At 63.0% G+C, this 346,096-nt stretch carries 302 protein-coding genes, 2 tRNA genes, 5 pseudogenes and 1 riboswitch (1 of these 310 only partly in view); of the genes and pseudogenes, 158 read left to right on the top strand and 151 right to left on the bottom strand.

What is annotated here, in order from left to right:
- Positions 1-353: 353 nt before the first annotated feature.
- Positions 354-1,364, top strand: a complete 1,011-nt coding sequence (locus PHO31112_RS08465; RefSeq protein WP_150620086.1) for a serine/threonine protein kinase — start codon at positions 354-356, stop codon at positions 1,362-1,364.
- A gap of 31 nt (positions 1,365-1,395) precedes the next feature.
- Here the strand turns inward: PHO31112_RS08465 and PHO31112_RS08460 are convergent, their stop codons facing one another.
- Entirely contained in the window at positions 1,396-1,854 is a 459-nt protein-coding gene (locus PHO31112_RS08460; protein WP_150620085.1) for a metal-dependent hydrolase, read from the bottom strand.
- Between the two features lie 267 nt (positions 1,855-2,121).
- On the opposite strand from PHO31112_RS08460, the gene PHO31112_RS08455 reads away from it, so the two are divergent.
- Positions 2,122-2,850, top strand: coding sequence for a transporter (locus tag PHO31112_RS08455; RefSeq protein WP_150620084.1), 729 nt, complete (start codon positions 2,122-2,124; stop codon positions 2,848-2,850).
- 68 nt (positions 2,851-2,918) lie between these two features.
- Here the strand turns inward: PHO31112_RS08455 and PHO31112_RS08450 are convergent, their stop codons facing one another.
- The 8 genes from PHO31112_RS08450 to PHO31112_RS08415 all read right to left on the bottom strand — a co-directional run bounded on the left by PHO31112_RS08450 (position 2,919) and on the right by PHO31112_RS08415 (position 11,423).
- The gene (locus tag PHO31112_RS08450; RefSeq protein WP_150620083.1) at positions 2,919-3,794 is read right to left on the bottom strand and encodes a sugar phosphate isomerase/epimerase family protein; all 876 of its coding nucleotides are present in this window, start codon (positions 3,792-3,794) and stop codon (positions 2,919-2,921) included.
- Positions 3,791-4,960: a dihydrodipicolinate synthase family protein gene (locus PHO31112_RS08445; protein WP_150620082.1), complete on the bottom strand. Its 1,170-nt coding sequence runs from the start codon at positions 4,958-4,960 to the stop codon at positions 3,791-3,793. The genes PHO31112_RS08450 and PHO31112_RS08445 overlap by 4 nt, the downstream gene beginning before the upstream one ends.
- Before the next feature lie 3 nt (positions 4,961-4,963).
- Positions 4,964-6,127 (bottom strand): Gfo/Idh/MocA family protein, encoded by a 1,164-nt coding sequence (locus tag PHO31112_RS08440; protein WP_150620081.1) that lies wholly within the window; start codon positions 6,125-6,127, stop codon positions 4,964-4,966.
- A 163-nt stretch (positions 6,128-6,290) separates the two neighbouring features.
- A complete protein-coding gene (locus PHO31112_RS08435; protein WP_150620080.1) occupies positions 6,291-7,724 on the bottom strand; it encodes an enolase-like domain-containing protein in 1,434 nt (477 codons plus the stop codon).
- Between the two features lie 79 nt (positions 7,725-7,803).
- Complete coding sequence (locus PHO31112_RS08430) at positions 7,804-8,583, bottom strand: ABC transporter ATP-binding protein (RefSeq protein WP_150620123.1); 780 nt, start codon at positions 8,581-8,583, stop codon at positions 7,804-7,806.
- 65 nt (positions 8,584-8,648) lie between these two features.
- Entirely contained in the window at positions 8,649-9,713 is a 1,065-nt protein-coding gene (locus tag PHO31112_RS08425) for an ABC transporter substrate-binding protein (protein WP_217427016.1), read from the bottom strand.
- A gap of 91 nt (positions 9,714-9,804) precedes the next feature.
- Positions 9,805-10,608: an ABC transporter permease gene (locus PHO31112_RS08420; RefSeq protein WP_150620079.1), complete on the bottom strand. Its 804-nt coding sequence runs from the start codon at positions 10,606-10,608 to the stop codon at positions 9,805-9,807.
- A 170-nt stretch (positions 10,609-10,778) separates the two neighbouring features.
- On the bottom strand, positions 10,779-11,423 hold the full coding sequence (locus tag PHO31112_RS08415) for a TetR/AcrR family transcriptional regulator (RefSeq protein WP_150620078.1): 645 nt from the start codon (positions 11,421-11,423) through the stop codon (positions 10,779-10,781).
- A 197-nt stretch (positions 11,424-11,620) separates the two neighbouring features.
- Between PHO31112_RS08415 and PHO31112_RS08410 the strand changes: the two genes are divergently transcribed.
- From PHO31112_RS08410 to PHO31112_RS08405, 3 genes and pseudogenes are all read left to right on the top strand, one after another.
- A tRNA-Met gene (locus PHO31112_RS08410) sits at positions 11,621-11,697 on the top strand.
- 224 nt (positions 11,698-11,921) lie between these two features.
- A pseudogene (locus PHO31112_RS28145) lies at positions 11,922-12,032 on the top strand (DHCW motif cupin fold protein); the annotation flags it as partial.
- Between the two features lie 203 nt (positions 12,033-12,235).
- Positions 12,236-12,796, top strand: coding sequence for a cysteine hydrolase family protein (locus PHO31112_RS08405; protein ID WP_246177866.1), 561 nt, complete (start codon positions 12,236-12,238; stop codon positions 12,794-12,796).
- Between the two features lie 17 nt (positions 12,797-12,813).
- On the opposite strand, the gene PHO31112_RS08400 is transcribed toward PHO31112_RS08405, so the two are convergent.
- Entirely contained in the window at positions 12,814-13,782 is a 969-nt protein-coding gene (locus tag PHO31112_RS08400) for a bifunctional helix-turn-helix transcriptional regulator/GNAT family N-acetyltransferase (protein ID WP_150620076.1), read from the bottom strand.
- A gap of 123 nt (positions 13,783-13,905) precedes the next feature.
- Positions 13,906-15,246 carry an aminotransferase-like domain-containing protein gene (locus tag PHO31112_RS08395; protein ID WP_150620075.1) on the bottom strand — a complete coding sequence of 447 codons (1,341 nt, stop codon included), beginning with the start codon at positions 15,244-15,246 and terminating at the stop codon, positions 13,906-13,908.
- A gap of 79 nt (positions 15,247-15,325) precedes the next feature.
- On the opposite strand from PHO31112_RS08395, the gene PHO31112_RS08390 reads away from it, so the two are divergent.
- Entirely contained in the window at positions 15,326-15,811 is a 486-nt protein-coding gene (locus PHO31112_RS08390; protein WP_150620074.1) for a PaaI family thioesterase, read from the top strand.
- A 117-nt stretch (positions 15,812-15,928) separates the two neighbouring features.
- Here PHO31112_RS08390 and PHO31112_RS08385 read toward each other — a convergent pair whose 3' ends face one another.
- Positions 15,929-16,342, bottom strand: a complete 414-nt coding sequence (locus PHO31112_RS08385) for a hypothetical protein (protein WP_150620073.1) — start codon at positions 16,340-16,342, stop codon at positions 15,929-15,931.
- Positions 16,343-16,514: 172 nt separating this feature from the next.
- On the opposite strand from PHO31112_RS08385, the gene PHO31112_RS08380 reads away from it, so the two are divergent.
- On the top strand, positions 16,515-16,856 hold the full coding sequence (locus PHO31112_RS08380; RefSeq protein ID WP_150620072.1) for a zinc ribbon domain-containing protein YjdM: 342 nt from the start codon (positions 16,515-16,517) through the stop codon (positions 16,854-16,856).
- Between the two features lie 111 nt (positions 16,857-16,967).
- On the opposite strand, the gene PHO31112_RS08375 is transcribed toward PHO31112_RS08380, so the two are convergent.
- The 11 genes from PHO31112_RS08375 to badH all read right to left on the bottom strand — a co-directional run bounded on the left by PHO31112_RS08375 (position 16,968) and on the right by badH (position 31,407).
- Positions 16,968-18,158, bottom strand: coding sequence for a CmpA/NrtA family ABC transporter substrate-binding protein (locus tag PHO31112_RS08375; RefSeq protein WP_246177865.1), 1,191 nt, complete (start codon positions 18,156-18,158; stop codon positions 16,968-16,970).
- 9 nt (positions 18,159-18,167) lie between these two features.
- On the bottom strand, positions 18,168-18,782 hold the full coding sequence (locus PHO31112_RS08370) for an ANTAR domain-containing response regulator (protein ID WP_246177863.1): 615 nt from the start codon (positions 18,780-18,782) through the stop codon (positions 18,168-18,170).
- A gap of 57 nt (positions 18,783-18,839) precedes the next feature.
- Complete coding sequence (gene cobA / locus PHO31112_RS08365) at positions 18,840-19,643, bottom strand: uroporphyrinogen-III C-methyltransferase (RefSeq protein ID WP_246177861.1); 804 nt, start codon at positions 19,641-19,643, stop codon at positions 18,840-18,842.
- A gap of 90 nt (positions 19,644-19,733) precedes the next feature.
- The gene (locus tag PHO31112_RS08360) at positions 19,734-22,448 is read right to left on the bottom strand and encodes a nitrate reductase (RefSeq protein WP_150620071.1); all 2,715 of its coding nucleotides are present in this window, start codon (positions 22,446-22,448) and stop codon (positions 19,734-19,736) included.
- Between the two features lie 25 nt (positions 22,449-22,473).
- Positions 22,474-22,839, bottom strand: coding sequence for a nitrite reductase small subunit NirD (gene nirD, locus PHO31112_RS08355; RefSeq protein ID WP_150620070.1), 366 nt, complete (start codon positions 22,837-22,839; stop codon positions 22,474-22,476).
- Positions 22,840-22,849: 10 nt separating this feature from the next.
- The gene (gene nirB / locus PHO31112_RS08350; protein ID WP_150620069.1) at positions 22,850-25,300 is read right to left on the bottom strand and encodes a nitrite reductase large subunit NirB; all 2,451 of its coding nucleotides are present in this window, start codon (positions 25,298-25,300) and stop codon (positions 22,850-22,852) included.
- Positions 25,301-25,692: 392 nt separating this feature from the next.
- The gene (locus tag PHO31112_RS08345; protein WP_150620068.1) at positions 25,693-26,862 is read right to left on the bottom strand and encodes an acyl-CoA dehydrogenase family protein; all 1,170 of its coding nucleotides are present in this window, start codon (positions 26,860-26,862) and stop codon (positions 25,693-25,695) included.
- 13 nt (positions 26,863-26,875) lie between these two features.
- Complete coding sequence (gene aliA / locus PHO31112_RS08340; protein ID WP_150620067.1) at positions 26,876-28,546, bottom strand: cyclohexanecarboxylate-CoA ligase; 1,671 nt, start codon at positions 28,544-28,546, stop codon at positions 26,876-26,878.
- Positions 28,547-28,620: 74 nt separating this feature from the next.
- A complete protein-coding gene (gene aliB / locus PHO31112_RS08335) occupies positions 28,621-29,775 on the bottom strand; it encodes a cyclohexanecarboxyl-CoA dehydrogenase (RefSeq protein WP_150620066.1) in 1,155 nt (384 codons plus the stop codon).
- Between the two features lie 15 nt (positions 29,776-29,790).
- On the bottom strand, positions 29,791-30,573 hold the full coding sequence (gene badI / locus PHO31112_RS08330) for a 2-ketocyclohexanecarboxyl-CoA hydrolase (RefSeq protein WP_150620065.1): 783 nt from the start codon (positions 30,571-30,573) through the stop codon (positions 29,791-29,793).
- A gap of 66 nt (positions 30,574-30,639) precedes the next feature.
- Entirely contained in the window at positions 30,640-31,407 is a 768-nt protein-coding gene (gene badH, locus PHO31112_RS08325; RefSeq protein ID WP_150620064.1) for a 2-hydroxycyclohexanecarboxyl-CoA dehydrogenase, read from the bottom strand.
- A 145-nt stretch (positions 31,408-31,552) separates the two neighbouring features.
- Between badH and PHO31112_RS08320 the strand changes: the two genes are divergently transcribed.
- From PHO31112_RS08320 to PHO31112_RS08295, 6 genes are all read left to right on the top strand, one after another.
- Positions 31,553-32,089, top strand: a complete 537-nt coding sequence (locus PHO31112_RS08320) for a MarR family winged helix-turn-helix transcriptional regulator (RefSeq protein ID WP_425495166.1) — start codon at positions 31,553-31,555, stop codon at positions 32,087-32,089.
- A 195-nt stretch (positions 32,090-32,284) separates the two neighbouring features.
- Positions 32,285-32,758, top strand: coding sequence for a MarR family winged helix-turn-helix transcriptional regulator (locus PHO31112_RS08315; RefSeq protein WP_150620063.1), 474 nt, complete (start codon positions 32,285-32,287; stop codon positions 32,756-32,758).
- A gap of 3 nt (positions 32,759-32,761) precedes the next feature.
- Positions 32,762-34,771, top strand: a complete 2,010-nt coding sequence (locus PHO31112_RS08310; RefSeq protein ID WP_150620062.1) for an FUSC family protein — start codon at positions 32,762-32,764, stop codon at positions 34,769-34,771.
- A complete protein-coding gene (locus tag PHO31112_RS08305) occupies positions 34,768-34,977 on the top strand; it encodes a DUF1656 domain-containing protein (protein WP_010806951.1) in 210 nt (69 codons plus the stop codon). The genes PHO31112_RS08310 and PHO31112_RS08305 overlap by 4 nt, the downstream gene beginning before the upstream one ends.
- Positions 34,974-35,936 (top strand): efflux RND transporter periplasmic adaptor subunit, encoded by a 963-nt coding sequence (locus PHO31112_RS08300; protein WP_150620061.1) that lies wholly within the window; start codon positions 34,974-34,976, stop codon positions 35,934-35,936. Before PHO31112_RS08305 ends, PHO31112_RS08300 begins: the two co-directional genes overlap by 4 nt.
- Before the next feature lie 14 nt (positions 35,937-35,950).
- Positions 35,951-37,447 (top strand): efflux transporter outer membrane subunit, encoded by a 1,497-nt coding sequence (locus PHO31112_RS08295; RefSeq protein ID WP_246177877.1) that lies wholly within the window; start codon positions 35,951-35,953, stop codon positions 37,445-37,447.
- Positions 37,448-37,668: 221 nt separating this feature from the next.
- Here PHO31112_RS08295 and PHO31112_RS08290 read toward each other — a convergent pair whose 3' ends face one another.
- From PHO31112_RS08290 to PHO31112_RS08280, 3 genes are all read right to left on the bottom strand, one after another.
- Positions 37,669-37,938: a DUF4148 domain-containing protein gene (locus PHO31112_RS08290; RefSeq protein WP_150620060.1), complete on the bottom strand. Its 270-nt coding sequence runs from the start codon at positions 37,936-37,938 to the stop codon at positions 37,669-37,671.
- Between the two features lie 326 nt (positions 37,939-38,264).
- Entirely contained in the window at positions 38,265-39,167 is a 903-nt protein-coding gene (locus tag PHO31112_RS08285) for a LuxR family transcriptional regulator (RefSeq protein WP_150620059.1), read from the bottom strand.
- Positions 39,168-39,180: 13 nt separating this feature from the next.
- Positions 39,181-40,074 carry a LysR family transcriptional regulator gene (locus PHO31112_RS08280; RefSeq protein ID WP_150620058.1) on the bottom strand — a complete coding sequence of 298 codons (894 nt, stop codon included), beginning with the start codon at positions 40,072-40,074 and terminating at the stop codon, positions 39,181-39,183.
- A gap of 133 nt (positions 40,075-40,207) precedes the next feature.
- Between PHO31112_RS08280 and PHO31112_RS08275 the strand changes: the two genes are divergently transcribed.
- A complete protein-coding gene (locus PHO31112_RS08275) occupies positions 40,208-41,383 on the top strand; it encodes an MFS transporter (RefSeq protein ID WP_150620057.1) in 1,176 nt (391 codons plus the stop codon).
- Between the two features lie 226 nt (positions 41,384-41,609).
- Here PHO31112_RS08275 and PHO31112_RS08270 read toward each other — a convergent pair whose 3' ends face one another.
- The 3 genes from PHO31112_RS08270 to PHO31112_RS08260 are packed head-to-tail and all read right to left on the bottom strand — an operon-like array spanning position 41,610 to position 47,451.
- Positions 41,610-43,073 carry an efflux transporter outer membrane subunit gene (locus tag PHO31112_RS08270; protein ID WP_150620056.1) on the bottom strand — a complete coding sequence of 488 codons (1,464 nt, stop codon included), beginning with the start codon at positions 43,071-43,073 and terminating at the stop codon, positions 41,610-41,612.
- A complete protein-coding gene (locus PHO31112_RS08265; protein WP_150620055.1) occupies positions 43,070-46,216 on the bottom strand; it encodes a multidrug efflux RND transporter permease subunit in 3,147 nt (1,048 codons plus the stop codon). The genes PHO31112_RS08270 and PHO31112_RS08265 overlap by 4 nt, the downstream gene beginning before the upstream one ends.
- 2 nt (positions 46,217-46,218) lie before the next feature.
- Complete coding sequence (locus PHO31112_RS08260) at positions 46,219-47,451, bottom strand: efflux RND transporter periplasmic adaptor subunit (RefSeq protein WP_150620054.1); 1,233 nt, start codon at positions 47,449-47,451, stop codon at positions 46,219-46,221.
- A 338-nt stretch (positions 47,452-47,789) separates the two neighbouring features.
- Between PHO31112_RS08260 and PHO31112_RS08255 the strand changes: the two genes are divergently transcribed.
- Together PHO31112_RS08255 and PHO31112_RS27895 are read left to right on the top strand one after the other, a co-directional pair.
- The gene (locus tag PHO31112_RS08255; RefSeq protein WP_174995609.1) at positions 47,790-48,662 is read left to right on the top strand and encodes a LysR family transcriptional regulator; all 873 of its coding nucleotides are present in this window, start codon (positions 47,790-47,792) and stop codon (positions 48,660-48,662) included.
- Positions 48,663-48,666: 4 nt separating this feature from the next.
- Complete coding sequence (locus PHO31112_RS27895; protein ID WP_281355086.1) at positions 48,667-48,798, top strand: hypothetical protein; 132 nt, start codon at positions 48,667-48,669, stop codon at positions 48,796-48,798.
- Here the strand turns inward: PHO31112_RS27895 and PHO31112_RS08250 are convergent.
- Together PHO31112_RS08250 and PHO31112_RS08245 are read right to left on the bottom strand one after the other, a co-directional pair.
- The gene (locus PHO31112_RS08250; RefSeq protein WP_150620053.1) at positions 48,776-49,258 is read right to left on the bottom strand and encodes a YaiI/YqxD family protein; all 483 of its coding nucleotides are present in this window, start codon (positions 49,256-49,258) and stop codon (positions 48,776-48,778) included. The two genes, PHO31112_RS27895 and PHO31112_RS08250, sit on opposite strands and share 23 nt — an antisense overlap.
- A 116-nt stretch (positions 49,259-49,374) precedes the next feature.
- Entirely contained in the window at positions 49,375-49,986 is a 612-nt protein-coding gene (locus PHO31112_RS08245; RefSeq protein ID WP_150620052.1) for a hypothetical protein, read from the bottom strand.
- 283 nt (positions 49,987-50,269) lie between these two features.
- On the opposite strand from PHO31112_RS08245, the gene PHO31112_RS08240 reads away from it, so the two are divergent.
- Positions 50,270-51,895, top strand: coding sequence for a methyl-accepting chemotaxis protein (locus PHO31112_RS08240; RefSeq protein WP_150620051.1), 1,626 nt, complete (start codon positions 50,270-50,272; stop codon positions 51,893-51,895).
- Positions 51,896-51,979: 84 nt separating this feature from the next.
- Positions 51,980-52,126, top strand: a pseudogene (locus PHO31112_RS08235) (DUF188 domain-containing protein); the annotation flags it as partial.
- Positions 52,127-52,220: 94 nt separating this feature from the next.
- Here the strand turns inward: PHO31112_RS08235 and PHO31112_RS08230 are convergent.
- Positions 52,221-52,805: pseudogene (locus PHO31112_RS08230) on the bottom strand (FadR/GntR family transcriptional regulator); the annotation flags it as partial.
- Positions 52,806-53,069: 264 nt separating this feature from the next.
- On the opposite strand from PHO31112_RS08230, the gene PHO31112_RS28140 reads away from it, so the two are divergent.
- Entirely contained in the window at positions 53,070-53,336 is a 267-nt protein-coding gene (locus PHO31112_RS28140; RefSeq protein ID WP_425495165.1) for a hypothetical protein, read from the top strand.
- Here PHO31112_RS28140 and PHO31112_RS08225 read toward each other — a convergent pair.
- Complete coding sequence (locus tag PHO31112_RS08225) at positions 53,239-53,601, bottom strand: winged helix-turn-helix transcriptional regulator (protein ID WP_150620050.1); 363 nt, start codon at positions 53,599-53,601, stop codon at positions 53,239-53,241. The genes PHO31112_RS28140 and PHO31112_RS08225 overlap by 98 nt on opposite strands.
- 110 nt (positions 53,602-53,711) lie before the next feature.
- Here PHO31112_RS08225 and PHO31112_RS08220 point away from each other — a divergent pair, with 110 nt between their 5' ends.
- Complete coding sequence (locus PHO31112_RS08220) at positions 53,712-54,446, top strand: SDR family NAD(P)-dependent oxidoreductase (protein ID WP_150620049.1); 735 nt, start codon at positions 53,712-53,714, stop codon at positions 54,444-54,446.
- A 73-nt stretch (positions 54,447-54,519) separates the two neighbouring features.
- The gene (locus PHO31112_RS08215) at positions 54,520-55,119 is read left to right on the top strand and encodes an NADPH-dependent F420 reductase (protein ID WP_150620048.1); all 600 of its coding nucleotides are present in this window, start codon (positions 54,520-54,522) and stop codon (positions 55,117-55,119) included.
- A gap of 30 nt (positions 55,120-55,149) precedes the next feature.
- Here PHO31112_RS08215 and PHO31112_RS08210 read toward each other — a convergent pair whose 3' ends face one another.
- The gene (locus PHO31112_RS08210) at positions 55,150-55,728 is read right to left on the bottom strand and encodes a TetR/AcrR family transcriptional regulator (protein ID WP_150620047.1); all 579 of its coding nucleotides are present in this window, start codon (positions 55,726-55,728) and stop codon (positions 55,150-55,152) included.
- Positions 55,729-55,884: 156 nt separating this feature from the next.
- Here PHO31112_RS08210 and PHO31112_RS08205 point away from each other — a divergent pair, with 156 nt between their 5' ends.
- From PHO31112_RS08205 to PHO31112_RS08195, 3 genes are all read left to right on the top strand, one after another.
- Positions 55,885-56,637, top strand: coding sequence for an SDR family NAD(P)-dependent oxidoreductase (locus tag PHO31112_RS08205; protein WP_150620046.1), 753 nt, complete (start codon positions 55,885-55,887; stop codon positions 56,635-56,637).
- A 275-nt stretch (positions 56,638-56,912) separates the two neighbouring features.
- Positions 56,913-57,326 (top strand): nuclear transport factor 2 family protein, encoded by a 414-nt coding sequence (locus PHO31112_RS08200; RefSeq protein ID WP_150620045.1) that lies wholly within the window; start codon positions 56,913-56,915, stop codon positions 57,324-57,326.
- 107 nt (positions 57,327-57,433) lie between these two features.
- Positions 57,434-58,066, top strand: a complete 633-nt coding sequence (locus PHO31112_RS08195; protein WP_150620044.1) for a class I SAM-dependent methyltransferase — start codon at positions 57,434-57,436, stop codon at positions 58,064-58,066.
- 682 nt (positions 58,067-58,748) lie between these two features.
- Here PHO31112_RS08195 and PHO31112_RS08190 read toward each other — a convergent pair.
- Positions 58,749-59,525 carry an HNH endonuclease gene (locus PHO31112_RS08190; protein WP_150620043.1) on the bottom strand — a complete coding sequence of 259 codons (777 nt, stop codon included), beginning with the start codon at positions 59,523-59,525 and terminating at the stop codon, positions 58,749-58,751.
- A gap of 224 nt (positions 59,526-59,749) precedes the next feature.
- Positions 59,750-60,220, bottom strand: a complete 471-nt coding sequence (locus PHO31112_RS08185; protein ID WP_150620042.1) for a hypothetical protein — start codon at positions 60,218-60,220, stop codon at positions 59,750-59,752.
- A 462-nt stretch (positions 60,221-60,682) separates the two neighbouring features.
- On the opposite strand from PHO31112_RS08185, the gene PHO31112_RS08180 reads away from it, so the two are divergent.
- Positions 60,683-61,417 carry a hypothetical protein gene (locus tag PHO31112_RS08180; protein WP_150620041.1) on the top strand — a complete coding sequence of 245 codons (735 nt, stop codon included), beginning with the start codon at positions 60,683-60,685 and terminating at the stop codon, positions 61,415-61,417.
- Between the two features lie 158 nt (positions 61,418-61,575).
- Here PHO31112_RS08180 and PHO31112_RS08175 read toward each other — a convergent pair whose 3' ends face one another.
- Positions 61,576-62,244 (bottom strand): hypothetical protein, encoded by a 669-nt coding sequence (locus PHO31112_RS08175; RefSeq protein WP_150620040.1) that lies wholly within the window; start codon positions 62,242-62,244, stop codon positions 61,576-61,578.
- Between the two features lie 1,155 nt (positions 62,245-63,399).
- Here PHO31112_RS08175 and PHO31112_RS08170 point away from each other — a divergent pair.
- The 5 genes from PHO31112_RS08170 (at position 63,400) to PHO31112_RS08150 (ending at position 72,574) form a co-directional block, all read left to right on the top strand.
- Positions 63,400-63,975, top strand: coding sequence for a recombinase family protein (locus tag PHO31112_RS08170; protein WP_150620116.1), 576 nt, complete (start codon positions 63,400-63,402; stop codon positions 63,973-63,975).
- A 432-nt stretch (positions 63,976-64,407) separates the two neighbouring features.
- A complete protein-coding gene (locus PHO31112_RS08165) occupies positions 64,408-65,112 on the top strand; it encodes a hypothetical protein (RefSeq protein WP_150620039.1) in 705 nt (234 codons plus the stop codon).
- A gap of 796 nt (positions 65,113-65,908) precedes the next feature.
- Positions 65,909-66,880: a hypothetical protein gene (locus PHO31112_RS08160; RefSeq protein ID WP_150620038.1), complete on the top strand. Its 972-nt coding sequence runs from the start codon at positions 65,909-65,911 to the stop codon at positions 66,878-66,880.
- Positions 66,881-67,016: 136 nt separating this feature from the next.
- A complete protein-coding gene (locus tag PHO31112_RS08155; protein WP_150620037.1) occupies positions 67,017-71,978 on the top strand; it encodes a transglycosylase SLT domain-containing protein in 4,962 nt (1,653 codons plus the stop codon).
- 185 nt (positions 71,979-72,163) lie between these two features.
- Complete coding sequence (locus PHO31112_RS08150) at positions 72,164-72,574, top strand: KilA-N domain-containing protein (RefSeq protein ID WP_150620036.1); 411 nt, start codon at positions 72,164-72,166, stop codon at positions 72,572-72,574.
- Here the strand turns inward: PHO31112_RS08150 and PHO31112_RS08145 are convergent.
- A complete protein-coding gene (locus PHO31112_RS08145) occupies positions 72,523-73,158 on the bottom strand; it encodes a hypothetical protein (protein ID WP_150620035.1) in 636 nt (211 codons plus the stop codon). The two genes, PHO31112_RS08150 and PHO31112_RS08145, sit on opposite strands and share 52 nt — an antisense overlap.
- A gap of 440 nt (positions 73,159-73,598) precedes the next feature.
- Between PHO31112_RS08145 and PHO31112_RS08140 the strand changes: the two genes are divergently transcribed.
- On the top strand, positions 73,599-74,159 hold the full coding sequence (locus tag PHO31112_RS08140) for a hypothetical protein (protein WP_150620034.1): 561 nt from the start codon (positions 73,599-73,601) through the stop codon (positions 74,157-74,159).
- An 88-nt stretch (positions 74,160-74,247) separates the two neighbouring features.
- Entirely contained in the window at positions 74,248-74,478 is a 231-nt protein-coding gene (locus PHO31112_RS08135; RefSeq protein ID WP_150620033.1) for a hypothetical protein, read from the top strand.
- Between the two features lie 75 nt (positions 74,479-74,553).
- Here PHO31112_RS08135 and PHO31112_RS08130 read toward each other — a convergent pair whose 3' ends face one another.
- The 5 genes from PHO31112_RS08130 to PHO31112_RS08110 all read right to left on the bottom strand — a co-directional run bounded on the left by PHO31112_RS08130 (position 74,554) and on the right by PHO31112_RS08110 (position 78,303).
- On the bottom strand, positions 74,554-74,808 hold the full coding sequence (locus PHO31112_RS08130; RefSeq protein WP_150620032.1) for a hypothetical protein: 255 nt from the start codon (positions 74,806-74,808) through the stop codon (positions 74,554-74,556).
- 67 nt (positions 74,809-74,875) lie between these two features.
- Complete coding sequence (locus tag PHO31112_RS08125) at positions 74,876-75,904, bottom strand: integrase (RefSeq protein ID WP_150620031.1); 1,029 nt, start codon at positions 75,902-75,904, stop codon at positions 74,876-74,878.
- Between the two features lie 14 nt (positions 75,905-75,918).
- Positions 75,919-76,917, bottom strand: a complete 999-nt coding sequence (locus tag PHO31112_RS08120; RefSeq protein WP_150620030.1) for a site-specific integrase — start codon at positions 76,915-76,917, stop codon at positions 75,919-75,921.
- 225 nt (positions 76,918-77,142) lie between these two features.
- On the bottom strand, positions 77,143-77,823 hold the full coding sequence (locus tag PHO31112_RS08115; protein WP_343042722.1) for a site-specific integrase: 681 nt from the start codon (positions 77,821-77,823) through the stop codon (positions 77,143-77,145).
- A gap of 403 nt (positions 77,824-78,226) precedes the next feature.
- Positions 78,227-78,303: transfer RNA gene (locus tag PHO31112_RS08110), tRNA-Arg, on the bottom strand.
- A 224-nt stretch (positions 78,304-78,527) separates the two neighbouring features.
- On the opposite strand from PHO31112_RS08110, the gene rocD reads away from it, so the two are divergent.
- Positions 78,528-79,733 (top strand): ornithine--oxo-acid transaminase, encoded by a 1,206-nt coding sequence (gene rocD / locus PHO31112_RS08105; RefSeq protein WP_150620028.1) that lies wholly within the window; start codon positions 78,528-78,530, stop codon positions 79,731-79,733.
- A gap of 12 nt (positions 79,734-79,745) precedes the next feature.
- Here rocD and PHO31112_RS08100 read toward each other — a convergent pair whose 3' ends face one another.
- Positions 79,746-80,075, bottom strand: a complete 330-nt coding sequence (locus PHO31112_RS08100) for a DMT family transporter (protein ID WP_150620027.1) — start codon at positions 80,073-80,075, stop codon at positions 79,746-79,748.
- Positions 80,076-80,253: 178 nt separating this feature from the next.
- Between PHO31112_RS08100 and alaC the strand changes: the two genes are divergently transcribed.
- Positions 80,254-81,471, top strand: coding sequence for an alanine transaminase (alaC, locus tag PHO31112_RS08095; RefSeq protein ID WP_150620026.1), 1,218 nt, complete (start codon positions 80,254-80,256; stop codon positions 81,469-81,471).
- 88 nt (positions 81,472-81,559) lie between these two features.
- On the opposite strand, the gene PHO31112_RS08090 is transcribed toward alaC, so the two are convergent.
- Positions 81,560-82,339: an AraC family transcriptional regulator gene (locus tag PHO31112_RS08090; protein ID WP_150620025.1), complete on the bottom strand. Its 780-nt coding sequence runs from the start codon at positions 82,337-82,339 to the stop codon at positions 81,560-81,562.
- A 127-nt stretch (positions 82,340-82,466) separates the two neighbouring features.
- Here PHO31112_RS08090 and PHO31112_RS08085 point away from each other — a divergent pair, with 127 nt between their 5' ends.
- Positions 82,467-83,246 carry an alpha/beta fold hydrolase gene (locus tag PHO31112_RS08085; RefSeq protein WP_150620024.1) on the top strand — a complete coding sequence of 260 codons (780 nt, stop codon included), beginning with the start codon at positions 82,467-82,469 and terminating at the stop codon, positions 83,244-83,246.
- A gap of 57 nt (positions 83,247-83,303) precedes the next feature.
- On the opposite strand, the gene PHO31112_RS08080 is transcribed toward PHO31112_RS08085, so the two are convergent.
- From PHO31112_RS08080 to PHO31112_RS08065, 4 genes are all read right to left on the bottom strand, one after another.
- On the bottom strand, positions 83,304-83,717 hold the full coding sequence (locus PHO31112_RS08080; RefSeq protein ID WP_150620023.1) for a PPC domain-containing DNA-binding protein: 414 nt from the start codon (positions 83,715-83,717) through the stop codon (positions 83,304-83,306).
- Positions 83,714-84,250, bottom strand: coding sequence for a PPC domain-containing DNA-binding protein (locus tag PHO31112_RS08075; RefSeq protein ID WP_010806982.1), 537 nt, complete (start codon positions 84,248-84,250; stop codon positions 83,714-83,716). Before PHO31112_RS08075 ends, PHO31112_RS08080 begins: the two co-directional genes overlap by 4 nt.
- On the bottom strand, positions 84,247-85,854 hold the full coding sequence (locus PHO31112_RS08070) for an acyl-CoA synthetase (RefSeq protein ID WP_281355087.1): 1,608 nt from the start codon (positions 85,852-85,854) through the stop codon (positions 84,247-84,249). The genes PHO31112_RS08075 and PHO31112_RS08070 overlap by 4 nt, the downstream gene beginning before the upstream one ends.
- A 62-nt stretch (positions 85,855-85,916) precedes the next feature.
- Positions 85,917-87,083 (bottom strand): acetyl-CoA acetyltransferase, encoded by a 1,167-nt coding sequence (locus tag PHO31112_RS08065; protein WP_150620022.1) that lies wholly within the window; start codon positions 87,081-87,083, stop codon positions 85,917-85,919.
- 664 nt (positions 87,084-87,747) lie between these two features.
- Between PHO31112_RS08065 and PHO31112_RS08060 the strand changes: the two genes are divergently transcribed.
- The 3 genes from PHO31112_RS08060 (at position 87,748) to PHO31112_RS08050 (ending at position 91,502) form a co-directional block, all read left to right on the top strand.
- Entirely contained in the window at positions 87,748-88,767 is a 1,020-nt protein-coding gene (locus PHO31112_RS08060) for a TRAP transporter substrate-binding protein (protein ID WP_150620021.1), read from the top strand.
- 15 nt (positions 88,768-88,782) lie between these two features.
- The gene (locus PHO31112_RS08055; RefSeq protein WP_246177875.1) at positions 88,783-90,645 is read left to right on the top strand and encodes a TRAP transporter large permease; all 1,863 of its coding nucleotides are present in this window, start codon (positions 88,783-88,785) and stop codon (positions 90,643-90,645) included.
- Positions 90,646-90,746: 101 nt separating this feature from the next.
- Complete coding sequence (locus PHO31112_RS08050) at positions 90,747-91,502, top strand: SDR family NAD(P)-dependent oxidoreductase (RefSeq protein WP_150620019.1); 756 nt, start codon at positions 90,747-90,749, stop codon at positions 91,500-91,502.
- Between the two features lie 115 nt (positions 91,503-91,617).
- Here the strand turns inward: PHO31112_RS08050 and PHO31112_RS08045 are convergent, their stop codons facing one another.
- The 4 genes from PHO31112_RS08045 to PHO31112_RS08030 form a co-directional block, all read right to left on the bottom strand.
- Positions 91,618-92,427: a fatty acid hydroxylase family protein gene (locus PHO31112_RS08045; protein WP_150620018.1), complete on the bottom strand. Its 810-nt coding sequence runs from the start codon at positions 92,425-92,427 to the stop codon at positions 91,618-91,620.
- Positions 92,428-92,693: 266 nt separating this feature from the next.
- Positions 92,694-94,076: an MFS transporter gene (locus tag PHO31112_RS08040; protein ID WP_150620017.1), complete on the bottom strand. Its 1,383-nt coding sequence runs from the start codon at positions 94,074-94,076 to the stop codon at positions 92,694-92,696.
- Positions 94,077-94,222: 146 nt separating this feature from the next.
- On the bottom strand, positions 94,223-95,488 hold the full coding sequence (locus tag PHO31112_RS08035; protein WP_150620016.1) for an iron-containing alcohol dehydrogenase: 1,266 nt from the start codon (positions 95,486-95,488) through the stop codon (positions 94,223-94,225).
- Positions 95,485-96,246, bottom strand: a complete 762-nt coding sequence (locus tag PHO31112_RS08030) for an alpha/beta fold hydrolase (protein WP_150620015.1) — start codon at positions 96,244-96,246, stop codon at positions 95,485-95,487. Before PHO31112_RS08030 ends, PHO31112_RS08035 begins: the two co-directional genes overlap by 4 nt.
- A 181-nt stretch (positions 96,247-96,427) precedes the next feature.
- Here PHO31112_RS08030 and PHO31112_RS08025 point away from each other — a divergent pair, with 181 nt between their 5' ends.
- A complete protein-coding gene (locus PHO31112_RS08025; RefSeq protein ID WP_425495167.1) occupies positions 96,428-97,150 on the top strand; it encodes a GntR family transcriptional regulator in 723 nt (240 codons plus the stop codon).
- A gap of 104 nt (positions 97,151-97,254) precedes the next feature.
- Here the strand turns inward: PHO31112_RS08025 and PHO31112_RS08020 are convergent, their stop codons facing one another.
- The gene (locus tag PHO31112_RS08020; RefSeq protein WP_150620014.1) at positions 97,255-98,199 is read right to left on the bottom strand and encodes a LysR family transcriptional regulator; all 945 of its coding nucleotides are present in this window, start codon (positions 98,197-98,199) and stop codon (positions 97,255-97,257) included.
- Between the two features lie 337 nt (positions 98,200-98,536).
- Here PHO31112_RS08020 and PHO31112_RS08015 point away from each other — a divergent pair, with 337 nt between their 5' ends.
- Positions 98,537-99,616: a sigma-54-dependent Fis family transcriptional regulator gene (locus tag PHO31112_RS08015; RefSeq protein ID WP_150620113.1), complete on the top strand. Its 1,080-nt coding sequence runs from the start codon at positions 98,537-98,539 to the stop codon at positions 99,614-99,616.
- Between the two features lie 830 nt (positions 99,617-100,446).
- Positions 100,447-101,610 (top strand): porin, encoded by a 1,164-nt coding sequence (locus tag PHO31112_RS08010; RefSeq protein ID WP_150620013.1) that lies wholly within the window; start codon positions 100,447-100,449, stop codon positions 101,608-101,610.
- A gap of 105 nt (positions 101,611-101,715) precedes the next feature.
- Here PHO31112_RS08010 and PHO31112_RS08005 read toward each other — a convergent pair whose 3' ends face one another.
- The gene (locus PHO31112_RS08005) at positions 101,716-103,068 is read right to left on the bottom strand and encodes a gamma-glutamyl-gamma-aminobutyrate hydrolase family protein (protein ID WP_150620012.1); all 1,353 of its coding nucleotides are present in this window, start codon (positions 103,066-103,068) and stop codon (positions 101,716-101,718) included.
- Positions 103,069-103,421: 353 nt separating this feature from the next.
- On the opposite strand from PHO31112_RS08005, the gene PHO31112_RS08000 reads away from it, so the two are divergent.
- A complete protein-coding gene (locus tag PHO31112_RS08000) occupies positions 103,422-103,703 on the top strand; it encodes a YkvA family protein (RefSeq protein WP_010806998.1) in 282 nt (93 codons plus the stop codon).
- A gap of 103 nt (positions 103,704-103,806) precedes the next feature.
- Here the strand turns inward: PHO31112_RS08000 and PHO31112_RS07995 are convergent, their stop codons facing one another.
- The 3 genes from PHO31112_RS07995 to PHO31112_RS07985 are packed head-to-tail and all read right to left on the bottom strand — an operon-like array spanning position 103,807 to position 106,034.
- Complete coding sequence (locus PHO31112_RS07995) at positions 103,807-104,781, bottom strand: quinone oxidoreductase family protein (protein ID WP_150620011.1); 975 nt, start codon at positions 104,779-104,781, stop codon at positions 103,807-103,809.
- 40 nt (positions 104,782-104,821) lie between these two features.
- A complete protein-coding gene (locus PHO31112_RS07990; protein ID WP_150620010.1) occupies positions 104,822-105,235 on the bottom strand; it encodes a methylglyoxal synthase in 414 nt (137 codons plus the stop codon).
- Positions 105,236-105,254: 19 nt separating this feature from the next.
- On the bottom strand, positions 105,255-106,034 hold the full coding sequence (locus PHO31112_RS07985; protein ID WP_150620009.1) for an SDR family oxidoreductase: 780 nt from the start codon (positions 106,032-106,034) through the stop codon (positions 105,255-105,257).
- A 227-nt stretch (positions 106,035-106,261) separates the two neighbouring features.
- Here PHO31112_RS07985 and upp point away from each other — a divergent pair, with 227 nt between their 5' ends.
- Positions 106,262-106,912 (top strand): uracil phosphoribosyltransferase, encoded by a 651-nt coding sequence (gene upp, locus PHO31112_RS07980; RefSeq protein WP_010807002.1) that lies wholly within the window; start codon positions 106,262-106,264, stop codon positions 106,910-106,912.
- 56 nt (positions 106,913-106,968) lie between these two features.
- On the opposite strand, the gene PHO31112_RS07975 is transcribed toward upp, so the two are convergent.
- Together PHO31112_RS07975 and PHO31112_RS07970 are read right to left on the bottom strand one after the other, a co-directional pair.
- The gene (locus tag PHO31112_RS07975) at positions 106,969-107,889 is read right to left on the bottom strand and encodes a DMT family transporter (protein ID WP_150620008.1); all 921 of its coding nucleotides are present in this window, start codon (positions 107,887-107,889) and stop codon (positions 106,969-106,971) included.
- Between the two features lie 118 nt (positions 107,890-108,007).
- Positions 108,008-109,465, bottom strand: a complete 1,458-nt coding sequence (locus tag PHO31112_RS07970) for a helicase HerA-like domain-containing protein (RefSeq protein ID WP_246177874.1) — start codon at positions 109,463-109,465, stop codon at positions 108,008-108,010.
- 453 nt (positions 109,466-109,918) lie between these two features.
- Between PHO31112_RS07970 and PHO31112_RS07965 the strand changes: the two genes are divergently transcribed.
- The 15 genes from PHO31112_RS07965 (at position 109,919) to PHO31112_RS07895 (ending at position 123,994) form a co-directional block, all read left to right on the top strand.
- Positions 109,919-110,644 (top strand): YebC/PmpR family DNA-binding transcriptional regulator, encoded by a 726-nt coding sequence (locus PHO31112_RS07965; RefSeq protein WP_150584376.1) that lies wholly within the window; start codon positions 109,919-109,921, stop codon positions 110,642-110,644.
- Position 110,645: 1 nt separating this feature from the next.
- On the top strand, positions 110,646-111,923 hold the full coding sequence (gene purD, locus PHO31112_RS07960) for a phosphoribosylamine--glycine ligase (RefSeq protein ID WP_150620006.1): 1,278 nt from the start codon (positions 110,646-110,648) through the stop codon (positions 111,921-111,923).
- Between the two features lie 163 nt (positions 111,924-112,086).
- Positions 112,087-112,239: a hypothetical protein gene (locus PHO31112_RS07955; RefSeq protein ID WP_174995607.1), complete on the top strand. Its 153-nt coding sequence runs from the start codon at positions 112,087-112,089 to the stop codon at positions 112,237-112,239.
- A gap of 111 nt (positions 112,240-112,350) precedes the next feature.
- Positions 112,351-113,286, top strand: a complete 936-nt coding sequence (gene hemF / locus PHO31112_RS07950) for an oxygen-dependent coproporphyrinogen oxidase (RefSeq protein WP_150620005.1) — start codon at positions 112,351-112,353, stop codon at positions 113,284-113,286.
- 13 nt (positions 113,287-113,299) lie between these two features.
- Complete coding sequence (locus PHO31112_RS07945) at positions 113,300-114,031, top strand: nicotinate-nucleotide adenylyltransferase (protein ID WP_150620004.1); 732 nt, start codon at positions 113,300-113,302, stop codon at positions 114,029-114,031.
- Positions 114,032-114,086: 55 nt separating this feature from the next.
- Positions 114,087-114,527 carry a ribosome silencing factor gene (gene rsfS, locus PHO31112_RS07940; protein WP_150620003.1) on the top strand — a complete coding sequence of 147 codons (441 nt, stop codon included), beginning with the start codon at positions 114,087-114,089 and terminating at the stop codon, positions 114,525-114,527.
- A gap of 24 nt (positions 114,528-114,551) precedes the next feature.
- A complete protein-coding gene (gene rlmH, locus PHO31112_RS07935; protein ID WP_017232866.1) occupies positions 114,552-115,022 on the top strand; it encodes a 23S rRNA (pseudouridine(1915)-N(3))-methyltransferase RlmH in 471 nt (156 codons plus the stop codon).
- A gap of 272 nt (positions 115,023-115,294) precedes the next feature.
- A complete protein-coding gene (gene ugpB / locus PHO31112_RS07930) occupies positions 115,295-116,626 on the top strand; it encodes a sn-glycerol-3-phosphate ABC transporter substrate-binding protein UgpB (protein ID WP_150620002.1) in 1,332 nt (443 codons plus the stop codon).
- A 136-nt stretch (positions 116,627-116,762) separates the two neighbouring features.
- Positions 116,763-117,659 carry a sn-glycerol-3-phosphate ABC transporter permease UgpA gene (gene ugpA, locus PHO31112_RS07925; RefSeq protein ID WP_150620001.1) on the top strand — a complete coding sequence of 299 codons (897 nt, stop codon included), beginning with the start codon at positions 116,763-116,765 and terminating at the stop codon, positions 117,657-117,659.
- Complete coding sequence (gene ugpE / locus PHO31112_RS07920; RefSeq protein ID WP_150620000.1) at positions 117,656-118,501, top strand: sn-glycerol-3-phosphate ABC transporter permease UgpE; 846 nt, start codon at positions 117,656-117,658, stop codon at positions 118,499-118,501. The genes ugpA and ugpE overlap by 4 nt, the downstream gene beginning before the upstream one ends.
- Before the next feature lie 2 nt (positions 118,502-118,503).
- Positions 118,504-119,601: a sn-glycerol-3-phosphate import ATP-binding protein UgpC gene (locus PHO31112_RS07915; RefSeq protein ID WP_150619999.1), complete on the top strand. Its 1,098-nt coding sequence runs from the start codon at positions 118,504-118,506 to the stop codon at positions 119,599-119,601.
- The gene (gene ugpQ, locus PHO31112_RS07910) at positions 119,598-120,377 is read left to right on the top strand and encodes a glycerophosphodiester phosphodiesterase (protein WP_150619998.1); all 780 of its coding nucleotides are present in this window, start codon (positions 119,598-119,600) and stop codon (positions 120,375-120,377) included. Before PHO31112_RS07915 ends, ugpQ begins: the two co-directional genes overlap by 4 nt.
- A gap of 193 nt (positions 120,378-120,570) precedes the next feature.
- Positions 120,571-121,170 (top strand): Maf family protein, encoded by a 600-nt coding sequence (locus tag PHO31112_RS07905; protein WP_150619997.1) that lies wholly within the window; start codon positions 120,571-120,573, stop codon positions 121,168-121,170.
- 42 nt (positions 121,171-121,212) lie between these two features.
- Positions 121,213-122,682, top strand: coding sequence for a ribonuclease G (rng, locus tag PHO31112_RS07900; RefSeq protein WP_150619996.1), 1,470 nt, complete (start codon positions 121,213-121,215; stop codon positions 122,680-122,682).
- A 28-nt stretch (positions 122,683-122,710) separates the two neighbouring features.
- The gene (locus tag PHO31112_RS07895) at positions 122,711-123,994 is read left to right on the top strand and encodes a cation diffusion facilitator family transporter (RefSeq protein WP_150619995.1); all 1,284 of its coding nucleotides are present in this window, start codon (positions 122,711-122,713) and stop codon (positions 123,992-123,994) included.
- Positions 123,995-124,051: 57 nt separating this feature from the next.
- Here the strand turns inward: PHO31112_RS07895 and rfbC are convergent, their stop codons facing one another.
- From rfbC to msbA, 5 genes are all read right to left on the bottom strand, one after another.
- Entirely contained in the window at positions 124,052-124,600 is a 549-nt protein-coding gene (gene rfbC / locus PHO31112_RS07890) for a dTDP-4-dehydrorhamnose 3,5-epimerase (protein ID WP_150619994.1), read from the bottom strand.
- Positions 124,601-124,626: 26 nt separating this feature from the next.
- Positions 124,627-125,514 carry a glucose-1-phosphate thymidylyltransferase RfbA gene (rfbA, locus tag PHO31112_RS07885; protein WP_150619993.1) on the bottom strand — a complete coding sequence of 296 codons (888 nt, stop codon included), beginning with the start codon at positions 125,512-125,514 and terminating at the stop codon, positions 124,627-124,629.
- 7 nt (positions 125,515-125,521) lie between these two features.
- Positions 125,522-126,586, bottom strand: a complete 1,065-nt coding sequence (rfbB, locus tag PHO31112_RS07880; protein ID WP_150619992.1) for a dTDP-glucose 4,6-dehydratase — start codon at positions 126,584-126,586, stop codon at positions 125,522-125,524.
- Positions 126,587-126,617: 31 nt separating this feature from the next.
- Entirely contained in the window at positions 126,618-127,199 is a 582-nt protein-coding gene (locus PHO31112_RS07875) for a peroxidase-related enzyme (RefSeq protein ID WP_174995605.1), read from the bottom strand.
- Between the two features lie 65 nt (positions 127,200-127,264).
- Entirely contained in the window at positions 127,265-129,013 is a 1,749-nt protein-coding gene (gene msbA, locus PHO31112_RS07870; protein ID WP_150619990.1) for a lipid A export permease/ATP-binding protein MsbA, read from the bottom strand.
- A 163-nt stretch (positions 129,014-129,176) separates the two neighbouring features.
- On the opposite strand from msbA, the gene recQ reads away from it, so the two are divergent.
- Both recQ and PHO31112_RS07860 read left to right on the top strand, forming a co-directional pair.
- Entirely contained in the window at positions 129,177-130,985 is a 1,809-nt protein-coding gene (recQ, locus tag PHO31112_RS07865; protein WP_150619989.1) for a DNA helicase RecQ, read from the top strand.
- Positions 130,986-131,046: 61 nt separating this feature from the next.
- On the top strand, positions 131,047-131,829 hold the full coding sequence (locus tag PHO31112_RS07860; RefSeq protein ID WP_246177854.1) for a glycosyltransferase family 2 protein: 783 nt from the start codon (positions 131,047-131,049) through the stop codon (positions 131,827-131,829).
- An 82-nt stretch (positions 131,830-131,911) separates the two neighbouring features.
- On the opposite strand, the gene PHO31112_RS07855 is transcribed toward PHO31112_RS07860, so the two are convergent.
- On the bottom strand, positions 131,912-132,763 hold the full coding sequence (locus PHO31112_RS07855) for a glycosyltransferase family 2 protein (RefSeq protein WP_150620111.1): 852 nt from the start codon (positions 132,761-132,763) through the stop codon (positions 131,912-131,914).
- A gap of 76 nt (positions 132,764-132,839) precedes the next feature.
- Positions 132,840-136,433: a DNA polymerase III subunit alpha gene (gene dnaE / locus PHO31112_RS07850; protein WP_150620110.1), complete on the bottom strand. Its 3,594-nt coding sequence runs from the start codon at positions 136,431-136,433 to the stop codon at positions 132,840-132,842.
- 217 nt (positions 136,434-136,650) lie between these two features.
- Here dnaE and PHO31112_RS07845 point away from each other — a divergent pair, with 217 nt between their 5' ends.
- Together PHO31112_RS07845 and gluQRS are read left to right on the top strand one after the other, a co-directional pair.
- Positions 136,651-137,532 (top strand): sulfurtransferase, encoded by an 882-nt coding sequence (locus PHO31112_RS07845; protein ID WP_150619988.1) that lies wholly within the window; start codon positions 136,651-136,653, stop codon positions 137,530-137,532.
- Positions 137,533-137,540: 8 nt separating this feature from the next.
- Positions 137,541-138,479, top strand: a complete 939-nt coding sequence (gene gluQRS, locus PHO31112_RS07840) for a tRNA glutamyl-Q(34) synthetase GluQRS (protein WP_150619987.1) — start codon at positions 137,541-137,543, stop codon at positions 138,477-138,479.
- Positions 138,480-138,558: 79 nt separating this feature from the next.
- Here the strand turns inward: gluQRS and PHO31112_RS07835 are convergent, their stop codons facing one another.
- The 6 genes and pseudogenes from PHO31112_RS07835 to PHO31112_RS07815 all read right to left on the bottom strand — a co-directional run bounded on the left by PHO31112_RS07835 (position 138,559) and on the right by PHO31112_RS07815 (position 142,133).
- Positions 138,559-139,194 (bottom strand): antibiotic biosynthesis monooxygenase, encoded by a 636-nt coding sequence (locus PHO31112_RS07835; protein ID WP_150619986.1) that lies wholly within the window; start codon positions 139,192-139,194, stop codon positions 138,559-138,561.
- A gap of 18 nt (positions 139,195-139,212) precedes the next feature.
- The gene (locus PHO31112_RS07830; RefSeq protein WP_150619985.1) at positions 139,213-139,521 is read right to left on the bottom strand and encodes a UBP-type zinc finger domain-containing protein; all 309 of its coding nucleotides are present in this window, start codon (positions 139,519-139,521) and stop codon (positions 139,213-139,215) included.
- Between the two features lie 85 nt (positions 139,522-139,606).
- On the bottom strand, positions 139,607-139,924 hold the full coding sequence (locus PHO31112_RS07825) for a GNAT family N-acetyltransferase (RefSeq protein WP_150619984.1): 318 nt from the start codon (positions 139,922-139,924) through the stop codon (positions 139,607-139,609).
- A 75-nt stretch (positions 139,925-139,999) separates the two neighbouring features.
- Positions 140,000-140,121: pseudogene (locus tag PHO31112_RS27505) on the bottom strand (MFS transporter); the annotation flags it as partial.
- A 140-nt stretch (positions 140,122-140,261) separates the two neighbouring features.
- The gene (locus PHO31112_RS07820; protein ID WP_150619983.1) at positions 140,262-141,446 is read right to left on the bottom strand and encodes an FAD binding domain-containing protein; all 1,185 of its coding nucleotides are present in this window, start codon (positions 141,444-141,446) and stop codon (positions 140,262-140,264) included.
- Between the two features lie 24 nt (positions 141,447-141,470).
- Complete coding sequence (locus tag PHO31112_RS07815; protein WP_150619982.1) at positions 141,471-142,133, bottom strand: DsbA family oxidoreductase; 663 nt, start codon at positions 142,131-142,133, stop codon at positions 141,471-141,473.
- Positions 142,134-142,239: 106 nt separating this feature from the next.
- Between PHO31112_RS07815 and PHO31112_RS07810 the strand changes: the two genes are divergently transcribed.
- Complete coding sequence (locus tag PHO31112_RS07810) at positions 142,240-143,151, top strand: LysR family transcriptional regulator (RefSeq protein ID WP_150619981.1); 912 nt, start codon at positions 142,240-142,242, stop codon at positions 143,149-143,151.
- 114 nt (positions 143,152-143,265) lie between these two features.
- Here PHO31112_RS07810 and PHO31112_RS07805 read toward each other — a convergent pair whose 3' ends face one another.
- Together PHO31112_RS07805 and PHO31112_RS07800 are read right to left on the bottom strand one after the other, a co-directional pair.
- Positions 143,266-144,765, bottom strand: a complete 1,500-nt coding sequence (locus PHO31112_RS07805; protein WP_150619980.1) for a DEAD/DEAH box helicase — start codon at positions 144,763-144,765, stop codon at positions 143,266-143,268.
- 270 nt (positions 144,766-145,035) lie between these two features.
- The gene (locus PHO31112_RS07800; protein ID WP_150619979.1) at positions 145,036-146,109 is read right to left on the bottom strand and encodes a bile acid:sodium symporter family protein; all 1,074 of its coding nucleotides are present in this window, start codon (positions 146,107-146,109) and stop codon (positions 145,036-145,038) included.
- 210 nt (positions 146,110-146,319) lie between these two features.
- Here PHO31112_RS07800 and PHO31112_RS07795 point away from each other — a divergent pair, with 210 nt between their 5' ends.
- The 3 genes from PHO31112_RS07795 (at position 146,320) to wrbA (ending at position 148,609) form a co-directional block, all read left to right on the top strand.
- Positions 146,320-147,261 carry a LysR family transcriptional regulator gene (locus tag PHO31112_RS07795; RefSeq protein WP_150619978.1) on the top strand — a complete coding sequence of 314 codons (942 nt, stop codon included), beginning with the start codon at positions 146,320-146,322 and terminating at the stop codon, positions 147,259-147,261.
- 234 nt (positions 147,262-147,495) lie between these two features.
- Complete coding sequence (locus PHO31112_RS07790) at positions 147,496-147,789, top strand: hypothetical protein (RefSeq protein ID WP_150619977.1); 294 nt, start codon at positions 147,496-147,498, stop codon at positions 147,787-147,789.
- A 187-nt stretch (positions 147,790-147,976) separates the two neighbouring features.
- The gene (wrbA, locus tag PHO31112_RS07785; protein ID WP_150619976.1) at positions 147,977-148,609 is read left to right on the top strand and encodes an NAD(P)H:quinone oxidoreductase; all 633 of its coding nucleotides are present in this window, start codon (positions 147,977-147,979) and stop codon (positions 148,607-148,609) included.
- A 56-nt stretch (positions 148,610-148,665) separates the two neighbouring features.
- Here wrbA and blaOXA read toward each other — a convergent pair whose 3' ends face one another.
- Positions 148,666-149,517 (bottom strand): OXA-62 family carbapenem-hydrolyzing class D beta-lactamase, encoded by an 852-nt coding sequence (gene blaOXA / locus PHO31112_RS07780; protein ID WP_150619975.1) that lies wholly within the window; start codon positions 149,515-149,517, stop codon positions 148,666-148,668.
- Positions 149,518-149,750: 233 nt separating this feature from the next.
- Here blaOXA and PHO31112_RS07775 point away from each other — a divergent pair, with 233 nt between their 5' ends.
- Complete coding sequence (locus PHO31112_RS07775; RefSeq protein ID WP_217427015.1) at positions 149,751-151,421, top strand: hypothetical protein; 1,671 nt, start codon at positions 149,751-149,753, stop codon at positions 151,419-151,421.
- Between the two features lie 64 nt (positions 151,422-151,485).
- On the opposite strand, the gene PHO31112_RS07770 is transcribed toward PHO31112_RS07775, so the two are convergent.
- Positions 151,486-151,941 (bottom strand): carboxymuconolactone decarboxylase family protein, encoded by a 456-nt coding sequence (locus PHO31112_RS07770; protein ID WP_150619973.1) that lies wholly within the window; start codon positions 151,939-151,941, stop codon positions 151,486-151,488.
- A gap of 235 nt (positions 151,942-152,176) precedes the next feature.
- Here PHO31112_RS07770 and pdxR point away from each other — a divergent pair, with 235 nt between their 5' ends.
- Positions 152,177-153,733 (top strand): MocR-like pyridoxine biosynthesis transcription factor PdxR, encoded by a 1,557-nt coding sequence (pdxR, locus tag PHO31112_RS07765; protein ID WP_150619972.1) that lies wholly within the window; start codon positions 152,177-152,179, stop codon positions 153,731-153,733.
- A gap of 125 nt (positions 153,734-153,858) precedes the next feature.
- Positions 153,859-153,957, top strand: a riboswitch (TPP riboswitch).
- A 73-nt stretch (positions 153,958-154,030) separates the two neighbouring features.
- Complete coding sequence (gene thiC / locus PHO31112_RS07760) at positions 154,031-155,947, top strand: phosphomethylpyrimidine synthase ThiC (protein ID WP_150619971.1); 1,917 nt, start codon at positions 154,031-154,033, stop codon at positions 155,945-155,947.
- Between the two features lie 152 nt (positions 155,948-156,099).
- Here thiC and PHO31112_RS07755 read toward each other — a convergent pair whose 3' ends face one another.
- Positions 156,100-157,230, bottom strand: coding sequence for a hypothetical protein (locus PHO31112_RS07755; protein WP_150619970.1), 1,131 nt, complete (start codon positions 157,228-157,230; stop codon positions 156,100-156,102).
- 438 nt (positions 157,231-157,668) lie between these two features.
- On the opposite strand from PHO31112_RS07755, the gene paeA reads away from it, so the two are divergent.
- On the top strand, positions 157,669-159,006 hold the full coding sequence (paeA, locus tag PHO31112_RS07750) for a polyamine export protein PaeA (RefSeq protein WP_150619969.1): 1,338 nt from the start codon (positions 157,669-157,671) through the stop codon (positions 159,004-159,006).
- Here paeA and recD read toward each other — a convergent pair.
- The 3 genes from recD to recC are packed head-to-tail and all read right to left on the bottom strand — an operon-like array spanning position 158,978 to position 168,386.
- Positions 158,978-161,131, bottom strand: a complete 2,154-nt coding sequence (gene recD / locus PHO31112_RS07745) for an exodeoxyribonuclease V subunit alpha (RefSeq protein ID WP_150619968.1) — start codon at positions 161,129-161,131, stop codon at positions 158,978-158,980. The genes paeA and recD overlap by 29 nt on opposite strands.
- Positions 161,128-164,964, bottom strand: coding sequence for an exodeoxyribonuclease V subunit beta (recB, locus tag PHO31112_RS07740; protein WP_150619967.1), 3,837 nt, complete (start codon positions 164,962-164,964; stop codon positions 161,128-161,130). The genes recD and recB overlap by 4 nt, the downstream gene beginning before the upstream one ends.
- Entirely contained in the window at positions 164,961-168,386 is a 3,426-nt protein-coding gene (gene recC, locus PHO31112_RS07735; protein WP_150619966.1) for an exodeoxyribonuclease V subunit gamma, read from the bottom strand. The genes recB and recC overlap by 4 nt, the downstream gene beginning before the upstream one ends.
- Positions 168,387-168,641: 255 nt before the next feature.
- Here recC and PHO31112_RS07730 point away from each other — a divergent pair, with 255 nt between their 5' ends.
- On the top strand, positions 168,642-170,864 hold the full coding sequence (locus tag PHO31112_RS07730) for an FUSC family protein (protein WP_150619965.1): 2,223 nt from the start codon (positions 168,642-168,644) through the stop codon (positions 170,862-170,864).
- A gap of 30 nt (positions 170,865-170,894) precedes the next feature.
- Here PHO31112_RS07730 and PHO31112_RS07725 read toward each other — a convergent pair whose 3' ends face one another.
- Both PHO31112_RS07725 and PHO31112_RS07715 read right to left on the bottom strand, forming a co-directional pair.
- Positions 170,895-171,533, bottom strand: a complete 639-nt coding sequence (locus tag PHO31112_RS07725) for a response regulator (protein ID WP_174995603.1) — start codon at positions 171,531-171,533, stop codon at positions 170,895-170,897.
- A 683-nt stretch (positions 171,534-172,216) separates the two neighbouring features.
- The gene (locus tag PHO31112_RS07715) at positions 172,217-172,822 is read right to left on the bottom strand and encodes an NADPH-dependent FMN reductase (RefSeq protein WP_150619962.1); all 606 of its coding nucleotides are present in this window, start codon (positions 172,820-172,822) and stop codon (positions 172,217-172,219) included.
- A 358-nt stretch (positions 172,823-173,180) separates the two neighbouring features.
- Between PHO31112_RS07715 and PHO31112_RS07710 the strand changes: the two genes are divergently transcribed.
- The gene (locus PHO31112_RS07710; RefSeq protein WP_150619961.1) at positions 173,181-174,611 is read left to right on the top strand and encodes an MBOAT family O-acyltransferase; all 1,431 of its coding nucleotides are present in this window, start codon (positions 173,181-173,183) and stop codon (positions 174,609-174,611) included.
- 81 nt (positions 174,612-174,692) lie between these two features.
- On the top strand, positions 174,693-175,814 hold the full coding sequence (locus PHO31112_RS07705) for an alginate O-acetyltransferase AlgX-related protein (RefSeq protein ID WP_174995601.1): 1,122 nt from the start codon (positions 174,693-174,695) through the stop codon (positions 175,812-175,814).
- A 262-nt stretch (positions 175,815-176,076) separates the two neighbouring features.
- Here PHO31112_RS07705 and PHO31112_RS07700 read toward each other — a convergent pair whose 3' ends face one another.
- The 4 genes from PHO31112_RS07700 to PHO31112_RS07685 all read right to left on the bottom strand — a co-directional run bounded on the left by PHO31112_RS07700 (position 176,077) and on the right by PHO31112_RS07685 (position 185,501).
- On the bottom strand, positions 176,077-177,621 hold the full coding sequence (locus PHO31112_RS07700) for an efflux transporter outer membrane subunit (protein ID WP_246177853.1): 1,545 nt from the start codon (positions 177,619-177,621) through the stop codon (positions 176,077-176,079).
- Between the two features lie 115 nt (positions 177,622-177,736).
- Positions 177,737-180,901 (bottom strand): multidrug efflux RND transporter permease subunit, encoded by a 3,165-nt coding sequence (locus tag PHO31112_RS07695; RefSeq protein WP_150619959.1) that lies wholly within the window; start codon positions 180,899-180,901, stop codon positions 177,737-177,739.
- Entirely contained in the window at positions 180,898-184,077 is a 3,180-nt protein-coding gene (locus PHO31112_RS07690) for an MdtB/MuxB family multidrug efflux RND transporter permease subunit (protein ID WP_150619958.1), read from the bottom strand. The genes PHO31112_RS07695 and PHO31112_RS07690 overlap by 4 nt, the downstream gene beginning before the upstream one ends.
- An 80-nt stretch (positions 184,078-184,157) precedes the next feature.
- Positions 184,158-185,501: an MdtA/MuxA family multidrug efflux RND transporter periplasmic adaptor subunit gene (locus PHO31112_RS07685; protein ID WP_246177846.1), complete on the bottom strand. Its 1,344-nt coding sequence runs from the start codon at positions 185,499-185,501 to the stop codon at positions 184,158-184,160.
- A 521-nt stretch (positions 185,502-186,022) separates the two neighbouring features.
- Between PHO31112_RS07685 and PHO31112_RS07680 the strand changes: the two genes are divergently transcribed.
- Positions 186,023-186,769 carry a response regulator gene (locus PHO31112_RS07680; RefSeq protein ID WP_246177844.1) on the top strand — a complete coding sequence of 249 codons (747 nt, stop codon included), beginning with the start codon at positions 186,023-186,025 and terminating at the stop codon, positions 186,767-186,769.
- A gap of 118 nt (positions 186,770-186,887) precedes the next feature.
- On the top strand, positions 186,888-188,162 hold the full coding sequence (locus PHO31112_RS07675; protein WP_150619957.1) for an ATP-binding protein: 1,275 nt from the start codon (positions 186,888-186,890) through the stop codon (positions 188,160-188,162).
- Between the two features lie 293 nt (positions 188,163-188,455).
- Here PHO31112_RS07675 and PHO31112_RS07670 read toward each other — a convergent pair whose 3' ends face one another.
- Positions 188,456-188,746 carry an H-NS histone family protein gene (locus PHO31112_RS07670; protein WP_150619956.1) on the bottom strand — a complete coding sequence of 97 codons (291 nt, stop codon included), beginning with the start codon at positions 188,744-188,746 and terminating at the stop codon, positions 188,456-188,458.
- 903 nt (positions 188,747-189,649) lie between these two features.
- Between PHO31112_RS07670 and PHO31112_RS07665 the strand changes: the two genes are divergently transcribed.
- On the top strand, positions 189,650-190,258 hold the full coding sequence (locus PHO31112_RS07665; protein ID WP_246177842.1) for a GNAT family N-acetyltransferase: 609 nt from the start codon (positions 189,650-189,652) through the stop codon (positions 190,256-190,258).
- Between the two features lie 130 nt (positions 190,259-190,388).
- Positions 190,389-191,723, top strand: coding sequence for an MFS transporter (locus PHO31112_RS07660; RefSeq protein WP_246177872.1), 1,335 nt, complete (start codon positions 190,389-190,391; stop codon positions 191,721-191,723).
- 45 nt (positions 191,724-191,768) lie between these two features.
- Here the strand turns inward: PHO31112_RS07660 and PHO31112_RS07655 are convergent, their stop codons facing one another.
- From PHO31112_RS07655 to PHO31112_RS07645, 3 genes are all read right to left on the bottom strand, one after another.
- Positions 191,769-192,191, bottom strand: a complete 423-nt coding sequence (locus tag PHO31112_RS07655; RefSeq protein WP_150619954.1) for a DUF6691 family protein — start codon at positions 192,189-192,191, stop codon at positions 191,769-191,771.
- Positions 192,188-192,634, bottom strand: coding sequence for a YeeE/YedE family protein (locus PHO31112_RS07650; protein ID WP_150619953.1), 447 nt, complete (start codon positions 192,632-192,634; stop codon positions 192,188-192,190). Before PHO31112_RS07650 ends, PHO31112_RS07655 begins: the two co-directional genes overlap by 4 nt.
- A gap of 70 nt (positions 192,635-192,704) precedes the next feature.
- On the bottom strand, positions 192,705-193,067 hold the full coding sequence (locus PHO31112_RS07645) for an ArsR/SmtB family transcription factor (RefSeq protein ID WP_150619952.1): 363 nt from the start codon (positions 193,065-193,067) through the stop codon (positions 192,705-192,707).
- Positions 193,068-193,178: 111 nt separating this feature from the next.
- Here PHO31112_RS07645 and PHO31112_RS07640 point away from each other — a divergent pair, with 111 nt between their 5' ends.
- Positions 193,179-194,048 (top strand): MBL fold metallo-hydrolase, encoded by an 870-nt coding sequence (locus PHO31112_RS07640; RefSeq protein ID WP_150619951.1) that lies wholly within the window; start codon positions 193,179-193,181, stop codon positions 194,046-194,048.
- A 27-nt stretch (positions 194,049-194,075) separates the two neighbouring features.
- Here PHO31112_RS07640 and PHO31112_RS07635 read toward each other — a convergent pair whose 3' ends face one another.
- On the bottom strand, positions 194,076-194,963 hold the full coding sequence (locus tag PHO31112_RS07635) for a LysR family transcriptional regulator (RefSeq protein WP_246177840.1): 888 nt from the start codon (positions 194,961-194,963) through the stop codon (positions 194,076-194,078).
- 125 nt (positions 194,964-195,088) lie between these two features.
- Here PHO31112_RS07635 and PHO31112_RS07630 point away from each other — a divergent pair, with 125 nt between their 5' ends.
- The 5 genes from PHO31112_RS07630 to PHO31112_RS07610 all read left to right on the top strand — a co-directional run bounded on the left by PHO31112_RS07630 (position 195,089) and on the right by PHO31112_RS07610 (position 198,851).
- Complete coding sequence (locus PHO31112_RS07630) at positions 195,089-195,490, top strand: tautomerase family protein (RefSeq protein WP_150619949.1); 402 nt, start codon at positions 195,089-195,091, stop codon at positions 195,488-195,490.
- Between the two features lie 196 nt (positions 195,491-195,686).
- Entirely contained in the window at positions 195,687-196,088 is a 402-nt protein-coding gene (locus PHO31112_RS07625; protein ID WP_150619948.1) for a YXWGXW repeat-containing protein, read from the top strand.
- A 221-nt stretch (positions 196,089-196,309) separates the two neighbouring features.
- Positions 196,310-197,155, top strand: coding sequence for an ABC transporter substrate-binding protein (locus PHO31112_RS07620; protein WP_150619947.1), 846 nt, complete (start codon positions 196,310-196,312; stop codon positions 197,153-197,155).
- A gap of 78 nt (positions 197,156-197,233) precedes the next feature.
- On the top strand, positions 197,234-197,956 hold the full coding sequence (locus PHO31112_RS07615; RefSeq protein WP_150619946.1) for an amino acid ABC transporter permease: 723 nt from the start codon (positions 197,234-197,236) through the stop codon (positions 197,954-197,956).
- A gap of 34 nt (positions 197,957-197,990) precedes the next feature.
- Positions 197,991-198,851, top strand: a complete 861-nt coding sequence (locus PHO31112_RS07610) for an amino acid ABC transporter permease (RefSeq protein WP_150619945.1) — start codon at positions 197,991-197,993, stop codon at positions 198,849-198,851.
- Here the strand turns inward: PHO31112_RS07610 and PHO31112_RS07605 are convergent.
- Entirely contained in the window at positions 198,829-201,117 is a 2,289-nt protein-coding gene (locus tag PHO31112_RS07605) for an NADP-dependent malic enzyme (RefSeq protein ID WP_150619944.1), read from the bottom strand. The two genes, PHO31112_RS07610 and PHO31112_RS07605, sit on opposite strands and share 23 nt — an antisense overlap.
- A 204-nt stretch (positions 201,118-201,321) precedes the next feature.
- Here PHO31112_RS07605 and PHO31112_RS07600 point away from each other — a divergent pair, with 204 nt between their 5' ends.
- On the top strand, positions 201,322-202,284 hold the full coding sequence (locus tag PHO31112_RS07600; protein ID WP_150619943.1) for a LysR family transcriptional regulator: 963 nt from the start codon (positions 201,322-201,324) through the stop codon (positions 202,282-202,284).
- Positions 202,285-202,416: 132 nt separating this feature from the next.
- Positions 202,417-203,703, top strand: a complete 1,287-nt coding sequence (locus PHO31112_RS07595) for an autotransporter strand-loop-strand O-heptosyltransferase (protein WP_150619942.1) — start codon at positions 202,417-202,419, stop codon at positions 203,701-203,703.
- Here PHO31112_RS07595 and PHO31112_RS07590 read toward each other — a convergent pair.
- A complete protein-coding gene (locus tag PHO31112_RS07590) occupies positions 203,700-204,590 on the bottom strand; it encodes an SDR family oxidoreductase (protein WP_150619941.1) in 891 nt (296 codons plus the stop codon). The two genes, PHO31112_RS07595 and PHO31112_RS07590, sit on opposite strands and share 4 nt — an antisense overlap.
- 98 nt (positions 204,591-204,688) lie before the next feature.
- Between PHO31112_RS07590 and PHO31112_RS07585 the strand changes: the two genes are divergently transcribed.
- The gene (locus PHO31112_RS07585; RefSeq protein WP_150619940.1) at positions 204,689-205,549 is read left to right on the top strand and encodes a helix-turn-helix transcriptional regulator; all 861 of its coding nucleotides are present in this window, start codon (positions 204,689-204,691) and stop codon (positions 205,547-205,549) included.
- Between the two features lie 35 nt (positions 205,550-205,584).
- Here PHO31112_RS07585 and PHO31112_RS07580 read toward each other — a convergent pair whose 3' ends face one another.
- A complete protein-coding gene (locus tag PHO31112_RS07580; RefSeq protein ID WP_150619939.1) occupies positions 205,585-206,601 on the bottom strand; it encodes a transporter in 1,017 nt (338 codons plus the stop codon).
- Positions 206,602-206,924: 323 nt separating this feature from the next.
- On the opposite strand from PHO31112_RS07580, the gene ppk2 reads away from it, so the two are divergent.
- Entirely contained in the window at positions 206,925-207,845 is a 921-nt protein-coding gene (ppk2, locus tag PHO31112_RS07575) for a polyphosphate kinase 2 (RefSeq protein WP_150619938.1), read from the top strand.
- 148 nt (positions 207,846-207,993) lie between these two features.
- Here ppk2 and PHO31112_RS07570 read toward each other — a convergent pair whose 3' ends face one another.
- Positions 207,994-208,830, bottom strand: coding sequence for a response regulator (locus tag PHO31112_RS07570; protein WP_150619937.1), 837 nt, complete (start codon positions 208,828-208,830; stop codon positions 207,994-207,996).
- Between the two features lie 281 nt (positions 208,831-209,111).
- Between PHO31112_RS07570 and PHO31112_RS07565 the strand changes: the two genes are divergently transcribed.
- From PHO31112_RS07565 to PHO31112_RS07550, 4 genes are all read left to right on the top strand, one after another.
- Positions 209,112-209,744 (top strand): hypothetical protein, encoded by a 633-nt coding sequence (locus PHO31112_RS07565; RefSeq protein ID WP_150619936.1) that lies wholly within the window; start codon positions 209,112-209,114, stop codon positions 209,742-209,744.
- A gap of 124 nt (positions 209,745-209,868) precedes the next feature.
- Positions 209,869-211,023: a macrolide transporter subunit MacA gene (gene macA / locus PHO31112_RS07560; RefSeq protein WP_150619935.1), complete on the top strand. Its 1,155-nt coding sequence runs from the start codon at positions 209,869-209,871 to the stop codon at positions 211,021-211,023.
- Entirely contained in the window at positions 211,020-213,047 is a 2,028-nt protein-coding gene (locus PHO31112_RS07555) for a MacB family efflux pump subunit (protein ID WP_150619934.1), read from the top strand. The genes macA and PHO31112_RS07555 overlap by 4 nt, the downstream gene beginning before the upstream one ends.
- Before the next feature lie 161 nt (positions 213,048-213,208).
- The gene (locus tag PHO31112_RS07550; protein WP_174995599.1) at positions 213,209-214,642 is read left to right on the top strand and encodes an efflux transporter outer membrane subunit; all 1,434 of its coding nucleotides are present in this window, start codon (positions 213,209-213,211) and stop codon (positions 214,640-214,642) included.
- Positions 214,643-214,664: 22 nt separating this feature from the next.
- On the opposite strand, the gene PHO31112_RS07545 is transcribed toward PHO31112_RS07550, so the two are convergent.
- Positions 214,665-215,774, bottom strand: a complete 1,110-nt coding sequence (locus PHO31112_RS07545; protein ID WP_150619932.1) for a Rossmann-fold NAD(P)-binding domain-containing protein — start codon at positions 215,772-215,774, stop codon at positions 214,665-214,667.
- 15 nt (positions 215,775-215,789) lie between these two features.
- Here PHO31112_RS07545 and PHO31112_RS07540 point away from each other — a divergent pair, with 15 nt between their 5' ends.
- From PHO31112_RS07540 to PHO31112_RS07525, 4 genes are all read left to right on the top strand, one after another.
- The gene (locus PHO31112_RS07540) at positions 215,790-216,824 is read left to right on the top strand and encodes a CDP-6-deoxy-delta-3,4-glucoseen reductase (RefSeq protein ID WP_150619931.1); all 1,035 of its coding nucleotides are present in this window, start codon (positions 215,790-215,792) and stop codon (positions 216,822-216,824) included.
- Positions 216,825-217,097: 273 nt separating this feature from the next.
- Positions 217,098-218,366, top strand: a complete 1,269-nt coding sequence (locus PHO31112_RS07535) for an acetylornithine transaminase (protein ID WP_246177838.1) — start codon at positions 217,098-217,100, stop codon at positions 218,364-218,366.
- A 106-nt stretch (positions 218,367-218,472) separates the two neighbouring features.
- The gene (locus PHO31112_RS07530) at positions 218,473-218,970 is read left to right on the top strand and encodes a GNAT family N-acetyltransferase (protein WP_150619930.1); all 498 of its coding nucleotides are present in this window, start codon (positions 218,473-218,475) and stop codon (positions 218,968-218,970) included.
- Entirely contained in the window at positions 218,967-219,446 is a 480-nt protein-coding gene (locus PHO31112_RS07525) for a GNAT family acetyltransferase (RefSeq protein WP_150619929.1), read from the top strand. The genes PHO31112_RS07530 and PHO31112_RS07525 overlap by 4 nt, the downstream gene beginning before the upstream one ends.
- A gap of 96 nt (positions 219,447-219,542) precedes the next feature.
- On the opposite strand, the gene PHO31112_RS07520 is transcribed toward PHO31112_RS07525, so the two are convergent.
- The 7 genes from PHO31112_RS07520 to PHO31112_RS07490 form a co-directional block, all read right to left on the bottom strand.
- Entirely contained in the window at positions 219,543-220,256 is a 714-nt protein-coding gene (locus tag PHO31112_RS07520) for an ABC transporter ATP-binding protein (protein WP_425495164.1), read from the bottom strand.
- Positions 220,256-221,029, bottom strand: a complete 774-nt coding sequence (locus PHO31112_RS07515) for an ABC transporter ATP-binding protein (RefSeq protein ID WP_010807094.1) — start codon at positions 221,027-221,029, stop codon at positions 220,256-220,258. The genes PHO31112_RS07520 and PHO31112_RS07515 overlap by 1 nt, the downstream gene beginning before the upstream one ends.
- Positions 221,030-221,050: 21 nt before the next feature.
- Positions 221,051-222,184 carry an ABC transporter permease subunit gene (locus PHO31112_RS07510; protein WP_246177836.1) on the bottom strand — a complete coding sequence of 378 codons (1,134 nt, stop codon included), beginning with the start codon at positions 222,182-222,184 and terminating at the stop codon, positions 221,051-221,053.
- A gap of 18 nt (positions 222,185-222,202) precedes the next feature.
- The gene (locus tag PHO31112_RS07505; protein ID WP_150619927.1) at positions 222,203-223,153 is read right to left on the bottom strand and encodes a branched-chain amino acid ABC transporter permease; all 951 of its coding nucleotides are present in this window, start codon (positions 223,151-223,153) and stop codon (positions 222,203-222,205) included.
- Between the two features lie 212 nt (positions 223,154-223,365).
- On the bottom strand, positions 223,366-224,574 hold the full coding sequence (locus PHO31112_RS07500) for a branched-chain amino acid ABC transporter substrate-binding protein (RefSeq protein ID WP_150619926.1): 1,209 nt from the start codon (positions 224,572-224,574) through the stop codon (positions 223,366-223,368).
- 735 nt (positions 224,575-225,309) lie between these two features.
- Complete coding sequence (ispH, locus tag PHO31112_RS07495) at positions 225,310-226,284, bottom strand: 4-hydroxy-3-methylbut-2-enyl diphosphate reductase (protein WP_150619925.1); 975 nt, start codon at positions 226,282-226,284, stop codon at positions 225,310-225,312.
- 8 nt (positions 226,285-226,292) lie between these two features.
- Positions 226,293-226,748 carry an FKBP-type peptidyl-prolyl cis-trans isomerase gene (locus PHO31112_RS07490; RefSeq protein WP_150619924.1) on the bottom strand — a complete coding sequence of 152 codons (456 nt, stop codon included), beginning with the start codon at positions 226,746-226,748 and terminating at the stop codon, positions 226,293-226,295.
- A gap of 164 nt (positions 226,749-226,912) precedes the next feature.
- Here PHO31112_RS07490 and radC point away from each other — a divergent pair, with 164 nt between their 5' ends.
- The 4 genes from radC (at position 226,913) to nadB (ending at position 230,073) form a co-directional block, all read left to right on the top strand.
- Positions 226,913-227,587 carry a RadC family protein gene (gene radC / locus PHO31112_RS07485; RefSeq protein WP_150619923.1) on the top strand — a complete coding sequence of 225 codons (675 nt, stop codon included), beginning with the start codon at positions 226,913-226,915 and terminating at the stop codon, positions 227,585-227,587.
- Positions 227,588-227,809: 222 nt separating this feature from the next.
- Positions 227,810-228,043 carry a 50S ribosomal protein L28 gene (gene rpmB / locus PHO31112_RS07480; RefSeq protein WP_010807101.1) on the top strand — a complete coding sequence of 78 codons (234 nt, stop codon included), beginning with the start codon at positions 227,810-227,812 and terminating at the stop codon, positions 228,041-228,043.
- A gap of 15 nt (positions 228,044-228,058) precedes the next feature.
- Positions 228,059-228,226, top strand: coding sequence for a 50S ribosomal protein L33 (rpmG, locus tag PHO31112_RS07475; RefSeq protein WP_010807102.1), 168 nt, complete (start codon positions 228,059-228,061; stop codon positions 228,224-228,226).
- Positions 228,227-228,468: 242 nt separating this feature from the next.
- Positions 228,469-230,073: an L-aspartate oxidase gene (nadB, locus tag PHO31112_RS07470; RefSeq protein ID WP_150619922.1), complete on the top strand. Its 1,605-nt coding sequence runs from the start codon at positions 228,469-228,471 to the stop codon at positions 230,071-230,073.
- A gap of 90 nt (positions 230,074-230,163) precedes the next feature.
- On the opposite strand, the gene nadC is transcribed toward nadB, so the two are convergent.
- The 6 genes from nadC to purN form a co-directional block, all read right to left on the bottom strand.
- Positions 230,164-231,069, bottom strand: coding sequence for a carboxylating nicotinate-nucleotide diphosphorylase (gene nadC / locus PHO31112_RS07465; RefSeq protein WP_150619921.1), 906 nt, complete (start codon positions 231,067-231,069; stop codon positions 230,164-230,166).
- Positions 231,066-232,199 carry a quinolinate synthase NadA gene (gene nadA, locus PHO31112_RS07460; RefSeq protein WP_150619920.1) on the bottom strand — a complete coding sequence of 378 codons (1,134 nt, stop codon included), beginning with the start codon at positions 232,197-232,199 and terminating at the stop codon, positions 231,066-231,068. The genes nadC and nadA overlap by 4 nt, the downstream gene beginning before the upstream one ends.
- A gap of 93 nt (positions 232,200-232,292) precedes the next feature.
- On the bottom strand, positions 232,293-233,489 hold the full coding sequence (locus PHO31112_RS07455) for a DesA family fatty acid desaturase (RefSeq protein ID WP_150619919.1): 1,197 nt from the start codon (positions 233,487-233,489) through the stop codon (positions 232,293-232,295).
- 304 nt (positions 233,490-233,793) lie between these two features.
- Positions 233,794-235,188, bottom strand: a complete 1,395-nt coding sequence (locus tag PHO31112_RS07450) for a mechanosensitive ion channel family protein (RefSeq protein WP_150619918.1) — start codon at positions 235,186-235,188, stop codon at positions 233,794-233,796.
- Positions 235,189-235,230: 42 nt separating this feature from the next.
- Positions 235,231-236,502 carry an RsmB/NOP family class I SAM-dependent RNA methyltransferase gene (locus PHO31112_RS07445; protein WP_150620103.1) on the bottom strand — a complete coding sequence of 424 codons (1,272 nt, stop codon included), beginning with the start codon at positions 236,500-236,502 and terminating at the stop codon, positions 235,231-235,233.
- Positions 236,503-236,696: 194 nt separating this feature from the next.
- A complete protein-coding gene (gene purN / locus PHO31112_RS07440) occupies positions 236,697-237,347 on the bottom strand; it encodes a phosphoribosylglycinamide formyltransferase (protein WP_150619917.1) in 651 nt (216 codons plus the stop codon).
- Positions 237,348-237,568: 221 nt separating this feature from the next.
- Between purN and PHO31112_RS07435 the strand changes: the two genes are divergently transcribed.
- From PHO31112_RS07435 to dut, 7 genes are all read left to right on the top strand, one after another.
- Complete coding sequence (locus PHO31112_RS07435) at positions 237,569-238,561, top strand: bifunctional riboflavin kinase/FAD synthetase (RefSeq protein WP_150619916.1); 993 nt, start codon at positions 237,569-237,571, stop codon at positions 238,559-238,561.
- Positions 238,562-238,720: 159 nt separating this feature from the next.
- Positions 238,721-241,558, top strand: coding sequence for an isoleucine--tRNA ligase (gene ileS / locus PHO31112_RS07430; protein WP_150619915.1), 2,838 nt, complete (start codon positions 238,721-238,723; stop codon positions 241,556-241,558).
- Positions 241,558-242,100, top strand: coding sequence for a signal peptidase II (gene lspA / locus PHO31112_RS07425; protein ID WP_150619914.1), 543 nt, complete (start codon positions 241,558-241,560; stop codon positions 242,098-242,100). Before ileS ends, lspA begins: the two co-directional genes overlap by 1 nt.
- A gap of 135 nt (positions 242,101-242,235) precedes the next feature.
- Positions 242,236-243,447 (top strand): bifunctional phosphopantothenoylcysteine decarboxylase/phosphopantothenate--cysteine ligase CoaBC, encoded by a 1,212-nt coding sequence (gene coaBC / locus PHO31112_RS07420; RefSeq protein WP_150619913.1) that lies wholly within the window; start codon positions 242,236-242,238, stop codon positions 243,445-243,447.
- Between the two features lie 195 nt (positions 243,448-243,642).
- Positions 243,643-244,863 carry an MFS transporter gene (locus PHO31112_RS07415; RefSeq protein ID WP_150619912.1) on the top strand — a complete coding sequence of 407 codons (1,221 nt, stop codon included), beginning with the start codon at positions 243,643-243,645 and terminating at the stop codon, positions 244,861-244,863.
- Between the two features lie 54 nt (positions 244,864-244,917).
- Complete coding sequence (locus tag PHO31112_RS07410; protein ID WP_150619911.1) at positions 244,918-245,958, top strand: LLM class flavin-dependent oxidoreductase; 1,041 nt, start codon at positions 244,918-244,920, stop codon at positions 245,956-245,958.
- 71 nt (positions 245,959-246,029) lie between these two features.
- Complete coding sequence (gene dut, locus PHO31112_RS07405; protein WP_150619910.1) at positions 246,030-246,476, top strand: dUTP diphosphatase; 447 nt, start codon at positions 246,030-246,032, stop codon at positions 246,474-246,476.
- A gap of 91 nt (positions 246,477-246,567) precedes the next feature.
- Here dut and clpA read toward each other — a convergent pair whose 3' ends face one another.
- Both clpA and clpS read right to left on the bottom strand, forming a co-directional pair.
- On the bottom strand, positions 246,568-248,865 hold the full coding sequence (gene clpA / locus PHO31112_RS07400; protein WP_150619909.1) for an ATP-dependent Clp protease ATP-binding subunit ClpA: 2,298 nt from the start codon (positions 248,863-248,865) through the stop codon (positions 246,568-246,570).
- Complete coding sequence (gene clpS / locus PHO31112_RS07395; RefSeq protein ID WP_010807118.1) at positions 248,862-249,176, bottom strand: ATP-dependent Clp protease adapter ClpS; 315 nt, start codon at positions 249,174-249,176, stop codon at positions 248,862-248,864. The genes clpA and clpS overlap by 4 nt, the downstream gene beginning before the upstream one ends.
- A gap of 441 nt (positions 249,177-249,617) precedes the next feature.
- Here clpS and cspD point away from each other — a divergent pair, with 441 nt between their 5' ends.
- On the top strand, positions 249,618-249,824 hold the full coding sequence (gene cspD, locus PHO31112_RS07390; RefSeq protein WP_010807119.1) for a cold shock domain-containing protein CspD: 207 nt from the start codon (positions 249,618-249,620) through the stop codon (positions 249,822-249,824).
- 575 nt (positions 249,825-250,399) lie between these two features.
- Here cspD and PHO31112_RS07385 read toward each other — a convergent pair.
- The 4 genes from PHO31112_RS07385 to PHO31112_RS07370 form a co-directional block, all read right to left on the bottom strand.
- Positions 250,400-250,714 carry a non-heme iron oxygenase ferredoxin subunit gene (locus PHO31112_RS07385; protein WP_150619908.1) on the bottom strand — a complete coding sequence of 105 codons (315 nt, stop codon included), beginning with the start codon at positions 250,712-250,714 and terminating at the stop codon, positions 250,400-250,402.
- Between the two features lie 13 nt (positions 250,715-250,727).
- Complete coding sequence (locus PHO31112_RS07380) at positions 250,728-251,201, bottom strand: aromatic-ring-hydroxylating dioxygenase subunit beta (protein WP_150619907.1); 474 nt, start codon at positions 251,199-251,201, stop codon at positions 250,728-250,730.
- Positions 251,202-251,213: 12 nt separating this feature from the next.
- Positions 251,214-252,410 carry an aromatic ring-hydroxylating dioxygenase subunit alpha gene (locus tag PHO31112_RS07375; RefSeq protein ID WP_150620102.1) on the bottom strand — a complete coding sequence of 399 codons (1,197 nt, stop codon included), beginning with the start codon at positions 252,408-252,410 and terminating at the stop codon, positions 251,214-251,216.
- Positions 252,411-252,584: 174 nt separating this feature from the next.
- Positions 252,585-253,598: a 2Fe-2S iron-sulfur cluster-binding protein gene (locus tag PHO31112_RS07370; protein ID WP_150619906.1), complete on the bottom strand. Its 1,014-nt coding sequence runs from the start codon at positions 253,596-253,598 to the stop codon at positions 252,585-252,587.
- Between the two features lie 162 nt (positions 253,599-253,760).
- Between PHO31112_RS07370 and PHO31112_RS07365 the strand changes: the two genes are divergently transcribed.
- On the top strand, positions 253,761-254,672 hold the full coding sequence (locus tag PHO31112_RS07365; RefSeq protein WP_150619905.1) for a LysR family transcriptional regulator: 912 nt from the start codon (positions 253,761-253,763) through the stop codon (positions 254,670-254,672).
- Positions 254,673-254,745: 73 nt separating this feature from the next.
- Here PHO31112_RS07365 and PHO31112_RS07360 read toward each other — a convergent pair.
- Positions 254,746-255,071, bottom strand: a pseudogene (locus tag PHO31112_RS07360) (SDR family NAD(P)-dependent oxidoreductase); the annotation flags it as partial.
- A 105-nt stretch (positions 255,072-255,176) separates the two neighbouring features.
- On the opposite strand from PHO31112_RS07360, the gene PHO31112_RS07355 reads away from it, so the two are divergent.
- Positions 255,177-256,100 carry a LysR family transcriptional regulator gene (locus PHO31112_RS07355; RefSeq protein WP_150619904.1) on the top strand — a complete coding sequence of 308 codons (924 nt, stop codon included), beginning with the start codon at positions 255,177-255,179 and terminating at the stop codon, positions 256,098-256,100.
- 52 nt (positions 256,101-256,152) lie between these two features.
- Here the strand turns inward: PHO31112_RS07355 and PHO31112_RS07350 are convergent, their stop codons facing one another.
- On the bottom strand, positions 256,153-256,512 hold the full coding sequence (locus tag PHO31112_RS07350; protein WP_150619903.1) for a VOC family protein: 360 nt from the start codon (positions 256,510-256,512) through the stop codon (positions 256,153-256,155).
- A gap of 179 nt (positions 256,513-256,691) precedes the next feature.
- On the opposite strand from PHO31112_RS07350, the gene PHO31112_RS07345 reads away from it, so the two are divergent.
- Positions 256,692-257,120: a hypothetical protein gene (locus tag PHO31112_RS07345; protein ID WP_150619902.1), complete on the top strand. Its 429-nt coding sequence runs from the start codon at positions 256,692-256,694 to the stop codon at positions 257,118-257,120.
- A gap of 140 nt (positions 257,121-257,260) precedes the next feature.
- Here PHO31112_RS07345 and icd read toward each other — a convergent pair whose 3' ends face one another.
- On the bottom strand, positions 257,261-258,514 hold the full coding sequence (gene icd / locus PHO31112_RS07340; RefSeq protein ID WP_150619901.1) for an NADP-dependent isocitrate dehydrogenase: 1,254 nt from the start codon (positions 258,512-258,514) through the stop codon (positions 257,261-257,263).
- A 287-nt stretch (positions 258,515-258,801) separates the two neighbouring features.
- Here icd and PHO31112_RS07335 point away from each other — a divergent pair, with 287 nt between their 5' ends.
- From PHO31112_RS07335 to PHO31112_RS07320, 4 genes are all read left to right on the top strand, one after another.
- The gene (locus tag PHO31112_RS07335) at positions 258,802-259,392 is read left to right on the top strand and encodes a pseudouridine synthase (protein WP_150619900.1); all 591 of its coding nucleotides are present in this window, start codon (positions 258,802-258,804) and stop codon (positions 259,390-259,392) included.
- A 52-nt stretch (positions 259,393-259,444) separates the two neighbouring features.
- The gene (locus PHO31112_RS07330; RefSeq protein ID WP_150619899.1) at positions 259,445-259,669 is read left to right on the top strand and encodes a hypothetical protein; all 225 of its coding nucleotides are present in this window, start codon (positions 259,445-259,447) and stop codon (positions 259,667-259,669) included.
- 127 nt (positions 259,670-259,796) lie between these two features.
- Positions 259,797-259,997, top strand: coding sequence for a hypothetical protein (locus tag PHO31112_RS07325; protein WP_150619898.1), 201 nt, complete (start codon positions 259,797-259,799; stop codon positions 259,995-259,997).
- Positions 259,998-260,201: 204 nt separating this feature from the next.
- Positions 260,202-260,612, top strand: a complete 411-nt coding sequence (locus PHO31112_RS07320; RefSeq protein WP_051126370.1) for a DUF192 domain-containing protein — start codon at positions 260,202-260,204, stop codon at positions 260,610-260,612.
- 24 nt (positions 260,613-260,636) lie between these two features.
- On the opposite strand, the gene PHO31112_RS07315 is transcribed toward PHO31112_RS07320, so the two are convergent.
- The 3 genes from PHO31112_RS07315 to xseA form a co-directional block, all read right to left on the bottom strand.
- Positions 260,637-261,368 (bottom strand): HD-GYP domain-containing protein, encoded by a 732-nt coding sequence (locus PHO31112_RS07315; RefSeq protein ID WP_150619897.1) that lies wholly within the window; start codon positions 261,366-261,368, stop codon positions 260,637-260,639.
- A gap of 240 nt (positions 261,369-261,608) precedes the next feature.
- Positions 261,609-262,187: a superoxide dismutase [Fe] gene (gene sodB, locus PHO31112_RS07310; protein WP_150619896.1), complete on the bottom strand. Its 579-nt coding sequence runs from the start codon at positions 262,185-262,187 to the stop codon at positions 261,609-261,611.
- Between the two features lie 203 nt (positions 262,188-262,390).
- Entirely contained in the window at positions 262,391-263,764 is a 1,374-nt protein-coding gene (xseA, locus tag PHO31112_RS07305; protein ID WP_150619895.1) for an exodeoxyribonuclease VII large subunit, read from the bottom strand.
- Between the two features lie 450 nt (positions 263,765-264,214).
- Here xseA and PHO31112_RS07300 point away from each other — a divergent pair, with 450 nt between their 5' ends.
- From PHO31112_RS07300 to PHO31112_RS07265, 8 genes are all read left to right on the top strand, one after another.
- Positions 264,215-264,829 carry a MotA/TolQ/ExbB proton channel family protein gene (locus tag PHO31112_RS07300; protein WP_010807134.1) on the top strand — a complete coding sequence of 205 codons (615 nt, stop codon included), beginning with the start codon at positions 264,215-264,217 and terminating at the stop codon, positions 264,827-264,829.
- Positions 264,830-264,844: 15 nt separating this feature from the next.
- Positions 264,845-265,306: an ExbD/TolR family protein gene (locus tag PHO31112_RS07295; protein WP_150619894.1), complete on the top strand. Its 462-nt coding sequence runs from the start codon at positions 264,845-264,847 to the stop codon at positions 265,304-265,306.
- Positions 265,307-265,359: 53 nt separating this feature from the next.
- A complete protein-coding gene (gene lpxK / locus PHO31112_RS07290; RefSeq protein ID WP_150620101.1) occupies positions 265,360-266,376 on the top strand; it encodes a tetraacyldisaccharide 4'-kinase in 1,017 nt (338 codons plus the stop codon).
- Entirely contained in the window at positions 266,357-266,563 is a 207-nt protein-coding gene (locus tag PHO31112_RS07285; RefSeq protein WP_150619893.1) for a Trm112 family protein, read from the top strand. Before lpxK ends, PHO31112_RS07285 begins: the two co-directional genes overlap by 20 nt.
- Complete coding sequence (gene kdsB / locus PHO31112_RS07280; protein ID WP_150619892.1) at positions 266,560-267,351, top strand: 3-deoxy-manno-octulosonate cytidylyltransferase; 792 nt, start codon at positions 266,560-266,562, stop codon at positions 267,349-267,351. The genes PHO31112_RS07285 and kdsB overlap by 4 nt, the downstream gene beginning before the upstream one ends.
- A 305-nt stretch (positions 267,352-267,656) precedes the next feature.
- Positions 267,657-268,322, top strand: a complete 666-nt coding sequence (gene adk / locus PHO31112_RS07275) for an adenylate kinase (protein WP_150619891.1) — start codon at positions 267,657-267,659, stop codon at positions 268,320-268,322.
- A gap of 129 nt (positions 268,323-268,451) precedes the next feature.
- A complete protein-coding gene (locus PHO31112_RS07270; RefSeq protein WP_150619890.1) occupies positions 268,452-269,210 on the top strand; it encodes an SDR family NAD(P)-dependent oxidoreductase in 759 nt (252 codons plus the stop codon).
- A 169-nt stretch (positions 269,211-269,379) separates the two neighbouring features.
- A complete protein-coding gene (locus PHO31112_RS07265) occupies positions 269,380-269,874 on the top strand; it encodes an Mpo1 family 2-hydroxy fatty acid dioxygenase (RefSeq protein ID WP_174995597.1) in 495 nt (164 codons plus the stop codon).
- A 98-nt stretch (positions 269,875-269,972) separates the two neighbouring features.
- Here PHO31112_RS07265 and PHO31112_RS07260 read toward each other — a convergent pair whose 3' ends face one another.
- Positions 269,973-270,839: a SirB1 family protein gene (locus PHO31112_RS07260; protein WP_150619888.1), complete on the bottom strand. Its 867-nt coding sequence runs from the start codon at positions 270,837-270,839 to the stop codon at positions 269,973-269,975.
- A gap of 46 nt (positions 270,840-270,885) precedes the next feature.
- Entirely contained in the window at positions 270,886-272,436 is a 1,551-nt protein-coding gene (gene murJ / locus PHO31112_RS07255) for a murein biosynthesis integral membrane protein MurJ (protein ID WP_150619887.1), read from the bottom strand.
- A gap of 179 nt (positions 272,437-272,615) precedes the next feature.
- Here murJ and rpsT point away from each other — a divergent pair, with 179 nt between their 5' ends.
- On the top strand, positions 272,616-272,888 hold the full coding sequence (gene rpsT / locus PHO31112_RS07250) for a 30S ribosomal protein S20 (RefSeq protein WP_039367301.1): 273 nt from the start codon (positions 272,616-272,618) through the stop codon (positions 272,886-272,888).
- 378 nt (positions 272,889-273,266) lie between these two features.
- Here the strand turns inward: rpsT and PHO31112_RS07245 are convergent, their stop codons facing one another.
- Entirely contained in the window at positions 273,267-273,581 is a 315-nt protein-coding gene (locus PHO31112_RS07245; RefSeq protein WP_150559827.1) for a DUF3579 domain-containing protein, read from the bottom strand.
- Positions 273,582-273,933: 352 nt separating this feature from the next.
- On the opposite strand from PHO31112_RS07245, the gene argF reads away from it, so the two are divergent.
- The 3 genes from argF to PHO31112_RS07230 all read left to right on the top strand — a co-directional run bounded on the left by argF (position 273,934) and on the right by PHO31112_RS07230 (position 277,093).
- A complete protein-coding gene (gene argF / locus PHO31112_RS07240; RefSeq protein WP_150619886.1) occupies positions 273,934-274,860 on the top strand; it encodes an ornithine carbamoyltransferase in 927 nt (308 codons plus the stop codon).
- 379 nt (positions 274,861-275,239) lie between these two features.
- Positions 275,240-275,563 carry a pyrimidine/purine nucleoside phosphorylase gene (gene ppnP / locus PHO31112_RS07235; protein WP_150619885.1) on the top strand — a complete coding sequence of 108 codons (324 nt, stop codon included), beginning with the start codon at positions 275,240-275,242 and terminating at the stop codon, positions 275,561-275,563.
- Positions 275,564-275,650: 87 nt separating this feature from the next.
- Complete coding sequence (locus PHO31112_RS07230) at positions 275,651-277,093, top strand: patatin-like phospholipase family protein (protein ID WP_150619884.1); 1,443 nt, start codon at positions 275,651-275,653, stop codon at positions 277,091-277,093.
- Here the strand turns inward: PHO31112_RS07230 and murB are convergent.
- Complete coding sequence (murB, locus tag PHO31112_RS07225) at positions 277,083-278,099, bottom strand: UDP-N-acetylmuramate dehydrogenase (protein ID WP_150619883.1); 1,017 nt, start codon at positions 278,097-278,099, stop codon at positions 277,083-277,085. The genes PHO31112_RS07230 and murB overlap by 11 nt on opposite strands.
- 234 nt (positions 278,100-278,333) lie before the next feature.
- On the opposite strand from murB, the gene PHO31112_RS07220 reads away from it, so the two are divergent.
- Positions 278,334-278,819: a YajQ family cyclic di-GMP-binding protein gene (locus PHO31112_RS07220; protein WP_010807150.1), complete on the top strand. Its 486-nt coding sequence runs from the start codon at positions 278,334-278,336 to the stop codon at positions 278,817-278,819.
- A gap of 87 nt (positions 278,820-278,906) precedes the next feature.
- Here the strand turns inward: PHO31112_RS07220 and plsY are convergent, their stop codons facing one another.
- Positions 278,907-279,509: a glycerol-3-phosphate 1-O-acyltransferase PlsY gene (gene plsY, locus PHO31112_RS07215; protein ID WP_150619882.1), complete on the bottom strand. Its 603-nt coding sequence runs from the start codon at positions 279,507-279,509 to the stop codon at positions 278,907-278,909.
- A 137-nt stretch (positions 279,510-279,646) separates the two neighbouring features.
- Positions 279,647-280,141, bottom strand: coding sequence for a Cys-tRNA(Pro) deacylase (gene ybaK / locus PHO31112_RS07210; protein ID WP_150619881.1), 495 nt, complete (start codon positions 280,139-280,141; stop codon positions 279,647-279,649).
- 114 nt (positions 280,142-280,255) lie between these two features.
- Here ybaK and PHO31112_RS07205 point away from each other — a divergent pair, with 114 nt between their 5' ends.
- Entirely contained in the window at positions 280,256-281,821 is a 1,566-nt protein-coding gene (locus tag PHO31112_RS07205) for a class I adenylate-forming enzyme family protein (protein WP_150619880.1), read from the top strand.
- Positions 281,822-281,849: 28 nt separating this feature from the next.
- Here the strand turns inward: PHO31112_RS07205 and xerD are convergent, their stop codons facing one another.
- Positions 281,850-282,737, bottom strand: coding sequence for a site-specific tyrosine recombinase XerD (gene xerD / locus PHO31112_RS07200; RefSeq protein ID WP_150620100.1), 888 nt, complete (start codon positions 282,735-282,737; stop codon positions 281,850-281,852).
- 218 nt (positions 282,738-282,955) lie between these two features.
- On the bottom strand, positions 282,956-284,215 hold the full coding sequence (queG, locus tag PHO31112_RS07195) for a tRNA epoxyqueuosine(34) reductase QueG (protein ID WP_150619879.1): 1,260 nt from the start codon (positions 284,213-284,215) through the stop codon (positions 282,956-282,958).
- 8 nt (positions 284,216-284,223) lie between these two features.
- Between queG and tsaE the strand changes: the two genes are divergently transcribed.
- Positions 284,224-284,748 (top strand): tRNA (adenosine(37)-N6)-threonylcarbamoyltransferase complex ATPase subunit type 1 TsaE, encoded by a 525-nt coding sequence (gene tsaE / locus PHO31112_RS07190; RefSeq protein ID WP_150619878.1) that lies wholly within the window; start codon positions 284,224-284,226, stop codon positions 284,746-284,748.
- Positions 284,730-286,208, top strand: a complete 1,479-nt coding sequence (locus tag PHO31112_RS07185) for an N-acetylmuramoyl-L-alanine amidase (RefSeq protein WP_150619877.1) — start codon at positions 284,730-284,732, stop codon at positions 286,206-286,208. Before tsaE ends, PHO31112_RS07185 begins: the two co-directional genes overlap by 19 nt.
- An 87-nt stretch (positions 286,209-286,295) precedes the next feature.
- Here the strand turns inward: PHO31112_RS07185 and PHO31112_RS07180 are convergent, their stop codons facing one another.
- Entirely contained in the window at positions 286,296-286,964 is a 669-nt protein-coding gene (locus tag PHO31112_RS07180) for a VTT domain-containing protein (protein WP_150619876.1), read from the bottom strand.
- 241 nt (positions 286,965-287,205) lie between these two features.
- On the opposite strand from PHO31112_RS07180, the gene mutL reads away from it, so the two are divergent.
- From mutL to PHO31112_RS07135, 9 genes are all read left to right on the top strand, one after another.
- Complete coding sequence (gene mutL / locus PHO31112_RS07175; RefSeq protein WP_425495163.1) at positions 287,206-289,269, top strand: DNA mismatch repair endonuclease MutL; 2,064 nt, start codon at positions 287,206-287,208, stop codon at positions 289,267-289,269.
- 7 nt (positions 289,270-289,276) lie between these two features.
- Complete coding sequence (gene miaA, locus PHO31112_RS07170) at positions 289,277-290,224, top strand: tRNA (adenosine(37)-N6)-dimethylallyltransferase MiaA (protein WP_150619875.1); 948 nt, start codon at positions 289,277-289,279, stop codon at positions 290,222-290,224.
- Between the two features lie 254 nt (positions 290,225-290,478).
- On the top strand, positions 290,479-291,354 hold the full coding sequence (locus tag PHO31112_RS07165; protein ID WP_246177831.1) for an ABC transporter permease: 876 nt from the start codon (positions 290,479-290,481) through the stop codon (positions 291,352-291,354).
- 1 nt (position 291,355) lies between these two features.
- A complete protein-coding gene (locus PHO31112_RS07160; protein WP_150619874.1) occupies positions 291,356-292,408 on the top strand; it encodes an ABC transporter ATP-binding protein in 1,053 nt (350 codons plus the stop codon).
- A 65-nt stretch (positions 292,409-292,473) separates the two neighbouring features.
- A complete protein-coding gene (locus PHO31112_RS07155) occupies positions 292,474-293,538 on the top strand; it encodes an extracellular solute-binding protein (protein ID WP_150619873.1) in 1,065 nt (354 codons plus the stop codon).
- Positions 293,539-293,564: 26 nt separating this feature from the next.
- Positions 293,565-294,476, top strand: a complete 912-nt coding sequence (locus PHO31112_RS07150) for an ABC transporter permease (protein WP_246177828.1) — start codon at positions 293,565-293,567, stop codon at positions 294,474-294,476.
- 121 nt (positions 294,477-294,597) lie between these two features.
- Positions 294,598-295,794 (top strand): M24 family metallopeptidase, encoded by a 1,197-nt coding sequence (locus PHO31112_RS07145; protein WP_150619872.1) that lies wholly within the window; start codon positions 294,598-294,600, stop codon positions 295,792-295,794.
- Between the two features lie 74 nt (positions 295,795-295,868).
- Complete coding sequence (locus tag PHO31112_RS07140) at positions 295,869-297,110, top strand: metal-dependent hydrolase family protein (protein WP_150619871.1); 1,242 nt, start codon at positions 295,869-295,871, stop codon at positions 297,108-297,110.
- Positions 297,111-297,175: 65 nt separating this feature from the next.
- Entirely contained in the window at positions 297,176-298,090 is a 915-nt protein-coding gene (locus PHO31112_RS07135) for a LysR substrate-binding domain-containing protein (protein ID WP_150619870.1), read from the top strand.
- 22 nt (positions 298,091-298,112) lie between these two features.
- On the opposite strand, the gene PHO31112_RS07130 is transcribed toward PHO31112_RS07135, so the two are convergent.
- On the bottom strand, positions 298,113-298,994 hold the full coding sequence (locus tag PHO31112_RS07130) for a LysR family transcriptional regulator (RefSeq protein WP_150619869.1): 882 nt from the start codon (positions 298,992-298,994) through the stop codon (positions 298,113-298,115).
- A gap of 182 nt (positions 298,995-299,176) precedes the next feature.
- On the opposite strand from PHO31112_RS07130, the gene PHO31112_RS07125 reads away from it, so the two are divergent.
- Entirely contained in the window at positions 299,177-300,757 is a 1,581-nt protein-coding gene (locus PHO31112_RS07125) for an MFS transporter (RefSeq protein ID WP_150619868.1), read from the top strand.
- Positions 300,758-300,856: 99 nt separating this feature from the next.
- Here PHO31112_RS07125 and purM read toward each other — a convergent pair whose 3' ends face one another.
- The gene (gene purM / locus PHO31112_RS07120; protein WP_150619867.1) at positions 300,857-301,903 is read right to left on the bottom strand and encodes a phosphoribosylformylglycinamidine cyclo-ligase; all 1,047 of its coding nucleotides are present in this window, start codon (positions 301,901-301,903) and stop codon (positions 300,857-300,859) included.
- A gap of 147 nt (positions 301,904-302,050) precedes the next feature.
- Between purM and hda the strand changes: the two genes are divergently transcribed.
- From hda to panB, 6 genes are read left to right on the top strand one after another with little or no spacing between them, the layout of a single operon-like run.
- The gene (hda, locus tag PHO31112_RS07115; RefSeq protein WP_150620096.1) at positions 302,051-302,761 is read left to right on the top strand and encodes a DnaA regulatory inactivator Hda; all 711 of its coding nucleotides are present in this window, start codon (positions 302,051-302,053) and stop codon (positions 302,759-302,761) included.
- 31 nt (positions 302,762-302,792) lie between these two features.
- Complete coding sequence (locus PHO31112_RS07110; protein ID WP_150619866.1) at positions 302,793-303,473, top strand: histidinol-phosphatase; 681 nt, start codon at positions 302,793-302,795, stop codon at positions 303,471-303,473.
- Complete coding sequence (gene pcnB, locus PHO31112_RS07105) at positions 303,470-305,002, top strand: polynucleotide adenylyltransferase PcnB (protein WP_150619865.1); 1,533 nt, start codon at positions 303,470-303,472, stop codon at positions 305,000-305,002. The genes PHO31112_RS07110 and pcnB overlap by 4 nt, the downstream gene beginning before the upstream one ends.
- Positions 304,999-305,511 carry a 2-amino-4-hydroxy-6-hydroxymethyldihydropteridine diphosphokinase gene (folK, locus tag PHO31112_RS07100; RefSeq protein WP_150619864.1) on the top strand — a complete coding sequence of 171 codons (513 nt, stop codon included), beginning with the start codon at positions 304,999-305,001 and terminating at the stop codon, positions 305,509-305,511. Before pcnB ends, folK begins: the two co-directional genes overlap by 4 nt.
- Positions 305,508-306,164, top strand: a complete 657-nt coding sequence (locus PHO31112_RS07095; protein WP_150619863.1) for a deoxynucleoside kinase — start codon at positions 305,508-305,510, stop codon at positions 306,162-306,164. Before folK ends, PHO31112_RS07095 begins: the two co-directional genes overlap by 4 nt.
- A gap of 53 nt (positions 306,165-306,217) precedes the next feature.
- The gene (gene panB / locus PHO31112_RS07090; RefSeq protein WP_150619862.1) at positions 306,218-307,036 is read left to right on the top strand and encodes a 3-methyl-2-oxobutanoate hydroxymethyltransferase; all 819 of its coding nucleotides are present in this window, start codon (positions 306,218-306,220) and stop codon (positions 307,034-307,036) included.
- A 56-nt stretch (positions 307,037-307,092) separates the two neighbouring features.
- Here panB and PHO31112_RS07085 read toward each other — a convergent pair whose 3' ends face one another.
- Both PHO31112_RS07085 and PHO31112_RS07080 read right to left on the bottom strand, forming a co-directional pair.
- Complete coding sequence (locus PHO31112_RS07085; RefSeq protein ID WP_150619861.1) at positions 307,093-308,460, bottom strand: sensor histidine kinase; 1,368 nt, start codon at positions 308,458-308,460, stop codon at positions 307,093-307,095.
- The gene (locus tag PHO31112_RS07080; RefSeq protein WP_150619860.1) at positions 308,457-309,119 is read right to left on the bottom strand and encodes a response regulator transcription factor; all 663 of its coding nucleotides are present in this window, start codon (positions 309,117-309,119) and stop codon (positions 308,457-308,459) included. The genes PHO31112_RS07085 and PHO31112_RS07080 overlap by 4 nt, the downstream gene beginning before the upstream one ends.
- 229 nt (positions 309,120-309,348) lie before the next feature.
- On the opposite strand from PHO31112_RS07080, the gene PHO31112_RS07075 reads away from it, so the two are divergent.
- From PHO31112_RS07075 to PHO31112_RS07065, 3 genes are all read left to right on the top strand, one after another.
- Positions 309,349-310,149: an ABC transporter ATP-binding protein gene (locus tag PHO31112_RS07075; protein ID WP_150619859.1), complete on the top strand. Its 801-nt coding sequence runs from the start codon at positions 309,349-309,351 to the stop codon at positions 310,147-310,149.
- A gap of 10 nt (positions 310,150-310,159) precedes the next feature.
- On the top strand, positions 310,160-311,068 hold the full coding sequence (locus tag PHO31112_RS07070) for an ABC transporter permease (RefSeq protein WP_246177827.1): 909 nt from the start codon (positions 310,160-310,162) through the stop codon (positions 311,066-311,068).
- A gap of 79 nt (positions 311,069-311,147) precedes the next feature.
- A complete protein-coding gene (locus PHO31112_RS07065) occupies positions 311,148-312,203 on the top strand; it encodes an ABC transporter substrate-binding protein (RefSeq protein ID WP_150619858.1) in 1,056 nt (351 codons plus the stop codon).
- Positions 312,204-312,310: 107 nt separating this feature from the next.
- Here PHO31112_RS07065 and PHO31112_RS07060 read toward each other — a convergent pair whose 3' ends face one another.
- The 10 genes from PHO31112_RS07060 to grpE form a co-directional block, all read right to left on the bottom strand.
- Positions 312,311-313,471: a radical SAM protein gene (locus PHO31112_RS07060; RefSeq protein WP_150619857.1), complete on the bottom strand. Its 1,161-nt coding sequence runs from the start codon at positions 313,469-313,471 to the stop codon at positions 312,311-312,313.
- Positions 313,472-313,489: 18 nt separating this feature from the next.
- The gene (locus tag PHO31112_RS07055) at positions 313,490-313,852 is read right to left on the bottom strand and encodes a hypothetical protein (protein ID WP_150619856.1); all 363 of its coding nucleotides are present in this window, start codon (positions 313,850-313,852) and stop codon (positions 313,490-313,492) included.
- 32 nt (positions 313,853-313,884) lie between these two features.
- Entirely contained in the window at positions 313,885-314,442 is a 558-nt protein-coding gene (locus tag PHO31112_RS07050) for a DUF6445 family protein (protein WP_150619855.1), read from the bottom strand.
- Between the two features lie 5 nt (positions 314,443-314,447).
- Complete coding sequence (locus PHO31112_RS07045; protein WP_174995595.1) at positions 314,448-315,398, bottom strand: adenine nucleotide alpha hydrolase family protein; 951 nt, start codon at positions 315,396-315,398, stop codon at positions 314,448-314,450.
- A 194-nt stretch (positions 315,399-315,592) separates the two neighbouring features.
- Positions 315,593-316,558 carry a collagen-like domain-containing protein gene (locus PHO31112_RS07040; RefSeq protein WP_150619854.1) on the bottom strand — a complete coding sequence of 322 codons (966 nt, stop codon included), beginning with the start codon at positions 316,556-316,558 and terminating at the stop codon, positions 315,593-315,595.
- A gap of 350 nt (positions 316,559-316,908) precedes the next feature.
- The gene (locus PHO31112_RS07035; protein WP_174995593.1) at positions 316,909-318,846 is read right to left on the bottom strand and encodes a chorismate-binding protein; all 1,938 of its coding nucleotides are present in this window, start codon (positions 318,844-318,846) and stop codon (positions 316,909-316,911) included.
- 4 nt (positions 318,847-318,850) lie between these two features.
- Positions 318,851-319,996, bottom strand: a complete 1,146-nt coding sequence (dnaJ, locus tag PHO31112_RS07030) for a molecular chaperone DnaJ (protein ID WP_150619853.1) — start codon at positions 319,994-319,996, stop codon at positions 318,851-318,853.
- 127 nt (positions 319,997-320,123) lie between these two features.
- Positions 320,124-322,040 (bottom strand): molecular chaperone DnaK, encoded by a 1,917-nt coding sequence (dnaK, locus tag PHO31112_RS07025; protein WP_150619852.1) that lies wholly within the window; start codon positions 322,038-322,040, stop codon positions 320,124-320,126.
- A 96-nt stretch (positions 322,041-322,136) separates the two neighbouring features.
- Positions 322,137-322,565: a thioredoxin family protein gene (locus PHO31112_RS07020; RefSeq protein ID WP_246177825.1), complete on the bottom strand. Its 429-nt coding sequence runs from the start codon at positions 322,563-322,565 to the stop codon at positions 322,137-322,139.
- Positions 322,566-322,689: 124 nt separating this feature from the next.
- Entirely contained in the window at positions 322,690-323,235 is a 546-nt protein-coding gene (gene grpE, locus PHO31112_RS07015) for a nucleotide exchange factor GrpE (protein WP_150584510.1), read from the bottom strand.
- Between the two features lie 299 nt (positions 323,236-323,534).
- Here grpE and PHO31112_RS07010 point away from each other — a divergent pair, with 299 nt between their 5' ends.
- On the top strand, positions 323,535-323,723 hold the full coding sequence (locus PHO31112_RS07010; protein ID WP_373323717.1) for a hypothetical protein: 189 nt from the start codon (positions 323,535-323,537) through the stop codon (positions 323,721-323,723).
- A 193-nt stretch (positions 323,724-323,916) separates the two neighbouring features.
- Here the strand turns inward: PHO31112_RS07010 and PHO31112_RS07005 are convergent, their stop codons facing one another.
- The 4 genes from PHO31112_RS07005 to hrcA all read right to left on the bottom strand — a co-directional run bounded on the left by PHO31112_RS07005 (position 323,917) and on the right by hrcA (position 329,361).
- On the bottom strand, positions 323,917-324,318 hold the full coding sequence (locus PHO31112_RS07005; protein WP_010808271.1) for an RNA-binding S4 domain-containing protein: 402 nt from the start codon (positions 324,316-324,318) through the stop codon (positions 323,917-323,919).
- A complete protein-coding gene (hemH, locus tag PHO31112_RS07000; RefSeq protein WP_150619851.1) occupies positions 324,315-325,490 on the bottom strand; it encodes a ferrochelatase in 1,176 nt (391 codons plus the stop codon). The genes PHO31112_RS07005 and hemH overlap by 4 nt, the downstream gene beginning before the upstream one ends.
- A 131-nt stretch (positions 325,491-325,621) precedes the next feature.
- Positions 325,622-328,108, bottom strand: coding sequence for a DUF6600 domain-containing protein (locus tag PHO31112_RS06995; protein WP_150619850.1), 2,487 nt, complete (start codon positions 328,106-328,108; stop codon positions 325,622-325,624).
- A 224-nt stretch (positions 328,109-328,332) separates the two neighbouring features.
- Positions 328,333-329,361: a heat-inducible transcriptional repressor HrcA gene (gene hrcA / locus PHO31112_RS06990; RefSeq protein WP_150619849.1), complete on the bottom strand. Its 1,029-nt coding sequence runs from the start codon at positions 329,359-329,361 to the stop codon at positions 328,333-328,335.
- A 75-nt stretch (positions 329,362-329,436) separates the two neighbouring features.
- Between hrcA and PHO31112_RS06985 the strand changes: the two genes are divergently transcribed.
- Both PHO31112_RS06985 and recN read left to right on the top strand, forming a co-directional pair.
- The gene (locus tag PHO31112_RS06985; protein WP_246177817.1) at positions 329,437-330,387 is read left to right on the top strand and encodes an NAD kinase; all 951 of its coding nucleotides are present in this window, start codon (positions 329,437-329,439) and stop codon (positions 330,385-330,387) included.
- Between the two features lie 23 nt (positions 330,388-330,410).
- Positions 330,411-332,075 carry a DNA repair protein RecN gene (gene recN, locus PHO31112_RS06980; RefSeq protein ID WP_150619847.1) on the top strand — a complete coding sequence of 555 codons (1,665 nt, stop codon included), beginning with the start codon at positions 330,411-330,413 and terminating at the stop codon, positions 332,073-332,075.
- Positions 332,076-332,162: 87 nt separating this feature from the next.
- Here recN and glnE read toward each other — a convergent pair whose 3' ends face one another.
- Complete coding sequence (glnE, locus tag PHO31112_RS06975; protein WP_150619846.1) at positions 332,163-335,051, bottom strand: bifunctional [glutamate--ammonia ligase]-adenylyl-L-tyrosine phosphorylase/[glutamate--ammonia-ligase] adenylyltransferase; 2,889 nt, start codon at positions 335,049-335,051, stop codon at positions 332,163-332,165.
- Between the two features lie 173 nt (positions 335,052-335,224).
- On the opposite strand from glnE, the gene PHO31112_RS06970 reads away from it, so the two are divergent.
- From PHO31112_RS06970 to aroG, 4 genes are all read left to right on the top strand, one after another.
- Positions 335,225-339,640, top strand: a complete 4,416-nt coding sequence (locus PHO31112_RS06970; RefSeq protein WP_150619845.1) for a YhdP family protein — start codon at positions 335,225-335,227, stop codon at positions 339,638-339,640.
- Positions 339,641-339,722: 82 nt separating this feature from the next.
- The gene (locus tag PHO31112_RS06965; RefSeq protein ID WP_150619844.1) at positions 339,723-340,580 is read left to right on the top strand and encodes a carbon-nitrogen hydrolase family protein; all 858 of its coding nucleotides are present in this window, start codon (positions 339,723-339,725) and stop codon (positions 340,578-340,580) included.
- 53 nt (positions 340,581-340,633) lie between these two features.
- Complete coding sequence (tldD, locus tag PHO31112_RS06960) at positions 340,634-342,094, top strand: metalloprotease TldD (RefSeq protein ID WP_150619843.1); 1,461 nt, start codon at positions 340,634-340,636, stop codon at positions 342,092-342,094.
- 456 nt (positions 342,095-342,550) lie between these two features.
- Positions 342,551-343,624 (top strand): 3-deoxy-7-phosphoheptulonate synthase AroG, encoded by a 1,074-nt coding sequence (gene aroG, locus PHO31112_RS06955; protein ID WP_150619842.1) that lies wholly within the window; start codon positions 342,551-342,553, stop codon positions 343,622-343,624.
- A 66-nt stretch (positions 343,625-343,690) separates the two neighbouring features.
- Here the strand turns inward: aroG and PHO31112_RS06950 are convergent, their stop codons facing one another.
- Positions 343,691-344,254 (bottom strand): cob(I)yrinic acid a,c-diamide adenosyltransferase, encoded by a 564-nt coding sequence (locus tag PHO31112_RS06950; protein ID WP_150619841.1) that lies wholly within the window; start codon positions 344,252-344,254, stop codon positions 343,691-343,693.
- 345 nt (positions 344,255-344,599) lie between these two features.
- Between PHO31112_RS06950 and PHO31112_RS06945 the strand changes: the two genes are divergently transcribed.
- Together PHO31112_RS06945 and PHO31112_RS06940 are read left to right on the top strand one after the other, a co-directional pair.
- The gene (locus tag PHO31112_RS06945) at positions 344,600-346,021 is read left to right on the top strand and encodes an FAD-binding oxidoreductase (RefSeq protein ID WP_150619840.1); all 1,422 of its coding nucleotides are present in this window, start codon (positions 344,600-344,602) and stop codon (positions 346,019-346,021) included.
- Positions 346,022-346,028: 7 nt separating this feature from the next.
- A protein-coding gene (locus PHO31112_RS06940) for an FAD-linked oxidase C-terminal domain-containing protein (RefSeq protein ID WP_174995591.1) crosses the window boundary here: on the top strand, positions 346,029-346,096 show its start. It continues 1,468 nt past the right edge of the window; only the first 68 of its 1,536 coding nucleotides appear in the window; its start codon is at positions 346,029-346,031; its stop codon lies beyond the right edge, outside the window.

The following is a 346,096-nucleotide window of genomic DNA, read 5'->3' as shown; positions in this document are numbered from 1 at the left end:
CTGCATCAGCAGCAGAGAAGTGAGATTATGTCGCAGCTTCTCGTCGTCGTCAACAGTTTTTTTCGCTTTCTTCGCTCGTCGCCGTAGCAACTCGCAAGCCCCAAAACCCCTGACCACCGGGCTTTTCAGCCCGTCGCCCCATACCGCTTCGCCGCTTTCGCTGCGTCGCCGTCGTTGCGAGAGACGAGATAATAGTCACCTTCGACAAACTGCGCAAGCCCTTTGTGAAACTATTTTGAAAAACCAGCAAATTCCTGCGTTTCGCGCCCCCTGCGCGCCGCCCTCTCTAAATATAGAGAGAGACATCAGGCCGAACCAGCGTCAGCCCCACCGCCTTTGGCACAATAGCGGGCATGAACACCGATCTTTCCCCCAACGCCTCCGGGCACACGCATCCCTTCGCCACGCTCCTGCCCGACGTTGTCATCTCCGCCGTCGAACAATTAGGTAGCTACAGCGACGGACGTCTGCTCGCACTCAACAGTTACGAGAACCGCGTCTATCAGGTGGGGATGGAAGACGGCCCGCCCCTGATCGCCAAGTTCTACCGCCCCGAGCGCTGGACCGACGACGCCATTCTGGAGGAGCATGCCTTCACGCGAGCGCTCGCAGAGCGCGAGATCCCCGTCGTCGCCCCTCTGGAGATTCAGGGCAAGACCCTGCATCACTTCGAAGGCTTTCGCTTCGCGCTCTTCCCCCGGCGCGGCGGCCGCGCCCCTGAACTGCAAGATCCCGACACGCTCAACTGGCTCGGCCGCTTTCTCGGGCGCATCCACGCGCTCGGCGCCACCCAGCCGTTCCAGCACCGCCTCACCCTGAATATCGACAGCTACGGGCACGCCCCCGTCGACTATCTTTGGACGAACGACTTCATCCCGGCCGATCTGCGCGACGCCTGGCGCAGCATCGTCGACCTGGCGCTCGCCGGCATTGCCCGCGCCTACGAGCGTGCAGGGGACGTAACGCTGCTGCGCGTGCACGGCGACTGCCACGCCGGCAACATCTTGTGGACCGACGCCGGTCCGCACTTCGTCGATTTCGATGACACCTGCATGGCCCCGGCAATGCAGGATCTGTGGATGCTGCTCTCAGGCACGCGCCCCGAGATGACCGCCCAACTCGATGAAGTGCTCTCCGGCTACGAAGACTTTGCCGACTTCAACCCGCGCGAGTTGTATCTGACGGAAGCCTTGCGAACGCTGCGCCTGCTGCACTACAGCGCCTGGCTGGCCCGCCGCTGGGACGACCCCGCCTTTCCTGCCGCCTTCCCCTGGTTCAACACACAGCGCTATTGGCAGGACCGCGTCCTCGAGCTGCGCGAACAAGTCGCCCTCATGGACGAACCGCCGCTAACCTGGCGTTGATCCGTCCTCACACCCGCCATACCGCCCGCGCTCACCACCATCGCCACATGGTGAACGCGAGTGCGGCGGCAACGCACCACTCCGCAGCCGAGCCCGTCGTCACGTAAAGCGGCGAACGGAAACGCGTGCGCAGCGGCCAGCAAAGCGGCACCCCGGAGGGCGTGAGCCAGTCGGCCAGCAGATGAGACAAATAGCCGGCGCATAGCGCAATCATCCACGCGGGCACACGTCCCCATCCATGTAGGCAAGCCACGACCGCCAGCAGGGGCAGCAATAGCGAATGCGTCATGCCGCGATGCCCGAACACACCGGAAATCGCCAGCGAAAGCGGTGCGACACGGCGCCCCAACAGACTCTTTGGATGATCGATGTCGGGGAGCAACGCACCGACGAGTGTCAGCGGCCAGGCGTGGACGCTGGCGGCCCATCCGGTGCGATGCATCAGCCACGTTGCGCCGATACCGAATATGAGATGACTTCTGGCTTGCATGACAGACGGGAAGCGACGCGCGGGAATGTCTTGCACATCTGGGAAGGGGGGCCGAAGTCTATCACCGCACGGGCAATAGGCGCAGCCCCTTCATGCCATCGGCCGATCACACGGGGAGCGGGAGCGCAACGCTCCGGGCAAATAAATATCAATTACGCCACATTCGGCGCGATTCGATTGACGGTGTCATACCCACCCCGTACGATCCGATCCGCCCGACGGATTTCCAGACTTTCGTGCGAACGAACCGCCCTGCAGGAGTTTTTGATGAAGAAGTATCTGATCCTTGCCGCAGCCTTGGCGCCACTTGCCGCACAGGCCATGAACCCGCTCGTCACGGACGACACCGGCACGCAGGACACCGGAAACTGGCAGCTTGAGATGAGCAGCGAATGGACAACGCTGCAGACATCTCGCCAGCAACAATGGAGCAACACGCTGACATACGGCGTGCTGCCCAACCTCGATGTTGCGATCCAGGCGCCTTATCAACGCAATCGCCCCGACGGCGACGGCTGGACCAACGGCTTCTCCGACCTCCAGTTGCAAGCCAAATGGCGCTTCCTCGAAGGCGAACAATGGAGCCTCGGCCTGAAGCCCTTCGTCACATTGCCGACAGCCAGCCGGGAACGAGGTCTCGGCAACGGCCGCGCCACGACCGGAGCGAACCTGCTGATGCAATACAACCTCGATCGCTGGACGTTCCTCGCCAACGCAGGCTACACCTGGAACAACAACGGCGTCGGCAATCGGCAGAGCCTGTGGAACGCCTCCACGGCCGTGCTTTTCAGCGCGACGGATACGGTGCGTCTGGTGGCCGACATCGGCCTTGCGACCAATCCAGACGCCACCACCAAAACGAAACCGGCCTACGCGCTGGTCGGCGCGATCTACAGCCCCACCAAGGATCTCGATCTGGATGTCGGCTACAAACGCGGCCTGAATCCCGCGTCGATCTCACACTCGGTGCAGGCCGGCGTCACCCTGCGCTGGTAAGCGTCGCCCCCCGGCGGGCGGCCGCCCCGTGACACGGCAGCCGCCCCTCGTCACCTTCCCCCCACGAATCAACAACACGCGAGATGGCGTGCTTTGCAAGTCGCCAGCACCTCGTCGGGCGGACGCTTCCACCAATCCTGCGACGAGAAGATCTCGACTTCGTGCATGCCGTCGTATCCCTGCGCTTCGACGAGTGCCCGAGCGGCGGGAATATCGATGACGCCGTCGCCCATCATGCCGCGATCGAGGAGCAGGTCCCGCGTCGGCACGAGCCAGTCGCAGAGATGAAACGTCAGTAGCCGTTTCTTTCCCGCCCGGGCGATCTGCGCGGGTAACTGCGGGTCCCACCACACGTGATACAGGTCGACAGCGATGCCCAGCCCGTCGTCGCCCAGTTCGTCGCAGAGATCGTTGGCGTGCGTCATCGTATTCACACATGCCCGGTCGGCCGCGTACATCGGATGCAGTGGCTCGATGGCCAACGGCATCCCGACGCCGCGCGAATAGTCCAGCAACTCGGCAACACCATCGCGCACCTGTGCCCGCGCGCCCGCAATGTCCTTCGATCCGGCCGGCAGTCCGCCGACCACGAGCACCAGACACTGCGCGCCGACAGTCAGCGCTTCATCGACCGCGCGCCGGTTGTCGTCTCGCGCGGCCAGGCGTCCGGCCGCGTCCGCCGCGGGAAACATGCCCCCTCGGCAGTATCCGGTGACGGTCAGGTCATGCGCGCGAATGCGCCGGGCGGTTTCCGCGAGTCCCAACTCCGCCACCTGATCGCGCCACGGTGAGATGCCACGAATGCCATGCCGTGCGATGCCGTCGATGATGGCGTCGAGCTTCCACTGCTGGCGCACCGTCGCCGTGTTGATCGACAGCTTCTGCGCTGGCGGCGGCACATAGGGCGACACAGACGTCACCACGTCACGCGCCCCGGCGCTCATGCCTCCACCCCGTTCACGGCGAGCCAGAGCTTCATACGATACGCCGCCAACGCTGGATCTTCGATCAGTTGCGCGGCCGTAGCCAGACGGAACAACTCGCAGTAATGCCAGAGACTGCGCGCACTTTGCTGGCCGCCGATCATGGCGAAGTGATCCTGATGACCGTTGAGCCACGCCATGAAGACCACCCCCGACTTATAAAACCGCGTCGGTGCGGCGAAGATATGGCGCGACAACGGCACGGTCGGCGCCAGAATCGCGTCGAAGGTCTCACGATCGCCGCACCCAAGCGCGTCGAGGGCTGCCGACGCCGCCGGTGCAATCGCATCGAAGATGCCCAGCAACGCGTCCGAATAGCCCTGCGCGTCGCCCGCAATCAACTCCGCGTAGTTGAAGTCGTCGCCCGTATACATACGCACCCCCGGCGGCAAGCGCCGGCGCATGGCGATCTCCTTGTCCTTGTCGAGCAACGAAATCTTGATGCCGTCGACTTTCGCGGGTTGTGCCTCGATGACTTGCAGACAGATATCCGTCGCACGATCGAGATCGCGATGCCCCCAGTAACCCGTCAGCGCCGGGTCGAACATGTCGCCAAGCCAATGCAGAATCACCGGCTCGCGCACTTGGCGCAATATCCGCTCATACACGCGCAGGTAGTCTTCCGGCCCCTTGGCCACGGCGGCCAGTGCCCGGCTTGCCATCAGGATGATCCGGCCGCCGGCCGCTTCCACCGCCTCGACCTGCGTCTCGTAAGCGCGAATCACATCGTCGAGCGTGAGGCCTGCTGCTGGCACCAGATGATCGGTGCCCGCGCCGCACGCCATCAGCGCGCCGGGATGATGCTTCGCTTGCGCCACGCTGCGACGTATCAATTCAAGCGACGTCGGCCAGTCGAGTCCCATGCCGCGCTGCGCCGTGTCCATGGCCTCGGCCACGCCGAGACCCAGCGAAAACAGCCGCTCCCGGTAAGCCAGCGTGGCATCCCAGTCGACGGCGGCGGTTAGCCAGGGATCGGCCGTCGATCGGGCATCCGCCACGACATGGGCGGCGGAAAAGGCGATGCGATTCATCTTCGGCGACGGGTTCGGATGCCACGTGCGTTCGGTACGCACGGTGAATGGCACGAGATGCCCGTCGCGATCGATCAGCTTGAGTGTCGGCGCCATGACTCACGCTCCTTCCCGGCCAGACAGCTCCGGCACATCGAGCCAGCGGCGCTCACGCCAGCTTTGCAGCCCAAGCTCCACGAGTTGCACGCCCTTGGCGCCTTCGAGCAGGTTCCATCTGAAATCACCCTCGCCCGCAACGTGACGCAGGAACAGTTCCCACTGCACCTTGAACGCGTTGTCGTAGGGGGTCGTGTCGGGCACCTTGACCCAGTCGTCGAAGAAATCGTGCGTCTGACGAACATCCGGATTCCACACGGGCTTGGGCGTGTTCACGCGCGATTGCGTCCAGCAGTCGGTAAGCCCAGCGACAGCCGAGCCGTGCGTGCCGTCCACCTGGAACGTGACGAGATCGTCGCGACGCACACGCACGCACCACGAACTGTTCAACTGCACGATCACGCCGTTCTCGAGTTCGAACGTCGCATAGGCGGCGTCGTCGGCCGTGGCCTTGTACGGCTTGCCCTGCTCGTCCCAGCGCTGTGGAATATGCGTGGCGCCCAGGCAAGACAGGCTCTTGACCTTGCCGAAGACGTTATCGAGCACGTAGCGCCAGTGACACAGCATGTCGAGAATGATGCCCCCGCCATCTTCGCTGCGGTAGTTCCACGACGGCCGCTGCGTCGGTTGCAGATCTCCCTCGAATACCCAATAGCCAAACTCACCGCGCACGGACAGCACCTGCCCGAAGAAGCCCGCGTCGTTGAGGAGTTGCAGCTTGCGCAGCCCCGGCAACCAGAGTTTGTCCTGCACCACGCCGTGCTTGACGCCTGCGGCTTGCGCCGCGCGGTACAGATCCAGCGCTTCGGCCAGATTCGTCGCGACGGGCTTCTCGCAATAGATGTGCTTGCCTGCCTTCACGGCACGCTTGAGCAACGCCGGACGCGCCTGTGTCGTCGCGGCATCGAAGAACACGGTGTCGTCGGGGTTGGCGAGCGCCTCGTCCAGATTCGCGCTCCAGCGCTCGATACCGTACTGACGCGCGAGCGCGGCAATCTTCTCGGCGTTGCGTCCGACCAGAATCGGATCGGGCATGAGACGGTCGCCGTTGGCAAGCGTCACGCCCCCTTGTTTGCGTATCTCCACGATGGAGCGGATCAGGTGCTGATTCATGCCCATGCGACCGGTCACGCCGTGCATGATGATGCCGATTCGAAGCGTTGCCATTACGTAATCTCCTGTGACTTCCCTTGTAACGATGCCCTATCGATTCGTCGTCGATGCGTGGATGTCCGGGGCCGGTCATCGAAGCCGACGGACGGAATTAAAATTTCGTATACCTAATTGTCTGATGTGAATTCCGGCATCTGCTTGCCGCATCGTGCATGCATCAGTGCACCGGCATCTCCCGAAGCGCCGCCCAATCCGGCATGGCGTTCGACGCGAACCCCTCGCCGTAGAGATCGCCCAACGCGATCTCCCCCTCGTTCACACGCAATCCCATCGCGCCCGCGCCCTGTCCGGCCTGCCATGTGTAGAGCGCCGGATGACGGTGCACGAACGCTCGCTGTTCTTCCTCGTGCACGCCTGGCATCCCGGCGACATAGTGGTGCCCGTTACGCTCGATGTGCGTCACCCCCAACAGCGCGGCCAGCGCGAGATCCTGTTGCACGGCAAGTCCCGCCTGGCATGTCAGATCTTCCGCCGTCATGAAGTAACGACGCACCCCCGCCTGCGAGTTCCAGAGTTCGCACCGCGCGCGGTTGATCAGCGACTTGTAGAGCCCCTTGCAGCTCTTGCTCGACACCGCGCGATATCCGAGCGCCTTGGCGGCGACAAAGGCGTCGAGCGTCTCGCCGGATTCGTCGATCATCATCGGCACAGCGCTGGCGAGCGGCCCCAGCGGGTGACGCAATGCCACGCTGCGTGCCAGCGGTTGTTCCACATAGCGCACCCGGCGCACCAGATCGCTCAGTCGCGCATCTCGCTCCATCGATCGCCAGAAAGCGAGAAACGTGCTGGCCTGGGCATACTGCTCGTTGCCGTCGAGGGTGACGCGATAATCCGGACAGTGTTGCCCCAGCAGCGAAGCGATGGCCGTGAGACGTTCGCGATCCTGCTGCGCATCGCCGCCGAGCTTGATCTTGAATTCGCGCGGCCGATAGCGGCGCACCACGGCGTCCAGCGTCGCGGGCAGTCCGTCGTCGGGTAGATCCGCACCGCCGTCATCGGCGAGAACGTCAGCCATACCCACCGTGTGACGCAACGCCAGCGCACGCATCGGCCGGAGATCGGTCAACATGGCGTCGAAATCGAAGCCGTCGAGATCGGGAGCCAGTGGCGTGTGACGCAGGCCGGGGACGTTGCGCTGCATGGCGTCGAAAAACGAGATCCCTAACGCGCGGCATAGGCCATCGAGTGCCGCCTTGTCGATCAGCGCAAGCCCGAACGACGCCACGAGCGGATTCAGTCCGAGCGCCGCCCCCGCCTGAAGTTGCGCCGGATACTGCCGCTCGAAGCGGGCGAAGGCAGTTGCCGGTGCATTGGCTTCCAGCGCCAAACGCCTTGCGAGGCGAAGCGACTCACGCAGTTGCCCGGTGTTCTGCGCTTGCGAGAGTTCCGGCGATTTGTCGAACCATTTCGGCACCATCAGCTCGGCAGTCGCGCCCACGGCTTCGTGACCGCCCGGCAGCCGCACGCCCACGCGCACGAAGGCCTGCGTCGCGTGCCGCAACGTGACCGCGCCGAACCGAAACGGTAGCCGCAGCGCGACGTCGCGTTCGAACAATTCGCAAAACGTTAGGGTGAGCGATACCGCTGACATACGTCAGTCCCCAAAAAAAACGCATTAACTCGAAGTCGCCGGAAGGCAACCATTGCGATGCGGGCGCTGCCCGCCGGCATCACTCGTCGAGATTCCCCTGCGCGTAAAAGTGCGAGCGGATCTGACGCGTGAGACGTGCGAACTCCGGATCGCCCATGACGTCGAGCCCTCGCGGACGCGGCAGCTTTACGTCGTAAATCGCCGCAATGCTGCCCGGACGCTCCGACATCACCACCACACGATCCGACAGGAACACCGCCTCCGGAATGCTGTGTGTGATGAGCAGCACGGTCTTGCCCGTGGAGAGCCAGATGCGTTGCAACTCCAGGTTCATCTTTTCGCGCGTCATGGCGTCGAGCGCGCCGAACGGCTCGTCCATGAGCAGGATCTTGGGATCGTGCACGAGCGCTCGGCAAATCGCGGCGCGTTGCTGCATGCCTCCCGAGAGCTGCCAGGGCAGCTTGTGCGCAAAGTCCGTCAGACCGGCCATCTCGATCAGCGCCTTCGCGCGCGACAGATACGTGGCCCGATCGAGCTTGCGCACTTCGATCTGCAACATGATGTTCGACAGAATGTCGCGCCACGCGAGGAGCACCGCACTCTGGAAGACCATGCCGATGTCGTCCGGTGGTCCGTTCACGGGTTTGCCGTTGACGAGCAATTGCCCTTCCGACGCCGGCAGCAACCCGGCGGCAATCTTCAGCAACGTGCTCTTGCCGCAGCCGCTGGGGCCGACGATCGATACGAACTCGCCGGGTGCGACATCGAGCGACACCGGATTGAGCGAGCGCACCGAACCCTCTTTCGTTTCATACGTCTTCGCAATGCCGTCGAAACGGATCATCGGGTCCGGACGCATCCGAGGCTCGGGAATGTTGCCGGGCGCCGCCGACAACGCCGTCAGCACGCTTTCTACTGGGCGGTTCATTTCGGCAGCAACTCCAACGTGTAGTAGTCCTCGGCCTTGCCGGCGGTTGCGCCATCGACACCACCATACTTGACCATCAGGTCGAGCGTCGCGGCCATGTCTTTCGAATCGAAGCGCAGCGGCGGTAAATTCTGCGTGCTGGCGGTATGCAGCAGCGGAATCGTTGCCTCCCAGCTCTTGGCGAGCGTTTCCGGCTTGCCGGCCTTCGCATTGATCTTGAGCATGGCGTTCACGGCGTCTTGCGGCGACTGCGTGGCGGCCTGCACCGACTTCGTCGCCGCGCGCAGGAAACGGCGCAGCAAGTCGGGGTTCGACTTCACCATTTCCTTGCGCGCAATGATGCCGCCATTCAACGGATTGACGCCCGCATCGGCGAACAACAACGCCCGCACCGGCTTGCCCGTGATTTCTTCGATGATCGGCTTCTGGTCGTTCACGTTGCCCAGCAACAGATCGGCACGGCCATTGACCACCGCGTTGCGCTTGGTCGCGGCGTCGCCCGAAACCGCCTTGTAGTCCGCGTCACCGAGATGATTCGCCTTGAGATAGACGGGCCAGAGTTGGGAAAGCGAATCGCCGGGTGTCATCGCGACGGTGCGGCCCTTGATGTCGGCAGGTTTGACGATGTTCTTCTCGGCGAAGCCCATCACCGACGCCGGACTCTTTTGCAACATCACACCGACCGTCACCACCGGCGCGCCCTTCGCGGCCGCCTTGATCATGGTGCTGACGTCCGCGTAGCCAAGCGTCGTCGACCCCGCCGCCACGGCTTGCACGGTGACGGCCGAGCCGCGTCCCTCCTGTATGTCGAGATCGATGTTCTCCGCGGCGAAATAACCGCGTTCGACGCCAAGGTAGAACGGCGCATGCTCGCCGTAGGTGTACCAGTTGAGCATCAGCGTGACTTTGTCCCGCGCTTGCGCCGGCGAGGCCATGCCGAGCGCGATCACCACGCAAGTCGCGACTACCCCGACCGTGCGGGTGAGGCGTGCGAGGAACATGGGGGTTGCGACCGATACCCGTCGCGGCACACCACCGCGCCGCGCTTCCATTCGAATCATGCCAGTCTCCTTATGTCGTTCTTCTTACGGGGGATGAGACGAGCCGCGCGCGAGCTGCGTCACGCAACGGCGTAATTCGGTGACGTTGCGCTCAGGGGCTGACGTAGTAGTCGTCGCGATGCGAGGCGTGCCAGGGAATCATCACCCGCTCGACCCTGTCGACGAGCACGAACAGCACCACGCCGACGAGCGAGAGCAGAATGAGTGCCGCGAACATCAGCGGCAGATCGAAGTTGCCGTTGGCCACTTGCAGCACGTAGCCGATGCCGGAGTTGGCCCCGACGAACTCGCCGACGACGGCACCGACCACGGCCAGCGTGACCGACACCTTGAGTCCGCTGAAGATGCTGGGCATGGCGAACGGCAGGCTGATCTTGAGGAATGTCTGCAAGCGGCTCGCCTTCATCGAACGCACCAGATCGATCATGTCGCGGTCGACGGACTTGAACCCCATGACCGTCGATACGACGACAGGGAAGAAGCCGAGCAGAAACGCGGTGACGATTTTCGGCACGATGCCGAAGCCGAACCAAACCACGAGCAACGGTGCGATGGCGATCTTCGGAATCGATTGCGAGAAGACAAGCAGCGGGTAGACATAGCTCTCGACGAGCCGGGAATACGCGATAAGCATCGCGAGCGGCACGCCGATCAGCGCCGAGAGGAGAAAACCACCCACGGTGGCATACGTCGTCACCAGCGTCTCGCGCCAAAGCTTGGGCCAGTCGGTAATGAGCTGACGAATGACGACCAGCGGATCGGGAACGAGATACGGCTTGATTTGGAAGAGCTGAATGGTCAGTTCCCAGCCGATGACGATCAACGCGATCAGGGCAATGGGCCTGAACGCACGAGACTCGAATACCTTACGAACCAACGGTGTCGCTTGCGCCATGAGTTGTCTCCATCCTTGGCGAGGTACGGGCCGGTCGTGTTCGGGATCAAGTCTCGGACATCGCCGGCGAATTGGATATGCGCGGTGCGTCTTCTTCGTTTTTTGTTACCAACTGGTTAATTATCTTAGGCAGGCGATATTCGACTGTCAACGGGGAATCTCGTAAAAAATCAGCCGATCAGTAGATACCCCAAGACCATGTCGATCATGTGCTGGAGACGCTCGAGTCGCGCCTTGGGTGTAGACAGATCGCGTCCGAACACGGTGCACAGCGTGGCGTTGTTCGAGAGGTAAAAGTAGCCAAGTGCCGCGATGGAGATATAGAGCTGAAGCGGATCGACGCCGCCACGGAAGAGCTTCTCCCGATGACCGCGCGCGAGAATTTCGCCGAGGGTGTCGATAAGCGGCGAGTTCAGCGAACGGATGTCGTTCGAGCGGCGCAAATGCTGCGCGTGGTAAAGGTTTTCGCTATTCAGCAGCGAGAGAAACTCGGGATGTGCGAGGTAGTACTCCCAGGTGAACGTCACCAATGCGCGAATGGCATCGATGGGCGGAAGATCGAGCAGGCGCAGTTCGGCTTCTGCATCTCGAATGCCGCGATAGGTGTCCTCCATCACGGCAAGGAACAGCTCGTCTTTGTTCTTGAAGTAGTAATAAAGCATGCGCTTGTTGGAGCCGGCGCGCTCGGCGATGGCCTCCACACGGGCGCCTTCGTAGCCGCGCAAGGAGAATTCGTCGCGTGCGGCAGTGAGGATCTGGGCCCGTGTGCGATCGCGATTTCTGGTGATCCGTCCCACTTGAGTGTCATTCGTCATGGATAGCTATAATTAACCAATTGGTAACACAAATACTAAACCGGCAGATTCTACAAGTGAAGATCCCCACAAGAAGTGCGCGCGCAAGACGCTGAGAAAATGCACGCCTCGCGCATGTTTGCTGGGGAGTCCATAAAACAAATGTCATAAATGCTTGACACAATGCACAGAATACCCGTATTATTCATTTCTTCAGACGCGGGGTGGAGCAGTCTGGCAGCTCGTCGGGCTCATAACCCGAAGGTCACAGGTTCAAATCCTGTCCCCGCAACCAAGATTCAGGAAAAGCCTTGATTTCATAGCGAAATCAAGGCTTTTTTGCTTTCTGGACGGTGCTACGCACGAGCGATGTCGGCGCCTATCCGAGAACGCTGAATGGTCGCGAAGGGACGTTCGACATTGCCATATAGATCGCTGACAATTTACTCGGCAATCGCTTAGCAACATCACCAGGGAGAGACGGCATGAAAATGAACGCATTTGCGTTTGGCACGACAAACTGGGCGGAAGTTCGTTTTAACGGCCGGCATGAGTTATCAAGTTGGCGACAACGCTGAACCGCATCAGTCCTATACCAAGACAGGTGCCAAGCTTTTCATTGTTGACTGAACCGCAGAATACTGGTCGTTGGGATGGCATGAGGCGGGCACGCTCCGCCCCCGCCTTCAGGCAGCGAAGTCCGGCGCGGCCGTGATAGAGTCGGCCATCACTCTCTATCGCGTAGCCTTATGTCGCCTACCGCTGAACGTGGGTCCTCCGCCGATTCGACAGATCGCCAATCGAGCGTGGACAGTGCCGCCAGCGCACTCAGCATGATCATTTCCCCCGCGAAAACCGCACTTCTGGTCATGCACTACCAGACCGACATCATGGCGCTGTTCCCATCGGTCGCTCCCACATTGCTCGCCAACACCCGTCAGTTGTGCGACGCCGCTCGGGCAAGAAGCGTCGACGTCTATTTCGCGAAAATCCACTTCAGCCCAGGCTATCCGGAAGTCAGTCCGCTGAACCGGAACGGGCAAGGCATCAAGCAACTAGGTCTGTTCGTCGACGACCGGATCTCGCCCGAACTCGGCCAGCGGGCCGACGAGCCGCTCATCGTCGCGCATCGCGCCAGCGTGTTCTTCGGCACCGACCTGCAAGTTCGGCTCTCGGCGCGGGGAATCGATACCCTGATCATGGTGGGCATTGCCTCTACCGGCGTGATGCTGTCATCAATCGCGTATGCGAGCGATGCCGACTTCCGTTTGTTCACGGTCAAGGACTGTTGCTACGACCCCGATCAGATCGTGCACGATCATCTCTTTTCGACGGCGTTCGATTCGCGCACAACGGTACTTTCACTGGCCGACGCATTGGAGATGCTCGCGTAAGCCGCAGTTTTCGACACTCACCCGGCGCGCCGCCAGAACCGTTGCTCGACCACCTTGGTTCCCCATTGCTCGCCTTCGGATTCGTCGGTCAATCGAAAGCCGAACGACTCATACAGATGGCGAGCAGCATCCAACCCCTTGAATGTCCACAGGTAGGTCTCGCGAAAGCGTTCGTCGACGAAGCGCATCGCTCGCGACATCAATTGCCGTCCAACGCCGGAACCACGCAATGCATCGTCGACGATAAACCATCGCAAATGCGCGATGCCGGTTGCCATATTTCCATCGATGGCGAGCGACGCAAGCGTCCGGCCATTTTCGACGTAGCACCACAACGCCTTGCCGTCGGCCGGCAGCGCCCCTGCGAACTCGGCAAGCTCCGTGGCGACCTTCTTCTCGAAGAACGCACCGAATCCCCAATGTTCCGAGTAAAACCGGGCGTGCAAACTGGCAATGTCGCCGATGCAGCCCGGCTGATACCCTTGCACGATTTGCGCGGGCAACTCATCGTCATTCACGGCTTGGGCAGCATTGTCCTGCGCGAGCGCATCGGCGTATAACGCGAGAGACCGAACCAGCGCTTCCTGATCGGCCGGTACGATGCGTCGCAGCGCATTCGACACCTGATCCGTCGCAAAGCGGTCGATCTTCTTGCGGAGTCTCTGTCCCGCCTCCGTCAGATAGAGTTCAGACGCGCGCGCGTCTTCACTTGCCGTCACGCGCCTCACCAGACCGCCAGCCTCGAGCTTGGCGACCTGACGGCTCGTGTTCGATTTGTCCAGCCGGAGGATGTTACCGAGATCCTTGGCGGTGATTCCCGGCGCGGCGCCAATTTCGATGATCGCGTGCACCGCCGATGGCGCGAGATCGCTATCCGCCAAGGTCGTTCGCATGAAGCCCAGTTCACGAACCAATCTGCGAGAAAAGTCGCGGAGTTCCAGAATCTCCGCTTCGCGAGACTTACCGGGAAGATCGACAAGGTCCATGAGTCATCTCATAAAGGTTGCGAATCGCAACCAATATAGTTGCACCACGCAACTTATGCAACTCATGCAAGTTGGCGCATTCGCCGGAAATAGCACCTTCGACCGCGATCAAGCCGGCAGGACCTAGACGGGGACACGGTCAATCACCGAGCGAAGCGCGGTCAGCACAGGACCGACCTGCTCATACGGCATCGAACTCAGGCCGAGGCGAAGGGCATGCGGCGCGTGCCGGGTCGTGGCGTACGCCTGCGCTTTCGAGGCTGCAATGCCGTGTGCCGCGAGCGCGGACACCACCCGGTCCATGCGCACGCCTTCCGGCAGCTTCAACCAAAGGAACAGCGACGTCGGATACGCGATGATCTCCATGCCTTGCAGCGCTTCGCGAGCCACCCTCTGGCGGCGGCGGGCATCCTCGCGCTGGTATTGCTCCTGCCGCGCCACTGTGCCGTTGTCCAGCCAGCGCGTTGCGATAGCTGTGACAACGCTGGACAAGCTCCAGTGAGTCGCCCGGACCACGCGCTTGACCTGGGCCGCATGACTCGCCGGCGCGACGACGTAACCAAAACGCAAACCACTCGCCACGCTTTTCGACACACTCGATACGTAGAAGGTGCGCTCCGGTGCGAGCGTCACGATGGCCGGTGCGGCGTCCTCGGCCAGATAGGCATACGTTCCGTCTTCGATAATCAGGCAATCATGACGCCGTGCAATCGCCACCAGCCGACGGCGTTGCGCCGCACTCAGTACCCACCCGAGCGGATTGTGTAACGTAGGCATTGTGTAGATCGCACGGATGGCGCTGCGCCGGCATTCCGCCTCCAGCGCATCAAGATCCGGCCCGTCCGCCCCGTACGCGATGGGCTTCAATGTCAGCCCCATCAGCGCGGCCGCCATTTTGAAGCCGGGATAGGTCAACGCATCGACAGCGACCGCGTCGTTGGGATGCAGCGCGGTGCGCACCGCGACGTCCAATCCCTGTTGCGCACCGCCAACCAGAAAAACCCGCTCGGCGTCTGTCTGAATGCCTCGTTCCCGACACAAATACGCAACGACGCTGGCGCGCTCGTGAAGGCGGCCGCCCGGGGGGTGCTGGTGCATCAGCGCACTCAGGTCCCCGGCCATCGCCAGATCGCGCAGGGTAGTGCGCAACAAATCGCTCTGCCCGGCCCACAAGGGATGGTTGAACGACAGATCGACGGCGTTCGAACTCAACCGGGCCTCGTCATCCGCATCCCATTCCCGCTGAGACGGACGATCCCGGACAAAGGTACCGCGTCCGACCTCGCCGATCACTAGCCCGAGACGTTGCAGTTTCGCGTAGACCTTAGTGGCCGACGCAATCGCGATCCCGTTCTGCGCCGCGAGTTTGCGGTGAGTCGGCAACGCCGTGCCCGGCGGCAGCACGCCGCTCCGAATATCGCGGGAGATGCGCTCGACGATGGCTGACACAGATGAATTGGCCATGATTGCCTGTAGGACAATTTCTTGATTGTCTGATTCTAGGCGACGACACTGCGAACCACAAACACGCACGGGGAACGAGATGTCCGACGTATCGACGCCACTTCCGGTATTGCACTACCTGCAACGTCAGATCGCGGGAACGCTTCGCGAAGACGACAAGACACACATGCGCTACCCGACCGCCATCTCCCGATTGCTGGGCTTTCGAATCGTCGAAATCGGCGAGGCGCTGGCCGTCGTCGAATTGAATGCGCACGCGGAAATTCACGGCAATCAGCAGGGCACCGTGCACGGTGGGCTGCTATGCGAACTGGCAGACGCCGCTATCGGCACGGCCCATTCGACGCTCATGGTCGACGGTGAATCGTTCACCAGCATCGACCTGAAGGCGACCTTCTTGCGGCCTGTCTGGGATTCACGTCTGCTCGCCCGCGCGTGGGCGACGCATCGCGGCCGGACCGTCTCCCACTATCAGTGCGACATTCAGCGCGACGACGGCAAAGTGGTCGCGCGCGTCGACAGCGCAGTGATGACGTTGCGCGGAGACCACGCGAAGGGGCGATGAAGGGCCTGAGGGGCCTGAACGGCGCAAGCGGCAAAATCGGCGGCAGGGGTGCGCGATCCCTTCACGCTTCAGGGTTTCAGTGCGAGAGAGGCGCCGGCACCGTCCGCTGTCGAACGGTCATGGGTCCTCGGTGCCGAAGAGACCGTGTGCGTCCAGGATCGCGTAGGCAATCTCGGGACGCTGGTCGAGACAACGGCGGATGGCGGCAGGAATCGCGGCGTGCGTCTTTCGGCAAAGCCCCGGTTGCGCTTCCAACTGGATCGTGATGCCCCGGACCGTGCGAACTTCGTTGAGGCTCGGCGCGATCCGCAGCCGAATCCCAAGTTGGGCCTGCATACGTTCTGCCACACGCAGCAAGTCGGCGTAAGTGGCGAGTTTTTCAATATGGCCCACCAGCCGCTTCTCCTCCGCCTGCGTCAACCGCAAGATCCGGCGATCCCCATTCGGGTCCTGCATGAGGCGCTCACGCTCGCAGGTGCAGGCGCCGGGCGGGCACTCCGCACGAATCGGGAAAAGGGTCTCGTCGAGCATGTCGAAGACGGGAATTGGATTGCCGGGATTGCCGCGATTGCCTTAGCGTTCATCACCGGCGACTAAAGTATCCCAATTATGTCGTCTTGCAGCCATTAGGGATGTCCGCGTACCGGCAGCGTTATACTCTCGCGCTCCAATTGCTTTTGTCACACCTCAGGGACTTCATCATATGAGCGCACTTCCTCCTTGCCCGAAATGCAACTCCGAATTCACTTATGAAGACGGAGGCCTCTACATCTGCCCGGAATGTGCTCATGAATGGTCGGCACAAGACGCCGCCCCTGCCGAAGCCAGCGAACGCGTTTTCCGCGACGCCACCGGCGCCGTTCTGCAAAACGGCGACACCGTGACCGTCATCAAGGATCTGAAACTGAAGGGGTCAGCCGGCGTGATCAAGATGGGCACCAAGGTGAAGAACATCCGGCTGGTGGACAGCGACCACGATATCGATTGCAAGATCGATGGCTTCGGTGCAATGAGCCTGAAGTCGGAATTCGTCAGAAAAGTGTGACCTGAATCTCGCCACTGCGCGCCTGCCCGGCGCGTGGCGGCGACTGTGACGCGCTCGCACAGTCATGCTTCCCATGCCGCCAGACTCGTCCAACGGTGAGCACTTGGCCGCTCACCGCGCCCGAATGGCGAATCCCTCGACGTAAGCCCCCAGATCGGCCGCACTTGCGGCGTCCCAGACCTTGCCGTCGCAAAGCACCTCACTAGCGGGCAAGGACACCACCGGCACCCCTTCGGCCCGTGCCGCCGCCTCAAACAGCGCCGTCTGATTCACGTCGTTCGCCGTCCGGGACGCCCCCGCCAACGCGTCGGCTCCCACCATGCCCCAACGGCGATACTGCGAGATGAACCACATCCCATCCGACGGATGCGGGTAATTCACCGCCCCCTCGTCGAAGAAACTCACGGCGAGCAAAGCGTGCCGCCCCTGCATGCGTCCGAAGTCCCCCAACAGACGCGCCGCAATCAGATCGCGCGGCGCACCGACCCATGCCGGTTCGGCGAGCCACCCCGCCGCTTCCTCCCGATGCCCGGGCATATCCAGCCAGCGGCACGCATTGAGTAGCGTGCGCACCAGCGCTTGTGCCGTCTTCGGGTAACGGGCGACGAAATCCCGGCGGCAGGCGAGCACCTTTTCGGGATGATTCGGCCAGATGTCGCTCGACACCGCCACCGTGCGCCCCAGACCGCGCGCCTGGGCCACCGCGTGCCACGGCTCGCCGCAGCAAAAGCCGTCGAGTCCCCCCTCCTCCATCGCAGCGACCATGTGTGCCGGAGGAATGACGATGCTCGACACCTCCGAGAGCGGATCGATGCCCTGCGCCGCAAACCAGTAGTTCAGGAACATCGCATGCGTGCCCGTCGGGAACGTCTGTGCGAAAACCGGCTTGCGCCCGAGCGACGCCAGCGCCTCACGCAAGTCGCCCGTGCGCGTCATCGCATCGGCCAGCGACGGCGTCACCGTCACCGCCTGCCCGTTGCGATTGAGCACCATGAGCACCGCCATGTCTTCGCGCGGCCCGCCAATGCCCAACTGCACCCCGTACACGAGGCCATACAACGAATGCGCGGCGTCCAGCTCGCCCGTGAGCAACTTGTCGCGCACGGCGGCCCACGACGATTCGCGGCTCAACTCCAGCGTCAGTCCGTGCTCGTGCCCCAGCTCCAGACGCTTCGCCACGACCAGCGGCGCCGCATCGGACAACGCGACGAACCCCACGCGCAGATGACGTTTCTCCGGCACATCGTCCGAAATGAGGTCCGGCGATTGCGCGTCAGAAGCTAACCATGATGACGTCGACATGAGCAGTGTCTACCCCAGTAATTCGGCAATCGAGACGAGTTGGCGCGCCACTTCGACGAGCTTCTCTCCCTGATCCATCGCCCGTTTGCGCAGGATGGCATATGCCTCCTGCTCGGAAATCCTGCGTCGATCCATGAGCAACCGCTTGGCACGGTCGATCAGCTTGCGGTCGGCCAGTTCGCTCTCGGCTTTGACCAGCCGTGCCCGCAGCTTTTCCTCATGGGCGAAGCGCGCGAGCGCGACTTCGAGAATCGGTGCGAGCCGGTCGGCGGCCAATCCCTCGACGGAGTACGCCGTGACGCCCGCATCCACGGCCGCACGAATCAACGACTGATTGCCGTCGGGCGAGAACATCAGCACGGGGCGCGGCGCCGCCGCATTCATCACGGCAAGTTGTTCGAGCGTGTCGCGCGACGGCGATTCGGTGTCGATGATGACCACATCCGGACGCTCGCTCTCCACCACACGCGGCAACGCCTGTGGCTTGGCGACCTCCGCCAGCATCTCGCAGCCCAGACGCGCGAGCGCCGCCCGCAACTCGCCAATCGGCTTGTCGGTATCGGTGACGAGCAACACGCGCAGCACGCCCTGCACACCTGCCGTCTCGATAGCAGGGGCGTCCATAGGGGCGGCGGGTTTGCGGGGGTCGCGGGGAGGGATGGCCATAGAGGATATAACGCGTCAGGCCGCTCGTGCGATGACGTCCGGCGTGACGTCTGCGCAGGCTTTCCCCGCCACCACGCCGACGCCCATGCCCTCGGGCGCGGCCATCAACGCTGCCTCACCGACCGCGCCGCCCACGAGCAGGATGGCCGGGCTGGCGAAGCGCCCGGCGCGCACGTCGGCCGCCAGACGCCCCAACGACGTGACCAGCCGGCGCTCTTGCGGCGTGCCGGCCCACTGCACAGCCGCCGCCGGTGTCGTCGCGTCGAGGTGCGCCATCAACGTCTCGGCCAGCGCTTCGACCCGATTCACCCCCATGTAGATCGCCAGCGTGGTGCCCGTCGCGGCGAGCGCCGCCCAGTTGGGCGCGCTGCCGTCCTGCCGGTGCGCGGTGACGAAGGTCACGCCCGCGCAGTGGTCGCGATGCGTGAGCGACATGCCAAGGCCGGCCGCCGCCGCGAAGGCCGCCGACACCCCATTGACGATCTCCACCGGCACGCCGGCGCGTCGCAGCGCCGTGATCTCCTCGCCCGCACGCCCGAACATGAGCGCGTCGCCCCCCTTCACGCGCACCACATGCGCGCCGGCCCGCGCGAACCGGCACATCAACCGTTCGATGAAAGCCTGCGGGGTCGACCGGCAGCCGCCGCGCTTGCCCACGGCAATCACGCGGGCCTGCGGTGCAAGCGTGGCGATCTCCGGATTGGCCAGATCGTCGACAAGCAGCACGTCGGCCTCGCCGAGCACGCGCGCCGCGCGCAACGTGAGCAGATCGAGCGCGCCGGGACCCGCGCTGAGCAGGGTGACTTTGCCGTTCTTCATGATCGTTCTCCCTCAAATCCTCGATATCCTGCATGTCGCCCAATTCAAGTCCTGTCGCAGCGTTCGGGATCGAACGCCGGAAATCCGTGCTCAAGCGGCGTTCGTCGCCATCGGCTGCACCGCCTTGCTCGATGCCGCACACATGCGCTGCAACTCGGGCACGCACGAACCGCAAACCGTACCGCAGCCGAGTGTCGCTTTGAGTTGCGTCACATCCGCCCCGGCGCCGATGGCCGCGTCGATGCTCGACGCCGTCACCGACTTGCACTGACATACGGTGCGATCGCGTGGCCTGGCTGGCCCGCTGGCCGCCACGAAAACAGCGTGACGCGCGCGCGTCCACGGCGACGTTTCACGCACACGAGCAAGCAGCGACGCCGACGCGGCGACATCCGCTTCACTGCCGGCGACCAGCACGCCGTCGATCCATGTCTCACGCCATGCCACCCGCTTGGTCATCGCCCGGCGAGCGTCGCGATACTCCAGCAGCGACTCGTCGCGCGGCAGGCCCAGCGCAGTGTGCAAACGCTCAAGCCATGCCGCATCGGGTTGGTCGTCTGCGGCGGCGACCACAATCCGGTCGTCCCCCTCCAGACGCACCGTCGCGAAACGCCGCTCGGCCAGCAACGGCTGCACCGCCGCATGCAGTTGCAACGCATCGCCTCGCCGTATCGCCGCCACGCGCCACGGCAGCGTAAGCGGATCGACGCGCACCGCGGCGTGCTTCAACTCCGGCTGCTTTGAGTATTTGTCTACCGCGCCGAGGGTCGTATCGTTCACGCCCCCGCCGCCGAGGAACTGCCCGCTCCAGTGCATGGGCACGAACACCGTGCCCGACGCGACGTCGTCGCTCACGCTCAGCGTCAGCACCCGTTCGCCGCGACGGCTTGACAGCCGCACGAAATCCCCTGCGCGCAAGCTGCGGCGCGCGGCATCGGCCGGGTGCATCGTGAGCGCCGGTTCCGGCGCATGTTCGAACGACTGCCCCACCCGCCCCGTACGGCTCATGCCATGCCACTGATCGCGCAGGCGCCCCGTAATCAGACGCAGCGGATGGCGGGCATTAATCGCCTCGGCCACGGGGTGGTATTCGAACGCGTGAAAACGCGCCCGACCGTCGTCGGTGGCGAATACACCGTCCTCGTACCGCCGTGCTTGCCCGTGCGACGCCCCTGCCGGAAACGGCCACTGCTGAGGGCCCCGCGATTCGAGCATCGTGTAATCGATGCCGCCGATGTCCAGGTCACGCCCGGCTGTCAGTGCACGGTGCTCGTCGAAAATCGACTCGATGGAGGAAAACGCGAACGGCTCCGGCGATGCATCGAGCTTGGGCGCAAGACGGCGGGCAACTTCGCTGGCAATCCACCAGTCTGCCCGCGCCGCGCCCGGTGCCGGCACTGCCGCCCGCACGCGCGAGATGCGACGCTCCGAGTTCGTGACCGTGCCCGCCTTCTCGCCCCAGCTCGACGCTGGCAGCAACACATCGGCATAGGGCACGGTATCGGTCTGGTGAAAGGCTTCCTGCACCACGACGAATTCCGCCTTTGCCAGCGCTTGGCGCACGCGTTCGCTGTCGGGCATCGAATGCACGGGGTTCGTGCACGCGATCCAGATCGCCTTGATGCGCCCGTCGCGCACGGCGTCGAACATCTCGACGGCGGGCAGGCCAGGCCTATCCGAGAGCCCCTGCACGCCCCACAATCGCTCGACTTCCGCGCGATGCGCAGCGTTGCCGATCTCGCGATGCGCGGCGAGCATCGTGGCCAGCCCGCCGACTTCGCGTCCGCCCATGGCGTTGGGCTGTCCGGTGAGCGAGAACGGTCCGGCGCCTGCGCGGCCGATCTGTGCGGTGGCCAGATGCAGATGGATGAGAGCGAGGTTCTTTTCAGTGCCGTGACTCGACTGGTTTAGCCCCATGCAATACAGCGAGAGCGCCGCCGGGCTTTCGCCAAACCAGTCGGCGGCCTGTCGTAACGCGGACTCTTCAACGCCGCAGATATCCGCCACGAGTTGCGGCGGGTAGGCCCGCAACACCTGTTTGAGAGCGTCGAACCCTTCCGTATGCGCATCGATGTATCGGCGATCGATGCGCCCTTCCCAGATGAGGTGATGCAACATGCCGTGAAACAGCGCGACGTCGGTGCCGGGCACAATGGCCAGATGCAGATCGGCCATGGCGGCGGTGTCGGTGCGGCGCGGGTCCACGACGATCCAGCGAATCGACGGATCGGCCGCTTTCGCCGCTTCGAGCCGGCGGAACAACACAGGGTGGGCGTACGCCATATTGCTGCCCGCGAAGAGGACCGTGCGGGCCGCTTCGAGATCGTCGTAGCACGTGGGCGGGCCGTCTGCGCCGAACGCCATCTTGTAGCCGCTCACGGCGCTCGACATGCACAGCCGCGAATTCGTGTCGATGTTGTTGGTGCGCACCAGCCCCTTGGCCAGCTTGTTGAAGACGTAGTAGTCCTCGGTCAACAACTGTCCCGACACATAGAACGCGACGGCGTCCGGCCCGTGGCGACGGATGACATCGGCAAAGCGCGAGGCCACCGTTTCCAGCGCATCGTTCCACGTCGCGGGCGCGCGCGCGGCATCGCGCGTGTTGCGAAGCTCGGGCATCAGCACGCGACCGGCAAGCGACTGGGCGGTGAGCGGCAAGGTCATGCCCTTGCTGCACAGACGCCCGAAGTTCGCCGGATGCGCCGGGTCGCCCTGCACACCGACGATGCGCTCGCCGTCGCTCTCGACAAGCATGCCGCAACCGACACCGCAGTAGCAGCAGGTGGTTTGCGTGAGGGTGGTCATAGGGGCTCCGGCAATGGCGAAAGAGTCAAGCGGCGGCCGTGGCTTCGGCTGCCTCGGCACGCGTCGCATCGTCAAGCGACAAATACACTTCGCCCGCGTCGATCCGCACGGCAAAGCGCTGCGCGCAACCCACATCGGGCGCACAGGCTTCGCCGGTGTTCAGATCGATGTTCCAGGCGTGCAGCGGACACGTCACCTTCTCGCCGTGCACAATGCCCTGCGACAGCGCGCCGCCCTTGTGCGGACATTTGTCGCGCAAGGCGAAAACGTTATCGCGCTCGGTGCGAAACAGCGCGATATCGCCCGCCGGATGAGGCAGCACGCGCGTGCCCAGACGTGGGATCTCATCGACATCGCATACATGCAGCCAGATCGGTTCGGATAGCGTCATGGTGATCTCCTCAGGCAATCGCAGGTGCCACGCCCAGCGGCGTGAGTGGACGGTATTCGTTGGCTTGCGCACCCTCGATGCGCGCTTGCCACGGGTCGGGCAGGCCGTCGAGCGAGAACAGCAACCGCTCGTAGAGCGCGCGGCGATTGGCCGCGTCGTTCACCACGCGCTGCTTCACGTAGTCGAGACCCACGCGATCGAGGTAGTGCACCGTGCGGTCAAGGTAATAGGCTTCCTCGCGGTAAAGCTGCAAGAAGGCTCCCGTGTACTCCTTGACCTCTTCGGCCGTCTTCACCTTGACGAGGAATTGCGCCACTTCGGTCTTGATGCCGCCGTTGCCACCGACATACAGCTCCCAGCCCGAATCGACCGCGATCACGCCCACGTCCTTGATACCCGCTTCGGCACAGTTGCGCGGACAGCCCGACACGGCCAGCTTCACCTTGTGCGGCGACCACATGTTCGCGAGCATCGTCTCGAGATCGATCCCCATCTGCGTGCTGTTCTGCGTGCCGAAGCGGCAGAACTCGCTGCCCACGCACGTCTTCACGGTACGGATCGACTTGCCGTAGGCGTGTCCCGACGGCATGCCCAGATCGCGCCAGACATTCACGAGGTCTTCCTTTTTCACGCCGAGCAGATCGATACGCTGACCGCCCGTGACCTTGACCATCGGAATCTGATACTTGTCCGCCACGTCCGCGATGCGGCGCAGCTCGCCTGCATTCGTCACACCGCCCTTCATCTGCGGGATGACGGAGAACGTGTTGTCCTTCTGGATGTTGGCGTGCACGCGCTCGTTGACGAAGCGGCTTTGCGGATCGTCGACCGCCTCTTTCGGCCACGTGCTCAGCATGTAGTAGTTCAGTGCGGGACGACACGTCGCGCAGCCATTGGGGGTGCGCCATTCGAGGAAGTCGAAGGCGGCGCGATGCGTGGTGAGGTGATGCTCGCGCACCGCACGGCGCACGTCGGCGTGCGACAGGTCCGTGCAGCCGCACACGGCCTTTTCCTTGGGCGCGGCGTCGTAGGTCGAGCCCAGCGTGCTCATCAGAATCTGTTCGCACAGCCCGGCGCACGAGCCGCAGGAACTGGCGGCCTTGGTGTGCTTTTTCACCTCGTCCAGCGTGAACAGGCCCTTCTCGGTGATCGCCTTGACGATGGTGCCTTTGCACACACCGTTGCATCCGCAGACTTCGTCGCTATCGGACATGGCCGACGCGCGGTTCTGCCCCTGCGTGCCGACGTCGCCCACACTCGACTCGCCGAACATGATGCGCTCGCGCAATTCGCCCAGCGTGCGCCCTTCGCGCAGCAGCTTGAAGTACCAGGCACCGTCGGCCGTGTCGCCGTACAGGCACGCGCCGACGAGCTTGTCGTCGCGGATCACGAGCTTCTTGTAGACGCCGCTCGCCGGATCGGACAGCACGATTTCTTCGGTACCTTCGCCGCCGAGAAAGTCGCCTGCCGAGAACAGATCGATGCCCGTGACCTTGAGCTTCGTCGACATCACCGAGCCACGATAGCTGCCGATGCCCATGAGCGCGAGGTGGTTCGCGCAGACCTTGGCCTGTTCGAACAGCGGCGCCACGAGACCGTAGGCCACACCGCGATGGCTCACACATTCGCCCACGGCGTAGATGCGCGGATCGTAAGTTTGCAGCGTGTCGGACACGACAATCCCACGCGAGCAATACAGCCCGGCCGCTTCGGCCAGCGCCGTATTCGGCCGGATGCCGGCGGCCATCACGACAAGGTCGGCGGCAATGGTTTCGCCGTCGCTGAACTGCACGGCACGCACGGCGCCATGGCCGTCGTCGAGAATGGCGGACGTTTGATGCGACAGCCGGAACGCGAGACCGCGCGCTTCGAGCGAGCGTTGCAGGAGCTTGCCCGCCGTGCTGTCGAGCTGACGCTCCAGCAAGGTATCGGCCAGATGCACGACGGTCACGTCCATGCCGCGCAACTTGAGGCCATTGGCCGCTTCCAGGCCGAGCAGGCCGCCACCGATCACGACCGCATGGCGCTTCAGGCGCGCCGTCTCGATCATGATCTCGGTGTCGCGAATGTCCCGATAGCTGATCACCCCGTCGAGGTCCTTGCCCGGCACCGGCAGGATGAACGGGCTGGAACCTGTGGCGATGAGCAGACGATCGTACGGCGCTTCGGTGCCGTCGGCACAGCGCACCACACGGCGCGGCCGGTCGATCTGCGTGACTTCCTTGCCCAGATGCAGCGTGATGCCCTTGTCCGCATACCAGTCGAGCGGATTGAGCACGATGTCCGCGAACGCCTGTTCTCCCGCCAGCACCGGCGAGAGCAGGATGCGGTTGTAGTTCGGATGCGGCTCCGCGCCGAACACGGTGATGTCGTACTGATGCGGCGCGATCTCCAGCAATTCTTCGAGCGTGCGGATGCCCGCCATGCCATTGCCAATCACGACCAGACGAGGTTTGCGCATGCTGTCTTCTCCTGTTGCAACGCGTGCAGCGCCCGAAAAACAAAACGGCGTCCGTCCGTGCCGAAGCACGGAGGGACGCCGTTGTCCTGTGGGTACGTCGCAGGCCATCTCGCCCGACGCCGCACCTGAATTCGTTGCCGGCGACGCCTTTGCCGCTGGCCTTTACGCTAACGCAACAAGCGTGCCAGCCATGCCCTCACTATCGGCAAAGCGTTGCCGGGAAAGGCGAAAGGGGAGAAATGTCTATGGGAAACGTCCGAAACCATAGGGAAAACTGCTGCACCGCAGCAGTGCAAAGCGGTACAGCACCCGCCTTGCACGCACCAGGATGATGCGCCCTCACGCGCCGCCGACGGAGGTCCGCCGGAAGAGCATGTCGGCGGGTCGGCTCGTCAGTCGTCCTGCATGAGCGCGCGGCCGATGATCAGTTGCTGAATCTGCGTCGTGCCTTCATACAGACGAAGCAGACGCACATCGCGATAGAACCGCTCGACCTTGTACTCGTTGATGTAACCCGCCCCGCCGTGCACCTGCACGCCGCGATCGGCCACGCGGCCGACCATCTCCGTACAGAACAGCTTGGCGCACGACGCCCGCGTGCTCACATCGGCGTCGCGCTTGCCTGCGGGCTTGGCGTCGTAGCGCGCGGCGCAGTCCTGCACCATCGACCATCCCGCATAGAGTTCCGCCTGACTGTCCGCGAGCATCGCCTGCACGAGTTGGAAGTCGCCGATACGCTGACCGAATTGCTTGCGTTCGCGCGCGTAGTCCACCGCCTCGTCGAGAATCCGCTGCGCCATGCCGCACGAGAGCGCCGCCACATGCAGACGCCCGCGATCGAGCACCTTCATAGCCGTCTTGAACCCCTTGCCGGCCTCGCCGCCGATGATGTTCGCCGCAGGCACGCGTGCACCTTGCAGCACGACGTCGCAGGTCTTGGTGCCGCGCTGGCCCATCTTCTTGTCGGGCTTGCCGAGCGACAGCCCCGGTGTGCCGGCCGGCACGATGAAGGCCGAGATGCCGCCCGCCCCTTCGCCGCCGGTGCGCGCCATCAATGTGAAAGCGCCGGCGCGCGGCGCGTTGGTGATGAACCGCTTCACGCCATCGAGCACGTACGTGTCGCCGTCGAGCACGGCGCGCGTCTTGAGGGCCGCCGGGTCCGACCCCGCGTCGGGCTCCGTGAGCGCGAACGACATGATCAGATCTCCGCTCGCCACACGCGGCAGCAGATCGCGCTTTTGCGCCTCGGTGCCGTCCATCAGAATGCCCTGCGAGCCGATCCCGACATTGGTGCCGAACACCGAGCGGAACGCCAGCGACGTCTGTCCGAACTCGTAAGCCACGCGCACTTCCTGCACCATCGACAAGCCGATGCCGCCGAACGCCTCGGGAATCGACAGACCGAACAGGCCCATCTCCTTCATTTCGTCGACGATCGCGGCGGGCACGTCGTCGTGCTCCTCCACGTCGTTCTCGGCAGGCACCAGCCGCTCGCGGATGAAACGTTGCACCGCCGCGAGCAACAGCTCGAACGATTCGCTATCCAGTCCCTTCGATGTCATTTGCCACTCGTCCTCAAGGTGTGCGTTCAGTCGTCTCTGCGCGGGATGTGTTGAGCATTTCGCGCAATTTGAATTTCTGTATCTTACCCGTGGGTGTCGTCGGGAGCATGTCGTGAACTTCGAGCCGCTCGGGCCAATATTGCCGCGCAACCTTGTGCGATGCGAGGAAACCGGTCACCGTCGCGAGGTCGATCGACTCGCCGGCTCGCGGCACGATGACCGCGCAGGCGCGCTCGCCAAGACGCTCGTCCGGATACGCAACGATAGCCACCGAGGCAACCGCCGGATGCCGGTACAGGAGCGCTTCGATTTCGACAACGGGGATGTTCTCGCCGCCGCGAATGATCACGTCCTTGCTGCGCCCGGCAATACGCACGTAGCCGGTCGCGTCGAGCCATGCCATGTCGCCGGTGTCGAACCAGCCGTTATCGTCGGTGCCGTTCCATTGCGCGCGCTTCAGATAGCCACCGAAGTTCGAGCAGGCCCGCACGAGCAGACGCCCCGTCTCACCGACGGGCAAGTCGTCGTTCTGCGCATCGACCACTCGCAACTCCACGCCGGGAAGCGGGCAACCATCAGTCGTCGAGGCCCGTACGTCGTCATCGTCGAGGCGCGTCAGCGTGACGGCGCCGTTCTCCGTCATCCCCCATGCCGAGACGATTTTCGCGCCAAGCACGCTGCGCGCCTGCTCGACGACGGGGCCGGGAATCGGCGCCCCCGCACACAGGAATGCACGCAGGCTCGGCACGCGCTCGCCGGTAGCCGCCACTGCTTTCGTCAGATCGGAGAGGAATGGCGTCGAAGCCATCGTGAACGTCACGCCATGCTCGCGGATCAGCCACACGGCATTGGCCGGGTCCCAGATATCGAGCATCACGGCGCTCGCCCCGAGAATCACCGGCATCATGAGTCCGTACATGAAGCCGGTCTGGTGCGCGAGGGGCGAGCCCATGAGAATGACGTCGTCGCGGCCGAGGCGCATACGCTCGGCATAAGCGAGAATGTTCGAGAACGTGGTATTCGCGCTGTGCATCACCCCTTTGGGCTCACCCGTCGTCCCCGAGGTGTACATCAACTGCATGACGTCGTCCGGATGGGCTCGCGCCGCCTGCATGGCAGCCCGCTCGGTGCGCGATGCAGCGGATTCGCCCGCCATGAGCACGGCGTCGAAACTATCGTCGCCAAGACCGTCGCCATCGACCACGATGACGTGCCGCAGATCCGGCAGATCCGGCTGCAGGGCTCGCGCCATCGCCGCATGATCGAAACCCCGAAACTGGCGAGGCACGATGAACACCTTCGCCTCCCCATGACGCAACATGAACGACAACTCCCGCTCGCGGAAGATGTGCATCAGCGGATTGAGCACCGCGCCGATCCGCGCGCACGCCAGATAAGTCAACGCGAACTGCCAGCCGTTGGGCAACTGGCAGGCAACGACATCGCCACGGCCCACGCCACGCCGCATCAGCCCCAGCGCCAGACGCTCGGCACCGTCCGCGAGCGCAGCGTAGGTGAGGCGCTGGGTCTGCCCCGTGGCTGTCGACACGGCCGTCAGTGCGATCTTGCCGGGCGACGCCGCGACGGCAGCATCGAGTGCATCGTTAATCGTCCGTTCGGGCCACCAGCCACGTGCCACGCTCTGCTCGCGCCTTGGGGGAAGCAACACCGCGTCAAATTCCATTGCATCGTCTCCTGTGCTGTCGTGTCGTTCGTATCGTTATGGTGATGCCGTGACTACCGCCCGCGCCAATGCCCTCAGATCGGCACGGCCTGCCTGCCCGCCCGGGTGCGCGCGATGATCGTCTTCATGATCTGGGCCGTGCCGTCGCCGATCTGGAACCCCAGCACGTCGCGCAGCCGCTGCTCCATCACGCCACGGTCGTAGCCGCCGTGTCCGAACATCAGCAGGCACTGATGAATCGTGTCGTAAGCCAGCTTCGGCCCCCACCATTTGCACATCGCCGCTTCGGCACTGTGCGGCAAGCCACGGTCCTTGAGCCACAGCGTTTGCAGGCAAAGCAGTCTCGCCGCCTCGACCTGGGTATCGAAGTCCGCCAGCGGATGCGTCACCCCCTGAAATGCCGAGAGCGGCTTGCCGAACGCCTCGCGCTGGGCGACGTATTCCCATGTCTCGTCCAGCGCCGCTCTTGCGACGGCCAGCACCTGCAGGCCGATCAGCGCCCGCGAGAAATCGAATCCCTGCATCACCTGCACGAAACCCTCGCCGGGTGCGCCGAGCACATGGTCGGCCGGAATTCGAACGTTCTCGAAGAACAAAGAACCGCGCCCGATGGCCCGCTGACCATGACAATCGAAGCGCTGCCGCGTGACGCCCGGCAGGTCGAGCGGCACGAAAAATGCCGAGATGCCGCGCGCGAGTTCGGACACTTCTCCGGTCCGGGCGAAGACGACGGCCGCGTCTGCCTGGTCAGCCGCCGAGATCGATGTCTTCTCGCCATTGAGCACGTAGTGCGTGCCGTCGAAGTCGGCTCGCATGCGCAGGTTCGCGGCGTCAGAGCCGCCGCGAGGTTCGGTCAGTGCGATAGCCAGCAGTGTCTCGCCGCGCGTGAGCTTCTCGATCCACGGCGTCACCACGTCCGGCTTGCCATGCTCGGCCAGAATCTGACCATTGAGCGAAGCCAGCAGGTTGACGTACGACATGCTGAGGTCTGCGCGCGCGACGGCCTCGTGAATCACGCCGGCGGCAAGACGACCCATGCCCTGGCCGCCGTAGACTTCCGGTAGCTCTGGCGCAATCAGCCCCATTCCCCCCATTTCCCGCATGAGCGGACGGTCAAGCACACGCGTTTTGTCGCGCGCCTGAAAGCCCGGCGCGATGCGGGCCTGGGCAAAGCGCTGCGTGTGCTCGGCCAGCGCCACGAGATCGTCATCGAGATACGGATTGAGCATCGCGGTGTCCCTCGCTTATTTTGCGTACTTGCGGAAGTCGGGCTTGCGCTTTTCCTGAAACGCGCGCACACCTTCGCGCGATTCTTCCGTCTCGTAGTAGAGCTTGAGCGCGTACATGCCCATGCCTGCGATGCCTGCTTGCTGTGCGGTGTCCATGTTGAACGAGCGCTTCGCGATGGCGATCGCCGTCGGGCTGCGCTCCATGATCTCGTCGCACCACTTCTGGACTTCGACATTGAGCTGATCGTGGGGCACGACGGCATTCACCAGCCCCATCGTCAGCGCCTCGGCGGCCGTATAGCGACGGCACAGGTACCAGATTTCGCGCGCCTTCTTCTCGCCGACCACGCGCGCGAGAAACGCCGTACCGAAGCCGGGATCGACCGAGCCGACCTTCGGCCCGACCTGACCGAATACCGCCTTTTCCGACGCAATCGTGAAGTCGCACAGGGTGCAGATGACGTTGCCGCCGCCAATCGCATATCCCTGCACACGGGCGATGACCGGTTTGGGAACGTCGCGAATCGCGTTGTGCAGTTCCTCCATCGGCAAACCGATGGTGCCGCGCCCGTCGTACTGCCCTTCATGCGCCGACTGATCGCCGCCTGTGCAGAACGCTTTCTCGCCCGCGCCGGCGAGCACGATGCTGCCGATCTCCCTGTCGTAGCCCGCCTTGTTGATCGCGTGAATCAATTCGTCGCAGGTGCGCCCGCGAAACGCATTCATCTTGTCCGGACGGTTGATCGTGATCCACGCCGCGCCGTTACGCACTTCATACAGAATGTCTTCGTAGTTCATTGTCTTGATCCTCGCCGCCGGCAGATTGACGTTCGGCCGTGTGCGGCATCGTCGTGATGGGAAACGTCAGCCGTTCATCGTGAGTCCGCCCGACACGCTCAGCACCTGACCGGTGACGAACGCAGCGTCGTCGCTGGCGAAGAAGGCAATCGCACCGGGCAGATCGCTCGCCTGACCGATGCGGCCCAGCGGAATCGCTTTCGTGAATGCCTCGACCAGTTTCTCGGGATTGCCGGCGCCTTCCTTGTAGTCGGCAAACAGCGCCGTGTCGGTCGGCCCCGGACACACCACGTTCACGGTGATGCCGTGGCGCGCATGTTCGCGGGCGATCGTTTTCGAGAACGCCACGATTCCGCCTTTACATGCCGCATAGACCGCCTCGCCGGACGAGCCGACCCGCGCGGCGTCGGATGCGATGTTGACGATCCGCCCGCTGCGCCGCGCCACCATCTCGGGTAACACCGCGTGATGCATGTGCAACGCGCCGACCAGGTTGATGGCAATCAGCCGTTCCCACTCGGTGGGCGTCGTCTTGGTAAAGGGCTTGAAGATGTCCCAACCGGCGTTATTGACAAGCACGCTCACGGGACCGAACGCGTGCGCGACGGCGGCAACCGCCGAGTCGACCTGTTCGCGCACGGTGATGTCGCACGGGAACGCTTGCGCTTGCCCCCCCGCTTCGACGATTTCCCCGGCCACACGCTGCGCCGCTGCCAAGTCGCGATCGAACACGGCCACCGCCGCCCCCTCGTTTCCCAGCCGATGACACGTTGCCCCGCCGATCCCGCCCCCGCCGCCCGTCACAATGACGGTCTTGCCTTCGAACCGCTGCATGTCCTGCCTCCAGAGTCGCTGACGAGCGCGGTATCCTTGCTGACCTCGCAAGAGACCCGCCCGTCGATCAAATTACGTCAATATATTGACGTATACTAGACACGAGATCAGCGATGCGCAAGCATGCAAATGCGGAGTGATCGATATGGAAAACCCTAAGAAAAATACAGAAATTACGCGTATGGAATTGGCTAACCGGCTGTTTTTCCGGCTCTACCAATGCGCAAACATGTTGCATAAAACTGGCACGAGAGCTGTGGAAAGCCTTGGCCTGACGACGCAACAGTGGGCCGTGCTGGGGGCGCTGTCCCGGCCGGAAGTCCCCGACGGCATGAGCGTGGGCGATCTGGCCCGCTATCTGATGGTGAGCCGCCAGAACCTGTCCGGCCTGATCAGCCGCATGGAACGCGACGGCCACATCGTCAGCACACCTGACGGACGCGACCGGCGCTCGCGCCGCATCACGATGACCGAGCACGGTCACCACGTCTGGCACCGCGAGGCCGTGCCGCGCATTCACGACTATTACGAACGGGCGCTGGACGAGTTCTCGACGGGCGATATCACCCACACCCTGCACTACTTGCTCAAGCTGCTCGAGAACATGAAGCAGATTGACGAGATCTCCGGATCGGGGAGCGAAACAACTGACGCCGGCAAGGCAGATACCTCCCGCACCTGAAAGTCCGGCCGTCTGGCGTCCGACAGAAAATAAAACAGGCGCAGCTGACGGAAAGCGTTCGGCGCAGCGTCTCCGGCCGTGACCATGAATGACCCGCAAGCCCTTACCGCGCTTGCCTCCCGGCCAATCTCACCGCCCGCCGCAATAACGCATTAACTAGCATCCTAATTATTAGTTAACATATAATCTTTCGCCATGACCTCGTTAGAATCGCTCCGCTTCGTCTTCACCAGCCATTTGCTGCTGGCGGGCAAGCAATGGCGTCAGATATCGCAGGGCGCGATCGTCGAATATGGAATTTCCGCAGCGAGCGCCGGTCCGTTGCTGTTCATCCGCCGCCTTGGCCAAGGGGTGCGTCAGGTCGAGCTTGCCGAATACGTCGGACTCGAAGGCGCGTCTCTGGTGCGGCTGCTCGATCAGTTGTGCGCAGCCGGACTCGTGCTGCGTGAAGTCGACGCCAGCGACCGCCGCGCCAATGCGCTGCGGCTCACGCAGGCCGGCGAAGCGCTCGCCGAGAAGCTCGAAATCGAACTCAGCCAGTTGCGCGCGAAAGTTTTCGCAAACATTCCGCGCGAAGATTTCGAAGCGGTGTTGCGCGTATTCGAAGCCATTTCCAGCGTAGCGAGCCCCGACGTGGGCGTGCTCGAGATGGAGCCTCCGAAGAAGTAGACCGTGCTCAACTGGCCATCCTCACGCGACTGGATTTTCTCGATCAAGGCGTTCGCCGCCTCGATGCTGGCGCTCTACATCGCGCTAGCCATCGGCTTGCCGCGTCCGTACTGGGCGATGGCTACGGTCTACATCGTGTCGCACCCGCTCACCGGCGCCACACGCTCCAAGGCGCTGTATCGCGTGCTCGGCACGCTGCTCGGTGCGGGCGCGTCCATTGTCTTGGTGCCCGCGCTCGTCAACAACCCAGAGCTGCTGATGGCGGTCGTCGGGCTGTGGACCGGCACCCTGCTCTATATCAGTCTGCTGCATCGTTCGCCACGCAGTTACGTGTTTCTGCTGGCGTCGTACACACTGCCGCTGATCGCCTTACCGGCGGTCGGTACGCCCGACGGCATCTTCGATATCGCCGTGGCGCGTGCCGAGGAGATCATCCTCGGTATCGTCTGCGCGAGCGTGGTCGGCGCCGTGATCCTGCCCACGAGCGTGGCCAAGGTGTTGCACGACCGCTCCACACGCTGGCTCACCGACGCCGCACGCTGGACGGCCGACATGCTCTCGGCCGACCCGGAAGGCAAGACAACGCGCCACATGAGCCGTCACCGTATGGCGGCCGACATTCTGGCGCTGGACCAGTTGATCAGCCAGCTTTCGTACGATGCCGACACGTCGGAGCGCGTGCGTGACGCGCGAGAGTTGCGCGGGCGCATGACCATGATGATGCCCGTGCTCTCGACGGTGGCGTCGCTCGTGCATACGTTGCGCGGGCACCCGAACGGCGTGCCCGAAGCGCTCGAAGCGAAGATGGCGGACGTGGTCGCATGGCTGCGGCTCGGCGCGCCGTCGCCCGCCCCGGCCCACTTGCTGAGTCCGCCGCAATCGGCCGGAGAAGCCTCGGACTGGTATGGCGCGCTGGTCGCAGCCACCGAAGACCGGTTGCGCTCGCTGGTACAACTCTGGCAGGACTGCGTGTCGCTGCAACGCCGTTTCGGCCAGCTCGACGATCAGGACCGCGGCCACGAATGGACGCCCGCTTTCCAGCACTGGGAGTTGGGTGGCGCACGCCACTACGATCACGGGCTGCTCTTGTTCTCAACCGTTTCGGCCGCGCTGTGCACATTCCTCATGGGCATGGCGTGGATCTACACCGGCTGGAATGACGGCGCCGCCGGTGTCTCGCTCTGCGCCGTCGCGTGCTGCTTCTTCGCGGCAACGGATGAGCCCGCACCATTCATCCGCTCGTTCTTCTGGGCGACGGCCGTGTGCGTGGTGCTCGCCGCCATCTATGTGTTCTTCATCCTGACGAATGCGCATGACTTCGGTTTGCTCGTGGGGATGTTTGCCGTACCGTACCTGCTGGTCGGCACGTTCATCCCGCAGCCTCGCTTTGCGATGGTGGCGATGCCCGTTGCGGTCAATACGGCGAGCTTCGTCGGCATTCAGGGCGGCTACAGCGCCGACTTCCAGGCGTTCTTCAACAACAATATCGCCGGCCTGGCCGGCGTGCTGTTCGCCCTGATCTGGACGTTACAGACACGACCGTTCGGCACCCGCGTGGCCATGCGCCGCCTGATTCACGCGAGCTGGCGCGACATTGCGAAGAACGCCATCGGCCGCTCGGTGGCCGAGCATGACCGTTTGCGCTCACGACTGCTCGACCGCCTCGGTCAACTGGTGCCGCGTCTGGCCGCGAGCGAGAGCGAAACATCGAGCGACGGCTTTACCGAAGTGCGCGTCGAACTCTCGGCACTGGCGTTGCAGCGCGAGCTGCCGCATCTGAAACCATCGCAGCGCGACGCCGTCGAGGCCGTGCTCACCGACGTGGCGCGCTTTTATCGGGCGCGACTCGACGAACAGGTGAGCGAGCCCGGCACCCCGCTGCACGACAAACTGCTGGGCGCGCTGCGCTCGTTGGTGGCCCATAGCGATCAGGCCTCGCGCAGTGCGCGCGCGTCGCTCATGGACATCCACGTAGCGCTGTTCCCTGCCACACGCCCCGTGAGCGTTCAATGAGCGGTGAGATCGATATCTACGGCGTATTCGTGCCGACGCTGCTGGCCCTGATGATCGTGGCTTTCGTGCTGACGGGCGCGCTGCGCTTCATGCTCGCGCGCATCGGCTTTTACAAACTCGTCTGGCATCGTTCGTTATTCAACCTTGCTGTGTACATCATCGCGCTGGGCGGCATCGTCGCCATCGCGCGCGCCTGCCAACCATGAAACTGAAACTTCGCTCTCTCGGCTCCGTTGCGCTGACGCTTGCGGTATCTTGCGTCGCGGTCTTCGTGCTGCTGCACCTGTGGGACTACTACACCGTCGCGCCATGGACACGTGACGGGCGCATTCGCGCCGACATCGTGCAGATCGCCCCCGATGTCTCGGGCCTCATCACCGATGTCGAGGTCAAGGACAACCAGCAGGTGCACCGCGGCGATCTGCTGTTCGTGATCGACCGCGACCGCTACACGCTGGCGTTGCATCAGGCCGAAGCCAACGTCGCCGCGCAGCGCGCCACGCTCGCCCAGGCCCGCCGCGAAAACGCCCGTAACCATCAGTTGACGGAAGTCGTCGCCAAGGAAGTGGTCGAGGCCGGTCAGGCCAAGGTCGAATCCGGCGAAGCGGCTGTCGCGCAAGCCGAAACCGCCGCGCAACTCGCGAAGCTCAACCTTGAGCGCACACGCGTTCTCGCCCCCGCCGACGGCTACCTGAACGACCGTCTGCCGCGGGTGGGCGACTACGTCACCACCGGCCGCCCGGTGCTCTCCATGGTCGATGCGAACTCGCTGCACGTCGAAGGCTACTTCGAAGAAACCAAGATGCGCGGCATCCATATCGGCGACAAAGTCGAAGTGCGCCTGATGGGCGAGCAACATGTCCTGCACGGCCATGTGCAGAGTATCGTCGCCGGGATCGAAGACCGTGATCGCACGAGCGGTGCATCGATGCTGCCCAACATCAACCCGACCTTCAACTGGGTACGTCTTGCCCAGCGCATTCCGGTGCGCATTGCGCTCGACGATGTCCCCAAGGATATGCGCCTGGTCGCCGGTCGCACCGCGACGGTAACCGTCATGGAAAGTCCGCAGGGCACGTCCGGTCAGTCGAAACAGGCTGACGCCGCACCCACGACGCTGGCCGCCGCACGCGAGACCGGCGCCCGAGCAGGAGCCCGGCAGTGAGTCCACGATTACTCATGGTGAGTGCGGTGGCAGCGGCCGCCGCGCTAGTCGCGGGATGCACGAGCGTCGGCCCCGACTACCATCTGCCGGAAAACTCGGCGATGCACTCGCCCGAGGCAAACGGCCCCATCGCGAACGCAACACAACGCGCCGTGTCAATTGGCGCCGTGCCCGACGATTGGTGGCAACTCTACGACGACCCGAAACTCGACGCGCTCGTCAAAGAGGCGCTCGCCGCGAACACGAACGTTCGTGTGGCGCTCGCCAACGTGCAGCGCGCGATTGCGATGTATCACGAAGTCCAGTCGGAGAATTTTCCGCAGGGCGGCGTGCAGGCCAATGGGGGACGCGCTCAGCTTTCGGGCGAGAGTTTCCTGAAGGAAGAAAAGCTGCCTGTAATCAATCTGGCCGCAGCGGCACTGTCCATCTCCTACCAGATCGATTTCTTCGGCAAGCTGGCTCGCGCGGACGAAGCCGCGCTCGCCGCCGCCGAAGCCAGTCAGGCAGCGCTGGATGTCGCTCGCGTGAGTGTGGCTGCCGAAACGGTGCGCGCCTATGTGCAAAGCTGCGCGGCCAATCACGAGTACGACATCGCCGACGACCAATTGCAATTGCAGGAAAAGAGCGTAGCGATAACACGCAAGCTGGTCGACGCCGGTCGCGATCAACCCACCGATCTGCTGCGCGCTCAGGCACAGGCCGACACACTGCGCGCCGCCCTGCCGCATTTCCAGGCGCAGCACGAAGCCGCGACCTATCGGCTTGCGGTGATGCTCGGCAAGGCACCCGGCACGCTCGACGCCAGCGCCTCGCAATGCCGCCGCATTCCTCAGTTGAATCACCCGCTACCGGTCGGCGACGGCACGGCGCTGCTCAAGCGCCGGCCTGACGTACGTCAGGCCGAGCGCGAACTGGCGTCGGCCACGGCGAAGATCGGGGTTGCCACGGCGGACCTCTATCCGTCGATCCGCCTGGGCGCCTCGGTTGGCGCGAGCGGGATACTGGAACACTTCGGGCAAGGCCGCACGGAGCAATGGACCGTGGGACCGATGATTACGTGGTCGCTGCCGACCAACGGTGTACGCGCCCACATCAAAGGCATGGAAGCCGGCGCCGATGCCGCCCTCGCCCATTTCGATGGCGTGGTGTTGAAGGCATTACAGGAAACGCAGACGTCCCTCTCCGCTTACACCCGGGAGTTGCAACGCGGCGACGCCCTGCGCGACGCCCGCGACAAGTCGCGCGCCGCTGCCGAGCGGAATCACAAGCTCTATCAGGCCGGTCGCGCGCCGTTTCTGACCAGCCTCGACGCCGAACGCACCCACGCCAACGCCGAGGCAGCGCTGGCCGCCTCCGAAACGCTGGTTGCCATGGATCAGGTCAATCTGTTCCTGGCACTGGGCGGGGGCTGGCAATCGAGCGCGGCGAACGACAAGACGTCGCTGGCCCAATCCCATTCAATGCCGGCAGGTGGCGGCACACCCGCCTCCCCGGCACCGTCTACCCATTGACCGATTGACATGAGGGGACGTGGCGTCTTCGTAACGCCTGCCCTCCAGAAACACACAAGCCCCGTCGGGAACGAATCCTCGTGCGGGGCTGTGGCAGGTGACGCACGTCGGCGCCGGTGAGTGGAATCGCGCGGCGCGGACAAGACTCGATGGTGAGTCGGGCGGGCCGTCGGCGAATCCGGCACTGCTATCGATAATCGCAACACCTATCCTAGCGCCATTTAGTTGGCGGTCGGCGCTTTCGGCGCATCAACCTGGTTTTGCGCTTCAATCTTTGCCGTCAGCTTTTGCAACTGAACCGACTGTTCGTAGGTGTACGGGAAATTGAATTCCGTCACCGGCGAAAGACCAAGTTCACGCGCAGCTTGCAACTCAGCGCGCACATGGGCACGGGTCACACCGCCCGTTTGGCTCTGATCTGCCGCGAATGCCGAGCCCGCCGCCATCATCAGACCAACGAGCGCGACCGCAGTCAACAGGTTCTTTTTCATGGAAAACTCCTTTTATCGTTCATATGACGCTCATGGACACGAAAACCGCTAATCAATCAGTTTTCGCCATAAACAAATTATAGTTTTCCCTTACTAATGAGCCAGACCTAAAACCACAACACACTATTTCGGAAATAGTGTGAATTCGGCCGAATTCAACGCCGAAATTACCGGGAAAGCGAAATGAAATAACGCCGATCGCTCGAAGATCGCGTGATTTCAATGAATGGAAAATGGTCGAAGCCGCCGGGCAAGAATGCCGGACGAAAGTCGCCTCGCGAGCGGCTGTAAAAATTACTCACGAGCCGGGGTAAATCGAGGAAGAGTCAGGGTGAAATCAAACCACCGCTGATTGCAGCGGCAATCGCCTGATGCCGATTGACGGCACCGAGCTTGCGCTTGGCATTATTGATATGAAACGTCACGGTGTGTTCGGATATCTTCAAAATCAAGCCGATCTCCCACGCCGTTTTGCCGCGCGCCGCCCACAGCAGACTCTCGATTTCGCGCGGACTGAGCTTTCCAACGCTGCGACTCGCCACCCATTGCATGTCGAGTTGCTGAATTGCCTGGTGAAAGTACACCGCTGTCAGATAGATATCTCCGATCATGCGGGCTTCGTGCTCGGCAGATTCTTCGGGCGACTTTGCCGTCGCGGCGCTGAAGATCGCGCGCTCACCGGCCGCACCGTAGATAGGAATCGACACCCCTGATGCGAGGCCATGCTCGCGGGCATCCGCGAAAATCGGATGCGGTCGCTTCTGAGAAAGAAAGGTCCGCCAAAGAATCGGGAGCGGCGACAAATTGGCCGCAATCAGAATTGGATCGACTTCAGCATAGCGTGCGGTTTGATAACGCTCGATCCACGATGCCGGAAATGTCGTAAAAATATGCCGGCTCGGCATCCCCTGCGCCGAAATCCACTGATCCTCAATCTGAAATGCCGCAGCCTCTCGCTCTCGACGCGGCAGGAGCGGCGCGTAAAACAGCGCGTCATATCCAAGCGTGTGCGTCAGATTCTGAAACTCTGCGTCGAGTGCCTCGACCGAGCGGGCACCGAGCAGCCCCTCATAACGGTAAAGATTATGATGCATTGCAAGTTGCACGTTTCTTAACGATTGCCGGCGAATTGCCGATATTCGCGCATTGTAGTCCCAGCCTTGTCGATTGCGGGCAGGTAGTTTTTCCCTGCGAAACGACAAGTCCATTTGAAGTGGAGTGCCGATCATTTCCGCATCGAAATCATGCGGCGTTGTTCAACGCCTCCAACGCCGACATGACTTTGCGCAATCCCGGCGCAAGCGGTTTGTCCTGGCGCACGACAATCGCAAGCGTTCTCGATAGTTCGGGAGTGAGCGTCGAAATGCGTAAGCCACGGCGGTAATGTGCCGCCCCCACCGACATGCGCGGCACGATGCTGTAACCCAATCCCGCCGCCACCATTTCCTTGATCGCTTCGATGCTGCCCAGCGCCATGACCGGACGCACTCGCAATCCGGCTTGCAGGAACCACTCGTCGATCAACAACCGCGTGCTGCTCCCCGACGCGAAGGCGACCATCGGTGCCGCCGCGAGCCTCTGTGGCGTGACCTCCGCAGCCCAGCCCCGATCGCCGGCGGGGGCGATGGCAACGAACTCATCGCGTAACACCGGTGTGATGTGAAGGCTGCGCCCTGCGGCAGGCAACGTGACGAGTCCAATATCCAGCCGGTTCTCCGTCACGGCGGCCACCACGTCGTCGGTGTTGCCGGTACTCACGCGAATGTCGAGCATCGGATGGCGTTTGCGCATCGCGCGCAGAATCGGCGGCAACAGATGAATGCAGGCCGTCGCCCCGGTCCCGATCGCCACTTCTCCCGCCACATCGCTCGCGTGGCTCGTCAGCGCCTGCATGGCGTCTTCGACGGCACCGTCGATGCGGCGAGCGTGCTCGAGCAACGTGAGTCCGGCGGACGTTGGTTTGAGCCGCTTGCCGACTCGCTCGATCAGCCGGACATTCAGCCTTTGCTCCAGTTGCCGAACCTGCAGGCTCACGGCAGGTTGCGAAAGATCGAGACGGGCGGCGGCCGCGGAAAAGCTCCCGGCATCGACGACTTCGGAAAACGTGTGAAGCTGATCCAGATTCAGGCGGCGCATCTCAAAGTTTTCCTTATGAGCCGGATAAGATGCCAAGACTTTACCAAGAGATGGCATCGGCGCACCATGCAGGCGTGTCTTCGCCGACCGGTCCAGCGGCTTCACCACCGCCATTGCCTCCTACCCCTGCCACATGCCCACCGCCATCACCCTCGGTCTCGCGCAACTGATCAACTGGGGCGTGAGCTTCTACCTGCCCGGCGCCTTCGCGTGGCGTATCGCACAAACGACCGGCTGGCCGCAGACCTGGGTGTTCGCCGGCCCGTCGCTTGCCATGCTCGTGATGGCCGCCGTCTCGCCGCTATCGGGCCGCTGGCTCGAACGGATGGGCGGACGCCGCGTCATGTGCACCGGCACGCTCGTCTGCTCGGCGGGCTGCGCGACGCTCGCCACGAGCACAACCCTCGTTCAGTTCTATGCGGCGTGGTGCCTGCTCGGCGCCGGCATGCGCCTGTCGCTTTACGACGCCGCGTTCGCCACGCTCGCCGCGCTCTACGGGTCTGCGGCACGCCGGCCGATGACGCAGATCACACTCATGGGGGGACTGGCGACAACCGTCTTCTGGCCGCTGGGCAGCTGGCTGGGCGATACGTGGGGATGGCGGACCGGTGTGCTGGTCTATGGCCTCATCGGTCTGCTCGCATGGGCATTGCTGCGCAGCCTGCCGCCGACCCCCTCCCGGATGCCGGCCGCCAGTGCGGCACGTCAGCCGCGCTCGCCGTTACCGTGGGCACCCGCCCTGCTTTACTGTGCCGTCATGGCGCTGGTGTCGATTCTGTCGTCGGGGCTGGCGGCCCATCTGACGTCCCTGCTGGGTGCCCACGGTCTGCCGGTCGGACTCGCCGCCTTGTGGGGATTGGGACAGGTGTGCGCGCGCACACTCGAATGGCTTACGCCGCGTCAGACGAGCGCCGTCAGACTCAACCTCGTGGTCGGCTGCGGACTGCCGCTGTGCTTCGCGCTGGGACTTGCGGGCATGTCGTCGATGTACGCCGCAGGGGTCTTCGTTTTCACGTACGGGGCCTTGAACGGTCTGGCCACGCTGCTGCGCGCCGGCCTGCCGCTCGAACTCTTCGCGCACGACGCCTACGCGCGTGCGCTGGGCACCCTGCTTACGCCGGCGTTCGCTCTGTCGGCCGTGGCACCTTGGGGGTATGCCGTGGCGCGCGAGCACTGGGGCGACGCGGCGATTCTCTGGGTGTCGCTCGTCATCGGTTTGCTGATCGCGGGGGCCGCACTCACGCTGCGGCGTATGGCGCCGCCGGCGCCTGTTCCGCAAACGCTTGCGGAAACGCGACCCACGCCGTGAAGATCCGTATGTTCTTTAAAGGGTTCATGACGCGAGACGAGATATGCATGTACCGCGATATTGGTCGGGATCGGCACGCTCGCGCGGTATCCTAGCGACCCGCTCAGGTTCTACTGACCGACTTTTCCCGCCGAAGAGACATTCGCATAGCACTCCCCAAAGCAAAACCCCGCCGGATCGTGAGACCCGGCGGGGTTTGCCATTATCGCGGACGAACGGTATCGCGTCAGGACTCGCCCGTCTCCGGCTGCCAACCGCCGCCCAATGCGCGATACAGCGCCACTTGATTGACCAGCACCCGCTGCTTTACGTCGATCAACTGTTGCGCGGCCTGAAACTCGCTGCGTTGCGCGTCGAGCAGTTCGAGGTAGCTCGCCACCCCGTTGACATAGCGACGCTCGGCCAGACGAAGTCGTTCGCGCTCGCCATCCGACACCCGCTTTTGCGCCTGAAACTGGCGCGCCAGCAGTTGCTGCGCGGCAAGCGCATCGTCCACTTCGGCGAACGCTGTCTGTATCGCACGCTCGTACGACACGACGGCCATCTCCTTGCGCACGTTCGCCAGATTCAGCCCCTGTATGTTGCGACCGCCTTCGAAGATCGGCACGGTGATCTGCGGCATGAACGTCCACACACCGGTGCCCGCACTGAACAGATCCGAAAAGCGCGAACTGGCCGTACCAATGTCCGTCGTCAGCTTGATCGACGGAAAGAACGCGGCGCGCGCTGCACCGATATTCGCGTTGGCGGCACGCAGTTGCGCTTCCGCCTGGCGAATGTCCGGACGACGCATCAACAACGACGACGGCAGCCCGGCCGCGACGGGCACCACGAAGGTGTCGTCGAGCGTGGTGGCGGCCACCGGCTTTGCGCCGACATCGCCGGTGAGCACTTGCAACGCGTGCACGATCTCGCTGCGCTGACGCTCGCGCTCGGCCAGCGCCGCCCGCGCCACTTCGACCTGCGTGGTTTCGGTGTTCAGATCGAGATCGTCGACCAGTCCGCGGTCGGCGCGCAGACGAATGACGCGAATGCCTTCTTCCCGCGCTGTCAGCACCTCACGCGCGTAAGCGATCTGTTCGTTGATGGCCACGAGCCCGATGTACGACGTCGCCACTTCCGCCACGAGACTCACCTGCGCCGCACGTTGGGCTTCCTCGCTCGCCAGATACTCTTGCAGAGCGGCATCGCTCAGGCTGCGAACACGTCCGAAGAAATCGAGTTCGAACGCGCTCACGCCGGCCGTCGCGCGCAGGTCGTTGGCCACATAGCCGCCTGCGGTACTGCTACCGCCATTGGGCAAGCCCGCCGAACCGGAATAGCGCTGACGGGAGAAAGTGCCACCGGCCTTCACGCTCGGCAGCAGATTGGCCGCTTCGATGCCGTAAAGCGCCCGCGCCTCCTGCACACGCAGCGACGCCAGACGCAAGTCGCGATTCTGGTCGAGCGCGCGGCGAATCAGCGTGCGCAAGCCCGGATCGGTGAACACGTCGGCCCAATCGGCATCGGCCGCGAGCGGGCTGGCCAGCGCCAGCCGTACGTCGCCGCCCGGCGGGGCCGCTTCGTAGGTCGTGGGCATCGGCGCTGCGGGGCGCTCGTACGTAGGCGCCAGCGTGCATCCGCCCAGTAACGCGAGCAGACACACACCCGCGGCGGGTATCCCGCGCAAGCGGGGTCGAAACGTCGTCATACCTTCCCCTCGACGGCCGGCGCGCCATCGCGCGACGCGTCCGTACTCTCTGTCGCCGGCCGGCGCACAAAACGGCCGACCAACAGGAAAAACAGCGGCACCAGGAAGATCGCCAGCACCGTGGCCGTCACGATCCCGCCGAGCACCGCCACACCGATGGCACGTTGCGCACCCGACGCCGGGCCCGAGGCGATCGCCAGCGGCACCACGCCGAAACCGAACGCGAGCGACGTCATCACGATCGGGCGCAGACGCAACCGCGCCGCTTCCACCGCCGCATCGAGCCAGGTCATGCCCTGCTTCGTCAGATCGTTGGCGACTTCCACGATCAGAATCGCGTTCTTCGCCGACAAACCGATGGTCGCGATCAACCCCACCTTGAAGTAGATGTCGTTGGGCATGCCCATCAGACTCACGGCACCGAGTGCGCCAATCACCCCGAGCGGCACCACCATGATCACGGCCGCCGGAATGGCCCAGCTTTCATACAGCGCGGCGAGCGCGAGGAACACGATCAGCACCGACAAGGCGAACAACATCGGCGCCTGCGCTCCCGAGATGCGCTCTTCGAGCGACTGCCCGCTCCACTCATGACCAATGCCCTTGGGCAGTTCGGCCACCAGTTGCTCCATGCGCGCCATCGCTTCACCGCTGCTCTTGCCGGGGGCGGCTTCGCCCTGAATCGTGAACGACGGATAGCCGTTATAGCGTCTGAACTGCGGCGAGCCAAGCTTCCATTTGAGCGAGACGAATGCCGAGAGCGGCACCATTTCACCGTTGGCGTTGCGCACGCGCAGATTGCCGATGTCTTCCGGCGACACACGTTGCTTGCCGTCGGCCTGCACGATCACCCGGCGATTCTCCGTGCCGAGCATGAAGTCGCCCACGTAGTCGGAGCCGAACATGGTGGCCAGCGTCGTGTTGACGTCGTCCGCGTTGACCTTGAGCGCTTCCATCTTGCCCCGGTCGATGGTGACGTCGATCTGCGGCACGTCGCCCTGTCCGGCGAAGATCACATTCTTGAGCAACGGATCTTGCGCCGCCTTTTTGAGCAGTTCGTCTCGGGCGGCGACAAAGGTGTCTTTGCCGACCCCGGCGCGATCTTGCAAACGCAGATTGAAACCGTTCGACGACCCCAGTTCCGGCAGCGCCGGGCTGTTCATCGCCATCATCATGCGATCGGGCTGACCGGCGAACTTCTCGTTGACGCGGTCAACGACGGCCTGCACGCTGTCGTGCTTCGACGTGCGCTCGTGCCAGTCCTTGAGCGTGACGTACAGCATCCCGCCACCCGGCCCCGAACCGAACTCATTCCATCCGCCCAGCACAAAGACGTGCTTGACCGGCTCGTCCTTCATCAGATAGTGCTCGATGCGCTTGAGCGCAGTCATCGCTTCGGGCAGCGTCGCCCCTTGCGGCTCGGACGCCATCACCATGAAGCTGCCCGTATCTTCCTCGGGAATGAACGCCGACGGCAGACGCATGAACGCCAACGGCACGGCGATCAGCACGATGCCGTAGACCAAGTACGCGCGCCACGGACGGTGCAGCGTCTTGCTGACCGTGCGTGTGTAGCGCTCGGTGCCGAGGGCGAACGTGCGGTTGAACCAGCCGAAAAAGCCGCGCTTCTGATGGTGATCGGCCGCAATCGGACGCAGCAGCGTGGCGCACAGTGCCGGCGTGAGCGAGAGCGCGAGGAACGCCGAGAACCCGATCGACACCGCCAGCGTGACCGCGAATTGCCGGTAGATGTTGCCCACCGCGCCGGAAAAGAACGCCATCGGCACGAACACGGTGACCAGCACCACCGTGATCCCCACGATGGCCCCGCTGATCTGCGACATCGCCTTGACGGTGGCCGCGTAGGGCGACAGGCCTTCCTCGACCATGATCCGCTCGGTGTTCTCGACCACGACGATGGCGTCGTCGACCAGAATGCCAATGGCCAGCACCATGCCGAACATGGTGAGCGTGTTGATCGAATAGCCGAGTCCCAGCAGCACGCCGAAGGTGCCCAGCAACGCCACCGGCACCACGAGCGTCGGGATCAGCGTGGCGCGCAGGTTCTGCATGAACAGATACATCACCAGAAACACGAGCACCACCGCCTCGAGCAGCGTCATGACGACCTTCTGGATCGAGACCTTCACGAACGACGCCGTTTCATAGGGAATCTGATACGAGACACCGGCCGGGAACAGCGCCGATTGCTCGTCCATCACGCGGCGCACCGCTTTCATCACCTCGACCGCGTTCGACCCCGCCGCCAGTTTGATGCCCATTGCCGTTGCCGGCATGCCGTCCACACGCGACGAATAGCTGTAATCGGCAGCGCCCAACTCCACGCGAGCCACATCGCCCAGGCGGATTGCCGAGCCGTCGGCATGCACGCGCAGCGGAATATCGGCGAATGCTTCCGGCGTCGACAATGCACTGTCCGACACCACGTTGGCGTTAATGGGTGCCGATGCCGGTGTTGCGCCCGCACCAATATCGCCGACTGTCACGCGCGCGTTGTACGAACGGACCTTCGAGACGACGTCCGACGCCGTCAGGTCGAGGGCGACGAGCTTTGCTGCATCGGGCCAGATGCGGATGGCCTTCTCCGTCCCCCAGACCTGCACCTGTCCGACGCCGGGAACACGCTTGAGCTGGTTGACGACCTGTGCCGCCGCGTACTCGCCGAGGTCGAACTCGCCGATGGCAGGATTGGCCGATGCGAGCGTGACCACCATGTGAATGTTGTCGGCGGCACGCTCCACAACAACGCCATCGCGACGCACGATTTCAGGCAGGCGCGATTCGACGGTCTTCAGGCGGTTTTGCACTTCCACAGCGGCCAGATCAAGACTGGTGCCCTGGCGGAAAGTGAGGTTGACCGACGAGCGGCCGTTACCGCTGGACGCCGACGTGTACATCAGCCCCGGCGCGCCGTTCATCTGGCGCTCGATGAGCGCCGTCACGGAATCTTCGACCACTTTCGCCGAAGCACCCGGATAGCTGCTCCACACGCTGACGGTCGGTGGTGCGATGTCAGGGTACTGCGCAACGGGCAGCGCCCGGATCGCGAGCACGCCCACCAGCGTGATCAACAGAGAGATCACCCAGGCAAAGACCGGGCGATCGATAAAGAAACGGGCCATGATTATTGCGTCTCCGCTTTGGAGGCCGGACCGGCGCGTATGGGCTCTACCGGGTTGGCGTTGTCTTGCGGCTTCGCGTCACGGGGCGCGGCCGGCTTGGCGGTGCTTTCCGTGGTGTCGGCCTTGAGCTTGACTTGCATGCCGTCGGAGAACTGCGCGACGTTATGCACGATGACCTTCTCGCCGCCCTTGAGGCCGTCCGTCACCAGCCAGTCACGGCCGTCGATCGCTTCGGCATGCACCTTCGTGTCGCGTACCTTGCCTTGCGCATCGACCACGCGCACCACGGCGCCATCGGCCGTGCGCGTGAGCGATTCGCGGGGCACGCGCACGATGTTCGGGTTGACGGCTCCTTGCATGCTCACCTTCACGAACGCGCCGGGCAACAGCACGCCGTCCGGGTTCGGCAGCAAGGCGCGCATGGCGATGGTGTCCGTGCCGGGGTCGACCGCCAGATCGGTGAAGAGCAGCTTGCCGGGCAACGTGTACTCACGCCCGTCGGGCAACGTCACATGCACTTGCGGCGCAGCCGACTCGCTGCCGTGTTGCAGCTTGCCCGCGCGCAGATCACGCGTCATGGCGTAGACCTCGGCGGCCGGTTGCGAGAAGTTCACGTAGATCGGATCGATCTGCTCCACACGCGTGAGCAACGTGGCCGAGTCGAGTCCGACGAGTGCGCCTTCGGTCACTTCGGCTCGACGCACGCGTCCCGCGATGGGCGAAACAACACTCGTATAGCCGAGGTTGAGTTCCGCCTTGCGGACTTCTGCCCGCGCCGCAAGCACGTCTGCGCGCGCGCGGGCTTCGGCCGCACGTGACTCGGCATCTTCGCGGGCGCTGATAGCGCGCTCCTCGAGCAAGCCGCGATAGCGTTCGATCTTGTCGCGTGCCGAATCGTGTTCGGCCTGTGCCTTGGCGAGCGCACCGCGAGCGGCGTCGAGCGCAGCAGACAGCGGTTGCGGGTCGATGCGGAACAGCACGTCGCCCTTGGCGACTTTCTGACCTTCCTGATAGCGGCGCTCGATGACGACACCGCCCGCACGTGCGCGCACGTCGGCGCTGCGGTAAGCCTCCAGGCGCCCCGGCTGCTGAGTCGTGAGCGGCTCGGCGCGACGCTCGACCGTGCGCACGACGGCTTCGGGTGTAGCATCGGCGGCGTCTTTCTTGCCACGATCCGAGCAGGCGGCGAGCACAAGAACACTGGCGATCAGGCTGGCGGACACGCCAGTTAGCATTCCGAAACGGGTTCGGTTATCGATTTTCGATGACATGTAAGAGCATTGGATTTACGACATCCGGTCAGGGTGTCGATGCCGCGTTCGGTGCGCGACGTCAACCAGTGGCGAAGCCAATGGTGGGGAACCGGGGGCCCACATCTCTCCAGAAGCGCCGTGGGTGGCAGGTGCGCGTTGCGCGAAAGAGGTCTTTGCCCGAGACCACCGGACCGGGGGATCCGGTCGTCTGCCGCCTCGCCTATGCTGGCGTTTCAATCTGGCGTTTTATATTGGAGAAGTACGATTCTGCCTCGAAATTACCGTTAGAAAAAGTTGGAACCTATCTATAAAATGGATGGATGAACTGGACAATAGAACAATTGCGCTATTTTGTGGCGGCGGCGGAAGAAGGATCGATATCGGCTGCCGCCCGACGGCTCGGCAAAGCCCAGTCGGCGGTGAGTACCGCGATTTCGCTGCTCGAAGCCGATTTGGGATTTGAACTATTCGACCGGAGTCGCCGCAATGCGAGACTCACCGATCAGGGTGAGGTGATGCTGCTCGAGGCCAAGGAACTGCTGCGGCAGGCCGAGGGCCTGAACCACCGCGCGAATGCCTTGGCGTTTGGCGAGCAGCCGCAGTTATCGCTGGCACTCGATGAGGCGCTGCCGTATCAGGCCGTGAGCGAGTTGGTGCGCGATCTTGCTCACCAGTTCGCCTACCTGGAGTTGACGCTGCTCTACGGCACGTCGACGGAAGTTGCGGAGTATGTCGAGAAGCAGCGAGCGGACATGGGCTTTCACGTGGATCGCGGCGCGATTTCGTCCGCGCTGGGACACAAATACGTGGGATCGGCCGTGCAGGGGGTATTCGTCGCAGGCGATCACCCGTTGGCCTATCGCGATCATGTGACGCGTGGCGATTTGGCGAAATACCGGCAGATTCTGTTGCAGATGGACGACTTCACCCCATTGCAGCTCAGCCCGGCGATCTGGCGCGCAGACAGTTCCCATGTGATTGCCAGCATGGTCGTCGACAAACTCGGCTGGGCCGTTCTCCCTATCGATATTGCGGAGTACGAAGACCTTCACGAACTGCGCTGCGACGATCTCGGTCTGCCACAGTTGCCCGTCCGTATGCTCTGGCGTTTTGGGCGAGAACCCAACGACGTGATGCGCTGGTGCGATGCACGGTTTGCCGAGTTGCTACGGGTGATTTCAGAGGAGGCCTGAGCCAATGCGCGACGCGTCACGGCAGTTCGTCGCCCGGTTCGACAGCCGGGTGCTTCCGGAAGCGCCGGAGGTTTCGGCGTTCGTCAACGGCGTGGCCAGCGCCGACGTCGGGGTCAATCTCGAGATGTTCTTTTAATGGCGTTGCCCGATGCGCGATAACGAGTGAGGAAGCGATCGAACTCCCCCGCAAACGCTTTGCCGTCGCGGGGGCTGAAGGGCGCGGGTCCGCCCGTGTCGATGCCGGCGATGCGAAGTTGATCCATCATGTCGCGAACGGACAGACGTTCCCGGATATTGTCCGGCGAGAACCAGCTCCCTCGGGGATCGAGCGCATTCCCGCCCTTGTCGAGCACCGCCGCCGCGAGCGGGATATCGCCGGTAATCACCAGGTCTCCGGCGACGACCAATTCGACGATGCGCGCGTCGGCGACGTCGAATCCCGACGGTACCTGAATCGTCTTGATGAATGGCGACGGCGGTGTGCGCAAGAATTGATTCGCGACCAGGGTGACCTGAATTTCCTCGCGGCGCGCCGCGCGAAACAGAATTTCCTTGATGATGGCGGGACAGGCGTCGGCGTCGACGAAAACTTGCATTTTTGGTGACTTCGAAAGCGTTGGAGAAGTCATCATAAGCCATCGTTGATCTTCCGCAGCGCCGGAAATTTACGTGTCTGCAAGCCCCCGTTTGCAAAGATCAAGTCACCGTCCCCTCACTGCCGAGGAAAATGCGCTGTCGAGACGCTATGCGTTAGAAGTGCGAGGTCGACTGCGGCCGGGTGTAAGCCGCAAGACGCGGAACAGGCCATGCGCATCGATCCACTGCGCATATGCAACGTAATCGGGATCGATCGCATCGTCGGCTCTGCCGAGCGGAAATGGGTATCGGCAATGCGCAGCGTCAGAAGGTAGCCCATGACCACCAGCCCCACGTCGATGAAATAACACAACTCGTACAGCAGATCGAACCATGCCTTGAAGCCGCTGAGCCTGGTCACGTCGATGGCTAGGAAATGATTAAGGTCGTTGCACATGTAGGTGAACTTCAGGGGCAGGAAAAACCCCTCCACCAGCCAGCCGAGCAGGTGCTGACCGACCATGCGCCAGTTGACCTGCCCCCATTGCATCGTGACCACTTGACCAAGATGCCAGTAGCCGTCGAGCGGTCTGGTCATCTTGCGATCAACGAAATGGATATACGGCAGTGCGAGCACCCACCACGGTGGCGCCACTAGCGACAGCATCCTGTAGTAATTGTCGTAGAAGGCCCCGTGATACTCAGGGAATAGCCAATACAGCAGTGCAACGAAACCCAGGCTTCCCAACGGCGGATTCAACCGGTCACAGCAACGCGTTCAGGTCCGCCTTTACCATCTGCGTCGAGAGCTGGGGGCTCGACGTTCTCGAAATGGTGCGTGGGGTCAGTGTCAAGCCCATAAAATGCACCGCAGAGGTGCAAAAGTGGATTTTGTCGAGGCGTTTCTAAATATATTTAATATATCGCCGTAAACCCTCGAATGCAGGTGGTTTCGAACGAATGCCCCTGTGCTGCAGCTATCCCCCAATCCTCCGGCCGTCCCAACGTTCGGAAAAGTGCAAGGACACACCATGCGGTTCTCCCGTCTTTCAATAAACGGCCGCCTGGCCGCTTCGATGGCGTTTCTCGGCGTACTGCTGATCGCCATCGGTGCTTTCGGCCTCGTCGGTATGCACGACAGTAACAACGCCAATCGCGTTACTTACGCTGAACAAATGCCCAAGTCCATTGCCGTGGGAGAGATGACGATCCTGGTCGGCCGCCAGCGCACGTCGCTGGACCGAGCGGCAATCAATCCGGGTTCGGACGACGCGAAACTGATGTATTCGAAGGAAAAAGAAGTGGCCACCGGCGCGGAAGAGGCTTGGGCCCACTACCTGAGCTTGCCGCGCGACGCCGGCGAAGACAAGCTGGCCGCTGAGGTAACCACGCAGTATCGTGCGACCCAAGACGCGCTGACGCAGTTCCGCGAAGCGACCGTGCGTGGAGATCGTGACGATATCCTCAAGCTGATGGTGAACGTCGGCACCATCTACACCCGTATGCAGACGGCTGCGCAGGCGCTCAAGACCTATCAATTGAATCAGGCGAAGGAGACCTTCGACGCCGCCCAAAGCCACTATCAATTGTTCCGCGCGGGTAGCATCGTTGCGATCCTTATCGGTGTGCTCGCGGCGTGCCTCAGTTGGCTGATGCTCCGCCGCGCGATCCTGGGGCCCGTCAATGAAGCGATCGGGCACTTTGAAGCCATTGCGCATGGTGACCTGACCCACGACATCCAGGTGCGCTCGCAGGACGAGATGGGCCGCATGCTGCACGGATTGGTGGCGATGCAGGCAAGCCTGACGCGCACCGTCGAGTCGATTCGCGACGGCAGCGTTGCCATTGCCAGCGCCACGCGCGAAGTTGCGGCGGGCAATGCCGACCTGTCGGCACGCACCGAAGGGCAGGCGGCCTCGGTGGAAGAGACCGCGTCGAGCGCCGAAGAGTTGGCCAGCACGGTACGTCAGAATGCGGAGAACGCCGAGCGGGCGAGCGAACTGTCGTCCTCCGCCTCGGGCATTGCGCGTAAGGGGCACGACGTGGTGTCGTCGGTGGTGAGCACGATGGACGAGATCAGTAAAGGCTCGGCGGCGATTTCGGAGATTACATCGATGATCGAAGGCATCGCGTTCCAGACCAACATCCTGGCGCTGAACGCAGCCGTGGAGGCAGCGCGCGCTGGCGAGCAGGGCCGCGGTTTTGCCGTGGTGGCGGGCGAGGTGCGCACGCTTGCACAGCGCTCGTCGGCGGCAGCCAAGGAAATCAAGGAACTGATCGAAAACTCGACGCAGCGTATCGCCACGGGCGCCGGGCAGGTGCAGCAAGCCGGCGCGACAATGAACGAGATCATCGATGCAGTGAGCCGCGTGCGCGCCATCATGGACGAGATCACCGCAGCTTCGCGGGAGCAGAGCCAGGGCGTGGGGCAGGTCAGCATCGCCGTCAATGAAATGGATCAGGGGTTGCAACAGAACGCGGCGCTTGTCGAGCAGTCGGCCGCTGCGGCTCGCGCGCTTCAGGAGCAGGCGCAGGCGCTGGCCAGCACGGCCGCGTTCTTCAGGTTGCGTGCCGATGGCATCGGCGCGCGCAGCTCGGGGCCGCGCCAGGACGAACCGGCGCTGGCGAACGGCAACGCGTTGAGGTTGGTGGCCTGAGCACACGGCGCTCCGTGCTTTAGTTGGCCGTTCGTCTGCGACGACACACGAAAAAAGCCCGCCGATCGGCGGGTTTTTTTGCTGCGCCGCGAGGAAATTCAGGTCCCCCTGGTCGCGAATCAATTCTTGCACACACCGCCGTCGCCATTCATCAAGACGATTCAGGGGCCGTCGGGATTCGGCGTCGCCGACGCCCGCATCGTCGAACGGGTCGTCGCCGGAGACCTGATCGAAATCCATTTTCACACCTCTGCGGTGCATTTTCCGAGATTGACACCGGCTCCACACACCATTTCGAGAACGTCGAGCCCCCAGCTTTCGACGCTCACTTCGGCGCGATATCGCGACGCACGCGCTGAATGTGCTGCTCGACATAGAACCCGGCGCTCTCGGCATCGCGCTGCACAATCGCCTCGTAGATCATGCGATGCTCCGCCGCGTAAAGATGGATGCGATTGGCGTCGTAAATGCCATCGTCCTTGATCCACTTCCAAAGTGCCTGATCCATCGTTTTTGCCACTTCTTCGGCAATGCGCACGAGCAAGGCGTCGCCGGTCACGATCGCGAGCTGCCGATGGAACAGCCGGTCGCTGTTGTTACACAGTGCACGTTGCTCCGGGTCGCCGATATCTTGAATGGTTTCCATCTGATCGAGAAACTGCTCGGCCATGCGGTCTCGCTTGCCTTGGCTTGCGGCCTTGCGGGCGATCGCAGGTTCCAGGATCAGGCGGGCATCAAGCGTCGACGTCGGGCTGAAATCCGCGTCCACGTCATACGCCGAGCCGCTCGCCGGGCTTGCAGCAAGCATCTGTGCTGCGCCCGGCACGACGTAAGTGCCGGAGTTGCGACGCGTAACGACCAGCCCTTCGTTCTGGAGCGCACCGATCGCTTCGCGCACTGCGGGTCGGCCGAAACTCGCCGTCCAGTTCGAGATGTGGTGACGCCATCCCCCCCCCCTTCATCCGTTGATCTGCACTCCCTGAACAGGAGTTTCGGGGCGCAGGCTCGGGAAGACAAAGGGTTCGTCATCAAAGTGCCAGAGCACGCTGGTAGAGAGATCAAGGTATTGGACCATCGATAAAGAAAATGCAGTAGGCCAACAATCTTTCGGACACCGATTACAGTCCAATCATGTCGTTGATACCACGCGCCCCTATATCGCGGCCGGTGCGTCGTGCTTACGCGTAACCTGCTGATGACACCGCGTGAGCGCAATCTGCCGCAGGCCGCGAAAGACATTTTCGCCGAAACCGGCTTGAAACATCGGCCGGTGGCCGATGGGCGACGCGTGGCCAGCATATACCGGCGCAACATCATGCTTGCCGGCGTGCGCTATCCGTCGGCTAGGGCAAAGCATCGCGCTTGGCGAAGATGCTTGCCATTTCCACCGCATGCTCGGTTCCCCAGGTGCATAGCGGGACGATCGCATCGGCCAGACTGAGGCCGAGCGGGGTCAGCGCGTAATCCACGCGCGGTGGCACCTCCTTGTAGTCGGTTCGCGCCAGTACGCGATCGGCCTCCAGATCCTTCAATTGCTGGATCAGCACTTTGTCGCTGACGCCCTGAACCAGGCGCTTGAGCTCGCCATAGCGCTTCGGGCCGTCGCGCAGAAAAAACAGGACCAGCGGTTTCCATTTGCCCGAGATGATGCGGAGCGTGGCGTTGAGCCCGCAACCGGTGTCGCAGATTTGAGGGGACGTCGTCATTTTTATACTTACCTAAAGGTGCATACTTGTTCTTAGGTTATCAGAGCCGCATACTTACCTCAAGTAAGCAGTTCCCTGCTTCCGTACATCTCCAACGAAGGATGCATGACATGACCAGACTGAATGGCAAGACCGCCGTGATCACCGGCGGCGCGACCGGCATCGGCCGCGCTGCGGCAAAGCGCTTTATCGAGGAAGGCGCTTTCGTCTTTATCTTCGGCCGCCGGCAGGACGCGCTCGACGCCGCTGTGGCCGAGCTCGGGCCCAATGCCCGTGCGGTGAAAGGCTCGGTCTCGGATGAGGCCGACCTCGACCGGCTCTACGCGGCGGTGAAGACCGAGCGCGGAACCCTCGACATTGTTTTCGCCAATGCCGGAACGGGAAGCCCGCTTCCGCTTGGCCAGATTACTGCCGAACACATTGACGAAACCTTCGATACCAATGTGAAGGGGACGATCTTCACGGTCCAGAAGGCGCTGCCGCTAATGGGCCCGGGCGGTTCGATCGTTCTGACCGGATCGAGCGCCGGCACCACAGGCGCTGCGGCGTTCAGTGCCTACAGCGCGAGCAAAGCGGCCGTGCGCAACCTCGCGCGGACTTGGGCGGAGGACCTGAAGGGCACCGGCATCCGGGTCAACGTGCTGTCGCCTGGGGCGACCGCGACCGAACTCGCGAAAGCGGCGCTTGGCGAAGAGGGTCAGAAGGCCTATGGCGCGATGACTCCGCTCCAACGCATGGCCGATCCGGTAGAGATCGCAGCGGCGGCGGCCTTTCTCGCATCGTCGGACAGCAGCTTCATGACGGCCAGCGAGCTCGCCGTCGACGGCGGCCTGGCGCAACTGTGACGCACTACGCGCGGCCGCTCACCCGATTCAATACCCGGAGCCGGCAGGGCGCGTTACTCCAAAGGAGAAACATATGAGCTACGCAATTATCGGCTTCGGCAACATCGGCCGGGCGCTTGCCAAAGCGTTTGCCCGCAAGGGCATCGAAGTATCCGTTGCAAGCACGCGCGACCCGGCAAGCTTTGCGTCCGATGCGGCCGCAATCGGACCGGGGATCATTCCCAAAACGCTGGCGGAAGCCGTCAAGGCGGACATCATCTTCCTGGCGGTCCGTTTCGAGTCGCACGCGCAGGTCGCGAAGGCGCTCCCCGCCTGGCAGGGCAAGATCATCGTCGATGTAACCAATGCCTACGGCGTGCCCCCCGAGGAATTGGGAGGACAACCTTCTTCCAGATTCGTCGCGCAGGCCTTCACTGGTGCAAGACTGGTCAAGGGCTTCAACCATCTGGTCGCCGCGATTCTTGCTCAAGACCCGGCCGTACAGGGGGGCAGGAGAGTCGTATTCCTGGCGAGCGACGATGACGGCTCCGCAGCGGAGATAGGTGCGCTTGCAGAGAATCTCGGTTTCTCGCCGATCAAACTTGGCGGGCTTTCCGAAGGCGGGCTGCTGGTCCAGGCGCGTGGAAACAGTTGGGGTCAACTGATCTTTAAGGACCTGGTTAAGTTTGACTGACCCCCGGCGACCATCCGGAGCCGATCCGACTCAAGGCTTTGCCTTCTTGGCACCGTTGCCTGGCTGACGGGTCAGGATGGCGTCCGTAATGATGTGAACGAGATGATCCGCGCGCGGCGCGAACGAGGGCAGGTCGACGAGCCAGCCGAGCGCTGCCATCAGGCCGAACAGGTCGTCCCCATTCATATCGGCGCGCGCCGTACCTTCGGCCTGCGCACGAAGCAGGAGTCGCGCGCTCGCCGAGTGCACCGCCGCGCATGCAGCATAAAGAGCAGAGTCCGGGTTCGTGTGGGCCGCCGCCATCAGGGTTACAACGCCCCTATAGCTTTGGGCGAATGCAATCCATTCGCGAAACCAGGACACGAGTGCTTCTTCAGGTGAGTTCGACGTTTCAAGTTCATCTGCCTTCTGCGTCAATTCGTCCAGATTCGTACACAGCAGCGCTTCAAACAAGGCTTCTCGCGACGGGAAGTGACGAAGTAGCGTAGCCAGCCCGACATCAGCCCGGCGGGCGATATCGCGCATCGACGCATCGGCACCATGCTCGGTGACGACCTCACGAGCGACCGCGAGGATGTGGCTGTAATTTTTTTGGGCATCGGCGCGCATGGGGCCCCTTGACAATTGGATCAGTGATCCGTATATTTGGATCACTGATCCATATGTTGCGAGATAAATCTGGATCGGCGATCCAAATAATACAGTGCCTTTATCCCAATGGGAACAGCGGCGCTGCCTTGCACCACAAACGAAAGGTGAACGATTATGAAGAAATTAGAAGGTAAAGTTGCCGTTGTCACGGGCGGAAGCAGTGGGATTGGCTTGGCCACAGCCAAGCGCTTTGTGGAAGAGGGCGCGCACGTCGTGATCACTGGGCGACGCGAGAAAGAGCTGAAGGAGGCCGCTGCCTCCATTGCGCGAAACGTTACGACGGTCGTGGGCGACGTGTCGCGCCTGGAAGATCTGGACCGGCTCTATGCCGTTGTGAAAGAGAAGCATGGTCACATCGACATTCTCTTCGCGAACGCGGGCGCAGGGACAATCGCACCGCTCACGGTAGCTACTGAGGCCCATTTTGACCAGACCTTCGACGTGAACGTGAAGGGAATGTTCTTTACGGTACAGAAGGCCCTTCCCCTCTTCAAAGAGGGCGGTTCGATTATCCTGAACTCTTCGGTCTCAAACGTCCTCGGGCTTCCAGGATTTACTGCTTACGCCGCGAGTAAGGCGGCGGTACGCAACCTCGCGCGCGGTTGGACGATGGAATTGAAAGACCGCAAAATCCGCGTGAATGCTATGAGTCCCGGAGCAATCGACACCCCGGCCTTGGCGACGACGACGGGCCTTACCGCTGAACAGGCCGAGCAAGCAGTCGCACAGTTCACCACACAGATCCCAATGGGCCGCAGAGGCATGCCCGAGGAAATCGCGGCAGCAGTCGCGTTCCTCGCCTCCGCCGAAAGTTCTTACATCACCGGTGTGGATCTCGCCGTCGATGGAGGCATGGCGCAGGTCTGACCCCGGCGCGCTAGTGGAAGTTCTTCGGCCTGGTGTAGCAGGTCACCCGTGTCAAGGATGAGGCCGACGCGATCCGCATCGCCAACGATTAGCCGTTGCCAAGGCGGCGCAGTGTTCACCCAGGACTTCCCGCATGGCGTCGAGGTGACCCAAAAGACCTCCACCGGCATGGTACGTCAACCATCCGACCACGGTGAAGGCCAACCGGCCGTTCGGCGGCGTGCGTCGATCCGGCTACGGGTCCGATCCGATCCGAGAGAAATGGAGATATTCCTATGAGTCCCGATAAGAACGTCCAGACCGTGAAGGACTTCTTCGCTGCGATCGGCCGCGGCGACAGGAAGGGTCTGCTAGCGCTGGTCGCCGAAGACATCGAGTGGATCATCCCGGGCGAGGACTGGCCGTTGGCCGGAACGCGTCACGGATACGCGGGGCTGGCGGATTTGCTTGAGACCGCATCCAAGTCGATGGAAACGTCCATGGAACCCCGGGAGTTCATCGCGCAAGGAGACAGAGTCCTGGTCGTCGGCTTCGCCAGGGGGATGATCAAAGCCACAAACAAGACGTTCGAGGACGACTGGATCTTCGCCATCACGGTCCGTAACGGCAGACTGACGAGCATCCGGGAGTACATCGACACGCAAGCACTGGCGCGGGCCTCACAGATGGACACGTCGGGGCTGGCGTAGCGCTGGCCATCTGCGGCCGTCGGCTCAGGGTAGATGGTGGATTAGCCGTGCATCGCCCCCTCCCGTGCCGCACGCTCGTCGAATACCTAACCGCAAGGGAGATCTCTATGTACGACCAATCTAAGCTATCCGAGTTGATCCGGTTCGCACGAGTTGATGTGGGCTCCACCGTCATCGACGTTTACCCAGGCGATGGCGACTGGACCCGTCTCTTCTCCGACACCGTGGGACCCGCAGGACGGGTCTTCAGCTTCGTACCGGCCGAAGTCGCTCACTTCAAGAACGATCCGGTCGGCCGCATGCGGACGCTTGCGACGGAGCCGGGCCGAGAGAACGTGGAAGCCGTCTCGGCGGACCTCGTCGCGATGCGGGAGGTCACGCAACAAGCGGATGTCCTCTGGCTGCATCTGTTCTATCACGACCTCCACACAGCGCTGATGCAGGCCAGAGGCGCGACGGCAGCCCATTTCAATCGAGTGGTCTACGAGCAGCTCAAGCCCGGCGGGTACTACGTCATCGTGGACCACGCCGCCACCGTCGGGTTGGGCACAAGCGACGCTCAGTCGCTGCATCGGATCGAGCCTGCGTCCGTTCGCAAGGAGGTGGAGGCGGCCGGCTTCGTATTGGACGCGGAAAGCACCACGCTCGCGAACAAAGACGATCCGCACTCGATCAAGGTGTTCGATCCCTCGATCAAGGGCAAGACCGATCGCTTCGTCTATCGGTTCGTAAAGCCCTGACAGGTCGCCGACCAGCTGATAGCGCGTGCCGGCAGACTTGATCTTCGCCAGCCCGCTTTGTCACCGCCCAAGCACTCGCAGTCGCTGGCCGTCTGAGGCGGCTCTTCTTCACTCCTCGTCTGAGCTGAGGAGCCATTATCTCTAGATTTGATTGGCACGAAATTTCACGGACAGGTCACCCTCCCCTGAGACAGACAACGTTTCTCGACCTACCCCACGAGCCGTCAATTTCGAGAATACTCGAACATCTTCGATCCGACTCGCTTTATTCGGATACCAATTTAAACAGCGAATCTCGGGGATAACGGATATGTCGACAGGACGCTGCGAATTTTGCCACTATCGAACGTCACACAATCTGAAGTGGATGTCGGCTTGCCCTTGTGCACATTCAGATCCGACGCGCGTGCCAAATTGAGGTCGATTGATTTGTGTTGACGGAAAAAACCTACACAGCGCCTACACGAAAGAAGTACCTTAGATTCCACAGCGCGTTGATAATCAACGAGACCATTGATTTTACTGGCCTGCCCAGAGGGATTCGAACCCCCGACCGTCGGCTTAGAAGGCGCTCGCTTTAGGCGGCAGCGGGGCTGGGAGCCCCTTGCCTTCAATCCAACTGAGTCGCGTGTATGAACGGATTATAGCGGGCGGTGTGATGGGAGTGTGATTAGTGCGGGCATCAGGGTGACGTGCCGTTCATTTGCGTTCGTAGCTCTTCAATCGATAGCGGAGGTCGCTGTTTGTGAAGCATTCGGTGACAATTCGAGCAGACAGGCCGAAGGTCCCTAACGGGATCAACAAGGGCGTCGTCACCGAGATCCGCAATTTGTTTTAGGTGATGCACTTCAACATACCCTCTGCCAAGTGCCCCATATACCCGTGCAAATGAAAAGCCGCATACTGCGCAGTCAAAACCGTGATGGGCGATGCACGCTTGGCGTGCAGCAGCACTTCGTTCGTAGGTTTTTACCGTGACGCGCCTACTCCTCCCTTCCACATAACGCTCAACGTCTGACCTTTTGAGGACAGCGTCGAAGTGGACGAGAGACAACACATCGGTGGCAATTGCGTCAGGAACGGACATGCCGCCCTCCTGCGGAGTCCACCTATAGCTCGGGAATCTCTCTTGCAACAAGCCTAGTGGCACGAGCGGCCAACCTGAAAGCGCTTGGAAGAACAGGTCACAACGCAACGCGAGTTCCCCACGACTCGCCCTTTCAGCATTCCAGTGCGGCAATTCGTATGGCGCAGAAGCTACATAGCCGTAACCTACAATCCCCTTAGGGACGACCCCAAGCTTCATCAGAAGGAATGTATCGCCGACATTGATTCCTCTGTTGCGTCCGCAACTCCAATATATGTCGTATTGCTCATGGTTGTTGATTCGAACAATCGCCTCCGCTTGATCCACCCATTCCCACCTATTTGGGTTCCATGCGAACAAGTAAGTTGCCATGAAATTTCTTGAAATGAATTTGGGTGAGAAAGCAGCGCCAATCCTCGTCAATGTTCAGCAGCGACGCCCCCCCCCCCCCGTACACGCCGTCACGCCCTCGATATTCCGACCGGTGCGAATAAGGCGTGATCGCATCCAAGCCGCTTTGCGGACGAGAACATCGCCTGCGAAGCGCTACTGGACTTCGTTGCCCAGGTAAAGTGGCACCTGCCGCCAGACGGCTCCTATTCACGATTACTCCCATGGTTCTTTGACGCGTTTTTCAGACGAGCCGCCAAATCGATCGCTTTCTGCATAGCCTCGCTACGCGAGGCTTGGATGCCAGCAGTACTTAGCATCTGTTGAGACGATGCCCCCTGCTCGCTTGCACTGCTGTCGGGCATGCCGCCACGGGCGACTATCTCCGCAAGAAGGCCGTTGGATGTTGTATGCACAGAAGGCGACATTGATTGGTAGTTGCGAATCCAACTTAGCTCAGTTTGAATATCCCTCAGCATCCCCATCACCAGAACATCAGGCGAGACTTCTTCAGTGCGAATCTTGGCGACTTGGAACGGACCGAAGCTCTGGAGATAAGACAGGTGGTCGCCCCCGGCTCTCGACTTCTGGTGAAGCGCCTTAACCTTGGCCCCTAGTTCCTTCTTGAATGCCTCAATGGCGTTGTGACGCAGGTCGGCTGGATATTGGAGGTGCAACAGAGGCCCAGTGTCGAAGATGAACGGTGTGCGATCATCCTAAATTAGCACGACGGGTTTATCGAACGCGAGCCGAATACCTAATTCAAGCATAACGTTCGGATTCTTTGAGCTAACGTCGCATATGACGATATCTGAAGAATACAGTTGGTGCAGGATCTGCTTCTGAATCACTCCGCCGGAATCGGAACTGCTCACAAGATCGACAGTAAACGGTTCGTAGTCCGCAATTTGCTGTACCGCTTGCGTAATTATCGCTTTAACGTCTGCCCAGTGCCCGTTCGGGTAGGGGTCAGTGTTGGAGATCGGCATTACAAGGCCGCAATGTGATGGCTTCACCTCAGTTTTATCGATCATACTGTGCCCCCGTAGCGTGTGTAGATGCGGACGATTCTACCCTCGAAGGAATTGCGCCTTGAGCCGAATTTTGCGCTGTTCATTTTCTCGCGAGCGTGTGCAAGCATGTACAAGCCTGTCCCCCTAGTCAGCGTGTTCAAGTGCAGCCGCCCCGTGGTTCTCTTGAATGATGACGCCGACTTCCCCTTGTCCATACGAGGCAGCGCCTTTCTGGTTGATATCGCAGGAACTGTCTATGGAATCACGGCACGCCACGTCCTCGCAGGTTACGAGGTCGGGCGTATGAGGCTGCAATATCGGCCGGACTCAAGCCAGATGCTCCCGGTGCGCCGATTCCATTTTCGCCCGCCGAGTGCGCCCGCCGCCGATGACGACGAGCGGTTTGACATCATTGCGATGGAAGTAGATATGCCGCGCTTGGAGGCCGAACTATTCGGTGAGTACCAACCGTACAAGCTCGGCCCGAATGAGCCGTTGCTGCCGTACGACGCTGGCGACAACTACGGTTTCCACGGTTGGCCGAATGACCGGCGCGATGTGGACTATGAGCGAAAGCACTTCGAAACTGCGGCGGTGCTGGCTGACTCGCGATATATCGGGGAGACTTCACGCATTGGAATCCATGAGATAAACGTGAACCGATCTGACGAGATAGGTAGCCTTGATGGCTTCAGTGGGGCACCGGTCTTTCAGGTCACGCACCTCGACGCCACAATTAGCCGCCCCACGTTCGCCGGCATGCTGCTTCGGGGCAGCACGACTGGAGGCAGTACGGCCTACTTCCTTGACCGGCTATGCATCGCTGCGTTTCTATCCCTCTGCATAGCCCATCAAAAGTAGTGGTGGGTCAAACGTTGCCGCCATTTTGTGAGAGATCGCTCCCCACAGAAGCCGACTGCCCCGCAAGCTCGGGTAAGTGGGAGCGGCATGCTGAATGCGGCCACGGGCGCTGGCATTCCCGACTTCAGGCAGGAGGAGTGGTCGATACGCGCCGCCGGCTAGCCCTTGGATGCTGGTGTCGTACTTCCTGAAGGGGGCGACGATGCGGCAGGCGATGAACTGGAACCTGAGGTTACGGGCTGCATCGCGCTACCTGTTATACCTCGCTGTTCAGTAGTCGCCTGAGGAGTGATTCTCTGCATCGCCATGCCCGTTACGCCATCTTGGGCGATGCCGCGAACGCCTTTTGAGTTTGCCATATTCACCTCGCTTAAGTTTGCCGATACAAAAATCGTCGTCAGTGAAAGCGCAACAACGAACGCGGCTGCTGACATCCAAGTGTTCAAATGTCGGGCGCAAAAGTCTTGCCATCCTGACTCAGTCAGGGCGTCGTCATCGCCCTCAAGATAGTATCTCCGTGCACGGTCAAGCTGGCGGTCAATCACGTGCAAGCTGAGCATATACGAAACAACGACCAGAACCATTGCGAGGGTAAAGCCTCCCCACGACCCATATAGTGCCCAAGGTATTTTCGCCCCCGTGACCGGCACAAAGTCCTTGAGGAAACCCAAAGACAGCGCTAACCCAGCACCGGAATAGGTCAGAATCGTCTTATCGAGGTTCTCCGCGTTGGATAGCTGCCGCTTCGATAGGTCATCACGATGCCGCTCATAAAGCCGCGTTCGTTCCCTTTTTTCCTCCGCGTCAATGGTAGGTGCCCCCTCCATATGCTGCCTCGCCTCTACTTCGAACTCCCCCCTTTGTCAGAGCCGCCACTACCGCCGCCTTGCGATCCACTGCCCCGAGTGATTGGCTGCATCGTTTGCCCGATGACGCCTCCGCGCACTTCAAGTGTCGGTGTCTTCAAAACGCGTTGTACTGATGTGATCGGCAGTCCGGGGAGTGGTTTCTTGATAGCCATGTGGTGAACCTCAACAGGTTTAGGTGTGCTTGATTCGGTCGACTGCTATTTCGAGTGCCGTAGTGGGGCTGGGCGAGACACTAGGGAGGAGGCCGCGGATGCGGCCTCGAAGATCAATTATCGCTTCGGTTTCGTCGGCGGCGGAGTGCGGACGTGCTGCCGTTCGGTTGTGCTAGGGTGCTTTTGGGCGTACTTGTCGGTGACAAATTGCCCGCTTACGGAGCTACGGTTTACGACTTTGGTCGGCGCTTTGTTCGAGGCCATAACAGTATTTCCTAAAAATAAGAAATGCCAAGCCGACCGTCCCGCCAGACCGAAGTGTAACGACGCTTGGAATTACCTCGCCTCGCCGTTACTATCCGGTTTCCTACTAGCTCGGTCCGTATGGGCTTAGCTACCAACCCGCGCCGATGTTCGCGCATTGGTGCGGGTTCCCATCCGCTGAAGCTGCGGAAGATCAACAACCACAACATCTAGTGGTTGATTGACCTACGAGCACTATATCATGTATCCGCCCCAAAAGGGTGCACGTTCAAACAGCTTGAAGGGCACTGTTCATCGTCCGGCGTCCCTCCGGCCAAATTTTGGTACGATTTTCTGCGGGGATTGCGCCGTCGCCGCCGAGCCGGTTTCCCCCGTGCCAGGGTCGGCCGAATAACCGTCCGGTTTCTGGCGATGCCGGTTGCCTGCCGGTATCCATCTGCTGACCACTGATCGCCTGTACACAGCGTAGGTCGCCTCCCCCTCGAATCCCCACCGTTCCCGGCTGCTGGCCGGTTTGCTGGGTCGTCTCTATCGGCCGGGCTTCCCCGCGCATCGCTCCATGCTCATGCGTCGTTAATCAATCGTCCGGTTTCTTTCCATTCCGAAGCGCACCCGCAATCCGGTAAAGAAATCCTTGATGGCAAATTGATTACCACATACAATGATTTCCACCATTGATTACCGGAGGCGCATTGCCATGAGCCGCACGTTCTTGTATGCGCGGGTTTCCACCGCCGAACAGACTACCGATAACCAGTTGCTCGAAGTACAGGCAGCAGGCTTCACTATCCTGCCCCGGCACACCATCACCGAAACTATCTCCGGCAGCGTCCCCGGAACAGAGCGGCCCGGCTTCGCTAAGTTGCTCGAAAAGCTGGATGAGGGCGACACGCTCGTTGTTACGAAGCTAGACCGGCTGGGCCGGAACACCGCCGACGTGTTGGCAACCGTGGAGTCGCTGGCAGCGGCTAAGGTGCATGTGCATTGCCTAGCTTTGAAGGGCGTTGACCTGACAAGCGCCTCCGGCAAGCTGCACATGACTGTGCTCGCCGCCGTGGCGCAGTTCGAGCGTGACCTGTTGATCGAACGAACGCACGCCGGGCTGGCGCGGGCGAAGGCCGAGGGCAAGAAGCTCGGACGGCGGGCCTCGCTCACCGACGAACAGAAGGCCGAAGTGCGGGCGCGGATCGCCGCCGGGGCAACCGCTCGGGGACTCGCCGCCGAGTACGGCGTCTCCCACCCCACCATCCTCAAGGCCGCGCAAGCCGCATAGCACAGCCAGTCCCCTCGCCGTCAGTCAGGGCCAGCGCCGAGCAATCGGGCTGGCCTTTTTCATTTCGGACATGCGGCTTGGAGAATTACCCCGTCTCCTAATTCGGCGCCCTAGAAAGACAGATAACCCATGCTCGAATTCACCGCTTGCAATCTGACGTGAATCAGAGACATGGCAATTTGGTCACCTAAAAGGACTAACTGGTCCGAATTCAACTTTGGAGACTCTAAGCATGTTGAAGCAACCACTACACCCCCTCGAAGAAAATGCAAAAGAGGCAGCGTACGCACATGGCCTTCGCCGCACTAGCCCGACGGCACTGGCCGCCTACCGCCGGGCTGTAGAAGTGCTAACCGGAAGCCTGCCGACTTGGGCATCCCGAGCCAAACCCGGCCGTAAGCCGGGCGCACAATGCCACACGGGAGAATGACCATGCGAGCAAAGAACTACATCCGAGGCGTGGACGGTCGAGAGTTCCCCGGCAAGCCAACTCAGCACGACCGCGAAAGGGACGCTCAGGAGCGTATCCGGGAGCGGCAGGACGATAGGTGCGCGGACTGCTTCCGCACCGTGGGCCAGTTCGAGCGCAGATGGAGGATGACCGTAGACAAGTCGCACAGGCGCGATAGGGAATTCGGGGCCGTGTACTACGACGATGCAAGTAGCAGCATGGTATGTCGCGCCTGCGAGGAGCGCGTGCCGGAGCCTGCATCATCAAGTGCCGTTGAACGGAAGCGTTTGGAACACGAACTGGGTCAGATGATCCGGGACGCACAGGACGCATGGCCCTCATTGACCACACCTGAGCGCCACGAGTTTGTTGCGAAGTACCAGACCCGACGCGCCGAGCTTTGCAAGGTCGTGGGATCAAGCAGCCCGGCAATCCCGAACCCGTGGACGGCCGACGAAATCGCGGGCTCGCTGACATACCTCGGTGGCGGATGCTCGAACGGGCTGTTTGACATCGAGAAGTCCTGCCTACTCACGGCGGTTCGCGTAACCGAGCGGAGCATGCGCAAGTACAAACGTTTGCCGGAGACGTTGAACGTGCGCCAAGCGGGCGGCGGCCACTCGCGACCGGACGCGGCAGGACGCAGAGCACTCCTAGAGCCTCAAGTCGATTCCAGCGGGCAATGACTTCGCCTGCCGGTAGCAAACGGAAAGCGTCCGGCCAGTTCGCACTTCATCAAGTAGTCCCGTTTGCGAAGGTGTTGACCCGCCAGCATCGAGACGCGGCCCGTCGGGATCACGCGTTCGCCCTAGCACTCCGCCAGCAGACCATGTACCCAGACCGGATAGATGCCCTGCTTAACGGACGGTCGTGGTTCAGCGGCAAGACGTGCCGCAAGTGCGGCTCCACCCGGCGGCGTGTCCGAGACTGTGCTTGCTACGACTGCCAGTTGGTTCGTCGTCCCATCCGGCTTGATAACTGCAACAGGGCCTTTCCGTGGCCCGCGAAACGTAGTCTCGGCGGCTGGCTCTCGCATCTCGAGACCGTGCGCCGCGAGCGAACAGGCGAACGTGCCCACTTCACTGCGGGCCAATGGGACGGCGTTGGGGCTGACACACGTTGGCACGGGACGGCTACCCCGACCGGCGGGCTTTCTGCCCGTTGCGATGCGGCTGTCTGGTCAGCACCGGGCCATCGACGCCTCACCCCGTCACCGTTCACGCCCGACCATTTCGGCTGCGAGCCGCCTACTTGTGCCTTCAATTGCCCGGACTTACGACTCATGCCGCCAATGGACCTATTCCGGCTCGCAGAGAGAAATCCGGGCATGCAAGCGCTGTTGGCGGCTGCCGGTTGGTAGGGCTATTAGGCAAGGTGCTCGCCGTCAATCTGGCGAATTACTGCGCCCTGATCTGAAAATCCATCACTGAAAGGAGTACCAACGTACTGACCGGCTCCCAACCGGTCGGTACGGATCAGCTTATGAAAAAATCTGAATTAGCCATTGCAGAACCAAGCCTAGCCCCCTCCCACGGGTCGACTATTGGCGATTTCTCCATGTTTCGCGGGGGTGAAATTCAGCCTAATGATGCTAGATGCGTGGTTACGCAAGACCAACTGAAGGCGGCAGTCGCCGCAGACGAGGCTCGATTGAGGGACACGGCCGTCAGTGCGTGTCGGGGAATGTTGGCGGAGGCGACGGAGTCGGTCGAACGCTATGCGGAATCACACGGAAAAACCGTGAAAGCATTCGGGTGGGTCTGGGAGGACGATGGCTCGACCGGCTGGGAGATCGAGCTTGCATCAATGTTGTGTGAATGCCCGGAGCACTGTCGCCTCAACAACGCTGAACTGGCTATCCTCGTCGCTAAGCGCATGGGACTGCCCGCTCCACTTTCGTCGAAGCGATTCAGCAAGCCCATGTCTCAAAAATCCATAACAGAGGTGCAGCGTATCCTCGCGGAACATGGCAAAGACGGTTCGACGGTGGCCGCCGCGACGGACATTAAGCGCGCACTCACCCGAACCAAGCGGGAGAGTCCTACGGAATTTCTCGCGGCGGGTTGCAAACTCGACGGACGGCTGTACAAGTACCGTCGTCGCGAGCGGGCCGCAACGGGCAAACCCCACAACGATCTTTGCATTCGGATCGCAGGCGCTGATGTCCCCCTAATCGCAGTGCTGGCCCTTCGCGGAATCTCCATCGGGCAGTTTATTGCGGCGGATGCGAAGGCTCTAAGTCAGTGCGCCCCGGAGGACTTGGCGGAGCGTGAGTCGTCGGTGCGTCCCGCTCGCATAGCAAAAAGTCTTCGCGAGTTGCAGGAGTGCGTTAGGCAGACTGCGGCCGATCACCTGGCGTTGCGAACGCGCACTGCCGAGATCCTGAGTAGAAATCCGTTTCTGCCCGAGGGTGCGGCAATGGCCTCGGCGTTCATTCAATCCCGCCGACCGTAACACCCATCCCTCCATAGCAATACCCCGTCCGTCGCCCACTACCTCAGCGACACGCCCCCCCTCCCCTTAATCCGCGTCTCCCAGCACGGTCCCTATCGGCCCGTCGGACGACGCCTATTCCACTCTGGAGAACTACATGGCATTTCTGCCGACTCAAGATCAACTCGACAAAGCACAAGCAAACGACGACGCGCTGGGTATTCCGCGTGGCACGACTGCCCGGCAGATCGGCGTCGAGAGTGAATGGAACCCGAACGCTGTTTCGAACAAGGGCGCACGCGGCTACGTGCAAGTTATGCCGGACACGTTGCTCGCAGTGCAGACCCGCGTCGGTCGTACGCTGAATCCTTCCGACTTTGGCGACGCCCTGACAATTCACCGTGAAGTCATGTCGGAGAATCTGCGCCAGTTCGGCAATCTGCCGGACGCATTGCGCGCATACAGCGCTGGCTGGAGTCGTGACCGTTGGAACAACGACGAGACGAACGCGTACGTGCCGAAGGTGCTGGGCGGCGAAGCACCGCCCCCGGCGTCCGGTAAGCAGACGAAGGTCGGCCAGAAACTCGCCATGTCGCAAGCTGTGTCCGGCCTGTTCCGCCAAATGGCTGACGGCACGATTGGCGAGCGCAGCGTGCTCGATCAAGTGACCGGGGCCGGTGACACGACGCTTACCGTGAAGGCCGAGCAATCAAGTTGGGCGCAGGTCGCAGACCAGACGACGAAACACGTTGATCCGCGTGAGGCATTCGTACAGGCCGCCGTGTGGGGCGGTATTACCGGCCGACTCAAGGACATTTTCAGCCGCGAGGCTGACGATCCGAATTGGACGATCACGCCCGACCAAAGCCGTGCGATGGGCGAGCAAACCCCGCAAGTGTGGGCAAATGACGACCTGCGTAACTATGTCCTCGGGGCGGGTAGCGAAACTGAATGGCGTCGCCGCATGGGCTGGGCCATTGAACGGGCGGAATTCGAGAACCGCGCCGCAGCGGTACAGGGCTGGGAGAGGGTCGGCGCTACCACTGCGCAATTTGCGGCTGGCATGGGCGACCCCGCCGTCATTCTCGCCACTATGGGTACTGGCGGCGCAGTCGCCGCAGCGCGCTCCGCAATAGCAGCCCGTGCCGGTGTTCAAATGAGCAGCGGTGTTCTCGGCTCGGCTGCACTGGCTGGCGCAGAGAACGGCGCAATCGAAATGGCGATCCGCGCATCCAACAATCAGGATATGGACTGGTCGGGCGTACTTCAGCAGTCCATCGTTGGGGCAGCGCTGGGCGCGGGCGGTCACTTGCTTGCTAACCGCTTTGGCGGTGCACCGGTGCCCAAGGACGATCCCGCCGTTGCGGGTGCAGCCAAGGCCGCGATGGACACCGCCGAGCGCGGTGTCCGTGAAGCAGGGGCTATTGATGTTCGTGGCCCGCTGCCGAACGGCGGTGTGTACGCTGCCGACCCCGTGGCGATGCTCACGGATTTCCGGCCGCGTCGTGCCGGTATGACCGATGTAGTCGAACCGGGCGCACGCCGCCTCGCTGACGTGCTCGACGCGGATGTTGCGACACTGGAGGCCGAACGTACGCAGCACCTCGCAACGGCGGCGAAGGGTGCGGACAAGGGAGCGATTGCATCGGCCCGCGACGAACTCGCGGTGCTGGCCGGTTCGACGCCGGACGAGGCGGATATCAAGGCGCTAACCCGGAACTACCAAGCGGGCGGTATGAAGTTCAAGGAAGCACAGGCTAAGGCCACTTCCGACGTGCAAGCGTACGCCGCCGAGCACCAAGCCAAGGTCGAACGCTTGTCGCAGTTCATCGAACAGAATGCTGAGGCGGCCAAGTCGCATCAGCGCCTCTCGGATATCGAAACCCAGCTTGCCGCGTTGCGCCGTGACCGGGCAGCGGTGGACGCGCCGCAGACCGCGCAGACGCCGATGGCCGCAGCGGTTCGCCGTGCGCTGGGATCGATGACGGACGAGGCAATCCCGGCTATCCGCCGCGAGGAACGCGCCCTGTCACAAAGCGAGACGCCCACCGTGGCCGGGGCATCCGGTAAGGCGGAACTGGCGCGCATGGCAGCCGGTACGACTGACCCGATGGTGCAGGGACTGGCCGGACGCCTACACGAGCAATTGCGTGGTGACGTGTCTGTTGTCCGCCGTGCCGACGACTCGGCAACCGGCGCGTACAACCCGAAGACTCACGCGGTGTCGCTCGGAGGCAAGGCCGGCGACGACGTGCTGCTGCATGAGTTGGCACACGCGGCCACGGTGAAGAAGCTGGAGTTCGGTAAGGCGAACCCGGCCTCGGTCCACGGCAAGATCGCCGGGGAACTGGAGAAGCTGCGCGCTGAAGCGGCATCCGGTTACAAGGGCAACGACGCGAAGACCCGGTATTACCTGTCGAACGTCGATGAGTTCGTAGCCGGGCTGTACAGCGGTAAGTCTGAGTTCATCGACCATCTGGCCGCAATGAAGTCGAAAGGCGAGCACCTGCTGACCAAGGCGGTTGACCTGATCCGTAGCCTGCTGGGTATCACCGCGAACCAGACCAATGCCTTGCTCAAGGCTGTGGGCTTGGCTGACACCCTGATCGACACGCCGCTGCACGACACCGCCGCAACGGGTGTACGCAACAGCGCCCCGGTGCGTGACGACATTGTGCGGTCAGCGCTTGCTCAGGAGTTCAAGAAGCAAATGGACGACTGGCAAGAGGTGCGCCCGGAGGCCACGGCCAAGATGCGTGCGCGGGCAGAGGGCTACTACGATAACGTCGTACGTAACACCAAGGCCTACAAGATGTTTGGTGACATCGCGGATAGCGTGGGCCTGAAGTTGTCTCAGTCCAAGAGCAAAGGTGTCCGTATGTGGGCCGCATGGCTTGGAGAGTCCGCAGACGGCACCAATCGCCAGTTCGCCTCGACGGCTGCAATTGAGCGGGAGATTCTGAATCACTCGTTTAAGGGGCCATTCTTCGAAATCCACGGGCGCATTTGGCCAAAGCTGTTCACGCCGAAGGAGTTGGCTGCCGCTACGGTCGGTATGGGCGAGGAGGCACAGAAGCGCGTAGGGAAGCTGATTGCGGAAGAACGACTGAAGCACCGGGCAGCAGTCCAGGCGGGCACGGAATACGTCTCCACGGCTGACCCGCTTGTACGCGAGTACGCGGGCGCGCTCGACGGCTACTGGCGTACGCTGGCCGAGAACGGTAAGGCAGTCGGTGACGCGCAAAGCGATGGCATCCACGGCGGCGGCTGGGTTGGCTACATGCCGTACAAGTGGGACTTCCGGGCGTTGAACGACCTGTACGTCAACGACGTGCCGAAGTTCAATGCGTTCAAGGCAATCCTGCGTCGCCAGTACGAAGCAAAGGTCGTTGGCCCAGCGCTGGAAAATATGCTGGCGACCGGCCCGCACACGCCGGAAGCACTGGCGGAACTGCGTGCATCCGCCTCGGAGAAGGCCGGGCGCATGGTTGACCACTACTTGAACCAGACCATGAAAGACCCGCAGTCGCGGATCGATGGTGCCGACAACCACTTCGGTGCGGTGGCCGCCGACCTGTTGCTGGAGGACTGGCGCGGTACGAAGGTGTCGTCGGAAATGGCAACCGAGTTCAAGCAGCGTCTGACGGACGTAATCAAGGATCGTACCCGCACGGAGTTCGATTTGCTCGATACCGAGGGCGGTGTCCGCATGCTCGACTACATCGACACCGATATCGGACGCATGGTCAATGGTAGTGCCGCCAAATGGTCGGGCAACATCGCCCTCGCCAAGCGCAACCTGCGTGACCCGCAGCACGTCGATGCACTGCTGGATGCGTTGCGTCAGGACGGTGCGACGCCGCAGGACGTGGACAACATCCATTTCCTGATCCGCTCGCTTCAGGGCAACCTGAACAATCAGGAGCACGGTGCATCGAAGCTGCTCCAGACCGGGGCGTATGTCACGATGATGGGTAAGTTGGGCTTTAACGGGGCAGCGGATGCCGGAGCGATTGTTACGGCGGTTGGCGTTGGTGGTTTCTTCCGCTCGCTGTTTACCGGTATTTTCGACAGCGCCGGGCCGGGTATCAAGAAGACTCTTCATGAATACGCAGGGAGTGCTCTCGGCCTCGACCATCGTATGCACATCGACCAGACAACCAATTCGGCCCTCAAGCCGGAAACGGTGCTTGCCGAAGGTAGTACGCTGAACCGCTTGGCGGACAGATCAGCTAGCGCAGTGGGTACGTTGTCCGGCATGAATCTGGTCGGGAAGATTATGCATCGCGGCTTTCTTCCTATTCTGACGGAAGAGCTTTGGTCAAAGGTTCGTGACGGTAAGGGGCACATCACCGATGCGCGCCTCGCTGACATGGGCATCTTGCCGCAGGACATCGACCGTATCCGCACGCAGATGGAGAAGCACGACGGCGGCCGGAAGAAGGGTGACGGTATCAACTTCGACAAATGGGACGACCAGTACGCGGCGGACGCTTTCATTGGTTCACTGCACCGCGCCACTTGGCAGGTACTGCAACGCGCCTTGATTGGTGAAACCCCTCGCTGGGCTACTGAGTCGGAGTTCGGGAAGTTGATCGGGCAGTTCCGCCGCTTTGGCGTCACGGCTGCTGAGAAGCAGTTCGCCCGCAACGTATTCATCGGTGACGGTCACGCGGCAATCGGGTTCACGATGGCGACGGCATGGGGCGCGATGCTGTACTACGCCAAGGTACAAGCCAACACGGTCGGGATGGACGCCCAGAAGAAGCAGGAGTATCTGGACGACAACCTGTCCGGTATCAAGTTGGCGACCGGCGTAGCCGTCATGGTGAACATGGCGGGCCTGTTGCCTGACACCCTCGACCTCGGGCATACGATCTTTGGTGGGCAGACGTACGGCAGCAGCAGCCCGGTCGCAGCAATCGGCTTCCTCCAGAACATCGGGCGGGGGGCGGGGGCTGCGGGTACGACGGCGCTAGGCGCAACGCTGGGGCACCTTCCGGGCAAGACTGATCCGGTCGACTACCACAAGCAGCTTCGGTCTATGTGGCGGTTGGTGCCGGGGTCGAATACCGTGTTCGGCACGGCCCTGAGCAATTCGTTGGCAGCAGAGCAATGACGGGAAGCCCGCCACGGCGGGCTTCTCCTCCTGCATTCCGGTCGGCTCAAATACCCATGCCCATAGCTGCACGCCGTTTTGTAAGCACGCGCAGCCCGTGCCTTGGGCTTCCCGACGTTCGACGCGATGGTCGCTGCTCTAGCTCCTCGGATGCAGACCGGTCGCTTGACCGGGGCGGGGCGAGCATGACTGCCCTTGTCCTTTCCGGCATCGGTATCCGTCAGGACGCCGAGGGCCGGTACTGCCTGAATGACCTTCACCGGGCGGCGGGTGGCATGAAACGCCATGCTCCAAATGAGTTCATGCGCCTTCCCACCTCCGCCGAGTTGGTGACGGAGCTAACCGGCGATCCCCGGTTTGCCCCGGTTGACAGCCAACGCGGGGGAACTGTACCCGGCACGTTCGTCGTCAAGGAACTGGTCTACGCCTACGCAATGTGGATCAGCCCGGCCTTCCACCTGAAGGTGATCCGCGCCTACGACCAGCTTGTGACGGCCCCGCCGCCGGTAGTGAGAAAGCGGCCTATTTCGGTCGTCTGTCAAACTTACGCAGTGAGATCGCCCCAAAGTTCACTTGTTTGGAAAATAGCGAAATAGAGTACATAACCGAGCGTAATCAACATCGGCCATCCGATCTTCAGAGATTCCGGCGCGAGCCCCTTAAACCCAAAGAGGTCGGCGATAACAGATTGAAATATGTAGTGTTCCTCAAACCATAAAACGCCGGCGACAAAGCACAGCAACGAAACCAGAGTGCCAACCGCGCCCACCAATAGGAGTGAAACGTTGCCTTCATCCACCTTGGAAAACACGAGATAAGCGACGGCTAGGATAGTAAAAAGCAGATTGAACTTAGGTGCCCCACTGTCAGTGATCCACGCTACGAATGTTAAAACTATGACCATGATCGGATACGCGAAGTAGAGCTTCGATATCGATGTCATATGGGACAGCGCCCCCGCGAGCACAAAGAACATTAGGAAGACCGCGTAATAGAACGCCACCCCAATGATTTTCAGTACATCGGACACTTGCTCGCTGAACACATACCCGATTAGCGGTAGCACAACTGGCTCCGTGTCGTTTAGCAAGTAGAATGCCGCCACAAACGGAAGTGCGAGGCCTAGATTGTAGGTCGGATGATCTATGATTTTCTTTGCAAGACCGAAGCTCACAGCCATTTCACTGTCCTAATTTCCATTTTTCCGGGTGTCTATCTTGCCATCAATTTATCTCGTACCGATATCGCGCCTTGGGCACATGGAATTCCCGGTTGCGACGGGGGTGGTATCAATTGACGAGAGGTTGTCCGCCGCGTAAACTTCTCTCATCACGCAGACAACCGTGATCTGGGTTTGGCGACCCGGCAATGCACAAGGCGGACAGCCGCCGTTGAGATAGCGTATTCGTGCAAATCTCAGGCGGTTTTCTTTTGGGCGGTCGCACGCCCAGATGACTTGTTTCGTCCGTACACCATGCGCCTCCTATGGGCGGGCCACGGTGGGGAGGGGTCCGCCCCTGCCGGTTCCCTTGTGCGCCGGTTCGCCAACCCTGCCGCGTGCCCGCCCACCCGTTTGGCGACGGGTTGCGGGTTTCTTTTAAAGCACAAGGAAACCGCACCATGCAAATCGCGAGCTTCAACATCGCAAACCTTCCCGTCCGTCTGAACTCGTACTCTGCCGGACGTGCCGCGTTCTTGCACTGGCAAGATCAGCTTGCACCGGATTACACCCGGCCGCGTCACGTCACCGCGCTGCCCGGTAGCGCGGTTCGCCGGTACGTCCCCGCTACCTTCGACAATGCCAGCTCGATATCAATGAGGGCGTATCGCGCCGCCGCCAAGGACGCGCACGATGGCACCGGCGAAGTATTCCTGATGGGCTTTGATGACGCTATGTCCGACGCCGGGGCAGGGACGCCTCGGGCAACCGACTTGCGTGCGTTCGATCTAGCTTCCGCCGTGCAAGGTGCCCCCGTGTGGACGCGGGACGGTCTACTCGCCGAGTTCGTTGCATATACGCCGGACGCCGAGTCGTGGGAACAGGTGACAATGCGGCTACCCGGTTGCAATCCTCAGAGCGAGTGGGATGTTACTGGACGGCACGGCAATGCAGGGGACCACTGGTGCGGGCACCTTTTCATGGTTCCGGATTGCCTGCTGTACGGTGCGATGGGAGTGTGATTGACAAAGCTCGGGGGCGGTGAGAACCGCCCTTGCTGTTCCCGCGACGTACAATGAACCAATTCATCCCATCGCCCCATGCTAAGCCATGACTTCTGACGAACCTGATCCCGTACATGCCGACATCATGAAGATCCGGGCGGTGACGATGCGCCTAGTCGATGAACAGGCGCGTTTGCTGGATGCCCGCGAGTCCGAGAATGCATACAGCCGATGGGATGCTATCGGTGACTGGCGGATGCTGGTTGTCGGCGTGGGGCTGTTTGCCGCTGGCGGGGCAATCGGGCTCATGTTCCTAAAGGCCATGCACTGGTCGTAGTAGGTCCGGCCACACAATACGATCATCGCGCCTAAGCGAGTGGGCCATCGGGGCTTGCACTCCGATGGCCGGTGATCACTCCTCCTCATTCTGCCGCTTAGGCCATTCGTAACAGCTAGGCGGATTCACCGCGTCCATAATTGCCCTAGCGTTAATCACCTCCGGCGCTTCGGGATGTGCCCACTCCAGCACCCGGCGTTTCACGCTGGGCGACAGCCAATCATCCCGCATCATGTACCCCCGTCCGGGGACGAAAGCCGCAACGAACCCACCATAAGCGTAGAGCATCTGAGGGCCGCGTTGCATGACAACAACCTGCATGTGTTTCATGCGCTTATTGTCCGCTCGTCTCGTTGCTGGAAGTAGTTTCACCGTGAACGAATCCTGTGCTTGTCGGTTACCCCAGTTTCTTGGCTAAGTCTTGCGTGCGCAGGTGGGTATACCGCTGCAACATGCGTAGATCTTTGTGCCCGGTGATCGTTGCAACCTCCAGCATGGTTAGCCCTTTTTCCACGATACGACTGGTTGCTTCATGTCGGAGATCATGGAACGTCAGGTTCTTAATGCCTGCCCGTTCAACCGCACGTGCATACGCGTGTCTTAATGCATTCTCCGTTAGCCCTCGGAAAACCCGTCCGCGATTTCTGACCCCGAGACGTACCAATATTTCAACTGCCCGCGTGGATAGCGGAACGCCACGAGGCACTCCTGTTTTAGTCTCGCTTAGATAGGCCGATTGCCTCTCCAGATCTATGCGAGACCAATCGAGATGCACGATTTCCCCCATCCGCATCGCTGTTTCCAAGGCAAGGACAATGACCGGGACGACGTGCCGGTTACGCGTTTCAGCACAGGCATTGAGTAGGGCAACTTCTTCGTCCGGTGAGAGCCTGCGTTCTCGGGGCGGATTCGATTTCGGTTTGCGGAAGTTGTGCAATGGGTTCCGGGAAAGTTGCACATCCCACTCGGCGCGAGCAACCCGAATTACATGGGAGAGAATCGTTAAGTCCCTGTTGACTGTCGAACCGCCAACCGAACGCAACCGGGCATCCCGCCACGCCGCGAAGTGCGCTTGCGTCAGGCTTTCGACCAATATCTTACTGATCGGAGTTTTCAAGAACGCTTTGATACGAGTGGCTTCTACATCGGCCCCACGTTTATGCGGCACGATTTCTATCAAATAGCGATGAAGTACGTCGCCGAACGTGCGATGCTCATTACGACTGCGTTCGCGCAATGCGTCCAGTGCTTGCTGTCGCTTGATCTCGTTCTGCCGCTCGCGGGCGTCGTTATCAACTACACGCACCCACTCCTCCGCATCATCCCTTACGTCGAAATATGCGACTTGCGTTGGCACGCCTGCACGTCGAACCACCCCTTTCCAACGCACGCCGAAGCCTCGTTTGATTTCAACAATGCTTGCCATCTGTAGTCCCCCGGTTAGCCCAGCTTCTTTGCCAGATCTTCGGCGCGGAGATGCGTATACCGCTTCAGCATCGCGAGTGTTTTGTGACCTGCGATGGCAGCTACCTCCATCATGGACAGCCCCTTCTCAAACATGCGACTGATAGCTTCGTGTCGCAAGTCGTGGAGCGTGAGATCGGCAATCCCGGCACGGGCGACGGCTCGTATGTACGCAAGGCGGAATGCGTTGGCCGTCCAGCCTTTGAATACCGGCCCGTCGTGCGGAGTCTTTACCGACTTCAGTGCTTCGCCGGCACGGCTGGACAGAGGTACGTCCCGCCTCTCCCCGTTCTTTGTCATTTCCAAGCGGGCTATGCACCGCTCCGTGTCAATCTTCCTCCAGTCCAAAGCGATGATTTCACCCCGCCGCATACCGGTTTCAAGGGCGAGCACAACAGCAGGAAACAGGAAGTCACCAATCCCCGACCGGCACGCGGCCAAAAGTCGCGCCTCCTCTCCCGGCATTAACCGGCGATCACGGGCAGGGTTGTGCTGCGGGCGACGTACATCGTGTACGGGGTTCAGGGGAATGTGCAGACCCCATTCCTTACGGGCGACCTCCAGCACATGTCCCAACAGATTCATGTCGCGATTCACAGTGCTCCCTGTGACCGTGCGAAGTCGTGCATCACGCCAAGCTGCAATCACGGGTGGCTTCAGGTTCCCCAAGCTGTACTGAGCAATGGGCTGTTGAATGAACCAGTTGATGCGGACTGTCTCTGCCGCACGGCCACGCTTACTCGGGGTAACTTCGTCTCGATACCTGATGAATAGGTCACGCAGAATCGCAGCCTGCGCCGGGCGTGGGTCGATGAATGTACCGGCAATCATCGAAGCTTCCGTCACCGTTACCCAGTGCTTCGCCAGCGTTTTAGAGGGGAATGTTTTCGATAGTGCCGGGAAGCCTTTGCGTCGAATCATCGCAGTCCAGCTAATCTTCCCGGCGGGACTGACACGTCGTCTGATGGTCGCCATAGGGCAACGCCCTCCCTCGCATAGAAGCGATAGAGAGACATTGCCGTGTCACACTTCTGCATGGTCGGCGTGAAAACGACCAAGTTCCGCGTGGGACTTCAAAGCCCTGAGCGATACGGCTGTCGATATGAGATTACGCCACCCGTCACGTGACGATTGTCCGATCAGAATACCGAGACATAATCCGCACGCAAGTGTGTCAATATTCTCAGACGAGAACTGGCGCTACCCCAGCTTCTTAGCCAAGTCCTCCGCTCGCAAGTGTGTGTACCGCTGCAACATGGAGAGAGTCTTATGGCCTGTTATTGCTGCGACCTCCATCATCGCAAGACCCCGCTCGAACAGACGACTCGTCGCCTCGTGCCGTAAATCATGGAAGCGAATGTCCGTCAGGTATCCCGGACTCGCTCCGCCCTCGCCCACATACAGATTTCGAGCACGGGCCGACGAACGGTCGAATGCCTGCGTAATCGAATCAGCAGCAAGCCCGAACACAAGGCCAGCCTCACGCGGACCGATTCCCTTCAGCACAGCAATAGCTCCAGACGAGAGAGGAACGGTGCGAGGTACATCCGTCTTGGTGCGCGGGAGGTGCGCGGTGCGTCGCTGTAGATCAACATGCTCCCAGCACAACCCCGCGATTTCGCCGCGCCGCATTGCCGTCTCGACCGCAAACCGGATGACAAGCCCAAGCACCGCAGAATGCGATGCACGGCCGATTGCCGCCATTTCGGTCTCCGTCACCCTACGAGTTCGGCCGGGAGGTTTCTGCGGCTTCCTGACCAGCGCCGTTGGGATTCCCGCAGCCAACGCGACACCCCATTCCGATACGGCGTGCCGCAAAGCACGACTTATGAGGTTCAGTTCATGGATCACGGTCTGCGGACCGACTGCACGCAGACGCATGTTCCGATACTCAGCCAACACAGCCGGGGATAGCGCGGGAAGACTGTATGCGCCGAGGGTCTGCTTGATCGTCCTAGCCCGACCGAGGTCACTCTTGCCGCTCCGCTTCGTCGGGGATACCTCAGCACAGTAGCGGTCAAGCAACGCCGCCAGAATCTCGCCGTGCACAGGCGGAGGGAGGAACTGTCCGCGATCAATTTGCGCTTCAAGCTCACGCCCCCATTGGGCGGCATCTGCCCGGGTACTGAAGGACTGAGTACGAGGCGGGTGCCCCTTCTTGCGCACTTGGCATTGCCACTTCGCGCCAAGCTTCCGGATAGTCGCCATGTGTCCTCACTGTGATGAAAGTGTGATGAACACGCGACTCGATGGAACCGGGCAACCGTAGGCCCTTGGATTTTACTGGCCTGCCCAGAGGGATTCGAACCCCCGACCGTCGGCTTAGAAGGCCGATGCTCTATCCAACTGAGCTATGGGCAGTGCGTGATGGCGGCGACCGAGCGTCGCTGCCGGCGGGTCTCGATGTGATGAAGGTGATGAAGCGCTTGAATCGCAATTGCCTGCGCAGCCATTCGCGCATCACATCCGAGTAATCCGCAATTATAGCGCACGCGCATGCCAATTTCATTGGGGTCACTTCAGGATATGCCCCCTTTGCGCTCCATCCCGTTCGCATCTAGACTACTTGCGTGGAGGAGCGCGTCATGAACGAAATCGAACGCGAACAACGCTTTGGCGCCCATAACTACGCACCGCTGCCTGTGGTGCTTTCGCACGCCAAAGGCGTCTGGGTCTGGGATGTCGAGGGCAATCGCTATCTCGACATGATGAGCGCCTACTCCGCCGTCAGCCACGGCCACGCGCATCCGCGCCTGGTCGCCGCGCTCACCGCTCAGGCACAACGCCTCGCCGTCGTCTCCCGTGCCTTTTACACCGACCGGCTTGGCGCCCTTCTCGAACGTCTGTGCGACCTCACCACACTCGGTGGCGCACTGCCCATGAACACCGGTGCGGAAGCCGTCGAAACGGCGATCAAGGTCGCCCGTCGCTGGGGCTACAGCGTCAAACGCATCCCCGCAGATCAGGCGGAAATCATCGTCGCCGACGGCAATTTCCACGGACGCACCACCACCCTCGTCGGCTTCTCCTCCGAACCCGCCTATCGCGCCGACTTCGGCCCCTTCGCCCCGGGATTCGTCCGCGTTCCCTTCGGAGATATCGAGGCGGTGCGCGCCGCCATCACGCCCAACACCTGCGCCGTACTCTTCGAGACGATTCAGGGCGAAAGCGGCATCGTGCTGCCGCCCGACGGTTTCCTGCGCGCCCTGCGTCAGCTCTGCACGGAACAAAACGTGCTCATGCTGCTCGACGAAATCCAATCGGGACTCGGGCGTACCGGCCGCTGGTTCGCCTATCAACACGAGAACATCGTGCCCGACGGCGTCATGCTGGGCAAAGCCCTCGGCGGCGGCCTGCTGCCCGTGTCCGCCTTCGTCGCACGACGCGACATCATCGACCTGCTCGAGCCCGGCAGCCACGGCTCGACCTTCGGCGGCAACGCGCTGGCCGCCACCGTCGCGCTGGAAGCGCTCGACGTCATGGCCGACGAAGACCTGCCGGGAAGAAGTGCCGAAATGGGCGAATACCTGCTCTCGCGACTGCACGCGATACACTCGCCCCTCATTCGCGAAGTGCGAGGACGCGGCCTCTGGGCCGGCATCGAAATCGATCCGGCACGCGCCGGCGCGCACGACCTCTCCCTGCGCATGCTGCGCCGTCGCGTGCTGGCGAAGGAAACGCGTGCGACGGTGTTGCGTCTCGCACCGCCGCTCGTCATCGAACGTGCCGAGATCGACACCTGCATCTCTGCGCTCAAGGCCGTGCTGGCCGAAGCCGAGACGGACGTGTAACGGCAACGCCCGTCAATGTGCGGACGATTTCGACCAGAGATTCATCACCAGAACACCCGCGACGATGAGCGCCATGCCGACCATGGCGGGCGCATCGAGCTTCTGCCCGAAGAGCACGCGCGACGCTATCGAAATGAGCACGATGCCCAGCCCCGACCACATCGCGTAGGCGATGCCCACGGGGATCGTGCGCAGCGTGAGCGAGAGCATGTAGAACGCCACGCCGTAACCCACGACGACCAGCGCCACCGGCCCGACGCGCGTGAATCCCTCCGATGCCTTGAGCGCCGACGTCGCAATCACCTCCGCCACGATCGCCACCAGCAGGTACAGATACGCCATCGAAACTCCTCGTATGCCCAAACTCAAGAGGCGCCCATCATAACCGACGGATTCCGCGCCGCGTCGCGCAAAAAAACGCTTGCCTAAGGGGGTGCGCCGCGCTAAAGTCGCCGTCACGGTGTGGCCAGCACACCGGCGTCGCTCGGACGGTTCCGGGCGCTTACGTTCCAGGATTGCCATGTCCAGCTCCCAGAGCTCGCGCAGCTTTACGCGCATCAATCGCCTTCCCCCCTACGTTTTCAACATCACCGCCGAGCTGAAGATAGCGGCGCGACGCCGTGGCGAGGACATCATCGATCTGTCGATGGGCAATCCCGATGGCGCGACGCCGCCGCATATCGTCAGCAAGCTCGTCGAAGTCGCACAACGCCCCGACACGCACGGTTACTCAACCTCGCGCGGTATTCCGCGTCTGCGCCGCGCGATCACGCGCTGGTACAAGGATCGCTATGACGTGGACCTCGATCCCGAGCGCGAAGCCATCGTTACCATCGGCTCGAAGGAAGGTCTCGCGCACCTGATGCTCGCCACGCTGGATCAGGGCGACACGGTGCTCGTGCCGAATCCGTCGTATCCAATCCACATCTACGGCGCGGTCATCGCGGGCGCGAACATCCGCTCCGTGCCGATGACACCCGGCATCGACTTCTTCACCGAACTCGAGCGCGGCATTCGCGAGAGCCATCCGAAGCCGAAGATGGTGATTCTCGGCTTCCCGTCGAACCCCACGGCACAGTGCGTCGAACTCGAATTCTTCGAACGCGTGGTCGACCTGGCGCGCAAACACGACATTCTCGTGGTGCACGATCTGGCCTACGCCGATATCGTCTACGACGGCTACAAGGCGCCCTCTATCATGCAGGTGCCTGGCGCGAAGGACGTGGCCGTCGAATTTTTCACGCTCTCGAAGAGCTACAACATGGCCGGCTGGCGCATCGGCTTCATGGTCGGCAATGCCGATCTGGTCGCCGCCCTCGCCCGCATCAAGAGCTATCACGACTACGGCACGTTCACCCCCTTGCAGGTCGCGGCCATCGCCGCACTTGAGGGCGATCAGCAGTGCGTCGAAGAGATTCGCGCCCAGTATCAGCGCCGCCGCGATGTGCTCTACAAAGGATTGACGGAAGCCGGCTGGGCGGTCGATCTGCCGCGCGCGTCGATGTACATCTGGGCGCGCATTCCGGAACCGTACCGCGCGCTCGGCTCGCTCGAATTCGCCAAGAAGCTGCTTGCGCAGGCCAAGGTCTCGGTTTCGCCAGGTATCGGCTTCGGAGAGTACGGAGACGAATACGTGCGCTTCGCGTTGATCGAGAACGAGTCGCGCATTCGTCAGGCGGTACGCGGCATCAAACACATGTTCCGTGAAGACGGACTGGTGCAGCCTACGGTTCCTTAACCCGAGACCTCACACGCGACGGCACAAACAAACCCATCGGGACGCACTCATCCGGGACATCCCGATGGGTCTGGCAGATCGCCAACGCTCAATCCGACCCCGCGAGATACCGGCTGGGCGCCGCGCCCAGCACATGGCGAAACGCCGCCGTGAACGCGCTCGGACTGCCATACCCCAGATCGAGCGCGACACGCGTCACGGGCTGCCCGTCGTTCAGCCGCGCAATCGCGGCCAGCAGACAGACCTGTTGACGCCATTCGGCAAAACTCACGCCCGTCTGCTCACGAAACCGGCGCGTGAATGTGCGACGGCTCATCGATGCCATGGCCGCCGCCTCGTCGAGACCTGTCGCCATCGAGGGCGCAACGAATACCGCCCGGCAAACGCTTGCGAGCTGCGCATCGTCAGGCAGCGGCGCATGTAACGACAGACGCGGCATCGCGGCCATCTCGGCAATCAGCAGCGCCATGAGTTTGCCGTCGCGCGCGTCTTCGTCATACATCGGCGGCAGATCAACGGCGTCTTCCAGCAACTGCCTGAGCAATGGCGAGACCCCATATACGCAGCAGCGATCCGGCAAACCGGCGGCCCCCGAGGCATGCGGCGTCACGAAGGTATTGAGCATGGTCACGGGACCGCTCATCGTCATGGCGTGCGAGACGCCGGCGGGCACCCAGCAAGCGCGTTGCGGCGGCACGAACCACCGCCCCTGCGGCGTCGACATCGTAATCATGCCTCGCGACGCGAACGCAAATTGCCCGCGCGCGTGGGCATGCTCAGGAAATGTAAGTCCCGCCGGGTAGTCGTTGGCCGTGACCACCACGCTTCGCGGCAGATGTTCGTAGGGATCGATCAGCGTATTTCGCATGGCCTGAATTCTACAGACAATGACCCGGCATCGGCAGCGGGCACCCCACGGTGTCACTACGATTGGCGTCGTTATCCGGCCGCCATCGCGTGCGCCGGATGTCTCAACGCCTGCCCCCGGAGTCGAAATGCCCAATACTTATCACCGCGCCGGTCACGGCCCGCACGCTGTCATCGTGCTGCACGGCTGGTTCGGCGACGCTCGTTCCTTTCATGTGTGCGAGCCGTGGTTGTCGCATGACGAGTTCAGTTACCTCTTTATGGACTACCGTGGTTACGGCGGCATGCGCGACACCCCCGGCGCCTATACGATCGCCGAGATCGCGCAGGACACCATCGATCTGGCCGATGCCCTCGGTCTGTCCACCTTCAGCCTGATCGGCCATTCGATGGGCGGCATGGCCATCGAGAAGGTCGCGGCCCTCGCCCCTCACCGCATACGCAAGCTCGTGCCCGTCGCCCCGGTGCCCTGCGGCGGCGTACCGTTCGACGCCACCCGGCGCGCGCTGTTCGAAGGCGCGGCAACATCGCTGAGCCAGCGCAAGACGATCATTGCGCGCAGCACAGGCTTTCGCCTGCCGCCGTCATGGATTGCATGGAAGGCGCAATACTCGGCGGCGCATTCTTCCGCGCTGGCCTTCGCGGCCTATTTCCGCGCCTGGGCCGACACGGACTTCAGCGATGCGCTTCAAAGCACGCTGCCGGTCAAGGTGCTGGTTGGTGAAAACGACCCGACGTTCAACGCCGCACTCATGACGCAGACGTACTTGCGACGCTATGTGCACGCCAGCGTCGAAGTCCTCGGCAACGCCGGTCACTATCCGATGAATGAGACGCCTCTCGCACTGGTCGCCGCGATCGAATCCTTCTTGCGAAGCGACAACGAAACCACCACACAGCCTCATTGAAAAATGGGGAGTCCTCGGACTCCCCATTGGTCTCGCGCGGAACACCGCTGGCTGCCCCTACGCCGGCAACCACTCCTGCAACGTCACTTCGATAGTGATGAACGACAGATTGCCGCCACGCACGAAGCGTCCCGCGAACATGCGTCCCTCCGTGTCCGCCACCATGCCGTGCAGCATGGGCAGCGCGTGCGCGGCATCGGGCCGGACATCCACCTCGCCGAACACATTGAGGATTTCCACGCCGGGGCCGCTCACCAGTTGCTCACGCCAGCCGTCACCCGCGCGAAACGCCAGACGTGCGTCGATCAGACTCCCCACCGCGCCGCGCACGATAGCACGCGAGATGCCATGCTCCGCGCACAGCGCCTCGATGCTCTCCGTCAGATCCTGGTTCGGTTTGAGACGTGCCACGACCAACCTGCCCAGCGTGCCGTTCTCGATGGCCACCGGAACATCCAGCGCTGTACTCATGAGAGACCTCCGGCGACGGGATGGAGCAGGTGAAAGCGCGTCTCGTCGTCGTCTGCGGTCACGTAGCCGCCGTGCTCGAACAGACACAAGCGAATCACCACAGGCTCGTCTCCGGCCCAGGTGTGATCGAGAATCAAATGACCGCCATGCAATTCGCCGCACGGGTCGGAAAACCCCGCATGGCAATGCAACAACGTGGCGCCGTCGGCCGTACGGCCAACCGTGATCGCGCCGCCGATCAGATCCACCTCCCGGGTTTCGTCGACCGGCGCCCCATAACCGAAGGGACGCTCCGTGTCTGCGGTGTTCTCGATCATGTGATACCGCAGACCTCGCGCGGTGCCCGCGCAGAAGCGGCCGACGCCGCCGCCATACGCATAGCGGGATAACGCCGCGCGTAAGGCCTCTCCGAGATTCGCACCAGACCGGATCGTCACGCGCAGTTCGTGCTGCCCGCTCAACACGCAGTCTTCCACACGGGGTAACGTGGGGGCGCCTGCATGCCGATAGATCCGTGAAAGCGCAGGTTTCATAGTCGATAGTCTCCTTGCTCTTCGAGCATCGTCTTGATTTGCTTCTTCACGATCTTGCCGTAGCCCGACTTGGGCATGGCATTCCAGAAAATGAAGCGACGCGGCCACTTGTAGCGGGCGATGCGCGCTTCGAGATGTCCGAGCAGTTCATCGGCCTGAGTGGCCATGCCCTCCCGTGCGACCACCACCGCGAGCCCGCTCTCGCCCCACTTGGGGTCGGGTACGCCAAGCACCGCGCACTCCGACACTGCCGGGTGCGTAAGCAACGCTTCCTCGATCTCGCGCGGGTAGACGTTCGAGCCCCCCGAGATGTACATGTCCGAGGCGCGTCCCGTGATGTACAGGAAACCCTGCGCATCCACATGCCCGAGATCGCCGGTGTGGAACCAGTCGTCCTTGAACGCCTTGGCGTTCGCGTCCGGATTGTTGTGATACCCCATGAAGACCGCCGGCCCGCGCACGCAGATCTCGCCCGAGGCGAACGGCGGCTGACGCTCGCCGTGCTCGTCGAGAATCGCCACCTCCATGCCGGTGCGCGGCACGCCGCAAGTGCCGATGCGCGCGTCGGGCGCGTCGTCGTCGTCGCTGTGCAGCCACGGCGGCAGTACCGTGATGTTGCCCGTCACCTCGCCCAGCCCGTAGTACTGCACCAGCACGCGGCCCAGCTTTTGCAGCGCGTATTTCTGATCCGCGCGATACATCGGCGCCCCGGCATAGATCACAAAGCGCAACGAGCTATGGTCGTAACGATCCACGGCCGGGTCTTCGACCAACATCTTGACGATGGTCGGCACCGTGAACATGTTGTCGACGCGATAACGCTCGATGGCCTGCCAGACCTGCTCCGCGTCCATCTTCTCGCCCGGCAGCAGCACGCTGGCCGCCCCGCGTGCCGTATTCACGATGGCGTGAATGCCCGCCCCGTGCGAGAGCGGCGCCACCACCATCGAGCGGCTGCGGTAAGTGATGCCGGGCATCAGATCGGCCAGATGATTGGTGACGACGAAGGCCATCTGCCCATGCGAGAGCACGCCCGCCTTCGGATGGCCGGTCGTGCCCGATGTGTAGAAGAACCACAACGGGTCTTCGTACTCGACTTCCGCCTCATAGCCGGGGGCGCCGAGGTGTTCGGCCACGAGTGTCTCGTAGTGCAGTTCACCCGCGCGCGGCGCACCGAGCGCAATGACATGCCGCAACGCCGGCGACGCGGCACGCACAGCGTCGACATGCCCCTCGAAGCCCGCGTCGTAGATCATCACGCAGGCGCCGCTCGATTGCCCCAGATACGCGGCTTCCGGTGCCGTGATACGGAAGTTCGTCGGCACCCAGACCGCGCCCAGCCGAAAAGCGATCCACGCACTCTCGAAGATAGGCAGGTTGTTGCGCGAATGCACCAGCAGCTTGTCGCCCTTGCGCACACCCAGCTTGCGCAAGGCATCGACGGCGGCGTTCACGCGGGCGTCGATCTCGCCCCACGTGCTGACCTTCTCACCGATGATCACGCCGGGTTCGTCAGGATGACGCCGGGCAACGTCGGCCAGCAGCCGGCCGAGATTCATGACCTTCTTGAGCATTTCGCTCGTCTCCTCTTTCTTCTTTCTCAGTCTTGCTGTCTGTCTTGCCCGGCCAACGCCGGGCAGCCTGCCTGACACTGTCGTGCAACGTATCAGCGCGCTTCGAGAATGCTCACGTAGTTCGCCACCGCCGCCCCGCCCATGTTGAAGACGCCCGCGAGCTTTGCGTTCGGGATCTGCATCTCCCCCGCAGACCCTGTCAGTTGCATGGCGGCCATGACGTGCATGGAGACGCCTGTCGCCCCGACCGGGTGACCCTTCGCCTTCAACCCGCCCGACGGATTGACCGGCAGCAGACCGTTCTTTTCGGTCAACCCCTCGGCCACCACGTTTGCGCCCTGCCCCGGCTTGGCAAGCCCCATCGCCTCGTACTCGATGAGTTCGGCGATGGTGAAACAGTCATGCGTCTCGACCAGCGACAGGTCTTTCAGCGAGACGCCGGCAACGCCCAGTGCCTGACGCCAGGCGTGCTGCCCGCCTTCGAACGCCAGCGGATCACGACGCGAGAGCGGCAAGTAGTCGTTGACCTGCACCGCCGCGCGAAAACCGACGGCCTTGGGCATCGTGCGCGCTACGTCGGCAGACGAGATCACGAGCGCGGCGGCGCCGTCCGACACCATCGAGCAATCGGTACGCTTGAGCGGCCCGGCCACGAACGGATTCTTCTCGGAGACGTTGCGGCAGAAGTCGTAACCGAAGTCGCGACGCATGTGCGCATAGGGATTGACCGTACCGTTGCGATGGTTCTTCGCCGCAATGCGTGCGAGGGCATCGGACTGATCGCCATAGCGGTCGAAGTACGCCTGCGCGATGGTGCCGAACACGCCCGCAAAACCGCCCGGAATGTCAGCCTCTTCGCGTGCGTAGGAACATTTGAGCAACACCTCGCCGACCTGCGGCGTCGCCAGCTCGGTCATCTTCTCGAAGCCGATCACGAGCACGTGCGTGGCTTTGCCCGCTTCGATGGATTGCAGTCCGCCGTACACGGCGGCCGAACCCGTCGCGCACGCATTCTCGTAGCGCGTGGCCGGTTTGAAGCGCAGTCCGGGAATTCGGTTGAAAACGAGCGACGACGGGAAGTCCTGATACAGGAAACCGCCATTGAAAGTGCCGACGTGAATGGAATCGATCTGCTCGGGCGCAAGGCCTGCGTCGTCGAGCGCCGCCTGTGCGACATCGGCCAGCAAGACTTCGGCATCGACGTTATCGAGTTTTCCGAACTGGGAGTGGGCCCAGCCGGTAAGGCATGCAGCAACCATGAAGTGTCTCCGGAAAAATGGGGTCATCCAGACTCCGGTGAGCAATTTCGATGCCAGACATGGGCACCTCCTCACGCCGATGACACGCTAACGGCATCCACGACGCATTGCGGCTCGATTGCGAGGCTCGCGCTTGTGGCGCTTTCGCGATTGACGTAAGCGTAAAGCCGCACCCACTACGGCATCAAGTGAATTCGGATGCACACCAAACGAAATGAATTTGCTGTGCCGCAACACAACCGGCCAGGCGCGGTGGCATGCGACACCTGTCGCATCGCTGTCGCCGATCACATGCGACAGGTGTCGCAAGGCGGGCGACAAATGCGACAGGTGTCGCACTGCATCCGGGCGCCGATCGGACTCACCTCGCGGATGCAGCAAACGGCGTTCGCAGCGCCGATGTGCCGCCACGGCAGATTCCGCCAAATAAAAGGAAGCGCAGCGAGGCGACGCGCCAAACGCGGGATGTCACGAGTGCTTAACGAGATAAGGGTTTTCCCGCTTGGGGGTGCGATCTGGCATTCGACTTGCGTAAGATAGCCAAGCCACTTGCGAGCCGCCTCACGCTTGCATTCGGAGTTGGCCGGGGCGTTGCAGGGCAACACGTCCGCACGCCTCGCGCATCAGACGCAGTCACCAAACCAATAATCAGGAGACATGCAGTATGAGCAATATGGACCGCCGCCACTTCATCAAGGTTGTGGCCGCCACTTCGGCCGCTGCCGCCACGGGGTTGTATCAGACACAGGCCCGCGCCGCGGAATTCACGCTGAAGTTCGCCAACAACCTCCCCATCAGCCATCCGATGAACATTCGCGCCAAAGAGATGGCGCAGAAAATCGCGGAGCAATCGAAGGGCCGTATCGACTTCCAGATCTACCCGAACAACCAGCTCGGCACCGATAGCGACATGCTGAGCCAGATCCGTTCGGGCGCCATCGATTACTTCACGCTCTCGCCGCTGATTCTCGGCACGCTGGTGCCCGCGGCGCAAATTTCCGGCGTGGGCTTCGCGTTCAAGGATTACGGTCAGGTGTGGGCGGCGATGGACGGCGACCTCGGTGCGCATGTGCGCGGCCAGATCGCCAAGACATCGGTGTTCGCCTTCGACAAGATCTGGGAAAACGGTTATCGCCAGATCACCACGAGCAGCCGCCCGATCAACTCGCCGGCCGACCTCAAGGGCCTGAAGATCCGTGTGCCGACGAGCCCGCTGTGGACGTCGATGTTCCGCGCCTTCGACTCGTCGCCCACGTCGATCAACTTCGCCGAAGTGTATTCGGCCCTGCAGACGCACATCGTCGAAGCGCAAGAGAATCCGCTCGCGCTGCTGACCACGGCCAAGCTGTACGAAGTGCAGAAGTACGTGTCGATGACGAACCACATGTGGGACGGCTTCTGGTTCCTCGCCAACAAGCAGAAATGGGACAAGCTGCCCAAGGACTTGCAGGCGATCGTCACCGCCAACGTGAACGCGGCAGCGATGGCGCAACGCGACGACGTGCGCAAGCTCAACGATGGCGTCATGGCCGAACTCAAGCAGAAGGGTCTCGTGTTCAACGCACCGAACAACGAGCAATTCCGCGAGAAGCTCCGCGCCGCCGGCTTCTATGCCGAATGGCACAAGAAGTTTGGTGACGAGGCGTGGGCCACGTTGGAAAAGTACACCGGGAAGCTCGCGTAAATGGAAACGTTGACGATGACGGCCGAGCCGACGCACGCGCTCGCCCGCCTCTTCTGCCACGTCAACCGCGCGGTGATGAAAGTCACCGAAGCGGCTGCCGTGCTGCTGGTGGTGGCGGAAACTCTCATCCTGCTCGCGGGCGTGATCTCGCGTTACGGGTTCGACAATCCGATCACCTGGTCGGACGAACTGGCGCAGATTCTGTTCATCTGGCTATCGATGCTCGGTGCGGTTCTGGCGCTCGACCGGGGCGAACACATGCGCCTGTCCGCCATCGTCAACAAACTCCCGGCGGCATGGCGCGACTGGTTCCAGACCATGGCCGCGCTCACGGTCTGCGTGTTCGTCGCGCTCATCATCATGCCCGCGTACACGCATGCCATCGAACAGATGGACATCACCACGCCCGCGCTCGAAATCCCCGACGGGTTGCGCGCCGCCGCCCTGCCAGTCGGTGCGGCGCTGATGCTCATCGCGGCCATCTCGCGCATGGCGCGGTGCTCGACGCTGCGTCAGTTCGGTCTTGGCGTGTTGGTCGTTGCCGCGCTCGGCGCTGCACTCTGGCTCGGCCGCCCCGCCCTCATCGCGATGGGTAACTACAACCTGCTGGTGTTCTTCGTGCTGATCGTCGGCGCATGCGTGGCGGGCGGTATTCCGATCGCTTTTGCCTTCGGCACGGCAACGCTGGCGTATCTGGCGCTCGTGACCGACGCGCCACTGCAAATCGTCGTCAGTCGCATGGACGAGGGCATGTCGGGCCTCATCCTGCTGTCGGTGCCGCTGTTCGTGCTGCTCGGCGCGCTGATCGAGATGAGCGGGCTTGCCCGCAGCCTGATCGAATTCATGGCCTCGCTGCTCGGCCATGTGCGCGGCGGCCTGCAATACGTGCTGCTCGGTGCGATGTTCCTGGTCTCGGGAATTTCCGGATCGAAGGCTGCCGACATGGCAGCCGTCGCGCCGGCCCTCTTCCCCGAGATGCAGCGGCGCGGATCGAAACCGGAAGACCTCGTCGCACTGCTCTCGTCGACCGGCGCCATGACGGAGACGATTCCGCCCAGTCTCGTGCTCATCACCATCGGTGCGGTGTGCGGCGTGTCCATCACCGCGCTCTTTGTCGGCGGCCTGCTGCCTGCCGTCATCGCCACGCTGGCCATCGTCGTGGTGTGCTTCACGCGCTCGCGCAAAGAGGCCCCCAGTGCGGCACGCCGTGCGCCGTGGAGCGTGATCGGCAAGACGTTCATCGTGGCGTTGCCGGCACTCGCCTTGCCGATTCTGATCCGCACGGCCGTGATCGAAGGCGCCGCCACGGCGACGGAAGTGTCCACGATCGGTATCGCCTACACGATCGTGATCGGCCTGCTCGTCCATGCCTTCAAGAAGCACCTGAACTTCAAGCGCCTATATCCGCTTCTGACGGAAACGGCGGCACTTTCCGGCGCCATCCTGCTCATCATCGGCATGGCCACGGCCATGGCCTGGGCGCTCACGCAGTCGGGCTTCTCCGCCAAGCTCGTCGGGCTGATGCATGGTGTGCCGGGCGGACAGATCGGCTTCCTGCTCATCTCGATGGTCGTGTTCATCGTGCTGGGCAGTGTGCTGGAAGGCATTCCGGCCATCGTGCTGTTCGGGCCGCTGCTCTTTCCGGTCGCCCGCTCGCTGGGCATTCACGACGTGCATTACGCGATGGTCGTGATCCTGTCGATGGGCATGGGCCTGTTCGCACCGCCGCTCGGCGTCGGTTTCTACGCCGCGTGCGCCATTGGCAAAACGTCGCCGGACAAGGTGTTCAACCGGATGTGGACCTACATGGGCGCGCTGCTCATCGCACTGCTTATCGTGGTCTTCATCCCCTGGATCTCGATCGGCTTTCTGAAGTAAGACACCCCCACTAACGTTTCTCGATATTACCGACGGGCTCCGCCGCGCTGCTGGCGGCGGAGCCCGTGCTGTAGAAGTCAATAAATTTAGGAGTCCATAGCATGACGGAGAAGGTAGCAGTTGTTACAGGCGGCGGCATGGGTATCGGCGCCGCTATCTGCGAACGGTTGGTGAATGACGGCATGACGGTCGTTGTCGCCGATCTGAACGAAGACGCGGCGGGCGATACGGCGGCGAAGCTGAACGCGGCAGGCGGCAAGGCGTGGGCGCTGAGGATGAATGTGGGCGACGCCGCATCGATTGCCGATGGCTTCGCTCAGATCGCGCAACGGTATGGCCGTTGCGATGTGCTCGTGAACAACGCGGGGATCGCCAAGACGTTCCCGTTTCTCGACTATCCGCTCGATCACTGGCACCAGGTGATGAACGTGAACCTCACGGGCACACTGCTGTGCGGGCAGCACGCCGCGCGACTCATGCGCGAACAGCACTGGGGACGGATCGTCAATCTGGCGTCCGTGGCGGGCATTCTGGCCAGCGCGGGACGCACGGCTTATGGAACGTCGAAAGCCGCCGTCATCGGTCTCACACGCCAGATGGCCATCGAACTCGCGCCCTTCGGCATTACCGCCAACGGCGTCGCCCCCGGCCCCATCGACACGCCGCTCACGCAGGTGCTTCACTCCGACGTTTCACGACGCAACTATACGGAGACGACGCCACTCGGCCGCTACGGGCAACCGAGCGAAATCGCAGGTGCGGTGAGCTTCCTCGCCTCGGACGACGCGTCGTATGTCACCGGCCACATCCTGCCGGTCGACGGCGGCTTCGTCGCCGCCGGGATTCTGGAGATCTGACGCGGCGCCGTCCAATCTTTCCGCATGACCGCGATAGACACGGGGCGAGTCCTGTCTATCGCGGTGGCCCCGACGCGCGACAGACGCTCGCGCATCGCGCGTGGTGGCATACCGGTCAGAGGGCCGTCATTGCCCTGCGTTCCTCGTCGGTGAGGATCGGGCCGTCCAGCGTGACTTGCGAGTGATCGTCCTTGAACTTTGCGATGATCGGTTTCAATTCGCTCTTGATGTGCTTTTCGCTGTAGCCATTGAAAAGATGGCCGATCAAGCCCCGACGCAAATCGCTGCTTCCCATATACCAGTCGGCAATCGGGAACGTCAGATTCATGTTGTATTTCATCATGATGCCCATGTTGTGGTGGGCGGTGTGATGGCGCCGAATGGTGTTGATGAACGGCATGTTACGCACGAACCAGTTCTCGTGACAGTGGCAACAGTAGTGGAAGGTTTCATAAATGACGTACTGACCGACCATGGTCAGGAACACCATCCAGCCAGCGTTGGCGTTCAGTATCCATGAGGTCGCATAACCGACGACCCCGCCGCCAACACCAAGCGTCATCAGCACGCGCCATGGGAAGAACACGATTCGGAACTCACGCGTCGTGTCGATCGTCGACAATTGGTCGGTGAAGTACTGATGATGCTGGCGTGTATGCCGGTTGTAGATCTCGCGCAGGCCCCACACATCCACGCGACGGTGCATGACGAATCGATGCATGAACCACTCGACGAAGTTGCCTGTCAGAAAAACCGGAACGATCAGGCACCATTCCCAAGTCGGATTCTGCAAACGGCTGACGGCATACCATACCGCGCCAATCGCCACGACATACATCACGATGATATGCAGCATGCCGTTGTACATCGGGCTTATGTCGGACTTGTATTGTTCCCTGAACTTCAACTGACGCTCTGTAACCATGACTTGTCTCCTGTGTCTGAATCAACGCGAATTACAAAATAAACAACTAATATATTAGTTAAATGAAAACAAAAATCATCTGAATGGCATTCACTGTTTGGGAAAGTGGAATCGATGAAGTGATTCGGGATGGACGTTCGTGCCGTGGGTACCGGAGAAGGTGCGTCGACCGGCCCCACTGGCTTCAGGCGCGGTCGACGCCGCAGTTCCGCGCGGCGGGGACCGCGCCCCGCCGGGTCAAGAACAGGTAAATCTCCAACAGCGGGTCAGTGCGAAACGTCCTCCAGCGAACGGCCCTTCGTCTCGACGCCAAGCAGCAGTACGGCCAGCGCGGCAATCACGAAGGACAGAGCCCCCATGGTGAACACCCCCGTTTGTCCCCAGGTCGGGAGCAGCACGCCAATGGCGAAAGGGCCGGCGAGAGAGCCGACGCGTCCGATGGAGGAGGCAAAACCCGAGCCCGTTGCACGGGTACGGGTCGGGTAAAGCTCCGGTGTGTAGGCGTACAACACAGACCACATGCCGAAGAGAAAGAACTGCATCAATAGCCCTGTGGCAATCAACTGCTCGATCGGTGCCTTGTTGCCTGCCGCCTGACCGTATAGATAGGCGGCGAGCGCACTGCCAAGCAGCATCAATGCGCAGGTCGGCTTGCGTCCCCATTTCTCCAGCAACCAGGCAGAGAAAAGGAAGCCGGGGATGCCTGCCAGTGAGATATAGACGGTGTAGAGCACGGATTTGGTGATCTCGTATCCGGCCTGCTGCAGCAATGCCCCCAACCACGTTGTCAGCCCGTAGTAGCCCAACAGCGCGAAGAACCAGGTGGTCCACAGCATGACCGTTCGCTTCGCATACACGCCGCGCCATATCTCCGAAAAGAGCGCCTTCCGGCCGGTCTGCTGGTGCCGCACGCCCGGCACGACGACGGGCGCTGGCAACTTACGGCCATAGGCCGTCTCCACTTTGGCTTCGATGTGGTTCATCACGTCCGCCGCTTCCTTCATGCGCCCTGTGTCTTCCAGCCAACGAGGCGATTCGGGCACCATTCGCCTGACCACGAACACGAAAACGGCCGGGATCGCCAACGCGATGAAGATGCCGCGCCACCCGATCACCGGGAGCATGAAGTAGGAAAATGCGCCAGCCGCGATGAAGCCGATGGGCCAGAAACCTTCGAGGATGGCCACATACTTGCCGCGACTTCTGGCAGGAACGATCTCTGAAACCATCGAGAGACCGATCGGGAACTCCATGCCCATACCGAAGCCGAGCAGGACGCGGTACATCATCAGCGACTCGACATTGTGAGCAAAGCCGCACATCAGGCTGCCGGCCCCCCAGAAGAGCATGCTGACCTGAAAGACCGGCTTGCGCCCGAACTTGTCCGCAAGAAGCCCCGCGGTGGCGGCGCCCACGAACATGCCGAGAAAGCTGGAACTGGCGAGCAGTCCTGCCTGCGAGGCGGAAAGGCCGAACTCCGCCTTGATCGAACCGAGTACAAACGTCATCAACCCGAGATCCATGGAATCGAAGAACCAGGCGGTGGCGATGATAGAGAAAAGCGTTCGTTGATAGTTCGTCATCGGGAGTCGCTCTAGACGCGCGACGACGTCAACACCTAGCCGCGACGCGGCTGCGGACATATCCATGCTTGTGTCTCCTCCGTTGTATTCTACTGATAGTCATCTAACATATTAGACATCGAAACGCAAAGTGACCGGTGCGTCCGGCCGAATGGCGAATTGTGTCTTTGCGCGGCGGCAGCGACCTGTCGAATCGATGGGAATCGCGTTGATCAGGCTGCCGGCCGTCTCTCTGTCTTCTCGTCTCGAAGACCTCCACGCCACGCGTTGTCGATGATTTCCGCGTAGCACTCTTCGATATTCCCGACCGGGAATGCTTTGGCCAACCGAGTCACGCCAAGTGAATCGATGAGCAAATCCCTCAGCGATCCCTGGGAAATGCCGAAGGCATTGAGATCAGTGGGGATGCCGAGCTTGCCGACAAGCTCGCGCAATTTGTGGGGCAACTCGCGAACGGCCCGCACTTCGTCGTCAGTCTTGATGCCGAACATTCGGGCCACTTCGAGGAGTTCGGCGTGGCGCGACTCGCGCAGCGCATCGACGACATACGGCAGGACAACCGCATTCGTGGCGCCGTGGGACTTGTGCGTCAGCGCGGCGACGCCATAAGCAATGCCATGAACCGCATTGAGTCCGGCGCTCCCATACGACATTGCCGCGTAGACGCTCGCATAGCACATGCCGACGCGCGCCTCCACGTCGTTACCATCTTCGTAACAACGAAGTAGATAGGCGGTGGCTAGCCGGATCGACTCGCGCGCAAAGATCATGGTCAGACCGCTGCGACCGCTGTAGCCGGGATCGAAGGAGCCGTTCCGATCGAATCGATCGGAGTCGAGCGTAACGAACGATTCGAGCGCGTGCGTCAGGGCGTCGATGCCGGATTCCGCCGTGACCTTGGGCGGGCATGTGAATGTGAGTTCGGGGTCGATGGCGGCGACGACCGGACGTAGCCGATTGTCCATCACGGCGGTTTTGATGCCGGTCGCCGGATCGAACAGAATGGTTCCGGGGGTGAGTTCCGCCCCCGTGCCGGCTGTCGTTGGCACAGCGATGTGGTCGATGACGGGCGCATCGCTTGCTACGCCGCCTCCGAAGTCGCGAATGGGGCGGCCCGCCGCAAGCGTGACGCACAACGCCTTGGCCAGATCGATGTTGCTGCCGCCGCCTAGCGAGACGATATGATCCGGCAACTGGCCCCCTTGGGCGATGCGCAGTTCGGCCGTCGCGCGATCGCACAGATCCGTGGTCGGGTCGGGCTGACCGCCAGCATAGACGTCCACATGCACCCCCAGGCGTTCGCACGCCGTCACGTACTCCTTCACCCAGAGTGTTTTCTCGGCAAAGAAGCTGTCGGTGACGAGCAGCCCCCGCCGGTAGCCCAGGGCTTGCAGAAGGTTGGGGAGCTTGTGGCGATAACCCAGCTCGATGATGAGCCGGGAGGGCGCACAAAAGTGGACGCAATCGTCGATCCTCATGAATTTTCCTGTTGGTCGATTAGTGGCCTTGGCTCCGCGCAGTGCGACGCCAGGAAATCTCGCATGGCGATGCCGACCTCACAGGTGTTCTCCGTCAGGATCGAGTGACGCCCGCTAGGAATCACATGCAATGATGCGCGACGGATTCCTTCGCGCATGCGATGCGCGTGATCGAGTGGGCAGTCTTCGTCGTCGCTGCCGTGGACGATGAGGGCAGGCACGCCGACATGCGCCAGATTCGACAGATGCGAGACTGGCTTTAGCGCGCTCCAGGTCCAGGCCACGACATGCGGGTCCGCTGCTCTCTTTAGCCTCAGACGTGCCTCGCGCTGCCTGATCTCGGTGAGGAGCGCAGTCTCGTCGGTCGACGCAAACCAGGCCACCTCGTTCAACTGTGCGGTGCCCGACATGAGGACAACGGCGACCGGCGGAGAATGCCGCGCCGTGCCGTCCGCCAAATGCTCCATGAGCTCGAGGATCACGGAGACACCCATGCTCCAGCCGGCCAGAACGTAGGCGCGATGGCCGACCTCTTGTTCGATGACCTCGCTGGTGACGCGCGCGAACTCGCAGGCACTGCACGCGTGTGCGGCAAGCGGGGGGCCTGCGTCGCCGCGTCCCGGCATGTTGGGCAAGATGAAACGGAACGTATCGCCGAGCGCCGTTGCAAGCGGAATCCACGAGTCGCTCGTTCCCTGAATGCCATGCAAGGCAACCACAGGGAAGCCGTCCGGCCTCCCCACCCTCGTGATGTCCATCGCCGCCCCTTCATTCCAGTAATATATTAGTTGACCAATAATAGCACATCAGTTTATTCAAACAAGCAATGTGCATACCGGGAAAGCCCGAGGTATGAGGTGTGTTGAAGACCGGGACATGTCGCCGCTATCGCCAGAAGCAGGTGATATACAATTAACATTTGCTCTGGGCATTGACCAAATGGCGACAAAGAAAGCGACCCGACGGACGGGAAAATCAGAAGCCGCGGCGCTCGATGAACGAGTGGACGTGATCCCTCGCGGCAGAATGGTCGACATGGCCTACGAGTGGATCGAAGAAGCGATAGTGACGCTGCGGCTGGCCCCGGGTTCAACAATGTCGGAGTTGCAGTTGAGCGAAATGACGGGGTTCGGCCGCACCCCGATTCGCGAAGCCATTCAGCGGCTGGCCCGGGAACATTTGATTATTGTGTTGCCACAGCGCGGCCTGCTCGTGCCCCCGATGGATGTCTCCAAGCAGTTGCGTCTGCTGGAAACGCGACGCGAGGTCGAACGACTGATTGCCAGAAGCGCGGCGAAGAAGGCCACGGCAGAGCAACGCGAACACTTCACGCGTCTGGCAAAGGAGTTCAGAAGTTCCGCCCGCAGCGGCAAGGATGTGGAGTTCATTCGTGCCGACCGCGAGTTCAACGAGTTGTGTCTTGTCGCCGCACGCAACGAATTCGCCGAAGGAGCAATGCGCCTGATGCACGGGCTATCACGCCGCTTCTGGTATTACCACTACAAAGAAGCAGCCGACCTGCCGACCATGGCGCGACTGCATGCGGAAGTCGCCGAAGCGATTGCTGCCGGCGACGTGAAACGCGCAGGTGAAGCCCTCGATGCATTGCTGGACAACATCGAAACCTTTACGCGAGCCACAGTGCTGGGCGACCGAGTGTAATCAACCGGCAGGGCCGCGGAATTTCCACCCGCGTAGCACGTTGCGGCAACGACTGCGCTTGGCCGGCTGTCACCGCTTCGCGTCAACCAGCCCTCCGGGCGCCCTCATCGCACACCGGTGTCTGGGCTGTCGGGCACCAGCCGTGCGCCCGGTGCGCGCTGCATCTCACGCCACACTGTTCTCGCGTTTTCGACGAACGTCGCGACGCACGGGTTGTGATTGTCTCGGCTCCACAGCAGCGCCACCTCCGCCACCGGCGCGTTGCGCAACGGCTTGAATACCGCGCTGCCCGACGCACTCGCACTGCTCATCGACATCGGCACCATCGCCACACCAAGGCCCTCCCCCACCAGATTGATAATCGTCTGCTGCAAGTTGGTTTCCAGCCGGATGTGCGGCGAAAATCCCACGCGACGGCAGTGGTCGACGACCAGATCGTAGACCAGCGGCGCGATCTCGCGCGGAATGCTCACGAACGACTCTTCGGCCAGTTGCGAGGCGTCGAGCACGCGCGCCTTGGCGAGCGCGTGCGTGCGCGGCAGTACCGCCACCATCTCCTCGCGAAACACTGTCGCGGTATCGAGCCCGGTGAGGTCTTCGGGGCGGTACATGATGCCAACGTCGGTCTGCCCCGCACGCACCGCTTCGGCCAGTAAGTTGGGGAGCGTTTCCGCCAGCTTCATGTCGACCCGCGAATACGCAGCGGCGTAAGTGCGCGTCAGCGCAGGCAGGATGTTGTACGCCGAGGACATCATGAAGCCCACCGTGATCGCGCCATCCTCGCCCCGGCTCGCCGCCACGGCATTGCGACGTGCCCGCTCGACCGAGTTCAGGATTTCCACGGCGTCCTGATAGAAGCGTGCGCCTGCACGCGTGAGCCGCACACTGCGGCGCGTGCGCTCGAACAGCAGCACCCCCAGTTCCGCCTCCATCAACGCAATCTGACGCGACAGCGGCGGCTGCGAGATATGCAACTGCTGGGCCGCACGGCCGAAATGCAGAGTCTCCGCGAGCACCACGAAGTACTGGAAATGACGCAGTTCGATCATTTGATACCCCACAGGTATTAATAGCGCATCAATATTGTATTGGAAGTTATTACTATGTGGTCGTATCCTGCATTGGCGGTTGGCCACCCGAGCTGGCTGCGACATAAAAAGACGTCAGGGAACGCCAGGCCACAAGCCACCGACGGCGACCTTTCGTACCAATACGAGAAGGAGACAAGTCATGCCCGCTCACCTTGCTGTAGCGCCTGCCCCCGCTCGACCTGTCGGCCACGCCAGCCCCATCGGCACGGCCAGCGCCAATACCGCATTCGCGAATATCGCAGCCCTCGCCGAACGCATCGCCCGTGTGCCGGTTGCCCCCGCCGCTGCACGCCAGATGCGCCCCGAATATCTCGCCATCGATGCCCTGTGCGGCACCGACGCCCGCATGCGCGATTTGCTCACGCGCGGCAAACGCTTCGTCGATCGCGGGCTGCCTGTGCTGATTCTCGGTGAGACGGGAACGGGCAAGGAGTTTCTGGCCAGGGCACTGCACGAGTACAGCGAACGGCGTGCGCAGGCGTTTGTCGCCATCAACACGGCATCGCTGCCTGAGCATCTCGTCGAGAGCGAGCTGTTCGGTTATCAACGCGGCGCATTCTCGGGCGCCTTGCCCGGCGGCATGAAAGGAAAATTGCAGCAGGCCGACGGCGGCACGCTTTTCCTCGATGAAATCGGCGACATGCCCCACGCACTGCAAACGCGACTGTTGCGTGTGCTTTCGGAGCGCGAAGTGACACCGCTGGGTGCGAGTCATGCGGTGCCCGTGGATGTACAACTGATCTGCGCCACCCATCAGGATCTTGCAAGCGCCGTGGCACGGGGCACGTTCCGCGAAGACCTTTACTACCGCATTGCCGTGGGCGTTCTCACATTACCCACGTTGCGCGAGCGCGACGACAAGCGCGAACTGATCGCCCGCATGCTATGCGACGAATGGCCGGGACTACACGAGGATCAGGTGCTGGCTCGCGTGTCCCCGGACGCCCTGTCGTGTCTGCTCAGGCATGCGTGGCCAGGGAATCTGCGTCAACTACGCGCAGCGCTACGCTACGCATGTGCGGTGATGAGCGGCAATCTACTGTGTACGGACGATCTGCCGCCGGAACTTGCCACGTCTTCGCATGCTTGGATGTCCGGCAACGACACGTTCATGGAGCAGCGCTCACACGACGTGAGCAATGCCGTCGTATCGGCCCCGCGTGTCCAGACCGTCGAGACGATTGCGCAAATGCCTCGTCATGACAGTGAACGCGAGCGCATTCTGCAAGCGCTCGCACAACATCGCTGGAACATTTCTGCCGCCGCACGCACGCTCGGCTTTTGCCGTGCATCGCTATATCGCAAGCTCAAGCAGTTGAGCATTCCACACGTGCGCGATTGCGGTGACGCCCTCAGCGCAGGGCACTTCGCGTAGCAAATCACGCGGACAAAAAAAAGCGCGGCCAATGAGGCCGCGCCAAGGTTTGGAGACTTTTCACTCAACGCAAAAGTCTACTTCTCGCGGAACGTAGTATAGGACGGCGTCCCGAAATCATTGTCATCATTCGACGCAATGAATTATTCGGCGACTCGCAATAGTCCGCAAAACCACGTAAATAAAGGGTTTTTCTGGGCAAACACATCTCTCGTGCTTGCCGGCATATCGGATTTCCCTCATCACGCGCGTGTAAAGTTGCTTGATGACATGCGCATGGCAGCGACCTGACGCGTGCATCGATCTCTACCTATATAGGCAGCCGGCATCGTGACGTGTCACGCCACGTCCCACATCACATCGCACACGACAACACGGCAGTGCCCTATCGTTCGATGCGTCGCCTGCGCGCACTGCACCTGCGACATGTTTTCGCATCAACGGAACCAAATTCATTCACGCGTGTCGCGCGCAAATCCAGTGCTGACAACGCTTCGCGCACGCGGTGGCATGTGCAGCACACTGTGTCCCGAGCGCAACACACATCGCTTGCATCTCTATTTCCCACCTAACCTTAATCAAGGCAATCCCTTATCAGGCAAAGCTTTCCGGCAGGTTCGACAGATTCTTTTCGTATCTGAAATAGATTCTTGCGAATTCTGAAATAGGCGCGAGTAGCGGTGACTCATACACTGCCCCCTGTCAGCAGAGCAGTGCCGATACCTGATCGGGTTCGCGAATGACAAACCGTCACCTCGACATGTTCTGTTTCGCCGCGTTCTGTTTTCACGCGAATCTGCGATTCGTGTCACGTTACTGGAGCTTAAACCATGAAAAAAACTCTTCTTGCCGCGGCCGTCGTCGGCGCGTTCTCGGTGACCGCGCATGCACAAAGCAGCGTCACGCTGTACGGCTTGATCGATGCAGGCATCGCTTACACCAGCAACTCGACGACCACGGCAGGTGCTTCGGGCTCGAAGAACTTCCGCGCAACGAGCGGCCTGGTCAACGGCAGCCGTTGGGGCCTGAAGGGCTCGGAAGATCTGGGTGGCGGTAACAAGGCCATCTTCGTGCTGGAAAACGGTTTCTCGATCGCCAACGGCACGTCGGGCCAAAACGGCCGCATGTTCGGTCGTCAAGCCTTCGTCGGCCTGCAAAACGACAAGTTCGGCGCTGTGACGATCGGCCGTCAATACGACTCGCTGGTTGATTACCTGGCTCCGCTGACCCTGAACGGTTCGTCGTTCGGCGGCACGATCGCATCGCACCCGTACGATAACGACAACACGAACAACTCGTTCCGTGTGAACAACTCGGTCAAGTACTCGAGCGCCAACTACAACGGCCTGACCTTCGGCGGCCTGTATGGCTTCTCGAACAAGGCTGGTGACTTCGCCAACAACCGTGCATTCAGCGCCGGCGTGAACTACGCAAACGGCCCGCTGACGGTGGCTGCTGCTTACTTGGAACGCCAAGGCAACCCGGGTAACAACAACACCAGCGGTGCAGTGGATACGTCGAACGGCGGTGACTCGGTGTTCAACTCGTCGAAGCAACGCGTCTGGGGTATCGGTGGTAACTACGCCTTCGGCCCGGCAACTGTCGGCCTGGTGTACACCCACACGCAAGTGCAAGGCCTGACGGGTCTGAACTACAACAGCACCGCAGTTGCTTTCGGCAACGACGGCCTGAAGTTCGACAACTTCGAAGTCAACGGTCGCTACATGCTGACCCCGGCAGTCTCGCTGTCGGCCGCGTACACGTACACGATGGCCAAGCAAGATTCGACGGACAAGAAGCCGAAGTTCCACACCGTTACGCTGCAAGCTGACTACCGTCTGTCGAAGCGCACCGATGTGTACCTGACCGGTTCGTACCAGCACATCTCCGACAACGAAGGCACGGGCCTCCAAGCCGGTGTCGGCGCTGCCGGCGGTATGTCGTCGACCAGCTCGCAAACCGTTGTGGGCACGGGTATCCGTCACCGCTTCTAATTAAAGCGGCGTGAGCACCGGCAGCAGTCTCCCGGTGCTCCTGACATAAAAAGGGCAGCCTCGCGGCTGCCCTTTTTTATGACGCCGACGCGCTGGCGGCGCAGATCAGAAGCGCGTTTCGCGCGCGGCACGCAGGAAGTTGTCGAGCACCGGCGTGCAATCGAGAAACTCCGGCCCGCCCGCGCGGTGAAACTCCGGGTGCCATTGCAGCCCCAGCACGAACGGTGCCTTGCGATAGCGAATGGCTTCGACCACGCCATCTTCCGCGCACATCGCCTCAACGCTCAGATCGCGTCCCAGCGTTCTCACCGACTGATGGTGAATCGAATTGACGATCGGCGTGTCGACCGGCCCCAACATCTGCGCGAGCGACGAGCCTTCGGGGAACGTCAGCGTGTGGCGGTTATGTTCGTACGTCTCGGTGACGTGCGGAATCGCCTCAGGCAGATCGGACGCGATGTCCTGATGCAGTGTGCCGCCAAACGCCACGTTGATGAGTTGGCAGCCCCGGCAAACGCCAAGAATCGGCTTGCCCTGCTCTACGAACTCATGCAGCAACTCAAGTTCGTACATGTCGCGCATGCGGTCGCCCTGCCATTCGTGGCGGGTCGCCACTTCCGAATAGGTGAGCGGCGACACGTCTGCCCCGCCCTGCAACACCAGTCCGTCGAGATGCTTCGCGTAATCGTGCAAACGGATGTGGCTCGGATGCAGCAAACCCTGCGTGTCGACCGTCGGAATCATGAACACCAGCACGTCGCGCGACATCACCCAGTGCGCGATCGACTCTTCGAGGTATTGCAGCGTCTTGCTGCGCAGCCCTTTCGAACCGGGCTCCGGATGGAAGATGCGCGCCGAGATGCCGATCTTCAGCGTGCGCTGTGTGATGCGCTGTCCCGCGCGGTCGTACCAGGCGCGAAATCGTGCGGACGTGATTCGGCGCAGTACCGACCACGGCGAATCTCCCGCCTGCAAATACGAGGGTTGGCCGCCCATCGACGACGGACTGCCCGGTCGCGCCGCACCGGCGCCGAACGTCGGCTGATGCGGCGGTTCGCCGCCAGCGCTGCCGACGCCGGCCGCTTTAACGTCCTCGCTCGACTTCGGTGCGGGCGCGCCGATGGGATGCCGGTCCGATGCCGCCTGTGCTGCGATCGTGTGCGCAGCGGGTGCCATTGCCTGCGCCGGTTGCGACGTCTCGGCCTGCGCGTCGGCGGACGCAGAAGCGTCGGTGGCATGCGGCGGACGTGTGAGCGTGTCGGGATTCGGCGGCATGCCGCCCGACCCTTCGGCCGTACCCGCCACAGGCTTGCCGGTCGGGCGTGGCGCTGCCTGCGTGCCGGGTTCCACGTAGTCTGACGGCGCCGGCGAGGGCGATGCAGGCGTTGCGCTCTTGCTCGTATCGGACTCGGGTTTGTTCGGCTGTTGCGGCGACTTCGGATCTTGAGCGTCGGTCATGATGGCGTTTGGAGAGCGTGGGCGAAGGGGGGGGAAAATGGATTGACCACGGCGGCTCGCGAATTATCCCGCCGCCCCGATCCTGCCGCAACCGGGAATACAGACGAATCGCCATGCGCTACGTGCCGGCGTCCGTCACATCGGGACGCGCCATGAAACCGTCTCGACTCGGCGCTGTCGAAGGTAATTGTCACGCATCGTGCGTTCGCCCCCTCCCCCGGCACGCCAAGCCATCAATGCGTACAATCAGAACACGTTGCGAGATATTCAGCAAATTTTGAGCGACGTTTGCGTTGATTAAGCGAGAATGCCCGCCATATTCGGCGGAGTATACCGGTACCAGGAGCCTGCAAGTGAAGCGTTTTCTCCGTCTGTGGCAAATCGCCCGCCACGATTTCCGTGTGCTGTGGCATGCGGCCCGCGATCCGCGCCGTCCGCGCTGGCTGCTGCCAGCCATGGCGCTGCTCGTGGTGTATCTGATCAGCCCGTTCGATCTGATTCCGGACTTCATTCCCGTGTTCGGTCTGCTCGACGATGTCATTGTGATCGGCATGGTCGTGCATTGGCTCATCAAGCGTCTGCCGGCCGATGTGCGCGAGGATGCCCGCGCGCATGTGTTCACCCAGCGGGCCTGACCGCGCGCGGCCACGTGCGGCCGTATGCAGCCATATACGACAAGGTCAGCCATGAAAAAAGGGACGCTTCGGCGTCCCTTTTCTTTTGTCCCGCACCAGTCCCTCAGGGCATGAGCAATGTCGATCCAGTGGTCTTGCGTGCCTCGAGATCGCGGTGTGCCTGGGCCACGTCGGCCAACGCGTAACGCTGATTGACCTCGATCTTCACCGCCCCCTTGGCCACCACGGCGAACAGCTCGTTCGCCATCACTTCCAGATCGGCGCGCTTGGCCGTGTAATTGAATAGTGTCGGGCGCGTGAAGAACAGCGAGCCGCGCGACACGAGGTCCGACGTATTGATCTGCGTGACGGGACCGGATGCGCTGCCGAAATTCACCATCATGCCAAGCGGACGCAGGCAGTCGAGCGAGCCGATGAACGTGTCGCGGCCGATAGAGTCGTAGACGACCGGCAAGCCTTCGCCGCCCGTGATCTCCTTCACCCGTTCGACGAAATTCTCGCGCGTGTAGACGATCGGAAAGTCGCAACCGTGCTTGCGCACGAGCGCCGCCTTCTCGTCGGAGCCGACCGTGCCGATCACCGTCGCGCCGAGCGCCTTGGCCCACTGGCACACGATAAGGCCCACACCACCGGCCGCCGCGTGAATGAGGATCGTGTCTCCCGCCTTGACCGGGTACGTGCGGCGCAGCAGGTATTGCGCTGTCATGCCTTGCAACATCATCGCTGCGGCCTGGTCGTCGCTGATGGCGTCGGGCAGACGCACCAACGGCGCGGCCGGCATCACACGGGCCTGCGCGTAGGCGCCGCACGGACGGCTCGCATACGCCACACGGTCGCCCGGCTTGACGTGCATCACGCCCTCGCCCACCGCCTCGACCACGCCGGCAGCCTCCATGCCCAGGCCGGCCGGCAGCGGCTGCGGGTACAGACCGGTGCGGAAGTACACGTCGATATAGTTCAGACCGACCGCGTTATGGCGCACGCGCGCCTCGCCCGGTCCGGGTTCTCCGACTTCGACGTCCACGTACTTCATTACTTCCGGGCCGCCATTCTGTTCGATGCGAATTGCTTTAGTCATCCTCGCTCCCTCCATTCGGGTGGTGTGCTGATTATCGGCGTCACGCTGCCGGTTGCGCTGCCAGACGTACGATCAATTGCTCGAGCAACAGACGCGCCGTTGCGCTATTGGTCGCGCACGGTACGTCGTGAACGTCGCAGGCGCGCACGAGCGCATTGATATCGGGTTCGTGCGGCTGCGGTGTCATCGGGTCGCGCAGGAACAACACCATGTCGATACGTCCCTCGGCCAGTTGCGCCCCGATTTGCAGATCGCCGCCATGGGGCCCGGAGAGCTTGCGCTCGACATCGAGACCCAACTCGGCGGCGATGCGCCCGCCCGTCGTGCCCGTCGCCACCAGGTCACACTGACGCAGCACGTCGATGTAGTCGCGCGCGAGCGCCAGAATTTCATCTTTCTTCTTGTCATGCGCGATGAGCGCAATCCGGACTTTCGGCACTGTCGAGATTGTCATTGCAGCGATCCTTGTAGCGTCAGAACGTGCCCGGATAGGCGCCGCCGTCGATCAGCACGTTCTGGCCGGTAATGTAGCCCGCCTGTGCGCTGCACAGGAACGCACATGTTGCGCCGAACTCGTCCGGCTGTCCGAAGCGACGGGCGGGAATCGCGGCGGCCCGCTTGGCACGCGCTTCGTCCAGCGTCTGCCCGCTCTTGTCGGCCCACGCCTTCATCGTGCCCGCGAGGCGATCGGTATCGAAGGCCCCCGGCAGCAGATTGTTGATAGTGACGTTGTGAGCGACGGTCGTGCGCGAGAGTCCGGCGACAAAACCGGTCAGCCCCGAACGGGCGCCGTTGGACAACCCTAGAATGTCGATGGGCGCTTTCACGGCCGACGAGGTGATGTTCACGATGCGCCCGAAGCCACGCGCGATCATGCCGTCCACGGTCGCCTTGATGAGTTCGATGGGCGTGAGCATGTTCGCGTCGAGCGCGCGAATCCAGTCGTCGCGCTGCCAGTCGCGGAAGTCGCCCGGCGGCGGCCCGCCCGCGTTAGTCACAAGGATATCGGGCTGCGCACACGCTGCGAATGCCTGCGCGCGCCCCTGCGGCGTGGTGATATCGCAGGCCACCGCCGTGACTTTCACGGCCGTCGCGGCGCGAATCTCGTTGGCAGCGGCGTTGAGTGCATCGGCGGTGCGCGCAACGATGACGACGTTCGCGCCGGCTTCGGCCAGTGCCTGGGCGCACGCGCGTCCCAGCCCTTTGCTCGCGCCGCAGACCAACGCGGTGCGGCCCTTGATTCCCAAATCCATGATCAGCCTTCAAGACAAGTGAAGCATTGGACAAATGCGGCCGTGCCGCCGACTTGCAGCGATTCTAAGGGAATCGTGCCCATGCTGCTTTGTCCCGTGCACAGCATGCACGGCACACGGAGCCCGTGGATTTACAGCAATCCATGCCGAAACCCGGAACGGCAACAGCCGCATCGGCTAAAATCGCGGCCATGCGGGCCACACCGGCCCTGCCTCAGATTGCTGCCATGAAACAAGACTCCCGCTTTCCGAATCTCTATATCTGCGATCACCCGCTGATCCAGCACAAGCTCTCGCACATGCGCGACAAGGAAACGTCGACCCGGACGTTCCGCGGCCTGCTGCGCGAAATCACCTTGCTCATGGGCTACGAGATCACGCGTGACCTGCCGCTCACGACCGAGCGCATCGAGACGCCGATGGTCGCCATGGACGCGCCCGTCATCGCAGGCAAGAAGCTCGCCATCGTGCCGGTGCTGCGCGCCGGTGTGGGCATGAGCGACGGCTTGCTCGATCTGGTGCCGTCGGCGCGCGTCGGTCACATCGGCGTGTATCGCGACGAGCAGCATCGCCCGGTCGAATATCTGGTGCGCCTGCCGGATGTGACCGATCGACGCTTCATTCTGTGCGACCCGATGGTGGCCACCGGTTATTCGGCCGTGCACGCCGTGGACGTGCTGCGCAAGCGTGGCGTGGCCGAAGAGAACATTGCGTTCCTCGCACTCGTGGCCGCACCGGAAGGGGTGAAGGTGCTGCACGACGCCCATCCCGGCGTGAAGCTGTATGTCGCGTCGCTCGACGAGCGCCTGGACGATCACGCCTACATCATTCCGGGTCTGGGCGACGCCGGCGACCGTCTGTTCGGCACCAAGAACTGACGCTCGACAGGTCATGAGGTAATGCCCCCCGGTACCGCCGGGAGGCGGCGTCTCCGTCAAGACTGGCCCTTGCGCCGCGTGGCCATCGCCACCCCGATCGCCGCCAGCAACATCCCGCCCCACGCCAGCGGCGGCATATGCTCTCCGACCATCACCCACGCCGCCAGCGCCGCCGAGGGCGGCACGAGGAAGAACAGCGCCGACACGCGCGACGCCTCGCCACGCCGGATCATCGCCAGTAGCAACGAGATCGCCACGATCGAATTCCCGATCACGAGATAGACGAGCGACAGGCCGAGTTGCCAATGCCATTCGATGTGCATCGGCTCGAGCCACGCCGCGAGCGGCAGCGTGACGGCAAAGCCCACGGCGTACTGCACCAGATTCGACGTGACAGGGTGCTGACCCACGCCGAAGCGCTTTTCGTACAACGTGCCGCAGGTGATCGCACCGAGCGCCACGAATGTCAGCACCAGTCCCAGCGCGGAGGTCGCCTCCACCGCCGAGCGCGCGACGATGACAAGCGCCGCCCCGGCCAGCCCCAACCCAAGTCCGATCCAGTTCAGGCCGCTCACGCGCTCACCGACCAGATGCGGCACCGCCAATGCCACGAGTATCGGTTGCAGCGAGGTAATCAACGCCACACTGCCCGCCGACACGCCCAGACGCAGGGCCAGATACGTCATGCTGAAGTACAGCGCCTGAATAAGCAGACCGATGACGACGAGATGCCCCCATGCGGCGGCCGTCTTCGGCAAGGGCGGGCGCATGACGACCGCCAGCGGCGCCAGCACGACGAGCACCAGACCATAGCGCAACGCGAGGAACGTGAGCGGATCGGCATACGCGAGACCGATCTTCGCCACGGTAAAGCCGACCGACCACAGAAACAGAAAGATCAGCGGTGCGGCGCGTAACCACAGCGGGTCGTGAGCCACACTGCTGCGCACCGGGTCCAGCGACGATTTCAGCGACATGCGTTAGCGGGGAATCCGTGAGGGGCAAAGGTTCCGGCGACTTGCTGCGCGGTGTAAAGCGCACCGTCGAAATCGGACTGCCGGGCCCGTTCTCTTTCGCAGGGGCAGACGGGCACGCTCACCGGCGCTTGTTGCCGCCAAGAATGCTGCCCAGCACGCCGCGCACGATCTCGCGGCCCAACTGACTGCCGATGGTGCGCACCGTGCTCTTGACCATGGCTTCGACGGCCGTGTCCTTGCTGCGCGAGCCACCTGCACCGCCCAGCAGGCCGCCGAGCGAATCCTTCACGGCATCGAGCAAACCGCCGCCGGACGCGGGCGAGCCACCGGGGACCGGCGGCTCGTCGGGCTGGCGCGTCTGCGTGCGCCCAACGAGTTTCTCGTATGCCGACTCGCGGTCCACGGCGTTTTCATACACCCCCGCCACGAGCGACGTGGCCATCAGTGCCGTGCGCTCCTGCGGCGTAATCGGGCCGATCCGCGAGGCCGGTGGCGCGACGTACGCTCGCTCGGTCACCGCCGGCCGCCCCTTTTCGTCAAGCAGCGACACCAGCGCCTCACCTACCCCGAGTTCACCGATGACCGTTTCGATGTCCAGTGCCGGATTGGCGCGCATGGTCTGCGCCGCCACCTTCACCGCCTTCTGGTCTCGCGGCGAATACGCCCGCAGAGCATGCTGCACACGATTGCCCAACTGGCCGAGCACGGTGTCCGGTACGTCGACAGGGTTCTGCGTCACGAAATACACACCCACGCCCTTCGAACGAATCAACCGCACCATCTGCTCGATCCGTTCAAGCAACGGCTTGGGCGCCTCGTTGAACAGCAAATGCGCTTCGTCGAAGAAGAAGACGAGTTTGGGCTTGTCGGGGTCGCCCACTTCCGGCAGCCGTTCGAACAGCTCGGCAAGCAGCCACAGCAGGAAAGTGGCGTAGATACGCGGTGCGGCGAGCAGCTTGTCTGCCGCGAGAATGTTGACGATGCCGCGCCCTTGCACGTCCGTTTGCATGAAGTCTTCGATATTGAGCATCGGCTCGCCGAAGAACTTGTCCGCCCCTTGTTGCTCGAGGGTGAGCAATCCGCGCTGAATGGCCCCCACCGAGGCGGCCGAGATGTTGCCGTACTGCGTGGTGAAGGTCGATGCGTTATCGCCCACGTGCTGGAGCATGGCGCGCAGATCCTTGCTGTCGAGCAGCAGAAGACCGCGGTCGTCGGCGATCTTGAAAACAAGGTTGAGCACGCCGGTCTGCGTCTCGTTCAGACCCAGCAGGCGCGAGAGCAGAAGCGGCCCGAGATCGGAGACGGTCGCACGCACCGGGTGACCCTGCTCGCCGAAAACATCCCAGAGCGTGGCCGGGCTGCCATGCCAGTCGGGGGTATCGAAGCCGAGATTGGCGATGCGCTCCTTGAGCTTGGGCGTTTCGACGCCCGGCTGCGTGATGCCGGTCAGGTCGCCCTTCACGTCGGCCAGAAACACGGGCACGCCAACGTCGGAGAAGGCTTGCGCCATGACTTGCAGCGTGACGGTCTTGCCAGTGCCCGTGGCCCCGGTAATCAGGCCGTGGCGGTTGCCCATCGCCGGCAGCAGGCCGAGAACATGCGGGTCGTTGCGCGCAATGACGAGCCGGCCGCCCGGTTCGTGAGCAGAACTCGCGGCGCCAGCGGAGGCGGAAGGGGGCGTGGATGGCGACGCTTGCGGCAGCACGGGCTTCTGGGGCATGAGAGACCTCGGCGGTGGACGCGGCGGGGCTCGTGACACGGCGCAGCAAACACCCGTGGCACGGTGCGGCGGCATGATAAAATTGCCTCCGATTATAGCGGCAGGTTGCCGCTCGGACTGCCCCGGCCCGAAATGATTGGCGGGACCGATGGAATCGACACGATCCATGGGAACCCACGGGGCGATTGGGCAATTGGCGCCCGCGACCCGGGTGGTGGCGGGCGCTCCCGTTTCAACGGTTGGCCGCGCTGCACTGCGCGGGCCGGCAGAGCATACTTCGCCGCACAGCGCGGCACGACGGAGAAATTCATGGCGGGTCATTCCAAATGGGCCAACATCAAACACAAGAAGGCTGCGGCAGATGCCAAGCGCGGTAAAGTCTGGACACGCCTGATCAAGGAAATCACGGTGGCCGCACGTCTGGGCGGCGGTGACGTCGACAGCAACCCGCGCCTGCGTCTGGCCGTGGAAAAGGCGGCCGACGCCAACATGCCCAAGGACAACGTCAAGCGCGCGATCGATCGCGGCGTTGGCGGTCTGGACGGCGCCAACTACGAAGAGATCCGCTACGAAGGCTATGGCATCAACGGTGCAGCCGTGATCGTCGACACTATGACGGACAACCGCGTGCGTACCGTCGCGGAAGTGCGTCACGCCTTCTCGAAGTTCGGCGGCAACATGGGCACCGACGGCTCGGTGGCCTTCCTCTTCACGCACTGCGGCCAGTTCCTGTTCTCGCCGGACACCCCGGAAGACAAGCTGATGGAAGTGGCGCTCGACGCCGGTGCCGACGACGTCATCACCAATGACGACGGCAGCTTCGAAGTCGTGTGCCCGCCGAACGACCTCCAGGCCGTGAAGGAAAAGCTCGAAGCGGCAGGTCTGAAGGCCGAAGTCGCGGAAGTCACGATGAAACCGCAAACGGAAGTGGTCTTCACCGGCGAAGACGCCGTGAAGATGCAAAAGCTGCTCGACGCGCTCGAAAACCTCGACGACGTGCAGGAAGTGTTCACCAACGCCGTCATCGAGGAATAAGATGAAAATTCTGGTTGTCGGATCGGGCGGCCGCGAACACGCGCTGGCGTGGAAGCTTGCCCAATCGCCGCGCATTCAGTTGGTCTATGTCGCACCGGGTAACGGTGGCACGGCGCTCGACGAGCGCCTGCGCAATGTGCCGATCAGCGATCCGAACGTGCTCGCAGAGTTCGCCGTGCGCGAGGGCATCGCGCTCACGGTGGTCGGCCCGGAAACGCCGCTTGCCGCCGGTATCGTCAATATCTTCCGCGCACGGGGTTTGAAGATCTTCGGCCCAACGAAGGAAGCCGCGCAGCTCGAATCGTCGAAGGACTTCGCCAAAGCGTTCATGAAGCGCCACGGCATTCCCACCGCCGATTACGAAACGTTCTCCGACGCCGCACTCGCCCACGCCTATATCGACGCCAAGGGCGCACCGATCGTCATCAAGGCAGATGGCCTCGCCGCAGGCAAGGGTGTGGTCGTGGCGATGTCGCTCGAAGAAGCGCACAAGGCCGTGGACATGATGCTCGCGGACAACAAGCTCGGCGATGCCGGTGCCCGCGTCGTGATCGAGGCGTTCCTGCAAGGCGAGGAAGCGAGCTTCATCGTGATGGTCGACGGCAAGAACGTGCTGCCGCTCGCCACGTCGCAAGATCACAAGCGTCTGCTCGATAACGATCAGGGCCCGAATACGGGCGGCATGGGCGCCTATTCGCCCGCGCCGATCGTCACGCCGCAGATTCACGCCCGCGTGATGCGCGAGATCATTCTGCCGACCGTGCGTGGCATGGAAACCGACGGCATTCGCTTCACGGGCTTCCTGTACGCGGGTCTGATGATCGACGCGCAAGGCAACATCAAGACGCTCGAGTTCAACTGCCGCATGGGCGACCCCGAGACGCAGCCGATCATGGCGCGCCTGAAGGGCGATTTTTCGGTGGTGGTCGAGCATGCGATTGCCGGTACGCTCGACAAGGTCGAACTCGACTGGGACCGCCGTTATGCCCTGGGCGTGGTACTCGCCGCCCACGGCTATCCTGACACCCCGCGCAAGGGCGACCGGATCTCCGAGGTGCCGGCCGAGACGGGCGATTGCGTGACGTTTCATGCGGGCACCCAGCTCGAGAACGGCGTGCTCACGGTCGCCGGCGGGCGCGTATTGTGCGTGGTCGGCCTGTCTGACACCGTGCGCGGTGCGCAAAGCGTGGCGTATCAGACCGTCAATCAGATCAGTTTCGACGGCATGCAGTATCGCCACGACATCGGCAACCGCGCACTGGCGCGCAAACCGGAGTAAGACCGGCGGCGCCTGAAGGTTTGCCCTGAAGCGCCGATCCGATCTGCCACGGCCCGGGGGACGTCAAGTCCCCCGGGCCGTTGTCGTTTGGATTCCGTTTCGACGGCCGTGCGGTTGCCCCGCCGCCCCCTCGTGCTGCACTGCCGCGATTGACGTCACCGGCGTGGTCGACGAGATCGGTCTGTTCGTCACCACGCTCACGACGGCCGACAATCTGCGCGTGTACGCCGGCAACACGAAGGTCTGCGGCGACAACATCACGGTGTACGACGCCAACGCGTTCCGGCGCGCCGACGCCCTGACGGCCGGGACTTGATGCAGGTCATTCGGGCGGCACTCGGCAACACCGTTTGCCGCCCCGGTCTGCCCCCGAACGCGTGGCTGCCGGTACAATCGCGATTATTACCACGCATGGGGATGTCACAGAATGACAGCGCAAGACGCCGCACCGGCGCCGGATACCGGCGCGGTGCGAACTTATCTGCTCGGGCTTCAGGACCGCATTGTCGAGACGCTCGAGCGTCTCGACGGCAAACGTTTCCTTGCCGACGACTGGCAGCGACCGGCCGACAGCCCTCTGCGCGGTGACGGCCGTACCCGCGTGCTCGACGACGGCAACTTCTTCGAGCGCGGCGGTGTGAACTTCTCCCACGTGGTCGGCGACAAGCTACCGGGCTCGGCCAGCGCGTCACGTCCCGAACTGGCCGGACGCGGCTTCGAAGCCCTCGGCGTCTCGCTGGTGCTGCATCCGCGCAACCCGTACTGCCCGACCGTTCACTTCAACGTGCGCATCCTGATCGCCACCAAGCCCGGCGAATTGCCCGCGTTCTGGTTCGGTGGCGGCATGGATCTCACGCCGTACTATCCGTTCGAAGAGGACTGCCAGCACTTCCATCAGACCTGCAAGGACGCGCTGGATCCGTTCGACACGTCGTGGTATCCGCGCTTCAAAGCGTGGTGCGACGAGTACTTCTATCTGAAGCATCGTCAGGAGCCGCGTGGCATCGGCGGCATCTTCTTCGACGACTTCTCCGGGGGCGGCTTCGACACCGGCTTCGCGGTCATGCAAAGCGTGGGCGATGCCTTCCTCGACGCTTATGTGCCGATCATCGAGCGCCGCCGCGGCATACCGTACGGCGAGCGCGAGCGAGATTTTCAGGCGCACCGCCGCGGCCGTTACGTCGAATTCAATCTGGTCTGGGATCGCGGCACGCACTTCGGCCTGCAATCGGGCGGGCGCACCGAATCCATCCTGATGTCGATGCCGCCGATCGTGAAATGGCATTACGACTGGAAGCCCGAGCCGGACACGCCGGAAGCGAAGCTCTATACCGACTTCCTCGTGCGCCGCGAGTGGGTGTAAAGGCCAGCCGCGCATGACCCACTCTTCCCCGGCAGCACCGCGAACGCCCCATATGTCGCCCGCTGGTTCGATCCGGCGCATTGGCGTGCTGGGCGGCACGTTCGACCCGATTCACACCGGCCATCTCGCGCTGGGCGCGCTTTTCGCCCGCACGCTCGCGCTGGACGAACTGATCCTGATGCCAGCGGGCCAGCAACCGCAAAAGCAAGGCAGTACCCCGGCCGGGCACCGGCTGGCGATGACGCGCCTGGCCGCCGAATCGCTCGCCGCCGAACTGGCGCGCACGCAACCGTCCACGCAACTGATCGTCAGCACGCGCGAGATCGAGCGCGCGGGGCCGAGCTACACCGTCGATACGCTGCGCGACATCCGCCACGACGCCGGTGCGCAGGCGTCGCTATCACTGCTCATCGGCTCCGATCAACTGGTGCGCCTGGACACGTGGCACGCCTGGCGCGAGTTGTTCGAATACGCCCACGTCTGTGCAGCGGCACGACCCGGTTTCAACCCCGATACGGCCTCGCCGGAACTGCGTCAAATCTTCGCCGAACGGGAAAAGTCCGCGCTCGGGGTACAATCCACGCCATGCGGCGGTATCCTGATCGACGACTCACTCGCTGTCGATATATCCGCCACCGAGTTGCGCGCCACACTGGCGCACGCGCCAGACACGGCCACGCCCCCGGCGAACCTGCCCGAACCTGTGTGGCAGTACATCCGCGCGCAACACCTGTATCGCGCTTGACGGCCCCCTCGCGGGCCGCTACTTCGCACTCCCTGTTTCACCCAAAAGACGCACTATGGATATTCGTAAACTGCAGCGCCTGATCGTCGACGCCCTCGAAGACGTCAAGGCCCAAGACATCAAGGTGTTCAACACCTCGCACCTGACCGCCCTGTTTGACCGTGTGGTCATCGCGAGCGGCACCTCCAACCGCCAGACCAAGGCACTTGCTGCGAGCGTACGCGACAAAGTCAAGGAAGCCGGCGGCGATATCGTCAGCATGGAAGGCGAAGATGTGGGCGAATGGGTGCTGGTCGACACGGGCGACGCCATCGTGCACATCATGCAACCGGCCCTGCGTCAGTATTACAACCTCGAAGAGATCTGGGGCGAGAAGCCGGTTCGCCTGAAGACCGCCGGGACCAAGGCCGGCGCCAAAGCCAGCGCACAAGACGACGAAGAGGACGAGGACGACGCGCTCGAGTCCCCGGCGCCCGCTCGCCGCAAGGCCAAGTAAGGCGCAGCGCGCGATTCAGCCGTCATGCGTCTGTTCATTCTTGCCGTCGGGCACAAGATGCCCGGTTGGATCGAGACCGCCTTCGCCGAGTACGCCAAGCGCATGCCGCCCGAGTTGCGCATCGAACTCAAGGAAATCAAGCCGGAGCAACGCTCCAACTCCCGTACGGCCGAAACGGTGATGGCTGCCGAGGCGCAGCGTATCGATGCGGCCCTGCCGCGCGGCTGTCGCCTGGTGTGCCTCGACGAGCGCGGGCAGGATCTCACCACGATGCGCCTGGCTCAATCGCTCACCGGCTGGCAACAGGACGGGCGCGACGTGGCCTTCGTGATCGGCGGCGCCGACGGGCTCGACCCCGCTCTCAAGGCCCGCGCCGATACCCTCATTCGATTGTCCAGCCTGACGATGCCCCACGGCATGGTGCGCGTGCTGCTCGCCGAGCAGCTCTACCGCGCGTGGAGTATCAACGCCAATCATCCCTATCACCGCGTCTGAACATCTCCGGGTGTGCGTGACGGGAAAATAAGTCAGAAATAAGTCAAGACATCTTGTGCGGTGCAATGCCGCGTTGTATCCGGCGGCCAATGGCCCGTATCGCCTTGTCGGACAGTTCATCTCCGAGGGCTGTCAATCCCCCCCCAGACGTTCCCGTGCAACACGCATTGTGCGCCGCGAGTGGAAAAAACACGGCAGCGTGATAGTCTACCCGGCGCTACACGGTTCGCATCGCGAACAACTAGACTTCTCGTGAACCATCGGAGATTGGCATGAAGCAACCTTCCCTGCGCAGTATCGCCCTGGCCGGCGTCGGCGCTGTCATGGCGCTCGGCATGAGCACCTCGGCCCTGGCCGCCACGGAGATCCAGTTCTGGCACTCGATGGAATCGGCCCTCGGCGAGCGCGTCAACCAGATCGCCAGCGATTTCAACGCGTCGCAGAGCGACTACAAGATTGTCCCGATCTACAAAGGCAACTACGAGCAGGGTCTGGCGGCCGGTATTGCCGCCTTCCGCGCGGGCAACGCGCCGGCCATTCTTCAGGTGTACGAAGTCGGCACGGCCACGATGATGCAGGCCCAGAAGGCCGTGAAGCCGGTGTGGCAAGTCATGAAGGACGCTGGCGAGCCGTTCGACGAATCGGCCTTCGTGCCGACCGTGGCGAGCTACTACGCCGACAGCAAGACCAATCACCTCGTGTCGATGCCGTTCAACAGTTCGACGCCGGTGCTGTACTACAACAAGGACGCCTTCAAGAAGGCGGGCCTCGATCCGAACACCCCGCCGAAGACCTGGGCCGACGTGAAGTCAGACGCCCAGAAGCTCAAGGCTGCCGGTCTGTCGTGCGGCTTCACCATGGGCTGGCAAAGCTGGACGCAACTCGAGAATTACAGCGCATGGCATGCCCTGCCGTTCGCCACGAAGAACAACGGCTTCGACGGTCTTGACGCCAAGCTGAGCTTCAACGGCCCGCAGCAGATCAAGCACATCCAGTTCCTGGCCGACATGGCCAAGGACGGCACGTTCACGTACGTGGGCCGTAAGGATGAAGTGACCTCGAAGTTCTACAGCGGCGACTGCGGTATCGCGATGACCACCTCGGGTGCGCTCGCCAACATCGCCAAGTACGCCAAGTTCAGCTATGGCGTGGGCATGATGCCGTACGACGCCGACGTGAAGGGCGCGCCGCAGAACGCCATCATCGGCGGCGCCAGCCTGTGGGTGCTCGCAGGCAAGTCGCCGGCCGAGTACAAGGGCGTGGCCAAGTTCCTGAAGTACCTCGCTTCGCCGGCCGTGGCTGCCAAGTGGCATCAGGACACCGGCTACCTGCCGGTCACGAAGGCCGCCTACGAACTGACCGAGAAGCAAGGCTTCTACGCGAAGAATCCGGGCGCCGACATGGCCATCAAGCAGATGCTCAACAAGCCGCCTCTGCCGTTCACACGTGGCCTGCGTCTGGGCAACATGCCGCAGATCCGCACGGTGATCGACGAGGAACTCGAAGGCGTGTGGAGCGGCAAGCAAACGCCTAAAGCGGCGCTGGACAAGGCGGCATCCCGTGGCGACGATCTGCTGCGCCGCTTCCAGAAGCAGGGCAGTTAAGCGGCCCCCAACGTACGGTGACGCACGCAACGCGGGCCAATCGCCTGCGTTCGCAGTGCGAATCGTGACGTTACAATGACACCACCCGGCCCGCCGTCAACGCGGGCCGGGTTGGTTTTTTTTTGGTCACTACGTTATGGCGCACAACTCCAGAGAACGCCCCCGCTTCGGAACCGGTTGGCTGCCCTACGCGCTCGTCGCGCCGCAGCTCCTCATCACCGCCGTGTTCTTCCTATGGCCCGCAGGCGAAGCCCTATGGCAATCGACGTCGGCACAAGACGCCTTTGGGCTGTCCAGCGAGTTTGTCGGACTCGATAATTTCAGCGCGCTGTGGCGCGATCCGCTTTACCTCGCATCGTTCCGCACCACGATGATCTTCAGCGGCCTGGTAACGGTCTGCGGGCTGGTCATCTCGCTGCTGCTCGCCGCGATGGCCGACCGCGTTACGCGCGGCAAACGCGCCTATCAGACGTTGCTCATCTGGCCCTACGCAGTCGCGCCAGCCATTGCGGCCGTGCTGTGGGCATTCCTGTTCAACCCGAGTATCGGTCTCGTCACCTACGGGCTGGCAAAGCTCGGCATCGAGTGGAATCACGCGCTCAACGGCGGTCAGGCCATGTTCCTCGTCGTGCTCGCCTCCATCTGGAAGCAGATCAGCTACAACTTCCTGTTCTTCTACGCTGGGTTGCAAGCGATTCCGCGCTCGCTCGTGGAAGCCGCCGCCATTGACGGCGCAGGTCCGGTCCGGCGCTTCTTCGGGCTGGTGTTGCCGCTGATTTCGCCGACGACGTTCTTCCTGCTCGTGGTCAACCTCGTGTACTCGTTCTTCGACACGTTCCCGGTGATCGATGCCGCGACCGGCGGTGGTCCGGGCCAGTCGACCATGACGCTGATCTACAAGATCTACTCGGAAGGCTTCAAGGGGCTCGACCTCGGCAGCTCGGCTGCCCAGTCGGTGGTACTGATGGCGATCGTCATCGTGCTCACGGTCGTGCAGTTCCGATTCATCGAACGCAAGGTGCAATACGCATGATCGAGAACCGTCGCGGCCTGGATATCTTCTGCCACGTCATGCTGGTAATCGGCGTGTTGCTGGTGGTTTTCCCGCTCTATGTGGCGTTCGTCGCCGCCACTATGAACGAGCAGGAAATCTTCTCCGTTCCCCTGTCGCTCGTCCCGAGCACGCACCTGTTTCAGAACCTCGCCACGGTGTGGGGTCAGGGCACGGGCGATACGGCCATGCCGTTCGGGCTGATGCTCGGCAACAGCCTGTTCATGGCGCTGGTCATCACGATCGGCAAAATCTCGGTGTCGATTCTGTCGGCCTTCGCCATCGTGTATTTCCGGTTTCCGTTGCGGAATCTGTTCTTCTGGCTGATCTTCGTCACGTTGATGCTGCCAGTCGAAGTGCGGATTTTCCCGACGGTGCAGGTGATCTCGAACCTCGGGCTCATCAACAGCTATATGGGTCTGACCGTGCCGCTCATCGCCTCGGCCACGGCCACGTTCCTGTTCAGGCAGTTCTTCATGACACTGCCCGACGAACTCGTCGAAGCCGCGCGCATCGACGGCGCCGGCCCGATGCGATTCTTCTTCGATGTGGTGCTGCCGCTGTCGAAGACGAACATCGCCGCGCTGTTCGTCATCACCTTCATCTATGGCTGGAATCAGTACCTTTGGCCGATTCTGGTAACCAACGCCCCGTCGATGACGACGGCCGTGGTGGGCATCAAGAGCATGATCGGCAGTGGTGACACCGCCACCCAGTGGCAACTCGTCATGAGTGCCACGCTGCTCGCCATGCTGCCGCCGCTCGCGGTAGTCCTGCTCATGCAACGTTGGTTCGTGCGCGGTCTGGTTGATTCGGAAAAGTAATCATGGCAAATCTCAAACTCCATAGCGTCAAGAAAACCTACGACCAGACCAACTACATCCTGCATGGTGTCGACATCGACATCCAGGACGGCGAATTCGTGGTCATCGTCGGCCCGTCGGGCTGCGGCAAGTCGACGCTGCTTCGCATGGTTGCTGGCCTCGAGTCGGTGAGCGAAGGCAGCATCCTGATCGGCTCGCAGGTCGTCAATCAACTGGAACCCAAGGATCGCAACATTGCGATGGTGTTCCAGAACTACGCGCTCTATCCGCACATGGACGTGCGCCAGAACATGTCGTATGGCCTGAAGATTCGCGGCATCGACAAGAAGACCATCGACGAGCGCGTGCTCGCCGCCGCGCGCATTCTGGAACTCGAACCGCTGCTCGCACGCAAGCCGCGCGAACTCTCCGGCGGCCAGCGTCAGCGCGTGGCCATGGGCCGTGCCATCGTGCGTGAGCCAGCGGTGTTCCTGTTCGACGAACCGCTGTCCAACCTCGACGCCAAGCTGCGCGTACAGATGCGCCTGGAAATTCAGCGCCTGCATGCACGCCTGAAGACGACGAGCCTGTACGTCACGCACGATCAGGTCGAAGCCATGACGCTGGCCGATCGCGTGGTCGTCATGAACAAGGGCTATGCCGAGCAGATCGGCACACCGACCGATGTGTACGAGCGCCCCGCGTCGCTGTTCGTCGCGAGCTTCATGGGCTCGCCCGCGATGAACCTGCTCAAGGGCCGTGTCGACTCGGAAGGCCGCACGTTCCAGGTGGACGGCGATGGCCCGGCACTGCGTCTGCCGCCCACGAGCATGGCGTATGCCAACCGCGAACTGGTGCTTGGCGTGCGTCCCGAGCATCTGGTGCCCGCCGAACAACATAACGGCCTGGGCGCCTTCGCCGCACAGACCAGCCTCCTCGTCGATCAGCTCGAACTGCTGGGTGCCGACAATCTGGCGCATGGCCGTTGGGGCGATCAGCCCGTCACGGTGCGTCTGCCTCACGAGATGCGTCCGGCGGCGGGCACGGTAGTACCGCTGGCCATCTCGGCCAAGACCCTGCACCTGTTCGATCGGGCATCCGGCAAGCGAGTCGAAGCATGAGCGATACCTCCACATCTGCCCATCTATGGCGCCACTGGCCCTATCCGCGCATCGTCTCGCATCGCGGTGGCGGCAAGCTGGCGCCGGAGAACACGCTGGCCGCTTTCGAGATGGGCGCCTCGCTTGGCCTGCGCATGGTCGAGTTCGACGCCAAGCTCTCGGCGGATAACGTCGTCTTTTTGCTGCACGACGACACCGTCGATCGTACGAGCAACGGTCATGGTGCGGCCGCGCAGATGACTTACGACGAGATCGCCAGGCTCGACGCCGGCAGTTGGTTCGACGAGCGCTTCACCGGTCAGGTAATGCCGACCCTCGCTCAGGTTGCCGAGCGCTGTCTGGCGCTGGGGCTGGCCGCTAACGTCGAGATCAAGCCGTGTCCGGGCCGCGAGGCCGACACGGGCAAGCTCGTTGCCGAGGCCGTCCGGACGCTGTGGGCCGGGCATCCCCAGCCGCCGCTGCTCTCGTCGTTCTCGTACGAAGCCCTCGCGGCGGCGGCCGCTGCCGCGCCCGAATTGCCGCGCGGGATGCTGTACGACGCCGTACCGGCGCATTGGCGCGACGATGCTCGCAAGCTCGGCACCGTCTCGCTGCACGCGAGCCATAAGCATCTCGACGGCCCGCAAGTCTCCGAGATCAAGGCGGCGGGCCTGCAAATGCTCGTCTACACGGTCAACGAGCCGGCCCGTGCGCGCGAGCTGGCCGCGTGGGGCGTGGACGCCATCTGCACCGACCGTATCGACCTGATCGGCGCCGACTTCCTCGCCGACGCCTGAGCGCGGCACCGCGCAATGCCCCGCACCCGGCGCCCGCCCGATTCGCCCCGGCCCCCCGCCTGTGCTGGCGGGCGTGGACGCAAGGCGGCATAATAGGGCGTTCCCTCGCCCAGCCCATCCAGCGGCCCGGTACACGCGCTGCAAATCCCTGCAACGCCGTGCACCGGGCTGGACGAATTCAAGCCAAGCCGCCATGCCGTACATCTATCTCGCTTCGCAAAGCCCCCGCCGCCAGGAATTGTTGCAACAGCTCGGTGTTCGTTTCGAACTGTTGTTGCCGGGAGCCGATGAAGACGCCGAAGCGCTCGAAGCCGTGCTGCCTGGAGAACCGCCTGACGATTATGTGCAGCGCGTGACCCGCGCCAAGGCCGAGGCGGCCCTCGCGCGTCTGGCGCGCACCGGTCTGCCCGGCGCGCCCATTCTGGCTGCCGACACGACCGTCTGTCTGGACGGCACCATCCTCGGCAAGCCCTTCGACGACGCCGACGCGTGCGCCGTGCTCGCTCGTCTGTCGGGCACCCGTCATCGCGTGCTGACGGCCGTGGCCGTGTGTGCGGATGGGCAGGTGCATCAGGCGGTCAACATCTCGCATGTCTGGTTCCGGCCGCTGCGCAGGGAGGAAATCGAGCGTTACGTCGATTCGGGAGAACCGAGGGGTAAAGCGGGCGCCTACGGCATTCAGGGCAGGGCCGCTGAATTTATCATGCGCATCGATGGCAGCTACTCAGGCATCATGGGGCTGCCGCTATGCGAGACTGCCGCGCTATTGCGTCAGGCGGGCGTCGACTTCTGACGCGTTCCGATGCCCAAGCATTTCGAGTCTGGTCGACACTTTATGAACGAAGACATTCTGGTCAACATCACGCCACAGGAAACCCGTGTGGCGCTCATGCAGCTCGGTGCGGTGCAGGAATTGCACATCGAGCGCACGCTCTCGCGTGGCCTGGTCGGCAACATCTATCTGGGCAAGGTCGTGCGCGTGCTCCCGGGCATGCAATCGGCCTTCGTCGACATCGGATTGGAGCGCGCGGCATTCCTGCACGTGGCCGATATCTGGCATCCGCGCACGAACAACGACACCTCCACGCCGCACCCGCAGCCGCCCATCGAGAAGACCGTTTTCGAAGGGCAGACGCTCATGGTCCAGGTCATCAAGGACCCGATCGGCACCAAGGGCGCGCGTCTGTCTACGCAGATCAGCATTGCCGGGCGCACACTCGTCTATCTGCCGCAAGAGCCGCATATCGGCATCTCGCAGCGCATCGAGAGCGAAGCGGAACGCGAGGCGTTGCGCAGCAGGATCCAGGCGCTCGTGCCGGCCGACGAGAAAGGCGGCTTCATCGTGCGCACCATTGCGGAGGATGCGGACGACGCCGAGTTGGCGAACGACATCGCCTATTTGCGAAAGTCGCGGCAGACCATCGGCGAGCAGAGCACGCGCCTGCCCGCCCCCGCGCTGCTGTATCAGGATTTGAATCTCGCGCAACGCGTGCTGCGCGACTTCGTGCACGAAGAGACCGGCAAGATTCTCGTCGATTCTCGCGAGACGTTCCAGAAGCTTGCCGAATTTGCCGCGACGTACACGCCGGCGGTACTCGGCAAGCTCACGCATTACACCGGCGAGCGTCCGCTGTTCGATCTGTACAACGTGGAGACGGAAATCGAGCGAGCGCTGTCGCGTCGCGTCGATCTGAAGTCCGGCGGATATCTGATGATCGATCAGACCGAGGCAATGACGACCATCGACGTGAACACCGGCGGCTATGTCGGTGCGCGCAATTTCGACGACACGATCTTCAAGACGAACCTCGAGGCGGCGCTGATGATCGCTCGCCAGTTGCGACTGCGCAATCTGGGCGGGATCATCATCATCGACTTCATCGACATGGAAAGCGCCGAGCACCGTGACTCGGTGCTGGCCGAGCTGAAGAAGGCGCTCGCGCGCGACCGGACGCGCATCACCGTGAACGGCTTCTCGCAGCTCGGACTGGTGGAGATGACCCGCAAACGCACGCGCGAATCGCTCGCCCACGTGCTGTGCGAGCCGTGCGCCGTCTGCCAGGGCAAGGGACAGGTCAAGACGCCGCGTACGCTGTGCTACGACATCCTGCGCGAGATTCTGCGCGAATCGCGCCAGTTCAATCCGCGCGAGTTCCGCCTGATCGCCTCGCTGGAAGTCGTCGATCTGTTCCTCGAAGAAGAGTCGCAACATCTCGCGATGCTGATCGACTTCATCGGGAAGCCGATTTCGCTTCAGGTGGAATCGTCGTTCCATCAGGAACAGTACGACATCATTCTGATGTGACGCCGTCCTAACACGCCGACCCCGACTCATGCCCTACACGAACTACGACAATCTGGCGGCGTCGAGTGAGGCGCTCGACAAACACGCCGTCGCACGCCATTCGACCTGGGTCAGTATCTGGGTCAACATCGTGCTCACGACGGCGCAGATCGTCATCGGCATTTTTGCCCGCTCGCAGGCATTGATTGCCGACGGTATTCACTCGCTCTCGGACATCATTTCCGATTTCGTCGTGCTGGCCGCCGCCCGCAGCAGTGCCCGCGCACCGGATGCCGATCATCCCTACGGTCACAGCCGCTATGAAAACGCGGCATCGCTGTTTCTGGGCGTCATTCTCCTGGCGGTTGGCGCAGGAATGTTGTGGCGCGGCATCGAGCGGCTGCTGCATCCGGAAGAGATTCCGGAAGTCCACATCGTAGCGCTCGTGGTCGCCGTATTCGTTCTGGTCAGCAAGGAAGGACTCTTCCGCTATATGCTGCGTGCAGCCCAACGCGTGCGCTCCGCCATGCTCGTGGCCAACGCGTGGCATGCGCGCTCCGACGCACTGTCGTCGCTCGTCGTGGCGTGCGGCATTCTGGGTAACCTGGCGGGGTATCGCATACTCGATCCGCTGGCCGCCGCGCTGGTGGGCCTGATGATCGGACGCACCGGGTGGAAGTTCGGCTGGAATGCGTTGCAGGACCTGATCGATCGCGGCGTTGACGACGCCACGACCGTCACCATTCGCGAGCACCTGCTGGCCACGCCCGGCGTGCGTGCCATCGACATGCTGCGCACGCGGCGCATGGGCGACGAGATCGTCGTCGACGTGCACATCCTCGTCGACGCACGTCTGTCGGTCTCCGAGGGACACTACATCGCCGAGCAGGCCCGCGCTGCCGTCATGCGCGAGCCGCAAATTCTCGACGTACTGGTGCACGTCGATCCGGAGAGCGACACCAAGGGCACTGCGCTGCAGCAGTGGCCTGCGCGCGCAGCGGTCGTTGGCGCCGCAGACGCCCTGTGCCGCGCCAATGCGCTGGCGCTGCACGAGGTCAATCTGCATTACCTGAACAATGGGTTGGAAGCCGACGTCATCGTTGAAAGTCTGCGTGAACCTGCATACGCGGACACTCAGGCCGTGCGGGGAGACGGCGGTATGGAGCCCGCTCCGCAGACCGTAGCCGATGCGCTCGCAGCACGCTTTGCGCTGCGATATGTCCGGGTGCTGCGGGTGACGGGGGAGACGTCGGTGGTGTCGGGTGAGGCCAGCGCCGCCCATCGCGAGGCCGCACCCGCAAATGCAACGGCCGCCGGCCCCACCGTCGACTGACGACAAGGCCACGGCGGCCGGTGACGATCCGCACAGAGCCGCGCTCCGTGCGCAAGACTAGTCTTCGTGCTTGTAGTCCGAGAACGACATGCCTTGCCGATCCTTGTCCGAGACGACGGGGGTAACGCCGTCCAGCGGCCAGGGAATGGCCAGCGTGGGGTCGTCCCAGCGGATGCAGCGCTCGAACTGCGGCGCCCAATAGTCTGTGGTCTTGTACAACACTTCAGCCGTCTCCGAGGTCACGACGAACCCATGCGCGAAGCCGGCCGGAATCCACAACTGCTTCTTGTTCTCCGCGCTCAGCACTTCCGCAGCCCACTTGCCGAATGTCGGCGAGCCTTCACGAATATCGACCGCGACATCGTAGATTTCGCCGTGCAGCACGCGCACGAGCTTGCCTTGCGGTTGCGTGATCTGATAGTGCAGACCTCGCAGCACGCCGCGTGCAGAACGCGACTGGTTGTCCTGCACGAACGTGAGCGTCTCGCCCAGCGCATCGTTGAAGTTGCGCTGGTTGAAGCTCTCGAAGAAGTAGCCTCGCGAATCGCCGAACACTTTGGGTTCGACAACCTTGATGGCCGGGATAGCGGTAGAGATCAATTGCATGACGAAGGTGCCGGTAGTCGGGTCGATCAGAACACGCGTTCGCGCAGCATCGCCAGCAGATACTGCCCGTACCCTGTTTTGGCAAGGGGTTGCGCCAGCGCCTCGATAGCGGCGGCATCGATCCAGCCGCGCCGGTATGCGATTTCCTCTGGACACGCCACCTTCAGGCCCTGACGGCTCTCGATCGTCTGGATGAAGGTGCTCGCTTCAAGCATCGACTCATGAGTTCCGGTATCGAGCCATGCGTAACCACGCCCCATGATCTGCACGTTCAGCTTGCCGCGCTTCAGATACTCATTGTTGACGTCGGTGATTTCCAGTTCACCACGTGCCGACGGTTTGATCGAGCGCGCAATCTCGACCACATCGTTGTCGCAGAAGTACAGACCGGTCACGGCGTATCGGGACTTTGGCGCCGTGGGCTTCTCGATCAACTCGATGGCACGGCCCGAGTCGTCGAACGTCACCACACCATAGCGCTCCGGGTCGGTCACCGGATAGGCAAAGACTGTCGCCCCGTCGGCCTGCGCGTTCGCGGCCCCCAACAATGCCGCAAAGTCGTGACCGTAGAACAGGTTGTCGCCCAGCACGAGCGCGCAGCGATCGTTGCCGAGGAAATCCGCACCGATCAGGAACGCTTGCGCCAGACCGTCGGGTGACGGCTGCACGGCGTATTGCAGGCTCAGACCCCATTGGCTGCCATCGCCAAGCAGTTGCTCGAAACGCGGCGTGTCCTGCGGCGTCGAGATGATCAGAATGTCCCGGATACCTGCCAGCATCAGCGTGGTCAGCGGGTAATAGATCATCGGCTTGTCGTACACCGGCAGCAACTGCTTGGAGACGGCGAGTGTCGCCGGATACAGCCGCGTGCCGGAGCCGCCCGCGAGAATGATGCCCTTACGCTTGGTACTCATGCGTGCCTCAATCGTTCTTTTGATAATGCGTTTCGATCCAGCGCTGGTACTCGCCCGACTGCACCTGGCGTACCCACTCGCCGTTGGTGAGATACCACTGCACCGTCTTGCGCATGCCGGTCTCGAACGTCTCGGCAGGGCGCCAGCCCAGTTCGCGCTCGAGCTTGCGCGCGTCGATAGCATAGCGTCGATCGTGTCCGGGACGGTCGATGACGAACGTGATCTGATCGGCATACGACTTGCCGTCGTGACGCGGCGACAGTTCGTCGAGCAACACGCACAGATGCTTCACCACCGACAGGTTGCTCTGCTCATTCCACCCACCGACGTTGTATACCTCGCCCAAGGCGCCCCTGGCGAGCACTTCGCGAATCGCGGAACAGTGGTCGCCAACGTACAACCAGTCGCGCACGTTGCTGCCGTCGCCATAGATCGGCAGCGGCTTACCGGCCAGTGCATTCGCGATCACCAGCGGAATAAGTTTTTCGGGGAATTGGTACGGGCCGTAGTTGTTCGAGCAGTTGGTCGTCAGAGTCGGCAAGCCGTACGTGTGGTGGTAGGCGCGCACGAGATGATCGGAGCCTGCTTTCGATGCCGAGTACGGGCTGTTGGGCGCGTAAGGGGTCGTCTCCGTGAACGCCGGATCGGTCGGGCTCAGCGAGCCATAGACTTCGTCCGTCGAGACGTGCAGGAAGCGAAAGGCATCGCGCGCCTCGCCATCGAGCGTTCCCCAATAAGCGCGGGCCGCTTCGAGCATCGTGAACGTGCCGACGATGTTCGTCTGCACAAAGTCCCCGGGACCGTGGATCGAGCGATCGACATGGCTCTCTGCCGCGAAGTGCAGCACGGCGCGTGGGCAGTGCTCCGCATACAAGCGATCGAGGGCTGCGCGATCGCAAATGTCCACTTGCGCAAAGCGATGCCGCGGGTCGTGCTCAAGACTGGCCAGATTGGCCAGATTGCCCGCATACGTGAGCTTGTCGATAGTCAGTACCGGCTCGTCATGCTGCGCGAGCCAGTCCAGAACGAAATTTGCACCGATGAATCCGGCGCCACCTGTCACAAAGATCATGGGTTGCAGATAAAGGGTTACAGGCGCGGCCTCATTTGCGCGGCACGCGTCCCATCAAGAAGAATTCGTCGTTGGGCCGCATCGAAATCGCATTCGCGATGCGGTTGGACATGCCGAAAAAAGCGGTGATCGCGGCAATGTCCCAGATATCATCGTCGTCGAGACCGTGTTCGCGCAGCGTGGCGTAATCGTCGTCGCCCACCTCGTGGGAGCGCTCGCAAACCTTCATCGCGAACGAGAGAATCGCCTTCTGACGCGGCGTGAGGTCCGCCTTGAGATAGTTGACGGCCACCTGATCGGCCAGCAGCGGCTGCTTTTCATAGATGCGCACCAGCGCACCATGTGCGACCACGCAGTAAAGACACCGATTCGCGGCGCTCGTGGCGACCACGATCATCTCGCGCTCGCCCTTGCTTAGATTGCCGTCTTTGAGCATCAGCGCATCGTGATAGGCGAAAAACGCGCGAAACTCGTCGGGACGATGCGCCAATGTGAGGAACACGTTCGGAATGAAGCCCGCCTTTTCCTGCACTTCGTCGATACGCGCCCGAATATCGGCCGGCAGCGCGGCGAGATCGGGCACGGGGAAACGACTGATCGACGGCTGGCTCATCGTGATCTCCTCAAATCGGGCGGATAAGGGCGGATAAGGTCCGACGTTCGCAATGCGATGCGACGTCAGGCTTCCTGCTGCGTATACTGAATGCGGTGCAGATGTGCGTAAAGGCCATTATGCGCCACCAGTGCCTGGTGCGAGCCCTGCTCCACGATCCGGCCGTGCTCGAGCACGACAATGCGATCCGCGCGCTCGATGGTCGAGAGGCGGTGCGCGATCACCAGCGTGGTACGCCCTTCCATCAACACTTCGAGCGCAGCCTGCACATAACGTTCCGACTCCGAATCGAGTGCCGATGTCGCTTCGTCGAGAATCAGGATCGGCGCGTCCTTGTAGATCGCCCGCGCAATGGCCAGACGCTGACGCTGACCACCCGACAGGCGCATGCCGTTGTCGCCCACGAGCGTTTCGACACCCTCGGGCATGGCCGCCACCGCTTCGGCCAGATTGGCCGCGCGCAATGCCGCCTGCACGCGTTCGGCATCGATCTCCTGACCATAGGCCACGTTCGCCGCAACGGTGTCGTTGAAGAGCACGACGTCCTGACTCACGAACGCGATCTGGCGACGCAAATCGGCCAGACGCAGGTCGGTCAGCGCAATATCGTCGAGCAGAATCCGCCCGCCGGTCGGGTCGAAGAACCGCGGCACCAGATTGACCAGCGTCGTCTTGCCACTGCCGGACGGCCCCACCAGCGCCACCATCTCGCCCGGCGCTACATCGAGCGAGATCCGGTCGAGTGTCGGACGCTCGCTGGCGCCGTAGTTGAAGCTCACCTGATCGAACGTCACGCGCCCCTTGGCGCGCTCGAGCCTGCGCTCGCCGCCGAGCGGCTCGACTTCGACGTCCATGACTTCGAAAATCAGCTCGGCAGCCGTCACGCCGCGCTGCAACGGCTGATTGACGTCCATCAGATGCTTGAGCGGGGAGACGACGAGCAACAACGCCGTGACGAATGCCGTGAAGCCCCCGACCGTCATCTCGCCCGAGGACGACTCGATCATCGCCACCGTGATGACAATGGCCAGAGCCAGAGAGGCCAGGGCCTGCGTAACCGGCTGCGCCAGGCCGCCCGAGACGGTCACACGCATGGCATAGCCGCGCAGCGTGCTGGTCATCTTGTCGAAGCGCGACTTTTCATACGCTTCGCCGTTGTGGATCTTCACCACCTTGTAGCCGCCCACGGCCTCCTCGACCACGTACGACAGCGCGTTGGTCAGCGTCTGCTGCTCGCGGTTCAGGCGGCGCAGGCGTCGATTGATCTTGCCGACGAGCCAGCCGATGAGCGGCAGAATCACTGCCACGACAAGCGTGAGGCGCCAGTTCAGGTAGAACAAATAGCCCAGCAGGCCGACAACGGTCAGTGAATCGCGCACGAGCGTGATGAGCACCGTGGTGAGCACGCCAAGCACCTGATTGACTTCGTAGACGAGCGCGTTGATGAGCGTGCTGGTCGTCTCGCGCTGGTAAAAGGCAGCCGGCGCATGCAGCAAACGCTCGAACATGCGCACGCGCAGATCGAGCAGCACGCGGTTCGACACCCACGAGAGCATGTAGTTGGCCGAATACTGCGCCAGCCCACGGATGACGGCCAAACCGATCACGGCAGCGGGTACGTACCAGAGCGTCCACGGATCGCCCCCCGAAAAGCCCTTGTCGAGCACCGGCTTGAGGACCGCCGGTATCGCCGCTTCCGTTGCGGCTACGAGCGCCATCGCGAGAACGGCTAGCAGGCCCATATGCCAATACGGCTGGAGATAGCCCAGCAGACGCCGCAAAATCGGTCCGGTGGGCTTGTGGGGTGCGCTCATGTAGGTTGGGGACGGCGGAAAAACCGCTATTCTATCGTACCGGCCGGTCTCGCCGGGACACGTCCCGAGCGGACTCGGACGCCGCCGCAAAATTCGCCACGATGCCCGCAATCCGAGGCCTCTGGCACGCCGAAGCCCGGGTGGAACCGGTATACTCCCGCCCATGGCAAGCGCACTCGAAGTCCTCCGTACCGTATTCGGCTATAACGCATTCCGTGGCGATCAAGCCGCCATCGTCGACCATGTGGCCGACGGGGGCGATGCTCTCGTCCTGATGCCGACCGGTGGTGGCAAATCTCTTTGTTTTCAGATTCCCGCGCTGCTGCGCGACGGCATCGGCATTGTCGTCTCGCCGCTCATCGCGCTCATGCAGGATCAGGTCGATGCCTTGCTGCAAGCGGGGGTGCGCGCCGCCTATCTGAATTCCAGTCTCAGCTTCGATGAAGCGCTCGATACCGAGCGCCGCGCCGCGCGTGGTGAGCTCGATCTGCTCTACGTCGCGCCCGAGCGCCTGCTGACGGAGCGGTTTCTCGATCTGCTCGACCGGCTCGACGAACGCGGACAATTGGCGCTGTTCGCCATTGACGAAGCGCATTGCGTTTCCCAATGGGGGCATGACTTCCGTCCCGAGTACATTCAGCTCTCGGCGCTGCACGAACGCTATCCGCGTGTGCCGCGCATCGCGCTGACCGCCACGGCAGACAACGCGACACGCGACGAGATCCAGACGCGCCTCGGCCTGACCGAAGCGCGCTTGTTCGTCTCCAGCTTCGACCGGCCGAACATTCGTTACGAGATCGTCGACCGCGACAATCCCCGCAAGCAGTTGCTGGCCTTTCTCGCACGGCATCGCGGCGAGGCCGGCATCGTCTACTGCCTGTCGCGCAAGAAAGTGGAAGAAACGGCTGCGTGGCTCGAAACGCAAGGCATTCCGGCGCTGCCCTATCACGCCGGGCTCGATGCAGAGGTGCGTCGCACGCACCAGCAGCGGTTTCTGCGCGAGGAAGGGCTGGTCATGTCGGCGACCGTGGCTTTCGGCATGGGCATCGACAAGCCGGATGTGCGTTTTGTCGCGCACCTGGATCTGCCCAAGAGCCTCGAGGCCTATTACCAGGAGACGGGACGTGCCGGGCGTGACGGTGAACCCGCCGAAGCCTGGATGACTTACGGGCTGAATGACGTCGTGGTGCATCGCAGCCGCATCGACGAATCGAACGCGCCGGACCTGCAAAAGCGCATCGAGCGCCAGAAACTCGACGCTCTGCTCGGTTATTGCGAAGCGCCGCGCTGCCGCCGCACCGTGCTGCTGTCGTATTTCGGCGAGGCGAGCGAGCCTTGTGGCAATTGCGACGTCTGCCTGAATCCGCCGGAAGTCTTCGACGGCACTATCGCCGCCCAGAAGGCGCTCTCGGCCATTCTGCGCACGGGTCAGCGCTTTGGCGCCGGGCATCTGGTGGATCTGCTGCGCGGGCGCAGCACCGACAAGATTCGTCAATTCGGGCACGAAACCCTGCCGACGTTCGGTGTCGGCGGCGAACTCGACGATCAGGGCTGGCGCGCAGTGTTCCGTCAGTTGATCGCTCACGGCATCATCGAGCCCGACAGCAGTCAGTACGGTGCGCTGACGCTGAATGCAGCCGCACGCCCGGTGCTCAAAGGGGAAACCACGCTCTCGTTGCGACGTCAGCGTCCCGCTGTCGGCAAGAAGAGCCGCTTTGCCGGCTACGCATCGTCGCCGGCCATCGAACTGGACCCCGCCGATCAGCAACTGTTCGACAAGTTGCGTGCCTGGCGGCAGGAGATGGCCAAGACGCAGCAGGTGCCCGCATACGTTATCCTGCACGACCGGACGCTGCGTGAGCTTGCCCAACGCCGCCCGCGCCATCGCGAAGGTCTCGTCGACATCACCGGACTCGGTGAAGCCAAGATCGAACGCTACGGCGAAGCGCTCGTCGAGTTGCTCAACGCCTGAGCCGACGACGCGAGATGACTCCCCGGCCTGCGGGTCCGATGCCGCCATTTCGTGAACTCTCATGATCGAAGCTACACCGCTCGCCTCCTCGTTGCCGCGTCTGCCCCTCACGGTGACGATCCTCACGCGCAACGAGCGCCACAACATTGCCGGGTGCATTGCGTCGGTGCAGTCGTTTGCCTCCCAGATTGTCGTGGTCGATAACGCCAGCACGGACGGCACCGCAGACATCGCACGCGCCGCAGGCGCCGAAGTCCACGTCACGCCCGATTGGCCCGGCTTCGGTCCGCAAAAGAACCGTGCCCTGTCGCACGCTACCCAGCCGTGGGTGCTCTCGCTCGATGCCGACGAGCGCATCACGCCTGAGTTGGCCGCCGACATTGCGACGGCGATTGAACAAGGCACTCACACGGGGTATCGCATGCCTCGCCTGTCGCAATTCCTCGGGCACTGGGTGCGGCACTGCGGCTGGTACCCCGACTACGTGCTGCGGCTGTTTCGGCGCGAGGCCGGTTGCTTCTCCGATAATCTCGTGCATGAGCGCGTGATTGTCGACGGCGAGATCGGCACACTTGCCCATCATCTGCTGCACTACAGCTATACCGAAGCCCGTCAGGTCGAGGACAAAGTGCAACGCTATGCACGCGCGGGCGCGAAAGAGATGGCGTTGCGCGGCAAGCGAGTCTCTGCGCTCAAACCGTGGATCAATGGCGGATGGGCGTTCGTGCGCACCTACGTGTTGCGCCGTGGGTTTCTCGATGGCGCCACCGGTGCCGCGATTGCGCGAATGAATGCGCGCAGCGCGTTCCTCAAGTACGCCCTGCTGCTGCGCGGAGACGTCTGACGCCGACAGCACCGACGCAACGCCCTTCAAGCAAAACGGACGCACATGGCGTCCGTTTTTTTCCACATCGACACTTTCGACGTTACTTCGCGAGCGCACGCTTCACGCGCGATCGGAACAGCTCCCAACGCAGCTTGCCGTCATCGACGGGCTCGGGCAGACGTCCGTCGCTGCCTGCCGGCGCTGGCTTGCCGCGACGCAGATAGTAGCGATCGAAGATGGACTGCGTCATGCCCCACTTGCGCAGGAATTGCGTGCGACCGTCGTTCTTCACAACCTTGCCTGTGCTCTTGCATTGGAAGTGGTAGACAAGGCTCGCGCCTACGCCAACAAATCGGCGTGCCCCTGCGGCCCACATCTTCATCGAGAAATCGTTGTCGCTGCTCATGCCTGGACTCAGCTCGGTGCTGTAGCCACCGACGAGGAACCACCAGTCACGATGCACGAGCGTCGGCGGCCAGGTAGCGCCAAACCAGTCGGGCTTGGCGTAGGTCGGCAACGCAGCGAGCAACCCCGCTTCGTCGAAGGTATCGACGTCACGACCGAAGTCGTGCACGAGCACACACGGATTGTGGGTGTCGACCGGCTCGATCATAGTGCCTGAGAGCATGAAAGCCTTATCGGGCATGGCTTCGGCTCGCTCGACGAGCGCACTGTCCCAACCGGGGCAGCAGTACATATCGTCGTTCAGATAGACAATGTACTTCTCGCGCGCGAGCGCCGCCGCCTGATTCACGGCGTAGCAGATACCGATGTTGTCCGGCGACGCCGTATGCTCGATCCCCTCGGCCCGCACCCACTCGAGCGAGCCGTCCGACCCATCGTTCACGTGGACGATGATCTGATGCTGATGGCGCGAATTCTGGCGAATGCTGCGCACGCATAGCTGCAGCAACGCGAGGTTGTTCCACGTCGGAACGATGATGGAGAACATCCGGATTTCCTTGTTGTACCGAATAGCAGACAGCATTGCGGCAGTGTCATCCGACGCCGGGCCACGCTGCCCGCTATCAATAGATGATCTGTACCGAGTCGGGTGTCAGCCACTGGCGAAGTTCGCCAAGCAATTCGTCGCCCGGCTGTACTTTCCAGTCGTCGCCCAACCGTGACTCGCATTCGGCGTCCGGTCGGCGGTACACGATGTGCACCGGCAAGCCGCCTTGCTTGTCATCGTCGCCGTTGCCATTACCGTTGCCATTGCGGCGACCGAAGCCCCCTCCCCCTCCACTGCCACCGTTGAAGCCACCTCCGCCATTGAAGCCGCCCCCCCCCGAACTCGCGGTAGCCGCCACGCGGTACATCGTGCAGTGAGGTTGCAGGGTGGCGCGCAGGCGCGTCCAGTCTGCATTACCGTTGAACGACAGTTTGAGCGCGCGAGCGAAGCGCGCACGGGCACGGCCGAGGTCCATCAGACTTTCGGTGGTGAAACGCAAGCCGCCCGTAAAGCTGTCGGGGCGTGCATTGCCCTGCACGATCAGCAGTTCGTCTTCCTTGAAGAGGTGCTTGTTCGCCTCGAACTGTTCGTTGAAGATCGTCACTTCGAGCGTGCCCGTGCCATCGTCGAGTTGGACGATCAGCATCTTGCCGCGCTGGGTCATCATCGTGCGCAGGCTCGAAATCACCCCTGCGACAAGCCTGTCGCGCCCCTCGGAGAGATCGCGGATACGCGTGCGCACGAAGCGGCGCACTTCGTCCGAGTACGAATCGAACATGTGGCCCGACAGATAGAAACCGAGCGCCTGCTTCTCTTCCTGCAGCTTGCGCTTGTCGGTCCACGCCGGTTCATCCGCCAACTCCAGCGGCGCTTGCAGGCTTTCGTCGCCGAGATCGAACAGGCTCACCTGATTGGCAGCAGCACTCGCTTGTTCGGCGGCTTCCATCGCCATCGGCACCGAGGCCATCAACTGCGCACGATTCTCGTGAATGCTGTCGAAGGCACCGGCGCGAATCAACGCCTCGATCGTGCGGCGATTCACTACGCGGCGGTCGATCCGCGCGCAGAAGTCGAACAAATCGGTGAACGGCTTGCCTTCGCGGGCACGCAGAATTTCTTCGATCGCCGACTGACCGCTGCCCTTGATGGCGCCCAGACCATAGCGCACGGTCTTCGAATCGGCCGGCTCGAAGCGATAAGCGGATACGTTGACGTCCGGCGGCAGCACACCCAGCCCATTGACACTGGACAGACAGTCTTCGTAGAGAATCTTGACCTTGTCCGTGTCGTCCATGGCCAAGCTCATGTTGGCGGCCATGAATTCGGCAGGATGGTGCGCCTTGAGCCAGGCGGTGTAGTACGCGAGAAGTGCGTATGCGGCCGCGTGCGACTTGTTGAAGCCGTAGCCCGCGAACTTCTCCATCAAGTCGAAGATTTCGTCCGATTTTTCGCGCGTGAGGCCATTCTCAGCCGCCCCCTTCGCGAAAATCTCGCGGTGCTCGGCCATCTCCTCGGCCTTCTTCTTACCCATCGCGCGACGCAACAGGTCAGCGCCACCGAGCGAGTAACCGCCGATGATCTGCGCCATCTGCATCACCTGCTCCTGATAGACCATGATGCCGTAGGTCTCCTGGAGCACCGGCTCGACGCGCGGATCCGGGTATTCCACCTTCTCGCGGCCATGCTTACGGGCGCAGAAGCTCGGGATCAGGTCCATCGGGCCGGGTCGATACAACGCCACCAGCGCAATGATGTCCTCGAACCGGTCAGGCTGGGCGTCCTTCAACATGCCCTGCATGCCGCGGCTTTCCAACTGGAACACGGCCACCGTGTTGGCTTTCTTGAGGATGCTGAACGCTGCGGGGTCGGTGAGCGAGACCTGATCGAGCGACCAGTCAGCCATCTCTGGATGCAGGCGTTTGATGTAGCGCTCGGCCCAGTTCAGGATCGTGAGCGTTGTCAGCCCCAAGAAGTCGAACTTCACAAGGCCGACGGCTTCCACATCGTCCTTGTCGTACTGGCTCACCACGCCGCTGGCGTCTTCGCCGCTGCCCTGCGTGTACAGCGGGCAAAAATCCGTCAGCTTGCCCGGCGCGATCAACACGCCCCCCGCGTGCATACCGACGTTACGCGTGAGGCCCTCTACGCGCTGCGCCAACTCGATCAATTGCTTGACTTCGTCTTCTGTCTGAAAGCGCTCGGCGAGTTGCGGCTCCTCCTTGAGCGCATCGTCGATGGTGACGTGCTTGCCCGGTTTGAACGGGATCAGCTTGGAGATGCCGTCGACGAAGTTGTAGCCCAGATCGAGCACACGGCCGACGTCGCGCACCGCCGCCTTGGCGGCCATCGAGCCGAAAGTCGCGATCTGGGAGACGGCGTCCGCCCCGTACTTTTCCTTGACGTACTGAATGACGCGATCGCGCCCGTCCTGACAGAAGTCGATATCGAAGTCGGGCATCGAGACGCGTTCCGGATTCAGGAAGCGCTCGAACAGCAGGTTGTACTTGAGCGGATCGAGGTCGGTGATGCCCAACGCGTAAGCGACCAGCGAACCGGCGCCCGAACCGCGGCCCGGGCCAACGGGCACACCGTTGTTCTTCGCCCACTGAATGAAGTCGGCCACGATCAGGAAGTAGCCGGGGAAGCCCATCTTGATGATCGTGCCGGTCTCGAAGTCGAGCCGCTTGTAATAATCGGGACGCTGCTTGTCGCGCTCCGCCTCGTCGGGGAACAACTGCGCGAGACGCGTCTCGAGCCCCTCCTTGGACAGATGCACGAGGTAGTCGTCGAGCGACATGCCGTCCGGCGTGGGGAAGAGCGGCAGCTTCGGCTTGCCGAGTTCAAGCGTCAGGTTGCAGCGCTTGGCGATCTCGACCGTATTGGCCAGCGCGGAGGGCACATCCTCGAACGCGGCGAGCATGTCGTCCTGCGTCCGGAAACTCTGATCCTGCGTGAAACGGCGCACACGGCGCGCGTTGCCCAGCATCTCACCTTCCGAAATACACACGCGTGCTTCGTGCGCGGTGAAATCGTCGGCCGTCATGAACTGGATCGGATGCGTGGCGACGACGGGCAGCCCGGCTTTCGCCGCCAATTGCACGGCCTGCTGCACGTAGGTTTCCATGCCCGCCTGACCGGTGCGCTGCAACTCGATGTAGAACGCGCCCGGGAACACACTCGCCCAGTGCTTCGCGCATTGCAGCGCCAGTTCGGGATTGCCCGCCGCCAGCGCGGCGCCGATATCGCCCATCTGCGCGCCGGAGAGCGCCAGCAGACCGCGCGCGAGCCCGTCGGCCTGAAGCCACGACGGCTCGATCTCCGCCCGACCGCGCCACTGATTGCCGAGCCACGCCTTGGACAGCAACTGACACAGGTTCAGATAGCCCTCCTTGTCGCGCGCAAGGAGCAACAGTCGCGACGGCTTGTCGCGATCGGCCGGATTCGTGATCCAGGCGTCGCAGCCGATGATCGGCTTGACGCCTTTGCCGCGGGCTTCCTTGTAGAAACGGATGGCGCCGAACATGTTCGCGAGGTCGGTCAGCGCGAGCGCGCCCTGACCGTCCTTGGCGGCGGCCTTGACGACGTCGTCGAGCCGCACGATGCCATCGGCGATCGAGTATTCGGAATGGAGACGGAGGTGGACGAAGCGAGGTTCTGACATGGGCGGTATTGTAACGCGCCGCCCCCGCATAGCGGGCCTCGCTTCACGAAACGTCCGGCGTTTCCCCGCATTTCGGATACCACCGTGCAGGCACTAGGAATTTTTCCATGTCGGGCCTCGGATACCGTCCGATTTGGCGAAATCCGGTGTCAAATCAAAGTGCTTCGGGGCCGAATCGGCGATAATGGCGTTTTATTGCTTCACGCTTTTGCGAAATCTTGTTGCCATGTCTATCGTCAATATCGCTGCGTACAAGTTCGTCACGCTCGACGACATCGCGACCCTGCGTCCGGCCCTGCTCGAACACTGTCAGGCGCTCGACCTGAAGGGCACCATCCTCCTCGCCCCCGAGGGCATCAACCTGTTTCTGGCGGGCTCGCGCGAGGCTATCGACGCCTTCCTCGCCGGTTTGCGCGCCGACGCCCGGTTTGCCGATCTCACGGTCAAGGAGAGCATCTCGGAAACGCAGCCGTTCCGCCGGATGCTGGTGCGCCAGAAGAAGGAGATCATCACGATGAAGATGCCGGTCATCAAGCCGGCAGACGGCCGTGCGCCCGGTGTCGACCCTGCCACGCTCAAACGCTGGCTCGACGCCGGCCAGGACGACGAAGGCCGCCCGGTCGTGATGCTCGACACGCGCAATGACTTCGAGATCGATGTCGGCACGTTCGACAATGCCATCGACTATCGTCTGACGAAATTCTCGGAATTCCCCGACGTCATCGCAGCACACCGCGAAGACTTCGAGGGCAAGACCATCGTGTCGTTCTGCACCGGCGGCATTCGTTGCGAGAAGGCAGCGATCTATATGCGCGATATCGGGTTTGAACACACGTATCAGCTCGACGGCGGCATTCTCAAGTACTTCGAGGACGTGGGCGGTGCGCACTATCAGGGCGACTGCTTCGTGTTCGACTATCGCACGGCACTCACCCCCGAACTCGCGCCATCGACGACCAAGCAGTGCTTCGCCTGCCGTGCCGTGGTGACAGCCGCGGATCAGCAAGGCCCCGATTACGTCGAAGGCGAGCATTGCCCCGCGTGCGTTGGCGGCCGGCCCGCCGCCAACGCGCCGGAAAGCACCATTCCCGCCGCCACGCCTGCCTGAGCACGCCGGTGGCCCACGCTTCGGCGCACGACGCCACGCCGCCCGCCGCCAGCGCTGCCCCCCGCTATCGGGGGCGTTTCGCACCCTCCCCGACCGGGCCGCTACATCGCGGCTCGCTCGTTACCGCGCTGGCCAGTTGGCTGGACGCCCGTGCGCATGACGGTGTCTGGATCGTTCGCATGGAAGACCTGGACGAACCGCGATGCGTGCCGGGCGCGGCCGAAGAGATTCTCGCCACCCTGACGCGTCTGGGCCTGCATTCGGATGAGCCCGTCGTCTGGCAAAGCCAGCGGCACGCCCTGTACGAACAGGCGCTCGCCTCGCTCACGGCTCGCGGACTGGTATATCCCTGCGGTTGCACGCGACGCGAAATCGCCGACTCGCTCACGCGCGTGCATGCCCGTCACAGCACGCTCGCCTATCCGGGCACCTGCCGCAACGGCCTGCACGGCAAGACGGCGCGCGCGTGGCGTCTGCGGGTGCCGGACGGCGACGCGGCCCGCATACGCTTCGAAGATCGCCGGATGGGCACGCAAACGCAGGATCTGGCAACGGAGGTCGGCGACTTCGTGCTCAAGCGCGCCGACGGTCAGTGGGCGTACCAATTGGCCGTGGTCGTCGACGATCAGGCGCAAGGCATCACCGATATCGTGCGTGGCGAAGATTTGCTGGACTCGACGGCACGTCAGATCTATCTGCAAACCTGCCTCGGTGCGCCGACGCCGCGCTATCTGCACGTACCGCTGGTCATGGCCGACGACGGCGAGAAACTGAGCAAGCAGAACGGCGCAGCGCCGCTCGTCCTGGATACGCCTGACGCCGTGCTCGCCGCCCTCAAGGACGCCGCCACGCATCTCGGCTTACCGGCGTCGCTCGCCAACGTCTCTCACCGCGAAGCCTTCTTCGCGGCTGCAACACTGGCGTGGCGCGAGCAGCACAGGCGCTGAAACCCTGCCCTTCGCCATTGCGCTCTCCCAATGAAAAATGCCGGCGGGCCAGGTCGTTGGTGCAACAATGCGTCCCGCTTCATTCATACAGCCAGCGCGCAACCAGCCGAGTGATGCGCGGCATGAGGACATAGGTCATCAGTCCCACCACAGCGGCGGCCACCGCCAAGTGTTCCAGGAAGGTATTGCCGAGCCAGGGCCACCATTGCGCCAGCCAGCGAACCGGAACGGGTACCAGCATCGTGAGCGGGAAGATCACTGACAGCGTCAGCAGGAACTGCTTGTAGCGCTTGGCTGGCTTCTGCCCCGGCTCCGGGTGGAACCAGAACTCCAGCCCCGTCACCGTCTGGCGCTGCTCATCGCGCGACAGCAAGGGCATCACCTCGCCCAGCAACGTCTGCCGCGCAGCCGACTGGAACCAGTCCTCCGCATGCGGCAGCGAGTCGAAGCGCAGGGTCACGGTGTAGAGCGTAGAGCCGGGCGCGGGACGGATGACGAGCACGCCGCGGTGCCCCGGGAAGCGCTCCGCGATGGGCACGACGCGCTTCAGCCACTGCTCGTAGGCTGCGACGGCCTCGGGGCGCACATGGTGCTGGATGACTGCCGTCACGCTCTCGGGGTGCGGCAGGCTGCGGGCCGACAGGTCGTCGAGCGAGGCCTTGCGCAGCGAGGGGTCGCGTGGCTCGACGGACGGTGTGCCTTCTTCAGGGTGCATGAAATCTCTTCGGGTCGTTCAGACGAAACGCGGGATAGGCCCATTCTGTGGCGTGGTGTCGTCACCCAGATCCAGCATGACGCGGTCAACGTAGCACCAGCCCCACCCCTCGGGTGGGTCATAGCCCTCGATGATAGGGTGGCCGGTCTCGTGGTAGTGCGCACTGGCGTGGCGGTTGGGCGAGTCGTCGCAACACCCCACGTGGCCGCAGGTACGGCACAGCCGCAAATGCACCCAGGGACTGCCGGACTTCAGGCACTCCTCGCAACCCAGTGCGCTGGGCGTGACGCGGTGGATGCTGGCGGTATGGGTGCAGTGACGGGACATGGCGATTCTCCTCAAAGGGTTGCGAGGTGCTGGTGGATGAAAGCCACGGCCATAGCGCCTTCTCCGACGGCCGATGCGACGCGCTTCAGAGACCGAGCAAGGCACGACCTTCGTCGGCCAGTAAATCATGCGTCTCGGGATGCGCGCGCATGTACGCCGCGAATACAGGGCATTGCGGAACGACGCGCAGACCACGCTCTCGCGCGGAGGCCAGCCCCGCCAACACCAGTTGGTGCGCAATGCCCTGCCCCTGTAGCGCCTCGGGCACCAGAGTGTGGACGAAGGTGATGACATTGCCCTCCAGCGAGTAGATGGCAACCGCACGCTCGCCTTGCGACACGTACTCGAAGCGATGCTTCGCAGGGTTGTCCTGAACCGAAGGGGACGTGGAGGCTGTGGTCATGGTAAGTCCTTGATGTGGGGTGCTGGCAGTTCGGGTACCGACCACGAGGCCAACGGCACCGATCACCAGGGTCTACGGTACACCGATTTTCTGCGCCGCGAGGCGCCAGTCCATGCTGCCAGCGGTCATCGTGCCGTTGAATACCGTGAGGTACACAGTCAGCCCCGCCCGCGCACCCAGTTCGGCAGAACGGCCTGGAAGCCCAGGTCGAACTCGATGGCGCAGGCGACCGGCAGCTACTGCTGTGTGCCCGGCGAAATGAACAGTGGAACAGTGCCGAACCCATTGCAGCAAACGACGCCACCGCCAGGACCGCGCCCAAGTCAAGACATGGTGTTCACTCCTGGAAAGGTGCAGTGGACGCGGTGTCCGACGCAGCGATGCGCATGATCTGGTTGCCCATACGCACCCCCCAGTCGGTCATGGCGATGCCTTCGCTCAGTTGTGCCGCCTGCCAGGCCGCCAGTGCGGCATCGGTGTCCGTGCTGTCACGCAGCGCCGTCGCCAGCGCCACCGCATTGGCGGCGGCTTTCGCGGTGCCGCCAGCGGTATGCGGACGGGGCACGAAGGCCGCGTCGCCCAGCACGACCGCCCGGCCCAGCACCATGCGGGGAGTCTGCAAATCAAGAATCGCCTGCAGGAAAGGACCCGGCGTGGCCGCGACGAGTTGCTGGAACTGGGGCGCGAGCTGTTCATGTGATCGCTGATGCAGCCAGGCTACATCGGCATCCTTCACGGCGCCGGGCGGCAGGGAAAACGCGTGGCGCACGCCGTGCCGGTCGGTCAACAGGCGCGACAGTGCATCGCCCTGCGGCACCTTCACGTACCAAACCCAGTTCCAGCGGCGCCGGCCGGGTGCCGTCGCCTCGTCCTCGCCGGGCACCAGGTAAGCGAGCAGCAGGTGATCCGGGCCTTGCTGGAAGGCGAAGTTGCCGCGCAGCATGTCCGCAGCCTCTCCGGTCAGAGCCCCCTCTTCGAGCAGACCGCGCCACGCTACGTAGCCCGCATAACGAGGGGAGAGACCGGGCAGTATTTGCTGCCGCACAGCCGAGCGCGCGCCGTCCGCACCGATGAGCAAGTCGCCCGTCTCCACGCGGCCGTTGGCGAAGTGGGCACGAATGCGCTCGCCGTCCTGCTCGAAACGCACGAACTGCTCGCCATGGTGATAAGCCGAGGCGGGCAAGTGGCGCTTCATCGCGGCATACAGCATGCTCCACGAGGTCTGCGTCTGCGGCATCCAGGTGCGCTGCACCACCTCGCCGCTACGATCCAGAAAGATTCGGTCACCCGAGCGCACGCCCAGTTGTCCCTGCGTCTTAACGCCCGCGAACTGGAACGCGCGCAGCACGTCGCCCTGCAGCACGATGCCGCCGCCACGGCTGTCAAGCTCGTGAGGGGAACGCTCGAAGATATCGACCTGCCAGCCGATGGCTTGCAAGGCCGTGGCGGTGAACAGGCCGCCGACGGAGCCGCCGATGATGATGGCGCGGGGTGAACTGCGATCGGAAAGCGTGACTGGCATGTGGGTGGTCCCTCGGGTGGCGTCTCAAGCGGCAGGTGCTACGGCGCTTTGTGCAGCGGCTTGCCGGACCGCTTGTATTAGGGTCGAGGAAGGCTGTGCGCCGCTGATGGACGTGTTGCCGATACGCAAGGTGGGCACCGAGCGCACACCGTTAGCTTGCGCCTGCAGTTCCGCTGCCACGACCTCGCGCTCCCCGGCCGGTGAGTCCAGGAAGTCGCGAGCCTCCTTCGCATCAAAGCCAACCTGGCCCGCCAACGCGGCCAATACTTCGGCCTTGCCGATGTCCTGGCCCTCGGAGAAGTAGGCGTGGAACACGGATTCGAAAAGCGCCTCAGTCTTGGCGGCGTCGCCCCGTCTGGCGGCATAGATCATCAGTCGATGGGCCAGGCGCGTGTTTGGCGTGATGGTTACGCGGTCGTAGTGAAATGCGGCGCCCACGCTCCGGCCGGCCAGGGTCACGTCGGCATCCATCGCCTGAGAGCGTGCCCAACTGCCGAATTTGGCGCTACGGTAGGCCTTCCGGTCGGCGCCTTCCTTCGGCATTCCGGGGTTGAGTTCATAGGGCACGTAGCGGATAGAGAACGCTGTGTCCGGCATCTGCGCCAGTGCCGCTTGCAGATGCCGGCGGCCGATCCAGCACCAGGGGCAGATGAAGTCGTAGGTGATTTGAATCTCGACGGACGGCATGGTGAAAATCCTTGCGTTGGTATTGTCGTGAGATTAGGCTTTGCGCTGATCAATGAGAATTCTTTGAATTTGCAACGTGAATTTGCAAAAAACGCAAAGATAGAAAATGAACAAACTGCAAGCTTTGCGCGCCTTCGTGGACGTGGCGGAATCGGGTGGTTTCTCCAAAGCCGCGCGGCGGCTAGGTGTGGCTACATCGTCAGTGACCCGGTTGATCGATGGTCTGGAGGCGTCGCTGGGCACGGCGCTGCTGACCCGCTCCACGCGCCGTGTGACGCTCACCGATGCGGGCGCGGCCTATCTGGAGCAGGTTTCACAGGTGCTGTCCGACCTTGACGAGGCCGACGGCAGCGTGTCGGATGCGGGAGGGGAAGCGGTTGGCCCGCTGCGGGTATCGCTGCCGGTCACGTTCGCGCGCGTGTGCCTGGCGCCACACATTCCCGGCTTCCTGCGCGAACACCCGCGCGTGTCGCTGGATCTAGTCCTGTCGGATGCCTATGTCGATCTGGCCGCCGAGCGCATCGACGTAGCGGTGCGCATCGGCGCTCCGGCCAATCAGCCTCACCTCATCGTGCGCCACCTGGCCGAGCATCACCGCTACGTGGTCGCCAGTCATGGATATCTTGAGCAGCGCGGGATGCCGACCTCGCCCGCGGAATTGAGCGCGCACGAGTGCCTGCGCTTCGCCTATCAGGCCGGGCCGCAGCGTTGGTCATTCCGGCAGGGCAGCACGGTTCAGCATGTGGAAATTCAGGGGCGCTTGGCGGCCAACAGCTCGGATATGCTGCGCGAGGCCGTGCTGGATGATCTAGGCGTTGCACTGCTGGCCGAATGGCTGGTGCAGGAAGATGTGCGCGCGGGGCGTCTGCAGCGACTGTTCGAGGACTACGAGATCAATCCGCAGGACCAGCACATCAGCGTGCATGCAGCCTATCTGCCAAACCGGCGCCACTCCAGGAAGGTGCATGCATTTCTGGATTTCCTCGCGGGGCATCTGGCGAAGGTCTCGGCAGGCTAATGTTCCTCGGACGGGGACATATCGCCCTTGGCGCCATGAATATGAAAAAAGCCAGCGCAATTACGCTGGCTTTTCGCTTTCAACGCACCACAACCATGGCGCGGCAGGTCAGTCTCAGGTGCCGGCCTTGCGAGGGAAACCCGCGAGCAGGGCAGCCACCTGGCGCTTCGGCGCCTTTTCAGGCAATGCGCCAAAAGCGGTCGGCGCCACGGATTCCTGCAACGAGCGGCTGTCGCGTTGCGACTCAATCGCCGACGGCGACGGCTCGTACGGCTTGTAGAAAAATTCGTCTTCCGGGCGGACACGACGCGGCGCGGAATTGCCACCACGGCTAGCGCGCAGGCCATCGTGACGGCCATGACGCTCGCTCCGATCGCTGCGCTCCGAGCGATCCGTACGCTCACTGCGATCGTAGCGATCGCCATTGCGATCATCACGCGAACGGCTGCGACGCTCCATCACCAGTTCGCCGCGCTTGAGTTCGCGCTTGATCAGTTTCTCGATTTCCACGAGTTGCTTGCGCTCGTCCGGTGCGCACAGCGAGATCGCCTCGCCCGATGCGCCCGCGCGGCCCGTACGACCAATACGGTGCACATAGTCTTCCGGGTTATACGGCAGGTCGTAGTTGATCACCCCCGGCAGATCGGTGATGTCCAGCCCACGCGCGGCGACATCGGTCGCCACCAGTGCGCGGATACCGCCTTGCTTGAACGCTTCGAGGGCTTGCATGCGCTCGTTCTGCGACTTGTCGCCGTGAATGGCGGCCGTCACGATACCCTCTCGCTCCAACTGGCGCGCCAAACGGCTTGCACCGACCTTGCTGTTGACGAACACGATGACCTGCTTGAGGTCGCGTTCGTTCAGAATCTGCACCACCGCGGCGCGCTTGTCGTCTTCGTCCACTTCGTAGACGACCTGCTCGACCTTATCGGCCGTTGCATTACGACGGGCGACTTCGATAGTGACCGGATTCGAGAGATAGCTCGACGCGAGCTTCTTGATGTCGTTCGAGAACGTGGCCGAGAACAGCAGTGTCTGGCGCTGTTTCGGGAGCAAATTCAGAATACGCTGCAAATCCGGCAGGAAGCCCATGTCCAGCATGCGGTCGGCTTCGTCGAGCACGAGCATCCTGACCTGGCTCAGATTCACCGTCTTCTGTTCGACGTGATCGAGCAAGCGGCCCGGCGTCGCGATCAGAATTTCGACGCCGCGTCGCAGTGCATCCTTCTGCGGATTCATATCGACGCCACCGAACACCACCGTGTTACGCAGCGGTGTATGCATTGCATAGGCACGCACATTATCGGCGACCTGATCGGCGAGTTCGCGTGTCGGCGTGAGGATCAGCGCACGCACCGGATGTCGCGCAGGCGACGCACTCGTGTTGGCCTCGGGCAGCAGGCGCTGGATGATCGGCAGCGAGAAGCTGGCGGTCTTGCCCGTCCCCGTTTGCGCGGCACCCATGACGTCGCGCCCGGACAGCACGACGGGAATGGCTTGTGCCTGAATCGGTGTCGGTTGGGTGTAGCCCTGCTCGGCGATGGCCCGCAAGATGTCCGCATGTAGCCCGAAGCTATCGAAGCCGGGGGTCGGAACAGCATTTACATCAGCCATGATGAAGGGACATCTCTTTTAAAAAAACGGGGGCCGCCACGCGGAAGGATTCCGCATCAAAGCTCACTCGCGAAGATTCAAGGGGCGCTGCGCGCCATGCTCGGGGCTGGCGCGAGAGGGGCCTGTCGAAGGACAGATGCGTCGGGCGCCGCCGGACCAGGGTGGTCGTCAAGAAGCGAAACAACCGCAATTCTAGCACTTGCGCACGACCAACGTGTGACAGCGGGCCCTCGGCAGCATGCGGGGCCGCGTTTTGCCGCGAATTCTCCCTCAGTGGCCCGCCCCGGCCTTGGCGCTGCTGTCGGGCTTGCCATCGGGAACGGGAACTGCCGGCTTGGCCGCCCCGGCCTTCACGCGCTTGCCCGCCTGCGCCGCGCGCTGACGATCAGCGTAACGTTGCGCGAGCACTGCGCAGACCATCAATTGCATCTGATGGAACAACATGAGCGGCAACACAATCGCGCCAAGCGAGCCGGTCGCGAACAGCACCTTGGCCATCGGAATACCGCTCGCGAGACTCTTCTTCGAGCCGCAAAAGACAATGGTGATCTCGTCTTCGCGCGAAAAACCGAGCCAGCGGGCGGAATACGTGGTCACGGCCAGCATGATGGCGAGAATCACCGCGCAGCAGCCCAGCAGGCCGAGCAGCGCCAGCGGCGGAATCTGATGCCACAGGCCTGTGTTCACTGCCTCGCTGAACGCCGTGTAGACCACCAGCAGAATCGAGCCTTGATCGACGACCTTGAGCAGCGCGCGATTGCGCTCGACCCATTTGCCGATGGCCTTGCGTGAGAGTTGCCCCGCAATGAACGGCACCAGCAGTTGCAGCATGATGTTGCCGATCGAGTCGAACGGCGACGCGCCGGTATTACCATCGTGATGGATGACGATCAGGCCGACGAGCACCGGCGTGATGAAGATGCCGAACAGGCTCGACGCCGAGGCACTGCACACCGCGGCGGGCACGTTGCCACGGGCAATCGAGGTAAACGCAATGGCGGACTGCACCGTGGCCGGCAGCGTGCACAGGAAGAGAACGCCGAGATACAACTCCGGCGTGACCATCCACGAAAGCACTGGCTTGAGCGCCACGCCGACGATCGGGAAGATCACGAACGTGCTGGCGAACACCAGCAGATGCAGGCGCCAGTGCGTCGCACCGGCGAGCACCGCTTCGCGCGAGAGCTTCGCGCCGTGCAGGAAGAACAATGCGGCAATTGCCACGTTGGTGAGCAGGTTGAAGGCAACTTTGCCCTCGCCGTGTGCCGGCAGGAAGCTGGCGAGCCCAACGGTCGCCACAAGCATCAACGTGAAATTGTCGGGAAGGAAACGCGGTCTGGCCATCGTCAATCTCGAATACGTCAAAAAAACAAAGCCCGTTCGCCAGGACACGGGACGCGGCGGCGTGTCGGCCGCCAGCGAGGTCGTCAGTCGATCGGCGGGCGATCGAAAGTGACCGGAAGTGTGCGCTCGCGATACGGGTTTTCACGTATTAGAACGCAAGGGCAGTTAAAATACAAATTCATTTAAAAAATTCATTCATACCAAAGACGCATGAATATCTCACTGCGCCAGCTCAAGGTATTCCTCGCAGTGGCCGAACACGGCAGTTTCAGCCGGGCCGGCGAGGACATCGGCCTCACCCAGCCGGCCGTGAGCCGCTGTATCCGCGAATTGGAACAAGAACTCGGACTCAAGCTGGTGGACCGCACCACGCGGGAGGTCACGCTAACCGAAGTGGGCGCTAGCCTCTCGGCAACGCTCGCCCGGGTGCTGGACGAGTTGGAGAGCGCCCTGCGCGATACGCACGGTCTGGCCGAAGAGCGTCGCGGACGGGTACGCGTGGCCAGCGCGCCCACGATCTCCGCCAATCTGATGCCCGAGTGCATCTCGGCCTGCGCGGCCCGCTACCCGGACATCACGCTCATGTTGCGCGATCAGGTCCAGACGCTCGCGACCGACAGCGTGCGGCACGGCGAGGTCGATTTCGGCGTCATCGTGGCGTCGGAAGGCACGGACGATCTCGTCGGCGAGCCCATCATGGTCGAACCGTTCCTCGTGGTATGCGACCGCTCACATCGCTTCGCAAAGCAGGCGCAAGTGACGTGGAAGGAACTCAATGGGGAGAAGCTGGTGCTGCTCGACTATGCGTCGGGCAGCCGGCCATTGATCGACCGGGCGCTGGCCGAACATGGCGCCTATTGTCACGTGGCGCAGGAAGTCGGCCATGCCATCACCGTCTTCCGGATGGTCGAAGCAGGCATCGGCATCAGCATCATGCCGGCCCTGGCGCTCCCGGCCATGCCAGGGTTACCGGAAAACGGCGGACGCCTGGTCGCCCTGCCGCTTGTGCCACAACTCGATCGCACCATCATGCTCGTGCGCCGCAAGAACCGCACCCTCTCCCCCGCCGCACAGTCCGTCTGGGAGTTGATCCAGCAATTCACCACCAACACGCCGCACGCACTTGCCACCCAAACGACAAGCAAACCCTGACACGATGGGAGATGCCGCGCGATGTCGAAGTTTTCGTGAGCATTGCGCGAAATTCAGCACGATAAACGAACGTGCGATTCGCTGATGACGCCGCGAAGTGAGTGAGTGCCTGCTACAATCTTCATGCGTCGACTTCCCTCCAGATGCGCGACAGTGCTATCCGGCATCTGCCTCGCCATCGTGCCTCGACGACATGCCCGCGCCCTGCCGGCATTGTGCTTCCTGTGTGACGTCATGGACTTGTTCATCAAATACTTCAGCCCGCTGTGGCTCTTTCACGCGGCCGCCGATCTGTCATTCTGGCAGCGGCATCAACTCGACGCACGGATGCGTATCGTGAGCCGCTTCATGTGGCGCTATGTCATGCGCTGGTGTGTCGTGAGCGCCGTGCTGATCGTGCCTGCTGCGTTACTGGCGCATGGTCTTGCCGCCACCGGACTCGCGCTGGTGGGCGGCGTGTCGGCAAGCGTCACGGTGCTGATGGCGGCACTCGCCCTGGGCTGCCTCATCGGCTCGCGTCTGCGTTAAGCGGCTCGTCTCGGCGCCAGCCCCCCAGAACGCCACGACATTCTCACTGCGGCAAATCGTCTCGTTACGCGTCTGGCGACTGATGGATTCGACGTTTCGTCACGAGCGTCGGCTATGATGGAATGGCTTGCCTCGCGAGGCGAACCGCCCACGGCGCCGGCGTCTTTCGACCCCAAAGGAGATTCCCATGGCCAACGCCAAAATCCTGGTGGTGTTCTATAGCATGTACGGGCACATCTACAAGATGGCCGAGGCGGTCGCCGAAGGCGCACGCAGCGTCGCCGGCGCCGATGTCACCGTGATGCAAGTCCCTGAACTGGTACCCGACGACGTTCTCGAGAAGAGCGGCGCGAAAGCCGCGCGTGCCGCGTTCGCGAGCGTGCCCGTCGCCCGTGTCGATCAGCTTGTCGATTACGACGCCATCATCTTCGGCACGCCGACCCGCTTCGGCAACATGACCGCGCAGATGCGCAACTTCCTCGATCAGACCGGCGGCCTCTGGGCCAAGGGCTCGCTCGTCGGCAAGGTCGGCAGCGTATTTGCCAGCACGGCAACGCAGCACGGCGGTCAGGAAACGACGATCACGAGCTTTCATTCCACACTGCTGCACCACGGCATGATCATCGTCGGCGTGCCGTACACCGAGCCGGGCCTCACCAATATGGCGGAAATTACCGGCGGCACTCCCTACGGCGCGACCACGCTCGCCGCAGGCGACGGTTCGCGGCAGCCTAGCCAGAACGAACTGAAGATTGCGAAGACGCAAGGCCGTCACGTGGCGGAAATCGCTGCCGCACTCAAACACGGACGCGCGCTGTAGAGCGCATCCATCGCGCGGATGTGCCGCAAGCCGGCGCGCGCCGCGCGATTTCCCGTTCAGATCAACTGCAGACTCTTCAGCACGGCCCGCACAATACGCGCGCGCTTGGGCACATCGGCGTCGTCCTTCAGATCGATGTTCAACGCCACACTCGTGATGTTGCCGTCGCGCTCGATCCAACCCACCCACCAGCCGATATCCGGCTTCTTGTCGACAAACCAGCCGGTCTTGCCGTGCAACACGTAGTCGGGATTGGCTTCGACAATCGACATCTGACGCACGATGTCCTGTGAGCGCGCCGAGAACGGTAGCGTTCCGCGCGCAAGACGTTGCAGGACATCGACCTGTTCGCGTGCCGAGATCTGGAGGCTGTCGTCGATCCAATAGGCGTCGGCGGCGCGTCCGATGGTGTGGTTCCCGTAACCGGCCTCATTGAGCTTGGCCTGCGCGAACTGACGCGCAATCTTGTGCGAGACAACCTGATAGCACGGCAGGCACGACACGCGAAACGCCGTGCGCAAATCCATGGCCGCATTCCAGTTTTTCATCCGGCGAGGCTTGCCATCCCAAGGAATGATCTCTCGCTCGTTGTCGAGGGCGCCCGACTCGAGCGCCAGCAAGCTGTTGAATATCTTGTACGTCGACGCAGGCGACATCCGCCGCTCGGCGCGTGCCGTGTCGAACGCCTGATACGTCTGCGTGCGCCCATCGAGCACCACGATCGTTCCCTTCACACCTTCCGCGTCGAAAAGCTTGCCCCAGTCGGCACGCTCCGTCATGCGCACCGTTGCGGCTTTCGCCGGCTCCGCCGCATGCACCGGGGCAGCGAACACCATGGGAGACACCGCCGCGAGCACGAGCCGCAGCCCGAATACACCGCGTCGCCAGCGAGAGATCAGCTTTTTCATTTCGTTATCCTTAATTCATGGGATGCCATGGGAATGGCAGGAACGTTGGCAGTGGCGCTGGCCTGGCGCCGGCTCCCCGGAAGCGCTTGCAGGATAGTGCGCGTTTCAACAGGTGCAAAGCAAAGCTACCGTAACCGACGTAACCGCCGTATCATCGCTGCGCCCATCAGAAGATTTCGTAAATGCTGCGGATGTCGTCCGCTGCCCGGTGCGACTCGATACCTCTCGACGCCATGCCCGACACACCTGCCCCAAACCTCGCCCCCTCTACCGTCGACGCACCAGCGCTCGTCGTGCGCCTCGACGCCCCTCAGAAGATCGACGCGCAACCCGTGCGCTACCAGAGCCTGTGGTTGTTGATGCGGGTCTATTACGCGGCGCATTACGAGACGTCGCCTGTCTCGCTGGCGTCGCTGAAAATCCGTTTCGGTCAGTCGGGTGAGGCAGGTGATTTGCGCATGCTGGTCAGCCGCGCGTTCTCCGACTTCGCCCGCTGGGGCGTCGCTGTGGGCTGGGGCGACGACCAGCTCGCCGACGTGCGTCTGCTGCCGACGCGCGGCCGGGGCAAAGGGCCGTTCTGGCTGGCCCGGCATGAAATGTCGCGCATCGTTGTGGCGATCGGAGACACGACGCCCGGCGATCCGCGTCGTGCCATTGCCGCATTTCTCGGACTGCCGCAAGATGCCGTAGCGGATACGCAGTCGCCCGCGCTCGATTACGTCATGCAGGACATCGCGTTCTGGCATCACCTGACGCTTGGCAAGCGCGATATGCAGGACGGCGTGTTCTTCGCGCCGCCGCAAGCACCCTCGCAAGGTGCCGCAGCGCGGCGTCAGCGCACGGGCGCGATCCCGTCGTTCCATGCGGCGCAGGTGTGTGCCGTCGACGACGTGCAACGCGGCATCGCCCTGCTCGCCGAGACGATCGTGTGGCGCCGCATGGGCGACGCGGCGCGCACGAAACAGACGCTCGCCACACTCGCCGCGACCTTTGGCGCGAACCCGCCTGGCTCGCCCACGTTACGCGCCATGCATTGGATCGTGCAGGCGTGGCAGGCGTATGCCTTGCGCGACGAGGCAGGCGCGTTTGCGCACCTGCAACGCATCGGAGACGACGCCTCGCTCGCCCCCTGCCTCGTCTACAATCCGCGCATCCGCTTCGAGAGCCGGAATCTGCAAGCGTTGCTGCACAAGTCGCACGCCGCACGTCCCGGTCCGATGCGCGCACGGGCGCAGTCGGCCGCCAATGCGCTGGCAGCATTCTCCGACGCCTTGCAGGCAGCGTTCGAAGCCGATTCCATCGAACTCGCACAGCACGTCGCGGCGAACATCGGGCTGTCGTTGTGGCTGTTCTGGCAGGGTGCGCTCATCGATCCCGGCAGACGCCTCGCCGCCGCCGACGTGCAGCGTCAGGCGCTGCGCTGGATCGGTCTGTCGGAATGGATCTGCGACCGCTTCGGCGTAGGCGGCAACTCGGTCTGGAATACCGTCTTTTTGTTGCGTATCGCGCGAGGCGCTGTGCCGGTGCGACGCGACCCCGATCTGGCGACCTTGCGCGCGAGCACACCGCTCGCCGTCGACGCGTTCCTCGACGCCGTGCAGCCGTTCGGTGCGCCCTTCTCCCGGGCCAAGGGTTTCACGCAATGGACGGATGTGGTGGCCACGACGCTCGCCGATCACGAAGAGGGACGCGTTCGCTTCGAGCCGTTGCAGCTCGCCAACCTGTGGTTCGAGATGTTGTGGTTTGCGCTGCATCAGGACGGCGATTCGCCTCAGGCGTTGCACGCCGCGCGATCGCTGGGCCACGTGCTGCCGATGCTGCCGCCCCCCGATCGGCGGTTCTTCCGCGACGCCCTGCGGCTCATGCCGCGCGATTTTCAGCGCGAAGTGCGTCTGGCACAGTGACGTTGGCGTCAGACGGCGCTTCGCTTCGCATTGCGTCAAGAATCGCGCGGTCATTCATGCAGCCTCAGCGCACGCCCTGCGGCGTCTTCGGCAGCGCCGACCGGAACGAAATCGCCAGCCGGTTCCACGCGTTGATCGTGGCGACAGCGAACGTCAGATCGGCGATCTGCTTGTTGTCATAGTGGGCGCGCAGCTCGTCGAAAACGTCGTCCGGCACATGGCCGTCCTGCACATTGGTGACGGCTTCCGTCCAGGCCAGCGCGGCACGCTCGGCCGGCGAATACAACTCGGTCTCGCGCCAGGCGACAAGCAGATGCAAGCGACGCGGGTCGATGCCGATATTCAGGGCGTCGGCCACGTGCATGTCGATGCAGAACGCGCAGCCGTTGAGTTGCGACGCGCGAAGCCAGACCAGTTCGACCAGCCCGTCCGGCAAGCCGCAGTCATGGAAATAGTGGCTCAACGTGCCCAGATGTTCGTACGGGCGCGGAGCAGCGTTGATGAAGTTCAGGCGTTGCATGAGTCGATTCTCCCTTCAGGTCAGAAAATGCCGAGGTAACAGGTGTATGCCGTCGTCACGCATAAGATGCATTCACCCCCCAGACGATACGCACACCTTGTCTCATCCAGAAGAGCCAAAACCGAATAGAATCGGTAGGCCAACACAAGCCCAACCGGAAACCGGTGCCGACGGCGCGCGGTGGGCTTATCCATCAAGCCACCATCCAGCCCCAAGCCACGCGAGGCATTGCGCGATGTCCGAAAAATCCAGCCCTGCCGCACTCGCGGCCCTGCATCTGGCCGATGCCGCGCAGGCCTCCGGCGTTCCCACTTACCGCGCGCTTTACGAGCGCATCCGCGACGGCATTCTCTCGGGCAAGCTCGCGCCATCGAGCCGGCTGCCCTCGACGCGGGCGCTCGCAAGTGAACTCGGCGTGGCACGCGGCACGGTCGAAGCCGCTTACGAACGGCTGGTTGCGGAGGGCTTCGTCGTGGGGCGCGGCGCCGCAGGCAGCCGCGTCAATCCACAGTTGGATGGCACGCGTCTCGGGGCCGCCGCGAGAGCCATACTGCCGCGAGCCAACGCTGCCCGGTCGAGCCGTCCCGAAGCGGACACCGGCGAAAGATCCGACTCGCCACCGTTGCCCAGCCACGCGCAGCCAGAGAACCCCAGCAGCATTCCGCTAAACGCTTTCGGTATGCCATTGCCGTTGCAGAACGGCCTGCCGGCCCTCGACGAATTCCCGCGCAAATTGTGGGCACGGCTCGCGACACGTCATGCACGACATCTTTCTCCCGAAGGGCTGCACTATCAGAGCGCCATCGGCTGGGCACCGTTGCGCGAAGCCATTGCCGGTTATCTGGCAATCGCACGGGGCATTCATTGCGAACCCGGACAGATCATCGTCACCGCCGGGTATCAGGGCGCCCTCGCGTTGATCGCACGCGTGCTGCTGCGTCCGGGCGATGCCGTGTGGTGTGAAGATCCGGGCTATTTCCGCGCGCAGGAGGCGCTTCGGATGAGCCGCGCCGCGCTGGTGCCGGTGGCCGTCGATCATGACGGACTCGACGTCGCTGCGGGCGAGCGGGCCGCCCCCGACGCCCGGCTCGCGGTCGTCACTCCCTCGCATCAGTCACCCTTATCGGTCACGCTGCCGCTCGCGCGCCGCCTCGCTCTGCTGGCGTGGGCTCAGGCGCATGACGCCTGGATCGTCGAGGACGACTACGACAGCGAATTCCGCTACACCGGCGCGCCGTTGCCCGCGCTCAAGAGCCTGGACGGCGGGGAACGCGTGCTCTACGCCGGGTCGTTCAGCAAAGTGCTGTTTCCCGGCTTGCGTCTGGGCTATCTGGTCGTGCCGCCTACGCTGTGCGACGCGTTCATCGCCAGCGCGTCGCTCTCGTCCCCGGCGCAGGGCTGGATCGAACAGGCCACCGTCACCGACTTCATCACGCAAGGACATTTCAGCCGCCACATCAAGCGCATGCGCCAGCTCTACGGAGAACGCCGCGCCGCGCTCGCGCAGGCGCTGCGTGAACACCTGCCGGGACGCATTGAACTCGCACAGCAAGCCGGCGGCATGCATCTGCTCGGCTGGCTGGCGCCGCACCGCGATGATCGCGCACTGTGCCGCACCGCGTTCCGGCACGGCATTGCACCGGGCGCGCTGTCGTTCTTCAGCCTCGCCCGCCAGTTGCCGCCCGCGCTCGTGATGAGCTTTACCAACGTGCCCGAAGCACTGGCCGGGGATGTCGCCCAACGGCTCGCACGCGCGTTCGACGAAGACGACAAGCCCCCCGCCCTCACCTGACGCAGGCAGCGCACCCCGAGGTTGGCATCGGCAATTCTCATGTCGCATCGCACCATCGGTGGTTCACGCTTTTCGGGACACACCGCGCTTGTGTTTGCCTGGCATGTCGGTGTATCGTTGCCGCAAAGCTAGCGCAGGGGTCCTGCAACGTGAGTTGTGGGTGAGAAATACCCTTAGAACCTGATCTGGATAATGCCAGCGCAGGGAGCGTAGAAGTTCCTCGCCCCCGTTCATGCTCCTGAGCCGCTTTGCGCCGAATTTGTCGGCGTCAACACGTGCCCCGCCAGGAGACATTGCATGAACGCCAATCCGAAATTCCTCTCAGCCAACGCGCGCGTGGACGAAGCCGCGATCGCACCGCTGCCGAATTCCCGAAAGATCTACGTCACCGGCTCGCGCCCCGACATCCGTGTTCCGATGCGTGAAATCTCGCAATCCGACACGCCGACGAGCTTTGGCGGCGAGAAGAACCCGCCGATCTTCGTCTACGACACCTCCGGTCCGTACACCGACCCCGACGCGCAAATCGATATCCGCTCCGGCCTGCCCGCCCTGCGCGCCGCCTGGATCGACGAGCGCGGCGACACCGAAGCGCTGCCGGGCCTCACGTCCACCTTCGGCCGTGAGCGCGCCGCCGACGCCGCGACCGCCGACCTGCGCTTCCCCGGCCTGCATCGCACGCCGCGCCGCGCCAAGGCCGGCAAGAACGTGACGCAGATGCACTACGCGCGTCAGGGCATCATCACGCCCGAGATGGAATACATCGCCATTCGCGAAAACCTGCGCCGTCAGGAATACATCGAAAGCGTGCGCAACGCCGGTCCGCAAGGCGAACGTCTGGCCAAGCTGCTCTCGCGCCAGCATCCGGGGCAACATTTCGGCGCCAGCATTCCCGCAGAGATCACGCCGGAGTTCGTGCGCAGCGAAATCGCCCGCGGCCGCGCCATCATCCCGAACAACATCAACCACCCGGAATCCGAGCCGATGATCATCGGCCGCAACTTCCTCGTGAAGATCAACGCGAACATCGGCAACTCGGCCGTGACGTCGTCGATCGGCGAAGAAGTCGACAAGATGACGTGGGCGATCCGCTGGGGCGGCGACACGGTAATGGATCTGTCGACCGGCAAGCACATTCACGAGACGCGCGAATGGATTCTGCGCAACAGCCCGGTGCCCATCGGCACGGTGCCGATCTATCAGGCGCTCGAGAAGGTGAACGGCAAGGCCGAAGAATTGACGTGGGAAATGTTCCGCGACACGCTCATCGAACAGGCCGAGCAAGGCGTGGACTACTTCACGATTCACGCCGGTGTGCGCCTCGCGTATGTGCCGATGACCGCCAACCGCATGACCGGCATCGTGAGCCGCGGCGGTTCGATCATGGCCAAGTGGTGCCTCGCCCATCACAAGGAGAGCTTCCTGTACACGCACTTCGAAGAGATCTGCGAAATCATGAAGGCGTATGACGTCGCGTTCTCGCTCGGCGACGGTCTGCGTCCGGGCTCGATCTACGACGCCAACGACGAAGCGCAACTCTCCGAACTGAAGACGCTGGGTGAACTCACGCAAGTCGCCTGGAAGCACGACGTACAGGTCATGATCGAAGGCCCGGGCCACGTGCCGATGCAGCTCATCAAGGAGAACATGGATCTCCAGCTCGAGTACTGCGACGAAGCCCCGTTCTACACGCTCGGACCGCTGACGACGGACATCGCTCCCGGCTACGATCACATCACGTCGGGCATCGGTGCCGCGACCATCGGCTGGTATGGCACCGCCATGCTGTGCTACGTCACGCCGAAGGAACACCTTGGCTTACCGAACAAGGACGACGTGAAGGAAGGCATCATCACGTACAAGCTCGCCGCGCACGCCGCCGATCTGGCGAAGGGCCATCCCGGCTCGCAGATTCGCGACAACGCCCTGTCGAAGGCACGTTTCGAATTCCGTTGGGAAGACCAGTTCAATCTGGGCCTCGATCCGGACAAGGCACGCGAATTCCACGACGAAACGCTGCCGAAAGACTCCGCGAAGGTGGCCCACTTCTGCTCGATGTGCGGACCGCACTTCTGCTCGATGAAGATCACGCAAGACGTGCGCGATTACGCCGCCAAGCAAGGCATTACCGACGAAGCGGCGCTCAAGCAGGGCATGGAGGTCAAGGCCGTCGAGTTCGTCAAGAGCGGCGCCGAGATCTATCGCCGCACCTGACGCGACGCCTCGGCGCACGATGTGTCTGATGACTCGTTTGTCCCGCGCCTGAGTTGATCGTCCATGCGAAATGCCAACGCGCCCAGGTAACACCGGGCGCGTTTTTTTATGGATGACGCCTAACGATCGGGCGTGTGCCTGGCCGGCGGCGCTTACCGCTGCGCCGACGCATCGGTGGTGCCGTCGGCCGGCGCCGTAGGCAAACCGCGCAGGGTGAGTTGGTTGCGCAGCCGCTGCGTCGCGATGTGCGGCGGCTTCGACGACATTGACGTTGCCAGCGCCGTAAATGACTTCGTGTTCGATGCGGGCAACGCCGCCGCGTCCATCACTTCCACGTGGCGCATCTCCCAGTGACGCTCGCCGAGTTGCTCGATGCCGAGGGTGAGCTTAACCCAGTCGTCCGAGCCCAAAGCGACGGCGGGCGGCAAATCGGATCGCACCATTGCCTGATGCATCGGCAGGCCGTCGGCATATCCCACGCGAAGCATCCATTCCGTGCTGGCACGCGTGGGCAGAACGCGAGCCCCCTGATGCAGGCGCTCGCACACCTTCGCGATGAACGTCGCAGGCGACTCCAGTTCGTCACACGCTCTCGACCACTCTTTTTTGCCAGCCAGCGCCGGGTGGCCCGTCCACCGCCGCGCGGTATCCGCGACGATGGCCGTCACGTCGTCACGGCCGGTATCGAACGGCACGGTGCCGTTGCGCCCCCCCGTACCGAGTAACGATCCGCACACGATACCCCGGCAAATCTGCGCGCGCTCGCTGCGGCCGTAGGGCATGCGGACCGGATGACTGCTGCTGTCGACTGACACGATCCGCGGATTGACGTTCTGTGCGCTGGCGCAAACATGAAGGGTTTCCACGGCGGACGCGATCAGCACCGGCTGCGCGCCTCGCCCCGCGCCGCTCGTGGGGGCGGCCAATGGCGCCAGCAGCACATTAACGCTGTCCGCGTCGACATGCCCCGGCAGGTACGGGCCGAAGGATGTCCCCGGCGAGGCTTCGGGTTCCGGCGACGAGCCGAGGAAATCGTTGATGAATTGCTTGTTCAAGTTTTGTTGCATCGGCACGGCTTGCGGGTCACGAATCACCGAAGGATGTATCAAACTGCCAACGCCAGCGTTGGCAACCCTCACCAGCGGAATCCCTTCAGGGCTGGCAAGTCCCGCCGCCGGATCGAGGACGATAGGCGTCGGTGCCGCAATATTGCCCATGCCGGGCGGGTAGTGAGATGCCTGTATGCCGTTCATCGTGGTACGTTCCTCAGGAAAGAGAAGCATGGCTTATTGCCACGGCCCCGACACTGCGTCGAAGCGGTTTTCACGATGCCCGAGGGGGCGAACGCCCATTGTCGGTTCTGTACACGAGGTCTCGCGGCTCGGGTAAGGCACCGCCCTGAGGTAGACAACGGCCGCGAGTCCTCACCCACCCCAACAGGAACCGCTGTCGGCCCGCCCCGAACTTATGGCATGCTATCGGACAGCGGTACAGCCGACGCGGCTGACGCGGCCCGCCAGACGGGGCACACGGCATATTCGCTCGCCGTTGGCGCCGGACTGGGGACGCGCTTCCCGCGCTCCAGCCCGAAGACATCTCAAAATGATGGCCCACAGGCCTTGTTTTGAAATGTTTCCCTGCTACCGGACCCTTCCCCGTGCAAACGGGTCCGGCCTGCGTCGCGGCAATGTACCCGCTCTCGCACTTACAGGGATAACAATATGAGTGGTTACGGTTTTCTTTTCAGTATCTTTTTGCTGGTTCTGGTGAGCGCTTTCTTTTCCGCCGCCGAAATCTCTCTGACTGCCGCCAAGCGCACCAAGCTGCAAGTACTCGCGGAAAAGGGGGATCTGCAGGCCGGTAAAGTGCTCGCGCTCAAGGAGCAGCCCGGCAGCTTCTTCACCGTCGTGCAGATCGGCGTCAACGCGGTCGCCGTGCTTGGCGGGGTGCTCGGCGAGAGCTTCCTGACCAGTTACCTGTTCGGGTGGCTCTCGACGTTTATCGATCAGGCGCTCGCCTTGCGCCTCGCCGGCATCGGCTCGTTCCTGTTCATCACGATTGCCTTCATTCAGTTCGCCGATCTGATTCCCAAGCGTCTCGCAATGGTCAATCCCGAGCGTGTCGCCACGGGCATCATCGATCCGATGCTGCTTTGCCTGAAGATCCTGCGCCCGCTCGTCTACCTGTTCAACGGAGTGGCGAACCTATTTCTGCGTCTCCTCAAGTTGCCCACGCACGCCATCGAGAACATCACCTCGGAAGACATTGCCGCCATGGTCGGGGCAGGCGCGCAAGCCGGCGTGGTCCGCAAACAGGAACTTCATCTGATCGAAAACGTGTTCGAGCTGGAATCGCGCACGGTCGGGTCGGTCATGACGTTTCGCGACGACGTCGTGTACTTCACCATCGCGGAAGAAGAGCGCAGCATTCGCCAGAAGATGATCGAAAGCCCGCACTCGAAATATCTCGTGTGCCGCGACGAGATCGACAACGTGCTCGGCTACGTCGACTCGAAGGATTTGCTCCAACGCATTGCCAGCGAAGACCTGTCGAGCGTGATCCGCAATCTGGATCGCCTCTACGCGAAGAAGCTGCTGGTCATTCCGGACACGCTCAATCTGTCCGAAGCGCTGGCGCGCTTCAAGGAAACCCGCGAGGGTTTTGCCGTCATCATCAACGAATACGGTCTGGTCGTTGGCGTGGTGACACTCAACGACATCGTCGGCGCACTCATGGGCGACGTCATTCACCCCACCGACGAAGATCAGATCGTGCAGCGCGACGACCACTCGTGGCTCGTTGACGGTGTGACGTCGGTCGAAGACGTGAAAAAAGCCCTCGATATCGACGAGCTTCCCGGCGAAGGCGAGTTTGAAACCATCGCCGGTTTCATGATCTACCAGCTCAAGCGCATTCCAAAAAAATCCGAAGCGACCGAAGCCGCGGGCTACAAATTCGAAGTGGTCGACATCGACAACTACAAGATCGACCAGTTGCTCGTCACGCGTTTGGGATCGGTGTCCGAAGCCACTATCCCGACGTCGAATCCGGCATCGTAGCCAGCACCTCTCGCAACCGGTCGGTCAATCCGCCATCGCGCTGCGTCGGCCGCGCGATGGCCGACGCGATCACCGGCCAAGGCGCGTACAGCCACGCTTGACGGCGTGCCCGTGTCACCCCCGTGTAGACCAGCTCGCGCGACAATACCCGGCTCGCCTGCTCCGGCAGCACCATCGCAACACGCTCGAACTCCGAACCCTGCGACTTGTGAATCGTCATGGCGAACGCTGTTTCGTGCGCAGGCAGACTGGCGGGCGAGTAGAGGCGATACCCGCCGTCCGGTGTGGCAAACGCCACACGCAGCGTGCCGGACGGACCAAGAGGTAGTGCGATGCCGATGTCGCCGTTGAACAGGTTCAGTGCGTACTCGTTCTGCGTCACCAGCACCGGGCGTCCTGCAAACCATGCGCCGCCGCCGGCACCGAGCGCTACGCCGGCGCGACGCGCCAGCAGCGCCGTCAGTTGTGCGCCGAGAAACTCGACACCCCGCCGCCCGCCGCGCGTCGCGCACAACACACGGAACTGGCCGAACGCCGCAAATACCGGCTGCGCGACCATGGCGATATCGGCCGTGGTGGCCGCCGCAGGGTCGCCCAGTTGTCCGATCGTCGTCACCGCGTCGGCCAGCGCATCGAGGTACGCCGAATAGCCGTCGGCCAGCGCGTTCAGATGGGCGGGCGACAATTGTATGCCGCCATCCTCGCTGAGCATTACCCGGTCTGCGCCCTCCGTGTCGCCCCCCTCTTCCTGCGCACGATGCTCCTGCGATGCGGTGACGTGCGAGCGCGCGTCACGCTCGTTGTCAGGGATGGTGAACTCCTTTCGCGCCTCGATCACCTTGCCGGCCTTGATCGCGGTAGCCAGCCGGCCAATGGCGGAGTGCGCCCCGAAGCGATAGGTACGCTCCAGCCACACGACGGTGTCTTCCAGTCCCTGCGATACGGGCGCGTTTCCTCCGGCCACCCCCTGATTGCCATCGGCAATGGCGACGGCGGCCAGCGGCCCCGACCGGGGCGGCGCTTCTGCGGGCCATTCCAGCGCGGATAACAAGCGCGAACGCATGTCCGGGGAAAACGCCCGTTGCGCACTCAACTCCCCGAATACGGCTCCCGCTTCGACTGCCGCCAATTGGTCTTTGTCCCCCAGCAGGATCAGACGCGCACCTTCGGGCACGGCTTCGAGCAATTGCGTGGCCATCGACAAATCGATCATCGATGCCTCATCCACGACGATCAAATCGTAGGGAAGCGGGTTGCCCGCGTGGTGGCGAAAGCGCCGGCCGACCTGCTCCGCAGACTCGGGCAAGACGCCAAGCAGCCGGTGCAGCGTCACCGCCGCTTCGGGCAGCGCCTGACGTACCGTTTCCGGAAGGTCCTGCCGTGCAGTCAACGCCTCCTGCATACGCTGTGCCGCCTTGCCTGTGGGCGCGGCGAGCGCCACCCGCAGGTTGGCGTCGCGCTCGAGCAAGCACGCGAGCAAGCCCACCACAGTGGTCGTCTTGCCTGTGCCGGGGCCGCCACTGAGCACCACCAGCGAACGTTGCAGCGCGAGCGCTGCCGCCGCCATCTGCCAATTGGGCTCGCGTTGCCCGTCGGGCGAGGCGAGCACGCCCTCGCCGAAATAGCGCCGCAGACGCGCGCGATCGTCGGACGTCACCGGCGTGCGGACGGTCGACGACAGTTTCCGTCCAAGCGCCGCCGCCAGACGCGCCTCATAACCGTAGTAACGCGCCAGGTAGAGCCGATCCTGATCGTCGATCAGCAACGGGAAGGCATCGGCCTGCGCGTCGTCCGTCAGGGCCAGCGCGAGACTGGCGCGTGCGCACAAGCCGCTGGTGAAGAGCGCATCCCGCCAAACGGACAAGGCCGGTGCGTCGCCGGGGAACAGCTCACCGCTGGCCTGCGCGTCGAGCAGATTATCGAGCGGCACGCAGACGTGACCTTCGGCCGTGGCGAGACTTACCGCGAGCGCGGCACGCCAGACGTAGCGGCACGTCACATCGTCCGCACCATGCCCGCGTGCGAGCAGCGCCATTCGACGTGCGAACCCTTGCGCCAGTCGCACCACGCCGCTATCGGCCATCGGTGCACCCGATGCATCGCCCGTATGACGGTGATCGCTCATACGCCCTCCCCGTCGAGCACCGCGTCATCACTGCGCGAGTCAAGCGCCAGCGCTTGCACCAGGGCTGGGTTTTCGCCCGCGGAGAACAAACGGTCGAGCGCGTCGACCATCTCGCGCGACGGCTTGTCGAAGAAGACACCCGGCACATCGTCACCGGCCGGATGCGCACTGGCCCAGTCGGGCCGAACGCCCCGGACAAAGAGGTAGAGGCTGCCCCCCATGTCGCGGTCGTAATCGTAATGTGTCATACGTCGTTGCAAATAACGGTGCAACGCCAGGGTGTAAAGCAGATATTGGAGGTGATAGCCATGCTCGACCATCGCTTCGCGCAGGCCGTCGGCACCGTAGTTCTCGGGTGCCGTGCCGAGGTAATTCGACTTCCAGTCCAGAATCCACCATTGCCCGCCATGACGGAACACCAGATCGATGAAACCCTTCAGATAGCCGCGCAACACGGTGGCGTCGAGCGGCAAATCCGGGTATCCGAACTGGCGCAACAAACCACGCAACGCATCGAGCGACACGGCATCGGCTGGATAGGTGAACTCCATTTCGGTGAGCCGCTCCGCCAGCGCGACGTCAGCCAAATGCAGACCGGGACGCAGCGGTGTCGCCAGGGTGTCGGCCAGCATGTTCATCATCATGACCCGCCACGTATCGTTGAGTTCGGCGCCCCGCCCCGGCGGACGCTCACGCAGGGCCCGCGAGACAGCATGCGGCCACTGCGCACGCGACTGGAAATCGGCCAACTCAAACACACGGTGCAAACTCTCGCCGGCGGCTGGGCCGCGCGGGAAACGGAGAATGTCGTCAGCCGGTGGCCAGGCATCGTCACCCTCGGGCGGCAAGGCGAACGTCGGCCCCGCATTCGCTTGCGCATCGTAGTCGGGACGCGTGCGCTCCGGCGCACTGAGCTGACCGCCCCCCAGTTGCGGGCCCGCGTGCATTCCGGCCAACAATCCGGAGAAGCTGCCGATGCGCCAGACTTCACGCAAAGCCCGCGTACTGGCACGTGTGGTAATTTCGGGTGCCGCGTCGTGTGCGAGGCGCGTGCCTGCGTCGAGCGCATCGCCTGTCGGCAACGGCACGACAGCCAGCGGGCCGCCGACAAGCGCCTTCCATGCCGATCGGATGATGGCAACCCGTTCGTCGGTATCGACCGTCGACGTAATCCACGCGTCGAACGGCACGCCCTGCCCGGCGGCCAACCAATTCAGCATGCCGCCGCACGCCTCTTTCACGCTCCGGCGCGACGCGTAAATACCCGCCGCCAGATAGCAACGATAGACCGCACGTGTCAGCGCAACATACAGCAGCCGCGCCTGCTCCGCCGACTGCTCCTGCCGGAGCGCGGCCGCCGCCGGAGAGCCCTTACCGGCGGCATCGGTAAAGTCGATCACCGCCGTGGGGCCGTCGTGGTATTCAAGTCCGTCGAGGCTGCCGCCGTCGCGCACCGCTCCATCCCAAAGGAACGGACAGAAAACCACGCCGTACTCGAGCCCCTTCGACTTGTGAACGGTCACGATCTGCACGAGATTCTGGTCCGACTCGAGACGCAACTGCGCTTCTTCACCGCCACTCGCATTGCGTTGCGACGCCAGCCAGCGCAGCAGCGCAGGCATGCCCGGCTGCTCGGCCCAGCGCGCCTGCGCAAGCTCTGCCAGATGCATGAAGTTCGTCAGGCGCCGCTCGCCGCCCGATTGCGCCACCAGCCGTGCCGCCAGCCCCAGTTCGCGCATGAGTGTGCGCCACATGGCCGAGAAACCACGATCGATCCACAACTGACGATACCGCTGCAACCGCTCGATCCAGGCGATCGCTTCCGCATCGGAGGCTTCGCTGGTCTGCATGCGATACAAGGCTGTTGCATCGAGCCCGAACAGTTCGGTGGCGAGCGCCGCCCGCAATGCGCGCACATCGCCGGGCGATTCCACCGCGCGTAGCACCCGCAGCAGCGTTTCAGCTTCCTCACTCGCAAACACGGAGTCCTGCGTCAGTTCTACACTGCCCACGGCATGTTCCGCGAGCATCGCCTTCATCAAGGCGCCTTGCCGGTGCGTCTGCACAATCACCGCAATATCAGCCGGCGCAAGCGGCCGCTCGCCGACGAGGACTTCGCCATGCGACGCGCCCGCCAGCAAACGCGCCACCTCGGCGGCGGTTGCGCGCGCACAGGCCTGTTGCGCGTCGTCTTTGGACAGCGGTTCGTCATCGTCCGGCAACCACCAGACAGTGAAGTCGGCCACCTCGCGAACGTCCGACAGCGGCGGGCGCCGGCGTGCCCCCGGACGCACCGGCGGATACTCGAGTCCTTCAAGCACGAACGCCCGGTCGTTGGCACCGAACAGGCGATTGCCCGCCTCAATGATGGCCGGGGTCGAGCGCTGATTGACAGCGAGCGTGTACGCCGCGTCGGCGTTCTCGCGCGCCGCCAGATAGGTATGGAGGTCCGCTGCGCGGAAGCTGTAGATCGCCTGTTTCGGATCGCCGACCATGAACATCGGTCCCGGCGTCTCATTCGGCGCAGACACCGCCCGCTGTCCATACACCGCACTGAAGATGGCGAACTGCAGCGGGTCGGTATCCTGAAACTCGTCGATCAACGCACAGGGGTAACGCGAGCGCAAGGCGTCGGCCAGATCGGGATGCTGAGTCAGCGCGCGTGCGATATTGCCAAGCAGATCGTCGAACGACACCACGCGTAACTCGCGTTTGCGAAGCGCCAGTTGGTCGGGGGCCTGGATCAGCCACTCGCGCAAAATCCGTAGCCATTGCATTGCGTAACGTTCGTCCGCATCGACGCGCGCGCGTACGAGAACGTCGGCCATGTCGAAGAAGCGGTGATCCGGCGGCGTCTCGCCCTTCTTGATGTCCTTGGCCAGCCGCGTTGTCGTGAGCAACGCTGCCTTGGGACTCAGCAGCGCAGCGGCGTCGCGCGCCCCCAGATAGCGCTGCCATGCCGAGACAGCTTGCGCGAGCGACGTCTCGTGATAGATGTTCTTCTTGTACGACGGCAATGCGGCGCGCATCAGATCGGCAATCGCCGATGCCTCGGCTTCCCAGCAGTCGGACGCCGCTGCGTAGATCGCGAGCAACTCGGCATCGGGCGACGCTTGCGCTTCCCCCTCCACTGCCTCAGGCCAACGCAGCGCCGACATCGGCTTCTTCAGCCGGCGCGCCAGTTGGTCCGTGAGCGCGCCCGGCGTGCGCTTGCGATCTACCAGCCATGCAGCGAAACCATCGTCCTGCGCCGCCAGCGGTTCGACCACGCGACGCCAGAATTCGACCGCCAGGTCGTGTCGCACACCATTGTCGTCCGGCACCAGTTCGTAGGCGAACGGCAACCCGGCGGCGAACGGCACCTCCGCGAGCGCACGTTGGCAGAAACCGTGAATCGTATGAATGGATGCCTGATCGAAGGCTCGCAACGCCGTTTGAAGACAGTCGCGAATCGCCTTCGGCGTCATCTCACCGCGCTCGATCAACCCGGCGATCATCACGTTGAACAGAGGGTCGTCGCTGGCATCGGGGTCGAAGTCGGGGAATTCGTCTTCGGTGTCTTCGTTCGTCGCGTCTTCGTCCTCCCCGAAAACCGGCGCCATCGCGGCGACCAGCCCAGCCAACCGCCCGCGGATGCGCTCACGCAACTCGGCCGTCGCGGCATTGGTGAAGGTGACGACGAGAATCTGCTCGACCGTCAGTTGTTTTTCCAGCAGCAAGCGCACGTACAGCGCACAGATGTTCCAGGTCTTGCCGGTACCGGCCGACGCCTCGATGAGGCAAACGCCATCGAGATCGCAACCGAAGACGTCGAGGTCGATGAGTTGGGTCATGCGCCCTCCACAACGTCGAGGTGCTGCACCACCGGACCGAATACCGTGTTGGCGAGCAAGTCGAATGGCGACGCCAGTGGGTTCTCAACCCCACGCCAGAGCAATCGCGTGTAGGGATCGTCCGCGTCACCGCGCGCGAAGGCCGAACCAAGCCACGCGCTCTCGGCCTCGCCAGGCTTGCCGGTGCTCGCCAGCTTCCAGGCGCTGCGGGCAAAGAACGGTAGTGGCCGGGTCTGCCCCAGCCGGTACAACGCCACCCACTGCCCCAGAAGCGTCGCCGCATCGTCGACCGGACGCAAGGCAAACGTCTCGTCTTCACCGTACCAAAGGGTTCTGGCCGCCACATCCAGCCCGGCATGCTCTGGCTGCTGAAGATGCGCACAAAGCGCGAGATGCGCCAACCATGCCGCCAGCAGATCGCTCGGACGCATGCTGCCGTATCGATACATCACCAACCCGTAGCGAGACACCGGCGCCAGACGCCCCTGCAACAGGCAATCCGCAGACAGGGTCACGTCGCCGTGCCACGCCGCATCCGTCGACTCGCGCCATGACGGCGGCAATGCCGGCTTCAAGGGCAACGTTGCCAGCAGCTCTTGCGCGCCCTCGGCCTGCGCTTCTCTCACCTGCGCCGCCAGCGCACGCAGGCCGCCCAGCTCCCGTCGGCGCCAGACGGCACCGGTCGCGCCGCCCGGCAACTCGTGGCTCACATTCGCAATACGCTCAATGGCGTCGACGTGCGTGCGCATATCGCGCCCATCGCGACGCAGAAGCCGCGGCAACAGTCGCGCCGCCAGCGCATCACGTCCGGCCCAATCGAGCACGAAGGGCTCTTCGTCTTCAACTTCCGTCAGCATCTCGCCAAGCGACAGACCCAGTCTGTCGCGCGCCCAGGCTCGGCCCGGGTGACGCCAGAAGCGCAGCAGATCGTCGAGTGTCAGATGTGTTTGCGCAATCGCGGGCAACGACTCGCGAACAAAAGGCGCAGCGGGAGCCTCCGGCGCCGGAGAAGCCAGTTGCTCCGCCAATTGCCGCGCCGCTTCGCCGTTGGACACGTCGTAGCTAAAGAGAGACGCATCGCGCCCGTCGAAATACGCCGGAGAAAACGGCTGCAACGGATGCAGCACCACCAGACGCTCGCGCGCTTCGCGCTGATCGTCGAGGGTGTATCCCTGTGATACCGGCGCCAGAAACTGCCCGGTGAAGTCGAGCAGTTCGTCCACTGCGGTCGACGGTGGCAATGGCGCGTTATCGCGAACGCTTCGCCCCGTATACGTCATCAGAAACCGATCCTGCGCACTCAACATCAGATCGAGAAAGAGATTGCGCTCGTCGTCACGGCGCTGGCGATCGCCGCGCTGCGGCAGCGCACGCATCAGATCGAATTCGTCGGCACGTACGCGCCCCGGCAGCACCCCGTCGTCCATCCCGAGCATGCACACCACGCGGTACGGTAGCAGTCGCAGGCTCGGAATCGCCGCGAACGTCACCCGGCCCGACGGCACACCGCCACGGGTCGGGTCGTCGAGCGCATCGGCCAGCACACGCGACACCACTTCGACCGGCGCCCGCACCTCGGGCGCACCGTCGGCAATGGCGGAACCGATCTGTTCGATGGCCATACGCACTTCGGCGACATCGTCGGCAAAGCGGGGTTCGTCGGAGAAGAATTGCTCCAGCATGGCCAGCAACTGATCACGCCACGCGAGCCCCGTGCGCTCGGTTTGCAACGTCACGGCTGTCGCATCGAGATCGTCGATCAGCCGCGCCAGTTGCCCCAGAAGTTCGGCACGCCCACCTTCGATTCCCCCGACAGGGAGCCAATCGTCGACCGGCAGCGCATCGTCCGGCAACGCATAGCCGAGGAACAACCGCATCATGGCGTCACCCAGCGTGTGCCGCTCCAGCGCGGGTGCAACGCCCGCCCCGGCGGCCGGCAGCGTAGCCGGACGCTGGGTGTCGAGTCGCAACAGCGCATCGCCGCGCCAGCCGCGACGGGCGCCGGCGGCGTGCAGCCAGTTCTGAATGGCGTCGAGCACGTTGCCGCCGAGGTCATAGCGTTGCGCGACGGCCTCCGTGCGCGCCAGTTCCACCAGACTCGATGCCGCTACGCGTTGCTGCGGCAACGCCAGAATCGAGGCAAAGGCACGGGCGACGGGATTGGTTCGCGTTGGCGGCAGACCGGTAACCAGATAGGGAATGCGAGGCGTCGCAGTACCGAACACGGCATCGATGAGCGGCGCCGCCCGGCCCAGATCCGGCACGGTTATCAGCACATCATCGGGACGCAAGTCCGGAATCTCGTCGAAGCACGCCAGCAATCGATCGTGCAGCACTTCGATCTGGCGGGCCAGGCTATGGCACACATGCACCTGAACCGATCCGTCGGCGTCGACGCCATCGGGCGGGCCATGGCGGCCGTCGTCCAGCGTGAGAATGCCGTTTTGCAACGCGCCGAGCAATGTCGGCGCGGGATTCGGTTGGAACAGCGCCCTGTCCTCCACGGCTTGCGGCGCCAAATCGGCATACAGCGCGTCGATATGCGACTGTGTCTGCCGCCCCCACTCGGCGAGCAATGGGTGCCCCACTTCCCGGTGCGCGGCACCGTCACGGCGCGTCAGGTACGACAGGCGCGACGGCGGCACGATGTCGAACCAATAGCTTTCGCACGGATTGAGAACATACAGGTGGACATCGATCAGGCGAGACATCGCCTTGAGCAGCGTCATCGACAGCGGCGGCATCGACGACAGCGCGAACACCGAGACACGCGAGGGCCATCCGACGGGCACCGTCTCAGGCGTTAGTTGCTCGAGCCGGTCGATGGCGCGCAGCGTCGGGTGACGCTCGCGAATCTCCAGATGCGCCAGCACCTGCCGCCACAACGCACTCTGCCACGCTTCGTCGTCGCGCTGCACCTCGCCCCAGCCCGTTGCCGCCCCCGGCTCGATGGTGTCGCCCGATTGCCACCGTTCGAGCCAGTTCGGCCGGTATGTCAGGTATTGATCGTAGATATGCGCCAGACGATCGGCCAGTTCGAAGCGCATGACATCGTCCGCCCCCGACAGATAGCCCGCCAGACGCGGCGAGGCTTCCACCCACGGTTGCGCCAGACATTGATACAGCGGCCAGACGAGGCGGTCCGGCGCAAACGGCGAACTCTCCGGCACCGTGAGCAGCTTGCCCGCCATGTCCCACAGCCATTGGGCGAGATAGGTCAGACGGACGTTGGCGCACACACCGAAGACATCCGCATAGTCCAATTCGAGCCGGCGCTGCACCGCCACACTTGGCACGACGATGGTTTCCGTCTCGAACGGATTGCCGGCGTCGCCGGCACTGCCGCCGGGCGCCTGGGCAAGATCGCGCAACAGCGCGGCTTCGAGCGTGGTGAACCGGTTGGAAAAGAATAGGTGGAGCATGCGGGCATGGTGGGTTGGCGAGTCTGTTCGCAAGCATAGCAAATGCCCCATAGCGAAGCCGATCGGGCAGATCCGAAAACCTGCCCCTTCATACGTCACACTGGTGTCGCGGCTCATCGCAAGCACGTCCCCGCGCCGCATGTAACCGGCGGTATCCCCTCTTCGCGGCGCCCGGGGCTTCGGCTAGACTCTCACTGCGCCACGCCCTCCCCCTTCGCGTGGCCGGCTTTGCTGCGGAACTCTCGCCCCCGACGCATGGACTATCAGACCGATATCAAGAAGTTCCTATATAGCCATTACTTTTTCAGCGGCACTCGTCAGGCAGTGGGGGTCGTGCTGCCCGCCCTCGTCCTCTTCTGGGGGATGGACCAGCACCTGCTCGGCATCGAAGTTGCCTCGGGAGCCCTGTGCGCGAGCGTGGTCGACATCAATGGGCCACTACGCCACAAGCACACGGAACTGCTCAGTTGCACACTGCTCGGCGCGCTCACCGTCCTGATCACCGGCATAGCCACCGCGGCGCAGCCGTGGCAGCTTTGGATCACCTCGCTGATTCTGACCTTCGGCCTGTCGATGCTCGTGGTCTACGGCTATCGCGCGTCGATGGTGAGCTTTGCCTGTCTGATGATGATGGTGCTCAATGTCGAAGCCGATCTGACGCGACATCAGGCGGTGCTCGACGCCGGCGCGGTTCTGGCGGGCGGTCTCTGGTACACCTATTTCAGTCTCATCGTCTGCCGCGTCTGGTGGTTTCGCATCGAACAGCAGACGCTCGCCGAGTGTTTCTTCGTCACGGCAGAGTATCTGGAAGCCAAGGCGGCGTTCTACGACACATCGACCGATATCGACGACTGCTACCGGCGCCTGATCGCCTCGCAGGTCAATGTCGTGGAAAAGCAGCAGGCCGCGCGCGAAATCATTCTTCGCAATCTTCCGCGCCTGCGCAGCGGCACACTCGAGCCACGCCGCACGATGCTGTTCAACCTATTCATCAACATCGTCGATCTGCATGAGGTGGTGGTGTCGGTGCATACCGACTATCCGATGCTGCGCCGGGAGTTCGCCAACAACGATGTGCTCCTGTTCTTCCGCGACATGATCCGCAAGATCGCGAACGAAGTGGACGCCATCGGTTACGCCATTGCCACCAACGAACCGTCGCGAGCCCAACGCAGTTGGCGTGCGGAACTCCGCGCCATCGAGTATGAGATCGAGTTGATGCGCAAGCAGTCGCTGCCGCAGCGTGCGCCCGAGGCCTACCAGGCGCTCACCAGTACGTTCCGCCGCGTGTGGAGCAGCACGCGGGTCGTGGAGCGCATGCACCGCAACACGAACCTCGCAACGGCAGGCGCGGCTACCGAAGTGAAGATCGATCAGGCACTTCTGCGTTTCACGTCACGGCAAAGCTTCTCGCCGAAATTGCTCTGGAAGAATCTGACATTTTCGTCGCCGAGCTTTCGTCACGCGTTACGGGTGACGATCGCCATTTCGGCCGGACTCATGATTTGCGAGAACTGGTCGCTGCTCGCCGGACAGGCGCACAGCTACTGGGTGTTGCTCACGATCATCGTGATTCTGAAGCCCGGCTTCAGCCTGACCAAGCAGAAGAACGCCCAACGTCTGACCGGCACGCTTCTGGGCTGCGTGAGCGTGCTGCTGATTCTGTCCTTCGTGCACAAGCCCTGGATGCTGCTCGCGCTCATGTTCTTCTGCATGGTCATGGGCAACAGCTTGTCGCTGTTCAACTACGGCCTGTCGGTCGTATTCATGTCGTCTTACGTGCTGCTGCTGTTCCACTTCCTGTTGCCCGGGTCGCTGTCCGTGATCGGCGAGCGCGCCATCGACACGCTCATCGGCTCGGCCGTGGCCCTGGTCTGCTCGTACCTGTTCCCCTACTGGGAATACCGGCTGATGGGGCCGCTCATCCGGCAAGCCGTGCAGTCGACGCGCGCCTATCTCGAATCGTGTGCCGGTCGCGAGGGTAAGCGTGACGACTTCGCCTATCGCATGGCGCGCAAGGACATGCATATCGCCTTCGGGAATTTCGGCGCAGCCTTCAAACGCATGATGCTCGAGCCGAAGTCCAAACAGGTCTCGGTCGGTGAGCTCAACGATCTATTGGTGCAGAACCATGTGATGGCGTCGTACATCACCGGCATGGCCGATGTGCTACCGCGCCAGATTGCAGCCGACAAGAGCGGTGAGTTGGGACAGGTCGTGGCCGCCATCAGCGATCTGCTCTCACAGGCGGTCGCGGCACCGGCGGCGTCGGTGCCGACCGACACGCAGGCCGCGAGCGACGCGATGCGCGATTACACGCGGCGTCTGGACGCGCTGGTCGTCGCGCAAGAGCAACAGCCGGACACCTCCGAGACCCACGTTCAGGAAATCAAACAGGTGGTGCATCAGCTCAAACAAATGCTTCGGGCGGGCGAGTTGATCCTGCGCGATATGCGGGGAATTCGCCTGCCGGCCTGATACTTGGGGCATCCGGCCGGCAGCCATCCCTCAGGTAATGCCAGTGCGCGTGGCGTAGTGATATAGATCGACGTCACGGTCCAGCCCGAGCTTGCGCATGGCGTTGGTTTTCTGCGAACTGACCGTCTTCACACTACGGCTGAGCTGGAACGCAATTTCGCTGATCGTGAGGCCGGAGACGAACAGCCGCACTACCTCCACCTCGCGGCCCGAGAGTTTCGACGCGTCGATCTCGGTGTCGTCGACCACCGAGTCGTGCAGCCTTGTCGCCAGCCCCGCCGGAATGTATCGGCTGCCGTCCGCCACCACACAAACGATGTCGGCAATCGAACTCTGCTCGTCGAGCTTCGAGAGAATCGAATGCACCCCAAGCTTGAGCATGCCGCGAAGAATCGCCAGGTTTTCGAGCATCGTGACGACGATGATCTTGATGTTGGGAAAATACCGGCGCACGTAACCGATAAGAAAAAGCCCGTCCTTGAAGTTCCCCCCCGGCATAGAGAAATCGGTCACCAGAATGTCGCAGGGCGCCTTGGCCAGCAAATTCACGAGTTCCGACGAATTGCCCGCCTCGCCGACCAGATGGATCATTTCCCGCTCTTCGAGCAAACGTCGTATTCCATAACGCACAATCGGATGGTCATCTGCGACCACGACATTGATCGTCATCGTTGCCCCCCTCTCTTTTTTCGTCATCTGACAGCACCGTCACCGCCGCAATGCGCGTACGGTGCTTCGCGCCTGTCATCGCATCGAAGCGCGTTCATTCTGGCAAAAAGGGATCATGCCGACTGGATGGGAAACGTCACATAGTCGATTCGGGCGGGCATTCTTGCCACGCGGTGTGGTCAATGGGCGCGACGCCCGCATGCTGCCCGATAGAGCGGGCACTGCCACCTAACTGCTTGACGGGACTCGCTCAGAGGTGAAATTGCTTAGCCGCATGACGTGGCAGTTCGTGCTACTCGCGTCACCGGCATTGGGAGGATTTACAGCAGGCGTTTCCGGCATTCCGATTGTGAAGTTCGGAATTACCTTAAACACCGGGATCGGATTTAGCGTGGCTAACAAAACCATGTCATCCGACATCTGGGGGAATACGTTTGAAAGTGGATGACAATAAGACGAATCAGAGAAGGCGTTGCGGGAAACGCTCGAGCCGTTGCTGCCAACACAAAGCCACTCGCCCAACGGCGGGCGGCCACACGTTGGTGACCGTGCTGTGTCGAACGGCATTCTGTTCGTGTTGTTCACAGGCCTAGTTGACCGGTTTTGGAAAGCTGCGCATCCGGTTCGAACGAAGTCTCAATACCCATCAGGCACTGCTTTCGTTGGTTTGCGCCATCGTCTGCTCACGATTCATTGAGCACCTTCGTTGTCGCGAATACCCCCTCAGCATCTGAATCAAGGGAACCAGCCTGTTCGCCGTGATTTAGACGGATTGCTTCTACGAAGTTAGACAAGAACGCCGATATTTGTGACCCATACCCGCGTAGAGACAGCATATCGGCTATCTCCTCCGGAGATTTACCGATGAGCGGGACCCGCAGGAACAGGGGTTCAAGGAAGCCGTCACTAACGGTCGAAAGTACAAGCCGCAGAGATGCCAGCATCTCTTCGCCGCGATGAGATGCGTGTGCAAGCGCTATGGGCTTTCCAACGGCTTCAAATCGAGAAACCATCCAGTCGATTGCATTTTTCAGTCCACCTGGAATCGCTCTTGCATACTCGGGACTCGAGATGATGATGCCGTCGGAAGCTGATACGAGTTCCAGAAACTCGATGACTTGCGGCGGTGTCTTGTTTCCCTCCGAGTCAGGTGAGAAGACGGGCAAGGTGTCCAGGCGATGAAAAACAGATAGCTTGACGTCGGCCGGGACGAAGCCCTTCATCGCCATCAGCAACGCAGTATTGGTGGAGTTCCGGCGTGAGCTACCGGAAATAGCCAAGAGTTTCATGTCAATGAAATTTTGATTGGGGGCCAGCCCCCTGCCGACCAGCCTCGAACATCATAATACGGATGGAGACTGGCGCGAATCTTCCTTCCACGTTGTGATATCCCCGTGAAGGATTCCATCAACGGATTCTTGGACTGGGCGTTTGCGGCACACGCCACATCGCAAACGCCAACAAAGCGGCCCTGCGCCCCCCTCTCTGGCTGACAGCCAACTATCGTTCGGACGCCTGCGTCGACTTCCGGCATCGCAGTGGCACGCATTACAATACGGCCCGAACGTGTACGGCATTAGTAGAAGATCACGTCCACATTTAGCACGCGTGCTTGGACCAGATCAATAAATCCAGAGGATGTCCCCCGTGGTTTTCAGCAGCATCGCCTTTTTGGGATTATTTCTCCCAATCACTTTGGCCGCGTACTTCTTGACGCCCCGTCCGTGGCGCAATTTCACGCTCGCGCTGGCTAGTATCGTCTTCTATGCCTGGGGCGAACCTCGCTTCTTGATCTTGATGATCGTCTCCATCGGAGTCAACTTCCGTTTGGCCATCAGCATCGATCGGGCAAAGAATCGGCTGAGAATGGTTGGGTGGGGCGTGGCCATCAACCTCTTCATATTGGGCGTGTTCAAGTATGCTGCTTTCATCGTTGGCAATCTGAACGCGATTTTGTCCCCGTTTGGTGTGGCCCCACTCGTGCTGCGACCACTGCCTTTGCCCATTGGCATTTCGTTCTACACCTTCCACGCGATCTCATACCTGGTCGACATCTATCGGAGAAACGCACGGCCGAATCGAAGCATCGTCGACTACTGTCTGTACATCACGCTGTTTCCCCAACTGGTCGCAGGCCCGATCATCCGATACAAAGACATCCAGTCGCAACTACGGGCACGCGTGGCCCGCCTCGACGATGTGTCTGCCGGGGCGCTGCGCTTCACGATGGGTCTCGCGAAAAAGGTGCTTATCGCCAATCAGCTCGCGATCGTGGCCGACGCGGGCTTTAGCGTGCCGACCGGCGAATTGTCCGCGTCCGTCGCCTGGTTTTCCCTCCTGTGCTACACGCTGCAGATCTACTTTGATTTCTCTGGGTATTCCGACATGGCCATTGGACTTGCGCGCATGTTTGGCTTCCGGTTTCCCGAGAACTTCAATTACCCGTATGCCGCCGAGTCGATGCAAGATTTCTGGCGCAGGTGGCACATCTCCCTGTCGACGTGGTTCCGTGACTACGTGTACATCCCGCTCGGTGGTAATAAAGACGGCGCCCGCAGAACGCTGCGCAACCTCTGGATCGTCTTCCTTCTCACTGGATTCTGGCACGGCGCAACTTGGAATTTCCTGCTTTGGGGGGCCGCGCACGGTACCTTTCTGACACTGGAAAAGATCGTGCCATCGAACGTCGTTTCGAGATCCGGGGTCTGGCGATGGGCTCGCCACGGCTACGTCGTTCTGGCTTTCATGTTGACGTGGGTGCTGTTTAGAAGCGACACCACCGCGCACGCCCTCAACTACTTCGGTGCGCTCGTCGGCATGCCAACGGCTACCGAACCTTCAGTAACCGTGTCGATGCTCTTTTCTACTCACCTTGGTTGGCTTATACCGACCGCCGTCGTGTTGGCGGCTGGCTTCTACCCTTGGGCACTTGAACGCTTCGCGCCGGTCCGCAATTGGCTCCTCGCGCGCAACGTCGACGGCTTCGTGGCGGCAGCATTTGTTGCGCCTGCGCTAATCTTTGCAGCTATGTCGATCGCACTCGGGCAGTACAACCCGTTCATTTACTTCCGCTTCTGATCCGACATGCTTGAAAACGCAGAACTTCGCCGACGGGCACAACGGTCCTACACATGGCTCAGGAAGTTGAACCGAGCGGCCGTGCCGCTCGTATTCTTCGCGCTTATCGCGCTCCCCATTGCCTGGTTTGGTCGCGCCAGTTTCACCCCCGCCCCGCTTCACGAAAACCGAGTACTGGAACCCCTCCCCGACTTGTCGCTTCATTCGCTGCAGCGGCTCGAGCGCTGGTTCAGCGATCGCTTCGGCATGCGTGACGCACTAGTGTATTACGGGTCGTGGCTCCAGATGGCACGCACCGGATCTCCAACGAACCAGGATGTCGTCGTTGGCCCTAACCAGTGGCTTTTCTACGATCAATACTACGTGCCCGGCCAGCCTCATTTTGCTGATCTGCAGGGCAAGGATCCACTCTCGCAGGGGCAGTTACGCGAAATCACCGAGAATCTGCGCGTTACGCAAAAGGCATTGGCGGCATGCAGCATTCCGTTCTATTTCATCGTGGCGCCAGATAAACAGTATGTCTACCCAGAACAACTTGGCGTTCGCGTACGTGCCGGCGTCACCACGCAGTTGGACCAGCTAGTCGACTATCTCAAGGTCGAACTCGCGGAACTCCGTCTAGTGGATCTCAGACCCGCCCTAGTAGACGCAAAGCGGACTTCACCATACGAAATGTACAAGCGTACGGATACGCACTGGAATTCCCTAGGGGCGTTCTATGGCTACCAGGCGGTGGCCAATCGGTTCGCACGGGACGGCATCATTCCGTCAGCCCCGGCGGCGACCTTGGACGCCTGGACAGTCACGCAATCGCCGTTCGACCAGGGGGACATCGCCGTCTCTTTGCTGTCTCTCCCAGGATACTTCAAAGACGTCAACACCCACTTTGAGAAGCGCACGCCGAGGCTTTCCCAATGGGTGGGCGCTCCAGTAGACGCGCCTCAACGCAACGACTCGGTATTCAGCGAGAACCGCTCCGGACACGGGAGACTTCTGCTCTACAAAGACTCATTCAGTGGCGAGCTCATGCAGTTCATCGCCGAAGACTTCGCCAACACGTGGACGTATCTTGGACGAGATATCGACGGCGATGAAGTTCGCCGACGCAAGCCCACTGTGGTTGCCTTGCAGATTGTCCAACGAAATATCAAAACCCTTGGCAATAGCCCACCGAAGAATATGGTGGCGCTTTGCAGAAATTGAAAAGCCCTACAGCGCGCCAGGCGTTTAACGCGGTTGCAGGACGCTGAGGTCTCAGCACACTGTGGGCCACAGAATACAGTTCAACAATCCGGCGGTTGACGATGTCCCCCAGATGTCGGATGACATGGTTTTGTTAGCCACGCTTAGTGATCCACGCGTTGCGAGCGCCGGAAAATGCGTAGCCGGACGACATGAGGTGCGCAGCGCTTGCCGGTCGAAGGCGAACGCGACCGGCCAGCGATGAGGGTGCCCAGCCGGCGCATCAATCTTGTGCGCCACGGTTCGCGCCCTCGGTCGGCAATCCGTGCCAGCCACCGCCAAGAGCCGTCACGAGCAGTACGTTTGCCGTGAATTGACGACCGAGGATCGTCAACGCCGTGCGCTCCGTGGTGTACGCAGTCGCCTGCGCGGTCAACACGTTCTGAAAACTGACCGTACCCGCCTTGTACTGATTGAGGATCAGTTGCAGCGCTTCGCGTGACGACTGCACGGCCTGGTTTTGCACGACGGACTCTCGCCCGAGATAGTTCAGCGCGGCGAGATTGTCCTCGACCGACTGGAACGCGCTCAGTACGGTCTGACGGTAGGTCGCGACCTGCGCGTCGTAGGCAGCAATGGCCGCGTCGGTTTGCGCGCGGCGCAAGCCGCCGTCGAAGAGCGTAGCCGCCAGCGCGGGACCAACCGACCAGAAGCGGCTCGGTAGCGTCAGCCAGTTGGCGAAGCTGCTGCTCTGGAGACCGCCCGTCGCCGCGAGCGAGAGCGTCGGGAAAAAGGCGGCCTTGGCCACACCGATCTTCGCGTTGGCCGCCGCCACCGACCGCTCTGCCGCCGCAATGTCGGGCCGGCGCTCCAGCAATGTCGACGGCAAGCTCACCGGCACCGGCGGCAATGCGGCGTGCAATGGCGCGACCGTCAGCGCGAACGCCGCCGGAGCCTTGCCGACGAGCAGCGCAATCGCGTGCTCCAGTTGCGCCCGCGTCACCTCGATATCGATCGCAGACGCCTGCGCCGATTGCAATTGCGTTTGCGCCTGAATCACGTCCGAGCGCTGCGCCACGCCGACTGCGTATTGGTTCTGCGTCAGCTTGAGCGTCTCCTCATAGGTAGCGACCGTGCGATCCAGCAACGCTTTCTGTGCATCCGTCACCCGCAGGTCGAAGTAATTCTGCGCGAGCAGCGCCTGCGCCGACAGACGTGCATTGGCCAGATCGGCCGCACTCGCCTCGGCGCTGGCGTTACCGGCCTCGACCGAGCGCCGCACGCTGCCCCAGATGTCCGGCTCCCAGCTCGCCGTACCCGACAGGCTGTAGCTGTTCGAGATGCCGCCCACGCCCGATCCGCTCACCGCCGTGCTGCTCACACGCGAGCTGGCACGCGTGAGGCTCGCATCCGCACCAATCGTCGGGAAGAAGGCCGAACGGGCTTGCGAGGCCACAGCCAGTGCCTGGCGGTAGTTGGCCTCGGCAACCTTGATGTTCTGGTTGTTGACGTCGACCTGCGCCATCAATTCAGAGAGCACCGGGTCCTGATAGATCGCCCACCACTCGCCCTTCGACACCGCGTCGCTGGGCTCGGCGAGCTTCCAGTCGCCGGTTTCCTTGAACGCGGCCGGCGCATCGACGTCCGGGCGCACATAGTCCGGCCCCACAGCGCAGCCCGCGAGCCATAGCACAGCGCTCGCGGCCAGGAATGTCGCCGTACGGCGCGCGCGCACAGATGCCGCCACGCCGCGCCCTTGCCCCGCTGCCGCGGCGGTTCCCGCATGAGAACGAACGGTGGAGACTTGACGATTCAGGGCTCGGGACATGGCATACATCGGCCCATCGGCCGGGACGGAAGTTTCGGAAAATGCGCCGGAAGGCACATCGGGATGCCCCCCCTGAAGCGCACGGGAAAGCCCGCGGCGCAGGCGGCGAACGACATCAGCCACGGCCCACCTCCCCAACGTCGCTATGGCCGGTCTGGCCACGTGCACGCCATCGCGCCCAGCGCACGCGCACACGGTCGAGATATAGATACACCACCGGTGTCGTGTAGAGCGTGAGCACCTGGCTCACGAGCAGGCCGCCCACGATGGAGATCCCCAGCGGCTGACGCAACTCCGCGCCGTCGCCTGTGCCCAGTGCCAGTGGAACCGCACCGAGCATGGCGGCCATCGTCGTCATCATGATCGGACGGAAGCGCAGCACGCACGCATGATAGATGGCGTCTCGCGGCGACATGTTCTGACGCCGCTCGGCATCGAGCGCGAAGTCGATCATCATGATCGCGTTCTTCTTCACGATACCGATCAACAGAATCACGCCGATGAGCGCGATGATGCTGAACTCCGTATTGAACAGCAGCAGGGCCAGCAACGCCCCCACGCCCGCCGACGGCAATGTCGACAGGATGGTGAGCGGATGGATGTAGCTCTCGTAGAGCACGCCCAGCACGATATACACCGTGAGCAATGCCGTCAGGATGAGGAGCGGCTGCGACGACAGGGCCGACTGGAATGCCTGCGCCGTGCCCTGGAAGCTGCCTTGTACGGACGTGGGCATGCCCAACCGGCCCACGGCATCCTTAACCGATGCCTGCGCCTCGGAAAGCGAGACCCCCGGCGGCAGATTGAACGAAATCGTGCTCGCCGCGAACTGCCCCTGGTGCGACACCCCCAGCGCGGTGTTCGTCGGGCGGTAACGCGCGAACGCCGAGAGCGGCACTTGCGCCCCCGTCGACGTCACCACATAGATGTCCTTGAGCGACTCGGGGCTTTGCCACCATTGCGGCGCCACCTCCATCACGACCTTGTACTGATTGAGCGGGTTGTAGATGGTGGAGACCTGACGCTGCCCGAAAGCGTCGTTGAGCACGTTATCGATCTGGCTCATCGTGAGCCCCAGCCGCGACGCCTGATCGCGGTCGACGTCGAGCGTCGTCTGCAACCCCTTGTCCTGCTGATCGGTATTCACGTCGACGAGGTTCGGCAGACGCGAGATCGCGTTGCGCACTTTCGGTTCCCACTCGCGCAACTGCTGAAGATCGTCCGCTTGCAACGTGTACTGATACTGCGCGTTGCTGGAGCGCCCGCCCACACGGATGTCCTGCACCGATTGCAAATAGAGCATCGCACCCGGCTCCTTCGCCAGCTTGCCGCGCAGGCGCGCGATGACCTGATCGGCCGAGAGCTTGCGCACGCCCAACGGCTTGAGCGTGACATACATCAAGCCGCCGTTGCGGTTCGAGCCGCCGGTAAAGCCCGTGACAGTCGCCACATCCGGGTCGGCCTGCACGATCTTGATAAAGTCGGCGAGCTTCTTCTCCATCGCCTGGAACGAGATCGCCTGATCGGCCTGAATGAAGCCGATCATCCGCCCCGTGTCCTGCTGCGGGAAGAAGCCCTTCGGCACCACGGTGTACAGCCACACATTCAGGCAGATCGTTGCGAACAGGATCAGCAGCATCAACGGGCCATGGCGTAGCGCCCATGACAGCGAGCGTTCGTACTCGTGCAGTATGGCGTCGAACCCGCGCTCGGTCCAGGCGCCCAGGCGTGCCCAGAGGGACGGGCGCGGCGGCGGCTCCGGTGCGAGGGGCGCCGTGCCTGCGGGCACCCCCGGTGCCGGCTTGCCCTTGAGCAGACGCGCGCACATCATCGGCGTGGTCGTGAGCGAGACGACCAGCGAGACCATGATGGCCGCCGAGAGCGTGACCGCGAATTCACGGAACAACCGGCCGACAATGCCTCCCATCATCAGCAACGGAATGAAGACCGCTATCAGCGAAATACTCATCGAAAGCACAGTGAAGCCCACTTCGCGCGTGCCTTTGAGCGCCGCCGCGAACGGACTCAGCCCCTCTTCGATATGACGCGAGATGTTCTCCAGCACCACGATAGCGTCGTCGACCACGAAGCCCGTTGCGATGGTGAGCGCCATGAGCGAAAGGTTATCGAGACTGAAGCCGCACAGGTACATCACCCCGAACGTGCCAATCAGCGAGACGGGCACGGCCACACTCGGAATCAACGTCGCCCGCCAGTTCCGCAGGAAGATGAAGACCACCAGGATCACGAGCGCAATCGAAATCAACAGCGTGTACTCGACTTCCTTGAGCGACGCGCGGATGGTCGGTGTGCGGTCCATCACAACGTCGAGATTGATCGCGGCCGGAATCGAGGCGCGCAGATTCGGCAGGATCTTGTTGATGCCGTTGACCGTCTCGATGATGTTTGCACCGGGCTGCGTCGTAATGACGAGCAGCACCGACGGCTTGCCGTTGGCCGAACCCGCATTGCGCAAGTCCTGAACCGAATCGACTACGTCGGCGATATCGGCCAGACGCACCGGCCGCCCCTCCCGATACGCGACGATGACCGGCAGGTATTCCTTCGCCGTCTTCGCCTGATCGTTGGCGAGAATCTGCCAGCGCCGGTCGCCCTCTTCGAGCGCGCCCTTCGGGCGGTTCGCATTCACTGCCTGAATCGCCGTGCGCACCGTCTCGAGCGGGATCTGGTACTTGTTGAGGGCCGTCGGGTTGAGTTCGACGCGCACCGCCGGCAACGAGCTGCCACCAACCGTCACATCGCCCACGCCTTGGAGCTGCGAGAGTTTCTGCGCAAGGATGGTCGACGCCGCGTCGTACATCTGCCCGCGCGTCATGCTCTCGGAGGTCAATGCAATGATCATCACCGGTGCGCTCGCCGGATTCACCTTGCGATAGGTCGGATTGCTGGGCAACCCCGACGGCAGCAGACTGCGCGCGGCATTGATCGCCGCCTGCACGTCGCGCGCCGCGCCGTTGATGTCGCGCGAAAGATCGAACTGCAACGTGATGCGCGTCGATCCCAGCGAACTGTTCGATGTCATTTCCGTCACGCCGGCAATACGGCCAAGCGAGCGCTCCAGCGGCGTGGCCACGCTCGCGGCCATCGTCTCGGGGCTGGCGCCCGGCAGCGAGGCCGAAACGGAGATCGTCGGGAAGTCGACCTGCGGCAATGGCGAGATAGGCAGCAGCCCGAACGCGACGATGCCCGCCAGCGTCACCCCGATGGTGAGCAGAACGGTCGCGACCGAGCGCCGGATGAAGACGGCCGACAGGTTCATCGTGCGGGGCCGTCCGTCGTGACCGGGCCTGCGCCGCCGCCCGGGTTGCCGTGATCGCCATGATCGCCGTGCTCGTGATCGTCCGACGGCCCGAAGCGCCGCTCACGCCAGGCGCGCGCCCGCGCGGCCCAACGGTCGAACCACAGGTAGATCACCGGCGTGGTGAACAGTGTCAGCACCTGACTGACCATCAACCCGCCCACCATCGTGATACCCAGCGGCTGGCGCAACTCGGACCCCACCCCGGAGCCCAGCATGAGCGGCAGCGCGCCCAGTACGGCCGCCATCGTCGTCATCAGAATCGGACGGAAACGCAGCAGACACGCCTGATAGATGGCCTCGCGCGGCGCCATCCCATGCTGGCGCTCCGCCTCGAGCGCGAAGTCGATCATCATGATGGCGTTCTTCTTCACGATACCGATCAGCAAAATGATGCCGATGATCGCGATGACGCTGATGTCGTTACCGGAGACCATGAGCGCCAGCAGCGCACCCACGCCGGCCGACGGCAGCGTCGACAGAATCGTGATCGGGTGGATGTAGCTCTCGTAGAGCACGCCCAGCACGATATACATGGTCACGACCGCCGCGAGAATCAGCCACAAGGTGTTCGAGAGCGACGCCTGGAAGGCTTGCGCCGCGCCCTGGAACGTCGTCTGTGTACTCACCGGCAGACCAATGGACTGCTCGGCCGCAGTGATCGCCTTCACGGCATCGCCCAGCGATGCGCCCTTGGCGAGGTTGAAAGAGATCGTCGCGGCCGGGAACTGCGCCTGATGGTTGATCGCCAGCGGCGTGGGCTTTTCCACGATCTTCGCAAACGACGTGAGCGGCACCTGCACGCCCGACAACGACGCGACGTAAATGCCCTTGAGCGCTTCGGGCCCGCGCCGGAAGTCGTCCGCCACTTCGAGCACCACTCGATATTGCGACGCCTGCGTATAGATCGTCGAAATCAGCCGTTGGCCGAACGCACTGTAAAGCGTCTGGTCGACGGCGGACGGCGTGACCCCCAGACGGCTCGCGGTATCGCGGTCGATCTCCACGTACGCCTGGAGGCCGTTGACTTGCAGATCGCTCGTGACGTCCGCCAGTTGCGGTACGTGTTGCAGCTTGTCGACGAGTTTCGGCACCCAGACGCCGAGCGTATCCAGACTGGGGTCTTGCAGCGTGAACTGGTACTGCGTGCGGCTGATACGGTCTTCGATCGTCAGATCCTGAACCGGCTGCATGTAAAGCGTGATCCCGGGCACCTTCGCGACTTCAGGCTGAATGCGCCGGATGACTTCCGAGGCGTTGATCCCGCGCACACCCTTGTCCTTCAGGTTGATGAGCAGACGCCCGCTGTTGAGCGTGGCGTTCACCCCATCCACGCCGATGAACGACGACACCGATTCGACGGCCGGATCTCGTAGCACCGCAGCAACCAGCGCCTGCTGCCGCTCGCCCATCGCCGCGAACGAGATCGACTGCGGCGCTTCGGAGATGCCCTGAATCACCCCCGTGTCCTGCACCGGGAAGAAGCCCTTCGGCACCCACATGTACAACAGCACCGTGAGCACGAGCGTGCCCAGCGCGACGAGCAGCGTCGCGAACTGACGGTCGAGCACCCACGTGAGCCATTCGCCGTACTTCGCGATGATGCGCTCGAAGATCTCGCCGGTCTTACGATAGAACTTGCCCTGCTTCTCTTCCGGCACATGGCGCAGGAGCTTCGCGCACATCATGGGCGTCAACGTGAGCGAGACCACAGCGGAGATCAGGATCGACACCGCCAGCGTAATCGCAAACTCGCGGAACAGGCGACCGACGACGTCGCCCATGAACAGCAGCGGAATCAGCACGGCGATCAGCGAGAACGTGAGCGAAATGATCGTGAAGCCGATCTGCTCCGCCCCCTTGAGCGCCGCCTGCAACGGCTTTTCCCCTTGCTCCATGTAACGCGCGACATTCTCGATCATCACGATGGCGTCGTCGACCACGAAACCGGTCGCGATGGTGAGCGCCATGAGCGTCAGGTTGTTGATCGAAAAGCCCGCCAGATACATCACGCCGAACGTGCCGACCAGCGACAGCGGCACGGCCACACTCGGGATGATGGTTGCCGAGACGTTGCGCAGGAACAGGAAGATCACCATCACCACGAGGGCGACGGCAAGAATGAGTTCGAATTGCACGTCGGAGACCGAGGCGCGAATCGTCGTGGTTCGGTCGGTGAGCAGCTTGACGTCGATGCTGCCCGGCAACGCGGCCTGCAACTGCGGCAACAGCGCTTTGACCTTGTTGACTGTCTCGATCACGTTCGCGCCGGGCTGGCGCTGCACGTTCAGCACGATGGCCGGCGTGGTATCGGCCCACGCGGCGAGCTTGGTGTTCTCGGCGCCATCGACAACGTCGGCAATGTCGGAAAGCCGGATCGGACCGCCGTTCTTGTAGGCAATCACGAGATTGCGATACTCGTCGGCCGAGGCAAGCTGGTCGTTGGCGTCGATGGTCGAGGCCCGCAGCGGACCGTCGAAACTCCCCTTCGCCTGATTGACGTTGGCCGCCGCGATGGACGTACGAACGTCCTCGATATTGAGCCCATACGACGTGATCGCACGCGGATTGACCCGAATACGCACGGCGGGGCGCTGTCCGCCCGAAATGCTCACCAGTCCGATGCCGGGCAACTGCGAGATCTTTTGCGCGACACGGGTGTCGACCAGATCCTCCAGCTTGGGCAACGGCATGGTCTTCGACATGATCGCCAGCGTCAGAATCGGCGTGTCGGCCGGGTTGACCTTGCTGTAGATCGGCGGCATCGGCAGATCGCTCGGCAGCAGGTTGCTGGCGCTGTTGATGGCGGCCTGCACTTCCTGTTCCGCGACGTCGAGCCCGAGGTCGAGCGAGAACTGCAACGTGATCACCGATGCGCCGCCCGAGCTGGTCGATGACATCTGGTTCAGGCCCGGCATCTGGCCGAACTGACGCTCCAGCGGAGCCGTGACCGACGAGGTCATGACGTCCGGACTCGCCCCCGGATAGAGCGTGACCACCTGAATGGTCGGATAGTCGACTTCCGGCAGCGCCGAGAGCGGCAGCAACCGGTAGGCGACGAAACCGGCAAGCAGGATCGCCAGCATCAGCAACGATGTGGCGACCGGTCGGAGAATAAACGGGCGGGACGGATTCATTGGCTACGTCGAAGGGCGTCTCTGGGGGCGTGGTCGGACTTGATCGCGCAGGGCGTCGCGTGGGCTCACGCCACGGCGTCTTATTGCGCCGGACGGCGATGCCCGCCGTTGCCGTTGCGCTTCTCGTCCGGGGCGCGCGGTGCGACAGCCGCCGCGCGGCTCGCGGCCGTGATTACCTCGACCTTGGCGCCATCGCGCAGCTTGTCCATACCGTCGATCACGAGTTTCTCGCCCGGCGCAATGCCCGACTCCACTGCCACATTGGTGCCGTCGGTCGGCCCGAGCTTCACGGTCTTGAGCTTGACCGTCTGATCCGGCTGCACGGTGTAGACGAAGCTGCCCTGCGTGCCGCGCTGCACGGCCGCGCTCGGAATCAGGGTGGCGCCCTTGAGCGTGTCCACGAGCATCTTCACGTTGACGAACTGATTCGGGAACAGCAGGCCGTCGCCATTGGCGAACTCGGCCTTGAGCTTGACGGTACCCGTCGTCGTATCGATCTGGTTGTCGATGGAGGCGAGCTTGCCGCTCGCGAGCTTGATCTTGCCGGAACGGTCGAAGGTCTCGACGAGCAGCGTCTCGCCGCCGCGCGAGCGCTTGACCACCTTCGGCAGGCTGTCTTCGGGAATGGTGTAGACCACGGTGATCGGCGTGACCTCGTTGATGATCACGATACCGTTAGTGTCCGAAGCGTGAATGATATTGCCCGGATCGACCTGACGCAGACCCGCGAGCCCGGAGACCGGCGCGCTCACGCTCGCGTAGCTCAGTTGCAGACGGGCGTTGCCAAGCAGGCCTTCGTCGGCCTTGACCGTGCCCTCGTACTGCTTGACGAGCGCACGCTGGGTATCGACGGTTTGTCCGGCAATCGAGTCCTGCTTGAGGAGGGTCTCGTAACGGGCAAGATCAAGCTGGGCGTTCTTGAGCAGCGCCTGATCGCGCGCGAGTTGCCCCTCCATCTGCGTGACCTGTACCTGGAACGGACGCGGATCGATCTCGGCGAGCAACTGACCTTCCTTGACCATGTCGCCCTCCTTGAAATGCACCTTCATGAGCTGACCGTCGACCCGCGAATGCACGGTAACGCTGCGCGTTGGCGTCACGGTGCCCAGTCCGTTGAGGAAGACCGGCAAATCGCCCGTCTTCGCCTCGACCGCCGTCACCGGCGTGGCGGGTGCGCCCGCCCCGGCCATACCGGCCCGAGCGCCCGCTTGCGCGGGTCTTTGCGCGCTTTGCGAGTGCAGACGGTAATAGACACCCCCTGCGATGAGCACGACAAACAGCCCGATAACGCCCGGCACGAGCCAGCGGCGCGTACGTGAAGGCGCGTAGGCCGCCTCTGCGTTGCGTTGCGCCCCGGGCGTGGGGGACGTGGGCCGATCAGAACCGTTCGGTTGTTCCGAACCGTGGGGACCGTGCTCGGTCATGACTTCCTCGTAACAGCGGAGTAGTTAGCGGAGTCGTCCAATGAGGACGAGGTACCTTTTTGTCTGATTGCTGCGGCGCGGCAAATTGCCTGGGAGCGCCGGAATCGCGCCAAACAGCGCCTTGCGCCAGCTTTGGCTGATCAGCATAGCAGACCGTTGTGAAAGACCGATGAGGCCGATGATTACAGCAGCTTTCCCTACGGGCAAGCGAAGGAGTTGCTGCAAAGAGACCGGCAGCACGGCCGATGGTTCGCATCGCAGCCCGCGCTGCGTCTGCTGCTGCGCGGCGCCTGTCTCCTGCAATGCCTTGTCGCTACGCCCTCGCAGCACGAGATGTGCGCTTGGGCATGCCGAATTTTCCGCTCGAACAGCGGCGTATTGCGCTGCGCAAATCTTGCATGATGTGGGCGAAATTCGTGCGTAATCAAAGCAGGCTCTATTATTACGCATCGTTACAGGCGACCAAGGCTGTAATGCCCGGAAACAAAACGCGTGTAAAGCCGCGGGGGGAGCCCTCTATCATGACGACACTACCTGTCAGAACCAATATGAAGATTCTTGTTGTCGACGACGATCCCGATCTGCGTGATCTGCTGCGCGAGTACCTGAGCCGCCATGGCTTCTCGGTGGCAGTGATGCACGACGGCGACGGGCTGGCCGCACGCCTCGAGCGTGAGCGTCCGGCCCTGATCGTGCTCGACCTGATGATGCCCAAGGTCGACGGACTGACCGCGTTGCGCGACCTGCGTGCGCGTAACGACGATGTGCCGGTGATCCTGCTCACGGCACGCAGCGACGAGATCGACCGCATCGTGGGACTGGAAATCGGCGCCGACGATTATCTCGGCAAGCCTTTCAGCCCGCGCGAGCTGCTGGCCCGGATCAACGCCGTGCTGCGCCGTCGCAAGACGCCGGACGCCGCGGTGCCCGAGCAGCGCGAGAACTACACGTTCGGCCCGTTCGTGCTCGACTTCCGCAGCCGCACGCTGACCCGGGATGCGCAGTTGCTCACGCTCTCGGACGGCGAATATGGCTTGCTGCGCCTGTTGGTGAACCATGCCATGCAGGTACTCTCTCGGGAACGCATCATCGAATTGCTCTACGGCGCAGACAGCGACGTCAACGACCGCGGCATCGACGTACAGATCTGGCGCTTGCGCCGTCTGCTCGACGAAGACGCGCAGAGCCCGCGCTTCATCCAGACCGTGCGCGGGCGTGGTTATATCTTCGTTCCCGACGGCCAACGCGCCGACATGGTCACCGGTTGATAGACCGGCCGGGCGCGGCCGTTTGCCGCCGTCCTGTTCGAAGGTACCTCTTCCGGTCTGAGAAGGACTCCGGCATGACGCCGATACTGCTTACCCCGGCCCATATGCGGAGCATTGCATGAAAGGCCGTTTCGACACCCTGTTTGGCCGGCTGGCGTTGCTCATCATCGCCGCGCTGGTCATCAGCCACTTCTCATATCTCACGATCCTGCGCAGCGATCACGACGAAACGCGTGTGCAGAACGCCGCCGAGCAGATGGCGTTCATCATCAAGGCCGCCTCGGAAGTACATGACGGCAACTCGACGCTCACGCTGCCCGATCTCGTGCAAGTCGTACCGGTCTCGTTCGCGCATGGCGATGTCTTCGAGCCGACCAGCAAGCATGCCCGCCTGACGACCGAGCTTGCCCGGCGTCTGCCGGCCGGCACGCAACTGCGCGTAGAGCGCACGCCGCCGCCGCGCATCTGGGCGCGCCTGCCGGGCCGCGACTACTGGATCGCCACGCCGGTACTGTCCGTGCGCAACCCGCCCGGCACCGCCACGATCCTGCCTGGGCTGGCCGCCGTCCTCGGCATTACGGTGATCTTCGCGCTATTTGCCGCCTGGCAGTTGCAGCGCCCGGTGCGGGATATGGCAGCGGCAGCGGAGCAGCTTGCGACCCATCGCGTTCGAACGCAGGTCAAAGAACGCGGTCCGCTGGAGTTGCGCCAACTCACCGAGCGCTTCAACCGCATGAGTCAGGACATTGTGCAGACCGACCGCGAGCGCAACACGATGCTGGCCGGCATCGCCCACGATCTGAAAACGCCGCTCGCACGATTGCGTCTGCGCGCCGAAATGATCGACGACGTGCAAATGAGCGAGGGCATTACGCGCGACGCCGAATCCATGACCCGGATCGTCGATCAGTTCCTGCTGTTTGCCCGGGGCATTGAAATGGACAGCGCAGCGTCGCCGGTGGAAGCTCGCATTCCCTCCCTGATTGCGCCGTTCCTCGACCAAGGCTACGCCATCGAGCTGGATTTGCAGGCCGGGCCGGGCTTCCGGCTCCGGCAGACCTACCTTGAGCGAATCGTGAACAACCTGCTGGACAACGCGGTGACGTACGGCCGGGCACCGCTCGCGATCCGCTCGTCGCAAGATGCCGGCGGCTGGCGTCTGGTAATCGAAGACAGTGGGCCGGGCATTCCGAATGAAGACATCAACCGGATCGTGCGCCCCTTCGTGCGCCTCGACCCGGCCCGCGGCGGCAACGCTCATTGCGGACTAGGCCTCGCCATCGTCGACAAGCTCACCCAGCAACTGGGCGGACGCGTATCGTTCAGCAACCGTTCCACGGGCGGTTTGCAGGTCACGCTGATGTTCCCGCCGGACGATCCGGGTACGGAGTAAGCCCCCGACACAGGACGGGCAGCGGCGTCGAATCGGGCGCCGACTGCGTCACTTGCCGCCCGCGTCACGCGCGCCGATTCCCGCACAATGAAAAAACCCGCCGTCGATAAACGAACGGCGGGTTTTGACTTTTGTTGGGGGAGGGTAACGCGACTACTGGGCTGCTGCTTTACTGCTCTCAGGGACACGATGGAGATGACAAGACGCTAGACATTAGGGTGTCATCGCGACTATCGGCTCCCCGACCTCCCTGGCATGTGACCGGCAATGCCAGTCCGGCTTTCGCCGGCGAATTACTTAATCAGGAATTTTTCTTTGTTCTTCCCGACCCACTTCGGCGCGCGGCCACGGCCCGACCATGTTTCACCGGTAGCCGGATTCATATACTTCGGCGCAATCTGTGCACGAGCGGCACGGCGGCGGCCATCCATCGTGGCAAGACCCAGATCCTTCGCAGTCAGTTCGTATTCATGGATCTTCTGTTTGACTTCGGCGATGACCTGAGCCACTTCACGGGTCCGGGCCTCTTCGATTTGCCTTTCGATCTTTTCGCGTTGCGCGACGAGTTCCTTATAGCTTGCCATCTGGCGTGTCCTTACGTTGTTAAAAATGGAGCGCCACTTAAAATAGCACGAGTTTTAATAATTTGAAAACGGCATTTCCATCAAGTGAGTCTCCGAACACACAAACCGCATTGAATTTTCTGATCGACGGTTCAGAAAATGCACGGAGTCGGGGCATGAATCCAGGATTACCATCGTCCCCGCCGTTGCCGATATCTCTCGATAAGCGGTGTCAATTGCCTCGCAATAGGGAACAAATTTGCCAGATAGTGATCAGGACTCCACGCGACCCCACGGGTTCACGCACCATCCCGCAAGATTTGGCAGGGGCATTTGCCAGCCGGGCGCTCCCTGATCCACAACGCAGACATTCCGATCATTTGACCGTCGCCAAGATATACGATCACAAATATTTAAGCGCAATCCGATCATTCTGTTATCCGAAGCACTGTGCTGATTCGGACTATTCGCATCCGGCGTCGCGATTTACGGATAACCCGAAGTGAGAATTTTCCCGTAGGAATTAGGTAGCTTTCGTCCGACGTCCCATTGGTGTCTACGGATGGCATACCCATCGTTGCTCACAATATGCCTTTTCCCTATATCGGCGGCAATATGCCTTCGATGCCCCTCCGGGAGCCAAGACACCGACAAATCGGGACAAAACGACGTACTGTCCGATTTGTTGACGTATACGTCAATCTCATGCGTCGATGTCATTTCCCGAATCGAAAGAGTTTTCGTAAGATAGGCCTCGTGAGACTGGACAATCCGCCTGCATGCGATTGTCCGCAGAGTCCCATTCGGCAAGGCTCACCGCCTGGGAAATCGCATTGTCACGAATCGAATTAAGCAAATCCTGATTTGTCTTGATCGGCAATTGCCAACTGAATTCGCACTGATTCAACAAGGGATTTTGGACGCATGACGACTTCGACCATTGCCATGGATTCGCACTCCCCTTTCGGCACGCCCGCGCCGACGCTCGCCACTGAGCGTACGATCTTGCGTCAGTGGCGCACGGAAGATCTGCCGCGTTTTGCCGCACTCAACGCCGATCGGGAAGTCATGCGCCACTTTCCGACGACGCTCGATCGGGCTCAAAGCGACGCCATCGCCCACCGGCTGGCGCAACACATCGAGACGCATGGCTATGGCCCATGGGCGCTGGAGATTCCGGGCGTGACGCCTTTCGCCGGTTTCGTCGGGTTGATGCGCGTCGGTTTCGACGCTCCTTTCGTGCCGGCAGTGGAAATCGGCTGGCGGCTGGCGTCGGCGTGGTGGTCGAAGGGATATGCAACGGAAGCGGCGAGCGCCGCGGCGCAGTTCGCGTTTGGAACACTGGGCCTCGACGGGTTGGTCTCGTTCACCGTGCCCGCCAACATCCGCTCGAGAGCGGTGATGCAGCGCATCGGCATGCGGCACTGCCCCGACGAAGACTTTCTGCACCCCTTGATTCCGGTGGGTCACCGGCTGCGTCGCCACGTGCTGTATCGGCTCGACGCTCACGAATTGGTGGCCGGCAAGCGGTGAGCGTCGCCTTCGCGATTGAAGCGTACGCTTAAATCGTGGGAGAATCCGAGTCTTTGCGCCAGCCGTCCCCCCCGCCCCCATCGTGTCGCGCGCCGTCATCATCCCGCTCATCATCGCTTGCGCTCTGTTCATGGAGAATATCGACGCCACGGTGATCACGACTTCGCTGCCCGCCATGGCACGCGATCTCCATCAGGACCCGATTTCACTGAAGATGGCGCTCACCGCCTACGTGGTCGGGCTTGGCATCTTCATTCCGATTTGCGGCTGGGTGTCCGACCGCTTCGGCGCGCGTAACGTCTTTCGTACCGCGATCGGCATCTTCATGGCCGGATCGATCCTGTGCGCGCTGTCGTTTTCGTTGCCGACGTTCGTGTTCGCTCGCTTTCTGCAAGGCGCCGGCGGCGCGATGATGGTGCCGGTCGGCCGTCTCGTGATCTTCCGCGCGGTGCCCAAGCGTGATCTGATCAAGGCCATCGGCTATCTGACGATGCCCGCCCTGCTGGGGCCGGTGATCGGCCCACCGCTCGGTGGCGCCATCACGGCCTATCTGCACTGGCGATGGATCTTCTTCATTAACATTCCGATCAGCCTGCTCGGCATCTACCTCGCGGGCAAGTACATTGACAACGAGCGCGGCGGCGACGCCGGACGCCTCGACACATTCGGCTTCATCTTCTCCGCACTCGGTAGCGGCCTGCTCATGCTGGGGCTGGCCATGATTGGCGAACATCAGGTCGCCGATAGCGTCGTGATCGCCATGTGCGTGCTGGGTGCGCTGTTCGTCTACGCGTACTGGCGGCACGCGAATCGTGTGGAAGCGCCGCTGCTCGACTTTCGTCTGCTGCGCATTCCGACGTTCCACGCCAGTGTCGCCGGTGGCTCGCTCTTCCGCATCGGCCTGGGAGCCGTGCCGTTTCTGCTGCCGCTGGCCCTGCAGGAAGGACTGCACATGGACCCCTTCGAATCCGGCATGATTACCTGCGCATCGGCGTTCGGCGCGATTTTCATGAAGGCGATTGCGCGGCGGGTGCTGGCGAGATTCGGCTTCCGCCGGGTGCTGATCGTCAACGCGGCGCTGGCCGGATTGGCACTCTCTTCCTATGGGCTGTTCACGCACAGCACACCGGTGCTTGTGATGCTGGGCGTGGTGGCGTTCGGCGGTTTCTTCCCGTCGCTGCAATTCACCTGCCTGAACTCCATCGTGTACGCCGACATCGCGAGTGCCGACGCGAGCCGCGCGACGAGCCTGGCAAGCGTGGTGCAGCAGTTGTCGCTCGGGTTGGGGGTGACGATTTCGGGGATGGTGCTACAGGCGAGCAGCCGGCTCGCCGGCCACGAACACCTGACGGCCAGCGACTTCCTGCCGGCGTTCCTCGTGATCGGGCTGTTCTCGTGGCTATCGATCCCCGTCACCCGGCAACTGCCCGCCGACGCGGGCACGGAACTCGCGGGAAAGCACTGAGCCGAAGCGCGGCTTCATGCGTCGTTTCACCCTTTGTTTCGTACCTTACTTCGTGCTCACACGGGAGAACACCGCGTGCAGCACCATGCCGGCGAGCATCGCGACAACGAACAACAGCCCCTTGCCATACCCCGCGCCAAGCAACACCAGCGCAGGGCCCGGGCAAATGCCTGCAATCCCCCAACCCACGCCAAACAGCAATGCACCGAGCACCAGGCGTTTGTCGATACCGCGCAAGGCGGGCCACACACGCGGCTCGCCCGTCCAGGCGAGCGCCCGTGAATGCGCCAAGCGAAACCCGACGAGCCCCACCGCAATGGCCCCGCCCATCACAAACGCCAGCGATGGATCCCATTTGCCAGCCAGGTCGAGAAAACCCAGCACCTTTGCAGGATTCGCCATGCCCGCGAGTATCAGCCCAAGCCCGAATACGAGGCCGCCGGCGAATGCGAAGATCAGCTTCTTCATGCGGCACCTCCTACGTTCAGGACATGCCGCACGACGAATACCGTTACGAAACCGGTCGCCATGAAGCACAGCGTGGCTACGAGCGAGCGCCACGACAATCGCGAAAGACCGCAAACGCCGTGCCCACTTGTGCAGCCCGACCCGAGCCGCGTGCCGAATCCGACCAGCAAGCCTGCTGCGATGAGCATCGCGGTGCTGGCATCGATCTGCGCTTCGGGCACGACGGCAACGGTGCGATACACCCAAGGCGCCGCCATCATTCCGGCGATGAATACGACGCGCCAGCCCACATCGCCGGCACGCGGCCACAACAGACCGCCGACGACGCCGGAGATACCGGCGATGCGGCCAGCCGCCAGCATCAACCAGACGGCAGCCAGTCCAATGAGCACCCCACCGGCCAATGCGGTCCACGGAGTGAAATGAAGCGTGTCGAGAGTCATGAGTGGAGCTTCCCCCTGAACATTAGGCAATGAGCGATGTGGTAACAAATAGCGAGGCGATCGGAGGCAATCAGGCTTTCGGACAAAACTGATCGTAAAGACAAGCCAGCACGGCAAGCACCGCGCCATCTGCGACCGAATAGTAGATGCGCTTGCCGTCGCGACGCGTTCTCACTAGCGCCTCGGCGCGCAGCACGGCAAGTTGCTGCGAAAGCGTCGGCTGCCGGATGTCGAGTTGCGCTTCCAGTTCGCCGACGGACATCTCGCCTTGCGTGAGCTGACACAGGATCAGCAGACGGTCTTCGTTGGCGAGCGCACGCAGCAGCGTAGACGCGTCGTGCGCGGCGCTTCGCAGGCGCGCAATATCGAGCGGCGCGACGTCTGCGGAGACGGTCGCCCGGTCGACAGGGGATAGCGCAGTCACTCGGGGCATGGCAGGATCAATACAAATCGGAAAGTCGCAGCGCGACGACGTGTCACGTAAATTACGTACACTTTACTAGTTTATAATATATAAATCGATAGATTTTTTCAGGAGTCGGTCATGTCAGCTACGCCAGCACACATCGAAGCCTTCTTCGACACTGTCACCGCCACGGTGACGTACGTCGTGTTCGATGCCCCGGGCGGTCACGCGGCGATCATCGATCCGGTGCTCGACTACGATCCCAAGGCGGGCCGTACGCACACGGGGTCGGCCGAACGTGTCCTCGACTTCGTTGCCGCGCAAAAGCTCACGGTCGACTGGATTCTCGAGACGCATGCGCACGCCGATCACCTCTCCGCGGCCCGCTGGCTCAAGGAGCACGTCGGCGGATGCATTGCCATCGGCGCGCACATCCGCGACGTTCAACACGTCTTCAAGAAGCTGTTTCATCTGGGTACCGACGTACCACCCGACGGCTCGCAGTTCGATCATCTGTTCGAAGATGGGGAGACGTTCGCCATCGGCGCATTGCAGGCCGAGGCGATGTTCGTGCCGGGCCATACGCCAGCTGACATGGCCTATCGTGTGGGCGACGCCGTCTTCGTGGGCGACACGCTCTTTATGCCCGATGTGGGTACCGCACGCTGCGACTTCCCCGGTGGCAACGCTCACACGCTGTTCCGCTCGATCCGCCGTCTGCTGGCCCTGCCCGAATCGACGCGTCTGTTCATGTGCCACGACTATCCGCCTTCCGGGCGTGCCGCGAACTGGCAGACAACGGTCGGCGAGCAGCGCCGGGCGAACATCCATGTGCACGACGGCATCGATGAAGCTGCCTTCGTCACCATGCGCGAAGCTCGCGACAGGACACTCGACATGCCCACGCTGATCCTGCCTGCCGTGCAGGTCAATATTCGCGCAGGCGACATGCCTGCGCCGGAGGCCAACGGCACGCGCTATCTGAAAATCCCGCTGAATGCGCTTTAGTCCGCGCTAATGCGCTTCTTGTCGGCTTTAACGGACGGTCAGTTGCTCGGCCAGCGCATCGCGCGCCTGCGTGACCCACTCGGGTTCGCCACGGCGCGCGGGCAAGAGATGAAACTCTGCCTCCGGCAACGAAGGCAGGCGCCGTCCGGGCATCGGCGTCTCGATGCGTACAAGTGACGGCCCCGCCGCCGACGCATTCAGACACGCTACCCCGAGCCCCGCGCTCAATGCCAACTGCAACCCCGCCACCCCCGACGCCACGTGCGCAATCGTGTATGGCACGCAATGCTCGTCGAGCCATTCCGTGGTGAAGCGATGCAACGCACAGGTATCGGGCAGCACCAGCAACGGTAGCGGCACCCCCTTCTCCAGCACGAAATCCGGCGACGCCACCCAGTCGAGCGGCTCTCTGCCCAGCGTCCGGGTGCCCGCGACCGCGTCGCGGCCGAGGGACCTGCCAAGCACGCGCATCGACAGGCCAATGTCGAAGTCGCCGCCGTCGTAACCCGACTCGATCACGCCGCTTTTCAGAATCGTCACGTGAATGCGCAGCGACGGATACGCCACGCTGAGGTGTCGCAGCACGCGCGCCACGTCACCGGGGCGGAAGTAATCCGTGATTGCCAGCCGCAATTCACCGGCAAGCGCGAACCCGCGCACGTCATGCCACGCGCGTTCGGACTGGGCGATCAACTGCCGCGCATGGACCAGAAGACGCTCGCCGGCGGGCGTCGTCGCGACCCCTTGCTTGCCGCGCGTGAACAATGTCACGCCAACGCGCTCCTCGAGTTTGCGAATCTGTTCGCTCACCGACGACTGCGACAGGAATACGCGTGGCGCAGCCGCCGAGAGACTGCCCGCCTCGGCCACGGCAACGAAGGTGCGCAGCTGATCGAAATCGAATCCGGGAGCCATGGCCTTATCCATTGAAGAAAACGATGGATAGGATCGTAAATTCCCGCTTTTCCGATGTCAATCATCTCCCTAGACTGAAGTCGTTGTCCACATCACTCAACCACTCAACGTTTGGGAGTCACACCATGCCGCACATCGTTCTGCAACTCTCCGGAATCCCTGACGACACGCTCACCCGCGAGACCGTGCGCGCCGTGTCGCAACTCACGGTCGACACGCTGCACAAGGCACCGGAAGTGATTGCCGTGACCGTCGACTACATTGCACACGAACGCTGGTTCGTCGGAGGGGCGCCACTCTCGGCGCAAGGAAAAAACGCCTTCCATCTGGATATCAGCGTGACGGACGAGACGAACACGAAAGCGGAGAAGGCACAGTTCATCGCGCAAGTCTTCGAAGCCCTGTCGGGACTGCTCGGCAACGTGCATGCGTGCTCGTATATTCATGTGATCGACGCTCGCGCCGCAGCTTACGGTTACGGCGGACGCACGCAGGAATACCGTCATCAGCACGCGTCAAAGGTGTGATGCGTGGCGTTCGCTCCTCGCGCGCCAAGCAATCCCGACTGCGTGCCAACCGGTGCGAACGTCCAGCTCATGCGGCTTCCCGAGGAATGGAACGAAACACTTCCAACACTTTTTTACGACTATTTACTTCATAACAGTCCCGTTTCCCTCGTACGATGAAGACGTACCGGAACATCGCTTTCCAAAGGGGACGAATATGAAAAAACTGACGCTGACCATTGCGCTCGTTGCTGCCACGCTCGGCGGTATTGCCACGGCGCCGGCCCATGCGCAGGTGGACGTTTCCATCAGCATCGGCGCACCGCCGGCACCGCGCTACGAGCCGGTGCCGCCGCCGCGCGTCGGATATGTGTGGGCGCCGGGCTACTGGGATTGGGATGGCTATCGCCACGAGTGGCGCGGCGGTCATTGGGAACATGAGCGTCCGGGCTATGCGTATCGCGCGCCGGCCTGGCATCAGGGTCCGCATGGCTGGGAGTTGAACCGTGGCGGCTGGGATCATGGAGATCGCGACCGGGGACGGGATCGTCATGATGACCACCACCACGACCGCGGGCGCGATCACGACCGAGGCCACGGCCACGATCGCCACGACTGATCCGCTTCACACTCGCCTCTTACCGAGAGGAACGCCGGCGCTTATCAGCGCCGGCGTTTTGCTAAGAAAAATCGATTGGTTGGGCGCACGTGGGTGCACCGTTATCGTAGAGAACCCGTTCGCTGCCACCCGCAGCCGGTGCCCGCCGACGTCTGTCCATCGTTTGCATTGACGAGACCGGGACCCGAGACGGATCTACGCATAACGGAACCCAACAGGCCATGCAAAACCCAATTCGCCAACCACGCGCACGACACGCTGTTTTCTCCCTCGCCGCAGCGCTGCTGTCGGCCGCTGCCCTCGCCCCCCTTGCCGCTCACGCCGACAAACTCGACGACATCAAGAAGGCCGGCGTGTTGCGCGTTGCCACGTTCGACAGCAATCCGCCGTTCGGCTACGTCGACGCGAAGTCGCACAAGATCGTCGGCCTCGACGTCGACTACGCGAAGGCGTTGGCCGACAAACTCGGCGTGAAGCTCGAAATCCAGCCGACGAACCCGGCCAACCGCATTCCGTTCCTCACGTCGAAGAAGGTCGACCTCGTGCTGGCGAACTTCACCATCACGGACGAGCGCGCCAAGCAGATCGACTTCAGCATTCCGTACTTCTCGTCGGGCCAGCAGTTCCTCGCGAAGAAGGGCACGCTGTCCTCGCCAGATCAATTGAACGCGCTGCGCATCGGGGCCGACAAGGGCACCACCAACGAGATCACGCTGCGCGAGAAATTCCCGAAAGCGACGATCGTGGCATTCGACGACACGCCGTTCGCGTTCGCCGCACTGCGCACCGGCACGGTTCAGGCGATCACGCAGGATGGTCCGAAGCTCGTCGGCCTGCTGGCCAACGTGCCGGACAAACAAAACTACGAGATCCCGGCGTTCACGATTTCGAACGACTACATGGGCGTGGGCGCTCCCAAGGGTGAGGCACGCCTGACCGCGTTTGTGAACGACACGTTGCGCGGGCTCGAGAAAGACGGCACTGCCGCCAACATTTACGACCGCTGGTTCGGCCCGAACACGGCTCAGCCGCTGCCGCGTCTGTTCAAGATCGGCGACAAGGCCTGACGCTTGCCCGCCGGCCTCACCGGGGCGCACGGGGTGAATACCTCGTGCACCCCGGCGTTTTGCATTGGAAATCCCGTCATGATCGACTGGCTCGCCCCGAAATATATCGGCTGGCTGCTCCAGGGTTTCGGCGTCACGCTTGCACTCGCGATTGCCGTGAGCGCCACCGCCACCTGGCTTGGCTTCGGACTGGCACTCGCACGAGACTCCCGTAGCGCACTGCTCGCGCGCCCCTCCATCGCCTTCGTCGCGCTCATGCGCAACACTCCGCTGCTGGTGCAACTGTTCTTCTGGTATTTCGGCGTGGCGGCCCTGCTGCCGGCCGGTGCCGTGCTATGGCTCTCGCAACCCCACAGTTGGCATCTCGTGCTGTTCGACATTCGCTGGCCGGCGCTCGAGACGCTCGCCGGGTTCTTCGGCCTCACGATCTACACGACGGCGTTCGTCGGCGAGGAAATTCGCGCCGGACTCCGTGGCGTACCCGCCGGGCAGACACAGGCCGCCGCCGCCCTGGGACTCAACCGCGTCGCCGTCTTCCGTCACGTCGTGCTGCCGCAGGCAGTGCGCATCGCCATGCCGCCGCTCTTCGGCCAATACATGAATGTCGTGAAAAACTCGTCGCTGACGATGGCCATCGGGCTGGCCGAGTTGTCGTACGCGTCGCGCCAGGTGGAAACCGAAACGTTCAAGACGTTTCAGGCGTTCGGCATCGCCACGCTGCTGTACGTCGGCGCGATTGCACTGATCGAAGCGGTGAGCGTCGCCACCACGCAACGCCACGCGGGCGTGCCGTCGCGCTAAGACAGCCACCCACGAAACCTCCCGGAAGCGCCTCATGAATGTCTCCGCCGTATTCGACAACTTGCCCTATCTGCTCTGGGGGAACTTTCCCGATGGCCCCCTCTCGGGGGCTGCGCTCACGCTCGTGCTCGCAACCATCAGTGCGCTGGCCTCCGGGGTGCTGGGCCTGGCGGGCGGCATCGCGCTCGCCGTGCTCGGCGGCCCGGCCCGCTGGGCGCTCGCGTTCGTGATCGGCGTCTTCCGCGCGATTCCCGTACTGATGCTGATCTTCTGGACATACTTTCTGTTGCCGATCCTGTTCAACGTGAATGTGCCCGGACTCGCCACGGTGGCCTGTGCGCTCGCGCTGATCGGTGGCGCGTACCTCTCGCATACGGTCTACGCAGGCATTCGCGGCGTGGGCACCGCACAGTGGCACGCGGGGATGTCGCTCGGGCTCACGCGCATACAGACGCTGCGCCATATCGTACTGCCGCAGGCGCTGCGCATCATGACGCCGTCGTTCATCAATCAGTGGGTATCGCTGGTGAAGGACACGTCGCTCGCCTACATCGTGGGTGTCGCGGAATTGTCCTTCGTCGCCACGCAGGTCAACAGCCGTTTGATGGTCTATCCGGCCGAGGTGTTCGCGTTTGTCGCGCTGATCTACTTCGTGATGTGCAGCGCGCTCGAATGGCTCTGCACGAAGTGGCTCGGCAGGCCATTGCGGCCAGAGGCGAATGCCACGGAAAAGCCCCGGCGCGGCTGGCGGCGCTTCGCGTCGATGCGTCTGCCGAACCTGCCGGGGCTTACGAACGGTCTCAGCCGTCTGAGCCGCCGTGACCGGCGCCGCGCGCCGGGAACGTTACCCGAGCGTGAGCGCCGTGTGGACTTCAGTCACGATTGGCCTGGATGACGGTGAGCGCCGTCATGTTGATGATGCGTCGCACCGTCGAGCTGGATGTGAGCACGTTGACCGGTGCGCCTACGCCCAGCAGGAACGGCCCCACCGCCACATTGCTGCCCGCGCCCGTCTTGAGCAGGTTGTAGGCGATGTTGCCCGAGTCCACGTTCGGGCACACCAGCAGGTTGGCCGCGCCCTTCAGACGCGAATGCGGCAGGATGCGGCTGCGCAGTCCTTCATCGAGCGCGCAGTCGCCATGCATTTCGCCGTCGATCTCCAGCGCAGGCGCCTGTGCCGTGACCATCTCCAGCACGCGACGCATCTTCGCGCCCGACGCCGCACTGCCCGAACCGAAGTTCGAGCGCGAGAGCAGCGCGACCTTCGGATTGAGGTTCAGCCACGTCATCTGCTTGGCCGCCGCCAGCGTGAACTCGGCGATCTGCTCGGCCGTCGGGTCGTCGTTGACGTGCGTGTCCACGAGGGCCACGGTGCGCTTGTCGAGCAGCAGGATGTTCATCGCCGCATAGGTGTTCGCGCCCGCTTGCTTGCCGATGACTTCGTCGATGAGGCGCAGGTGATCGTGATACGCACCCACGGTGCCGCAGATCATGCCGTCGGCGTCGCCCAGACGCACCATCATCGCGCCGATCAGCGTGAGACGGCGGCGCATCTCGACGCGCGCCATTTCCTTCGTGATCCCGTCACGGCAGCGCAGTTCCCAATAGTTCGTCCAGTACTGATGGAAGCGCTCGTCGTAGTACGGATTGGTGACTTCAACGTCTTCGCCCAGACGCAGACGCAGACCGAACTTCTCGATGCGGGCGAGCAGCACTTCCGGACGGCCAACGAGAATCGGGCGGGCCAGCTTCTCGTCGACAATCACCTGGACCGCACGCAACACGCGCTCTTCCTCGCCTTCCGCGAACACGATGCGTGCCTTGCCGCCGTCGCGTACCAGTTGCTTGGCCGCCGAGAAGATGGGCTTCATGAACGCGCCCGAGTGATACACGAACTGCTGCAACTGCTCGGCGTACGCGTCGAAGTCGGCGATCGGGCGGGTGGCCACACCGTCTTCCATGGCGGCGCGCGCCACAGCCGGGGCGATACGCACAATCAGGCGCGAATCGAACGGCTTCGGAATCAGGTATTCCGGCCCGAACGACAGGTCATACGCGCCGTATGCGGTGGCCACGGAGTCGTTCGGCTCTTCCTGCGCCAGACCGGCAATCGCGTGGACGGCGGCGATTTCCATGCTGCGCGTGATGGTGGTGGCACCCACGTCGAGCGCGCCACGGAAGATGTACGGGAAGCAAAGTACGTTGTTGACCTGATTCGGGAAGTCAGAGCGCCCCGTGGCAAGCACCACGTCCTCGCGCGCGGCGCGCGCCTCTTCCGGGAAGATTTCCGGCGTCGGATTGGCGAGCGCCAGAATCAGCGGGCGCGCCGCCATCGTCTTGAGCATTTCCGGCTTGAGCACGCCGCCGGCGGACAGACCGAGGAACACGTCGGCGCCCTCGATCACTTCCGCGAGCGTGCGCTTGTCGGTCTTCTGCGCGAAACGGGCCTTGTCCGGGTCCATGCTCACGGCACGGCCCTCAAAGACCACGCCATCGATGTCCGTCGCCCAGACGTTCTCGACCGGCAGGCCAAGATCGACCATCAGGTCCAGACAGGCGAGTGCGGCCGCGCCGGCGCCCGAGGTGACCACCTTCACTTCGCGAATGTCCTTGCCCACGACCTTCAGGCCATTGATGAACGCGGCGCTCACCGTGATGGCGGTGCCGTGCTGGTCATCGTGGAAGACGGGGATTTTCATCCGTTCGCGCAGCTTGCGCTCGACGGTGAAGCACTCGGGCGCCTTGATGTCTTCGAGGTTGATACCGCCGAACGTGGCTTCGAGGCTCGCAATGATTTCGACGAGCTTGTCCGGGTCGCTCTCGGTGATTTCGATGTCGAACACATCGATTCCGGCGAATTTCTTGAAGAGGACGGCCTTGCCTTCCATCACCGGCTTGGACGCGAGCGCGCCGATGTTGCCCAGACCGAGCACGGCCGAGCCGTTCGTGATCACACCGACCAGATTGCCGCGAGCCGTGTATTTGAACGACTGCGCCGGATCGGCGGCGATCTCCTGACACGGGATGGCGACGCCCGGGGTGTAGGCGAGCGCCAGATCGCGCTGCGTGACGAGCGGCTTGCTGGCGGTCACGGAGATCTTGCCCGGCGTCGGGAACTGGTGATATTCCAGGGCGGCCTGGTGATCGTTGTTGTTGCTCATGGCGTGTCGTCCTCGGTGAATGTCTCGTCGATACCAATCGCCGCGGACCGTTCTGAAGACGGTTGCCGCCCTGGCGCATCGGGTGTCAGGCCATTCTAGGCAGCCGCCAGCGGGGAACGATTCTGAATTACTATGGGGGCATCATATTTTCGATATAAGCCCGGAGCATCGGGGGTTTCAGGGGATTGAGGACAGATGGGGGCGATGCCATTCGATACGGGGGAGGCGGTTCGGCGGCTGACGACCCGGCTCAAGATGCGTCATCTCGTGCTGTTGCTGCAAATTCAGCAGCACGGTTCGCTTACCCGGGTGGCGGAGCATATGGCGACGAGCCAGCCGGCCGTGACAAGCTCCCTCGCGGAGCTGGAAAGCATGCTCGGCGGCCCGCTGTTCGACCGGACCCCGCGCGGCATGACGCCGACGCCGCTCGGCGCGGTCGTCCTCGCCCATGCGCAGGCGATGGTGCACGATCTGGACCATCTGACCCGGGACATCGAGGCGGTGATGGCCGGGCACGCCGCAAGGCTTCAGGTCGGCGTGATCCCCTACATCTCAGGCAAAACGCTCGCCGCCGCCATTCAGCAAACCCTCGCCCAGATTCCCCAGCGGCTGACCGTCACCCTGCACGAAGGCACCAGCGAAGCGCTGATGGCGCAACTGCGCGATCACACGCTCGATGTCGTGATCGGACGCGCCGCCGCCAACGTCGACCTCACTCAGGTGCAGTTCGAAGTCCTGCATCATCAAATGCCGCGCGTAGTGGCCAGCCGCCGTCTGGCCGCCCGCCTCGGCCGCAGCGCACCCGTATGGTCGCAACTGGCCGAACTGGACTGGGTCATGGGCGCGCCCAATACGCCCATGCGCGACCAGTTATCCGACCTGTTCCTGCACGCGGGCGTGGTGCCGCCGGTGCCAGTCGTCGAGAGCTTCTCGTCGCGCCTGACCGGCGAATTGCTCGCGAGCAGCGAGCGCGCGGTATCGCTGCTGCCCGCCGACATTGCAGAGGAACTGGTGCGTGTCGCGGGCGTGGCTGTCGTGCCCTGGTCGCTCACATGGACGCTGCCGCCGGTGGCGATGTTCACACGTCGTGAAAACCCTCGCGAGACACATCGGCGCTTCACACAGGCGCTGCGCACGCAATACCAGACGATGACCAGCGGGACCTGAGCGTTTTTTCGTCTTGTCGGAAGGCGTTGAAAGGGCTTCTCACGTCAATACCGCGCAATTTCGTGAAATAGGCCCTTTTCGGCTCGTTTGCCGCGCGATTGATCGTGCGATGTACAGCGTAAGGTGTCGTGCATGAACGATGCCGCCCCTGCCTCCGCACAAACCGACGCGACGACCACCGCCAACGCCCCGGTGGCAACGCCGTTTATCCCTTCACCGCACCAGATCTTTCTGGCGCCCGCCCTGCTGCCTACACAAGTCGGCCCGGCCGGCCTGCGCTTCGACTTCAACGAGGGCGCACGCGTGGTCATTCCCGATTTCGGTCAACCGCTGCCGTGGCGCGTGCGGATCAGCGATTTGCGCGACGACACCACGCTCATCGAGGTCTCGCTGTCATCGGGGGTCGTGCGCAGTCCGGCGAAGTACTTTGTGCCGTATGGCATCACGATCTGGCTGAACGACGTGGTGGTCTTCGAACATCGCTACGAGGCACGCGATCAGGATGTGCTCGTGCAGTTCCCGCTCGCGGCGCTGGGCGACGTACTCGGCTGGCTGCCCTATGCCCTGCGTTTTGCCGATACCCACGGTTGCCGCCTGGCCTGTGTGGTCACACCTGCGGTAGCGGCACTGTTTCGCGACGCCTATCCCAGCGTGGATTTCGTGGCGCAAGACAAGGTGGAGCGGCGCAAGTATTACGCAACGTACAACGTCGGTCTGTTCTTCGACGACCACGAACTCGTCCAACAGCCGCGTGACTTCCGCGAGACCGGATTGCATCGTACGGCGGCACACATTCTCGGCGTCGACGACACTGAGGCACCTGCGAAGACGGCATTGCCGGACGTGTCTCGCCCGATGGCCGAGCCGTACGTGTGTATCGCGGTACAGAGCACGGCGCAATGCAAGTACTGGAACCGGCCGCAGGGATGGGAGACGGTCGTGGCCGGTCTGCGCGAGCGCGGCGTACAGGTGGTGTGCATCGATCAGAACGCGCGGCACGGCAAAGGAGATTTCTGGCAGTCGATCCCGGCAGGCGCCATCGATGCGACGGGCAATCTGCCGCTGACCGAACGCGCACGCTGGCTGATGCACGCGAACGCGTTCATCGGCTTGTCGAGCGGGCTGGCCTGGCTGGCGTGGACGATGGGCACCCCCACGGTGCTGATCTCGGGCTTCACGCTGCCGCACAACGAGTTCGCCACACCGTACCGCGTGATCGCGCGCGACGTCTGCACCGGCTGCTGGCATGACCCGGCGCTGCGCTACGACCACGACGACTTTCACTGGTGCCCACGGCACAACGGCACCCCGCGGGCATTCGAATGCTCGCGGGAGATTCGACCGGAAGACGTGCTGGCAGCGGTAGATCGGGTACCGGGAATCACAGGAATCGCGGAGAACGCCGCAAACCGGGCTTAAGCGTTGTAGCGCGCTTCGTCGAGATCCGCGATCAACGTCGGCCCGGCCGGATGCCAACCCAGCCGCGCCTGCGTCAAGGCGCTTGACGCCGGCATGTCCAGGCTCACGAACATCGACAACCAACCGAAATGCGCGGCAGCGTCCTCCTGAGCGATTGACGTCACCGGCAGGCCAAGACCGCGCCCCAGCGACTCGGCGATGTCTCGGCCGGTGACGCCCTCCTCTCCGACCGCGTGATAGCGAGCGCCCTTTTCTCCGGCCTCGACGGCGAGCCGATAGAGACGCACGACATCCGAAAGGTGGCCCGCCGACCAACGGTTGCGGCCATCCTCAATATAGGCAACGACGCCTTTTTCACGGGCCACGTCGATGAGCGGCGTAACGAGGCCCTGTCGGTAGGGATTGTGAACCTGCGGCAGTCGCACCACGGACACGTTGATACCGTCTTGCAGCAAGACCTGCATCGCCAGTTCCGAGGCGATGCGCGGGTTGCGATGGGCGATATTGAAAACGTCTTCCGTTGCCGGTTCGCCGTGCTGGCCACTGCCCATGCCAACCCCCGAGGTGATGACGAGCGGACGACCGGAGCCCGCGAGGGCGGCACCGAGGGCCGCGATCACTCGCCTGTCCTTCTCGCAATTCTCGACGAATCGGTTGAAATCGTGATCGAACGCCGTGTGGATCACGCTATCGGCCTTCGCGGCCCCCTTCGCCAGGCCCCCCGGTTCCTCCAGCGTGCCAAGGTACGGTTCGACACCCGCCGCGATGAGAGCACGGGCTCCCGCGTCCGAGCGCGTCAGGCCAATCACCTCGTGACCGGCGGCAATGAGTTCGGGAATGAGCGCCGAGCCGACGAAACCGGTCGCGCCTGTCAGAAAGATACGCATGGTGAAACCTCCTTGGTCATCAGGCGCTCACTATCCGATCATTCGTTATCCCGTTAAAGTAGTGACCACATCATAGTAAAGCGACTAACAGGCTCAGCATGTCAGTCAACACCGCCAAATCGCTCGGCGACTTCCTGCGGAGCCGTCGCACCCGACTCGATCCTGCAAGCTTCGGTTTTACCGGGCGCAGGCGCACACCGGGCCTGCGCCGCGAAGAGGTGGCCCAGCGCGCAAGCATCAGCCCGACGTGGTACACGTGGCTCGAACAGGGCCGTGGGGGCGCCCCCTCTGCGGAAGTGCTGGACCGGATATCCGTGGCATTGATGCTCACGCATACGGAGCGTGAGCATCTGTTCATGCTGGGGCTCGGACGGCCGCCCGAAGTCCGCTACAGCCGCGTCGACAGTGTCAGCCCGCGTCTGCAACGGCTGCTCGACTCGTTCGATGCCAGCCCGGCGATCATCAAGACCGCGACCTGGGATGTCGTCGCCTGGAACCATGCCGCCGCTGTGGTTTTGACGGACTATCAGACCTTGCCACCCGGCGAGCGCAATATTCTCCATTTCCTGTTCCGCAATCCCGCCGTGCGGGAGAAACAGCATGATTGGCTAAGCGTCGCCCGCTATGTCGTGGGCGCCTTCCGTGCGGATGCAGCGCGTGCGGGACTTGCCTCCGAAGTCGGCGAACTGGTCGCCGAACTGCGCAGTGTGAGTGCAGAGTTCGACACGCTATGGCAAGAAAACGAGGTGCTGGGTTACAACGAAGGGCACAGCGTCAAGCACATCAAGCATCCGGTGTTGGGAACCGTCGAACTGGAATACTCGGCCTTTTCCGTCGATGGACGGCCCGATCTGGGCCTGATCGTCTATACGCCGCTCGATAGCAACGTCGCGCAGCAAATCCGAAGGCTCGCCGCGCAACATCGGCGCGATAGCGTGCCCGATAGCGCCACGGCATAGCGGGGCGCCGAGACGGGAACTTCAAGCCGCCGCGCTCAATCCGGACGCCGGCGGAATGCCCACCAGCCGGCAGCAGCGGTCCCGGTAGCCACGATGGCCACGAGTACCCAAAAGCCGTGCGGATGGTCCGAGAGCGGAATGCCGCCCACGTTCATGCCGAAAAAGCCCGCCACGATATTGATGGGCAACGCGAGCACCGTCACAACCGTCAGCGTATAGATCGTGCGCTCGGTGCGCTCGCTGACCATCGCCGCGATCTCTTCCTGCAGCAGTTTGATTCGCTCGAGCAACGCCGACAGGTCGCTGAGCACCACCGCGAACTCTTCCGTGGCCTGGCGGAATTCCTGCACGTCCTCGGCATGCCCCCACAGCGGAGGACGGCTCAACAGACGAAAGAGCGCCGCCGGCTCCGGCGCCAGCAGACGCTGCAACCGCACGAGCACCCGGCGCAAAGACCCCAAGTCCGCGCGGTTGCTCTCGATGCGTTGCTGCAACAACCTGTCCTCGACGGTATCCACGCGGCGGCTTGTTTCACGCACGATGCGCTCGAGCACGTCCGCCTGATCGCGCAGCAGATGCACCAGCAACGCGAGCGGCGACCGGAAGGCGTCGCCACGCTTGACCGACGCCCGTAACTTGTCGATAGACCTGAGCGGCTTCACGCGGCCGGTCACCAATAGCCGGGCATTGGCAGCAACACGCAGCGTCGATATTTCCGACTGCGCAATGTCGAACGCAAAAATCACGTCGTTGATGACGGCAAGCAGCCAATCGTCGGAATGTTCGATGCGCGTGGAACGCGAGCCTTCGCTCAGACTCTCGTAAAACTCGTGGGGCAAGCTCAGATGCTGTTGCAACCACTTCTCGCACGCGGCGTGCGCAAAGTTGAAATGCAGCCACACAAAACCTTCCGCGCGCGCGCCTTGCGCCAGCCACTCGAGCGCCTCGGCCGAATCGATGGGTTCGGGCGGTGCACCGTCGGCAAAGCGATAGCCGTAGATCAGGCCAGCCTGATCGCAACCGTAAGCGTTTTGAACTAGATCGGCAAACATGCGCGCGGAGTCTGAACGGACGTGAGCAATGACTTGAATCGCGCCGCAGCACGGTGGGATCGGTCATCATGACAATGTCATATTTCATTTTCGTGACACAGGAACGCCACGCCGCCAGCGCCGCTCATGCCCGCCAGGCGGGCCACCGCGGGGAGCGCGCCGCAACGGTGTTCGCCAACGCCACGCGAGTGTCATAAAATCGTCGCATACTCGGGATTCACCCTCGGGCGCGCTTTGCGAGCGGTATCGCGCGGCGTCTGCCTGTCGTCACCCACGTTATACGGGTGCCCTTTGTGTTTTCTGGCCCGAAAGAGATCGTCGCCATGACCCAATTCGATTCCGACGCCGACCACGACGCCTCGCTTGCGCGTCGTCTCCAAGATGATCTGATCGACAGCTACGACGAAGAGATCGAGATGGAGATCGACGATCTTCGCCTGCCCGGCCTGAACGATCTGAGCGACGCCGCGCGCGGGGATCGCCTGCAGTATTTCCGCGAGTTGTTCCGCCTGCAAGGCGAACTCGTCAAGTTGCAGGATTGGGTGATGCGCAGCCGTCACCGGCTCGTAGTGATCTTCGAAGGTCGCGACGCCGCAGGCAAAGGCGGCGCGATCAAGCGCATCACGCAGCGCCTGAATCCTCGCGTGTGCCGCGTGGCCGCCCTGCCCGCGCCCAACGATCGCGAGCGCACGCAATGGTATTTTCAGCGCTACGTGCAGCATCTGCCCGCCGCTGGCGAAATCGTGCTGTTCGACCGTAGCTGGTACAACCGCGCAGGCGTGGAGCATGTGATGGGTTTCTGCACGCAGAGCGAGTACGAAGAGTTTTTCCGCTCGGTACCCGAGTTCGAGAAGATGCTCGTGCGCAGCGGCGTCCAGATCATCAAATACTGGTTCTCGATCTCTGACGAAGAGCAGGAAGCACGCTTCCTCGCACGCATTCAAGACCCGCTCAAACAGTGGAAACTCAGCCCGATGGATCTCGAAAGCCGTCGTCGCTGGGAAAGCTATACGCGCGCCAAGGAAGTGATGATCGAGCGCACGCACATTCCGGAAGCGCCGTGGTGGGTGGTGCAGGCCGACGACAAGAAGCGCGCGCGTCTGAATTGCATTCATCACCTGCTCGCGCAAGTGCCGTATCACGACGTGGAGCGCTCGCCCGTTGTGCTGCCCGAGCGGGCGCGCAGCGAGGACTACATTCGCCATCCGGTGGCAGATGAAATGATCGTGCCGGAGATTTACTGACTACGCGGCCCGAATACCCGCAAGTCCGCCTGCCGCGCCCGGTGGCAGGCGGCAGGCGCGGCGTGGTCCGAAGAGCGCGGCCCTGCGACGTGATTTCGCTCACGAACCCCTCGCGCGAACAGCGAGTCGCGCGGCAGTCAGCGCCGATTCACGCAACCGACTCCCGCCAGCCGTGCACCGCGCGCTTGCCGACCGATGCCGACGGAGCGAGCGACAACGCGTCGTCACTGTCGTCAACGCCACCGGATCGCTCGCGCGCACCGGCCGTCGCGCCCTCGGGCAATTCGCCACCGGGCACGAAGACGTAGCCCGTACCGCGAATCGTCTGGATGTAGCGCGGCACCGACGGGTCGGCTTCGATGAGACGCCGCAAACGCCACACCGGCACATCCAGACTGCGGTCACGGTATGCGATGCCGTCGCCGTAGAGCATGGCGTGCAGCTTCACGCGCGGCAGCACCTGCATCGGATGCTGCGTGAACGCCTTGAGCATGGCGAATTCCGTATCGCGCAGCGGCAGACGCTCACCCTCGCGCTGCAACGTGCGTAGCGAGAAATCCAGCACAAACGGGCCGAAGCGGTACGGGACGCGTGCATCGGGCGCGCTGGCCGCCACCGGTCCGCGACGGCGCAGCACCGCGTGAATGCGGGCAAGCAACTCGCGCGGATCGAACGGCTTGGTGAGGTAATCGTCTGCGCCCAGCTCCAACCCGAGCGCCCGGTCGAGCGAGCCACCACGTGCCGACAGCATGATGACCGGGATGTCGTCACCCGTCGCGCGCAAATCCTGCAACGCACGCAAGCCATCGCGCTCCGGCATCATGACGTCGAGCAGAATCACCGACGGCCGCTCGAGTTCGAGCCGGCGCAGTAGCGACGCGCCATTGTGAAGTACCGAGACCTGCATCCCATTGGCGTGCAGCAATTCGCGCAACAGGTCGCGAGCGACAGGATCGTCGTCGACCAGAAGAACATGCAGACTCATGAAAATTTCCCGGCCATGAAAGTGAGATACATGGCAGTTTGCGCGCCCGTCCAGTGCCGCGTTAGCCGAAGCATCTTATAGAATGGCGCCTAATCCTTATTTCAGAAAGGATAGGTAAGGCAGATCGACGCCAGAGGTCGGCACGGCAGTCAGCCAAGCGCCCAAGAGATCGGTATTTCGGCGACGTTAGGCGGCGTAACCCACATTTATCTCCACTTGCCCGCGTGCCCGCCGACACCACAACGTCGTCCACATCACCCGCGAGGGGTATGGGAGGCCGCATGTGCCGCGCAATCTTCACACTGTGCAGCCGCTCGGCGGCGACCCTGGCGACGGCGCTCTCGCTGAGCGCCACCGCCCTGGCTTTCCCGAACGCCTTGTCTGGCGGGGCTGACGCCTCGTCCAGCGCCGTTTCGGGCGTCTCCGCGCCGGCAGCCGTGCAGAATTTCGGCCACGATCCCTTCCTCCACATTTCTACGGCCATTGCCGACTGCCCCACCCCGCTCGGCCCCGCCATGCGCGAATCCGACTGGCTCGCCGATGCCCATCACCGGATCGAAAAAGGCAACCATTGCTGGCTGGAAGGGCGCTGCCGGTTGTCGAACAGCTATCGCTACGACGCGGAGATCGCAGAATCCGCCCAACGGCGTCTCTCGGCCATTGCCACCGATATTCCATGGGCGACGCGGACGTCGCTCTGGCTCACGTTTCAACGGCGCATCATCGTTGTGCAAGGGTGTGTCGCCCCCAGCTTTGCCCTTTCGACATTTCTCAAGGCGCTAGGCGAGACGGCCGACGTGGAAGCCGTGGTCGATCAGGTCGTGGTGCGCCGTACCGGCGCGCCCATGCCGCGTCTGACTTACCCGACACCGGCGCACCCCGACCTGCCCGCCAGAGCGCACGCACCGCCCTGACGCCACAGGCAGGTCAACTCTGTTCACAAAGTCCCAACAACTGAAAACAGTTTGCGACGCCCCATTTGATTAGGATCGCCACAGGTCCGCGCATTGCGGCAGCCATTGGCCTATTCCCTGATCGATGAAGCGCTTTTCCCCGTTCCCTCTCACGCGCCGCCGCAAGATCGGCGTGGCGGTTCTCGTTGTGCTTTGCGGCCTCGCCATCTGGCAGTGGCCGCGCCCGAAGCCGCCTGCATACCTCAGCGCAAAAGTCACGCGCAGCGATCTCGAAGACGCCGTGCTCGCCACGGGTGTGCTCCAGCCCATCAAGCAAGTGGAAGTTGGCTCGCAGGCCAACGGTCAGTTGCGCTCGCTCAAGGTGGTACTCGGCGATCACGTCACCAAAGGGCAATTGCTCGCGGAAATCGATCCGACGTCGAGCGACAACGACCTGCGCGAGGCGAATGCCGGACTCACCACGCTGGCGGCAGATCGTCGCGCCAAGGCGATTCGTCACGCGCAAGCCGAACGTGAGCTGGCACGTCAACGACAGTTGATGCGCGACGACGCGACGTCGCCGCGCGATCTGGAAAAGGCCCGCACCGAGTCCGACGCATTGACCGCCGAACTCGCCTCGCTCGATTCGCAGATCAGTCAGCAGAACGTGAAGGTCGACAAGGCCCGCACGAACCAGTCGTACACACGCATCACCGCGCCGATCACGGGCACGGTCACGTCGATCACTACACAGGAAGGTCAGACGGTCACGGCGATCTATCAGATTCCCACCATTCTGAAAGTCGCCGACCTGTCGATGATGACGGTTCGCGCGCAAGTCTCCGAAGCGGATGTCGTGCGGATTCGCGAGGGCCAGCACGTGTACTTCACGATTCTCGGTGCGCCCGAGACACGTTACGAAGGCAAGCTGCGTGTCATTCAGCCGTCGCCCGAGAAGATCAACAACGCGATCTTCTTCAACGCGCTCTTCGATGTGCCGAACCCGAACGGCGTGCTGCGTCCCGATATGACCGCGCAGGTCTCAGTCGTGCGCGCACGCGTCGAAAACGCGCTGACGTTTCCGTCCGCCGCCCTTGGCGAGAAACGTGCCGACGGCCGCTATCGCGTGCGTGTGCTCGACAAGAACGGCGATGCGCAGGCGCGCTGGGTGAAAGTCGGACTCGACAACCGGCTCACGGCGCAGGCGCTCGACGGCTTGTCCGAAGGCGATCGGGTCGTGACCGCCGACCCGACCGACGCGCCGGCGCCCGGCAGCAACGATACCGGAGCCCTGCTGTGACAAGCGCCGCTGCACCACTGCTTCGCCTGACGGGCGTCTCGCGCACCTTCGGCGAGGGCGTGAGTGCCGTCACCGTGCTGCGCGACGTCGAACTCGAGATCGAGCGCGGTGAGATGGTCGCAATCATGGGGCCGTCCGGCTCGGGCAAGTCGACACTGATGAACGTGCTCGGCTGCCTCGACCGGGCGAGCGGCGGACGCTATGAAATCGATGGCCAGGATGTCGCCTCGCTCTCGGACGATGCGCTCGCCGCGCGGCGGCGCGAGTCTTTCGGCTTCATCTTCCAGCGCTACCACCTGATGGGGCATCTCACGGCGCAGGGCAATGTCGAAGTGCCCGCTGTGTACGCGGGCACACCAAAGGCAATCCGTGCCTCGCGCTCGGCGGCCTTGCTCGAACGCCTCGGACTTGGCGGACATTTGTCGCACCGGCCGTCGCAAATGTCCGGCGGACAGCAGCAGCGCGTGAGCATCGCGCGGGCGCTGATGAACGGTGGCGACATCATCCTCGCAGACGAGCCGACCGGCGCACTCGACAGCCACAGCGGGCTCGAGGTCATGCAGATTCTGCGCGAATTGCACGCGCGCGGGCACACGATCATTCTCGTGACACACGATCCCGGTGTGGCGGCATGGGCGCAACGCGTCATCGAGATTGCCGACGGACGCATCGTGCGCGATCGCGTGAACGATACGCATCAAGCGACACTCACCGACGCGACGGCAAGGGCGCAATGCGCGCCGTCGCGCAACGATAACCTCGACGGGCGGACACCAATCGTCGCCACAACCGAGCCCCACCGTAGCTCGACCGGCTGGATGAGCGGTTGGCCGACGTTCTCGGAAAGCCTCTCGATGGCGTGGCACGCGCTGGCGTCGCATCGCTTGCGCACCGGGCTGACGATGCTCGGCATCATCATCGGCATCACGTCGGTCGTGTCGCTCTCGGCCATCGGCGAAGGCACGAAGCGGCGCGTGCTCAACGACATCGGCAACATCGCGCCGAACACGATCACCGTGCTGCGCGGCAAGGACTTCAACGACGACAAGGCCGCCGAGATTCGCACCCTGCTGCCACGCGACGCCGCCCTGCTCGCGGCCCAGCCGTACACCGACAGCGTGACGCCGCAGCTCGGCCCACGCACGGCGCGCATGCGTTTCGGGCGCCTGGACACCGACGCGCAGGTGCATGGAGAAGGCGCCGATTTCATGCGGGCCAACGGTCTGAAGCTCGCCCGCGGACGCAGCTTCGATGCCTCTGAAGTCGAGCGTCAGGCGCAGGTTGCGCTGCTCGGGGAGAACACCCTCAAGAAGCTGATGCCGAACGGCGGCGATCCGGTCGGTCAGATCGTGCTCGCGGGGTCGCTTCCGCTGCGGATCATCGGCGTGGTGCGCGATCGTTCATCGATGTTCGTGAGCCGCTCGCTCAACGTCTATGTCCCGTGGACGACGGTGGCGAGCCGTCTGGCAGGACAGCAGCATCTGGAGTCGATCACGGTGCGCATTCTCGACGGGCATCCGCCTGCGGCGGCCGAGGCGGCCATCATCCGCGTGCTCACGCGCGCGCACGGTCAGAAGGACTTCTTCACGTTCAACATGGACACCATCGTGAAGTCGATCTCACGCACCAGTCAGATGCTCACGCTGCTGCTCTCGTTCGTGGCGCTGATCTCGCTCGTGGTCGGCGGCATCGGCGTGATGAACATCATGCTGGTCTCGGTCACGGAACGCACACGCGAGATCGGCATTCGACGCGCCATCGGTGCTCGACGTCAGGACATTCTCCGGCAGTTCCTGATCGAAGCGGTGCTCGTCTGCCTGATGGGCGGCGCCGTCGGTGTGGCGCTGTCGTATGCCATCGGCTGGCTCGTTGCGACCTTCGTGCCGCAGGTCGCCGTCGTGTTCTCCGCGCGTACGTTCACGGCGGCTGTCGCGTGCGCGTGCGTCATCGGTGTCGTGAGTGGCTGGTGGCCCGCACGCAGCGCCGCACGGCTCGATCCGGTCGATGCCCTGGCTCGCGAATGATTCGCCTCCCACCGTCCCGCAGTGCCCCCCTATGGCTCGGGACGGCTTTATACCCCGCGCGCGATTCGGTGTCGCGCGCGGGGGTCTTTTTGAAAGATTCGATGATTCGCTTTTCCAGATCTCTTCACGCATGCCCCACGGCACCGACGCTGCCAACGCCGGTGCAACGGCCGATCTTGCCGTCGCTCTGCGCGATGGCCGCCGCCGTATTGCTCGCCGGATGCAGCCTCACACGCACTGCCTACGAGCGCCCCGCGTTGAGCGTTCCCGCACAATTTCACACACCACTCGATGGTGCTCAAAACACCGCCGCGAGCGCATCGCAGAGTGCCGGCGACGTCATCGATCCGTGGTGGCAAGCGTTCCACGAGCCGCAGCTCGACACGCTTGTCCGGCAAGCGCTGGAGGCTAACCCCGGACTCGCCCTCAAAGCGTTGCAGGCGGACCGCGACGCGCTGCAAGCGGGTCTGACCGGCGCGAATCGCTGGCCGCAGTTCACCGGTTCCGTGACCGGCGCCAAGTCGCGCGCGCTCGATGGCGGCAAGGCTGCGATTGCCTACAACGGGCAGACGCAGACGACCTCCGGCGCCACCCTCGGCATCAGCTACGAGATCGATCTGTGGAACAAACTCGCCGCACAACGCGATGCCGCTCATTGGCAAGCCGCCGCCAGCGCATGGGATCGACGCGCTGCCGCACTCTCGCTGTCGAGCCAGGTGGCGTCGCTCTATTGGCGCGTGGCGTATCTGAACGAGAACGTGCGCAGCGCCACCGAGGACCTGGCCGCAGCCGAGCGAACCGTGGCGCTGGTCGATGCGCGCCGGCGCGCCGGGGCCGTGTCGGCGATCGATCCGGTGCAGGCGCAGCAGGATAGCGACGCCGTGGCCGGCGCACTGGCGGACTGGGAACGGCGGCGCGACATCGCGCGGCACTCGCTCGCCAGCGCATTGGGCCTGCCTGCACAGACGCGCTTTGCCGAAAGCCCCTCGCTCGCGCCGGCCCATCTACCGGACATCGCGCCGGGCCTGCCCGCATCGCTGCTCGCGCGGCGCCCCGATCTCGCCGCCGCCGAGACCCGCGTGCGGGCGCGATTGGCCGATGTCGACGCCGCGCGGCTCTCGTTCTATCCATCGATCACCCTCAACGGCACGGCCGCGACCAGCAGCGATTCGCTCTCGCGGCTGCTGGCCAATCCCGTGGGCACGCTCGCCGCCACCCTCGCCATGCCGTTCTTGCAAGTGCAGACGGCACGCTTCACCACCGCGCTCGCCCGCAACGACTACGAACAATCGGTCGCCACGTTCCGCAATACCCTGCTCACGGCGCTGACCGAAGTCGAGGACGCGCTCTCGGCGCGCGAGCGCACCACGTCGCAATACGCGTCGCTCGCCCGCGCGGCGACGTTGGCGCAGCGTGCGGCGGATTTGTCGGGGGTGCGCTACCGCGCAGGGGATGTCGATCTGCAAAGCTGGCTCGACGCACAACGGCTCGCCCGTCAGGCCCGGCGCAATGCCGCACAGTCACGCCTCGATCAGATCGACGCGACGCTCTCGCTCGTCAAGGCGCTGGGCGGTACGCTGGAACCCGCCGGCTGAGACCCGAGCGTCGCGACGAGACTCAGGCGGCTTCGCTCGACGGTGGCGGCGGTGATGACGGTGGAGGCGGCAACGTGGCAATCAGCGCCGCCACGTCGGGGTACGTCAACCGATAACGCAACTCGCGCTTGAGCCGCGTGTTGACCAGCCGCCGCGACTCCGACATGAACGACAGCAGCGTCGGCTCCAGCACACGGCCCGCCTCGTCGCGCGAAATGCGCGGCGGCCGGGCAAGGCCAAGCGCGTCAGCCACGTGGTCGAAATACTCCCCCATACGCCACTCGGTGTCGTCGCTCGCGTGTACGACCCGCTGCGCCTTGCCGCGCCACATCGCGCAAATCAGGATCGCGGCCAGATCGTCGGCATGAATATGGTTGGTGAAAACGTCGTCGGACGCCTGCAACGCCGGCGTGCCACGCTGCAAACGCGCGACGGGAAGACGGTTTGCCGCATATATGCCCGGAATACGCACGATAGAGGCCCGCCAGGGGGCTCGGGCGCGCTCGGCGTGGCGCCATGCCGCACGCGTACCCGCCACTGCTGGCGCCCCTGCGCGGGCCGGGCCTGCGCTTAGCACGCGGCGGCGGTGGCGAGCATGCGCCGACGGGCGGCCAAGCGAGCGTATCGTCCTCTCGGCGTCGATGCGGCGCTGTCCGCGCGGCGATGTTGGCTGCGGCGCGCGGGTCTCATCCACGTAAGCACCGCCACAGTCGCCGTAGACGCCGCTGGTGCTCGCGTAGACAAGCATGCGACGGGATGGCCGGGGCAGGCGCGACAAGGCGCGAGCCCCCCCCTCGGGTACAATAACCGGCTTCGGCGGACGGGTCAGCGACGCGCGCAAACGGCGCGTACGCAGATCCAGCGAGCCACTGCCGGCGACCCCGGCGGGCGGGGCGAGATGCAGTACCCGCGGGGCCAGACGGCCGATGCGATGCAGGCTCGCCGCGTCGTCCAGATTCGCCACGACGGGTACGGCACCCGCTGCGCGCAATGCCGCATGACGGGCGTCGCTGGAGGTCACGGCAAAGACGCGAAAGCGCTTGACGAGGGCCGGCAGCGTGCGCATGCCGACGTCGCCGCAGCCCACGATCAACAGGCGCGGGCGACCGAAGGATTTCGACGGATTTTTCATTTTTCGGATTGTAGTATGGCTTACAACGTTACCCTCGTGCCGAGCGGGCGCGAGTTCCAGGTCGAAGACGGCGAGGCCGTGCTCTCCGCTGCGTTGCGTCAGGGCATCGGCCTGCCTTACGGCTGCAAGAATGGCGGTTGCGGTTCGTGCAAGGCCAAGCTGGTCGAAGGCAGCGTCGAGCACGGCGCGCACTCCGGCTCTGCGCTCACCAAAGAGGAAGAAACGCGCGGCTTCGCATTGCTGTGCTGCGCCCACGCCAAAGGCGACCTCGTCATCGAATCGCGCGAAGTCAAAGGCATCGGCGACATTCCGGTCAAGCGCCTGCCGTGCCGCGTGAACGCACTCGAGCGGCGCGCCGACGACGTCATCGTGATGCGTCTGCAATTGCCCACCAACGAGCGTTTCCAGTACCTCGCCGGCCAGTACATCGAGTTCATCCTGAAGGACGGCCGGCGTCGCAGCTATTCGATGGCGACCGCCCCGCACGAAGAAGGCTTCCTCGAGCTTCATCTGCGCCACATGCCAGGCGGCGTGTTCACCGATCACGTCTTCAATCACATGAAGGAGCGCGAGATCCTGCGCTTCGAAGGGCCGCTGGGCACGTTCTTCCTGCGCGAAGATTCGAACAAACCCATCGTGCTGCTTGCCTCGGGCACCGGCTTCGCGCCGATCAAGGCGATCGTCGAGCATGCCGCTCACAAGGGCCTCGACCGGCCGATGACGCTATATTGGGGCGCGCGTCGGTTGAAAGACATCTACCTGCGCGAACTGGCTGAACAGTGGGCGCGCGACATTCCGGGCTTCCGGTTCGTGCCGGTACTCTCCGAGCCCGCGCCAGAAGATCGGTGGCAAGGCCGCACGGGCTTCGTGCATCGCGCCGTGGCGGAAGACCTGCCGGATATGTCGGGGTACGAAGTCTACGCCTGTGGCGCACCCGTGATGGTGGAATCGGCACGCCGCGACTTCGTCGCGCATCACCATCTGCCGGAGGACGCGTTCTTCGCCGATGCATTCACCACCGAAGCCGACAATCCCGGCGGGGGTCAGTGAACCGGACGACGCGAGCCGCCGCAAAGATGCACGCACGCCACAGTGCTCGCATACCCTTTGACAAGCGCCGCATCATCACCTTATGCTTGCCGACATGAACCTGATTGCCATCGCCTCGATCCGACGTCGCCGTACGCTGCCCCAACCGGGATGCCGCGCGGCACGCTATCGACTGCGATAACACGCAAGTTCTCAAGCACAGCGAAGCCACGGGCAACCCCCGTGGCTTTTTTTATTTCCCGTCTCTCTCACCCTTACCCTTCGGAGACCGTTATGTCGCTTGCCCATTCGTCCGCCGCGTCCACCTCGTCCGCCATTCCCTCGCCCAAAGGGGCACGCAACGCCAAGTTCGCCGAGTTCTCCACGCAGGCGTTGCTGCCTATCACCTCGCGCCCCGATCTCGTGTTCACGCACGGCAAGGGCGGCTGGCTGTACGACCACGACGGCAAGCGATATCTCGACTTCATTCAGGGCTGGGCCGTCAACAGCCTGGGCCATTGCCATCCCGTCATGCGCGACGCACTCGCCACGCAAAGCGGGATGCTGCTCAACCCCAGCCCCGCGTACTACAACGTGCCGATGATCGAGCTGGCCGACCTGCTCGCCAAGCTCTCGGGGCTCGGCAAGGTCTTCTTCGCCAACAGCGGCGCCGAGGCCAACGAGAGCGCCATCAAGCTCGCACGCAAGTGGGGCCAGTTGCATCCGAACGCCTCGGGCGGTGCGCGCTTCGAGATCATCACGTTCAAGAATGCCTTCCACGGCCGCACGCTCGCCACCATGTCCGCCAGCGGCAAGCCGGGATGGGACACGATCTTCGCCCCGCAAGTACCGGGTTTTCCGAAGGCCGACCTGAACGATATCGCATCGGTCGAGGCCCTTATCGGCCCCGACACCGTTGCCGTGATGCTCGAACCGATTCAGGGCGAAGCCGGTGTCGTGCCGGCCACCGAAGCCTTCCTGAAGGCACTGCGCGCGCTCACGAAAGCGCGCGGGCTGCTGCTGATCGTGGATGAGGTGCAAACAGGCTGCGGACGCACGGGCACCCTCTTCTCGCATCAGCAGGCAGGCATCGTCCCCGACATCATGACGCTCGGCAAGGGGATCGGCGGCGGCGTGCCGCTGGCCGCAATGCTGTGCGGCGACGAGTTCGCCGTGTTCCAACCGGGCGATCAGGGCGGTACATATAACGGCAACCCGCTCATGTGCGCCGTCGGGCTCGCGGTCATGCGGACGGTCAGCGCCCCAGGCTTCCTCGAATTCGTGCGCGCACAGGCCGATTATCTGAGCGCCGGGTTGCAGCATCTGTCGTCGCGTTACGGCGGCGAGGGCGAGCGTGGCGCCGGCTTGCTGCGCGCGCTGCTGCTCGGCCGCGACATCGGTCCGCAACTGGTCGAAGCCGCCCGCGAAATGACGCCGGACGGGTTGTTGCTCAACTCGGCGCGTCCGAACCTGCTGCGCTTCATGCCCGCGCTGAACGTGAGCCGCGACGAGATCGACCAGATGCTGTCGATGCTCGACGCGCTCCTCGCCAAACACGTCTGACGAGGACATGACGACGTCCGGCACGCACGCCGGACATACGCTTGCCGCGCGCCCGGCCAATCCCGGGCGGCGCGGAGCGCGCGCCATCGCAAAGGAGACACTTTCCATGAACGACCTGAGTCACGGGCACCCGTCACCGCCCGCCGACGCCATCGTCGAGATTTCCGCCGATCCGGCACGGCTCGACGTCGGCTTCATCCATCACGCGCTCTCGACACAAACGCATTGGGCCAAGGACATTCCCAAGGACACGCTCGTGCGCGCCATCTCCCATTCGCTGTGCTTCGGCGCCTATGCGACACAAGTCGAAGGCGGCCCCGCGAATCAGGTGGGGTTCGCACGCGTGATCACCGACCGCGCGACGTTCGCCTATCTGGCCGACGTGTTCGTCGACCCGTCGATGCGCGGGCTGGGTATCGGTAAACGTCTGTGCGAGAGCGTACTGGCGCACCCTGCGCTGCAACAACTGCGGCGCTTTCTGCTCGCCACCACCGACGCGGCGGGCCTCTACGCCCGGTACGGCTTTGAACCGCTTGGCCCCGTGAACAAGATGATGCAGATTCATCGGCCCGACATTTACACAGGCAAACAGGAAGCGCCATGATCGCCACGCCCGCTGACATTCACATCCGTACGTTCGACGACACGGATACCGAGGCCGTGATCGCGCTCTGGCGCGAAGCGTTCCCCGAATACAACGCGTCGGACAAGCCACATCGCGAACCGCGCCGCTCGATTGCGAACAAGGTGGCCATGCGCGATGGGTTGTTCTTCGTCGCGGCGCGCGACAACAAGATCGTGGGTACGGTCATGGCCGGGTACGACGGTCATCGCGGCTGGATCTACTCGCTGGCGGTCACGCATACGCTGCGGCGTCGCGGCGTGGCGAGCGCGTTGCTGCGTCACGCCGAAATCGCACTGGTCCGGCGCGGGTGCCTCAAGGTCAATCTGCAAGTGCTCACACAATCGCGCGAAGCGCTGGCGTTCTACACCGCGCACGGCTATGCCGCAGACAATGTCGTGAGTCTCGGCAAACGGCTGCCGCCCGCCTCGCCTGCCAACCTGCCAGTGTCGCGGTAACGCCGGTCGACGAAAAACACAAAGGGCGCCGGAGTTGCCTTCGGCGCCCTTTGCTTATCGTCCGGCGTGTGTCAGACGTTCATGCCCGCTGGGTTCTTACTCGCCAAGATACGCGGCGCGCACCTTCGGGTCGTCGAGCATGTCTTTCGCGTCCCCTGTCATGGTGACGAGTCCGCTGTCCATCACGTAGCCACGGTGTGCGGCTTGCAGTGCCAGGCGCGCGTTCTGCTCTACGAGCAGCACCGTCACACCTTCGCCCGACACCGTACGCACGACTTCGAAGATCTTCTCGACCATGATCGGCGAGAGACCCATCGACGGCTCGTCGAGCAGCAACAGCTTTGGCTGGCTCATCAGCGCACGCGCCATCGCCAGCATCTGCTGCTCACCGCCCGAGAGCGTGCCGGCGAGCTGATCGCGGCGCTCCTTCAGCCGCGGGAAAATGCCAAACATCTTGTCGACGTCCTGCTTGATCCCCGCGTTGTCGTTACGCAGATAAGCCCCCATCTGCATGTTCTCGAGGATGGTCATGCGCGTGAAAATGCCACGCCCCTCCGGCACCATCGCAAGACCCTGTTTGAGCAGATCGAACGCCTTCACGCCGCGAATCGACTTGCCCAGATACTCGATGTCGCCATCGGCCCACGGCAGCAGCCCGGTGATCGCCTTCATCGTGGTCGTCTTGCCCGCACCGTTCGCGCCGATTAGCGTGACCAGTTCACCCGGCTCGATATGCAAGTCGATCCCTTTGACCGCCTTGATCCCGCCGTAAGCGACTTTCAGGCCCTTGATCGTCAACATTGCGCTCATCAATGGCCTCCTGCACCGAGATACGCTTCAATCACCGCCGGATTTTTCTGCACATCCTGCGGCAAACCTTCGGCAATCACCTTGCCGTAATCGAGCACCGTCATGCGGTTGCACAAGCCCATCACCAGCTTCACGTCGTGCTCGATGAGCAGGATCGTCTTGCCGTCGCTGCGGATCTTGTCGAGCAAACCGCGCAACTCCACCTTCTCGGTGGCGTTCATGCCGGCCGCCGGCTCATCGAGCGCCAACAGCTTCGGATCGGTCGCCAGCGCGCGCGCAATCTCCAGACGGCGCTGGTGACCGTACGAGAGATTGGCCGCCGTGTAGTTGGCGTACTTCGCTACGCCCACATACTCGAGCAGTTCCATCGCGCGATCGCGAATGGCGCGCTCCTCGGCCTTCGCGCCGGGATAACGCACGATCGCTCCGATCACACCCATCTTCGTGCGCACGTGGCGGCCCACCATCACGTTCTCGACTACCGTCATGCCGCCAAACAGGCGGATGTTCTGGAACGTACGGGCAATGCCCGCCTTGGCAACCTCATGCACGGCGGTCGGCTTGTAGGTGCTGCCGTCCAGCGTGAATTCACCGGAATCCGGCGTGTAAAGCCCGGTGATCACGTTGAAGAACGTGGTCTTGCCTGCACCGTTCGGGCCGATCAGTCCATAGATTTGCCCCGGCTTGATCTCCAGGCCCACATCGGTGAGGGCTTGCAGACCGCCGAAGCGCTTGTTCACGCCCTTGACGGACAGAAGAATTTGTTCACTCATAATCAGGTCGTCTCCCTCGGCTTACAGAGTCCGCTCTTCCGGACGCGGCGACGGCCACAGGCCGGCCGGACGGTACAGCATGATCAGAATCATGGCCAGACCGTACAGCAACTGCCGGATCACTTCGGGATCGACGATGACGATGCCGAACAACTTCATCTGCAACGGGCCCATGGTCGAGCGCAGAATCTCGGGGAACGCCGAGAGCAGCACACCGCCCAGAATCACACCTGGAATGTGGCCCATACCGCCGAGCACCACCATCGAGAGCACGACGATCGACTCCCAGAAGGTGAACGACTCGGGCGAGACAAAGCCCTGAAACGCCGAGAACATGCCCCCGGCCACGCCGCCGAACGACGCGCCCATGGCAAACGCGAGCAGCTTGATGTTGCGCGTGTTGATACCCATCGCCTTGGCGGCGATCTCGTCTTCACGAATGGCCACCCACGCCCGCCCGATGCGCGAGTGCTGCAAGCGCACGCAAATGAACGCGATGAGCAGCGCGAGGAACACGAACAGGTAGTAGTACATGTACACCGAGCTGACCTGAATTCCGAAGAAGGTGTGCGCCTTCGAGAAATCAAAGCCGAACAGCGACGCGGGCTGGATGCCGGTGATCCCCTTCGGGCCGTTGGTGATGTTCACCGGCCGGTCGAGGTTGTTCATGAAGATACGGATGATCTCGCCAAAGCCCAGCGTCACGATGGCCAGGTAATCGCCGCGCAGACGCAGCGTCGGCGCGCCCAGCAAGATGCCGAACATCGCCGCGACCGCCGCCCCTATCGGTATCGTGAACCACACCGGCACATGCAGCCCGGCCGGGAACAGATGCGCGATCCATTCGAACTGCGTCGTGAGGTGAGGTGAGCTGAGGAACGCCGTGACGTACGCGCCCACCGCATAGAACGCGATGTAACCCAAGTCGAGCAGGCCGGCGAAGCCCACCACGATATTCAGGCCCAGCGCGAGCATGATGTAGAGCAACGCGAAGTCGAGCACGCGCACCCAGTAGTTGCCGCCAGCGTAGCCCACCAGCACGGGGGCGACGATGGCGCCGATCAGGAAGATCGCCAGGCCGCGATAGGCCTTGCGGGTAGCCGCAGCAGCAGAAATCTGCGTGGCCGGCGTGGAGGTTTGCACAGGTTGATTCATCGTGTGGCTCCTCCCCGCTTATGCACGATCGGCCACGCGCTCGCCGAGCAGACCGCTCGGACGGAACACCAGCACGATGATCAGAACGACAAAAGCGAATACGTCCTGATAATTACTGCCGAACACCCCACCGGTCAGATCGCCGATGTAGCCCGCGCCCAGCGCTTCGATCAGGCCCAGCAGCACGCCGCCGACCATCGCGCCTTGTAGGTTGCCGATACCGCCGAGCACCGCCGCCGTGAACGCTTTCATCCCGGGAATGAAGCCCATGTAGAAGTGGGCGTTGCCGTAGTTCGAGGCCATCATGACGCCCGCGAGCGCTGCGAGCGCACCACCCAGCGCGAACGTGGCCGAGATCACAAAGTTCGGGTTCACGCCCATGAGACCGGCGACGTTGCGGTTCTCCGCCGTCGCGCGCATGGCGCGGCCCAGCTTGGTGCGGTTCACGAGCTGCGTGAGGCCGAACATCACGAGGAACGCGACCACCACGATCACGATACCGGTGCCGTTGGTCACAGCGCCCGGATGATCGCCGCGTTGCGGGATAATCGTCATGGCGTCGGTAGGCAGCAGTTGCGGGAACGAGAGCGGATTGCGCGACCAGATCAGCATGGCGATCGTCTGTAATAGCAGCGACACGCCAATGGCCGTGATCAGCGGCGCCAGACGCGGCGCATTGCGCAACGGCCGGTAAGCCACGCGCTCAATCACGAAGTTGGCCAGGGCGCACACGGGCATACACACGAGCGTGGCGATGGCCAGCATCAGCGCCGGGTTCATGTTCGGCGCCACTTTCAACAACAGGTTGATGGTGGACAGCGCGACCATCGCGCCGATCATCATCACATCGGCGTGGGCAAAGTTGATGATGCCCAGAATGCCGTAGACCATCGTATAGCCCAGCGCAATGATCGCGTAGACGCTACCAAGCACGAGGCCGTTCAAGATTTGTTGGATAAAAATATCCATGAAGCTAACTCCTTGTCCCGAAAACGGGCTCTCGACACGCTTGCCCGATAGGGCACGCGAGGGGGTCGAGAGAACTGCGGTTAATGAGGTGTAATCCTGTGTCAGGAGGGGGGGCCGTGCCCGTCATGCAGGCACGGCATCGTTCCGCAGATATAGAAACGGCACCGAACGGGTAGGCACCGGTGCCGTTTCATGGCGCAAGCGCCCGGGAGTTACATCTTCACCACGTCGAGCACGCTCTTCTTCTTGTCCTTGTAGTTGTAGAGCGTGATGACCGGTTCCTTCATGTCGCCCTTGCTGTCGAAAGCGATGTGACCGATGACACCCTTGTAGTCCGTCGCCGGCATCGCGGCGAGGATCTTCGCCGGATCAGCCGAGTTGGCACGCTTCATGGCGTCGACGATCACGTTGACGGCGTCATACGTGAACGGGGCGTAGATCTGAATCGGCTGGCTGAAACGGGCTTCGTAGCGCTTCGAGAAGTCCGCACCGCCTTCCATCTTCGACAGCGCCATGCCCGCTTCCGAGCACACGATGTTGTCGATGGCGGCGCCGGCCAGTTCGGCCACCTTATCGGTACACACGCCGTCGCCGGCCAGCACCTTGGCACCGATACCCAGTTCCTTCGACTGCTTGGCGAACGGGCCGCCGGTGGCATCCATACCACCGTACATGATGATGTCCGGACGCTCACCCTTGATCTTCGTCAGAATGGCGCGGAAGTCCGCAGCCTTGTCGTTGGTCGCGTCGTGCGAGAGCACCTTCAGACCATTGGCCTTGGCGGTCTTCTCGAACTCGTCGGCCAAGCCCTTGCCGTAGGCCGTCGCGTCGTCGACGATGGCCACCGACTTGGCGCCCAGCGCCTTGGTGGCGTAGTTGGCCAGTGCCGGGCCCTGCTGAGCGTCGGTCGCGACCACACGATAGGCGGTCTTGAAGCCCTGCAGGGTATAGGCCGGGTTGGTTGCCGACGGCGAAATCTGCACGATGCCTGCATCGCTATAGATCTTCGAGGCCGGAATCGTCGTGCCGGAATTCAAGTGACCCACTACGGCGACGACCTTCTCGTCGACGAGCTTCTGGGCAACCTGGGTTGCGGTCTTCGGATCGGCAGCGTCGTCTTCGGCCACCAGTTCCAGCTTGACCGGTTTGCCGTCGATAGTCAGGCCAGCCTTGTTGGCTTCTTCGACAGCCAAGCGTGCACCATTTTCGTTATCTTTGCCCAAGTGAGCAATTGAGCCCGTTAACGGTGCAACGTGACCGATCTTGATAACAACCGCATCGCCGCCCCCGCTGGCGGCTGTCGTCGCGGCAGGTGCAGAAGCGGCACCCGAATCGGCCTGCTTTTCTTCCTTCTGACCGCATGCCGCCAACAGCGTCACTGCGGCGACGACGGGCAGTACCTTCGCGAACTTGAGTTGCATTTGATTATCTCCTGATTGTCGGCGGTTCAATAACGCCAAAAACGCCAATTCAATGTTTCGTATGCGAAACGCGCGCATTGTAACTCCATTCTTTGCGGCTGCGACGCCCGCCGCCACAGGGTTTTCCATAATGGAGGACTAAGGTTTATACCAACTTGTGCAACCCTATTTTTTCAAAAGCGCAACCCCGGATTTGTTAAAAGTTTTACGCACCCGTCCGCACCGGCCCGGGCAGCTTCATGGTGCAACCAATGCACCATTGATGGGCTTGATCGCCACATCAAGTTAATAAGCAATTAGTGTGCCCATCGCAATTGGAAACTTTATTCTAATTAAGTGAATGTATAAATAATTAGATTCCGGAAAAGCAGAAATCATTTGGCTACGCTAATTCGTTATTCGTTGAATTAACAATTGGTGCAATTGGTTTTGACTGGTAAGACCTGGAAAAGCGTGAAATTCGTTGCGCGGAGTTTTTGCAGAATTACTGACGGCGATGCGAAAATACCGCAACCGAATTCTCTAGAAGGAGTGGCCGGGAGAGCGGCAGGACACTCATCGCGTCAGGTGGCCTGAGGTTGGCCGCCGATGGAGGTCTTGATGGAGGTCTTATATGGGGAAGAGGGGGAAGCGAGGAGGCGGGCACAAAAAAACCGGGTTCGCAGGATGCGACACCCGGTTTGCGAGCCATGCAGCGTTGCCGCTGGTCGTTGGGTCTGATTTGCGCGGACGGCGTTAGCCGACAGCGACCTGCGCGAGGCCTTTGGGCAGCGGGAATGCGATGTTTTCTTCCACGCCCTCGAGCACCTTGACCTGATTGACGCCCAATTCACGCAGACGCGTCACGATCGATTGCGCCAGCACTTCAGGCGCCGAGGCGCCTGCCGTCACACCGATACGGCGCTTGCCATCGAACCATTCTGGCTTGAGCTGATCGGGCGAATCAACCATATAGGCGGGCACGCCCATCTTTTCGGCCACTTCGCGCAAACGGTTCGAATTGGAACTATTCGGACTGCCGACGACCACGACCACGTCGCACTGGGGCGCCATGAATTTCACGGCATCCTGACGATTCTGCGTCGCGTAGCAAATATCCTGCTTCTTCGGCTCGGTAATCAACGGGAAGCGCTTCTTGAGCGCGTTGATGACCTCGGCGGCATCGTCGACAGACAGCGTCGTCTGCGTCACGTACGCGAGCTTGTCTTCGTTCGCCACCTGCAGCGCCAACACGTCTTCAATCGTCTCGACGAGGAACATGCCCTCACCCGATTGGCCCATCGTGCCTTCCACTTCGGGGTGTCCCTTATGGCCGATCATGACGATCTCGAGCCCCTGACCGCGCATCTTCGCCACTTCGACGTGCACCTTCGTGACGAGCGGACATGTGGCGTCGAAGATGCGCAGACCGCGCGCTTCCGCTTCTGTGCGCACGGCTTGCGACACGCCATGCGCGCTGAAGATCAGCGTATTGCCCGACGGCACGTCCGTCAGTTCTTCGACGAAAATCGCTCCCTTCTTGCGCAGGTTTTCGACGACATACGCGTTGTGCACGATCTCGTGGCGCACGTAAATCGGCGCGCCGTACATCGCAAGCGCGCGCTCGACGATCTCAATGGCGCGGTCGACGCCCGCGCAAAAGCCGCGCGGCTGGGCCAGCAGGATTTCCGCATCCGACAACGTCGGTGCTACGACTTGGGTGGCGCTCATTTCGATTCCTACAGAATGCCGATAATCTGGACTTCGAACACGATCGGCTGGCCGGCCAGCGGATGGTTGAAGTCGAACAATGCCCAGCCGTCGCCCAGTTCGCGCAGGATGCCCGCATAGCGGCCACCGCTCGGCGCGTTGAACTCGACCAGATCGCCAACGCTATATTCTTCGCCAAAGTTGCTGTTTTCCTGCAGCGTCTTCATCGAGACGCGTTGCAGCAGTTCCGGATTGCGCGGGCCGAAAGCCTGCTCGGGCGCCAACTCGATCTGGCGCCGCTCCCCCACGGTCATTCCCAGCAGCGCCTGCTCCAGCGTCGGGGCCATCTGGCCGCCACCGAGCTGTAGCGTCGCCGGCGTGCCTTCAAACGTGTTGACGATGTCCGCACCGTCGGGCGCGGCGATCCGGTAGTGGAGCGTCAGATAGGAATCGTCTTGAACCACGGGGGTTGCAACAGAACTCATGAGGGTCTCACAGCAAGGTCAAGCTATTATTGTAAATGACGTCGCGTTGCGCGTCCGGCTCCCCAGCAAAGCAGCCCCGATTTTTTCCCGTCGGCGGCCGCGTTTCATATTAGTAAGTGACACTCGCGATCATGCGCGCGAACGTGTCCGTCTCTGGAGTCGTCATGTCCATCGCTCAATGGCCGCTTGCCGAGCGTCCCCGTGAAAAAATGCTGGCCCAAGGCGCCAACGCACTTTCCGATGCCGAATTGCTCGCGATTCTGCTGCGCACCGGCTCGCAAGGACGCAATGCCGTCGATCTCGGGCGCGAATTGCTCGTTCGCAGCGGATCGCTCGCCCGTCTGCTCTCCATGCCCTTCGAAAGTTTGCGCCAGATCCCGGGACTGGGGCAGGCCAAATGCCTGCAGTTCCAGGCTGCGCTTGAAGTGGCTCGCAGAATGCTGGGCGAAGGCATGCAGTCGAGCAGCCTGCTCGATTCCCCAACCCGCGTGCGCGACTATCTTCGCCTCACGCTTCAGGATCGCTCGCGTGAGCGCTTCGCCTGCCTGTTTCTCGACGCCGCGCACCGGCTCGTCAGCACCCGTGTGATGTTCGAAGGCACGCTGACGCAAACATGCGCATATCCACGGGAGGTGGTACGCGCCGCGCTCGAAGTCCACGCGGCAGCCGTCATCGTCGCGCACAATCACCCATCGGGCGTGCCCACCCCGAGCGCGGCGGATCTGGCGTTGACCCGCCAGTTGGGCGACGCGCTGGCCTTGCTCGAGATCCGTCTGCTGGATCACTTCATCGTGGCTGGCGACAGCGTGTACTCGCTCGCAGAGCACGGCGAGTTGTGATCCGCTACAACACTTGCCCAAGATTTTGGCATTCGGGTCGCGTTCTCGTGGCGCTTGCGCTATAATCCGTCCCTTCCCCGAATCTCCGACAGACGTTTCCCGCCAGGGACTCGCATCCTAATCACTAAAGCGATTGATTTGTCTGGGATTTTTGTGGTATCATCGCGGTCTGTCTTTTCGACTCACCTTTTTTTACACAGAATTCTGGGTTAGGAGTGCTTCATGGCACGCGTATGTCAAGTGACCGGGAAAGCGCCGATGGTCGGCAACAACGTTTCCCACGCCAACAACAAAACCAAGCGCCGTTTTCTCCCGAACTTGCAAAATCGCCGGTTCTGGGTTGAAAGTGAAAACCGCTTTGTTCGTCTTCGTATTTCGCGAGCTGGCCTGCGCCTGATCGACAAGAACGGTATTGACGCCGTTCTGGCAGATCTGCGTTCGCGCAACGCAGTCTAAGTTTAGGAGCTCATCATGGCAAAAGGCGCTCGCGACAAGATCAAGCTGGAATCGACCGCAGGTACGGGTCATTTCTACACGACCACCAAGAACAAGCGTACCCATCCGGAAAAGATGGAAATCAGCAAGTTCGATCCGGTGGCTCGTAAGCACGTGCCCTACAAGGAAACCAAGATCAAATAAGATCAACAGGTTTTCTCGCAGCAATTCTCTGCTGTGTTCGATACCCCGCCATTGGCGGGGTTTTTCGTTTGGGCGTACCGAAATCTGCAACACTACGCTATGCGTAGTTACGCAAGGCACAATTTCATCGAAGTGCGCATAGGGTCATATGTCAAGCGCGTATTCACTCGCTATACTGGCTTACTTCCCATAACAAGGATCGCACCACCGCCGTGGCGTCGATTCCAGAGACTGCGCGTACCATGAATTTCGATGTCGTCATTGTCGGTAGCGGGCTCGCCGGCCAGTCCGTCGCCCTGCATCTGGCCAGCACCTGCCGCGTAGCATTGGTCGCAAAACGCCCGATGCCCGAAGGCGCGAGCGACTGGGCACAAGGCGGCATCGCCGCCGTGCTCGACTCGACCGACAGCGTCGGCGAGCATGTCGCCGATACCCTCATTGCCGGCGCCGGCTTGTGCGACGAGGCCGCCACTCGATTCATCATCGAACACAGCCGCGAAGCCATCGAGTGGCTCATCGCCCAAGGTGTGCCTTTCACGCGTGACGACGCTGCCGAACTCGGTTTCCATCTGACGCGCGAAGGCGGCCACAGCCATCGACGTATCATCCATGCTGCCGACGCCACCGGACACGCCGTCATCACCACGCTCACCGAGCGCGTGCGCCAACATCCGAATATCACCCTCTTCGAAAATCATTTCGCGGTCGACCTGATTACGTCCGACCGAGCCGATGCGGCGCCGACTGCCGGACGTCACTGCCAAGGTCTGTATGTTCAGGATCTCGGCACCGGCGAGGTGCACGCAATGACGTCACGACACACGGTGCTGGCTACCGGAGGGGCGGGCAAAGTCTATCTGTACACCACGAACCCCGACACCGCGACCGGCGACGGTATCGCCATGGCCTGGCGTGCCGGCTGCCGTATCGCGAACATGGAGTTCATTCAGTTCCACCCGACCTGCCTCTATCATCCCTACGCCAAGTCATTCCTGATCACGGAAGCGGTGCGCGGTGAAGGTGGACGTCTGGTACTGCCGGACGGTACGCGCTTCATGCTGCAACATGACCCGCGCGCCGAACTGGCGCCGCGCGACATCGTCGCCCGCGCCATCGACTTCGAGATGAAAAAACACGGCCTGGACTGCGTGTATCTCGATATCAGCCATCAGAGTCCGGAATTCCTGCGCGAGCATTTCCCCACGATTCTGGCGCGCTGCGCCGAACTGGGCATCGACATCACGAAGCAGCCGATCCCGGTTGTACCTGCGGCGCACTATACGTGCGGCGGTATTGTCACCGACATGCACGGCCGCACCGACCTGCCTGGACTCTATGCCGTTGGCGAAGCCACCTATACGGGCCTGCATGGGGCCAACCGCCTCGCCAGCAACTCGCTGCTCGAATGCCTCGTACTTGGCAAAGCTGCGGCGGCGGATATCCAGCGCGGCGAATCGACGCATGCTGCCGCAACGGATGTCCCCGCATGGGACGAAAGCCGCGTCTCGGACGCCGACGAAGAAGTTGTTGTCGCGCACAACTGGGACGAGTTGCGCCGCATGATGTGGAATTACGTCGGCATTGTCCGTACGACCAAGCGGCTGGAGCGGGCACAGCACCGAATTGCCCTGCTGCGCGAAGAAATTGCCGAGTACTACGCGAATTTCAGAGTGAGCCGCGATTTGCTTGAGCTTCGGAATCTGGTGGACGTGGCGTCGCTGATCGTGGACAGCGCGCTGGATCGTCACGAGAGCCGAGGATTGCACTTCTCCCGGGATTTTCCGGATACCCTGCCGAAAGCCCTGCCGACAGTACTGTCGCCTGCATTACCGCGACGCGTTCGCTAATCCGAATCCAGCATCGCTGGCACCAAGGCAAACAAAAGGCCGCAGGTTTTACCCTGCGGCCTTTGATTTTCTGTCATGACAACGGGATGCTTAGCCCACTGTCTCCAGAATCCGCATCGAGAAATCGGTGGCACGAACGTCCTTGGTGAGTCCGCCGATGGAAATCCGGTCGACCCCCGTCTCGGCAATCGCACGCAGTGTTTCGAGATTGATGCCCCCCGACGCCTCCAGCAACGCGCGGCCATCGGTGACTCGTGCGGCCTCACGCATCATTTCCAGCGTGAAGTTGTCGAGCAGGATCGACTTCGCGCCGCACTCGAGTACCGTCTCGAGTTCCTCGAGCGACTCCACCTCGATCTGCGCCGGCGCACCATCCGCGAGACGCTCGGCGTTCGCCAGCACCTCACGAATACCGCCAGCCGCCGCGATGTGATTTTCCTTGATGAGAATGCCGTCGTAGAGCGCAAGACGTTGGTTCGCTCCGCCGCCCACGCGTACCGCGAACTTCTGAGCGAGACGCAGGCCGGGCAGTGTCTTGCGGGTATCGAGCACGCGCGCCTTCGTCCCTTCGACGATATCGGCGTAGCGGCGCACTGTCGTCGCCACACCTGAGAGCAACTGGAGGAAGTTCATCGATGTGCGCTCGCCCGTCAACAGCGCGCGCGCAGGCCCATAAATGTCGCACACCGCCGAATCAGGCGCCATGCGCTCCCCCTCGCGGTAGTGCCATTGCACGCGGACCTCCGCGTTCACGCCTTGCATACAGCGCTCGAACCAACGCACACCGCACAGCACCGCCGACTCACGCACGATGACGCGCGCATGCGCCATTTCGTCGGCTGGCACGAGCAACCCCGTCAAATCACCGCTGCCGATGTCTTCGGCAAGCGCCTCACGCACGTTGCGCGAAAGCGCCGCCTCGAGCGGCTCGCCGAACTCGGCGAAATCCGGGGAGAGCGCCTCGTCGGTGCTCAGCGTTTTAGATTGCGTCATCATGCGGGACCTACACCGGCAAACAGCGCGCCATCGCGCGCAAAATCACCGCTGGCACGCACATTCTGTTTGCGCGCTTCGGCGAACTTCAGCATACGGTCGATACAGGTATGGGCGCGACGGCTGATCTCCGCATCGACGTGAATCTCATTGCGCCCGGACTCCAGCACGTCGGCCAGATTCCGCAGACCGTTCATTGCCATCCACGGGCAATGCGCGCAGCTCTTGCAAGTGGCGCTGTTTCCAGCTGTCGGCGCTTCGATGAAGCGCTTGCCCGGTGCCGCTGCACGCATCTTGTGAAGAATACCGTTGTCCGTGGCGACGATGAATTCGGTCGCATCCATCGTCTGGGCGGCCGCAATCATCTGCGACGTCGAACCGACCACATCCGCCTGCTCGACCACGGATGCGGGCGACTCCGGATGCACAAGCACCTTGGCATTCGGAAACTCGCGGCGCAGCAACTCAAGCTCGGTGCCCTTGAATTCGTCGTGCACCAGGCAAGCGCCCTGCCACAGCAACATATCGGCACCCGTTTGCTTCTGGACGTAGCTGCCCAGATGGCGATCCGGTGCCCAGAGGATCTTTTTCCCCTGCGCGTGCAAATGGGCCACGATTTCCAGCCCGATGGACGATGTCACCATCCAGTCGGCCCGTGCCTTCACCGCAGCGCTCGTATTCGCGTAGACAACGACCGTGCGATCGGGGTGCGCATCGCAAAATGCGGCGAACTCGTCGGCCGGGCAGCCAAGATCAAGCGAACAGGTCGCGTCGAGATCCGGCATCAAAATGCGTTTTTCGGGACTGAGAATCTTCGAGGTCTCGCCCATGAACCGCACGCCGGCCACCACCAGCGTCTTGGCCGAGTGATTCCGGCCGAAGCGTGCCATTTCAAGCGAATCGGCCACGCAACCGCCGGTCTCCTCGGCAAGGTCCTGCAAATCGGCATCGACGTAGTAATGGGCCACCAGCACAGCGTCCTGCTCTACGAGCAGGCGCTTGATCCGGGCCTTGAGCGCCGCCCGCTCCTCCTGCGACGGCGCATCCGGGACGCGCGCCCAAGCGTGGGCAACGCACGTGGCGCCACTCGGTGCGGGGCGCTCGAATTCTACGGATTTGAGTGAGGCATTCATTTTCGCTTGGCCCGTGGGAGGCCGGGAATGACAAAACCCCGCCGTGGCGGGGTTTTGATTATGCGTCAAAAATGGATTTTTAGCTTATCCCGTTCACGCGTAGCGGCGCAAACGCGAAGCGAATTCCTGCAGCGCGTGGATACCGCTCTGCTCGGCACGGTGGCACCAATTCTGCAATTGGCTCAGAAGCTGTTCACGCGACGCGTTCGAACGCTCCCAGATACCGGCCAGTTCACGACGCAACTCGTAATACGTCTTCACGGCGTTGCTGTGCGCAAAAATCTCGCCCAGTTGCTGCTTCTGCGGCTCTTGCAACGAAGCTTCGTCGTGATGCAGCCACTTGCGCGCGCCACGGAACAACTGGTACTCGCCGTGCTGATGCTTATCCTTGAAACGCGCCAGCTCTTGGCCATAGGCACGCTTGAAGGTCTTGGCGTAACGCTCCATCACTTCGTAGCGGTTCGAGAGCACGGCCTGCAACGTATCTTCGTCGCATGCAGCCTTGTTTTTCGCGAGCTTCGGCGTCGGCGCAATCTTCTTCACCTTGGCCAGTCCCACCATCGACAGCAGGCGAATGTACAGCCAGCCGATATCGAACTCGTACCACTTGTTCGACAGCTTGGCCGACGTCGCGTACGTGTGGTGATTGTTGTGCAGTTCCTCACCACCGATGATGATGCCCCACGGCAGCAGGTTCGTCGACGCGTCGGCGCAGTTGAAGTTGCGATAGCCCCAGTAGTGGCCCAGACCGTTGACCACGCCGGCGGCCCAGAACGGAATCCACACCATCTGCACGGCCCACACGGTCAGACCTATCGCGCCGAACAGCGCGATATCGATGATCATCATGAAGCTCACGCCGAGAATCGGATAACGCCTGTAGACGTGATTCTCGAGCCAGTCGTTCGGCGTGCCGTGGCTGAACTTGCGAATCGTTTCTTCATTCTTCGCTTCGGTGCGGTACAGCTCGGCGCCCTCGGCGAGAACCTTCCACAGACCACGCGTTTGCGGGCTATGCGGATCTTCCGGCGTTTCGCACTTGGCGTGGTGCTTGCGGTGAATAGCAGCCCACTCGCTGGTGACCATACCCGTGGTCATCCACAGCCAGAAACGGAAAAAGTGGGAGACGATCGGATGCACGTCGAGCGCGCGGTGCGCCTGGCAACGGTGCAGATAGATCGTAACGGCGGCAATCGTCACATGGGTGACGGCCAGCGTGAACAACGTGATCTCCCAGCCGCTCCAGTCGAGCAGGCCGTTAGAGATAAATCCAAGGAGACTGTCCAGCAAAATATCACTCCAAACTAATCAATACGGTAGCAGTCACGGCAACACCGCCGTGTCTTGTCTTGTCGGGCCGATGCGGCATCGATGGCCGTCGCGTCAGGTCTCGTTCTTACGCTCGCTTGACGCTTGGATTCGCTGGAGTTCGGCAAGTTGCTGAATGCCGGGGCGAGATGGGCGGAAAACGTGCCGGTGAACGTCGGTTTGTTATTGGTTTGCCGGGCATTTTACCTGACGGACTGTTGCCCGTGTGTAACCTGCCCACCACGCATTTTGTCGCAGGTCAACCCGCAGCCCAGGGCAAAACGGTCTACGACGGCTTCTTCTCGCCGTCGTCAGCCGGTGATAGCACGGGTTTTGGCGTATCGGCCGGTAAATCCGGGCGATTGACGCCGGCAGCGGGGACACCCTCAGCCCAGTCATTCAAAATGCGTATTTCGCGCTGTGCATACGGAATTTCAATACCGTGCTCTCGAAAAGTGCGCCAAATGCGCATATTGATCGCCGATCGGATACCTCCGCTGCCCTGGGCCGGATCTTGCACCCAAAAGCCCATTTCAAGATCCATCCCATCAGCGCCGAAGTTAAGCAGCAACGCTGACGGCGGCGGGTCGGCCAGCACCCTGGGAACGTCCTGCGCCGCTTCCAGCATCAGCGACATCGCCAGTTCCACGTCGGCGCTGTAGGCTACCTGCACATTGACCTTGGCGCGCCCGCGAGTCTCGGTAAACGAGTGGTTCTGCACCACATTCGTCACCAGTTGCTCGTTCGGCACCAGCGCTTCGACGCCATCCAGCCCGCGAACGACCGTATAGCGCGTATTGATCTGCGAAACCGTGCCATGATACGGGCTGATCGTAATGAGGTCGCCGATGCGCACCGAACGGTCGAGCAGAATGATGAAGCCCGATACGAGGTTCGAGGCAATCTTTTGCAAACCGAAGCCCAGCCCCACGCCTAACGCGCCGCCAAACACGCCGAGCACGGTGATATCGATGCCCACGAACGACAGCGTCGCGAGCACCGCAATCAACGTCAGCGCACCCTTGACCAGCCGCGACATCACCACTTTCAGATTGCCGTCGAGCGTGGTCGTGCGCATGATCCTGTCTTCGATCAGCGAACCGACCCACATCGCCAGCACGAGCGTCACGCCGACCCAGAGCAAGCCTGAGAGGATCGAGAGCAACGTCAGATGGCTCGCGCCGACCGCGAAGCGCACGCTGCCCAGCCAACCGAGGATGTCGTCGTGCACGCCCAGCACGTAGGCCAGCATCGACAGCCAGGCGAACGCCGTGAACACACGCTCGAAGACTTTCAACAGCCCATAGGCTTGCGGCGACGACGCGAACAGCCGCCGCGCAACGTAGAACGCCAGATAGATCAGCGCGGTACCGAACAGCGGCACCTCGGTCAGCCGCAGCAGCGAGACGCGCATGTGCTCCTGAAGCACCACGCGCGTGAGTGCCACGCACATCCAGCCGAACATCGGGAAGAACGAACGGCGCAGGCTCGACGAGCCCGCCCGGCGCGACGGCGCGACACGCTCGAAATGACGGTCGAGCCGGCCGATCATCCAGCGACGCAGCACAAAGGCGACGGCGAGCGCGCCCGCCAGCGCCACGATCTGCCAGATGATCTGCGGGTCGCCAAAGTCGCGAACGACGTCGCGCACCAACCTCGCGAAAGCCGGACTTTCCTGCATTGCGATCTCTCTTCTTGTTGTTAGCCGACGCCGGGAATCGACTTACGCGGCACGGCGCTCGAACACGGCGGCAAAAAAGCCGTCGGTCGCGTTACGGTTTGGCAGCAATTCGAGGTACTTGCCCGTATCGAGGTCGATTTTCTGCGACGCGAGCAACTCGTTCGCCGGCACCAGGACAAAATCGGGGTGCGAGGCCGCAAACGCCTCGGCAATGGCACTGTTTTCTTCGGTCAGCAGACTGCACGTGGCGTACACGAGACGCCCGCCCGGCTTCACCAGACGGGCAGCGCTCGCCAGGATCGACGCCTGCTTCTGCGTGAGCTCCTGCACCGATTGCGGCGACTGGCGCCACTTCAGATCCGGATTGCGACGCAGCGTGCCCAGCCCGCTGCACGGCGCGTCGACCAGCACACGGTCGATCTTGCCCGCCAGACGCTTGATCTTGCTGTCGTTCTCGCTGTCGATCATCACCGGATAGACGTTCGACAGGCCGCTGCGCGCCAGACGCGGCTTGAGCTTGGCCAGACGCTTCTCCGAAATGTCGAATGCATACAGACGCCCCGTGGAGCGCATCTGCGCCCCGATGGCGAGCGTCTTGCCGCCGGCCCCGGCACAGAAGTCGACGATCATCTCGCCGCGACGCGGTGCGACCAGTTGGCACAGCAACTGGCTACCCTCGTCCTGCACTTCGATCGCGCCGGAGATGAACAGCGGGTGTTTTTGCAGCGCGGGCTTGCCCGCCAGACGGATGCCGTTGGGCGCAAACGGCGTCGCTTCGGCCGAGAAGCCGTCTTCACGCAGCTTCGCGAGGACATCGTCGCGATTCGCCTTGATCACGTTCACGCGGCAGTCGAGCGGCGCGGGCTGGTTCAGCGCGGCGGCGAGCGCTTCGAGTTCGGTGCTGTCGAACCGCTTGGCCAGTCGCTCGTAGAGCCATTCCGGCAAATTGGTGCGCACGCGCGCGGAAAGACTTGCCGGGTCGATCTGACCGACGTGTTCGAGCCAAGTGAGTTCATCGGGTGTTGCCACCAGTTGCACCGACGCCAGACCGCGCGTGAACGCCAGACCGAGCAGCGCCAGGCGGCGTTCCAGCGGCCCGGAGCCGCTTCCCGCGTGCTGCCCGAATTCAAGCTTGCGACGCAGGATGGCGAAGACCGTCTCCGCCAGAACCCCGCGCTCGCGATGGCCCAGCTTGGCGTTGGCGCGGAAGTACGTGCTCACAAGCGTATCGGCCGGGCCGCTGAACGTCAGCACGCTGCCGAGCAGGCGTTGGGTGTGTTCGAAGAGTGCCGGCGACAGGTGCTCGCCGCGCATGCGGGCCGTCTCGGCAGGCGGGGCCTCCGGGCGGCGATCGTTGCGCGAACGGTCGTAGCGGTCGGGGCGGACGTAACGCTCCTGGCGCTCTCCCGTCTGCCCCCCCTTGGACGGCTGACGGGCGTCGGAGGATCGGCCGCCGGAGCGGTGACCGGATTGATTCGCGCCATCGCGGCGTTGTGTCGGGCGTGTGCTCATGCGTCGTCACCAAAAAGCCATTGCGGATCGGGCGTGCCGTCGGCCGCGGGTGTCACCGTCACGCGGCCATCGGCCACGATCAGACGGTCTTCCACGAACCAGCGCACGGCGCGCGGATAAATGATGTGTTCCAGCGGCAGGATGCGCTCGGCCAGTGTCTCGGGCGTGTCCCCTGCGCGCACCGGCACGACTGCTTGCAGCACGTACGGGCCGTGATCGAGTTCGGCCGTCACGAAATGCACCGTGGCGCCGACAACCTTGCAGCCGGCTTCCAGGGCGCGGGCGTGCGTTTGCAGGCCCGGAAAAGCAGGCAGCAGCGACGGGTGGATATTGATGAGCCGGCCGGCGTAGCGTTCGGTAAATTCCGGCGTGAGAATGCGCATGAAGCCGGCGAGCACGACCAGATCGGGCTGGTGACGGTCGATCTCAGTGGCCAGTTCGGCGTCGAATGCCTCGCGGGTCTTGCCGCGGCTGGGCACCACGGCCGTGGCGATACCATTTTCTTGCGCGAATCCGAGACCGTCGGCCTCGGGGCGATTGGCGATGACAGCGGCCACGCGGGCCGGCCAGCCTTCTGCGGTACAAGCCCGGACGATGGCTTGCATGTTGCTGCCTCGTCCGGAAATCAGGATGACAATGTTCTTCATCGCCGGATTTTATCATTGGCGCGGCGCACCAGACATCCGATCCGCGCCGCGATGGCCCCGAAGCGTTTATAATTCAACGTTCTGCGGCGCCGCTATGTCGGATCGGCCGTCCTGCGCACCGGGCCCGGCCCGCCGTCGCAGGCCGCCCGGTCCCCACCACTGTGCCGCACGGTTCATCCACCAACGCTCACTCAACGTCCTGTACTGACGCTTCCTTTATCGTGCGAGTCTTCCGGGGTCTACCCAACGCGCAAAGCAAAGCGCCCTGCGTGCTGACGATCGGCAACTTCGACGGCGTGCACCTGGGCCACCAGGCACTGCTCGCGCGCGTGCGCGCCGCAGCGGCTGCGCGCGGCCTGCCGGTGTGCGTGATGACGTTCGAGCCGCATCCCCGCGAGTACTTCATGCCCGACCGGGCGCCCGCACGCATCTCCAATCTGCGCGACAAGTTCGAGGCGCTACGCTCGCAAGGGGTCGACCGTCTGGTGGTAGAGCACTTCAACGCACATTTCGCGGGCCAATCCCCCGAAGACTTCGTTCGCAACATCATCGTCGACGGCCTGCACACCCGCTGGTTGCTCGTTGGCGACGATTTCCGCTTCGGCGCGAAACGCGCGGGCGACATCGAATATCTGCGTGAGGCCGGTCGCCGCTTCGACTTCGTCGTCGAACAGATGCCGACCATCGCGCACAACGGCGTACGCATTTCCAGCTCGGAAGTGCGCACCGCGCTTGCAGACGGCAACTTCGAGCGCGCCCACGCCCTGCTTGGCCGTCCTTATGCCATCACCGGTCACGTCGTGCATGGCATGAAGCTCGGCCGCAAGCTGGGCTTTCCGACGCTCAATCTGCGCATCGCCCACAAACACCCGGCCCTCACAGGCATTTTCGTGGTGCAGGTGCACGGTCTGGCGGACAAACCGCTGCCTGCCGTCGCCAGTCTGGGCCTGCGCCCGACGGTGGACGACTCAGGGCGCGTACTGCTCGAAGTGCATTTGCTCGACTTCTCGGGCGATTGCTACGGCAAGCTGGTGCGCGTGGAGTTTTTGCAGAAGCTGCGCGACGAAGCCAAATTCGACGGACTGGCCGAACTCGAAGCCGCCATCGCGCAAGACACGCGCGAGGCCCGCGCCTACTTCGCACACGCGCTCGACGCCAACGGCCCGAGTGCCCGACGCGACTTCGCCACCTCGGCGACCGACCGAATTAGTTGATCTTCGCCCGCGTGCGCCGGCGCCCAGCGCCTCGCGCGCGGCCCGCGTGCGCCACTGGGCACCTGCCCGGGCGTTGCCCCCTCGGCCCACAAGGCCTGACGTCGACGCCACCGGCGCGAGCGCCCTACACCCGACATTCCAAATTCGTAGCGACTCACCATGAGCGAAAAGAAAGCCCCGAGCAAATATCCTGTCAACCTGCTGGACACACCGTTCCCGATGCGCGGCGATCTGCCCAAGCGCGAGCCTCAGTGGGTCAAGCAATGGCAGGACAAGAAGATCTACGACAAGATCCGCAAGGCAAGCAAAGGCCGTCCGAAGTTCATCCTGCATGACGGCCCGCCGTATGCCAACGGTGACATCCACCTCGGCCACGCGGTCAACAAGATCCTCAAGGACATGATCGTCAAGGCACGCAGCCTGGCAGGCTTCGACGCCGCCTATGTGCCGGGCTGGGATTGCCACGGCATGCCGATCGAAATCCAGATCGAAAAGCAGTTCGGCAAGCACCTGCCGGTGCGCGAAGTGCAGGAAAAGGCGCGCGCCTACGCGGCGGAACAGATCGAGCGCCAGAAGCCCAACTTCAAGCGTCTGGGCGTGCTCGGCGACTGGGACAACCCGTACAAGACCATGAACTTCTCGAACGAAGCGAACGAGCTTCGTGCGCTCGCGAAGATCATGGAGAACGGCTACGTCTACCGTGGCCTGAAGCCGGTGAACTGGTGCTTCGATTGCGGCTCGGCACTCGCCGAGGCGGAAGTCGAGTACAAGGACAAGACCGATCTGGCCATCGACGTCGGCTTTGCCTTCGCCGAGCCGGAGAAAGTCGCGAAGGCCTTCGGCCTGCCGAAGCTGCCGCGCGAAGACGGCCACATCGTCATCTGGACGACCACCCCGTGGACGATCCCGTCGAACCAGGCGCTCAACGTTCACCCGGAAGTCGAATACGCACTGGTCTCGACCGAGCGCGGTCTGCTGATTCTCGCGAGCGAACGCGTTGAAGACTGCCTGAAGACTTACGGCCTGCACGGCGACATCGTCGCCCGCACGAAGGGCGAAGCGCTCTCGCTGATCCGCTTCCGTCATCCGTTGTCGACGGCCGACGCCGGCTACGAGCGCACCTCGCCGGTCTATCTCGGCGACTACGTGACGACCGAGACGGGAACCGGCATCGTCCACTCGGCCCCCGCCTATGGCGTGGAAGACTTCGTGTCGTGCAAGGCGCATGGCATGTCCGACGCAGATATCCGCATGCCGGTGCTGGGCGACGGGCGCTATCAGGACAGCCTGCCGCTGTTCGGCGGCCAGTCGATCTGGGACGCCAACCCGCAGATCGTCGAAGCGCTGCGCGAGGCCGGTACGCTGTTCCACTCGTTCAAGTACACACACAGCTACATGCACTGCTGGCGTCACAAGTCCCCGATCATCTACCGCGCCACCAACCAGTGGTTCGCCGGCATGGACGTGAAGCCGGTCGACGGCGCACCGGGCGGCGGCAAGACCTTACGCGAGATCGCACTCGCCGGCATCGAGGCCACCGAGTTCTTCCCGGCGTGGGGCAAGCAGCGCCTGCACAACATGATCGCGCACCGCCCGGACTGGACGCTCTCCCGCCAGCGCCAATGGGGCGTGCCGATGGCCTTCTTCGTGCACAGGGAAACCGGCGCGCTGCATCCGCGCACCCCGGAACTGCTCGAAGCCGTGGCCAAGCGCGTGGAAACCGAAGGCATCGAAGCGTGGCAAACGCTCGACCCGGTGGAACTGCTCGGCGACGAGGCCAAGGATTACGTGAAGAACCGCGACACGCTCGACGTGTGGTTCGACTCGGGCACGACGCACTGGCATGTGCTGCGCGGCTCGCACGCGCATGAGCTGGGCTTCCCGGCCGACCTGTATCTGGAAGGCTCGGATCAGCACCGCGGCTGGTTCCATTCGTCGCTGCTCACGGCCTCGATGATCGATGGCCGCCCGCCGTACAAGGCGCTGCTCACGCACGGCTTCACGGTCGACGGTCAGGGCCGCAAGATGTCTAAGTCGATCGGCAACACGATTCTGCCGCAAGACGTCGCAGACAAGCTTGGTGCCGAAATCATCCGCCTGTGGGTGGCGTCGACCGATTATTCGGGCGAGTTGTCGATCTCGGACGAAATCCTCAAGCGCGTGACCGAGGGGTATCGCCGTATCCGTAACACGCTGCGCTTCCTGCTCTCGAATCTGGCCGATTACGACCATGCGAAGCACGCGCTGCCGGCCGACCAATGGCTGGAAATCGACCGCTACGCCGTGGCATTGGCGCAGTCGCTGCAAACCGAAGTGCTGGGCCACTACGACCGCTACGAATTCCACCCGGTCGTGGCCAAGCTCCAGACGTTCTGCTCGGAGGATCTCGGCGGCTTCTACCTCGACATCCTGAAGGATCGTCTGTACACGAGCGCACCGGACGCCCCCGCACGCCGCGCCGCCCAGAACGCGCTGTACCACATCACGCACGGCCTGCTCAAGCTCATGGCGCCTTTCCTGTCGTTCACGGCGGAAGAAGCGTGGCAAGTGTTCCAGCCGGGCAACGACACGATCTTCACCGAGACGTACTACGCTTATCCGGAAGTCGCGGAAGGCACGCGTCTGCTCGAGAAGTGGTATCTGCTGCGCGCGGTACGTGGCGACGTCACCAAGGCGCTCGAAGAGGCGCGCGCGGCCGAGCAGATCGGCTCGTCGCTGCAAGCGGAAGTGGACGTGCGCGTCTCGGGCCGCAAGTACGAAGTGCTGGCGAGCCTCGGCGACGATCTGCGCTTTGTGCTGATCACGTCGGCGGCGACCGTCACGCAGGTTGCCACCGAGGCCGAGGAAGGCGTGCTCGTCACGCCGTCGTCGCATCAGAAGTGCGAGCGCTGCTGGCACTATCGTGAAGACGTGGGTGCAGACGCCGCTCACCCGACCCTTTGCGGCCGCTGCGTGTCGAATCTCTTCGGCAGCGGCGAACACCGGAGCGCGGCATAATGGCAAGCAAAGCAGGCGCTCGTACGGGCGCACGACGTAGCAACAACGGGGGCGCCCGCGGGGGCGCCACGTACGGCCTGGCCCCGTGGCTCGGGATCGCGATCGTTGCGATTCTGCTCGATCAGGTCACCAAGCTCACGATCCTGAAGACGTTCCAGTACGGCGAATTCCGTCCGCTGACCTCGTTCTTCAATCTGGTGCTGGTGTACAACAAGGGCGCAGCGTTCAGCTTTCTGGCGGCCGCGGGCGGCTGGCAGCGCTGGTTCTTCACGCTGCTCGGCATCGTCGCGGCGACGGTCATCATCTGGCTGCTCAAGCGACATAACGGCCAGAAGATGTTCTGTCTGTCGCTCTCGCTGATTCTCGGCGGCGCGCTGGGCAACGTGATCGATCGCGTGATTTATGGTCATGTGGTCGACTTTCTGGACTTTCACGTCGGCGGCTGGCACTGGCCGGCGTTCAACGTGGCCGACTCGGCCATTTGCGTGGGCGCGGTGCTGCTGGTGATCGACGAGTTGCGACGCGTGCGGCGCGGCAAGTAGCACATCTTGCATAGGCACCGCAGCACCTGCGGTGCGATTCGCTCACGATGCCACGGCACGTGTAGCGGATTCGAAGCAAACACCGTCGCGGCGCCCCGGAGGCGCCGCGTGGCACTTTGGAGGAGGCATTTCCCTATGGAACGCGGTGAACTTGCGGGCAAAACCATCGTTCTCGGCCTGACGGGCGGCATCGCCTGCTACAAGTCGGCCGAACTCACCCGGTTGCTCATCAAGGCCGGCGCGACGGTGCAGGTCGTCATGACCGAAGCCGCCACGCAATTCATCACGCCGCTCACGATGCAGGCGCTCTCGGGGCGCCCGGTCTTCACCAGCCAGTGGGACAACCGCGTCGATAACAACATGGCGCACATCGACCTCTCGCGCGAGGCCGACGCCATTATCGTCGCGCCCGCCTCCACCGATTTTCTCGCCAAGCTCGCGCACGGCATGGCCGACGATCTGCTCTCGACACTGTGTGTGGCACGCGACTGCCCGCTGCTGGTCGCGCCGGCGATGAATCGCCAGATGTGGGCCAACCCGGCAACCCAGCGCAATGCCGTGACACTGCGCGGCGATGGCGTCACGATTCTCGGTCCCGGCAGCGGCGATCAGGCATGTGGCGAAATCGGCGACGGACGCATGCTCGAACCGGAAGACCTCTTCGAGGCACTCGTCGGCTTCTTTCAGCCGAAACGCCTCGCCGGACACCGCGTGCTGATCACCGCCGGCCCGACCTTCGAACCCATCGATCCGGTGCGAGGCCTGACCAATCTGTCCAGCGGCAAGATGGGCTTTGCGCTCGCGCGTGCCGCCGCGCAGGCGGGTGCCGATGTGCATCTGATCGCCGGCCCGACCTCGCTGGCGACGCCCTACGGCGTCACGCGCAGCAACGTGCAAACGGCGCAGCAGATGTACGACGCCGTGATGGCCGACGTAGCGCATCACGACCTCTTCATCGCGGTGGCCGCCGTGGCCGACTGGCGTGTGCGCGAGGTGGCGCACGACAAGATCAAGAAGACCGGCGACGCTGATGCGCCGACGCTCGAATTCGTCCAGAATCCCGACATTCTCGCGGCGGTGGCGCAGTTGCCGAAGCCGCCGTATTGTGTGGGCTTCGCTGCCGAGTCGGGCGATCTGGAGACGCACGGCGCGCAAAAGCGCAAACGCAAGCAGGTGCCGCTGCTCGTCGGCAATCTCGGTCCTGCCACGTTCGGGCAGGACGACAACGAAGTCATTCTCTTCGACGCCGCCGGGCAGAAACGCCTGCCGCGCGCCGACAAGCAGTCGCTCGCGCGCAGCCTGATCGTCGAAATCGCCGCGCGCCTGCCCTCGCGTGCGCCCGGTTGACGCGCGCGCCATCGCACCGCTCTCCCGCTTTTCCGTCTGTCATCGTCGTTGTCCGGCGACGCTGGCAGACTGCCAGGAACGTCCCGCTCACGGTTTTACCGAATCAGCGCATCACGGCACCACAGCATCACGGCGTCAGGACTTGACGCCTTCAGCATTTCGGCCCTCGGGCCATTGCACACGATAGCAATCAAAATGACGCAACCTCCTACGACCGCGCGGCCGGTTGTCAGTGTCTACGGGACACTGAGCATGCTCGCCGCGATCATGTTCTTCGGCTTCATGACGATCGGCATGCCGCTGCCGGTGCTGCCGATCTACGTCCATGAAACGCTCGGCTACGGCTCGTTCGTTGTCGGTGTGACCATCGGCATTCAGTCGGTCGTCACGCTACTGTTGCGCTCTTACGCCGGACGCATGGTCGACACTCGTGGCCCGCGCCGCGCGGTGCTCACCGGCCTGTGCGGGTGCGCCACTGCGGGCGTGCTGTATCTCGTTGCATCGATTGTGCCGGACCCCGCGCTCGCGCTGGGTATCCTCATCGCCGGACGCGTGGTGCTGGGCTTCGGCGAGAGCCTGATCCTGACCGGTGGCATGTCGTGGGGCATCGGGCTGCTAGGTGCGGCTCACGCGAGCAAGGCCATTTCGTGGCAAGGCGTGTCGATGTACACGGCGCTCGCCATCGGCGCGCCGTTCGGGGCTTACCTGCTGCAAGCGGCGGGCTTTACCGTGGTTTCGATAGTGAATATCGCCCTGCCCGCCGTCGCGTTCCTCATCGCGTTGCGTCTGCCTGCCGCCCCCCCTGTCGGTGGGCATCGCCTGCCGTTCCTGCGCGTCGTGGGCCTCGTGTGGCGTCCGGGTCTGGCCATGACACTGGGGAGTATCGGCTACGCTGTCATCGCCGCGTTCATCACGCTCTACTACGCGAGCCACGCCTGGTCGGGGGCCGCCTATGCGCTGACACTCTACAGCGCCTGCTTCATCGGCATGCGAATTCTGCTCGCGCACGCGGTCGATCGCTTCGGCGGACGCCGCGTCGCCATGTGCTCGCTCGTGTTCAGCGCCATCGGCCAATTCCTGCTGTGGGGTGCGGTGAGCCCGAATATGGCCCTCGTGGGTGCGGGGCTGACGGGCGTGGGCTTCTCGCTGGTCTTCCCCGCTTTGGGCGTGGAAGCCTTGCGACAGGTGCCGCCGCAAAATCGGGGGGCGGCGCTGGCGGCTTACTCGGCGTTTTTCGATCTGGCGCTCGGTCTGATCGGGCCAATGGCCGGCCTCGTCGCCAACTATTTCGGCTATGCCTCGATCTTCCTGTGCGGCGCGCTTGGCGGGATCGTGGCGATTGTGATGATTGCGCGCCTGCCGCATGCAGGCCCCGGCACGGCACCGGTGGACGCATCCGCCGGGAGCGGTCACTGATTTTCACGACTATGTGTCGACGTGCCGGTGCCGTCGACCTGGAGCATCGAACTCATGACGCCAACGTCTTCTGCACGTATCAAGCTGTCGATCCTCGACCAGACACCAGTGATTCACGGCCATCGCGTGGCGGATGCCATCGCGGCGACCGTCGAACTGGCACAAGCCGCCGACGACCTCGGCTACACACGCTACTGGTGCGCCGAGCATCATGGCCTGCGCGGCGTGGCGAACCCGGCGCCGGAAGTCATGATCGCGCGGCTGGCCAGCGTGACGAAGCACCTGCGGGTCGGCTCCGGCGGTGTGATGCTGCCGTACTACAGCCCGTTCAAGCTGGCCGAACAATTTTTGATGCTCGAGGCGCTGTTCCCGAATCGCATCGACCTAGGTGTCGGACGCGCGCCCGGAGGCGACATGCGCACGGCGCGCGCCGTCGCAAAAGGGCCGTACGATGCGGGCGAGAACTTCCCGCAACAGGTCGCCGAGCTGGCGGGCCTGTTCGGCGGCACACTGGCCGACGATCATCCTTACCGCGGGGTGCTGCTGCAACCGGCGATAGAAACGCGCCCCGAGTTGTGGGTGCTCGGTTCGAGCGAATTCGGTGGCCTGCTCGCCGCACAGCTTGGCCTGCGATACTGCTTCGCGCACTTCATCAACGCGCACTACGGCCATCGCGTGACGCAAGCGTATCGCGAACGCTTCACGCCGGGACAACTGGAGAAGCCCTATTGCTCGGTGGCGCTCTTTGTCATCTGTGCCGATACCGACGCAGAGGCCGAAGCACTGGAAGCCGGTGTCGATCTACGTCGCGTGCAGATGGCGTACGGCATGAACGAGCCGATTCCGAGTATCGAACAGGGTGCCGAGGCGAAACCGCAATATCGCGAGCGGGAGTTGTCCGTCATCGCGCGCGAGAAGCCGCGTAGTATCATCGGCACCCCGGAGCGCGTCACCGAGCGCGTGCTGGAATTGCAGGAACAGTTCGAGGCCGACGAGATCGTCGTGTTGACCGTGGCCGGCAGCTACCGTGCCCGCCTGCGTTCTCACGAATTGCTCGCGCAAGCGTTCTCGCTGCGCGCGGTCGATGGCGATTGAGCGCTCTCTGAGCGCTCTGCCTCCCCGAACGAATTTTCGACCGATTACGCCCTTTCCAACGCCATAACGCCATGAAACTCGACGTCAAGATTCTCGACGAACGCCTGCGCTCGCAGTTGCCCGCCTATGCCACGCCGGGCAGCGCCGGGCTCGACCTGCGTGCCTGCCTCGACACACCACTGACCATCGCACCGGGACAGACCGTGCTCGTGCCCACCGGTCTGGCGATCCATCTGGCCGATTCGGGCTACGCCGCGCTGATTCTGCCTCGCTCGGGCCTCGGCCATAAGCACGGCATCGTGCTCGGCAATCTGGTCGGGCTGATCGATTCGGATTATCAAGGCCAGTTGATGGTCTCGACCTGGAACCGCGGCAATGCGCCCTTCGTGCTCAATCCGTTCGAGCGTCTGGCGCAACTCGTGATCGTGCCGGTCGTACAGGCCGAATTCAACATCGTGGACGAATTTCCCGAGAGCGATCGCGGTGCAGGTGGCTTCGGCAGCACCGGCAAGCACTGACGTCACGCGGCGGCGTCAAACGCCCGCCGTCACAAAAAGAAAAGCGCCGCATGAAGCGGCGCTTTTCTATTGCTGCAAGTGGCTTTGGCGATTACTCGACTTCGGCCGCTTCCGGTTGTGCACGGGTGTTGCCGTCCTCGGGGAAGGACAGTTGCACTTGATCATGCTCGTCCAGATCCACTGTGACCCGGCCACCGCTGGTCAGACGCCCGAAAAGCAATTCGTCGGCCAGTGCACGACGGATCGTGTCCTGAATCAGACGCTGCATCGGACGCGCCCCCATGAGCGGATCGAAGCCCTTCTTCGAGAGGAAAGTGCGCAGCTTGTCGCTGAAGACCACTTCGACCTTCTTCTCGTGCAATTGGTCTTCCAACTGGATGAGGAACTTGTCGACCACGCGCAGGATGATCTGCTCATCGAGCGGCTTGAAGCTGATGATCGAGTCCAGACGGTTGCGGAACTCCGGCGTGAACATGCGCTTGATATCGGCCATTTCATCGCCGGCCTGACGCTCGTTCGTGAAACCAATGCTCGCACGGTTGATCGTCTCGGCACCCGCGTTGGTCGTCATGATGATGATGACGTTGCGGAAATCTGCCTTGCGGCCATTGTTGTCCGTCAGCGTGCCATGATCCATCACCTGAAGCAGCACGTTGAAGATGTCCGGATGCGCCTTCTCGATTTCGTCGAGCAACAGCACGCAGTGCGGCTTCTTCGTGATTGCCTCGGTCAGCAGCCCCCCCTGATCGAAACCGACATAGCCCGGCGGCGCGCCAATCAAACGGCTCACCGCGTGACGCTCCATGTACTCCGACATGTCGAAGCGAATCAGTTCGATGCCCAGCGTGAACGCGAGTTGCTTGGCGACTTCGGTCTTGCCCACACCGGTCGGGCCCGAGAACAGGAAGGCGCCGATCGGCTTATCCGTCTTGCCCAGCCCGGCACGCGACATCTTGATCGCGGCGGACAAGGCGTCGATGGCCGGGTCCTGCCCGAACACCACGCTCTTGAGGTCGCGGTCGAGCGTCTGGAGCTTGCCGCGGTCGTCCGCCGACACGCTCTGCGCCGGAATACGCGCGATCTTCGAGACGATATCTTCGATCTCGCCCTTGCCGATCGTCTTCTTCTGCTTGGACTTCGGCAGAATGCGCTGAGCGGCACCGGCTTCGTCGATCACGTCGATGGCCTTGTCAGGCAGGTGACGGTCGGTAATGAACTTGGCAGACAATTCGGCAGCCGCCGAGAGCGCACTCGACGAGTACTTCACGCCGTGGTGCTCTTCGAAACGCGACTTCAACCCACGCAGAATCTGCACGGTCTGTTCGACGGTCGGCTCGTTCACGTCGATCTTCTGGAAACGACGCGACAGTGCCGCGTCCTTTTCGAAGATGCCGCGATATTCGGTAAAGGTCGTCGCACCGATGCACTTGAGCTGCCCGGACGACAACGCCGGCTTGAGCAGGTTCGAGGCATCGAGCGTGCCGCCCGATGCAGCGCCCGCACCGATCAGCGTGTGAATTTCGTCGATGAACAGGATCGCATTGTTGCGCTCCTTGAGTTCCTTGAGCACGGCCTTCAGGCGTTGCTCGAAGTCACCGCGATACTTGGTGCCGGCAAGCAGCGCGCCCATGTCCAGCGAGTAGACGGTGGCGTCCTGCAGAATCTCGGGCACTTCGCCGCGCGTCACGCGCCAGGCGAGGCCCTCGGCGATGGCCGTCTTGCCTACCCCGGCTTCGCCGACGAGCAGCGGATTATTCTTGCGGCGGCGGCACAGCACCTGCACCACGCGCTCGACTTCCGGTTCGCGGCCGATGAGCGGATCGATCTTGCCGTCGCGCGCCATCTGGTTAAGGTTCTGGGTGTACTGCGCGAGCGGGCTTTCCTTGGTGTTGGCGCCCTCTTCGCCTTCGGTACTCCCTTCGCCGGCTTTGGCCGACTCGCCGGACGCGCCGGTCTTGGTAATGCCGTGAGAGATGAAATTGACGACGTCCAGACGCGTCACGCCCTGCTGTTGCAGGTAGTAGACGGCGTGGGAATCCTTTTCACCGAAGATGGCGACCAGCACGTTCGCACCCGTGACTTCCTTCTTACCGTTGGAAGTGGATTGCACGTGCATGATGGCGCGTTGAATCACGCGCTGGAAACCAAGCGTGGGCTGTGTGTCGACCTCGTCGCTACCCGGCACCGTCGGCGTATTGTCGGCGATGAAGTTGCGCAGGTTCTGCCGCAAATCGTCGAGATTTGCCGCGCAAGCGCGCAACACTTCGGCAGCGGTCGGGTTATCCAAGAGGGCAAGCAACAGGTGCTCGACCGTAATGAATTCGTGTCGTGCCTGGCGCGCTTCCATAAACGCCATGTGCAGGCTGACTTCCAATTCCTGGGCAATCATGCTTCCTCCATCACGCACTGCAGCGGGTGCCCGGACTGCCTTGCATGGCTAACAACTTGCTCAACTTTGGTCGCCGCGACATCGCGCGTAAAGACCCCGCAAACTCCCCTGCCCTCACGGTGAACCTTGAGCATGATCTGCGTTGCAGACTCCCGGTCCTTATTAAAATATTCCTGAATGACCATCACCACGAATTCCATCGGGGTGAAATCGTCGTTCAACAGTACCACCTTGTACATCGATGGCGGCTTGAGCTGTTGCTCTTGCCGCTCCTGTACGGTGTCGTCATGCGTTGTCGGTAAGGTTGCCATACGTGGATTCTAAACAACTCCCGGGCGCAGGAAGCAATCGGAGCCCCTATTGCCGCCTGCCGTCCGGTAGTCCACCGGAATGCCAACACTCGCCGATCGGCGTGCACGTTGTCCAGCAAGGCGCCGCAGCCCCGACCATCGGGGGTGCCACACCCATATGAGTCAGCTTAACCCAAATTTCAAGGGCGTGTCTCCGCACCCTATATACGCGCCCAGATATAAGGGTAAAACCTGATCGAACACAACTTCTATCGTTCAAAAAGGGCTTGACACTATTGGCAGTTAGCGAAAACAATCATCGTGGCGCTTTTCCTCTATAAGTGTTTTAAAAGAAAAGATGCCTGGGTGAGCCTAAGAAGCCGCCGCCAGCCGGCGGGTTTTTCAGATGTGCTCGTGGTTGCGGTGATATGTAGTAGTAGTAATTGTTTAGGGGAAGTTTGTATGGCAACCGGTACGGTCAAATGGTTTAACGACGCCAAGGGTTTTGGTTTCATCACGCCGGATGAGGGTGGCGAAGATCTGTTCGCTCACTTCTCGGCGATCCAGATGAACGGTTTCAAGACCCTCAAGGAAGGTCAGAAGGTGCAGTTCGAGGTCGTCCAAGGCCCGAAGGGCAAGCAGGCTTCGAACATCCAGGCGGCTGCCTGAGAGTAGCGCCGTTCGATGCATTAGAAACCCGGCTTCGGCCGGGTTTTTTATTGCATCGCAACAATGCCCGCACCATAGTGAAACATTTTGGATCCGTTTTTGAATGCACAAGAGAACGCAACTTTCCGCTCTGCCCCCTAAGTTTCTCGGAATTTAACTGCGTTTAATCTCTGATGAAATTTCATTCGCTGCAATATTCCACTCCGTTATTAAAATAATGGCCGGTGCTCCTGAGTTGCGGAAATCAATTACGCAATTTACTGAATTGACTAAGTATTCCTACGCAGCCGCATACTCAACCAGCCTCATGAAGTCATGCATCAGACATCGTGAAGAAATAGACTTTTAACGACGCCCAAGGCGAAATCGGCAGCGGTCAGGGGCACGGCAAGACTGACCATTTGTTTCACAAATGGCACAAATGATCCAGCCGAATCATCCTGCCCGAACAAGCCTCAGGCCGCGCCACAGACGGCCGCCTCCCGCGTGCCAATGCGATGGGCCGCCCGCAGGCAGCCCGTTTGGACAGCTTCCACTAATGCGGGCAGGACGTCAGCCCAGTCACGGCGATCCCGTCAGCCCAGATCAACGTAGACCTTGTCAGCCTCGATCCGAATCGGATAGGTTTTCACGGCCTCAGTGAGCGGCGCGCACATGGCTGCGCCGGTTCGCACGTCGAATTTGCCCTGATGCAGCGGGCACTCGATCTCATGTCCCTCCAAAAACCCATCGCACAGACGCGCGTTTCCGTGGGTGCACGCGTTATCGGTCGCAAACACTTCGCCGTCCACCCCGTACAGGGCCATGTCCCGGCCACCCACGATCACGCCGATCACATCGTCCTCGGGAATCGCGTCACGCGACGCCGCCTCGATCCAGTTGCCGCTCATGATGTTCCTCGCTTCAGATGGGGTAGATCAGCGAGTTAGGAATCATCTCGCTGTCAAATATGCATTGGCGCGACGCGAACTTCCATCCGTCGCCGGTTCGTTTGACCACATCCAGATAGCGGCCGACCGACAGGATGTCGGTGAGTTGATCCGGTTTCGTGCGAAACACCGCATAGTTGGCTTCGACGTGCAGCGTGCCGTCGTCGAGTTGCCGGATGGACGGCAGCCCGATCACGTGACGCTGGTAGTACGGATCGTGAAACAGCGTGTCGCGAATGCCGTAGATGCGATCGCGCAGCATCCCCTTGCTTTCGAACGACAGCGTGGCCAGCGGCAACCCCATGTCGAAGTTCTCGCGCGGCTGAACGCGGTACACACAGTCGTCGAGGAAGAAGTCGGGCCAGGCATCCCATTGCCGAGCATCGAGCGCCGCCGCATAGGCGGCATTGAGTTCGACCACGGCCTGAAACGTTGCAAAGTCCACCATCGTGTCGCCTCCTCAAACGCCCATGACGCGGCGCCAATAGGCGTACATGCCGCGAATCAGGGTTTCCGTGACCATGTGCTCGGTGTTCTCCACACCGGTGCCGCCCAATTCGGCGATCGTGCGGTGCCATGGCTTTTGCACGAAGCCCTCCTGCGAGCACTCGATCGCCTCACCGTCGTCGGCCGACACGAAGCCGGCCGGCCCGAACAGATTCGCCTGACGCAAACGGCGCTGCGTCATTTCCCCGGTGTCGTCTTCGAAGCCGAAATGCGTCCAGACGAAATCGAATGCATCGGGTCCGCGCGGCTGGATATGACGCGTCGACACGGAATTGACCTGCTGTTGCAGGATCACGCTGGGAAAGAGTGTCATGAGCACTGCCGTCGGCCCCTTCCACCAGTCTTCCTGCACGATGTCGAGAAAGCGTGTGTCGTTGAGCGACATTGACGCCTTGAAGCTCGACACCCCCGACGTCACCTCGCCGCCACCGCCCTGCCCGCGCGTGGAGATCATTGCGGCGTGCCGTCCGTGTTCGTCCATCACCAGACGCGACTTGTTATCCGCACGCCACAAGCCGAACGTCACGAACCATGTGTGCAGAAGGCCCGGGTGATACGGATCTTTGATGTTCTCCTGCATCAGCTTCCAGTTCCCCGGAATCCGCTGCTTGTTGTAGCCGAGGAGCTTCAGCTTCCGGCCGTCGAACAGCCGGTCGAAGTACGCGCAGATATCCGGCCCGAGAAAATCTTCGAGCGATTCCACGTCGTGATCGAACGACGCAAAAATCACGCCACCACGCGTGGCGACCTTCAGCTTGGTGAGGCCGTGATCTTCCGGCCTGAAGTCCTTCGGCATGCCGCCGTTGACCTTGCCGTCCTGCTTCACGCCGCGCCGGAACGGCACACCTTGCAGATTGCCCTTGAGGTCGTAGTTCCACTGGTGATACGGACAATGAAAGTCCGTGCGGTTACCGCGTTTTTCGCGGCAGAATTTCATGCCGCGGTGCGCGCAGACGTTTTCCACGACGTTGACCTCACCCGACGCATCGCGCGTCACGATGACGGAGCGCTCGCCAATCACCGTGCGTTTGAAATCGCCCGGATTCGGCACTTCGGCTTCCAGGCCGACGTAGTTCCAATGATTGCGATAGAAGCACTCGTCCAGCTCGCGCCGATAGAGTTGCGCGTCGGTATAGACGCGAAAGGGAATGCGGCTCGAGCCCTCGGCAGGCCAGAGATCCGAAGGCTCAGCGCCGGCGGACTGCGCCGGGTCAAACCCGGTCTGCGGTGTTGTACTCACGATCGTCTCCTGAGGGGGATGCGGGGAATGCAGGCAATACAAGGGAACGGGAGGCACATGAACCTGCGGGGAATGCCCGTTCCGTCATGCCGCCTTTGCGTAGAACGCGTCGGCGTAGATACGCGCGCCATCGATGCCGCGCTCACGCAGAAGCCGCGTCGCGGCGTCAACCATCGGTGGTGCACCGCAGAGGTATGCACGCCAGCCGGCAAGCGCATCGGGTGCTGCGTAGTCAGCGGCGAGCGCGTCGGTGACATGCCCCAGACGGAACGCATGATCCGCTTGCCCCGGCGTACTGGTGGTCGTCACGACATGCAGACGAATGCCGTCGTGTTGCGACGCGAGTTCGTGCAACCATGCGAGGCCATACACGTCCGCCGGTGAGCGCGCACCGACATAGATTTCCATGGGGTTGGTCATACCACGCGCGAGTGCGCCGCGCACGATCGACAGCACCGGCGCAAGCCCGGTGCCCCCTGCAATGCAGAGCATCGGGCCGTCGTGACGCGTGCGCAGATACGACGTCCCGAGCGGCCCCGACACCCGCACGGCATCGCCCACCTTGAGTTGCTCGTCGACATAGCCGGTCACCGCGCCGCCAGGCACCCGCCGGATGTGGAATTCGAGTGTGTCGTCGGCGTCGAGTCCGGCCATCGAGTAAGGACGGATGTGCGCGGGCGTGAATTGCAGCGTGGCGTACTGGCCGGGCGAGAAGCTGAGCGGCTTCGCGGGCTTGAGCACCAGACGCCTGATGTCGTGCGTCAGCGGTTCGATGGCGAGCACCGTCGCCTTGAGGATCTTGGCGGGATGCACGACGACTTCGTCCATCTCCGGCAATTCAATCTCGCAATCGCCATGCAAGGTGGACTGACAAGCCAGCACATACCGTGCCGGGTCCGCATTGTCGTCGTGGTGACGGTATTCGACGCCTTTGGCTTCCTGCACGTCCCCCGAGATCACCCGGCAGCGGCAAGCGCCGCAGCGCCCGGACAGGCAACTGTACGAAATCGGAATCTGACGATCGGTAAGCGCTTTCAGCAGGTTGTCGCCGGGCGCGACATCAAGGCGCTCGCCAAGCGGCTGCACGTGAACTTGCATGGGGATTGTCTCCGTTATGACAGCGCTCGCCGGGCGCTGCATCTGGCATTCGAACGCCGTTTTCAGGAAGCATCGCGCAACCCGCGATATAAACCAATAGAATCTCGCTTATATCGCCCATAGATTTCAGTGATTTCCCTGCTCGCCGAGACATGTCGCCCCATGGACCTGCATTCCGTCGACCTGAACCTGCTGGTGGTCTTCCAGCATCTGTACAACGCAAGACGCGTTTCTCGCGTCGCCGAAGCCCTTGGCGTTACGCAACCTGCGGTTAGCAATTCGCTCGCGCGACTACGCAAGTTATTCAACGACGAGCTATTCATCCGCACTTCGCGGGGCATGCTGCCAACGCCGATGGCGATCGAACTGGCCGCCCCGGTGGCAACCGCGCTGGACGCGTTGCATGGTGTCTTCAACTGCCAGCTAGCCTTCGATCCGGCAACGAGTCAACGCGCATTTCAGATCGCCATGACGGACATCGGCGAAGTGCACTTTCTGCCGAAGCTCATGCATGCGCTCGGCGAGCAGGCGCCGGGCATCACGGTCAGCACGGTGCGCAACACGGCCGTCAATTTGCGCGAAGAAATGGCGGCAGGTCAGGTGGATCTCGCCGTGGGGCATCTGCCCGATCTCACGGCCGAGTTCTTCCAGCGGCGCCTGTTCCGGCAGAAGTATGTGTGTATGTTTCGTCCGGGGCATCCGCTCGATAGGCCGAAGAGGACACGCATGGCGCGGGAGGATTTCGAGCGGGCGGAACAGGTCATGGTGATCGCCGCAGGCACGGGGCACGGGCAGGTCGACGACCTCATGGCGCGCGCCCACGTGCAACGCAACATCCGGCTGCGAGTGCCGCATTTCGTCGCGCTCGCCGACATCCTGCATGCCACGGATCTCATCGCGACCGTCACAGAGAAGTTCGCGCAGCGCAGCGCACGGCACTTCGGCTTGCGTTACGTCGACCATCCGCTGGATTTGCCGGACGTGCAGATCAATCTGTTCTGGCATGCACGCTATCACCAGGAACCGGCGAGTCAGTGGATGCGTAGACTGCTATTCGATCTGTTTTCGGAGTGACGCTCGGCGTCCGCGTCGGGTTGCCCGAATTCCCGCAGCCCGCGCCGGCATGCCCTGGCATTGAGACGCTTACGAAGTCCTCCAGCGCGAGATCGGCGACCAAGCCCTGCGTGAACACGCCGGCGTTGTTCACGAGAATGTCGATCTTGCCGAATTGTTGCGCAGCGCGGTCACCGCCTGGGTCAGCGCGACGGCATCGCTCGCGTCGGCGCGCAGGGCCATCGCACGACCGCCCGACGCCTGAATGCGGGCGACGAGATCCTCTGCCGCCGCCTTCGATCCCTTGTAAGTCAAGGCCACGGTTGCCCCATCGTCGGCCAACCGTTGCACGATGGCGGCGCCGATGCCACGCGAGCCGCCCGTCACGAATGCCACTTTGCCTTGAAAATTCGTTGCCATGATCCTGCTCCACTGGTTGAGAAGTGAAGGCAGTATCGGTCGCAAATTACATCGCAACTAGACCATAATATCGATCATTAATTTCAACCATTTGGAACAGATGAAATGGACGCTCTGCATCTGATCGAATCCTTCGTCCTCAGCGCCCGCGCGGGAAGTTTCTCGGCAGCCGCGCGGCGATTGGGGATGACGCCTGCGGCGGTGAGCAAGAATGTGGCGCGTCTGGAAACGCAACTCGGCTTGCGGCTGTTTCACCGGAGTACCCGCAGTCTCACGCTGACGGCAGGCGGGGAGCGTTTCCTGATCGACGTCGACGGACCGTTCGCCGCGCTGACCGACGCCTTCTCGCGCGCCGCGGAGGGCGAGGGAAAACCGTCCGGTGTGCTCAAGGTGAGCGTGGCGCATGCCTTCGGCCGTCACTATCTCGTGCCGCTGCTCGGAGACTTCCTTGCGCAGTACCCTGACATCGTGCCGGACTGGCGGTTCGATAACCGAAGCGTAGACGTCGTGGCCGAAGGCTTCGACGCTGCGATCGGCGGCGGCATCGAACTTACGCCTGGCGTCATCTCTCGCCGGCTATCGCCGACATATGCCGTGATTTGCGCGTCGCCCGAGTACATGGCAGGGCGCAAGGCGCCGAAGCATCCGTCTGAGTTGGCCGCCTACGACGCGGTCATTCGGCGCTCCGGCATGTCGGGGCGGCTGCGCGCATGGGACCTGCGCAACTCGGTGGGCGATCGGGTGAACATCGAAGCGAGAACTCGTATGATCTTCGACGATCCGGAGGCCATGGCGCACGCCGTGGCACTGGGCTACGGCGTGGCGCTGCTACCGATGCCGCATGCAGCGCCATTGCTGGCGTCGGGCCGCATTCAACGGCTGCTGCCCGGTTGGTTCGAAGAGTACGGTGGGGTGTCCATCTACTACTCGAACAAAAAGCTGCTGCCGCTGCGAACGCGCGTGTTCGTGGATCACGTGGTCCAGGCGTTCGAACACCAACGCCTCGCGGCCTGCTTCGACGGACGGTGACGTTGCGCCGCGGCGGCGAGACTCGGCGTCGCTGGCGATTGACGATTGGCGCTTACCGATGCGAAAGGATATTGAGCAAGCGGCCTAGCGGGTCGCGCACGTAGAAACGTCGCACGCCCCAGGGTTCGTCTGCGGGTCCGTACTCGATGGCAACGCCAGCGGCACGCATGCGTGCGAGCGCACTGTCGGCGTCGTCCACTTCAATCGAAAGATCCGGTACGGGCGTGCCGCTGCCACCTTGCGTGGCAATACTGACTTGCACGCTCATCTTCGACGCATTGCCATAGGTGGCAATCCAGCCGTGATCCATCAACAGATCCAGCCCCAGCAACTCGCCGTAAAAGCGTTGCGCCGACTGTAACGCCTGTGCCGACGGTGCAGCGATATTGGCAACGATGCGATTGACCTTCATCCTTATACTCCCGCAAATGACGTATGAAAAGCACGCGTGAAGCCTAGCACGCTGACCTAGCGCGTCCGTTCCTTGCGTTGTTTGCACGCATGCACTGTAATGAAAGCGTCGTGCCGAGGGTTGGTAGGGACCAAGAGAAGGTCTACGTGTCGGCCGCCGAAGGGGGTGGGAGGTCCGCCATGGACACCACAGGAATGACATTGCGCACGATGGCGTTCATCGCGTGTGCGCTGAGCGCAAGCGCAGTGCAGGCGCAAGCGGCATACCCTCCGACAACCATCGAGGTCAGCGTTGCCGTTGGCCAGAAGATCGCGATCTGGGTACAGCCCAACTACAGCGTGCTGTGCCGCTCTCTAGGCCAGCCGACCTTCCAACTCGATTCGACACCAACGCTCGGTGAAGTCTTGCCGGAATGGGTCGACTACACGGTGCCCGACGGGCGGCGTTGCGAGACCATGCGTTTTCCCGGCCTGATCGTCTGGTATCAGGCCGGGCAGGCGCCAGGCACGGACGTCGTTGTCTGGACCGTCGGATTCCCGCGTGAACTTACCAGTCGTGTACCCAGCTCCGGCGAGCATCGCGTAACTACCACCATCGTCGTGCGATAGCGGGGCAGACCCTCTCAGAATTCGCCGGATTTGCCGTGCGATCACCGAGCGCGCCCCGCGATAATGAAAAAACCCCGGCAAGCATCGCTACACCGGGGTTTTCCGAGGGCTAACGCGTTCGGCGCGAGGGCCGCAACGCGTCACATATTCTCAATCATCACGCTGCCGAAACCCGAGCACGACACTTGCGTCGCGCCTTCCATCAGGCGAGCAAAGTCGTAGGTCACCTTCTTCGACAGGATCGACCTCTCCATGGACGCGATGATCAGATCCGCCGCTTCCGTCCAGCCCATATGCCGGAGCATCATCTCTGCCGAGAGGATCTCCGACCCCGGATTCACGTAGTCCTTGCCCGCATACTTCGGCGCCGTGCCGTGCGTCGCTTCGAACATCGCGACCGAATCGGACAGATTCGCCCCCGGAGCGATGCCGATGCCGCCCACCTGCGCCGCAAGCGCGTCGGAGATGTAGTCACCGTTCAGGTTGAGCGTGGCGATCACGTCGTACTCGGCCGGGCGCAACAGAATCTGTTGCAAGAAGGCGTCGGCAATCGAGTCCTTGATGATGATGTCTTTGCCCGTCTTGGTGTTTTTCACTTTGCACCACGGGCCACCGTCGATCTCCGTTGCGCCGAATTCCTTTTTGGCGAGTGCGTAGCCCCAATCGCGGAACGCCCCTTCCGTGAACTTCATGATGTTGCCCTTGTGCACGAGCGTGACCGTGTCGCGATTGTTGTCGATCGCATACTGAATAGCCTTGCGCACCAATCGTTCAGTGCCTTCGCGCGACACCGGCTTGATACCGATGCCCGAGGTCTGCGGAAAGCGGATCTTGTTCACCCCCATTTCGCTTTGCAGGAACGCGATCAACTTCTTCGCCTCGGCCGACTCCGCTTCCCATTCGATTCCCGCATAGATATCTTCGGAGTTCTCACGGAAGATCACCATGTTGATTTTTTCGGGGTGACGCACCGGCGACGGCACCCCTTTGAAGTACTGCACAGGACGCAGACACACGTACAGGTCGAGTTGCTGACGCATCGCCACGTTGAGCGAACGGATACCGCCCCCCACCGGGGTCGTCAGCGGCCCCTTGATCGACACGACATAGTCCTTCACGGCCTGAAGCGTCTCGTCGGGCAACCACACGTCCGGGCCATAGATACGCGTCGATTTTTCGCCCGCATAGATTTCCATCCAACTGATCTTGCGCTTGCCGCCGTATGCCTTCTCCACGGCGGCATCGACAACCTTGAGCATTACCGGCGTAATATCCACGCCCGTGCCGTCGCCTTCGATGTACGGAATGATCGGATTGTCCGGCACGTTCAGTGAGAAATCCTTGTTGACGGTAATCTTCTCGCCTGCCGGGACCTTGATGTGCTGATACGACATGGTGGGGCTCCAATTGATGGATCGGACTGCGCGCATCGAACCGGATGAGGAGTTGACCGCTCGACGCATCTCCGCCCTATTGTAGTCATAGCGCCAGTGATTGCATGTGACGCAAACCAAGTCTTATATAAGACATAAGACTAATGTTTTCGATTATGCATTAACATGACGGGGCTGACCAGAGGAGCGAGTCATCGCGTCATGCGTTCGGGCCGTTCGGGCATTCGGAGACGCCATGCAATATCGCACACCGCTGCCTCGGCAATTTCCGATTTTCTTCCCCCGGTATGACACTTCTCGCGCTCAACAAACCCTTCGGTACGATTTGCCAGTTTTCGCCGCACCCGACACGTCCCACGCTCGCCGAATGCGTGACACGTCCGGGGGTCTATCCGGCAGGACGCCTGGACGCCGATAGCGAAGGACTCCTGCTGCTCACCGACGACGGCCGCCTGCAAGCGCGCATCGCCGAGCCGGAACGCAAGCTCCCAAAGACCTATTGGGCGCAGGTGGAAGGTGCGTACGACGAAGCGGCCGTCGCGCGGCTGCGTGGCGGCCTCGATCTGGGTGACTTCGTCACACTGCCGTGCCAGGCGCGGGAAATCCCTGAGCCGGCCAGTCTATGGCCACGTCATCCGCCGATCCGCTATCGGGCAAACATCCCGACGCATTGGCTGGAGATCACGCTCGTGGAAGGCAAGAACCGTCAGGTCAGACGCATGACCGCCGCTGTCGGCAAACCGACTCTGCGGCTGGTCCGCGTCGCCATCGGTCCGGTCGACGTCTTTTCATTGAACCTCGCGCCGGGCCAATGGTGCGAACTACCGCAACAAATACTTACACTTTCCGGTCAACCTCGCAGTCGTCCATCTCGTTGAGGGAACAGGTGCGCAACATACGCACCACTAACTGAAACGAGGAAACCAAGTCATGAACAAACTGCTGCTCGCACTGACCGCCGGCCTGATTGTGTCCGGCGCCGCGATGGCCCAACAATCGGCACCGGCTACGGCGCCTGTCGCCCCGGCGGCGCCTGCAGCAGCAGCGCCTGCTGATCATGCTGCCCCGGCGAAGAAGGCCCCCCACAAGAAGCATCATCACAAGAAGTCGGGCAAGAAGGCGATGAGCCAGCCGCCTGCCGGTAACAAGCCGTAATACTCGCTTTTGAAAAAATCCGCAGGTGAGTTGTCAACCGATGTCCTGAACGGACGTTAAAGGAAATGACTCACTTCGCGGGTCAACGAGTACACCACCCCAACATCGAGCTTCAACGAGGAATGTCATGAAAAAACTGATCGCTGCCCTGGTCGCTGGCCTTTTCGCAACTGGCGTTTTCGCCCAAGCTTCGGCTCCGGCCGCTGACGCTGCTGCTCCGGCCGCCGCTAGCAAGCCGGCTGCCAAGAAGTCGCACAAGAAGTCGTCGCATAAGAAGTCGGCTAAGAAGGCTGCTGCTGCTGAAGCTCCGGCTGCTGCCAGCAAGTAAGTACCGCGCTGCGCGGCTCGCCGCGCAACGTACGGTAATAAGCAGGTTGCTTACGCAACCTGCTTTTTTTTCGTCCGGCGGCTACAATAACCCGCCACGTATCTGACGTTCCCCCGATCGTCCCAGGAGCCGTTTGTGATCCGGATTTCGCGTCAACTGGCCGCGCTCGCCGCCAGCGCCACGTTTGCCACCACCGCTGCCGTCATGGCACTCGCGCCAGTGAGCGCCGCTGCACAAATCAAACAGCCCGGACAGTTCCCGACCGTTCAGCTCTCTGCCGGCATGTACCTCATCAAAGCCGAAGTCGCCGCCAATGAGGCAGACCGAGAACAGGGCCTGATGTATCGCACGACAATGCCCGCCAACGCCGGCATGCTCTTCGTGTTCGAACAACGCGCCGGTCACTGCTTCTGGATGAAAAACACCAATCTGCCGTTGTCCATCGCATTTCTTGCCGACGACGGCACGATCGTGAACATCGAAGACATGGCGCCGCAGACCGAAGACAATCACTGCCCGCGTGCCGCGGTGCGTTATGCGCTGGAAATGAATCTAGGCTGGTTCAAGAGCAAGAATCTCGGCCCGGGCGCGAAGATTTCGGGCTTGCCGCGCTGACCCTGCGCATTCGACGGCGCGCGCTCAACGGGCGCCGCTCGATATCTCCAACGCGGGCCCCAGCGAGCGTTCGAGAAATCGATCCAACAGCCACGGATCGAAGTGACGCCCCCGCTCGGCGAGCATCGCCGCGACAATCTGGGCCGGACGCAGTGCCGATCGATACGGCCGGTGACTCGCCAGCGCGTCGAATACGTCGACCAACGCGACGATCCGTCCTGCCAACGGAATACGATTCCCCGATAGACCGTACGGATAGCCGCCGCCGTCATAGCGTTCATGATGCGTGCGAGCAACGGTTGCCGCCAACGCACATGCTGCACCGCCGATAGCGTCCAACATATCGGCCCCCAATTGCGGATGCATACGCATCACCTGCATCTCATCGGGCGTCAGCCTGCCCGGCTTTTCCAGTATCGCGTTCGAAATGCAGAGCTTGCCGGTGTCGTGCAGCGCCGCCGCCAAACCGAGGGCCTGCGCTTTGACGGCCGGCATGCCGAGCGCTTGCGCGAAACGCCAGGCAAGCGAACCGACGCGCCACATATGCGTGGCAGTGCCACCTCGCTTGTGTTCGGCCAGACGGAAGAGTGTCCACGCGGCTGACGGCAGGCTGCGCATGAGTCGGGCGTCGGCGAGCCAGTAGCGATGGTGGGGATCGTTGTTACGGGATTCGGGGCGACAGGCGTCGCGCGAGGCGTCAGGGGCGAATGAAAGAGTCGTGGCGCAAGTGTCGCGCGCTGGCGCAGGGTCAGGCATACGTTGTCCGTTCCGTTTGAAGTCTTCACTCTAACGACGGCGACGTACGCAAATCTTGATGGCGGTCAAGCAAGATGCATGAGACGGTAATCCTGCGACCGCTGAAGACAAAAAACCCACCGCAAGCGGTGGGTTTTCGTTTCGCCGCCGACGTCAGACGCTCGGGTTGGGCGCCTGACGTTCGCTTCAGTGAGTTTCACCGAAGCGGATTTTTCGGCCGGCAAAGTCCGGGAGGCTCGATTACGCGAAGTTCTTCGCGGCGAATTCCCAGTTGACCAGATTCCAGAAGGCCTCGACAAACTTCGGACGGGCGTTGCGGTAGTCGATGTAGTAGGCGTGTTCCCACACGTCGATGGTGATCAGCGGCTTGTCGGCGCCGGTCAGCGGCGTGGCAGCGTTGCTCGTGTTCACGATGTCGACCGAACCGTCGGCCTTCTTCACGAGCCACGTCCAGCCCGAACCGAAGTTGCCCACGGCCGACTTCGAGAAGGCTTCCTTGAAGGCGTCGTACGAACCGAACTTGGCGTCAATGGCCTTGGCCAGATCGCCCGACGGCGCACCGCCGCCCTTGGGCGACAGGGTGTTCCAGAAGAAGGTGTGGTTCCACACTTGTGCCGCGTTGTTGAACACGCCGCCCGACGACTTCTTGATGATGTCTTCGAGGCTGGCGTTTTCGAACTCGGTGCCCTTGATCAGGTTGTTCAAGTTGGTCACATAGGCTTGGTGATGCTTGCCGTAGTGATACTCCATCGTTTCCTTGGAGATGGTCGGCGCCAGTGCATCGATGGCGTACGGCAGTTCAGGGAGCTTGTGTTCCATGGCAATTGTCCTTTGTGCTCTGAGGGGAACCCGATTTTGCATTATCCGGAGCCATCGATTCTAGGGCAGATGCGAAAACCCCGCAAACCGCACGGTTACTTGATTTACCGCACGATGCGATATCTCTGTGACGATTGTTTGCCAATCCCGGCTAATCGACGCACGATGGTTGCGATTTGTCAGTATTGTCGAACCGGGTCGCGCTAAAAAGTATCGTCTAGCCTGACCTGAACATCACCAATGCCGATGTCAGCGGCGCCGTCGGCCAAGTGCATTGTCACTTGCTGGCCCCGATGCAATTTTCTCGGATCGCGAACCGGCTGGCCTTTCCCATCGAGCACGGCGGCATAGCCGCGCTGTAGCGTGCGGCGCGGATTGAGCAACTCGAGCTGCGCTGTGGCGTCGGCGAGTCGTTGGGCAGCGCGCTCTTCCCGGCGCGACATTGTGTTTTGCAGGCGCTGCAAGAGTAGCGAGACACGCTCGTGTTGGGGCGCGACATCGGGTACCGCACGCGCCAGGCGAAGGCGCAACATCTCGAAACGGCCACGGCGCTGGGCCAGCGGACGTTCCAACGCGTGTCGCATCCGGTCGCTCAAGTGCGCCAGCTCGCCGCGCTGACGCGCCAGACGCTCACGAGGCGAAACCAGCCCGCGAGACAGACTGTCGAGCTGCTGGCCACGCTGTTCCAGCATGCGCCACATCGCCCGGGTCAGCCGCTGGCGCTCACGGTCGACCTCGCGCAGGCACTCGTCACGGGCCGCACTGATCAGTTCGGCAGCCGCCGTCGGGGTTGGCGCACGCACGTCGGCCACGAAATCCGCGATCGTGAAATCGGTCTCATGCCCCACACCGGAGACAATGGGTAGCTCGCTGCGCGCAATGGCGTGGGCGAGCACTTCCTCGTTGAACGCCCACAGGTCTTCGATGGAACCGCCGCCACGACACAGCAACAGGGTGTCGACCTCGCGGCGGGCGTTGGCCGTATCGAGCGCCGCCGCCAGCCGTGTCGCCGCATCCGCCCCTTGCACGGGCGCCGGATAGACCACCACCGCGACGTGGGGTGCACGCCGGGCGAGCGTCGTCAGCACATCGCGCAGCGCGGCTGCCTGCAACGACGTGACAACGCCTACCCGGCGGGCGTACCTCGGCAAAGCACGCTTGCGCTGGGCGTCGAACAACCCTGCGGCGGCGAGCTTCTCCTTGAGTTTCAGGAACGCCTCATACAGATTGCCCTGCCCTGCGCGGCGAATCGCCTCGACATTGAGCTGGACCTCCCCGCGAGGCACGTACATGGAGAGCAGCGCGCGAACCTCGACGCGATCGCCCTCTTTCGGCGAAAAGTCGGCGTGCTGCGCGCGGCCACGGAACATCACACAGCGCATTTGCGCTTGCGCGTCCTTGATCGAGAAATACCAATGGCCGCTCGCCGCGCGCGTGAAGTTCGAAATTTCGCCGCTGACCCACGCCAGCGGAAAGCTCCGCTCCAGCACGCCGGCCACGGCCTTGTTCAAATCTGAAACACTTAGCACGCGATCCGCACCACCATTGGGCCGGGCGTCGTCGAAAGATAGGTTCATGCGTGTTCGCTGACGAAAAAGCTGTCCACAGGCCCGCTAATTTAAGGGTTTTCGCGCCCACGCGCCCGATATTTCCTGCATCGCGACGCCAAACCCTTGATTTATTGGGCTGTGCGGCCGCCTTTACAGTGATGCCGTGAGGTCATTTCGGGAGGATCACCAAGATATATGCTGATGAGGCGACATGTACACATAGTTATCCACAGGTCGCGCACGATTTCTTGGGAATCGCGAGCTTGCGGTAGTGTTCATTTCTGAAACAAATAACTGCCCATTTTTTAATCGCGAACTAAAAAGTGCAGTCGGGTCAAAGAGTTGCCGAACGTATCCCAAGGTTGTCCACATCCTTGTGCTCGGATGATGTGGAAAACGGTGCTTGCCCATCCCCACCCTGCACGCTACAGTTCGGACTCGTTTGCCCCATCCCCCGCACCAAGCAAGAGGTCGTCTTTGTTCGCCGTTATCCAGGCCGCCGGCTGGCCCATCTGGCCACTTCTCATCGCTTCCGTTATCGCCCTTGCCCTGATCGTCGAGCGCGCCCTGTCCTTGCGTCGCGCGCGCGTGCTGCCAAGCGGAGTGCTCGAAAACGCGATCACGCTTGCCCGCCGCGGTTCGGCCAAACAGGACGCCACCGAAGCGTTGGCACGCGGCTCGATGCTCGGGCGCGTATTGGCCACCGGCGTTCGTTTCGTCGCACACAACCCGCAAGGGCCGCGCGAAAGCGCCAAGGAAGCACTGGAGGAGACCGGGCGTGCGGTCGCGCATGAACTCGAACGCTTCCTGCCCGCGCTGGGCACCATTGCCTCGGTCGCACCGTTGATGGGGCTGTTCGGCACGGTCATCGGCATGATCGAGATTTTCGGCGCGCAAGACGCCACGGGCACCGACCCGGCGCAACTGGCACACGGCATTTCGGTGGCCCTTTACAACACCGGCTTCGGTCTGATGATCGCGATTCCGGCGATGATCTTCTATCGCTACTATCGCACTCGCGTCGATGCGTTTCTGGTCGAACTCGAGACGCAAGCCGTCCATTTTCTCGATGCCACGCTGCCGCGGCACTGATCCGAGAGACACGCGATGAATTTCCGTCGAGGTCTCTCCACGCGCGACGAGCCGGAGATCAATCTGATCCCGCTCATCGATGTGCTGCTCGTCATTCTGATCTTCCTGATGGTCACCACGACCTATACGCGATACACCGCGCTCAAGGTCAATCTGCCGACTGCCGATGCAGAAAAGGCTGTCGTGCCGCCGCGTCAGATCGTGATATCGGTCGGTGCTGACGGTAGTTACGCCATCGACCGGCACCCGCTCGGGCAACGCGATGTGGCCAGTCTCACGGCAGCGCTGCGTCAGGCGGCAGGCCCCGCGAATGACAGCGTCGAATCACCGGTCATCATCGTTAACGCCGACGCCAAGAGCCCCCATCAGTCAGTCATCAACGTGATGGAAGCCGCCCGCGAGGCCGGCCTGTCGCGACTGACCTTCGCCGCGCGCTCGACTGCCGCCCACGGCGAGGCACCCTCCCGCTCCCGATGACCACGCCGCTATCCCCCTCAGGCCAGACCAACGGCACGCGTTCGCGCGCATTGGTGCCGCGCCTGTCGGGCTCGCTTGTGCATTGGGTGAGTGCGCAATGGCAACGGCGGGGACTCGTCGCCTGGCTGTTGTGGCCCGTATCGTGGGTTTTCGGCGCCATTGCCGCATGGCGGCGCCTGAGCTTTCGCCAGGGCTGGAGGAGGTCGACGCGGCTGCCCGTGCCTGTCGTCGTGGTCGGTAATCTGACAGTCGGCGGAACAGGCAAAACCCCAACCGTCATCGCGCTCGTCGGCGCACTGCGTGCGCACGGTTATGCGCCGGGGGTACTCTCGCGCGGATACGGGGCAACGCTGCCTCGTCCGACCGAAGTCGGCGTGGCGGCACGGCCCGAAGACGTCGGTGACGAACCGCTGCTGATTGCCAAGCGCACCGGTGCCCCGGTGTGGGTGTGGCCGTCGCGGGTCGAAGGTGGCCATGCATTGCTCGCCGCGCATCCGGCATGCGACGTCATCGTCTGCGACGATGGCCTCCAGCATTACGCACTGGCACGCGACGTCGAGATCGCCGTCTTCGACCATCGCCTGGGCGGCAACGGTTTCCTGCTGCCCGCCGGGCCGCTGCGCGAACCGCTGTCGCGTCAGCGCGACGCCAATCTCATCAACGATCCATACGGTCGAACGCTGCCCGAATGGCCGCACACGTGGCGGCTCACGCTCACGCTGGGCGATGCGTGGTGTGTGAGCCAGCCTGGGCTCACCCGGGCGCTTTCGCACTTCGCTGGCAAACGCGTGCTGGCGGCGGCCGGCATCGGCGCGCCTGAGCGCTTCTTCGCCGCGCTGCGGGCCGCAGGTCTGCAAATCGAGACGCTCGCGTTGCCCGATCATTACGATTTTGCATCGAATCCGTTCGACGGCGTGGCCGCCGACGCCATCCTTATCACCGAAAAGGATGCAGTAAAATGCGTCACCTGGTCCGACCCGCGAGTGTGGGCCGTACCTGCCGAGGCCGCGCTCGATGCACGCCTCGTATCACTGGTAGTGGAGAAATTGCGTGGACAACCGACTGTTTGAGATTCTCGTCTGCCCGTTGTGCAAGGGCCCCCTGGAGTACGACAAGAAAGCCCAGGAGCTGATTTGCCACGCAGACAAACTCGCCTATCCGATTCGCGATGGCATTCCCGTCATGCTGGCAGACGAAGCGCGCCAGTCTGTCGAGGGGACTCCGGTCGCCCTGAACGACGACAAGTCCGCATCGTGAGCGATTCGATCAACACTGTCGACTTCGTCGCTGTGGTGCCGGCACGCCTCGCGTCGACACGTCTGCCCAACAAACCGCTCGCGGATATTGGCGGCAAGCCGATGGTCGTGCGTGTGGCGGAGCGCGCGCGTGAGTCGGGAGCGTGCCAGGTCGTCGTCGCCACCGACGCTCAGCGCGTGGTCGATGCCGTCTCTGCGCATGGCTTCGACGCGGTGCTGACGCGCGCCGATCACCCTACGGGTACCGATCGTCTTGCCGAGGTGGCCGTCCAGCAGGGGTGGTCCGACGACACCATCGTCGTCAACGTGCAGGGCGACGAGCCGCTCATCGATCCGCGGCTGATCCATGCGGTGGCCGCACATCTGGCGGAGCATCCGGAATGTGCGCTTTCGACCGCCGCGCACCCGATTACCGACAACGCGGAGATTTTCTCCCCGAACGTCGTCAAGGTCGTGCTCGACGTGCATGGCCGGGCACTCTACTTTTCTCGCGCGCCCATTCCCTGGTCGCGCGACGCATGGTCCGCCGGGCTTACCCATACGGCGAGCCTGCCTGCGGCGACCACGCCGATCTTCCGTCACATCGGGCTTTACGCCTATCGCGCCAAGTTTCTGCGCAGCTATCCGAGCCTGCCGCAAGCGCCGATCGAGACCGCCGAGTCGCTCGAACAACTTCGGGCACTCTGGCATGGCGAACGCATTGCGGTGCTAGTGACCGGCGATGCGCCGCTACCGGGTGTCGACACCACCGAAGATCTCGAACGCGTTCGCGCAATGCTGCAAAACTAAAGTCCGATCTCGTTCGAATTTCAGGGCTGTCGCACCGGCGCGAAACGCGCGCAGGTGTCCCGGAAATCGCACCGGCGGGACTTTCACGACGCGGCAAAACGCCGCCGGGCGGGCGCGTCGTGGCATAATCCCTCTGATTCTCGCGAGCAGACCCCCGGTCGCGCGCGCCGCGCCCTGCCGAGCGCGGCGTCTGCGCGCAGCGCGGTTGGCCGGTCACAGGACCCGCAACCGCCGCAGATTGCCGGAGACGCACCGGCCTGCCGCACGCACTGCATTCACAAATCACAAACTTTCAGGAGTCATCAATGCGTCTGATTTTGTTGGGGGCACCCGGGGCCGGCAAGGGCACCCAAGCAACATTCATCAAAGAAAAATTCGGCATTCCGCAAATCTCGACCGGCGACATGCTGCGCGCCGCGATCAAGGAAGGCACCCAACTTGGCCTCGAAGCCAAGCGCTTCATGGACGCAGGCGACCTCGTGCCGGACGGCGTCATCATCGGCATGGTGCGTGAACGCCTGACCGCCGACGATTGCAAGAACGGCTATCTGTTCGACGGTTTCCCGCGCACGATCGCGCAGGCGGAAGCCATGAAGGAAGCCGGCGTCGCTATCGACTTCGTGCTCGAAATCGACGTGCCGTTCGACGAGATCATTACCCGCATGAGCGGCCGTCGTACGCACCCGGCGTCGGGCCGCACGTATCACGTCACTTTCAACCCGCCCAAAGTGGAAGGCAAGGACGACGTGACCGGCGAACCGCTCGTGCAGCGCGAAGACGACAAGGAAGAAACCGTCAAGAAGCGCCTCGCCGTCTACGAATCGCAAACCAAGCCGCTCGTCGCCTACTATTCGGATTGGGCGAAGCATGGCAGCCCGGGCTCGATTGTCGAGGCACCGCAGTATCGCAAGATCTCGGGCCAGGGCAGCGTGGACGACATCCGCGCGCGCGTGTTCGATGCACTGAAGTAAGCACATCGGCGCCGCCCGCATAACCCGGTGCGACACTTGGTGCGCCCGGTCGGGTAAGCCTCAATGACGCTTTAGAAAAAGGCGGCCAGTTCACACTGCGCCGCCTTTTTTGCCAAAGGAGGATGACGCATGGAAATTCAGGGCAATGTGTTTCTGATCACCGGTGGCGCCTCGGGCCTGGGTGCAGCTGCCGCGCGCTGGCTTGCCGGACTCGGCGCAAAGGTCGTGCTCGCCGACGTGAACGTCGATGAGGGTGAAGCGCTCGCTGAGAAGCTCGGCGGCAAGTTCGTCAAATGCGACGTCACGCGCGAAGACGATGGCAAGGCGGCGGTGGCGGCAGCTAGCGCACTTGGCACACTGCGCGGTCTCGTCAATTGCGCGGGCATCGCGATTGGCGGCAAGACCGTGGGCCGCGACGGCCCCCACCCCCTCGACACCTTCTCCCGCGTCATCCAGATCAACCTGATCGGCACATTCAACATGATTCGGCTCGCCGCCGCTGCGATGAGTCAGTGCGAACCGAACGGCGAAGGCGAACGCGGCGTGATCGTCAATACCGCCTCGGTCGCCGCCTTCGACGGTCAGATGGGGCAGGCAGCGTATGCGGCCTCCAAAGGTGGCGTGGTAAGCCTGACGTTACCGGTGGCACGCGATCTGTCGCGTAGCGGAATCCGCGTGATGACTATCGCGCCGGGCATTTTCGAGACCCCCATGATGCTCGCCATGCCGGCCGAAGTGCAGGCGTCGCTCGGGCAAATGGTGCCGTTCCCGCCCCGGCTGGGCAAACCGGCGGAATACGCCATGCTCGTGGAGCAGATCGTGCGCAATCCGATGCTCAATGGCGAAGTCATTCGGCTTGACGGCGCGATCCGCATGCAACCGAAATAGGATCGGAAATGCCTGCACGCGGCATTCGAGTCACTTTGTCGCGGCGCAGCAAAATATCGTTTCGACTGTGACTACAATGAAATCCCGACCGCATCTTGCGGTCGGCTCAGACGCCGGTTCCATCACCGGCGCCCTTGCAGTGTCCCCGTCCCCGAGGCAGGAGGCTGGCATGAAATCACTGGCGCAACAGATGTCGTTTTATCAGCGCTATCACCGCAGTCCCAAGAATCGTCTCACCCATTTCTTCGGCGTTCCCATGATTATTCTTGCTGTAATGCAGGCGTTCTCGTGGGTGCCGCTCGGGCCGAGCGGCCTGAACGCCACGCATGTCATCGTGCTGGTGCTGCTGATGTATTACTTCCTGCTCGATGTCCCGCTGGCACTGGCCATGACCGCCTTTTTCGCCGCGCTGCTGGCGCTCACGCAACATCTGGCCCGACTGCCGTGGCCTTGGGCGCTGACCGTCTTTGGCGTGCTGTTCGTCGGCGGCTGGGTCATTCAACTGATCGGGCACCATTTCGAGGGCCGTAAGCCCGCCCTGCTCGACAACCTCTTTCAGATATTTATCGCACCGATGTTCCTGATGGCTGAAGTGTTCTTCCATTTCGGTTACAAACTGGGATTGCAGCGGCGAGTTCAGGAACTCGCGGCGCAATCGGCGTGAAAAGCCAAACACCTCGACCATCGAGGTGAAAAAGCAAAACGCCAGCCGGTAAGGCTGGCGTTCTTCGTACAACGCAACGAAAAGGGAGCGGTCGAGCGCTAGCCGTGGCTTCCCGGACGACGACTCAGATCGTCGAGTACCTGACGGATGGCTTCGGCGTCGTCTGCGTCGGGACGCTTGCCCAGATAGTGTTCGAGATCGTCCTGCGCCGGACGTACCAGTCCGAGACGCGCATAGGCCAACCCGCGATCCCGTTTCTCGGCAGGCTGGTCGGGCAAGACCAGCACCATGCGCTCCTGAACGGCGAGCAAACGCTCCCAGCGTTCGCTCTGCGTGTAGATCGCTCGCAGATTGCGCAGCATCCGGGCGAGGATTTCGCGCGGGGTCGCAGGCTCCAGGAACGGGTGCAGCAGCGCCCACAACGCCAGTTCCTGAATCGGCTCGGCGCTTTCGTCGCGATAGTGTTTCAGATACGGCTCGACCATCTCGAGCAGCCGTTGCGGCGAAAGCGAATTGCCCGAGAGCGGGTCGATGACCACGTCGCCAGCCGGCACGGCAAGCCGCAGCAGGAAATGTCCCGGGAACGACAATCCGCGCAAAGGCAAGCCGATCTGGTGACCGATCTCCATGCAAAGCACGGCCAACGAGATGGGAATGCCGCGACGACGATCCAGCACAACATGCAAGTGGCTGTTGTCCGGGTCGTAATAGTCGTTCTGGTTGGCGGCGAATCCAAGTTCGCGGAAGAAATAATGGTCAAGCAGTTGGAGCTTTTGCAGCGGCCCGGCATCCGGCGGCAGACGCTTGGCCAGACGCGCGGCAAGCGCATCGATCTGGGTCAGCGTGTCCTGCACGTCGAGATCCGGATAAACGTCTTGCGCGATTGCGATGGCCGCTTCGGTAAGCGGCAGACCGTCGTCGGACGCAACCAGCGCAGCAAAATACTCGAGAATTCGATTTGCCATGCGGTATCCGTGGATTCTGCCGTGTCAGCGGCCCGCTAGTGGGGCACTAGCGAGTGCGTCGGCGGAAGAACGAGAAATTGAAACCCATGAGGAATAATGCCCCGAAATACACCACGGCGCATAGAATCAGACTGGCGCCAAGCAGGGCAATACGCGAGAGTGGCCGAGCCCCGAGCGCGACCCAGTCGAAACTCTGGGTGAACCACAACAGCACGCCGGCCAGAATCAGGCAGGCGGCGAGCAATTGCACGAAGAACAGCCGCCAACCCGGCGCCGGCCGGTAGATGCCGCGTTTGTAGAGTCCAGCGAACAGCAGCGCGGCATTCATGCATGCGCCGACACCAATCGACAGCGACAATCCGGCATGCGCGAACCAGCGCACGAAAAGCAGGTTCGAGAGCTGCGTGGCGATGAGCACGACAACGGCGATCTTCACCGGCGTCTTGATGTCCTGCTTGGCGTAGAACCCCGGCGCCAGAATCTTGATGAGAATCAGGCCGACCAGTCCCACGCCATAGGCCGTGAGCGCATGCGCCGTCATCGCGACGTCGGTCGCGTCGAAACGGCCATATTGATAAAGCGTTGCGGTCAGCGGCTCGGCGTAGACGAAGAGTCCCACGGCGCTCGGCATCGCGAGCAGGAACGTCAGGCGCAGCCCCCAGTCCAGCAGCGCAGAATACTCCACGGCGTCGCCGTCTGCATTGGCGCGCGACAGACTCGGCAGCAGGATCGTGCCCAGCGCCACGCCCAGCAGCGCCGTCGGGAATTCCATCAACCGGTCGGCGTACGCCAGCCACGACACGCTGCCCTGCGCGAGACGCGACGCGATGTTCGTATTGATGATCAGGCTGATCTGGGCCACCGATACCGCGAGCGTTGCCGGCACCATCTTCGCCAGCACCCGCTTCACCCCGGCGTTGCGCAGGGCCGCAGCCACGTTGATGGTGATTCGCGGCACCATGCCGATGCGCGCGAGCGCCGGGAGTTGGATCACCAGTTGCAGCACACCCCCGACGATCACGGCGTAGGCCAGTGCGTAGACCGGTGTCTCCAAATGCGGGGCAACCCACAGCGATGCGACGATCGAACTGACGTTGAGCAGTACCGGCGCAAACGCGGGCATCGAGAACTGACGCCAGGTATTGAGCACCCCGGCGGCAAGTGTCGTGATCGAAATGAGGGTGATGTACGGGAACATCACGCGGGTCATGAAGACAGCGGCGTCGAACGTACCGTTCTCGTGCGCGAGACCCGTGGCTACTGCGTAGACAACGCCCGACGCGCCAAGCACCCCGGCAATCGTGATCGACAACAGTACCCAAAACAGCACCGTCGTGACCGAATCGACGAGGGTTTTCGTCTCCTCTTCACTACGCTGCGATTTGAATTCGGCCAGAATCGGCACGAATGCCTGCGAAAACGCCCCTTCAGCGGACAAGCGGCGCAGCAGGTTGGGAATGCGGAACGCGACGTTGTAGGCATCGGTCATGGGACCGGCACCAAACATGCGCGCGATAAGAATTTCACGGATCAGACCGGTGATGCGCGAAAGCATCGTAAAACCGCTGACCGTAGCGAGAGCTTTGAGCAAATTCATGTTGCGCGTATTATACGCACAGCATTGCAGCAAAGAAGTTGCAATTTCCGTTGGCCTTCGGCTATAATCGACGGTTTCGAAGTCAATGGATTGCTTCCTGGCCACCGTGTCTCCCAGGGAGCCGAGCCAAACTGCATAGAAGCCGCATCAGGCGGAGCAATTCAAGGAATTCACCGAACATGGCAAATACCGCACAAGCACGCAAGCGCGCGCGTCAAACCGTTAAGATCAACGCCCACAACTCGGCACTGCGCTCGCGCCTGCGCACGGCTGTGAAGGCTGTCCGCAAGGCTATCGCCGCCGGCGACCAAGCTGCTGCGAAGGAAGTCCTGCGCACGTCGGCCAAGACGATCGACATCATCGCCGACAAGAAGATCGTTCACAAGAACACCGCTGCTCGTCAAAAGAGCCGTCTGTCGGCCGCCATCAAGGCGATGTCGGCTGCTGCCTAAGACAGCGTAAGCTGCAAAGCAGAATAAGTTGCTTGCCGGTTCCGACTACGGTCGGGACACTAAAAAGCCCGCTTGATGCGGGCTTTTTTCTTTGGTGTGCTCGCTGAGCCCCCACCTCCCCACCTCTCCCTCAGCCCAACCCAACCATCGTTTCAGCCTGCGAGATCGGCCATCCCCCTCTACGCGGGCGAAGCTGTGCGCGGTCCCGGCCCATGCGCAAGCGAACGGACTCAAGCCACGAGCATCGTGGAAAAATCAAACCGTCGAGGGAAGTCTTACGGGAACAGAAGTGCCGACCGGCCGGGGACGTTCGGATCGACGGTGAGTCAGGGCCAAAGGCCCGGCACTCACGTCTGGCCGAAAAACGGCCGAGGGGAATTACTTGACGTCGGGGACGAAGCAGGCTTCGGTCAGTTGCAAATCGTTGTCACGCGCGAAGTTCATCACGAAATCGAAAGCCATCGGCTCGATGTCGCGCAACCGCTCGTCAACGACGACGCATTTGACGTCACCCACCATAATCGGACGCACATAGGGGGAGTACTGCATGTATGCGTTCGGGCCGGTATCACTTCGGCCGCAGAACGACACGGCGCCGCACAGACGCTCCGCCCAGTCACTCGGCCGGAACTTCTTGCCACCCCGGGTGAGCCCCTGGATGAAATACTCGCGCGCGGAAACCTGGTCGGTCATATCGCTCAATCACCTCAAAAAACACCTGGACGGCCATACCGCGGGTAGCGCAGCCGACAGAGACAGTATTATATCTTATATAAGACTCAAACCCGTCCCCCTCCATTACTGCAGATGTTTTTTTCGGTCTTGCCAGCCGTTTTCGGCTGTGCAGCAGCGGGCTCGATCATACGCTTTTCGTGTGACGGCAAAACGATTTGGTAGACTAGGGGTTGTTCCCCTGAAGCCAGCAACCGGTAGAACACCTTCACGAGCCTGCCCGGGGGACAGGCCTCAAGGCTTGTTCGTCGTGCCGTAAGCGAGCGAGTTCCCTTCGAATTCCCGCAATATCGGCCTCCAGCAGAACATCCAAATGACCACCGCCAAACCCATCAAGCATTACCTTCAATTCTCGGATCTGACGCTCGACGAGTACGACTACGTGCTCGAGCGCACTCGCATCCTCAAGAAGAAATTCAAGAACTACGAGACCTACCACCCGCTGCACGACCGCACGCTGGCGATGATTTTCGAGAAAAGCTCGACGCGCACGCGCCTGTCGTTCGAAGCCGGGATTCACCAGCTGGGCGGCCACGCCGTGTTCCTGAACACGCGCGACACGCAGCTCGGCCGCGGCGAGCCGATCGAAGATGCCGCTCAGGTGATCTCGCGCATGACCGACATCATCATGATCCGTACCTTCGGTCAGGAGATCATCGAGCGCTTCGCGCAGCACTCGCGCGTGCCCGTGATCAACGGTTTGACCAACGAGTACCACCCGTGTCAGGTACTGGCCGACATCTTCACGTACTACGAGCATCGCGGCCCGATCAAGGGCAAGACCGTGACCTGGATCGGCGACGCGAACAACATGTCGTACACGTGGATTCAGGCCGCCAAGATCTTCGGCTTCCAGTTCAACATCTCGACGCCGCCGGGCTATCGCCTCGATCAGGCGATGGTGGCTGAATCGAGCCGTCCGTTCGTACGTGAGTTCGACGACCCGCGCCAAGCCTGCGAAGGCGCCGACCTCGTGTCGACCGACGTGTGGACGAGCATGGGTTACGAAGCCGAAAACGAAGCGCGGAAGGCGGCTTTCGCTCAATGGTGCGTGAATGCCGACCTCATGCAACAAGCGAAGGCCGACGCCCTGTTCATGCACTGCCTGCCCGCTCACCGGGGCGAAGAAGTCTCGGCCGACGTCATCGACGGTGCGCAAAGCGTCGTCTGGGACGAAGCCGAGAACCGTCTACACGTGCAGAAGGCGCTCATGGAGTACCTGATGCTGGGTCGCGTGTAATACAAGGGCCGCCGCGCCCGGGCGACGCAATGTCGTCCGGGCGGCCTCAGACATCCAACCTTCCTCGCCCGCCACCGCCATCCTGCTTTCCCCTGCCCGCAACGCCGCCGTCCCCCATCGCGATTGACGTTCCGCTATCATCGCTGACGCGCCAGCGTCCCTTATGGACGTGCGTTTCATGCAGCGCGACGCAGTTCGGGCCGTCCGTCAGAACATTTCTCAATTTGCACCATAATGGGGCAGATTCGTTGTGCAATGCACAAAAGTGCGACGAGTGGACGTTCGAAACGTGCTAGCATGAATTCACGCTTGCCTCAGCAGGGCAAGCATATCGACCTTCCATCGCGACTTTCCATCGCATTCGACACCGCATTCGGTCATGACGCAAAACGCAACGCAGTTTGACAACGTTTCCGTAATCAAGCGCGCCAACACTTATTTCGACGGCAAGTGTGTTTCCCACACCGTGCTGTTCCCGGACGGTACGCGCAAGACGCTGGGTGTGATCTTCCCGGCCACGCTCCAGTTCGGTACCGATGCACCGGAAATCATGGAAGTCACAGGCGGTCGTTGTCACATCCGTCTGGCCGGTCAAACCGAGTGGCAGGAATATGCCGCCGGTCAGCAGTTCTCCGTGCCGGGCAATAGCAAGTTCGATATCGAGGTCGTCGAGACGCTCGATTACGTCTGCCACTACGGCTAACCGACTGGCCAGCATCGCGATGGCGCGTAACTTCTCGCGCCGTTGCCCTCTCGGCCGGTTCAGCGCGGCCCGGCGCCGCTACTCACTATGTCGCGTCTTCCCCCCGAATCCGCCGACGATACTGCCGGTGACAAGTCTTCTGCAACGCCTGCCGATACGCAGGCGTCATTCCAATCCTCTCTGACGGCCGACGCCGTTGCACCGCCAGCGAACGACACGAGCACGGACCTCGAGCCGACGGATGTCCCGCTGCTTCCCCCTGACGGCCTCACCCGGCCGGCACAAACCGGCAAGGCATCCGGGAAAACCACCAACCCTCGCGCACGCAAGCGCACCGACGACGACATCAACGACACCGACGACGCCATCGCCACCAGAGGCAGCGCAGGAACGTCCGATGCCACGCAGGCCAGCAGCGCCCCCGCCAAATCCACGAAATCCGCGCGCAGCAGCCGCAGCGGCCCGAAGCGGAAAGGCATCGATCTGGGTCTGCAAGGAGGTGGCGCTCACGGCGCGTACACATGGGGCGTGCTCGACAAATTGCTCGAAGACGGGCGTCTCGAGTTCGAAGGCATCAGCGGCGCATCCGCCGGGACGATGAACGCCGTCGTACTCGCGCACGGCCTGCTCGACCGCCCGGGCGTCGATCCGCGCGAGAAAGCGCGTGAATCGCTGCACAGTTTCTGGCTCGGCGTGTCCCAAGCGGGCTCGTCGGCCACGGCGTGGGCGCAAACGGTCTTCAGTTGGCTCAACGGCCGTCCGACCGAGTACCCGGTCTGGCACGACTGGATGCAGAGCATGCAGCAGTGGATGATGCCGTTCTCGCAGCCCGCGGCCGAAATCAACCCGCTGCGCACCGTGCTCGAAGCGCAGGTTGATTTCGATCGTTTGCGCGAGAGTACGGAGACGCACCTGTTCGTCTCCGCGACCAACATCCGCACCGGTAACATTCGCATCTTCCGCACGCACGAAATTACGCTCGACGTTGCGATGGCGTCGGCCTGTCTGCCGTGGCTGTTCAAACCGGTGAAGATCGACGAGGACTTTTACTGGGACGGTGGTTATCTCGGCAACCCCCCGCTCTATCCGTTCTATTACGAGACGGTCACGAGCGACATTCTGATCGTGCACATCAACCCGATCGAGCGCAAAGAGAAGCCGGTGTTGCCGGGGCAGATCATGAATCGTGTGAATGAAATCACGTTCAACGCGTCGCTTCAGCGCGAATTCCGCGCCATCTCGTTCGTGCACAAACTGCTCGACGAAGGATGGCTCAAGCCGGAGTTCCGCAAGCGTCTGAAGTACCCGCTGATTCACTCGATTCGTGCAGATAAAGAGCTGTACGACCTGTCCTCATCGACGAAATTCGTCACCGACTGGAATTTCCTCACGACGCTGCGAGACCGTGGCCGCGAGGCGGCGAGCCGATGGCTCGAAGCGCACTTCGCAGACGTGGGCGTGCGCTCCACTGTCGACCTGCGGCGCGACTATTTACAGCGTCTTCCCGACGCCACCGCCATCAAAGCATGAGCGGTTCGGGCTCGAGTGCGACACCGAAGCGCTCCTGCACGCTGGCTTGCACGGCGCGCGCGAGCGCCACGATATCGGCGCCCCTCGCGCCGCCGAGATTGACGAGCACCAGCGCCTGACGTTCATGCACACCTGCCTGGCCGAGCGACTTGCCGCGCCATCCGCATTGATCGATCAGCCAGCCCGCCGCGACCTTCCATGTGCCGTCAGGCTGGGCATAGCCGACCGTCTGCGGAAAGCGCTCACGCAGCGCGGCGAACGCCGCCGCATCCACGACAGGGTTCTTGAAGAAGCTGCCTGCATTGCCGAGTTCGAGCGGATCGGGCAGTTTGCGACGGCGAATGTCCACCACCGCATCGAAGATCTGCCTGGCGTCCGGCCGCTCGATACCCGCCTCGGAGAGCGTGCGCGACACATCCGCATAGCCAGTGACGGGCTGCCACGACTGCGGCAGCCGCAGCGTCACACCGACGATGATGTAACGCCCCGGCTCGCGTTTGAACAGCGAATCGCGATAGCCGAACGCGCATACCTCGCGGGTGAGCGTGACGAACAACCCCGTCGTCGTATCGAGCGCGCGCACTTCGGCGAAGCGTTCGGCCAGCTCCAACCCGTAGGCCCCGATGTTCTGAATCGGCGCCGCGCCGAGCGTACCGGGAATCAGCGCGAGGTTTTCCAAGCCGGGACAGTCCTGCGTGAGCGTCCAGTCGACGAATTCGTGCCAGACCTCGCCCGCACCGCCGCGTACGTAGCGCGCGTGGGCATCGTCGGCGAGCCGTTCGCGCCCGCGAATGGCCATCCGGAAGACAACGCCGTCGAAGTCACGCGTGAGCACCACATTGCTGCCACCGCCCAGTACCAGACGCGGCAAGCCCGCCAGTTCGGGCATGGCGAGCGCGTCGACAAGCGCCGCCTCGCTGTCGATGGTCACGACGAAGCGGGCGGTCGCCGGCAAGCCGAAGGTATTGAGTTCGCGCAGACTGACGTCGCGTTGCAACTGGGGCATGGAATAGGGTGAAGCCAGTGGGCGCCGCCGTGCCGGGCGTCGTCCGGGAGGGACGCGGGACCGACGGCTGAATTACAATGTCGGGCGAAAGAATTTTGCGCATCATTATACCGGCCGCGCGGCCGTGCCCCGCGCCGTTCGGCAACCCCGGACGGACACGCCACCGCCGCCCGTATCACCCCGGCACGCCCGGCGTGCCGTTTTCACGAACCCTTTGCATTTCAGGAGAGCCAGATGCCATCGTTTGACGTGGTTAGCGAAGCCAACATGGTAGAGGTCAAGAACGCCATCGAGCAGGCCAACAAGGAAATCTCGACGCGATTCGACTTCAAGGGATCGGACTCGCGCGTCGAGCACAAGGAGCAGGAACTCACGCTCTTCGCCGACGACAACTTCAAGCTCGAACAAGTCACACAGGTGCTCGTCAGCAAGATGGCCAAGCGCAACGTGGACGTGCGCTTCCTCGACTACGGCAAGGTCGAGAAGATCAGCGGCGACAAGGTCAAACAGGTCGTCAAGGTGAAGAAGGGCGTCGAAGGCGACCTGGCCAAGAAGATCGTGCGTCTGATCAAGGACAGCAAGATGAAGGTGCAGGCAAGCATTCAGGGCGACAGCGTTCGTGTCTCGGGCGCCAAGCGCGACGACCTGCAAAGCGCCATGGCGCTGCTGCGCCGCGACGTGACCGACACCCCGCTCGACTTCAACAACTTCCGCGACTGACACGCGCGGCAGGCACACAAAACCCGCAGACTCGCTGCGGGTTTTTTATTGTCCGAAACCGGCTCGCATCGGGCCGGAATACCGGCCTTACTTCTTCTGTCCGATGCGGCTTTCCTTGCCCGCCATCAGCTTGCCGATGTTCGCGCGGTGCCGGTGGATCAGCAGAATCGCCATGACGATCACCGCCGGCGCGTAAGGCCCTAAGCCGAACATGAACACGTAGTACAGTGGCGCGAATACGGCGGCCACCAGCGCGGCGAGCGACGAATAGCGGAAGAAGATCGCGATGATGAGCCATGTGGCGATCACCGCCAGTCCCAGAATCGGATCGATGGCCAGCAGCACACCCGCAGCCGTCGCCACGCCCTTGCCGCCCGCGAAGCGCAGGAAGATCGGGTACAGATGGCCGATGAAGACCGCGAGGGCCACGGCCGCCAGACCGAAGTCACCCACGCCCCAGGCGCCGGCAAAGCGTTCTGCGAGGAACACGGCAAACCAGCCCTTGAAGGCGTCGCCGATCAGCGTGAGCACAGCGGCTTTCTTGTTGCCGGAGCGCAGCACGTTCGTGGCGCCCGGATTACCCGAGCCGTAGCTGCGTGGATCGGCAAGCCCCATCGTGCGGCTGACGATCACCGCAAACGGCATCGAGCCGATCAAATACGCGAGAACGATAAAAACCAGTGTAGCCATGAACTTCGTTAGTGAGCAGAATTTGTATTGGCCGCCATTCTACTTGAGCGGCCCGGTCACCCCATTCTGGCAAACACGGGGTTGCGCCGAGGCGCAAAGTGCCGGGCAGGCGGCCTTCCGATACGGGCTTTAAGGGGTCACTCGTCGCTCAACGCGCACGACACCGGCTTGGCCCCCAGCGTATTGAGCAGCACGGAAGGCGCAATGCCGATGAGATATCCCCGTCGTCCGCCATTGATGAAAATCTGCGGCAGATCGAGAATCGATGCCTCGACGTACACGGTCATCGTCCGCTTGGTGCCGAACGGCGACGTGCCCCCCACCTGATAGCCGGAATAACGCTGAGCGACCTCCGGCTTGCAGGGCTCGACACGCTTGGCGCCGATCTGGCGCGCGAGATTCTTCGTCGAAACCGTCCGGTCACCGTGCATGAGCACGATCAACGGCCGGGCTTTTTCGTCTTCCATGACGAGGGTCTTGACGACGACATGCTCGTCCACGCCCAACTGACGTGCCGATTCGCCGGTGCCGCCATGATCGACGTACTCATAGACGTGTTCCGTGAAAGCCACCTTCTTTTGCTTCAGAAACTGCGTGGCCGGCGTTTCCGAGACGTGTTTGGTCTTGCTCATGGGCGCCTATTGTAATGAAACGCACCGGCGCTGCGGTCCCGGAATACGCGCGACGCGTCGCTGCGGCCATCCCCCTGCGCGGCCTCATGACGGCACCCGCATTACAATGCGGTCATGTCTCCCCCTCTCGACACCTCGCTTCAAGACACCTTCGCGGCCACGCTGCTCGCGAATCTGCCCGCACGCATCGACACCCTGCCCGCGCGCATCGCCGCGCAAACGCCCGGCCGCATCGCCCTGATCGACGACTTCCGCCGTCTGACCTACGGCGAACTGGCGAGCGCCGTCGCCGCCAGCGCCGAGCGCCTGCGCGCGCATGGCGTGCGGGGCGGCGACCGCGTGATGATCGTCGGCGAGAACGGCATCGCCTATGTGGTACTGCTGCTCGCCGTCGCATCGCTTGACGCCTGGCCGCTGCTGAGCAACGCGCGGCTCTCGCCGACGGAGTTGAGCGTGATCCGCGATCACGCGCGCCCGCGCTGCACCGTCTACACGATCGACGCGTCCCCCGACGCTGCCGCCCACGCCCGGGCGGATGCCGCCAAGGTCGTCTGGACCGAACTCGCACTGGGGGCCATCGCGGCGTCCGACGTCAATCCCGACAGTCTCGTCGAACCGGTGCAAACCGACCCGGCGGCGCAATGCGCGGCGCTCATCTACACGACAGGCACGACAGGCACGCCCAAGGGCGTTCGTCTCTCGCATCGCAATCTGATGTTCATCGCGGCGGTATCCAGCACCTTGCGACGCGTCGGTGCCGACGATATCGCTTACGGTGTGCTGCCGATCTCGCACGTCTATGGCCTGACGTCAGTGTGTCTCGGCACGCTGTACGCCGGCGGCACGCTGCGCCTTGCCGCGCGCTTCACCCCCGAGGCCGTGCTCGACTCGCTCGCTCACGACGGACTGACGATCCTGCAAGGCGTACCTGCCATGCACGCCCGCCTGATGGCCTACGTGACGACGCAAGGCGCCTCGCTCATCGCGCCGCGTCTGCGCTTCGTCTACTCGGGGGGCTCGCCGCTCGACGCCGCGCTCAAGGCGCGTGTCGAAGCGTTCTACGGCCTGCCGATTCACAACGGCTACGGGCTGACCGAATGCAGTCCGACCGTCTCGCAAACGCTGCTCGATGCGCCGCGCGACGATTGTGCCGTCGGTCCCGCGATCCCCGGTGTGGCGGTGCGCATCGTGGGTCGTGGCGGACAGGATCTGTCCGACGGCGAAGTGGGCGAACTCTGGGTACGCGGCCCGAACGTGATGCTCGGCTACTACCGCGCGCCGGAACTCACGGCCGCCACCGTGACCGAAGACGGCTGGTTGCGCACCGGAGATCTTGCCCGTCGCACCGCCGACGGTGCGCTCTTCCTCGCCGGACGCGCCAAGGAACTCATCATCCACTCCGGGTTCAACGTCTACCCGCTCGAAGTCGAGCAGGCGCTGACGAGCCATCCGGATGTGCTTCAGGCCGCAGTGCTCGGCCGCCCCGAAGAAGGTGACGAGCAGATCATCGCGTTTGTGGAAGCGCGCCCAAGCCACACCATCGACGTGGCATCGCTGGCCGCATGGGCGGCGACGCGCCTTGCCCCGTACAAGCGCCCTGCGCAGATTCGCGTGCTGGACGCCCTACCCGCCGCGTCGACGGGCAAGGTGCTCAAGCACAAGCTCAAAGCGCTGCTTTGATGGCGCGGCATCCCCCCGCGCAGGACGATCACCCTCGCGGATGATGCTGCGCATGCAGCAATTTGAGGCGCTCGCGCGCAACGTGCGTATAAATCTGCGTGGTGGAAATATCGGAGTGCCCGAGCAGCAACTGCACCACGCGCAGATCGGCGCCGTGATTGATCAGATGGGTCGCGAACGCGTGGCGAAGCGTGTGCGGTGAGAGCGGTGCACGAATATCGGCCTGCGACGCATAGCGTTTGATCAGATACCAGAACGCCTGCCGTGTCATGCCCTCACCGCGTTGCGTGACGAACAGCGTGTCGCAGGCGCGGCCGCCCAGCAGCACGCCACGGCTCTCGGCCAGATAGCGCGTGAGCCAGCCATTGGCCTCTTCGCCGAACGGCACCAGCCGCTCCTTCGCCCCCTTGCCGAAAATGCGCAGCACCCCTTCGTTCAATCCCACTTCGATGGTCTTGAGCGAGACCAGCTCCGACACACGCAAACCGCTCGCGTACATCAACTCGAGCATGGCGCGATCGCGCAGCCCGAGCGGCTGCGTCAGATCGGGCGCAGCCAGCAGGGCTTCGACCTGCGCTTCGGATAACGTCGAGGGCAATCGCTGCGCACGCTTGGCCGACGCGATGCGCAAGCATGGGTCCTGCTGCACGATGTGTTCGCGCAAGGCCCACTGATAGAAGCGCTTGAAGACCGACAGACGGCGGTTCACGCTGCTCGCCAGACTATCGCGGCGCCATGCCAGATAGGCGGAGAGCGCCGCCTCGTCCACGCCATCGAGTGCGGTCTCGCGCTTGGCCGCCAGCCACTCCGCGAAGAGACGCAGATCACGCCGGTACGCATCGAGCGTATTGCGCGAGAGCCCGTCTTCGAGCCAGATCGTGTCGCAGAACTGGTCGATGAAAGCGATGCTGCGCACGAATGCAGCGCTGTCGGGATCGAATTCGAGCCGTGACGACGGGTTGGCGGTGTCGTCGGTGTCCTCGGTGCGGCTATGAGCGGCGTCGAGCGCCGCCTGTTCGAATGGCTCGTCGGCGTCGTCGAACGTGTCGAGACCAGCATCGCTCGCGCGATCGCTCACGTTGTCGATCTCATCGCTCGTTGCGACGGTACCGGTCGATTGGCGTGCCCGCGTGCTCAAACCGTGACTCCTTCCTGGGCCAGCGCCCATTCGACATGTTCGCGCACGAGCGCGGAGGGATAATCGCGTCGCGCCAGCAAGGCGTCGCGCAGGGGGATGCGCTCGCCGGTGTCCGCCGTCTCGCGCAACGCGTTGCCGAGCCCGATGGCCAGATTGCGCAGCCACCGTTCATGGCCGATACGACGAATCGGGCTGCCCGCCAGCTTATCCATGAAATCCGTTTCGCTCCACGCAAAGAGTTCGACGAGCGAGGCGCGGTCAAGCCGGTTGCGCGGGGCGAAATCGGTCAGCGGCGACGGCTGGGCAAACTTGTTCCACGGGCAGTAGAGTTGGCAATCGTCGCACCCGTAGATGCGATTGCCCATCTTCGCACGCAGATCCTCGGGAATCGCGCCCTTGTGCTCAATGGTCAGATACGAGATGCACAGGCGCGCATCGACACGGAATGCTTCGGTAATCGCGCCCGTCGGACAGACATCCCGGCATCGCTGACACTGCCCGCAGTGTTCGCCGCGTTGCATGCCGCGCGCCTGGCCCTCGTTCGGCGCCGTCGCGTCATCGACATCCACCGGCAAGGGGATGTCGACAAAGATTTCGCCAAGGAAAAAGAGCGAACCGGCGTCGCGCGAAAGCAGCAGCGTGTGCTTGCCGCGCCAGCCCAGCCCCGCCTTCTGCGCGAGTTCGACTTCGAGCACCGGCGCCGAATCGGTGAACGCGCGGTAGCCGAACGGCCCGATGGCCTGTGCAATGCGATCGGCCAGTTGTTGCAGCCGGTTGCGCATGACTTTGTGATAGTCGCGTCCGCGAGCGTAGACCGAGACGACCGCCTCGGCGGGCATTGCGGCACGCGCCGCTTCGCGCTGACGCCAACTCGCCGTATCGGTGTCGCTTGGGAGATAGTTCATGCGCGCGCTGATGACGCGCACAGTACCGGGAACCAGTTCGGCTGGCCGGGCGCGCTTCATGCCATGCGCGGCCATGTAGTCCATATCGCCGTGACAGCCGTCGTCGAGCCACTGTTGCAGGCCCGCTTCGGCGTGCGAGAGGTCGGTGTCCGTGATGCCGATTCTGCCGAAACCGAGTTCGTCCGCCCACGCGCGAATCTGGCTGGCAAGGGCGTTCAGGCGCTCGGCATCGAGCGCCTGAGGCGTCGCATTGTCGCGCGAGGGAGACACTTCCGAGGAATTCGGACGTGCCGATAGCTCGACTTGTGCGGCGGTAGCGGGGAAAATCACGGAAGCTTTCATTGACTCCATTTTACGCAATGCCCGATCCATCGACGCCGTCACCGCTGGGCGAGCGCATCTTCGCGCTGCCGGACGAAGCTGCCACCGAGGCCTTCGCTGCGGCGCTTGCGCGCGCCGTTCTGGCACGCATGGCACACACCGACACCGCACACGCGGGCCTGCACGTGCAGCTCTCGGGCGATCTCGGCGCGGGCAAAACCACACTCGTGCGTGCGCTGCTGCGCGCGCTGGGCCACACGGGGCGCGTCAAAAGCCCCACGTACGCGCTGTGTGAACCATACAACATCGACACCCCACAAGGCGTGCTGCCGGTCTATCATTTCGATCTATACCGCTTCGCCGATCCGGCCGAATGGCATGACACAGGCTTTCGCGAGCACTTTGCAGGCGACGCCCTGTGCCTCGTCGAGTGGCCGGAGAAAGCCGAAGGTCTCCTGGGCACCCCCGATTTGAGCCTTTGGCTGGAACCTGTTGGCAATAGCCGCCGTCTGACCACAAGCGCCTATACGCCAGCCGGTCTTGCTTGTCTGAACTCATGCTGATCAAACGCTTCGCCCGTACCGACGACGCTTCATCGCCCAATGCCGGCCGCCGCCGCGCACTGCGCGCCGGCGCATCGACACTGATTCTCGCCCTCACCGGCCCCCGCCTCGCGTTCGCCAATGCCATCGTGGCGGTACGTGTCTGGCCGGCCAGGGACTACACACGCGTCACGCTCGAGACCGACAACCCGGTCAAGTTCCAGCAACAATTGATGGAGAGTCCGAACCGCTTCGTCATCGATCTTGACGAAGTGGATCTGAGTCCTGCGCTGCGCGACCTCGTCTCGAAGATTCAGCCGAACGACCCGCAAATCATGCAGGTGCGTGTGGGGCAGTTCAAACCCGGCGTCGTGCGCATGGTCTTCGACCTGAAGGCCGGCGTGAAACCGCAGTCCTTCACGTTGCCACCGGTCGCGGGCTACAAGTACCGCACGGTGTTCGATCTGTATCCGGCCGTCGAACCCGATCCGCTCATGGAATTGCTCGCCAAGTCCGGCCACAAGGCCGAAGCCTTGGCGCAAAATACGCCGCCCGCCTCATCCATATCGCCTTCATCGGGGGCAGGCACCCCGAGTACGGAAGAAAGCGAAGCGTTCTTCCAGCGTTATGCGCAGCGTGAACAAGGGCCGCGTCCCTCGCGGACGGCCCCCGCGCCGGCACCGGACAAGATGCCGACGCTCGCCCAGCGCAAAGGCGACGATGACGACGGTCTGTCCACGCCACTGCCGTCGCGTGGCCCGAAAACCGCGCGCCTGCTTACCATCGCCCTCGACCCCGGCCACGGCGGGGAAGACCCGGGCGCCATTGGCAGCAGCGGCACGTACGAAAAAGTGGTGGTGTTGCAGATCGCCAAGCGGCTGCGCGAGAAGATCGATGCACAGCCCAACATGCGCGCAATGATGACCCGCGACGCCGACTTCTTCGTGCCGCTCGGCGTGCGCGTGCAGAAGGCCCGCCGGGTGGACGCCGATCTGTTCATGTCGATTCACGCCGACGCGTTCACGTCGCCATCGGCGAACGGTGCGTCGGTGTTCGCGCTGTCCGAGCGCGGCGCAACGAGTGCGACGGCACGTCTGCTGGAAAAGACGCAGAACGCGTCGGACCTGATCGGCGGCGTCAACATCAAGACCAACGACCGCGCCGTGGCGCACGCGCTGCTCGATATGTCGACGACCGCGCAGATCCGCGACAGCAAGGTGTTCGGTTCGGCGCTGCTCGCCGAGATTGGCACGGTTGCGGACCGGCTGCACAGTAAGAACGTCGAACAGGCTTCCTTCGCGGTGCTCAAGGCACCGGATATCCCGTCGGTGCTGGTCGAAACAGCCTTCATCAGCAACCCCAAGGAAGAGCAATATCTGAACGACCCAGCGTATCAGGAACGGCTCGCCAACGCACTCCTCAAGGGCATCAGGGCTTACTTCGCCAAGAATCCGCCCATCGCGAAAAATCGTACGGCCTGATCGCCGGCCACAAACCACGCCCCAAATGAAAATGGCGCGCCCCGGTCACGGGACGCGCCATTTTTTATTGACCCGGCGGGGTCGAGCTTACTCGCTCTGGCCCGGCGCCACGCGGCGACGGCCGCGCGTGAAGAACTTCCAGAGGGCGCCGAGGGCAATCGGCACCACGGCCGCCGAGATCCCGACCAGCACGATGATGTTCAGGTACTCCTTGACGAACGGCAGGTTGCCGAACAGATAGCCGGCCCCTACGAGCATCACCACCCAGATCAATGCGCCGACCAGGTTATAGAGTTGGAAGCGCGTCCACGACATGGCCGACACGCCCGCCACGAACGGAGCGAACGTGCGCACGACCGGCACGAAACGTGCCATCACGATGGTTTTGCCGCCATGGTGCTCGTAGAATTCATGCGTCTTGCGCAGGGCGTCGCGATCGAGAAAACGCCAGTTCTTCTCGTACACGCGCGTCCCGATCTTCGAGCCGATCCAGTAGTTCAGCGTGTTACCACTCACGGCGGCGATGAAGAGCAGCACGCCGAGCAGCCACGGATCCATCGCGCCGGTGGCGGCGAATGCGCCACCGATGAACAGCAGGGAATCGCCCGGGAGGAACGGAAAGAGCACCAATCCTGTTTCCACGAACACAATCATGAACAGGAACAGATACACCCAGTTTCCGTACTGATCGATGAACATCTCCAGATGTTTATCGATGTGGAGCACCATCTCCAGCAATTGCACCAAAGTATCCAAGACGATTCCTCAAGATAAAGGACGCCGGCCCGTCCCCGCGGGCGCACGACGAATCGCATCATACCAGCGCAAGCGTCGGGCGTCGTTAAGTCCCCGTGACAGCCGGCCTCGACCTGCCAAGGGCGCGCCGATCGCCTGCCTTGCGCCCTCAACCATTCCCATGATGGGAGAGGGACGCATTTTCATGGGTATTGCAGGCGGAAATGTCGATCGACTCATATCTTTGAGGGCAACCTTTATAATGGTTCCCATGTCTGCCACCCCGACCTCCGCCCCCGCGGCGCAAGACCTGGGCGCCGCGCCCGGCGACGCCAGCACCGACGCCCCCGTGCGCCGCCCCGGCCCCATGCCGGCGGGCCTCGCACCGGCTCGCGCCATCCGTGTCCTCCCCGATCAGTTGATCAGCCAGATCGCCGCCGGCGAGGTGGTGGAGCGCCCGGCGTCCGTCGTCAAGGAATTACTCGAAAACGCACTCGACGCGGGTGCCCGGGCTCTCCAGATCAAGCTCGAGGAAGGCGGTGTGCGCCGCATCGCGATTACCGATGACGGCGGCGGTATGTCCGCCGAGCAATTGCCGCTCGCGCTCACCCGTCACGCGACCAGTAAGATCCGCACGCTCGACGAACTGGAATCGGTGCTCACGCTCGGTTTTCGGGGGGAAGCGCTCGCCTCGATCGCATCGGTCGCTCAACTCACCCTGTCGAGCCGCCAGACCGATGCCCCGCATGCGACCGCCATCGACGGCAATACGGGCGCTCTGACGCCCGCGGCGGGCCCCGTGGGCACAACGGTCGACGTGCGCGACCTGTACTTCAATACCCCTGCACGGCGCAAATTCCTGAAGACCGAGCAAACCGAATTCGGCCATTGCATGGACGTCATTCGACGCAGCGCCCTGGCGCGGCCGGACGTCGGCTTCTCGATCCTGCACAACAACCGGGCGGTAGAGCACTGGAACGCCTCGGACGCCGCCACGCGCGTCTCGCGCGTGCTCGGCAACGATTTCGCCGACGCACACCTCCCGCTCGACGAAGGTGCGGCCGAGTTGCGCCTGTCCGGTTTCGTCGGTCTGCCGACGGCCAGCCGGGGCCGCGCCGACCAGCAGTTCTTTTTCGTGAACGGCCGCTTCGTTCGCGACAAGCTGCTCACTCACGCGGTGCGCGCCGCGTACGAGGACGTGCTCCACGGCGACCGCTATCCCGCTTACGTGCTGTATTTCGAATTGCCACCGCAGTTGGTCGACGTGAACGTTCACCCGTCGAAGATCGAAGTGCGGTTTCGCGATGCGCGTAGCGTCCACCAGTTCGTGTTCCACGTCGTGCAACGTGCGCTCGCGCGCGCAGCGGGCAGCGGTGGCGCAACGCACGCGGCGCATCTGAGCGAAGGCGGTGGTCTCGCCCCCGGGCCGGGTGCCGCCGGTGGCGGCAGCGGAAGTGGCTTCATGGGCGCGCGTCCGGCGGCGGGCTTCGGCACGCCGGGTGGCAGCAGTTGGAATCCACGCATGCAGCAAGGCTCGCTGCCGATGGCGCAACCGCTGTCTGTCTACGACAATCTGTTCGGGCGCGCCGCACCGCCCGCGCCGCGTCCGTATGGTCAGCCAGGTGTTACCGATGCGCCCTCGCCCCCGTACGGCACTGCCGGCGCAACGCAAGACGGCGCGGCGCTGGGCGGCGAGCCCAGTGCATTGCCTGCCGGCGCCGCCCCCGACGCCATGTCGCTGGAGCATCCGCTCGGCTTCGCGCTCGGTCAGTTGCACGGCATCTACATCCTCTCGCAGAACGCTCACGGTCTCGTGCTGGTCGATATGCACGCGGCGCACGAGCGCATTCTGTACGAACGCTTCAAGCAGGCTCTGGTGGAACGCAGCGTGCCTGTGCAGCCGCTGCTCATTCCGGTGACGTTCTTCGCCGACCCGGTGGAAATCGGCACGGCCGAAGAGCATCAGGAGACACTCACCGCGCTCGGCTTCGACCTCGCCGCCGTGTCGCCGACCACACTCGCCGTGCGCGCCATTCCCGCGCTGCTCGACGGTGCCGATGCGCAAGCCCTCGCGCGTGCCGTGCTGGCCGACCTGCGTCAGTACGGCGGCTCGCGTGTGCTCACGGAGCGCCAGCACGAACTGCTAGGCACGCTCGCGTGCCACACGGCCGTGCGTGCCAACCGGCGTCTCACCCACGAGGAAATGAACGCCCTGCTGCGACAGATGGAAGCCACCGAGCGCGCCGATCAATGCAACCACGGCCGTCCCACCTGGTACCAGCTCACGCTCGGCGACCTCGACAAGTTATTCATGCGAGGACGTTGAGCGGTTCATGAAGGCAAATCCCCCGATCGTCTGTCTGCTGGGCCCGACGGCATCCGGCAAGACGGCCGCCGCCCTCGCGCTGGCGCAAGACACACCGCTCGAGATCATCAGCGTCGACTCCGCCCTCGTCTATCGCGAGATGGATATCGGCACGGCCAAACCGAGCGCCACCGAGTTGGCCGCCGTGCCGCATCACCTGATCGATATCATCGATCCGCGCGACGCCTATTCCGCCGCGCAATTCCGCGAAGACACACTGCGACTTGTCGACGAAATCACCGCGCGCGGCCATCGTCCGCTGCTCGTCGGCGGCACGATGCTGTACTACAAGGCGCTCACGCAAGGCCTCTCGCCGTTGCCGTCGGCCAACGCCGAAGTGCGCGCCAAACTGGACGAAGACGCCGCCCGCGAAGGCTGGCCCGCGATGCATAAACGGCTCGCGGGCGTTGACCCCGTGACGGCCGCGCGACTCGCGCCGAACGACTCGCAACGCATTCAGCGCGCGCTGGAGATTTTCGAACTGTCGGGCAAACCCATGTCGCAGTGGCTGACCGAACAGGCGCAGACACCCGACACGCCTTCGGCCCACACGTTCGTGCCGGTGGCACTGGAGCCGGGCGACCGCTCAGTGCTCCACGCGCGCATTGCCGAACGCTTTCGTCTGATGCTCGCGGCCGGTTTTGTCGACGAAGTCGAACGTCTGCGCGCGCGCGGCGATCTCGATCCGGGGCTGCCGTCGATGCGCTGCGTCGGCTATCGCCAGGTGTGGGAATACCTCGACGGCGAGATCGACTACGACACCATGCGCGACAAGGGCATCTTCGCCACGCGCCAGTTGTGCAAGCGTCAGCTCACATGGCTGCGCTCGATGCCCGAGCGCCACATCGTCGACTGCACTGCCTCCGACGCCGCGCAACGCGCCCTCGCCACAGTGCGCGGCCTCTGGCGGCCCTGAGCACTGCCATCGACGCTCCGCTGCCGCAGCGGCGAAGCGTCCATCCGCCGCGTCATCGCTCACCTCACGCCCGCCTCGCCCCGGTCGAAACCCGCGTCGAACATGCGACGAGCGCGCGCCCAACGCCGCGCACGCCTCCGTTGAAACCCTGACAGCTTTTCGGTTTGCATGATGATTTTGATATGCTAATTTGCATATCAACGTTTCGATCAATGCAAATTTGCATCGAATCCACGATACCGGAATGAACATCAATGACGCAGACGTCGATGGAGCCGAGTAGGGTGACGGGTGATGTGCTGAGGCTGCCGGCAGGCGGACCGCGGCGCTTGCCGGTCGCGAAATGGGCGGTGCGCGCAGGGGTCACGCTGATCTACCTGTTCATGCTCAGCCCGCTAATCTTCGTCGTCTGGCTGAGCTTCTTCAAGGACGCGATCATCACGTTCCCGCCGAGCGGCTATACGGTGTCGTGGTATCTGAATGCGTGGCGCAACGCCGCGTTCGCCAACGGTTTCCTGCTGTCGCTGCAACTCGCTGCCTGCGCGTCCGTTGGCGGTGTGATCCTCGGTGTGGCCGCCTCTCTCGCCCTCGCGCGCTATCGCTTTCCGGGCCGCCGCACACTGGGCAATGTGTTGCTGTTGCCGCTCGTGGTGCCGGGCATCGTCGCGGGCATTGCCACTTACCTCTTCTATCTGCGCGCGGAGAACACCCTCGACGTGGACATCGTCGGCACCTTCGGCGGCCTTGTGGTCGCACACATCTGCCTGACCATTCCGTGGACGATGCGCCTCGTGGGCGCGAGTCTCGCGCAGATCGACGACACCATCGAAGAAGCCGCCCGCAACCTCGGTGCCGGTCCGTGGCGCACGCTCTGGCGCGTCACACTGCCGATGTTGCGTCCGGCCATCGTGGCGTCGGTGCTGTTCAGCTTCATCGTGTCGTTCGAGAACCTCGAACTCACACTGCCACTCGTCGGGCCGGGCAAGACCACGCTGCCCATCGCGATCATGCAGTACCTCGAATTCAACCTCGACCCGACGATTGCAGCGGTCTCCGCTGCGCAGATCGTGTTGCTCGGCATCGTCATGCTGATCACCGATCGCTTCGTCAAACTCAGCCAGGTGATCTGACATGGCCAACGTTTCCCTTCGCGGGCTGCGCAAGCAATACGGCGATGCCGCTGCCGTGGCGGACTTCTCGCTGGAGATTGCCGAAGGCGAACTCGTCGCATTCCTCGGCCCGAGCGGCTGCGGCAAAACCACGACGCTGCGCATGGTTGCAGGTTTCGTCGAGCCAACGGCCGGCGAGATCTGGATCGGCGGCAAGGAGGTCTCGCGCCTGCCGCCGAATCGTCGCAACACCGGCATGGTGTTCCAGCGTTACGCGCTTTTCCCACACATGACCGTGGCCGAGAACGTGGCGTTCGGGCTCGAGATGCGACACGTGTCGAGCGCAGAGCGCGCCACGCGCATTCGTGAAGCGCTCGACATGGTGCGTCTCACGCCGCTGGCGGATCGCTACCCGCGTCAGCTCTCCGGCGGGCAGCAGCAACGTGTGGCGATCGCACGAGCCCTCGCCATCCGTCCCGATGTCTTCCTGCTCGACGAACCGCTTTCCAATCTCGACGCCAAGCTGCGCACCGAAGTCCGCGAAGAGATCCGCGCGTTGCAACGCCGGCTGGGACTCACGACGATCTTCGTCACACACGATCAGGAAGAGGCTCTGGCGATTGCCGATCGTCTGGCTGTCATGCACGACGGCTGCGTGCAGCAGATCGGCACCGCCGACACGCTCTACGAACGTCCCGCCAATCCCTTCGTTGCGAACTTCCTCGGCAAGATGAATTTCCTTGCGGGCCGGATGACGGATGGCCACTTTGTGACCGCGAAGGGGGAACGCCTGGCGTTGGCGGCCACCTCGCCGGACGCCACCACCCTCGGCATTCGCCCCGAACGCCTACGCCTGACCGACGCGCCCGCGCCGGACGAAACGGCCTTGCCGGTCACGGTCGATCAGACGATCTATCTGGGCGCCACGCTCGAACTGCGTCTGAAGAGCCCCCAAGGCGAGATGCTCGTGGCACACGTGCAGAACACCGCACGCGACGACGCCGGCCGCTATGCCCCCGGCCGCGCGCTCAAAGCCTGTTTCGCAAGTACCGACTGCCTGTTTTTCAACGCCTGACGACACCGCCTCACTCACCCCTTGCTTCGGCCTATGAACTGGCCAACGTTTTGAAGGATGACGACATGACGCACGCCCTGAACCGCCGCACGTTTCTGAAGACCGCTTCCGGTCTGGTGATCGCTCCCGCGCTAGGCCTCGACGCGCTCTCGGCGCAGGCGGCCGATGCGTGCCCGAACGTGGTCGTCGGCACCTGGGGCGGCGACTACCTGAATCTGCTCGAGCAGAACATCGGCAAGCCGATCATCGAAGCCGCAGGCGGCAAGGTCACTTACGACTCGGCCGATCAGGTCGCCCGCATGACCAAGCTGCGCGCCGAGAAAGCCTCGCGTCGTGGCTCGCTCGACGTGGCGTGTCTGGCCGATCTCGATATGTACGACATCAACCGCTCGGGCATTCTCGAAGCGATCGATCCGAAGCTCGTGCCGAACCTTGCCAACACGCTCGAAACGCTGCGCCGTCCGTACTCGATTCCGCATATCTTCAGCGCGATGGTAATTGTGTACAACCCGGAAAAGCTCGGCACGAAGCCCGACTCGTTCATGGCCGCGCTCGACCCCAAGCTCAAGGGCAAGGTCGGCTTCTCCGACATTCTCTACAACTTCAACGTGGTGAGCAGTTCGCTCGCCGCAGGCCATAAAAACGGCGATACCGCCGGGGGCATGCAGTTCTTGCGCGAGTTGCGCAAGTCGCAGCAGCCGAAGGTCTATCCGTCGAACGAAGCGGTGGCCTCCGCGCTCAAGAGCGGCGACATCTGGTTCACCTGCATGTGGAAGGCGCGCGCACTTCAATGGAAGAAGGCCGGCGTGCCCATCGACTATGTGGTTCCCAAGGAAGGTGCAGTGCCGGTGACGTTCGAAGCCGCGGTGCCCAGGAACTCGCAGTCCAAACCATGCGGCTTCAACTACCTGAACGCGATGCTCGACCCGCGCGCGCAGATCGGTTTCGCAGAGACGATGGGCTACGCGCCTACCGTGAAGAACGCGAATCTGCCGCCGTCACTGCAACAGAGCGTGGGCTTCACGAATGCCGAACTCGACCGGATGGTCAAGCTCGACTACGCGAAATTCACCGCCGATAAGCCCGCGCTGCTCGACTTCTGGAACAAGGAATTCAAGGTGGGGCTGTGAACGTTGCCGACACTCCCGAGCCCGCGATGACCTCGCGTCCGCCGTCTTCCCGAGCCGCCCAGGCCGCCACCGCACGCGCGGTGCGCGGTGCGTTCACAGGCGGCTCACTCGCCGCGCCGGCCACGCTTGTCGTGTTGCTCGTCATCGTGTTGCCCGGCTTGCAACTGGTGCGCTACAGCTTCAACCGGTTCGATCCCGTCGACATGATGCAGGCGGCACTGACCGGTGCGAACTATCTCAAGTTCTTCACCGATCCGTATTACCTGTCGGTATTGTGGACGACGATCAAGGTCGCGTCGCTATGTACCGCGCTCGCGCTCGTGTTCGGCTTTCCCGTCGCGTACGTGCTCGCCCGCACGCAAAGCCGCTTCAAGAGCCTGCTCGTGATGCTGCTGGTCTTCCCGCTGCTTGTGGGTAATGTCGTGCGCGCAGCCGGGTGGATGGTCATGCTCGGCAATGCCGGGTTCGTCAACTCGTTGCTCGTGTCGTTAGGCATCGTGCCGCAACCGATTCGCCTGCTCTACACACCGCTCGCGGTTGTCGTGGGCACCACGGCCGTGGTGCTGCCCTACATGATCCTCACGTTGCAGAGCGTGCTCGAAGGCATGGACTTTTCCGTCGAGGAAGCCGCGCGCAATCTGGGGGCGACATTCCGTCAGACGCTCACACGTGTGATTCTGCCGATGGCGGCGCCGGGCATCGCGGCGGGCACCATGCTCGTGTTCATTCTCTGCATGAATGCCTATGCCACGCCCGTGCTGCTCGGCGGCACCGGCATCACGATGATGACGCCCACGATCTACGACCAGATCGCGAAGGCCAACAACTGGCCGTTCGGCGCGGTGCTCTCCATCGTGTCGATGGTCGTGACGTTCGCACTGGCCATCGCCTCGCACTGGGTCATCCACCGCCGTTACGCGAAGACGATGATGACCTGAGTTCTCCAACTGCGCTTGCCGTCCCGTGCGCCCCGCCAGCCCAACTCGTATCTCGCCCGCGCCGGGCGTCGCGCTTGCGCTCCCTGACGTTGTGCAACATTTTGCAGACAAGGATTTCGCCATGCCGACACTCTCTCACGCCACACGCCAGTACCGCCGCAGTCTGATGAACGAACTGATGGACAGGACTCGCGTCGATGCACTCGTGCTTACCGCCGCAGACTTCTTCCAGTGGGCCACGAACTTTCATGTGGACGTGCAGACATGGGAGCGCCCGATTGCCATTTGCGTACCGCGGAACGGCGAGCCTTTTGCGGTGATGAACGAGCTATCCACGCATCACTTGATGATGGCCCGCGAACGCGGCCATCTTTGGCTCGATCTCGATCTCGTCACGCTCTATGCCGAGCATCCCCGTGTGACGCAACGCCAGCCGCTGCTCGCCGAAGTTCCCGCCCTGATCGCCGATACGCTGCGCGCTGCCGGTCTCGCCGGCTCGCGCATCGGTGTCGACGCGGCCGGTGGCCCGCTCGGGCGCGCCGGTGCGTTGCTGCCCGACGTGAAACTCGTGCCGATGCTCGCCGAGATGCGCGCGCTTCGCTGGGTCAAGCACGAAGAGGAAATCGCCGTCATGCGCGCCGCTGCCGAACTGGCCGACTGGGTGCAGGACCGCTATCGCGAGAACATTCGTCCGGGGCGCCTTGTGCAGGAACTCGATTATTCGATGGCCGCGCTGATGGTCACCGAAGGCGCGAAGCGCTTTCCCGGCGAGAACCTCGAAGTCATGCGCTGCTGGACACTCTCCGGCCCTGCCTCGGCCTCGCCGCACGGCGACGGCGCATCGTGCGGCGCGCGCATCAGCGCGGGCGACGGCATGGTCAATATCGTGATCCCGCGCCTGAACGGTCTCGTCATCGAGAACGAACGCACATGGTTCTGCGGCAAGCCTTCGAGCGAGCAGGCACGTTTCTACGAGGTCGCGCGTGCGGCCAATGAAGCCGCCGTAAGCGCCGCCGTGACCGGCAAACCCGTGTCCGGCATCGACGCCGCCGCGCAGGCCGTCATCGAGAAGGCCGGTTGCGGCGAGTACATCCGTCACCGCACAGGACACGGCATGGGCATCATCGGCCACGAGTACCCGGACGACATGGCGTTCAACCATCGCCCGCTGCTGGCCAACGAAGTCTATTCGGCAGAGCCGGGCATCTATGTCTACGGCCTAGGCGGCTTCCGCCTTGACGACTCGGTCGTCACCGGCGACACCCCCGTGATGCTGACCAACACGCCGCGCACGCTCGCCCACGCCACGATCGATTGAACATAAGGCACGTTTGCCGAACAGGCTGAGTGGCCTGAGTGGCAGACCAGACACATCATCCCGGAGGAGAGGTTATGGAGTCGATTCTGTTGTCGAATTGCGCGTTGCTCGACCCGGTCAAGGGCGAGTTGCGCGAACACTACGCTGTCCTGATCGAGGATGGCCGCATCAAGGAAGTGTCCGACAAACCAATTCGCGCCCAGTCCGCGCGCGAGATCGACGCGCACGGACGCACCGTCATGCCGGGCTTGATCGATCTGCATGTGCACGTTCACGCCACGCAGCTCAATCTCGCCGCGCAAGCGCATCTTCCGAACGTGCTCGTCACGCTCAAGTCGGTGCCGATACTGCAAGGCATGTTGCGTCGCGGCTTCACTACCGTGCGCGATGCGGGCGGTGCGGGGTACGCCATCAAACAGGCGATCGACAGCGGTTTGGCCGAAGGACCGCGCCTGTTCGTGTCGGGCCGCGCGATCAGTCAGACCGGCGGACACGGCGACGGACGCCCGCGCACCGACTACATCGGCACCGACGGCCCGTGCCCGTGCTGCGTGCGCGTGGGCGCTCTGTCACGCGTGGCCGACGGCGTCGATGAAGTGCGCCGTGCCGTGCGCGAAGAATTGCAGATGGGGGCCGACCAGATCAAGATCATGGCCTCGGGCGGCGTGGCGTCGCCCACCGATCCCGTCGGGGCATGGGGCTATTCCGAAGACGAGATCCGCGCCATCGTCGCCGAAGCGCGCGCACGCGGCACCTATGTGCTCGCACATGCCTACACGGCGCAGGCCATCGAGCGCGCCGTGCGTTGCGGTGTGCGCACCATCGAGCACGGCAATCTCGTCGACGCCCCCACTGCGCGCTACATGGCCAGCCAGGGCGCTTACGTGGTGCCCACGCTGGTGACCTACGACGCCCTCGCCAACGAAGGCAAGTCACTCGGTCTGCCGGACGATAGCGTGGCGAAGATCGCCAACGTGCATGCGGCCGGGCTGCGCTCGCTGGAGATCTTCCGCGAGGCGGGTGTGAAGATGGGCTACGGTTCGGATCTGCTGGGCGAGTCGCAGCGTCTGCAAAGCGACGAATTCCGTTTGCGCGCCGAAGTGCTCTCGCCGGCGGAGATTCTGCGAAGCGCCACGGTCATCGGCGCCGAGGTGCTCGGCCAGTCCGGGCAGTTGGGCGAGATCGTGCCCGGTGCGCACGCCGATGTGCTGATCGTCGACGGCAATCCGCTTGCATCGCTGGACTGCCTGCTCGGTCAGGGGGAACAGATTCCGATGGTGATGAAGGGCGGTAGAATCCACGCTTTCGCGCTGTAAGGCGAGTACCGCACGCGTTGCGGCACAGCGTGCGGCACAAGCGCAAACCCTTCCGTGGAGAATCGATGGATTTCCGGCACATCGACGCCTTTCGGGCGCTGATGCTCACGCGCACGACCACCAAAGCGGCACAGGTGCTCGGCACGTCGCAGTCTGCGGTCAGCCGTCTCGTGGCCGATCTAGAACGTTCGACGCGTCTCACGCTGTTCGACCGCGCGCGCGGCCGGCTCGAGCCCACGGCCAAGGCGTTCGCACTCTTCGAGGAAGTCGAGCGCCGCTATGCCGGGCTCGATAACATCCGCGAATTCGCGCTCAATCTGCGCAACCCCGATAAGGCCGTCATTCGTGTGGGGTCCGTGGTGTCGTTCGGCCTCGGCTTCTTCGCGCGCGTGATGGCCGGCTATCGGGCACGGCATCCGAGCGTGCAACTCGCCCTGACCACGGGCGCGTCGGATCTCATTCGCGATCAGGTCGTCACGCACCAACTCGCGCTGGGTCTCGTGACCAACACCATCGATGTCGCCGCAACCGACGCCGTCTCGTTCGCCAAGCTCGACGCGATCTGCGCCCTGCCGTCGGGCCATGCGCTCGCCCGCAAGAAAGTGATCCGTCTGGCCGATCTGAAGGGGCAGCCAATTCTGTCGTACGAGCCGACCGACATGGTGCGCTGGGGCATGGATCAGCTCTTCGCGGACGGCAACCTCCATCAGCAGGTCGTCGCCACGGCGCGCTACTCCGTCAACATCGGCACGATGGTCAAAGAGAACGTCGGGATCGGCTTGCTGCACCCGGTGTCCGCCTATGATTTTCTCGACTCCAATCTCGTGTTGCGCCGCTTCGAGCCGTCGATGCCGTTTCACACGCTGCGCATCACGCCGCGCACCGCCGCCCCCAACACGCAACTCGACGACCTCGTGCGGGTGATGGAGTCCACGCTCGAGGATGTCATGCGCGCCGTCGAAGCCCGCATGAAGCGCTGACGCAAGGCCAGCGCTCCCCCCCCTACAGCATCCGGTCGCACATGAAGTCGACGAACACTCGCAACTTGCGCGAGAGATGACGGCTCGACGGCCAGAGCATCCAGAACTGGCCGGGGTTTTCCAGATAGTCGCCGAGAAACACCTGAAGGTCGCCTGCGGCAAGCGCGTCGCGCGCGAGAAAGTCAGGCATGTACGCGATGCCCAGCCCGTGCGTCGTCGCACTCAACAATGCTTCCATGTTGTTGCACGTGAGGCGGGTGTGCAACTTGGGCTCGCGCGTCACCTCGGAGACGAACGCCCAAGGCTGCAACTTTCCCGACGTCGGAAACCGAAAGCGGATACATGCGTGCGTTTCGAGATCGCTCGGGGTTTGCGGCGTGCCATGCCGCGCGAGATAGACGGGCGACGCACTCAGCACGAAACGAAACGGTCCCGCTCGACGCGACATGAGCGTCGAGTCCGGTAAGTCGCCGCTGCGAATGACCACGTCCAGACCGCCTTCGATCAGATCGACGATGCGGTCGTCGAAATCCAGATCGAGTTCGACGTCGGGATACTCTTCGGTGAACGCCGGCAGCAACGGCATCACAAACCGGTAAGCCGTGACAGGCAGCCCGACGCGCAATTTGCCACGCGGCGTCTGCGATACCTGCGAGAGCACGGCGCGCGCGTCGGCCAGTTCGTCGAGCACTCGCCGGCAGCGCTCGTAATACAGTTGGCCAGCCTCCGTCAGATTCACGCGTCGCGTACTGCGCTGGAAAAGCCGCACACCGAGTGTCGCTTCGAGCCGTGCAATCTGCTTGCCGACCGCCGACGCCGACACCCCCATCGCCCGCCCCGCCGCCACGAAACTCAACGCCTCGGCTGCGTTCACGAACGCGGAGATTTCCGCCAGATTGTCCATCGTCACGCGCTCCTATGCAGTTCGCTGCTCACCGTCAATTGCGGAATTTTATTCCTTAATCTACGAACCATTCGACTCTTTATTTGGCATTGACGATTTTCTAGCATGTATGACGTGACGTCGACCAACGTTCCCTTTCCACTTCAGACGCGTGTCAGCACGTCTTCATCAGGACTTTCTTCATGTCGACCAAGACTTCCCGGCTCCCGCCGCGCGCAGGCGCCTCGTTGCGCCGCCGTCTGCTGGGCCTCTTTTCCGTGTGTCTCGCCGCAGTACTCCTGCCCATGAGCTTCTCGGGCGGTGCGGTTGCCACACCGGCCATCGGTGCGGCATTGCATGGCAGCGCGCTCGAGATGCGCTGGATCACCAGTGCCTTCATGCTGGCGTTTGGCGGCTGTCTGATGGCCGCCGGCGCGTGCGCTGACGCGTTTGGGCGCAAACGCATCTTCCTGCTGGGTGTAGGGTGCTTGCTGCTCACGTCACTGGCGCTCGCCATGTCCCGCACCGCGCTCAGTGTCGACTGGCTTCGCGCATTGCAGGGCGTGGCAGCGGCGGCAACGCTCGCAGGCGGTGGCGCCTCGCTGGCGCAGGATTTCGACGGATACGCCCGTGCGCGCGCCTACGGTCTGCTGGGTACGACCTTCGGCGCGGGTCTGGCGTTCGGGCCGTTACTCGCCGGGACGCTCATCGCGCGCTTCGGCTGGCAAGGAGTGTTTATCGCCACCGCAGTCGTCGCAGCGCTCGCGCTGGGCATCGGCATATGCAGCGTGCGCGAATCGCGCGATGCGGCAGCAGCAGGGCTGGACTGGCCCGGAACGCTGTCGTTCACCGGCGCGCTTTCTTGCTTCACCTACGGCGTGATTCAGGCGCCTGCGCTCGGGACAACGGCGCCGGAGGTCATCGTCGCGCTTGCGCTCGCGGGGGTATTGGCCTTCGCGTTCGTCGTCATCGAACGGCGCGTGGCGCATCCGATGCTCGACCTGTCGCTCTTTCGCTACGTGCGTTTCATCGGCGTGCAGATGCTGCCCATCGCCACGTGCTGTTGCTACATCGTGCTGCTGGTGTTGCTTCCTCTGCGCTTCATCGGCGTGCACGGCGACAACGAGGTCGTGGCCGGCTTGCGCATGATGGCCTTGTCGCTGCCAGTGCTCGTGATGCCCTTCATTGCCACGCAGTTGGCGCGGCGCATGCCCGCAGGCGTGCTGTGCAGTACAGGGTTGGTGCTCGCTGCGGCAGGTCTGGCGTGGCTGGCACGCGCGGCCAGTTCGCCCGAGGCAGGCGCGTTGAGCCCCTCGCTGTGGCCGATGCTGCTGATCGGCGCCGGGAGCGCGATACCGTGGGGCCTAATGGACGGGCTGTCGGTGAATGTGGTGCCGACGGATCGCGCAGGCATGGCCATGGGCATTTTCAATACGACGCGTGTGGCCAGTGAGGGCGTGGCGCTCGCCATCGTTGGCGCCGTGTTGATCGCCATGATCAGTGCGCAACTGCCCGACCTGCATGGCACGGTGACGCCCGACGTAGCGCGTGCGGCCGTCAACCGACTCGTCGCGGGGGATCTGCACGGGGCAGCGACAAGCGTTCCGGCGTGGAGCGAGGCAGCATTACGCAGTGCTTACGAACGCGCTTTCGCAACCTTGCTCGACGGGCTCGCGATCGTCACCCTGCTGTGCGCCGCCGTCGTGTTGGCCTGCCTCAGCGGCAAGCCGCGCACCCACGCCGCCGCTCTGGATGAGTCGTCGGCCGACACGGCCCTGCGCTGACCTTGCTTGCGCGCGCCCAAAAGAAAAGCCCGCCGAGGTGATCCCCGGCGGGCTTTCAGTGCATTCCTAATGCGGGAAGGGCATCGCCCTCCCGATGTCTCACGACACGATCGTTTGCGTCTCGCCTTCCTTGCGCTCGCGGATCGTGCCCAAACGGTAGACCGTCTCGCCCGACGCTTCGAGGTGCTTGACGGCCGCATCGGCGTCGGTCGCCGAAACGATGACCGCCATGCCGATGCCGCAGTTGAACACACGGTGCATTTCGGCGTCGGCCACCTTGCCGTGCGTTTGCAGCCACTGGAACAGCGGCGGCAGCGTCCAGGCGTTCTTCGAGATGTCGGCCGTCAGATTGTCTTGCAGCACGCGCGGGATGTTCTCGACGATACCGCCGCCCGTGATGTGGGCCATGCCCTTGACCGGCAGCGTCTGCATCAGCGCCAGCAGCGGCTTGACGTAAATACGCGTCGGCGCCATCAGCACGTCGCGCAGCGGCTGGCCGTGGAAGTCGGCGTCCAGATCCGGCTTGGCGACTTCGATAATCTTGCGAACCAGCGAATAGCCGTTCGAGTGCGCACCCGACGAAGCCAGGCCCAGCACCACGTCGCCCGGCACGATGGTCGTGCCGTCGATGATCTTGCTCTTTTCCACGGCGCCGACCGCGAAACCGGCCAGATCGTACTCGCCGTCCGGGTACATGCTCGGCATTTCCGCCGTCTCGCCGCCGATCAGCGCGCAACCGGCCAGCTCGCAGCCCTGGGCGATGCCCTTGACGACGGTCGCGGCCGTGGCCACGTCCAGCTTGCCGCAGGCAAAGTAGTCGAGGAAGAACAGCGGCTCGGCGCCCTGCACCAGAATGTCGTTCACGCTCATGGCCACCAGATCCTGGCCGACCGTGTCGTGTTTGTTCAGCGTGAAGGCCAGCTTGAGCTTGGTGCCCACGCCGTCGGTCCCCGAAACGAGTACCGGCTCCTTGTAGCGCTTGGGCACTTCGAACAGTGCGCCAAAGCCGCCGATGCCGCCCAGCACGCCGTCGCGCAGGGTTTTCTTGGCAAACGGCTTGATCGCTTCGACCAATGCGTCGCCCGCTTCGATGTCGACGCCAGCGTCGCGATAGGAAAGGCCGGAAGTTTCGTTAGGGTGTGACATGACGGGAATGCATCAAGGTTCGGTAAAATGCGATTTTACCCGATGCGCGTGTCCTTTCGGCACGCAAACCGGATATCGGACGCCGGCGAAGGCCGTCGTGCCCCGCACAACCGTACTGTACCGGCCTTGCGCCGGCTTTCTTCGTTCGTGATCCAGCAACTGTATCTCGACCTCGGCACACCGCCGCCCGCGACGTTCGACAATTTCATTGTCGGGCCCAATCGCGAGCCGGCGTTGATGCTCGCCGGCCTGAATGCCGAACTCTCGGCCGGCACGGCACGCGACCGCGGCGTCTACCTCTGGGGGGCTGCCGGGTCCGGCCGCACCCACCTGATGGAGGCGCTGTGCCACGCCGTCGGCCCGAGCGCACGCTATCTGCGCCCGAACAGCCCGTTGGCGGCCTTCACGTTCGACGACGAGAGCACGGTCTATTGCGTCGACGACTGCGACAACCTCTCGCCCACCCAACAGATTGCAGCTTTCAATCTGTTCAACGAGACGCGCGCCCGTCCGCATTGCGCCTTCGTGGCAGCAGGCTCGCAGCCGCCGGTCGACATGCCGCTGCGCGAAGATTTACGCACCCGTCTCGGTTGGGGTCTCGTTTTTCACATTGTGGGACTCGACGACGACGGCAAGAAACAGGCGTTACAGAATGCCGCCCGCGAGCGCGGCTTGCAGTTGGCAGCCGACGTGCCCGCCTACCTGCTCACTCACTTCCAGCGCGATATGTCGAGCCTGATGGCATTGCTCGATCGCCTGGACCGCTTTTCGATGGAACAGAAACGTGCGGTGACCTTACCGTTACTGCGCCAGATGCTCACCCACACCGATCCCGTCACCCCCGACGGTAAAAACTAGGCAGACCCTAGCTTCAGGTAAAATTCGCGCAATGACCAATTTAGCTCTCTTCGATCTCGACCACACCCTGCTGCCAACCGACAGCGACAAAGAGTGGGGCCGTTTCCTCGTGCGCCAAGGCGCGGTCGAGCGTGACTCGTACGCGCAGGCCAACGAGGCTTTCTATCAGGACTACCGCGCAGGCCGGCTCGATATGCCGGCCTATCTGCGTTTCTGCCTCGCGCCGCTCGCACGCTATCCGCGTGACCAGCTCGACGCATGGCACACGCAATACATGGAAGAGTCGATCCTGCCGCACATCCGTCCCGAAGCGCTCGAACTGCTCGACGTGCACCGCAACGCGGGCGACCTGTGCGCCATCGTGACGGCCACCAACACGTTCGTCACGCGGCCGATCGCCAAGGCCTTCGGCATCGATCATCTGATCGGCACCGAGCCGGCGACCGCGGGTGACGATCCGAACGCGCGTTATACCGGCGAATACGTCGGTACACCGAGCTTCCGCGAGGGCAAGATTACGCGCACCGAAGCCTGGCTCTCGAGCCTGGGCAAGACGTGGAGCGATTTCGACCACGCATTTTTCTATAGCGATTCCGCCAACGACGTCCCCCTGATGGAGAAAGTGAACCATCCGGTGGCAACGAACCCCGATGAGGCGCTGCGCGGCATCGCGCTGGCGCGTCGCTGGCCCATTCTCGAGTTGTTCCAGTGATCCGCAAACTCATCAAGAAACTGCTGGGCAAAGACAGCCAGAGCGCCGGCGTCGCAGGCAACCCGCCCGCCGCCGGCCAGCCGGTCGTCATCCCGGTCTCGGTCCACGGCATTGATCCGAGCCTGCTCTCGAAGAACGCCGTGCGCGTGACCGACACGTTGCAGCAAGCCGGTTTCAAGGCGTTCATCGTCGGCGGCGCCGTGCGCGATCTGCTGCTGGGCATCGCCCCTAAAGACTTCGACGTCGCCACGAGCGCCACGCCCGAAGAGGTTCAACGCCTGTTCCGACGCGCGCGCATCATCGGCCGCCGCTTCCAGATCGTGCATGTGCAGTTCGGGCAGGAGATCATCGAGACCTCCACGTTCCGGGCGTTGGTCGATGCCGTCGACAGCGAGCAGATCGGTACGCGTCGTCCGAAAAAAGGCGAACTCGACCGCAAGACGCACGTCACCGACGAATCGGGCCGCGTGCTGCGCGACAACGTCTGGGGCGAGCAGGATGAAGACGCCGCGCGGCGCGACTTCACCATCAACGCCATGTATTACGACCCGGCGGCCCAGACGGTGCACGACTATCACCACGGCTGGGAAGACATTCAGAAGCGCGTGCTGCGCATGATCGGCGACCCCGCCACGCGCTACCGCGAAGACCCCGTGCGCATGCTGCGCGTGGTTCGATTCGCGGCCAAGCTCGGCTTCAAGATCGACGAAGCCACGGCCGCCCCGATTCCGCACCTGGCCCCGCTCGTCGACAACGTGCCTGCGGCGCGTCTGTTCGACGAGATGCTCAAGCTGTTGCTCTCGGGGCATGCCTGGGCATGCGTGCAGCAACTGCGCACGCAAGGGCTGCATCACGGCTTGCTGCCGTTGCTCGACGTCGTGCTGGAGCAGCCGCTGGGCGAGAAATTCGTCACGCTGGCGCTTGCCAACACCGACGCGCGCATTCGCGCGGGCAAACCGGTCTCGCCGGGCTTCCTGTTCGCCGCACTCCTGTGGCATCTCGTGCTCGAAAAGTGGCAGGCTTATCAGAGTGCAGGCGAATATCCGATTCCGGCGTTGCATCTGGCCATGGACGACGTGCTCGACGCGCAAACGGGCAAGCTGGCGATCCAGCGCCGTTTCGTCGCCGACATGAAGGAAATCTGGGGCTTGCAGGTGCGCCTGGACAAGCGCGTGGGCCGCACGCCGCTGCGACTGCTCGAGCATCCACGTCTGCGCGCCGGTTACGACTTCCTGCTGCTACGTTGCGAGTCGGGTGAAGTCCCGGCCGAAGCCGGTCAGTGGTGGACAGACTTCCTCGAAGGCGACGCCGCAGCGCGCGACGCGTTGCTCGCTCAGGGCAGCGGATCGGGAAGCACGGCGCCGGCCGCGAAGCGGCGCCGCCGCCGTCGCAAACCGTCGAGTGGCGGGGGTGGCGAGGGCTCGGGCGGCGATCGTGGAGACGGCGGTGGCGGCAATGAGAATGCTGCCAGCGAAAATCATGGCAAGCGGGTATCATCGCGACAGCATGGTTCCGAAGGTGCTTCATGACTGTTGCCTATATCGGGCTCGGCGCGAATCTCGGCGACGCCCGTCAAGCGATCAAGGACGCCATCATCTGTCTCGCACAGCAGATTGGCATCACCATCACGGCCAAGTCCGACCTGTATCGCACTGCTCCCATCGAGTCGAGCGGTGACGACTATCTCAACTGCGCCGTCGCCGTCGAGACAAGTCTGAGCGCCCGCCAATTGCTCACGATGTGTCTGAAGATCGAACTGCATTTCGGGCGTGAGCGGCCGTACAAGAACGCGCCACGCACGCTCGATCTCGATCTGCTGCTGTACGGCGACGAGCGCATTGCAGAGCCCGATCTGATCGTGCCGCATCCGCGCCTAGCGCTGCGCGCCTTCGTGCTGCGCCCGCTCGCAGATCTGGCGCCCGAACTCGACATTCCCGGCGTGGGGCGTGTGAGCGCCCTGCTGGCGAATGTCGCAGACCAGCGCATCGAGCGCGTCGAGCAGTGCTGCTGCCCGACGAAACGAGCCTACGCACCATGAGATCGCCCGTCCTCGGGCGTTTTCGCTATCTGGCCGTCGAAGGCCCTATCGGGGTTGGCAAGACGTCGCTGGCGCGGCGACTCGCCGATACCGCCGGCGCCGACGTGATGCTCGAGCAGCCTGCGCTCAATCCCTTTCTCGAACGTTTCTACCGCGACAGTGCACGACATGCACTGCCTGCGCAGTTGTCTTTCTGTCTGCAACGTGTGGACGAAGCGACGGAAATTGCGCGGCGCGATATCGACGGCAAGCCGATCTTCACCGACTTCCTTCCCGAGAAGGATGGCCTGTTCGCGCGACTCACGCTCGCCGCCGACGAACTCGAGCTGTACCGCAAGCTCGTAGCGCATATCGAGCGGCCGCACCGGGCACCGGATCTCGTCATTCATCTGCAAGCGAGTCCCGAGACGCTGTTCGCGCGCATTCAGAAGCGCGCGATTCCGATGGAACAGCAAATTCCGGATACCTATCTTCGCGCGTTGTGCGACATCTACGGCGAATTCTTCTATCATTACGCCGCCGCGCCGGTATTGACTGTCGACACGGAACAATTCGACCCGGCACACGACGACAGCGACTTCGCCCTGCTGGTAGAACGCATCGATCAGATGCGCGGGCGCAAGGAAGTCTTCGTCAAGGGCGCTCGTCCCTGAGCGTCTCCAGACCCGAGCGTCGCGCCAGCGACCCCTCCTGAACCGAGGCTGACATGAGTTATCTGCAAGAACCCAACCGCAAGGCCGTGACCGTTCCCGGACTGGCCCAGATGCGCGAACGTGGCGAGAAGATCGCCATGCTCACGGCTTATGACGCGAGTTTTGCCGCGCTGCTCGACCGCGTGGGCGTGGATGCCATTCTCGTTGGCGACTCGCTGGGCAACGTGATTCAGGGCCAGCGCACGACGCTGCCCGTCACGTTGCGCGACATCTGCTATCACACCGAGTGTGTCGCGCGCAGCGTCAACAAGGCTGTGGTGCTGGCCGATCTGCCGTTCGGCACGTATGGCACGAAGGAGCAGGCGTATCAGAGCGCGGTGTCCGTCATGCAGGCCGGTGCGCAGATGGTGAAGATCGAAGGCGGCGATTGGCTTGCCGAGACGATCCGCTTCCTGGTCGAGCGCAGCATTCCAGTGTGTGCCCATCTGGGGCTGACGCCGCAGTCGGTGCACGCCTTCGGCGGCTTCAAGGTGCAGGCGCGCGAAGATGCCGCGCAGATACGTTTGCTCGACGATGCCCGTGCGTTGCAAGCAGCGGGTGCGCAATTGGTCGTACTCGAAGCGATTCCGGCCGCCGTGGCCGCGCGCGTCACGCCGGAGTTGCCGACAATGCCGACCATCGGCATCGGCGCCGGTCCCGCCTGCGACGGGCAAGTGCTCGTGCTGCAAGACATGCTGGGCGTGTTCCCCGGCAAGTCGCCGAAGTTCTCGATGAACTTCATGGATGGCCAGCCGAGCATCGCTGCGGCCATCGAAGCGTATGTGCAAGCAGTCAAGCACGGCACGTTCCCGACGCAAGAGCATTCCTTCTGAGCGTTGGCCTCGCCGCCGCGTGGTAGAAAAATCGGTTCGGAGACGAGCCGATTTTCTTATGCCGCCATCGGCAACGTCAACACCACGGCAAAGCCCTCGCCTTCCCCCCGCTCGAAGGTCATCTGCCCGCCGTGGGCCTGAATCACTTCGGCAACCATCGCCAGTCCCAGACTTGCCCCTTCGCGGCCATCCGCGCGAGAAGAGAATGGCGTGCGTACACGCTGCCACTCCGCCTCCGGGATGCCCGGCCCGTCGTCGAAGAAACGCAAACGCCATTGATCGTGCTCGCCCGTCACGTCGACATGAAGCCGATGCGGCGCACCGTAGGCCAATGCATTGACCAGCACGTTCTTGATCGCTTCGCGCAGGCTCAGCGGGTCACCGAGGATCATGCAAGGCGTCTCCGGCGCCTGAAGCGCAACGTCGATGTCGCGCGTGGCGTAAGAGAGCGTCTCGCGCATGGCCGTCTGCAACAACTCGTTCAGATCGACAGGCACCGGCGCCACGCTGTCGGCCCGATGCTGCACCATCGCATGATTGATCAGTTGGTGGATGAGTCCGCCCAGTCCGCGCGCCTGCTTCTGAATGCGTGCGATATGTGTCTGACGTGCGGCGGCGTCCTGCGTCTGCGTGAGCAATTCCGCCTGCGCCGTGAGCGCCGTCACCGGTGTGCGCAGTTGATGCGCCGCATCGCCGATCACGCGTCGCATCAGCGCGCGCGATGTCGCGAGCCGTCGCATGAAATCGTTGATCGCGCCCACGAGCGCCAGCGTCTCGGCGGGCACGGTCACCGCCAGTGGCTCAAGGTCGTTCGAATCGCGCGCCCGAATCGCCGCCTCGATCTGCTTGAGCGGCAAGAGAGCCTGACGCAACGTCCATAGGGCGGCGAGCATTGTCAGCACCCCGGTCGCGATGGTGATGAGCAGCGTGTTGTCCGCCAGCCCGCGTGTGAATCGCACCCGTGCATTCTGCGTATGCGCTAACGCCACCACCGCCCACGGATGGGGGGCGGTCACCGGCATGCGGCGTCCGACGATCGCGATGCGGATCGGCATCTCCTGATAGGTGCCGTCGACAACGATGGGGCCATCGGCCAACTTGTCCCACGGAATGGCCGGATGGAACTCGGAATCTCCGGCCACGGAACGGCCATTCGGATCGAGCACGGCGTAGAAGATCTGATCGCCCGGCGCGAGTGCGGAAAAAGCGGCGAGCGGTACGTCAACATTCACTTCGCCGTTCTGATACCAGGTGTTCTCGGCCACTTGCAGCGCGCTGCCGAGCAGCCAGCGATCATACGCACGATCGACGGCAGCACGGGTCGAGAACCAGATACCAAGCAACACCGCCGCCACCGCGAACGCCAGCACGGCGCCCATGCGCACCACCAGCCGCAAATACAGTGACCGGCCGGGAACGATCATGACAGCACGAGTTGGTAACCCAGTCCGCGCAACGTGCGAATCTGGAATTGCGCCGCCGCCAGCTTCTTGCGCAAACGGGCGACGTATTGCTCGATGGCGTTCGCATTCGGGGCGGGCTCGTCGCCGTACAGGCGATCCATGAGTTCGTCCTTGCCGAAGATGCGTCCCGGGCGCGCCGCGAGGATTTCAAGCAACGTCACTTCGCGGCGCGTAAGCTCGATCGGCTGCCCGTCGATCTCCACGCCGCGGCTCTTGCGATCGAGCGAGAGATTCGCGCACGTCAACCGGTTCGTGGCGTCCTGCCCGGTGCGACGCATGAGGGCTCGCACGCGCGCTTCCAGCTCGCGAAAATCGAAGGGTTTGGTGAGGTAATCGTCGGCCCCGAGGTCGAGGGCGCGCACCCGCTCTTCGATCTCGGCACAAGCGGTAAGCATCAGCACCCGGGTGGACAAGCCGCGTTCGCGAACTCGCTTGAGCAGTTCGAAACCGTCGACGTGCGGCAGCATGACGTCGAGGATCAGCAGGTCGTAGTCGTCGCCGATGCGCGCCGCCGCGGCCGCGCCGTCCGACTCGCAATCGAGCGCATGGCCAAGCTTGCGCAACTGGGTGGCAATCGCTTCGGCGACATCGGCAGTGTCTTCCACCAGCATGATGCGCATGGTTCCTGAGTCTCCTTCGTTTTTGTATCGCCGGGCACGAGAAGTCTCCCCGAACACCGTGCCGCCGTGAATCTCCCGGCGTATGCCCGCGATTCTCTCGGAATTCGCCGGCAACTTCCTCGGTGTTTCCCCTGAATTCGGACGCCACCTGCCCGGCATGTCAGCTTCGCTACAGCTTCGCTGCTTAGTATCGAGCCGATTATAAAAGCATCCTTTCAGGAGACACGCAATGCATGACGCCCCCCTTGCGGGCGCTGCCGGGACGCTTGCGCCCGCAGTGCCGCCATTGCTGGAAATCGATCACGTCACGCTGCAATACAAAACCGACGACTACCTCGTCACCGCCGCGCAGCAAGTGAGCTTCAACGTCTACCCCGGCGACCGGTTCGTGCTGCTTGGCCCGTCCGGATGCGGCAAATCGACGTTACTCAAGGCGATTGGCGGCTATCTGCCCCCGGTGCATGGCGAGATTCGCCTCAAAGGCCGCACGATCACCGACCCCGGCCCCGATCGCATGATGGTGTTCCAGGAGTTCGACCAACTGCTGCCGTGGAAAACCGTGCGCCAGAACGTGGAATTCGCGCTCACCGCGAGCGGCCGCCTGAAGGGGCGTGGCGCCGCCGAACGGGCGGCGTATTACATCGAAAAAGTCGGTCTGGCGAAATTCATCGATAGCTATCCGCACACGCTCTCCGGCGGCATGAAGCAGCGGGTGTCCATCGCGCGCGGCATGGCAATGGAGCCCGATGTCCTGCTCATGGACGAACCGTTCGCCGCGCTGGACGCCCTCACCCGCCGCAAGATGCAGGACGAACTGCTGCGCTTGTGGGACGACACACGCTTCACGGTGCTGTTCGTCACGCACGGCATCGACGAAGCGATCCGCATCGGCACGCGCATTCTGCTGCTCTCACCGCACCCCGGTCAGGTCAAGGCCGAACTCAACAGCATCGCGCCCGAGCAGCTCGGCACGGCGCACCAGAGCGCGCTCGAGACGCGCATCGATCAACTGCTGTTCGCGGCCCACTGAGGAGACGCTCATGAACGCCATCGCCTCGCAACACCCCACCTCGTCCGCGCAAGCGCCCATCGAACCGGTGTACCGGCCCGAGATCGTGCTGGAGCCGACGCCGGCCGAGTTATCCTCGATTCAGCGCCCGCTCTCCACCTTCGAGACCCTCTACCGCCTGAGCTGGCTGCGCAAGACCGTGATCCTGTGCGTGCTCGCCATCATCTGGGAAATCTACGGCCGCTGGCTCGACAACGCGCTGCTCTTTCCGAGTTTCACCGACACCGTCGGCGCGTTCGCGAGCGGTCTGACGAGCGGTGTGCTGCTGCTGCGCGCCGCGATCTCGCTCAAGACGCTGCTCGTCGGCTATGGCATCGGCATTGCGCTCGCCGCCGTGCTCACCACCGTCGCCATCAGTTCGAAGATCGGCAACGACCTGCTCGAGACGCTCACCGCCATGTTCAATCCGCTGCCGGCCATCGCGCTGCTGCCGCTCGCACTGATCTGGTTCGGGCTCGGCAACGGCAGCGTGATCTTCGTGCTCGTCCACTCGGTGCTGTGGGCCGTGGCACTGAACACACACAGCGGCTTTCGCGGCGTATCGAAAACGCTGCGCATGGTCGGTCAGAACTACGGACTCAAGCGTTTCGCGCTGGTTCGGCATGTGCTCATTCCGGCCGCGTTTCCTAGCATTCTCACCGGGCTGAAGGTGGGCTGGGCATTTGCGTGGCGCACGTTGATTGCCGCAGAACTCGTGTTCGGTGTGTCCTCGGGCTCAGGCGGCCTCGGCTGGTACATCTTCGAGAACCGCAATTCGCTGGAGACGGCCAACGTCTTCGCCGGGCTGTTCTTCGTGATTCTGATCGGGCTCGCGGTCGAGAACCTGCTGTTCGCCCGCATCGAGAAACGCACGCTGCGTCGCTGGGGCATGCAGCATTGATCTGCAAATTTGCGGCCGTGTCTGATTGACGCCCCTTCGGGGGCATGAATAATTCGAACTATCCGGAGACGACAACACCATGAACCGACGCCATTCCACCCCTTCCACACGTCTTGCCCGTTTTGCCCGCTGGGCAAGCGCACTGACGCTCGCCGCGACGACGGCCCTCACCACGCTCGGCAACGCCGCTCACGCCGAAGCCAGCACCGTGCGCCTCTCGCATGGCTACGGCATTCTCTATCTGCCGCTGATGGTCATGCGCGACCAGCAACTCGTCGAGAAGCGCGCCAAGGCGCTGGGGCTCGGCGACGTGAAGACCACGTGGACCATACTCGACGGCGGCAACGTCATCAACGACGCAATGCTCGCCGGCAATCTCGATGTCGCAGGCACGGGCGCGCCGGGCTTCGTCACGCTGTGGTCGAAAGCGCACGGCATTCCGCGCTCGGAAGTGATCGGTCTGTCGGCGCTGTCGACCGGGCCGCTCTGGCTCAATACGAACAACCCGAACATCAAGTCGCTCAAGGACTTCACGCCGAAGGACAAGATCGCGATTCCGGGCATCAAGACGTCGCTCTCCGCCGTGTTGCTGCAAATGGCCGTGGCGAAGACGTTCGGCATCGAGAATTACGCGAAGCTCGATCCGCAGACGGTCAGCCTGAGCCATCCGGAAGCACTGAGCGCACTGCTCTCAGGCAAGACGGAAATCACCGCGCACTTCACCTCGCCGCCGTTCTCATATCAGGAACTGAAGGACCCGCGCATCAAGCGCGTGCTGAATTCGACGGATGTGCTCGGCAACATCACCATCGACGTAGTGTTCGCGCCGAAGCAATTCACCGTGCAGAATCCGAAGCTGGTGCAAGCGATTCTGGACGCTCAGGAAGAAGCCGCCGCCTACATCGCGAAGGATCGTGTGGGTGCGGCGAAGACGTTCCTGCGTGTGTCGAAGATGAATCTGCCGCAGGCCGAAATCGAGCAGATGCTCGCTGACCCGGGTCTGCAATTCACCACGACACCCAATGGCTTGATGCAGTACGTCGAATTCATGGGCCGTGCGGGCACGATCAAGACGCGTCCGGCCAAGTGGAGCGATCTTTTCGTGCCGCAGATGGCAGCACGTCAGGGAAGTTGAGGACGGAAAGGAAGGACAGCAGCGCGGTCTCGCGCCGCTTCGCGGAAGACGACTCCGGTCGATCTCGGGCGCATCGATGTCGCGCCCGGCATCGAACGCGCGCCGCCTTAGCCGATAGGCGTTGCTGTCGAGAGGCGATTCACGTGCGCTCGGACATGTCGATAGAAGCCGATTAACGCGCTGCAATAGAAGCTGGGATTGTCGTAGCTCTCTCCGTCGAAGCGATGAGCGACATAGCCGCCACCGCATGCGACAAACGCCTCACATTCGCGACACGCCGCGTGAACCTCGGGATAACGGGTGCGCGCGAGGTCGACGAAGTCCTGGAGTTTATGCTTCTCAAGACCGAGTCCCGTGTAACTCGCATCGGTCTTGCAGATGGAAAGCACGTCCAGCAGCCGATAACTGCCGTCGCTCTCGACCACCGCAATCGGCGCCAATGCGCCGCCAAATGCGTCGAGTTCGGACCGACGGCCCAGCACGCCCCGGATGAACGTTTCAAAGATGCGCACGTGAAAGGCAGGGTCGTCGATGGCAAGCCACGCATCGAACCCTCGACACAGGAAAGCCAGCAGACGCGCGTGCGTATACGCTTGAATGTGCCGGGGAGGTGCGGCAAAGTTGGCATCGGGTAACAGAAAGTCGACGTCGCTCAACCCCAATGCGCGGAAGTAGCCGAGAATTCGCACCGGATCGTTGTTTGGATCAATGACAGCCAGCACACCGTTGAACACGCGCCGCGATTGCGGGTAGGAAAGGCATAGGCGAATCGCTTGCTCGACGCGCGCCCCGGTGCCTTGCTTCTCGAAATCGTATCGATGCCGATCATGCAGCGCAGGGGGGCCATCGCAACTGATGCCGAGCGTCGCACCAAATTCGGCATACAAGTCCAGCCATGACGTGTCTATCAGCACACCGTTGCTTTGGGTCACGATGGCCAACTCCGCTTCGCTCAAACGATGCCGCAGATGTTCAAAGAAGCGGGCTGTGCGGCGTTTGCCGAGCAACAGCGGTTCTCCTCCGTGAATCTCCAACGTCATTCGTGCCGATGGAAACGCGCGGCGGTGCTCGATCAGACGTTCGACCAACTGGTCGAGATGAGGCTCGCTCAGGAATTTGGGGCGCTGCCGCCATCCTTGATCGACACCCTGATACATGTAGCAATAGTCGCAGTCGATGTTGCAGCGCTCGGCGACCTTGACCATCACCAGAAGGTCGCCGGCACCGCCTGACGCGACATCGCTTCCCTTGCCACTGCGCGTAGTCATCGAGACGAACTCGTCAATTCACTTCGTTTTGCCAGCCGCCGGCGCGCGCGCCTTGGCGGCACTCTCGTCCGGGTGCGGCGCCATCAGCTTCGTATGCGCAGCGAATACCGCCGAGTCGTCGGTTCCCCGAGCCATATCCGAAATCACCGAGGCAATGATATTGGCGCCGGCCGATGCCGCCGCGTCACCGTAGTGCACGAGAATGCCCGGCAATCCCGGCACGTCGGCCAACGGCACGTAACGATCGTCGGATGACACCGGCACCACGCGATACAGCGGCACGCTATCGACCTCATGTCCGAAAGCCGTCTTGATCTTCGCCGATTGCTCCTTGCTCAGACCGAGCGAGCCCACTGGGAAAAACAGTTCCGAAGCTGCCATCTCATTGCCTCCTTCAGGTAAGAAGATACGCATTAGAATTGCGTGTTGAAAAAGAATGTCTGGAACAAACGACCGTTTTCCCTGCTGTCGCCGAAGTGCCCCTGACTCGCGTGAAAGCGACGGCCTCGGAACAGAATCAGGCGGTTGAAGCGATTTGCGATCCGGTCGGTCATCGTCCAGCGCTCCCAGGCGGTTGCGTCGGCATCGCAAGACGCGCGCTGCCGCTCATCGTCGGGGTAGAGATCGAAGCCGGTTTCGTTGTGCTGGAAGAACGCCGTTCCGGCATGAGGTGGTGCGTCCGGCGTAAGGTAGACAACGCCGGACCACACAGTGGTGTGATCCGCGTGCACCCACGTAATGTCCTGCTTGACGCTGTATTGAAACGCGCCGTTGTAGGTGTCCGGCGGCCAATACGTGATCGGCGACTTGACGATATTCTGGATAGCGTCCATCACGCCGTCGTGCAGGAACGGCCCCGTGCGGGCGCCGGGATAGTTTCCTTTTACCGTGAACGCCTGATCCAGTGCAAACGTTCGGACATCGTCCGGGTCGCGATAGAAGTTGTCGGTAACGATGATGGAATCGTGCATGTGACTCACTCTGGTTTATCAGAGACTTCTGGGGTATCGGGCTGCATCCGGTCGAGAACCCACTGCTGATGTTCCGGTGTGATCTCCGGACGATCCACTTTCTCGAAACCCGCCCGGCGATCGTAGAAGCCGGCTCGGATTTCCTTCGAGACCTCATAGATATGCGGATTGAAACCCTGTACGTCGTAAAGATGCTGCTCCACCACACCGATCAGTTTGCAGTTCGATGTGTTGCCGGCCATTGACACTGGCTTCCAGCCCGCATCTCGAATCCATTGCATTTGCTCTGCCTCGGTGAGTTGTCTGGCCAAAAGCGGCGAGGCGCAGATGAAGCCGTTGTCCGCTTCACGCTTCGTGAAGCCGCTTACGGGATAGGCAAGCGGCGGAAACCGATGACCACTGAGGATGAGACGAAGATTGAGTGCCCGGCAGGTCTTCGCCATCGCGGCAAAGACGCCGCTGATGCACGATGAGCAGGGAATACGCCCCGAAGTCGATTGCAAAGACTCGCGGGCAATCCTGCGAATATCAATCTTTTCGATCACCAGCGACACACCGAAGCGTGCACAGAACGATGACGCGTTGTCCTTGACTTCATCGGGAATGAACCCGTTATCGACGAGCACGGCGACGGGATGCAGGCCCAACTCCTTGACGGCGAGCAGCAACGTGAGGGCGCTGTCCTTTCCCCCCGAGAATGCCAGCACGCAATCCGGTGTTCCCGTGCCCCGGCACGCGGCCACCACATCGAGAAGTTTGCGCTGCGTGTAATCGCCGCGCGCGGATTCGGCAGCAAAGGCATGACAGGCATCACAGATGCCGTCCGGTGCGATATGCACGCCGGGTAGGTCCTCGGTAAGCAGACACCGCTGACAGTAGCGATCAATCGCCTGTGCAGTGCCGCTGACGGCATCGACACGAAGTCTGCGCAACGGCGCGCCGGTGGTATCGAACAACTTCGCACGTTGTTCCGCCGACAAATTCATGAGGGTTGACGACATGATCGCAACTCCAATGTGAGCTATCGAAAGCGATATCTCATCAGGGATTCGCGGCTCGGCGAATCGGCTGCCGAGCCGCCCAATTTGTCAACGAGCACGAGAGCGCAAGCCCTCTGCGCACTCTCGTGCCGTGGACATCGGCATTGCGATCAATGCAGCCCTTGCGAGCCTTGAATCCCTTGAGCCTGCTCCGAGCCCTGAACACCCTGCGGGCCTTGCGGACCCTGCACACCTTGGGCGTATTGATATCCCTGCGGACCCTGCATGCCCTGCGGGCCTTGCACACCTTGGGCGTGTTGATAACCCTGCGGACCCTGCATGCCTTGCGGGCCTTGCACACCTTGCGCGTATTGATATCCCTGCGGACCCTGCATGCCTTGCGGGCCTTGCACGCCTTGCGCGTGTTGATATCCCTGCGGACCCTGCATGCCTTGCGGGCCTTGCACGCCTTGCGCGTATTGATATCCCTGCGGACCCTGCATGCCTTGCGGGCCTTGCACGCCTTGCGCGTATTGATATCCCTGCGGACCCTGCCCACCTTGCGGGCCTTGCACGCCTTGCACGCCTTGCGCGTGCTGATACCCCTGCGCCCCCTGCATGCCTTGCGGACCTTGTACGCCTTGCGCGTATTGATATCCCTGCGGGCCTTGCACGCCTTGCGGGTGCTGATATCCCTGCGGACCCTGCATTCCCTGAACGCCCTGCATACCCTGCGGCCCTTGCATACCTTGAACGCCCTGCATGCCTTGCGGGCCTTGCACACCTTGCGCGTGCTGGTATCCTTGCGGCCCTTGCATACCCTGAACACCCTGCATACCTTGTGGACCTTGCATGCCTTGGGCGTGCTGATAACCCTGCGGGCCTTGCATACCCTGGATGCCTTGCATGCCCTGGGCACCGCGCATACCTTGCGGGCCTTGCACCCCCTGGACTCCCTGCAAACCTTGTGCACCTTGCATACCCTGCGCACCTTGCACGCCCTGCACACCCTGTATCCCTTGAAGCCCCGGGAAATTCGACACCACTCGAATCGCCCCGATACGTTGTCCGGTCATCGCCTGGATATGGCGAATCTGGTCTTCGTTAAGTTGCAGTTCCAGATCGTTCTCGTTCATGTTTTCTCGCTCCTAGAGTCAAATAAACATCGGACGCCGGCTCCAAGGATTCTGTGCGAGAAACGCACTGACGCGCCAGCGCGCCGGCAGCCCAATGACTATCAACAGAGGTCGACTTCCGCGAGAGGGAGAGCGATTTTGCCAACGACGCCACCGTGCTCGTCGGTGAAATACGGGCCAGCCGGACAACGATGACCGATGGTCGTATAAGCGGGAGACCCCGCAGTACGCGGGGGAAGAAGAAGATTCTATTGAGAATTTTCCCAGTGGATTGATGTGCCGTGCAAGGCACAAACCGCGTTGCGCGGTTTACCTCTGGGAAGGTGACAGGCGCTCGTGCTTGGCTCGCGTCACGCGTCTGCGGCGGCAACCAAGCGCGCAGGAAGTGCCCCGCGTAGCGCGTTGCACACAACGATCGCCTGCGCGTTGAGCACGTCTTCGCGCGTAAGCACGGCCTCCACCGCCGCCCACGCCGGATCGGCGAGCATCACACTGCGCATCACGCCCGGCAGCACGCCGGACGATAACTGCGGCGTCATCCAGATGCCGTTGCACTTGACGAACACATTGCTGCGCCCGCCCTCGGTCAACTCGCCCCGTTCGTTGAAGAACAACACGTCGAAGGCGCCCTTCGCTTCTGCGGCACGCCAGGCGTCGTCGTATTGCGCACGCACAGTGGTTTTGTGACGTAGGAACAGGTCAGCCGCTCGTGTGGCACTTGCATCCTCCGCAAGTAGCAGCACCGACACCGTTTTGCCCGGCAGGGGCGCCAGCACCGCATGCGTGACGACTGCCGTGCCGTCGTGCGAGAGCGCCAGACGAACTCGGTGAACGGTGTCTTCCATGAACGTTGCGACTACCGCGTCGAGTTGTGCACGCAACGCCATACCGTCAAAGCGGAAACCGAAATACTCTGCCGATGCCGCCAGACGCGCGAAATGTCGCTCGACATGCGCCACGCCGCCGCCTCGCGTCGCCTGCATCGTCTCGAAGAGTTCGAAACCCGGATCGAGCGCGCTCAGAAAACGCGCCTTGAGCTTGCACTCTTCGCGCTCCTCCTCTGCTTTGCTGTCGAGCACGATTCCCGCGCCGACACCGAGCCTGCCTCGCCGCAGTCCGCCGGCATCCGGGGCGTCGAGTTCCAGCGTCCGAATCGCGACGGACAGGCAGAAGTCGCCAAGCGCTTGCGGGTCGTCTTCACGTGCATCGAGCCAACCGATTGCGCCGGTGTACAGCCCGCGCGGCGACACTTCCAGTTCGCCGATCAGTTGCATCGTGCGATGCTTCGGCGCACCGGTGATCGAGCCGCACGGATAAAGCGCACGTAAGACGTCGGTGAACGAGGTGGCGTGGGGCAGCGCCGCCGTGACCGTCGACGTCATCTGCAACACGCTCGCGAAGCGCGTCACTTCGAAGAGTTTCGGCACCTTGACCGACCCCGGCGTCGCGATGCGCCCGAGATCGTTGCGCAACAGATCGACGATCATCAGATTCTCGGCGCGATTCTTCTCGTCCGCGGCGAGTGCGGCACTACGCTTGGCATCCTCCGCCGCGTCGCCACAGGCGGGGGCCGTGCCTTTCATCGGCCGCGCTTCGATCCGGCCACGCGAATGACGCAGAAACAGTTCGGGCGAGAGCGAAAGGATCGCGCGGCCCACGACACCCTGCGCTCCGGGCAGCATGACGAGCGCGCCGTAAGGCACCGGCTGACGCGCGCGTAACCGGCGGTATAGCGCCACGGGGGAGCCGAACGCATCGAAATTCAGACGGTAGGTGTAGTTGATCTGATAGCACTCGCCCTGAGCGAGCCACTCGTGAATGCGGGCGATCGCATCGTCGAAGCCAGTTTCGCTGACGTCGGCTTGCAGCGCCGCCACACCGGCGACGCCTGGGCGGCGAATGTCGTCGCTGCCACCCCCCGTAGCGTGCGCGGGCGCCAGTCCGTCGCTGGCATACGCCGCCTCCTGCCGCGACAGCCACACTTGCGTCTGCGTGGCGTCGAGCCGCTGCAATTCACGGAACAGCAGCGCGCGAAACTCGCCCGGCGCACGACGCGTCGTCACCGTATGCACGCCACCAAGACGCACACCGAACTCGTAGTCGGTCAGCAGCACGGCATGCAGGCCGTGACGCGAGGCGTCTTCCACTTCGCGAAGCGCGTCGGAAAGCACGCCGGGCTCGTCGCAAGTCACCTCGCGTACGAGCCCGGTATACAGACGCGCCCCGCCGGCCGGGTCCGCGCTGTCGTCCAACAGCGCGAATGCGGCCAAAGGCGCTTCACTTTGCATGGAATTACTCGAAGAACTGCTTCACACGGTCGAACCAGCCCTTCGACTGCGGGCTGTGACGAGCGCCGCCCGCCTTGAGCGAGGTGTCGAAGTCACGCAGCATCTGTTTCTGCTTGTCGTCGAGCTTGACCGGCGTTTCCACCTGCACGTGCACATACAGATCGCCCGGATAGCTCTCGCGCAAGCCCTTGATGCCCTTGCCGCGCAGGCGGAATGTCTTGCCCGTCTGCGTGCCTTCGGGCACCTCGAAGGTCACCTTGCCGTGCAACGTCGGTGCGTCGATGTCGCCGCCGAGGGTTGCCGTGACGAACGAAATCGGCATCTGGCAATGCAGATCGTTGCCGTCGCGCTCGAACACGTTGTGCGCCTGTATGTGGATTTCCACATACAGGTCGCCCGCCGGACCGCCATTCACCCCCGGCTCGCCGTTGCCGGACGACCGGATACGCATGCCGTCTTCGATACCCGCCGGGATCTTGATCTCCAGCGTCTTGGTCTTCTTGATCTTGCCCGAGCCGTGGCAGTTCGTGCAGGGCTCGGGAATGTACGAGCCGGTGCCATGGCACTTCGGGCAGGTCTGCTGAATGCTGAAGAAACCCTGCGACATGCGCACCGTCCCCGAACCGTTACAGGTCGGGCAGGTCTCGGGCTTCGTGCCCGGCTTCGCGCCGTTGCCATGGCAGATCTCGCATTCTTCCCAGTTCGGCACACGAATCTGCGTGTCGAAGCCGTTCGCTGCCTGCTCGAGCGTGATCTCCATGTTGTAGCGCAGATCCGCGCCGCGATACACCTGCGGGCCAGCCCGGCCGCTACGGCCACCGCCGGGGCCGCCCTGACCGAAGATGTCGCCAAAGATGTCGCCGAACGCATCTGCGAAGCCACCGAAGCCCTGACCGCCCGCGCCGCCGAAGCCGCCCATATTCGGGTCGACGCCCGCGTGACCATACTGGTCGTACGCAGCACGCTTTTCCGGATCGGAGAGCATCTCGTAGGCCTCTTTGACCTCCTTGAATTTCTCTTCGGCGTCCTTGTTTTCCGGATTGCGGTCCGGGTGGTACTTCATCGCCAGCTTGCGATACGCCGCCTTGATTTCTTTGTCTTCGGCGTTCTTGGCGACGCCAAGGACTTCGTAGTAATCACGTTTGGACATAAGTCTTTCCAATGTTGTTGCATGTCGCCATCAGGCAAAAAGCCGGGTCGAGATTCCCTTTGCAGAGAACTCCGATACCCGGCCTACACGCAGCGCACATCTGTGTGCGCTGCGCGCCATGCACACCTTACTTCTTGTCGTTGACTTCTTTCACTTCAGCATCGACGACGTTATCGTCATGCGGCTTGCCTTGCTCGGCGCCTGCGGCGCCGGCCTGGGCCTGCATGTCGGCGTACATCTTCTCGCCGAGCTTCTGGCTCGCAGTGCCCAGCGCTTCGACCTTGGCATCGATGTCTGCCTTGTCCGACTCGCGCAGTGCGCCTTCCAATGCCGTGATGGCCGATTCGATCGCTTCCTTCTCCGAAGCCTCGATCTTGTCGCCGTATTCGGTCAGCGCCTTGCGGGTGCTGTGCACCAGCGCGTCGCCCTGGTTACGGGCGTCGGCCAGCTCGCGAGCCTTCTTGTCTTCTTCGGCGTTCAGCTCGGCATCCTTCACCATTTGCTCGATCTCGGCATCCGACAGGCCCGAGTTCGCCTTGATGACAATCTTGTTTTCCTTGCCCGTGGCCTTGTCCTTCGCGCCCACGTGCAGAATACCGTTGGCGTCGATGTCGAAGGTCACTTCGATCTGCGGCGTGCCACGTGCGGCGGGCGGAATGCCTTCGAGGTTGAACTCGCCCAGCGACTTGTTGCCGGCAGCCATCTCGCGCTCACCCTGATACACCTTGATCGTCACGGCCGGCTGGTTGTCGTCCGCCGTCGAGAACACTTGCGAGTGCTTCGTCGGGATCGTGGTGTTCTTCGTGATCATCTTCGTCATCACGCCGCCCAGCGTTTCGATACCGAGCGAGAGCGGGGTCACGTCGAGCAGCAGCACGTCCTTACGGTCGCCCGAGAGCACCGAACCCTGAATCGAGGCACCTGCGGCCACGGCTTCGTCCGGGTTCACGTCCTTGCGCGGCTCCTTGCCGAAGAACTCCTTGACCTTCTCCTGCACCTTCGGCATGCGGGTCATACCGCCGACCAGAATCACGTCGTCGATGTCGCCCACCTTCACACCGGCATCCTTGATGGCCAGGCGGCAGGGCTCGATCGTGCGTTCGATCAGCTCTTCGACCAGCGCTTCGAGCTTGGCGCGCGTGATCTTCAGGTTCAAGTGCTTCGGGCCCGAGGCATCGGCCGTGATGTACGGCAGATTGATTTCGGTCTGCTGGCTCGACGACAGCTCGATCTTGGCCTTTTCCGCCGCTTCCTTCAGGCGTTGCAGCGCAAGCACGTCCTTCGACAGATCGACGCCTTGTTCCTTCTTGAACTCGCCGATGATGTAGTCGATGATGCGCTGGTCGAAGTCTTCACCGCCCAGGAACGTGTCGCCGTTGGTCGACAGCACTTCGAACTGGTGCTCGCCGTCCACATCTGCGATTTCGATGATCGAGATGTCGAACGTGCCGCCACCCAGGTCATACACCGCGATCTTGCGGTCGCCGCCTTCCTTCTTGTCCAGACCGAAAGCCAGTGCGGCGGCGGTCGGCTCGTTAATGATGCGCTTGACTTCCAGACCGGCGATGCGGCCGGCGTCCTTGGTGGCCTGACGCTGGCTGTCGTTGAAGTAGGCCGGCACCGTAATCACGGCTTCCGTCACCGGCTCGCCCAGATAATCCTCGGCGGTCTTCTTCATCTTGCGCAGCACTTCAGCGGAAATCTGCGGCGGGGCCAGCTTCTGGTCGCGCACTTCCACCCAGGCGTCGCCGTTGTCGGCCTTGACGATCTTGTACGGCATCAGGCCGATGTCCTTCTGCACTTCTTTTTCTTCGAAGCGGCGGCCGATCAGGCGCTTGACAGCGTACAGCGTGTTCTTCGGGTTGGTCACCGCCTGACGCTTGGCCGGCGCGCCGACCAGGATCTCGCCATCGTCCATGTACGCGATGATCGACGGCGTGGTGCGGGCCCCTTCCGCGTTTTCGATGATCTTGACCTGATTGCCTTCCATGACGGCCACGCACGAGTTGGTGGTGCCCAAGTCAATACCGATAATTTTGCCCATTTGAATTTCTCCTAGCGTCCTTTGCGTCTTTCTTTCGGGCCAGCGGCCCATTCAATTCATTGATCTGCACGACATATGGGTGCAGCCCGGTGCATTTCAAGACCCTTCCTGCTGTCCGGTTTTGCCCCCCGCCGCCGCGATTTTCTCGCGTGCGGCGGCCACCGCCAGCCGGAACTGGGGCAAACCCTGCCAGCCGGTCGCCCGGCCCAGCGTCTTGCCTTCGTGGAAGAAGAAAAACGTCGGTACGCCGTGTAACCCGAAGCGCTTGCCCAGCGCCGCATCGGCGTACACGTTGGCATGGAACCAGCGCAACCCCAAGGCTTCAATGGCCTCGCGCTGCGCGAGCATGGTCTTCTTGGCGACTTCGCAGTTGAAACAGTCGACGCCCCAGAAAAACACCACCGCCAGCGCCCCACCTGCCTCACGCAACCCTTCATCGAACGTTTCGGTCGTCAGCGCCTGCATCGAGAACGCCTCGAATACCGTGCCGTCGATACCCGCCATGCCCGGAAGGTCACCTGCCATGATCGCTATCCTTACCTGTTGCCCAGCCGCCCTTCGATGCCGGCGTCAGCCGCCTGCCGTGCCTTGCGCGCCAACCGCTTCGCCTACCCGAACCGAAGCTTGCCATGATGTCATGGCAGTACGGTTACTTGCTTGCTGCGACGGTCACCAACGCCGGGCGCAGCACGCGGTCGGCGATCAGATAGCCTTTTTGCAGCACTGCTACTACGGTATTCGGCTCCTGTTCGGCCGGCACCATAGAGATGGCCTGATGCTGATGCGGATCAAACTTTGCGCCGGCCGGGTCGATGACCGTCACCTTGCTGCGTTCGAGCGCGGAGACGAGTTGGCGCAGGGTCAAGGCGACGCCTTCCTGCAGTTTGGCGACGTCGCCGCTCTGGTCGGCTGCTGCGGCCTCCAGGCTGTCGATCACCGGCAGCAGGTTCTCCGCGAAGCTCTCCACGGCGAATTTGCGGGCCTTTGCCACTTCATCTTCCGCACGACGGCGGACGTTCTCCATCTCGGCGCGGGCGCGCAACGCATCGTCGCGCAGGCTCGCCGCTTCGGCCTGTGCCGCCAGAAGTTGCGCCTCGACCGAGGGCAGCGCGTCGTTCGCGAGCGCAGCGTCGTTCGGGGCCGCTTCGGCCTGGGACGGAATCGGCTGGTCGGGGGTGTTTTGCTGTTCAGTCATGAGCTTGAGTCGTCAAAAGGTTCTTGCAGCGCACCACGACGATGCGCCACCGGTTCAAATCCCTTTGCATAGTAGGGACGTTCACACCGATTTCAAGAGCTGGCGGGCATTCTGTGCGCCACATCGGTGCGCGCGGCGTTCCGGAAAATATCCGGTTACACGCGTTACGAGTCTTCTATTGTATCGGCCGTTGCTGCGACCTAACATGAATTACGGTCCAGTTGATGGATGTGCCGTGCTGGACCCGGCCGCTCGCCGGACATTCTTCGTCCAGCGTAGTGTTCTTTCAGGAGCGCATCATGAAGCTGCCACTGGCTGTTGTCTTCATCCTTGCGTTGGTGACGACGGTGACGATTACGATCTGCTTGTCTGGCGCAGTCACCCGGCGCGATACCGAATACGGTAGCGTGCGGGCCGTGCTGCACCACTATGTCGAAATGCCGGGCATGCCGGCGCACTCGTCCAACACTGGAATCCCTTCGCGCTGATCGCCCCGGGCGCGCGCGACATGTTTTCGTTGTGCGCGAAGCCGTTTTCCCGATTCGTTCCGCCCCTCGCGGGACAGCTGAATTCCGCTCCCCCACGCTCGCCGCTGCGCACTTCGCCAGCGGCGGCGTTCGTTCGGACGTTGAAAATGCCGCCGATGAGGGCAGATCGGGAGATTGTCAGAACCGGCGTACGCTACTCGCTCACGCCGCCCAGACGCCGCCGGTCCCGTTTCGTCGGACGCCCGTGCATCTGCGCCGCCGGCTCCTGAAACAGACGTCGGCGCTCACTCTCGTCAGCCCGCGCCTGGATACTGGCTTGCGTTTCCTCATACAGTGACTGCGCGACGGGCGCCGAGCCCCGGACTTCTGCGATGGCTTTCACCCGCACTTCCCAGCGCGTACTGCCATTGTCCACCGTGACGAGGTCGCCCGGGCGCACGTCGCGCGCCGGTTTGACGCGAGCTTCGTTGCAAAGCACGCGGCCGCGGTCGACCGCTTGCGTGGCGAGCGAACGTGTCTTGAAGAAACGGGCGGCCCACAGCCATTTGTCGATGCGCGTAGCGGCCTGCGGGGAATCGTCGACCTTGACCGTCACGTACTGGCTCCCGACGGGTTTTGCGCCGCGGCGGCGGCCGCTGCACTGGCTTCGTCGAATGCGGCCATGGCCGCGACCTGGCGCTGACGCGTCGAGGCCACCGCCGCCGCCGATGCCTGCGCCGTGCCCTCTGGCGTGAGCACCGGCCACCCTTGCAGATGACGCGCCGCAATCTCGCCAAGCGCCGTAATCCAGGCGCTCGCGCCATTCAGGCACGGGACGAAGTGGAACGCCTTGCCGCCTGCCGACAGGTACGTGTGACGGCCTTCCATGTTGATTTCTTCGAGCGTCTCGAGGCAGTCGGAGGTAAAACCGGGGCAGAACACGTCGACACGCGGCGTGCCGCCACGACCGAGTTCTTCGAGCGTCGGTGCGGTATAGGGCTGGAGCCATTCCGCCTTGCCGAAACGCGACTGGAACGTAAGACGGCAGGTGGTTTCGTCCAGACCGAGCGCGGCAGCCAGCAGGCGCGCCGTCTTCACGCACTGGTCATGGTACGGATCGCCCAGATCGAGCGTGCGGCGAGGCACGCCGTGAAAGCTCAGCAACAGCCGTTCGCCGGCGGCGAAATCCGGCCGGCCGTGCTGCTGCCAATAGCCCTCGACCTGCTGACGCAGCGCCTCGATGTAGGCGGGATGATCGTGATAGTCGCGCACCGTGCGCACGTCGGGTTGATTACGCAGCCGGCCGAGTACCCGGAACACGGCGTCGGTGGCCGTGGCCGTTGTGCTGCTTGAATACTGCGGATAGAGCGGCAGGACGAGAATGCGCTCCACGCCGTTTTGCCGCAGCGCGCGAATGCGCTCGGGAATCGACGGATTGCCGTAGCGCATGGCGTAGTCGACGACCACGTCGTAGTCGTTCGCATGCAGCAAGGCGCGCAACGCGTTCGTCTGATGCTCGGTGTTCACTTTGAGCGGGGAGCCGTCGCGCGTCCAGACCGTCGCATATTTCTGCGCGGATTGACGTGAGCGAAACGGCAGGATCACCAGCCGCAGCAACGGCTGCCACACCAACGGGGAAATTTCCACGACGCGCGGATCCGACAGGAACTCGCGCAGATAGCGACGCACGGCCGCAGGGCGTGGCTCGTCAGGCGTGCCAAGGTTAATCAGCAGAACGGCAGTCTTGCCGGACTGGCCATGCGAAATAGGTTCGGGATCGAAGCGCATGGATCGTACTTTACCGCAAACCCGACCCGAATCCGGCGGACACGGGCTGCCCTCCGCCCTCTGCGCTCTGCCCGCCCCTCCTCTGCGCCGGCCAAGCTCGACGCATAGGGGGAACGCACGCGATGCGACGCTCAGCCGTGCGGACGATCGTCTTCTTTTGCCGGACGATGCGCGGCACTCGGATGCTCTGCCTCGTGCGACGGTGCACGCGCGCCTTCCGGCTTGCTTTCACGCGGTGCGGGTTGCGGGTGCGGAGGCTCTTGCGGCTGAGGACGGGGAGCCGTCTGCGGACGCTCCGGCTGAGACTGAGGTCTCGGTGCCGCTTGCGGCCGCTCGATCTGCGGCTCCGGACGCGGCTGAGGCCGCTCCATCTGCGGTTGCGGGCGCGGTTGAACATGCTCCACTTGAGGCTGCGGCTGCGCTCGCGGCGCCGTCTGGACCTGTGGCTGCGGCGCCTGCGGCTGCGACTGCCACTGCTGAGGCCGGCGAGCCGGCTCGGTCGCTTCCGGTTGAACACGCTGAGGTGCCGGTGGGACGGGTGCATTGTGCGTTTCCGGCGGTGCCACCGGAACCTGCGGCGATGGGCGACGCATCTGCATTTCGCGTTGCGCCGCGTCGTGTCCGGGCTGCGGCACTGCCTGCGGTGCTTCGCCGCGTGTGGCGGGCTGCCCCGGCGCATTCATTCCCGGAGGATGCGGCACCCCAGACGGCACCGCCGGCTCACCGCGCACCGGCGGTTGGGCCTGCGGCGCAGGTTGCCCCGGACGATTCTGATAAACGCCATGTCCCGCATATCCCGGCGCACCCGGAACGCCTGGTACTCCCGGTACTCCCGGTACTCCCGGTACTCCCGAACGCCCCGGAGCGCCCGGAACACCCGGCTGGCCGGGCACCCCTGGCGCACCATACATCGGCGGAACCACGACAGTCGACGGCAATGCACCGTGCGCCGGCGTTGCCCCCGTGGCACCGGTTGGCCCGAGCGCCGGTTGTGCGGGCGTCGCCCCATTCACACCCATCGGTGCACCAACCGGCCCATGCGTGCCCACGACGGTCACACGTGGTTGCACACGCCCCTGCACGTCCGGGGCGCCCGGCCTCATGTTCTGCGCTAGTTGCGCGTTCTGGAGGAAAACCAACGGCGTACCGCCAGCATTCGGCACTGCGTGCAGATTGCTCGTCAGTTCGCGCGACGGCATCACGCGCGCCTCCGGCGCGCGCGTGGCGAGCACCGGCCGGTTGAAAACGCCCGCCGGCGGGGCTCCTGCGGCGCGACGGCTGTTGCCGAACACGCTCTGCTGCACCGGTGCGACCCCCGGCGTATTACCCACACGCCACGTCTGGCCGGCATGCGGTGCGGCCAACGCCACCGGCGCACCTACCGGGCGGCCCTGCACGAACGACTGCGCGGGCATCGTCGACATAGCGCCGCGCACGTTGCGATTCACGTACACGTTGTTGACGTTGATGTTCGTGACGTTGGTCGTCTGGATCACCGTCGACCGATTGATGTTGGTGACGTATGACGAACTGGCGCGATACGCCGGACGATACGGATCATGCGGGCCAAGCGCGAACCACGCGAGGCCCGCGCCGCCTGCTGCAAACGAGATGCCCCACCGATTCCCGCCGCTGCTCCCGCTCACCCAGCCGACCAGCGCCGGGGCGTACACCGGACGCACGGCAACCGGTCCAGGCACCCAGCACCAGCGCGCGTCGACGTACGCCCACCGGCCGTAGTGATAGGGCGCGAAGCCCCACGGGGCGTCATCGACCCATGTCCAGCCCCACGGATCGACCCAGACCCAATGGCCGGTGCGATATGGCGCCCAGCCCGAAGGCACGTCCGACGGCACCCAGACGGCGCCGTAGGTCGGGGTTTCTTGCCACGCACCATAGTCGTCCAGGCTTTCAAAGCCGGTCATGTCGCGCGGCACATAGCGAGCCGAGACGGAGGCGTCCTCGCGCGCGTCGCGCTGGCGTACCCATTGGTCGAACGCATCCGCCGCGAGCGGGTTGGTCGGCTGCTGCGTCAGGTTCTGACCGACGAACGCCACGCGTTGCCCCTGTTGCAGCGGCACCGAGGCACCCTGTCCATACACGGTGGCCGCGCCACGCCAAACGCTCACAGTCGTTGCGCCGTTCGGATCGACGTCGACGCGATATTCCCCGGCCTGTTGAGGGACGAACGCCAGATTCGGCGTATCGATCTCATATGGCTGATTCGGATCGTAGGTTCGCAGACGCAGTCCCACCGTCCCCTGCGTTACGTTCAGTTGCACATTTTGGTCGGTCACGGCAGACAGCGCGACACTTGTGGACGCGCCTATACGTACCGCCGTACCGCCCACATGCATCTCGGCGCGGCCGTTGCGGTCGACCCAGATGGCGTCGCCGGTGGTCAGCGGCCGGTTGCGGTTGGCGTAACGCCAATCGCTGGTGCCGGCGGGCGCATAGGTCACGGTGCCGTCGAATTCGCTCAGACGGGCCACCCGGCCCGGGGGATCGGCGCTCTGCGCCTGCGCCAGTGCAGGTACACCTGCGGCGCCCAAGGCCCCGAGCGCAAGCCCGACGCCGAGATAACGGACCATCGTCCGCCAGGAAATCAGGGATTTCATAGACACTCCGGGCCCTTTCCGTTCACGCGCCGCGCGTTGCACTGGCCGCGTTGCCTTGTCGCTCTGTCCGAATCCTTTGACGAACGCGATGATCGCAACTTCTTCGCCATAAGTGACGCTTCAAGCGTAGGCCTGCCATGTGTGACAGCGTGTAAAGGAATGCTACGGGTTTGTAACGCAAAGGCGAAGGGATGCCAGGGCGACGCGCCGGCACAAGCCGCCGGTCAGTGCTGGCTGAGTGCGTTGGAGAGCAGCTTCGCCGTGATGTCGACGATCGGGATCACGCGCTCGTAAGCCATGCGCGTCGGGCCGATCACGCCCAGCGTGCCGACGACTTCGCCGTCGACTTCGTACGGTGCCGTGACGACCGTCATCTCTTCGATGGGCACGAGGCTCGACTCGCCGCCGATGAAGATCTGCACGCCCTGCGCGCGGCTCGACACGTCGAGCAGTTGCAGCAAGCCGGTTTTGGACTCGAACACGTCGAACAGCCGGCGCAGCCGTTCCATGTTCGACGACAGATCTTCCACGCCCAGCAGATTGCGCTCGCCCGAAATCAGCACGCTCTCGCGCGTGGTGTCGGCCATGGCGTCGCTGCCCGCCTGAACGGCGGCCTGCATCAGGGCGCTCATGTCGGAGCGCAACGCGTCGAGTTCGCCGCGCAAGTAACCTCGCACGTCGTCGAAGCTGTGGCCGCCGAAGTGGGCGTTCAGATAGTTCGCCGCTTCGACCAGTTGGGCCGGGGAATAGTCCTTTTCCGTCAGGATGATGCGGTTCTGCACGTCGCCGTCGGGGGTGACGATGATGAGCAGCACGCGCTTGTCCGACAGGCGCAGGAACTCGATTTGCCGGAAGATCTGGCTGCGGCGCGGTGTGAGCACCACGCCCGCGAACTGCGAGAGATTCGAGAGCACCTCCGCCGCCGAGGCCACCAGTTGCTGCGGACCCGCCGGTTGCAACCGGTTCTGCACGTGCGACGCGAGTTGATGCGCAGCCTCGTCGAGGGGGCGCACCGCCAGCATGGTGTCGACGAACAGACGGTAGGCACGCGGCGTGGGCACGCGACCGGCGGACGTATGCGGGCTGGACACGAAGCCGAGCGACTCGAGGTCGGCCATCACGTTGCGAATCGTCGCCGAAGACAGGTCGAGCCCGGAATAGCGGGAAAGCGTGCGCGACCCGACCGGTTGGCCATCGGCGATGTACCGTTCAATCAGGGTTTTGAGGAGCGCTTGCGCACGTTGATCTAGCATGGCAAAAATTGTAACGCGAAATGTACGCACGCGGCGTGCGGCAAACCCCGAGGCAAGAACCGTGACCGGCGGCGCATGCCAATGGTTGCTGTCATCGACTTATGGTGTAATGGCGGCATGAAAACAGGGAGCCCTTTCAAGACCGTAGCGCTCGTCGGGAAATACCATGCCGACGGCGTTGCCGAACCTTTGCTCACGCTGGCGGCATGCATTGCCCAGCGCGGGCATCACGTCATGTTCGAGCGCGACACTGCGCAGAACATCGGCGCAGGCGCCGATTCGTACCGCACCCTCGACATTCAGGAAATCGCCACGCAGGTCGATGTCGCCGTCGTCGTGGGTGGCGACGGGACGATGCTTGGCGTTGGCCGTCAGCTTGCAGCGTCGAAGGTACCACTCATCGGCGTGAACCACGGACGCGTCGGTTTCATCACCGATATTCCGCTCGACGACATGCGACAGGTCGTGCCGGCCATGCTCGAAGGACATTTCGAAGGCGAGCAGCGCACGCTGCTGGAAGCTCGCATCGAGCGCGATGGCCAGACGCTCTTCGAGACGCTCGCGTTCAACGACGTGGTCGTGAACCGCTCGGGCATCTCCGGCATGGTCGAGCTGCGTGTCGATGTCGACGGCCGCTTCATGTACAAGCAACGCTCGGACGGCCTGATCGTCGCCACGCCCACCGGCTCGACCGCGTACGCGCTCTCGGCCTCCGGCCCGATCCTGCATCCGCGTCTTGGCGGCCTGGTGCTCGTACCCATCGCCCCGCATGCCCTCTCGAACCGCCCCATCGTGCTGCCGGATTCAAGCGACATCGTCATCACGATTACGGGCGGACGCGAAGTCGGCGCCAACTTCGACATGCAGTCGTTTGCCGAACTGCGTCAAGGCGATCAGATTCTGGTGAGCCGTTCCGAACATCAGGTGACGTTCCTGCATCCGGTCGGCTACAACTACTACGCGACGCTGCGCCGCAAGCTGCACTGGAACGAGCATATCTCCGACGAAGATACGCCGCAGAACTGACCTCACGCCTGCCCCGATATCCCATGCTACGCAGTCTCTCGATTCGCGATTTCGTGATCGTCGATCGTCTCGACCTGGAATTCTCCGCCGGTTTCACCGTGTTCTCGGGCGAAACCGGCGCGGGCAAGTCGATTCTGATCGACGCACTGGCGCTGGCCATGGGCGAGCGCGGCGACACCAGCATGGTGCGCAACGGCCAGACGCGCGCCGACATCACCGCCGAGTTCGCGGCGGATGCCGAAGCCCGCCCCGATCTCGAAGCCTGGTTGCAGGCGCAGGCGCTCACACTCGAAGAGCACGGCGGCGTGCTGCTGCGCCGCGTGCTCGACTCGGGCGGACGCTCACGCGCCTTCATCAACGGCACGCCCGCCACGCTCGCCCAGCTGCGCGAACTTAGCGAGATGCTCGTCGACATTCACGGACAGCACGCGCATCAGCAACTGCTGCGACCCGATGCGCAACGCCGTCTGCTCGACTCGCATGCCGGCGCCACGCAGCTCGCAGCAGATACGACGGCGGCGCACAAGGAATGGCGGCGTCTCGTCAAACGATGCGAGGAAGCGCGCGGGCGCGATCGCGAGTTGCAACTGGAGCGCGAACGCCTCGAATGGCAGACGTCGGAACTCGACAAGCTCAATCCGCAGGAAGGGGAGTGGGACGACGTGAGCGCCGAACATCGCCGGCTCTCGCACGCCGCCAGCCTCATCAACGGCGTGCAAGGCGCACTCGATACGCTTGCCGAAGCCGATGGCGCCATCGTCCCCTCGCTGGGCCACGTGGTGCATCAGATTCGCGAACTGGCCGAGATCGACGCGGGTCTCGCCGATACGCTGGCCGCGCTCGAGCCCGCCGAGATTCAACTGCGCGAAGCCGTCCACTCGCTCACCCATTACGCGCAACGTGTCGATCTCGATCCGGAGCGCCTCGCCGTTGTCGAGCAACGGCTTGACGCATTGCATTCAGCCGCGCGCAAGTTCCGCGTCGCCCCCGAGCAACTGCCCGCCGAGCATGCCGAACGGCGCGCACAGCTCGAAGAACTGACAGCCTCGCAGGACACGGCCGCCATGCAGGCCGCGGCCGACGCCGCGCACGCCACCTATCTCAAGCTGGCGAAGGAGTTGTCGAAGGCGCGCGCCAAGGCGGCGGCATCGCTCTCACGCGAAGTCACGCGCGCCATGCAGGATCTCTCCATGCCCGGCGGGCGCTTCGAAGTCACACTGAGTCCGACGCCCGAGCCGCAGTCCTTTGGTCTGGAGACGGTGGAATTTCTCGTCGCCGGCCATCCGGGGGTGCCGACGCGGCCGTTGGCCAAAGTGGCCTCCGGCGGCGAACTGGCGCGCATCAGCCTCGCATTGCAGGTGATCGCGAGCAGCGCGAGCCTCACACCAACGCTGATTTTCGACGAAGTGGATTCCGGCATCGGCGGCGCCGTGGCCGAAGTGGTCGGCCGTCTGCTGCGCGAACTCGGTCAGGGACGGCAGGTGCTGTGCGTCACCCACTTGCCGCAGGTCGCCGCGCTCGGCCATCAGCATCTGCGCGTGACGAAGCGCAGCGACGGCGATACGACGATGAGTGAAATCGAGCCGCTCGGCCGTACGGAACGCGTCGAGGAGATTGCGCGGATGCTTGGCGGTGTCGAAATTACGGCAACGACGCGCAAGCACGCGCGGGAGATGCTCGCGCTCTGAGTGCGTTCATGACGCGCGCGGCGTGCATCACAAGTCGCAAATCGCAGGCAACGTCGTCACGGGCGTCGTCCCCGCCGCCCGCAAGCATCATCCGCCGGATATCAGACCGGCCCCCGCTTCCGAAAACACCGAATCCCACAACGCCATAACGGCCTCGCGTTCGGCCTCGATATCGGCCGCGGGCACGCGCGCCGCTTCCACACCATCGAGCCGCAGCTTGTGCTGACGCTTGCGATACGTCCGATAAGCGGCAGCGGCATCGTCGGCAAGTTTCGCGTCGATCAATCCGAGCCGGGCCGCTTCGCGAAGTAGCGCGATGTTGCCCGCATTGCGCAGCAGCGCCGGATGCGCGCTCGAATACAGCAGCACCAGATACTGCACGGTGAACTCGATGTCGACCATGCCACCCCGGTCGTGCTTCAGATCGAAGAGATTGCCGGGATTCGGGTGCCCCTCCAACACCTTGCGTCGCATCGCCACGATTTCCTGCGCGAGCGGCAACGCCTCGCGCGGCGTGGCGAGCACCTGGGCACGGATGTTCTCGAACGCAGCGCCAATAGCCTGGTCGCCGGCGCAGAAGCGCGCGCGTGTGAGCGCCTGATGCTCCCAGACCCATGCGGTATTCGCATTGCCCTCACGGAATTGATACTGGCGGAAGCTCTCGATGTTGGTCACCAACAGGCCCGACAAACCGTTGGGTCGCAACCGCAGATCGACGTCGAAGAGCATGCCCGCGCCCGTGTGCGTGGTGAGCCACGTCACGAACCGGCGGGCGAGCGCGGCGTAAGCGTCTGGCGCGCGATCGTCGTCATCGTCGTAAAGGAAGATCAGATCGAGATCGGACGCGTAGCCCAGTTCCTTGCCACCGAGCTTGCCGTAGGCGACGACGGCGAACTTCGGCACCTCCCGGTGGCGTGTCGCCACGTGCGGCCAGACGGTCGAGATCGTCACATCGACGATGATGTCGGCCAACTCCGAGAGTCGATCGCCAATCGCTTCGACCGACAGCGTGCCCTGCAAATCGAGCAGCAGAATGCGGAACACTTCGGCGTGATGTGCGCGCCGCAGAATATCCATCTGCACTTCGACGTTGCCCGATGCTCCTGCCGCGTTCAGGCTCAGCAGAAGCTGCGTCTTGAAAGACGGCCAGTCGAACGGCGCCGCGAGCGCTTCGTCGTCGAGCAATTCGTCGAGCAATTGCGGATGGCTAATCAGATAGCCGGCCGCCCAACGCGAGCCGGCCAACACCTTGACCACACGCTCCAGCGCACGCGGATACTCCGTGAGAAGCGCCAGATACGAACTGCGGCGGCTGATGGTCGAGAGCAGATCGAGCATGCGCGCGAGCACCGCGTCGGCTTCGACCGTGCCGGCCGCCCCTTCCACGGCGCGCTGCACGAGTTGGTCGAAGCGCCGCCGGCTGATCTCGCCCAGCGCCTTGTAGCGCGACGACGTCCACACGGCGCGCAGGCGATCGAGCGCCCCTTCGGGGTCGGCAAACCCGAGACGCGTAAGCTGATTGCCGAGATCGCCCGTCTGCGTCTCGTCGGCGAGGCATTCGCTCCACAGCTCGGGTGGACATTCGCAGTCGCCCGTGCCGGACGCCCCTTTCTTCCCGCCTTTCTGTCCGCTGCCGCCCGCCTTATCCGCGAAGATCTCGTCGAACTGCGCAGCGACGAATTCGCGATGCTCGTCGAGCACCGTCATGAAACTCGCTTCGTCCGGGAACCCCATCGCACGAGCAACCGCGAGACGATCCTCGCCGGCGCTGGGGAGGATGTGCGTTTGCGCATCGTCCAGATACTGAATGCGGTGTTCGAGCTTGCGCAGGAAGACGTAGGCGTTCGCCAATTCGTCGGCAACATTCTGCGCGAGCCACCCGCGCCGTGCCGCCACGCCCAGCACGGCAAGCGTCGGCCGCACGCGCAGTTCCGGTTCTTGACCGCCCCGGATCAACTGGAACACTTGCGCCGAGAATTCCACCTCTCGAATGCCGCCACGCCCGAGCTTGATGTCGTTGATGCGAGCGGGTTTGGCCCGCGCGCGACGCTCCGCTTCGTGGCGGATCTGCTCGTGCAACGCCCGAATCGCGCCGATCACACCGTAATCCAGATAACGACGGAACACGAACGGCTGGACGAGCGACGTCAACAGCCGCTCGGCGCGCTTGCCCGGCTCGCTGGCCAACTCGGAGACGAGACGGCCCTTGATCCACGCATAGCGCTCCCACTCGCGCCCCTGCACATAGAAATATTCTTCGAGCATCGGCAGACTGCACACCAACGGCCCCGAATCGCCATTCGGACGCAGACGCATGTCCACGCGAAACACATAGCCGTCTGACGTGAGTTCGGAAATCATGCCGATCAGCTTGCGGCCGAGCTTCGTGAAGAATTCATGGTTCGACAGCAGCCGCAGACGGTTCGCTGCGGCCGGATCGGCATCGTCGGGGGCCGACGTGTCGCCGTCGTCTTCATATAGGAAGATCAGATCGATGTCCGACGAAACGTTCAGTTCGCGTCCGCCGAGCTTGCCCATCCCCACCACGCTCAGCGTCTGGCGCTCGCCTTCGGCATTGCGCGGCACGCCGTGAATGGCTTCCAGTTCGCGCGACAGTACTGCGATACCTGCCTGCACGGCGAACTCGGCCAGTGCCGTCATGGCTTCGGTGACCTCGGACAATTCGGCACGACCGTCCAGATCGCGCTGCATGACGGCGCACAACGCTTCGATGCGCAAGACCCGCAACGCCCGGGTGAGGCCCGCCTCGTCAACGCCCGATACCCCGCAGGCTTGCTCGGGCGGCGAGAGCACGGTGCCGGTAATGGCTTCAAAGCGGCGCGCGAGCCAGCGCGCGTCCACGGGGTGCTCTGCCAGCGCGGGCAACGCCTCGGCGAGCGCGGGGCGGCTCGCGAGCATTCGCGCCGCATAGCGCGAGTACGACGGGATTTCGATCGGGTTTTCGGGTGAACTCACTGGCGGGGTTCCGGTCAGCAATGAGGATGAAGAGACTTTCGCATGCTTACCGAGGCGCGATGAAACGCCGGATCACATGTCTGTTTCTCCTACGGCTTGGCCTTCGGAGCGTCTTGAGCTTGTGTTACAGTCTTTGCCACAGAAACTACCACATTCCTTCGTAGACGCGCAGCATGACCGACCGTAAGCCGCCCGCCTCGCCGACTGCGACCCGGTCCTGGTTCTCGTCACTGCCGCGTGGCTTGCGCCTGGGTCTGGAATGGCTGCTGGCGCTCATCGTCATCGGCTATTTCGGGCTGGGCGCCGTCGTGCTCGCAACCCGGTACGTCATCCTTCCGCGTGTGTCGGATTACCGCCCGCAAATCGAGGCGGCCGCGACGCGCGCCATTGGCCTGCCCGTCACCATCGGCCGCGTCGACGCCGTCTGGCGCGGCTGGCACCCCTACCTCACGCTCGACGAAGTGCGCATCATGCGCGCCGCGCCCAGTGCACCGCCCGAGGCCTCTGCGATTCCCCGCGGAGCCACACCGGTGCCGAGCGCGCGCCGGACGGCGCCATACGAGGCGTCCGGCGCATCGGGGCCTGTGGCGTCGGGCAATCCGCCTGGTGCGACTCATGCATCGGGAGCGCCGCCCGGCGCGCCACCGCCCGTCGAACCCAGCCTGACGCTGCACCGTCTCGACGCCGTGCTCTCGTGGACCAGCCTGATCCATTTCGACCTGCGTCTGTCGAGCCTCACGCTGTACGAACCGGATGTCACCGTCGAGCGGCTCGCCGACGGCACGATCCTCGTCGCAGGCATCCCCGTCGCCGGTAACGGCGGCGCGACCAACACCCAGGCAGCCGACTGGCTCATGCGTCAGGCACGCATCGTTGTACGCAACGGCACCGTGCGCTGGCGCGACGCCACACGCGATGTACCCGAGGGGGTCGTCTCGCAGGTCAATGCGATGCTGCGCAATCGCGGCTTCGAGCATCGCTTCGGCATGCAGGCGAATCCGCCGCCGGGCATCGTCGCGCCGCTCGACATTCGTGCGCGTTTCACCAATCCGCTGTTCACTCGCCCCAGTGAAATCAAACGCTGGCGCGGTCAGATCTACGGCGATATCGGCACGCTCGATCTGGCGGAGTTGGCCCGTTACGTCGATCTGCCGGGCAAGGGGTCGCGCGGCCGTGTCGCCGCACGCGCATGGGTCGATTTCGACAGCGGGACGCTCACGGGAGCCACACTGCGCACCGCCGGCGAGAACACCTCGGTGCACTTGGCCGACGACCTGCCGCCACTCACCTTCGACGCGACACAGGGCCGAATCGACGTGACCCGTGCAGGACCGCAGGCCAACGCCGGCTGGAATCTGCGCGCACGCGATCTGACGTTGCAGGCCACGGGCCGTCCGGCGCTCGATATCCCCGACCTGCACGGCACCTATATCCCCGGCACCGATACGCGCGGTCTGCATGTGACGCTCGCGGGTCCGCGCTTCGACATCGGCGCCGCCATGGCGCTCATGCCGTCGCTGCCCGTCGACACGCAGACGCGCGACGCGCTCGCGAGCTTCCGGCCGCGCGGCCGCCTGGCCAATTTCGACATCAGCTATCAAGCGCCCAAGCCCCACGGCCCGGGCAATTGGCGCGATCTTCCGGGCATCAAGCAACTGCCGCCCGAACGCGATCGCTACCGTGTGGTGGCCGATTTTGAGTCGCTGGGCATCGACAGCGCGCCGAGCCAGCATCCGCCTGCGTCTCCCGACACCCCCAACGCGGGGCGCCCCGGCTTTGCCAATCTGAGCGGCCATATCGACGCGGATCAGTCGCGCGGCAACCTGACATTGAGCGCGAAGAACGCCACGCTCGATTTCCCCGGCCGCTTCGACCAGCCGCGCATCGACCTCGACACGTTCACCGCGCGCACGTCCTGGCGTGTGTCCTACTCGGCGACCAAGCACGACGCCCCGGCAGACGTGCAGGTGCAAGTCGATGCCCTGCATCTGCAAAACGCCGAATTGTCGGGCGATGTGAGCGGCACATGGCATAACGGCGGCAAAGGCAACGGCATCGTCGACCTGAAGGGCAGCATCGTGCGCGCGAACGCCAATGCGGTGCCTCGCTATCTGCCGACAGACATCGGTGCGAGCGTACGCGACTATTTGCAACGTGCCCTGCCCGCGGGCACCGTGCAGAACGCACCGTTCGCCGTGCAAGGCGATCTCGAGGACTTCCCGTACGGCAAGGGCGACGGCAAGTTCCGCCTCGACATCCCGCTGGCGGACGTCACCTTCAACCCCTCGCCATTGCGTCCTGGTCACACGGAAGTCTGGCCCGCCTTCGAGAAAGTACGCGGCAATCTGCGCTTCGATGCCGACAAGCTGCACATCGCCATCGACAGCGGCTCGGTCTTTGGCGTGACGCTCAGCCAGGTCCTGGGCGACATCAACGACATCGGACAAGACAACTCGGTGCTCACCCTCAAGGGCGACGCACGCGGCCCGGCCGCAGATTTCGTGAAGTACCTGAACAGCAGCCCGATAGGCCACTGGATCGGCGACTTCACCGACGAGACGCGCGCGAGCGGCACAACGCAGCTGGCGATGCAGTTGTCAATGCCGCTGGAGCACACCGACCGCACGAAGGTCACAGGACGCGCGCGGTTCCTGCGCAACGATGTCACGCTGCTCAGCGGGCTGCCGGCCTTCGGTGCGGTGGACGGCGAACTGGCCTTCACCGAACGCGGCATCTCGCTCGACAATCTGCGCGGCACGTTCCTCGGCGGCGACGTCCGCGCCTCGGGCGGCAGCCGCGACGACGGCACCATCGCCCTGAACATCAACGGCACGATGAGCGCGCAGGGACTGCGTGAGAACCGTGAGAACGCCACGCTGGCGCAATTGGCCAAGCGCATGACGGGCAGCACGCCCTACACCGCAGCGGTCACGGTGCGTCAGGGCATGACCGATGTGGCCGTGCAATCCACACTCGCCGGTCTGGCCGTGAACCTGCCCTCACCGCTCGGCAAGAGCGCCGAGACGGCGCTGCCCGCACGCTTCACGTTGCGCCCGCAGGCGAACCCAGGCGGGCGTCGCATCGATACGCTCGACTTCGCCATCGGCAGTGTGCAGGGCAACTACGTTCAGCAACGTGCCAGCGGCAATAGCGGACACGTCGAAGTGCTGCGCGGCGGTATCGGCATCAACCAGCCGGTGCCGGCCCCGCGCGAGGGCGTGCAGGTCGCCGCCCAGTTCGATACGCTCGACGTGGACGCGTGGCGCGGTGTGATCGCGGCGCTCAGCAGCGATGCGGTCACGCCCGGCGCACAAGGCACGCCGCCCGCGCCCGGCACCGCTCCCGCCTCCACGGCAGCCGCCGCACGCGACGAGTTCGGGGCGATCACGCCTTACCTGCCGACGCGTCTGGCGCTGCATGCCAGGCAGGTGCGCCTGATGTCGCGTCAGTGGCCGGAACTGGTTGTGGGGGCCCAGCGCAGTGATCGAGACTGGCAGGTGAGCCTGGCGTCCGAATTGGTCTCCGGCTTCGCCGAATGGCATGCCCCGGATGCGAAGAACCCGTCGGGCGCCATCCGCGCACGGCTGGCGAAACTGGTGATCCCGCGCGAAGACCAAGGCAGCGATGTGCTCACGCAAGTTCTCGACGAGCCGAGCGACGAATTCCCGGCCATCGATCTCGTCGCCAACGATTTCGTGCTGCGCAACAAACCGCTGGGCCGCCTGCAATTGAACGCGTACAACGATGTCGAGGACGGTGTGCCCGTGTGGCAGCTCACCAAGCTGGAACTGAGCAACAGCGCCGCCACGCTCGACGTCAAGGGCAACTGGCGCACGTCGCGCCGCCGCACGGCGGCAGCAGGCAGTGACGACGATGTGCCTCGGCGCACGGTGCTCGACTTCAATCTCAATGTAAAGGACGCGGGCGGGCTGCTTGATCGTCTGGGCCTGCCCAAGACCCTCAAGGACGGCTCGGGCACCGTCTCGGGCCGCTTCGGCTGGCGCGGCGGCCCCGACGCCATCGATTACCCCACGCTCGGCGGCAAGGTCGCGATCGACCTCAAGCGCGGGCAGATTCTGAAGGCCGACCCCGGACTGGCCAAGCTGCTGGGCATTCTGTCGGTGCAGACGCTCGCCAAGATCCTGACGTTCGACTTCAACAGCGTGATCGGCAGCGGCCTGCCGTTCGACAGCATCGAAGGCAATGCCACCATGCAAGCCGGTGTGGCGAACACCGATGATCTGACCATCAATTCCAGTACGGCGACGATCAAGATCAACGGGCACACCGACCTCGCCCGCGAGACGCAGGACCTGAACGTGCTGGTGCTGCCGAAGATCAATGCGGCGTCGGCGTCGCTCGCGTGGGCCATCGTCAACCCCGCGCTGGGCATCGGCTCGTTCTTTGCGCAACTGGCGTTGGGCGAGCAGCTCTCGCGTACGCTCTCGACGACCTATCATGTGACCGGTTCCTGGGACAATCCGGTCATCGGACAGTCCAGCGGCAATAAGAGTAAGATCGACGCATCCCCGGTCGCTCGGCCTGAGGCGCCAAACAGCGTCCCGCCGATCGGTATACCCGGCAACTGAGCGCATCCGGAGGCTTCCGAAACGCTCCGCTTGAAACGCCTGTAAGCCCGACACGGTTACCCGCTCCGAATCCAGCCATTACATGACGAGTCCCGACACGAAGTCAGCCGCCGTACCCACGCCCGCCGACGCCATTGCGCGCGTCGCGGCCGCGCAAATGGTGAGTGCCCCCGACGTCGAACGAAACCTCCGCGAAGCCGGCCGTCTGGTCGCCGAGGCGGCAGACGCCGGCGCGCAACTGGTGCTGCTGCCCGAGTACTTCTGCTACATGGGCCAGCGCGACACCGACAAGCTCGCCCTGCGCGAGACCCCGGGCGACGGGCCGATTCAGAACTTTCTCGCCGAGACGGCCCGCCGTCACGGCGTGTGGCTCATCGGCGGCACGCTGCCGCTGGCCGCGCCCGAACCGGAGCGCGTGCTCAACACCACGCTGGTCTTCGGCCCCGACGGTACGCCGGCCGCGCGTTACGACAAGATTCACCTGTTCAACTTCGTCAAAGGCGAAGAAGCCTACGATGAAGCGCGCACCATTCGGCCAGGCGATGCCGTATGCACGTTTGAAGCGCCGTTCGGGCGCGTGGGCCTGTCGGTCTGCTACGACCTGCGTTTTCCCGAGTTGTACCGTGCCATGGGCGACTGTACGCTCATGGTCGTACCCGCCGCCTTTACCTACACGACGGGCCGCGCGCACTGGGAACTCCTGCTGCGCGCGCGGGCCATCGAGAACCAGTGTTACGTGCTGGCGTCCGCGCAGGGCGGACACCACGAAAACGGGCGGCGCACCTGGGGGCATTCCATGCTGATCGACCCGTGGGGCGACATCGTCGCCCAGCGAGAAGCGGACGGCGCCGGCGTGGTCATTGGCGACATCGACCCGGCCCGGTTGGCCGGCGTGCGTCAGAGCCTGCCCGCGTGGCGGCATCGCGTGCTGCAAGGTTGATTTCCCCGATTCCGCCCTCATTTACCGAATACATTTCCTTGGCCTGACACCGCATGAAAATCATCGATACCGGCATCCAGAACCTGGCCACGGCCCGCGAGCTGCTGCTCACGCCGTACGGCCTCGACGAAAGCCACCTGCAACGCGCACTTGGCGACATCTTCACGCACCGCGTGGACTACGCCGACCTGTACTTCCAGTACACGCGCAGCGAAGCGTGGAGCCTCGAGGAAGGCATCGTGAAATCAGGTTCGTTCTCGATCGATCAGGGCGTGGGCGTGCGCGCCATCGTGGGCGACCGCACCGCATTCGCCTACTCCGACGACATCTCCGACATCGCCCTGAAGGACGCGGCCGCCGCCACGCGCAGCATCGCCACGGCCGGACGCGGACGCGTGAAGGTCGGCAGCAAGCTCGCCAACGCCGCCGGTAACGGGCTCTACCTGCCGTCCGATCCGCTGGCCTCGCTCGACGCCAACGGTAAGGTGGCATTGCTCGAGCGCATCGAAAAGCTGGCCCGTGCGCGCGATCCGCGCGTGCAGCAAGTCATGGCCGGTCTGGCCGGGGAATACGACGTCGTGCTGGTGGCGCGCAGCGACGGCGTGATCGCCGCCGACGTGCGCCCGCTCGTGCGCGTGTCGGTCACCGTCATCGTCGAATCCAACGGACGCCGCGAAATCGGCACCAGCGGCGGCGGCGCACGCCTCGATTACGCTTATTTCACTGACGATCTGCTCGAAAAGTACGTCCAGGAAGCGGTAGACGGCGCCATCGTCAAACTCGACGCGCGCCCGGCGCCGGCCGGTGCGATGACCGTCGTGCTCGGACCGGGCTGGCCCGGCGTGCTGTTGCACGAAGCCATCGGTCACGGGCTGGAGGGCGACTTCAACCGCAAGGGTTCCTCGGCGTTCTCCGGACGCCTCGGCGAACGTGTGGCCGCCAAGGGCGTCACGGTCGTTGACGACGGCACGCTGTCGAACCGCCGCGGCTCGCTGAATATCGACGACGAAGGCAATGCGACGCAGTGCACCACGCTCATCGAAGACGGGATTCTGCGAGGCTACATGCAGGACAGCCTGAATGCGCGTCTGATGAAGATGCCGGTCACGGGTAACGGCCGCCGCGAGTCGTATGCCGCGCTGCCGATGCCGCGCATGACCAATACGTACATGCTTGGCGGCGACAAGGACCCCGAGGAAATCATCGCGTCGGTCAAGCATGGTCTGTATGCCGTGAACTTCGGCGGCGGACAGGTCGACATCACGAACGGCAAGTTCGTGTTCTCGATGTCCGAGGCTTACATGATCGAAGACGGCAAGATCACGTATCCCGTCAAGGGCGCCACGCTGATCGGCAACGGCCCCGAATCGCTCAAGGACGTGACGATGATCGGCAACGATATGTCGCTCGATTCGGGCGTCGGCGTGTGCGGCAAGGAAGGCCAGAGCGTGCCCGTGGGCGTTGGCCAGCCGACGCTGCGCATGGAAAACATGACCGTCGGCGGCACGGCGTAAGGCCGGCCGGCACGTCCGATGTCACGCGTCGGATGGCGCACCGCAGAAAATGCGTAAAGCATAGCAAAGCGCCCGGGGCAAACCGGGCGTTTTTGCGTATTGTTGGAATAATGCGCTTATTTGACGCAAATATACCAACCATGGCGCAGCATTTCCGCGCGTTTTCCTGCCGTTCAGCGGCCTCACACGGTTGCAGCGTCGTTCGATTAGGCGTATAAAGTTGTTCCAGTGCACGGCAAATGCTTGCAATGCAATGTCAACGACATCCCTCATGACCGCCAATAAGTTTTATTTTTACTTTTTTGCGAATCTCACACCGCTGGCGGAAGGAGAGGGGGAGTTGCAGCAGTAAGCACCGAAACGAATCCTGAAAAACCGCCAGCGAGTCTGGCGGTTTTTTTTTGACCCGCATCCCGAGAATCGCACCGCAGTCCGAACTGCCCAGGAGAAAAAAGCATGCCTCCCCACAACACCGATGATGTTCGTATTCGTGAACTCAAAGAACTGACGCCGCCGGCGCATTTGATTCGCGAGTACCCCTGCTCGGAAAAGAGCGCGGACCTCATCCATCGCACGCGCAGTGCCATTCACCGCGTGCTGCACGGTATGGATGACCGCCTCGTCGTCATCATCGGCCCGTGCTCGATCCACGATACGAAAGCCGCGCTGGAATATGCCGCGCGCCTGACCGAGCAGCGCGAGCGTCTGAAGGGCGAACTCGAGATCGTGATGCGCGTGTACTTCGAGAAGCCGCGCACGACGGTGGGCTGGAAGGGTCTGATCAACGACCCGCACATGGATAATAGCTTCAAGATCAACGACGGCCTGCGCCTCGCTCGCGAACTGCTCGCCCAGATCAACGCAATGGGGCTGCCGGCCGGTACGGAATACCTCGACATGATCAGCCCGCAGTACATCGCCGATCTCGTGTCGTGGGGCGCCATTGGCGCACGGACCACCGAATCGCAGGTGCACCGCGAACTGGCGTCGGGCCTGTCGTGCCCGGTCGGCTTCAAGAACGGCACGGACGGCAATGTGAAGATTGCCGTCGACGCCATCAAGGCCGCATCGCAGCCGCACCATTTCCTGTCGGTGACCAAGGGCGGCCATTCGGCCATCGTGTCGACATCAGGCAACGAGGACTGCCACCTGATCCTGCGCGGCGGCAAGACGCCCAACTACGATGCGGCCAGCGTGCAGATCGCGTGCGACGACATCGCCAAGTCGGGGTTGGCTGCACGTGTGATGATCGACGCGTCGCACGCCAACAGCCAGAAGAAGCACGAGAACCAGATCCCGGTGTGCGAGGACATCGCGCGCCAGATCGCCGGTGGCGACGACCGCATCATTGGCGTGATGGTCGAGTCGCACCTCGTTGCCGGCCGTCAGGACCACGTGCCGGGCAAGCCGCTGACCTACGGTCAGAGCATCACCGATGCCTGCATCGACTGGGAAGACAGCCTGAAGGTGCTCGATACGCTGGCGGACGCCGTGCGTGCACGCCGTCTGACTCGCGGCACGGGCAACTGATGTCGAGGGCGGCCCGGGGCCGCCCTTGTTTCAGTGGCAGCGGTGCAGTCAGAGCCGCACTGAGCCCTACTGCGCCCCGCCCTCGGCCCGGTCGCGCTTCCACAGCACGTCGGTGCCGCCGGCCGCGCGGTTCAGTACCCGGGCAAGCACGAACATCAGATCGGACAGACGATTGACGTACTGACGCGGCGCCGGGGCCACCGTCTCTTCGGCACCGAGCGCCACCATGGCGCGCTCGGCCCGGCGCGACACGGTCCGCACCACGTGCGCCAGCGCCGCGGCACGCGTGCCGCCCGGCAGAATGAATTCCTTCAGACTCGGCAGATCGGCGTTGTAGTGCGCCAGCCAGTCATCGAGCTTGGCCACCTGGGCATCGCCAAGCAACGTGTGACGCGGCATGCTCAATTCCCCGCCGAGATCGAACAGATCGTGCTGAATATCGAGCAGCATGGCGCGCACGTCCGGCGGCAGGTCTTCGCACAGCAACACGCCAATGTGTGAATTGGTCTCGTCGATCTCGCCGATGGCGATGATACGCAGGCTGAATTTGTCCACGCGTGCGCCGTCCCCAAGGCCGGTCTTGCCACCGTCGCCCGTGCGCGTGACGATCTTGCTCAAACGATTACCCATCTTCTGACACCTACCCCTTACGGCATATCTTGCCTGCCGGCGCCCCACGTTCGGCCGCCGGACGACCTGCCTTCTTTGATTGAAATTGACCACCGCGGCCCTCGCTGCTCATTTTTCAGGCAATTCCGATGGCATGCTTTGGCGGCAAGTCCGTATGATATGACGCAAAGGGTGGGGAAAAACGCCGTCACGGCGTAAAATCCTCGCTCATGAGGTGTCAGGGTGTGCGCCCGCCGAACCATTGACCGTCCGGCGTTGCTGGCCCATGCCCGAGACCCCACACCCGATATGGAGCCTGCCATCGCCTGCCGGCGTTGGCCGCCCGGAGACCCGAAGGAGAAAGCCGTGAATCACCCCCATCTGCCGTTCGCCGCCAAGCGTCCGTTTCCAGACGCCCTGCTCACCGAGTTGCAAGCCCTGCTGGGTGAGCGCGTGAGCACCAAGGAGGCGCTGCGCGAGCATCACGGCAGGGACGAGTCTCCGTTCGACCCCATGCTGCCCGACGCCGTCGCCTTCGCGCACAGCACCGACGAAGTCTCGCAGATCGTCAAACTGTGCGCCAAATACGACGTCCCCATCATTCCGTACGGCGCCGGCTCGTCGCTCGAAGGCCACCTGCTCGCCGTCGAGGGCGGTCTGTCGCTCGATCTCTCGGAAATGAATCAGGTCGTGTCGATCAATGCGGAAGACCTGACCGTCACCGCGCAGCCGGGCATCTCCCGCAAGGCGCTCAACGAAGCCCTGCGCGACACCGGCCTGTTCTTTCCGATCGACCCCGGCGCCGACGCCAGTATTGGCGGCATGTGTGCTACGCGCGCTTCCGGCACCAATGCCGTGCGTTACGGCACGATGCGCGAAAACGTACTCGCGCTGAGCGTCGTGCTCGCAGACGGCCGCGTGATCCACACCGGCACGCGTGCGCGCAAATCCTCCGCCGGTTACGACCTCACGCGCCTCTTCGTCGGCAGTGAAGGCACGCTGGGCATCATCACCGAGGCGACGGTGCGTCTGTATCCACAGCCGGAAGCCGTGTCGGCCGCGATCTGTTCGTTCCCCAGCATGACGGATGCAGTGAACTGCGTCATCCAGACGATTCAGTTGGGCGTGCCGGTGGCGCGCGTCGAGTTCGTCGATGCACTGGCCGTGCGCGCCATCAACAAGCATTCCAAGATGGAACTGCCCGAGACGCAAACGCTGTTCTTCGAATTCCACGGCAGCAATGCCGGCGTGAAGGAGCAGGCGGAGACCGTCGAAGAACTGGCCAGGGAAAACGGTGGCACCGGCTTCGAATGGGCCACGCGTACCGAAGACCGCAACCGTCTGTGGGCCGCGCGTCATAGCGCGTACTTCGCGATGCTCCAGCTCAAACCAGGCTGTCGCGCGGTCACGACGGACGTCTGCGTGCCGATCTCGCGTCTGGCCGAGTGTGTCAGCGAAACCGAGGAAGACCTGCGCGCGTCGAGCTTGCCATGCCCGATCGTGGGTCACGTCGGCGACGGCAATTTCCACGTGGCGATCCTCATTGATCCGGCCAAGCCCGAAGAGATCGAAGAGGCCGAACAGCTCAACCAGCGCATCGTCGAGCGCGCGATCCGCATGGGGGGCACGTGCACGGGCGAGCACGGTGTGGGCCTGCACAAGATGGGCTTTCTCGTGACCGAGCACGGCGAAGACGCCATCGATGTCATGCGCGCGATCAAGACCTCGCTCGATCCGCACAATCTGCTCAATCCGGGCAAGATTTTCCGGTTGCGCTCGGCGGGCTGAGCGCCGCATGAACGCGCCCGTCACCCCGCAAGGTCAATCCGGCCCGCCCCAGGCGGCTGCCGCGCCCGCTGACGC

This window comes from Pandoraea horticolens, from assembly GCF_902459555.1.
Taxonomy (GTDB): Bacteria; Pseudomonadota; Gammaproteobacteria; order Burkholderiales; family Burkholderiaceae; genus Pandoraea; species Pandoraea horticolens.
Note: the sequence above shows the minus strand (reverse complement) of the source record. Positions and strands in the feature narration are given on the sequence as shown.

Bases quoted from the DNA above. Each gene is read 5' to 3' on its own strand.
- ispH (WP_150619925.1), bottom strand. From the start codon at position 226,284: ATGAGCGCCACCCAAGTCGTAGCACCGACGTTGTCGGATGCGGAAATC.
- PHO31112_RS08060 (WP_150620021.1), top strand. From the start codon at position 87,748: ATGAGCAATATGGACCGCCGCCACTTCATCAAGGTTGTGGCCGCCACT.
- PHO31112_RS08065 (WP_150620022.1), bottom strand. From the start codon at position 87,083: ATGGTTGCTGCATGCCTTACCGGCTGGGCCCACTCCCAGTTCGGAAAA.
- PHO31112_RS07790 (WP_150619977.1), top strand. From the start codon at position 147,496: ATGGACTTGTTCATCAAATACTTCAGCCCGCTGTGGCTCTTTCACGCG.
- PHO31112_RS07140 (WP_150619871.1), top strand. From the start codon at position 295,869: ATGGAGTCGATTCTGTTGTCGAATTGCGCGTTGCTCGACCCGGTCAAG.
- queG (WP_150619879.1), bottom strand. From the start codon at position 284,215: ATGGAGTCAATGAAAGCTTCCGTGATTTTCCCCGCTACCGCCGCACAA.
- recQ (WP_150619989.1), top strand. From the start codon at position 129,177: ATGGCAAGCGCACTCGAAGTCCTCCGTACCGTATTCGGCTATAACGCA.
- PHO31112_RS07625 (WP_150619948.1), top strand. From the start codon at position 195,687: ATGAAAAAACTGACGCTGACCATTGCGCTCGTTGCTGCCACGCTCGGC.
- PHO31112_RS08145 (WP_150620035.1), bottom strand. From the start codon at position 73,158: ATGGCTGTGAGCTTCGGTCTTGCAAAGAAAATCATAGATCATCCGACC.
- rfbB (WP_150619992.1), bottom strand. From the start codon at position 126,586: ATGATCTTTGTGACAGGTGGCGCCGGATTCATCGGTGCAAATTTCGTT.
- PHO31112_RS08260 (WP_150620054.1), bottom strand. From the start codon at position 47,451: ATGCTAACTGGCGTGTCCGCCAGCCTGATCGCCAGTGTTCTTGTGCTC.
- PHO31112_RS07990 (WP_150620010.1), bottom strand. From the start codon at position 105,235: ATGACAATCTCGACAGTGCCGAAAGTCCGGATTGCGCTCATCGCGCAT.
- PHO31112_RS07905 (WP_150619997.1), top strand. From the start codon at position 120,571: ATGCCGTACATCTATCTCGCTTCGCAAAGCCCCCGCCGCCAGGAATTG.
- wrbA (WP_150619976.1), top strand. From the start codon at position 147,977: ATGGCCAACGCCAAAATCCTGGTGGTGTTCTATAGCATGTACGGGCAC.
- lspA (WP_150619914.1), top strand. From the start codon at position 241,558: ATGGCAAGCAAAGCAGGCGCTCGTACGGGCGCACGACGTAGCAACAAC.
- PHO31112_RS07805 (WP_150619980.1), bottom strand. From the start codon at position 144,765: ATGGCTGATGTAAATGCTGTTCCGACCCCCGGCTTCGATAGCTTCGGG.
- PHO31112_RS07070 (WP_246177827.1), top strand. From the start codon at position 310,160: ATGAACGCCATCGCCTCGCAACACCCCACCTCGTCCGCGCAAGCGCCC.
- tldD (WP_150619843.1), top strand. From the start codon at position 340,634: ATGAAAATCATCGATACCGGCATCCAGAACCTGGCCACGGCCCGCGAG.
- PHO31112_RS08420 (WP_150620079.1), bottom strand. From the start codon at position 10,608: ATGGCGCAAGCGACACCGTTGGTTCGTAAGGTATTCGAGTCTCGTGCG.
- PHO31112_RS07500 (WP_150619926.1), bottom strand. From the start codon at position 224,574: ATGCAACTCAAGTTCGCGAAGGTACTGCCCGTCGTCGCCGCAGTGACG.
- ppnP (WP_150619885.1), top strand. From the start codon at position 275,240: ATGACGCAAAACGCAACGCAGTTTGACAACGTTTCCGTAATCAAGCGC.
- PHO31112_RS08415 (WP_150620078.1), bottom strand. From the start codon at position 11,423: ATGACGAATGACACTCAAGTGGGACGGATCACCAGAAATCGCGATCGC.
- PHO31112_RS07730 (WP_150619965.1), top strand. From the start codon at position 168,642: ATGGACTATCAGACCGATATCAAGAAGTTCCTATATAGCCATTACTTT.
- PHO31112_RS07315 (WP_150619897.1), bottom strand. From the start codon at position 261,368: ATGCCTGACCCTGCGCCAGCGCGCGACACTTGCGCCACGACTCTTTCA.
- ybaK (WP_150619881.1), bottom strand. From the start codon at position 280,141: ATGAGCAAGACCAAACACGTCTCGGAAACGCCGGCCACGCAGTTTCTG.
- PHO31112_RS08430 (WP_150620123.1), bottom strand. From the start codon at position 8,583: ATGCGTCCGGACCCGATGATCCGTTTCGACGGCATTGCGAAGACGTAT.
- PHO31112_RS08280 (WP_150620058.1), bottom strand. From the start codon at position 40,074: ATGCGCCGCCTGAATCTGGATCAGCTTCACACGTTTTCCGAAGTCGTC.
- PHO31112_RS07650 (WP_150619953.1), bottom strand. From the start codon at position 192,634: ATGACTCTCGACACGCTTCATTTCACTCCGTGGACCGCATTGGCCGGT.
- msbA (WP_150619990.1), bottom strand. From the start codon at position 129,013: ATGAGCGCACCCCACAAGCCCACCGGACCGATTTTGCGGCGTCTGCTG.
- PHO31112_RS08150 (WP_150620036.1), top strand. From the start codon at position 72,164: ATGACTGCCCTTGTCCTTTCCGGCATCGGTATCCGTCAGGACGCCGAG.
- PHO31112_RS07265 (WP_174995597.1), top strand. From the start codon at position 269,380: ATGAAATCACTGGCGCAACAGATGTCGTTTTATCAGCGCTATCACCGC.
- rpmB (WP_010807101.1), top strand. From the start codon at position 227,810: ATGGCACGCGTATGTCAAGTGACCGGGAAAGCGCCGATGGTCGGCAAC.
- PHO31112_RS08290 (WP_150620060.1), bottom strand. From the start codon at position 37,938: ATGAAAAAGAACCTGTTGACTGCGGTCGCGCTCGTTGGTCTGATGATG.
- PHO31112_RS07665 (WP_246177842.1), top strand. From the start codon at position 189,650: ATGACGACTTCGACCATTGCCATGGATTCGCACTCCCCTTTCGGCACG.
- recB (WP_150619967.1), bottom strand. From the start codon at position 164,964: ATGACCCAACTCATCGACCTCGACGTCTTCGGTTGCGATCTCGATGGC.
- PHO31112_RS07860 (WP_246177854.1), top strand. From the start codon at position 131,047: ATGATCGAAGCTACACCGCTCGCCTCCTCGTTGCCGCGTCTGCCCCTC.
- PHO31112_RS07230 (WP_150619884.1), top strand. From the start codon at position 275,651: ATGTCGCGTCTTCCCCCCGAATCCGCCGACGATACTGCCGGTGACAAG.
- PHO31112_RS07670 (WP_150619956.1), bottom strand. From the start codon at position 188,746: ATGGCAAGCTATAAGGAACTCGTCGCGCAACGCGAAAAGATCGAAAGG.
- PHO31112_RS07040 (WP_150619854.1), bottom strand. From the start codon at position 316,558: ATGAACGAGAACGATCTGGAACTGCAACTTAACGAAGACCAGATTCGC.
- PHO31112_RS08025 (WP_425495167.1), top strand. From the start codon at position 96,428: ATGGCGACAAAGAAAGCGACCCGACGGACGGGAAAATCAGAAGCCGCG.
- nadA (WP_150619920.1), bottom strand. From the start codon at position 232,199: ATGAATGCCTCACTCAAATCCGTAGAATTCGAGCGCCCCGCACCGAGT.
- PHO31112_RS07445 (WP_150620103.1), bottom strand. From the start codon at position 236,502: ATGCGCGGCGAGCACCTGTCGCCGGCACTCTTCGAACACACCCAACGC.
- PHO31112_RS07965 (WP_150584376.1), top strand. From the start codon at position 109,919: ATGGCGGGTCATTCCAAATGGGCCAACATCAAACACAAGAAGGCTGCG.
- PHO31112_RS07135 (WP_150619870.1), top strand. From the start codon at position 297,176: ATGGATTTCCGGCACATCGACGCCTTTCGGGCGCTGATGCTCACGCGC.
- PHO31112_RS07355 (WP_150619904.1), top strand. From the start codon at position 255,177: ATGGACGCTCTGCATCTGATCGAATCCTTCGTCCTCAGCGCCCGCGCG.
- PHO31112_RS07945 (WP_150620004.1), top strand. From the start codon at position 113,300: ATGACCCACTCTTCCCCGGCAGCACCGCGAACGCCCCATATGTCGCCC.
- PHO31112_RS08170 (WP_150620116.1), top strand. From the start codon at position 63,400: ATGAGCCGCACGTTCTTGTATGCGCGGGTTTCCACCGCCGAACAGACT.
- PHO31112_RS07335 (WP_150619900.1), top strand. From the start codon at position 258,802: ATGACACTTCTCGCGCTCAACAAACCCTTCGGTACGATTTGCCAGTTT.
- PHO31112_RS08385 (WP_150620073.1), bottom strand. From the start codon at position 16,342: ATGCTCGACGAGACCCTTTTCCCGATTCGTGCGGAGTGCCCGCCCGGC.
- PHO31112_RS08270 (WP_150620056.1), bottom strand. From the start codon at position 43,073: ATGACGACGTTTCGACCCCGCTTGCGCGGGATACCCGCCGCGGGTGTG.
- PHO31112_RS08020 (WP_150620014.1), bottom strand. From the start codon at position 98,199: ATGATCGAACTGCGTCATTTCCAGTACTTCGTGGTGCTCGCGGAGACT.
- PHO31112_RS08275 (WP_150620057.1), top strand. From the start codon at position 40,208: ATGCCCACCGCCATCACCCTCGGTCTCGCGCAACTGATCAACTGGGGC.
- PHO31112_RS07130 (WP_150619869.1), bottom strand. From the start codon at position 298,994: ATGGACAATCTGGCGGAAATCTCCGCGTTCGTGAACGCAGCCGAGGCG.
- PHO31112_RS08210 (WP_150620047.1), bottom strand. From the start codon at position 55,728: ATGCGCGCCGATGCCCAAAAAAATTACAGCCACATCCTCGCGGTCGCT.
- PHO31112_RS08255 (WP_174995609.1), top strand. From the start codon at position 47,790: ATGAACTGGACAATAGAACAATTGCGCTATTTTGTGGCGGCGGCGGAA.
- PHO31112_RS08370 (WP_246177863.1), bottom strand. From the start codon at position 18,782: ATGGACGCCCCTGCTATCGAGACGGCAGGTGTGCAGGGCGTGCTGCGC.
- PHO31112_RS07490 (WP_150619924.1), bottom strand. From the start codon at position 226,748: ATGAGTTCTGTTGCAACCCCCGTGGTTCAAGACGATTCCTATCTGACG.
- PHO31112_RS08120 (WP_150620030.1), bottom strand. From the start codon at position 76,917: ATGGCGACCATCAGACGACGTGTCAGTCCCGCCGGGAAGATTAGCTGG.
- rpsT (WP_039367301.1), top strand. From the start codon at position 272,616: ATGGCAAATACCGCACAAGCACGCAAGCGCGCGCGTCAAACCGTTAAG.
- PHO31112_RS07815 (WP_150619982.1), bottom strand. From the start codon at position 142,133: ATGCCGTCCGTCGAGATTCAAATCACCTACGACTTCATCTGCCCCTGG.
- hemF (WP_150620005.1), top strand. From the start codon at position 112,351: ATGACAGCGCAAGACGCCGCACCGGCGCCGGATACCGGCGCGGTGCGA.
- nadC (WP_150619921.1), bottom strand. From the start codon at position 231,069: ATGATGACGCAATCTAAAACGCTGAGCACCGACGAGGCGCTCTCCCCG.
- PHO31112_RS07695 (WP_150619959.1), bottom strand. From the start codon at position 180,901: ATGAACCTGTCGGCCGTCTTCATCCGGCGCTCGGTCGCGACCGTTCTG.
- coaBC (WP_150619913.1), top strand. From the start codon at position 242,236: ATGGAACGCGGTGAACTTGCGGGCAAAACCATCGTTCTCGGCCTGACG.
- PHO31112_RS07505 (WP_150619927.1), bottom strand. From the start codon at position 223,153: ATGGATATTTTTATCCAACAAATCTTGAACGGCCTCGTGCTTGGTAGC.
- PHO31112_RS07895 (WP_150619995.1), top strand. From the start codon at position 122,711: ATGCCCTACACGAACTACGACAATCTGGCGGCGTCGAGTGAGGCGCTC.
- PHO31112_RS08250 (WP_150620053.1), bottom strand. From the start codon at position 49,258: ATGCAAGTTTTCGTCGACGCCGACGCCTGTCCCGCCATCATCAAGGAA.
- PHO31112_RS07450 (WP_150619918.1), bottom strand. From the start codon at position 235,188: ATGCAGGAAAGTCCGGCTTTCGCGAGGTTGGTGCGCGACGTCGTTCGC.
- PHO31112_RS08435 (WP_150620080.1), bottom strand. From the start codon at position 7,724: ATGTCAGCGGTATCGCTCACCCTAACGTTTTGCGAATTGTTCGAACGC.
- PHO31112_RS08425 (WP_217427016.1), bottom strand. From the start codon at position 9,713: ATGATTCGAATGGAAGCGCGGCGCGGTGGTGTGCCGCGACGGGTATCG.
- PHO31112_RS07055 (WP_150619856.1), bottom strand. From the start codon at position 313,852: ATGGCAGCTTCGGAACTGTTTTTCCCAGTGGGCTCGCTCGGTCTGAGC.
- PHO31112_RS07075 (WP_150619859.1), top strand. From the start codon at position 309,349: ATGCATGACGCCCCCCTTGCGGGCGCTGCCGGGACGCTTGCGCCCGCA.
- PHO31112_RS07995 (WP_150620011.1), bottom strand. From the start codon at position 104,781: ATGACTAAAGCAATTCGCATCGAACAGAATGGCGGCCCGGAAGTAATG.
- PHO31112_RS06995 (WP_150619850.1), bottom strand. From the start codon at position 328,108: ATGAAATCCCTGATTTCCTGGCGGACGATGGTCCGTTATCTCGGCGTC.
- PHO31112_RS07810 (WP_150619981.1), top strand. From the start codon at position 142,240: ATGAACAAACTGCAAGCTTTGCGCGCCTTCGTGGACGTGGCGGAATCG.
- PHO31112_RS07510 (WP_246177836.1), bottom strand. From the start codon at position 222,184: ATGAATCAACCTGTGCAAACCTCCACGCCGGCCACGCAGATTTCTGCT.
- PHO31112_RS07715 (WP_150619962.1), bottom strand. From the start codon at position 172,822: ATGAAACTCTTGGCTATTTCCGGTAGCTCACGCCGGAACTCCACCAAT.
- PHO31112_RS08155 (WP_150620037.1), top strand. From the start codon at position 67,017: ATGGCATTTCTGCCGACTCAAGATCAACTCGACAAAGCACAAGCAAAC.
- PHO31112_RS07095 (WP_150619863.1), top strand. From the start codon at position 305,508: ATGAGATCGCCCGTCCTCGGGCGTTTTCGCTATCTGGCCGTCGAAGGC.
- PHO31112_RS08320 (WP_425495166.1), top strand. From the start codon at position 31,553: ATGGAAAACCCTAAGAAAAATACAGAAATTACGCGTATGGAATTGGCT.
- blaOXA (WP_150619975.1), bottom strand. From the start codon at position 149,517: ATGAAAAAGCTGATCTCTCGCTGGCGACGCGGTGTATTCGGGCTGCGG.
- PHO31112_RS08455 (WP_150620084.1), top strand. From the start codon at position 2,122: ATGAAGAAGTATCTGATCCTTGCCGCAGCCTTGGCGCCACTTGCCGCA.
- PHO31112_RS07610 (WP_150619945.1), top strand. From the start codon at position 197,991: ATGAATGTCTCCGCCGTATTCGACAACTTGCCCTATCTGCTCTGGGGG.
- ugpA (WP_150620001.1), top strand. From the start codon at position 116,763: ATGGCGCACAACTCCAGAGAACGCCCCCGCTTCGGAACCGGTTGGCTG.
- ugpB (WP_150620002.1), top strand. From the start codon at position 115,295: ATGAAGCAACCTTCCCTGCGCAGTATCGCCCTGGCCGGCGTCGGCGCT.
- PHO31112_RS08240 (WP_150620051.1), top strand. From the start codon at position 50,270: ATGCGGTTCTCCCGTCTTTCAATAAACGGCCGCCTGGCCGCTTCGATG.
- nirB (WP_150620069.1), bottom strand. From the start codon at position 25,300: ATGCGCAAACCTCGTCTGGTCGTGATTGGCAATGGCATGGCGGGCATC.
- PHO31112_RS08125 (WP_150620031.1), bottom strand. From the start codon at position 75,904: ATGGCAAGCATTGTTGAAATCAAACGAGGCTTCGGCGTGCGTTGGAAA.
- recC (WP_150619966.1), bottom strand. From the start codon at position 168,386: ATGCTCCACCTATTCTTTTCCAACCGGTTCACCACGCTCGAAGCCGCG.
- PHO31112_RS07320 (WP_051126370.1), top strand. From the start codon at position 260,202: ATGGCACTCGCGCCAGTGAGCGCCGCTGCACAAATCAAACAGCCCGGA.
- aroG (WP_150619842.1), top strand. From the start codon at position 342,551: ATGCCTCCCCACAACACCGATGATGTTCGTATTCGTGAACTCAAAGAA.
- PHO31112_RS07080 (WP_150619860.1), bottom strand. From the start codon at position 309,119: ATGCGCATCATGCTGGTGGAAGACACTGCCGATGTCGCCGAAGCGATT.
- PHO31112_RS07645 (WP_150619952.1), bottom strand. From the start codon at position 193,067: ATGCCCCGAGTGACTGCGCTATCCCCTGTCGACCGGGCGACCGTCTCC.
- PHO31112_RS07970 (WP_246177874.1), bottom strand. From the start codon at position 109,465: ATGGGCAACCGCCACGGCCTGATTACCGGGGCCACGGGCACTGGCAAG.
- PHO31112_RS08195 (WP_150620044.1), top strand. From the start codon at position 57,434: ATGTACGACCAATCTAAGCTATCCGAGTTGATCCGGTTCGCACGAGTT.
- PHO31112_RS07975 (WP_150620008.1), bottom strand. From the start codon at position 107,889: ATGTCGCTGAAATCGTCGCTGGACCCGGTGCGCAGCAGTGTGGCTCAC.
- PHO31112_RS08205 (WP_150620046.1), top strand. From the start codon at position 55,885: ATGAAGAAATTAGAAGGTAAAGTTGCCGTTGTCACGGGCGGAAGCAGT.
- ppk2 (WP_150619938.1), top strand. From the start codon at position 206,925: ATGACCCAATTCGATTCCGACGCCGACCACGACGCCTCGCTTGCGCGT.
- PHO31112_RS08030 (WP_150620015.1), bottom strand. From the start codon at position 96,246: ATGGACATCACGAGGGTGGGGAGGCCGGACGGCTTCCCTGTGGTTGCC.
- PHO31112_RS08300 (WP_150620061.1), top strand. From the start codon at position 34,974: ATGAAACTGAAACTTCGCTCTCTCGGCTCCGTTGCGCTGACGCTTGCG.
- PHO31112_RS07050 (WP_150619855.1), bottom strand. From the start codon at position 314,442: ATGCACGATTCCATCATCGTTACCGACAACTTCTATCGCGACCCGGAC.
- PHO31112_RS08010 (WP_150620013.1), top strand. From the start codon at position 100,447: ATGAAAAAAACTCTTCTTGCCGCGGCCGTCGTCGGCGCGTTCTCGGTG.
- PHO31112_RS07690 (WP_150619958.1), bottom strand. From the start codon at position 184,077: ATGAATCCGTCCCGCCCGTTTATTCTCCGACCGGTCGCCACATCGTTG.
- PHO31112_RS07410 (WP_150619911.1), top strand. From the start codon at position 244,918: ATGACGCCAACGTCTTCTGCACGTATCAAGCTGTCGATCCTCGACCAG.
- PHO31112_RS07545 (WP_150619932.1), bottom strand. From the start codon at position 215,774: ATGAAAAATCCGTCGAAATCCTTCGGTCGCCCGCGCCTGTTGATCGTG.
- PHO31112_RS08465 (WP_150620086.1), top strand. From the start codon at position 354: ATGAACACCGATCTTTCCCCCAACGCCTCCGGGCACACGCATCCCTTC.
- hemH (WP_150619851.1), bottom strand. From the start codon at position 325,490: ATGCGCTTCGATCCCGAACCTATTTCGCATGGCCAGTCCGGCAAGACT.
- PHO31112_RS08440 (WP_150620081.1), bottom strand. From the start codon at position 6,127: ATGGCAACGCTTCGAATCGGCATCATCATGCACGGCGTGACCGGTCGC.
- PHO31112_RS07605 (WP_150619944.1), bottom strand. From the start codon at position 201,117: ATGAGCAACAACAACGATCACCAGGCCGCCCTGGAATATCACCAGTTC.
- PHO31112_RS08040 (WP_150620017.1), bottom strand. From the start codon at position 94,076: ATGGATATGTCCGCAGCCGCGTCGCGGCTAGGTGTTGACGTCGTCGCG.
- folK (WP_150619864.1), top strand. From the start codon at position 304,999: ATGACTGTTGCCTATATCGGGCTCGGCGCGAATCTCGGCGACGCCCGT.
- PHO31112_RS07700 (WP_246177853.1), bottom strand. From the start codon at position 177,621: ATGTCCCGAGCCCTGAATCGTCAAGTCTCCACCGTTCGTTCTCATGCG.
- PHO31112_RS07795 (WP_150619978.1), top strand. From the start codon at position 146,320: ATGAATATCTCACTGCGCCAGCTCAAGGTATTCCTCGCAGTGGCCGAA.
- argF (WP_150619886.1), top strand. From the start codon at position 273,934: ATGACCACCGCCAAACCCATCAAGCATTACCTTCAATTCTCGGATCTG.
- PHO31112_RS07060 (WP_150619857.1), bottom strand. From the start codon at position 313,471: ATGACTACGCGCAGTGGCAAGGGAAGCGATGTCGCGTCAGGCGGTGCC.
- PHO31112_RS08390 (WP_150620074.1), top strand. From the start codon at position 15,326: ATGTCCGACGTATCGACGCCACTTCCGGTATTGCACTACCTGCAACGT.
- PHO31112_RS08100 (WP_150620027.1), bottom strand. From the start codon at position 80,075: ATGGCGTATCTGTACCTGCTGGTGGCGATCGTGGCGGAGGTGATTGCG.
- PHO31112_RS07150 (WP_246177828.1), top strand. From the start codon at position 293,565: ATGACCTCGCGTCCGCCGTCTTCCCGAGCCGCCCAGGCCGCCACCGCA.
- PHO31112_RS07595 (WP_150619942.1), top strand. From the start codon at position 202,417: ATGAACGATGCCGCCCCTGCCTCCGCACAAACCGACGCGACGACCACC.
- PHO31112_RS07270 (WP_150619890.1), top strand. From the start codon at position 268,452: ATGGAAATTCAGGGCAATGTGTTTCTGATCACCGGTGGCGCCTCGGGC.
- clpA (WP_150619909.1), bottom strand. From the start codon at position 248,865: ATGATTGCCCAGGAATTGGAAGTCAGCCTGCACATGGCGTTTATGGAA.
- upp (WP_010807002.1), top strand. From the start codon at position 106,262: ATGAAACAAGACTCCCGCTTTCCGAATCTCTATATCTGCGATCACCCG.
- PHO31112_RS08460 (WP_150620085.1), bottom strand. From the start codon at position 1,854: ATGCAAGCCAGAAGTCATCTCATATTCGGTATCGGCGCAACGTGGCTG.
- PHO31112_RS07660 (WP_246177872.1), top strand. From the start codon at position 190,389: ATGGAGAATATCGACGCCACGGTGATCACGACTTCGCTGCCCGCCATG.
- PHO31112_RS08130 (WP_150620032.1), bottom strand. From the start codon at position 74,808: ATGAAACACATGCAGGTTGTTGTCATGCAACGCGGCCCTCAGATGCTC.
- PHO31112_RS07985 (WP_150620009.1), bottom strand. From the start codon at position 106,034: ATGGATTTGGGAATCAAGGGCCGCACCGCGTTGGTCTGCGGCGCGAGC.
- PHO31112_RS07415 (WP_150619912.1), top strand. From the start codon at position 243,643: ATGACGCAACCTCCTACGACCGCGCGGCCGGTTGTCAGTGTCTACGGG.
- PHO31112_RS08265 (WP_150620055.1), bottom strand. From the start codon at position 46,216: ATGGCCCGTTTCTTTATCGATCGCCCGGTCTTTGCCTGGGTGATCTCT.
- PHO31112_RS07570 (WP_150619937.1), bottom strand. From the start codon at position 208,830: ATGAGTCTGCATGTTCTTCTGGTCGACGACGATCCTGTCGCTCGCGAC.
- PHO31112_RS07155 (WP_150619873.1), top strand. From the start codon at position 292,474: ATGACGCACGCCCTGAACCGCCGCACGTTTCTGAAGACCGCTTCCGGT.
- recN (WP_150619847.1), top strand. From the start codon at position 330,411: ATGCTACGCAGTCTCTCGATTCGCGATTTCGTGATCGTCGATCGTCTC.
- icd (WP_150619901.1), bottom strand. From the start codon at position 258,514: ATGTCGTATCAGCACATCAAGGTCCCGGCAGGCGAGAAGATTACCGTC.
- PHO31112_RS07515 (WP_010807094.1), bottom strand. From the start codon at position 221,029: ATGAGTGAACAAATTCTTCTGTCCGTCAAGGGCGTGAACAAGCGCTTC.
- PHO31112_RS07830 (WP_150619985.1), bottom strand. From the start codon at position 139,521: ATGTCCCGTCACTGCACCCATACCGCCAGCATCCACCGCGTCACGCCC.
- PHO31112_RS06965 (WP_150619844.1), top strand. From the start codon at position 339,723: ATGACGAGTCCCGACACGAAGTCAGCCGCCGTACCCACGCCCGCCGAC.
- aliA (WP_150620067.1), bottom strand. From the start codon at position 28,546: ATGGAATTTGACGCGGTGTTGCTTCCCCCAAGGCGCGAGCAGAGCGTG.
- xseA (WP_150619895.1), bottom strand. From the start codon at position 263,764: ATGAACCTATCTTTCGACGACGCCCGGCCCAATGGTGGTGCGGATCGC.
- ugpE (WP_150620000.1), top strand. From the start codon at position 117,656: ATGATCGAGAACCGTCGCGGCCTGGATATCTTCTGCCACGTCATGCTG.
- PHO31112_RS07110 (WP_150619866.1), top strand. From the start codon at position 302,793: ATGACCAATTTAGCTCTCTTCGATCTCGACCACACCCTGCTGCCAACC.
- PHO31112_RS08035 (WP_150620016.1), bottom strand. From the start codon at position 95,488: ATGAGGATCGACGATTGCGTCCACTTTTGTGCGCCCTCCCGGCTCATC.
- dnaJ (WP_150619853.1), bottom strand. From the start codon at position 319,996: ATGTCCAAACGTGATTACTACGAAGTCCTTGGCGTCGCCAAGAACGCC.
- PHO31112_RS06950 (WP_150619841.1), bottom strand. From the start codon at position 344,254: ATGGGTAATCGTTTGAGCAAGATCGTCACGCGCACGGGCGACGGTGGC.
- PHO31112_RS08220 (WP_150620049.1), top strand. From the start codon at position 53,712: ATGACCAGACTGAATGGCAAGACCGCCGTGATCACCGGCGGCGCGACC.
- ileS (WP_150619915.1), top strand. From the start codon at position 238,721: ATGAGCGAAAAGAAAGCCCCGAGCAAATATCCTGTCAACCTGCTGGAC.
- alaC (WP_150620026.1), top strand. From the start codon at position 80,254: ATGTCCAGCTCCCAGAGCTCGCGCAGCTTTACGCGCATCAATCGCCTT.
- clpS (WP_010807118.1), bottom strand. From the start codon at position 249,176: ATGGCAACCTTACCGACAACGCATGACGACACCGTACAGGAGCGGCAA.
- PHO31112_RS06985 (WP_246177817.1), top strand. From the start codon at position 329,437: ATGCCAATGGTTGCTGTCATCGACTTATGGTGTAATGGCGGCATGAAA.
- nadB (WP_150619922.1), top strand. From the start codon at position 228,469: ATGAATTTCGATGTCGTCATTGTCGGTAGCGGGCTCGCCGGCCAGTCC.
- PHO31112_RS08225 (WP_150620050.1), bottom strand. From the start codon at position 53,601: ATGACGACGTCCCCTCAAATCTGCGACACCGGTTGCGGGCTCAACGCC.
- PHO31112_RS07145 (WP_150619872.1), top strand. From the start codon at position 294,598: ATGCCGACACTCTCTCACGCCACACGCCAGTACCGCCGCAGTCTGATG.
- paeA (WP_150619969.1), top strand. From the start codon at position 157,669: ATGAGTGGTTACGGTTTTCTTTTCAGTATCTTTTTGCTGGTTCTGGTG.
- PHO31112_RS27895 (WP_281355086.1), top strand. From the start codon at position 48,667: ATGCGCGACGCGTCACGGCAGTTCGTCGCCCGGTTCGACAGCCGGGTG.
- rsfS (WP_150620003.1), top strand. From the start codon at position 114,087: ATGGATATTCGTAAACTGCAGCGCCTGATCGTCGACGCCCTCGAAGAC.
- PHO31112_RS07655 (WP_150619954.1), bottom strand. From the start codon at position 192,191: ATGAAGAAGCTGATCTTCGCATTCGCCGGCGGCCTCGTATTCGGGCTT.
- PHO31112_RS07370 (WP_150619906.1), bottom strand. From the start codon at position 253,598: ATGCAAGTTCACGTGCAGCCGCTTGGCGAGCGCCTTGATGTCGCGCCC.
- plsY (WP_150619882.1), bottom strand. From the start codon at position 279,509: ATGGCTACACTGGTTTTTATCGTTCTCGCGTATTTGATCGGCTCGATG.
- PHO31112_RS07125 (WP_150619868.1), top strand. From the start codon at position 299,177: ATGTCGACCAAGACTTCCCGGCTCCCGCCGCGCGCAGGCGCCTCGTTG.
- PHO31112_RS07770 (WP_150619973.1), bottom strand. From the start codon at position 151,941: ATGCAACGCCTGAACTTCATCAACGCTGCTCCGCGCCCGTACGAACAT.
- PHO31112_RS07835 (WP_150619986.1), bottom strand. From the start codon at position 139,194: ATGCACCCTGAAGAAGGCACACCGTCCGTCGAGCCACGCGACCCCTCG.
- miaA (WP_150619875.1), top strand. From the start codon at position 289,277: ATGAAGGCAAATCCCCCGATCGTCTGTCTGCTGGGCCCGACGGCATCC.
- PHO31112_RS07010 (WP_373323717.1), top strand. From the start codon at position 323,535: ATGAAGCTGCCACTGGCTGTTGTCTTCATCCTTGCGTTGGTGACGACG.
- thiC (WP_150619971.1), top strand. From the start codon at position 154,031: ATGAACGCCAATCCGAAATTCCTCTCAGCCAACGCGCGCGTGGACGAA.
- PHO31112_RS07855 (WP_150620111.1), bottom strand. From the start codon at position 132,763: ATGTTCTCCATCATCGTTCCGACGTGGAACAACCTCGCGTTGCTGCAG.
- PHO31112_RS07365 (WP_150619905.1), top strand. From the start codon at position 253,761: ATGGACCTGCATTCCGTCGACCTGAACCTGCTGGTGGTCTTCCAGCAT.
- PHO31112_RS08405 (WP_246177866.1), top strand. From the start codon at position 12,236: ATGATCATTTCCCCCGCGAAAACCGCACTTCTGGTCATGCACTACCAG.
- PHO31112_RS08160 (WP_150620038.1), top strand. From the start codon at position 65,909: ATGAAAAAATCTGAATTAGCCATTGCAGAACCAAGCCTAGCCCCCTCC.
- murB (WP_150619883.1), bottom strand. From the start codon at position 278,099: ATGCCCCAGTTGCAACGCGACGTCAGTCTGCGCGAACTCAATACCTTC.
- dnaK (WP_150619852.1), bottom strand. From the start codon at position 322,040: ATGGGCAAAATTATCGGTATTGACTTGGGCACCACCAACTCGTGCGTG.
- tsaE (WP_150619878.1), top strand. From the start codon at position 284,224: ATGCCCGATCCATCGACGCCGTCACCGCTGGGCGAGCGCATCTTCGCG.
- PHO31112_RS08175 (WP_150620040.1), bottom strand. From the start codon at position 62,244: ATGGAGGGGGCACCTACCATTGACGCGGAGGAAAAAAGGGAACGAACG.
- rlmH (WP_017232866.1), top strand. From the start codon at position 114,552: ATGCGTCTGTTCATTCTTGCCGTCGGGCACAAGATGCCCGGTTGGATC.
- PHO31112_RS08135 (WP_150620033.1), top strand. From the start codon at position 74,248: ATGACTTCTGACGAACCTGATCCCGTACATGCCGACATCATGAAGATC.
- PHO31112_RS07530 (WP_150619930.1), top strand. From the start codon at position 218,473: ATGAACGACCTGAGTCACGGGCACCCGTCACCGCCCGCCGACGCCATC.
- PHO31112_RS07205 (WP_150619880.1), top strand. From the start codon at position 280,256: ATGTCTCCCCCTCTCGACACCTCGCTTCAAGACACCTTCGCGGCCACG.
- PHO31112_RS07845 (WP_150619988.1), top strand. From the start codon at position 136,651: ATGTCTATCGTCAATATCGCTGCGTACAAGTTCGTCACGCTCGACGAC.
- dut (WP_150619910.1), top strand. From the start codon at position 246,030: ATGAAACTCGACGTCAAGATTCTCGACGAACGCCTGCGCTCGCAGTTG.
- PHO31112_RS07600 (WP_150619943.1), top strand. From the start codon at position 201,322: ATGCCATTCGATACGGGGGAGGCGGTTCGGCGGCTGACGACCCGGCTC.
- PHO31112_RS07260 (WP_150619888.1), bottom strand. From the start codon at position 270,839: ATGGCAAATCGAATTCTCGAGTATTTTGCTGCGCTGGTTGCGTCCGAC.
- macA (WP_150619935.1), top strand. From the start codon at position 209,869: ATGAAGCGCTTTTCCCCGTTCCCTCTCACGCGCCGCCGCAAGATCGGC.
- ugpQ (WP_150619998.1), top strand. From the start codon at position 119,598: ATGAGCGATACCTCCACATCTGCCCATCTATGGCGCCACTGGCCCTAT.
- PHO31112_RS07065 (WP_150619858.1), top strand. From the start codon at position 311,148: ATGAACCGACGCCATTCCACCCCTTCCACACGTCTTGCCCGTTTTGCC.
- PHO31112_RS07725 (WP_174995603.1), bottom strand. From the start codon at position 171,533: ATGACGATCAATGTCGTGGTCGCAGATGACCATCCGATTGTGCGTTAT.
- radC (WP_150619923.1), top strand. From the start codon at position 226,913: ATGTCCATCGCTCAATGGCCGCTTGCCGAGCGTCCCCGTGAAAAAATG.
- murJ (WP_150619887.1), bottom strand. From the start codon at position 272,436: ATGAATTTGCTCAAAGCTCTCGCTACGGTCAGCGGTTTTACGATGCTT.
- PHO31112_RS08085 (WP_150620024.1), top strand. From the start codon at position 82,467: ATGCCCAATACTTATCACCGCGCCGGTCACGGCCCGCACGCTGTCATC.
- PHO31112_RS08285 (WP_150620059.1), bottom strand. From the start codon at position 39,167: ATGATCGGCACTCCACTTCAAATGGACTTGTCGTTTCGCAGGGAAAAA.
- PHO31112_RS08200 (WP_150620045.1), top strand. From the start codon at position 56,913: ATGAGTCCCGATAAGAACGTCCAGACCGTGAAGGACTTCTTCGCTGCG.
- PHO31112_RS08450 (WP_150620083.1), bottom strand. From the start codon at position 3,794: ATGAGCGCCGGGGCGCGTGACGTGGTGACGTCTGTGTCGCCCTATGTG.
- nirD (WP_150620070.1), bottom strand. From the start codon at position 22,839: ATGACGCTATCCGAACCGATCTGGCTGCATGTATGCGATGTCGATGAG.
- cspD (WP_010807119.1), top strand. From the start codon at position 249,618: ATGGCAACCGGTACGGTCAAATGGTTTAACGACGCCAAGGGTTTTGGT.
- rfbC (WP_150619994.1), bottom strand. From the start codon at position 124,600: ATGCAATTGATCTCTACCGCTATCCCGGCCATCAAGGTTGTCGAACCC.
- PHO31112_RS06970 (WP_150619845.1), top strand. From the start codon at position 335,225: ATGACCGACCGTAAGCCGCCCGCCTCGCCGACTGCGACCCGGTCCTGG.
- PHO31112_RS07825 (WP_150619984.1), bottom strand. From the start codon at position 139,924: ATGACCACAGCCTCCACGTCCCCTTCGGTTCAGGACAACCCTGCGAAG.
- PHO31112_RS07685 (WP_246177846.1), bottom strand. From the start codon at position 185,501: ATGACCGAGCACGGTCCCCACGGTTCGGAACAACCGAACGGTTCTGAT.
- PHO31112_RS07525 (WP_150619929.1), top strand. From the start codon at position 218,967: ATGATCGCCACGCCCGCTGACATTCACATCCGTACGTTCGACGACACG.
- PHO31112_RS08305 (WP_010806951.1), top strand. From the start codon at position 34,768: ATGAGCGGTGAGATCGATATCTACGGCGTATTCGTGCCGACGCTGCTG.
- recD (WP_150619968.1), bottom strand. From the start codon at position 161,131: ATGAGCGATCACCGTCATACGGGCGATGCATCGGGTGCACCGATGGCC.
- PHO31112_RS07020 (WP_246177825.1), bottom strand. From the start codon at position 322,565: ATGGCAGGTGACCTTCCGGGCATGGCGGGTATCGACGGCACGGTATTC.
- PHO31112_RS07620 (WP_150619947.1), top strand. From the start codon at position 196,310: ATGCAAAACCCAATTCGCCAACCACGCGCACGACACGCTGTTTTCTCC.
- PHO31112_RS08045 (WP_150620018.1), bottom strand. From the start codon at position 92,427: ATGGTTACAGAGCGTCAGTTGAAGTTCAGGGAACAATACAAGTCCGAC.
- rpmG (WP_010807102.1), top strand. From the start codon at position 228,059: ATGGCAAAAGGCGCTCGCGACAAGATCAAGCTGGAATCGACCGCAGGT.
- PHO31112_RS07675 (WP_150619957.1), top strand. From the start codon at position 186,888: ATGAAAGGCCGTTTCGACACCCTGTTTGGCCGGCTGGCGTTGCTCATC.
- PHO31112_RS07330 (WP_150619899.1), top strand. From the start codon at position 259,445: ATGAACAAACTGCTGCTCGCACTGACCGCCGGCCTGATTGTGTCCGGC.
- PHO31112_RS08050 (WP_150620019.1), top strand. From the start codon at position 90,747: ATGACGGAGAAGGTAGCAGTTGTTACAGGCGGCGGCATGGGTATCGGC.
- PHO31112_RS07585 (WP_150619940.1), top strand. From the start codon at position 204,689: ATGTCAGTCAACACCGCCAAATCGCTCGGCGACTTCCTGCGGAGCCGT.
- PHO31112_RS08190 (WP_150620043.1), bottom strand. From the start codon at position 59,525: ATGGCAACTTACTTGTTCGCATGGAACCCAAATAGGTGGGAATGGGTG.
- cobA (WP_246177861.1), bottom strand. From the start codon at position 19,643: ATGAAGAACGGCAAAGTCACCCTGCTCAGCGCGGGTCCCGGCGCGCTC.
- PHO31112_RS07295 (WP_150619894.1), top strand. From the start codon at position 264,845: ATGAATTTCCGTCGAGGTCTCTCCACGCGCGACGAGCCGGAGATCAAT.
- PHO31112_RS07345 (WP_150619902.1), top strand. From the start codon at position 256,692: ATGGACACCACAGGAATGACATTGCGCACGATGGCGTTCATCGCGTGT.
- PHO31112_RS08180 (WP_150620041.1), top strand. From the start codon at position 60,683: ATGTACAAGCCTGTCCCCCTAGTCAGCGTGTTCAAGTGCAGCCGCCCC.
- rng (WP_150619996.1), top strand. From the start codon at position 121,213: ATGAACGAAGACATTCTGGTCAACATCACGCCACAGGAAACCCGTGTG.
- PHO31112_RS08005 (WP_150620012.1), bottom strand. From the start codon at position 103,068: ATGACCGACGCTCAAGATCCGAAGTCGCCGCAACAGCCGAACAAACCC.
- adk (WP_150619891.1), top strand. From the start codon at position 267,657: ATGCGTCTGATTTTGTTGGGGGCACCCGGGGCCGGCAAGGGCACCCAA.
- badI (WP_150620065.1), bottom strand. From the start codon at position 30,573: ATGAACTACGAAGACATTCTGTATGAAGTGCGTAACGGCGCGGCGTGG.
- PHO31112_RS07325 (WP_150619898.1), top strand. From the start codon at position 259,797: ATGAAAAAACTGATCGCTGCCCTGGTCGCTGGCCTTTTCGCAACTGGC.
- PHO31112_RS07640 (WP_150619951.1), top strand. From the start codon at position 193,179: ATGTCAGCTACGCCAGCACACATCGAAGCCTTCTTCGACACTGTCACC.
- PHO31112_RS08315 (WP_150620063.1), top strand. From the start codon at position 32,285: ATGACCTCGTTAGAATCGCTCCGCTTCGTCTTCACCAGCCATTTGCTG.
- PHO31112_RS08295 (WP_246177877.1), top strand. From the start codon at position 35,951: ATGGTGAGTGCGGTGGCAGCGGCCGCCGCGCTAGTCGCGGGATGCACG.
- hrcA (WP_150619849.1), bottom strand. From the start codon at position 329,361: ATGCTAGATCAACGTGCGCAAGCGCTCCTCAAAACCCTGATTGAACGG.
- pdxR (WP_150619972.1), top strand. From the start codon at position 152,177: ATGTCCGAAAAATCCAGCCCTGCCGCACTCGCGGCCCTGCATCTGGCC.
- PHO31112_RS07085 (WP_150619861.1), bottom strand. From the start codon at position 308,460: ATGATCGTTCCCGGCCGGTCACTGTATTTGCGGCTGGTGGTGCGCATG.
- PHO31112_RS08345 (WP_150620068.1), bottom strand. From the start codon at position 26,862: ATGACATCGAAGGGACTGGATAGCGAATCGTTCGAGCTGTTGCTCGCG.
- grpE (WP_150584510.1), bottom strand. From the start codon at position 323,235: ATGACTGAACAGCAAAACACCCCCGACCAGCCGATTCCGTCCCAGGCC.
- PHO31112_RS07160 (WP_150619874.1), top strand. From the start codon at position 291,356: ATGGCCAACGTTTCCCTTCGCGGGCTGCGCAAGCAATACGGCGATGCC.
- PHO31112_RS08375 (WP_246177865.1), bottom strand. From the start codon at position 18,158: ATGTCGACGTCATCATGGTTAGCTTCTGACGCGCAATCGCCGGACCTC.
- PHO31112_RS07165 (WP_246177831.1), top strand. From the start codon at position 290,479: ATGACGCAGACGTCGATGGAGCCGAGTAGGGTGACGGGTGATGTGCTG.
- PHO31112_RS08115 (WP_343042722.1), bottom strand. From the start codon at position 77,823: ATGCGTCTGCGTGCAGTCGGTCCGCAGACCGTGATCCATGAACTGAAC.
- PHO31112_RS07630 (WP_150619949.1), top strand. From the start codon at position 195,089: ATGCCGCACATCGTTCTGCAACTCTCCGGAATCCCTGACGACACGCTC.
- PHO31112_RS07820 (WP_150619983.1), bottom strand. From the start codon at position 141,446: ATGCCAGTCACGCTTTCCGATCGCAGTTCACCCCGCGCCATCATCATC.
- purM (WP_150619867.1), bottom strand. From the start codon at position 301,903: ATGTCACACCCTAACGAAACTTCCGGCCTTTCCTATCGCGACGCTGGC.
- rocD (WP_150620028.1), top strand. From the start codon at position 78,528: ATGAACGAAATCGAACGCGAACAACGCTTTGGCGCCCATAACTACGCA.
- purN (WP_150619917.1), bottom strand. From the start codon at position 237,347: ATGAAGAACATTGTCATCCTGATTTCCGGACGAGGCAGCAACATGCAA.
- PHO31112_RS08140 (WP_150620034.1), top strand. From the start codon at position 73,599: ATGCAAATCGCGAGCTTCAACATCGCAAACCTTCCCGTCCGTCTGAAC.
- sodB (WP_150619896.1), bottom strand. From the start codon at position 262,187: ATGGAACACAAGCTCCCTGAACTGCCGTACGCCATCGATGCACTGGCG.
- PHO31112_RS08080 (WP_150620023.1), bottom strand. From the start codon at position 83,717: ATGAGTACAGCGCTGGATGTTCCGGTGGCCATCGAGAACGGCACGCTG.
- badH (WP_150620064.1), bottom strand. From the start codon at position 31,407: ATGCAGCGGTTCGAAGGCAAGACCGTCATTGTGACGGGCGGCGGGGGC.
- PHO31112_RS08075 (WP_010806982.1), bottom strand. From the start codon at position 84,250: ATGAAACCTGCGCTTTCACGGATCTATCGGCATGCAGGCGCCCCCACG.
- PHO31112_RS08445 (WP_150620082.1), bottom strand. From the start codon at position 4,960: ATGGCGCCGACACTCAAGCTGATCGATCGCGACGGGCATCTCGTGCCA.
- PHO31112_RS07350 (WP_150619903.1), bottom strand. From the start codon at position 256,512: ATGAAGGTCAATCGCATCGTTGCCAATATCGCTGCACCGTCGGCACAG.
- PHO31112_RS08015 (WP_150620113.1), top strand. From the start codon at position 98,537: ATGCGCCCCGAATATCTCGCCATCGATGCCCTGTGCGGCACCGACGCC.
- PHO31112_RS07615 (WP_150619946.1), top strand. From the start codon at position 197,234: ATGATCGACTGGCTCGCCCCGAAATATATCGGCTGGCTGCTCCAGGGT.
- PHO31112_RS07800 (WP_150619979.1), bottom strand. From the start codon at position 146,109: ATGGCCAGACCGCGTTTCCTTCCCGACAATTTCACGTTGATGCTTGTG.
- PHO31112_RS07035 (WP_174995593.1), bottom strand. From the start codon at position 318,846: ATGCAAAGTGAAGCGCCTTTGGCCGCATTCGCGCTGTTGGACGACAGC.
- panB (WP_150619862.1), top strand. From the start codon at position 306,218: ATGAGTTATCTGCAAGAACCCAACCGCAAGGCCGTGACCGTTCCCGGA.
- PHO31112_RS07590 (WP_150619941.1), bottom strand. From the start codon at position 204,590: ATGCGTATCTTTCTGACAGGCGCGACCGGTTTCGTCGGCTCGGCGCTC.
- PHO31112_RS07680 (WP_246177844.1), top strand. From the start codon at position 186,023: ATGACGACACTACCTGTCAGAACCAATATGAAGATTCTTGTTGTCGAC.
- PHO31112_RS07775 (WP_217427015.1), top strand. From the start codon at position 149,751: ATGCCCGACACACCTGCCCCAAACCTCGCCCCCTCTACCGTCGACGCA.
- PHO31112_RS07565 (WP_150619936.1), top strand. From the start codon at position 209,112: ATGTGCCGCGCAATCTTCACACTGTGCAGCCGCTCGGCGGCGACCCTG.
- PHO31112_RS07245 (WP_150559827.1), bottom strand. From the start codon at position 273,581: ATGACCGACCAGGTTTCCGCGCGCGAGTATTTCATCCAGGGGCTCACC.
- PHO31112_RS07875 (WP_174995605.1), bottom strand. From the start codon at position 127,199: ATGAGCCAGCCGTCGATCAGTCGTTTCCCCGTGCCCGATCTCGCCGCG.
- PHO31112_RS08165 (WP_150620039.1), top strand. From the start codon at position 64,408: ATGCGAGCAAAGAACTACATCCGAGGCGTGGACGGTCGAGAGTTCCCC.
- PHO31112_RS08055 (WP_246177875.1), top strand. From the start codon at position 88,783: ATGACGGCCGAGCCGACGCACGCGCTCGCCCGCCTCTTCTGCCACGTC.
- PHO31112_RS07385 (WP_150619908.1), bottom strand. From the start codon at position 250,714: ATGAGCGGCAACTGGATCGAGGCGGCGTCGCGTGACGCGATTCCCGAG.
- PHO31112_RS08215 (WP_150620048.1), top strand. From the start codon at position 54,520: ATGAGCTACGCAATTATCGGCTTCGGCAACATCGGCCGGGCGCTTGCC.
- PHO31112_RS07580 (WP_150619939.1), bottom strand. From the start codon at position 206,601: ATGTTTGCCGATCTAGTTCAAAACGCTTACGGTTGCGATCAGGCTGGC.
- PHO31112_RS08395 (WP_150620075.1), bottom strand. From the start codon at position 15,246: ATGGCCAATTCATCTGTGTCAGCCATCGTCGAGCGCATCTCCCGCGAT.
- PHO31112_RS07755 (WP_150619970.1), bottom strand. From the start codon at position 157,230: ATGCTTCTCTTTCCTGAGGAACGTACCACGATGAACGGCATACAGGCA.
- PHO31112_RS07635 (WP_246177840.1), bottom strand. From the start codon at position 194,963: ATGGCTCCCGGATTCGATTTCGATCAGCTGCGCACCTTCGTTGCCGTG.
- purD (WP_150620006.1), top strand. From the start codon at position 110,646: ATGAAAATTCTGGTTGTCGGATCGGGCGGCCGCGAACACGCGCTGGCG.
- PHO31112_RS08360 (WP_150620071.1), bottom strand. From the start codon at position 22,448: ATGACCACCCTCACGCAAACCACCTGCTGCTACTGCGGTGTCGGTTGC.
- PHO31112_RS07540 (WP_150619931.1), top strand. From the start codon at position 215,790: ATGGCTTACAACGTTACCCTCGTGCCGAGCGGGCGCGAGTTCCAGGTC.
- PHO31112_RS07520 (WP_425495164.1), bottom strand. From the start codon at position 220,256: ATGAGCGCAATGTTGACGATCAAGGGCCTGAAAGTCGCTTACGGCGGG.
- PHO31112_RS07380 (WP_150619907.1), bottom strand. From the start codon at position 251,201: ATGGTGGACTTTGCAACGTTTCAGGCCGTGGTCGAACTCAATGCCGCC.
- aliB (WP_150620066.1), bottom strand. From the start codon at position 29,775: ATGCTCAATCCGTATCTCGATGACGATCTCGTGGCGCTGGCCGAGCAC.
- rfbA (WP_150619993.1), bottom strand. From the start codon at position 125,514: ATGAGTACCAAGCGTAAGGGCATCATTCTCGCGGGCGGCTCCGGCACG.
- PHO31112_RS08380 (WP_150620072.1), top strand. From the start codon at position 16,515: ATGAGCGCACTTCCTCCTTGCCCGAAATGCAACTCCGAATTCACTTAT.
- PHO31112_RS08090 (WP_150620025.1), bottom strand. From the start codon at position 82,339: ATGCGAAATACGCTGATCGATCCCTACGAACATCTGCCGCGAAGCGTG.
- PHO31112_RS07220 (WP_010807150.1), top strand. From the start codon at position 278,334: ATGCCATCGTTTGACGTGGTTAGCGAAGCCAACATGGTAGAGGTCAAG.
- PHO31112_RS08400 (WP_150620076.1), bottom strand. From the start codon at position 13,782: ATGGACCTTGTCGATCTTCCCGGTAAGTCTCGCGAAGCGGAGATTCTG.
- mutL (WP_425495163.1), top strand. From the start codon at position 287,206: ATGGTTCCCATGTCTGCCACCCCGACCTCCGCCCCCGCGGCGCAAGAC.
- PHO31112_RS07535 (WP_246177838.1), top strand. From the start codon at position 217,098: ATGTCGCTTGCCCATTCGTCCGCCGCGTCCACCTCGTCCGCCATTCCC.
- PHO31112_RS07915 (WP_150619999.1), top strand. From the start codon at position 118,504: ATGGCAAATCTCAAACTCCATAGCGTCAAGAAAACCTACGACCAGACC.